Consider the following 461,373-nt stretch of genomic DNA (forward strand, 5'->3'; position numbering starts at 1 on the left):
GCTCAACAATTACTGTTTTGATTTTTTCATTCCGTTGCTTTAAAAAGATGGAAGTACCCATAAAGGTACCTCCTGAACCAGCACCTGCCACAAACACATCGATTTGACCTTCTAAATCCCTCCAAAGCTCTGGGCCCAGAGTTTGAACATAAGTGTTCGGGTTAGCTGGATTGGAAAACTGCGATGGTGAAAATGCATTAGCTGTTTTCTCCACCAACTCCTGAGCTTTTTTAATGGCCCCCTGCATACCCAATGATGTATCCGTATTGATGACATCTGCACCTAGCGCCCGCATCAGTGTTTGCTTTTCTTGACTGAATTTTTCTGGAACGACAAATACAACATTATATCCCTTTCCAATGGCAGCGAGTGCAAGTCCTATCCCTGTATTTCCAGCTGTAGGCTCAACAATCGTCCCACCCGGCACAAGTCTACCTGATTTCTCGGCATCCTCTATTAAAGACAAACCTAATCGATCCTTTATGCTTCCTCCAGGGTTTAAGTATTCTAATTTTGCAAAAATACGACAATTGTTTGGAATTGAAATGTTTGTTATTTCGATAAGTGGTGTATTTCCAATTAACTCCTGGACATTTCGATAAATATTCATTTATGCTTCCTCTTTGTAAATTAGTCGCCATTCGTCTTTTTTCTCTAGCATTTCAGAAGCAATTTCTTTTGCCCCTTCTAAGCTATGACTTGCAGCCCATCCACACTGTACCTCATTACAAGCTGGGACCTCGGTCGCCTGAAGAACATCCTCTAATGTTTTTTCAAGAATTTCTAAAATTTCATCGTAATTCTCATGGTTGATCACAGAGAGGTAAAATCCTGTTTGACAGCCCATTGGACTTAAATCCACCACTTGTTCCGTATGATTGCGAATATTTTCAGCCATCAGATGCTCAAGTGAGTGTAATCCCGGCATTTCCATATGCACTTTGTTTGGTTGTTTAAATCGGATATCATATTTGTATATTTCATCTCCATTGATACCTTCTTTTTTTCCTGCTAGGCGTACGAATGGTGCGACTACTTTTGTATGGTCTAGGTTAAAGCTTTCTACGTTCATTTTTTTCATCATTATTCGCTCCTTATTTTTTCGTTGCGTCCATGATCCAGACATAATCATTCATCTTCGAGAAGTGTGCCTGAAATCCTGCTTCTTCAAATAATTTCGTTAAAATTGGAATGGTCGTATAGTATTCTCGTTCTAAATCGTCCGCTACATTATGAAAATTTCTAGATCTTTCTTTTTTTATCTGGTCCTGCTTTGCTTCCTCTGTGATAAATGCGGTATCCGCAAACACGACCTTGCCATTTTCCCTCAGAAGCTCTGAATATAGCTTTAGAGCCATTCCTTTTTCTTCATCCGTCAGGTGATGAAATACAAAAGAGCTGACAATAGAATCCACATGAGATTTCCCTATTTCAAACTGTAATAGGTCACCATCAATTATTTCTCTTTTTGGGAAACGTTCTGCTGTCATCTCTCTCATTTTTTCGTTCGGCTCGATGCCAATGACAGAAAAATCTTTTTCAACTAACTTCGCCGTCAAATTACCAGTTCCTGTACCAAATTCAACGACAGAATTCCCCGAAACACGATTGACTACTTCATTTAAAATAGTGTCATAGCCTTCAAAAACATCACGATACTCAGGATCCTTTCCTGACACCGAAGCCTCGTATGAATCTGCCCATCCATCAAAAATATCTACAAATTCTCTACCCATTCGTTAAAACCCCTTTTAATAAGTATATTAAACCAAGTTGTTTACTTTGTTTTAACACTTTTATTTATATCATATTCAGCAGACGAATAAAAGGAAGATGTTTCTATTTTTATACCCCTTCTCTATACAAAAAAACAAAAAGAGCAAACCAGATAAAGGTTTGCTCTAGAATTTTTATAGAAATGTAAATTTATTTTAGCTATCGCTGACTGATGTTTTAAAACAAGTTCAACAAACATCAACTCAAAAAAATATGCTAATCATTAAATATATCTATTTAGTTTTAATTCAAAGGTTGGGTTGGTTACATATTCCTTGTAAATTACTTTTCCTTCGAATTCTAGATAAGCTTGATATCTTAACCGAATTGCATCTGCAGTAATCATACTTAGTACCTCATTCTTCGGCACCCATGCTACCTCAGACGTTTCTTCAGAGGTACAAAGACTTCCACCAATTGGCTTACAAACAAAGTCCATCATGATTTTAGTCGGAACATCTGTTACCCCATCATGCCATTTGTAGGTTCCTGTGTTGGAATATACACCGTATAGCGTTAATACTTTCACATCTATACCGCTTTCCTCTTTTACCTCTCGGATTAAGCCTTCGATAACATTTTCTCCGTTTTCGATTTGCCCCCCTGGATAAACCCATCCACCATGCTCTGTTTTCACTAAAAGAATGTTGCCTTTTTCATCTTCTACAATTCCGCCTGCAGCTAAAATATGCGTTGGCATATTCATCTTCATACCCCCCCATTTGAAAAAATTTCTATATAAGGGTATTTTACCATGTTACAGTGGGAAGAAAATAGGAATAAAAATCATCATGACGATGAATATGACTAACTGTAAAGGAATACCTGCCTTTACAAAATCGAAGAATTTATAACCTCCGGCTGTCATCACTAAAGCATTAGTAGGAGACGCAACAGGTGTTGCGAACGCCATACTAGATGAAACGGCTATGGCTATTAAGAAAGTATAAGGATTTGCACCCATACTAAGTGCTGCATTCATTGCAATTGGAGCAAAAAGAACGGCGGTGGCTGTGTTACTTATAAACTGACCAAATACCATTGTAATAAAATAAATACCTGCCAATACACCCAATGCACCTAAACCACCAAGGAGGTCAATTATTCCTTTAGACAGAATGACCATACCACCTGTATTTTCTAGAGCTGTAGCCATAGGTAGCATAGCTGCTATAAGAATAATACTTTCCCAGTTCATCTTCCCGTAAGCATCATCCATATTACGCAAGCATCCTGTTACGACCATTAATACTGCTCCTATTAAAACAGAAATTACGGCAGGGAATATTTCTGAAATCATCAATACAATCATTAGCACCATAATTGCTCCTGCAATAGGAGCCTTTCCGCTTGCTGCTGCCATACTTGCGTGTTCTTTTGGCTGTCCTACCACTACTACGTCATTTGTTGCCTTGGCTAAAAGCTCAATTTCCTCCCAGGCTCCTTGAATAAGCAAGGCATCTCCAAATCGCAGTCGTACGTTTGCCATCTCACTCAATACATAGTCACCCTTACGATTTATCCCCAATATATTTAGATTATATTTTTCACGGAAGCCGATGCTTGCAACTGTTTCATTAATCAGACTAGAATGTGGAGTCAATAATACCTCTGCAATTCCAAGCTGCTTAGAAACTAGCAAGTCTGGCATCGAATCGTCATCATCCACTTCTAGCAAATAATCCTTTGCCAAATCCTCCGTGTTTGTCAAAGAACCTTGAATATAGAGAACGTCCTTCGCCTGAATCGTACTTAGAGGACCTGCCATCTCTTGGTACGTCATTGGCAAAAGATTCATCCCTTCCATCGATTTACGATCAATCTTTAAAATAGCTAAATGATATTTCGCAGGTAGCTTTAAATCCGTTAATTTCTTTCCAATCATTAGAGAATGCTCAGGAACCTTCAAGCGATGCAGATTGCCCCCAAGCTCATAATCGACAGCTAGCTGTTTAGGTGAAAGCTTATGACCATCTCTGACTGCATCCTTCTTACTTGCTCTTGGTAGAACCCAATTTCTTGCCACAACAAAGTATAAGATACCTACAATAATAGCAATCACACCAACTGGAGTTATTTCAAAGAAACCAAGCTTTTCATAGCCATTGTCAACAAGCACTTGACTAACAATCAGGTTCGCCGGTGTCGCTATTAAGGTTAGCAAACCCGATAAACTACTTATATAAGAAAGTGGTATTAAATACTTGGACGGACTGCTATTGATTCTGATTGCAATACTGATGACAATTGGTAGCATTAATGCAACCGTTCCTGTATTACTCATGAAAGCCCCAACACTTCCTGTAATAAGTAACAGCAAAATAAATAATTTTTGTTCACTTTTTCCAGACCACTTGAGTAAAAGATTACCTGCGCTTTGGGCTAGTCCCGTTCTTACAATTCCTGCTCCAACGACAAATAATCCTGCAATCATAATTACAACGGAGTTAGAAAACCCTGCAAGCGCCTCTGAAGGGTCTAATACACCCGTAATAACAAATGCCAATAGTGCCAGTAGCGCCACTAAATCTGCTCGAATTCGATTGCTTATAAATAAAACGATACTAATCGCCAATATACTAAATGTTATTGCTAACTGCATATCTAAGTGAGCTCCTTCTGTTTTCGTCTCCTCTTATTATATAAAAAGTATGGACGAAGTAACCCCCAAATAAATCAAAGGTTGTTACAAATTAATATCAGAGCTTTAAAGAAGGAGTAAATAATAATGATGGGAAAGAGCAAAATGATTTGTTTACCAACTAACCAGCGTTTTCACATCTCTACTAACCTTTATTTACACTGTTATAGGCCGCATGAATGGCATCCCAATCATGTGGTCTAGCCATTCTCTTTTCTATGCTTTCTAATGGCTGAAATCCATATTGTTCATACAAGGTATGCGCATCCTTAGTTGCCAGATGGAAGTTTGTCCCCTTCAAATATGGATGGTTCACAATAATGCTCATTAGCCATTTACTAAGCCCTCTCCCTCTGTAATCAGGTAGAACAAAAACATCCCCTAGCCATGAATGTCTAACCAAGTCAGAAACTACTCGAGCAAATCCGACCAGTTTCGCTGTTCCAGATGTAGGATTCCCATCATAAATTCCATAGCATAAAATTGAGTTCTCGATGGAGGCCTCGACCAAAACTTTTGTTACTCCTTTGAGCCAGTAGGAATCATTCGTTAAAAAATTATAAATGACGTCTATATCTAATAAACTCTTATCCGTACTAATATAAAAACCATTCTTTTCTATTAATATAGCCTCTTTAATATGTAACATTATTCATTCACATCCATTTTCTTCATTTTCATTTAAATATACTCTTTTCCAAATATAATTGTAAATACTTGTCTAAATTTTAAAAAAGTTATAGTTAGCGTTCTATATTTCTTTTATAGTATGTATAAAGGAGTGGAAGTTAAATGACATTATTAAACAGATTAGAAAAAGGAGATAAAATTGGAATTTATTCTCCCTCGTCGCCTATTACTTATTCCTCACCTAAGCGTTTCGAAAGGTCAAAGGCTTTTATTCGCTCAAAGGGTTTTGAGATAGTTGAAGGAAGCTTGACCGGAAAGCACGACCACTATCGCTCAGGAAGTATTAAGGATCGTGCAGAGGAATTAAATGAGCTAATCCGAAATCCGGAAATCCGTTGCATCATGTCCACTATTGGCGGTACGAACTCGAATGCAATTCTTCCATACATAGACTATGAAGCATTTAAGAAGGATCCAAAAATAGTAATCGGTTATTCTGATGCAACAGCCGTCCTTTTAGCGCTCTATGCCAAGACAGAAATACCAACCTTTTATGGACCTGCACTCGTTCCTTCCTTTGGAGAATTTGAGCCTTTGGTCGATTATACATATGATTACTTCTCTCAAATGCTAATCGAGCAGCAACAAGCTCCATACATTATTCCAACTCCTCCGTATTGGACAGACGAAATGGCCAATTGGGAGGATAAAACAAAGGATAAAGAGCAGCGAGACAACCAATGGATCTGCATAAATAAAGGAATTGCCGAAGGAAGACTCATCGGTGGCAACCTGAACGCGATGTATGGATTCTGGGGAAGCCCCTATATGCCAAGCATTAAAGAAGGCGATATCCTAATGATTGAGGACACCATGAAATCAGCCTCCATAGTAGAAAAAAACTTCAATTTATTGAAGGTCAATGGCGTTTTCGACCGAGTCGGAGGCATTATTTTAGGGAAGCATGAGCTATTTGATGATTCCGAAACGGCAAGACAACCATACGACATTCTCTTAGAAACCATTGGCGACCTAAACATCCCTATCCTAGCAGACTTCGACTGCTGTCATACTCATCCGATGCTAACGATGCCAATTGGTCGCAAGGTAAAGCTAGATGCTACGAACAAAGAAGTAACAATTATGGAACAATGGATTAACTAAAAGAGTGTAGCCCGTGAGCTACACCCTTTTAGTGTGGGTTTGTCTTTTAGGAGGGACAGATGTGGAGACCGTGGATGTGGATGGGACGTAGTGTTACGGGAAATGACACTGTTGCGGAGATGGAAGTAAGTGTTGTGAAAAACTTTGGGAGTGTTGCGTGTAACTCGGAAAGTGTTGCAGTGACGTGGACAAGTGTTGCGCATAGCTCGGGAAGTGTTGCACGGACGTGGACAAGTGTTGCGCATAGCTCGGGAAGTGTTGCAGTGACGTGGACAGGTGTTGCGCATAACTCGGAAAGAGTTGCGCAGAAGGTGCTTAGTGTTGCAGAGAGCATGAAATATTAAGTAGACTTGAGAGAACCTTGCGGTGATGGAGTAGAACATTGCAGAGTTGCGACCGAACCTTGCACTGATCGATTGAAACATTGCAGAGACGGAGTCGAACCTTGCACTAATGCTGTTTTATTCACAAAGTTCACTAACTTTTCCCGTCCTTCGATGTCTTCTATATTTTCCAGTGTATTAACTCTTCAAGCGTAAGTCCTTCATGAATAAGTTTTTGTAGCAAAGCATACTTAGCATCATGCTTGTGATGGCAGAGGAGCTTGTAAATACGAAAATGATTAATATTTGATAGCGAACTGCTTCAACTGGGTCTGCTCCGGCAATAATCATTCCTGTCATCATCCCTGGGAGCTGGACTAGCCCTACTGTTTTCATGGCATCAATAGTTGGAATCATACTGAATTTAACTGAACGCTTTAGCACGTCTTGTACAGCTTGCCTGCTTGTAGCTCCGAGTGAAAGAAGTGCTTCTATTTCTCCTTTTGAAGTATCTGTCTCCCGTTTTAATTGAGTTAAAAATAACCCGCAAGCAACCATTGCATTACCGATGGTCATCCCACTTAGTGGAATGATATATTGAGGAGTCGCCTCAATAATATGTAGGCTGAGTAGCAACCCCATCATTAATATCTCCATTGTCGCGATCGACAAAATGATTCTCCAGACAACGCCAGTCATTCCCTTAGCACGTTTTGCCGCATTCATAGCTGCCACTACGATCATCACACATATTATTAAAATGATAAAAAATATATTCTCGGACTGAAACACAAATTGTAAGACGTAACCGACTGCTAGTAATTGGACTGCAGCACGAACCGTTCCTACTGCAATATCTTTCTCCAAATCAAGCTTTTGCCAAACTGAAACTAGCATCGTAATAATCACGAATAAAAGAGTAAAACTAAGCGCTAAAAAACTCATTTGAACACCTCGTCCATCGAAACATCAAAAAATGAACGAGCATCAGTATCAATTGATAGCTTGCCATCCTCCATTAGCCATATCCGCTCACCAATACTCTTTGCCTGCTGGGTATCATGCGTGATAAGAATAAATGAAATGTCTTCTTCCTTGTGAAGCTTTAGAAGTAGACCCTCCACGTATTCCTTACTCTGCTGGTCAAGAGAAGCGGTTACTTCGTCTAATAATAGAATAGTTGGTCTTAACAGAAGTGATCTGATAAGAGCCACTCGTTGCTTTTCCCCACCTGATAAATCCTTCGCTTGCTTGTCCCAGCTGAGATGCTGGAGCCCCAACTGCACCATTAAACTTTTTGCATATTTCTCTTCGAAGGGTTTATCATGTAAACGACTTACTGTATTCAAGTTATACTCTATAGTTCCTGGAAGCATAACCGGATGCTGAGACACATAAGCGATGTTCATTCTCCATTCACGAGCATCCTGAGATTTGGAGGAATTACCCTTATATTTTATTTCTCCTTGGTCAAATTCTTCCATTAAACCAATTGTGCGTAGCAGAGTGCTTTTTCCCTGACCTGACTTACCCAATAAAACCACCCGTTGCGGAGAGGTAATAATAGTAGTGATATTTTCAAACAAAAATGGACGATGACTATCCCCTTCTGTTTTCCAGTAATTTTTAGTTACACTATTTAGTTCAAGTAAATGATTCATTTTGTTCTTCCCATTCTTCTCTTAATAATCCCATACGGATAGAATCATAATAGACCCCATTATGTAAACGGCACTTTCTCATGCGCGCTTCCATTGTCATTCCTAACTTTTCTCCAACCTTGACCATTCGTTCATTGCCCGACCATGTTGTAAAACCAACACGTATCAGGGGCATTTCATGAAAAAGATGATCAATCCACATTTTAAGCGCTTTGGTTCCGATGCCTGAATTCCAGAACATTGGATCGTAAATGAGGATCCCCATCTCTAACCACAGGGAAGCCTCATGCTCCCAATAATAACAAAGCGAACCTACTAAATCGTCGTTCACATATATCCCCCAAAAATCCTCTTGGTTCATGAAATAGTCTTTTTTCTGGATAAATTGTTCATATGTCATGGAAGTGTAGGGCTCAAAGGGGGCATCCCATTTTTTCCATTCTGGATAATCCTCTTTTAGGCTCAATTCCCATAAACGATATAATTCATCTTCTTTTACAGGTCTTATAATAATCTCTTGCACTTTCATGCCCCCTAACATACTTGCATATAATTTTATCACACTATTCTTTCTAAAGAATATTTCCTAAATAGTTTCTATTGTGGTAGAGTGTTATTTGTAAAAAAGTACATATGTAAAAGGAGTGCTACTCTCTTGGGTGGAAATCAGCAATTACAACGAGGCTTAGAACAACGGCATATCACCTTAATGTCATTAGGTGCTGCAATAGGTGTAGGGTTATTTTTAGGCTCCGCAACAGCCATTCAATTAGCTGGCCCAGCCATCCTAATCTCCTATATTATTGGCGGTCTAGCTATTTTCATCATCATGCGTGCCCTTGGGGAGATGGCAGTACATAACCCAGTATCGGGATCTTTTAGCAGATACGCAAAGGATTATTTGGGTCCACTAGCAGGATATATAACCGGATGGAATTATTGGTTTTTATGGGTAGTTACCTGTATGGCCGAAATTACAGCGGTTGGTGTATACATGAAAATGTGGTTTCCAGATACCCCATCATGGATTTGGGCATTAGCAGCTTTAGTTATCATGACATTAGTTAATTTGATAGCGGTTAAAGCATATGGAGAATTCGAGTTTTGGTTTGCGCTTATTAAAATCATAGCAATCCTTGCTATGATCTTCGTCGGACTTGGAGTTATTATTTTTGGAATCGGGAATAGCGGTGTAGCCGTAGGTATTAGCAATCTATGGACAAACGGTGGCTTTGCACCGAATGGGATTTCCGGCATTTTCATGTCCCTTCAGATGGTCATGTTCGCTTATTTAGGCGTAGAGATGATTGGGGTAACTGCAGGAGAAGCAAAAAATCCTAAAAAAGTTATTCCTAATGCTATCAATACAGTATTCTGGCGTATTTTATTGTTCTATGTTGGAGCATTGTTCGTCATTATGTCGATTTATCCTTGGAACGAAGTTGGAAATAATGGTAGTCCGTTTGTTTTAATGTTTGAACAAATCGGTATTGGACCTGCAGCGGGTATTATTAATTTTGTCGTATTGACTGCTGCTTTATCAAGCTGTAACAGTGGAATTTTTAGCACAGGAAGAATGCTCTTTAATCTGGCAGAGCAAAAGCAAGCTCCTGCATCCTTTAAAAGAATCAGTGGCACGGGCGTTCCTTCTAAAGCAATTATTTTTTCAGCTACGCTATTACTAGTAGGAGTTTTACTAAATTATTTAGTACCGGAAAAGGTATTTATTTGGGTAACGAGCATATCCACCTTTGGAGCTGTTTGGACGTGGGGAATTATTTTATTGTCCCAATTAAAATTCCGTAAATCCTTAACTAAGGGTGAAGTCTCAAAGCTTTCCTATAAGGCATTATTTTATCCATATGGTTCGTACATTGTGCTAGCCTTTTTAATATTAGTGCTTGGTCTTATGGCATATTTCCCTGACACTAGAGTTGCTGTAATAGTTGGACCGATTTGGATCATCGGCTTAGTTTTTAGTTATTACAAAAATGGTTTTCATAAAAAGTCAAATCAACGGTAAAAAAAGAGGCCGGGACAAAACCAACCTTAGAAATTCAAGAGTCCCGGAAATTTACTATTAGTAAATTTCCGGGACTCTTTTCGCTGTTCTCCGCTACCGCAGACGCTTTCCTGTGGGCACATGTTGAGTCTCCCACGCGTTTGTCCCCTAGGAGTCGCACCTTCGCTCCGAACAACTAAAATTTCTTCGATATCAAGTGAAAGAGGACATCTTTAGTTAAATTAATATTTACCAAAACGAAATTCATTCAGAATAAAGTATCAATCTACTCACAGCATTTTTACCTTGCTGAATCTACTTACGTCCCAGCCTCTTTTTCTTACTTCTAGATATATTTTTCAAACCAGCCAGTAATTTGTTCGAGTCTTGTTTGACGAAGGTTTGGTAGTCCAACACGCGACAAATTATGATCTGCTTGAGGAAAACGGACAAAGCTTGTTTCTTTCCCCATTCCCTTTAAAGTGATATAGAGCTGTTGCCCCTGCTCGATTGGACAACGATAATCATTTTCGCTGTGTAAAATAAGCAAAGGAGTTTCGACATTCACAGCATACTTTAAAGGAGATGCATCCCATAGCTTATCAATATCTGTCATGTCCGCACCAATTTGCCAAGGTGTGAAGTAATATCCTATATCGGAAACTCCATAAAAACTAATCCAGTTGGAGATAGAACGCTGGGTCACGGCTGCTTTAAAGCGATTCGTATGTCCGACAATCCAGTTAGTCATGAAACCACCATAGCTTCCTCCAGTCACCCCTAATCGTTCCTTATCAATCCAATCGTATTCAGACAATACATAGTCAACACCTGCCATAATGTCCTCATAGTCCCCTCCACCATAGTCACCTCTTACGGCATCTACAAATTCTTGACTATATGAATGGCTTCCTCTCGGATTTACATATAAAACACCATATCCCTTGGCCGCCAGTAGCTGCAGTTCATGAAAAAATGTATTTGCGTACAACGTATGTGGACCACCATGAATCTCTACAACAAGCGGATATTTTTTCCCTTCTACATAGCCTGCTGGTTTAATAAGCCAGCCATGGACATCCCATTCTTTCGCTCCTTTATAAACAATCGCTTCCGGTTCGACAAGCTCTACTTCCTCTAAAAGCTTTTCATTGAATGAAGTAAGTGCTTTTCTTTCACCAGTCGTCAAATTAAGCCTAAATAATTCCCCGGGAAATACTGAATTGCTAATTGTACCAAGCGCAAAAGTGCCATCATTTGCAATATCGTAGCCGTATACATGCTCATTTTCAGGTGTTGCTGGATATAGTTCACCCTCTAAAGAAGCAAAATAGAGCCGCACATCTCCCATAGAAGAAAGCTGGAAATATAAATGGTTATCCTTTGTCCACACAACATTCGGTGCACTGGAACCTTGTTGTAAATCACCTCCAGCATAATCACCGACTGGTGCATCAATACCTTCTGTTAGTATTTCTTTTAAACCAGTTTGAGTATTATATACATACACTTCCGCATGGGTAGCATTTTGAAAAGTTCTATTCGCTCCAACAAAAGCAATATACTGATTGTCATAGGAAAAAGAAGCTCCGCCGAAATATCCATCCTCATCCACTAATAAGCTCTCTTCTTTTGTTTCCGTGTCAACCAAATAAATCGGTTGCTTAAATGAAAAGTCTTGATTTTCCTCTCTATTAACTCCAATGACTAATTTTTTGCCATCATAAGAGACTGCCTGAAGGCTATGTTGATGATTACCTTTTGTAAACTGTTCGATTTCTTCTGTTTCAAGATCGATTCTTCCAATTTGTCTATATACGTCCTGAGGTAATAATCCAACACCGTCTGTATGATATTTCATTTTATCTACTACATATGCTTCTGGTTTCTTGTTTTCTTCTTTTTTAGGCTCATCATCCCAGCTCGCTCCCTCTTTTAAAGGTGCAACAAACCATATTTTCTTGCCACAAGGGGACCAATTAAAACTAGTAACTCCTTTTTCTAGATTAGTTAGCTTTTTTGATTCTCCACCTTTGGTTGATAATAAAAACAGTTGATTTTTATCTTCTCGGTTAGACAAAAAGGCTATGTATTTTCCATCGTTGGACCATCTAGGGGACGAAATATTTTCCTTTTGGTGTGTCCACTGGGTCACCTCATCTGTTTCTAAATTAACATGATACAAATATGCATAATATTTGTTATCCTTCTCACTCATCTCCGTACGGATAAACACTGCTTCCTTGTTAGATGGAGAAATTACAGGATTAGTGATGGACTGTAGCTTGAATAAATCCTTTGCTTCTAGCTTTCTTTTATTCATTCATTATTCCTCTCTTTCATTTCTGTATTCCCATTTATTTCGACATTCGAAATCAATACCCTTTATTTCACCTTAAAAATGAATCATTTTTTAATTTCCTAACATTTATCAAAGAAAACTAAGAGTACATTCTACTATGTGTCTAGTACTCTAGCATTTCATTGAACAAAAAATGCCTCCTATTTAGGAGGCACTTTGGCAGCTTATTTAGTTTTAGATGTTGGCTTCAAAGTACGACGCAATATTTTACCTGTCGTATTTTTAGGAAGCTCCTCTAAAAATTCTATACTCTTTGGTATTTTGTATTTTGCTAGTTTTTCAGCACAATAATCATGAAGTTGCTCCTCAGTTAAGGATTCATCCTTTTTCACAACGAAAGCAAGAACCTCTTCACCAAAGTTAGGATCTGGAACTCCAATGACTGCCGCTTCCACAATACCCGGATGCGCAAACAACACTTCCTCAACCTCACGAGGGTAAACATTGTAGCCACCTACGATAATCATATCCTTTTTACGGTCTACGATATAGAAATACCCTTCCTCATCTTGACGAGCTAGGTCTCCAGTATATAACCAGCCGTTTCGGATTGCATTTTCCGTTTCCTCAGGCATCTTATAATAGCCCTTCATGACATTTGGTCCACGTACAATCAGTTCGCCAACCTCTCCCACCGGTACCTCTTCCCCTAATTCGTTAACCACTTTGTTTTCTACATTAACGATAGAAGTACCAATAGAGCCCGCCTTACGGTCACGATCGATTGGGTTAAAGCAAGTAACTGGAGATGCTTCGGATAAACCATACCCTTCCGAAATACGAACTTTAAATTTGTCCTCAAAATTGTGTAAAAGAGCAACCGGTAAAGAAGAACCTCCGGAAATGGCTAAACGGATTGTAGAGAAATCCTCCACTTTTTCTTCTGGGAATTGATATAGGAAGTTGAACATCGTTGGCACACCTGCAAACACAGTTGCCTTCTGCTCTTTAATGATTTGGAAAACTTCCTGTGGACTGAATCTAGGAACTAATAAAATAGTAGCTCCCATTAATAATGGCGCATTCACAACAACTGTCAGTGCAAAAACGTGAAACACTGGAAGAGTCGCAACTATGCGATCGTCCGTGCTAAAGTTTAAATACTCAGCCACGTCACGAGCATTCGAATAAATATTGTCAAATGTCAGCATGGCACCTTTTGGATGACCAGTTGTCCCAGAGGTATATAAAATAATAGCTGTATCATCCGAATCTACATCCACTAGAGGCACTGCTTCAGCCGGAGTAGATATCAAATATGTAAACGATTTCACCTTTGGCTTTAATAGAGAGGGAAGAGCCGCTAGCTTCTCAGCTGTAGTTGGATCAGTCTCACATATTATATAATTCTCCACGGATGAAAAAACACCAGCTGCCTTTTCTACTAACGGTATAAAAGCATCTAACGCAATAATAGCTTTAGCGTCACTGTTTTTTACGATGTAGCTAATCTCATCTGGTGTGTAAATTGGATTGATCGGTACTGCAGTTGCCCCTAAACGCATCGAAGCATAAAGAGATATTAAAAAATGGGGTGAATTTCCGAGCAAGAAGCCAATATTGTCTCCTTTTTCTACCCCTAATGATTTCAAAGCTGCCGCAAAACGTTCTACGGACTGATTGAACTCTGCGTATGTTGTATCTTTCCCCATGAAATGATATGCAATTTTGTCCGGATTTTTTAATGCCCTTTGTTGAACGTGTGTCACTAAACTCATTTTTACAACTCCCATCTATTTTGAATGAATGGTCATTCATAATCCCCAATATTAATTATATAAGAAAAGTTTTGACAATTCAATATAAAATGAAGGTTTGCACCATTTGAGCGATATCTAATATGCCAACTAATCAAATGAGGAGCAAGGAAATCCCCCTTACTCCCACTTCAATTTTATTCTAGAATATGCGCGATATATCTCCATCTGATCAAGTAAAAATAGGAGAGCTGTATAATCGTGAAGGCTATTAACACTAATAGCATTTCTTTAGCTATAGATACGGCAGCTAGCTCTACCCAGAATGCCTGTAAAAATAAAAAAGAGAAGGTGCTATGAATCATTGCCAATCCCCATGGTAAGAAGAATTGCGGAATAAGCTGTCTATTGACGATTTTAACCAATTCCTGATCTGTTACTCCCATTCTTCTCAGTACATCATATTGCTTTTTATCTCTTTCTAAGTCTGTATAGAGCTTAAAGTAGACAAAGCTACCTGCCGCAAGGATGAGCACTGCTGCTACTAACAGTCCCGTAAAAAGAAGCAAGGAGAAGGTTGCACGAATAATAGAATAGTTTAAACCTGGATTTACATAATAAAATGGATTAGGATTCGTTCCTGTTGCATTTACCGTCTCATTCATAATTCGATCAAGATCCGTACCTATATCCTTGGTCCGAAGCCATTCAGAAACGTGAAAAGCATAAAAAGTCATCGATGATTCCTTTATCCCATAGCCCGTAAGTGGTTCGGTTATAAGCATATAATCCTCATCGCTAACTATTATGGATCTATTCTTAATAGCCAATGATGGGAATATTAGCTTTGTATAAATGCCTTGAATGCGAATAGGAATATTACTTTCCTCAAGGACTGTCTGTTCATTTTCGACCTGCACGCTACCAAAATCCTCTTTCGTATTCGGCACTAGCAAGGCCTGCCCCGATTGTAAATCAATAAATGGAATCTCGAGAGCGAGTGCTAGACTATTCACTTCAGACTCTTTAATAATGTTTATAGGATCTCTAGTGCTAGAAGAAGTCTGTATTTTCAAATGAAACTTAACTAAATCATAGGAAAGTCCTTCTCGTTGCAGTTCCCCTGTAAGTTTCATCACATGCTGCTGTTCAAAGGGGTTGTCCCAATCGCTTGAATAGAAGATACTTACGGGATTCAGCTCTCTAAACTGTGTCGTGAAAGAAGTAAAAGAAGTTACTATTCCCACTGAAAGAAAGGCTATACAGGAAACGATTGTTACTACAAAGAACATTTTAGCGTTCTCTCGTATTTTAATGGATGCATCTGCAAAAGCGATTAATCGAAAGGGATGCCAGTATAGTTTTTTCTTTTTCCTAATAACCTGTAACAAATATAATATGCTGTCCGTGTAAAAGTAATAGGTCCCCCAAAATGCGAGAATCACTATAACAAAGCTAAGTGCAATATGCATTTGAAATGCGGAGTAAATCACTAGACCATACGCAGTTAAAATGAGCACAAAGCCTAAAACTGCTCGCCACTTCTTATAAGAGGTAGGTCCCTCATCATTACTATAGCCTCTGAGCAGCTGTATAATGTCTCTTTTTCGAATAAACACTACACTACTGATGGATATTACAACAAACAACGTGACAAAAACAATAATTGTCAGTGCAAATGGTTTCCACGACAAATATAAAGGCAGACTATCCAGCAAGAAAAGCTCACGGATAACCATAAAAAAGAATTTAGAAAAGGAGAATCCAAAAAATATTCCTACTGTGACTGATATTAGCCCTAACAGCATCGTTTCTATGAAAATCATACGATTCAGCTGTTGCTTTTGCATTCCTAGATTCAATAGGACGCCAAATTCATGTGACCTAGCCTGAATAAATGCGCTCATCGAATAAAACAAAAAGAACAAAGTAAAAATGATTAATATAATCTCGGCAATAAGCATCCCACCAAATGCTATATCACGTAAAAACTGGTCTTCTATCTTTGGATGAAACATTAGCATCGTATAGACGAAGAACACCATGACAGAGAAGCTACTAGCTAGAAAAAAAGCCGCGTATACTCTGCTGTTCCTTATGACATTATGATAAGCAAATTGTTGAAAAGTCATTTACATTTCCACCTATTTTTTATTTCCAAGAATTTAAATTAGATTCGTAATGAATTCAGGTCATTCACGTTTCCACCTAACAGAGAAAGAACATTCAATATTCTTTGGAAGAACGTTTGTCTACGATCATCCTTGTATATCTCATTGAAGTATTCTCCGTCCTTGATAAACAACACTCGATCACAGTAGCTTGCCGCTATTGGATCGTGTGTCACCATAATAATGGTCGTGTCACTCAGTTTATTAACCTGTGTCAATACTTCTAACACGTCTCGTGCAGCTTTCGAATCTAAGTTCCCTGTAGGCTCATCAGCAAGAATAATAGAAGGTCTATGTATCAAAGCTCTACCTATTGCAGTTCTTTGTGCTTGACCACCAGATATTTCGGCTGGTCTCTTCTCCAGAATATTCATCAGGTCTAGTGATTCCGCAATTTTTTCTACTTTCTCCTTCATTTTTTCCACTGGCTGCCCATCCAATGTTAAAGGCAAGACCATATTTTCCTCCACAGTGAGCGCTGGGAGCAGATTAAAGTTTTGAAATACAAAGCCAAGCTGTCTTCTTCTAAATAGAGATAAATCATCCTTGTTAAGCTCTAAAGGATTTAAACCATTAATAAGAAGGTCACCTGAAGTAGGGCGATCAATGGTGGATATTATATTGAGTAGTGTGGTTTTTCCGCTTCCTGAAGGTCCCATTACCGCAAGAAATTCTCCCTTTTCCACTTCAAAGCTCAGCTGATTGATGGCAAGGTGAGCCACTTTCCCTTCATAAACCTTTGTTATATCATCAAGTACTAATATCGACATCCATTTCAGTCCTTTCTATTGATTCTAGCTTTTCAAACAGGATAGAAACAGTCGTCCCTTCACCTACGTTAGAGTTAATTTTCATTTTATGGCCTAAACGATTACAAATTTCTTGCGCAAGATATAATCCCATACCGGTAGATTCTCCACTTTTTCGTCCATTTTCTCCAGTAAAAAAAGCCTTGGTTACTCGTTTAATGTCTGAAGCCGGTATGCCAATTCCTTCATCCCTTACACACAGTATTACTTTGTCGTCTTCAATAGTTGTTTCAAAAAATATTTTTTTATTTTCATTCATCGTATATTTAACGGCATTTGTCAAAAATTGAGCCACTACGAAACGAATCCATTTGGCATCTGTCGCTATTACACAGTTCTCGTCCATTTCAATGACAGGATAAACACGATGACTAATAAATAATCGTTTATTTTTAGAAACCTCTTCTGTCACAACTTCCTTCAAATTAACCTGTTCGATATGCATATCCTCTTCAAATGTGTCTAGTCTGGCATTCATGAGAACCGCTTCTAATCCACGCTTCAACCGGTCGGTCTCTTCTAGAACACTTTTTGAATCTACCTGCTCTCCATTTTGGCTCATCATTTCTAATACTGAAATTGGGGTTTTCATTTGATGCACCCAGCTGTTCATAAATTGCAGATGTCTATTTTGAGTAGCGTAAAGGAGCTGGACCTCTTTTTGGTACAAGCGATAAATATGCTGTAAATAGATTTCAACCTGCTTTACCTCAGGTGAATGAGCTTCTTTTTGTAGGACAACCTCAATTTTGTTGGGAACAGAGAGAATCTTTTTATAAAAAGACATCCTTTTTACAAAAAGGGTCCCTAAAAAGGTTAGTGTAAGGATTGTACTAATAACAATTGAATAAACTGCAGTATCTATGTTGCGAAAGCCGTCCAACCAGTAGAGGAGCATAATAAATAGCACAAGAAAAAACTGAAATATAATAAAGATGGAATGCTCTCTTATAAATAAACGAAACATCTTATGATTCCTCCGAACTTAGGTTTAAGCGATAACCTGCTCCTCGTACAGTTTCAATCGTAGAAATAACATGATAATCCGCTAGCTTTTTTCGAACACGTGTCATATTCACATTCAGCGTATTTTCATCCACAAATGATTGATCGTCCCATAGTTCCTCCAGAAGCTGTTCCCGTGTTACGACCTTTGGATGATTTCTGATAAGTAAATCTAATATCGTACATTCCTTCTTTTGTAAAGGAATTTCTTCGTTTCCAATATGTAGCTCCATGCGCTCCAAAAACAACTGTAGCTTACCTGTCTTAACTACTCTTTCCTCTTGTTTTGTTGCATATTCACCATAGGTTCTCCTTAAGTGACTTTTTATCTTTGCTAGGACGATTTCGTAATGAAAAGGTTTGGTGATAAAATCATCACCGCCATTTTCAAGAGCGAATATTTGATCCATCTCGCCAGATCTCGCAGAAACAAAAATAATTGGGCAAGTAGTCAGCTGTCTTAATTGACGACACCAGTAATAGCCGTCATAGGATGGCAAGTTTATATCCAGCAATACGATGTGAGGGTTAAAGGCAGTAAACTCCTCCAAAATTTGATCAAAGTCTTCTATTGTATGCACTTCATAATGGTATTTTCTTAAAGTATCAGCTAGTAGAGCTGCAATTTTTTTGTCATCTTCAACTACTAGCACGCGGTGTGTTTCCACAGGAATCCTCCTCCTATATCTTTCTGTCTTTATCATATCAAAAATACCTTTATTATTCTTTATACACTCTAATATTTCATACAATAATAATATTCTTCTTTTACAAGCTATAAATGTCTTTAGTGTTGCTCCCAAATATTTTCATTTTAGTATGCATATTGAATTTATTTCCAAAATAAATTATTGTTTTATTGTTCTATAAATTTAAAAAGGAAGAGCGTGATGGGAATGTTCAAGGACTGGACTTTGTTTGAAAAAGTTTGGTTGGGTGTATTTACTTTAGTAAATATTTATCTATTTTTCGCTTTCAAAGACTCGTTATTAGGATTTATAAGCTCTATTACAGGTATGCTTTGCGTTGTGTTAGTCGCAAAAGGGAAAATCAGTAATTATTATTTTGGTATTGTTCAAACTTCGAGCTATGCTTATATTGCTTATACGTACGGATTGTATGGGGAGTCTATGCTAAATGCGCTGTTCTATTTTCCAATACAGTTTATCGGAATCTATTTGTGGAAGAAGAATTTAACAAAGGTCCAGACGATTGGGGAGGATGTATCTGTTAAAAGGCTCGACCAAAAAGGTTGGATATATGTAATTGGGACTGCCGTAGTAGGTTCCATCGCATATGCGTACCTACTAAATGCTATTGGCGGACAACAGGTACGTTTGGATTCAGCAGCAGTCGTGTTATCTGTTATCGCTCAGATTTTGATGCTTAAACGCTTTGCTGAGCAGTGGGTTTTATGGATTATGGTAAATGGATTGACCATTGTGTTATGGGTTATTGTGTTATTACAAACTGGTGGTAATGACTGGGCTATGCTTGTTATGTGGTCAGCATTTTTAGTTAACTCCATTTATGGGTATGTAAACTGGCTGAAAATGCACAAGCAACAGCATAATATACAAGGAGAAGCTTATGAATTACGGCATTCAAATTAGTGAGTATGATCCAAATTTAACGTTTGGCTATTACGGAGGCAAGTTCCTCCCTTTTCACATGGGCCATCTAAGCTGCATTATTAAGGCAGCATCTATGGTAGATGTGCTGTTCGTGGTAGTTGGTTATGATGAAGGGTATGAGCAAAAGCTTTGCCAACATAGTAAATTTAAATGGGTATCTTCCCGACTAAGAGAGCGCTGGGTAACAAAAGCTACTAAGAATTTGCCCAATGTTCGAGTGTTATCTCACTATGAACGACGCTCACCTGATCATATGACAGACCCTTTAGTTAAGCAAGCCAATGATAGTTTGCTTCAAAAGCTTGGAGGAAGGCTAGATTATGTGTTTAGCAGCGAACCAGAATATGACACATACTTTAACAAGTATTTTCCAGCTAGCCAGCATTTTATTTTCGATCGCAATAATAGTCCGTTTCCTATTTCAGCAACAGAAATAAGAGCAAGTGGTGTCTATTCATATTGGGATATGCTCCCTTCTGCTGTGAGAGAATCGTATGTGAAAAGGATTTGTTTATGTGGAATAGAATCTACCGGAAAATCCACTATGACCAAGCTGCTCGCTGCTCATTATCTTACGAACTTCGTAGAAGAATATGGTAGAGCTTTCTACGATGACATTAACGGTTGCTTCGATATTGATATGCCAGAGGATTTTCATCAAATTGCATTTGGACATAGCCATGCTATTCAACAAGCCATACCAACCTCCAATAAAGTACTATTCATCGATACCGAGGAAACTTATACACAATTTTTTCGGATGAAAGGACTTGGTGAAAAAAGCACAGTATTAGAGGAAATGATTAAAAATAAGGTCAATCAAATTGACACTTATATATACTTAGAGCCTCATAATGATTATGAAATGGATGGAACGAGATTGCCTGTGGAAGAAGAAATGAGAATAAGAGATAATGATTATTTAAAAGCTTTGTTTCGTGATTATGGTATAACCCTGCATATAGTGGATGAACAAAATCGTACAGAACGCTTGAAAAAATGTATAGAAATCGTAAATAATTCTTTGAAGTTATGACCATAGAGCTCTAAAGTCTTCTTACAATAAGTAAAATCCAAAATCCCATTCCAAATTGGAATGGGATTTGTTTAATTACTTTTATTTTTTAGTTTCTCTAATAAAGCACTTACTTTTTTATGCTTTTCTAATGTTTCTTCCTTGAAAACTTCCAAGTGATATTTGATGCCATCAAAGGTGATACAGACAATATCTCCTTCTTCTACGGTGACATCAAAAGTAGTAGTTGGCAGAACCAGTTGATTCATTTCCTCTGGTGATTCCCAAAAAACGTACATACCTTCTTCAATTCGATCAAGTGTATATTTTTTATTTGAGCTCACTTACCTTCACTCCCTGAGTATCTGCAACTCCTGTTAAGAGAAATGAAATATTTTTATATGTTAATTTCATTACGATAGATGCATCGTTATTAGGGGAGAAATGTTGCAGAGAATTAGACAGGTGTTGCAGGTACGAAGAGTGTTACGAGAAATCTCGCAACTGTTGCAGAGATGATTCGAAGTGTTGCGAGAAATCTCAGAACTGTTGCGGAGAGGGTGCAAAGTGTTGCGCTAAAGGGGTGAAGTGTTGCTGGAAATCTCGGAACTGTTGCAGAGATGATTCAAAGTGTACCAAAAAAAGCAGTCTATTTCATGTCAGAAATAGACTGCTTTCCCCTTAAAACTAATCGATATTTTTCAAGCTACATAATCAATATATAAGATGAACTAACTCTTCCTTGGTAATCCCACCAAAATATTTAGGTACGTCTACAGACTCTAATGCTTGTTCAATTGCTTCTTTGCTGTAATTTTTTCCTACTAGTAAAACCTCTACCTCTTCTACTTCTCCTACTCCAAAGAAGTCGCCGAAGAATTTAACCTCTTCTATAACTCCCTTGTTCACTTCTAAACGAACGTCTACGCTGCCTGTAGGGAATCGGTGGGAATGCTGGATATTAAACTTCGGTGATTTACCATAGTTCCATTCCCATTTTTGATATCTTTCCTCAGATAGCTTATGGATATTAGCCCAGTCCTCTTCTGTTAATTCCCAGTATTGAACTTTGTCCTCTCCGCCAAAAATAGAAGAAAGTATTGCTAAACGGAACTCCTCTACTGTCATCGGTTCATCTAATAAATCAACAATATTTGTAACGCGGCTGCGAATTGATTTAATCCCTTTAGATTCAATTTTTTCTTTTTTTACTTTTAGTGCTGATACAACAGCATCAATCTCTGTATCAAACATTAATGTTCCATGGCTGAACATTCTACCACGGGTGGAGAATTGAGCATTACCGGAGATTTTTTTCCCCTCAGCTAAGATGTCATTTCTACCTGAAAGTTCTGCGTCTACACCCATCTTTTTTAGAGCATCTACAACGGGTTGTGTGAACTTTTTAAAGTTACGGAAGCTGTCTCCATCATCCTTTGTTAAGAAGCTAAAATTCAAATTTCCAAGATCGTGGTAAACTGCTCCTCCTCCAGAAAGTCGACGTACTGGAATTATACCGTTTTGTTCAACAAAATCTGTATTAATTTCTTCGATTGTATTTTGGTTTCTACCAATGATGATCGATGGCTGATTTATGTAAAAAAGAAGAAATGAATCCTTCTCTACATCCATTGTATTTAAGGCATACTCTTCAATCGCCAGGTTGATGCGTGGATCTGTAATTCCTTTATTATCAATAAAATACATCATTATCACTCCTTTATTCCTATTTTAACAAAATTCAAGGGAATTTGTTGACAAAACATTCTGTGTTATATTACAATGAATTCAATTCAAACAGTTATATAACAGATGGAGGTGGAATTTATATGTTAGAAAACGTATTAGAATTTTTCCGTAACCTGCCCAAAAAGAAATGTGCTACATGCGGCGAGCCAATTGAAGAGCAACATGAATGCTATGGGAACCACTGTGATAAATGCAACAACTTATAATTTTATTTATTTACCAGCTAGAAACTCCCCTTTCTAGCTGGTTTTTTTGCGTTCTTTGTTCTATGAAACTAATTAATCATTTTAACGCTTTAGTGAAATGAATTATTGTTTATAACCAAGCAATATGCTAGGATTAATGATATTAACAATTTTCTGAATTAACAATATTTAAAGAAGGGTTGGATATTAAATGAGATATGGCTTTTGGTTACCTGTATTCGGTGGATGGTTACGTAATGTACAAGATGAAGAAATGCCGGCAACATTTGAATATGTCAAAGACTTAGCACAACAAGCGGAATTTTTAGGCTATGACTTAACACTAATAGCTGAGTTAAATCTAAATGATATTAAAGGGATTGAATCCCCTTCCTTAGATGCGTGGTCAACTGCAGCAGCTATTGCAGCGGTAACTAAACGTCTAGAAATTTTGACTGCCATCCGACCTGGCTTTCATAATCCTGCTTTAACAGCCAAAGCTGCCACTAATATTGATCAGATAAGCGGTGGACGTTTTTCACTTAATGTTGTATCTGCATGGTGGGAGGGTGAAGCTAAGCAATATGGAGGAATTTTCACGGCACATGATGAACGCTATGCCCGAACTGAGGAATTTATAGCTGTTTTAAAAGGATTATGGAAGGAAAACCCTTTTACCTATAGAGGCCATTTTTATCAGTACGAAAATACTTATTTATCACCCAAGCCAACGAAACAGCATATTCCCTTATATGCCGGAGGAGAAAGCGAAACTGGAAAGCAAACAATTGCTAAAACGTGTGATTCCTATGTAATGCATGGGGGCACAGTAGAGGAAGTCGCTGAAAAGATTGAGGACATGAAAAAAAGACGCCAACAGCTTGGTGATAAACCTTTAGAATCATTTGGTATGTCTGCTTATGTTATTTGTCGAGATACTGAGGAGGAAGTACAACAGGAGCTTGCTCGTATCACAGAAGTAAAAGAAGGGTCTGCGGGTTATGAGGGTTACAAGGATTTTGTTAGCAAGTCTCATCTTAACGTTGAAGTACAGCTCAAGGATTACTCTGTATCTAACCGAGGATTGCGACCAGACCTAATAGGAACTCCTGAACAACTTGCTAAGAAAATTATTGCCTTTGAGGAAATAGGCGTAAACCTATTAATTCTCCAATTTTCCCCTCAACATAGGGAAATGAAGCGTTTCGCAGAACAGGTAATGCCTCTAGTAGAGAAATTTAAGAGGGAAAAGCAAGAAGTTTGACTAACTCATACGTGAGTGTAACTCATGTGGGTTAAGAGAGACAAATGAGCACTCACAAACAAGACTCCAAGCTAGGATAATGGATTAGCTAATTGCTCTCCCTCTGAACACATTCGCCTAGAGCGAAAATCATTTTACTATTTCTCCTTTCTTGTTGAAAATTTAGTATTCTAAATACCAAAATTCTAAAAGTACTAATAATAATGAGCTTTGAAAGATCTTTCCAAGCTCATTATATTTTGCAATCGTTTTTTTACTGATTAGTACAATAACAACCTAGCACAGGCGACGCAAAATCCTTGGAATCTCTTTTGATATGTAATAAAAATAATCCTTTATACGTTTAATTTAAGTAGAACCGAGATTTAATAGAGATATCCTAGAAAATCTAAGTCTCCTTCTGTCCATTCGTTTGTACTAATATTCTTTACCATCAAGTCACTTCTTTCTTCATAGCCTATACCCAAAATAGTTTGATTTCTGTCATCGATTTTTAACCACTTACATTTGTTCTTAACAGATTTGTATCCATTATTTAAATACAATGTCTTGTTGTCGGCAAATAAAAGTAAAAAATCAATATCTTTCTTTACACAGTATTTATCAATTTCTAAAAGTAAAAGCGAAGCAATTCCTTTGGAGCGGTATTCTCGTGAAACACATAAGTCAATTATACCTAGCACTTTTATAAGTTTTCCATTAAGATTCATCACTCGGTAATCTAACCCTACCTGTGCCAGAAGGTGTTTCTCCTCATTAAAAACTAAAAATCTAAAATGAGGCACTTGTTTAAAATAAATTCTATTATTTGGATAAATACCTTTAAAGCACTCCGTCAATAACTCTTGAATATTTTCAGTCAGTTCATTGTCAATATCGCACTCTATAATCTTTTTTATCTTCATATTATCTGGATGCATATAAAATATCCCTTCTAAACTATTCTTCTTTTAATAAACAATACATAAAGCACTCCACCCGCCATCCAGAAGGAAAGCTACTGTTAAGTTGAAGGCTCATTAAAACTACCATGTTAAATCATTTAAGAATGTAAGAATATCTTTGTTAACTTCGTTAATATCATCGCCTAATGTCATTAAATGTTTAGAGTTCGGATATCCCTTCATTATTTTTTGGTTCGTCGCTGCGCTTTGAAAAATTACCTCTGCACTCTCTTTATACAATGGTTCATCCAATTCACCATATAAAATACTGATTGGTGACGTTATAAGTGATAATTTATCCATCGTTATATCAATTAGCTGCTGGAACTCAACTAATGAATCGATAGACATATTTTGAAGGTGTTTTATTTCTAAGTTTATTTGGGCTTCTTTCTTCCCTTCTAGTTGTTTGTATCTCTTTGCATAATGAAAGACACGCTTTTGTAGAAAATTAGCTTCCCTATGTATTGGAACTGACATTGTCACAACACCATTTACCTCCAACTCTTGACTAACTTTTAATGCAAACACACCTCCAAGAGAGAGACCAATCACAGCAATCTTTTCAAAACCTTCATCCTTTAATACCTGGTAGCCGTTTAGCACATCTTGCCACCAATCTGATGGTCTATATGTCAGAAGTTCTTCTGCTGTTAAACCATGCCCACTGTACAATAGTCCATAGCAAGAATAATTGTTCTTTTGCAAATACCTTCCTAACTTTTTCATATCATTCGTATTGCTTGTAAAAGAATGCAATAGTAAAACTGCCTTGTCCCCACTTTTATAGAAAAAAGGCTTAGGAGGTATTATTTTCATCATAATTTTGAGCACCTCACTAACTTATTTTTATTTTTATTAAATATTCTATTAGAGCGGAAACTAATATAGTGTAGGTGTCACCGTTCCATTTTACGATAAAAACCTTTTCCATTTAACATAGCATATATTTGTTAATTTCATATACTATTAATACATGTACATTTGTCACACTGTTGAGTGGAATGACAGGACACGACTTATGCGGTATTATTGTTCGTATCTTTTCACATAAATAGAAATTATGAAATTGATTCAATAAATAAGAAAAAGCCCATCTTCATTACAGAGATGGGCTTTCATATTATGCTTCTTTTGGTTGTTTAGAATAGCGTTTTGCAAACAATAACATAAAGTAACCAAATGTTATCGCCAAGCAGACTACCATAAATCCAAGCAAGAAGCTGTTATTTTGCCAGAAATGACTTAAATCACCTGTAGAAATTGATGCTTTAAAGCTTTGAACAGAATAAGTCATTGGCAGCAATTTATTAAAGAATTGTAACGGTGCTGGTATTAGTTCTAATGGGAATGTACCTGCACTTGTAGTAAGCTGCAAAATCAAGATTACGATTGCAACAAATCGACCTGGATCGCCTAGTATAGAAACTAACAACTGTATTAGCGCTAAGTATGTGAAGCTTGTAATAACTGCAGAAAGGATGAATAATCCAACACTTTGAGTTTCTAGTTTTAAAACAAATAGTGCCACTGCTACTACAAACAACGATTGAATAATCCCTACTGCACCAAGAACTGTTACTTTACTTGTAAACCATTTAGCCCCACTTGTAGGAGCAATAACAGGCTGAACAAATGGGAATACGATAGAAATTAACAAAGCACCTACAAATAAACCAAGTGATAAGAAATAAGGTGTGAATCCTGTTCCATAGTTAGGTACCTCATTGACTCCTATAACATCAACATCTACCGGAGAAGCTACCATTTCATAAGTAGATTCAGATGCATTTACTTCTCCTGCTTGTTCACTCGCTTCTTTTAAACTAGATTGTAAAGTGTCAGTTCCATCAGCTAATAACTGTGTACCTTCTACTAGTTTAGTAGATCCATCCGCTAATTCTCCCGACTTCTCAGCAAGTGTACCTGTTCCCTCTTTCAATTGAGAAGAACCTGATGCTAATTCGTTCAAGCCATTCACTAGACTTGATGAGCCAGAATATGCCTGATTGATACCTGCGTTAAATTCGTTCATTTTTTCTTCTAAAGTCTTAGTACCGCCAGCAAGACTTGCTGAACCTTCTAATAAAGCTGTGGAAGATGAGGCTAATTGTGAAACCCCTTGTTGAGCTTGTGAGTAACCTCCACTCAATTGTTCTGCTCCACTAACTATTTGAGCTGTTCCACTAGTTAGATTTTTTGTTCCACCAGCCAATTGCTCTAAGCCAGAGGAAACAGAAGTACTACCAGCTTCTAGTTTTGCCAAGGTTTCTGTAATTGCAGCAGACTGTTCTGGTGGTAAAGCAGCTGTTATTTGGCCTAATTGTTGAGACAATGCTTGAATGCCAGCTGTTACATTAGCAGAACCTTGAGCAAGTTGATTTGTACTGTCGTTCAATTTAGAACTACTAGCTTGTAGCTTAGTTAAAGAATCAAGTAGACCTTTTTCTTTCTCACTTAGTAATTGATAACTTTCATTTAATTTATCTACACCTGCAGTATAGTCTTGGATACCACTATTTAAAGCAGTAGCCCCTGATGCTGTTTGACTAACACCATTCGTTAACTGGGAAGATCCATCAGCAAGCGTTGCTAAACCTTTGTTTAAATCTACAGAACCATTAGCAGCCGACTGGATACCCTCTACAACCGTACTAGTGCCGTCTCTTAACTCAATCGTGCTACTAGCTAATTGTTCAAGATAACCTTTTAAATTGGAGGCACCATTATTAACTTCTACTACCCCGTCCTTTAGTTGACCAGCACCATCAGATGCCTCTGCAAATCCATCCCCTAGCTTAGTAATGGAATCAAATAATTGCTCTGCATAGGTTGCCGATACTTGTTCATTTACTTCAGCTCGGATTCGATCCATAGCTGTTTCTCCTATTTGCGAGGATAAGAAATTATATCCTTCATTTGCTTTATAAGTGATCACCATTTTCTCTGGCTTCTCATCTAACAAAGTTGTTGCATGTGCAGAAAAGTTATCTGGAATCTCGATTAATAAATAATAATCTTGGTTTAATAGGCCTTCATCAGCCTCTTTTTCAGACACAGATACAAATTTAAATTGACCACTTTCTCGGAGCTTATCTGTTAGTTCCTTACCAAGGGAAAGCTCAGTCCCGTTGAATTCCGCTCCCTCATCTGAGTTAACGACCGCTACAGGCAGGTCACTTAGATTAGCATACGGATCCCAGAATGCCCACAAGAACATTCCAGCGTACATCACTGGAATAAATAAAACAGCAATTACTGAAATCAATAACTTTTTGTTTTTAAAAATACTTTTCCATTCCGATTTTATCATTTAAATACCTCCTAATACTGTATGACCAATATGTCCATTTGGTCATTATATGCTAAAAAAATGAGTCTCAAATTGCGAGACTGCGAAAAATTGTGTCTTGAAAGAAGTTAGCTATCTCTTCTTCGGTTAAAGAATCATCATGGGTTAAATTCCAGTCATTCACAAATCCAACGTATGCCTTTAATAATAAATATGCTACAAGTTCTTCGTTTACTTTTCGGATTTCACCTTTTTGCACATACTTATTAATCTTTTCGCCTATGAACGAAACAATAGCTTGTTCGACTTGTCCAATTACTTGTTTTACTGCTGGGGTTTTCCATTGTGTTTCTTCATCAATTATTTTAGCGTACAATTGATGAGTTTCTCGGAACTCAAGCATCTTCATTAGAGCAGCATGAGCATTTTGTTGGAAAGGTGCTTCTTCAATAATTACATTAAGAGCCTCCTGCTTCATCTCTTCGATCATGCGGAGAACAATTTCTTGAAATAAGACTTCCTTATTTTCAAAAAAATTATAAATAGTACCTTTTCCTACATTTGCAATCTTTGCAATCTGCTCCATTGTAGTAGCTTTATATCCGAAAAGAGAAAAGGACTTATTGGCAGCTAGTAAAATTTCCTGTTTACGGTCCATTTGGTTACCCCCTCACTAAAAAAATGACTAGAAAACCATCTCGGTCAACTAGTCATTATAATACTCTCTATTTTTTATTTATGCAAGTATTATTTAATGATTTCCATCACTATGCTCCATATGATTCATCGAGTTATCGCTATCATCTGGTAACACTTTACTCATATCTGGATTTCCAACGGTAAGCTCTTGTTTTGGCATTACGTGAAGACCTCTTGCTGTTGTATGAGCAAACATATAATAAACTCCGTCATGATCAAAGGTAAAATTCGCTTCATAAACACCATCTTCTGTAAGTATTCCTTCTACCATATGTCCTTCTTCACGCAATCCTGATTCCCAAACTTCAAACTCCACAGAGTCTGCATCATTTACGGCTTCCTTACTTTGTGTCACTTTTGCAGAAAGAACTACCTCTTCACCTACCTGTAACTTCTCAGGTGTTTGAATTTCTACAATAACCTCATCCAATGTTCCTTGATGGCTCGTACTTGTATGAGTTTCTTCCTTCTCTCCACATCCGACTAGCGTGAAAGCTACTAGTAGCGCAAGCACCATAATTGTCTTTTTCATTCGTATAATCCTCCTAGATTGGCAATATAATTATTTACAGCAGCTGTTCTTTTTACCCCAGTGATCGTATACCGTTATATGTAGTTTCTTCTACTCCACTTATTAAAAATGCTCTAAAAGCTATCAACTTTTAGAGCATTTTATTTACTTATCGTTTTTTCGACTAAGCTTTTAAATGCTTAAGTACTACATCTGCCATCGCATCAATAAATTGAGGTTGGTCGTTCGGCATAGCAGGACGCACATAATTAGCACCAATTTCATCACAAACTACTTTACATTCGTAATCATTGTCGTAAAGAACTTCTAAGTGTTCTGCAACAAATCCTACTGGAGTATAAACAAATGTTGTGTAACCCTTTTCCTTGTATAAATCATGAGTTAAGTCTTGCACATCTGGCCCAATCCATGGCTCTGGTGTTTGACCTGCACTTTGCCAGCCCACTGCATAATTTTTCACGCCAGCAGCCTCTGCGATTAGTTCTGCAGTTTCTTTTAGTTGATCTTCGTATGGATCTCCCATTGTCTTAATTTTTTCAGGTAGAGAGTGAGCAGATACGATTAAACAAGCTTTTTCACGTTGCTCTTCTGACATTTTTGCAAATGCCTCGCTTACTTTATCGCTCCAATACTGGATAAACTTAGGCTCTGTATACCAGCTTTCTACTGAAGTAATTTTTAGGTTGCCAAGTTTTTCTGCTTCTTCTTTAATACGTCCATTATAGGATTTAATAGAGAACGTAGAGAAATGTGGAGCTAATACGATGGAAACTGCTTCTGTAATTCCATCTTTATGCATTTCTGCAACTGCGTCTTCTAAGAACGGCTCAATATGCTTTAAACCTATATATAGTTTAAATTCGATTTCATCTTGTACTTCATTTAAACGGTTGCAAAGACCTTTTGCTTGGTTTTCCGTGATTTTTGCAAGTGGAGAAATACCTCCAATTGCTTTATAGCGACCTGTTAAATCATCTAATTGTTCTTCACTTGGTTTGCGACCATGACGAATATGCGTATAGTAACGTTCAATATCCGCTTCCTCGTATGGTGTTCCATATGCCATTACTAATAGTCCCATTGTTTTCTTCATAATTCTCACCTCTAAATTTTTTAATTAGATTTCGCTGAAATAAGTTCTCTACTATAATCATGGATAAGAGCAGTTAAGCGTTTTAAGACATCAGGATCTACTTCAGGGAATACTCCGTGTCCAAGGTTAAATATATGACTTGGATGAGCCACACCTTGTTCAATAATCAGTTTTGCACGTTTTTCAATTTCCGCCCATTCCCCAATTAGATAAGAAGGATCTAAATTACCCATTAAAGGTTTAGTTAGTCCTTTTGCACGGGCTTCTTCGATGGATAAACGCCAGTCGATTCCCACCACGTCTACAGGTAGGTCATGCCATTCCATTGCTAAGTGGCTTGCTCCTACACCAAATGTGATTAAAGGAACGCCTGTTTCACGCAGTTCTGAAAAGATACGTGTCATAATCGGTTTGATGAAAATACGATAATCTGCTACGTTTAATGCACCAACCCACGAATCAAAAATTTGAATAGCCTTAGCTCCCGCTTTAACCTGTGCTTTTATGTACACAACAATCATATCGGCAAGCTTGTCCATTAAAGCAAACCATGCTTGTGGCTCAGACACCATAAATGCTTTCGTTTTGTTGTAGCTTCTGGAAGGTCCTCCCTCAATCATGTAGCTCGCTAAAGTGAATGGAGCACCAGCAAAACCAATTAGAGGAACACTTAATTGTTCAGTAGTCAATAATTTAATAGTATCTAGTACAAATGGTACGTGATCTTCTGGAGAGAACTCGCCTAGATTCGCCACGTCTTGCACTGTGCGTATTGGATTTGAAATGACCGGCCCAACACCTGATTTTATTTTTACATCTACTCCAATTCCTACAAGCGGAGTTACAATATCTTTATAAAGTATCGCTGCATCCACGTTATAGTTTTCTACTGGTAGGCGTGTTACATACGCGCAAAGCTCTGGCTCGTGAGTAATTTGCTCTAAAGAGTATTTCTCTTTAATTTTTCTGTACTCTGGTTGGGACCTGCCTGCTTGTCTCATATACCATACAGGAGTATGTTCCACTTTTTCCCCGCGCGCTGCACGTAAAAGTGTGTCATTAAAAGTCGTCATTTCATTTCCTGCCTTTCTTGATAACATGTTATTTTAGACCTAATGTTTTTACGATGAATTCTCTTCATACTTTACTACAATGTAAAAAAAAAATCTTTTTAATTGCTTTGATAACGATTACATCCCGTTTCAAATATACGATTCAACTATAGACGTTTCTTTAATTAATGTATAGTTATATACGGTAATTGTCATAAATTTGTCCTGATTTCAAACCTTACTTTGAAATGAAAGTTTTTAAATTTGCAAAATTGGGGAAAAGTATAAATACAAAATATTTAGGAGGAAATTATATGAAATTATACATGACATCTGGAACACCTGAATTCATGCAATCCATTAAAGATAAAAATCCAAAAGAGGATTTGTATATTTTACATGGTGCAGGAAACTCTGTCCTCATACAAGAAACATCTGGAAAGTCCGTCTTCCAAGTCCCTCGTGTTTATGAAATTTTAGAAACGCTCGGTAATTTTAGTGAGAATGGCTACTTTGTCCTTCAGCATGTACCAGTATCGGACGAAGGTAAGTCTATTTTTGAGTACCAATATACAAATTTATCCCCTACAGTGCAATCAAATCCCGGTTTTATAGCATTAAGAGTGCTAAAGCCTTTAAAATCAGACACGTACATCATTTTATCAGAATGGACAGGAGCAAGCAGCTACGAAACATGGGAAAAATCAGTTACTCTAGACTTCACAAGCGTAGCAGATAAGCAACAGCTTTTCACAAGCGCCCCATATAAATCTACCTATCGTTCCAAATCAGAGGAAGAGTAATAAACGATTAGGCAAATTAATGAGAAGGCGAGTACTTATAGAAGTTTTTATTTAGGTGGTAACTAGCATTATTAGTTTACCACCTAAGTAATTAGCGTTTCCTTATATAAATCTTTAACAACAAGATAATAGTCTATATTCCACACATTGTCCTACACAGTTTAACTTAAGCTCCCGAGTTCCAAGAATTCCGGTCCTTAAAGAATCTATGAATAGTAATTACCATTATATATCTTGCTAGTAAGCTGAGTAGCTTCATTAATTACGTAATTTGCATATACTTTTCAGCATAAGCTGATATTCCCTCGGACTACAAAGTCTCAATTTTATTAGCAGTTTGTTCATTTCTCATTCTTTTCACTCCGAACTTTGAGTTATAAAATTTTTTTATTTTTATCATAGATTTATACCCCCATATCAAACTGTTCGGGTAATAATTGATATTAAGTAAAGTATTCCTACTTTTAATATAGAAGAGATTATAAAGAAGTAGATGGGAGGAAAATACATAGCCATACCTCCCCGATAAAGATCATACTGATTCCCCCACAGTTGTATATTTACGAGAATATATAATTTTTAAAAATCCATTTTAATATTTAGTATTTATGGTAAATTTAAATTAGGTATAAATATGCAGTAATGGAGGAAATGAGAAAATGGAACAAGATGAGATTTATCTACGAGCTAAAAAGAAGGTAGAGAATTTAAAATCGTTTTATATTCATTTAACGGTCTATGTACTAGTTAACCTAATGCTCTTTTTGATAAATATAATATCTGACCCAAGTTATTTATGGTTTTTATATCCTCTTGGAGGTTGGGGAATAGGTGTTGCTATACATGGTTTTACAACTCTTTCCCTTGGGAAGTTAGGAGCAGAGTGGGAAGAACGTAAGATTAAAGAGTATATAGAGAAAGATAAAATCTGAAACCTATGTTTTTAAGACATGTAAGTTTAGGTAGTTTTAAATTTTTTGAAATTAACCAACTTTTAATTTGTGAATGATTACATTAAAACTGGCTGTGTTCTTTAAAGAAAGCGAAATACAATGAGCTTGGAAATATACATTTTCCAGCTCATTGTATTTTTATTTCCTACATAATTACAAACACCCATTTTATTAAAGTGAAGTTTCTCTATCTTAAGCTGTCTGCTGTTCATCCTCAACTTGTTACTAATAAGGAATCTAGTAAAAAAATATAAACAAAAAAACCCCGCAATTGTTAGTTTGGTGTCTAACATTTACGGGGCAGTATACTCAATTACTTGAGGTTTTAATTTAAATTTTAGTCATACGTAAAGTCACTTCTGATATTACTAGCACTGCTACTGGTATTAAGAACATTACAGAAGCATAATCACCTTGGATTAAAACACCTATTAAAACAGCAACCGCCTGAATTAACTGAAGGAATCGAATCATACGAGCTACTGCATGCTTTCTTGCATCCTTTTCAATAGGAAACAATAGGTCCATTCTAAACTCATGTCCAGACAATAAAGCGTGCTTTATCTGAATAACGGTAGCAAACGCAAGGGCAGCCGCAAATATAATAGACACGATTGGGAATGGGATGAATATAGCTCCAATCATTGCAAGCCCAGTTAAACGCAGCCATAAATAGAAGAAGTCATTTGTACGGATGAAAGTTCTCATAACTAGGTAAAGCTGTGTATTCCTTTGTCCATATCCGGCAAGTTTATAGAATGCATCTAACCATTTTCTTCTTTTCGTCATTCCGCGGATGTGCGGAACATCTGTAAAGTAATTAGCAAATCGATAGAATCTCATCATACGAGATTGCTCGACTACAATAAAATGCTCGAAAGGAAATGGAACTTCTTTTTTCTTTTTAACCCATGCCATTGTGTAAACGAATTGCACAATAACTACTAAAATCATAAATAAATAGCTTCCATTCAATAGGAAGTACAATGATACCAATATTAGTAGGAAGCGAAGAAAACGATCTCCCCATACTCCTCTTCCATTTGAAGCCCAACGAAAGTTGAATTCAGTATGGATACTCCAATACTTGAATATTAATAAAAAAATTAATAGAGCAATGATTTCTTCCTTAGTACTACCTGCCACTCTTGTCAATAAAGGTATAGCAACGACAAATGCTGCTAGGGTGACAAATATTGAGGAGAAATAAGTCCATCGAAGAGCAAGTCGTATGTACTCCCCTAACTTGGTCTCCAATGGTAAAAAGTACACGCTGTCCGCATTTTTCAAAAGGGTAACCGGCGTGCTTAATGTAACTAAGATGCTTAATATTAAAGCTACAACCAAATATGCGGGAAAATCCTTAGGAGCTGAGTTTAGCCATTCGCTATACGTATAACCTAAAGCGCCAATTGCAAATACGATGACAATAGCCAAATGACCAGAAACAATAAACTTCAAATATTTCTGCAGCTCATTTATATAGAAAACAAATCGTTTACTCCATACCTCACGCAAATTGTTCATCTTGTTGTTCCTTTGTCATTTCAATATAAAGATCATCTAAAGTTGCATGAGGCATTTTAAATGCTGCTCGTAAATCTGTCATAGTCCCTTGTGCACGAATTTTCCCGTTATGCAAAAGAAGAATACGATCGCAGTATCTTTCGGCAGTTGATAATATGTGAGTGGACATTAGAACAGAAGCGCCCTCGTCCTTTCTTGACTTCATCTGATCAAGCAACGACTGAATTCCTAGGGGATCTAACCCAACAAAAGGCTCGTCAATAATATACAAGGATGGGCTAACTAAAAATGCACACATAATCATTACTTTTTGTCGCATCCCTTTTGAGAAATGGGTTGGAAACCAGTTCAACCTTTTTTCCATTCTAAACTCTTTTAATAGAGATGCTTTTCTTGCCTCAAATACGTCCTTATCTAAATTATAGGCCATTGCTGTAAGCTCTAAATGCTCATTTAACGTTAGCTCGTCATACAACACTGGGGTTTCAGGAATATAAGAAAAAGAAGAGCGATAAAGTGCTGGGTCATCCTTTAATGATTTACCATTAAGTAGAATTTCCCCTTTTGCAGCATTCATTGTTCCAATTATATGTTTGATTGTTGTACTCTTCCCTGCTCCATTTAATCCGATTAATCCAACTAATTCCCCTTTATTAATGGAAAAGTCTAAATCATGTAATACAGGCTTTCTTGTGTATCCTCCTGTTACATTTTTTACTTCTAATACAGTCATTTCTACACCTCTATTCTTCTTATTTATAATTTTACCAAAGCCTGCCTTAAAAATCTCCTTTCAATTTCAATCAATGTTTAGAAAAGAAAAACAAACTTGTCCTATTATATGTTAAACTCATCCTAACAATGAATAGGAGGTTTTTTCATGACTAACTGTATTTTTTGTAAAATAATTGATGGTTCCATTCCAAGTGCAAAAATTTATGAGGATGAGTATGTCTATGCTTTTATGGATATTATGCCCTTAACTAAAGGACATACTTTAATTATTCCTAAAAGTCACAAGGAAAATGTATATGACTTAAGTGAAGAAGAGGCAAGCAACTTGTTTAAGGTAGTCCCAAAAATCGCGACTGTATTGAAGGATACATTCGGACCCGTTGGGATGAACTTATTAAATAATAACGGTGCCCCAGCTGGGCAAAGCGTCTTCCATTTTCACTTGCATTTCATTCCACGCTACGATCAAACAGACGGACTGAAGCTTACTTGGAACACAAAAGAAAAAACTTATTCATCAGAAATGATTCAAGAGTTAGCCAAAGAACTATCAGATAAATTAATGTCCAACTAATTGCTTTTATAAGGAAAAAGCCTTACAATCATAAATAAGATTCTTGCTAACGATCATGAGGATACGTTAGAAGAACCAAATAGTTGAGAAAAGTTGAGGAGAGATGAGAAATGAATACGAAAAATCTTGTGCTAATGTCGTTGCTAGTCGGTGTGGGAGCTGTGCTTTATATTATTATTCCAGGTTTTAATGGGGGTATGAAGCCAGATTTTATGTTGACGATGATGTTTATTGGAATATTATTATTCCCAGAAATTAAAAATGTCTTTTTACTAGGGCTATCTACAGGAATTATATCGGGATTGTTTTCTACCTTCCCTGGAGGATTTGTTCCTAATATTATTGACAAGTTAATAACTGCTTTAGTTTTCTTCGGATTAGTGATATTACTTAAAAAGTTAGCAAACAAATTAGCGACTGCAATTGTTTTAACGTGTATTGGAACATTAGTCTCTGGTACTGTATTCCTATCTACTGCTATATTCATCTTCAATGCAGGCGCAGTCTTTACAGAACTTTTCGTAATTGTCGTTTTACCAGCGGTCTTTATAAACGGTATAGCGTTTTTTATCATTTATCCGATTGTCGGAAAACTTGTAAGACGCTCCAATTTTAAGACAGCACTTACTATTTAAATACCAAAAGCTTTCCTTTTACAAGGAAAGCTTTTTTTGTATTCAATATTATGTTTTAATAATGGAAAGGAAAGGAATAATATATACATATAAGGAGTGATTTGAATGAAAGTATCACAATTATTAATTGGTGTAGCTCTTGGAGCATTAACAGGTGCTACGACCGTACTTTTATCCACCCCTAAAAGTGGTACAGAAGTTAGGGAAAATATTAAAACCGTATCTGCCGATTACAAAGAAAAGCTCTCTGATATTAACGATCAGCTACGTAAAGTAAAAGTATCCATACAAAGCTTAAAGGCAGAATCACAGGTAATGATTCCAAGAACAGTAAAGGACGTAAAAGAAAGCGTCGAAAAGTGGCAAAATGGTACACTGCCTCTCCAGCAACAACTACAAAATGAAATTTCTTCTATCCAATCAGCTATTGAACAGCTTGAGCAAGCACTTCCTAAGAAAAATGAGGTTGCAGAAACCCGCTAAACAGAAGTATGCATTTAGTCTTTTAGATTAAAGGCATACTTTTTTTAAAAGAATATGGAGGTACTTTCCCCTCCTTTTTTCATTTTTCTCTGTTGTAAGCATAGGAAGATCTTTTTTAATAGATTGTTCGGCATTGCGAAATCGTATTTCTCTTTGTCTCTTTCTATATTAAATTATTATAAAATTAATAATATTTTTAAATATTTTATTTCAACTTCCTTACTTTATTGCTATAATGTGTAAAGATTATAACTCAGAAAGAAGGCATACGAGATGACTGATCAATTTTATACGATGAAGGAAGCAATGCTATATAGTCAGCGAATAGCTCAACTTTCAAAAGCTCTTTGGAAGGCAGTCGAAAAAGATTGGCAAACTTGGATTAAGCCCTATGATCTAAATATTAATGAGCATCATATTTTATGGATTTCTTATCACCTTAAAGGCGCTACTATTTCCGATGTTGCAAAATTTGGAGTAATGCATGTGTCTACTGCCTTTAACTTTTCCAAAAAGCTAGAGGAAAGAGGATTACTTTCTTTTTCTAAACGAGATACGGACAAGCGTAACACATACGTAGATGTAACTGAAAAAGGTCAGCAGCTTTTAGAGGAAATGTATGAAAATTATCATGAAACTCCTCATTCTGTTATTGAAGGCTCTCGTCCTGTAAAGGATCTTTATGGAAGGTTCCCAGAGTTCATGGATGTGATGGCTGTAATCCGAAATATATATGGCGACGATTTTATGGAGATATTTGAGCGTTCTATTCAGAACATTGATGATTCTTTTACTAAGGCAGAATAGCGTTAAACCAGCAATGTAAGCGCTCTATAAATTTTAATATCTATTAAGCTTGTATTTTTTATAGAAACATCGTATTGTATGTATCTGAAATATAATTTATTTTATAGGAGATGCATCTATCTTGCATTGCTGGAAAACCATTAATGTCAAAAAACAATACGGCATGGAGCGTTTATTTCTTCTATCATCTATTATGGTAATTGCCGTTTTTTCTATCGCATATGCCTTACTAGGAATTATAAATGATTCTCATAAATCTGATGACTTCTTTTGGCTATTCGCTATTGGGGTATTAATGGTTTATCCGCTTCATAAAATAATTCATTTTATTCCATTGTTTACAATTCGAAATAATATTAAAGTTACCGTAAAGAGACGGTATGGTATTCTTCCAATCGTTTCTATTAGAGTGTGCGATCCAATCAATAAAAATAGATTTTTATTTTCATTAATTGCTCCTTTTATATTTATCAATTCTGCTATTTTAATAGGGGCATTGCTAGCACCAACCTTTGCACATTATTTTACGATGCTCTTTGCCTATCACTGCGGAATGTGTTTTATAGACTTAATTTATGTAAAGAATTTAAGCAAGTCACCTAAAAGTGCATTTATTGAAGAAACTGACGCTGGTTATCAAATTTTAGTAGCTGTTTCGAATTATTAGCAATATGTTACACTTGTAACTACTGCTCCTTATTTGATATGCTTAGTGTATATGAAGGGAGTTTAGACATGATTATATTTACTTTAGTTCTATTCTCGGCATTTTACTTGCTACAAATTAATCGAATGACTTATGCGCTTGTAATGTCAAAAGAAATCCCAGAAGAAAAACATCCTAAGATTTTTAGAACCATTAATATATTAATTACGATTCTTCTTGTATCTTTCTATGTTGAGTTGGTTTACGCAGTTTAAGAGAAAAATTGACCCAAATCATTAAAATGATTGGGTCATTTCTTATTTCTGAAAGAAATATAGACCAAGATCGCCTAAGCGATCTCAGTTCTTGATTTCGTTAGTAGATGAATGCAGCGCCAACGATAATCAAAAGAATAAACAGAACTACTAATAAAGCGAAGCCTGAACCTGATCCATAGCCACCGCCATAGTTGTTATATTGTCCACCCATTTAGAACACCTCCCTTTTCTAATTTATCCTATGCTGTGGTTTCAAAATATGGTAGGCAAATGAACGGGAACTATTTTTGTTTTTGTTTCGTTTATGTTATAGTTACACTTGCAACATGATGAAGTTAGGAGAGATTTCCATGAAAAAAACAGTTTTATCATTAACATTAGCAGCATCTGTTCTTGCATTAGGAGCATGTAGCAATGATTCTGCTGATAGCAGCGAAGTAATTGCAACATCTAAAGTAGGCGACATCACACAAAATGATTTATATGAAGAAATGAAAGCTTCCATTGGAGAACAAGCTTTCCAACTTCTTATGATTGAAAAAGTACTTGACTCTAAGTACGATGTTACCGATAAACAAGTAGACGCTCAGCTAAAAGCTGATAAAGAACAGCTAGGAGAAAATTTTGAAACGTTGCTAGCTCAACAAGGATACACAGAAGAATCATACAAAAAATATTTACGCCTTAATCTTTTACAAGAAGCTGCTATGATCGAAGATGTAAAGGTTTCTGAAGATGAAATTAAAGCGGAATATGAAAATACCAAAAACGAAGTTAATGCTCGCCACGTGCTTGTAGAAGATGAAGAAACAGCTAAAAAAGTTAAAGCTGAATTAGATTCTGGTAAAGAATTTGCTGAAGTTGCAAAAGCTTACTCTACAGAACCTGCTGCACAAGAAAGCGGCGGAGAGCTTGGATGGTTCGGTAAAGGTGCTATGGACGCAGAATTTGAAAAAGCAGCATTTGCTTTAGAGCCTAATGTAATTAGTGAACCAGTTAAATCTAGCTTTGGCTACCATATTATCGAAGTAACGGACAAGCGTGAAGTTAAAGAATCATATGAAGACAAAAAAGCTGAAATAGAGAAAAACTTGAAGCTTGAAAAAGCAGACCAATCTGCATTACTACCAAAAATCGCTAAGCTATTAAAGGATGCTAAAATTGATATCAAGGATAAAGATTTAGAAGCTGCCCTTGATGAATTTTTAAATGCTGGTGAAGCTGCCGATACTACAGATGAATCAAAAACAAAAGACGATGCTTCTACTGAAAAAAGCGAAAAATAATTCAAACTAGCAGGATTAACTATTTTGCTATAAGGGATCGCGGCTCATGCCGTGATCCCTTTTTTATATCTATAAACATGAAAACGTTAAACCTATAAAACATCTTGTACACATAACCCACGGAAGTATGGAGGTTTCTCTTTCGGGGACATCTCCATTTGCCCTCAAGACCTTGGAACTTATGCTAAACATCACTATTAATAATCATTTGGAGCTTTTTTTCCATAAAAAAATCGTAAAGGCCTTGCATGGCCTCTACGATTTTCTTTATTCAAAAGTAGGCTTATAGAAAGAACGATTTTCTAATGGGAATAAACGCTCTGTAAATTCTCCCGGATTCGTTTTATCCAATGCTCGATTAAGCATATTCATCTTAGCATCAATATTATCAATATAATGCAGTATTTCTGCTTCACGCACCATCGGTCGCTTCGGACTACCCCACTCTTCTTTTCCATGATGAGAAAGCACCATATGTTGAAGTAGCATTACTTCCTCTCCATCAATTTGAAGCTCCTCTGCTGCTTTTGATATTTCATTCACCATAATCGTAATATGTCCTAACAGGTTACCTTCAACTGTGTACGTAGTAGCTACTGGCCCCGATAGTTCTAATACCTTCCCTATATCATGTAAGATGATTCCTGCATAAAGAAGATCTTTGTTTAATGTTGGGTAAAGGTCGCATAGGGATTTTCCAAGCTTTAGCATAGAAACGACATGATCAATTAAACCAGAAGCATAATCATGATGGTTTTTAGTAGCTGCTGGATAAGTCATAAACGCTGTTTGATGTTTCTTTAGTAAATGGCGCGTTACTCGTTGTATCAAAGGATTTTTCATCTCGAAGAAAAATTGTAGTAATTCCTCCATCAATTCTTCTTTTGACTTTTCTGCTGATGGAACTAAATCGTGAATGGTTATCGTCTCATCTGCTTTAACAGGTCGAATACTCTTTACACGTAGCTGAAACTTTCCACGATAATCTTGTATTTCTCCCCCAACGCGCACTATTTGACTAGCAGCATATTGTTTTTCATGCTCCTCGTTGGTATCCCATAGCTTGGCCTCGATATCTCCACTTTTATCCTGCAGTACAAGTGACATAAATGGTTTTCCAACTGTTGTAACACCTTTAGTTGATTGTTTAATCAGTAAGAAATGATCGACAGGATCTCCTACTCGTAGCTGTGTAATTCCCTTCATCTCAAAACCCCTCCACTTCCAACTTGTAATGTCGCTACCTCTATTATATGAGCCTCATTCCAACTAAGACGCATATGCTCATGACATGTAAAATACAATAGTTGATGTTCATCTTGTAGCTCTTGCATTAATTGTACCACTTGTTTTAATCGGTTTCGATCGAAATGTACAAAAGGATCATCCAGAATAATAGGAAAAGAAATTTTATTCTTTAACGAAACTGCTAAGGAAATTCTTAAGGCAATATATGCCTGCTCCTTTGTGGCCTGACTTAGCTCTGCTATCTTAAATCGTTCTCCGCTAGGCTTGACTGCTTCGAAAAGACCGTCAGGCGTAAACTCTAACTGCTCGTAGGATTCGTTAGTTAATATCCGAAAATAGCATTTTGCTTTTTCAAGAACCTCCGGAAGTCTTTCTTCTTTTAGTTGTAACAATGTCTGTTTAATAGCTTCTGTCACTGTTTTATAAGCAGCCCATTTTTTAACTAGCTCATACAGCTCGGATTTTTTTTCTTCTAATTCTTGTAATTTTTCACTTTGCTTCTCATTTTCGAGCAAGCGACTCGTTTCATATAGCAATGATGCCTTTTCCTCTAAAAGAACCTGACTTTTTTCTTTCATCTCATTTAGAGCTTTTCTAGCTGTTTCTTCAAAGCCTTCCTCAAAATCATCGATACCTACTTGACTATCGCCTAATTGTATCCTAACTTGCTCTAATTCTCTTTCTAATGTAGCTCTCTTTTGAGACACTAAATGAGCTTGATAATAATCACTTTCTGTTGTAACCCCAGTCTCTTGGAAAAGCAATGTCATCTGTTGATCCTGAGCTTTTAATAACAATTGTAGCTCCTTAAGCTTTTCCTTGAGTTTCGTTATTTTATTTATAGTCGTCTGCTCTTCCTCTAACTTCTTCTTTTCTGATAAATAAATTTCACGTAGTTGGTGGAATAAAAGGTCATCTGCTAACTGGAAGTTCGTCAAATGTTGAGCACGATTTTTCAAGTCTCGCAAGCTTCTGCTTACTTCCTCTAACTTACCTTCCATTTGGTCCAGTTGAATTTGGTAATCCTGAATCATTCTTAAACGATTAAACAGGTCCGTTAATAAATTAGGAGAAAGCTCCTCACTAATATGATATTTCTTTAAAAATACAGAAACTCTTTGTTTCAGGTCCCTCTTCCTCTGTTCTATTTCTATTATTGTTTCTTCTAGCTGAGTAATTTGTTCAGTGAGTCCGCTTAGCTCGTTTTCTAGTAAGCTTGTATATTGACGGACATCATTCTCTTTATTCAGCCCTCTAACGAGCAATTTAAAGCCTCCATAGACAACAACACTAATAATAATTGCAAGGAGAGCAATAAACCAATTGGAGGCAAGAAAGCTAAAGATAACCCCAATAACTAATATAAATCCTATTACCGAAAATAAGATACCCATTGCGTTACCTTGACCACTAGATGATGACCGAGAGCGTTTCGATTCCTGTATCTTTTTTTGTAGCTGCTCCGAATCCTGTTTCTTCAGATTCAGTAAACGGCTTTCTTGCTGATGCTGATGGTCCAGTTGCTCTTGTTCTTGAAGCATTGTGACGAGCCGATCTTCTTGCTGCATAGACATATCTGCGTCAATAATACTGACTAAACTTTTTTCCCACTCCATGCCAATTAGGCTAAGCTGTTGCATCTGTTGCTGTAGTGTTTTGTTCTGTTCTTCCTCTAACTGAACTCGCTTGGCACGTAACTGATGCCAATGAGATTCCTGACCCAAAAATCCCTGAATTTCATTCAGCTTTTCTAGTGAAATTGTTTCAGTAGCTTGAACTGTTAGCTGCAGCTCCTGGTTTAGTTGTTCTGCAGCAATTTGTGTATTTGTCTGCTTATCCTTAATAGCCTCATAGCGGCGAATCCCTTCCGGTGGAAATAATTGTATTGGAAGCTTATCCAACTCCTCGATAAGCTCGATTTCAGCTATTTTTAGTGGCTTTAATTGTTTCCAACGAGAATAATTCTGTAGTTGCCCCGCCAGCTCCTTCTCACGCTCTATCATTTCACTTAAGAGCTGCTCTATTTCATTTAGACGCTGGATAGATGGCTCGTATTTCTCCACCTGTTCCATTTGCTCCTTCCACCCAACTTCAAGCTGCCTTAACTCTTCCAATTTTTGATTGATGAGTGGCTTTCTACCAGTCGGCTTGTAGAGCTCTCCCATTTCTTTTGCAAACTGATTTTCCACATTGGATAACGTATCCATTCCTGTTGTTCCAGAGGAGAGTAGTGTACGAGTCAGCTCTTCCTCTGTCATTTTTTCAAAGCCCTGTAACTGAAGCAGAGAAAATGAAAAAATAGCTTCAAAATCTACTCGACTGTAGGAATGAAGTATAGTGGAAAGCTCCTTTTCTCCTCCACGAGTACCATCCTCGAAAAATAAGGTGACATCTCCACTCGCCTTCCCTTTTACCCTCTCAATCACGACTCTCTTACCTTCATCTGATTGGATTTGTATCTTTCCGCCATAAGTGGTGTTGCTTCTTGGCTCATACCTAAGGAGCTGTGCATTTCGCTGTGGGAATCCAAAAAGAATATGCAGTATAAACTGCTGAATCGTAGACTTTCCTGCTTCATTCTCCCCAAAGAATACATTTATCCCCTTATGAAGTTCCACTTCTATATTTTCATGCTTTCCAAAACCGTATATATGGAGCTTTTCTATTTTCATATGTTACACTCCCCTCGTTACAGCCTTGTTCAGTAATTGCTTAGATTCCATTTTTACCTCTTCAATAAAATCCTCATCTATGCTTGGAAGGTAGCGACTGCCTTTTGGATGCTGATATAACTCCTTCACAGCCAGCTTCCAATGTGTAAAGTCCCACTCTTTCCATATATCCGTCAACATCAGCGTTTCATTGAGTTGGTTAATAGGTAAGTCAATAACTAAATCCTTAAGGATGATAAAGGGATTATGCTGATCCATAGATTCCTGAAAGATGGCTAGCCATTCCTCCCTCGAGGATGTATCAAGCATTTCAAAGGTCTCTTCTGTAATTTCGGTTAGCGTTAATTCTATAATGGCGTTTCCATTGCTTTCCACATAATCTTTTAGCTGGTGTTCTACCCGACTAATCAATTCATTGGCATGGACAATATCCTTACAGGAAACCTCTAGCTGATCGTAGATAAACATACTACAAGGGATAAATTGCAGGTCTGTATTGTTCTTTGTCAGAGTTACCTCATAGAAACCTTTCAGCCCTCTTTCATTGCGATGTCTGCTTTGTATATTGCCAGGATAGACGATTGCTGGATCCATATGTAAAACCTGTCGCTTATGTATATGCCCAAGCGCCCAGTAGTCATACCCCTTCCCGATTAAATCACTTTGACGAAACGGCGCATAGACATCATGCTCTTTATTTCCTTCTAAACTTCCATGTAGCATTCCTATATGAAAGTCCTGACCATTTGCCTTTGGGAAATAGGTATGCATTGCTTCTTGAATATGGCGTTCCTTATAGCTAAAACTAGAAATGTGTACAGTCTCGCCTTTAACATTAAGTGTTTTTGTTTCTACATCTCGTCCAAATACCTCTACGTTCTCTGGCATCTGAAAACGAACCCAGCTTCCACTCAAATGATCATGATTTCCATGGCAAATAAAAACCGGTATCCCGCCTTCTCCAAGAGCTTCCATTCCCTTTTGAAACAAATGCTGAGCTCGCAGACTACGATTTTCTCCATCATAAATATCACCGGCTATTAAAACAAAGTCCGGCTTAGTTGCCAAAGCATGCTGAATAACATTATTAAAGGCATGAAATGTACTTTCTCTAATTTCCTGCCATCTATTTTTAGGGATAGATGATAATCCTTTAAAGGGGCTGTCTAAATGTAAATCTGCCACATGTAAAAACCGAATAGCTGCCATTCTACTACACCTCACTAAAAATAGAATATTTGTTCTTATTTTATCATATAGAAAAGGCTATACACAAATAAATGTGTAATAGCCCTTTTTTTATTTCTTTTCCATTTGTATTTGTACTAGAGATGTAACTAAACCAGTTATCCCTGCCGTTAACCCTGCTGGTAGGCTAAATAGGAAGTAATACCACTGTCCTGTATATAGAGAGATTCCTAAGAAAATTAATGGTAAACCGATTAAAGCAAAAATTGATGCCACTAGTGCCCACTTAGCTTTAGTCATGATTTATTCCTCCTTTGCTAGTTTTTCTTTTCCGCTACTGCAGCACCTATTCCATAAGAGACGATGTGTGTAATCCAGAGACCAGTCATAATAAAAAATGATAATCCGGGCCCCTCCACAATGATGATAATCATCCATGCTACTAATAAGGCTGCTGTTGTGACTTTCCAAGAATAAGATCTTGCAGTTGAATGCACTTGATTATACCGTTCATCAAATAATCTTTTCTTCTTTCCGACTCTACGAAAAATAAAAAAAGTAATCCCCATGATTGCTATCGCCGCTGGCAATCCAATTAAAAACGTAAACCAATCAAATTCTCCACTCATTTAATCTTCCCCTTCGTAAATGAAAATGTCTTCTATATGGCACTGAAACAATTTGGAAAGCTTAAAAGCCAAATTAATAGATGGATTATACTTTCCTTTTTCTAAAGAAATTATAGTTTGCCGGGACACCTCTAACTTTTCCGATAATTCGTCCTGTGTCATCCCTAGTTCCATTCGTTTATCCCGAACATAATTTTTCACTGTTACCCTCCTTTTTAGTAAAGCTAACTTTACGTAAAGTGTACTTTACTTATTAAATAAATGTCAAGCAGACTTTACTTTTATTTTTTAATTTTTGTTGTATAATGAATTTTAAGAATACATAAGGGGTGTATGATACATGAAAGCATACAAATTCACAGCATTTGAACCAACAGGGGAACTAATCGTCGAGGAAACATGGAATTATGAAAACGACGACGAAGCAAAGAAACAAGGGGAAGAAGCAATACACGAAAAAGGCTATGGAAACAAAACACATCGCTTAGTTAACAGCTCCGGCAAGCTTATATTGTTTCATGTGTAATATAAAAAGGGACTTAACCCGATATAACGGTTTAAGTCCCTTTTCCTATTCTTCGATCCAATTCCACGGCTTAATTTCTCCTAGCTGAACACTATGAATGCCCTCTACCTCTTTAAGCTTCAGTAACTCTTTCACAGGTCCTGTCACCACTGCTCCGTAAGCTTGGAATCCTTCTTTTTGAAGATAATCATGTCTTTCTTGAAGATAATCTGTTGCGAACAATGTTTCTGCTAGGTTTTTATCTTTGTCGAGCATCATTTTCATATTTCTAAGCATTGCTGATTGGCTTTCCCTTACTGAATGATTGTTTAAAATGCTAGTTGAATAATTGATATTAAAGTCTGCATCTACCTTTTTAAATCCTGATAATCCCCAAGGTTTTGCTAATGATATATCGTTTTCACTGCCACTCCAGCCGCCTTCAGTGAAATTCTTTAATTCCCCCATATAAATTGGCATCCATAAAACATCTATTTGATAAGGAGAAATTAATTCTAATAATTCCTCTGGAGAGTAGTAATCGTTTATGGAAAAAGCTAGTTGAGCCACATTTCCTTCATGTATTTGCTCTAACTGATTCCAAACATTCGGTGTCTGAGTTTCGTCTAACTTCTCATTCGTTACAGGATTATAGGGTAAAGAAAAATTAAAGCCCTTGTCACTATTATAGGGAAAATACTCATTAACAGTAGTCGTGCTATAAGCGTCTATAAGAGGTTTATTTAGGCTAACCTTTGTTATAGCAAACTCCTCTTTACCTATTATTTTCATCAAAGGGAAGTCAATCTTCTGTGTTAAAAAGGGAGTAATTTCATTTGTCCCACTTCTTGAATTAGTGGAGATATATCCTGGATAAGTCCAATCAACGGCTAATTTCTGATAAAATTCCGTTCGCTTACCTACGTTAGTAGCTTCATAAATGATTGATACTGAGATCATATAAACAGCATATACAAGAAAAATCCCTAAAAGTACACGAATGACATTGAAAGATAATTTCCATGAAAAACGTTTTTTATGCTTTTGTACAATTGCTTTTGCTTTCTCATCATTCCATTCCATCTTTTCCACTCCTATCAAAATCCTTTCCAAGGCGATCTGCCAGCTGTTTGAATCTCTGTCTAGCCCGATGTATTGTTACTTTAACCTGATCTAATGTAATCTCTAATGTCTCTGCAATTTCTTCGTATGAAAACTCCTCATACTCTCTTAAATATAATATAGTCCGATAATTTTCCGGAAGGAGCAGTGATATATCTTGAATTTCATCGGATTTTTCTTGATTCAATAAATCCTCCTCTGGCACTCCATATGGGCTAACATATTCCTCGGAATTAGAGAGATAATCGTAGAGCGGTACCCACTTCCACCTCTTCCGTTTTCTCCATTCATCCATATATGTATTTCTAGCTACCTTATATAGCCAGCTTTTAACTTGCCTGCCGTCATATAAATCCAAGGACAAAGTCGCTCTATAAAAGGTCTCCTGAACAAGCTCTTCCGCAATCGAATCGGATCCCGTTAGTTTAAGTAAGTAGAAGTAGAGAGGCTTAGCATAAGCTAAATAGACTGTTTCTAAGTCATCTTTCCTTTGTTTCTTCACTTCCTTGCCTCCCTTCTAACCTAAAACGTTTAGACATGCATATTGTTACAGTCTAAATTAATTTATTTGTAAAATATATAGGTGTTGGGATTAAGTGGTGCGGATTTGATAGTATTTTAGGGGAGCTTCTGCTTCATTTAGGAGACACTTTTCTATTTTTAGGAGCGCCTTTTGATGATTTAGGGGCGGAAGTACACTTTAGGAGGCGCCTTTCACCCGTTTAGGGGTGGTTCCGCTCTCTTTAGGAGACACTTTTCTACTTTTAGGAGCGCCTTTTGATCGTTTAGGGGCGGAAGTACACTTTACGGGCACTTTTCTCCCGTTTAGGGGCGGTTCCTCTTCATTTAGGAGACACTTTTCTATTTTTAGGAGCTCCTTTTGATGATTTAGGGGTGGAAATACACTTTAGGAGGCGCCTTTCACCCGTTTAGGAGCGGTTTCGCTCACTTTAGGAGACAATTTTCTGTTTTTAGGAGCGCCTTTTGATCTTTTAGGGGCGGAAGTACACTTTACGGGCGCTTTTCACCCGTTTAGGAGCGGGTTCGCTCACTTTAGGAGACACTATTCTACTTTTAGGAGCGCATTCGCATTTTTTACGAGCGTATGCTCGCACATTCAACCGTTTAGCGGCGAAACATTTCCCCGTAACCAAGCTCTCCAATAAAAAAGAGCCAAGGTTAGCTAACCTTGACTCTTTCACACTCATTATTCTCCTTTAAACGTCGGTTTACGTTTTTCAACGAATGCTTGAATACCTTCTTTATGATCTGCTGTTTTACGCATTGCCGATTGACCTTTTGATTCTCCTTTTAAAATTGCTTGTAAGTCATGAATTTTGGATAAGTGTAAAATTTCTTTAGAGGTGATCATTGCTGCAACCGGTGATTCAATAAGTTTTTGTGCATAGGCTGCGGCTGTTGCATGACCAGCTCCGTCTGGTGCTACCTCGTCTACTAGTCCTAACTTTTGTGCTTCCTTGCCGTTAAACAATTGTCCACTCCACATAAGCTGCTTTGCCTTTGGTATCCCTACTCGTTCTTTTAGGAAGAAGTGGCCCCCTCCATCAGGTATTAGTCCGATTCCTATGAAGTTCATCGCTAGCTTACTATTTTCTTCAGCGATTATAATATCACAACCTAGAACCATGCTAAATCCAAGACCTGCCGCAGCTCCATGAACGGAAGCAATGGTGATTTGAGGCAAAGTATAAAGGTTTAGTGCGATACGAGTTAAATAATCCATTGCTGCATCTATGTCTAAAGGATTTTCATCGTTAAGCATTGCTTTAATATCGCCACCAGCTGAAAAAGCACGACCCTCCCCTTTAATGATAAGGACTTGAATAGATTTATTTTCTTTTAAATCCTCCAATAACTCCGCTAATTCTTCCATCATAGTTTCATCCATTGCATTCATAGCATCTGGCCTATTTAAAGTTAATGTTGCAATACGACCCTCTTGTTCAAATAATAAAGTTTTATACATAATTAAATCCCCTTTGTGAATAGTCATTCATTTTTATAATTCGGCATTTATTCATATATTCCTTCTTTTTAAGCTAATAAAAAAAGCTCTAAGCCAAAGAGCTTAGAGCCTTTTCATGTTATATTCCTTCATACATTTCTTGGACAGGTTTAAGCAACACACGGTTAATCTCTTCGATCATCTGGCTAAGTGCCATTTCCGCTTGTAGCATGTGGAATATTTTTTCATTTGTTTGAGCAAGCTGTGCTGTTTTTTGAGCATATTCGATCTCTTCACCAGAGATTTCCTCACCTTGCATTTGCTTCTCTTGTAAAGAAAGCTGAATTTTACGGAAGCTTTGAAATAAAGCAAGTGCCTCTGGGTCGGCCTTTACTGATTCTATTGCATCTTTTACGTTTGCGAATTGATCGGTCTGGCGAAGTGATGCCTCTAGTTTGTTAATATCATCGTAAATGTTAATCATGTTTGTAAGCTCCTTTATTTAGGCATTGTCCTAGCCTTTTGTTAGCTAGTTAGAAATACGATTAGGCCTTGAATGATTCCTATAAGCCCCCCGAGCACACCACCGAGAACAGTAATCATTTTGAACTCTCTTTTGGAGATTCCAAGTACGATATCCTCTAATCGCGCTACTGGGAAAGAGTCAACTTGCTCTTTAACCATTTCCTCAAGCTTCATCTTACGTAATACTTCCTCTAGTTTTGCCTCTGCTTCGACAAAAGCAAAATTAGTTACTTTAGGTACCATTTGAGTCTCTAACCAATCTGAGGCACCAGGGAAGTAATGGTTTAAACTATAATTTAATCTTTCTTCAATTGCAAGTTGTTCCTTTAAGTATGCTTTTACATTGACCACCAATGGATCAAAATCAAAGCCTTCCATCATCTCAGCCAAAGGTCGGTCCTTAAGCTTTTCCCACTCATTTTGAACAATATTTTCAAGCATTACTTTTGTTCCTGGGGCACGAAGAAACTTTAATATTTCAGGCTGTACCTTCCCAGCAAGTGAAGAAGACTCTCCCATAAACATTTGAATCATGTTACCTAATGTTCCTTTGGTAGATAGGAAATCATCAATCAGTTTTTTAACTGCACTTTTACCTTCATCTGATTGAAAAAATTCCTCGCCCTTTTGAAGAATATAGGAAACAATATCTCCGACCTTGCTATCAGCCTTCAGCTGCCAATCTAGTGGAGCAATTTGACGTATTGTTTCCTTTTCAAACTTCGTCATAACCCGATTAAATTGTATATCAACCTGTTCTTCTATTTTTTCATTTACAAGAGAAGGCACAGATTCTATACCTGCAAGCTTTAGCCAATCGTCTATCGTCTTCTCTGACTGAAATATATTTTTATTAAGCTGTTTTACAATGAAATCATTAGCTTTCATTTTCATCGAATCATTGAAGTATTTCTTTTTAAAAATATCAGGTGTCAGTAAATGCTTGATAACAGTAATTCCTAATTGTTTAGCAAGCTCATCCCGACGCTTTGGTATTAAGCCTGGAGTGAACGGTACTCTCCATGATCCTATATACTTTGCTTCATGAGGTCTGAAAAGCATTTTAATGGCGAGGTGATTTGTAACCGCTCCAATTGCTGCTCCAACGACTGCCATGAATATGATTGTCCATAAAAAACCCATCTATCTCACCTTTTTCCTCTAGCTTCTAGATTATTATAGCAGAGGAGTATGAAACACAAAAACAATTAGAGTGCATTGTACATCATCGAAAATCGGATTGCGTGCTCCGTCTCATCATGCATAGCGCAAAATAGAGGAGCATAGGCTTGTTGAATAGGAATTTGAAGCAGCATTTCCTTATATACTTCTGCTGTTTCCAATTCATCTTTCACAGACTGCTTGGCACAGGATTTTAATTCTGTACATGGGGGTACTTTTTGTAAGTTTTGAACAAAACTCCCTGTAAGCATATAATAGAGTTGTTGAAACATTTCGTAATGGCTTTTTTCATCCTCATAAACATGCTCGATGAATTCCTTCCAATACGGATCGTCTGTCAGCTTATACATATCCATATAATGATGATAATCAGCGTACTCGTTCTTGATTGCTTGTTCAAGCTTTTCAATAAACAATTAGATGCTCCTTCACTAGTCATTTATACTAGTATATGCGCGCAAATTCACTCACATGAAAGGTATGATTTCTTTGTTACAGCATTTCAGCTTTAAGCCACTCTATGAAAACAAACAACTACCTGGCTGGTCACTTTCTTTCTTCTACAAACAAAAAAGATATTCAGCAAACTACGAGCCAGATGGTTCTATTAAGTGGAATGGTGAGACACCATCTGATGAAGAAACAGTAAAAAAAATGATTCACGAGCTAATGCTCTTCCACGTATACGACTAAGAAAAGCACAAGCACCTATGTCTATTCCGAAATACAAAAGGGGAAAGTTAGGACTTCCTTTCTGGTCTATATAAAAGCCTATGCTTTTTATCGCATAGGCTTTTAATATGATTTATTTTTTGTCCGATTGTTCGAAAATTATTCCAATAAACATCTTTCCTATATCTATCATTGCACGCTCATCCACATCAAATTTAGGATGATGGTGTGGGTAAGTTGCCTTCAATTCCTCGTTACCACCGCCAATGATAAAATAGGCTCCCGGAATTTTTTGTTGATAGTAGGCATAATCCTCGCTGCCATTCATCGGTTTTCCTGGAATAATGTTTTGCTCTCCGACGACATAGCCTGCCACTTTCTCCACGCGTTTTGTTTCGGTTGGATCGTTGTAGATGGAAGGACAATCCTTCACATATTTTAACTCATATGTAGCGTCAGCAGCCTCACATGTGCTTTTTACTATCTGTTCTAGTTTTTGCTCTATCATGACACGAACATCCTCATCATAGGTCCTAACTGTACCTTTGATAAAGGCAGTATCGGGAATAACATTGGTAGTGCTTCCACTTTGAAATGAACCTACTGTGATAGCTGCAGCCTTTAAAGGGTCGACTCTACGGCTTACTATTTGTTGTAAATTTACTACTAGCTGGCTCCCTGTCACTAAGGCGTCAATTGTTTCATGAGGAGAAGCGCCATGTCCTCCTTTCCCATGGATAGTTATATAAAAATCATCCTGGGCAGAGGAAGCATACCCCTCTATTACGCTAAACTTTCCATAGGGCTGCAATGACATTACATGTGCTCCATAGATAACATCCACACCATCCAAACAACCATCCTTAATCATATATTCGGCGCCGCCTGGGGTGACCTCCTCAGCAAATTGATGTAAGAAAACAACAATACCTGGAACCTCTTCTTTCCGCTCACTTAGTACCTTTGCTACACCTAAAAGAGCAGATGTATGAAGATCGTGCCCGCATGCGTGCATAACTCCTGGTACCTTCGATTTGTATGCTACTTCTTTTTCGTCCTGAATTGGAAGAGCATCAAAGTCTGCTCTAAGTGCAATAGTTTTACCCGGTTTACCTCCCTTTAAAAAGCCTAAAACTCCTCTTCCGCCCACTTCGGTTCTAACCTCTAACCCTAGTTCTCTTAAGTAAGCAGCAATTTTTTTTGGTGTTTCTACCTCTTCATGAGAAAGCTCTGGATGCATATGTAAATCTCTTCGAAAATCAACTAACTCAGGATAAATCTCTTCTAATCTATTAAATATTTTTTCCATTTCTTAAACCTCCTAAATAACAAACGCACTGCATCAAGCTGGCCAAAAGAAAATATGTGCCACAGTTATAAATATTGCTCCCATTATAAATTGAATCAAAATTAGTGGCCATAGCCAGCGAACCCATTTACCGTAAGAAATCTTAGCCATCGCTAAGGCTGCCAATATAAGTCCGCTAGTTGGTGCGATAATATTCGTGATGCCATCTCCCATTTGGTAAGCTAATACTGCAGTTTGTCTGCTCACACCTAACAAATCTGAAAGAGGCGCCATAATCGGCATAGTTAATGCTGCTTGACCGCTCCCGGACGTAACAATAAGATTTAACACGGTCTGCATGATATACATACCGATTGCTGTTAAGCTTGAAGGAAATTTCTCTACTAAATTAGTAATTCCATATAAGATAGTATCAATGGTGTTACTATCGTTTAAAATGACTAATGCCCCGTAAGCAAAACCAACCACTAATGCCCCTACTACTATTTCTTCGCAGCCTCGAACAAAGGATTTAGTAATCTCATTAAAATTCAATCGATTAATTAAACCTATAACAATTGCCATTATCAAAAATAAAGCTGAAATCTCCGTTATAAACCATCCAAATTTTAATACTCCAAATGCCAGACCCATTAGTGTTAACACTAGAACCCCTATAATAATTCCCTGTGTTTTAGTAATTTTATCCTGTTGCATAGCTTCTATATCAATATTTCGGTTTTTGTCTTCCTCATACATAATACTCTTCGTTGGATCTTTCCTAATTTTATTTGCATAAATCATAACGTACCCAATGGATATAGCCATGAAAGCAACCCAAAAGCCTATACGCGGGCCCATTCCTGAAAAAATTGGAACCTCTGCAATTCCTTGAGCAACCCCTATTGTAAATGGGTTCATGAATGCTGCTGTAAAACCAGCAGATACGCCAACAATAACCATTGCTGCCCCTACAATTGAATCGAATCCCATAACTATTGCAATCGGTACTAAAATCATAATAAAGGGAAGTGCCTCTTCAAACATTCCTACAGCTGCCCCAGCAACTCCAAAAAACATCATCACTACCGGGATAATTAGCATTTCTTTCCCTTTCATTTTAGTAGACAAGGAACCAAATGCACCTTCAATTGCCTTGGACTCTCTAAATAGATTGAATGAGCCAGCCACCATAAAAATAAAGAAAATAATTGGAGCAGCTTGAACCATTCCTTTATGTATAGCATTAAATATATCTAAAAAACCTGCTGGACTTGAATCAATTGTTTGGTAAGAACCATCTACAACAATTGTCCGACCATCCGCATCCTCTACTCGGTCGTATTGCCCTGCTGGAATGAGGTAAGTTAAAGCAGCCATAATAATAACAACTGTAAACAGAATGACAAATGGATGTGGCGCTTCTCTAAATTTTTTCTTTTTAACCGATTCTTCTTTAATAACTGTGGTCATGTCTAATTCCCCTTTAATATAATTTAAATATTCGTTTCTTGAGTAAATGAGCAAAGTTTCTAAGATGGAATTCCAAAATTTTTTGGGGAATAAAGCGATATACATGTACCCATAGTGACAGAAATAATTTATATACTATCCCGTTGGGCAAAACTATTTTAGCCTTAAACCTAGTAAAAGATTTGATCATTTGCTTTTTATAAACTGACTGCAGCTAATCTAATCAAATCGCATCCCTCCTTTTTACACCAAAATTTTACCCTGATGAAATTATGTTATTTTTCAAATTGTACAGAAAATTTGTTTTTTAGTAAAATGAAAAAATTAGGAGATTCTCTAATCTAGTTAGGGCATTTGTTTAAAAAAACATGAACTCCATCAAGCAATAAATATCAAATAAATTCTAATGCTGCTATCTATTAGCCTCGAACAAACACCTTCTTGCATTACTTATAAAAGAAACCTTTCGTGTCAAAGCTACGTAACTCATCGCTATTCTAAAAAAGCAATTTGTAACGGAGGATGTAATATTATTCAAAAAAAATAAATTATAAAGTATAATAGATGTGTATTAATTAAATTAATTTCAAGGGGTTAAGATATGGTTTCCAACAAAATGAATGCACAAAAACTCGCTTATGAGTACATTCAAGAACGTATGCTGGATGGAACTTATAAAGGCGGCATGAAACTCGTAGAAGAACGTCTTGCAGAAGAGATCGGTGTTAGTCGCACACCAATTCGTGAAGCAATTAAAAGACTAGAGCAAGAAGGTTTAATTAAAAATAAACATATCTATAGTCCTTCTGCACAAGATTTAATATACATATATGAGATGCGCATTGTACTAGAAAGTTTTGCAGCAAAAAGAGCAGCGAAAAATATGACAACAGAAAAGTTAATAGAACTCGAGAACACCATAAAGCAATCTCGTAATTCGCTTATGGAAGGGCAGTCAAAAAAAATATACACGGCAAACCAACGCTTTCATGAACTAATTATACATGAATGCCAAAATCCATTAATGATTGAAAGATTAGAAAAAGCTCAGACAATTTTCTATTTGTTTAGCCTAAAGCTTGATATATTTAATCGTCCACATTTAATAGATGAGCATGAAGAAATTTACAATGCAATTAAGAATAAGAATGAACAACTTGCTGGTGAACTCATGACCAAACATTTATATAAAGACATGAATTTTACTCTGGAGATTATTGGCAGAAAAGGACAGTATTAGAGTGATTCAAACTTTAAACGCTTGAATCGCTCTATTAAAGCCAGATATTATTTGAAATGTCTTTGACAATAATATTCAAATGCTTAACTTTATGGAATGGCTCTTTACCTTTAAAATTCTTTACTTCTTAATGAAATATTCTAGTTTAATGTTTCGAGTCCTTCGAAAAATATCTTTATAATGATATTTTAAAATCAATAAGAATTAATGACTATATACGTATAAAAATAGTCTGTTTAATTTACTAAAGGGTCTTCGAAAAAAGAAAGCTTTAATTGAGTGACTTGTTATTGATTACTAAAATCAAATTGATCATTTGGTACATCTAATGTATGTCTGTTGCATTACTGTACCATTGCCAGTCCAAGTTATATTTGCAGTACTTTCTCGATAATTCACCTCTATCGCATTTCCTTTTACAGAGTCGATGTATCTCCGTGAACTATTCTTCTACGGTAACCTATTCACATCATAGGATGCCAATAAACTCCATACCCGGCCAATGCGATAAATACAAACCTAAATCCCTTTAATAATTTTCTATAAAATCTCTTATTCATATTCACAGTTCACTTCTTTATATTCCAAAGCAATAGCCCCCCTTTAAAAGGTTTTTAAGTAACCTTCACCTCTTCCAAATTATCTATTCCTCTAAGAAAATGGCCATTGCAAAAAAAGCTGAGCCATACTCTGGAAATGCGACCTTTACTGGAATAACTTAATTTATTGTCACAGTTATTAAGAATAACTTTTTTTCTTCAAAACATTTCTTTTTAACAATCAATTTGATGATCAAAAATAGTTAATGATTATATATCCTCATATGTATAATTTTTAATGTGTACAAACAACTAAAGATTGTAGTAGAATGAATAATGTTGTTTTGCATACAAAAAAGTTTATTTTGTATGCAAAAATATCTTTTTTAATTAGTGCTAATTATCGCATAAGAAAGGAGAATAAGTATGACGCAGTACAATTTAGAAGAATTGAGGATGCTCAATCAAGTGCTACTTGCCCTTTTTCTCGTAGCTGATTTTGCACTTTTACTCTTTTTTTATAATAGTCCATTCCCTTGGTTTGCCCTAATAGGTTCTGGAATTGGTTTAGCCATCATTGTTTTTTGTTGGGCAGGAAGAAAATACACTATTTTTATAGCTTCATTACTTGTTTTTTCAGCTCTTCATACGATTGTTTATAATTGGAGCTCTATTGTGCATTAAAAGAAGAATAATTTTTGCACTTTTTTTATTTAATTAGTTAAATAAAAAATCATAAATTTATGGGAGGTATTATTATGTCAGAACAAGAAAATAAAAATTCCGTTTTAGACAAACGTTCTTCTAGACGTACGTTTATCAAAAATTCTGGTTTGACGGTTGGTGGTGTTGTTTTAGGTGGAGCTTTAGGAAGTCTTTTAATAAAAGATGATAAATCAACAACTACTGAAACTCATAATCACGCAGCAACGCCTACTGCTAATCCAAATGTAGCTCTAATGTTCTTCACGCCAAACCAATACCAAGTTACTCAAGCAGCTGTGGAACGTATTTTCCCTGAAGATGCAAATGGCCCTGGAGCCAAAGAACTGAACGCTGCTATTTATATTGATCACCAATTGGCTGGTCCATGGGGTTCTAACGTAAAAGATTATCGTTTAGGTGCTTTTTATAAAGCTGAAGAAAACCAAGGTCCACAAACGAAAATTCTACGTAAAGATCTATTTCTAGCTGGTTTAAATAGCTTAAACACCTATAGTAACGAACAATTTGAACTTGACTTTAAAGATTTAGAAGCTACTCAACAAGATGAAGTTCTTCTTGCTTTTAGTGAAGGTAAAGTTGAATTATACGGAAAAGTTTCTTCTTCCCAGTTTTTCAGTTTGCTACGTACATTAACTCTTGAGGGTGTATATGCAGACCCAATGTATGGTGGTAATAATAAAATGGAGGGCTGGAGTATGCGTAAGTATCCAGGTTCTCGTATGCAATACGTGGCTGAAATACAAGATGACAAATTTATCGAACTTGAACCACAAAGTTTAAATTCTCATATGGGACATTAATAATTGAAGGGACTGACATATAAATGGTTACAAAATTACCTAAAGTACCTGTCGTAGTAGTAGGGATGGGATGGGCTGGTGGAATCGTCTCAGCTGAACTAACGAAAGCAGGAATAAGTGTTGTTGGTTTAGAACGGGGTAAAGACCGGACAACAGCTGATTATATAATGGGACATGATGAACTTCGTTACCAACATCGAACAGAGCTAATGCAGGATCTTTCAAAAGAAACGATTACTTATCGTAATACATTATCAGGTAAAGCTTTACCGATGCGTCAATACGGTACATTCATAGTAGGAGACGGAGTTGGTGGTGCAGGTAGTCACTGGAATGGACAAACTTATCGCTTCCTACCCTATGATTTCGAAATTCGTACGAAAACAATTGAGCGTTACGGAATCGATAAAATTCCTGCTTGGATGGAAGGTCTAAGCGACTGGGGTCTAACTTATGATGAGATGGAACCATATTATGATACATTCGAAAAAATGGCTGGTATATCAGGGGAAACAGTAGAACTATGGGGGAAACGTACTAATCCATATCCAACGCCTCCTTTAGTGAAAACACCATTAATGAAAGAATTTGAAAAAGCAACAACAAGCTTAGGATACAAACCTTTTGTTATGCCTGCAGCCAACCTTTCTGAAGCATATACAAATCCAGATGGTATCTCTCGTGGCGCATGCCAATACTGTGCATATTGTGAAAACTTTGGATGTGAATATGGAGCAAAAGGTGACCCTGCTGTAACAGTGATTCCGGTTGCAAAACAAACAGGTAAGCTAGAACTTCGTACACATTCTAATGTTTTAGAGTTAACCAATAATGGTGGCAAAGCAACCGGAGTTATTTACGTTGATATGCTAACGGGAGAAAAATTTGAGCAGCCTGCCGATGTAGTTGTAGTTGCAAGTTATGTATTCAACAATGCTCGTTTACTTCTAAATTCTGGTCTAGGTACTCCTTATGATCCAAAAACAGGTAAAGGAACAATTGGTAAAAACTACTGTTATCAAATAACAGCTGGAGGTTCTCAACTATTCTTTGAGGACAGAGAGTTTAATCTATACGGTGGTGCTGGAGCATTAGGCATGGAGATTGCTGAATATATGGGTGATAACTTTGACCATTCTGAAGTGGACTTCATACACGGTGCTGGCATTCGTTCAACACAATATGGGGACCGTCCAATTGCAGTAAACCGTGTACCTGCTGGAACACCAACCTGGGGTGCGGAGTTTAAAGAAAAATCTATTAAATACGCTAACTCAAACTTCCCAGTTAAAACACAAGGTGCTTCTTTACCACATAAAGAAAATTACCTGGATCTCGACCCAGAATTTAAAGACGAATTTGGATATCCATTACTACGTATGACATATGAGTATACAGATAATGATCGTGCGATGGGTAAATACATGTCAACAATCACGCGCAAAATTGCAGAAGAAATTGGTGCAGATATTATTGATACAAGTGAAGAACAAGCTCCATTTAACGTAAACAAAGATACCAACACACATAACACAGGCGGTGTTATTATGGGTGCTGACCCAGCAACATCTGCTCTTAACACATACCTACAAATGTGGGAAGCTGAAAACGTATTTGTGGTAGGTTCATCTGCATTCCCACATAATAGTTGCTTCAATCCTACTGGCACACTTGGTGCTCTTTCGTATCGTGCATCTGAAGGAATTCAAAAATACCTAAAAGAAGGCGGAATACTAGTTAAAGCATAATAACAGCTAGTTGTACTATAAAAGAGCTCTTGACTCGCATACAATTTGCGATTGATCAGGAGCTTTTTATAAAATGTAAAAGTGTATAGATTTTCTATAAAAAAACGTTTGGGAGAAGAGCTGCCTCCCTCACCTTTAACATTGCCTCATTAAAATAAAAAGAAAAAACAACCTATTGGAAATTTCCATAGGTTGTTTTACTTTATGTACTATCTAGTTTTTTTCTTCCGAATACAATAAAAAAATAAGTGGAGGCGATTAAATACAAAATGCCTGTAATTGTAAATGTATAGGCATAGCCCCAATAGAATCCAAAGGTCATCACTAATCCTGTTGAAATTGACCCTGTGCTGGCCCAACCAACATTAAAGACCATTTGGTTCACGGAGTTCGCCAGCCCTTTATATTTATCTTGGACCAAATCCATCGCTATTGCGCTCTGTATAGGATTTCCAGCATTCATAAGTGCTTGACGCATAAGAAAGGCAATAGAAGCAATTACAAGAGAATTAGTGTAGCCAGTTATAAATAAGAAGGGAATAGATAACAGTTGAAAGATAACTAATGCCTTTACCTTACCCACCCGTTTGACTAAAGCTGGCCCTAGTAGCATAGCTATGGCAGTCATAGCAGAACCTAACGACAAAATAAGACCTATATACGAATTGGATGCTCCAAAACGATTAGAAAAATATAAATTTAAATACGGGATAACCAATCCAGAGCCGGTACCAATTAGTAGATTGGCAAAGCCAAACAATATGATTATCTTTAAATTTTTACGAAAGCCACTTGGCCCTTCTTTACTATCCGCTACCAGGTCAGCAGCCATTTCCTTTTCTTTCACTGTCTGTAATCGTAGGAGTGGCAAGAGACCAAGTGTGAATATAACAGCCCCTAAAATTAAAACGTATTTAATGGAATTGACAACTGAAATATCTCCAAAAGTATGGAGCATATCTGCCATAACCCCTCCACCAAGACTTCCGATAACACCAGCTACCGTCATAAGAGAAAAATGAATGCTAAAGAGATGCATCCGCTCACTCGCTTTGGAGTTCTCCGCCAAAAAAGGAACTCCTGATACTTGGACGAGTGCCATAAAAAGGCCGGTGAAAAAAGCTGCATAGATTAAAGACTGCTCCCCAATCATTAAACTTCGATAAAACAACGTAAAAGAAGCAACGACAGCACCGATAATAATAATTTTCTTTCTTCCAAATCGATCGCTTAAAAATCCAGCAGGGACTAGCATAAGCGCAGAGGCCAAGGAGGTCATTGCAATTATTTTTCCGTTTAATGTTTCAGGATAACCAAGCTCTTTTATGTACAAATTGTACATTACAGAAAAAACACCCATTCCAATCTGGATGAGTACATTCGCTAGCATAAACATTTGGATATTCAGGTTAAACGTTGCAATCTTCTTTTTCCAGTCTGCAAGCCAAGGAATCATATTTAAGACCTCATCTATTTTATTTCGATACACTAAATATACGTTGTACGTTAGAAAAATACAATCTATAAAATATTAATATTTTATAAGTTCTATTTTTTCGGTCGACTTAGATGCCTGGCTCACATAGCTATTTAACAAATAAAAAGTACATTTACTTATGAGCACAGTGATAGCACTAAAAAAAGGGAATACCCCCTCTCGCCTTATGCGTGAGGAGATACTCCTGCTTGTAGCTTATACATTTGTTCATAACGACCTTGTAGTTGCAGCAACTCGTCATGAGTACCACTTTCTACAATTTCACCACGATCTAACACTAAAATACGGTCAGCATTCTTAATAGTAGAAAGTCTATGTGCGATGATGAAGGTAGTTCTTCCTTTTTTCAATACATCCATCGCATGCTGGATAATTTCTTCTGTTTCAGTATCAATATTAGAGGTTGCTTCATCTAGTATTAGAATAGCCGGGTCGAACGCAAGTGCTCTCGCAAAGGATACAAGCTGTCTTTGACCGGATGATAGTGTGCTTCCCTTCTCAATCACCGGTTCATCTAGCCCTTTTTCAAGATTTTTTAATACTCTCTCTCCACCCACAGCTTCTAACGCAGCCTCTACCTTTTCTCGTGAAATACTTGGGTCATTTAAGCTGACATTTGTTTCAATAGTACCTGAGAATAAATATGGGTCCTGTAATACAATTCCCATATGATTACGAATTGTCTGTCTCGGTAGTGAAGTGATATCTATTCCATCTATTAAAATCTTCCCTTTTGTTGGGTCATAAAATCGGAATAACAAATTCATAATAGAGCTTTTTCCCGATCCTGTATGCCCTACTAGGGCAACTGTTTCTCCCTTGTTCGCGACAAAGTTCAAGTTTTTTAATACATAATCATTTTCTTTATAGGCAAAGGATACGTTTTGAAACTCCACATTTCCTTCATATCGTTCCATTCGATTATCTTCTACTTTTTCACCGTTTTCATCCAAAAGCTCAAATACTCTGCTTCCAGCCACAAGTGAACGCTCTAGTTGTGCAAACTGATTTACTATTCCTGTAATCGGATTAAATAACCTAGTCGTATAATCTACGAATGCATAAAGTAAACCGGCAGATACGATTGCACCAGGTTCCATTGACTGGCTCCCAAACACCAAAATAAATAGAGCGAACATGATAGACCGTAGAACCTGGACCAAATTAAAGGATGTAGCAGAATCCAGTTTTAAGAGCTTACGCTGATAATTGTAATGCTCTTCATTCATCTCCTCAAACTCACGATCCATTTGCTTCTCTCGTTTAAAGGCTTGAATGATGGACATGCCTTGAATTGATTCATTTAACATAGCGTTCATATCTGCAATCTTTGTTCGAACAATATGATTATACTGGGATGCATATTTTCGATAAGCAAGCATCCATATATAAACTATTGGTACAACAAACAATGCGATTGCTGCCATTTTTACATCTAATATGAACATTGCTATATAAACTCCAGTAATAGAAATAATACTGGTAGCAAACTGTGATAGTACCTGGACATAAAGATTGCGAATGGCTTCCGTATCATTCGTCACACGAGCTACTACCTTACCTGCAGGCAAGTTATCAAAATACTGTATAGGTAAAGTTTGAATGTGCTGAAAAACATCATTACGAAGCTTCTGAACAACGCGATTCGCTCCAACCTGCAAGTTAATGAACATAAAATATCTAAAAATTGCTGTGACGATACTTAAGCCAAAGAATACTGCTAGGAGCATTAGAATCGGCTCTAGATCGATAGCACCCGATGTAATGTGATCATCAAGGATTTTTTTTGCGATAAAAGGTCCTGTTAAGTCAGCAATTACAGCAATAGTTAGAAAGATTAAACCAAGAACAATTGGTTTTTTATAAAATAACGCATAATGGTAGAGTCGTTTTCCTGTACTCATGACGACACCCCCTCAAGCTGTTGACGATCATATTGTTCCTTGTACCAACCATTTTGCTTTAGAAGTTCCTCATGCGTACCTTGTTCTACAATGATTCCTTCATCTAAAACGATGATTTGGTCGGCATGCTGAATGCCTGACAAACGATGCGTCGTAATAATTGTTGTCTTCCCACTACGTTCATTTTGTATATTTTCAATAATTTTCGCTTCTGTTTTAGCATCCACTGCTGAGAGTGAATCATCTAATAGAAGAATCTCTGGATTTTTAATAAGTGCACGGGCAATCGATACCCTTTGCTTCTGTCCACCAGATAAGGAAACCCCTTTTTCTCCAACCAAAGTCTCTAATCCCATTGGAAGATTCATTAAATCCTGCTGGAAGTGTGCTAAACGAATTGCTTCCTCTAGCTCTTCTTCTGAAGCATTTTCTTTCCCTAGAAGAATATTTTGACGTATCGTTCTGGAGAACAAAACATGATCCTGAGGGACATATCCAATCCAATCTAACACCTGATCCTTTGTTTGCTCTGAAATAGGAATATCCCCAATAGTCAGTTGACCAGCTCCTATTGGATATTCCTTTAATAGTTGCTTCATAAAGGTGGTTTTCCCCGAGCCTGTTTTACCAACAATTCCAAGCGTTTGACCTCTTTGTAGGTTCACACGGATATTTTCTAAATTTTTCACCTGAGACAATGGGTATTGAAAGCCCACCTCATCAAAACCGATAGACGTAACATCTTTTAGTTTGACTGGAGCAGTTGGGTCCTTGACATCCGCGTCGTAGTCCAACGTTTCCTGTACTCGATCAAGCGAGGCATTTCCTCTTTGCATAACATTTATCAGTTCACCGATAGCAAACATTGGCCAAATAGCCATACCAAGATATACGTTAAAGGTGATTAGATTTCCTACTGTCATTTCACCCTTAGAGACTAGATAAGCACCATATCCAAGTGCAACTACATAACTAATCCCCGTACCTACCTTAGTGATTGGTCCGAACAATGCATCAATGCGCTCTACTACCATGTTTTTTTGGTAAACCTCTTCACTCATGTCAGCAAAGTTCTTCTCATCGGCACGTTCTTGGACGTACGCACGAATTACTCTTACACCAGCGATAGACTCTAACACACGGTCATTTAAATCACCAAATGCATCCTGTGCAATCATATACTTTTCATGGATAATCTTACCTAAATATTGCATTATAAGTGCAAGAATTGGTATAGGTAATAGCGCAAAAAAAGTAAGCTTCCATGAAATAAGAAAACCCATTGCTAAGATAAGTGCTGCCATGTACATTGTCGAATCTATTAAGGTCATAATTCCAAAGCCGGCTGTAGTTGCTACTGCATTTAAATCATTTGTAGCACGGGCCATTAAGTCACCTGTACGATTTTTCTCGTAAAATGTCGGTGTCATGCTTAAAAACTTACGATTCAACTTAGTGCGTAAAATACGCTCAATAGAAATAGAACCACCAAATAATTGATACTGCCAAACATAATTCAAGATATATCCAACAATAATGATGCCTACAAAATAAATTACATATTTCAATAATAAGTCACTATTCATATTGCCTAGCGTAATCGTATCAATCGCTCTTCCTACTAGCCAAGGAGGCAAAATTTCAAATGCACTCGCAATGATTAGCACACCGACAGCGACTGTGTATCTTTTCCAATGATCTTTAAAAAACCACTTTAACTTAAATAATACTGAAAACATTCGTTTGTCCCTCTTTTCTTTCCTTTACATTTTTCGGCTATCCACCTTCAAGAGATTCCTTTATTAAGATTTGCTTTGCTCGTTGAATAATCATATTCAACACTCCCCCCTCATTTTATACACCAAAATTTGGAAATAATAGACACAAAAAAAGTGCATTACCCATGATACGGTAATGCACTTTAAAATAGACATAGTAATATTATGCTATTAAACAGTCATTTAGCGTCAAATGGTAGGTATGAACAAGCTATAAAATTATTTGCGATATCTTTTAAACGAATCATTATTCATACCTCCATTTCAAAATTATTTAGTGTCACTTAATATTATCTCAATAAAAGTTTCGTTGTCAATACATTTCGAAAAAATAGACAATTAAAATCATTCATGCTAATGAAGTATAGTCCATCTTTTCAGGATATTAAGCAGTAGGCACACGTGCATAAGAATCTTAACTCTGTTAAATAATATGAAAAACAAACCCTAAAAATGCACTTAAAATTACTACTTTATATGGAGCCCATTTATAAATTACTAATAGAGTAATAGTGATCAATACAATTATAAAATCAGATGTTTCCTTTACAGCACTTGTAAAAACTGGATCATATAATGCAGCCAGAAGAATTCCAACAACCGCCGCATTTATACCTTTTAACGCATTTTGAATCCCTTTTTTGTTCCGTATAATCGACCAAAAAGGCAAAATACCGATTACCAAAAGAAACGATGGTAAAAAAATAGCGAAGGTTGCCAACAAGGCACCTGGAATTCCGGCAGTTGCATGTCCAAGGAAACTAGCGATTGTAAACAATGGTCCGGGTACTGCCTGTGCTGCCCCATATCCAGCCAAAAACACATCAGGAGAAAGCTCAACTTCTCGTTGAAGCATAGGAAGGACGACATGCCCTCCCCCAAACACTAAAGAGCCTACACGATAATAAGTGTCAAAAATAGAATAATAAACAGAATGGGTAAAAGGTTTTAGCAAGGGCAGAAAAATAAGAAGCCCAAAAAACAATAGCCAAGCAAATATGCTAGTTTTTTTTCCAAACGGAAGCACTATATTTGTATCAGTCTCATTACTATCTGAGCGAAAACATATATACCCAAACACCCCTGCCCCAATTAGAATGCTAAATTGTCCTACTATAGTTGGGATAAGTAAAGTTAAGATGGCACATGATATTGCAATAGAAATTCTTATACGATCTGGTGCCAGTGACTTTTGCATTCCAATTAAAGCATGAGCAACAATAGTAACAGCAACAATTTTCAAGCCCTGTAACCAACCACTATCGAATGAGCCAGTAGAAGATAGAAGTGCAGAAAATAGTACAAGCAATAGGACAGAAGGTAACGTAAAACCTAAAAAAGAAACGATTCCTCCAATTAGACCACCTCGCATAATTCCGATGGCTATGCCCACTTGAGAGGATGCGGGCCCAGGCAGGAACTGACAAACTGCTACAATATCTGCATACAGCTTCTCGTCAAGCCATTTTCTTTTCAGCACATATTCTTCCCGAAAATATCCAAGATGAGCTGCCGGACCTCCGAAAGATGTAAGTCCTAGCTTTGTTGAAGTCTTTGCTATTTCAATATACTTTTTCATTGTTTTTTACACTCCTCCCCAGCCTAAAAAATTATTCATGTAATAGGAAATATACACTTCAAGATTACAGTTGGGATAATAAAGTTTCAACATAAAGAATAAAGATTTGTAATTTCTTTTTATATATTTTATTATTAAACCTAGAAACTATTTTTTAGAAAACAGGAGGTGTACACTTTGTTCTACCCCTCATTTGGGTTAGGGACAAAGTAATTATTTGGACATAGCCATACGGTTGACAGCATTTGCTGTCTTAATCGCACTCACTGCATTTTTCGTTGCAAGTGAATTCGCAATAGTAAAAGTAAGAACAACAAGAATCGATCAGCTTTTAGCTGAGGGAAACAAGAAAGCTATAAATGCTAAGAAGGTTGTTTCTAATTTGGATGAATACCTATCTGCTTGTCAGCTTGGTATTACCATCACCGCATTAGGATTAGGGTGGTTGGGAGAGCCTACTATAGAAAGAATATTACATCCAGCATTTGAGTATTTTGAGCTTCCTGAAAGTGTTTCTTCCATACTTTCATTTATCATTGCATTCTCATTAGTAACATTCATACATGTAGTAGTTGGAGAATTAACCCCTAAAACATTTGCTATACAACGATCTGAACAGATTACATTGGCAGTTGCCAAGCCTCTAGTCATCTTTGATAAAGTTATGTATCCTGTAATCCATGGAATGAATGGATCTGCACGTTTCTTAGCAACCAAGGTGTTTGGATTAGAGCCTGTTTCAGAATCAGAAGTAGCCCATTCAGAGGAAGAATTGCGTATGATTCTTTCCGATAGTTTTAAAGGTGGAGAAATCAATCAAGCAGAATATAAGTATGTAAATAAAATCTTTGAATTTGATGATCGCATAGCGAAGGAAATTATGGTACCTAGAACTGAAATTACTTCTATTGATAAGGATTTAACTCTTAGTGAAGTATTTGAAGTAGTAGGCGTCGAACAATTTACAAGATATCCTGTAACTGACGGAGACAAAGACCATATCATTGGACTAGTTAATATGAAAAATCTTTTAACTGCCTTCATACGTGATCCTGCAAATGCCTCTACTCCAGTAGCAGACTATATGCAACCAATTATTCGAGTGATTGAAAACATGCCTATCGCTGATTTATTACTTAAAATCCAACGTGAACGTATTCATATGGCCATCTTAATGGATGAATACGGTGGTACTTCTGGTCTTGTCACGATTGAAGATATCATTGAGGAAATCGTAGGTGATATCCGCGATGAGTTTGATACAGATGAGCTACCTGAGGTTCAGAAGGTTGCAGAAAACCATTATATAATTGACGCTAAAATGTTAATTGAAAGTTTAAATGACTTACTCAATATTAATATCGATGAAGAAGATATTGATACTATTGGTGGGTGGTTTATGACAAAAAGCTACGATGCTGTAAGTGGTGAAAAGCTCCTGGAACAGGGGTACGAATTTACTGTCAAAGAAATCGACGGACATCATATTCAATACTTAGAAGTTGTAAAAGCTCCTGATGAACAAGAGGAGCAAGAAGAATCCATAGAAGAATAAATAATACACCATAAAATAGAGGCTGGGACAAAACCTGCCTTATAAATTCAAGAGTACCAGAAATTTACCTGTTAGTAAATTTCTAGTACTCTTTTCTACTACATAGTCGGTGTTCTCCTGATGCACGGGTCGAGCCTGTAGTCTGAATCAATTTCATAATTACTATTAACGATAGAAAAAAATTAATAGTTAAAAGGAGTGCTGTGATAATTACAGCACTCCTTTCTTCTCATAACATATTCTTTGGAAATTGTCCTCTCATTGACCACTTGACTCAGTCAAACCATGCTTAACTGCATATAATGCAGCCTGAGTACGGTCTTGGACCTGTAGCTTTGCAAAAATATTGGAAATATGGGTTTTTACTGTTTTCTCAGTCACAAACAACGAAGAAGCAATCTCACGGTTACTTTTACCTTTTGTTAGCTCGGCTAGCACATCCTGTTCCCTTGGAGTTAGAGGATATTCCTCATGCGGCAGCACTTCTCTTGGCTCATTTTCTTTTTCCATTTGACTAGTTGCCTCTGGGTGGATAGTGTTTTCACCACGCATTAATTTCCTAATAGCCTCTGCTAAATCGTCCGGCTCGATATCCTTTAGCTGATATCCTGATGCTCCTGCTTTTAAAGCTGGTATCACATGATCCCTGTCAGAAAAACTTGTTAGCATTAGTATTTGAATAGAAGGATACTTTACTTTAATTCTTTTGGTAGCTTGAATGCCATCCATTTCCGGCATAACTAAATCCATTAAAATTATGTCCGGCTTCAACGTTTCTGTCAGTTCTACAGCTTCTTTTCCATTAGTTGCTTCCCCTACTATATCCATATCTTTTTGTGTTTTCAAAAAGAACATTAATCCTCGTCTAACTACGTGATGGTCATCAGCTATTAATACTCTGATCATCTTTATCCCCCCTAATAAGGTAATCGGACTAAAATTTCTGTCCCTTTGTTTGCTTCAGTCACCCAGTCCACTGTGCCACTGACAGAGTTTGCGCGATCCTTCATGCTTTGTAATCCAATAGAAGGAAGCATTCTTAAATCTTTCATATGGAATCCGCATCCCTCATCCTTTACGACCAATAAAACATCTGTAGAGGTAACCGTCACATAAATTTCCGCTTTTAATACCCCTGAATGTTTACGAATATTATTTAATGCTTCTTGGGCAATTCGAAATAATGTTTCCTCAATTTTTGCTGGGAGGTTGATAACCCCCTTCACTTGAATATTTAGGGTTAAACCCAGTATGTCTCCATAGCCCTTTAACCCTTCTATTATTCCAGTTTCTAATCCCCTCGGGCGGAGCTGCCAAATAAGTGCGCGCATTTCAGTTAATGCTTCCTGGGTTAAATATTGAATCTCTTTAAATGTTCCCTTTACCTCAGGCTGTTCTGTCATTTCTATACCACCACGAGCAGTCAAGGTTACCGAAAAAAGCAATTGGTTTACAGAATCATGTAAATCTCGAGCTAATCTATTTCTTTCTTGCACTAGAGCTACCTGTTGCTCCTGCTTTGTCAGCAAAATTCGTTTAATCGCTGAGCCTATTTGAAAAGCGACCGATTCTAATAGAGCTAACTCCCCATCCTCAAAGCGGACTGTATTGGCTGTAGCAACATTTAATAGTCCAAAACGTTCCTGTCCAGATTGTAAAGGAACCGTAGCATGATGTGTAATCTCTTCTTCAATAACCTCTTTAGTTTTATTAGCATTTTCAATCCGTTGACATTCGATGATATTAGAGGCTTTTTTCAACTCTCCATTTCGAAATCTAGAAACACACCAACAGCCACCCTTTTGTAGGTGACGACAGTTATTTTGTTCTAAAGTATTCGGGAGATTTTCATGAGCAATTAACTCCTGCTTTCCTTTTTCTCCAATAAAAAAAATCCAGCCGGTCTCAAAAATGGTACCCTCCAATAACTTTCGAAGTGCTCCCTGTAGCATTTGTTCCATTTCTGTCTCTTCATTTAAAAGTTCTGCTATTTCCTTCAACAGTTCTATATTGGAAAGTTCCTTCGATTGCATTTCAATTCCTCCATCTAACCTACCTGTTATATTCATCTTATCATGGAAAAGGTCTACCTATAAATAATAGAAGCATCATACTTTTGACTGAAAATAAGAATAGAGCGAGCAACTATGCCTCCCAACAAGCAACTGGTAAGACATAAGCAGAATACTAAACAGGTCGGAGAAGATAATATTTCGTTTGGCAAAAATAACAATCTATTCTATGAAAAATCTACCGGTAGCCTTAATATCTTTTAAAAAGATAAATTCTGGAGTTAAATTCATCTCCTAATGACTTTCTCATTAACTATTTAACATTTGATAGAAGTGGCAGGCGGCGACTCCGGTGGGACGAGTGAGAAAGATAAGACATCACAAAACGACGCGCAAGCGACGGCGATGGCTTATCGCTCACCCCACGGAACGCGTCCACCGAGAGAGGAAATCAGCCATCACTTGTTAATCAAATAATCAAAGTGAAAAGTATTTTATTAATAACTTTAAATAATTGAGTTAATTTTATCTATATGCCTACTACAAAACTTATGATTGGAGCGGCAGGCGGTGACTCCTGTGGGATGAGTGAGACAGATAAGCCATCACAAACGACGCGCAAGCGACGGTGATGGCTTATCGCTCACCCCACGGAAAGCGCCCGCCAAGAGCGTAAATCAACCATCTAAAGTGCATGACTTTCATGTAAATATATAATTGTTTGCTAAAAAAAGGCACTGAATAAAATAATTCAGCGCCTTGTCTCTACTCTAAATATTGATTTAAATTACTCGAAAATGATTCTTTAATCGCTTCAAGCTTTTGCTTACTTTCCTCTGCAGATTCACTTATTACCCCAAAATAATATTTTACTTTAGGCTCAGTACCGCTAGGTCGTACACAAACCCAGGAACCATCCGCCAAAAAGTATTTCAACACATTAGAAGATGGCAATAAAATCTGTTCTTGCTCTCTGCCGTCTGTAAATGTTCTTATAGATGATAAATAATCTTCTTGAGACAACACCTCTATACCTGCAATTTCCTTTATAGGGTTCACTCTTATTTGCTCCAGTAGATTAGCAATTGCCTTTGCACCGCTTATCCCTTTTTTTGTAACTGACACTAAGCCTTCTAGATAATAGCCATGTCTTTCATAAAGATTGTTTAAGACATCTACTAATGTCAGCCCTTGCTGTTTATAGTAGGCAGCTGCTTCAACTAATACCAATACACTTTGTACAGCATCCTTGTCTCGTGCGAAGTCCTTCACTAAATAGCCATAGCTCTCTTCATAGCCAAATAGAAATTCAAATTCCTTCGTTTCCTCATAGTTTTTAATTTTCTCTCCGATAAATTTGAAGCCAGTCAACACGTCCTCTGTACTTGCTCCGTAGTACTCAGCGATTACTCTGCCTAAATCGGATGTAACTATCGTTTTAAACACTCGACCGTTTGCAGGCATCGTCCCTTTTTCCTTGCGCATCATCAATAAGTATTCTATTAAGATAGCACCGGTTTGGTTGCCTGTTAGAAGCTTATAGCCACTATCAGTCTTAACCGCTGCTCCCACTCTGTCTCCGTCAGGATCTACAGCGATTAGTAAATCTGCACCATGCTTTTCACCATATTGGATAGCATATTCAAATGCACTTTTCTCTTCCGGGTTAGGAGAAACAACGGTTGGAAATTCTCCATTTGGTTCCATTTGTTCATTCACATAAAAGATATGCTGATAGCCTGCTTCGCTTAAAATTCGCTGGACTGTCTCCCCAGAAGCACCATGTAAGGGAGTAAAGACTACCTTTAAATCTGTTTTTTGAGCAAGAGTTGAATTCTCTTGGACAGTTTTTAGAGCATCTATGTAAGAAGCATCTATGCTTTCGTCTAAATAAACGATGAGCTCCTCATTGACTTCATCATTTTTAATAGATAGTGCATCTCCTGCTTTTTTTACATATTCTATTACCGAATCTGCATCCAATAAATTTAATTGTGCACCGTCTTGTCCATATACCTTGTAACCGTTATATTCTGGTGGATTATGACTCGCTGTAATTACAATTCCCATATAGGCATTTAGCTCTCTAACCGAAAAAGATAGCTGCGGGGTTGTTCTAGGCTCCGTATATACATAGGCCTTTACCCCTCCAGCAGCTAGTGTTCGAGCTGCTTCCTTGGCAAATTCGGGTGAAAATCTTCGACTGTCATAGGCAATCACTACACCGCGATTCATTGCCTCTGTCCCAGCCACTTTTATGTATTCCACTAAACCAGTAGTAGCCTTGCGAACCGTATAATTATTTATACGGTTCGTTCCAGCTCCTATTTCTCCCCTCATTCCACCAGTACCAAATTCTAAATCACGATAAAAAGCATCCTCTTGTCTTTTTTCATCATTTGCTAAAAGCTTGAGGTCGTCCTTCCATACAGCTTCCATTTCATTTACATTATTCCACTGCTCGAAGAGTTTTTTATAGGACATATATCTCTGCTCCATCCATCATTTTTTATAATCTATACTGTATACATCATGTCGACGATCTTTTAAATGCTTCACGGTGCCGTCTTGACGCTGTCTTCTTAAAATTTCTAAATCTACGTCTCCGATTAAAACCATTTCCACATTAGGCTCTGTTTCCCCAACAATCCCGTCACGAGCAAATTCAAAGTCTGAAGGTGCAAATATTGCTGATTGAGCATACTGAATATCCATATTCTCTGTTTGCGGTAAATTTCCTACAGTCCCAGAGATTACTGTATAGATTTGATTTTCAATAGCGCGCGCCTGTGCACAATATCGTACTCTTAAATAGCCCTGGCGATCTTCTGTACAAAATGGAGTGAAAATAATATTTGCTCCCATATCTGTCGCAATTCTCGCAAGTTCAGGAAATTCAATATCATAGCATATTTGAATTGCAATCTTCCCACAGTCTGTATCAAATACTTGAACAGAATCTCCAGCACTGATTCCCCACCATTTTCTTTCGTTAGGAGTAATATGAATTTTATATTGCTTATCAATAGATCCATCACGGTGGAATAAGTATGCAATATTATAGATTTCCTCATTTTCTTCTTCAACAAAATGAGATCCTGCAATAATATTAATGTTATATCTTACCGCAAGATCAGAGAAAAGTTCCATATATTGAGGAGTGTACTCTGTTAACTTTCGTACAGCTTGACTAGGCGACTGTTCGTCTAAAAAAGACATTAGCTGTGTTGTAAAGATTTCCGGAAATACAACAAAGTCAGATTGAGCATCAGAAGCAACATCTACAAAGTATTCACATTGGTTAGCAAATTCCTCAAAAGAGTTAATCTTCCGCATCATATACTGAACTGCGCAAATACGTACTGGATAGCTCGTCTTAAAGTGACGCTTAGACAGAGGAATATAATCGACATTATTCCATTCCATTAAAGTTGCATATTTAGCAGAAGCAACATCATCTGGTAAATAGTTTGGATTAATACGCATTAGCGTAAACCCATTCATAAGCTGGAATGTTAAAACTGGATCATATATTTTATGTCGTGATACGGCTGTTACGTATTCTCTAGGTGACATTTCATCTGCATGCTTGTGATAATACGGTATACGGCCACCAATTATGATAGATTTTAAATTGAATTGGCGAGCAATATCCTTTCTACCTTCGTATAGTCTCTGCCCTACTTTCATGCGTCGATAATTAGGATGCACCATTACTTCAATACCGTACAAATTGTATCCGTCGGGATTATGATTTGTGATGTACCCCTCATCCGTCACATCAGACCAAGAGTGACGATCATCGTACTCATCAAAATTTATAATAAGACTTGAACAGGAGCCAATGACTTTACCGTCTAATTCGGCTACTAACTGCCCTTCTGGAAAAATGGTTAAATGACTTTTTAAATGTTCAACCTTCCATGGCTCCATACCTGGAAAACAAAAACTAGATATTTCTAATATAGAATCTATATCTGAGAAAGTCATTTCTCTTATAATCATACTTTTTTCAAACTGTGACAAATCAAATTCTTCCGACATTTTACCGCTCCTCTTTTAAATGCTATGTTTCATTATATAACTCTTTGTGTCACATATAAAATATTTTACATGCCCTTTCCAAACGCTTATAATTTAATTTGAGTTCAAAGCATTTCAAAGGAGCATACTATGACAAAGAAAATCGAAAATATTATGTTATTCATGTGGTCTGTAGCTTTTGTTGCAACACTTGGTTCCTTGTATTTTTCAGAGATACGACAATACGAGCCATGCGAGTTATGCTGGTATCAAAGGATTCTCATGTATCCTCTAGTGATTATACTAGGTATAGCTATTTTACAAAAAAATGTTAAAATTGCCGCCACTACACTTACATTTTCTATAATAGGATTATGCTTTTCTATTTATCATTATAGTCTTCAAAAGTTGGCTTTTTTACAAGACGTAGCTCCAGCTTGCGGAAGAGTACCTTGTACTGGGGAATATATAAATGTATTCGGCTTCATCACTATCCCGTTTTTAGCATTGGTAGCGTTTCTGTTAATAGCAATTAGTAGCTTAGTTATTTTAAAGAGTATCAAGGAGGACAAGTAATATGAAGAAAATCGCCATTATCGGTGGAGTAATAGTATTAGTTTTTGTACTAATTTTTGTTTTAAACAGTCAAAAAAATAAAAATGCTTTAGAGGACAATCCTTATGAGACAGATAATCTAAAGCAATCTACAATTGACTTACTCGATGATCCAAACTATCAAAACATTATTTTACCAAAGGATCTAAATGAAAAGATTGAAAAGGGTGAAACCTTTACGGTCTACTTCTTCAGTCCAGAATGCTCACACTGTAAGGAAATGACACCAAGATTAACACCACTTGCTGAGGAAAATAATGTTGAGATATTCAAATACAATATTTTAGAGTATGAACAAGGTTGGGATGATTTTAATATCGAAGGTACACCTACTTTAGTTCATTTTGAAAATGGAAAAGAAGTAGCTCGTATGCCAAATGCTCAGCCAAACGAAAATATTCAAGCATTCTTTGATCAAGTTGTATTAAAATAAAGAAAAAGGTCATGTCTAATTGGCATGACCTTTTTTAAAGGAGAGAGATTATGCAACATATACTTACTTATACAGTACAAGAGGACGGCTTGACTATTGATCAGCTTCTTCAAACTAAATGGAAACTCGGTAAGAAGCTTATTCACGAGTTACGCATGCAAAAAGCAGTAACCGATCAAGATGGGGAACTCTTACAATGGAAATTACCTCAACAGAAGGGAAATGTTTTAAATTTCAAATGGGAAGCAGAATCCTCTAAATATCTCCCATCCGATCAAATACCATTATATGTAGCATATGAGGACGACTATATATTAATCGTTTCAAAGCCACGAGGGGTTGCAACACATCCAAATGAACAAGGACAAAATCATACTTTGATGAATACTGTTAGCCACTATTTACAAAGCAAGGGACATCAATATGGTGAGCATGTTCATCGAATTGATGAAGGTACAAAAGGATTGGTAGTAGTTGCAAAAAATCCAATCGTTAAAGGGATGCTAGATCGAATGATCGAACAAAAGGAAATTGTACGTACTTATGAAGCGATTGTGGAAGGACAGATGAAGAGCAATCATGGAACGATTCGTGCAGCAATAGGCACTGATCGTCATCATCCTACTAGAAGACGTGTATCTCCTTCTGGACAATTAGCCATCACTCACTATGAAGTAGTAGGTAGAGATGAACAATTTACAAAGGTTCATGCTATTTTAGAGACGGGTCGCACTCATCAAATTCGTGTACATTTAGCCCATCTAGGACATCCAATTGTCGGTGATGATTTATATGGAGCAAAAAAATCACCTACCAAAACGTATGAATTACATGCATTCAAAGTACAGTTCAAGCATCCTATTACAGGACAAATGATTATTGCTGAGGATAAACGCTAAAAGATTATCCTCTTATATACTAACTATCATACAAAAACATCCAATTGAAATAATTGGGTGTTTTTTTAGTTAAGAAAAATATAGTTGAATAACTTCATATTTCCTTATTCATCTTTATAAACGAACAAGATCTTTACACTTTCACTGATTAAAGTTTAATTGATTTCCTCTTTTTGAATTAACTATCTCATTTTCCAACAGAATCGCCGTCTATCTGCTCACAAAAGAAAAACCCCAATAGCCATCGTTCGGTTTGTGTAGACATTTACTTAATACCCTAATATAATATGATTATAAAAATTAAAAAACACGAACATTAAGGTGGTTTATATGTTAAATTATTCGATGGTTTTCCAAGGTACAGCTTTTACTAGCAGCACACCAAAGGAAGTAAAAATTCTTAAAGACAATCTGTTTTGTATAAATGGAGAAGGGTTAATTGAACGGATAGTATCTCCTGCAAATCCTGAATATCAAGCCATATTAGATACTTATCTACATAAAGAAAATTTTCATCGTCTAGAAGAAGGACAATATATTCTACCTGGGTTTGTTGATCTTCATGTTCATGCTCCACAATGGGCACAGGCAGGAACTGCATTAGACCTCCCTTTATATGATTGGTTAAACAGCTATACGTTTCCGATCGAATCCAAGTTTGCAGATTTGAATTTTGCTAAAAATGTGTATGAGGAAGTGGTACATACCTTATTAGCGAACGGTACAACAACCGCTTTATATTTCGCTACAGTACACAAGGAAGCAAGTATTTTATTGGCAGAAATTTGTGCTCAAAAAGGACAGCGTGGCTTAGTTGGAAAAGTTGTCATGGACAATCCAGATCAGACTCCTAATTATTATCGTGATGTTAATACCCTAACTGCCCTAACAGATACAGAGGAATTTATCATAGCCGTTAAGGAGTTAGGAGAGAAAACAAAACAAGGAGTGTATCCAGTCGTGACGCCTCGTTTTATACCAAGCTGTACAAATGAAGCTTTAAAGGGCTTAGGAGAATTAGCAGTAAAATATGATACTCATATTCAATCGCATTGCAGTGAAAGTGACTGGGAGCATGGCTATGTTCAGGATCGTTTTCAAAAAAATGACGCATATGCCTTACATGATTTTGGTCTTTTAACCGAGAAATCGGTTATGGCACATTGTAATTTTCTTGATGATGCTGATGCAGATCTTTTTGCACAAACTGGTACCGCGGTAGCGCATTGCCCTGTATCCAATGCCTATTTTGCAAACAGTGTTATACCTATAGCACATCTACATTCTAAGAAAGTAGAGATTGGATTGGGCTCTGATATTTCGGGAGGCTTTTCTCCTAGCCTATTCGATAATGCTCGTCAGGCAGTAATTTCTTCTAGAATGCTAGAGGATGGAGTGGACAAAAAACTTCCGCCAACAAAACGTGGTGTTCCAAACTCACGTATTACTATTAATGAAGCATTTTACCTTGCCACGGCCGGAGGTGGCGAAAGCTTAAGTCTTCCAATAGGGCGTATTCAAGAAAAATATACATGGGATATTCAAATTATAGATACAAAGCTTCCGACAGCAAAGCTTCCTCTATTTGAAGAAAAAGAGAGTCTAGAAGATATCTTCCAAAAAATAATGTACCTTGTCCGTCCAGAAAACATTCAAGAAGTATGGGTACAAGGCGAAAAGGTACATTCTCGAAAATAGTAATCTCAAAAATATTTGGAGGGTTTTCCAGTGAATTTAAAAGAAGACAATAACGCACAACGACTAACCGTATTACCTGATGAAAAAGTATCTTTTGGACAATCTACATTACTAGGATTACAGCATGTGTTGGCAATGGATATTTATGTAGTTCCATTCCTTGTTGCATTATTAATCGGATTATCCTCTGACCAGTCAACTGCTTTAATCCAATCTACCTTTATAGCAGCAGGAATTGCGACCATTATCCAAACATCTTTTTGTATGAAGCTACCAATCGCTCAAGGGCCTTCTTATGTTCCTCTAGGAGCCATCGTTGGGATTTACGGAGCGAGTGGTAGTGGTTCACTGGGATGGAGCTCTGTTTTAGGGGCAAGTTTAATCGGTGCTGCATTAGTTATACTTTTAGGCTTTACGGGACTATTCAACAAAATTGTAAAGATATTCATTCCTCCATTAGTAGGTGGTACGATCATATTCGTTGTCGGTCTTTCCCTAATGCCCGTAGCGATTAATGATAATATATACAATGGGGTAGGAGCTACCGTCAATCAAAATGTCTTTTTGGCAATTATTACTGCATCTGTTTTAATCCTTTGCGTTATGCTTAGCTCATTATTACAAAATAAGGGGCGTATTTTTAAAATCACTTCCGTTATTATTGCATTAGCAGTTGGATGCTTGGCAGCAAATGCTATGGGAGTTTTGGATTTGTCAGCTGTTAGCCAAGCCAGCTGGTTTAGCTTACCGCAAATACCTTTTGTAGATTTCGGTTTTTCCTTCAACCTTTCTGCTATTATAACAATGATTATTATATATATTGTATTGATGGCTGAAACTACTGGAACATGGTTTGCTATCAGTAATGTAATCGATGAGCCCTTAACAGATAACCAAATAAACAAAGGTGTTATCGGAGAAGGTCTTGGCTGTTTCGTAGCATCCTTGTTAGGTTCTACACCAGTAACTGGTTATTCAACAAATGCAGGCGTCATTTCTATCACTGGAATTGCAAGTCGTCGAGTATTTGTTGCTGTAGGTTTTTGGTTCGTTTTATTTGGATTTTCTAGCAAGCTCGCTGCTTTAATAGCATCTATTCCTTCTGCAGTAATTGGTGGCGTGTTTATAATTATATGTGGAATTATTGCTATAAATGGTTTACAGGTAATACGCAATATTTCTTTTGGTGAAAAAGAAATGTATGTAGTTGCCATCCCAATGATTGTGACTTTAGCTTTAACACTTATTCCTGATGAATTTCTATATTCATTACCCTCTACTATGCAATACATGTTCAGTTCTCCAATTGCAGTTGCATCACTTCTTGCAATTATATTGAATAAAATATTACCTAGTGGAAAACAATAAGAGGAACCGCTTAGTATAACAGATGCTTTCCCTTCATTTACATAAGATTTTTCCCAATGTAATAGTAGTAAAAAAAATGGTCATTACTGATATTCCCCTCAGTAATGACCATTTTTTATATACATTTAAAATTGTCTAGTTCTGATCCTGTGCGCTAATTTTGATTGATTCATCAAAGCTTTGCATAACAATGATAATACGATTTTAATCTATTTCTATAATTATTGGTTCATATACTGAAATTATATTTACTATATGTTCAATACAATGTAATGAGTAATGTACAAGTGTACCATTTGGAAAATACGAATTATCTTTTGGAAGAGAGCTTAATAAATTTGACCTTTTATAAATAACGAAGGAATCACCTTGAAATTCCTCCTTATTATTCCAACGTGTATAGTCATCGTAGATAACGGAATACGTTATATAGTTTTTAAAATCAATTTGTAACCTCGTCACCTTGCTATCTGGGTGTGGATAAATAAGTAAGTCTGTTGGATTCTTACTTTGATTTAATATTATTCTAAGCCGAACTTCATCTTTTCGAGGTTCGGAAATACTCTCAAAAGAAATATGATATCCTTCTTCTTTCGTCAGCTCATCAAAGGACATTTGGCACCCCTCATTTCTGTTGAACTTGTTAAGTTCCAAAGTAATGCTGTCCGTTGTTACTAAAGATAGCACCGTAGTCTATTAGAAATTCGATAAAATACCCTTCCCACCCTTTGTTTCTAAGGTGCTGATTCTTTCCATTCCAGTAATAATTGGTTTCGCACGTTTTATTAATTCTTGTGTAGCTTCATGAGTAAGAGAAGCTTGATGGGCATTTTCATCGCTCCACACTTCATAAACATACACAGAGTTTAGTTCACTTTCAGAAATGTTTATTAGATATATCTCACATTCATCCAGATTTTTCATTGATTCTGCTGCTTCTAACAAAATATCTACCATTGCGTCTCGTTCGCCTTCTTGTACTATAAACTTAACAAACAAACTAAATTTACTCATATTGTCCTCCTCTATTATGTCACCTGGTAATTATTTCTACATCGAGAGATAATTATCCTACCTTCTATAAAGAATGTTTATTAGCATTGATATAAACTCCAGTATACTTTAGTGCGTTCACCACAATAAAAGCCTTCCAGGTTACAAGATTTAACTATTTTATTTACTGTATTTTTATCTGAGCACAACATGGAGAAATGACTATCCCAATGGGTGGTTAACAGTATACTATGATTATGAGTAAAGAGGTTTATTGGATGGTTAGGAAATGCGTTACAATCTCCAACTAAATCATCAATATATTCTAATTTTCGCTCTGTACCTAATTCATCACCATACCAAATCCATTCATGTCCTTCTTTTTTTATACTCTCAAGTAAACCTGTTATTAACGGTACTGGAAAACATCCCTCCGAGGGAGCAATAATCTCTTCATTTTTACATACATCTAGAATTGTCTTAGCTACTTCTTCATTTGCAACGTTCTTATTTAGCCTTGAAATACTAGTTCTTATCCCGCTATCCAATTGTTTATAGTTTTCAATCTTAGATATTTTTAAAAACTGTTCCCAAGTAAGCATCTCACAATGTTTTATAATATCATTTATCATTGGATATGTATCTGGCTCAAAGAGTTCATATGAAATGGTTTTTGGTTGAATAAAAGGATGAAAAAAGAGAAAAATCTCCTCCAATACTCCTTTGTAATATTCCTTAATTGGAATAACCTCTGGCGAACAAACAGCATATCTATCCGGTTTAGGTAAAATCCTCTCTTTTGTCATTAGTAATCCCTTCCTTGAAGAAACATCATACCTTCTAACATAACTTCTAGAAAAGATTATTATTCCCTTCTTATTTCAGTTGTTTCTTAAATAGTTCTTTACCAACTTTAAACGAACCCTCTTTGTTGATTGTAGCGGCAGACGGCGACTCCGTTGGGATGTGTGAGACAGATAAGACATCACAACATGTGTGAAAGCGTAAATCAATTTCAATTTTTTTGTATAAAGTATCGCCTTATGGGAAATATTAAGATAAACCCCCTTTATTGACGCTGTTTTCCCTTTTATAACTTCCTATACTTTCTCTCAGGGAAAATTCTTACAATCAAATAATAACAGCGCATAAAAAAGGTCATTACTGATATCCCCTCAGTAATGACCTTTTTGTATTATTTAAAGCTAAAATTGTCTGGGTCTGCTCCAGTACGCTCATTTAGATTGAGTGCATCAATGTTTTTCATATCCTCAAACGATAATTCAAAATCAAAGACATCAAAATTTTCGTGTATTCTTTCAGGCGTTACAGACTTTGGAATAACAATTAAATCATGCTGTAAATGCCAACGGATAATTACCTGAGCGGTAGACTTTCCGTACTTATCACTTATTCGAGACAGAGTTGGTTCCCCAAGTAATCCTCCTCTTGCAAGTGGGGACCAAGAGGTAACTGCAATACCTTGAGAAGCACAATATTCTCGTAAATCATACTGCGTCAAACGAGGGTGACACTCAATTTGATTGACCATAGGCTTAATATTAGCCTTAGCTGCTATAGCTTCAAGGTGATGCTGGTTATGATTAGACACTCCTGTTGCTCGAATAAGTTTTTCCTCGTACAAACGCTCGATGGCACGATATGTATCTACAAAACTGTCAGCAACTGGCCAATGTGTTAAATATAAATCTACATAATCCATTCCTAATAGCTTCAATGACTTTTCAAAAGCTCTTAAAGTTTGGTCATAGCCCTGATCTGTATTCCAAACCTTAGTAGTAACAAATATTTCATTACGTGAAATTCCAGAAGCTCGTACTGCCTCTCCAACCTCATTTTCATTTGCGTAGAGAGAAGCCGTATCAACATGACGGTAACCAGATTCCAAAGCATAGGTAATAGCTTTTAGAGCAACTTCTGGCTCTGTCATTTTATATACTCCTAATCCAATACGTGGCATCTCCACTCCATTAGCCAGTCTCTTTGTTGAATTCTCTAGTAATTCCATTTACATCATCCTTCCCTTTTTATGTAGAAAAGCGCAATCGCCTATATCTGCCCCGACAGGCAAATAGGAAAATGCGAGGAGGCAGCTCCTCAGCCACCGCAGTATTTTCCTATTTGACCCCGAGGGGCAAGGCGATGGAGCTAGACAATTAGAAAAGCGCAAGTATCTATGTTTGCCCCGACAAGCAAATGGGGACATGCGAGGAGGCAGCTTTACAGCTTTAACTTTCAAGAAAAAACGACTGAAGAATCAGTCGTCTTTCCTCTTCTTCATAATTGTAGCACTATCGGACTGTGCAGGGTCTGATACACGATTATCTTCTTCTAGCTCTTGGTTATCTCTCATTCGTTCCATTTGTTTACCTAATGTTTTTACTTCGTCCATGTTTGTTGCCATTGAACCGTTCTCTGGACCATTTTTCAAATTATCCATTTAAAAAATCACTCCTTTTTATCTATCCTAGTAGAATCACACGTTACATGCAACTTTAACATGAAATAATTCGGACATAATTTCGTTTTATTGTTTCGTTTCATTTTTTCAAGAATTAGGTTATACTAATGATTAGAATATATATAGGAGGCGCTTAAGTATGAAACTAATCCTTATTCTTGGCGTTTGTATTACGTTTCTTTCTGCAATTTTCACTGCAGGATACGACGACAAACCAGGTGCATCTGAGAAATAATTAATATTCAACATAAAAACGGACGAGTCTTTATAAGACTTCGTCCGTTTTTTTAATGTAAGTTTGGATAATCCTGTTGGCGCAATGCTTCGTATATAAGAATTGCTGCAGTGTTCGATAAGTTCAAGGATCGAATATTATCATTCATAGGAATTCTAAGGGCGCGATCTGGATGTGCGTCAATGAAGTCACGAGGAAGTCCCTTCGTTTCACGTCCAAATATAAAGAAATGTTCTTTATCTGAATCGCTAAAGTCAAACGTAGTATGCGGCTTCGCACCAAACTTAGTGATTAAATAATATTCACCTTCAGGATGTGCTGCGAAAAACTCTTCTAACCCATCATAATAAGTAATATCTACGTGCTCCCAATAATCAAGTCCTGCACGCTTTAACATTTTATCGTCTGTAGAAAAACCTAATGGACGAATAAGGTGTAGCTTAGCTCCTGTTCCTGCGCAGGTTCTAGCAATATTACCTGTATTGGCAGGAATTTCTGGTTGATATAATACAACATTAATACTCAATGTTTCCACTTCCTAATTTTGAATTGTGTAAAATGCAAGACCCTTACGAATCTCTTCTATTACCTGTTCTTCTTGTTCCGTTTTTTCGGCTTTCTTTAAGGCAATTAAGCCTTCCTCTGTATTAATCTTCCCTATTGCCCATGCTGCAGTCCCTCGAATTACTGGTCTTGCATCGTGAAGCATGAGTTCTATAAGAGTGGGAACAGCTGCCTCTTCTTTAAAATGAGCCAATGCAATGATTGCGTTCCGCTGAATAGGATTCTTTCCTCTCCACGAACCAGACATATGCCCATACGTTTCTTTAAAGGTCCGATTTGACATGCTTAACAGTGGTAAAAGTAAAGGCTTCACTAACTCTGGATCAGGCGTGAAGGCCTCTTGGTGTAAATTAGCCTTGCCTTTGTTTTTTGGGCAAACCGTTTGACATGTATCACAGCCATAAATTCTATTTCCTATCTTTGCTCGAAACTCATCTGGAACCATCGTTTTTGTCTGAGTGATAAAGGCGATACATCGCTGTGCATTAAGCTGACCACCTTCTATTAAAGCTCCAGTAGGGCAAACGTCTAAACAAAGACTGCAGTCCCCACACTGATCCTCCATCTGTTCACTCGGTGCAAAGGGAATAGAGGAAATCATTTCACCCAAATAGACATAGGATCCAAACTCTGGTGTGATTATGGAACAGTTTTTTGCACTCCAGCCAATCCCGGAGCGTTCAGCAACAGCACGATCAGACAACTCACCAGTGTCGACCATAGAACGTAGTCTAGCATCTGGTATATGCGTTAAAATATATAATTCTAATTGAGCAAGCTTTTCTCTTAAAACTGTGTGGTAATCTATTCCCCAAGATGCTCTAGCAAATATTCCCCTTCTAGCTCCCTTTACACTTTGTGGAGCGTTCTTCATCTTAGATGGATAAGCAATTGCTATCGAAATAATACTTTGTGCTTCCTCCAATAAAAGCTCAGGGTGAGTTCTTTTATCAAGGTCAGGCTCTTCGAAGCCTGAAGCATATCCTAGCTCCTGCTGGCGAATCAATCTATTTTTCAACTCATGAAATGGAGAAACAGTGGTAAACCCAATTTTATCAATTCCAATGGTAGCAGCATATTCTATGAGGTTTTGTTGAAACTGGTTTATATTCACTAGAGTTCTCCTTTCTTTATGTTACAATGAAGAAAATATATACAAGGATGGTTTAAAATGTTTGTAAAATTAGATACAGCTCTATTACTAATAGAGCCTACTTTAAAAATCGGCCTTATTTATTATAACAAAATTATTGTATCCACTTCGCCACAAATGCTTAAGGGGCGTCTCCAATTATTTCAAGAACAATTATTCTTCGAACTAGAGGAAAAATCTGTTAATGATTTTGAAGGAATAAAGGAATGGCGAGCTCTTTGGAAAAAGCTTGGAGCGGACCCGAATCGTTATCGTCCTTCCATGGAAGCAATGTATAGAAGGATTGCAAAACAAAATTATATCACACCTATGCATTCTGCTGTAGATTTAAATAACTTCTTCTCCATGAGATATGAAATTCCATTAGGAATTTATGATCTGGATGAGGTGAAAGGGGATATCTTCCTCACAGTTGGCAATAAAGAAACAAGCTACCTTGGGCTGAATGGTAGAGAAAACAACTTAAGTGGCATTTTAACACTTCAAGATGAAGTTGAAGCATTTGGAAGTCCATTTGTCGATTCTAAGCGGACAGCTGTTACAGAACATACAACGAGTGCTTTACAGGTAGTCTTTCTAAGACCTTCTATGGGTCAAGAAGAGGCGGAAAAATTATTAGAATCTATGGGTCAAATGTTTACTCAAGTTCATGGTGGAGAAGCTGCAAGCATTATTTTAGATAATAACCAAGTAGAATGGAGGATATAAATTTATGGCACATATACTTCTTGCAGAGGCAGTGAAGCTAAAGAGTATTTTATTGAAAAGAGTTCAAGAATTGGAAATGGAAATAATGCGCGTTGGTTTCACTGTTATTGAAAAGGGGACTCTTCCTGCTCCTCCTATAAGAACTGTGGAAGCAATAGATATAGAAATGAACGATATTCGCAATGATATCCGAAAGCTTGATAGACTTATTTACGAGGCAAACTTAAATAATACAATTACCTATAAAGAAGACCCTCTCACCATCGTTGAGGCAATTGAGCTTGCTACTCAGCTACGCGCACAGGCAAGAGTATATAAACAGTTAGGAAGCCATGAAAAACAAAGAATCCAGTTTGGAGGCTATGGCGAAGGAACTACTTATGTAGAGGTTGCCTTATATGAGCCAGAGGAATATCGAAAAAAAGCATTGGACTTTGAGAAGGACGCAAATAAATTATCTGGACTTATTAATGCCAAAAACTATTCAGTTACTATTGCCTTTGATGAAGAAAAATATGCTTAACATAAATCCTTGGTAAGGTGAGACTCCTTGCCAAGGCATAGCAGGAGGTCATTACAATTTAAATGATGGCAAACCAATGACCATTTACCATTTACTTTGTGACTAATGACTAATGACTAACCATTGCAATGGCAATCAACCCACAATTAATTAGTGTTTTACCCGACCTTCTGCTATGAAAAACGCTCCTCTCCATATATTTGGAGGGAGCGTTTTTACTTGGTTAATTTTCAAATAGCTGTGTTTGTTCTCCGTCTATGACAAGGGACCATTCCCCTTTTTCTGGAATTGTAATATTTCCATGATAATGATAAATTGTTCCTTGATTATCATAAGGGGAATTGGGATCTAGTTGAAATATACTTTCTTGCTCTATTATTCCTTTTGAATTCATCAGCTGTACCTCTATACTTTGTTCCTCACCACTGCGGTTTTCTATGATTAGTTCATGAGTCTTTCCAACTGGGATTTCTATTGGTGCATCTAAAAGGATATAATTTTCGGTTTTTGGTAAGGGCGGAAGAACCTCAATTCTAAATGCCTCGAACAAATTCTCCTCTACGTAAAAGGAAAGCTGCCATTCTCCCTCTCCCGTAAAAGCCGGGAAACTTGTTAAAATGTGAGCATCTTCACTATATAAACCAGCGCTTAATACTCCCTCTGATAATAGAAGAGTCTCTCCGTAAATGTTCATAGCCTCCACTTTATATTCCTTCCCTACTAACGATTCAGGATTACCCCAATAGTAGAGCATGAGTTTCGCAACTCGACGAGTGTCCTCTGCCACGAAATTCTCAGGACCAAGGATGCCAATTTTTCCATCCAGCCCTATTACGTTTTGATCTCGATCAGGTAAAGTAAAAGAAATAGCTAATGGTGCGTCTAATGTAACCGTTTTTTGAGATTTATTATTTAGTTCATATATTTTCCCCTGATATTCCATAGTGAACTTGATTTCTTCGCTTGCCTCTAATAATTTTTGTATTTCCACTTCCGAATAATTTGCGTACAGTGATTCAAAAGCTACCGTATAATGGTATCCGTCCTCGCTCGGGGTGGAACTATAGCTTACTGAATTTCCAATACCATATCCATCCTTTAAGAAGAGGTGTGAGTTAGCAGCTCGAAACTCTACAGAATTCCACACATCGATTGGTATAAGCTTCTTAGATTTCAAAAATACTTTTACTCTTACTCCATGCAATGTCTCCTTCGATGAATCCATTGTGACCTCCGAGCTTTTAATGCCGGCTATTTCGAGCTCAAAGCTTTTTAAAAAATTCTGTTCCTCCATTGAACCGAGACCTAACTTCAACTCTTGAGTTATCTCTGATTTATACATAGGACTTGCTAAATAAGCAACCATTAAAAGACAAGCTGCTGCTACAAATACAGATAGTGGTTTTAGAAATTTTAAACGATTTGGTTTTGCAGCACTGCGAATACTATGGATAACTTTTCTTTTATCCTCTTGAGTAAGAGAATGCTTCGGCAGGTTTCTAAGCTGTTCCTCTAAATCATCGTGTTCTCGCTTCATACTCAAATCCCTCCGTTTCTAGAATGCTCTTCAGTTTCTTGAGCGATCGATGATAAAGAACATTCACATGGTTTTCATTTGCCCCTAGTATTTCTCCTACTTGTTTAGAGGTCATTTCAAGTATTGCTTTTAAAATTATTACCTCTTTGTTTTTTGCTGGCAATCTATTAATTGCTATATAAAGTTCACGATTCAACTCACCAAGCAAAATAGTGTGGTCTAGATTTTCTGTTTGTTTTTCATCTCGTAGTAAGTATTTTATCCGATTCCAAATATTATTTTTTCTAGCCCGATCAATGACGAGATTTTTGGCAATCGTTATTAACCATGTTTTTGGATGTGACCCTTCTCTAAAATGGGCAATCTTTTTCATTCCACGAAGAAAAGTTTCCTGTACAAGGTCCTGTACATCCATTGACCCTGTATAGTAAATGAGGAAACTGGTTACATCTCGCTCATATAACTCAAACCACTCCTCGATTAGCTGCCTTTCCAAGTGATCCCCCCTATCTCTCTACTATTTAATTAGACGATCTATTTTACTTAATCTTACAAGATTTTTGAAAATAAAAAAATCAGCCATTGAATAAACAATGACTGATTTGCACTTTCTTATTTGGTTAGTAGGATCTTCCGAACCAAACTGTGTGTTTCGATTCTTTTCCACAGTTAATACAAGTTGATTTCTCAGCTGGTGGATTGAATGGAATATTGCGTGTTGTGAATTTCGTTTCTTCTTTTACATGCTCTTCACAAGCATCGTCTCCACACCATCCTGCAAGGATCCATCCTGGGATTTCTCCTTTTTTTGCAGAGTCGTCTAAATGTTGTTTTAGCTGATCCATGGAATCTACATGAGTATGAGAGTTTGCATCACGGAATGCACGTGCTTTTTCTAAAAGACGAGTTTGCATTGTGTTTAGCTCTTCTTCTACGCGCTCAACGATGGCATTAATATCAACGGATTCTTTTTCATCTAAATCACGTGCCTTCATAAGCACTTGACTGTTTTCTAAATCACGTGGTCCTAGCTCAACACGAACTGGTACACCTTTTAGTTCCCACTCGTTAAATTTATATCCAGGTGATTGATCAGAGTCATCTAATCGAACACGGATACCTTTTGCTTTTAAAGCAGCAAAAATTTCATCTAATTTTTCAATAATTGCCGGGTTCTTTTTCCATGGACCTACAGGTATTAATACAACTTGAGTTGGTGCAATACGTGGTGGCAATACAAGACCTTGCTCATCACCGTGTACCATTATCACAGAGCCTATTAATCGAGTAGAAGTTCCCCAAGATGTTGTATGCACATGTTGGTGTTTGTTTTCTTTGTTCAAATATTTAATATCAAATGCTTCGGCAAATTTAGTGCCAAGATAATGAGATGTACCTGCTTGAACCGCTTTTCCATCCTTCATCATTGCCTCGATAGAAAACGTATCTACAGCCCCTGCAAAGCGCTCTGAAGGAGTTTTTTGCCCGTCATATACCGGAATGGCCAATAGACCCTCCACTACCTCTTTATAAATATTTAGCATTTGCATTGTTTCTTGACGAGCTTCTTCTTCGTCCACATGAGCGGTGTGACCCTCCTGCCATAAAAATTCAGAAGTGCGTATGAAAGGAAGTGTTTTCTTTTCCCAACGGAACACGTTAGCCCATTGGTTGATCAATACAGGTAGATCACGGTAGCTCTTGATCCAATCAGAATACAGATGACCGATCATTGTTTCGGAAGTTGGACGAAGCGCTAAACGTTCCTCCAGCTTTTCGCCTGCTGCCTCTGTTACCCATGGAAGCTCTGGAGAAAAACCTTCAATATGATCCTTTTCCTTTTGGAAAAAAGATTCAGGAATTAGCATTGGGAAATACGCATTGCGGTGTCCCGTTTCTTTAAAGCGTTTGTTCATTTCTGCTTGGATATGCTCCCAGATTTCGTACCCGTCTGGTTTAAATGCGATACATCCACGCACTGGTGTGTAATCCATTAAGTCAGCTTTTTGGATTGTGTCAATATACCATTTAGTAAAATCGTTTTGTTGTTGATTAGTCATGATAATTCCCTCCTTAAAATATAAAAAGCACAAAGCTGTCCTTGGAAAAGGACGTCCTTGTGCTTGAATAGACGTGGTACCACCTTAGTTTAGCTTAAAATAATTTAAGCCCTCTAAACGTTTGGTAACGAAAACGAATCGGTTATGTTTGCATAACATCTCAGTGGTAGGTTTCAACAAGAAGTGGTGATATAGCTCTCAGCAATTGCTATATTTTCTGTCTCACAATTCTTATTTACTTGTTCACATCACAGATTATATATTATTAATAATATACCAAAATCAAAGCTTTAATACAATGCACTTCTTTTTAACCAAAAATTTAAACTATCAGAAGATAAAAAATACATTATACTTATCTTATAACAAAGTAAAAATACATTGGGGGAAATTAAATGAACCATTTAAAAAATTCCTATGACAAGTGTACTTATCGATTAGCTGGTCATGGAAAACGAGAAGTTTCTGTTTTACAAGATGCATTGAAGGACATTTCTGGAGAACAGCTAAGTGATATATATGGCGAGGGGCATATTATCGAAGATTTCCAAAATAAAATGGCTAAATTACTAGGCAAAAGCACAGCTGCGTTTTTTCCTAGCGGTACAATGGCCCAACAAATCGCTTTACGCATATGGTGCGATGAGAAAAAATTGAATAAGGTTGCATATCATCCCTTATCCCATTTAGAAATTCATGAAATGGATGGATTAAAGGAAATACACCATATCAAGACTATTTTAATAGCTGACAAAGATAGAGTCATAGAGTTAGAGGATGTGGTAAATCTCGAAGAGGACATTGCCTGTCTGTTATTGGAACTTCCCCAAAGAGAAATCGGAGGCCAACTTCCTAGTTTTGAAACATTAAAACAGATTTCCGCTTATTGTCGTGAAAAGTCTATTATGCTTCATTTGGACGGTGCACGTCTTCTAGAAGTGCTGCCTTTTTACAAAAAAACTGCTGCGGAAGTTTGCGACCTTTTTGACAGTGTCTATATGTCCTTTTATAAAGGAATTGGCGGGATTGCAGGAGCAGTACTAGCCGGTGATAAGGATTTCATAGAGAACTCTAAAGTCTGGAGAAAACGTTATGGTGGAACGCTCATAAGCTTATATCCTTATATTCTATCAGCTGACTATTATTTTGATAAACGAGCAAATAATATGGAACAATATTATAACAGTGCAATGGAGCTCGCAAAGCTATTTAATGACTGTAAGGATATTTATACAATTCCAGAGGTACCAGTTTCAAATATGTTTCATGTGCATTTTAAGCGTAACCAAGAAGAAATAGCAGCTATCTTGGCGAAAGTACAGTTAGCTAACCATATAGGGATTACAAGCTATCTAAGCAAGCAAGATGGGGATAGCTGTACTTTTGAACTTAGTATCGGAGATTCTTGCTTAGAAATCCCTAAGAATCTAATAGACAAATTATTCGATAGCTTAAGAGAAGAAATGAAATAATATAAAAAACTCTCAACGCTTAGTTGAGAGTTCTTTATTGTTGCTGTTGAAATTGCTCTGTTTTTAGTTCTTCATATATATGGTTTGCCTTGCTTTCAGCTTCTGTTTTGGAAGTTGCATGTACCTCGATAATTTTTCCTTCAATAATAAAATTGTATGTTTTAATCATTTTAAATTCCTCACTTTCATGTTTATCGCGTCTAGATATGTTATTCCCTATTTTAGAAAAATAAAACTTCCTAATTATGTTATTTCATATTTATACTTACATTAAGGTTGAATGATTACTACTGAAGAATTTGGATTTAAAAGAAGCATCAGAAAAAAAGTGGCTCCATACTTAAGAGCCACCCAACAATTCTATAACCCATTCCTTTACATCCACAAGACGATTAGAAGGGGGTTTTTCTGTCTCACCAGCAATCACCAGGGGAACAACAGAATCTACCTGGTGGAGTGACCCATGCGCTCCTCCACCTGCATGATCGTGACTCTGTTTTTCAATAAATTCGTAAGATGGCTTTGCATCTACTATAATAACTTTGCCTTCTTGCGAGTGAAGCGCTCCGTGTAGCCTTGCTAACGCATCAGGATACGTGTGATAGAGTATAGTTCCATGCTCATCCGGTTTTATATCTAAAATAGACATATCCCCATCCAACTGCCACGACTGCTTATATTCATCAATATAAGGTCCGTTTGGCGAAAAGGTGAATTCTTTATCACTTGCGCTCACGACATGATTCGTTTGCTGATCACTCCATGCAATAAAACTGATTCGCTCATCCTTTTTGAGAATATCTACTACCTCAGTAAAAGGAATCTGTTCATCCTGCAAATAAATATAGGCCATCCGTTCATTGATTGCGATTGCCAGCTGCACATTTTCTTTTCCACGTTCCCAGAATGTGTAACCCTTTAACAAATCATTCAAATCGATTAAACCCATTTCCTTCTTTTCCTTAACTGATGATTGTCCACTATCACCAAGGACAATCCAGGTTACCTCTTGAATGGCCTCTTCCCAAGATCCAAAACTACCGAGCATTTCCTGGATCGCTTGATCAGCCTTTTCAATCGCTGTACTATCAGTAGGACCTTTTTTGTGTATGGAAGCATCAGCATCCGGAAGATAAGCGAGTGTAAACGGAGGAAGCTTCTTTTGTTCAATTAAGTACGTCATCTCATTTACGGTAAAATCATTATTAACACCCATTCGTTTCCAGCTGTATTTATATTTGTCGTTCTCTGGATTATATTGAGATAAGGCACCGAGCGACAAAATCATTGGACCACTCACCTCTAGTTCTTTTGGCAATAAATCTGCAAAAGAAAGAAGCTTAGGGACATTTAATTTTTGGGGAATGCTTCCCCTATATAAGAGACCATTGATGGAAGCAGATTGCATTTTGGCGTTCGCAAGTTCTTCGTGAATCGTAAAAACATCTTTACTTAGATGCGATTCATTCAGGTGAATAACACTATCCGCTGCCACATGCTTTATCCCGTTATCCCACATTTCCCTTATACCACTCCCATAGCTAATCATACGATTCTCATCCTTTTTAAACCATATCAATCCTGGTAGTTTATGTCGGTCTGCATATGTTCCCGTCAACAAGGTGCTATCAATCGTAACTGACATAGTTGGATAAGAGCTAATAAACTCTGGATAAAAATCACCGTTCTTTGTTAAAAATGAGAAAGCAGGTGCCTTCCCCTCTTTCATTGCTTCTTGTAGCGGCTCAGTCATTAAAGAATCGACAACAATAAGAACCACCGGCTTTTTGGTTGCTGCTATCTTTACTTCATTAAGCTTTTTTGTCGGAGACATAGAAATACTCAATACAAGGCCTCCGCATATAACAAGCAATAAAGCTAATATGATGAGTATTGTTTTCTTCACTGTAGTCACCTATCTTCCATTCGTAGCTTTAGTATGGTGATTTACAAATGAATACATGCTTGTTTAATGTTAAAAACTCATGTTTAGTCAGAAAGTATGTAAAAATATTCATCGACATCCATTTATATAAATCAAACATAAAAAGAAAACACCTTCACCGGTTGATTTATCTTTATAAGAATCAAAATTGTTCATCCGCTTCAACTACCTTTTTCTCCATCACCGCCATTGCTTTGCTCACCTTCTTTTTCGTTTTTTGTGCTTTCCCCAGGGCTATCTTCCTTTTCACCCAAAGCTCTGATAAAAAATGCGGTTGGCAACAAAAGACCGATGGCTGCTTGTATAAGTGCAAAGAATCGCGCCTTTCCGACAGGTACCAAGTCCCCATAACCTACTGATAATATGGTGACTCCACTGAAATAGAGATAATCCCAAAAATTTTCTCCTCCATCTTTCCCCTCTTCAGTACTAACTCTTACTACATCCCCTTCCATGGACAATAAATAATAAAGAACAGCAAATCCAAAGGTAATGCCAAGCATAGTAAAAAATAGTTTTTGGAATAAAGTTGACTGAAAATAACTTTTCTTATACTTACGACCTGAAAAGAAATAGTATAAGTTTGTTACCATAAATAAAATCGTCAATCCCATTAGTATCGTGGAAAACATACATCTATCCCTCTCTTATCGTCTCTCTAGTTCATTCAGTTTTAGTTGTATGAATTCCTCAATAATGAATATAATTAATGTCGATATGACTATCTTGTCAATCGAATACAAAATATATACAAATTAATTAATATAGGAAACGGAATAGAGATGCATTCTCAATTCATGGATTAAGATATTTGCATGCTAGTGTACATATGTATAATAAAGTATTAATTTAGTAAGTAAGTGATCGTATAGGACATAAAGACATTGAAATGACTCTCAAGGGATTATTCTAATGAAATAAAAGAACTGAGGATAGAAGATGAGAAAGCTTGTGACGTCTGTGTAAGACATAAGTAAAAAAATTAAAATCAATGGAAACTATTAAAAAATAATCATGAATGAGAATATAAAAAAAGCTTACAAAAGCTGCGGTAACAGCATTCATAAGCTTTAGTCAAAATATCAAATTGTAAGTGATATTTCATAATAGATACCGGTGGTCGGGGTCGAACCGACACATCCGAAGATACGGGATTTTGAGTCCCGCGCGTCTGCCAATTCCGCCACACCGGCATAATGAAGGCAGTAAATACTTTTTAAAAATTGGAGGCGGCAACCGGATTTGAACCGGTGATAAAGGTGTTGCAGACCTGTGCCTTACCACTTGGCTATGCCGCCTTAATTTGGAGCGGAAGACGAGGTTCGAACTCGCGACCCCCACCTTGGCAAGGTGGTGTTCTACCACTGAACTACTTCCGCAAAAAACTGGGGTACCTGGATTCGAACCAGGGCATGACGGAATCAAAATCCGTTGCCTTACCGCTTGGCTATACCCCAATGGGGCGACCGATGGGAATTGAACCCACGAATGCCGGAATCACAATCCGGTGCGTTAACCACTTCGCCACGACCGCCACAGAATAAAAAAAAGAGCTAACTAAAAGGAATATGGGGCGACTGATGGGAATTGAACCCACGAATGCCGGAATCACAATCCGGTGCGTTAACCACTTCGCCACAACCGCCATTATTCAAAGTTAACTTATTATTTGGCAGGGGCAGTAGGAATCGAACCCACATCAAAGGTTTTGGAGACCTCTATTCTACCGTTAAACTATGCCCCTATTAAAAACTGGTGGAGGGGGACGGATTCGAACCGCCGAACCCTAAGGAGCGGATTTACAGTCCGCCGCGTTTAGCCACTTCGCTACCCCTCCACTGGTGAGTGGTGCCGGAAAGAGGACTTGAACCCCCAACCTACTGATTACAAGTCAGTTGCTCTACCAATTGAGCTATTCCGGCATAATGGTGGCTCAGGACGGAATCGAACCGCCGACACAAGGATTTTCAGTCCTTTGCTCTACCGACTGAGCTACTGAGCCACATATGTATTTTAAAGATAAATGGCGGTCCCGACCGGGATCGAACCGGCGATCTCCTGCGTGACAGGCAGGCATGTTAACCGCTACACCACGGGACCATTTGGTTGCGGGGACAGGATTTGAACCTGTGACCTTCGGGTTATGAGCCCGACGAGCTACCGAACTGCTCCACCCCGCGACAATAAGAAAGTGTTGAAATTTAAATCAACTACGCAATTAGTGAATTTTACGTCTTCCACGCTACGCTTGCGTCGACGTTAATCGCTTTCTTCGTGAAACGATTTGCTCCACCCCGCGACAATAATAAGTGTTGAAAATTTATAATGGTGGAGGATGACGGGCTCGAACCGCCGACCCTCTGCTTGTAAGGCAGATGCTCTCCCAGCTGAGCTAATCCTCCATAATGCTGGTTTTAATTTAAATGGTGACCCCTACGGGATTCGAACCCGTGTTACCGCCGTGAAAGGGCGGTGTCTTAACCGCTTGACCAAGGGGCCATTATATTTATGTAAAGAAGAAATCTATCTGGCGGAGAGCAAGGGATTTGAACCCTTGAGACAGTGTTACCCGTCTACACGATTTCCAATCGTGCTCCTTCGGCCACTCGGACAGCTCTCCTAGAAATGGCTCCGAAGGTAGGACTCGAACCTACGACCGATCGGTTAACAGCCGATTGCTCTACCACTGAGCTACTTCGGAATAATATCGCCTAGCGACGTCCTACTCTTGCAGGGGGAGACCCCCAACTACCATCGGCGCTGAAGAGCTTAACTTCCGTGTTCGGTATGGGAACGGGTGTGACCTCTTCGCCATCATCACTAGACTTGTCGGCTTTCAATACAAGTTGTATGGAAACCCTACTGAGTTGTTCACTCAAAACTGGATAAAAGACATCATTAATGGAAACAAACAATTTGGTTAAGTCCTCGATCGATTAGTATTCGTCAGCTGCACGTGTCGCCACGCTTCCACCCCGAACCTATCTACCTCATCGTCTTTGAGGGATCTTACTTACTTGCGTAATGGGAAATCTCATCTTGAGGGGGGCTTCGTGCTTAGATGCTTTCAGCACTTATCCCGTCCACACATAGCTACCCAGCGATGCCCTTGGCAGAACAACTGGTACACCAGCGGTGTGTCCATCCCGGTCCTCTCGTACTAAGGACAGCTCCTCTCAAATTTCCTACGCCCACGACGGATAGGGACCGAACTGTCTCACGACGTTCTGAACCCAGCTCGCGTACCGCTTTAATGGGCGAACAGCCCAACCCTTGGGACCGACTACAGCCCCAGGATGCGATGAGCCGACATCGAGGTGCCAAACCTCCCCGTCGATGTGGACTCTTGGGGGAGATAAGCCTGTTATCCCCGGGGTAGCTTTTATCCGTTGAGCGATGGCCCTTCCATGCGGAACCACCGGATCACTAAGCCCGTCTTTCGACCCTGCTCGACTTGTAGGTCTCGCAGTCAAGCTCCCTTCTGCCTTTACACTCTTCGAATGATTTCCAACCATTCTGAGGGAACCTTTGGGCGCCTCCGTTACACTTTAGGAGGCGACCGCCCCAGTCAAACTGCCCGCCTGACACTGTCTCCTACCCGGGTTACGGGTATGGGTTAGAATTTCAATACAACCAGGGTAGTATCCCACCGACGCCTCCTCCGAAGCTGGCGCTCCGGGCTCTAAGGCTCCTACCTATCCTGTACAAGTTGCACCAAAATTCAATATCAAGCTACAGTAAAGCTCCACGGGGTCTTTCCGTCCTGTCGCGGGTAACCTGCATCTTCACAGGTACTATAATTTCACCGAGTCTCTCGTTGAGACAGTGCCCAGATCGTTACGCCTTTCGTGCGGGTCGGAACTTACCCGACAAGGAATTTCGCTACCTTAGGACCGTTATAGTTACGGCCGCCGTTTACTGGGGCTTCAATTCGCACCTTCGCTTGCGCTAAGCACTCCTCTTAACCTTCCAGCACCGGGCAGGCGTCAGCCCCTATACTTCACCTTACGGTTTTGCAGAGACCTGTGTTTTTGCTAAACAGTCGCCTGGGCCTATTCACTGCGGCTCTTCTAGGCTATACACCCAAAAGAGCACCCCTTCTCCCGAAGTTACGGGGTCATTTTGCCGAGTTCCTTAACGAGAGTTCTCTCGCTCACCTTAGGATTCTCTCCTCGACTACCTGTGTCGGTTTGCGGTACGGGCACCTCCCACCTCGTTAGAGGCTTTTCTTGGCAGTGTGAAATCAGGAACTTCGGACTAAGTCCTCGCCATCACAGCTCAATGTTACAGAGTGCGGATTTGCCTACACTCACACCTCACTGCTTGGACGTGCATAACCAACAGCACGCTTACCCTATCCTACTGCGTCCCCCCATCACTCAAACGGTGGGGTGGTGGTACAGGAATATCAACCTGTTGTCCATCGTCTACGCCTATCGGCCTCGACTTAGGTCCCGACTAACCCTGAGCGGACGAGCCTTCCTCAGGAAACCTTAGTCATACGGTGGATGGGATTCTCACCCATCTTTCGCTACTCATACCGGCATTCTCACTTCTAAGCGCTCCACCAGTCCTTCCGGTCTGACTTCAACGCCCTTAGAACGCTCTCCTACCACTGATACCAAAGGTATCAATCCACAGCTTCGGTGATTTGTTTAGCCCCGATACATTTTCGGCGCAGCGTCACTCGACCAGTGAGCTATTACGCACTCTTTAAATGATGGCTGCTTCTAAGCCAACATCCTGGTTGTCTAAGCAACGCCACATCCTTTTCCACTTAACAAATACTTTGGGACCTTAGCTGGTGGTCTGGGCTGTTTCCCTCTTGACTACGGATCTTATCACTCGCAGTCTGACTCCCAAACATAAATCATTGGCATTCGGAGTTTGTCTGAATTCGGTAACCCGGGATGGGCCCCTAGTCCAAACAGTGCTCTACCTCCAAGATTCTAACGTTTGAGGCTAGCCCTAAAGCTATTTCGGAGAGAACCAGCTATCTCCAGGTTCGATTGGAATTTCTCCGCTACCCACACCTCATCCCCGCACTTTTCAACGTGCGTGGGTTCGGACCTCCAGTAAGTGTTACCTTACCTTCATCCTGGACATGGGTAGATCACCTGGTTTCGGGTCTACGACCACATACTCATTCGCCCTATTCAGACTCGCTTTCGCTGCGGCTCCGTCTTCTCAACTTAACCTCGCATGTAATCGTAACTCGCCGGTTCATTCTACAAAAGGCACGCCATCACCCGTTAACGGGCTTTGACTATTTGTAGGCACACGGTTTCAGGGTCTATTTCACTCCCCTTCCGGGGTGCTTTTCACCTTTCCCTCACGGTACTGGTTCACTATCGGTCACTAGGTAGTATTTAGCCTTGGGAGATGGTCCTCCCGGATTCCGACGGAATTTCACGTGTTCCGCCGTACTCAGGATACACTCTGGAGGGAATGAATTTTGGACTACGGGGCTTTTACCCTATCCTGCGGACCTTTCCAGGTCGCTTCATCTAACTCATTCTTTTGTAACTCCGTATAGAGTGTCCTACAACCCCAAGAGGCAAGCCTCTTGGTTTGGGCTCTTCCCGTTTCGCTCGCCGCTACTCAGGGAATCGAATTTTCTTTCTCTTCCTCCAGGTACTTAGATGTTTCAGTTCCCTGGGTGTGTCTCAGATGCGCTATGTATTCACGCAAATGTACTGCCCCATTACGGGCAGTGGGTTTCCCCATTCGGAAATCTCCGGATCGAAGCTCACTTACAGCTCCCCGAAGCATATCGGTGTTAGTGCCGTCCTTCGTCGACTCCTAGTGCCAAGGCATCCACCGTGCGCCCTTATTAACTTAACCTAAAAGTTAAAAGTACTACACTTGCAATCACGTAAGTGATCACAATTTGAATATCTTGCGTTTGTTTCTTTTTTTGATGTCGTTTTATCCAGTTTTCAAAGAACAATTATATTTTTAATGGTGGAGCCTAGCGGGATCGAACCGCTGACCTCCTGCGTGCAAGGCAGGCGCTCTCCCAGCTGAGCTAAGGCCCCGAAATTAAAAAGGTATGGTGGGCCTAAATGGACTCGAACCATCGACCTCACGCTTATCAGGCGTGCGCTCTAACCAGCTGAGCTATAGGCCCTCTTTGAATTTCCATATCTATTAAAAATGTTAATATAAATATGAACATTCAAAACTGAACTGCAAAACGTTAAGATACAGATAAAAATCTGTATTCCGAATATATCCTTAGAAAGGAGGTGATCCAGCCGCACCTTCCGATACGGCTACCTTGTTACGACTTCACCCCAATCATCTGTCCCACCTTCGGCGGCTGGCTCCCAAAAGGGTTACCCCACCGACTTCGGGTGTTACAAACTCTCGTGGTGTGACGGGCGGTGTGTACAAGGCCCGGGAACGTATTCACCGTGGCATGCTGATCCACGATTACTAGCGATTCCGGCTTCATGTAGGCGAGTTGCAGCCTACAATCCGAACTGAGAACGGTTTTATGGGATTAGCTCACCCTCGCGGGGTTGCGACCCTCTGTACCGTCCATTGTAGCACGTGTGTAGCCCAGGTCATAAGGGGCATGATGATTTGACGTCATCCCCACCTTCCTCCGGTTTATCACCGGCAGTCACCTTAGAGTGCCCAACTGAATGCTGGCAACTAAGATCAAGGGTTGCGCTCGTTGCGGGACTTAACCCAACATCTCACGACACGAGCTGACGACAACCATGCACCACCTGTCACCGCTGTCCCCGAAGGGAAAAGCCTATCTCTAGGCCGGTCAGCGGGATGTCAAGACCTGGTAAGGTTCTTCGCGTTGCTTCGAATTAAACCACATGCTCCACCGCTTGTGCGGGCCCCCGTCAATTCCTTTGAGTTTCAGTCTTGCGACCGTACTCCCCAGGCGGAGTGCTTAATGCGTTAGCTGCAGCACTAAGGGGCGGAAACCCCCTAACACTTAGCACTCATCGTTTACGGCGTGGACTACCAGGGTATCTAATCCTGTTTGCTCCCCACGCTTTCGCGCCTCAGCGTCAGTTACAGACCAGAAAGCCGCCTTCGCCACTGGTGTTCCTCCAAATCTCTACGCATTTCACCGCTACACTTGGAATTCCGCTTTCCTCTTCTGCACTCAAGTCCCCCAGTTTCCAATGACCCTCCACGGTTGAGCCGTGGGCTTTCACATCAGACTTAAAGGACCGCCTGCGCGCGCTTTACGCCCAATAATTCCGGACAACGCTTGCCACCTACGTATTACCGCGGCTGCTGGCACGTAGTTAGCCGTGGCTTTCTAATGAGGTACCGTCAAGGTACGAGCAGTTACTCTCGTACTTGTTCTTCCCTCACAACAGAGTTTTACGATCCGAAAACCTTCTTCACTCACGCGGCGTTGCTCCATCAGACTTTCGTCCATTGTGGAAGATTCCCTACTGCTGCCTCCCGTAGGAGTCTGGGCCGTGTCTCAGTCCCAGTGTGGCCGATCACCCTCTCAGGTCGGCTACGCATCGTCGCCTTGGTGAGCCGTTACCTCACCAACTAGCTAATGCGCCGCGGGCCCATCCTGTAGTGACAGCGAGATGCCGTCTTTTAACATTCCCCCATGTGAGGAAATGGATTATTCGGTATTAGCCCCGGTTTCCCGGAGTTATCCCAATCTACAGGGCAGGTTGCCCACGTGTTACTCACCCGTCCGCCGCTAAATCAGAAGAAGCAAGCTTCTTCATCATTCGCTCGACTTGCATGTATTAGGCACGCCGCCAGCGTTCGTCCTGAGCCAGGATCAAACTCTCCATAATAGCTGGCTGGCGATACACAGCGCATTGCGTTGTCAGCTTCGCTTACTCGGTCAGTCACGTACGTTAGTACGCTCCTTTTCTCGCTCACTCGCTTCCTAGCACTGCACTACGTCTCGTCAACCAGAAAAAATAGAACTAGTTTAAAAGCTCATTTTGTTTTGCTGGCATCATCATTAAATGATGTCAAAAATTGTTTTGCGTCAATACAACCGAAGTTGTTTGAAGCTATATGTCTTAACGTTTTGCATGTTCAGTTTTCAATGTTCATTTTTGCGTTGTCGTTTTTTGCGACTTCTCTAATTTATCACCATTCAACTGGCTAGTCAAGAAGTTTTTTAAAAAACTTTTTTTATTAATTTTCTGCTGTTTTTTAATTCGTTTTTGACGACGCTTATTATAATACCGCATATTTAATGTATATGTCAACAAAAAACGAGCATTTTTTTATTTCGTTTTTTGTTGACCTTTTTTTACTCTTTAACTTTGTAGTATCTATGCAGAATATGGCTGCTTTTAGTAGGTTGTTTTTCTATTAGAATTAATCCTTTATCGACCAAGAATTCTATAAATACTTCAAGGTCAACGGAATAGTTTTTTAATTCCTCTTGTTCATGAATCTCTTGTATCGTCCAATACTCTTTAGAAGAAAGTACTTCGATTATATGCCGTGCCCCATCCTTTGTTCTTGAATGAATTAAGAAGTCACTCGCTAAAAATAAAAGTTCTAATCTTTTCTCTAATGTTTCTCCACTCGACACTAACTCATCGTACAATTTATATATAGAAGGATCTAATTGCTTTACTTGCTTCCACACCATAACCTCCGGGTGCATCCCCTTTTCAATAATAGCTAATCTAGCTAGATGATGCAGTGAGTTTACAATATGATTATAAGCATCTAGATAATTTAATTGCTCAAAGAATACTTTAGCTTGCATATAGCTTCTACTAAGCTTTGCAAATTCTATTCCCATTCTTACATTTCGGCCGTTTACCGGGAAATCCTGTAATTCCTTTTTAAGGTTTTCTACATATTCATTTCGATCAAATATTACTCTCCCATTGATCATCCAGCCCACTAACTTAGGATTGGCTCCTACTATAAACCATTTTCTAATTTGTTTTTCCGTAATAATATGCAATGCTGCCTTTTTGTCGTTATACGTATAATGCTTAGTAAAAACCGGAATAGGAGAATCTTTAGTTATAATGAACAATATGGAATCAAAGGTATCAGTAATAGGACTGACTTCTTCTATTTTTTCTATTAATATTATGCCTAATGTATTTGAATCACTGGCTCTTTCTTGATAGATAGGTCTTAACAACGCTTCCAATGTGAAAGCCTCCTTTATTAACTTATGTATTATTCTTCGACAATAATTTGATATTTCCTCTTTAAACTTTAATAACATTCCTTTATAAAAAAATATGTTATAGTGTAGGTATAATTAGGAGGCTAAAAAATGAAACCCTATAAAAACAAAATAAATCGAATTCGTTCCTTTGCTCTTGGTTTAATATTCTTTGGCTTTATTATCATGTACGGGGCTATCTTCTTTAGAGAGAACGCTATCTTAGTAACAATATTTATGACACTTGGGTTACTTTCTATTATTGGAAGTACAGCTGTATATGGATGGATAGGTTTATTATCTACTAAAGCCGTTCAAGTAGTATGCCCCAACTGTGGAAAACACACGAAAGTTTTAGGACGAGTAGATATGTGTATGTATTGCAAAGAACCACTTACATTGGATCCTACTCTTGAAGGTGAAGAATTTGATATTAGCTACAATAGAAAGAAATAATCCCTGCACTTTGCTTTTAAGCAAAGTGCTTTTTTATATTAACATAGTATACTCATATAGAGTGAAATGAAACGAAGTCTTCTTTCTCTACTCTCCATATTGCAAGCATCGCATTATTAGCATCATCATGATAACCAGCACCTCTGTTTCTTAGAAGATATAGAAACTCCTCACTTTTTAAATTAGCCAACACTAATCAATTGGAATGGATATCGACGATTTCTTACTATGTATTGTAAATCAAAATAATTTTCCCCATTTACTCTGCGTACCTTTCCTATTTAGGTTAAATAAAATAGTCTAGGTGGCTTTGAGAACTAATTTCTCCATTTGTTTAGGCAGTCATCGACCTTGTACTATTCCCGTGTTTAATTACCTATACGTATCAATTATTTTTCACTTTATTGTATTGTTTTATTTTTAATAATAAAATTAATCAAAATATTTGTAGTTGACGGATAATTAATACTACTTTAGACTTAAAGCGAAAGAAGTGGAGGGTACCATTATGTCTATTAGAAAAAAACTGAACTTTTCCTTTTTATCTATTTTCTTTTTATTACTTATCACTTTAGGGGTAACATTCCTACAATTACTATCTATTGAAGAAAAATTTGATTATGCATTAGATAATCGTGTACAACAACAGCTCTTAACGGACGATATTCAAACAGAGCTTGGTATGCAAGGACTTTACATAAGAGCTATGATTTTAAATAATACAGATAAGGCAAAGGACTCCTTAGTTATGCATCAAGATTTGTTGAATGAGGCAATTCTAAATTTAGAAAATTTGGCTTCATCAGACACAATGAAGGGCTATTTGAGTGATATCCATAAACATAACGACGCGTTTAACACTGCTGCTACAGAAGCTATGGACGCATTAAACAAGGGAAACAAAGACAGTGCGTTACAAATAGTAAATAATGACGCTCAAATAGCAAATGAAGGTGTTTTAGCCACAGCACTCAAAATAAATGAATATCAAGAAGGTCAATTAAAGGTAATTACAGATGAGACTAAACAGGTAGTCAAAAATACAATTATTTTTAGTCTGGCGATACTTGCTATTAGTATTATGGTCGCTTCTGGAATTTCTATATTTATAAAAAAATCCATTACTATTCCTCTTGTGAAAGTAGCAAGGGCAACTGAGATTATAGCGAATGGTGACTTAACAGCACCTGATATTAATAGCCAAGCAAAGGATGAAATAGGTGATCTAGCTAAATCCTTTAATAAAATGAAATCTAACCTGAAAGATCTAATCATTAGCTTACATGAAAATGCCAATCATTTATCGAGTGTATCTGAGGAGCTTTCTGCTAGCACAGAGGAAGTGACCATTGCGTCTACGGATGTGGCAAATCGTGTGGAAATGACTGCCGAAGGTGCACAAAGCTCTGCAAGATCTGCCAAAGAAAGTGCGACTGCTATGGATGAGACTGCTGCCGGAGTGCAACGTATTGCTGAATCTACCCAAATTTTACATAGCAATGCATCAAACACAATTGAGTTTGCTAGTAAGGGTGAAGAAATATTAAAAACAGCCAAAGAACAAATGCAACTGATTTATGATTCATCTAATGAAACGAATCAGCTTATTAAAAAATTAAGTGAGCAATCCCTTGAAATTGAGAATATCACAAAAGTTATTACAGCTATCTCTGAGCAAACAAACTTACTTGCCTTAAACGCTGCTATTGAAGCTGCTCGAGCAGGAGAACATGGAAAAGGATTTGCAGTAGTTGCCGATGAAGTAAGGAAACTTGCTGAGGAATCTAAACAGTCTGCTAGCCAAATAGTATCCTTAATTATAGAAATTCAAAAGGATACAAAAAATGTGGAAAAATCCGTTTTGGTCGGACTTCAAAATGCTGAAGAAGGTGTGGAAGTAATTAACGAGGCCAATACTTCCTTCCTATCAATTGCTAGCTCCATTGAGCAAGTTACCTACCAGATAGAAGATATTTCAGCTACATCTGAGCAAATCTCAGCAAGTGCTGAAGAAGTTGCAGCATCAGTAGCTGAAATTGCCAGCCATACGATAGAAGCATCCTCCCAGACCGAAATGATCTCTGCTGCTGTAGAGGAACAGACAGCAACCATGCAGGAAATCAACACAGTGGCGCAGGACTTAACAGAAAAAGCAGTGTATTTAGAACAACTTATTGGCCGCTTTAAAATTTAGACAAAATAAAAACCGAGCGAATATACGCTCGGTTTTTTATTGGACTTTAGTTGCTTGTTCCTTACATGTAGGACACGAACCGTAAATCTCCATTCGGTGAGAACTAACATCAAAACCGGTCAAATGAGAGGCAAGATGCTCTACTTCATCTAATCCTGGATAATGGAAGTCAACTATTTTACCGCAAGAATTACAAATCATATGGTAGTGGTCATTTGTGATGAAATCAAAACGACTTGAATTATCGCCATATGTTAATTCCTTTACTAAGCCCGCTTCTCTAAACACACGTAAGTTGTTATAGACAGTAGCAACGCTCATGCTGGGAAATTTACTTTCAAGCGCTTTATATATATCGTCCGCAGTGGGATGTGACATAGATTGAATAATAAATTCCAGAATCGCATGGCGTTGAGGCGTTATACGTACACCGGTTGATTTCAATGTATCCAAAGCGTCTCTTAAATGTACTTCCGTCATCGCTATGCACCTCTCTTTATAATCATTATTAAATGATAAGTTTATAATAAGTATAAAGAAGAAATACTATCGCTGTCAAATTTTTCGACTATTAACATAGTATTAATACACTTTAGTATCCTCGTGAAACGTCTATAACATTTTCAAAATTGCTTTCTTCATTTAAGTAGATAGTTAAATTTCTAGAGAAAATTTCAAGTGCTCTCACCACATATTGAGAGGAGTGACTAGAGATATGTGGGGAGATGATTACATTTGGCATACTCCAAAACGGATGATCACTTTCAAGTGGTTCCTTTGCAAAAACGTCTAATACAGCATAGGCTATACAATTATCCACCAAGGCTTGTTTCAAATCCTGCTCTTTCAATAAGTCCCCACGTCCGTAATTCATAAAAATAGCACTCTCTTTCATAGATTTGAAGTGCTCGTATGTTAACAGTCCTCTCGTTTCTTCAGTGCTAGGAAGTATGGAGATTACTATATCAGCTTTTGGTAATACCTCTTTTAATGACTTGAAGGATACCATCTCATCCATATAAGATGCTGTTTTTCCACTACGATTGCAACCAATTGTGTGTACTCCAAATGCTTGTAACAGTCTTCCTACTTCTCCCCCAATTGCACCCGGCCCTATTATTAATGCTGTTGATCCATAAAGTTCCGATGAGGGAACTCTTTTCGACCATTCTGCCTTTTTCTGATTTTCAGCTATGAGAGGCAGGGACTTTTTAATAGAAAGTATATGAGCCAAAATGGATTCGGCCATAGGTGTTTTATGAATACCTCTCACATTTGTGAGAAGTATGTTCCTTTGGGCTATTTCTTGTAAAGGCATTTTTTCTAAACCTGCTGAGGCAACCATAACCCATTTCAGTTTTTTAGCACCTTCTATATGTGAAGGTTTAAGGTCCTCCCCATACGTCACAAAAACACTAGCTGTTTTAAGTTCATTCTCATTTAAGCCCTTATGGAAGATAAAATCTACTTGGGGAAAGCGATTGATCAAGCTTAATCGCTGCTCCTCCTTCGGTAAAAAGGAAAATAATATTTTCATCTATTTATTCACCAGCTTTTACTAAGGATTTTAATGTATGTAGCACTTCTTCTACGTGATCTTTTACTTTAACCTTTCTCCACTCCTTCACCACTGTCCCAGTTGGATCGATCAAAAAGGTTGTACGTTCAATTCCCATATATTCTTTCCCAAAGTTTTTCTTCAATGCCCATACTCCGTATGCCTCTGAAACTTCATGAGTATCATCGATCAATAAAGAAAAAGGTAGTCCATGCTTTTCTATAAATTTTGTATGTGCCTTCTCACCATCTGCACTTACTCCAAGAATAACTGCATTTAAATCAGAAAAATCTTCATAGGCGTCTCTAAACTCACATGCTTCCGTCGTGCAGCCCGGTGTGGAGTCTTTAGGGTAAAAGTACAAAATGACATACTGCTTTCCAGCAAAGTCTTCCAATGATACGACTTCACCCTTTTCATTTTTTAATGAAAATTTAGGTGCGGCCACTCCTTCTAATTGTTCCATCAAAATCCCTCCTCTAATATTAGTTATATCGTAACGAACTTTATAAGTATGTTCAATTTCTTTAGCCTTTTTCCTCTTATTTGTCTAAAATATTAAAAGTAACCACTATGACTAGAAGTTTTAGGAAAGACAAGTTATAATTTTCATCTTACATACATTCAATAATGGAGGTAGAACATTGAAACATACACAATCTGAACAAATACAGGTACATGCATTAGAACATATCGTTGGAGGAGTAAACAGCCCTTCCCGCTCCTATAAAGCAGTTGGAGGCGGAGCACCTATTGTCATGGAAAGAGCAGAAGGTGCATACTTCTATGATGTAGATGGAAACAAGTATATCGATTACTTAGCAGCCTACGGTCCTATTATAACCGGACACGCTCATCCGCATATTACAGAAGCTATTACAAAGGCGGCCCAAACAGGCTTATTATATGGTACCCCAACAAAGCATGAGGTTACATTCGCTAAAATGCTAAAAGATGCTATACCTTCAATGGATAAAGTGCGCTTTGTTAACTCAGGGACGGAAGCAGTAATGACTACAATACGAGTTGCACGTGCCTATACAGGAAGAACAAAAGTAATGAAATTTGCTGGCTGCTATCACGGGCACTCTGATTTAGTTTTAGTTGCAGCAGGCTCTGGCCCAGCAACTCTTGGAACTCCCGATTCTGCCGGAGTACCTCAATCTATCGCAAAAGAAGTTATAACGATTCCATTCAATGATCCTCAGGCATACAAGGATGCTATGGAAAAGTGGGGTTCTGAATTAGCCTGTATTTTAGTGGAACCTATTGTAGGTAATTTTGGAATGGTGGAGCCTAATGAAGGATTTTTAGCGCTAGTTCACGAAATTGCAAAAGAAAAGGGAGCTCTTGTTATCTATGATGAAGTAATTACAGCATTCCGCTTCCATTATGGAGCTGCATCTACTATGCTTGGCCAAATACCGGACTTAACTGCATTGGGTAAGATTATTGGCGGTGGACTTCCGATTGGTGCATATGGCGGTAAGAAAGAAATTATGGAGCAGGTAGCACCACTTGGACCTGCTTATCAGGCTGGAACAATGGCTGGTAATCCTGCGTCAATGCAAGCAGGAATTGCTTGTTTAGAAGTTCTTCAGGCTCCCGGTTTATATGAAGAGCTAGATAGATTAGGTGCATTGTTAGAGAAAGGAATTTTAGATGCAGCTAAGAAAAATAATATTACAATTACAATCAATCGCATAAAAGGTGCACTTTCCGTTTATTTTACCGATGTAAAGGTTGAAAACTACGAACAGGCAGAAGCTAGTGATGGTGAGATGTTCGCTAAATTCTTCAAGCTTATGCTTGAGCAGGGTATCAATCTTGCACCTTCTAAATACGAAGCTTGGTTTATTACTACAGCTCACACAGAAAATGATATAGTAGAGACAATTAATGCTGTAGACAATGCTTTTGCTCAACTAAATAAATCAAAGTAATAAGGTTAACGAAAGGATAGGATGGAATGAAATTAGGCGCACGCATATTTAAAACTGGAGTTGCTATAGTATTTTCCTTGTTTATAGCTGAACTACTTCAGCTTCCTAGTCCTGTCTTTGCAGGAATAGCAGCAATTTTTGCGATACAACCATCTATCTATAGATCCTACTTAACCGTTATTGAACAAATACAATCTAACCTAATTGGAGCAGCTATAGCAGTCATTTTTGCATTAGTTTTTGGCAATCATATTATTGCTGTTGGCTTTGCTGCAATTGTCGCCATTTCCATCATGCTCAAATTTAAGCTAGAAAAAACTGTTTCGTTAGCATTAGTTACTGTGATAGCTATTATGGAGATACAAAGCGATGAATTTTTAACCTTTGCACTGATTCGATTTTGTACCATTCTCGTTGGGGTAATTTCAGCCTTTGTCGTAAACCTAGTATTTCTTCCACCTAAATTTGAGACAAAGCTTTTTAACTCTATTCATTACACACAGGATGAAATTATAAGATGGATTAGAATCGCTTCCAGAAACGCGGCCGATCATCAGTCTAGTAAGCAGGCAATAAGTCAGCTAAAAGGTAGACTAGAACGAATCGATCAAATATACTCCTTTTTTAAGGAAGAAAGAGTATATACAAAAAAAGCAACACATTCAAAAGGTAGAAAAGCAGTCGTTTATCGCGAGCTCATCGAGATTTCATACAATAGCTTAGAAGTATTAAAAAGATTGCATCTCCATGAAAATGAATTAAATGACCTTCCAGAGCATTTTAGAATGATGATAACAGAAAGATTAGATTCGCTTTTGACTTATCATGAGCAGCTCCATTTGAAATTTATTGGCAAGCTTAAAGCAGATCATATGGAATGGCACGGTCCAGAGGCATTTATTCAAAGACAAGAGGTTATGAATATATTCGTCCAACAAATTGCCTTAACCCAAATAGAGGAGGAGTTCTCTACGTACCATCTCCTGCATTTACTTTCTTCTATTTTAAAATATGAAGAACAGCTAGAGCATGTGGATAAGCTCATAACTGCTTATCAGAACTTCCACAGTAAGGAATTAACTGTACAGATTGAGGAAACTCCTTATTAAAACTAAAAAACACGTATCTCCATTTGGCAATAAGTGCCATTAGGAGATACGTGTTTTTTAGTTTTTCATTCTTGGATCCAATGCATCCCTTAAGCCATCACCCATAAGGTTAAAACCAAGGACTGTTAGCATGATAGCAAGTCCTGGGAAAATCATTGTCCACGGTGCTGTTCGGAGGTGGTTTCGTGCATCCGCAAGCATCTTGCCCCACTCAGGTGTTGGTGCCTGTGCTCCCAAGCCTAAGAAGCCTAGTGCGGCAGCCTCTATAATTGCAGAAGCAATGGCCAAGGTTCCAGCCACAATAACAGGTGCCATAGAGTTAGGTAAAATATGCGAGAAAAGGATACGAAAATCCTTCATACCAATTGCCTTAGCAGAGGTTATGTATTCCTCTTCTTTAATACTTAAAACTTTTGATCTGATGAGTCGTCCGAAGTTAGGAATGTTGATAATTGCAATCGCAATCAAAGCATTTTGCAAAGAAGGACCTAACACAGAAACTACTGCAATCGCTAGAAGAATGCTAGGAAAAGCAAGTAGAATATCAAAGATACGGGAGATAATCATGTCAACCCATTTCCCATAGTAGCCGGCTACTATTCCCAATATACTTCCTATAATGACAGAGCCGATTACTGAGGAAAAACCTACCCATAGAGAAATTCTAGCCCCATGCACAATTCGAGAGAATATATCTCTTCCAAAATCATCCGTGCCAAACCAAAACTGGCTAGATGGTGCTAAAAGTCGATGTTTCGTCATGGATTGTTCATCAATACCCTGTGGGACCAGAAAAGGTCCTATTAGTGCGACTACTATAAAGAAAAATACGATAAAAGTGCCGACAAGTGCCACCTTGTTTTTCCGGAAACCTCTCCACGCTTCTTTCCAAGGACCAGCTGATATGTCCTTTTCGGTAGCCAATAAATTATCCGGTGCTTTTGGAACCATTTGGGTCATCATCATCTCTCCTTTTAGTCATACTTGATGCGTGGATCAATTAATCCATATAAAATATCAACGAATAAATTGATCATAACGAATATAAAAGCAACTACTAATATTCCAGATTGAATAACAGGGTAATCACGGAACTGAATGGCATCGTAAATATAGCGACCAATTCCCGGCCATCCAAAGATGGTTTCTGTCAATATAGCTCCTCCTAAAAGTAAGCCCATTTGAAGACCGATTACTGTTAATACTGGAATGATGGCATTTTTCAAAGAATGCTTATATACTACCCAAAACATTTTTTGGCCTTTAGCTCTTGCTGTTCGTACATAATCCGCTCTCATAACCTCTAGCATACTAGATCTAGTCATTCGAGCAATAATAGCCATTGGAATAGTAGCCAAGGCAATACTAGGTAATAACAAATGCTTGAGAACAACACCAAGCTGATCAAAACGGCCATTAATAATAGTATCAATTACATATAAGTTGGTGACTGCTGAAACTGGGTCTCTTGCTTCCTGCCTCCCACCTGTTGGAAGCCAGTGTAATTCTACGGCAAAAATCCATTGCTCCATTAACCCCAACCAAAATATTGGCATCGAAACACCTATTAAAGCTAGTACCATTGCTAAGTAATCGAACCAAGAGTTCTGGAACCATGCAGATATAATTCCCGCGTTTACCCCTATAATAACTGCTATTAGAATTGCAAAGAACGCTAGCTCAAACGTAGCAGCAAGATACGGCCATATTTCAGAAGCTACTGGCTTAACAGTTCGCATCGCCTCACCAAGATCACCTTGAAGAAGACCAAATAAATAATCAAAATATTGCACATACCAAGGATTATTTAAGCCTAGGCTTTCTCTTAGTGATTCAATAGCATCCTTAGAAGCTAATTGTCCCAGAATAACCTGTGCTGGATCACCTGGGATAGCACGAATAATCATAAAAACTAAAAAAGTCATACCAAGCAATACTGGTATAAGCTGCAACAGCCTCTTTCCAATATAGTGAAGCATGTTTTTTCACCCTCTTCATCTTAAAATATGAAATACAAGCTTCTCTCTTTGACCTGACAATTAAAATACTTCTTATCCTTTAAAAGAGGAAGGAATCAAGAAGATTCCCTCCCCCATCAGTCTTTACTTAAAGTCAACGTTTCCTAATTTGTCTGAGCCAGTTGGATGTGGTGTGAAGCCTGTCAATTCTGCTTTACCAGCAAGTAATGGTGTTGAGTGAGCAAGTGGAACCCATGGTGCATCTTCAAATATTATTTCTTGAGCTTGTTTATATAATTCAATACGTTTGTTTTCGTCTACCTCTGATTGTGCTTCGATTAGAATTTCGTGTAATTGGTCATTGCTATAGTACGTGTAGTTATTACTTTCGATATTATCTTTGTCTAGCAATACATAAAGGAAATTATCCGCATCCCCGTTATCACCAGTCCATCCAAGTAAGAAAGCATCAGCTTCTCCTAAACGAGCTTTTTCTAAATATGTTGCCCATTCATAAGAAACGATTTTTGCATTGATGCCTACTTTTTCTAAGTTATTTTTAATTGCTTCTGCGACCTTTGCTCCGTCTGGCATATAAGGTCTTGGAACCGGCATAGCCCATAGCTCCATATCAAAGCCATCTGCTAATCCAGCTTCTGCTAAAAGTTCCTTTGCTTTTTCTGGATCATATTCGTAACCAGGAATATCGTTATTGTAGCCACTAATAGAAGAAGGCATAGGGTTTTTAGCGATTTCAGCTCCGCCCTCAAAGAAAGCATCTACAATTGCTTGCTTATCGATAGCATAATTCATTGCTTGGCGTACTTTTACGTTGTCAAAAGGCGGTCTAGTATTCGTTAGACCTAAGTAACCAACGTTCATGGACGGGCGCTCATACAGTTGTAGAGTAGAATCACCCTCAACTGTTTTACGATCAGACGGATTTACTCCATCAGCCAAATCAATGTCTCCAGCTAGTAGGTTGTTTAAGCGTGCTGCGTTATCCGGAATAGCACGGAATACAACTTTATCAAGCTTAGGCATACCATCTACCCAGTAATCTTCATATTTTTCAATTGTAATGGAATCATTTCGTTTCCATTCTACGAATTTGAATGGACCTGTTCCTACTGGATTATCTCCAAATTTCTCTTCATCTTTTTCAAATGCCGTTGGGCTTGCTATTCCGAATGGACTCATAGCAATATTTTTTAAGAAAGGAGCTTGTGGACGTTTAAGTTTAAATACTACTGTGTAATCACCATCAGCAGTAACTGACTCAATTACATGTCCTTCATCGCCTGCATATCCTCCAAACATAGAGCCATAGTAATAGAATTTTTCCTCTGAGCCATTAGCCCAGCGTTCAAAGTTTTTCACAACAGCCTCAGCATTAAAATCTGTACCGTCGTGAAATTTAACTCCTTCTTCTAAAGTAAATGTATAAGTTAAACCGTCATCAGATGTTACCCATTCTTTGGCAAGGCCTGCTTGAATAGTAGTATCTTCTTCACCAAAATTTAATAGTGTTTCAAATACATTTTGTGTAACTTTAAATGATTCACCGTCAGTTACTATAGCAGGATCTAGAGAAACAGAGTCTCCCCCTCGACCAAACACTAATACTTTATCCCCTGATGATGAGGAGGATTCTCCTTTTTTATCTCCTCCGGTTTCATCACTTGAACAAGCAACAATTGTAAAAGCAGCAAATATCATTAAAAACATAAAAGACAATAATTTCTTTTTTCTCACATGGACCCCTCCAAATTTATATTATCAATGCTGGACTGCCTCATTATAAAGATGGCAGGCAACAAAATGACTGTTCTTAACTTCCTCTAGCTTCGGTTTAACGGTTGTACAAACGTCCATTTTAAAAGGACAACGTGTATGGAATGTACAGCCTGTAGGAGGGTTAGAAGGGCTTGGAATATCTCCTTCTAATATAATTTGCTCCCTTTGAAATTGTGGATCAGGTACTGGCACAGCAGAGAGAAGTGCTTTTGTATAAGGGTGCAGCGGCTCTGCATACAAATTCTCACTAGGTGCAAGTTCAACCATTCTACCTAAATACATAACCCCTACTCGGTCGCTAATGTGACGGACCACTCCTAAATCGTGGGCGATAAATATATAGGTCAGTTTTAACTCCTTTTGCAAATCCTGCATAAGATTTAAAACTTGAGCTTGAATGGATACATCGAGTGCAGAAACGGGCTCATCCGCTATAATCAGCTTTGGATTGGTCATAAGTGCTCTAGCGATTCCAATACGCTGTCTTTGTCCACCACTGAACTGGTGAGGATATCGTTTTGCGTGATAGCTGCTCAATCCTACAATTTCTAAAAAGTCATGAACCTTTTGTCTGCGAGTTTTAGGATCTCCGATTTGATGAACTATAAGCGGCTCCATTAAAATCTTCTCCACTGTATGACGAGGATTTAGAGAAGCATAAGGATCCTGGAACACCATTTGGATATCTCGTCTAACCTTGCGCATGGCCGAGTCTGAAATCTTCGTTAAATCCTTTCCTTCAAACATCACATTTCCTTCTGTTGGCTCTAGCAATCTCATAAGCATACGGCCTGTAGTAGATTTACCGCAGCCTGATTCTCCAACAATCCCTAACGTTTCTCCCTCATTCACAAAGAAAGATATGTCATCTACTGCTTTTACATAACCCACTTTTTTTGACAAAACACCCGAACGAATAGGAAAATATTTTTTCAGTCCGTCAACTTTTAACAGCGGCTCTGTCATAATCTGCAACCTCCTTAGAGTCATACAAGAAACATCTTGTTTTATGTCCCTCCGATGTTTCAAAAAGAGGAGGATTTTCCTGCAGACAGCGTTCGAATGCAAATTCACATCTTGCAGCGAATCGACAGCCCTGCTTTATAACTCCTGGCTTTGGCACATTACCAGGAATAGAATATAGTCGTTGCTTTTTGTATCTCATGTCAGGCACTGATGCAAGTAGCCCCTTTGTATATGGATGCTGAGGGTTTTTAAAAATAGTGTCAACTAGTCCTTCTTCTACTACTTTTCCTGCATACATGACCACTACACGTTCACAGGTCTCGGCCACTACACCAAGATCATGAGTGATAAGAAGTACAGCTGTATTTAGTCTTTTATTCAGATCTCGCATTAGCTTTAGGATTTGTGCTTGGATCGTAACATCTAATGCTGTAGTCGGTTCATCAGCTATCAATACCTCTGGATCACATACAAGCGCCATTGCAATCATAACCCTTTGACGCATACCACCTGAAAGTTGGTGAGGGTAGTCCTTCATAAGTGCTTCTGCTCTAGGAAGACCAACAAGCTTGAGCATCTCAACCGCTCTGTCCTTAGCTTGTTTTTTACTCCATCCTTTTTTATGTAGGGTTATGGCTTCCATAAGCTGATTCCCAATTGTAAATAAAGGATTTAAAGAGGTCATCGGCTCCTGGAATATCATAGCAATCTCATTTCCTCTTACTTTTCTCATCTCTTTTTCAGAGAAAGTAGTTAAATCCTTGCCTTTAAATAAGATTTCTCCATTTGTTATTTTTCCAGGGGGACTAGGAATTAGACCCATAATTGATAGTGAGGTAACACTTTTACCACAGCCTGATTCGCCTACAATGCCTAAGATTTCCCCTTCTCTAACATGGAAATCTACATAATCAACAGATGGAATAACACCATCATCTGTAAAAAAGGAAGTTTGAAGACCTTTCACTTCTAATACTTTTTTTCCTTGTTCCATGATAACTCTCCTTTTTTACAAGACTATTTAAAATTTTCATTATATTTGTTCATATTGATATTTTACACATTTTAGCATTTTATGCAATACTTTTCGGACTATTTAAAACCTTCCCTATATTCAATAATCCATAAAAATAGTATAAAAAACACCCAATAAGAACAAAATCGCCTTATTGGGTGTGTTTGTTAGTCCACAGTATCTAATTGTTGTATTTGAAATAAGTTATAATATACCCCTTTGTCCTTCATGAGTTTAGCATGAGAACCTTCCTCTGCTAATTCTCCATTTTCTATAACAAATATTTTATCTGCGTGCGTTATTGTGGAAAGTCTATGTGCTACGATAATTGTTGTTCGATTTTGTGCCAAACGCTCTAAAGAATCTTGAATTAAAGATTCGCTCTCTAAATCTAATGCTGAAGTCGCCTCATCTAGAACCAATATCGTTGGATTTTTTAAAAATACACGTGCAATTGCGACACGTTGCTTTTGACCTCCTGAAAGCTTAACTCCACGCTCTCCAACCTTTGTTTCGTATCCATCAGGCAGTTCCATAATGAAGTCATGTGCATTAGCAGCTTTTGCCGCCTCTATTACTTCTTCATCACTTGCATCTGGTTTACCCATTAAGATATTCGATTTTACGGAGTCACTAAACAAAATATTATCCTGTAGGACAATTCCTATTTGTTGTCTAAGCGATTCAATCGTCACGTCGCGAACATCTTTTCCATCGATTTGTACGCTACCTGATGTCACATCATAAAATCGGGGAATCAGGCTAATAATAGTGGACTTACCCCCACCACTCATCCCGACAAATGCAACTGTTTCACCAGCATTTACTCTAAGGTTTATATTATTAAGGATAGTTTGACCGTCTTTTTCATATTGGAAGGAAACATTGGAAAAGGTTACTTCCCCATATGTATTGCCTAACTTTTTAGCTTCAGGTTTATCGACAATATCATATTTCTCATCCATCAACTCAAATACTCGATCCATAGAAGCAAAGGATTGTGTTAATGTTGTTGAAGAATTAACTAATCGTCTTAAGGGACTATAAAGGCGCTCAATGTAAGCTATGAACGCAGCCATCGTTCCTACAGATAATCTTCCATGAATAGCCTCATATCCAGCGTAAGCAATTACTAATAGTGGAGCAATATCCGTAATAGTATTAACTACAGCAAATGCTTTTGCGTTCCATATCGTCTGATCCACTGCTTTATCTAGAAATTCTCCGTTCGTCTCATTGAATAATTTTTGTTCATGTTTTTCTAGTGTAAAGGTTTTAATAATACTCATCCCTTGGACACGTTCATGAAGATAGCTTTGTACTCCTGCAAGAGCCTGGGATCTCTTTCTTGTTAAATCACGAAGTCTTCCAAAAAAGAATTTAACACTGAATGCGTAGAACGGAAATGCTATTAAGGTAACTAATGTTAGCTTGACATTCATTGTCAACATAATGCCGATAGCTATTAGAATGGTAGCTAGATCAAGCCAGACATTCATCAAGCCAATCATAACAAAGTTTTTTGTTTGTTCTACATCATTAATAACGCGAGAAATCACTTCTCCTGCACGTGTGTTGGAATAGTATTTTAAGCTGAGTTTTTGAAGATGTATATATAGCTTTTGACGTATATCATACAAAATTTTATTGCTGACTAATTGTGCCAAATATTGTCGATAATACTCGATTGGTGGACGAACGATTAAGAATACCAATGCGGTACCACCTAGCCAATAAATCAGTTGTTGGATTTTCTCATCCGTTGACATATCGCCGCCAATAATATCATCAACGACAATCTTAATCAATACAGGTATAAATAGTGGAATTGCAAATTTAATAACCCCAATAACAATTGTCAGGAATATTTGCCAATTATAAGGTTTTACAAATTCCATATATCTTTTCATGGTACTCACAAAATTACTTCCTTTCTTAAAACGGAAGAACCTGTTGTAAAGTCAACAGGTTCTTCAACTATTCATTCAGCTGTTTATAAAAATGATAACGACTTGTCCATGCCTCTATAAAGTCGGGAGCAAACGGCCCTCTTCTTTGCTTAATCCAAGAAATTAGTTTTTCTATATTTCGCTCAAGAATAGCATCCATCTCATCTGGATAATTCATTTCTCTTTTATGCTGTTCGTATTCATCCTCATCTAAAATAGTGTAGGTCATGTCTGGAAAGACCTTCACATCTAGATCATAATCAATATATTTTAACCTTTGATTGTTGTAGACAAATGGCGAACTAATGTTGATGTAGTAATATACGCCGTCTTCTCGAAGCATACAAATAATGTTAAACCAATGCTCTGCATGAAAGTAACAAATGGAAGGCTCTCTTGTAATCCATGTTCGGCCATCTGCCTCTATTACAAGAGTACGTTCGTTTGCACCTATCACAATATTCTTGGTGCCTTTTAAAACCATCGTTTCCTGCCAGACACGGTGGATACGGCCATTATGCTTGTAGCTGTGAATTTGAATAATTTCTCCTTCTGTTGGAATCGCCATGATTTAGCCACCTTTTCACCAAGCGCAAAATTGAATATTATACTTATTTCCCTATTATAGCAATCCATAGGAAAAAACTGTAGTAAAAAAATCAGCGAAGGCAAAATGCCCTCGCTGATTTTTGGTGAATCCATGTTATTTTGATTGGTTAGAAGAACCGTTCGAAAACTTCCCGCTAGCTTGTTGTTTTTTCATTTCAGCTTGACGGTTTTGCTCTTTAACTTGTTGAATTACAGTTTCTGAAGCAAACTCTTGTCTTTTGTTTGGTTGTTGACTGTTATTCTTTTTCATGGATTTCACCTCCGTACAAAATATATCATGTGCACTTTTGGAGATAATATTCATTTGAAATTTAAAAATGTTAAATTGAATTTTTTACTGCGGCGAACTGGAAGAAAGTAATTGATTTCCTCTCTATGCGGTCCAAATTAATGACCACATACTAACAATTACATTTTAATCGAACGTCCACCGTCCACTATAATAGTTTGTCCACGGATCATTGATGCGTCGTCGGATAGCAGGAACATTGCTGTTTTTACCATGTCTTCAATTTCAACCATTCGACCTGCCGGAGTGTTCAATCGAGCATCCTCTAATAATTGCTCTCTGTTTGGGAAATGCTTTAAAGCATCAGTATCTAATGCTCCACCGGAAACTGTATTAACTGCAATTCCTTTTTCAGCCAGCTCTACTGCCAAATATCGAGTGATAGACTCAATAGCAGCTTTAGATACACCTACTGTTGTGTAGTTTTCTAAATATCTAATAGATCCTAATGAGCTAATACCTAAAATTTTACCGCCATTCGGCATAAGCTTCGCAGCTTCCTGTGCTCCGAAAAGCATTGCTTTTGCATTAATATTCATCGTCCAGTCCCAATGGGATTCCTCTAATTCCATTATTGGTCGAAGAACGCCAGAAGCAGCATTACTAACGAAAATATCTAAACGACCGAACTCATCTTTGATTGTTTGGAACATCGCACGAAGCTTCTCTATATCTCCTACGTTTGCACGAATAAGCAAAGCTTTTTGACCTAAAGCTTCAATTTCTTGAACAGTTTCTAATGCAGCTGTTTTACTGCGCGCATAATTGACCACAATATCATAGCCATTTTTCGCAAGCTCGATGGCAATTGATTTTCCTAAACCTCTGCTGCTACCTGTTACTAATGCTACCGGATTTGTCATGTGATACTCTTCCTTTCCTTCCATGCATTCCACATTTTTAATACGGGAATAGGCATTGGTTGATTGTTAACTTCTTCTATAGAATACCATTGGCTATTCAATGATATTTTTTTTTCGTTCATAAGCTTTGCTTCGAAGCTTTCGATTTCCCAAACAAGATGAGAAAAAATATGCTTAAATGCTATCAATTCTTTTCCTTTTTGAATTTCCACTCCATAGTCAAGCTCTACCACTTCCTCAACTGTATGGGTGGAAGTTGGCAGCTCAACCATAGGGAATTGCCACATATTTGCAAGCAATCCTTTAGAGGGACGCTTCTCTAACAAAATTTTACCATCATTTCGTTGAATCACTACTGCCTTCATTTTATGTAATTTTGTCTTTTTATTTATTGTTTTTATTGGCAGTTCCTCTTGAACTCCCTCATAAAAAGCCGAACAATATTCTCGCACTGGACAAAGTAAACATTTGGGCTTCGTAGGAGTGCATATAATAGCCCCAAGTTCCATTAAACCTTGGTTAAATGCTGAAGGGTTATCCTTAAACATCAAGTTCATAACAGCTTCTTCAAATAACTTTTTCGTCTTTTGTTTAGCAATGTCCTCTTTTATCAATAAAATTCGAGAGAGTACTCTCATTACATTTCCATCAACTGCATGCTCCGGAATATCATATGCAATGCTTAACACTGCTCCAGCCGTATAAGGTCCAACGCCCTTTAGCTTTGATATTTCCTTTCGGTTGTTCGGTACGACGCTATTATATTCTTCTACAACTTCCCTTACTCCTGCTTGCAGGTTACGGGCTCTTGAATAATAGCCCAAGCCTTCCCACTCTTTTAATAGTTCTCCCTCTTCCGCTTCTGCAAGTGATTCCAGAGAGGGATATTTAGAGATAAATCTCTCATAATAAGGGATAACTGTATCAACCTTTGTTTGCTGTAGCATTACTTCGGAGACCCAAATTTTGTATGGATCTTTTGTTTTTCTCCAAGGCAAATCTCGTTTTTCCTCTAAAAACCAGGATACTAGTGACTCACCAATTTGCTTATTATATAATTCGTTCACATTTAGATTCCTTTCCCTGCGATTATGGTATGTAATAATAGGGTATAACTTTAATAATTACTTTGTTAATTTATCTACTTTATCTTATGATTAAGATAACTTGTTTCCTAAAGGAGCTGGTCACACATGGATACAGGTACACATATCGTTATGGGTATTGCACTTGGTGGTTTGGCAATGGCAGATCCCGTCGTTACAAGTAGTTCTCTAACTACTACTGCAGTAATTGCAGGAACTATAATCGGATCTCAAGCCCCTGATATAGATACTGTTCTAAAATTAAGAAATAATGCAATCTACATACGCCATCATCGTGGTATTACCCACTCTATTCCAGCCGTTCTTTTATGGCCGTTACTAATATCTGGTGTATTGTGGTTAATTATCCCTGAAGCAAATTGGCTTCATCTTTGGCTTTGGACATTTTTAGCAGTGTTTCTTCATGTCTTTGTTGATATTTTTAATTCATATGGAACTCAGGCATTGCGCCCCTTCTCTAAAAAATGGGTGGCATTGGGAGTCATAAATACATTCGATCCAATCATATTTGGTATTCATGTACTAGGCCTATTATTATGGATGTTTGGATTTAATCCAGTACCTACATTCCTAACAATGTACGCTATAATCGCTATTTATTACATTTTACGCTTTGCGGTGCAAAGTGCTGTTAAAAATAGTGTAAAGAAAACGATTCCAGATACAACAGAAATTATTGTTGCTCCCACTATAAAATTTTTTCAATGGAGAATTGCAGCTAGCTCAGAGACCCATCATTATGTAGGTAGAGCATACGGACGTTCCATTACAATTTATGATAAGTTTGAACGAGAGGAAATTCCTGATTCTCCTTTAGTAGAGGCAGCACTTAAAGATACAAACCTAAGTGCCTTCACTTCGTTTTCGCCTATTTACAGATGGGAAATAACAAAGTTCGAACGTATTCACGAAGTACGTCTTATCGATTTACGTTATAGAAGTAACGATTATTATCCTTTTGTGGCAGTTGTGCACTTGAATGAAGACTTGGAGATTATCAACTCATACACAGGCTGGATATTCAGTGAAGATAAGCTAAGAAAAAAATTAGACTTTTTACCTCATTAAAACAGAGACGCTAGGAATCATATTCCTAGCGTTTAATCTGTATCCAGTAAATGCTTGTATTTTTCATTCGTGGTTGCAAACTCATGCAATTGTCCGCCGTAGCCATCTATCCACTTTTTAATGACCATTTCTGTCACCGCTGCACCTTTGTATTCATAACCTGCACGCGCATAGGATGATTCAAAATCAGACCATAGTAATTCTATCCAAGCCCTTGCCTTTTCAAAGGACAGCTTATCATTTTTCTCTAGTAATAAATTTGTTAACTCATTTATTTTAGTTTCCATATTATTTTCCTTCCTCTAATGGCTCTAGTATAGAAATTGGTAATGCTTCCTCGTACTTATCTCCACCTAAACGATATCCCCAAGCAAATTTACCTTTTAAATATTCTACTTGAAAGAACATCCCTGGGTCACCACTAATTCTATACATTTCTCCTGGTTTAATCGAATTGACATCAGTAAGGAAAGATTGAGCCATCATTGCTTTTCGTTCATATACTGCATACTCATTAACAATGCCTAATTGCTCTGCCTTTCTTGCTTTTTCTTTTAAGTTAGCAATTTCAGTTCGAAGCTCCTGCTCCGACATCTGACTATATTTTTTATTGTTCATCTAGTGCTTCCAACTCCTTCTTTTCTATATACAAGTCTATATGCTCAGCAGGAAATCCTTTTAGGTAAAGTGCCTGCTTCACACGCTGTTTCAGATCAAAGCCACTATATTTGGAAGAATACTTCCTCCAGATTTTCTCTCCTTGAGTTGCAATTATGTCTAGCCATTCTTCATCTTTCTTTTCTAGCTCAAAGGAATCAATTGCTTGAGAAATGATGCTAAAGTTATAACCTTTTCTTTGAAGGTTTTCCTGCACCTTTTGTTTGATTTGCCGAGGGGTTTTATTTTGGTTTTGATTGATAATTTTTTCAGTTAGCTTTTTGGCAATAGAAACCTGTTCCTCTTCCGAGTATGTAGCAAGCACTTCCTCCTGAAGTTCCTTTTCTATCCCTTTTTTCTTCAGTTCCTGACGAATAGCAGCAGGGCCTTTCTTGCTACTATTTTTTTGAGTCTCAACTAAAGCCTTTGTAAAACTTTCATCATTTAGAAATCCGTGCTCATACAATTTACGAATAGCTTCTAACACGACAGCCTCGCCGAACTCACTTTGTAATAGCTTTTGCTTTACCTCATGCTCACTTCTCATCCGAAAGCTTAAATAATTGATGGCTTTATTATAAGCCTTTCGCACTTCATCATCAAAAACAATTTCATCTAAAGTGAAAGCCTCAATGACTTTTCCTTTAGTCAGTTGATATTTTATCAAGACTGCCTCGTCTACACTAAAGGCATACTTTTCATCCAAATATAAATTATACCGTTCATTATTCTTTTTTTGACGTCCTATTTTTGTAATAATCGGCATACGATAATCTCTCCATTCCACTTACTTTAAGTATAACGTATAAATTCGTGTGTGATAAATGATTGAACTGTTACTATAGTGTAAAGAGGAGGCTGATTTAGATGAAAGTAGCAATAACTGGCGGAACTGGTTTTGTAGGAAGAGCTTTGACGAGGCTGTTGGAACATAAAGGACATGAAGTTATTATTTTATCGAGGTCACGCTCGCATCAACAAGGTAACGTCACATACATTAACTGGCTTTCAAATGATACTAGACCTGAGGAATATTTGGAGGGTATTGATGCAATAGTAAATTTAGCTGGAGAATCGATTAATAACGGACGTTGGTCAGAAAAGCAAAAAGAAAAAATCTATGATAGCAGAATGCAAGCCACCAACGAAATAATTCGTATTATAGGAGTATTAGGGCAAAAACCAAAAGTATTAATCAATGCAAGCGCTATAGGAATTTACCCCGCTTCTAACGAGAGAATATATAACGAACGTTCTACTGAGAAAGGACATGACTTCTTAGCTAAAACAGTAGCTGATTGGGAGCAAAAAGCTTCCTCCGCTGAGGAATATGGAGTCCAAGTAGCTTTTGGGAGATTTGGAATTATATTAGGCAGAACAGAAGGAGCGCTTCCGTTAATGGCACTCCCCTACAAAATGTTTGTTGGCGGTCCTATAGGAAAAGGAGATAATTGGATGTCCTGGATTCATGTTCAGGATGTCGCTAATGCGCTTTTATTTGCAATTGAGAACAATATAGGCGGACCTTTTAATGTAGTTGCCCCCGATCCTAAAAAGATGAATGAATTTAGTAAAACACTGGCGACCGTATTAAAAAGACCTCATTATTTTCCGGTTCCAGCATTTGCTTTAAAATTTGCACTTGGCGAAAAAAGCCAACTTGTCTTAGAGGGTCAAAAAGTACTTCCTGAAGTATTGATAGCAGCTGGATTCGCTTTCGACTTCCCTGATCTAGAAAGTGCCTTAAATGATATATATAAATAGTAAGTCCACTTGCATTATAGTAAAACTAACCAACTGGTAAAAATGAATAAATCCCACTCCCAAGTGCAATCTATTTTTAAAGAGATTGCGCTTTTTTGTGCAAACATTCATTAGAAAAGGAGCAAATAATTATGTGGAAGCAGCACGTAATAGGAATTATAATAGCAACCTTTATCATAAGCCTCGGCTTTTCCTATGAGCCATTTACGGCAGAAGCGAAGGAGATACATTGGGGATTTAAAAAAGCTCGAGATGAAGTTCCACCTGAGGCCGGAGCAGAACTAGATGCATTGTTAGAAAAACACGGGGCAATTTATAAAGGCCCTGCTGATAAGAAGATTATATACCTCACCTTTGATAATGGTTATGAGAACGGCTATACCGCTAGTATTTTAGATACATTAAAAGCAGAAAATATTAGTGCCACCTTCTTTTTAACAGGCCATTATCTAGAGAGTGCCACCCCACTCGTAAAACGTATGATTGAAGAAGGACATCAAATAGGTAACCATTCTTACGGGCATCCAAATCTTGCAAAAATGTCAAAGGATGAAATAAAAAAAGAACTACAGAAATTTGATAACCGTCTAAAAGAGCTTACTTCTTTAGAGAGAACTACTGTCACTAGACCTCCCGAGGGAATTTTTGATGAAGATGTATTAGCTGCAGCAAATGAAATTGGTCATCAGCATTTTTTCTGGTCAATCGCTTTTATTGATTGGCATCGAGATCAGAAAAAAGGTGGTCAATATGCTTACAACGAGTTAATAACACAAATTCATCCAGGGGCAATCGTCCTTATGCATACCGTGTCTCCTGACAATGCAGATGGGCTTCCGGCCTTTATTAAAGAAGCGAAAAAACGAGGCTATACATTTGGTAGGATTAATGATCTTAACTTATCCAAACTAGATATACCTGATTATTCTCTTCCACAGTAAATTCCTTTATAATAGATGTTAATGCAACTAGGTGCCAGTTAGTATCATTAACTGGCACCTTTAACTTGCAACCGACCATATAAAAAAGTTATACTGTTTTATTGGTTGATAAAGGACGTGAAGGATATGAAAGAACAAACAGTTATAAAAGTAGGACAAGAGTTCCCACTTACTATAAAGAGGCTAGGCATTAATGGTGAAGGAGTCGGCTTCTTTAAGCGCAATGTAGTATTTGTTAAAGGAGCACTTCCTGGAGAAGTGGTAACTGCTCAAGTAACTATAGTAACTCCAAAATACGCAGAAGCAACGATAAAAAAAATCAGACAGGCTTCTCCAGACAGAGTGAAACCACCTTGTCCAGTTTACGAGGCTTGCGGAGGATGCCAACTTCAGCATATGTCCTATGAGCGAGAGCTAATTGAAAAAAGAGACATGGTAATCCAAGCGCTTGAGCGATATATGAAAGACCTAACTCCAACGATTGAGGTCAGATCTACGCTTGGGATGGAAAACCCTTGGTTATATCGAAACAAAAGCCAGTTTCAAACAAGACAGCTAGGTAATGATGTAATCGCCGGTTTGTATGCAGAAGGTACTAACAAGTTAATCGATATTAACGAATGTATGGTACAACATCCTGCCACTACCCGTATCACAAACGAAATAAAAGCGTACTTAAAAGAGCTTAACATTCCAATTTACGACGATAAAAATCCTCAGGGACTTGTTCGTACTATTGTTGTGCGTACCGGAATGAAAACTGGGCAAATCCAAGTGACATTAGTGACTACCCAAAAGAAAATGCCACGTAAAGAAGACCTTGTACAAATGATTCGCAAAATTGATTCTAATATTGTGTCCATTAGCCAGAACATTAACCCTGGAAAAACATCTTTAGTGTTTGGTGATACGACCTTCAATTTATTTGGTAAGGAAATCATTCAAGAAAAACTTGGAGAATTGGCATTTGACCTATCTGCTCGTGCATTCTTCCAATTGAATCCTGAACAAACTGAGCACCTTTACGATGAGATTGAAAAAGCTTCCGGATTAACTGGTAAAGAAACAGTAGTGGACGCATATTGTGGTGTCGGAACAATTGGGCTTTGGCTTGCTAAAAATGCTAAAGAGGTTCGTGGTATGGACATTATTGAGGAGTCTATTAAGGATGCTAAGAAAAATGCTAAACGTAACGGCTACCAAAACACGATGTATGTTCATGGAACTGCAAAAAAATGGTTGAAACAATGGCAGAGCGAAGGATTTGTACCAGACATACTGACAGTAGATCCACCTCGAACTGGGTTAGATCAGGAGCTTCTAAAAACAGTGCTAGAAATAAAACCTAAACGTTTTGTGTATACTTCATGTAATCCTTCCACTCTTGCAAAGGACTTGCAGGAGCTGACGAAAATTTACCATGTAGAATATATGCAGCCTGTTGATATGTTCCCACAGACAGCTCATATTGAAGTAGTTACTTTGCTTACGTTAAAATAATGGTTCATTGTAAAAAGGATCCGGGAATCTGAGTGATTCTCGGATTTTCCTCTATACTGTTTATCACTGTAGAAGGAAAGCTGTTACATAACATTAGAAGCATTTAAATGCTAAAGGAGGATTATAAATGGAAAATAATGATATATTGATCCGATTGAGATATGCATTAGATATTAAAAACAAAGAAATGGTTGAAATCTTTAAACTTGGTGGCGTAGAAATTTCCAAGGAAGACGTTTTGAAGCTGTTAACTAAATCCAAGGATAGCTTTGAAAGTGACTATGATGAGAGTCCTGAGGAAGAGGATAACCAATTAAAATGTAACAATAAAATGTTAGAATCCTTTTTAAATGGTCTTATTACTTTTAAAAGAGGACCACAGGAGCAAAAACAAGGACAACAAGTAGCCCCACCATCCCCATCTGGAAATAGTGAAAGTGTCAATAACATGCTTATGAAGAAAGTGAAAATAGCATTGGCATTAACAAGTGAGGATATGATTGATATTCTAGAAGAGTCAAGAGTAGCGATTACGAAAAGTGAGTTAAGTGCCATCCTACGAAAAGAAGGTCACCGAAACTATAAAGAATGTGGCGACAAATTTGCTAGAAATTTCTTAAAAGGGTTGGCCATCAAATATAGAGGTATATAAATCCTCGGTGACTGTCTGTTGAGCTCTCTATCATTAAAAATATATTGAAAAGGCAAGAATGCTGCTGTTAAAGCAACATTCTTGCCTTTTTATATGTTCTATTTTCAGACCATTCTAGAACGTATCAGCACAAATATTATCTTTTTAGAAACAGTTTACTGAAAAGATTTTTTTAATAATATATTTTTATTTTAGTAAAGAAATATCCCTTATGAAAGCTAATCTAAATCTTAATTAAAATTAGAATAAAGATTCATTATATATGCATAAAAATTCATAAATTATTTTATTATTCTGTTATAATACATAACACAAAAATCCAGTTAAATATATATAAAATTGTTATATATCAATTATCTAATGTTAAATAATTACATATTAACCAATTGTATATTTTCAATTTTAAAAAGAAACTTTTATTTTTAATTGTGAATAAAAAATGAATTTATTTCTTGCTTTCTTTTTTTTTCTGGTGCATGATGTGATTATTGTAAGGCGTCAGACGTCTGAACATTAAGTGATAAAAATAATAATTTTTGGGGGCAATAAATATGATTTATGCAAATCCTAATACTGCGGGTGCAGTAGTTGACTTTAAAGATCATTACAATAATTTTATCGGTGGACAATGGGTAGCTCCAGTTAACGGAGAATACTTCGATGTAGTATCACCACTTACAGGTGAAGTATTTACTAAAGCCGCTCGTTCTACAGAAGCAGATATCGAGCTTGCATTAGATGCTGCTCATGCTGCTAAAGGTGCTTGGGCTGCAACATCTGTAGCCTACCGTGCGATTATTTTAAACAAAATTGCTGACCGCATGGAAGAAAACTTAGAAAAAATTGCTGTTGCGGAAACTTGGGATAATGGGAAAGCAGTTCGTGAAACATTAAATGCTGATATTCCATTGGCTATAGATCATTTCCGTTACTTTGCAGGGGCTATCCGTGCTCAAGAAGGCGGTATTAGTCAAATTGATAACGATACAGTAGCTTATCATTTTCATGAGCCGATCGGGGTTGTAGGACAAATTATTCCTTGGAACTTCCCACTACTAATGGCTGTTTGGAAAATCGCTCCAGCATTAGCTGCAGGTAATACAATTGTTATGAAGCCAGCTGAACAAACACCTGCTTCATTAATGGTGTTATTAGAGCTTATCCAAGATATCCTACCAACTGGTGTTTTAAACGTTGTAAACGGTTTCGGTGCAGAAGTTGGGAAACCACTTGCTACAAACCCACGTATTCAAAAAGTAGCGTTCACTGGTTCAACTGGTGTTGGTCGCTTAATCATGCAATATGCAACTGAAAACATTATTCCTGTAACATTAGAGCTTGGTGGTAAGTCACCTAACGTGTTCTTCGAAGACGTTATGGATGCAGATGATGAGTTCTTAGACAAAGCAATCGAGGGCTTGGTATTATTCGCGCTTAACTCTGGTGAAATTTGTACTTGTCCATCTCGTGCACTTGTTCAAGAATCAATTTATGAAAAATTCATGGAACGTGCATTAGAACGCATTAAAGCTATTAAAATTGGTAACCCATTAGATACAGAAACTATGATGGGCGCTCAAGCTTCCAACCAACAATTACAAAAAATTCTTTCTTACATTGAAATTGGTAAAGAAGAAGGCGCAGAATTGTTAATCGGTGGAACTCAAAATAAACTTGAAGGTGACCACGAAGGCGGTTACTATGTTGCACCAACAGTTTTCAAAGGGAACAACAAAATGCGTATCTTCCAAGAAGAAATCTTTGGACCAGTACTTTCTGTTACTACATTCAAAGACTTTGACGAAGCAATGGAAATTGCGAATGATTCTGAGTTCGGATTAGGTGCTGGAGTTTGGTCTCGTAACATTGACACAGCTTACCGTGCTGGTCGTGCAATCCAAGCTGGTCGTGTTTGGACAAACACTTACCACCAATACCCTGCTCATGCAGCATTCGGAGGATTCAAGCAATCTGGTATCGGTCGTGAAAACCACTTAATGATGCTTGAACACTATCAACAAACTAAATGTATGCTAGTTAGCTACAACAAATCAGCAATGGGCTTCTTCTAAACAGTTAGAAAAGAGATGAAAGAATGGTAGAACGCATCGTAGCAACAGAAAAAGCTCTTACGCTAATCAATGAGCTTGAGACAAAGCATGGGGCAATTATGTTCGTACAGTCTGCTGGCTGCTGCGATGGTTCTGCTCCAATGTGCTACAGGCAGGGAGACTTCTATATCGGAAGTCGTGACCTCCTAATTGGTACAGTTGGAAATGCGCCCTACTATATGCACCAGTCTCACTACACTTATTGGCAACATACACAGCTAATATTAGATGTCGTCGAGGGCATGGGGGCAGCCTTTTCTCTTGAAAGCACAGAAGGTATTGCATTTCATATTCATTCTCGTGTATTTTCAGCCGAGGAAAGAGCGGAATTACCTACTCTTTAACTTGATATGGATAAAAAGAATAATCTTTTTATCCATATTTTTTTATACCTATTTACACAAATAGTGTAATTAGACTTTCCTCTTTGAAATTTTTATTATAAAATTATTAGATTGTAATATTTCTGTTTGAAAATAGAGAGTTGGTTTTTACACAAAACCAACTCTATTTATTTACTCAACAAAATTCATCTTACAAAATGAGCATTTGTGAGATGTTTAGATAAGAGAAATTAAACCAATCTATATAAAATAGGTATTACATAACTAGCGTTACGGATTTTTAGGAGGAATTAATAATGAGTTTGTTTGAAAGTATGTTACAGGATGTGAATAATGCTTTATATTCTTACATATTAATCATACTCTTAGTAGGAGTAGGAATATTTTTCACAGTAAAGACAAAGTTTATTCAAATTAGATTAATACCAGAAATGTTCCGTGTTGTTACAGAAAAAGCTACTGTTGATAGTTCTGGAAAAAAAGGCGTCTCTTCCTTTCAGGCTTTTACAATATCTGCGGCCTCTCGCATTGGTACCGGCAACATAGCTGGTGTTGCAACCGCTATTGCGCTCGGAGGACCTGGAGCAATATTTTGGATGTGGATGATTGCTATTATTGGTGGTGCTTCTTCTTTAATAGAAAGTACTCTGGCACAGGTGTACAAAGTTAAAGATGGTAACATGTACCGTGGTGGACCAGCGTACTATATGGAAAAAGGATTAAATAAGCGTTGGATGGGTATTCTTTTTGCAGTTGTGATTACTCTTACATATGGATTTGTTTTTAATGCAGTGCAAGCCAACACTATCACTATTGCTTTTGAAGAGAGCTTTGGATCTAGTCGAGTAGTAGTTGGTATCATTTTATCAATATTTACTGCAGTCATAGTTTTCGGTGGTCTTAAGCGAATAGTAAGTGTTACGCAAATTCTAGTACCAGTTATGGCATTAGCATATATTGCTGTTGCTCTACTTGTAGTTTTTTTGAACATTAGTGAATTACCAAATGTATTCATTCTTATATTCAAATCAGCATTTGGTTTTGAAGAAGCATTTGCAGGGATGGTCGGAGCTGCCATCATGAATGGGATTAAAAGAGGATTATTCTCAAATGAAGCAGGGATGGGTTCTGCCCCAAACGCAGCGGCGACTGCTTCCGTTTCTCATCCTGTGAAACAAGGTCTCATTCAAACACTTGGTGTTTTTATTGATACAATAATTGTTTGTACATCAACAGCTGCCATTGTTTTACTTAGCGATGCATACCTTCAATCTGAAGCAGCTTCGGTTAATTTAACACAGGTTTCTTTAGTTGATAGCTTAGGTAGCTGGGCAAGTACATTTTTAGCCATCGCGATATTTATGTTTGCTTATAGCTCAGTAATAGGTAACTACTATTACGGCGAAACAAACATCGGCTTTATCAAGGAATCCAAGACTATGCTACTTATTTTCCGTGTACTTGTAGTCGGTTTTGTTATGTTTGGTTCTGTGGCAAAAGTTCAACTTGTATGGGATTTAGCTGACCTCTTTATGGCTTTAATGGCTATCATTAACCTAGTTGCTATCCTTATGCTATGGAAAATTGCCAAACGTGTTATAAATGATTATGTGTTACAACGAAAAAAAGGATTGGATCCTGTATTCTACAAGGAAAATGTACCTGACATAGGAGAAGTAGAATGCTGGGGTGATGAAGACAAAGATCGTTAACATTATAAATGGTTGGTAGTGGAATATCACTACCAACCATTTTTTATTGCTATTTAGTATTTTCTATAATACAATAAAAACAGAATATACGTTCGTATTAAAAGGGGATGACCTTAAACATGGAGAATAGATGTAATTGGGTAGTTGGCAAGGAACCTTTATACAAAGAATATCATGACCGAGAATGGGGTGTCCCCGTTTATGATGATAGACATCTATTTGAGATGCTATGTCTCGAAGGCGCTCAAGCAGGACTTAGCTGGTGGACAATATTACAAAAACGTGAAAACTATCGCCAAGCATTTGATAACTTTGAGGCCAACAAAATTATTAATTACAATGAAGAAAAGATCCAATCTCTTCGTGAGAACAGCGGAATTGTTCGAAACCGCCTTAAAATTCTTAGTGTGATAACTAACGCCCACGCTTTCCTAAAAATTCAAAAGGAACATGGATCTTTTTCTAATTATATTTGGAGTTTTGTTGATGGCTTTCCTATTATCAATCATTGGAATTCGGTTAATGATGTACCTACTTCCAATGAAATAAGTGATTCAATGAGTAAACGTTTAAAAAAAGATGGCTTTGTTTTTGTTGGAAGCACTATTTGCTATTCATATATGCAGGCTGTTGGAATGATCAACGACCACACGATGGACTGTTATCTTCATCCCTCCAACTTAAAAAAGCGTTAAAATACACTGAATTTGCCCTTTAGTTCTAAATTCCCTTGTTTTAATGTAGGTTTGGACAGACTTATTCTATATCATTGCCGAATAATTTTAGACTGTTGAGTCCACTGACTTCACGTCTTTTTAATAATCTTATAGATATGCCTGTCCGTAGACTTCCTACAAGGCTGAAGGATTATCGTTCCCCGCAAAACACGATGTCTAAAGCTAAGATCAAGAAGCTCTCCTATAATCAAAGGGATTAACACTATCGTTTAGATTGCTCTTTTATGCATTATAGAATTCATTTGTGAGTCTCTCCATATATTCCTCTTCACTTTCTCCTTCTCCCTGTTTGTATTTTTCCATTAAAATTGGTGTTAGCTTAGACCAAAGTACATCCATTATATAGATATCTCGATCAAAGATATTATCTAATTCTTCTAAAGTAACTCCAATACTTTTAGCATATTGCTCCTTTTCTTCTGGAACAATGCCCTTTACATTCTCTTCTATATAGCTAGCAACCTCTGAAGGTTTAACCTCGATATTATATTTCTTTTTAGCCATTTCTATCGCCAACAAATTTTCCTTCACATAATATTGGGAGTATACTTTTAACTCCTCTTTATCATATTCTTTATTTCCTATAACGCTTTCTACCTTTAAGCGGAACTCCATTTTGTCTTCATTGAAGTAAGTTAAAATGCTCTCCTCTGTACCCTTTTCAATTTCTTCTTGAACTGAAAAGCTAGGGATTTCCTCCAATACCTGTTCAATTGCTTGATCTAACTTTGCATAATCTAATTCCACAATATTTTCTTCACCTTCGTGGCTATGTCCCTCATGGTCATCATGGTCCTCCTCAGCTATACCTGTACCATTAGAAAGTTCCTCATCCTTACCACAGGCTGTAAGTATACTCAAAATTATCAATCCCAACAAAAATATATTTATTTTCTTCATGTCATCTCTCCTTCAATAAATATTGACGTCCCTTATGTTTTCCTAATAGATGTTGTGGTAAAGAATTTAAAAAATAACTTTAGGAGGGTGTCAATTGTTTGATTTAAACTGGTTGGAAATCTGGCGAATAATTCTATTAGGTGTCATGGCTTATATCGTCTTAATCATCATGTTGAGACTTGCTAGAAAACGCTCCTTAGCACAGTTAAATGCCTTTGACTTAGTAATCACAGTATCTATTGGTTCAGTATTTGCTACTTTTATGCTTGATAATAAGGTCTCTATTTTCGATGGATTGCAGCTGTATTTGTGTTAATTGCTCTCCAATGGCTATTTTCGTTTAGCAGTAAAAAATCAGATACTTTTGATGATATTGTAACTGCAGATGCAGCATTGCTTTATTACAATGGAAGCTATTTTTATAAAACAATGAAAAAAGAAAGAATAGGTGAAGATGAAGTTATCCAATCGGTTCGAATGGATGGTAATTTATCTATGGATGAAGTTCAAGTCGTTATTTTAGAATCCAATGGTGAGCTTTCTATCATCCCAAAATCTAACCATTCCAAGGAAGATACAATAATTAACATAAAAAATCGATCATGACGCGCAAGACAAGATAGTTAATTTAATGAACTATGCTATTTTTTGAATTTGAAGTTTTTTTTACTTCCTCCAGGGTAATAATTAATATAGAAAACATTTTAAAGGAGGAGATAGCTTGAAGGCAGTAACTTATCAAGGCGCAAAAGATATACAAGTTAAAGAAGTTCCTGATGTCAAAATTGAAAAAAGCGACGATATTGTTGTACGTATTACTACTACTGCTATTTGTGGGTCAGACCTACATATTTACAGAGGCGGTATGCCAACACGTAAGGATTTTGTAATCGGGCACGAACCCATGGGAATAGTGGAAGAAGTAGGTCCATCAGTAACAAAAGTAAAAAAGGGTGACCGGGTTGTAATTCCTTTTAACGTTTCATGTGGAGAATGCTTTTATTGTCAAAATGAAATGGAAAGTCAGTGTGATAATTCCAACGATAATCCGCTAATCGACTCTGGAGCATACTTAGGCTACACAGAGCGATATGGCAACTTCCCTGGTGGTCAAGCCGAGTATTTACGAGTGCCTTATGGAAATTATATGCCTTTCAAAATACCAGAATCCTGTGAATTGGAGGATGAGTCATTGCTGTTCCTTTCAGACGTACTTCCTACAGCTTACTGGAGTATCGAGCACTCAGGTATGAAACAAGGAGATACTGTTGCTGTACTTGGCTCTGGACCTATCGGACTCATGGTACAGCAATTTGCTTGGATGAAAGGCGCAAAACGTGTTATAGCGGTCGATCATTTAACATATCGTTTAAATCATGCTGTTAAAATGAACAAAGTTGAAGCGTACAACTTCGAAGAATACGATGACATGGGTAAATACATTAGAGAAATTACAAACGGCGGTGTAGACGTGGTTATCGATTGTGTTGGTATGGATGGCAAAATGTCTACAATGGAAAAAGTCGGACAAAAGCTTAAATTGCAGGGTGGTACTTTAAGCGCCATTGATATTGGAATAGAAGCGGTAAGAAAGTTCGGTACGATCCAATTAACCGGTGTTTATGGTTCCAATTACAATATGTTCCCTCTCGGTAATATTTTTGAACGAAATGTAACTATAAAAACCGGACAAGCACCTGTTGTACACTATATGCCTAAACTATATGAAATGATTACTAATGGAGATATTGATCCTACTCAAATTATTACGCATAGAGTCCCGTTAGAGCAGGCTAGTGAAGCCTATAAAATATTTCATGATCATGAAGAGGAAAGTATTAAATTTGTCTTAAAACCATAACACACACCAAAAAAACGTAAGCTAGAAGCTTACGTTTTTTTTATAACTCATCTGCTATTCCTAATAAAGCAATGCCTACGATTACTACGATTATCACACCGTATTGCTTCTTCGTTAGCTTCTCTTTTAAAAAGACTCTAGATAATAACACAGAAAAAATACTATAGGAAGCAATGATTGGAGCCGCAATGATTGCATTTGAAGACATGGCAAATACATAAAAGAACTGACCTATTGTTTCTAAAATAGCTGCACTTGTCTTGTCTCTTTCTTTGAATATATTAAACTTGACTTTTTTTATAGCCTTCAGATAAACAAAAGCCACTACTGCACAAATAAAAAACGTAAACTCATACGCTAGTAGAGCTGCGTCCTCCCCGATTAAACTAAGCTCATCTAAATATACTGCATCAGCAAACGTTCCAAGCCCGTCAATTAATGCGTATAAAATTGGAAATATAATAGCCATAAATCCAATAGTATATTTAGTATCTATAGTTTTAGGTTTTGCTTGCAGCGCTTGTTTTTCCAGTTGTTTTTCAAAAACAGCTAGTCCGATTACCCCTAATGTAATAATAATAATAGATATTATTTCTAATGCACTTAGCGAGTGGGTAAAAAAGATAAATAAGAGTATCGTTGTAATAGCCCCAGAGGAGTTTTGAACCGGCGATGCTATTGAGAGTTCTAAGTATCTCAACCCAATATATCCTATAGCCATTGATAGTATGTAAAGTGCAGAAACAGGTAGATACAACACCATATCCATCGGATCAAATTGAATGCCCTTAAGGAACATGTATAATGTTCCATGAATTCCCATGACCAAACCTACCATTACAACTATTTTCAAATGGCTAAATTTATCCTTGGGATCTGTACCCTTTTTATAAAATAAGTCTGCTCCTCCCCATGCTAAGGCAGTCAAAAGAGCAAATATAAACCACATAAGTCTTCCCCTTTTCTCTTTCAATTCTTGAGATATCAAATGTAAATGAAGCTATACAATTATATTAAATGAACTTGTAATGTCAATACTCTAGGAATAAGTTGGAATACTAAATAAATTTGGCTACCATTGCTCAAGTGAGTGATGGTAGCCAAATATTAGTTTACATTTTATCGGTCACAAAGTGGATAGGATTCTTAGATTTTGTAAAAAATATAAGTATAGCAAGGACACCGAGAAGTATAGCGATGAGAATTAGAAAGCTAACTCCCTCAAACAATTGAATAAACAATCCTCCAATGAAGGGGCCAGAAAGGCTTCCTAGACTGAAAAAAATACCACAGATTAAATTTCCAGTAGGCAATAGCTCTTTTGGAGTTAAATCAGTCATATAAGCTATGCCGAGAGAAAAGGTAGACCCTACAAAGGTTCCCGCTATAAAGAAGAAAGCACCTACAATTATTGCAGAGGTTTCAAAAAAGCTAGCTGCTCCAAACGTACAAGCACCTAATCCAAGCATACTATACAAAACTTGCCTTCTACCCAAGCGATCACTCAACATGCCAAGGGGTAATTGAGAAGCTACTCCCCCAATGGAAAATGCGGCTAAAATATATGATAAATGACTAATTTCAATCGAGTTCCGTAGAGCATATACCGGATAAATAGCATTCAGGGAAGATTCCAAAAAGCCATAACTAAATGGCGGAATAAAAGCAATCCATGCTACTGCAAAAGTTGCTCCAAATCGTTTCCATGTCCCGTTTACAGTTGAAGAAGAAATTGTTTCTGGCTTTTCATTTTTCAAGAAAAATACTAGAACCCAGGCACATAAACATAAAAGACCTGAGACGATAAACGGAAGACCCTCAAAAATTTCTACCAGTTGGACAAACAAAGGTCCAACTGCAAAGCCTAGCCCAAAAGAAAGTCCGTAAATGGCTATATTTCTTCCCAAGCGATGCTGAGGAGAAAAACTAGTAATCCACGTTTGAGTAGAAAAATGGAGTGCGTGATCACCAATTCCTATTAACAAACGAAGCACAAACCAAAAGGCTACGCTTTTCCATAAAGGAAAAAGAAGAAGTGAAACTATAACTATAAGCCCACCTATAACAATCATCGGCTTGTATCCATATTTGCGTAGTGGTGGCTCGATGAACGGCGAGATTAACAAAGTACCTATGTATAAACCTGTCGCACTCAATCCATTTAATGTTGCACTTACCCCATCCTGTTCAAAAATGACCGAGATTAAAGGCAAGAGCATCCCCTGGGAAAACCCTGAAATGGAAACTATAATAACTAATATTTTAAACCGTCTGCTCTCTAAAGCTGTAAATTGTTGCATTGGATAACCTCTTCATCTTTTTAATATAATCCAGGTTATCATAACAAAATTTTCATGCTATTTAAACAACAAAAGGCTCAGTCAATATCACTTAAGATTGACCGAGCCTTTATATATTACTAAAATCCTTGTGAGTATTCATAACTGCATTTGCGGCTATTTTGCCGGTGAAATGTCTGAACCGCCTCCTTCTAATGATTGATTGGTTTCGACTATTCACTACGGCCTCCTTTCGTATAACTTATTCATACCTTATCACATAAACAGAATAGTGTAAATATTTTGAATGCATTAATTAATAAAATAACTCTTTTTACCTATCTTTTATGCCGCTGATGTTATATTCTTATCTTATAAAGTGAGGTGTTATTCTGTGGGCAATCAAATATCAAATTCAGAACAACAAGTATCTTATTTAAAAGACCGACTTCAAATGTTTCTAGAAGTACTTGATTCTATTGAACCTGAGACGACTGATTTAGAAGATATAGACAGACTTATTCAAATGATGGATGATTTAGAACTAAAAATGGAACAATTTAAAAACTCTTAAGAGTAGTATTTTAGCTAAAGGTATCGGGAAATTAATTTCCGATACCTTTTGTTTTTGTAGCAATTATTATTGTTTCTAGAATTCTATTTTCCTTTCAATGAAACAAGGTTCATGAAATATAAAAGTCATCATTGCATAAAAGAGCAGTCGCTAAGCTGCTCTTTTTTTCATTCCATTAAAATAGTATACTTGTAATGTTTGTTACTACATACATAAAAGGGGCGCTACCAAATGCAATTGGGACAACTAGAGAGAAGTATTTATGATTTGATTACCGAAACTTCTACCAACTTACCTAAAGATGTGAGAAGAGCGATTCAAAAAGCAAAAGCTGCTGAAAATGAAGGTACTCGTGCTGCAATGAGCTTAGATACAATTACAAATAATATTCAAATGGCAGATGAAAATATTTCACCTATCTGTCAGGATACAGGACTACCAACTTTCAAGATTAAAACTCCTGTTGGTGTAAATCAAATAGAAATTAAGGAAGCTATTAAACGAGCTATCATTACTGCTACTAAAGATGCTAAACTTCGTCCAAACTCCGTTGACTCTTTAACCGGAAAAAATAGTGGCGATAATTTAGGAGAAGGTGTACCTGTAGTTAAATTTGAACAATGGGAAAAAGACTATATAGAAATGAAGCTTATTCTTAAGGGTGGCGGATGTGAAAATAAAAACATCCAATATAGCCTTCCAACAGAATTAGAAGGTCTTGGACGTGCAGGAAGAGACTTAGATGGCATCCGCAAATGCATTCTTCATTCTGTGTATCAGGCCCAAGGTCAAGGCTGCTCAGCCGGCTTTATAGGAGTAGGAATAGGTGGCGACCGCTCTTCTGGATATGATTTGGCGAAGGAGCAATTATTCCGTTCTGTAGATGATATTAATCAAAATGAAGATTTAGCCAAACTAGAAGCTTATATCGTGGAAAAAGCAAATACATTAGGAATTGGTACGATGGGCTTTGGAGGCGAGGCAACTCTGCTTGGTTGTAAAATTGGTGTCATGCACCGTATCCCTGCGAGTTTCTATGTATCGGTAGCATACAATTGCTGGGCATATCGCCGTATGGCCATTAATATAGATCCTTCCACAGGAGAAATTATAGAATGGCATTACCAAGATGGTGAGAAAATTGAATTTAAAGACGAAACTCAAAAAGAAGCACCTAAAAAAGTTATAGAGCTTTCTGCCCCTATCACCGAAGAGCAAATTCGTTCCCTTCAAGTAGGAGATGTCGTTTCAATTACTGGACGTATGTTCACTGGTCGCGATGCTATTCATCACCACCTTATGAGCCACGACGCACCAGTAGATCTTGATGGCCATATTATTTATCATTGCGGTCCGGTAATGCAAAAGGACGATAATGATAAATGGCATGTTCGAGCTGCCGGACCAACTACCTCTATTCGCGAGGAGCCATATCAAGGTGATATCATGAAAAAGTTTGGTATACGTGCAGTTGTAGGTAAAGGTGGAATGGGCCCTAAAACGTTAGCTGCACTTAACGAGCATGGCGGAGTATACTTAAACGCAATTGGTGGTGCTGCACAATATTATGCTGACTGCATTAAAGAAGTAGAAGGCGTAGATTTAATGGAATTTGGAATTCCAGAAGCAATGTGGCATTTACGAGTAGAAAATTTCACGGCGGTTGTGACCATGGACTCTCATGGTAATAGTCTTCATGCAGATGTAGACAAATCATCTTTAGAAAAATTGTCATTGTATAAAGAGCCTGTATTCTCTTAATTTTAATGGTTGACAGTTAAAATTCTCTAGATTATAATTATTATAAAGTAATATTTAATTTAAATTAACTGGATTTTCCATAGTGAAAATCCAGTTTTACTCTATTTTACAGAGAATTAATAATGAAAATCACTATCAAGAGGAGGATTTATATGTCGACTATAGAAGAAAAGGATACCTTCCTATCTAAAGTAATGCCCCATATAGAATTGATTGCAGCTCTATTTTCTGGGCTTTTAATATTAATCGCCTGGTTTATAGGTAAATCAGGTTTTGAAACAGTCTCCATCGTCTTTTACGTATTAGCTTTTATAATTGGTGGATTTGCTAAGGCTAAGGAAGGAATAGAGGCAACGATAGAGGAAAAAGAATTAAATGTAGAAATGCTTATGATTTTTGCAGCAATTGGTTCATCCATTATTGGTTATTGGACTGAGGGTGCTATTCTTATTTTTATTTTTGCTGTAAGTGGCGCTTTGGAAACATATACGATGAATAAAAGTCGAAAAGAGATTTCTTCGTTAATGGAGCTCCAACCAGAAGAAGCATGGAAGCTTCAAGCTGATGGAAGCACCATACGTGTTTCCATAAAGGATTTAGCAGTCGGTGATAATTTAGTAGTAAAACCAGGAGAAAGAATTCCTGCTGATGGGATTGTGATTAATGGAATGACCTCCGTTGATGAAGCAGCTATTAGTGGTGAATCTATTCCCCTTTCTAAGCAACCAAACGACACTCTATTTGCCGGCACAGTTAACTTAAGCGGCGCCATTACAATGGAAATGACTAAGACCAACGAGGACTCTTTATTCCAAAAGATTATTGATCTTGTACAAACTGCGCAAGATGAAAAGTCTCCTGCCCAACAATTTATAGAACGTTTTGAGGGTACTTATGTAAAAGTAGTTCTAATTGCAGTAGCAGTTATGATGGTTCTCCCCCACTTTTTACTTGGATGGGATTGGAACACAACTTTTTACCGAGCGATGGTTTTATTGGTAGTTGCCTCCCCTTGTGCGCTTGTTGCATCTATCATGCCCGCAACTCTAGCAGCTATTTCAAACGGTGCAAAAAATGGAATATTGTTTAAGGGTGGAATGCATTTAGAAAATATTAGTGAAATGAAAGCAATTGCTCTAGATAAAACTGGTACACTAACTCAAGGGAAACCAGTCGTAACAGACTTTTTTGTAAGAGATGATTTAGATCGTTTATCTACTCTAACTATTCTTGCTACAATTGAATCCCAGTCCAATCATCCACTTGCACAGGCTATTTCGGCATTTGCTAAGACAGAGGGAATTACACAACTTCCAATCATCTCCATTGAAGACAGACCAGGATTCGGGCTGAGAGCTTCAATTGACGGTCAGGAAATTATAGTTGGCAAGCCTGAATTCGTAAATAAAGCTGATGCATTTGCTTTCCAAGATGGAGTCGCTGCTGCCTTAGCTGATGAAGGAAAAACAGTAATTTTCATGCGTGATGAAAAGGGAATTGCAGCTGCTGCTGCCTTGAAAGATACGGTACGCGAAGAAGCTAAAGAGGCTATTAAGCTTTTACAATCGCTAGGAATCAAAACGGTCATGCTAACCGGCGACAATGAAAAAACAGCAAAGGTAATCGCTAAAGAGGCTGGAATAGACCAATATATTGCCGAATGTCTCCCAGAAACAAAGGTTCAGCATATGAAGGAGCTCTTAGCGGAGCATTCATTTGTCGGAATGGTTGGGGATGGAATTAACGACGCTCCTGCCCTAGCAACAGCAACAACTGGCTTTGCAATGGGCGAAGGAACTGACGTGGCGTTAGAAACTGCCGACGTCATCTTAATGAAAAATGACTTAAGCAAAATTGCCTATGCAGTAAAAATGTCTCGTAAAATGCAAAGAATCGTAAAACAAAATATCTTTTTCTCTCTTGCAGTAATCACCATTCTTATCGTTTCCAACTTCTTACAGGTTGTAGACTTACCTTTAGGAGTTATTGGACATGAGGGCAGCACCATTCTCGTTATCTTAAATGGTTTAAGAATGTTAAATCGTAAAATTTAATGTAGCATAGCATCCGTCTTGTTTAGACGGATGCTTTTTTATTGTTAAGAGAAAAAATTCGGGCGCTGTGCGAAATTGTTTGATTTGAGTGAACGATTTTTATTATTTTGGTTAGGAGATACTTCTCTCTACTTAGGGGCGCTTTTCTTGTTTAGGAGACACTTTGCCCCACTTTAGGGGTGCTTTCTTCTTGGTTAGGAGACACTTTGCCATACTTTAGGGGTGCTTTCTTCTTGGTTAGGAGACACTTTGCCATACGTTAGAGGCGCTTTCTTCTTGGTTAGGAGACACTTCTCTATACTTTAGGAGCGCTTTTCTTGGTTAGGAGACACTTTGCCTTACTTTAGGGGCGCTTTCTTCTTGGTTAGGAGACACTTCTCTCTACTTAGGGGGGCTTTTCTTGGTTAGGAGACACTTTGCCCTACTTTAGGGGTGCTTTCTTCTTGGTTAGGAGACACTTCTCTCTACTTAGGGGCGCTTTTCTTGGTTACGAGACACTTTGCCATACTTTACGGGCGCATTTATCCTACTTACGTGACGTTTTCACCTTTTTAGTGGCGACCGCGCAATTTACCCGATAAGAGACCCCTTTCAATGTCCTCTAAACAAAAAACACTCATGGGTTGAATTCATAAATATCTTCAACCCATGAGTGTTTATTAAGCTTTTTTCATTGTTTTCTTATTATCTAGTTGTAACTTTCTCTCTTGCATTACAGAATTGATTTGGCCGCCAACCAACAGAATTATTCCTGTGAAGTAGAGCCATAACATGAGGATGATAATCCCCCCAATACTCCCATAAGTAGCAGAGTAGTTCGCAAAGTTACTTACATAGAAAGAGAATACTAGAGATACGAGAATCCATCCCAAAGTAGCAAATGCTGCTCCAGGGAAAACACTTCTTAGTCCTAGCTTAATGTTTGGAACAATCCAATATAGTGCACAAAGCACAATAAACATTATGATCGGAGTAAGTGTCCATCTGATATTATTCCATAGATTCACAAAGTCCTCTTGGAAACCAAAATAAGAAAATAGGATAGTACCAATCTGTTGACCAAAAACCGGTAGAACAAGTGCTACAGCGAAAAGCAGTATCATCAGCAAAGTAAAGACTACAGATAAAGCTCTAACGATAAAAAAGGGTCTAGATTCTTCAATATCATAAGACCTGTTCAAGGATTTCACAATTGCATTCATCCCATTTGAAGCAGACCATATCGTACCGAGAATCCCGATAGATAATAACCCGCCATTCCGACTGACTAGTACATCCGAGACAGTACCATTAATTAACTTATAAACCTCTGCTGGTGCATAGTTTTCTATGAAGCGGAAAACCTGAGCCTCATCTAAATTGAGATAAGGCAGTAATGTAACGATAAAAATTAATAAAGGAAATAATGATAAAAGGAAAAAGTAGGCTAACTGTGCTGCCAGACCAGTAATATCCGTTCGCTGGATATGAGCGATTAAATGCTTGAAGTACCCAGACCACGATGTTAAGTCATGGTGCTCCTCTTTCTTTTTCTCCTTCTTTTTAAAATTTAAAAATTTTAGCTTTTGATACCAGCCTGGAGAGGAAGATTTCTTATTTGATTTATGAGGTTGATCCATCCTTGATACCATTTCTTCCTCTCCTTTACATTTAAGATTGTAATTTTGGTTCGTAAATACTTTTAGGTTCCTCATTTTCTGGAACTACAATTGATTTATACTCTTCTTTTGATTGTGAGAAAGTATCTTTTGTATCAGTAACAAGAGTTTTAACTTGAGGTGTAATTTCTTTAACTTCATTTACTTTTTGTGAAATATATTTTGCATCTGAAGTGAATTGATTATAAACTGATTGCCATTTAGTCACCTGTTGTTCAATAGTCTGCTTCAGCTCGTCACGGTTTTTATTGTAATATTTAATTTCGTTTCTAACTCGGCGAGATTGGTTCATTACGGAATCTCTTGTTTTTCGATCTAACATTGTAAGCGCCCCACCAAGAATAGCACCGTATAGTATCCCTTTAACGAATTTGCTTTCACTCATACGTATGACCTCCAAATTTAGCTATTTTATATTAATTTTATTATACCCTGGCTTTTACGAATCAAACTATTAATAATAATATTTTACAAAAATAAGCTTGACTATTTGAGAGAATTTTACGAATATTGTTAAAAGGATAAAAATTAATGTGAAAGGAATTGAATGCAAATAAATTTAGTTTATTAAAATTTTGTTATTTCCTCATTTTTTGAGATGCTAGCAAAAACTTTAATAACAAAACGAATTAAGGAGGATATTAATTGGATAAGTTACTAGAAATATTAAAAAGTGTCTCAGATGTACTATGGGGAATCCCTCTACTCATCCTAATAGTAGGGACAGGAATTTTTTTAACCATCCGAGTCGGTTTCCTACAAATTAGATTGCTGCCAGTAGCTTTAAGACTTACTTTTTCTAGAAAGCATGATAAGACAGCGGAAGGAGATATATCACAATTTCAGGCGCTAACTACTGCACTTGCCGCTACTGTAGGGACAGGTAATATTGTCGGTGTTGCTACTGCAGTTTTACTAGGAGGTCCTGGTGCAGTTTTCTGGATGTGGTTCTCCGCTTTCTTTGGGATGGCAACCAAATATAGTGAAGCAATACTAGCAGTTAAATATCGTGTAAAGGATGCTAAAGGTCAAATGGCCGGCGGACCTATGTATTACATAGAACATGGCTTAAAACAAAAGTGGTTAGCAGTGCTGTTTGCTATTTTTGGCGCATTAGCTGCATTCGGAATAGGAAACGGCACACAAGCTAATTCAGTTTCGAGCGCAGTTGAATCTACCTTTGGAATTGAAACGTGGATTACTGGCATAGTTCTCACTATTTTTACCGCACTCGTTATTCTTGGAGGTATTAAATCTATTGGTAACGTAACTGCAGTATTTGTACCGGTAATGGCTTTATTTTACATACTCGCAGGTCTTGTAATAATGGTTACCAATATTACAGCAGTCCCTGAAGCTTTTGCTATTATTTTTAAATCTGCGTTTACAGGAGAAGCAGCTGTTGGCGGAGCTGTTGGTGCAGCTATCCGTTATGGTATTGCACGCGGAGTATTCTCTAATGAGGCAGGACTTGGTTCCGCTCCAATAGCTGCAGCGGCTGCAAAAACTGATTTACCTGGTCGACAGGCTCTCGTTTCTATGACTCAAGTATTTCTAGATACGTTTATAATCTGTTCAATCACAGGAGTTACGATTGTAATGTCTGGGATGTATAAAGATCCTAATATAACTGGTGGAGATCTTACTTCAGCAGCCTTTGGTCACTTCCTTGGGGATTGGGGGCCAATAGTAATTGCTGTAGGTCTAATTTTCTTTGCATCTTCTACAATTTTCGGATGGGCCTATTACGGAGAAAAATGCTTCCAGTACTTATTTAAGAATCCGTCGTTGTTAATCATTTATCGTATTGCATTTGTTGCCATGGTGTTCATCGGATCCGTTGTTTCTTTAGATTTGATATGGACCTTTTCGGATATTACCAATGCTTTAATGGCTATTCCTAACTTAATAGGATTACTTGGCCTATCCGGAGTTATAGTTTATGAAACGAAACGTATAAAAAACAAGCTAAAAGAAGAAAAACTAGCTAGCAAGTCTTAATTAGTATTTGACATTCCATCCGTAGCGTGAAATGATATTTCTAATGTATGAAAGGCAGGTACAAAAGAATGGATCTAACTCAACCTTCCGTTGAAAATATCAGCTATATGCTTGAAACAATCAAGGAAAAATTACGTATGGTAAATGTAGATGCGATGAAATCAGAGGATTTTAAAGCTACAGCCTATGAAGATCTCGTATATTTATATGAAATGGTCAACAAAAGAGATTCTTTTAGTCCAAGTGAAATGCAAGCAATTGTTGCAGAGCTTGGTAGTTTAAGAAAGTAAGCTGAGCATAAGTCTTTTTCGCAAGTCTAAATCGACTGTATCACAGGAAAAACAAACTATTAGAGAGGTAACCCGGTCTATTCCAAGGTTACCTCTCTTTTTCTTTTCTATAACCATTCCAATTACCTAAACCAAAATTGGAGCGACAATCGGCGACTCCTGTGGGATGATTGAGGCAGATAAGTCATCACATACAACGCGCAAGCATCGGGATGGCTTCTCGCTCACCCCACGGAAAGCGCTCGCCGAAAGTGGAAATCTGCCATCTATTCATGCTTTTCACGTAAATGTAACAAAAAAATCCTTCCCTAAGATTAGGAAAGGATTTTATTACTTAAGATAATTTATTCAATTCAACTGCAATTTTTGCCCCAACTTTTGCATTGTTGTATACAAGCTCGATATTAGATTCTAACGATTTACCTTCAGTTAGCTCTTTTACTTTTCCAAGTAGGAATGGTGTAACGTCTTTACCTTTAATACCATTCGCTTCTGCTTCCTGTAATGCCGATTGAATTACTCCATTCATATATTCCTCATCCAATGAGTACTCTGCTGGAATTGGATTTGCGATAATAGCTCCTCCTTGAAGACCAAGCTCCCACTTCACGCTTAACATCTCAGCAACATCTTTTTCCTCATCCATACGGAAGTTAGATTTAAAAGGACTAGTAGCTGTATAGAATGCTGGGAATGCTTCTGTTTGGAAACCTACAACTGGCACACCTTTTGTTTCTAAATATTCTAATGTTAATCCAATATCTAGAATAGATTTAGCCCCCGCACAAACTACCGCAACATTTGTAGAAGCAAGCTCTTCAAGGTCTGCAGAAATATCCATTGTAGTTTCTGCTCCTCTATGAACACCACCGATACCTCCAGTTACAAACATTTGGATTCCTGCAAGATCTGCACAAATCATTGTTGTCGCAACAGTAGTAGCACCAATTTCTTTTGAAGCCACTACGTAAGGTAAATCTCTTCTAGAAGTTTTTCTAGCATTACTACTAGTTGCAAGAGTTTCTAATTCTTCATTTGAAAGTCCAATTTTAATTTTCCCGTCCATTATTGCTATTGTTGCTGGAACTGCTCCATTGTCACGGATGATTTGCTCCACTTTTCTTGCCATCTCTATATTCTGAGGATAAGGCATTCCATGGGAAATGATTGTTGACTCTAGTGCTACTATTGCTTTTCCTTCTGCCATTCCTTGTTCTACTTCTTGTGAGTATGTTAAATATTTTTTCATTGTGTATATTCCTCCAGTTCATTAGTTAGCTTCATTTTAGATAGCTCAGTTCTTACTGTTTCTGCAGATTGTAGTGTTTTTGTTGCGTTTATCATTCCTGTTAACACTGCCTGTTGTACCTCTGCTCCCTCTAGCCACGCATGAAGAGTCCCAGAGACAAATGCATCACCTGCTCCAGTCACGTCAACAACCTGCTCAGTATGTATAGCAGGCATAAACATAGTTTCCTTCTCTTCTCCAGCAAACACGACACCCTTGCTGCCATTAGTGATTATCACGTGACGTATACCTTTTTGAACGAATGCTTCAGCAGTGTTTTTCCATGAATCCTCATCGATAATTTGTTTTTGAAAATAAGTTTCGGCTTCATCCTTGTTAGTTATGAGCCATTCTATACCTTCTAATGATTCTGGCATCCTATTCATCTTTGGAGATGATACTGGAATAATAGCAAGTGGTATTTTGTTTCCAACTGCCAAGGCTTGAATGTATTCCATGACATCCTTAGGACAGTTCATGTCTATTATAATAAGCTGTGCATTGGTCAGATAAGCCTCTTGTTTTTTCATGTATTCTACTGTCAACTGATCATAAATATCCATATTGGCTAAAGCAAATAACATTTCTCCTCCTCTGTCTAAAACAGCTGAGTAAGTTCCCGTGGAGTAGTTTGCAAGTTTTTCCACAGAAAATAAATTCATCCAATGACTAGAAGCCTTTTCAATCGAGGCATATTCCATATCATTGCCGACAACTGTAAGCAAGCGAACGGTATTTCCAAGCCTGCCTAAGTTTTCGGCGATATTTCTGGCTACACCCCCTATGCTTTGGAGACTTGTGGTTGGGTTGGAAGTTCCCATTTGTAATTTATCTTTTACAATATACTTCCTATCAACATTCGCTCCACCTATACAAATAATTTCTTTATTCTCGGGCAATATATATGCACGTCCAATTATTTTCCCGCTTTTTATAAGCTGAGAAATGATGTTAGCTACAGCTGGCCTAGACATCTTTAGCTCACCTGCCATTTCCTGCTGCGAAGCATATGGGTTTTTACGGAGATATGTTAAAACTTTAATTTCCTTTGATTCCAAACCTTTACCTCCTCTCTTTTGAACTTTTGTTTTAATTATAAACTTTTGTTTAAGAAAGTCAAACAAAAACTGACAACTATTTTAAATAATTGTCAGTTTCATCTTTACTGTGGCTGATCGTTTAAGCTACCATCCTCTAATACACGTGGTTGTATCAATACTTCAACACGTCGGTTTTTTGCTCGTCCTTCCCCCGTGTCATTTGACGCAACTGGCCTAAACTCTCCATACCCCTTCGCACTAAAATATAGCGGATCGATTGTTTGATTGTTCACTAATATCTTCAAAAAGTTAACCGAACGCATAACACTTAGCTCCCAGTTAGAGGCATAAATGTTACTAGATATCGGAATATTGTCTGTATGTCCTGTAATGACCACATTTCGAGGTGGATCAAATACTAACAAATCAGAAATATCTTCTGCAATTTGTCTATATTCCTGCTTTACTTCTGCCTCTCCCATATCAAATAAAATACTATCTCTAATAGTCACTAACAATCCTTCATCTGTTAATTCAGTTGCGAATTGTTTTTCGAGTGCATTCACTGCAATATACTCATCTACACTATCTTGAATCTCAGACAATGCTTGCTGGTCTTCAATATAAGCCATGCTTTGATTGGAGTCACCACTATTGTTATTTCTAGGAACATCCATAGGAGATGGCTGTTCCATTAGACCCGTGCCTCCATCAAATACCTGATTAAAAACTGCAGACATTTGGTTTAGCTTTTCTTGGTCTACGGTACTAGAAGCAAATAACACGATGAACAATGCCAATAGCAGGGTTAAAATATCTGCATAAGGAAGAAGCCAAGATTCACTCATTTCCTCTTCATGTTGATGTTTTTTATGCTTCTTTGCCAAGGCCAGCCTCCCCGCTTTCATTTAAAACTTTTTTACGTTCAGACATAGATAGATAAGAAGCCAGCTTTTGTTCTATCACGCGAGGTGCATCTCCTTCTAAAACGGAAAGAATTCCCTCTAGCATCATTGTTTTTTGTCTAATTTCTTGTTTTGATTTTCTTTTTAGTTTATTTGCAAACGGATGCCAAAGGACATAGCCAGTAAAAATCCCTAGCAATGTAGCGATAAACGCTGCAGAAATAGCATGTCCAAGCTTTTCAACATCGTTCATATCTCCCAAGGCAGCTACCAAACCTACTACTGCACCAAGTACTCCAAGGGTTGGTGCATATGTACCTGCTTGAGTGAAAATTTGTGCCCCTGTTGAATGCCTTTCTTCTAATGCGCTAATCTCTTCTGTTAAGACATCTCTAATATAGTCAGCATTTTGACCGTCAATCGCCAAAGTTAAGCCGTTTTTTAGAAATGGATCCTCTACTTCTGTTGTTTTACTTTCTAACGCAAGTAACCCTTCTCTACGAGCCAAATCAGCCCAATTGGAGAACAATTTAATAACCTCACTATCAGGCACTAATTTTTTTTCTTTAAAAATTACACCAAAAAGCTTAGGAATTCTTTTTAACTCATCCATAGGAAATCCTATGACAATTGTTGCTATGGTTCCAACGATAATAATCAGAATAGCCGCTGGATTCAATAGTGCAGCTAACCCTACTCCCTTAAGAACCATTCCTACTCCTAAAGCTACTATTCCTAAGATGAGACCAATTACTGTAGACTTATCCAATTCATTAACCCCCACATTCTATTTCTGTACTTTATTTCGGTTAATTTATCAGTATTTTAATAAAAAGATTCTAACTATAAATTTTATTTAATTTATGTGGACATTTTTTGTCATAATTATCTGTGAAGGATTGATAAAGCACCCTAAAGACTGATACTATATTCTTAAGTAAAGAAAGGAAGTATGAATATGTCAACCTTTGAAAATAAGTTAGAAAAGTATGCTGCTTTAGCTGTTGAAGTAGGAGTTAATATTCAAAAGGGGCAAGATTTATATATTGCTGCATCTACAGAAAGTGTGGATTTCGTTCGCTTAGTAACTAAAAAAGCTTATGAAGTTGGTGCAAAAACAGTATATGTAGACTTTTCAGATGACGAGTTAACACGTATGCGATATGAATTAGCCCCTAAAGATTCTTTTGATTTCTTCCCTCCGTGGAAAGTACAGGAAAGAGAACAATTAGCTGAATCTGGAGCTGCATTCATGAGCATTGTTAGTCAAAGCCCTGATTTACTAAAAGGTATCGATTCTAGTAAAATTTCAGCTTTCCAAAAGGCATCAGGTCAAGCAATGTCTAAATATCGTCAATATGTTCAATCGGACAAAATTAGTTGGTCTGTTGTTGCAGCACCTTCAAAAAAATGGGCAGCCAAAGTATTTTCAGACCTACCTCAAGATGAGCAAGTTCCAGCATTATGGGAAGCAATCTTTAGTGCGGTGAGAGCTGACTTAGAAGACCCAGTTGCTGCATGGAAAGAGCATGACCGATTATTGCATACAAAGGTAGACTACCTAAATGACAAAAATTATAAAAAGCTTCATTACACGGCACCTGGTACAGATTTAACAATTGAGTTGCCTACCGGTCATCTTTGGTGTGGAGCTAGTAGCACTAATGAAAAAGGTGAGGACTTCATGGCCAATATGCCTACTGAAGAAGTGTTCACTGTTCCATTAAAAACTGGCGTAGATGGTTACGTAGCTAGTAGCAAGCCTTTAAGCTACGGTGGTAATATTATTGATAATTTTACCGTAACTTTTGAAAAGGGTCGCATTGTAAAAGTAGAAGCAGAAGAAGGCCAAGAAGTATTAGAGCATTTAGTTGCAACAGACGAAGGCTCCCATTATCTTGGAGAAGTAGCACTTGTACCACATGATTCTCCGATTTCTAATTCGAATCTATTATTCTACAACACATTATTTGATGAAAATGCTTCAAACCACTTAGCGATTGGTAGTGCATATGCATTCTGTATCGAAGGCGGTAAAAAAATGACTCGTGAAGAACTAGCTTCCAACGGTTTAAATGAAAGTATTACTCATGTAGACTTTATGATTGGTTCTGAAAATATGAATATTGATGGAATAAAAGAAGATGGCACAAAAGAACCGATTTTCCGAAATGGGAACTGGGCTTTTTAATCACAATCTGTTCACAAAAATAACTTTTTCCTTTTACAAATCTAGTGAAAATAAGTTATAATGATAGTAATATGAATAGTGAGGTGTTAAAAATGGGCTTATTCATAGCAACAGTTCTTGGTTTCGCTGGAGGTATTCTAGCAATTGGAGCAGTAATCATGTTCTATTTCTCAGGGCCAATGAACAACCAAGATGCAATTATTGTAGATCCAAAACCAACAAATAAATTTTAATCTTAGCAACCGCAATGACAATTGCGGTTGCTTTTTATTTTAAAGCTTGTTACTTCTTATTTTTTTCATTTCATTTTGAATACGTTTGTATTACAAAACGAAAACAAATTAGGCTAATATAATCAGTTTCCTACCTTTTAATAGTCTTTTACTAATTGCAACGATTGAAACACATGTAATCTTCCATTATGTAACAAATGGCATTTAGTTTATTTTCCATTATAATAACGTAGAGCAATTGAAATGGAGGAAGACATATGTTGTCAAATTCACATATTGGTATTGATTTAGGAACTGCTAATACTTTAGTTTATACGAAAAATAAAGGCTTACTTATAGATGAACCAACTGTTGTTGCAGTAAACACAAAAACAAAAGAAATCGTTGCTTTTGGATCAGAAGCAAAGAAAATGATTGGTAAAACACCAACCTCTATAGAAGTCATTAGACCTCTTAAGGATGGTGTAATCGCTGACTTTGATGTAACAACTCAGCTTTTAAAGTTGATCATGCAAAAAGCGAGCAAGAAAATGGGAAATGCACTTCGGAAACCTACGGTTATTGTGTGTACACCATCAGGGGCAACATCTGTAGAACGTAGAGCGATTCAGGATGCTGTCCGTCAAAGTGGAGCAAAGGAAGTCCAGCTTATGGAAGAGCCTGTTGCCGCAGCAATTGGCGCAGGCTTGCCAGTTAATGAGCCAGTTGCAAGTATGATTGTAGACATTGGTGGGGGTACAACAGAAGTAGGCATTATTTCTTACGGTGGAGTAGTTGCTTCAAATACTGTTAAAGCTGCTGGTGATCGTATGGATGAGTCAATCATTCACTATATCCGTAAAGAGTTTAATGTAATCATTGGAGAACCTACAGCTGAACTAGTAAAAATGACTATTGGATATGCACTTGTTCCTCATACTGAAGAAGTAATGGAAATACGCGGAAGAGATGTTGTGACAGGATTACCAAAAGTAGTAAAGCTATCCTCCACACAAATTCAAGAAGTATTAAGAGAATCTCTAGAGGCTATTTTAGAAGCAATTCGTGCTACTTTAGAAATATGTCCTCCTGAGCTTTCAGGTGATATTGTGGATCACGGTGTAGTTCTCACTGGTGGAGGCGCTCTATTAAAAGGCTTAGAAGAATGGTTAAGTAGTGTAATCGAAGTCCCTGTCCACCTTGCTCCAGAACCATTGCAATCTGTAGCTATCGGTACAGGTAAATCATTTTTTATTACCACTAATAAAAGAAGAGCAATGAGATAATTAAAAAAAATTAGGAAAGTTTCAAACAACTCTTAAGTAAAGTCCTTTTTTTTCGTATAATATATAGATAAAGAAGGAGGAATTACTATGCCAAGTTTGAACGACATTTTAAACTACAACAAATCATTTGTAGAAAATAAACTCTACGAGCCTTACGTAACGACTAAATTTCCAGACAAACGAATAGTTATTCTAACTTGTATGGATACGCGTTTAGTTGAAATGCTTCCAAAGTCTATGAACCTGAAAAATGGTGATGTAAAGATTGTTAAAAGTGCTGGTGCTGTTATTAACCATCCTTTTGGTGGAATCATGCGTAGTTTAATCGTTGCTGTATACGAGCTTCAAGCAGATGAGATTTATGTAATTGGTCATCATGATTGTGGAATGAGTTCTATACAAACGGATAAGATTCTTGAAAAGATGACAGCTCGTGGAGTTGACCCTCGTGTATTTGATGTACTAAAAAACTCAGGTATCGAGGTAGAAGAATGGCTTGAAGGATTTTCAGACGTAAAGGAAAGTGTCTTACATAGCGTTGATATGATTCGAAGTCATCCATTAATGATTCCAGAGGTTCCAGTTCATGGACTCATTATTGACCCTCACACTGGCAAATTAGACCTTGTTACAGATGGTAATATCGACAAAAAATAATATATTTCCCAGGAAATCGTCATAATAAGAGATTTAGCTTCTGATAAAGTCAGAGGCTAAATCTTTTTTATTTTAAATTCTTCTCTACTACAGTGATTATAATTTCCTTTACCCTTCCAATAGAAAAAGGCTATTCTAGAATAGCCCCCTCTTTTACGCTATAACTCTCCTCTTATAGAAGAATACATATAATGGTCTTCCCATTTCCCATTGATAAATAACAGCTTGCGAAGTAAGCCTTCACGAACAAAGTGATTGTTTTCCAACACCTTGATAGAACCAAAGTTTCTTGGAGATACATATGCCTCGATACGATTTAACTGAACATCCTGTAAACCAAATTGTTTAACAAGTCGAACTGCCTCTGAGGCAATTCCTTTTCCGACGTGTCTTTGATCAATAGAGTATCCAATGAGGCCACTTGAAAAAGGCATTCGCTTTAAACTATAAAGCGATATACTTCCAATCAAGTCATCTCGTTCATGTGTAAAAATTCCAAAACTATATTCTCTTTTTTCCTGCATGAGCATAAGTGATTCTCGAATCTTTTCTCTTTGTACACTAGCTGTATAATATTCTTCTTGATGTAATGGTTCAAAAACAGACCAATACATTTTATTGTCATACACTAAATTCGCAAGAGCAGGTGCGTCTTTCACATTCAAAGTTCTTAAGTAACAACTAGCTCCTTCTAAATAAATCAAGCACCGTCACCCTTTAGCATTAGTTAATTGCAAGAATTCTTGGACGTCTTGTATACAAAGGTCAATACCCTTCTTCCAAAACGCTTCCTCTGTAATATCCTCTTGTAGATGTTTCATAGCTAAGTCTTCTACCGACATGACCGCTGTATCCTGTAATAACGCAATATACTTTTCTTCAAAACCTGTACCTTCCTCTTTTGCCTTTGCATAAATACTTAAAGAGAACAAGTAACCAAAAGTATACGGGAAATTATAGAAAGGAACATCGGTAATGTAGAAATGTAATTTAGAAGCCCAGAAATGTGGATGGACTGTGTCTAACGCATCTCCATAAGCCTCACGTTGAGCTTCTTCCATTAATTCATTTAAACGTGTAGCAGAAACAATTCCCTCTTTTCGTTCCTCATAAAATCTTGTTTCAAACAAGAAGCGAGCGTGAATATTCATGAAGAAAGCTACGCTGCGTTGAATTTTATCCTCCAGCAAAGCGATTTTCTCATCTGTCGATTTTGATTCACGAACAGCGGCATCAGCTACAATCATTTCAGCAAAGGTCGAAGCAGTTTCCGCAACACCCATTGCATATCTCGTATTCATCCAATGAACCGGTCTTAAAGCATATGAATGGAAGGCATGACCTAATTCATGTGCAAGTGTGGAAACATTCGACATAGTACCACTATAGGTCATGAAGATACGAGATTCTTGTGAAACTGGCATACCCGTACAAAACCCACCAGGGCGTTTATTCGGACGATCCTCTGCTTCAATCCACCCATTTTCAAAAGCATGACGAGAAAACTCTTCTAGCTTTGGTCCAAATTCTTTAAAATGCTTTAATATGAACTCAGCACCCTGTTGAAAATCCATTTTTTCGGTAGAGGCACTAACTGGTGCATCTAGATCATACCAATGCATCGCTTTTTCGCCTAGCATCGCCGATTTTCTATTTAAATATTCCACAAACGGAGCTTTATTTTTAGAGATTGCTCCCCACATTGCATCTAGTGTATCTTGTTTCATACGGTTAATAGATAGTGGTTCTTCTAAAACATTGTCCCAGCCCCGCTTTTTATAGGTCGCTAGGCGGAAGCCTGCTAAGTGATTAAGCGCTTTTGCTATAAAATCTTCTTTTTCTGTCCATGCAAGCTCCAATGCTTCAAACGATTCCTTACGGATTTCAGCTTTGTCACTGGAGCTCAAATTGTTTGCTTGTCCTACTGAAAGAGATTTTTCTTCTCCGTCAATAGTTATTTTAATACGAATGTCTCCTACAAGCATATCGTATAATTGGCCCCATGCATGATAACCGTCCACCTCAAGTGTAGTTATTAAATCTTCCTCTTTTTCAGAGAGCATTTTACTCGCATTCTCTCTCCATTCATTCAATACAAACTCGAATTGTGAAAGTTCATCTGTCTTTAAAAGTTCTTCCCAAACTGACCCTTCCGTTTTACTAAATACCTGTTGTATAGTATTCATTAAGGAAGACAACCTAGCATACAATGAACCAACTTCACCTTGTAATAATGTTGCTTTTTTATCTGTCGTATCTTGAGCTAGATAGCAGCCAATCACAGCACTAGCTTCCGACAAATTTACTGCTACATCCCTTAATTCTTCAATTGTTTGGCTAATTTGTTTCGCCTCTTGTACAGCGGTTGGAACTTCTAATTTTTTTATATTTACTTCAAAGTTACCTAATTTCACTTTTACTTCATCTAAATGTTGTTGTAAAGCTGACGAGCTACTGCCACCTAGAAAAAAACGATCTAGATCCCAGACTATTGGATAATTTTGTTTTAACATCAGAAAATTCCCCCTATTTTAAAAATTACCTTGAAATCTATTATACCATGTTTCACCATGTCAATTATTCGTTTTTTTGTCACATTATTTCTATAATTGAATTTGTGCGCTCTTTATTTGAAAGGTATACTTATTAAATATAGAAGGAGGGGGATCTATTGATCAAAATTATCCTTTTGATTTGTGGTTATATTGCAACGATTATTGTTAATATACTTGCAAATACTCTACCTATAAATGGTCAAACAACTGGTGAAATATCTTCTAGAATACCAGCACTTTTTACACCAGCAGGCTATGTATTTTCAATTTGGATCTTTATTTATATATTACTTGCATTCTGGATTTGGAATGTTATAAGAGAATATAGAAATCAACAGAAGATACCCCTACGTAGAGTATTATTATTTTTAGCAACATGTATATTCAATATCTCTTGGATTTTACTATGGCATTATGAAAAATTTAGCTTTGCCCTCATTACAATCATTGCCCTACTTTGGTTCTTATTCTTACTATATCTAACTTATTCCAACAATGAGACCAATTGGAAGAGTCGAGTGCCAATATCTATCTATTTGGGATGGATTTTTGTTGCGACGCTAGCAAATTTAGATTATGTGCTTACTTATTATGAATTTAGCGGTTTTGGCATTACAATCTCCTTATGGGTTGTCATTTTCTTAACATTGGCAACAGCTATCGCTCTACATTTTAGGTATCATTATGATGATCGTGCTATTGTATTAGTTTTTATATGGGCTTTTATCGGTATAGCAGTCCGTCATAATATAAATGAATTATTAATTTCAACAGCTTCCCTGTTTTTAAGCGCTGTCTTAGTAGCGGGAATTCTATTTATAAAGAAAACACCAACGAAAAATTAAATCGTTGGTGTTTTTTATATTGCCTACTGCCGCTAAATTAACAGAGGGACAAATTTTGTATTTAATAGAAAAGCCCTATTTAATGAAATTCACTCATTTATATTAATTTAGTTAATATAATCGGTTCGTCTTTTGTAACTATAATTGTATGTTCAATTTGTGCAACGAGAGATTTATCAGGAGTTACAAACGTCCATCCATCCCCTGACTCTACGATATGTTCAGCTTTTGCTGAGATGAAGGGCTCTACTGCTAGAACCATACCTTCTTTTAAAATTGTTGGATCCCAAGCATCATAATAATTTAAGACATGCTGGGGTGCTTCATGCAGGGACTTTCCGATACCATGACCTGTTAGGTTCATGATGACATGTAATCCATTATCCTTCGCTTCTCTTTCCACTGCTTTACCAATCTGGTTTAGACGAGAACCTGCTTTTACCTTCAGCATAGCACGATTAAATGCACTTTCCGCTACTTGACAAAGCTTTTCCTTGTCTTCGTACCCTTCGCCTACTACAAATGATATTCCAGTATCTGCGAAAAACCCTTCGTATGAACCGGATACATCAATATTTACAAGGTCACCCTCTTTAATCACACGGGAGCCTGGAATTCCATGAGCCACTTCTTCATTCACACTTATACAAGTATACCCCGGGAAATCATACTCTCCCATAGGTCCAGAAATAGCGCCTTTTTCTTTAAATAACTCGCCGCCTATTTCATCTAGCTCCTTGGTAGTTACACCCGGTTTAGTTGCAGCCTTCATTGCTTCTCGTACTTCAGCAACAATTTGGCCTATTTTTTTTAACATTTCTAACTCTTCATTTGTTTTTGCTATCATCTTTACAAGATCCCTTCTTCACTTAGATGTATGATTATCATATCATATATCTTATGAATTCGGCATTAATAGGCGTGGGGCTTTTACGAATAGAATCGCACAAATAAAAGCGGCAAACAAGAACACAGGAATCATATAAGTAGAATTATAAATTAAGGAATAAAGAATTACGTTTTCTCCCTCAGCAAATTCACCAAAAAATAGTATCCCTGATAAAACGTGTGCCAAGTAGCGCAAAAATGAGGCAATTAAGGCACCTATTACAATTGCTATCGCCATTTTTTTCTTGTTTTGATTTTCAAATGCTTTCATATATGCTGGTCTTAATAGACCTGCCAATCCCGCCACCATAAAAGCAATAAAATAATCGATTCCTACTTGAATAACTACTATTTCAAAGGATAATGGCGCCGGGTAAAAGCGCCCCGTAACTACCTGCAATAGTCCAATCAAAAATCCTGTCACAACACCTGCCACTATACCACGGCGAAATGCTATTAAAATAATGGGTACAAGCACAAAGGTAACACTTCCACCCTGTGGCATCCCAAATCCTATTAAATCCAATATATAACCTAATGCTGCGAATATAGCTATTTCTACTAACAATACGACACGCTGATTTCTCATTGTAATCCCCTTTTTTGACCACAAAAAAAACGCCGTCGGGACAGAGCCAGACATCGCGCGATTGTCAGTATCCATCCACATCCCTACGCAAGCATGAACTTACAGGTTCTAAGGGTACTATCTCAGCCGCTATAGCGACGCCCCTTGTGGTTTAGAATTTATTTGATTTGAGTTCATTGTAGCCGATACATGTTTATATTGCAACCCCTAAAGGTATTATAGTAGTAATAATAAATCTATTATTAGGAGTGTTTTGGTTGATAAATTTACTTATGGATTTAATCAAAATAAAGAGTAATGATTTGAACGGAGCTAACGAGGCACTGCTCTACTGTAAGGACTGGCTAGAAAAGAGAAACATATCAACAAAAACCTATGAATTAAACACTAAGCTAATGCTTGTAGCTGAAATAGGAGCCGGTGAGGAAACTATCGTATGGAATGGCCATATTGATGTCGTTCCAGGAAATCCCGAGCAATTTGAACCAAAAATTATTGATGATAGACTATATGGGCGTGGTTCTGCAGATATGAAGGCAGGCGTTGCTGCAATGATGCAGGCTTTTTATATACTCTCACAAGATGAACATAAGCTTACTAAAAAAGTCCAACTACATATAGTTACTGATGAAGAAACAGGAGGAAAAACCTCCAAACACTTAGTTGAACAAGGTCATTGTGGAGACTTCGTTATTTGTGGTGAACCAACTCATGTTAATATCGGTCTTCAGGCTAAAGGAATTTTACAATGGGATATCCATTTAAAAGGGAAAGCCGCGCACGGAAGCCGTCCTTGGGAAGGAGATAATGCGATTGAAAAAGCAATATTATTCGATAAGGAACTAAGAAATTGCTCTTTTATGGAGGCAAGCAATGAATATTATGATTATCCTTCCTTAAACTTGGCAAAAATAGAAGCAGGAGATCGCTATAATATGGTACCTGATAAATGTGTTATTAGTTACTCCTTAAGATTTGTTCCTGGACAAGACGCTGAGAAAATCACAAAGGAACTAAGAGATCTTTTAGAAAAATATCCTGGTAGTGAAATACACTTCCAAGGACACACCCCAGCAATCACCAATAAAGAAGATGACAAGTATATACAAAAGCTTTTAGCAGTTTGTAATTCGATTAGACAGACACCTACTGTTCTATTTGGACAGCATGGTGCGGCCGACACGCGTTATTATGCAGCTAAGGGTGCAGTAGCTATCGAATTTGGACCAAGCGGTTCTGACTGGCACGGTGATCAGGAATACGTTTCTATATCTTCAGTAGAGGAATATAAGGACATTCTCGTTAGATTTGTATTAGAATAACTAGATATAAGCTATAGATGGATGCTTTCCGTAGGGAGAGCGATAAGTAATAATAATGAGGAGACTATGAATGGATACCAATAAAATTTTGAGTGCATCAACATATTTTTCTATTTTGTTTGCCCCTTTCATTCTCCCGATTATCGTTTACTTCCTTACATCGGAAAAAGAGGTAAAGTACCACGCTAAGCGTTCATTAATTTCTCATATCATCCCTACTATTTTCTTTGTGTTCTTAATGCTGGCTATATTCGCAAACTTTTTACCTTTAGGCTTTACTGGAGATTCTGCTTCCATGTGGACTAGTATGACTACTGCTCTTATTTTTATGGGTTTATATACAGTGATCAATCTAGTTTTACTTATATGGAACATCGTACAAGGAGTCAAAGTGTTACGGCATGTTTAATAGCTCCTCAAATGGGAATAAGATATTATAGAACAACAAGGAGCGATTGATTATGAAAGTAGGAAAACTAGTAAAAGCAGCTATTAAATGGGCACCTGTTGTGTACCCTATTGTTCGTAAAGCAATGAAATCCAAAAAAACTGTAAAACGCTAATTGAACTAAGTTAGAAACTTATTAAAGTTAATATGGGCTCTTCATAGCCTCTCCAAGGTACCACTATTATTTAGAAGGACAAGACTTATTAGTCACCTCCAATAAAAAAAAGCAGGAGAAATCAAATGATTTCTCCTGCTTTTTTTGAATTATTACTTTCTCCAAAATTCTCTATAAAAGAATCCTCTGAAAAACTTTGGATATTAAATTTACATTCGTCAACGATAGGTAGCCAGTGGACACTGTTGCTTTAGCTTGAGAATTTCCACTTGCATTTGTACGTTGACTTTCTATAAGTTCCTCGAATGTTAAGGGATTTGGCTTTGGCATCTCAGGTTCATATACGAGCATACGTGAATTGTACTTTGTAAAGAACGAATTTGCCATTTGCCGGTAACCTTCCATGGTAGGGTGTACATCAGCAACATTTGGTATTAAAGTACTCTCTTTTCCTTTGAAAGACTCTTCAACCGAAATATAGGTTGCTCCATTTTTCTCTGCAACTGTTTGAAGAATAGCATGCAGCTGATATAACTCTTTGCCAATTCCCACCTTTTGTGAATCATGCACATGAGGATATGCAAAATAGTAACCCATTACATATATATTAGCTTTCGGAGCTGCTGCTTGGACTTTTTCCAGAACTGCCTCCATGTTTTTTCTCACATTATTAAGTGCAAAATTAGCAGAGACCTGTTTATAAGAGACCATTCCACTTGAAGGATTAACCTGTACTAGTCTTAATAGATCATTAGCTCCTGCGGATATCGTAACTAGTGTTGCATTAGCCAAAAGCTCCTGTGCTTCCTTTGTTTGAACAGTCCTTAAGACATTAGCAGTTGTATATCCGGGAAAAGCTAGGGCTTTGGAATAAAACCCAAGCAGATTTGCTCTATTTAATTCCTGAGAGATTAAATCTGTATAGCCAGCATCAATTGCCTGATTTGGTGTTTGGCCAGCTGCTAAAGAATCACCTAAAGGAATGTACACCTCTTTCCCCTTAGCTTCAACTGTGTAAGTATTAGATATTATAAAAAGGGCGATGAATATGCCTATCAACCTTTTCAACAATCATCAGCTCCTTAAAATGCCCAAGCACCTTTAATGAAGATGGGTTCTTTTGTTCCATCAGCTAATTCACCTGTTATATCCATATTTCCACTTCCAATCATGAAGTCCTCATGAACAATAGAAGTATTGATACCCATATTTTCCAACTCTTCTGTAGTAAGGCCACGAGCTCCTTCTACACAAGTTGGGTATGCTTCTCCAATAGCAAAATGATTGGAGGCATTCTCATCAAATAAAGTGTTAAAAAACAATACATTCGATGCGGAGATAGGCGATTCATGCGGAACTAATGCAATTTCGCCTAAATATTTTGCGCCATCATCTGTTTGAATTAGCTCTTGTAGGAGTTTCTCGCCTGTTGCTGCTTGAACTTGAACAATTTCTCCATCTTTAAACGTCAATTTGAAGCCATCAATAACATTTCCTTGATAGACAAAAGGCTTAGTGTTACTTACATATCCATTCACACCTGTTTTTAGCGGCGCAGTGTATACTTCCTCTGTAGGCATATTAGCGATAAATGGCACGGACTGAGCATTTTTACTAGCTCCTGATTGCCAAATATGTTCCTTTGGTAACTCTACTTCAATATCCGTTCCATCTGCCGTATAATGCAGTTTTTTATAGCGCTTTTCGTTCAATAATCCAGCTCGTGACTCTAAATTATTAATATGTTCCTGCCATTGTTGGACCGCAGTTCCTTTTCCAATGCGTACTACATTAAATATAAGCTCCCATAATGCATCCATTTGTTCTGACTCTGGGAGTTTAGGGAAAACCTTCGCAGCCCATTTTTTAGATGGCATTGCTACGATTGACCAGGTAATCACATCATTCATCACTGCTTTACGGTAATTTTCTAAAGCCTTACCAGAAGCCTTTTGATAGTTAGAAATACGATCAATTGACACACCCTCTAAAAGATCGGGATTATCGGCGTCAATCCATAATAAAGCACCTTTACTTTCAATCAATTCATCTCTTTGAGCAACAACCCATTTTGGCACTTCGTGAAATGCTTCATCGGGGGCCATATCGTAAAATAATCGAGCATTTACTTCATCCGTATAGTTTACTTCTACTCTTTTTGCCCCTGCTTCATAGGCTTTTTTAACAATAAGTCTTGTAAAATCGATTGTATCTGTTGTTGTATTAATGAGTAGAGGCTGCCCCTTTTGAATATTTAGACCTACCTTAACAACTAACTCAGCATATTCCTCTAGATTTTTTTGAAAATCCATACATTATTTCCCCTTTTTATCGATTGTTTTAGATGATCCCTCTATTAATTCACCGCGATACCATATTTTTTGGACTGGCTTGCTTGGAAGCTCTTTTGTCCATTTTTTATAAGTTTTTTCGTCGTTATATGTTAAAAGAGTTAATACCTCTCCATCCTTACCTGCTCGTCCAGTACGCCCTGAACGATGTAAGTATTGTTCAATTGAATGTGGTACATCTACATGAATAACATGAGTAAGTCCCGATATATCTAATCCTCTGGCTGCAACATCTGTAGCGATTAGAATGCTCACTTTTCCATTTTTAAAGTCGTCCAATGCTTTTTTTCTCTCTTCTTTTTTCATTTCAGAATGAAGAGATGCAATTGGAGCATCTCGATAAGATAGCTTATAATCCTTCATCAGTAATTGATCTAGACTGTTAACGAATGCTAATCCTCTCATCCCCTTAAAATGCGAAAGCCTTCTTAATAGCTCTGTCTTGTCTCTAGTCTCTGTTTTTACAAAGCTATGAATGACTTCACCTTTTGCTGGTACTTCCTCCGCTGACACATGAATTCTTATTGGTTCCTTCATCATTCGTTCTGCTACTAGCTCAATTTCCTCTGTTATTGTTGCCGATGTCACGACAAGCTGTCTCTCAACTGTTGCATCTATTAATCCTTTAACAGTAGTCCGATGCTCTCTACTAAGTAGCTGATCACCTTCATCTAACACAATCGTCTTAATCTCATGCATTTTAAGCTTTTTCACCTTTACAAGCTCCTGCAATCTACCAGGTGTTCCTACTACTATATTCGGCTTTTTCTTCAAGCCTTCAATTTGTCGGTTAATATTCGCGCCACCGATTAGCTGAGCAACTGAGACACCAGTACCTGAAGCCCACTCTCTCAATACCTCGACAATTTGCATTCCTAATTCTTGAGAAGGTACCATTATTAATGCCTGTGTTTGCTTTTTTGAAGAATCTACCAATTGTAGTAAAGGAAGCACATAAGCCAGTGTTTTCCCTGTTCCCGTTGGTGATTCTGCTACTATATCTGAACCGTCAAGCATATGCGGAATAAGTTGTGTTTGGATAGGCATCTCAAAGGCAAATTCTGCTTCTGCCCATTTTTTCTGTAATGTTTCATTTAAATTTTGTATAGCTGTCAAGTTTTTCTCCACCTCATCTGTGTTTGACTCAAGTGTACCACATTTCTATTATCGACCATTAGCCATATAAATAGATAAATGCAATTAAAAAAGTGCCTTATACTAGGCACTAATTTGTTTGTTTCTCTTCATTTATATATTGCTTCATTAATTCGTAAAAATTCAATTCATATAATTGTTTTCCATCAATTTTAAAAACACCTTTGTTTACAAGGTCTTCAATTATATTGTCTCTTCTTTGTTCTGTTTGTGTATCTTTTTGTATCATCATTCTTAGTTGTCTCCTTGCTTTTTTCTCTCCGAATAATATTTACCCCGGACGAGAAATTTATAAACTCGTTGCATGATTTTTCTTGAACACCTTACAGAAAACAGGAAATTTCCTTCTAACCAATAAATAAATCAAATAACCTACTAACGCTCCAGAGCTATTTAACCAAAGATCATCCACGTCACTGCTCCTATTTTGCGGAATTTGAACGATTTCTATAAATAGCGAGATAAGAAATCCCATAATTACAGGAAAGGGGAAAATCTCCATACGTTTGAAGACAAGAGGAAAGAGAAAACCAATAGGTATAAATAGAGCAATATTGCCAAGGAAGTTAATATAAAAAGGCTCCCAATACCCTAAATATATGATAGCGTTCCACGTTTCCTCTAAAACTCGAAACAATTCCAAATTGATACTGTTTACATAAGCCTGTTCCTCTCCATACTTTGGTATGATTGTTTGAGAAAACAAGCCAACTAATACTGCAATGAGAAATAATACACCTAACTCATATAAACCTTCCCTTAAATGAAAGCCTCGCCTCTTCCAACGAATAAGCCTCCAGATAATTAGGACAGGTAAAAAAATAGCAATAGTATAAAGCATTTCATCTATATAATTCATAATTACAGGCATCTAATCACCTTCCAATAACTCCTTTAAAAATTTCTCCCGGTGATCTAGAAAATATTTAGTCGTTTGATAGTGAGCGGTTTGCTCATATTCCACTTCTTCAATTTCTCCGTTATCGAAGCTGAGAATCGTTGCATCTGGAAATCCTAATATAATCGGAGAATGAGTAGCAATAATAAATTGGCAGTCCTCTTCTTGTATTAAGTCATGCATAATTCTTAAAAAAGCCAGCTGTCTCTGTGGTGAAAGTGCAGCTTCCGGCTCGTCTAACAAATAAATTGCTCTACCGTTAAAACGGTGTAAAAACAACGATAAAAAGGATTCGCCATGCGATTGCTCATGAAGAGACTTCCCACCATAAAAGTTAATACTTTCACTTTCTTCAACATGAGAAGCAAATTGGTAAAATGTCTCTGCTCGCAAGAAGAACCCATTTGTCACCTTCGGCATCCATGATAGCTTCACATATTTACCTAGTGAGCTTTCTGCAGCATCAACCTCATAATAATTATTTCTTCCTCCACCCGCTGTGTTAAATTCACATTGGTCAGCAATTGCTTCCAATAAAGTGGATTTCCCAGTTCCATTTTCACCTACAAAGAAGGTGACGCTATTTGTAAGCTCAAGTTCCCTAAAGTTCCGGATTGTCGGTATAGTGAATGGATATTCTCCTTCTAAAATACTCTCATCGCTTCTAATCATTATTTTTTTTAAAAACATACGAAACTCCCTTCATTCATATAATAAGTATTATGCTTGAAAGGTTGTGAACAGTGGATTTTCCAGTTTGCGTTACAAACAAATACATCTCCCATTCAAAACCTAACATTTCTGTCAATTATCCTCATATTACTAACTTACCTCATTCATCTGCAGAAAAAAAGATTAATGGAGACATAGTTTCTCTATTAAATAATATTCTAATCGAACAAGGCTTCTATAATGAATATTTAGTGGAAATGGTAGGCACCTACGAAATTAAGACGAACGAGCGAAATATTTTAAGCTTAAGCCTCACCGTGTATTCCTTTACTGGAGGAGCTCATGGATTGACGATTACTAAATCATTAACCTTTGATACTACCACTGGTAAGCAATACGCATTAAAGGATTTGTTTAAACCCAATAGTAATTATGTGGAGAGATTATCTCAAATCATTTCGAAGAAAATAGAAGCATGGGATGTTCCTCTTCTGGAAGATTTCACTGCTATCCGACCAGACCAAGATTATTATCTAGCGGATCATACTATTGTCATTTACTTTCAGCTCTACGAAATAACACCCTATGTATATGGCTTCCCTTACTTTCCCATTGCCATTAAATCAATCGAGGATATAATTCGCTCAGAAGGCCCTCTCAATACATTATTAACATTTTAATCAACCCTAGTGACATACCTCCCTTCACTAAGGTAAAGTAATAAGTAAGTTAGTGGAGGGGGTACATAGATGAAGACAAAGGCTATATTTTTTGATTTGGACGACACACTACTATGGGACAAAAAGAGCGTAGCAACGGCTTTTCAGAAAACATGTGATTATGCCGCTACTAAGGTAGCAGTGAATACTGTAGAGCTAGAAAAAGCCGTTCGTGAATCGGCAAGCCAGTTATACGATTCATACGAAACACGTCCCTTCACACAGATGATTGGCATTAATCCTTTCGAAGGATTATGGGGAATATTTGATGATCCAGGAGAAGACTTTCAAAAGATGAAGGCACTGATTGCTGACTATCAAAAGCAGTCCTGGACAAACGGTTTAGATAAGCTCGGCGTGGAAGATGCTGCACTCGGAGAAGAACTGGCAATATATTTTCCCCGTATGCGCAAGGAAAGCCCATTTGTATATGAAGAAACATTTGAAGTGCTAGACTTATTAAAGGATAACTATACATTGCTTCTAATGACAAACGGCTCTCCAAGCCTACAAAACACCAAGCTTGAAATTACACCAGAGATGGCACCCTATTTCGACCATATTCTAATTTCTGGCGGCTTCGGAAAGGGAAAGCCTGACCCTTCCATTTTTGAACATGCACTTGAGCTCGTTCGTGTAGAAAAGGACGAAGTATTAATGGTTGGCGACAATTTAATGACCGATATCCTCGGAGCATCCCGTGTAGGAATCAAATCCGTCTGGATCAATCGTGAAAACAAGCCTGTCTCAGAAGAAGTACAGCCAACCTACACTATTGAAAGCTTGCATGAATTAATCGGTATTTTAGAAAAAATAAAATAATGCTCTCTTTCTATAAGTCTTTTATCGCTAAAAAATTATAAAATTTGAAAAGGCAAGAATGCTGATTTAACAGTATTCTTGCCTTTTCACTACTCGTTTTACTTGCAATGAAGCATCGACAGCAAAGTAGTGGAATAATCGCTAATTAATGTCCCTCTTTTTGTCCAGTTACAACATTCTTTAAAACAAAATTATTATTAAAGACAGGCTGTTTTTATTTTCCATTTAAGTGTAAGTATTAAATAAAGTTTGATATTTTAAATCAAGACGGGTTACTTTGTTTATTTGCTGTTTTTTAGGGTTAAAAGGATATCTTTTAATCAAACTTTATTTTAAAGCTACGACAGAAAAGTGTTATCTCCTTCATTGTGTGATATTCATTGCTGTCCAGTTACATTAAAGTCTGTTACTGACATTTATAAAGAAATTTTAAAATCACCTCTCTAGTTTAACTTAGAGGTAATTTTTTTTTGATACTTATGTTAAAATAGCTAGAAATTGTGAAGGGTTACACTTAAACTAACGGTGCAGGAGCAGGTTAGTTGCCAAAGATAAATATTCCAATAAGAACTTATTGACTAAAATATGGATAAATTGTAAAATGGGAAAAATATAAACTAAGGAAAACACAATGATTGGGAGTATTAAGGATTATTTATTGATTAGAGAGCTGTCGGTTGGTGAAAGGCAGTCAATAAATTCCCCAACTCGCCCAGGAGTGGTAAGACTGATATTTAAGTCTTAACGGCTAACCTCGTAATAGGTTTTTGAGTGGATTTGTTTTAATTAAACAAATCAAAAAGAGTGGTACCACGTAGGTATAGCCTATCGTCTCTTATGGGATGATGGGCTTTTTTATATTTATAAGGAGGGATGATAAGTGATAATAAAATATCCAGAAGCTTTACAAAAAGGCGATAAAATTGCTGTGACAGCAATTTCGAGTGGTGTAGAGAAACCATTACATATATTATTAGAGAAAGCAAAAAGTAACATTGAATCTCTAGGGTATAAAGTAGAACTAGCAAAAACGGTATGGAATGATGAGAAATCAAGAAGTGCAACAAAAGAAATAAGAGCAGAAGAATTTATGGAGCTATTAGCGGATCCGGCAATTAAAGCGATTATTCCACCATGGGGAGGACAATTTTCTTTAGAAATTCTTCCGTTGTTAGATTGGGAGAAAATCAAAAAAAATACTCCTAAGTGGATATTAGGTTATTCGGATATAAGTACGATTAACTTTGTTTATACCACCATAACAGGTAATGCATCAGCACATGGCATAAATTTTGTGGAGATGTCCGCACCAACATTAGATGAAACGAGCAGTAGTTGGCATAAGGTACTGACAGCGAATCATGGAGATATCATAAATCAAAAATCATCTTTTGAATTTCAATCCTCATGGGAGAAGGTATTTATGAATCCAGCAACAGGTTTTTATTTTGATACCAAAACGGAATGGAAAAGTATAAATACACATGAACATTTTTCTGGAAGATTGTTAGGAGGCGTTATTAATACAATACAAAATCTTCATGGAACACCATTCGATCAAGTGGAAGAATACTTAGATACGTATACAAAGGATCAAGGCACTATCTGGTATCTTGAAAGCGTAGGAATGAGTGCGGCTGAAATCTATCGTGCTTTGTGGCAGATGAAAATAAATGGTTGGTTTAAAAATACTAACGGAGTGTTAATTGGCAGATCAAGTGGATATGCTCCAACAAAAGATTATGAACTAGAAGATGTTTTGATGGACATTTTTTATCATGATAATATTCCGTTTATTTATGATGTTGATATTGGACATTTGCCACCACAAAATACATTAGTTAATGGTGCGCTCGCAAATGTATCATACAAAAATGGTATCGGAAAAATAACTATGCACTTTAAGTAGACTTTTTATAACTATCAATGCTAAGCGCATCAATATAGAAGATTTCTTTAGTTTCATCAAGAAGCAGCATTCTTGTAATAAATGAAATGAGTTTTGGATACCGGCAAAGTTTGTGAATAAATGTATCTAATCATTAGGGTGCTTTAGTTAAAGATCGATCAAGGGTTGCTTAATGCAACTCTTTTTTCTTATTGAACTAACCGGGCAGGTCAGTTGAACAAGCATAGGTGTAATAACTAATTAAAAGGTGGAATTATTATGATAGAAAAGAGCAATCGAAATATATGGATAGAAGCCGAAGAGTGGGAATCTAAAGAATGGGATGTTGAGGATGTAAATACTGATGTCAAAGTGACTCTTCCAGACCGTTCTGTTTGGATGGCAACATTTTTCACATACAAAAACATTCAGTCACTAAGAGAGAAAAATGAACAGACAGGCGAATGTATGAATGGAACATACTTTCAAGCAAGCGATATGGTTCTAATTGATATTGCAACTAGAGAACGAATTGTTGAAGTCATTGATTACCTTACCGATAGTGGTGAGTTTGAATCAGTTTTTACTAAGTACCCAAATGTAGATGCTGAAGAGGACCATTTGTATACAGAGGGTTTCTTTAAAAGTAGTAATGAAGAAACATCCTTATTGAACTAACGGTGCAGTTTAGTTCAATAAGAAGGTTTTATTGCGATTGTATTGAATAAGTTAATGTATGTAAATATTTGGCCACGAGGAGCGGTTTAGTGGAAGAAGAGTATCAATGATATATAAATCCTTTTCTGTATCTTAGAAAAGGACATGGGGGATAGAATGGGACGTTTGATAAAATTATCAAATTTACTGTTACTTGTTTTTTTTATACCGGGTTGTATAGATGGTGAAGAACAAAACAAAGGAATACAGGAAAAGAAACATGAGATAGTGGATGATAAAAATACTTCTATGGAAACTACTTACCATTTTTCATATAAAGGACAGGAGTTTAAAATTATTTCATTTTTCGATGAAGTGATGGAATACGCAACAACAATTAGTGAGAATCCTGAGCTTGATAAAAAATCTATCTATACAAAGTATGTATTAGTACCGTTTAAGGAGCAATCTTCTATTAATGATATAACATTAGGCGACCCGCTTTCACCATCTTTGGAAATAGAACAGTTAAAAAAAAATACGAATGAGCTACTTGAAAATCAAGAACAAATTAATAAGTGGATAGAGGAAGCCATATTGAAATCGGCAGAACTGTTATCAGGTAAAGATACAAATATTTATATTTTTCCAGTTAATCCTGAGGAATGGCATCTCATTAATACAGGGGGAGGATTGAGTGGGATGACATTTTCTGAAAGTGATTTTTTGCTTATGATTGACCCATCCGTTTCAGAAGAAACCGTAAAGTATGCGGTGGCTCACGAGTATCATCATACGGTTAATATTTTGCATAATAGTGTACCAATCGAGTATAACATTTTAGATTTAACCATGCAGGAAGGTAAAGCAGATTCCTTTGCAAGTATTGTATACCCTGAAACAAAAGTCATTTGGAAAGAGCCATTATCTAATGATGGAGAGGCTAAGGTGTTAGAAGAATTAAGCGTATATGGCAAATCTATGGATTTTATTATTTACGATAAATTGGTTTATGGCAATAAACGTAAAGATATTCCGAGATTCTCGAATTACAAAATAGGTTATCTAATCACTGAAAGTTACATTGAAAATAATCCAGATATTTCTATTTTGGAATGGACAAAAAAGGGTGCCAAGGAAATCGTTGCGGGTAGTAAATATAGTGCTTTGCTCCAGTAAGAATTGATATATTGTAAGGTGAAAATTATTTTGAACTAACGCAGCAGGTAATGTAAGATGGATTGCAGGAAATCATGTGCAATAAATAGAAATACTTACTTAACAAACTATGTAAGGAGATAACACTTTGAACATTTTAACTTTGATTCTAAGTTATTTAATTGGTTCAATCTCTTTTGCTTTAGTAATCGGCAAAATATTTTATAAGAAAGATATTCGTGATTACGGTAGTGGTAATCTTGGTGCAACTAATGCTTATAGAGTTTTAGGCATAAAAGCAGGAGTAATTGTTGCAATTGCTGATATATTAAAAGGTACATTTGCTTGTTTACTTCCCCTAATACTTGGTTCTACAGTTAACCCTATTGTATCTGGTTTATTAGCCATATTAGGGCACATATTTTCTGTTTTTGCTAGTTTTAAAGGAGGAAAGGCTGTTGCGACAGCAACTGGAGTTTTTTTGTTTTTGATTCCTTCAGGTGTTTTTGTTGGTTTTGTTGTTTTTGTGTTAACTTTGCTATTTACTAAATATGTATCACTAAGTTCAATGTTGGCTAGTATAGCATTATTCATTTACAGTCTTATATTTGAAGATAAAGTTATGATAGCACTTTCTCTACTAATAAGCTTATCAATAATCATTCTGCATAGACAAAATATAAAGAGAATTGTAAATGGAACAGAAAACAAAATAGTTGAAAATTAGTGTTTACTTGTTAAGCTAACGGGTGTTTTAATTTAATATTCGCTTTCCAAAATTAATGTAATTACATAGGATTTTAAAGTTAATACCATAACATTGGGTTACCAACTATAATGTCACTAGACATTTTGAAACAATACGCCAATGATTTGCTAGAAGCTTGTCTAAATAGTCATTTATACTAATCTCCTAATGTATTGGTTCGTAATTTATTATTCATGAATGAATTCATACTACTTCTTCCCTTACTTCGCACTCCATGATTGGAGCAGCAGGCGGCGACTCCGGTGGGATCAGGGAGACAGATAAGCCATCACTAACGACGCGTAAGCGACGGTGATGGCTTATCGCTCACCCCACGGAAAGCGTCCGACTAAAGCGGAAATCTACCATTTATTGTTTATACATATCATATAAAATGTAGTGGATCGATTCTCATAATCATGTAATTTATTCATGAATGAATTCACACTACTTCTTCCCTTACTTCGCACTCCATGATTGGAGCAGCAGGCGGCGACTCCGGTGGGATCAGGGAGACAGATAAGCCATCACTAACGACGCGTAAGCGACGGTGATGGCTTATCGCTCACCCCACGGAAAGCGTCCGACTAAAGCGGAAATCTACCATCTTACAAATCAATTGGAGTTGCATCATATATATCTGCTAGTGCTTTTAATTTCTCAATTCCCTTAACTTCTACATGTTTGTCAATAGTAAGCATCATGATTGCATCTCCACCGACCTCTGAGCGTCCAACCTGCATAGTTGCAATGTTGATACCTTCCTCTGCAAGCAGCATACCTACACGTCCAATTGCACCAGGCTGGTCTTTATGACGGATAAACAATAAATACCCAGCAGGCACAACATCTACGATGAAATCATCTACACGAACGATACGTCCACCAAGTCCATTTAATAATGTACCAGAAACTTTTCTTGACCCTGTAGCCGTTTTCACTTCTACAGTAATGAGACTAGTAAATCCTTTTGATTTTGGAGTTTTTAATTCATTTACTGTTATTCCTAGCCGATCCGCAAGGAACTTAGCGTTTACGTCATTAACAGATTCACCTAGTTTGCTTTTCAACAGACCTTTTACCGCATTGCGTGATAATGGTCGCGCATCAAAATTAGCGAGCTCTCCAGCATAAGTAATATTTATTTCTTCTGGAGGTCCTTCAATTAAGTCGCTGAGAAATGAGCCCAGCTGTTCAGTAAGATTGAAGTATGGCTCAATTTTTGCTAATACGTCTTTCGGTACAGAGGACAAGTTAACTGGATTTTTGACTATTCCTTCTGTTAAAAAGCTTACTACATCATATGACACGTCTATTGCTACAATTTCTTGTGCTTCTACTGTACTCGCACCTAAGTGAGGAGTAGCGATGACCTGTGGCAATGTTAAAAGTTTATGTTCTACGAATGGTTCTTCTTCAAACACGTCTAGTGCTGCTCCGGCAACTTTGCCTGACAAAATTGCATCGTATAAAGCCTCTTCATCAATAATTCCTCCACGAGCACAGTTGATGATTTGTACACCATCTTTCATTTTTGCAAATGCATCTTTATTAATGAGATGGCGTGTTTCTTTTAGTAATGGAGTATGTATGGTGATAAAATCAGCCGCTTTAATTACATCCTCAACCGTACCAAATTGCACACCTAGCTTTTCTGCTTTTTCGGGAGTTAAGAAAGGGTCATAAGCAATTACATTCATTCGTTGACCTTTCGCACGAACCGCAACCTCTTGACCGATTCTACCAAATCCAACGACACCTAATGTTTTGTTCTTTACCTCTACCCCAATATAAGTTTTACGATCCCATTTCTTATTTTTCAATGAATGGAATGCTTGTGGAATCTTACGGGCAAGAGACATTAACATTGCAATAGTATGCTCAGCTGCAGAGTTTGTGTTGCCATCTGGTGCATTAACTACAATAATTCCGCGCTCAGTTGCTGCCGGTAGATCAATATTGTCTACACCCACCCCTGCGCGACCAATAATTTTTAGATTTGTTGCTTTTTCAATGATTTCACGGGTAACCTGAGTTTGACTACGTACAAGCAACGCATCGAATTCACCAATTTTTTCTGCTAGTTGATTGGGAGTTAAGTCTGTATCTACTACTATATTAAAGCCATCTGCTTCTCTTAATGGAAAAATACCATCCTCACTAAGTGGGTCACTGATTAAAATATTGTATGCCATGATCTTCTTCTCCTTTATCTTTGAAATGATTAAGTCGTTTATTGAGCCAAATAGACTTGCTGTGCTGCCGCTGTACCTTTTCCAAGCTCGATATTCTTACCTAGTTTCTTAAGAGCTACCTCAATTGCACTAATGATTTGTAACTGGTCTGCTGGAGAGCAATATCCCATATGCCCAATGCGGAAAATCTTGCCGGTTAAATGCTGCTGACCTCCTGCTATAGAAATAGCAAATTCTTTTTTCAGAATCTTACGGAACTCCTCTGCATCAAAATCTTCCGGTTGAACCGCAGTAACTGTTGGAGAAGCATCTTCATCTGAAGTCAATAAAGGTATGTCTAATGCTTTGAAAGCAGCGCGTGTCATATCCTTCATTAGTGCATGTCGAGAATATACATTGTTTAGCCCCTCTGCTTCTAATAAACTTAAAACTTGCTCCAGCCCAAATAACAATGACAAAGCAGGTGTAAACGGTGTAGTATCTTTCAATAAATTATCTCTATATTTTTTTAAGTTTAAATAAAATCTAGGCTGATCGTTTTCTTCAATGACTTTCCAAGCTTTTTCGCTAGCAGCTACAAAGGTTAATCCTGCTGGAAGCATGAATGCCTTTTGAGAACCAGTTACCATTACATCGATTCCCCACTCATCCATTCTTGTTTCTACTCCTGCCACACAAGAAACTCCATCTACAACTATTAATGCATCTGAAACCTCTTGAACTGCTAAGGCTAGCTTATCAATTGGATTTAATACTCCAGTAGATGTCTCGCAATAAGTTGAAAAGACGACTTTTATTTCTGCATGCCCTGCTAGAAAAGCCTTTATTTCTTCTGGGTCTAACGCCTTTCCCCATTCAACATTCAATACGTGAACTTTAATGTTAAACGCTTCGCATATTTTAGTGAAACGATCTCCAAAGGCACCTGTTACGACAACAAGCACTTCCTCTCCTGGCTTCACGACATTTACAACTGCCGTTTCTAGTCCAGCTGTTCCACTCCCTGCAATAATGGCGACTTCTTGAGTCGTGCCAAAAACTTTTTTCAAGCCTGGAGCAATTTTCTTAAGCATATCCGAGGTTTCCTTGCCCCGGTGACCAATCATTGATTGGTTCATAGCCTTTTGCACACTTGGTGGAATTGGACTAGGTCCTGGAATACGTAAAATGGTTTGATCTTGAAGCATAATTTTTCTCCTCCTTATTTTAAAAAACAAAAAAGCCCTTCGTCCCCTACATAAAATGTAAGGGGCGAAGAGCTAAAAAACTCACGCGGTACCACCCAAATTTACTGCAAACGTTCTGCAGCCTCTTAGTTCATATGCTTAACGCGCATTCACGGATGAGCCTACTTTCTTCAGTTCACCGATTCAAGAGTGCTACTCCACATACGAAATCACTGATTTGCACCAACCATCAGCTCTCTGTAGATTTACAAAATGCAAAGCTTATCTCTGTCAAAATCGTTTAACGCTTATTGAATTAAACCTATCATACTTAGGTTGTTTTCAGTTGTCAATATAGTTTGAAAACTTGGAAACGCTATCATTTTTTTACAACGCTTATAAACCTTGATATAAAGCTATTTTCAAAAATAAAAAAATATTTAATCATTCGTATTTATATTTTTTTTTGTGTTGTAACTTTGACATTGTTAGTAAAACGCAACCAAAACACGAACTATATTAAGTTTAAAAAATTAATCATACATATTATGAGTGATTATTTTAAAGAAATTAAGCCTTACATATTGACGTATAAGTTTAAAATTTGTACACTGTATAAAATCATTTGTTTTTTCCATAAATACAAACAAACATAAAAGTAAGGATTTGATGAGATGATCGTAAGTAAATTTGGAGGCACTTCAGTAGCTAGCGCAGAACAAATTAAAAAGGTCGCTAGCATCATAAAAGCTGATTCCAAAAGAAAATATGTAGTGGTTTCTGCTCCTGGCAAACGTTTCGAACAAGATCTGAAGGTGACAGACTTATTGATTAACCTTGCCTACGCAGCTTTAAATGGAGAAAATACAGAGCAATGCCTACACGCTGTAATAGACCGGTATAAGGAAATTGCGTTAGGGCTGAACTTAGAATTGCTCATTTGTGATGTGATTGAGAAGGATTTGCAATCCAGGCTTTCTATGGATCATTCAAATAAGGAATTATTTGTAGACTCTATTAAAGCCAGTGGAGAGGACAATAATGCGAAGCTAATTTCTACTTATTTCACTAGTATCGGGATCCCAGCAAGATATATGTGTCCTAAATCAGCAGGATTGGTGATTAATGACTTTCCTGAACGGGCGATTGCCTTGCCAGAAGCTTACGAAAATCTTCAAAATAACTTACAAAATACAGCAGAAGTAATTGTTTTCCCAGGATTTTTTGGCTACACGAAGGATGGATTGCTCCGTACATTTGAAAGAGGTGGTTCAGATATAACCGGATCAATTTTAGCTGCATCCGTAAAAGCGGAACTTTATGAGAATTTCACAGACGTAGATTCTGTTTTTTGCGCCAACCCTAAGGTAGTGAACTGTCCAGTTGAAATCGAGGAAATTACATATCGCGAAATGCGCGAGCTTTCTTATGCTGGATTCTCTGTGTTTCATGACGAGGCATTAATGCCTGTTTATAAGGCTAAAATTCCCGTTTGCATTAAGAATACGAACAATCCATCGGCACCTGGTACGAAAATTGTTTCTTCCCGAAAAGTTAATCGTCGCCCGATTACTGGAATTTCCGCAGACAGTGGATTTTCTATTCTATATGTAAGTAAATATTTGATGAACCGGGAAATTGGTTTTGGGCGTAAGCTACTACAAATTTTAGAGGAAGAGCATATTTCCTATGAGCATACTCCTTCTGGGTTAGATGATATATCGGTTATCTTCCGAAGCCACCAACTGACACCTGAAAAAGAAAATAGAATCATAAAAAGGGTTACGGAGGAGCTGCATGCAGAGGATGCTCACTTCCGTCACGAGTTTTCCATGATTGTAATAGTTGGAGAAGGAATGAACAATAGTACAGGACTTGCTGCTAGAGCTGCTACTGCAATCGCTAGTACTGGTGCTAATATCGAAATGATCAATCAAGGATCATCGGAGGTCAGCCTTTCCTTTGGCGTTCATCAAAGCAATGAAAACAAAATTCTTCAAGAGTTATATCAGGAATTTTTTGCATCTGTAACAATAGGATAATTATTAAAATGACATCCGGTGAGCGTAGACAAAGTCTTAGTTTCAACATTGTCTACGCTTAAGCTTTGCTTTTAAATAAAGGTGTTCAAATAATTAATCCTTACAAATCTTCCTTGTATACAATTCCCTCTTCCAAATATATTTTAAGAAGCGTCATGGCCTCTCCCCATCCCACCGCACAGTTAATGCATGCTTTTATATCCTTGTCTGAATTGGAATAGCCCACTTCTTTCAACATAATAAGTGTTCCTTTTTGATACGGTTCTAATTTAAATTCCACGGTCGTGACCAACTCGCCCGGAGACCACTGGAAAACAAAGGATTCGTCCCTAACAGCTCTCAAAATTCTACCGCCATCCTCTAGTTCCAGCTTTTCCTGACCAAATCCATCCCATTTTAAGCGAATTTCCCCCGTGCCGTCTTGCTCCATATGAAGAGAAGTTTGATTGGTGAACCAAGCGTTCCAACCTTCTGCAGTTGAAAGAGTTTTATATACTTTATCTATACTTGCTTTGATATACGTTTGATGGTTAATTTCTGGCATCGCTTCTTCTCCTATAATGATTGTAATTGGGCAAGACCAACATGCTTTTCGTAGGAAATAATGGTCATTTTTTCGTTGAGAACCTTTTGTTTACCATTTCGAACATAGCCCATCTTTTCATATAAATAACAATTTCTTTCTTCTTGAAGAATTGTATCAAGCTCCCAGCTGTTAATCTCTGGATAAATCATTTCTAGACGTTTCATCACGTTCTGAGCCAGCCCTCTTCCCTGATAACTATCTAAAATATTAATCATATGTAATCGCATGATATTTGGCGCTGTTTTGTACACATGTACACTACCAGCTAATTTACCAGCCTCTAAAATCTTATAAAATGTCCCTTGAAGTAGGCGCTCATTGAATCTTTCAAAGCTTTGCAATGCAGGGGTTGTTTGATGATCCTCATATTTTGTATAAAGTGGTAAGAAAACTTGTTTTTGAAGTTCATATAGTTCTTCAGCATCTTCCATCTTTGCTTTTCTCAAGGAAATTTTCGATTCAATTATTTCAAAGACATTTTCTAATATGTGATAAGCGATAAACTCTCCTCGGTTAACCATTTCTCTAATTTCCTCTATAGTTGCCCATTTGGCATCTGCCACTTCCTCGTATTGAAGCATTAAATCCTCTATCTTCACGTTCTTTCTTATTAGGTAATTGTCATCAAAGCCTCTAGGAAATTTGACCGTAAATAAAATATCTGCCTGCTCCAGATCTATATCAATTCCTAGCTCTTCCTTTGTTTCTCGCACTGCTGCAATTTCAGTAGTTTCTCCTGTCAAAACTGAGCCTGCAGCTGCGCAATCCCACATATTCGGCCATCCCTTTTTCCATGGCTGACGTTTTTGAATCAAAAGCTGATCTTCATCATTCATAATCCAAACATGGACTACTTCATGAAATGTACCCTCCTCCATTTCTTCACCTCGAATATGAGTCATCCCTGTTCTCTCTCTAAAATTATTTAGCATGTCCCAAACTTCCATATTCCCACCAACCTTGTTATAGTTTAGAATAGTTTATCACAATTTTGTTGACCATCAATAACAAATATGATATATTATAGGTTGTTAACAATTTAGGTAGGACATAAAAGAGAAATCTGGCATTCTACTAACGTGTTTTTGAACATACTTATTCACACTGGAGCGACTATAGGGTCGCAAGGACGTAAAAGCAGGAAGGGTTTACGTTGCTTAGGTTAGAAGACAACCAGTGGAACAATTTACCGCGGCATTGAAAGCTTAAGTCTTTCATGGAAATTATTCCCCGAACATTCGGGATGAAATTTAAAAATTCAAAGATTATGTTTTACCTCATACAAAATCAAGGGCTGGTCTCCAATGGAGACCAGCCCTTGTCCAATTTATCGGAAAATGAAAAAGAGAGAGCGAAAAGCCCTCTCCTTCTCTTACATATTAGTGAAGGCTTATCTTCCTCGCTCTTACCACTATATAACAAGTACCCTTCAACTTAATTATTTTTCGCTTGTCTTTTATAATATTCCTTGAACGTAAGCAGATATATGAACCCACTAAGCAGTGCCAGTACTGCTAGTATAACAAACGTCCAAGTGAAACCGATCCAAGTAACAAGTGGTAAAACAAGCGGGGCAATTGTTCTGCCTATTGTGTATCGTAAGCTAGCTGCCGCAAAGTATTGACCCCGCATATCCTCTGGTGCAAGCTTTGATACAAAGCTTTCCTGCAATCCTACTGTAGCTAGTTCTCCTAATGTAAACACAGCCATAGCAAACAGGAAAACCCAGAAGTTAGCAGTCATTGGGAAGATGAGCATAGCAATAGCATATAAGAGCGACGAAAAAAAGAATACCTTGTGTTCTGGATATTTCGTCATCCAACGAGTTACAAACACCGTGAAAATGACTACTAATAAGCCGTTTTCAGATAACAGAATACCGAAAGAACCTTCTCCAGTAATTGTCCATTCCCTGCCAAATAAATTACCAAGAACCTGGACATCAATGGCATCCTTCATATAAACAGGAATAAGCATATCTAGCTGCATATACGTCTGCGCTAGCAAAATCCCAGCTATTATAAATAGGAAAAACACTTTGTCCTTTACTATCAATCCGTATGCCTTCACTTGGTTGAGCACTACTTGAACCCAGCCGTTTCCGCCACTTTCTTTTAACTGTTGTTTTACCTCATCTGGTAATGTTTCCTCCGTCAGAAAACGTAATGCTAAGCCTACTAAACAGAAGAGAATACCTGATACTAAAAGCAATAAGAAGCGATGATTAAAGAATAGGACTGCCCCTACTATCGGTCCAATTACGACAGATATATTAATAGATGTATAGAATACGGAAAAAACCGTACTGCGATCCTTTTCTGGCACAACATCAGCAACAATTGCTTGACTTGCCGGGTGATAAAATGAACCACACATACCTGCGATAGTGAAGGCTACGAAGCTAAGTGTCGGTGATTCATACCAAGGTGAATTGGCGAAGGCAAATAAAATAAAAGCAAAACCTTCTGCGGTTGCAGAAAAAAATAACATCGTCCTTCTACCAAATCGGTCCGCACAATAACCACCGATTAAATTAGCACCAACGGAAAATATTTGGGATATGACAAGCAGCAATCCTGCCATACTTGCCCCAAACTCATCCGCAAAGTATATAGCTAAAAACGGAAAGACCATCCAAAAGCTTAAATTACTAAAAAATTCACCAAATAAACGAACCTGTAAACTACGATTCCAATCTCTAATTCTCATGATGTTTACCTCTCAAATTATAAATTAAACGCTATCTCCCATATTATTTCGACATACGGAATAGATTTTTATATAGTTCTATAGTATTTTAAAAAATATAGCAGACTATATTCTATTAAGTTTGATCTGATTTTATTAGGAAGAAAGAACTCGGCAAAAATAAAAAAGTCATAAACCCTAGGATGGGTTTACGACTTTTGACTGTAACCAATTAGTCTCTGTATGTAACGGCAGTTCCAGTTGCCACACACATCATCATGCCCTCACGGATTGTTTCAAAATCAAGATCTACACCAATTACAGCATTAGCTCCAAACTTGCTAGCAAGGGTCTTCATGTCCTCTATTGCAATTTCACGACCTTGGGATAATTTATTTTCATAGGCAGAGCTTCTACCTCCAACAATATCTGTAACTGAGGCAAAGAGATCTCGTACGACATTTGCTCCCATAATGGCCTCTCCAGACACTATGCCATGATACGTTTCAATTGTTTTTCCTTCAATAGTAGGCGTTGTAGTGACTAACATAAATACTCCTCCAATACATGTTGTTATTTTTATCATACAGCATTATTGGAGGAGAAGCATTGATTATTCTGAATCTATTATATTTTCTTTCTAGTAGGGATCATATTAAATAATATATTCAATACGATAGCTGTGAAGCTTCCTGCCACAATTCCGTTACTCGTCAAAATTTGCACACTGTCAGGTAAGGACACAAATAAGTCAGGTACTACCGTAACTCCTAAGCCGATACCTATTGAACATGCAATAATCATTGCATTATCAGGTGATTCTGAGTCTGCAATAATAGTACTTAGCATCTTAATTCCTTGAGAAACAATCATACCAAACATGGCAATCATAGCCCCTCCTAATACTGCCTCTGGAATAATGGTAGTAAGGGAAGAAATCTTAGGTATAAATCCTAGGAATATTAGCATCCCACCCGCGATGTAAATAATTTTACGTGTTTTAACACCAGAGATTTGCATAAGCCCAACATTTTGTGAAAATGTAGTATATGGAAACGAGTTAAAGATACCGCCTAGTAAAACAGCAATTCCTTCAGCACGATACCCTTTAGTTAAGTCTTCCTTTTGAATTTTTTTATTTAGCATATCCCCTAGAGCAAAATATACCCCAGTTGACTCTACTAATGAAACAATAGCTACTAATGTCATGGTAATAATAGGAGACCACTCAAAAGTCGGCATCCCAAAATATAATGGCTGGATCATATGGAACACATCAGCTTCTTTTACCGCAGTAAAGTCTAAAATACCCATAAAATAAGCAGCAACTGTTCCTCCAATAATACCTATTAATATAGAAATAGCTTTTATAAAACCAGTAGAGAAACGGTATAACAATACAATAAATATTAATGTACCAAATGATAATAGAACGTTTTGAATGGAACCGAAATCCTCTGCCCCATCGCCACCACCCATGTTGTTAATAGCTACAGGGATTAGGGTGATTCCTATAATAGTTACTACTGAACCAGTTACTACTGGTGGGAAGAACCTAACTAGCTTACCAAAAAAGCCGCTGATTAAAATAACAACTATTCCGGAAACAATAATAGCACCATAAATAGAAGATATTCCGTATTCTTCTCCAATTGCAATCATTGGTCCTACTGCAGTAAATGTACATCCTAGCACGACTGGCAAACCAATACCGAAAAATCGATTGCTCATAACTTGCAAAATGGTCGCGACACCAGACATTAGAATGTCAATGGCAACTAAATATGTTAATTCCTCTGAACTAAGACCAAGAGCTCCCCCTACGATTAGCGGAACAATTACTGCTCCTGCATACATAGCAAGCACATGCTGTAAGCCAAGTGTAGTATTTTTAAATATATTATTCATATGTAGGTGTTCCTTCTAGAAATTCTACAGTTCCATTTTCCAAGGATTTAATGATAGCAAGAGATTCTACACGAATACCTTTTTCACGAATTAGTTTTCCCCCTGGTTGGAATCCTTTTTCAATCACAATTCCAACACCAGCTGTAGTTGCTCCAGCCTGATCAATAATCTCAAGCAATCCGAGAACTGCTTGTCCATTAGCAAGGAAGTCATCGATGATTAACACGACGTCACCCTCTTGAAGAAAATCCTTAGATACCGAAATATCGCTTGTCACATTTTTAGTAAAGGAATGAACTTTAGACGTAAGCAAATTTCCGGAAAGGGTCACAGACTTACTTTTCCTTGCAAAAACAACAGAAACACCAAGCTCTAAACCTGCAAACATAGAAGGAGCAATCCCTGAAGACTCAATCGTTAAAATTTTTGTTATTCCAGCTTCTGCAAATCGGTCTGCTATCTCTTCTCCTATAGCTTTAATAATTACAGGATCAATTTGATGATTTAAAAATGCATCCACCTTTAAAACATCTTTCGATAAAACCTTACCTTCTTCTACAATTTTATCCTTTAATAATTTCACTGGAATTCCTTCTTTCCTTATATTTGGGATACAAAAAAACTCGAATGACAAAGCTCCATCCTTACGAGTGGAGCAATGTCATTCGAGTTATTAATCGAATAATAAAAGAAATGGTTACACTTTTGTGTCCCAATTCCTTTATCCATTGTCACTCATAGTCGACTTGTTTACGGTAAGTCGGTAGAAACTTGCAGGCCATATTCCTGAGATTATACGAGTAGGTACTATTTGAATGCTCTCATTATAGCACGGAAAAATTCTTTTACAATAATATAAAAAAGTTCTATCATTCTTAAAATTCTGTTCATATATTTCAATTGTTACATGTATTGTTACAGGTGCCAGGCACCTGTAACAATTAAAGGCAATTTAAAAACACATGAATAGGTCATGTGTTTTGGTTGGTTTCTAATGGAATGAAGATTTTAATGTTTTGAAGGCTTCTATAAAGTAAGCGGGGTTCTCTTTAATATTGTAGGAAAAGACGCCTTGATTGGTATGCAAATATAAGATTCCCCCTCCAAATGAAAAGGGCTTGTGAGATATGTCGTGAACATTTTGGAATTTAAATTGATGCTGAGCAGAGACAATCTCCCTACCGTCCATTTGCAACGTAAAGCTAGATTCTATATGCTGCATCTGAAAATAGAAATCAATTTCTCGCTTAACTTCAATATAAATAATGGAGTACTCACTCAAAAACGTCACCTCCTTTAGCACATACTAGTGTATCATGTTTTTATATCATCATTAAACAATAAGGAGTCTATATATTGATCAAAGCCGTGATTTTTGATTTAGATGGTACTATGTTGAATAGAGATGTGTCATTAAAAAGATTTATTTCTTGGCAATACGACGAACTATACACCCATTTTGACCATATTCAAAAGGAAGATTTCTCTACTCGTTTTATAGAATTAGATAATCGAGGTTATAATTGGAAAGATTTCGTCTATGCATCTCTAATTCAAGAATTTAATATTCAGAGCATCTCCCAACAAGAATTATTAAATCATTACATAACTAACTTCCATACATATTGTGTACCCTTTCCCAATCTAATATCCATGCTAGAGCAATTAAAAAAACTGTCCCTATCGCTCGGAATAATCAGCAATGGAAAGGGACAGTTTCAAATGAATAATATTTTTTCTTTAAAAATCAATACTTATTTTGATACTATATTAATTTCTGAATGGGAGAAAATGAAAAAACCCGATCCACGTATTTTTGAAAAGGCACTTAGGCAGCTTAGTGTTAAAGCAGAAGAAGCTGTATATATAGGCGATCACCCTGCGAACGACATAATTGCTGCGAAAACAGTCGGACTCAAAACAATTTGGAAAAGGGATGAATACTGGCCCGCTCCTTCTGCCGATTATGTGATAGAAGATTTAGCTGAAGTTCCTCTTCTTATAAACAAGTTTAAATAAGTTTGCTGAATTCCGCAGTCTGATTTTCGAGTTTTTCAGATGCAGTAGAAATATCCTTGAACTCGTCTAATGCAGTTCGTATCTCCTGTTGGCTTTTTTCTATAACTGTCTGCGAGTAGCTATTGCTCGCAGTTACCTTATCGACCTGCTTCGCTATTCCTTCAATATTTTCTCTTACTTCTACGATGGAAGCCTCAACTCTTCCAGCTAGCTTACGAACCTCTTGAGCCACTACATTAAAACCACGTCCATGCTCTCCAGCTCTTGCTGCCTCAATTGCTGCATTTAATGCTAAAAGATTAGTTTGTGCAGCAATCTCCCTAATGGTCTGAACTATTCCTTTAATCGAATCGGCCTGTTTTTGCAGATTATCTAATGTAGTGGTGTTTTCCTTAGAACCAGCAGCTATTTCATCTATTCTTTCCAGAAGGTTTTCACTTCTTTTAATACCTACTTCTGCTCGGTTGCTCAAATTCTCAGACATATGCTTCAGCTCTTCTGTAACACCCATTAAAATTTGATGGCGCTCCGTTACGTTAGTAGCTACTTTGGTGACGCCAAGCACCTTGCCATTACTACCAAAAATAGGCATATAAGAAGCTTCTAGAAACACACTGTTACCATGCTTGTCTTTTCTTTCTACCTTATTAAAAAATGACTTACCTGCAAACAGATCCTTCCAAAGCATTTCATACGACGGACTGTTCACAAAGCTTGGAAAGCAGAATTCTCGGTGATGCATCCCCATAACTTCACTTACTGTATACTTAAGTTCTTTTGCAAAATTCTCATTTACAAATGCCACTCTTCGATCCATATCAAAACGAATAATTGCCAAGTTTTTTTCCAAAGCTTCCACTACGGTCATGTCATTAACTTCTTCTGTTTGTAAGTAACTCATTTCTCTTCCCCCACGCCTAGTCTAATTAGGTGTATATTTTTCAGGATCCAGCACTGTTTCTTTTCCTAATACTAGTTTAGCTAGTTCCGAACCTACGAATGGTCCAGCCGTTAAACCAGAAGCCCCTAAACCGTTTGCAAAATAAATACCGTCCTGCCCTTTCAATTTACCAAATACAGGTAAAAAGTCAGGTGTATACGGACGAAAACCAACTCTTACTTCCTTTATTTTCTCATCTTTTAGGCTTTTTGCAATACTAAATGCATTTTCTAGCAGTTCTTTTTTACCTTCTTCTGTTACGCTAATATCATAGTCAGTATGCTCTTCATAAGTAGAGCCTGCTACCACTTGTCCATTTTCGAAGGCTAGCATATATTGATTGGTTGGAGGCAGAACTACCGGCCATTCTCCAGTAGACAAATTCTCTAGTTGGAAATGCATTATTTGCGCCTTTTGAAAGGTCACATTTAAATCTAAACCTAATACAGAGGGAATCTCATTTCCCCAAGCCCCACTGGTGAGTATAATTGCTTCTGCATTTATGGCCATCTCGTCTATAAATAGCTTATTGTCCTTCCATACAGCATCGCCATATACGACCTCTGCTCCTAGTTTTTTTGCAGCACTAGTTAAAGCATCTCTCATTGCCATACCATCTACTCGAGCTGCTCCTTCCACATAAAGTGAATGGTAATCCTCTGAGATGACAGGAAATTTTTCTTTCGTTTCTACCGGAGATAGGATTCTCAACTCCCCAATTTCAGGTGCATCTAATCTTTTCTCCATTGATCTTTCTAACATTTTTTGCAGTTTTTTTTCATCATTTTGTAGAGCAATAGCTCCTACTTGCTTATAACCTGTAGCAGTTTCACCTAGTTCCTCTAGCTCTATCACTAGCTGTTTATAATATTTAGCGCCATTTTTCACAAGCTCGTACCATTTTTTATTTCTTCTCTGAGAAATCCATGGACATATAATTCCTGCTGCGGCTGCTGAGGCTTGACCTTTGTCCTGACGATCAACCAAAGTTACTTTCACACCGTTTTTTGCAAGATGATAGGCGGTGGAAGCGCCAAGGATTCCACCACCCACAACTACATAAGAAGACATCTATTACTCAACTCCACTATCTATAATTGAAAACTTTACTTCCTCACAATTAATTTCTGCCATTGCTCCATATGGTATAACAAATTTAGGTTCTGTATGGCCAAAGTTTAAATTATATAAAATCGGCAAATCATTTAATCCAAGCTCATTCATAATCGTAATAATGGATTCTTTGTATTCTTCATAATACTTTTCGTGCTGAGGCTTTGCAAAAATAATACCTTTTACTTCTTGCAGTATCCCTTGGGTTCCATAATTTCGAAGCCAGTATTCGATATTAGATGGAAGAGGTAAATCCTCAGTGGTTTCAAAAAATAGTATAGAATCCTTGAAATAAGATTTATCTGGCCAAAGCGAAGTGCCTTTCGCAAACTCCAACACCTCAATACAGCCACCGATTAGTCTGCCATTTACAATACCTTTACCCTGCAGCAATTCGTAGCCTTTTTCATCTTCATTCATCTCACGGCTTATATACTTATTTTCAATAGCCCATTCCAATCGTTGACTAGTCCACAATGGTGACGGTTTAATTTCTCCAATCACTTCATTAGAGAATAGCGTCTTTTTCAAAGATTCTATGGTGTATTCATGCATCTCTACATTCTCTGCAAAATCAGTCAGAATAGCTGGCCCATAAAAAGAAGTAATCCCTGCCTTATGACAAAATAAATGGGTCACAGTAGCATCGGAATATCCAATAAAAACTTTAGGGTTTTCTCGGATTACTTCAAAATCTATGTAAGGTAGCAATCTTATGCTATCACTGCCTCCAATATTCGATACAATTCCTTTTATCGATGTATCCTTAAATGCATTCATCAAATCCTCTGCACGTGCCTGTGGACTTTCATATAAATAATTTGATCCCTTCAAACTATTTGGCATAGCTACTACTTCCAAGCCAAATACCTTTTCTAATCTTTCTACACCTTGCTCATATCTCCATCTTAAATCAGGTTCTCCTGCTCCACCCCACGATAGACTAATGGTTGCAATCTTATCTCCCGGTTGAAGCATTTTCGGCTTTATCAACATAATCATATCCCCCTTTCCTTCATTATAATTCAAACACCATCATTTGGATGCCTATTCTTTTAGCTAAATGGGTATAAGAATATAGAAGAATTTAAATAGGCGGTGAAGGGTATGAAATATAGAGGTCGTACACGGAGTTCAAACGTAGAGGACCGTCGTGGAATGAGTGGCGGAAAAGCAATAGCTGGCATTGGCGGTGGTTTCGGATTAATTATAGTACTATTAGTTACGCTACTCGGAGGAAATCCCGATGAGCTGTTAGGAAATTTAGGCGGTAACGAAACAACTAACAGCTCGGTTCCTTATGAGGAAACTGAAGAGGAAAAAGAGCTTGTTGAATTTGTTTCGGTTGTATTAGCAGACACAGAAAAGGTATGGACAAAAATCTTTCAAGAAAACGGACTTAAATATGAGGAACCAACACTTGTTTTATATACGAATAGTGTAAATTCTGCCTGTGGAACAGCTGGTGCTTCTGTAGGTCCGTTTTATTGTCCGGGTGATCAAAAGCTTTACATAGACTTAAGCTTCTACAAGGAGCTTCAAACGCAGTTCAATGCCCCAGGAGATTTTGCAATGGCATACGTTATAGCGCATGAGGTTGGACACCATGTTCAAACCCTTCTAGGTAAAAGCAATGAGCTATCCTCCCTTAGACAAGAGTTAAGTGAAGAGGAATACAATCAATATTCTGTTCGCTTCGAGCTGCAGGCTGATTATTACTCAGGGGTTTGGGCAAAGCATGCTCAAGGAATGGATTTACTAGAAGAGGGCGATTTAGAGGAAGCACTTACTGCAGCTAGTGCCGTTGGAGATGACACTATTCAAAAAAGAGCTCGTGGCTATGTGGTACCTGAAAGCTTCACCCATGGAACATCAGAACAGCGGAAGAAATGGTTCTATAAAGGCTTTGAAAATGGAACAATTAAAGGTGGAGACACATTTAGTGTTAAAACTCCATAAATAAAATTCAAGTGCGTTTTCCCAAAGTAAGTAAATGGAGAAAAGATAAAGGTAACGTACCTTTCTTTTCTTCATTTGACTTCAGAGGGTAGGTTCATATATGAAAGCCTCATTTGAGTCTTAAAAATATTATGACCTAACTGTTTCTACCTCAACTTCTGGTAATTGCTTTAAATATGCTAAGTAAAAACCGCTCATCACTTGTAGCAACTCTTCTATTGTTACGCCTTTAGCTGTTGATATATTAATATTAATATGACCAGAGCCTAATCTTAGGTTAGCACGTATAGCCCCTCTTTTAATGGAAGGCAGTGATTCTATGTAAGCATCTCCATCAAATAAGTGTACTGTAATAAAGGACTGTCCTGATATCGAGAAAATACCTATTTCTCTAACCCCTCCCCATTCCACAAGTTGCTTACTAGCAATCGCTGAAGAAAAATCATAAAATCCTTCCTCATTTACAACGACTAGTTTTTTCCCTACGATTAGTTGCTTGATAATAAAGCCCAAGCAAAAGCCAAAAAATATTGTCCCTATACCACCAATTCCCATAAGGACTAACTTTTGAAAATTATCCTCTTCAAAGCTTGTAGTAAGAAGGAATACACAAGCCACAACCATCAGAATTCCCATCAAAACAAACATTAACTGCTTTCTTTTACTTTGATAAACGACAAACTCTTTAATACGAGCACTCCCCTTTCAAATTATCTAATTAACCACATTGGTTATTTTATTCAAATTACGTAAAATCTGAACATTTTACATAAAATGAATATACCAGTCATGTTGACCACTTAACTTCCTCAAACTTATAATAGAACAAATCACAACTGGAAGAAGGCTAAAAAATGATGATACCTTTTACGAAAATGCATGGCTGTGGAAATGATTACATTTATATCAATTGCTTTGAAAATAAAATAGAAAATCCCGAAGCATTAAGCAAGGATATTTCCAATCGTCATTTTGGCATAGGCGGAGATGGAATTGTTTTAATATGCCCTTCTGATGTGGCAGATGCAAAAATGCGGATGTTCAATATAGATGGCAGTGAAGGGAAAATGTGCGGAAATGCCATCCGTTGTGTAGCGAAATATGTGTATGACAACGACATCGTACGAAAAGAAACTCTTCATATAGAAACATTGAGCGGATTGAAAAAAATTGAATTACATATAGAGAATGGGAAAATGAAGACTGCTACTGTAGATATGGGGCAGGCCATATTAGAACCTTTCAATATCCCTATAGTAGTCAAGGACCAGACTATGCAGGTTAATTATCCAATCACCATCGAAGATCATACGTATTCAATAACTCCAGTATCTATGGGCAATCCCCATGGTGTAATATTCAGTGACGACATTCACCTACTAGACCTCCCAACTATTGGACCAAAATTTGAACATCATCCTATGTTTCCAGAGGGTGTGAATACTGAGTTTATTCAAATCGAGAATCGAAATGTTATACAAATGCGAGTTTGGGAGCGCGGAAGTGGAGAAACTTTGGCATGCGGAACAGGAGCTTGTGCAGCAGTGGTTGCTTCTGTGTTAAATGGATATTGCGATAAAAATACTGATATCCTTGTCAAACTAACAGGCGGAGAACTGATTATTCGTTATACAGATGACACTGTATACATGACCGGTCCTGCTACTACTGTATTCACCGGTCTTATTGACTGGTCGAAATAATGAATAAGACCTATTAGATGTACTCGGCAAAAAGGTTTGGTAGCATGATTTTTCGGTTTTTTATATTTTTACTGAAAATACTGTCAATTGTAATGATAATGGTAATCCCTTGTAATACACTTGTAACATTCAACTGATACTATATGTTTAGACTAAATAGCAGGGGGATAGTGTATTTGAAGAAAATATTAGGATCACTTATCATTACAATAGTACTATTGGTCAGTGGAGTAAATGTTGCTTTCGCAGCAACAACTCACACAGTAAAAAAAGGAGAAACATTATACAAAATTTCTAAGACATATAAAGTTTCTATTAAAAACTTAAAAACATGGAATAACTTAACTACAGACGATATTAAGCCAAACCAGAAACTATCAATAACTCCTACATCTAAAGAAAAATCCAAAACACCTTCTAGAACTAATACTAGTGACAAAGTAGTAAAGGAATTCACGGTTTCAGCAAGTGCATTTACTGCCAAGTGTAATGGTTGTACAGGAATAACTAGCTCTGGTATCAATCTTAAGAAGAACCCAGACGTTAAAGTCATAGCTGTTGACCCAGATGTAATTCCGATTGGAACTAAAGTTCACGTGGAGGGCTATGGTTACGCTGTAGCAGGCGATACCGGATCAGCCATTAAAGGGAATAAAATCGACGTATTTTTCTCGACTACAAGTGAAGCTTATAAATGGGGACGTAAAAACGTAACAATAAAAATATTAGAATAGGTATTGTAGCCAGCTTCTCACAATAGAAGCTGGCTTTTCTATTTATCCAATTCAATTAATAGGTACGCCCTCTCATATTAAGTTGTTATACTTAAAAAGAGTTTCATTATAATCCAGGAGAAGGTGCCTAATATGAATAGTAAAGATATAGGAAAGAAAATAAAAAGTGTTCGCTCAAAGAAAAAAATGACTCAACAAGTTTTAGCTGATTTAGCTGGGATTACTAAGAGTCATATATCAAAAATTGAAAACGGCTTAACGACCCCAACTCTAGTAACCCTTTCTAACATAGCAAAAGCCCTTGATAGCCCTACTTCTTGGTTTATCGAGCAAGAGGAACATGGGGAATTATCTATTGTTCGAAAAGACAAACGTGAAGCAATAGATGAGAAGAATGAGATCGGATATGAATATGAATTACTTGCCAACAAAAAAAATATGAGCATAATCAGCCCAACTATCGTAACTGTTTTACCAGGAGCCGAAAACATAGAACCCTATATACATGAAAACGATGAATTTATCTTCATCCTTACAGGCTCCATCCATCTACTTTACGATGGAACAAAGTACGAGATGACAGCTGGTGACTCAGCATATTTCTCTGGGAAAAAGCCTCATATTTTTCTTTCCAACAGTAAAAGCCATACAACAGTCTTAACAGTTTACGTTGAAAACCAATGAAATAAATTATTATAAAAATTCAGAACAAATAGCATATTAACTTTACAAAAGATATATATTATTATACATTGAGTATAATGCCATTCAACTTTGTTGAATGGAAGTATATTGAAAGGGGAGTTTTATATGTCTAGTTCTAGAATAAGGGGTTTTTATCAATTAACGTTAGAAGAAAGGTTAGAAATCGTTATACATAATAAGGGGTTAACAGATGAGGAAACAAATATACTCACTGGTAATAAAGCATTTCCTATGGCGTTAGCTGATTCTATGGTTGAAAATGTTATCGGTCAATTTAGTATTCCCTTGGGAGTAGCAGCTAATTTCAAAATAAATGGAAACGACGTTTTTGTCCCAATGGCTACAGAAGAGCCTTCTGTAATAGCTGCTGCAAGTAACGCTGCTCGAGCTGCTTATGATTTAGGAGGGTTCTTTACTTCTTCTACTGGAACTATCATGCGGGGACAAATTCAAGTACTGGATATATTAGATCCACACGGAGCTAAAGCCAGAATCTATGAAAATAAAGAAGAAATACTAGCTAACTGTAATCTGCAAGATCCAACATTAGTAAAATTAGGAGGCGGAGCAAAGGATTTAGAGGTTCATCTTATAAATACAGTAAGAGAAACTATGCTTGTAATACATTTAATCGTAGACACTAAAGATGCCATGGGAGCCAATGCGGTTAACACAATGGCTGAGGCTGTCTCTCCCCTAATAGAAAAAATTACAGGAGGACGTGTCGTATTAAAAATAATTACTAACCTTGCGGATAAACGTTTAATTAGAGCAAGAGGTGTGTTCTCTGCAGAGTCTCTTGGAGGACCTGAAGTAGTGAAAAACATTGTAAGCGCTTACGAATTTGCTGATGCTGATCCTTATAGAGCCGCAACTCATAATAAAGGGATAATGAATGGAATCACCTCTGTTGTTCTAGCAACTGGCAACGATACTAGAGCAGTCGAAGCTGGCGCTCATTCTTATGCTGCCAAATCTGGAAGATATCGTTCTTTAACAACATGGGAGATGAATGAGGAAGGAAATTTAGTAGGTTCTATAGAACTTCCCATGGCAGTTGGAATAATTGGTGGTGCTACAAAAACACATCCAGTAGCTAAAGCTGCTTTAAAAATAATGAATGTAACATCAGCTGTTGAACTGGCCGGTATCATTGCTTCTGTTGGTTTAGCGGAAAATGCAGCCAGTTTAAGAGCTTTATCAGCAGAAGGAATTCAAACTGGTCATATGCGCCTTCATGCTAAAAACCTAGCCGTAATGGCAGGAGCAAGAAAAGAAAATATTGATTTAATAGTTCAAAAAGCCGTTAGTGAAAAAGATTTACGCTACGATCGTATCTTGCAAATAACTGAAGAAATTCAAAAGGAGGGTTAGAATGGACAATAAAAATAAGGCTAGTTTAGTAGATGAGCACATCAATGTGAAATTCGTTGAGATATTAGGGGATACCATCTCAGGTAAACAACTCATTTTTTCTATTATTCTTAGTGTTTTCGTTAGTCTAGGTGGATATAAATTAGGACAATATATTTTCCCTAAATTTGCTGAAGCTCAAATGGTCAACTCTTACTCTCTTTTGTTAGGCATCGCAGGTACTGTCACAATATTAATCGTTAATTCTGCCGTATTTAGACCTAAGCGTATTCTTGTGGAGGATGAGGTATCTTCTGAAAATTTAAGAGAAGTTTTTCAAGACCTTCAACTGGATTATGAAGAAGAATTGCGTTTAATAGAACAAGATCCTGTTACTAAAAAGGAATTGGAAGAGCTCGGAGTTCTCTCTAATTTTAACAATGCTCACAGGGAGGATCACAAATGAGTATTTATTTGGTTGCACTTTTATTTGCCTTACTTGGAGCAATTGTATTTTCCGTAATTGGTTTAATATCTGGGACTGATGAAACGGCAATTATGGTCCCTATTACATTGCTTGTAATTCTTTTAGGTGCCCCTCCCGAGGGTGTGTTTGCGTTCTTTATGGCAGCAGTTTTATCCAAACATCTCACACACGCAGTTCCCACTGCTTTAATGGGAATTCCAGGTGATACAACAGCCGTACCGTTAATAGATCATGCGAATACTTTAAGACGTATGGGTATGCCTCATATCGCTTTACGTAAAATGATTTCTGGCGGTATCATCGGTGCCTTTATCGCATTACCTACTGCTGTTTTGCTTGGACAATTTTTGGGTCAATTTGCCGACTTCTTTAAATCTTCTTCTGGCCTAATTTTTACAATAGCCGCTTTCTTGATTGCCTATTTTTCAAAGGGTAAATGGGCCAGTGTTTTATTAATCATACCTTTTGCATTTTTTATCAAGAGTTTAGATACATTAAGTTTTTCCATATTAGATAAGCATCTATCGATTACTTTTTTCTTAGGGATTGCGATTGGCCCTATGTTATCTGATATTTTAATAGCAGCATCTTCTAGTGCTCGAAAAAGTCTTCAAAGAGATAAAGCCAATGAATATCATTTAGCACCAGAAACAAAGTCCTGGAAAGGTTATTTTCCAAATCCATTTAAAATACTTACAGGAAGACAGACCATATTTACTTCTATCACCACATTTTTATCGTCATTAACATTTGTATTTAGCCCTGTAGGAATGACATCGTTAATGGGAGAAATAGTCGGATCTCGAACGAAGGGTGCCTACAAAAAATCAACTACAAGTCTGACAGTTATGAATGGGGTAACCGAATCTACTTATATCGCAGAAGCTATTATTCCTTTAATAGCATTTGGTATTCCATTAAGTCCAGTGGCATTAGGACCAGCTTCTCCGTTATTCAATGCACCACCAGTGTTTACAGTAGAGCCTATTAATAACTTGCATACCTATTTAACTTCATGGGAATTTTTTATTTTTGGTCTAATAGGAATTACTGTTGCTTCTTTAATCGCTTATCCATTTTCTATGAATTATGCGCGTAAAGCATCTGTATTAGTTTTAAAATATGTTAGTCAAGAAGCGATTGTTGCTATGTTTATTGGGCTGGCATGTCTACTGGCTTATCATGAAGCACAACTCTTAGGAATTGTACTAACATTAACTGTTGCTACTGTTGGTGGTCTATTAAATCGTATTTTAGGTATTGGTGCTGGAGTACAATTTATGGTATTTTACGCTTCTAGCTGGATTATACTTCAACTGTTTGGTTTCTAATTACAAATGCCCATCCAACTTCACATAGAGCTGGATGGGCATTTTATGAACTAATTAAGGTTGATTTTTGATTTGAGTTAATTTCTAACGGATTTCTTAAGATTCCTTATTAAACCAAAGTTCATCTTTGTCATCAACATCACCATTATAATTAATGAGAATCTCATCACCGGCTTTAATATCCGTAAAAGCAAAGAAGTCAAATGTGTGATTTCTAAAATTAATCTCATATGTAGCATTAGGTTCATACGAATGGTTGAATAGCATTCCATAGCCTAAAAGAATGGCAGATTTACCTATCCCATACTCAAAAGCGTAATCACCTATTATAGTTTGCTCAATGTATTGATGCTGTTCGTTTGGATAGGCAATGACAGGTGCTTCATGTAAAAGCTCTCCTTTTTTGATATCGCGCGTAGCAAATACCCCTCTATTGAATTCTCCATTACTTAATGGAGATGTTTTTACTTCTATCATATTGTTCTCCTTCTCATCTTTAAAAATTTCTATTTAACTGTAACATTAATTTGAACAATGGGCTCCTTTTATTTATAAATAGCCAAACTACTCCCTCTCTAACAATTCGTCTATCCCCTTAATAATTGCTTCAAAATAAGCTGAAGGATGAGGTACAAAGCTTTCTTTTCCTACAGTTCTTATGTAGGAACTACTATTACCTTGATCATCAAATTTTACTCCTTCAACTTTTATTTCGTCTTCTCTTCCCCTCCATAGGTCTGCAAAAGCACGAAATTCTGTCCGGACAATTCCTGCTACTTCCTCCAATTGAGGGTTGAACTCATCTAAAGATGGAAAATTTCTATAAACAAAAGTATGAGCAAATTCCCTATCAATTAGCTTATCTGAAATGATGGTGTAACCAATAACTCCTAAAGAATTAAGTTGATGAAAAGGAACTTTAATACCTAGCTCCTCCTCCACTTCCCGTATGCCATCCTCCACTGTTTCATTGGATTGGATATGACCGGCTGCTGTAATATCCAATAGGCTGGGATAATCTTTTTTAGCATCACTTCGAAGTTGCAAATATATGTAATTCTCACCATGGTCACTCCCTATAAACCAACAGTGAAATGTCTCATGCCAATGCCCCAGCTTATGTATTTCCTCTCGTGTTGCTACTCCTAAGAAATTTTTATCCTCATCAAATATCTTCAAAAGTTCATCTTCCATGTAAACACTTCCTTATATTAAATACACTTTTTTCTTCTAAATAGACTCTCTACTGAGTATATATAAATAATGCAGTCATGGAAAATTCGAAGAAAATAGGTGATTTTTATGAGAAAGCTTTTATTGCTCTTCTGTGTATCGTTGCTAATAAGCGCTCTAACGTTTCCAACGTTGAGTATTGCTGCTTCAGACCACAAGGTGGTAGAAAAACATATAAATAGATTATTAGAACGAAAAAAGGTGACTGCTCCAACTCCAGCACCTGCTCCAAGCTCTAAAGCTAACGTTTACCTAACCTTTGATGATGGTCCTAACAAATTCACGACTACCCATAACAGTATATTAAAGAAATATAATGTCAATGGAACATTCTTTTTTTTAGGAAAGCATATGAAAGACAATGAGGCAATTGTGAAGGCGGTTGCTAGCGATGGGCACTATATTGGAACACATAGTATGACCCACGATAAAGAAAAGGTATATAAAAATGCTCAAGCATTTATTGATGAGATTAATAGCGGTGTAAGTCTCATTGATCAGATGACTGGACACAGCTCTAAGCTTATACGTGTACCTTATGGCAGTAAGCCACATCTAACTACTCCTATGAAAGAAAAATTGAAACAACAGCATTATAAACTATGGGATTGGGATGTAGACTCTAACGATTGGAGATACAAGGATGAGGAATTTAAAGAAATAATAACAAATGTTCAAACAGAAGTGGAGAAGGCATATAAATCTGGAGATCAAGACATTATAGTACTACTACATGATCGAAGCCAGACGACAAAGGCACTTCCATCCATTATTGAATGGCTCCAGAAGGAAGGCTATACGCTGAAAACCTATCAGGAGGACCAGCATGTCGTACAGAATTTCTTTCGCGATGAAACTTTATGAAACTTTAGAACATAAGGATTTTATGTCTTTTAACTTTTATAAAAACACATAATAAACGAAACGGGACCGTCAGTATTTTTACTTAAAATTCTGTCGGTCCTAGTTTTAGTGAGTAGACATTTTATATATTAATAGCCATAAGGACGGTTGAACGGTGGGTTGTAGTATGGATAACGATAGTATGGTGGGTATGGTGGGTAAATTGGAAAGAACGGGAATATAGGGAAAAACGGGTATTGATAACGTGGGCGTCGTCTTCTGCGGCGTCTCCCATAACTGTCATAACCGTATTCATAGTCATCATCATCATATCGATCGTAATTAAATTGTGTCATTATTTTTTCCTCCTTTTGATCTCGATTTAGGTTATGCTTTGTAAGGATTTACCGTCTGTGCATTCGCCCACATTAAAAAATACTAAACTTCAATTTTACAACAAGTAGAATTATAAAAAAAGACACCTAAATCGAATTAGGTGTCTTTTATAAATTAACTTGTAAATAGAAAATTACATTTAAAAGTATCAAGATATTTATCTACTTACTTACTAAATTTCTTCTTAAACTCTATAGTTGGTTTCTTTATCATTCTCCTTCCTAGTATCAAATTATGTCCATACGCATTCCAATATAAACTCAATTACTATAAAAATAGACCATTGAAAAATAATGGTCATGTTTAACTAAAGCATCTTTGTTTAATAAGTGAAATTAGTTTATAGCACGATTCATATTGGGCTTTTATTAACAAACTTTGATAGATAAGTTAGCTGTAAATACTATCGAATTGAGCCCGAAAATTCAATCTGTTTACTATTTAATTTATTAACCCATTCACTATCATCCCAAATATTAGGGTTATCAATTGTTAGATTTTCTCCACGTACCATGAAATCATAACTATCTTTTGCATCCGTATACCAATCAACAATGACTAATTTGCCGTTTACATTGCGTACGAGAAATTCAGTGGGCTCACCATAACTACCTACAGTATTTTTAATTTCCGCAGGCAATTTTAAATAGAGAAAACCCCCATCTGCGTCATCAGTATACTCCACTTCCCAATCCACTCCCCGAGTTCCAATATCAACATTCTTCACCGAATCTTCAGTAAGTTTATTCGTTGAATACATGTCAAATTGGTATTGAATTTTCTTTTGCGTATACTGTTTCAGATTTTCGTTATCAATAAATGCACCCAATTCAATATCCGAGCCGTTCCATACCGCTTTATAATAGTCAGTCAGCAATCTCTTACACATTTCATATGCCTCTTCAGAATCCAGAATAGATAGTTCCTCTTCATTTTTAGCTACATATTCCGAGGAATCCTGTAATATACGTTCTGCTTCAATAAAATCTGGATTTTCCATAATTTCTGGTGCTGCATATGTTAGATATAAATAGAGGTCTTTATTTGGAACTGATGTAGTTGCTTTTAATATATGATTAGTCTCTTTCGAAAATATAAAACAATCATGGTCATCTATATCAGAAGAACCAACTTTAAAACCATCATAATTATTAAATAACTTATAGAAATAATTTTTATCTACTTTCTTAAACAAGATCATTTCTACTTTATTTTGATAAATATAGAATCTCATATTATCTTCGTAAACCATGACGTAATCAGACCCACTTCCGTCCTCATGTTCTTTAGTATAATTTTCCCCAAAGATTTTAATAACCTGTGATTGTGGATCACCTAATGTGATTCCCTGTAGATAAAGCATACCTTGTTCATTGGAGATTGCGGGCTTTGACAACCCAATATGTTGTTCGGCTGTAGAAGGAACATTTTCAGTCCGTACTTCGTTTAATACAAAAATCATCAATGACATGGTTAGAATAGTGGCTATTACTACATACCTCCATTTATTTTTTACTGAACCTAAATTGTTTTCAATCGCACTTTCTACATTTTGTATGACACGTTTCTTACTTTCCGTTAATTTTTTTATTTTTGGAGGAATAAAGTCATTCATTTAAAAACACCTCCCATTCAATTTCTTTCAGTTGCCTTCTTAATAGTTCTCTGCCACGACTTAGGCGAGTTTTTACTGTACTTTCTGGGAGAGATAAAACATGCGCCATTTCTGAAATGGACCATTCATTAAAATAAAAATGAATGAGAACCTCCCGATGTTTTAAAGGCAAACTAAGGATGGCGTCTCCAATTATAGCTTGCTCATCTTTTCTAACTAGTTCATCCTTGCTCTCTTTACCTTCTTGTGGAAAAAATTTATTTTGAAGCAGAATTTTTTTATACGCCCAACTCTTCAAATAATCCTTGCTTTTGTTAACAGTCATTTTTGTTAGATAAGCCTTCATTTCACCGCGTTCTTCATAATTATTCTGCTGATGATAAAACTTAATGAATATTTCTTGTACAATATCTTCTGCCGCTTGAAGATCCTTCACGTATCCATAAGCTAAGCGTATTAATGGCTCTGTATATTGAAGCATTAACTCTCTTAAATCATTTATCGACAAACAGACTGCAACTCCTTTCTCTATATTAAACGACTCCCAGACCACTAAAGTTTGTTTTTTCTAAAAAAACTGATTATTATTCATTTAGGGTAAACACAAAAGTAAATTCTAAGTTTCACTTAAGATAAATTCCGTGTATCACGTTACAACATAAAGAAAAAAGAACGAATTTCCTCTTTGGAAATTCGTTCTTTTTAAACTAATTCATGTAACCACTTCGTGATGAGTTTAAATGAATGCATACATATGCTTGTCCTATAACAGCGTAATATGTTGTTATTTATTTGCAGTTATATCATTCTACTATTTTTCATCAATCAGCATTGTTTGATTCAAAGTTATTGAGCAATGCTCGCACTTCATCAGTTGACTTTGTGTTCATCAATTGATTTCTTAATTCACTTGCCCCTCGGAATCCTTTGACATATATTTTGAAGAAGCGATGCAGAGCTGTGATTGAACGTGGCAATTCTGCTGAATATTGATCTTGAAGATCCAGTTGCAATCTTAGAAGATCAAGGTATTCCGAAGTACTATGTTCTTTCGGCTCTTTTTCGAAAGCAAAAGGATTTTTGAAAATACCACGCCCAATCATAACCCCATCAACGCCATATTGTTCAACGAGCTTAAGGCCAGTTTGTCGGTCAGGAATGTCTCCATTGATTGTTAATAGCGTATTTGGTGCCACTCGGTCACGCAATTTTTTGATTTCTGGAATCAGCTCCCAATGGGCATCTACTTGGCTCATTTCCTTTCTTGTACGCAGATGGATAGAAAGATTAGCTATGTCTTGTTTCAATATATGTGTTAGCCAATCCTGCCACTCTTCTACCTCCGTGTAACCAATCCTTGTCTTCACACTAACCGGCAAACCTCCCGCTTTTGCTGCTTGTATAATTTCTGCAGCGACATCCGGGCGTAAGATAAGGCCGCTTCCCTTCCCTCTAGTTGCCACATTTGGTACTGGGCAGCCCATATTAATATCTACGCCTTTAAAGCCTAGCTCGGCCATACCAATACTCATTTGTCGGAAATGTTCAGGCTTATCTCCCCATATATGTGCAACCATTGGCTGTTCGTCCTCTGTAAAAATCAATCGTCCACGAACACTTTTCTGTCCCTCTGGATGACAATAGCTCTCCGTGTTTGTAAACTCTGTAAAAAACACATCCGGTCTACCAGCTTTACTTACTACATGTCGAAAAACAACATCCGTCACATCTTCCATTGGTGCTAGTACAAAAAATGGTCGCGGTAAATCACGCCAAAAATTATCATTCATATTGAAATTCAAATCCTCTCATTATGCATTACGGGATAAAATGCTTCTACTTTTTTAACATATATCTCATGTTAAATCAATTAAATTTTAGTTTATAATAGTTAACCAAACCAAACTAACCCTTACATTGTGCGTAATGTATGTGGCAATTCAAGGGATGTCAATTAAGTCATTATTATAGTATAACCTAGCTTTTTTAATTTATCTTCATACAGGTTTCCTGATCCACTAGAAACGAACATTTGTCACTTTGTTGATTGGAGTGAAAGTCGGCGATTCCTGAGGGATGAGTGAGGCAGAAAAGACATCACAAACGGGGTACAAGCCATCGCGGAAAGTGTCCGACTAGAGTGGAAACCACTTATTCTTTATTCATCCTAAAGTATATAAAAATGATTGTGCTCTCTTCTATTGTTTGTGTTTTTTATAAAAGTAGAAGCTATGAAATGGAATCACAATAAAAAATAAGACTATTTTTCAAACTATCAATCTATTGGGACTTCTTGACATCCTACCTCTATTAGACTAATATTATGGATTGTTCGATTAATTATAACGTGGTTCGAGAACCTCCCACGTAAAAAAACTAAGGAGAAATGAATATGAAGATTAAAACGATGGCTACAAGTGGAGTTATTGCAGCTTTATATGTAGCTGTATCTATGCTAGTGGCGCCTTTTGCATTTGGTGCTTTTCAATTTCGGATATCCGAAATGTTTAATCACCTTATTGTGTTCAACAAAAAGTATTTCTTTGGAATTGTGATCGGTGTATTTATCACAAATCTATTCTCACCAATGGGTCTCTACGATCTAACCTTTGGTGTTGGTCATTCCATTCTTACACTTTCTATTAGTATATTTGTAGGAAAATTTATTAAGAGTGATCTTTGGCGGATGATTATAAACACGCTTATATTTACCTTCACTATGTTTATTATAGCCATTGAGCTTCATTTATATTTTGACTGGCCGGCCTCTATCTTTTCATACACCTGGTATACTGTTGCTCTAAGCGAATTTGTCGTGATGGCAATAGGTATTCCATTAATGCTTGCATTAAATAAGCGTTTAAAGTTTAAGGAACTTCTATAAATTTAACCTTACAGTGACCCAAAAGTTAGACTAACAGGTTACAGCAACTACCAAGACCTAAGTTCAGTATTTTACTGGACTTAGGTCTTTTACTTTGCCTTCTTTCTCTATGAATTAACCTTGACTAAAAAAATTATGTAACTTAAATGAACTCCTTACGTCTAAATGCATTGACGTCAAAATTAATATAAAAAAAGGGAGTTTACATAACCATGAAAAAGATAATGAGTTTTCTTATGTTAACAATCGTATTAGGATTATTAATCGCGGGCTGTTCAAAAGATCAGTCTTCTACAATAGAACCGGAGCTATCAGCTAATGAAATGGCAGATAAAATGTTGGAGAAAGTTGAACAACCTAGTCTAATGGAATTAGAACCAGATCAAATAAAGGATTTATATAATCTAGATCCTGAGAAGCTCGAAGAATATTCGATTAGAATACCAATGATGAACGTAAAAACAAATGAAATTGCAATTTTGAAAGTAAAAGATGCTAAAGATGTACCTGACGTAGAATCAGCAATAAAACAAAGAGCAGAAAATGTACAAAAGCAATTCGAAACGTATCTTCCAGACCAATATGAGAATGCCAAAAACTATAAACTTGTTACGAAAGGCAACTATATATTATTAGTCATCTCAGAAGATGCAGACGAACTTCTAAAAGTCTACGATAGCTTTTTTGAACAAAAATAAGCCACTATGGTATTTAGTAGCTTGCTTTTCTTATTCCTGTTCCTGCCTGCCGTTCTAGCACTTTACTATTGTTCGCCAAGACGGATTAGAAATCTGATTTTGTTTTTAACTAGTCTTGTTTTCTATGCTTGGGGAGAGCCGATTTACATTGTTATTATGTTGGTGTCGACTCTGACGGATTACAGCTTCGGGTTGTTACTAGATAGACCTAATTTGACTTCTTTGAAACGCAAATGGATTGTCGCATGCTCTATTATAGTTAACCTGGCGCTGTTATCTTATTTTAAATATGCTGATTTTCTTATCCAGAATGTAAATACGTTACTTGGTACAAGTATTCCTTTAACGGATCTTCCTCTGCCCATAGGGATTTCCTTTTATACGTTCCAATCTATGTCCTACATCATAGACGTATATAGAGGGACAGCTAAAGCACAACGAAACTGGATTGACTTTGGAACGTTCGTTGCCTTATTTCCACAATTAGTTGCGGGTCCAATCGTGAAATATAGCACGATTGCTGAACAGCTCCATAAGCGAACGGAGAATATCAAAATGTTTGCGGAGGGCGTTCGGCGATTCACTATTGGGCTTGCAAAAAAGGTGTTACTTGCTAACAATATTGGATTGCTTTGGGACACCATTTCAAATACCAATCCAGATTCACTGACTGTATTAACTGCTTGGCTTGGTATTATTGCATTTGCCTTTCAAATATATTTTGATTTTAGCGGTTATTCCGACATGGCTATTGGTCTTGGCCTTATGTTTGGCTTTCGATTTAACGAGAATTTCAACAAGCCTTATATTGCTCAGAGTATAACTGACTTCTGGAGAAGATGGCATATCTCTTTGGGTAGCTGGTTTCGAGAATATGTCTACATTCCTCTTGGAGGCAATCGTCGAGGTTTAGTCATTCAAATGCGTAATATACTCATCGTTTGGCTTCTTACGGGATTTTGGCATGGAGCTAGCTGGAATTTTATCGCATGGGGTTTGTATTTCGGTGTCATTCTCCTTATGGAGAAATGGGTTGGATTGAAACTACTTTTCCGCTTACCTCGTTGGACGAGACATGTGTACGCACTAGTTCTTATTCTCATAGGGTGGGTATTATTTGCTTTTGATCAGCCTTCTTTAATACTTAGTTACTTGAGTGCCATGGCGGGATTAAATCACCAAGCGCTATGGAATAATGACACGTTGTACTTTTTTTATACAAATATAATTTTGCTTTTGATATTGATTATTGCCTCTTTACCTAAGAAGCAATGGCCAAGAAAGAATGAATTATCGTTTTTACATCTCGTTTGGTACGGATTTCTATTTTTTCTTTCCGTTTCCTATTTAGTAGATGCAACTTTTAACCCATTCTTATATTTTCGTTTTTAGTGAGGTAGAAATCATGGAGAAGAATGCAGAGAAATTATTGGTCTTAGGGTTTGTAGGAACGCTGTTTCTATTTGCTTTCTTCTTTTTTATTTTACCTAAAGAACGTTTCTCGAATTTAGAGAACAGATATTTACAAGCTACACCGCTTCTTACATGGGATAATTTATTATCTAAGCAATATGCAGAAGAGACTGAGAGTTTCGTAACAGACCACTTTCCATTTCGAGATAAATGGTTATTCATAAAATCAGCTGCAGAACAATCTAGGCTGCAGCAAGAAAATAACGGAATCTATCAAGGGAAAGATGGCTATTTATTTGAAAAATTTTTAGAGCCTGATTATACAAAGATTCAGCAATATATAGATTCGGTGAATAAATTTGCCACGAATCATCCGACAGTAGACATGACTTTCATGCTAGCGCCAACATCGATTGGTCTTTCTCCTGATCGTTTACCGTGGTTGGCACCGTCGTATTCTCAACAGAAGGTAAATGAATTTATCGGCGAGCATATGTGGAAAGGCTTAACCTTTATGAATGGCTTTGATTTCCTAGGCCCGCATGCTTCGGAATCGATTTATTATCGTACGGATCATCATTGGACGACATATGGAGCTTATTTGGCATATGTTGCATATGCAGAGCAGAAAAAGTGGGATTTCCTTTCGAAAAAAGATTTCCTAATCCAAACTGTAAGTAATTCATTTTTAGGAAGCTATCATACAAGAGGGCAGTTTGTTGGTTTATCTCCAGATGATATCCAAGTCTATATTCCTCGTGATTCCACGTCTACAAACACGTATATCGCAGATACAAATCAAACGATGACGAGTATGTACGATATCAGCTTTCTTGCCAAGAAGGATCAGTACTCCTATTTTCTTGGCGGTGTTCATGCTCTAATGACGCTTACAACCGACCTTGACTTGCAACAGATTGAACAAGAAAAGCTACTAGTCATTAAGGACTCTTATGCGCATAACGTAATTCCTTTTCTTACAAGACACGTTCCAGAAATTCATGTGATAGACATTCGATATTATAATGGCAGCATTGATGAGTATATGTCTGATAATGATATTAAAGATGTTTTGTTTTTATTCAACACTTCCACGTTGGTTGACGAACCATCTATCTTAAAACTAAATAACTAGGAAATCGGCAAATAAATTAAGTAATTTGCAATGAAAATAGTTTTATGACCGGATAAAATTTTTTATGACCGTTCACGATGGTTTTATGACCGGATAGAAAAATTTATGATCGTTCAACAATTTCATTGGCAAAACAAAAGACATTACCAATTTGTAGAGTAATGTCTTCCACTCGATATATATTCTAGTTTAAAAAAGTCCACTTCCAATAGGAAATGGACTTTTTTACATTATTCCTTCACAAACTCAATGGTACTTCTTACTGTATCTATAGGTCTTACCATGCTTTCAATCTGAGCACGTTTCGCCTCTAAGAATGGTGGCAGTGAAAGTTTTTCTCCTAAGGTTTCGTAAGGTTCGTCACCCATAAAGCCAGGTCCATCAGTAGCAAACTCAAATAAAATGCCATTTGCCACTCTAGCATATAAAGACTGGAAGAAAAACCGATCTACAAAACCAGAAGTCTGGAATCCAAAGCTTTCCATACGCTCTGTCCACTCATCTAATACTGCTCTGTCTTCCACGCGGAATGCGGCATGGTGCACTGTTCCGAAGCCTTGACGACCTGGAGGGAGAACAACATTTTTTTCAACAATGACCTGTGCTCCATTTCCACCCTCTCCGACCTCAAACAAGTGAATATCTCCCTCTTGAGCAATCTCCTTAAAAAGTAACACTTTCTCCAAAACTTCCTTCATATAGTCAAATTGAGCAATACGAATATGAATTGGACCTAGTCCAGTAATGGCATGCTCTAATGGAATTGGTCCCTTTTGCCAAGGAGTTCCTGATTCTACGCCTTTATTATACTCGTCGGAAATTAATTGGTATTGTTGGTCGTCAAAGTCTACAAACGATAGTACCTTTACTCCGAACTGCTCTTGAATACCAGTATGCTTAACGTTTAGACGATCAAAGCGCTTCACCCAATAATCAAGGGACGCATCAGTTGGAACGCGAAAGGCTGTTTTATAAATCTCATTCGTTCCGTGGGAACCTTTTGAAATCCCCGGGAAGTCAAAGAATGTCATATCTGTTCCCGCTCCTCCTACATCATCTGCAAAGAACAAATGATACGTTTGAATGTCGTCCTGGTTAACTGTTTTCTTAACAAGTCGCATCCCTAATACATTCGTAAAAAATTTATAATTTTCTTCTGCACTACTTGTAATAGCTGTTACATGGTGCATACCTTTTAAGTGATTCATATTATACTCCTCCAGTTTTTTATCTTTAATTAATATATCTTTAATTCGAGATAATTTTATCATGTAAAAAAATAGAAGTCAATTCAAAAAGTCCGAATAGCATATTTTGCTACTCGGACTCCTTTTCATACATCTATTTCCGTTCCGATTTTCTGCGCCTTCGCTTTTACATAGACACCTTTTGCCACAGCTAAGTCATAATATGCTGCACCAACTGATTTGAATAAAGTTATTTCCTGTTCCTGCTCTCGGCCATTCAATTCCCCCGTCACAAGCTTACCAATTTCTCCATGAACTTCTTCGAATGACCATTTACCAATCTTATCTGCATACATAAGTTCCCCTGCTTCATCCTTAACGCCAGCAATATCATCTACTACTATTTTGGATGACTTGGTTATGGTCGCTACATCCATCTCAAGCATATGAGGTAAATAAGAGCCAACTCCATTTATATGAGTACCTGGCTTTAAATCATTCCCATTGAAAACCGGCTCATTAGATCTCGTTGCACAACAGACAATGTCTGCCTGACTAACTGCAGCAGATACATCCACAAACACCTCATATGGAATGTTGACTCCAAAGTCTGCTAGCTTTTGACCAAACCTTTCTGCTTTTGAGGAAGTTCTATTGACGAGAATAATACGCTCGATGCTACGAACAGCAAGTACTGCAAGCACTTGTTCAAAGGCCATTGCTCCTGTCCCAATTACTGTTAATACCTTTGAATCCTTTTTAGAGAGGTAATCTGTGGCAATACCACTAAGTGCTCCAGTTCTTAGCCTTGTTAAATAGGAGGCGTTTAGCATTGCCAAGTGTTCTCCATTTTTTGCATCTGAAAGTAAAACAACCCCCTGTGTAGTGGGCTTCCCTTGTAATGGATTATTCGGGAAGATAGTGACTACCTTCACTGCTGTAACCTCCCCAACTAAATCGGCGCTTGGCATATATAAAGCTGAAGCTTCGTGTTGTGGAAATTCAATTACTGTTCTATGTGGATTTGCTATTTTATTTGCTGCCTTTGCTTTTAGGACATCTTTGACATCCCTTATCGCATCTTGCATTTTATATGTATGCATTATTTCTTTTTCATTTATCACTAACATTGTAAGGACCTCCTTCAAAATAAAAACTCGTCTTGCCACCTTAGCGTAAGACGAGCTTTATGTTCATGCGAATTACACTTTACTTAATTCTTTTTTAGCTGTCTTTGTTACTGGTGTATCAGTTTGTATTGCCGTCACATCATCTAAATTCTGCTGGCTTCTATCCTTAACTGCCCAAATTGCTAATAAAGAAATAACAGCCGTGAAGATAATATAGAATGCTACTGGGACATAGGAACCGTCAAATTGAAGCATGAGACTTGTCGCTACTAACGGTGCTGTACCCCCTGCTAAAGCCGCCCCAATTTGATAACCTAATGTGATTCCCGTGTAACGTACTTTTGCATCAAAGATTTCCGAGAACATCGTCCCGAGCACCGCAGTAATTGGCGCCCAGATGATTCCAAGTCCAACTACTGTAGCCACAACCAATAACACAAGCGATTGCTGCTGAAGCATCCAGAAATAAGGGAAAGCAAACACAATCATCCCAATTGTTCCTGCTACATAAATCTTCTTACGACCAATTTTATCTGAGAGACTTCCCATTATCGGTATAAGGATAGTGGTGATTATTGTGGCAACCATTACAGTATTTAATACCGCAGTTCGAGAGAAGCCAAGTTCAGCAGTAGCATAAGAAACAACAAAAGTTCCAAAAATATAGAATGGTGCTGTTTCAACTACCTTGGCTCCTACAGCTATAATAACCTCTTTCCAATGATATTTTAGCGTATCTGCAATCGGTAGTTTTGGAATCTCTCCAGACTTTTGTACCCTTTTAAACGAAGGTGTTTCTTCAATTCCTTTACGAATCCATAATCCAAAAATAACTAACAAAGCGCTCATGATAAACGGAACTCGCCAACCCCAAGTCATAAAGGAACCTTCTGGAAGTAGAGTCATAATAGATAATGCAACTGTACCCATTACCATACCGATTGTTACTCCCATTTGTGGGATTGCTCCGTATAAACCACGTTTTTCTTTTGGTGCATATTCAACTGCTAGTAGAAGTGCACCACCCCACTCTCCTCCAATACCTAAACCTTGGATTAATCGTAGCGTAATTAAAAGAATTGGAGCCCATACTCCGATTGCCTGATACGTTGGTAATAATCCCATACCAAACGTTGCAACTCCCATTAAACTCAGTGTAATAACTAAGGTTTTCTTTCTACCAATCCGATCACCAATATGACTGAATATGATTCCCCCGAATGGACGGATAAAAAATGCTAAAGCAAATGATGCATATGAGAGCAATAACCCTACAGTTGGTTCCTCTGTTACGAAAAATAGCTGATTAAAAACAAGGGCAGCCACTGTCCCATATAGAAAGTAATCAAACCATTCAATTGAACTTCCTACTAAGCTAGCAATCCAGACCTTTCTCATTTGTTTTGGATCCATTTACATCTCCCTTTCTAAAATTGAAGTGATACTTTAATTTCTCCCTCAGTTTCATTTTAATAGTTTTAAATTTTCTGTCAATAAAAATTTAATATAGCTACCGTTGAGGCATTTCCATTTAATAGGTATGATGGTTAATAGAGAAAAAAAGGAGAGATACATATGTCTTCTAATTCAATAGGAACCATTTTAAAAGATTTAAGAAAAGAACGTAAGCTCACCTTAAAAGAACTCGCAGAACTAACAGAGGTTTCGATTAGCTTCCTCTCTCAAGTTGAAAGAGGAAAATCTAGTGTAACTTTAGAATCCCTAAAAAAAATAGCAGATGCGCTAAAAGTCAATCCAACCGTTTTCTTTTCAGATGTCTCATCCAACGATCAATTAGCTGAAATAAGACAGCAGTTTTATTACAAGGATTTATCTAATGGTTTACAGGATGCTTCATACACCCCTATATTAGTGACTCTTCAACCAGGGGAAGACAAAGGAAAGGCCTTTTCACATAGTGGTCACGAGTTTCTTTTTGTTGTGGAAGGAACATTAACTGTAGTAGTAGATGGCAAGGAAGAAGAATTGAAGGAACAGGGCTCCACGATGTTTGACGCAAATCTATTACATTATTGGTACAACCTCACGGACAAGCCGGTTCGATTCTTAGTAGTTTCTTCTAGATAGGGAAAAATAATAAGTTCAACTGTAGGAAAAAAGTTTGAATTGAAATCTTTTCGAAAGAAATAATTATTATCTTAATTAAAATATTAATAGCTTAAAACCAAGCAAATGCTATAAACTTCTCTCTTACTCTAATTAAATATCCCATTTTCCATTATTTGGATTATTAAAGTTTCTATGAATTAATAGTAAATTAAATGGGAAGGGATTTTATGATAAGGGGGAAAGACAATGGATCAAATATTTTCAGAGCAAGTGAAGGAATTAGAAGTAACTGTTTCAATCACTGAGGAGTATATCGAAAATATAATGAATGCTGTGCTAGAAGAGGGCCAATGGGTTATACATAAAGAGGAACAGGCACAGTGGGTGGAAAAGCCTGCTGGGGTATATCAAGATGAATGGGCAGCCCGTCTTTTACTCACTGGAGAAACACTGAAACTAATAGACAAAAGAAATGAGAATACTATATTTCTCATGACTTTAGATGACTTGTATAACGGCATATCATTAATTTTCAAGAATGGACACCATAACTGCTTTTCAAATACAGTAACTAAAACTGAAGCAGACGCAATTATTCAATATTCGTTATTTAAAAAACTTCCATATTTAACTTAATACTATTAATCGATACAGCAGCCTTTCTTAGGGCTGCTTTTTTTAAACAGATAACATCGCAATAACTTTATTGAATATATTTATCGTCTCCATCGAGGTCAAATGGAAAAAAGCTCCGGCGGCGTCGGGGCAGACATAGGTGCGTGCGCTTTTCTTAGAACATAAATAAACTTTGGACAGCTAGGTGCTTGTATTTGTTCGTATATAAAAATGAGAATACCCTAACTAATAAAGGGAAGGGGGTGTTAGTTTGCGACAAAGAAGAAAAAGAAAACGCGGCTTTTGCGTTCCTGGCTATAATTGGTGTGGCCCTGGGTGCAGCGGACCTGGAGCACCAGTAAACGAAGTAGATGCTACATGTATGATGCACGACTTTTGCTACGAAAGTGGGCGAAGTCAATGTGAATGTGATCGCGAATTTATAGAAAGACTCCGCCCACTTGTTAATCGTCATACCGAATCGGGGAGGCATGCCCGTTTAATGCACAATTATATGCGCTTCCAAAGCAACTTTACCTGTAAACCCCCTCGAAATAGATTATTTTAAAATTACAGATGTTAAAACTACCACCAACTTAAGGCGGTAGTTTTTTATGGCAATTACACTATCCTTTTTTACTCTAGCCGTATATTTCCTGAGGAAGTTTTCAATTCTATAAGATATTTTCCATTTCCTAATACTCCTTTTGTTTCTTGTTTCTCTTTTTCTTTCACAACAAACATTTTGCTTGTGTTCCTATTACCACTATTAGATTGAAGAAACCAAGCTACATTAGGATTGGCATCGTCCAACTTAATGTCTATATTACCGCTTGTCGCTTTTACAAAGAGATTGCTTTGAAAATCTTGAAAATCCAGATTAACACCTCCACTGCTCCCATTCACCTCTAAATGATCGGCGGATAAGGATAAGTTCTCCCCTCTCAATTTTCCTGAAGACCCTTTAAATATAATGTCCCCTTTATATTCTGAAGGGATTTTTACATGAAGCTTAGGCATTTTATTTATTTTTAATAGACGAGTAATATCACTACGTACACTTATCATAAGCTTTTCTTCCTTCTCCTCCAAACGGATACCCGGTCCATTGTCTTTCAGCACTAGCATCACTTCTATAAAATCTGTTTCAACTGATTCCAATGTAATATCTGTGCTTCCATAATCAATTTCAATACTCCTTATATTGTCCAGTTCTCTACTTTCGTAGTCCTCCGTTCCCTCTTCTTTAAAACAAGCAATCAAAATAAGAAGCACTAAGATAAGAATTCCTGTTAATACTAACTTTTTCATCTATTACCCTCCAATCTATTTAGAATCACCTTACAAGATGACGTTGGGTCATTTACAACTATTTAAATTTTCACTCAAAACACTTGAAACTGACGCAACGTCATTTTATATAATTAAAGAGAATTGGAGGAGATTTGATGAAACAAGGGGATATCATCCTTTACGGTTGCGTTATTATAGGTGCAGGAGTTGGTTTAGTTTTCGATGCTGCGTTTCCAGGGGTATTGATAGGCTTAGGAGTAGGCTATGTTATACAATACTTAACCAAAGGGGAGGATGGATAAATTGCTTCATATCAACAAGGTCGCTGAACTCACTGGTACTACCGTAAGAACATTACGCTATTACGATAAAATTAATCTGCTAAGCCCCGCTTCTAAGACGGAGGGCGGTCATCGTTTATATAACGAGGAAAAACTACAAAAGCTATTACAAATTCAATTTCTTAAAAAAGCAGGTTTTTCACTAGAGGAAATTAAACAAATGCTCTACTCCAACACATGGAGCTGGTCCACTAGTTTAAAAGAACAGCTGAATTATGTCATAAATGAACAAGAAAAATTAAAAACAATTGAGCTTTCCTTAAGAGAATTAATAAATTCATATGAAATGGAAAGAGAAGATAACGCAGTTGTTTTGCAAAAGCTAATGCAACTAGCAGCAACAGACAAAGAAAGCAAAAGAATGTTTCGAGAATCTACGTTTTCTAAAACAGATTTAAAGCAATGGGATCAACTCCCCCATATGTCAAGTAATGAAGAAGCATCTCTTGAATGGATTAGCTTGATTGGATTATTAAAGGATTCTATGTCAGAGGAACCCCATTCTCCTACCGTCCAACATATTATTTTACAAATGGAAGAAAAACGAATACAAGAATATGGTCAACAGAACGATTTTCTCGATAAACTTTGGGAGATTAGAAAGTCAGAAAAAGAATCTGAAAAGCTAGGGCTCTATCCCCTTGACCAAGATTTACTTGAATTTTTGGAGAGTGCCTACGCTATCTACCTAGCCAAGAAGGAATGAGGGGATGTTATGAATATGGAAATTCTTCTAACGATTATGGGATTGGCAGTATTGGACACGCTTAGCCCTACTATAATTGGCGTAACTCTCTATTTATTAGTGATGGAAAAGAAAAGGCTTATTAGACTTCTATCTGTATATCTAATTACAATAGCTATTTTATATTTCTTTTTAGGTTTCTCTCTTATGTTTGGTATAACTTTATCCTTTGATTTTTACAAGGAGCTTTTTAAGCATCAGATTCTTAGCTGGGCAATATTTTTAATAGGAATGATTATGTTTATCGTAAGCTTTTATATGCCAAAGAAAAAAGCCGCCATTCCTTCGGTTCCGAGCAAAAAAAACACTTTCACCATGTTTTTGCTTGGTTTTACCACTTTCTTAATTGAAGGGGGAACAGCGTTTCCTTATTTTGCTGCCATCGGCTTGATGAGTACGTCTAATCTAACATTACTGGAGTGGACATCTATTCTCGGGATCTACAATATAATTATGGTCTTGCCATCCATTATATTGATGGTTATGTATACACTATTTGGTCGTTGGCTACATCAGCCTTTTCGAAAAATAAACGATAGGCTATCTAAAAGTAAAGATTCTGCTCTTTCTTGGGTTATGTGTATTGTAGGGATAGTCTTGATATTTGCTAGCTTAGACTATCTTTAACAATAAAAGATCTCATAGCTAGCAAGCTGTGAGATCTTTGCAAATTAATTTACTTCTTTAGGTCCGGTCCAGTACATTTCTCTCCTGTAGCGTTTTTGGAAGTGCCTCTACAAAATCTATTGCTTTTGGAGCTTTAAAATAAGCCATGTTTGAACGACAATATTCACATCCACAACCTAGTTTAATTTAAATATCGGAATGCCCTGCTTAAAACAGATGGTACCACTGATGCATGGTTTTCATCCTGTGCAATAAATATTTCTGTTTTTACGCTGTCTTTTAAAGCTGTGTACAAATGATTTGCGTCTTCTACCATAAAGCCTTCTTTGCTACCGGCTGATATAAACAATTTTTTATAATGAAGATTTTTTGGGAAACGGACAAAATTCTCTGCTTCCTTATATAGCTCATATTCATTCCACCAGGCTGAAGGGCTTATGGATAGATAACATGAAAAAAGATTAGGTTGCTTAAACAAAGACCAAATGACAAAAAGGCCACTTAAGGAGTGACCAAAAAGAGCCTGCTTCTGTAGGTTAACCTGATACCTTTTCTGCACTCTTGGCATTAGCTCCTTCTCTAAAAAAGCAAGGAACTTCTCTGCTCCCCCATGTTTTCCTATATCCTTCCCATTTAATCTCTTTGGATAGATATAGGCTTCTGCCTCTGGTGTAAAGTCTAGAAACCTTCTTTTGCGCGCTACATCTTCTTTTCCAGAATGTCCAATTCCAACTACGATAGAAGGTGCTATAAGAGTTTTTGGTGCGTTCTGTGATTGTAGCTTCACCACATCCCTTGCAAGTTGAAAATACCAATTTCCATCTAGTACATAATAGATTGGAAAGCCCTCCTTAGGAGGTTCACTCGTTGGGATAGATACCTTTATGTCATACAGATAATTCGTATGCTCGGAATCTATTTGCCAATGCTCTGTACCCTCTAGTAACACCTTATCCATCTATTAAACCTCCTCTAACGTTTCGTATCCATAGCATACAGGTGAAGCTGTATCCTCATCGAACATAATCTTCGCGTCTATTTGGAAAACATTTTTCATGACTTCCTTTGTTATAATTTCCTTTGGTGTTCCAGTCTCTATGATTTCTCCGTTTCTCATAGCTATGAGCTCATGAGAAAAGCGAGCAGCATGATTTATATCGTGTAATACCATCACTATGGTACATTGGTGCTTCTTATTGAGCTCTTCCACAATCTTAAGCATTTCTAGCTGATGCGCCATATCTAAGTAGGTCGTTGGCTCATCTAACAATAATATTTCAGTTTCCTGTGCGAGCGCCATTGCTAGCCAAACCTTTTGGCGTTGTCCACCGGATAGTTGGTCGATTTCTCTTGAGCGAAATTCGATTGTCTTTGTGACCTTCATTGCCCATTCAATAATCTCTATATCTTTTTTTGAAAGAGTTCCAATATTTTTTCTATGTGGAAAGCGCCCATAAGAGATTAACTCCTCTACTTTCAATTGAGCTGGGGCTACAGGACTCTGCGAAAGTAACGCTAGACGTTTGGCAATATCTTTCGTAGACAGTGACTTCATATCTAGCTCTTGTAAATAAACCCTACCACTCTTTTGATGAAGAATACGCCCAATCGTTTTTAACAACGTCGATTTTCCACATCCATTTGGCCCAATAATTGTAGTTATTTTCCCCTTTTGAATGGACGTATTTAAATTTGTGAAAACAGTTTGCTTTTCATAGCCTGAACTAAGCTGTTCCACTCGTAATATACTTTCTATCATAGGTATCCTCCTATGCTCTTGTTTTGACTAATAAATATAAAAAGTACGGAATTCCAATAATTGAAACGATAATTCCTACCGGTAGCTCTGATGGCTCGAATACGGTCTTAGCAATATAGTCAGAGAAGACCAATAAAAACATACCTACTGCAGCACTCATCGGCACTACATATCGATGCTTAATGCCTACCAACCTTTTAGCAATATGAGGAGCCATTAAGCCAATGAATCCAATTCCACCTGATACTGATACACATGCACTAACTAGTCCTATGCTACATAGCAGTAGGATAGATTTTTCTTTTTCCACAGATATTCCAAGACTCTTTACACTTGCTTCCTCTAGCTGAAGATAATCCAGCAAATGACTTTTGCGATAAATTGCATAGCCAAGAATAACAACCCAAGGCAAAACTGATAAAACAAAAGACCAGTTTGCATTATATATACTGCCAGAGATCCAGACAGCAGCCATTTCATAGTCGCTCGCATTCATCTTGAGCGATATATATAAGGATACCGCACCAAAACCGCTACTTATCGCAATACCAGTTAGGATTAGTCTTTGCATATCCAGCACGCCATTTCTCCAGGAGAACATATATATAATAGCTGCAGCAAGTGCTCCTCCCACGAAGCCAAAGAGTGGCATGATAAACACAGAATACCAGCTATCCATACTAATATTGGTAGCAGTCATTTGAAAGAAAAACATGAATATAACAATGGAAGCTCCTGCTCCCGCATTAATCCCTAATATGCCGGGATCAGCTAAACCATTTCTTGTCACTCCTTGAATAACAGTTCCTGCAATTCCTAGGCCAATTCCTACTAATGCAGCAATGACAATTCTTGGTAATCTAAACTCAAATATAACCAAATCTTGTTTTTCATTTGGATCTATTCGTAGAAAGGTTTTGATGATATCCATGACGGTTATATCAAAGGCGCCGTTAGTAATATGAAAATAAAAGGCGATAATAGTTAGACCAATAAAGATAGACAGCATTGTAATAAATCGTATGAAAGGACCTTTATGCACGCTGTGCTCCCCCTCTCGTCCGGATTAGGTAAAGGAAGAAGGGTACACCAATAATTGCGGTCACTACACCGACTGGCGTCTCAAACGGGAAGTTTATAAAGCGACTTAGCACATCACACAAAGCTAAAAAGACCGCTCCAATAGCCGCGGAGCATGGTATTAGGAATCGGTAGTCTACTCCAACTAGAAAGCGTGTAATATGTGGAATAATTAAACCAACAAATCCTATTTTTCCAACTAAGGCAACCGCAGTTCCTGTTAAACAGACTACTGCTAGAATACTGATGATTTTCACCCATTTTGTCCGTTGCCCCAAACCTACTGCAATCTCATCACCTAATGAGGCAATTGTAATCGACTTGGCAACACCTAATGCTAAAAAGAGGCCAACCAAACCAAAAGGAATAGACAATAATAGCATGTCAGGATTTACTGTATGTAATTTTGCGTTATACCAAACGCTGACACTTTGCGACACTTGAAAGTACATTGCAATAGCCGAAGCTAAGCTACTCAGAAATGTTCCAATGACTGTACCGATAATAGCCAATCTTACCGGAGATAAACCACCCTTTATCAAGGAACCAAAACCAAAGACGAGACATGCTCCAATTGCAGATCCAATCATTGATAGAATAATCATTTGATAATTAGGAAGCCCCGGAAAAAAGACCATAGCTATTGTAATAACAAACGCTGAGCCATCATTTACTCCCATAATCGAAGGAGATGCCAAATAGTTTTGGGTAATACCTTGCATAACCGCTCCAGCAACAGCTAGAAAAGCTCCAACCAATAAAGCAGCGATTACGCGTGGTAACCGCGATGTCATAATAATGTTATGGTCCACATTATTTTCATCGAATTGCGTAATCGCCTGCCAAACTGTTAGTAGACTAATATCTTTAGCTCCATATAATATAGATAAAACTATTGCTAGCGCGATGAACAGAGGAGAAACTATTAAAATAATGGAAGCTAACGTATTTTTGTTTTTCATTATTCATCGCACCTAACTTTACTTCGATAAATTTTCAATCGCTGCGTCTAAGAATTTTACTTTAGACCAAGCCGTACCACCTTGCGCTAATGGATCAACTGCGTTTACAAATACATGATTATTTTTAGCAGCTTCTATGCTACCAAAAATCGGATTTTCTAAAAGCTCATCTAAGGCTGCTGCATTATCAGTATTTTCACTTGCTTCAAATTGAAGGAATATATAGTCTGGATTTGCATCTGCTAAAGCCTCTAGAGATAATTCTGCTTGAGCCTCTGCTTTTGTAACTACTTCTGGAACTTTCAGCCCCAAATCCTCATAGATAACAGGGTTTAAGTAAATAGATTCAGGATAAGCATTGATGCTTCCTTTACGTATACGTAATACGAGTACTTCCTTATCCTTTAATGATTCTCCTAATTCTACCTTAGCCTTCTCAGCCTTTTCTTCATAGTCAGTAATTATTTTTTCTGCTTCTGATTCTTTGTTTGTTAATTGACCCAGTAACGTCAAGTTTTCTTTCCAATTCGTTGCAACATGAGAGTAAGGAATCATTGTTTGAATTTTATTTAATGCAGTTACAACCTCTTCACCGTGCTTAGATGAGCCTAAAATCACATCTGGATTTAACGCTAGGATAGCCTCATTATTAGGAGCAAATTTATCTCCAACGAGTTCCGCTCCCTCTAATTCATCCGAAAGGTATGTAGGAATAGCATTTGCTATTGCAAGAACGCCTACTGGCTTAACTCCTAAGATTGCTGAATCCTCCATAGATTCTAGACTAGCTGCCACAATATTATTTACTTTTGCGGGTACCACGTAGTCTTCGCCTAAATATGTAAGTGTTTGTTCTGTAGCTGCTTCTTCAGTCGAATTTTCTTTAGCTTCTACCTCTACCTTCTCAGTGGAATTTCCCTCTTTATCTCCACAAGCAGCTAAGCTTAACGCTAGCATTGCTGTTGCACCCATCATCCAATACTTTTTAGTTTTCATCATGTTTCAACTCCCTATTTTAATTTTTCTAATTGATAACGATTATCATTTTCATAATATCTCAAAAATAAATTTATTACAATAGCATTTTTAAAATATATAATAATAAATTATTGTATAAATCTGATGTAATTATCGGTTTGTAGATTTTAAAAGTGGGAATATTATATGTAAAATAGAAGTTTAATAGGAGGAGTTTTTTCATGGCTAAAAAAACTAAAAAGCCATGGAGCAAAAAAAAGAGGATTGTCGTATCCTTTATTACCGCTTTTGCTCTTATATACATAGCTGTGATCTTATGGCATACATATAAGCCACTTCCCCAAGGCGTTTCCTATGCAGGAGATTTACATAAAACAAACAATATACAATTTCTAACGGATTTAACTTATGCGCAGGATAAAAAAGGGACAAATACAGTGCATGAAAATCACATTTTTGATGAGGTATATAAAACTATTGAAGAAGCTGAGGAATTTGTAGTATTAGATTTTTTCCTAGTAGATGGTTATTACGATGAGGATCAGGACTTTCCTAATATAGCGGATACACTTTCCTCCACAGTAGCAGCAAAGAAAAGAGAAAACCCGGAGATGCCAATTGTATTTATCACAGATCCTCTTAATCGTGGGTATGGCTCCTATGAAAGCGAATGGTTCAAAAAAATGCGAGATGCTGGAGTAGAAATTGTCTATACAGATTTAGATGCCTTAAGAGATTCAACCCCAGTCTATTCAGGAATTTACCGTATTTTTTTTCAATGGTTTGATATTGGTGGCAAAGGCTGGATTCCCAATGCTATGGCTAGCGAAGCTCCGAAAATGACAGTTGCTTCTTATATGACGCTTCTAAACGTAAAAGCTAATCATCGAAAAGCGTTGATAACGGAAAAAGCTGCAATTGTTACCTCCTCCAATCCACACGATGCTAGTGGTTTCCATGGCAATATAGCTATAAAATTAGATGGACCAATTATTAATGATATTTTAGAGGCAGAGGAAGCTGTTTCTGTATTTTCAGGAGGACCAAAGCTTCCTAGGATACAGGCTAAGAAACAAGAAGGAGAGTATCAGGCACAATATTTAACCGAGAAGAAAATATTTGATGCATTAATGAACGATATAAATGACACTAAAAAGGGAGATAAAATTTGGTTAGGAATGTTCTTTGTCGCCGAACGTAACATCGTTAATGCACTAGTCGATGCCGCAAATCGCGGAGTAGAGGTAAATTTGATATTAGATCCTAATGAGAATTCCTTTGGTCGAGAAAAGTCTGGATTGCCAAATCGCCCAGTCGTACAAGAACTGCTTGAGGATACAAATGAGAAGATTAATATACGATGGTATAACACCGTGATTGGCCAATATCATACAAAAGCTATATGGATTCAGACCCCTAAAAATACAATCATTTCAAACGGTGCGGCAAACTATACGGAGCGTGCTTTAGATAATTACAATTTAGAGAACAACGTAAGAATCATTGCCCCAAATGACAGCGAGTTAGCTATTGAAATGGAGGAATATTTTAAACGACTATGGAACAACGAGGATGCTATGTATACGGTAGAGGTGAATGAGTATCAAAATGACTTTACTTGGTGGCAGCGTTGGATTTATGCCTTCCAAAGCTATACAAAAATTACGACCTATTAAATCCATACTCCCCTATTTAAGTACAGCTAGCCCTCTATGAGCCACTAGCTGTACTGTTTTTTACACATTATTTTTTTAACGTGTGATTAGGTGAGTAATAATAGACATGCAGATATATTACTTCGGTTCAAATGTTTTACAATCTGTTTCATCACTGTTGGAAGCTTGGTTTCCTTTACGGCTTACTACATAAATAGCTTTTGCATTACATTTGTTTCCTTGTCTCCAAAACTTACAGTTGTTCACTTCACAAAGTACATCTTTAGCCATTAGTATCACACCTCCTCTTTTCTAGCATGAACGTTTTCAATAAAAGTCATACTAAAAAAACGAGATTTCCCTACACTATTTAGTCTCTACAAAATGAGTTAGATGTTCTGGCAGCTGGGAACATCTATCCTTTAAAAATAATGGATATACATTTAACTCTTTCAATTCGTGAAAGGTTTTCCAATAATACGTATGAATTTTCCCTTCTTCATTCTCTTCAAATTCATTTCCTTTTGTTAAAAGCCTATCGTCTTCTAGCGATAGAAGATAAATGAAGCAAATCTCATGAAATTTCTCTTTTAATACTTCCTCTTCAAAAAAGTTTTCGTTGATCCATAGTAACCGTTCGATGGCAGCATCTACTGAGAGCTCTTCTCTAATTTCACGAAGAATAGCATCCTCACTTTTTTCATGCATGCATACTCTCCCACCAGGAAAATAATAGTATGGAGAATTCTCATCCTTCATAATTAATACTTTATTTTCATTTATAATTAATCCTGCAACACGATAATTAAATCTGCCTTCATCAGTTTTAAATGATAAATCCATTTTACACCCCTCTTTTCTATTCCCAAGCCTTACAAACGTCTACCCATTCCACACCTTTTGCATATGTATATATTTCCTCACAATTAAGCTCTATAGCACTATTACTACTTCCGCATGCGGGGAATACTGTATCAAACCTTTTCAAGGAAATATCTAAATACACTAATACATTCTCTGGTATACCAAATGGACAAACTCCTCCAATACCATGGCCAACTTTTTCTTCCACCTCATCCGATGAAAGCATCTTAGCCTTTACTCCAAAGGTTCTTTTAAATTTAGCATTGTCGATTTTAGTGTCTCCAGCTGCAACTACTAGCAGGCAATCCTCCTCTTTTTTGAAGGATAATGTTTTAGCTATTCTTGCAGGCTCAACATTTAGAGCACTTGCAGCGAGCTCTACTGTAGCACTTGAAGCTTCATATTCTAGAATCTTGTCTTCCTTACCAAATCTTTTAAAATACTCCTTAACTAATTCGATTGCCATTTACTTCACCTCGTTTGCTTCTTTTTCTCATTTTATTATATAGATAATTCAAATAAATTAAATAGAAGCTTGCTAATTAATATTTACATTAAGCTACCGAAATAACTATTTTAGTAAGATTAGGATAAGAAGTTAGATATTAAACATTGAAGCAAAAGGCTTATAAATACACTATTCATATATTCTTTTGTATAATAAATAAGAAGAGTTATCATAGAAATTTAATAGATAGAGATAACTTAACTACACTATCTTTAAACACTACAGGGGGAAATAAGCGATGACGATTTTACTGGTAGATGACAACACGGTCAATCTATTTGTAATAGAAAAAATATTAGATAGCGCTGGTTATAAAGATACTGTATCTCTTACATCCGCACAGGAGCTATTTGACTATTTACAGATCGGCGAACAAAATCCAACCTGTAATTCAGTAGATTTAATATTACTAGATATTATGATGCCTGAAATAGACGGTCTTGAAGCTTGTAGGAGAATTAAGCAGCAAGAACGATTTAAGGATGTACAAATAATATTCGTGACAGCATTAGAGGATAAAAACAAATTAGCTGAAGCACTAGATGTAGGTGGAAGTGATTATATTACTAAGCCTATAAATAAGACAGAGTTACTGGCACGTATAAGAGTTGCTCTTCGCTTAAAAGCAGAGTTAGATTGGCATACTCAGCATGAAAACAAAATCCAATATGAATTAGATTTAGCAACTCATGTCCAAAGAAGTCTTCTAAACCCACCATTAAATGAAAAAAACATTCAAATTGAGGTTTCATATTTACCATCCTTCAATCTGGCTGGCGATATGTACTATTGGCATAAAATAAGCGAGCATCGTCATGCCGTGATTTTACTAGATATGATGGGACATGGAATTTCTGCTTCCCTAGTCTGTATGTTTATATCTTCTGTATTAAGAGAGGCTATTAAACAATTAGTGGAACCGGAGCTTGTTATTAAAGAGCTAAATCGCTATATGGTTTTAATACATAACGAAAAGGTTGGTATACCATATTATTTCACAGCCATCTATATGATTGTGGATACAGAGCAAAAAACGATAGAATATGTTAATGCTGGTCATCCACCGGGATTTGCTCTAATTGATGAAGAAACGGTTGTTCCGATTAACAAAGGCTGTTGTGCAGTAGGGTTCTTTGATGAAATTGAAGTTAAGAAGGAAGTAATTTCCTACGAGAAGAATATCCAAGTTGTTTTATATACAGATGGGGTTCTAGAGGCTATGGGGCCAAATGAGATACAATCTGAAAAACAAATTGAAACTTTAACCTCTAAAAAATGGGATCATTCTCAAGGTATAATTGATAATTTATTATCTAAAGAAAAACAACAGGATCAGCCCGACGACATGTGCGTCTTAATGGTTCAGTGTAATTAAGAATAGAAAAAGCGACTTTATATATTACTGAAAATTTTAGAGAGGATGGCTGTGATGACCTATGTCACGACCATCCTCCTTTTCATAAGAAATACTTTGAATTGAAAAAAGCAGGATTCTTATTTTAATATAAGAATCCTGCTTTTTATTTATATCTTTGATAAATACGTTCACTACCTACAACCTCTTGAAAGTTATCCATCACCTGACAAAATTTTAAAGTTTCCTTGTCTCCTAACCCAAGGAAACCTTGGGGGCTTAAGCTCTCATAGAATAAATGTTGTACCTGATCCTGAAGTTCAGGAGTAAAGTAAATAAGTACATTACGGCAAATAATTACATGAAATTCATTAAATGACTGATCTGTAACAAGATTATGCTGTGCAAATATAATATTTTCTAAAAGAGAAGGATGGAAATATGCATATTGATAATCCGCCTTGTAGTATTCAGAAAATGCTTTGTTTCCACCTGCAAGCATATAATTTTTAGTATATGCCTGCATCTTTTGTATAGGAAACGCACCCTTACTTGCCTTTTCTAGCACTTGCTCATTCATATCGGTTGCATAGATAACGGTTTTATCCTTTAGCCCTTCTTCTTCTAATAAAATGGCCATCGAGTAAACTTCTTCTCCAGTAGCACAACCAGCATGCCAAATACGAATTTCAGGATATTCTCTCAAAATCGGCACAACTTCTTCTCTAAATGCTTTAAAAAAACTTGGATTTCGGAACATCTCGGTAACATTGATCGAAAAATCATTTAGTAATTGCTCTAGAAAACCGTCTTCATGAATAACCTTTTCTAGTAAACCTGTAATGGTTGAAATTCCATTCATCTTCATCCGATTATGAATTCGACGAGAAATGGAAGATCGATTATATTGCCGAAAATCGAACCCTGATAAGCGATAGACTGCTTCCAGCAGGAAATCTACTTCTAAGTCTTCATGTTGAATATTAACGCCCTCTAGCTCTCCACTTTCATATTGACTGTCCATTTCCATACTCCCTTAAGATGCTAACCAAACTCGAAGAACAGAGAATAATTGATCTAGATTTAATGGCTTACTAATATAATCAGAAGCACCCGCCTCTAGACATTTATCTCGATCATTTTTCATCGCCTTCGCTGTTAAAGCTATAATCGGTAATTCTGTCATATTCAATTCATTTCTGATTTTAGACATTGTCTCATATCCGTCCATATTTGGCATCATGATATCCATAAGCACAACATCTATTTCTGCATTACTTTGTACAATATCTAAGCATTCCAAACCATCTTTAGCAACAAGGATATTAATTCCTCGTCTTTCTAATGCCGTTTTGAGTGCATAAATATTTCGATAATCATCATCAACGATTAAAATATTTTTATTGGAAAATATATTAGCATCCTCAGGAAGAGCTTCAAGTTTTTCCTCTTGCTCTTTTATCTTTTGCTCCTGTTCCTCAAGAGTTGGGTGCTCTTGCTCCTCATGTACCTCTTGTACTTCCTCCACTTTCGCTTGAGTAGAGGCAACCTCTCCAAAGCTCAAATCAATCTGATTTAAAATTGGACCTTTTGGCAGGCTAGGAACAACTAAAGTAAAGGTACTTCCCATTCCCTCTCGGCTTTGAAGAGTAATCCAACCACCTAGCAGCTTAGCAAACTCACGGCAAATAGATAAGCCAAGACCAGTTCCTCCGTATTTACGTACAGTTGCACCATCTGCTTGTTGGAACGATTCAAAGATCAAATCGTGCTTGTCCGTTGGAATCCCTATTCCGGTATCGGCAATAGAGATCTCAATCCACTCTTTACTAATATCTAACATTTGTTCCGTTTGAAGATTACTATCTAATTGCTTTATCGTTAAAGCAACGGAGCCTTTTTCCGTAAATTTAATAGCATTAGATAATAGATTTTTAATAATTTGTTGGAAGCGTTTTTCGTCTGTAAAGAAAATATCAGGAACATTCTCTGCCTTACTTATAAGAAAATCTAAGTTTTTCTTCTGGGCTACTGGTGAGAATATATGCTCCATCTGAACAGGTAATTCGCTTAGATTAACCTCTTCAAATAAAACCTCTAGCTTTCCTGCCTCTACTTTAGAAAGATCTAAAATATCATTGATCAAGGATAATAAATCTTCCCCTGAAGAATGAATTACTTTTGCAAACTCTGCCTCATCCTCAGATAAATTACCTTTTCCGTTCTCTGAAAGCATTTCGGAAAGAATTAATATACTGTTTAAAGGAGTACGTAATTCATGTGACATATTCGCAAGAAATTCTGATTTATAATTAGAGTGAATGGTAAGTTGTTCTGCTTTTTCCTCTAATTCTAGACTAATTTTTTCTAGTTCTTCTGTTTTAGCTTCTGCATCTTTTGTTCGTTCTTCTAATTGTTCATTAATTTGAGTTAGTTCCTCTGTTTGCATTTGTAGCTCTTCTGACTGTGTTTGAAGCTCCTCTGATTGTGTTTGCAACTCTTCAGATTGTGCCTGCAACTCCTCTGTCATTGCTCTGGATTCGTTTAGAAGTCGAACAATTTCCATACGGCCCATAACACTATTGATAGATAAGCCGAACGTTTCCACAATCTGTGTTACGAGGTCTTGCTGTAGCTTGCTATACTCTGACATTGTCGCTAGCTCTACTACTGCAATTACTTCATCCTCGAACAAAATAGGAACTATAAATATGCTTCGTGGCGGAACCTCACCTAGTCCTGTAGAAATATAACGATAATCCTTTGGAATCTCATTAAAGACAAAAACATTTTTCTCAAGGGCACATTGACCAATTAGTCCTTGTCCCAATCGGAAGCTTTCTCTTCCAATCTCATTTTGAGAATTCGAGTCAGCAAAAGCCGCTTTTTTTATAAAATGAACTTCTTGATTGTTTGTCTCTCTCACATAAAAAGCGCCATAAGACGAGTTTGTCATTTTAGAGATTTCAGACATAAACACACTAGCGAGCTTATCAATCGAGCCTACTCCTTGATATTTCGTGACAATTTCTGCAAGACTTGTTTGCAGCCATTCTCTGTCATCGAGATTATCTAATAGTTCGTTTGTTGCTATTGCTAAGTCCTTAATCTCATCGTTAGTAGTAACATGAATTCTTTCCTTACGATCACCATTTTCTGAAGCAATCTTTTTAATAGTTTCCGTTACATCTTTGACAGTACGAACAATCGATTTGGAGACCTGACTAGCCATTGCTATTGCAATAGCAGAAACGATCACTAAAAGACCAAATAATCCTATAGTCAACATATTATTGCGATCATCTAACTCTTGCGCTCTAGTTTGTGCATCATTTCTTTCGTATTCTCTAAAATCGTTAAACTGACTACGGATAGATTGCATATACTCACGACCACGATCATTTGCATAGAATTGCTGAATCCCTTGCTCATTATTCTGTCGCTTAAAATCAATTGCACGCTCACCTGCCTCTGCTATCCAAAGGTCGATTGTGCCTTTTACCTCCACAAGCTTTTCTTGCTGTTTTGGCTTGTCCTCTAAAAGGTCAAACAGTTGATCAAACTCTACCTGCCATTCATCGGCAGCTTTATAATAAGGTTCCAAGTAACTCTCGTTGCCTGTAATGACAAAGCCTCTCTGACCAGCTTGCATGTCCATTACATATTTTTCTACATTATTTGTAAATGTTTCCACTTCGGTATTATATTTTATTAAATCATTTCTTTCTTGCTGTAGTGAACGGATTTGACTGTTCAATATTATAACGGAAGCAAATAAACAAAGAATAATGATAATGTAGCCAACGGTAATTTTGGAACGTATGCCAAACTTAAATTTATCCTCCATTTTGATTCCTACCTTTAATTCGGATTTTACTATACTAATAGTATATGAATTGGTTATAAAATAACAGTGTTTGCCCCTATAAAAAATTTAACTAATTACCTATTTTTATGCATGTGAAAATCAACGTGGTTATTAAATAGCTATTAAGTAGTTTGAGGCAAGAAAAGCGCATTCGCATCCTTACATAGATAGGTCTCCATATATACTTTAAAAAAAGTATATATGGAATTAAGTATTATTGTTTTCCGCTATAAGGGGCGGTTAGCGATAAGCCTCCATAGCCGCACTAAATCAATGTTGCCACTTCAAAATATGTCATGAATTCTGAAATACACTTAAAACTGCAGGAAAAAACGATGCTAAGGATGATTCCCTAGCACCGTTTCTTTTTGAAAAATTATAACTTTAAGGTTAATGTTAGTAAATTTATTCACCTACTCCCTAGCTGTAAATCTTAAAACTATCACGGTAACTCCGCTCATTTATGCCGTTGCCACGATTAAATGAGCTTTTTCTAAGCGACGTCGAACGACAACACCAAACCATGCAGCTAGTACTGCTTTTATTACACCTACGATAACAAACGGTGCTACGCCACCCATAAATGCTGCTGACCATGTCAAGTCAGCTATGATTTTTAACCAAACTGTACCAAATACCAATGTGACAACCATACCGATTAAGTTTGCTACAATGGCTTGTGAAATTGTGATACCAAATTTTTTCATGTAAAGTCCCATAAGTATCGCTGATGGCAAGAATCCAACAATATAGCCTCCTGTTGGTCCAATAACAACCCCTAATCCGCCCGACATACCACTGAATACTGGCATCCCTACTGCACCGATTAATATATATACTATCACTGATAATACACCTGTTCTCATACCTAAAATGGTAACGACTAAACCTACTGCTAAGGTTTGTCCTGTAATTGGTACGAGTGGTAGCGGAATCGTCACTTGTGCAAGTATTGCTATAATTGCTGCCCCAATTGCTGCTAAGACGTACTGATATGTATTTCCCTTTTTCAAAATTATTTCCCCCTTATATGAGTTAACCTTATTTTTATATTGGTTAACACAAATATAAAGTAATTCATCTTATATTGTCAATCCCCTTTCTAATCTTGCAAACTAGGTCGTTTCGTCCGTGAGATTCGTGGTTTGTTGCGTAACGGAAGAAAGTGGATATATGCTAGCTTGCTTTCCTAAAAGCAATAAAAATACCGTGAACTCTTGTTCACGGCATATCTATAAGAAAAGCTATCCCATAGGATAGCTTTTCTATGTATTATTTTTTTATTAATTCTAAATCTACAGGGATAGAAGCTTCTACTTCTTCACCGTTTAATGCTTTAATAGCTGCTTCCATTGCTTTTTCACCAATTTGTTCTGGTTTTTGAGCGATTGTACCAGCTAGCTTACCATTTTCTACAGATTTTACAGCATCATCTGTAGCGTCAAAGCCAATTACAATAATATCTTTGCCAGCTGCTTCGATTGCCTCTAAAGCGCCTAATGCCATTTCATCGTTGTGGGCAAATACACCCTTGATGTCTGGATTAGATTGAAGAATGTTTTCCATAACGGTTAAACCTTCTGCACGATTAAAGTTTGCTGTTTGTTTAGCTACAACATCTAATTTACCATCAGCCACATTATTGAAACCTTGGCCTCGGTCACGAGCTGCAGAAGATCCCGCGATACCCTCTAATTCAACTACTGCAGCGCCTTCTCCTGCTAATTCTAGTAAATATTCACCTGCAAGCTCTCCACCAGCAACATTATCTGATGCGATATGGGCTACTACTTCTCCACCTTCTGAACTGCGGTCAACTGTTACTACCGGAATATTTGCTGCATTTGCTGATTCTACAGATGAAACTACTGCTTGTGAGTCTACTGGATTGATGATAATAAGGTCAACGCCTTGTTGGATTAAATCCTCTACATCACTTGCTTGTTTTGAAGCATTATCTTGTGCGTCAACAACTGTAACTGTTGCTCCTAATTCATCTGCTTTTGCTTCTGCTCCATCACTTAATGTTACGAAAAACGGATTGTTTAAAGTGGAAACAGATAAACCAATTTTATAGTCACCCTTAGATCCTGTGGATTCTTTTTTAGAATCGGATTTCTCAGAGCCTGGTGCATCCATTGAACATGCTGCTAGGAACAATGCTACGATTAACAGTAAAGCAAAATAAAGTTTTTTCATGCTGTTTTTTCTCCTTTATACTGTTTTTTTGCGATCTATTAAAACCGCTAATAATATAACTGCACCCTTCACCACTTGCTGGAAGAAGGAGGATACACCAATTAGATTTAGACCATTATTCAAGACACCTATTATAAGAGCCCCGATTAAAGTACCAACAATCCAACCACGACCACCTGTTAAGCTTGTACCACCAAGAACTACCGCTGCAATTGCATCTAGTTCAAACATGTTACCCGCGGTAGGCTGAGCTGAATTTAAACGAGATGTTAAAATAAGCGAAGCCAGGGCTGCTAGAGCTCCAGTTAATGCGTAAACATAAATTTTAATTCGGCCAACCTTAATACCAGAAAGACGAGAAGCTTCCTCGTTACCTCCGACTGCATAAACTCTACGTCCAAATGTCGTCTTTTTCAAAATAAAGTAAAGTACTGCAAATGCAACAACCATTGTTACAACTGGCACAGGTATACCCAAGAAGTATCCTTTCCCAATCATTTGAAATGATAGTGAATCTCCTAATCCTGAAATTGGTCTACCTTCTGTGTAAACTAAGGTTAGTCCTCGATAAATAGTCATTGTTGCTAGAGTAGCGATAAATGGAGCAACATTCCCTTTAGAAATAATAATTCCGTTAATTGCCCCTAAAATTGCCCCTAAAACAAGACCTATTAGCATTGCTAAAATTGGATCCATTCCACCAGCAAGTAACCCTGCTGTGACAGCTCCCGTAAGAGCTAAAATCGATCCTACTGATAAGTCAATCCCTCCAGTTAAGATAACAAAGGTCATCCCAAATGCGATAAGAGCATTGATAGAAACCTGTCTTAGAACATTCATTAAGTTATTTACAGTTAAAAAGTTTGGACTCATAATAGTGATGATTACCACTAGTAAAATTAGTCCTAGCAATGGCCCTAATTTTTGTAGCACTGATTGTGAACTAGATTTTAGCAACTTTGTCCCCTCCGGTAGCGTAATGCATTATTTTTTCTTGTGACATTTCTTCTTTGGTTATTTCACCAGTTATCTTTCCTTCATGCATCACGAGCACTCGATCGACCATTCCAATGATTTCAGGAAGCTCGGAGGATATCATGATAATAGATACTCCGTTTTCAGCAAGTGTGTTCACAATGGAGTAAATTTCTTTTTTCGCTCCTACGTCTACTCCTCGTGTCGGTTCATCCAATATTAAAATATCAGGCTCAATGCCTAACCATTTGGCTATTACAATCTTCTGTTGGTTCCCACCGCTAAGTGACTTAACTGTTTGATCAGGACCAGAAGTACGTACGCCTAATCGTTTCACCATAGAATCATATAAGCTTTTTTCTTTTTGGTTATTCACAACACCGTTTTTTGATATTTTGTTGAAATTTGTAATGCCTAAATTTTCTTTAACAGAGAAATCTAATATTAGCCCTTCCGATTTTCTGTCCTCGGTTACAAAGCCAAAGCCGAGCTTAATAGCGTCTAGTGGCGTATTTATCTTTACTTGTTTACCATCTAGAATTAGTTCGCCACTGTCCAGCTTTTTGTAGCCAAATAATGATTGAACTACCTCTGTACGCCCTGCACCCATAAGTCCTGCTACACCAAGTATTTCTCCTTTTCGTAACTCAAAAGAAACATCCTCGAAAAAGCCTTTTCTTGTTAAGTTCTTGGCTACAAGCTTCACATCACCGATTTTAGAAGTTCTGTCGGGGAAGCGCCCACCTAGTTCTCGTCCAACCATCATTTGGACAATTTCATCGAAGGTCGTTTCTTTGACATTTCTAACTCCCACATAGCTTCCATCACGTAAAATAGTGATACGGTCACATATTGCAAAAATTTCTTCCATTCGGTGAGAGATATAAACAAAGGACACTCCCTTAGCCTGTAATGCTCTAATAGTTTCAAATAATGTCTCTATTTCTCTATCTGTTAAAGCAGCAGTAGGTTCATCCATAATGATTACATCTGCATTGGAAGAAATGGCCTTTGCTATCTCAACAATTTGCTGCTTACCAACGGATAGATTTCTTGCTGTTGTTTTTACATCTACATCCAAGCCAAGGTTTAACAATACCTCTTTAGCGGCTTTATTCATTTCCTTTGTTTTTAAAATTCCTGATTTGCCAAACGTCTTTTCATTTCCAAGAAATAAATTTTCTGCAACCGTCAAATCCGGTAGAATATTAAGTTCTTGGTGAATTACTGCTATCCCAGCCTGTTCTGCTTCTTTGGGATTTTTAAATTCAACAGGATTTCCTTTGATCTTGATTTCACCTGAATCTCTAGTGTAAATTCCGGTTAAGATTTTCATTAAGGTAGACTTACCTGCACCATTCTCACCCATTAGTGCATGAATTTCTCCTGGAGCTATTTCAAATTCAACATTATTCAACACTGTATTTCCGTTAAAGGCCTTTGAAATACCAGTCATCTCAATCATTGCTTCCACCACCTTTAAAATATGACACCAGCTTGCAAGATTACATTTGCATAAGGAGTAGCTTCCCCAGTACGTATAATGACTTTAGAATGACTAGTCATTGTTTTAAATTCTTCATGTGATACTTCCGTAATTTGTTCAATTGATTTTCTGACTACATAATTCATTTCAGCATTGGCTGTTTTCATTTCAGCAGCAATATAAGCTCTTTCAACTACTAAATCTTCTAAAACAACTTCTAATATTTCATCGAATGATGGTTTGCCGACAATGTATGATAAATCAATGCATTTAACTCCATCAGGAATAGGCAAGCCACAATCACCTATTGTAATTTGATCTGTGTGACCTAGCTTGGCAAAAATGCCAGCCAGCTCTCGATTTAAAATGCCTTGTTTTTTCATTTACAAGCTCCTTCTAATCTATTGACTACTTCCTCGTGACTTGGCATGCCGCCCTGAGCTCCAAATTTTTCTACTGACAAGGAGGCAGATGCATTTGCAAAACGAACCGCTTGCTCTAAACTTAGCCCTTGCCCAAGTGCATGAACGAGTGCCCCGTTAAACGTGTCTCCTGCACCTGTAGTGTCTATCGCATTTGTTTTAAATCCAGGAACGACAATATGCTTATTTCCGTCAAAATATCTAGCACCATCACTGCCGAGTGTAACAATTAGCTTGTTTGGATATTTTTCCAAAGTCGCTTCCATATTTTCACCAAAAATTAACTCGCATTCTGTTTCATTTGGTGTCAGGTAAGCAATATAATCCATAAATTCCAGCTGAAAACCGCTTGCTGGAGCTGGGTTTAGTAATACTGGGACATTTAGCTCTAAGCATAACTCCAATGTGTACTTTACAACTGGAATCGGAATCTCTAGCTGCATGATAACAAACGTACTTTGTTGAATAGTTTCTTTCATATTTTTTATACTTTCCACGGTTAATGAATAGTTTGCACCTGGAACGACAATAATTCTATTGTCACCTTCCGACAGTAAGATGTTCGCGATTCCAGTTGCAGCCTCCTCTGTTTGTATGACAGAATCCGTATTCACTCCATTTGCTTTAAGGTCAGCCAATAATTCGTTCCCAAAGCTATCAATCCCAACACTGGCAAGCATTTGTACTTTGCTGCCTAAACGAGCTGCTGCTACTGCTTGGTTAGACCCTTTTCCACCTGGCACAGTAGTAAATAGCTGACCTAAAACTGTTTCTCCTTGGACAGGGAAGTTGTCTGTTTGCACAACTATATCCATATTCATACTACCTATAACTGTAATCATCGATGTACACTCCTCGTCGTTCCCCGTTCCACTAGCTCAACGGGTACTTGAATAACTCTTTCGTCTAATTCAATTTCTTCAATAATTTTAATGAGTATACGGGTTGCCAAAGCACCCATTTTATAAATGTCTTGGGCTACAGTGGTCAGTCCAGGTGTCAGCATTCCTCCAAGTGAAATACCATCGAACCCCATAATTTGTAGCTGGTCAGGAACACTAATACCCAATGAATGTGCAGCCTTCAAAGCCCCGGCGGCCGATACATCCGTACTTGCAAATATACCGTCTACACCTTCAATTTCTGTTAAAAATTTCTTCGCGATCTTCTCAGATTCCCCAAAATGGAATGGACTCTCAACAATATGTGTTTGTACATTCTTTCCTTCGACAGCCTTTAAAAATCCAGCCAGCCGATCATCAGCTGGTCCCAACCCTTTAGGTCCTCTCATAAACACAATCTTTTCACAGCCTGAATCCAACAAATGATTTGTTCCCATGCATGCTCCATCTACGTTATTGGAGGAAACTGTTGGAATGGATTCATGAATCATCCGGTCTAACGCCACCAGTGGTACATTTAAATCTTCATAATGACTTGCACGTAACTGATTCGTCGTTACTATAAATCCTGCTACATATTTTTGCTTTAAAGTATCAATATAATGTATCTCTTTTTCAGATTTTTCATCGGAATTACATAAAACTACTGTATATCCATAAGATAATGCGATATCTTCAACTGCTCGAGCAAGCTCCGGAAAAAATGGGTTAGTAATATCAGGAACAATCAACCCTATGAAGTTCGTCTGCTTTGTTGTTAAGGATCTCGCTACTTGATTTGGTATATATTCTAACTTATCTATCGCTTTTCTTATTTTGAGCTTTGTATCTTCGCTGATATACCCTTTTTTGTTTAGATATCGGGATACAGAAGCAACCGAAACACCAGCTTCTTTTGCTACATCTCTTATGTTTGCCATCTGTTTTCCCCATTCCCTTATATATGTGTAACCGGTTACACAAAATATAACAAGTACTTTTAAAACTGTCAATATAAATCTGTTATATCATTTCCTAGAACAATATTTTTGTTTTATAACAGTAGTTTTATAGCCACTTATGGAACTTAAAGAAAATATATTCGTAATATTCATTAAAGAGAAATTATTAAAAAAGGATGAAATCAATGAAACATAGAATTTGGAAGATATTCAAAAATATTATTATAGGGATAGTAGGTCTTGTATGTATTTGGTTTGCTATTCATCAGTTAATGACTGTGTATGAAAAGAACAAGTACGAAGCAATTGGCAAATTAGTAGAGGTTAATGGTAAAGAAATGCATGTTTATGAAAAAGGGGATGGCGACAACACGGTTGTTTTATGGAGTGGTTTAGGAACAACTGCCCCTGCCCTTGACTTTGAACCATTAGTGAATGAGCTATCAAAGGACAATAGAGTAGTTGTAGTAGAACCATTTGGCTATGGCTGGAGTGATCGAACAGATAGTGAACGCACCGTAGAAAACATCGTAGAGGAAACAAGGGCTGCTCTATTGAAGTTAAACATTGAACAACCATACATATTAATGCCACATTCCATTTCAGGAGTATACAGCATGTATTATGCCAACTTGTATCCAGAAGAAATAAAAGCAATAATCGGTATTGATCCAACCTTGCCTCAGGCACTTGAATATTTTGATGAAGCTGCCCCAACGATGCCAAAAGCTTTAAGCATTATTGCTCCTAGTGGAATTGCTCGATTGGCAATGTATATTGCCCCAGAGGATTTTTTGCCTATAGCAGAGGATGGAACGTATTCTAAAGAAAACTTGAAAATGACCAAACTATTATCATCATGGAATGGCTACAACCAAAATGTAATCAATGAAACTAACTATATTCAAAGAAACATGGAATTCACAAAGGAGCTTAACTTCCCTACTGATTTACCTGTCATGATATTTACGACAAATGATAACCAAGCAAACAAGGAAGGGAAATCCAATATTACCTTTTATGAAGAGCAATTAGAAAATAGCAATGTAAGCAAGCTAATTCCTTTAGAAGGTCATCATTATTTACATTGGTCTCAGTCTGAAAAAATGAGCGAGGAAGTGAAGGATTTTGTAAAGGAGATGGATTAACTTTTCCATAGAGTTGTGTCCTTCCCAAAATGTATTCATAAAAAACACTTGATAACTAATTTATAGTTATCAAGTGTTTTGCTTGTTACGGAGTATATTTTTCAGAGACCTTTACTACTTGCCCATCTTCTATGGTTAAATCATATGGTCCTTTTCCAACTGCTAAATAAGATATGAATTCCTTTTCTTCTACTTGCTTAGGCTTGGCGATATCCTCATGGTTAACCAAAAAGAACTCAGCGTTTTCAGCTAGCTTAATGCTTTCGGCCTTCTGAGTTTCATCATAAATCATAAATCCCGTAGGCAAATCCTTTTCAACATCTAGCCCCAGTTCCTTGATGCGTTCTTTATCCGCTTCCTCAATCCATTCTACTTCATCAATGATTAAACTTTTAGTGGAAAGTTCGAAATCTACTATGTAAGCTAGCTTATCTGAAGTAGCCTCTTTTGTTTCCTCATCTTTATTCTCTTCATTACAGGCACTTAAAAGTACTAAGACCCCTATAAGAGCAATTAGGAGCATAGACATCTTATTTAATAGAATTTTTTTCACCGTTAAAAACGTCCTTTCTTATATGCAATTAGATAGGTAAAAATTTTGCCCATCTAATATTTTCACCTGGATGAAAATTTCATCATTACAAGATATAAGTTTAATTTACTTTTTCTTAAAAAGAAACCATAAAAATATGAATATTAAAAATGCAACAATCTCTAATGATAGAATGTACCAAGGATAAGGTCCTAAAAAGTCTAACAAGCTTCCACCAGAAGGCTTTCTTTGTAAAAACATATAATTCCCTTCAAAAAGGTAGTTGATCCAAAAGATAAAAGGCAGCAAAATATTTAAAGCAAGCAATGTTGTGAGAACACCTTTAAACGTTGGTCGGTATCCTTTCACCCAAGTAAAATATAATGCAGTTAATATAATCCCTGCATGTGTATAAAAAAAATGAAAGTATCTAAAGTGTGGAAAATCCATATCCAAAACTGGAGTTAGCATGGCCTGTAGAGCACCACCTATGCCTGCATAAAAAACAAACTGATAAACCAGACGATTACCAGTCCATAACAAAACAATCGTCAATAGAAGGCTAATACTGCATAATTCCAATGGCAATGAATTACTTAACTCCCACCTGTCCGATTGAACAAGCCATACATGATATAAAATATCAATCACTAATAAAGACAAGCCAAATAAACGCTCCATGCTCAGAATATTCTTTTCTGATTCGGTCCAGCGTGTCCTCGTAATGAATAGAAGAAGTATGAAGGTAATAAGTACAGCTATTGCACCCCAATGTGCCAATGAAAACATCACAAATCGATTATCCAACAGATTCACCGCCCGTTTTACTACTATTAGTATTCGAGTTAGCCGTTGGATTTTCCTCTTATTTAGTGATTTAAATACGGGAGCTGACCGATTATTGCTCCTAGCCGTCCGGTTCTTGATTTGCAGAAGAAATATTGTTAGTTTACCTGCTGCTGACCAATGTTTTAAAACTTTCTTAAATTAATTTTTAATTCTTATAACTATAAAGAAACTCGAATAATCGAGAAGAGAATAATGTAAGTATAAAACACAAAAAGAGCATTGCTAGCTCGCAATGCTCTCCTCTTTGTACTATACTTCTAGTTCCCAACGTTCTTTTTCGTCTTTTTTAATTTTCTCTTCAATCTCTTTCGGCCACGCAGTACGGTATTTATGATTGTCTGCTGGGATGACTTCGATCATTTTTTCAATCATGTCTTGTGGGTCGTATTGATTCTTCAAGGATTCCTCTTGCTCTTTCATATCTTCCTTTTTCGTGAAATGCTTTTCTTCATTAAACCATTTCCATTTTTCTTCAGCACTTCGGTCATTAAACCCTGTATTATATGGTCCAGGATTTATAGTTGCTACCTGCACGCCAAACTGTTCGAGTTCCTTCTGCATCGTTTTTGCAATTGCTTCAACTGTATGCTTAGTAGCTGTATAAGGACCTACATAAGGAGTTGCCGAAAGTCCTGCTACCGAGCTAAGGAATACAATTTTACCATTTCCTTTTTTCACAAGCTTGCGTGCTGCAATCTGTGCTGTTTCTAAGGTTGCAAAAACGTTTACTTCAAACAATGCACGGAATCGATCCATTGGCACCTCAGCAAGAGGTCCACCCTCATTAATAGCGGCATTAGCTACAAATATATCAAAGTCATACTCTTCCATTTGAGCACGATCTCTTGCATTGGTTATATCTAACTTGAAAATTTCCATATCTAAATCTAGATCTCTTGCTTCTCGCAATAAATCTGTCTTTTGAGAAGTTGTTTCGGTAGTTGCAATCAAGCGATGTCCCTTTTTTGCTAGTCCTATGGCTGTACCTCTTCCAAGGCCACTTCCAGCTCCAGTAATAAAAATTGTTTTACTCAATTGTATTCCTCCTAACAAATTGTCATCTACTTCTTTTCTTCCCTTTGAGATCTAACTGAAACATAAGAAGGGTAAGACAGCTCTCCCCCCATCCACCACCGATTTTTCCAATTGACCTTAGGAAAAGACACTTAAGCTAGACAATAATTAGAAGAAATAGTTAAAAGTAAAATCGATAAATTTCGTTAACTCCATCGATTCACCATTACTCGATCATACTGATAACGTCTAATGATAATGCTTAACTTTTGAAACCATTGGTTACAGGCTCCCATCGCCTCTTCGTATTGTTCAGATTCCTTATAATCCTCTTTATAATCTTCCAAATAGGTAAAAGAATGGATAGGCTCTGTTAAATCATCGGAAACGATTTTAAAGCAAAGACTAAATTCAAACTCTTCCTCGTCATCTTCTTCATCTTCTTCCTCATCTGTTTCCTTTTCATCACCGGATTTTATGCGGCTGCTAAGTATACCCTCTTTAGGAAACATCGAGATAGTTTCTCCATCCTCTAATAAAGCAGCTTCTAATATTTTATTGAAAGGAATATCTTTTATCTCAAAGTCACTTCCTAGCTCTTCCCGACGAGCGATATAAAGAATATTAGTAACTTCATTGATCAGTAAAGCATTTAAATTATTGGGAGACAGTAACATTTGAGTATGTGGAATCTCTTCTAAAACCTCTTCTGTGTTTCTTCTATTCTCTGCTATAATTTCTTCACTTCGCCGCTTCCATTCCCAAGTTCCCCAAAAGAACAATGCCACAGAAACGATTAAGTAAAAACCAATGGAGCGAATATGATCCATTGAAAATGACAGGAAGAAATATATAGCACTTAATAGATAGATTATGAATATTTTCATGTTCACTACCCCTTGTCTGTTATCTCTTTATAGAGACTTTATTCGAGAGATTATGAATTTATTCTTGAATCTATCATTAAATAAAATTAGAAAGGAAATATCTTTCGCTTAAAGCAGAAGGATTGTTTAACAAGGTTATTGAATCTATATGGAAGTCAATCGATACAAAGGAGAAGAATTATGAAGAAATCAATAAAACTTATTATGCCAAAGACGAAGTTTATTCTGTTACTTTCAATAATACAGAGACCGACACTACTGGAAGCCTTGTAATTATTATAGATATGGACTTGATTTCCGCTCTAGGCGGACGCGTTCCGCGGGGTGAGCGATAAGCCATCACCGTCGCTTACGCGCCGTTGTGTTGTCTTATCTGTCTCACTCATCCCGCCGGAGTCGCCGCCTGCCACTACAATCAACGAATAAAAAATTTTCGTGGTTAATACGTAAAGTGCTATTTATGCAATACCTTTTTATAATTCCTATTCCCTTCATTGATTCCTATGAAGTTCCTGACACTAAAGTTCCCTATTTTTCATTAATATGTCGAGAAAATACCGGCTTGTTGTCTTATAAAGTGATCAATTAGGGGATATGTCTCTAAAAAAGAAGGAGGAAGTTTTTATGCTATTTATGATGATTGTTAAAGCCTCGAAGAATTCGGAAGCTGGAGAGCTGCCGAGCAATGATCTTATGGAAGCCATGACGAAGTACAATGAAGAACTAGTTAAGGCAGGCATACGAGTTTATTCTAAAGGACTACATCCAAGTTCAAATGGGGTTCGCATTTCGTACCCGAAATCAGGCGAAAAACCGTTAGTTTCCAATGGTCCATTTACTGAATCGAATGATTTGATTGCCGGGTTCATTCTCATTGATGTGAAGTCAAGAGAAGAAGCCATTGAGTGGGCGCTGCGGATGCCGGATCCGCAAGGTCATGGAGAAGGTCAGATTGATTTACGTCAAGTATTTTAGGCGCCGGTACTGACCAAATAAATTTAAAATATCGCACTTAATACCTTTAGTTTAAAAAGGTTCTATGAAAGTTCTTCTCACTATCTTTTCATAAACTAAATTGTTTTGATACTCTTTAACATTGAACTAAGGTACACAAATCACCTAATAAAGCTTTAAACAAAATAAGTAGAAAAACTTAAAAAGCCAACTTCATTAGAGGTTGGCTTTCGTATGAGTTGTCTTTACTCACTATCTTTGATCCGCAATTGTTGCGTTATTGTTTGTTGCACTTAAGAGCGCTAAATTATCATATGGAGGACCTGTTGTTGTACCAGCTAGCAGTACAATATCAAATTCATTAGCAGGGTTTCCCCATGAGTTTCCAAGGAATGTGGTGAATGCCCGGTCTACTAAAAAACCGCCTTTTGTGTTATACACAACATTATTATTAATTGCCCCAGTCACATTGGGATTAATATAAATTCCCGTTCGCAATGAATAGAATATATTACCTTCAACCGTGAAATTAATACCTCCTTGTGGTACTACTGCCCGGTTTACTATCCAGTTTGCCATGGGCAAAGCTTGCGGTGGACCAAATATCGTATTATTTAAAATGCTCGTATTTGTACCACCTACTTGGATAAATTCTTTTGCATACGGGACATCACTAGTTATATTTAAGCTATTGATCGTCGTATTTTCTGCAGTTACTAATATTGCAATAATATCAGCTTGAAGTTGTAAAAGTGTTCCTGGTTCTCCTAATAAAGTGATCCCTGTTTTGTCCACTAAAATTTGAGACGAAATTGGATATGTTCCACTCAATATATGAACAATTCCTCCAGGGTTAACTGCTGCAATTCCCTCAGATATTGTACCAAAGGGATTTGCCAAGCTACCATCTCCCCCAACGACACCTGCTCGGACATAGATATTGTTGGGATCAACGATTTGGTTAATTGCCAAATCAAGTGCTGCTTGGACACTTGATATGCTTAGATAGCCTCCAACTGGTCTGGCATTAATTAATTCTGTCGCCACTTGATCTTTCTGTTCTTCTGTTAGTGCATTGTAAGCTGTTAAATTTAAACCTAGACCAGGGTCTTCAATAGCCGCTCTCATTTCCGCCACGGTTTGAGCATTATTTACCGTCTCTAAAAACACATTACTCCCTGTTAGTACGTAGTCAGTTTGTACCTTAGTAATAGTTATTGTGGCATTTGTATTGAGAAGGTTGTCAAGCTCGCTTGAGTTGATAGTTACAAACTTAACACTACTGAAAAGGTCACCATTAAAAATAGTGAAAAGTATGATCCCATTTAAAAAGGTATTAATATCGTTACCATATGAAATAATCTTTGTTTCACCAGGGTTCAGACTGAAAGAAACAGTTCCGTCTTGATTATACGGTTGTTCACCTTCCCGAACAAAGATAGTAATTTGTAGCGTTGATAACGTATTATTAACAAATGTTTTTTCTGCCACTTTTTCACCTCCTATCATTCACTAGTAGTTAACTAGACATTGTAGAAAGAGGATATCTCTTCTCTTTTCTATACTATGAAGAAAAGTAGAATATGAATGGGTGAACTAATCTACTACTTCTATAAACAATACTAATAGTTAGCCATAGTCTGGTAGAGTCTTCTCAAATGTTCTTGTGGCATGAGTATTGAAGAAGATTATCACTTAAGTAATTTGTTACAACCGTATCTGTTATATTATATTTGCTTGGTTATAAGCTAGAATGGGTTAGAAAAAATGAGCTTGGAGAAGCATCTCCAAGCTCATTTTTCTATACAAATCAATCATTAACTTTTTGGCTGCTAACATGGGGACAAATCTTATTGTTCTCGATTTATAAGGTAGTTTAAAAAATGTTTTAGAAAGGTTGTATCTTTGGACACGTCCTGAAGTGCATCCATTGCTAGACAGTAATTTTCCCACATTTCGATTGTGGCAGCTTCCTGACCCAGGATAGAAACAAATGTAGAGCTGTTGTTTTCCGCGTCTTTTCCAAGGTCTTTACCGAGTAGCATTGCATTTCCTTCTACGTCGAGTAAGTCGTCCTTAATCTGAAAGGCGATGCCAGCAAAACGAGCAAACTTTTTTAAAGCAATTATTTCCTCTTCCTTTGCGTTGGCAAGGAGAGCTGGCATTACAAGAGCTGCTTCAAATCCTATCCCTGTTTTATAAAAGCATAAGGTGTTTAACTGATCTCGACTAAGTGGTTTTCCTTTAGATTCCAGATCCATCGCTTGCCCTTTACACATATCGGCTATTGTTTGGGAAGAATATTGAATCATCTGAAGTACCGTTTTTGAATCAAATTGATTTAGTTTAGTCTGCTCCCAAATTGCTTTTTGAGTGAGAAAAAGACCGGTTAATTCGGATATTGCTACGTTATAAACTTCATGTAGAGTTGGACGTCCACGTCGCATCGCTGCATTATCCTGAGCAGGTAAATCATCAAATAGAAGAGAAGCCGTATGAAGGTATTCTAATGATTTCAAAAGTGGCATTATTGCAGTTTCATCTAACTCGTACACCTTTACACTCATAAACCATGTAACAATCGGTCTCAGCCTTTTGCCATCCCCTTCCAAGCTATAATTTGCTGCCTCGGCTATAGAATCTCTTCCGAAGGAAGAATTCTCCGTGAGAGGAATGGCTAATATTTGATTTATTTCGTTTCGCACTGTTTTAATCGTATTTGAGAAATCCTCTCTCTCCTTACTTTCATTCTTTAATACGGTAATCATGTGATCACGCAGTAATTTATCAAAAAATTCCACGTCAGCTGCTTTTCGAACCATTTCTTGTAGAAATTTATTGAATCTTGGATTTCCGAATCTAAATAGACTCATAATTTCTTTGTATTTGTTTGTACCTACACGCTTTTTCAATCGCTTGAGTCCATTTATGGCTCTGTCCAATATTACTTCTCGTGTTTTCTCGTCAGAACCATAAATATTATGGATTAAGTTGCTAATGACAGTCCAATACAATTCAAAGGGGTTAATCAGGTCTGGTCGAGTCCCGTGATACTTTAAATAATATGTATAGGGAGTTACCGCTCCATCTTTCATATCTTCGAACATATCTGCAAAATCATCTGACAGCTGATTATAAATACCGTAGTAAAAAGTACGGTTATCCATCTCCTTATCGTCAGAGGCACTAAGGACTGAACGGACGATAAGCCTAGATGAGGATGCTTTTAAAATAACAGGTATATATAGTTCTTCATTCGTATAATGAGAGTTCATTAAATTCTTTTCACGATCTACTTCCTGTGAATGGAAAAACACATATGCTTGCTCAAAAAATTTGTTCCTTCTTTCAGGATGCTGATTTTGCTCAATATACTGAAAAGCCTCACCAAGCTCCTGATGTACATAAGTGATTAATTCCTCGTTTTCTCCAAGCCATTCTCCCAATTTTGGTACTTTGCCTGTAGTAAGCGTTGTCCTGATTAAATTTGCATATTGCTTTTCTTCTTCGTCCGACAAAATCTTGGCATCAAGCAAATCGTCAATAAATGGATAGGTCAATCCATAGGAATATCCCAGTCTGATAGCTTTATCGAGCCTTGCAGCACGCTCATCAGATGATATATCACTGTCCATCTCCTCATTCTCTTGCATAATAACCCCAGCAATTATTTTTATAAGTTTTCGTTGGGCGTGCTCTGCATCCATTCCCTTTGGTATATGATTGGACACTTGCTTTAGCTTGTTTAATAGCCAAATATAAGTTAATTCCACACCATCCTTCTTTGCCATCCGATACAGTCCAACCATACTAAATGCTTCAGCTTCCTCGCCATCTGGCTTAGAATTGGTAAGCTGATCCTTTAAGCTACTCACTACACTATGAATTCTGGTCTGCGTATTTGGGGAATCAAGGGACTTTCCTAAATCACGGAGAAAAATATAGGAGATGCTCCTGTTTAAGTAGCTATCTAGCTTCCCTCTATAATTTAAGTACTGTATATAATGGTTAAAGTTCTTAGAATCGTCCTTTCCTTTTCCAAGCGTAAAAAGGGATAACATGGGATGATGAACGTGATCAGATTTCCATGTTTTAATATCGTCCGTTAACACCGAAATATAGCTTTTTTCTGTGGCCTGTACAGTAAGTTTATTAAAATATTGGGCTGCCTTTTGCTCAGCTTCCCTATAGCATTCATCAGGATTTATTATTGGTTTTAAATAGATGTTCATCTGTCACCTTCATTTACTGTTTTTTTATCCGTTCTGGAAATCATCCAGCTGTATAGCATTGCTATTATAACCCACATTTCTTTATTTCTTCACTTGTACCCCTTACTTCTAACTAATTACTTAATATCAATTTATTCTTCAATGTATCTCTAAATGCCTATACTCATTTGGAAGGTGATGAAAAAGAGGGCAGCAATTTTGTTAGTTGTGTTCTTAGCTTATCCTTCCATCACATAATTAGTGTAAATTTCATCTTGTTCGTCGTTAATCTCTCCCATAATGGTATAGTTCATTTTTTTATCGAAAAGATCTTTTGTTGCAATAAAAGCATTGAACGGACAAGTAAGTGATTGAAGGTTATCCAGTTCCTGGAGAGCTGAATAATTCTCCACTTCCTCGAATCTAATATCCTGTAGATTCATCATCCCTTTTAGAACATCCAGATTACTCATTTTAATCCCCGTAATATCAAGCTCACGCAAGCTGAAAATATCTTTAATACCATGAAGATCAGCTGTTTGAATACCTGAAAGATTTAAGTGACTTAACTTCTTACAGGATGCCAAAGGAGACAAATCATCTATTACTAAATTTTCAAGTGACAGCTCTTGAAGTAAAGGCAGCTCTTTCAATACAGATATGTCTCTTACTTTGGTGTTTCCAATAGATAATTGCTTTAAATCTTTAAGTGGCTTTAAAAACTCTAAATGCTGCAAAGATGTTTTGGCCAAATAGAGTTTTTTTAAGTCTTGCATCTCAGCAATTGGTGTGAAGTCTGTGATCTCTAATCCACTTGCGATTAATTCGCGGACGTTTTGAAAGTAAGCAAGTGGTTTTAAGTTAGTTATATTAGATGGAAATAACCTAAGGGTTATTATGTTTTGTAACTCATGAATCTTACTAGGCGTTTTTCCTAACATTTGGGTAAGAAAGTTTGTCCAGCTTTCATCCAGCTCCAGAGGTACATCCTCTCCTGCACAAGGAGTCTTTTGAAGTTCAATGAGATTATCAAAAAAGTGACCATAATCTCCCCATATAACGTATGGATTACCGTCTTCCTCCGTAATTAGAGAACAATTTCCGTTCTCAAATTGTTGTATTAGTAGCTCGAGGAGCGCATCAAAGCTTTCACTTATGACAAACATTTGTCTTTCATCCCGCCCAAAATTTATAATTTGTCCAGCTTTCCCATTCTCCCCAGGTGCAAAGTCCATCGCAAGATAGTTTCCTCCATAATCGTATGCTATAGGAATCCATCCTGGATGGTAGTATGCCTCTTGGATTTTATTCTTTTCGAATGAAATGACATCGGTAACGGACTCTTCATAATAGTTGTTGTACCCCTTCCATGCCGATAAAATTTCTTCGATGGAATACCAGGTTAATCCAAACATTAATCCTAACTTTTTTTCACCATTATGAACAGAATACGTAGCTTTAAAGGATTCAGGTAATGGGTAGCCAGTTTCCAGCTCTAATTTTAGGAGTTCTTTTTTAGATGCACCTTTATTTAAGTATTTTTTATTTTTCGTTATGTATTTTTCAAGTCTTTTAAAGAATTCTTTCCCCATTGCTAAACCCCTCCCTATTTACTTCTCTATCTTTATTAAACCATATAAACCGAAGAATTTTTTTGTAATTTTGGAAAAATAAATGAATTCATATTAGGAGTTGGTTAAGTCGATAGATAGTATAAAATATCAATAATTTTACAATAAAAAAATCAGGGGTGTTGTTCATTCAACACTCCTGATTTCTAAGTAAGTCTTCACCAAAATATGATGAATTCCTTGTATTCTGTTATGATAAAGATTCTTTTTTAAAGGCTATTTCATTAGAAACTAATTGCTTCTCTACTGCATAGTCTGCATGGTCTTCACGAATGAAACTCATAGCTATTGCGCCAAAGATTGCAGCAATACCAATTGCAAAAAAGTTAAACTGTGGCTGCAGATTAAAAGTTAATAAAATTCCCATATAAGTTGGAGCAACAATCGAACCGATACGTCCAAAAGCCATTGTACTTCCTAGAGCAGCTGCTCGAATATCGACAGAATAATATTGAGCTACATATGCATTAGACATGTTTTGTAAACCGACTGATGCAGCACCTATAATGGCAATTAACCCATAAGCTATATAAATATTTTTTGAGTAGCCAATCAGTATTAATGAGATAGCCCCTACTAAGTAAAGTGGAATAAGGACACGTTTGAAACCAAGTAGTTGAATAATGTTACCGAAAATCATTGTACCAGTTATGGCACCAATTTGAAGTACTGCAACAAAGAACAGACTAGATTTCAGATTATAGCCTGCATTCATCATTAAAGTTGGAAGCCATGTATTTAGTGAATACATGAGGATAAATGTACAGAAGCAAGACAGCCAGAACATCATCGTGCTTAATCCAAGTTTGTTTTTAAAAAGATCACGAACCGATGACTTTTGTTGCTGTTCTTGATGGACATATTTAAATTGAACATCTTTAGAGATCATTGGGTTTATTTTTTGAAGGACTTTGACAAGACGTTTTGTATCCTTTTGTTTAATTAAAGAATTAATAGATTCTGGAATGATACGTATAGCAAAAGGCAACACAAGCAGTGGTAAGCCGGCTATCCAGTATACCGGTTGCCAACCGAATCTTTCGAGCAATACCTGCCCGCTAAACGAGGCTAGAATTGCACCAACGGAGTAACCGCAAAATATGATTGAAATAATTGCAGCACGGTGTTTGGACGGAGCGTATTCTGATATTAAAGCTGCTATGTTTGGCATAACACCACCAAATCCTAAACCTGCAATAATACGAAAAACAATAAATAAAATCGGTGACGTTGCAAATCCAGATAATAATGTAAAAAAGCTGAATAAGAAGGTCGTTAAAATAATAATACGCTTTCTTCCAAAACGATCTGAATACAGACCGAATAAAACAGCGCCAACTGCTGTACCGATTGTCGTATAACTACTTATCGCCCCCGCTACTAAATCAGAGATTCCCCACTCCGCTTTTAACATTGGAATGGTTGCACCATAAATGACCACATCATAGCCGTCGAACATCATGATAAAAAATAAACAAAGAATAAGCACGTAATGAAAGACTTTCAATTTACTCTGATTAACTATTTCAATCGGGTTGACTGTTCTCATGGTACCTCCTATATACACGTAGTTTAAGGTAGATAATTAGCTATCATTTCTATTTGTCTCGCAACAGTTTGATAGAAAATAAAAGGATAGGCTATTAAAAAAGCAAAGCAATGTGTATGTAAGGAAATTTTAGCACTATACAATTGGTAGCATGTAACACTTATTAAGTATCTCTAGCTATAGTTTTAAACTATAGCTGAACTTGTTCTTCAGCAATTGTTTCTTTTAAATATTCAATATATATAGTCGCTAAAGGACTGTTTTTTACATTTTTATGTGTAATATATCCAACTGTAATCCGTTCATCTACAAGTAAAGGAACTGAAACGATGTTATTACTATTTAGTTCATGACTTATCACACCAGTTGATATTGTATAACCATTAAGTCCAATCAATAAATTAAAGAGTGTCGCTCGATCACTAACTCGTATATTCTTTGGCCTAGAAAAAGTACTTAAAATCTCCTCAGAAAAATAAAAAGAATTATAATCTCCTTGTTCAAAGGAAAGATAAGGATAAGGAATTAAATCTGATAAAGTTACAAATTCCTGCTTTGCTAGCGGATTTCTAGAGCTAATAAATACGTGAGGCTTTGCTTCAAACAGCTCTTGAAAGATGAGATTACCTTCTCTCAGGAATTTATAAATCACTTTTTTATTAAAATCATTTACATATAAAATACCAATTTCACTATGTAGACTTTTTACATCTTCAATAATTTCATAGGTTTTGGTTTCTCTTAATGTAAATTCGTATTCATCTCGATTGTATTCCTCTAGCAGACGGACAAATGCACTTACCGCAAAAGCATAGTGCTGAGCTGATACAGAAAAGTGTTGCTGGGAAGATTGAATATTGGAATAGCGATTTTCCAGAAGATTTGCTTGTTCAACCACTTGTCGAGCATAACCTAAAAACTCTGCGCCTTCAGGTGTCATAATAATTCCTTTATTAGTTCTTTGGAAAATGATAATCCCTATTTCATTTTCTAACTCCTTTAGTGCATTTGAAAGACTTGGCTGGCTAATGAATAAATTTTGTGCAGCCTTACTAATAGAACGACTTCTTGCAACTTCAATTACATATTTTAACTGTTGAAGTGTCATTATTTTATACCTCTTTCTGATACTAATTTATAGTTTTAAAAGAAAGTGTGTCTCTCGTTCTCTATGATTTAGTTTTACTTCATTGAGATGTTCACACTAAATTGAACAACCAATACATTCTTCTAAATTTTTATGAGTATTTTAAAACATAACTTAAATTTTGTAATATTACAATAACTTTTATTTTCACAACGCTTCCATTAATTCTTAAAACTTTTATTAAACACAAAAAAAGACAGTTAGCTAACTGTCTTCTTTAAGTAAAAAGTAAATACCTCGCACTATTTTATATATATAATGCTGCTGTTATAGTTTCTTTCATCCAGTTCTGTAACGGAAATTTTTTTACCTGAAGGGCTCCATTTGATTTTCGCATTTCTGACATTTGGAGCAATTTGTATGGATTTACCGGTTGATACATAGTACAGGTATAGTCCACTACTGTCTACATCGTTGATAACAGAATCTAATTGATATGCAACCATTTGCTGATTGGGAGACCAGGAAGCGCCAGTCACATCAGAACCTTCAGTAATAGTACTTTGTATATTTCCATCGGCATCAGCAATTTTTAGACTTTTCTTAGTCTCTGTTGCTTGAGTAACTAGCATTTGCTTTCCATCAGGCGAGAGTGTGATTCCATCCGCATTTTCCACTTGCAGATTCTTTTTTTCTTTGGTCACCAGATCCAGCATATATACCTGAAAGGTTGGACTGTCTGTAGTTATATAATAGATTTTTTCCTTCATTTTATGAACTGTGAACAATTGTTCCTCCTGAAGCTCGGCAATTTGAGTTAGATTACCTCTCGTGTCAGCCATATATGCCCCTCCTGCATGGGAAGCACCGATTACATTTTGCTCGTCAGTCCACCCAGCTGTATAGGCGCTACCAATAATGTCCTCCGTCACAGAAGATTGCCCCACGTCCTCCAAACTCATCAGATAATAGGCTACATCCCCAATAGAGTATTCATAATACAATAGATGTTTTTTATCTGGAGACAAAATTGCCCCACCAAGGAACATGTCTTTTTGGGCTTTTATCGTTTTAAACTCTTTTGTGTCCAATTTGTACTCATATATACTTCTAGGGTAGAACTCTGCATTCTCTAAGAGACTCATTTTTCCAAGTTCTTGGTTTTCTTTTGCAAGGACAACGGTCTGTTCATCGATCCAGTCGGAAATTTCCATTCCCTCGTATTTTTCAATTTTTTCGATTGTAACAAAGTCTAAATCGTTTTCGTTACTTTCGTTTTCATTATCGACAATGCTATCATCTGGCTCTTCAATGTCTTTACTATTTTCTTCTTGCATACTGCAAGCAGAAAGAGTCAATACGACTAAGAGGAGGACAGTAATTTTGACAAATCCTAAATTTTTCATTTGAATCATCTCCTTGTCTATTATCATATGTAAAAACATCTAATATCCTAAACTACTAATTAAATAATTATACTTATACAACAAATAAAATGATCCTAGTCGTATTCCCCTCTTTAAGTAACCTGACACGTTTTCAAGATTCTACTTCCTAATTAATTATACCATAAAATGGTAATTGGAAGTTTAGGAAACAGCCAAATAAAAAAACGAAATCCATCATTGGAATTCGTTTTTCTTATCCTAATTTTAACTTAGCGACCACTTCACAATATGTTTAGTGTATATGGTAAATAGGAGATGTTGGTGAGTTTTAAAGAAAGTGCTTGATTCGCTTAGACACACAACGCGACCAGTACTTATAAGTAACTTTATAACTCATTGATGTTTTTTCAGAACTTTTTCTAATTTTCTACCCCTGCAATCCCAAAGCCTCCAGGTCCAGCATGGGTAGAAATCATTGCACCAGCTTGCATCCATGTTACATTTTCGAAGCCTGTTTCCTTTGCGATTTCATCCACTTGCCTCTTAATACTTTCATCAAGTCCGATAGAATAGATCAAATACAGCTGTTTTCTATCAATATCATATTGGTTTAAGTAATCTTGCATGAGCTTTTCCGCTACGATGCTCATTTTCCCACGATATTTTCTCGTTGAAACAAGCTTGCCTTCTTTTAGCTCAATGCAGGGCTTTATTTTTAATAATGACCCTCCAATGTAAGCCATGTTACTTACGCGCCCACCCGATTTTAGAAAGTCCAAACTGCCTGGTATGAAAGCCAGCTTTGTTTTAGGAACGATAGATTCTATTTTTTCTATTAGCTGATTATGATCAATGGAAGGTTCTTCCTCCATTAAATTGGCAGCATACAGCACAACTGCAGCTAATCCTCCTGTCACGTTTAGCGTATCAATTAGGAAAAGATTTTCAAAATCCTCCGCTGCAATTAAAGCACTTTGAAAGGAAGCAGATGCTTTTGATGTATATCCAATGTGAATAATGATGCTCTCAGGAAAATTTGTTCTGATTTTCGTAAACAATTCATGATACTCATGTGTATTCGTTGCTGTTGTAGATGGAATTTTTTTTGTGCGACTATGATAATCGAAGACATCTTCTACAGGTAACTCACCATCTAAATAATCCTTCCCATCCATAATGACGTGCATCGGTACCACTTGAATTTGATGTTTTTCAACCAGGTCCTTCGGTAAATCCGCTCCACTCTCTGTTGATAAAATTATCCTTCTCATAGTACATCCCCTTCAAATAACGCATGCAATGCTGCGTACTTATTTATTTTATTTATCCTAAATATACACTAAAAGGGGAAAATATACAGATTAATAAACAGAAGATTTCCGTATGTAGTGGAATATTAACACTAAGTTAAACAGATAAAAGAAGGTATTAAGCTTAGCAATGACATAAAACCACCTATTCTTTTTCGGTTTAATTTCTACAATACTTACTTATCCTCATTCTTATCTGATTAAAAATAGGATAAATATAAAACAGACGGTTTAGAAATGCATTATCGCACTACTAAACCGTCTGCTTAATTACTTTAAACTAATTCCAACCACGCTACTGCTTCGCAATATGTGGCAATACTTTGATGCTGGTGGTTTAAGCAATTAGCTAGGACTTGCTATAGTTAAAGGTAGTTTTCATATTCATCTTCATACTTCAATGCGTATAATGATTAATGAAGTTATAGATTTTATAACAAATTATATTTGTATTAACTACGAAAATTCACTTTAAATTTCTCTAACAGTCTTCCAAATATCTTCACTAAGACTAATGGCAGAAATAACTGCAACACCATTAGCCCCAGCTTCACGTACGATGCTACTGTTTGTTGGTGAAATACCACCAATTGCTACAATGGGGACATTCGGATAGTCAGTTCTTGCTTTCTTTAAAAATGCAACCCCTGCTGGTGGTTCGGCATCTTTTTTTGATGATGTTTCAAAAATGGGTCCAATCCCAACATAATCTGCACCATTTGCAATCGCCTTTTCCAGTTCCTCCATCGTATGCACAGAAACACCGATGATTTTATTTTCTGCACGCTTACGAAACATTTCAATATTTAAATCATCCTGACCAACATGAATCCCATCAGCATTAAGCTTTAAGGCTAGCTCTACATCGTCATTTATTAGAAATGGCACTTTGTAAGCGTGACATAAATTTTGGCATTTACGTGCAAATTGTACATAGGAATCCCCAGTAAGTGCATTTTCACCCTTTTCTCTTAATTGAAACATCGTAATACCGGCTTGTAATGCTGCTTCTAACACCACTAAAGGATCACGCCTACAATTAATCGTACCCATAATAAAATATTTATCGAGATTTAGTGACATACAACATCACACTTCCCCTCAAGCTGACGATAGGCAAAATGATTCGTTGGACCAAAACCATGCCCAATATTTAATGGATTGCTAATCGCTAAATGGACAAATTTTTTCGCTTCCAAAACGGCTTCTTGCAAAGATTTTCCTTTTGCTATTTCTGCTGTTAATGCTGCTGAAAATGTACAGCCTGTTCCGTGCGTATGTTTAGTTTCAAATCGATTCGTTTCTAAGACAAAAGGAACCTCCCCTTTTATAAACACCGCATCAATCGCTTTGTCACCAGCTAAATGTCCACCTTTCATAACCACACATTGTACCCCAAGGGAGATAATATCTTGAGCAGCTAGAAATAGTTCTTGTTCCGTATGAATGGAGCGACCACTTATGACCTCGGCTTCTGGTATATTTGGTGTGCAAACAGTTGCAATGGGTAGCAGCTTATTTTTAAGAGCTTGTATAGACTCTTGTTGAAGCAAGCTGGCGCCGCCCTTCGCAATCATCACAGGGTCAACGATAAGAGGTAAGTCTCTATTTTTAAGTGTAGCAGCGACACACTCAATAATCTCTGAATTAAATAACATGCCTGTTTTAATCGCTGTCACATTAAAATCTTCAAGGACCGCCTTCAATTGTGCTTCTACAAATTGTACTGTTGTTGGAAAAATGCCATGTACACCTAACGTATTTTGGGCGGTTAAGGCAGTGATAACACTTGTACCAAATACACCAAGCTCTTGAAACGTTTTAATATCTGCCTGAATGCCTGCTCCGCCTCCACTATCTGAACCCGCTATCGTTAATGTAATCATTGGTGTCCCTCCGCTAAATATTCAAGTTGATTTAGAAAATTCATATGGAATGTCCCAATCGTTGAATACGCATTTGAGCTTGCTTGTTTATAATCACGAAGTAGATTCGCAAGATCTTCGAATGCATTTTCACAGCTTGCGAGCTCTGCTGCACAAAGGGCACTTAATAGACAGCCACTTCCTGTCATTTTCGTTACCTTTTCATGACCACCTACGATCCATTCTATTCTGATACCATCTGTAATCACATCTTGCTCACCTGTCACAATCACAAGACAGTTATATTTGTTTGCAACATGCATGGCCGTCTCAGCTACATCAAGTTCACCCACGCCACTATCGACGCCTTTTGCTTGCCAAGTAACACCTGCAATAGCCGCGAGTTCTCCGACATTACACCGAATTAAATTAATTTTAAGTTGTTGTAATATTTCCATCGTTGTTTCTAATCGAAAATTCGTTGCCCCTGCACCGACGGGATCAAAAACTATAGGAATGTTCTTCACATTCGCACTGTTTCCTGCTAGAAGCATTGATTTTATTGTCTGTTCATTTAATGTGCCGATATTTAATAAAAGCGCATTCGATTTTGATGCCATTTCCGCCGCTTCTTTAACCGCATCGGCCATCACAGGTGAAGCTCCTATTGCTAGTAAGCCATTTGCTGTAAAATTGGCCACGACATAGTTGGTGATACAATGCACTAAAGGTTTTTGTAGATTAATTTTTTGTAGGCTCATTCATATACACCCCTTTTGTCCAATTTTGCATCGTCCATGGCATTTCCCAAAACATCCACTCGTAATAACAGCTTTTTTCAAAATGTGCCTTTAAAACCTTTTGTTTCATGGGCTGTTCCTTCGCAAAACGATTTAACATCGACTTTTGCTTATTAATCGATTGAAGCATTTCGTCAGATGCATATAATGCAATCCATTGCGCATACAGCGGTATATTCGGACGAGCATACTTAAGCTGTTGCCCAATTTCTTGATAGAGCCAAGGGCAAGGTAATATAGCAGCAAATGCTTCTGCTACATCGCCATTATGGACTGCATTGTACATATGACTCACATAATTATAAGTAGCTGGTGCCACCTCAAAATTTTCAATTTCTTCGGCCGTTACATTTAAGTCTTGAAAAGTTGTACGGTGAAGCTCAAGCTCTGCTTCATGAATAAATCTCGCACTGTTTAAAAAGTACTGAATGTCCTCATCATTTGTTGCCTTTGCAGCTGCTAAAGCTAAGACTTTTGTGTAATGCTTTAAATAATACGCATCCTGTAGCATATAAAACTTGAACTTTTCGAGTGGTAAACTACCATCAGCAATACCTTGCACAAACGGATGGTTAAAACTAGCCTCCCAATAAAATTGCGTCTCCTGTCTAACTTTTTCACAAAACTCCATTTTTTTGTCCTCCTTAATTGGTGGACGTAAGTGCAAAAAAGGCGCCTCTAATAGAGACGCCCAAAAAGTGTAGACTACACCCATGATTGCTCCCTACGCCAGTGTTAACTGTCAGGTTCTAAGGGTCAGGTTTTAACCTTCTCAACACAATGTGTCCCCCCGCAATTAAAGTATTTGCAAAAGAAAAGCTCCACGTAAATAATACGCGGAGCTTAAGTAAGTACATATTGATAATCGTGTACTTTGCTCCCTACGTCCGTATTAACAGCCAGGTTCTAAGGGTCAGGTTTTACCTTCTCAACACAAACGTGTCCCCCTGCAAATTCATTTAATTACACTAAGTTTAACTGAAAGAACCACGGCAAACAAGATAATAATCACGACGTTTCAAGTACGAATTTAAAAATGAATCAAAGACCCTAGTAGATGTATTGAATTTATATCATAAGTAGGAGCTTCTTCCAGGCTTAATTTAGGTAAGAGAAAAACAAAAAAAACGAATTCCAAAATCAGAATTCGTTTGTGAAAACTTATGATAACTCCAGCCAAGCAACCGCTTCGCAATGTGTCGTCTGCGGGAACATGTCCACTGGTTGAATTTCCTGTGTCTTATAGCCTCCATCTTCTAAAATGCGAAGATCACGTGCAAGTGTTGCTGGGTTACATGAGACATAAACTACACGTTTTGGGCGTTGCTCTATGATTGTCGTCAGAAGTGCTTCGTCGCAGCCTTTTCTCGGGGGATCCACTACTAGAACATCAGCATTTTTTCCTTCCTTGTACCACCGTGGAATGACTTCCTCTGCTGGGCCAGCTTCAAAGTATGTGTTAGTGAAGCCATTTAGCTCAGCATTTCTTTTTGCGTCCTCAATCGCTTGAGGGACAATTTCTACACCCAACACTTGCTTCGCTCTTTGCGCAAGGAACAATGAAATTGTACCAATTCCGCAATAAGCGTCAATTACAGTCTCGTCTCCTGAAAGCTGAGCATAATCGAGTGCCTGTTTATATAATACTTCTGTCTGCTCTGGGTTTACCTGATAAAAGGAACGAGCAGATATTTCAAATCGAACATCTCCGATTAAATCCTCAATCGTTGGTTTCCCCCACAATAGGTTTGTTTCGTCTCCGAAGATGACGTTCGTATTTCTTGAATTAACATTTTGCATAATCGAGGTGACTTTTGGTTCTGCTTCTCTAATTAGTTCAATAATTGCTTCCTTCTTTGAAAGCTTAGGATGCTTTGTTACTAAAACGACCATCACCTCGCCAGTTGCTCTGCCTTTACGGACTACTAAGTGACGCAGCTGACCTTTTTTTGTGTCTTCATTGTAAGGGACTAAGTCTAGCTCTAATGCCTTTTCCTTGAATGCTCTCATCAATCGATCAGCTTCATCCGATTGGATCAAACAAGTTGGAGTGTCTGCAATTCTGTGAGACTTCGCCTGATAAAACCCTGCAATCACCTTTCCATCCGCTAAACCAAATGGAATTTGAGATTTATTACGGTATTCCCAAGGGTTGTCCATTCCTTTTACAGGTAATACTGGCGCATCAATCTTGCCTAATCGTTGCATGACATTTCGAACCATATTTTCTTTCCATTTTAACTGACCTTCATAATTGATATGTTGGAGCTGACAGCCGCCACATTCATAAAATACAGGACATGGAGCTTCTACGCGAAATGGGGAGGGCTCTACAATATTTAATAATTTGGCAAAGCCATAGTTCTTTAATGTCTTTAAAACACGTACTTCCGCTTTTTCATCTGGCAGACCACCATGTATGAATAGTGGATAGCCGTCGACCTTAGCAACGCCAGATCCATCATGTGTCAAATCCTCTATATAAACCGCTAACTGATCATTCTTTTTTACTGGTGTGTTCACTTTAAATCTCCGTTCTTGTGTAATGGATATTATTATATCAAATATAGGCGTCCAATAGTATCAGGTAGCTTAAGTGTATTAAATTTCTCACTTTTTTTACCCACAAAAAAAAGTAAGGAAAATTTCCTTACTCGTTTAACTTTAACATTAATGAATCCTCTATGACAGTCCACTGCTTCTCAGGTAGTATGCTTTTGTTTAACCGAGCTACAAATTGCTCGGCCTCTTCAAGATTGTAAAATACTTTTATCAGTTGGCTATTTGAATTTTTCAACACTTCTGTAACACCATTCGTGCTACGTGCAATCACAAACATGTTCAACTCCAATTTATGGCATTAACAATTTATCATTGTTATTACCATAGTATCTCATTAAACAAAAGAAAAGTATACATTTTTTGGAAAATCATAAAATTATATATTAAAAAAAAATATAATTTTTAAAATCTCAAAATACATTAAATGTCTTTTTGATAATAGTCTATACAACCTAAAAAAGCAGCATGGCATCAACGCCATTTTTATTTTTAGAAAGTAATTTTAAGAAAGAAGTATCTGTTCTGCAGTTTTCCCTATAGAAGTGGAATCATAATATTGACATTTCTTCCGCAACTTCAAATAAACTCTTTCGTGAAAGTTATAAAAATTTTAGTTTATTTTGCTGATAGTTCACTTTCTGTTACCCACTTATGATTTGTAACTGCTTCCCCGTCTGTAGTTGAAATGTAATCTACCATATATACGGTCGTAGCTTCTGATGAGTCAATTTCTGCATTAGCACCTTCCATTCCAGCCATATGGTCAGCTTCAATGGTAACTTCTGTTCCTGGTTTTAAAGGTTGATCACCGGCATTTTTTATTTCTTCTTGAATTACCCATTTGTGATTCTCCACCCTTTTGCCACCAGTTGTTGGAGTATAAGAAATGACATATACAGATGTATCATAAGCTCCTACAATAGTTGCTTCAGCACCCTTCATGCCGCTCATATGGTCAGTCTCTAAAATTGCTTGACTGCCAATTTCAAAAGTTGGGTTTTCAGCTACTTTCAATCCGTCAGGAACTTCACCAGACCCAGACATGTCCATATTAGAATGATCCATACCTTCCATACTCTCGCCAGAACTTTCATTCATGTTCATATTATTAGGATTAGGGTTTGTATTGGTTTCCTTCTCATCACTAGCACAAGCAGAAATAATCATTACAACAACCAACAAAATGGTACCTATTATTAAATTTCTTTTCATTATAATCCTCCTCAATCTTTATTAATTACACACAACAAAAGAAACTTTGTTGTTGAAGACAATCATACACTGAAAGTATGAAAAAACTATGCAGAACTTCCCCATAAATAATTGACCAAAAAGCTTATATTTCCCAGTAAGTGATTGTGTCAAAAAGTCCTATCATAAGAATTATAATGCCTGCTAAATTCTGAATAACTTTTCCCAGCTTCATACTTTTTTTCATTATTAATTGCCTTGCATCAAATAACCAAATTAATATAAACAAAAGAATTAGCGGTAAGGACGTCGCAAATCCAAATACTGCAGGTAAGACAAAACCATAAGAGGTTGATAAAACAGTAGGCATTAACCAAACAAAAAATAAGATAAACATTGTAGGACAAAATGCTAATGAAAAACTAGCTCCTAATAGAAAAGAACCTAACTTCCCTTCTTTTAATACCAATGGGATGCGCATAGTTAATCTATTAATAAAGCCAAACTTAAAAATCCCTAAAAGTACAAGACCTGTAACCATCATAAGTGGCCCAATCGCTTTACGAAATATTGGGAAGAACTCTGTCATTTTTGTCTCAAAGGATTGACCAAATATCCAAGCCAATAATCCAATTAAACTAAATACAACGATTTTCCCTACGATAAAAGATATAATCTCTCCCCAATTCCCCTTCATTTGAATTGTTCGATTTCCATAAAAGGTAATAGCACTTAAATTCCCCGTTAATTGACAAGGTGCAGCCGCCCCAATTAAACCAAGTAGAAGTGCGACTACAATCGGAAAATGTTCGAAGGAGTGTAAGAAATCAGTAACTGGGTTACTTATTGTTTGACTTATCTTTGACATCAAACTGTACATCTAAATTCACCTTCTATTTTCTTATATTGATAACTCACCATTTGAAGCGAGTTTATCCCAAGAAAATCCTTCGTCTTTTGTTACATAAATATTATTATTGTTTGTAGCTATTACGATCTCTTTTAGATTCCCTGGGTTTATTGCAATAAAGATAATGGGATCCATTTCTAAATCAGATGGTAGTTCAATTTCTGTTTCCTCACTATTCTCTATCATGAAAGATTTTAGAAATACCTTATCATTATCAAAATTAGAATAATAACCTCCTGTCTCATTAAATGTTACATACGTGATATTATTAGTATCATTCTTCCGTTTAAAATTTTGTCCATAATCATCCGAAATAAATAATCCATCCTTGCTTGCTGCAGCAATAGTTTGCTTATACGTTGGGTGTGCAGACAAATTGGTAATATAATCTGACGTAAATCCATTCATAGCAACCTTCTTCCAAGAAACACCTTCATCTACAGAATAGTGTAAACCTACATCCATCTCTTTAACGGGTGTTTCATTTAATACGTAAATTGTATTTGAATCATAGCCAGCCGCAAGATAATGAAAATCAATCTCTCCATAAAAAGCTAATTGTTCGAAACTTGCTCCTTTATCGTTGCTCTTTATAAGACCTAGAGGATTTTTATATTCACTTCCTTCTTCTGGGTGACCACTTGAGAAAAATCCTTCTCGTACAGCTTGAAAGCCCATATAATCATGTTTTTGACTATTTGCTTCTTTCCATCCTTCTTTGCCATATTCATATAATCCTAAATGTGTTGCAATGGCAAATTCGTTTCCTCCATTTATATATCCCATACCGTGTATATGATCAAATTTATTATTTTTAACTTCGTTAAATAAATATCCTTCCTTTTCATTTGAGTTACATGCAGACAGGAGAAATAATATTACAATTAAACCAATTAAAAATTTATATTTTTTCATTTTAATATAACTCCCTTAGCTCCATTTATATCCGATTCCCCATACCGTCTTAAGAAATTCATCAATAGGGAAACCATTAGCTTTCAATTTTTCTCTCAAATTGCGTATATGTGAGTCTACCGTTCTTGTGTCTGTATATGTGCTAAATTCCCATGCAGCATTCAATAGCTCTTCGCGTGTATATGTTTTTTTGGGGCGAGTAATTAATGCTTCAATAATATAAAATTCTTTCAATGTTAGTTGTACGATTGCATCATGGTATTGTAATGAATAAGTCTCCCTATTTAGTCTAAAAGCTTCGTAAGTTATAGACACTTCCTCCAATTCATTCACAGATAACCGGCGTAATATTGCATTAACTCTTGCCACCAACTCTTTTTCATCAAAAGGTTTTGTTATATAATCGTCAGCCCCAGTGTTTAATCCTTTTACTAAATCTAACTTTTCAGATCTGGCTGTAAGCATAATTATAGGAACATCAGAAAACTTTCTTATCTTTTTACAAGCTTCCCATCCATCCATTTCTGGCATCATGACATCTAAAAGGACAAGATTAACTTTCTCATTTTGCAGTATCTCTATTGCTTTCTTGCCACTTGTTTCTTTCATACATATGAATCCAAGTGGCTGAAGAAATAATTCAATTAAATCTAACATTCTAGGCTCATCATCCACTAACAAAATTTTCTGCATGAACGCTCAAAACCTCCTATTCAATCCTTACATAATCCTAAATTATTACTGTAAATGTACTTCCTTTTCCCAAAATACTATGAACCTCAATGCTTCCTCCATGCGCTTCCACTAATTCCTTCACAACAGCAAGCCCAATTCCTGATCCACCAAACGAACGTGAACGTGACTTTTCTATACGGTATAGTTTTTCAAATATGAAACTAATTTCATCGTTGGGAATTCCTATTCCACAATCAATAACAGAAATGATTGTCCTCTTCTCTTTTTTACGTACATCCAATGAAACCTTTGTATTTTCTTTAGAGTATTTCAATGCATTATCAAGTAAATTCAATACAATTTGCTCTAATCGCAAAGAATCGGCATGTACTTGAAAATTGTCCTCACATACATAACTTAGTTTGATATTCTTCATCTCAAAAGAAGGTCCAACTAGTTTGATGATGTTGTCAAAAAACGGCTGTGCATCAAAATACTCCTTTGATACAGTAAAAGAATTCTCATCCATTTTTGCTAAATCTAATAAATTTTTTACAAGTTCTTTCATTCTTTCTGACTCTTCTGCAATTATTAAAAGATACTGCTCACGTTCTTCTTTACTAATCTCTTTTCGCATTGCTACATTAGAATATCCAATTAGATATGTAAGAGGAGTTTTCAGTTCATGAGCAACTGAAGCTAAAAATTCATTTCGTTCCGTTTTCATTCTTTCTAGGTCATTCGCTAACTTTTGAATAGAACCTGACAATTTCCCGAGTTCATCCTTACCGATGGAAGGAAGACTCACAGCAAAATCCCCTTTGCTTAAGTTCTCCGTAGCTTCTTTCATACGTATTAAAGGTCTCGTAAGTAGTCTAGATAATGCCGTATAGACGATAAACAAGAGGATAACACTTGTCCCACCGGCAATTCCAAAATGCATGTTTAGCTTGTCCACCAATTGCTTAATAGAAGATGTACTTTGAAACATGACAACATAACCAGATTGATCATTACTCACTTTATAGGGATGTGCACTTATAATATAAGGTGATTCATTCCACTCTGAAACTAGTACTTCATCTTTTTTCGAATCCAGATTTTTTATTATTGGGATATAGTCATCTAAAGGCAAATTTTTTTCAAATGAGCTATTTATGATTTCCCCTTTGTTATTTGTAATAACGACTTCTCTTTCCTTTCCCTTTTCCATCAATACGATATGTCTCATAGTAGTATCAGAGTAGTATTCAAGAAGTACCTCGCGATGATTTGATCCGTTTTTTAATAATAAAGAGAACTCCTCATCAATTCTTGCATGTACAATATTTTGATGGAGATAAAAAATAAGGAATGCTTCCATTATCAGTACAGCGATGAAAAAATAAGCTGTTAACTTTGTCGAAATTCTATTCATCAAACCATTTACACCTTCTCACTAAAGAATCCAAATAACCAAATGAAACTAAATATTATGAAGGCATTATCTGCTCCATATATCGCTTTATGCTTTCCTCACTCATCTCACCAGTGATTATTTTCTCAATTTTACCTTCCGGGTTAACAAGAAAAGTAGTAGGTAAAGGATTAATATTATATGTCTCCATTACACTTTTATTTTTATCTATCAAAACCGGGAAGCTCAAACCTTTGCGATCAATATATTTTTGCACTTTAAAATCGGACTCACCTATGTTTACTGCCAGTATTTGAAGACCGTTGTCTTTTACTTTTTTATACTGTTTGTCCATCAGCGGGAATTCTCTCTCACAAGGTTTACACCAAGTTCCCCAAAAGTTTAAAAAGACCCCTTGACCTCTGTAATCAGATAATTTATGTCTCTCTCCATTCATATCAATTAATACAAAATCAGGCGCTGTATCTCCTACTTGTAAAACTTCATTTTTACTTTTACTTAAATTAGTGTATATGGTAAAGACAATTACTCCAACCATTAACGTCAAAAGTGTAAGTCGCATGTAAAATCTTTTTTTCTTTTTGTTTTCCATAGTAAAAAACCTACTCTCTAATAAGTTTTGATTTAATTTAAAACCCTGTAAATCCTCCAAAAAAAGGAGTCAAAAATTCTATAATCTTTGTCAGCATATCAAAATATAGTAAGACTCCCATGACAACCATTAAAGTTCCTCCAAATTTCATAAACATTTCACTTCTTTTTTGTAAAAACTTCATTTTTCCTATAAATAACGACATAATGAGAAATGGAACAGAGAAACCTAGGACATAAAATAACATATATAGGATTCCACGTTCAGGATCAGAAAACCCTAAAGCAATAACACCAGCAAGAATTGGTCCTGTACATGGAGTCCATCCAGCAGCAAATCCCATACCAATCAACACAGACCCTATATGTCCCTTGGGACGCTTTTTAAACTGAACTCTCTTCTCTGAAAGGAGAAAGTCAAAATTAATAATACCTAGTATTACTAAACCAAAAAATATTATAAGAATTGCTCCTATTTGGCGTATTAAGTCTTGGTATTCAATAAAAATTGTTCCTATAAAAGATGTGGAGAAACCTAATGCCATAAAAATGAATGAAAATCCAAGTAAAAAAAGAAGCGTATGTACCAATGCCTTTCTATTTAACATACCTTTATCTTGTGTAAGTTCATTTAGAGATACCCCAGTTACATATGAAAGAAATGCGGGATAAAGGGGTAATGAACAAGGCGATATAAAGGACAAAAATCCCGCCCCAAAAGCCAAGAATAAACTTAATTGGTCAAACAATAAATTCACCTATCCTTTCATTATCCTCACGAATAGTATAGATAATAAATATGAAGAAATTATGCAGAGATTAATATAAAAAACTAAAAGAAGTTATAATATCTTTTTATTGTTTTTTTAATGGAAAAGTTGGATTGTAAGAGGCTAATTCTACAGGGGACGGAGCTTAATACTTAACACTCTTTTACAGCGGATACAATGAGAGGAGCATCTTTATAATCTCAAATAATAAAAAAACAACAACGTTTATTTGTACGTTGTTGTTTTTCGTTCTTTTGTTATAAAACAAATTAGGAGTGCAATTTGCTTTGTAGATTTGTTTATTCTTTTTATAAAATTGTTAATATTGGAATCTCCTAAAGCTTAAATTTCTAACATTTGACCTCGAACTATTTTTTTCATCTCTTTCCAATCTTGTATTTCATATGTAGGTAAAATAGAAGTTCTATTTTCTTTTTGCTGAGGATTGAACCAGCAAGTATCAATACCAAAATTATTCCCACCTTGTATATCAGAGGTAAGTGAATCACCAACCATTAAAACGCTAGACGGGTCTGTTATTCCTAGTTTCTTGAATGCATATTCAAAAATAGCTGACTGCGGTTTTTGATAACCAACCTCTTCTGAAGTGATTATAGCTTCAAATTTCCCATTCAAAGGAGAACCGTTGACTCTTGCATGCTGGGCTATTTGGAAGCCATTCGTTAAAACAGCAAAACGGCAACCAGATAAATCCGTAAGCATTTCCTCTACACCATCGATTAAGTGAATTTCTCTTCCAAGGTTTTCAATATATTTATCACTTACTTTTTCTACATCTAACTCGAGGCTATGCTCTAAAAACAAACGTTTGAATCGCTCTATTTTTAATAGTTCTAGTGTTGTAATGCCGTTTTCTAATTCATCCCATAATACCTTACTAATTGCCTTATAGCTGCTTAAATAATCCTGAAGTCCATTTGGTAATCCATATTCTACAAATAACTGTTGAAATGCATTTTTCTCAGTCATTCCAAAATCGTATAAGGTATCATCTAAATCGAACATAATTACTTCATATCTCATTTATTTCTCCACCCCTTCTAATTCTATTTTAGCATAATCACTTTTCTTGTTTGTTTAGAAATTGTTAAGCAAAAAGGACCTCTACTAATGAGGTCCTTTTTAATTATTCATCCTTAACTGGGCCATCCTTGGTGGATGCCCAAAATGCAATAATAATGGAGCCGATCAGTACGATGAAGGGTGCATAAAAAATTAGAAATTCAGTCATAGCGTTCGTTCCTCCTAAGCGTGATTATTCTTCTTCCCCTTGACATAATCTTTATTGAAAAGAAAAAGCTTCAATAAAAGATATAAGGACGGGATTAACAAGGCTAAACCTAATATAAACACAATTATTAAGGATATTGCCATTGCCTCATTTGTGAAGCTATCATAGATTGTTAAATATGGATAAAGCAAATAAGGTTTATGGGAAAAGCCGTAAGCAAAAAAGGCGATTAAGAATTGTCCTGCCAATAATCCAAATGCCAAACCATACTTACGTTTTTTCCATAATAACCAGACGGTACCTAAAAACAATAGGAATGACAATCCAAAGGCCCACGAAATATCGAGCATATTATTGTAATGCTCCACGTTGTGCGAGCGCAATTCTACAATAATTCCACCAGCTGTAATGATCGTTGGAAAAGACCAGATTAATGCATACTTTCTCATCAAATTTGTTGCTTTTACATCTCCAGCCTTGTTGGCATACCATGTTAAAAAAACAGCCGAAATATATAAAACAGAAGTAAGACTTAATGCTACAATTGACCAGGTTAAGGGGCTGATGAACAAGGCGTTGTAATCTAAGCTTGGTGAGCCGTTAATCATTTCGATAAAACCACCCTCAGAAATGGTCAGGACTGTTGATAATGAGGCTGGTAGTAACAATCCGGATAAACCATACATAAAGGAGTACCCTTTATGCCCTCTGGACCCGTATGTTTCGAACGCGTAATAGGAGCCTCTAATCCCGAGCAATATTAAAGCAATACCCGCTGGGACAAGAAGAGTTGTTCCATAATAGAAAGCTGTCTTAGGAAAAAAGCCAATAATTCCTACAAAGAAAAATACGAGAAATACATTTGTTACCTCCCAAACAGGGGATAAATATCGCTGAATAATATTACTCAATATATGTTGCTTCCCAGTTATCAAGCTATAAGCATTAAAGAACCCGGCACCAAAATCAATGGAGCCAACAATTACATAGCCAAATAGAAATGTCCAAAGAACTGTGAGACCTATGATTTCCAGACTCATTGAATATCACCGCCCTTTTCTGAATTTCTATCTTTAATCTCCTGCTCAACCGGATTTTTTCGGAACATACGAGTAAGCACTACAACGCTACCTATTCCAAGTACCACATACAGACCTGCAAACAGGATTAACATAAAATCTACTTGATCACTCGTAGTAGCTGCATCTTCTACTCTCATTATTCCTCTTAATATCCAAGGCTGTCTCCCTACTTCTGCAAGCCACCAGCCAGCTTCAATTGCTATAATAGCTGCTGGGCCTCCTAAAACGAGAAGCCATCTATAAAACTTAGAATCGACAAATGCCCATTTTAATCGTTTACCTAGCCAATATAGCGCTGAAAGTGCAGCTAATCCCATACCGATTGTCACCATAATATCAAAGAGATAATGTATATATAGCGGAGGTGTTTCATCCTCTGGGAACTGGTCCAATCCAATAACCTCTGAAGTTGGGTTGAAGTGTGCAAGTATACTCAATGCATAAGGAATCTTAATAGCGTATTTAACTTCTCCATCGTCTAAGACCCCATATAAAATAAGTGGAGCATTTTCTTCTGTTTCAAAATGCCATTCAGCTGCCGCTAATTTTTCGGGCTGATACTCCGCTAAGTATTTACCGGAAAAATCACCGATAATGGCTGTCGCAATCGAAAAGATTAATCCGAGCTTTACCGTTAAATATAAAGCTTTTTTATGATAAATATGATTAGATCCCTTTAACAAACGAAAGGCTGCTATACTAGCCAACACAAATGCTGATGTCATATAAGCTGTTACAACTACATGTGCTACTTTTGTGGGCATCGCTGGATTAAACATTGCTAGTATGGGGCTAATGTTAACTAGCTCTCCATTTACTACATCAAAGCCCTGGGGCGCATTCATAAAAGCATTTACAATGGTGATAAATACCGCTGAAAAGGAAGCACCGATTGCTACAGGAATTAGCAATAATAAATGTTTTTTCTGATTCTCAAAACGATCCCAAGTGTACAAATAAATTCCTAGAAAAATTGCTTCAAAGAAGAATGCGAATGTTTCCATAAACAATGGAAGTGCAATAATATTACCTGCTAGCTCCATAAAATTTGGCCATAAAAGTGATAGCTGCATACCAATTGCTGTACCGGTAACTACTCCTACTGCAACCGTAATTACAAATCCTCTTGCCCAACGTCTTGCCAACAATATGTAGTGTTCATCGTTCTTTTTAATACCTACCCATTGTGCAATCATAATCATTAAAGGAACACCAACGCCGATCGTCGCATAAATAATATGAAATGATAAGGTCAACTCTGTCAAAACACGACTATAAAATAATGAATCAGCATTTCCCATGCTAAACCCTCCTCATCCTCCAAAAACTCTTCCAGCAATCGATAGTATCATAATTCCCGCAACTACAAAGGCGAGCCACATCAAATACTTCTCTTGTCTCTTATACATACTATTCCACTCCTTCATATTCCTTATCCAGTATTAGTTTTAAATTATTCCCTAAAAAGATGGATTCCTAACATACTATTAGTAAAATTAGAACAAATATGAATAATGAAGGATTGCATAAAAAAAGTTACACTAAAACCCAGCACTTATATTGTGCTGGGTTCAATAATTTTACGGTCTGTCCTGCTCTCGAATTTCATCGATTGGTACAAAAACCTCAATATGTCTGTATAAGTTATGGAATGTTGCTGGAATGGTACCACCATATTCACCATCTAGATTCAGAAGAACCTTATCGTCAGAAGTTACTTTAATATTTGTCGCTTTCTTATAAATGACATGAGGATCTCCTAAGTGCTCTCCTCGAATAGCGAGTGTTGCCAAGCGAATAAACTCTGCAATATTTACCTTTTTAAGAATTAGTAAGGAGAATTTCCCATCATTAATGCTTGAGTTGGGAGCTAGCTTTTCAAAGCCGCCTACAGAGTTTGTAAGCCCCACAAGGAACATCATAGCTTCATCCTCAAATACTTCGCCATCGTATTCAATACGGACTTTAGTTGCGTTTATGGATGGAAGCATCTCAATTCCTTTTAAATAATAGGCCAGCTGTCCAAGCATAGTTTTTAGTTTACTTGGCACTTCATATGTAAGCTCAGTGATACGACCACCACCTGCTATGTTAATGAAATAACGGTCATTGACCTTACCCACGTCAACTGGTATTGTGTCGCCTTTTATAATAATTTCAACCGCTCGATGAATATCTCTTGGTATATGCACAGCTCGTGCAAAGTCATTTGTCGTTCCCATTGGAATGACACCAATTTTCGGGCGATTTTCAAATTCACTTACACCAGCTACTACCTCATTGAGAGTCCCGTCTCCCCCAGCGGCAATTATGATATCAAATTTATTCTCTACTGCTTTCTTGGCTGCGTTAATCGCATCCCCTTCACCTGTGGTCGCATGGCAGGATGTTTCATAGCCTGCTATTTCTAAAGCCTCCAATACTCCTGGTAAGTGTTTCTTAAACAATTCTCTTCCTGAGGTTGGATTGTAGATAATTCGTGCACGCTTCATACAGATTTCCTTTCTACTTTACAATTTCTTAATTATAAAGACTATATTTATTCACAATAAGTTCCTAACGTACGAAAGAGCCGACTATAGCCGACTCCCATAAAAAACAATGCTCGATTATTTATTTTGAAGAATTGGCAGCCAATGACTACGAATATCTTCGTATACGGCTAAATGGAATTCATTGTTAGTCATAAACTCATGAGTCATTTGCTCATAAAACTTCTTTTGCGTTTCTTCAAAAGCAGGATCTTCCTTATCTGGAAATTTCGCTCTACCGTCCATTACAAATTTTTGAACGACCTCTGCACGCGGTCCCCACTTAGAAATTACTTCCCCTTCGTCATTGAGCAATAAATAAACAGGAATAGAACGTCCACCATTTGTTAAATATTGATCCATAAGCTCTAAATTTTCATCGCGGTATACAGCACGGGTTTCTAGACCTGCTGCTTCTGAAACTTTACGAATAATCGCATTATTCATCATAGCATCTCCACACCAGTCTTCAGTTATAGCTAGTATATGCGGTTTTTTTGTTTTTAATATCTCAATAAATTCATCATCTGCTGGGACTTCAAATTGGTCATAAATACTAAAGGATTCCTCTTTTTTCGTTGTCATATCATTCATATATTGCTCCAACGTTTTAGCTTCTTCAAAGTAATGCTGTTCTGTTTTCAATGAAAAATCCCCCTTTTTCTTTAGTATACTTCGTTTAACAACTTGTTTCAAACAAGTTGTTGACAGCCGATCTTAATAGGATTAAAGTAATTATTATTTTATATCCATTAAAAGGAAGTGCCACATGGGAAAGAAGCTCTCTTTTTCACCGCCAGTTCTTATTGCTGGTAGTTTTGCTTGTTTAATATTTATCGGAACAATTATGATAAAGCTGCCTATAGCGACGACAACGTATATCTCATGGGTAGACGCTCTCTTTTTGGTAACTTCTGCTACCACTGTTACAGGTCTTAGCGTTTTTGATCCTGGTAGTACTCTTACGCTTTTCGGGGAAATAGTTTTACTTATTTTGATACAATGTGGCGGTATCGGTTTAATGACATTTGCTGTCGCTATACTTATTCTTCTCCGAAAGAAAATTGGTCTACAGCAAAGAATTTATTTGCAGGAATCCTTTAACCAGCCCTCTATCGGAGGTATCGTCAAGCTAGTTAAACATATTCTCCTGTTTGTTGTTTGTATCGAGTCTGTGGCTATTATTCTTTTAACGATCCATTGGATTCCGAAGTATGGCTTCGTCGATGCAATCTATTATAGCTTTTTTCATGTAATTTCCGCCTTTAATAACGCAGGCTTCTCTTTGTTTTCAGATAACCTAATGGACTTTACAAACGACCCTATAGTAGTGTTACTTATCACGAGCCTTATAATCATTGGAGGTATTGGGTTTGTAGTAGTAATTGATGTATTACGTAAAAACAGCTTTCGAGTATGGTCACTCCATACTAAGCTGATGATTATAGGGACACTATGTATAAATACTTTTGCAACTCTAGTTCTATTAATCTTAGAATTTAATAATAACGATACAATCGGTGAAATGAGTTTACTAGAGAAGATTATGACCTCTTATTTTAATGCAGTAACTCCAAGAACTGCCGGCTTTAATATGGTCGATTATGGCCTAATGGAGGACCCTTCTCTATTATTTACAATGCTTTTGATGTTCATTGGTGCAGGTAGTGCCTCCACTGCTTCCGGCATTAAGCTAACGACCTTTATTGTCATTATAGCTGCAACCATCGCATTTTTCCGTCAACAGGAGGAGCCTGTGCTGTTTAAAAGGTCCATATCCAGAGAGATTATTATCCGTTCTCTTGTTATTTGTACCGTAAGCTTGGCAACAGTATTTATATTTGCTTTTGCATTAACCATAACGGAGCGCTTACCTTTACTTCCATTACTATTCGAAGTTTTCTCAGCTTTTGGAACGGTCGGAATCACAATGGGTGTCACCCCACAGCTATCAAATATAGGAGAAATCCTAATTTGTATATTGATGTTCTTAGGAAGGATTGGACCACTGACTTTATTCTTCATTTTGACTAAACCAAAAAAGGTAAAATATAAATTTCCAAATGATCAGATATTTACTGGGTGAGGAAAGCTAATGGCCCCTGTCAGATAGCAGGGGCTTTTCTATATTGGTATTTTGGAATCGGTCGGTTTAGGGCAAATAATCGTTTCGCTTTACTGATATGCGACCTAACCAGCACTTTTTTCTTCACACAAAAAAACTGCCCCAGAAGACAGTTTCTCTTAAACTATGCTTTTATTCGAATTCTCAAAGGTAATGATATTATTTACTCTTGTGTCTATGTTTCCATCCTTATAAAAGATAGCACTACCATCTGGAAGAGCATAGATGGTTCTCCCTTTAGATAGAGTCAATAGCTCATTATCTGATTCTGGACGATAATGGACTTCTACACTAAAATCCACTAACCCTAATCCTTGTAATACTATTGTGTCAGGGTAGTCTTCATCCTTTGTCAGTATGCAGTCAGTACAAAAAGCTAATGCACCTGCGCTATAGCCAATCATCAATCCTGGAAAGCTACTAATAGTTCCAGTCAGCTCTTTATCCAAGATAACCTGAAGCAATCTCTCTGGTTGTCCTCCTATAAAATAAAGAACGTCGTAAGCTTGAATCATCGCCACCATTTTTTCTTTTGATAACTCTTCATGCAATAAACCAAGTGTCACGTTAGGAATGCGAGCAAAAGCCTGTCTCATGCTTTCCATCCAGCTATCATATCTAGATTCGTCTGTTGCAAATGGTATAATCAAAACTTTTGCATTAGGATTAATTTTACACTCCAATTCTTCCAAAACATCATTAATTTCACCATTTAAAACATGTCCACCACCAATAAAACAAAGCTCCATCCTCATCACCCTATCCCTCATAATTATCTCTCATCATAGCACCATTTGTTAGTAAATTAAATGTAAATTAGTTCTCCTCTATCTTTAAGGAATTTGAAAAATGGCTTTTCCTATATATTATCGTAAATGGATATTTAAGTTAAAATATAAAAGAAAGAATTATTTTGGACAATAGAAATAAAAATTGCTAATCAATATAGGGGGATACTAATGCGTAGTATTATTATCATTTTATTAGGTTTTGGACTAGTGTTAACCGGTTGCTCAAATGAAGAAAGTGTTACAGAAGTCAAAGCTTATATGGCAGAAGATATACCTTTGGAAGATGGATCAGGTAGAGTAACTATTGCCTTTGAGCAAATAATCGATGACAGTACTATTGAAGATGGAATTATTGATGTAATTGTATTAGTAAAAGGTTTAAAACCGACTGCAAACTATGAAATTTCACTTGGAGGAGATAATAGCGAAGGAGTTGTTTTTGGACCTAAAGAAAATGTAGAGGTACGATTTGGAACGATGGTTGGGGGAACTTTATTTCAACCTAATGAGCAAGGAGAACTATATGTTTCCATGAAGAACCCCTTAAGAATTATAAATGGCAAAGAAGTGCGAGTTTATGTCTCAGAAAATGGAAAAGAAGTTTTAAGCTCTCAACCTTTTATGGTGTCAAAATAGATATAACATTAGTGTAAAAAATTAGGAAATTCTTGTTGAAGTAACGTTTGCTTTATTAATAAAGACAAAAATAAGCTTATAAATAATACTCAACTTTTGATTGTAGCGGCAGACGACGACTCCTGCGGGAGCAGGGAGACAGATAAGCCATCCCATACGACGCGCATGCGACGGGGATGGCTTAGCACTCCCCCCGCGGAAAGCGTCCGTCTAAAGCGGAAATCTACTATTTAATTGTTCTAGCTTTATGTAGTTAAATAGTTTTGTCCTATACGACTTCCCATTTATACATAACCGCTGATTGTAGCGGCAGACGGCGACTCCTGCGGGAGCAGGGAGACAGATAAGACATCCCATACGACACGCATGCGGCGGGGATGCTTAGCGCTCCCCCCGCGGAAAGCGTCCGTCTAAAGCGGAAATCTACTATTTAATTGTTCTAGCTTTATGTAGTTGAGTGAGCGTTGTCTATACGACTTTCCCATTTATACATAACCGCTGATTGTAGCGGCAGACGGCGACTCCTGCGGGAGCAGGGAGACAGATAAGCCATCCCATACGACGCGCATGCGACGGGGATGGCTTAGCGCTCCCCCCGCGGAAAGCGTCCGTCTAAAGCGGAAATCACCCATATATTATTGGTGCTTTTTCAAACAAATTATATCTATAACTACTTATGCTATAAACAAAAAAGATGACCCCTTTAAGGAGTCATCTTCTTTTATTATCTTTTCACAATTTCTTCATTTAGGATTTTATTAACAAGAGGCGGGTTAGCTTGACCTTTTGTTGCTTTCATAATTTGTCCTACTAGGAAACCAATTGCACGGTCTTTCCCGTTTTTAAAGTCTTCAATGGATTGTGGGTTAGCATCTAATGTAGCTGTAACAATTTCACGAAGAGCGCCTTCGTCTGAAATTTGTACTAAGCCTTTAGCTTTTACTACTTCAGCAGCGTCTCCGCCATTATCCGCAAGCTCTTTAAATACTTTCTTCGCAATTTTAGATGAAATTGTTCCATCTGAGATTAGCTTAATCATGCCAGCAAGATTAGAAGGAGTAAGCTTGATATCCTTCAATTCTTTTTGGTCGGCATTTAAGTAAGCAGATACCTCACCCATTAACCAGTTAGAAGCTAGCTTTGCATCTGCTCCTAGGGCAATAGTTTCCTCAAAGAAATCAGACATTTCTTTTGTTAAAGTAAGTACCATTGCATCATATGCAGGTAAGCCTAAATCTTCAATGTAACGTGCTTTTCGAGCATCTGGAAGCTCAGGAATTTCAGAGCGAACTCTTTCTCTCCAAGCATCATCGATGACAATTTGCACTAAATCTGGCTCTGGGAAGTAACGGTAATCATCCGCGCCTTCCTTGACACGCATTAAAATTGTTTTACCAGTTGATTCGTCATAACGGCGAGTTTCTTGTGGAATAACTCCACCTGATAAAAGAACCTCAGCTTGTCGAACTTGCTCATGCTCTAGACCACGACGTACAAAGTTAAAGGAGTTTAAGTTTTTAAGCTCTGTTTTCGTACCGAATTTTTCTTGACCATATGGTCGTAAGGAAATATTCGCATCACAACGAAGTGATCCTTCCTCCATTTTACAGTCAGAAACTCCAGTGTATTGAATGATGGATTTAATCTTTTCTAGATAAGCATAAGCTTCTTCCGGCGTACGGATATCTGGCTCTGATACGATCTCAATCAAAGGAGTACCTTGACGGTTAAAGTCTACAAGAGAGTATCCATTGCTTGTATGTGTAAGCTTACCAGCATCCTCTTCTAGGTGAAGACGAGTGATACCGATACGTTTCTTTTCGCCGCCTACTTCAATCTCTACCCAACCATTTTCACCGATTGGCTTGTCAAATTGAGAAATTTGGTAAGCCTTCGGATTATCAGGATAGAAATAGTTTTTACGGTCGAACTTCGTAATAGGAGCAATGTCCATATTAAGCGCAAGAGCGGCTCTCATTCCCCACTCTACTGCTGTTTTATTTACTACAGGTAATACCCCTGGATAACCAAGGTCAATTACATGTGTGTTTGTATTTGGTTCTGCACCAAAGTGAGCTGGTGCTGGTGAGAACATTTTAGAATCAGTTTTTAACTCTACATGAATCTCTAGTCCAATAATCGTTTCAAAATTCATTATTTTGCTCCCTCCCATATTTGCGGAGTTTGTTTATGGAAGCTTGTTGCTTGCTCATAAGCATGTGCCACACGATAGATTGTTGCTTCATCGAAGTATTTACCAATAATTTGTAAACCAAGTGGAAGACCGTCTGCAAATCCACATGGGATAGAGATTCCCGGTACACCTGCAAGGTTAACTGGAATTGTTAAAATATCGTTTGCATACATCGTTAATGGATCTTTTACATTTTCACCAATTTTGAAAGCTGGTGTTGGTGTAGTAGGCCCGATGATTACATCATATTTTTCAAACACATTGTCAAAATCTTGCTTGATCAATGTACGTACTTGCTGTGCTTTTCTATAATAAGCATCATAAGAACCAGCACTTAGCGAGTATGTTCCAAGCATAATTCTTCGTTTAACCTCGTCACCAAAGCCTTGAGCACGAGTTTCTTTATATAGCTCCATCAAGTTTTCTACATTGTCTGCACGGAAGCCATAACGAATGCCATCAAAGCGAGCCAAGTTAGATGAGGCTTCAGATGATGATAACAAGTAATAAGCTGCTAGTGCGTATTTAGAGTGTGGTAAGGATACTTCTTCCCATGTTGCTCCAAGAGATTCTAAAACCTTTAGTGCGTCAAGTACAGACTGTTTGGAAGCTTCTCCAACACCTTGTCCTAAATACTCTTTAGGTACAGCAATACGTAGTCCTTTAATATCACCTGTTAAGGATTTAGTAAAGCTTGGTACGTCTACATTTGCAGAAGTAGAATCATTTGCATCTAAGCCTGAAATAGCCTCTAGTAAGAAGGCATTGTCCGCTACATTACGAGTAACAGGTCCAATTTGGTCTAGAGAAGAAGCAAATGCTACTAATCCAAAACGTGAAACGCGACCATATGTAGGTTTCATCCCAACTACTCCACAGAAAGAAGCAGGCTGACGAATAGAACCACCAGTATCAGAACCTAATGAAAAAGGAACTTCACCAGCTGCAACTGCTGCTGCAGAGCCGCCTGACGAACCACCAGGTACATGATTTAAGTTCCATGGGTTACGTGTGTTTTTATAGGCAGAGTTTTCATTAGAAGAACCCATAGCGAATTCATCCATATTTAGCTTACCAATAGTAATTAGACCTGCATCACGCAATTTATGTACAACAGTAGCATCATAAATCGGGTTAAAGCCTTCTAAAATTTTGCTGGCACATGTTGTTTCAATGCCTTCAGTTACAATATTGTCCTTAACTCCGATTGGCAATCCGAAAAGGGGGCCTCTTTCCTCGAAAGGAACTTGATCCATTTCTTTTGCTTGAGCAGTAGCTTGCTCTTCATTTAACGCTAGAAAAGCTTGAACTTCTCCGTCTACTTTATCAATTCTTTTATAGGATTCAGCAGTTAGCTCTTGAATAGATACTTCTTTCTTTTTGATAAGATCTTGAAGCTCTGCTGCTGAATGTTTGAATAATGTCATCAGATGCCCTCCTTACTTTTTCTTATTCTATAATAGTTGGTACTTTAACTTGTCCTGCTTCTTGTTCTTTTACGTTTTTCATCATTTTTTCACGATCTAAACCAGGTACAGATTTGTCATCACGAAGAACATTCACTAATGGTAATACGTGAGTAGTTGGAGCGACATCAGTAGTGTCTAACTCATTAAGCTCGTCCGCAAATTTTGTAATTGCAGCTAGTTGATCTGCAAACATTTCTGCCTCTTCTTCTGTAATTGCAAGTCTAGCTAAATGTGCAACATGCTTTACTTCTTCTTTTGAAATATTCGCCAATTTTTACACCTCCGAATTCAATAACCATAACAACTATCATATCATTTTTCACACTAGTTGAACAGAGTACGATTGGTTTCCTTACTGGTTATAAATATGAACAAATGCGTCTTCTTCTCCAGCTTCTTTTACTAATAATGCCTCTGCTCCATCTAGAGAGGTCACTTGAATTTCTACACTCATCTCGGCAGGGAAATGGTTTTTCAACAATACAGCGAGTTGCTGGGTAAAGCCTATTACCTCGGCAGTGCCGTAAAATTGTATAGGTATTTCAATCGTAAGCTTTTGAAGCTGTTGATCTCTAAAGTAGCCTCTACCGATAACGCTAGTATAGTTAGAGAAGTATATTCCTACATCTTGCTTAAAGTTGCTAAATATTGTGTTTAATTCACGATATTTTTTTTCGGCATCAGTGGATGGGAACATAATATACTCTTCATCAACCGGCTTCCAATCTGATAAATTAGCTCCCTTTGATGCTACACTATACTGGAAGTAGGAGCCTGGTACTATAGCATTGCGGCTATTTTGTTCAAATAACCCTACAACAATAGGTACTTCCTCTAATCCTTCTATTTGTCTCATACGATTGACAATTTCAGCTGCAATTCTTTCACCGTTTTTCTTAATCTGTTCCTGTGTTAGAGGTTGTTCAAACGTTGCTCCATATTGTTCTTTTTGATAGTAGTAGATAGAGTTTAATGAAACTCCTACTGAGACTCCAGCCAACCTTGCCTTTTTATCAACTACTTCTAGATAGTTTTGCTCCACAATATGAGTCACATAAACGGGAGCCTTTAATGCTTTCTCTTCTCCAGTAAGCCCCTCATCACTTGGATTTAAACCTTCCTTTGTTTGACTGCTTCTTGCCAGCCAGGAGGATATTGTTTTTTTATCTAAATATTGTCCCTCTTGGAATAAATACTTGTCTGGAGAAAACTCTGTTTGAGAAATTCTAAAGAGGCCTAATTCGACTTCTTTCATATCATATTTCGTATAAAGATTGGAGACAACCAAGCCCCTGCTAGCGCTCTCCTTATATGGAAAAAGAGTGCGATAATATGTTTCATCTAGCTGGAGACTTGGAATAATAACAGTCTCACCTTCTTCTTCCTCCGTATTTTGTATAACTTCCGTTTTATCTTTTTGATTAGGAGTACATCCAGTTACGATTAGCAATAAAATCAATATAGACATACCTAAATATTTTTTTGCCATGCTTAGAACTCCTTTTATTCCTCTAAATTATTGAGCAGCTTTTGCTCATCCCATACTTCAATACCTAGGCTAATAGCTTTTTCAAGCTTAGATCCGGCATCTTCACCTGCAATGACTAAATCCGTTTTTTTACTGACACTTCCAGCTACATTGCCACCTAATGATTCAATTTTTTCCTTTGCATCGGGGCGTGTCAACTGTGTTAGTTTACCTGTTAAAACTACTGTTTTGCCTGCAAAAGGACTGTTTTCCATTGTAGAAGCATCAATAATTTTACCTGTGTACTTCATACCAAGGCCAGATTCTTTTAAGCGACCAATCAGTTGCTGAACCTCTTCCTGCTCAAAATAAGTTACTAGAGAATCAGCCATCTTTTCCCCAATTTCGTGTATAGCAGTTATTTCTTCTCTAGATGCCTGCATGAGCGCATCGAAGTTGTGGAATTTCTCTGATAGAATTTTGGCAGCCTTTTCACCAATATGACGGATCCCTAAACCAAATAACACTCTTTCCATAGAACTAGATTTGGAAGCACTGATCGCTTCTACCAAATTCGTAGCAGATTTCAATCCCATTCGCTCTAGCTTAACTAAATCATCTACAGTCAGCTTATATAAATCGGAGATGTCTTGGACAAGTTTCTCTCTGTACAGCTGTTCTACGACCTTCCCACCTAGCCCTTCAATATTCATCGCATTACGAGAGGCAAAATGGTAAATTCCCTCACGAATTTGAGCTGGACATTGCGGATTGACACATCTTAGTGCAACCTCTTCCTCTATCCGTATTAACTCACTTTCACAGACAGGACAATGAGTCGGCATTTCATAAGGAGGTAAGTCTTCTTTTCTTTCTTGTAGGATGACTTCTACGACCTCTGGAATAATGTCACCAGCTTTTCGTATAATAACGCGGTCTCCAATACGAATATCCTTTTCACGGATTAAATCCTCGTTGTGTAAAGAAGCTCTTTGTACGGTAGTACCCGCTACCTGAGCAGGTTCTAATAATGCGGTCGGGGTCACAACACCGGTTCGTCCTACTGTTAGGTCGATACCAATAATAGTTGTCACTACTTCCTCTGCCGGAAATTTATAGGCTATGGCAAAGCGGGGACTCTTTGCTGTAAAGCCAAGCTCCTCCTGCTGAGAATAATTGTTCACCTTAATAACTATTCCATCTATTTCATAAGGAATATCATTTCTTTTTGTCGTCCATTCCTCTATAAATGCCATAACCTCTTCTATCGAGCGACATTCTCGAGTTTCGTTATTAGTAGGTAAGCCTACATCTTTCATAAATTTCAAGGCTTCTGAGTGGGTATCGATATTAAACTCTTCCCCATCTCCCCCCATTCCATAGACGAACATTGAAAGATTCCTACTTGCGGCCATTTTAGGGTCTAGCTGTCGCAAAGAACCAGCTGCAGCATTTCTCGGATTGGCAAATAGTTCCTCGCCTCTCTCAGCTCGGTGTTCATTTAGCTTAAGGAAGGATGACTTAGGCATATACGCCTCTCCCCTAGCCTCTAGGGTTACATTTTCCTTTAGTCGCAAAGGGACAGCACGAATGGTTTTAATATTGCTTGTAATATCCTCACCTGTAGTTCCATCTCCACGAGTAGCACCACGCACTAGTCGGCCATCCTCATATAGAAGCGAAACAGCCAACCCGTCTATTTTCAGTTCGCATACATAGACAGGGGTCTCATCAATAATATTTCGAATACGCTTGTCAAAGTCTCTAATATCCTCTTCATTGAATGCGTTGGACAGACTTAGCATTGGATTAGCATGGGTAACTTTCTTAAACCCTTCACTTACCGTTGAGCCTACTCGTTGAGTAGGAGAATCTGGGAAGATTAAATCAGGGTTTTCCTCCTCTAAAGCGATTAACTCATGTAAGTATTGATCGTAAACTGCATCAGGAACGGTGGGCTTATCTAACACATAATAAGCATATCCATATTCATGCAATATTTTGTGCAGCTCTTTCACTCTTTCTAATTTATCCATGAACTTTCCTCCGCTAAGAAAATTATACTTTTTCGATTGGTGCAAATTTAGCCAGTAGTCGTTTTATACCAGTTGGACTAGGGAAAGCGATATCTAACTCTGTATTCTCACCTTCGCCACGAACGCTTACTACCATACCTTCTCCCCATTTTTTATGAGAAGCCTTATCGCCAACCTGCCAGCCTAAACGCTCACCACCAGTGGACTGGTATGCTGGTCTTGAAACAGCAGCTCTTGGTACTGGTGCAATCACCTTCGTATCTCTGCTTTTGTTTTTACGGATATCTCGAGACCATCCAACAACCTCAATAATCTCATCCGATATTTCCGAGATAAAGCGAGAAGGGCTGTTAAAGCTACCTCGCCCAAATATTGTACGAGATTGTGCACAAGTGATATAAAGTCTTTCCTCTGCTCGGGTAATTCCAACATAAGCTAAACGACGCTCTTCCTCCATCTCATCATCGTCTCCGATTGAGCGAGCATGAGGGAAAATATTCTCTTCCATTCCAATGATGAATACTACCGGGAACTCCAAACCTTTAGCAGCATGCATCGTCATTAGGATAATATTCCCCTGTGACATGTCCTCATCTTCGTCCAGTTTGTCGATATCTGAAACTAACGCTAAATCTGTTAAGAATGCAACAAGTGACTTATCGTCACTATTTTCTTCGAATGCTTTCGTAACAGATAAAAACTCTTCGATATTCTCTAATCGACTTTCTGCTTCAATCGTTTTCTCGTTTTTAAGCATAGTTTTATAACCAGTTTTCTCTAACACCTGCTCCACGATTTCAGTTACTGATAGGAACTCCTGCATTTGTGTCAGGTTTTGAATAAGTCCATGGAACTTAACGACCGAGTTTACAGCTCTAGCTGGTAATCCCATAAAATCTACTTCGTTTAACGCATCTAATATAGAGCGATCCTGTTCAATAGCGTATCTCGCAATACGATCAAAGGAAGTAGCTCCTATATTTCTCTTCGGCTCATTAATGATTCGTGCAAGTGACAAGTCATCGTCATTATTGGCGATCAAGCGAAGATAGGCTAATAAGTCTTTAATCTCTTTTCGATCATAGAACTTAGTACCGCCAACTATTGTATAGGCCATATTCGATTTTACAAGCACTTCCTCCATCACACGTGATTGTGCGTTCGTGCGATATAAGATGGCAAAATCGTTTAACGTTCTATTTTCGGTTTCAATCAGCTCTTGAACTTTTTGTACTACATACTGGGCTTCCTGTTGTTCATCATTGGCGCGGAATAGTTCAATTTTTTCGCCCTCAAGATTTTCTGTGCGTAACACTTTAGGGTAACGACTTTGGTTATTACCAATGACGTCATTTGCAGCCTTCAAGATTCGTTGGGAGGAACGATAATTTTGCTCCAGCATAATCACTTTTGCATTCGGATAATCCTTTTCAAAGGAAAGGATATTTTGAATATCCGCTCCACGCCAGCGATAGATGGACTGATCCGAGTCGCCCACAACACAAATATTTTTAAATTTCTTAGCAAGCATTTGAACCAGCTCGTATTGCGCTTTGTTCGTATCTTGATATTCATCTACATGGATATACTGAAATTTATTTTGATAAAATTCCAAAACATCTGGTACTCGCTTAAATAACGTTAGAGTAGTCATGATTAAATCATCAAAGTCTAAGGATTGGTTTTTTCTCAGGCGTTTTTCATAACCCTCGTAAACCTTGGCAACCGTCTTTTCAAAAGGATTAGACTCATTCATTTGTGATTTATAAGTATCCGAATCGATACATATATTTTTGGCGCTGCTTATCGCATTCAGCATAGAACGAGGATCGTATTGCTTAGTATCAATATTTAGCTCTTTTAAAATACCTTTAATAACCGTTAGCTGATCGGAAGTATCTAAAATAGAGAAACTTTTTGAGTAACCAATTCGATCAATATCTCTTCTTAGAATTCGCACACACATTGAGTGGAAAGTGGAAACCCACATTCTCTCTCCAGTGCCCTCTCCTAAAATAGTATTTATACGTTCACGCATTTCCCGTGCCGCTTTGTTTGTAAACGTTATGGCCAAAATTTTAGAAGGGTATACTTCCTTTTCTACTATCAAGTAAGCAATACGATGGGTGAGCACTCTTGTCTTACCTGATCCTGCCCCGGCCATGATTAGTAATGGACCCTCGGTTGCTTTGACTGCCTCTTCTTGCTCTTTATTCATCCCGTTTAATAGGTTTTTTGCTATAAGTTCCATACTACACTTCCTCTACAAGAACATTTGTTCTTTATATTATACCTTTGGCTATGCATTTACTCAATTATCATTTAACAGCATTCACCGTTTTTAATGCTTCATTTAAATTTTCATATACTTGGTTTCCGACAATAATGGTATCTGCATGGGCTGCCATTTCACGAGCTTGTGCTTCTGTTTTAATGCCCCCACCATAAAAAAGCTGTGTCTGTTTCAAGCCTGATTTTACCTTTGCCACGGCTTGAACTTCTCCGTACATCCCACTGTATTCCATGTAGAAAACAGGGAATTTAAACATATGCTCCACCATTTGTGCATAGGCAATTATATCATCGATTGAATTGACTGGCTCTGCATGTGTCAGCTCTGCAGCCTTACAATCAGGATTTAAAATACAATAACCTTCTGGGATTATTTCTTCCCAATTCATAACCTCACCAAATTCCTTTGTTGCCTTATGATGCAGATCCTTCACCCATTTGGTGTCAGTGCTATTTAGAACACTAGGAATAAAATAAAAGTCAAACCCAGGCGTAATGCTGTCAATTGTAGAAACTTCCAATGCCACAGGAACTGCGTATCTCCGAATTCTCATTAAAAGATCTATCACATTATCTAAGGACACCCCATCAGAGCCCCCAATAATAATAGCATCGGTTCCCGACTCACAAACCTTCTCCAACGCATCAGCAGCAATTTCTTTGGCAGGGTCTAGCTTAAATATATGTCGCCATTCTTTATAATCCATTTTTTCACCTACATATAATTGTTTATTAACATTAACCCATTATAACAAAAAACCGAACAGACATCGCTGTTCAGCCCATAATGATTCTAAATTTGTAATAAATAATATCTAATTGGTCCCTTCAATATTTTTCTAATAATTACGCAGCATATAGGTGTTAGCTTTAAATCGTTTTTTTACACTCACTTAGAGATTCCCTCATAAACAAAACTAGCTGTCACAAAAGGATGCCGGTTAACTATTATAAAGTTTAAAAAAAGCTAAAGGCAAGAATGACTGTTTTACCAGCATTCTTGCCTTTTCATATTAAATAGCAATAAAGGCTTTATGTACGTTTCCTTTTCACTACTACTCTTTTCTATTTATGACAGGTGCTTCGTCTGGATAGAGTCTGCCTAACATTTCATCGTATGCATCGTTTCCATAATCATATGCACGTCTCACTCGTGAAATAGTAGCTGTGCTTGCTCCAGTTTCTTTTTTTATAGATTCATAAGTTTTTTTGAGGCGAAGCAAATGTGCTACTTCAAATCGTTGAGCAAGCGACTGAATCTCGCTAATTGTGCATAGATCATCAAAGAAGCGATAGCATTCATCTATATCCTTCAATTCTAAAATAGCATTAAATAATTGGTCTGTTTGTTTACCTTTAATTTTATCAATCTGCATATAGTTCATTCCTTTCATCGTTTACTTATGGCAAATACTTTACCATGCTTTCTATCCCTGGATTAGTAGGAACAATGCTAATCCAAGTTTTGCCTTGCACCAGCTTGACCGGTATGCCATTTTCCATCGGAACTAATATTCCGTCTACGTTTTTCCACTCTATCTCCTTCATAATACCAGCTTGGAAAAGATATGCTTTTCCTCCATCAGCTAAGGATAGCTTCTGACGACCAGCATTATCAATGGTTTTATGTGGTATTTCCATAAATATTAGATTAGCAAGCTTCACTGGAGTTTGCTTTTCTTTGTCAATTGTCAAAATACCTGCAGATTTTCTTTCGTAAATACCTTGCTCTTGCACATAATTATATTCATTCTCAAAGCTTGTTCCAGAACCATAACGAATGCTAACATTAGAAGCTGGGCTACCTAGTTTTGCTCCTTCAGCTGTTTCGTAAAATGAAAAAGTAGGGATTTTATTTATTTCCATAGAAGCTCCTACTCGATCTGCCCCTGCAAAAATATTTTCACTAGAAATATAGGAATTATGGGGTGCCTTTCTTTCACTAGAACGCTTAAAGAATATCCCATCATATTGCATACCATTTATATTATCTACTACTCTTGCATTTAACATTTTTTGAGCATCAGGACTATAGCCGTGAGCTACGTAAAAAGCATCTAATCCTTTAGCTATCTCCACAAAGTAATCTCTCGCACTTCGAACTGGTCCTATATTATCAGGGACCTCACTTTGGAAAACAGCCAAAAAACGGGTTACATTCCCTTCTGCCATCACTTCATAAATCATGTCCGCCTGAGAAATTCCGGATTGTGGGCGAGCTTGCGGATGATTATTAATCGTTACCATGACAGGTCTTTGTTTAAGCTCCACTTCAGAGCCTATACCTGTAAAAGGAGCAACAAACGGAAGAGGAACTGGCTCCTCTTCTATCACTTCCTCTACAACATCTTCTATGTCTTCTCCTGTGTCTTCAGCGACAGCTTCTTCAATGCCAGCATCTTTTGAACAACCTGCTAGCAACAAGCAAACAACAGCAATGATTCCCCATTTTTTGAACACTTTCTCGAATCCTCCTACCTCATAACTGCTGGAAATAGTACTTTTTTCTTCATTACATCGAATATCCCTTTTTGTGTTATCCGGACATAAGGTAAATGAGTGGACTGTAAAAACAGCAGTGTATATATAGCATCCCCATGCTTAAAGCCTCTAGCAGCTAGTTCTTTTTTTAGTTCTACCTCTTCTTCTATAAGTGCTTCCATCGGTTTATCAGAGAGTCCTCCTCCTATTGGAAGACTAATAGAACAAACAACTTGTTCATTCTCTACAATGACAATTCCGCCATTCATCTTCTTTATTTCGTTAAAGGCTTGAAGCATGCTTTCCTTATTCTTTCCAACTAACAATATATCCCCCGTGTTGGAATAAGAGGAAGCAAAGCCCATAAGCTTATTCGCAAATCCCTTTATCAAGGTTGATACCTTCCATTTACCATTTCTGTCTATAAGCAACAGGAAGCTTTCATCATGGTTTGTAGATAACTCATTGTCAGTAGTATCTACGCTTACGGAATAAGGCTTTGTAATAACATCATTTACCATCTCTATTCCAAACGGCATAGAGAATTGAAAGTCACTATCAGTAAGATCAAAGTCAAGTTTAAATGGCGGCATTCCTGACCAATTAACTGGATCTAATGCTCTTACTTTTTCACTATTCTTCCTTAACCAAACACCCTTTGACAAAACACTTATTGGCACTGGGTTTTGCTCGTCCTCTAGGAAGTTGAGTGTGGCAAAGCGACCACTAGCAATTACACCATGTAAATTCGATAAGTTATAATATTTTGCTACATTGAAGGAAGCCATTAAATAAGCGTCTATCGGGTCAACTCCAGCATCTAAAGCAACTTGAATACATTTATCCATTACACCGTCCGTATGGAAGGAGGGTGTAGAACCGTCTGTAGTCATCATTAAATGGTCAAAAATGTGAAGATCTTTTTCTAAAATGTCCTTCAAGAGATTTGGCAGATCAGGACGAATAGAAGAATGCCTTAAAGTTACAGCATAGCCATGAAGAATTCTTCTTTCAACCTCTTCAATCGTCATCGATTCATGATCTCCATCTGCTCCTAGTAAACGCATTCTGGCAAGCGTCTTTTCTGAGGCTCCTGGAAAATGACCTTCAATTTTCATTCCATTTGTTTTTGCCTGCTGGAGCCAATAAAGCATTTGGTCATCACCAGATAATAATCTTGGCCAACCTGTCAGCTCTCCTCCCATAATAACATCTGGACGATTAATCCATTCTCCCACTGTTTTAGAGGTGAATAGTTGCTCTTCATTTTCTAATTCTGTTTGAGAATCAAATCGAGACCACCAGTAAAAAGAGAAAGGCAACTTTTTAAGCTCGTCCATAATTGAAAACGCTTTCTTATTTTCCAACATTAGGAAAAGGATTAAATTATCTGAAATAAACGCTGTTGTCCCCAACTGTGCAGCAAAATCTGCAAACGTTTGTGGATTATATAATTGAAAAGGGTGAACATGAGGTTCTATATAGCCTGGTACAATTTTTTGTCCAGCAGCATCGTATACTTCTGTCTGATTCGTAATAAGCGGCATATCAGTACCTGAATAAACAATTCGATCTTTTACAATCCAAATATTTCCGATAATCCATTTTTTAAGATGACTATGTAAGTAGGTAGCATTGGTTATTAATATGTCTGGTGCTTTCGTTCCGTTCACCACTTCTATTTGATGCCTTATATGCTCGATTTTCCATATTGGATAATGCATGATTCCTTCTCCTTCCTGTAAGTCTTTTATTTAAATAATAGTAGCACAGTACTTTAGTAAAGCAAAGCACTGAAATGTATTTTTTGTAAATTCTGATACATGAATAGGTCTATTGTCATTACTAATTAATCAACCAATTTAAAGGTATATTCCCTTATATTTTTGAAGATGTTTATATCACACTTTAAAATTTACTTCACGAATAAAAGTACTCGATACTATATAATAGTTTTATTTGAAAAAAATATGATAAGAAAAGTGCAAGCGTCTAAGCCTTCAACAAATTGCGGTTGATTTCAGCTTTAGACGTACGCTTTCCGCGAGGGAGCAATAAGCCATCTGTCTCCCTGCTCTCGCTGGAGTCGACGTCTGTCGCTTCAATTAAAAAGTTTTGTAAAAAGAAATATGCTTCCTATCTTAAAAAAGAATGTCCGTAATGTTACCGGACATTCTTTTCGTGGTCATTTAAATGTACGCCAGCCAATATCAGTTCGATAGAATAAGTCATTCCATTCTAGACTAGAAAGACCTTCGTATACTTTATCTTGCGCAGCTTTTAATGAGGTCTCTTTTGCTGCTACTAAAATTACGCGACCCCCATTTGAAACAAAGTCTTCATCCTGTTTCTTCGTGCCTGCATGAAAAATATGCAAGCCTTTTTCAGATAAAGAATCTAAGTTAGGTAGTTTTGCACCTTTGATTGGATTTTCTGGGTAACCATCAGCAGCAATCACTACACCTAACATAGCTTCATCAGACCAAAACAAATCAAATGGCTTTTCATCCATCAATGATTTCATGAACTGCCCAAATTCACTTTTCATTCTAGGGAGAACTACTTGGGTTTCTGGATCACCAAAACGGGCATTGAATTCAATGACTTTTGGTCCTTCCTTAGTAAGGATTAAACCAGCATATAATATACCTGTGAATGATATGCCTTCAGCCGTCATTGCTTGAACTGTTGGCACCACGATAGTTTCGTAAGCAGTATCCACCACTGCCTGAGAAATTTGTGGAACTGGGGAATACGCCCCCATACCTCCAGTGTTCGGACCTTTATCGCCATCGAAAGCACGTTTATGGTCTTGAGCAATAACCATTGGATAAATAGTCCCTTTGTGAACAAAGGACATAAATGAAAATTCTTCTCCATCTAAAAATTCTTCAATTACAACACGCGAAGAAGATTCTCCAAACAATTGGTTACCAATCATGTCTTCTACTGCAGAATCTGCCTCTTCAACCGTCATGGCAACTACAACACCTTTGCCAGCAGCAAGTCCATCCGCTTTTATAACAATTGGAGCCCCAAGCCTTTCAATATATTCCTTTGCTTTGTCTACCTCTGTAAAGGTTTCATAAGCAGCAGTCGGAATACCATATTTGTCCATTAATTCTTTAGCAAAGGTTTTACTTCCTTCAATTTGTGCAGCAGCCTTCGTTGGTCCAAAAATGCGTAAGCCTTGTTCCTCAAAGAAATCTACAATTCCTTCTGCAAGGGGTTGCTCTGGTCCGACAAACGTCAAATCTATTTCATTATCCTTTGCAAACTTGGCTAATTCTTTAAATGCAAGGGCCTCTATTGGAACGATTTGAGCTTCCTTTGCCATTCCGGCATTTCCAGGTGCTACAAACACTTTTTGCACAGAGGGAGATAAATGAAACTGCTTAGCAATTGCATGCTCTCTCCCTCCGCTGCCAATAACAAGAATATTCATGAATGCGGAAGCCTCCTTTAGTGTTTAAAATGACGTACACCTGTAAATACCATAGCAATTCCATATTCATTTGCTTTATCGATGGAATCTTGGTCCTTTACAGATCCTCCAGTTTGGATAATTGCTGTAATTCCAGCTTTTGCAGCAGTCTCCACCGTATCATTCATAGGGAAGAAAGCATCTGATGCAAGGCTTGCTCCTTTTGCAAGGCCTCCTGCTTGTTCAAGTGCAATTTTTGCAGATCCAACACGATTCATTTGACCTGCACCTACACCAACTGTCATGTCCTCAGTCGCTACCACGATTGCGTTAGATTTCACATGCTTCACAACGTTCCAACCTAATGTCATCGATTTCCATTCTTCCTCTGTTGGTTCACGGTCCGTAACAACCTTTATATTTGCATCTTTTAATCCAAATGTATCAGGAGATTGTATTAATAATCCGCCCTCTACCGATACAGTATTCCATTTGTCTTTTTTAGTTTGTTCATAAGAAATGGTCAATAGACGAATATTTTTCTTTGCTGTAAGCATTGCAATAGCTTCCTCAGAGAAGGACGGAGCTATGATAATTTCTAAGAAAATTCCTGCCAATGTTTTAGCAGTAGCTGAATCCACTTCACGGTTTAAAGCTACAATTCCTCCGAAAATAGAGGTAGAATCTGCTTCATAGGCTTTTTGGAATGCCTCAGAGATTGATTTTCCTGTACCAACTCCACATGGATTCATATGCTTCACCGCTACAGCGGCTGGCAAGTCAAACTCTTTAACAATTTGAATAGCAGCATTGGCATCTTGGATATTATTATAGGAAAGCTCCTTTCCATGTAATTGCTTAGCCGATGCAATTGAGAAATCTGAGCCAAGTGGTCGTTTATAGAAAGCAGCCTGTTGATGAGGATTTTCTCCGTAACGCAACGCTTGTTTACGCTCATATGTAAGGGTTAATAGCTCTGGGAAATCTTCCCCCGCAAGATTTGTCATATAATCTGCGATTAACGCGTCGTATGCAGCAGTATGACGGAATACTTTAGCAGCAAGTCTACGACGTGTTTCAATAGTAGTTTCTCCGTTTTCTTTTAGCTGGCTTAATACTTCATCATAGTCCGCGGCATCGGTAACCACTGTTACGTATTGATGATTCTTTGCTGCCGAACGGAGCATAGATGGTCCACCAATATCGATGTTTTCAATCGCATCCTCAAATGCTACGTCAGGCTTTGATATAGTTTCTCGGAAAGGATAAAGATTTACACAAACGATTTGAATCGGTGTGATTTTATGTTCCTCCAACTGAGCTTGGTGAGAAGGATCATCATGTTTCGCTAATAATCCACCGTGAATCATAGGATTTAATGTTTTTACTCGACCATCCAAAATCTCTGGAAAGTTTGTCACTTGGTCAACAGAAGTAATGGCAACACCATTTTGTTCTAAAAATGATTTAGTACCACCAGTTGATAAAATTTCGTAACCAAGCTGTTCCAGCTCTTTTGCAAACTCAAGAATTCCTGATTTATCTGATACACTGATTAATGCACGTTTTGACACAATAATTCCTCCTAATTTATCGAAAAATCAATATTACTCATTAATAAGAAAAGTGCAGCCTATGTCCGCACCTACTTATTAGCGTGCGGAAAAATCACAAACGACGCATTAGCGGCGGGGATGGCTTATCGCTCACCCCTCGGAAAGCGTCAGACTAGAGCAGAAATCAACATACTTTATTTTATGACATACTTTTTTGAAAGTACGAGCTTATACTACCTTGTCAATGTGAATATTCGTTACAGGCATTGTCTTATCTTCTTCCATTAACTCCATAGCTGTTGTAAGGTCTTCACGTATAATTCATGCTCCACTGCATGGATTCTTTCCTCTGTCTTCTCTCGATCCTCCGCTACAACCTCTACTGCATATTGAGATAGTATTGGTCCGGTATCCATACCTGCATCTACCAAATGTACTGTAACTCCAGTAACCTTTACTCCATGCTTCAATGCTTGACCAATAGCATCCTTTCCAGGAAATGCTGGGAGTAAGGATGGATGAATATTAACAATACGATTTGGAAATGCATCCAACAATATATTGCCAACTAATCTCATATATCCAGCAAGCACTAGCCATTCGACCTGCAGTTCTTGTAGCTTTTTTAAAATCTCCTGCTCATAGGCGTCTTTTGTAGAATAGCTAGTCGGCTTTAAAACAAGTGTTTCTACTCCTACTGCCTCTGCACGTTTTACAACGTAAGCGTCTTGTTTATTAGTTACAACTAATACGGGTTCACCTATTAACCTACCTGTCCGTACAGCATCATAGATTGCTTGAAAATTAGAGCCGCTTCCAGAAGCAAAGACGGCAAATCTTGGTCCTGTATTCATTACACTAAGCTCCCGTCATGTGTTCCGTTGAATAGAACACCTTCACCTTTCACCACACGACCGATTGTATATGCCTTTTCTCCATGAGACTCAGCTATAGCAATCGCCTTCTCTGCCTCTTCTTGAGACAATGCTAGTACAAAACCAATTCCCATATTAAATACATTGTAAAGATCCTTATCCGTGAGCTGACCTTTTTCCTTTAAAAATTGGAATATCGGAAGCACTTCCCATGAGCCAAGATCAATTTCCACCGCTAAAGCCTCTGGCATCATACGTGGAAGGTTTTCATAGAACCCTCCGCCAGTTACATGTGCCATTCCGTGAATGTTTAAATTTTGATGCATCTCCATTACTGGTTTCGCGTAGATCTTAGTAGGAGTTAATAGAGCCTTGCCTATTTTTCCAAGCTCTTCGAAGCCTCCTACTACTGTATCCGTCTCGTATCCTTGTTCTTCAAATACTATTTTACGCACAAGGGAATATCCATTAGAGTGAACTCCACTAGAGGCAATACCGACTAAAACGTCCCCTTCAGATATCTTTTCACCCGAAACAATTTTAGACTTTTCACATGCTCCAACAGCAAATCCCGCTAAATCATATTCGTCTTCTTCATATAACCCTGGCATTTCTGCTGTTTCTCCACCGATTAAAGCCGCTCCTGACTGAACACAGCCATCTGCAACGCCCTTCACAATTTGTTCGATGCGAGCTGGCACTGCCTTACCTACTGCCACATAATCTAAGAAAAATAAAGGCTCTGCACCCTGAGCGACAATATCATTTACACACATAGCCACACAATCAATCCCGATTGTGTCATGAGTGTCAGTCATAAAGGCAAGCTTGAGCTTCGTCCCAACTCCATCTGTTCCAGAGATTAAAACTGGTTCCTTATAATTCAAGGAAGATAAGTCAAACATTCCCCCAAAGCCACCAAATGTACCCATGATTCCTTTTCTAGCTGTGCGTTCGACATGTGATTTCATGCGCTCAACTGCTTCATAGCCAGCTTCAATATTTACACCAGCTTTTTCATATGCTTTTGACATTTATAATCCTCCTATCGAACAAGCTCTTTTTCATGTGGTAATTTCGTGTCTGGGAATATATCCGTTGGGTATTCTCCTGTGAAACAGGCTAAGCAATGACCACAATTCTTTTCTCCCTCGGGTCTCCCAATAGCTTTTACCATTCCCTCAACCGATAAGAAGGAAAGGGAATCCGCACCAATTAGGACTCTCATTTCTTCGATAGTATTATTTGCTGCAATCAGCTCCGAGTCGGAACTAATATCTATTCCATAAAAGCATGGATTTTTTAAAGGAGGAGAGCTAATTACTACATGAACCTCTGTTGCTCCGGCTTCTTTTAACATATTCACAATTCTTTTAGACGTTGTTCCCCGAACGATTGAATCATCTACCATTACCACTCGCTTACCTTTAACTACTTGACGCACTGGTGATAGCTTCATCTTCACTCCACGCTCACGCAAATCCTGCGAAGGCTGTATAAATGTTCTGCCTACATATCGGTTTTTTATAAGTCCTAATTCATAAGGAATTCCTGTAGCCTCTGAAAATCCAATTGCAGCAGAGATACTTGAATCCGGAACGCCTGTTACTACGTCAGCATCGATGAAGATCTCTTTTGCAAGCTGTTTTCCTAATCGTTTTCTTGCTGAGTGAATGTTAATACCATCTATATCTGAATCTGGACGAGAAAAATATACATATTCCATTGTACAAATAGCACGATCTCTCTTCTCCATATATCGTTCAGAACGGCAGCCATTATCATTAATGATTAATAGCTCTCCTGGTTCAATCGAGCGAACTAATTCTGCACCTATTAAATCAAAGGCACTCGTCTCAGAAGCAACCACCCAAGCATTATCTAGCATCCCTAAAGAAAGAGGACGCATACCTTGTGGGTCCTGTGCGACTAGCATTCCATCCTCAGTTAAAATGATGAAAGCAAATGCTCCTTCTAATAGTCGAAGAGATTGCTTTGCACGTTCTTCAAATGAAGGAAGTCTACTTTTTTTAAGTAAATGTGCTAGCACCTCTGTATCCGAAGTTGTTTGGAAGATGCTCCCTTGCTGCTCTAAATTACGCTTTAAACGAGTGGCATTTACGATGTTACCATTGTGAGCAATTGCCAGGCTGCCAGTAGTAGAATTAAATAGTAACGGTTGTACGTTCTCTATACCTGATCCCCCTGCAGTTGCGTAGCGGACATGGGCAATTGCTGAATGACCTTCAAGCTGCTCCAACTTCCCATTGTTAAACACATCGTTTACAAGACCTTCACCTTTAACAGCTCGCAATGACTTACCATCTGTTACTACGATTCCAGCACCCTCCTGTCCCCGGTGCTGCAATGCATGTAAACCGTAATAGCTCATAGCTGCTGGGTTTGAGTGTCCCCAAATTCCAAACACTCCGCATTCTTCATTTAAGCCTCTGAGTTCAGTAAGCATGGTATTGCTCCTTTCCAAGCGGAACGGAATTCCTCAACAGAACCGTTTATCCAAGTAGTTCCGTTTTCTTGAGAGATTACTAGATTGTTTGTATCAGTTACCTGTCCAATTTTCACCGCATCTTGTACTAGTGCTTCAAACTGACTAGCATTTTCAGATTTAACAGTCACAATGAAACGAGACTGTGTTTCACTGAATAGGGTTGTTATTGCCGAACCTTGAACCGTCACTTCAATTCCAAGCCCTTTAGCATCGAACGTTTTTTCAGCTAGGGCTACTGCAAATCCACCTTCTGCAATATCGTGTGCAGACTGTACTAAGCCAGCTTTAATCGCTGATAGTAAAGCCGTTTGACGAGCTGCCTCTACATCTAAATCGATAGAAGGTGCTTGACCAAAAATACGTCCTTCTACTAATTTTTGTAGCTCAGATCCACCAAATTCAGTTTTAGTGTCACCAATCAAATAAACTAGATCCCCCGCTTGTTTAACGGATTGAGTCGTTACATGAGCCAAATCCTCCACTAATCCTACAAGACCAATCGTAGGTGTCGGATAAACTGCTGTTCCACTTCTTTCATTATAAAGGGACACGTTTCCTCCAATTACCGGTGATTCTAATGCGATACATGCGGCTGAAATTCCTTCAGCAGACTGATCTAGCTGCCAGAATATTTCTGGATTTTCCGGGTTACCAAAATTCAAGCAATCTGTAATTGCAAGCGGCTTAGCACCAGAACACACTACATTACGTGCTGCCTCTGCCACAGCGATCTTACCTCCAGCAACTGGATCTAAGTAAATATAGCGGGAGTTGCAATCTGTCGTCATAGCAAGACCTTTATTTGTTCCTCGAACGCGTACAACTGCTGCATCAGAACCAGGTGTTACTACTGTGCTAGTACGGACCTGGTAATCGTATTGATCGTATACCCATTCCTTTGAAGCAATCGTTGGCTGTTGGAGAAGATTTAAAAGAGTTTCTTTATAGTCTGTTACTAGTGGTTCTTTGTTTTCCATTGCTTGAAAATCTGTGAAATAAGCAGGAACAGCTGATGTCTTATAATAAACAGGTGCTTCCTCCGCTAATGCATCTGCAGGAACCTCTGCCACTACTTCCCCTTTATGCAATAGACGAAGCATTTTATCGTTCGTCACCTTACCAACTGCTACACAGTCTAGACCGTATTTTTCAAAAATCTCTACAATTTCCTCTTCACGGCCTTTTTTTACAACAATCAGCATTCGTTCCTGTGATTCAGATAGCATCATTTCATAGGCAGTCATACCTGTCTCACGTTGTGGAACAAAGTCTAAATTCATCTCTACTCCGTAACCAGCTTTGGAAGCCATTTCTGCTGAAGAAGAAGTTAATCCTGCTGCTCCCATATCTTGAATTCCGATAATAGCGTCAGATTTAATAACCTCTAAGCAAGCTTCAAGCAAAAGTTTCTCCATAAATGGGTCTCCTACTTGAACTGCAGGGCGTTTTTCTTCAGAAGTTTCCGTCAATTCTTCGGAAGCGAATGTTGCTCCGTGAATTCCGTCACGTCCTGTTTTTGCTCCTGCGTACATCACCGTGTTACCTTCACCAGCCGCAATACCTTTTTGAATATCCTCATGATTGATTAAGCCTACACACATAGCATTTACTAATGGGTTACCCTCATAGCAGTCATCAAACTGAATTTCTCCTCCAACAGTTGGGATACCTATACAGTTACCATAACCAGCAATACCTGCCACTACTTCTTCAAACAAATACTTTACGCGTGGTGTTTTTAGTTCTCCAAAGCGCAATGAATTTAACATTGCAATTGGACGAGCGCCCATAGAGAATACATCTCGGATAATTCCTCCTACCCCAGTTGCAGCTCCTTGATAAGGTTCGATTGCAGAGGGATGGTTATGAGATTCCATTTTAAATACTACTGCCTGACCATCACCAATATCGACTATCCCTGCGCCTTCACCAGGACCTTGCAAAACTTGTGGTCCCTTAGTAGGGAATTTGCGTAAAACTGGCTTAGAATTTTTATAAGAGCAATGCTCTGACCACATAACCGAGAACAAACCAGTCTCTGTATAGTTTGGTAGTCTACCTAGAATGTTTTCTACCATAGCAAATTCTTCATCGGACATTCCCATTTGAGCATATAGCTTCTGTTCTTTAATTTGCTCCGGATTTGGTTCAAGCATGACTGACATGAGATTCCCTCCACTGTTTCAAAATAGATTTGAATAACGCTAATCCATCATTTCCACCCATAATTTCGTTTACAGCACGCTCTGGGTGTGGCATCATCCCAAGAACATTTCCTCTTTCATTTACAATACCTGCGATATCTTCAATACTTCCGTTCGGATTTTCTGAAGCATAGGTGAAAACAATTTGGTTGTTTTCCTTTAAAGACGTTAGTGTTAGCTCATCACAATAATAATTTCCTTCCCCATGGGCAATAGGGATTTGAATAACTTCATTCTTCTCATATGAAGAGGTAAATTGAGTTTCATTGTTCACTACCTTTAAGTCAACTGTTCGGCACATAAATTTCAAGTCTTTATTGCGCAATAGTGCACCAGGCAAAAGGCCAGCCTCTGTCAGTACTTGGAAACCATTACATACGCCTAGTACAGGCTTACCAGCTTCAGCAGCCTTCACTACTTCTGACATAATATTCGAGAAGCGAGAAATAGCACCACAACGTAAGTAGTCACCATAAGAGAATCCGCCTGGCAATAAAATAGCGTCAAATCCGCTTAAATCCTTCTCATCATGCCAAACATATTCTACTTCTTCTCCAAGCTCGTCTTTAATCGCATGGTACATATCTAAATCACAGTTCGATCCTGGAAATACGATTACCGCGAACTTCATTTGCTTACAGCCTCCTCAACCTCATAACGATAGTCTTCGATTACTGTATTAGTTAAAAGCTTTTGACACATCTCTCTTACAACTGTATCTACATCACGTGTTCCTTCTTCAATTTGTAGCTCCAGATATTTACCGATTCGAACGTCAGTTACTTCGTTATAGTCCATAGAGTGTAGAGCACCCATTACTGCACTCCCCTGTGGATCTAAAACACTTTCACGAAGTGTCACATATACTTTAACTTTTTTCATTTTGATAGTCCTCCTAGACGGGAAAGTATAATTTCATAAACCTCTGTTAAGCTTCCTAAATTGCGTCTGAACACGTCTTTATCTAATTTTTTGTTTGTTTCTTTATCCCATAGTCTACAAGTATCAGGAGAGATTTCATCAGCAAGCAAAATAGCGCTGTCAGTTGTTTTACCAAACTCTAATTTGAAATCTACTAAAGTAACACCAATATCAGAGAATATTGGGCGAAGCACCTGGTTAATTTCGAGCGCCATTGTTTGAAGCGTATCTATTTCTACTGGTGAAGCAATTTCTAATAATTCCAAATGTGCATTCGTTAAGAGTGGATCCCCAAGGTCATCATCCTTGAAATAAAACTCAACGATTGGTTTTTTTAAAGGAGTGCCCTCTGCCATCCCGAGTCTTTTTGAAAGACTACCAGCGGCTATATTTCTAACGACAACCTCAAGTGGAATAATTTCCACCTTCTTTACAAGCTGCTCATTTTCAGAGATTTGCTCGATAAAGTGAGACTCAATACCATACTTTTTTAGCTGTTCGAAAAGTATGGTAGTAATTTTGTTATTTAATATTCCCTTACCACCAATTTCTGCTTTCTTTTCTCCATTAAATGCAGTGGCACTATCCTTATATGCAACATAGAGAACGTCTTCGTTCTCTGTTGCATATAATCTTTTTGCTTTACCTTCGTATAATAGATCGCCTTTTATCACGGTAATTTCCTCCATTATTCAGATATGCCTTAATGTTTTCGTTAACTCTATTCGTTTAAGCCTAAGCGGTCAAAAATCATATCGACGTGCTGAATGTGGTAATTGTAGTCAAAACAATCATCCAACTCTTCTTTTGTTAATAATGAAGTAATCTTTTCATCTGCATCCACAAAGTTACGGAAAGCTGTTTGAGATTCCCAAGCCTTCATTGCTAGTGGCTGTACTGTATCATAAGCAGTTTCGCGAGCCAGCCCTTTGTCAATAAGCGCAAGTAAAACACGTTGCGAGTAAATCAGCCCTAAAGTAGAATCCATATTTCGTTTCATATTTTCAGGGAACACAGTAAGATTTTTCACGATGTTACTAAAACGATTTAACATATAGTTCAGTGCAATTGTTGCATCCGGTAAAATTACACGCTCAGCAGAAGAGTGAGAGATGTCTCTTTCATGCCATAAGGCTACATTTTCATAGGCAGTCATCATATATCCACGAATGAGACGTGCCATCCCAACCATATTTTCTGATCCTATCGGGTTACGTTTATGAGGCATTGCCGATGAACCCTTTTGCCCTTTTGAGAAAAACTCTTCGACTTCACGAGTTTCTGACTTTTGAAGACCACGAATCTCTGTTGCAAATTTCTCGATAGAAGTTGCTACTAATGCAATTACGCTTAAGTATTGAGCATGACGATCACGTTGTAATGTTTGAGTTGAAATTGGTGATGCTGCTAATCCTAGCTTTTCACATACATACTGTTCAACAAATGGATCGATGTTTGCATAAGTACCAACTGCTCCTGACATTTTTCCTGTTTCAATTACAGTAGCCGCAGCCTCAAAGCGCTCAAGATTACGCTTCATTTCTTCTGTCCATAGAGCTAGTTTTAAACCGAAGGTAGTCGGCTCTGCATGAACACCATGTGTACGACCCATCATTACCGTATATTTGTGCTCTTTAGCCTTGTTTTCTAATATCTCAATAAAATTTTGAATGTCTTTACGTAAAATGCCGTTAGCTTGTTTGATCACATAAGAAAGAGCGGTGTCTACTACATCCGTAGATGTCAGTCCGTAATGCACCCATTTACGCTCTTCCCCCAAAGTTTCGGATACTGCACGAGTAAATGCTACTACGTCATGTCTTGTTTCTTGCTCAATCTCTAAAATACGATCTACAGAAAAGGATGCATTTTTACGAAGAAGTGCGACATCCTCCTTTGGTATATCACCAATCTCTGCCCATGCCTCACAAGCTAGTATTTCTACCTCTAACCACGCATTGTATTTATTTTCTTCTGTCCAAATCGCTCCCATTTCAGGGCGTGTGTAGCGTTCTATCATTTCTTTTCCTCCAAATTAAGACCAAATTTTTGATTGTTCAATTTCTGTCAGTGTTTCCTCGATATTGTCCGAAAGGATAGTAACATGTCCCATCTTCCTATTTTCCTTTGCCTCACTTTTACCATACAAGTGCAGCGACCAGTTTGGATACTTGCTTAGCGAGTTTGTTACAGGGATAACATGCTGTCCTAGTACATTAACCATAATTGCGTTCGTCCATAGCTTTGGTTGTCGTAATGGCCAACCACAAACAGCTCTTACATGCTGATGAAATTGAGAGACATTACAAGCTTCTATAGAATAGTGACCGGAGTTATGGGGTCTAGGTGCTAACTCGTTAATCAGTAATTTATCGTCCTCTAGCACAAACATTTCAACAGCAAGCGTCCCTATTAAATTCAAATGGTTCGCAATTGTTTCAGCAGCTTCCACCGCTTTGTCCGATAGAGATGTACTAATTCTTGCTGGAACAATGGTTTCGTGTAGAATATGGTTCACATGAATATTTTCCCCGATTGGCAAGCAATAGGTTTCACCATTTCCATTTCTTTGAACGATTACAGAGATTTCTTTATTGAATGGTACAAACGCCTCTGCAATACACGCCGAGTGTTCAAAAAGAGGCTTAGCTAGTTTTAAAGCATCCTTACTACTTTTGACAATTTGCTGTCCCTTACCATCATACCCTCCTCGCGTAGTTTTCACCACGCAAGGGTAACCAATGTTGTCAATGTTGGACACTAGCTCATCATAGTTTTGTACCTCTATAAATTTTGCCACCGGAACTCCAGCTGCTCTTATAGATTTCTTTTCTAAAATACGGTCCTGCGTAATTCTTACCAAATCTGCCCCCTGAGGAACATAGGCAATTTCTGCAAGACGTTTTAGACCTTCATAATCTATATTTTCAAACTCATATGTTATAACTTCACTTACATCGGCTAATTCTTCTAATGCAGCCTCATCATTATATGGCGCCACAATTCGAATATCTGCAATCTGACCACAAGGAGAGTCCATCGTTGGCTCGAGTACCGCTACTTTAAACCCTGCCTCTTTGGCTGCAAGGGCCATCATTCTACCAAGCTGTCCCCCACCAATAATTCCTATTGTTTGTCCTGGATAGATTGTCTTCGTCATCGTAGCTCACCATTACTTTCTAAGACGCTATTTTTCGTTGCTTCTCTTCGATTCTCTAATCTACTAGTAATTTCTGCATCTTGAATGGAAAGAATTTGTGCCGCTAGTAGCCCTGCATTTGTAGCTCCTGCCTTTCCTATAGCTACCGTTGCTACTGGAACTCCTCCAGGCATTTGAACAATTGATAACAAGGAATCTAATCCATTCAATGCCTTAGATTGGACTGGCACCCCGATGACCGGAAGAGTTGTTTTTGCAGCTACCATTCCAGGTAAATGTGCTGCTCCGCCAGCTCCAGCAATAATAACTTGTATACCTCGATCTCTTGCCTGCTCCGCATATTCAAACATAAGATCAGGGGTACGATGTGCAGAAACTACTTGTTTTTCATATGGAATGTGTAACTCATCTAAGATTTCACAGCAATGCTTCATTGTTTCCCAATCACTAGAACTACCCATAATTACACCAATTTTTGCGTCCATTATTTTCGTCCCTTCCTTTTTAAACAAAAAATTCCTCAAATAAACTGTCTTCTTTTAGAAGAAAAGCAGTTTACTTGAGGAACATAGAAAATGGGTTTGTTATTTGCATATGCATATAAGAACTCACCCTTTTAGTAGTTTCCAAAAGTCGCTTTCCCTCATAGTCCTGTCATTTACGGTGACTTGGTAGAGACGCTAAAGCCAATTCTTTAGCATATATGGGGATAAAATCGTTCTATTACTATTAATATTCTAACAAGTCTAGATAGTAACGTCAACGGTTAAAAGCGAACAATTAATTTTCAGAAAACTATAATGTTCGGTTTTTAGTACTTATTTCAAGATTCTTTATCTTTTATTCCTTTTAATTGAATCATTTGTCTTATAGGGGTAGGAACTCCGTCTATCTCTGCAAATAAAGGCTCTTCTCTCCTACCGACCACCTGAAAGCCTTGCTTTGCCATCTTTTCCATACAAGCAGAGATGCTTTCGTTTTCCTCCACTTCAAACCATTTGGTTTCTTGTCTCATCTAAATAACTTCCCTTTCCGAACCGTTTTGACCCAGAAGCCCCCATGAATAGTTTTGGGCTCATAAGCAATGATAAATATTTTCGGGTCGATTTCCTTTAACCGATTATACAGCTTAACTTCGTATTTTCTCGGAGTTAATATTTGCAATGCTTGTCTGTGACCTTCCAGACCATTTGCAGTCCAATCTGTAACACCATACCCCTCTTCCCTCAAAATAGAGGATAAGTGGTTAACGTCACTTTCAGTAGAAATAGCATTGACCATAATATATCCTAAAGACATTTTTTCCTCAAGTTTAGAACCAACGATAATCCCTGTACCAAAACCAAGCGCATAAGCAATTAAATTCTGGATTGCATCCAAGTTATCTAACACCAGTCCTAAACCTACTATATAAACGGTTACTTCTATTATACTCATAAACGCTGCAACATAACGATAGCCTTTCAGTGTTAGAATCATTCTTGTTGTTGATAAGGTAACATAAACAATGTTAATCGCAAAGATAATCAAAACCATAGTAAATGCATTTTCTAACATTCTTTCAACTCCTCTAATTTAATACTTTCCCATTGGTTGAAGATGTATTAATATATACCCTTTATGGTTAGACCTAATCGGAAAATTGAAGAATTGTAGTTGTTCTTAAGAATGTGTGGGTGAAAATATCCATAATGACAGAGGAATGAATGAAGTATGAGGAAAATACATGTTTTTGGAATGCTTGATGGAAATTTTGAATGTTGTGACTGAAATGAAGCTTGAATTGGGGTCTATTTTGGGATGGATTTTGGATTTATGACCGTTCGTGGAGATTTATGACCGGATAGCTTGGTTTTATGACCGGATAGGCTGACTTTATGACCGCATAGAATTTTTTATGACCGGATAAATTATTTTATGACCGTTCAGCATTTTTCTACTCATTTTATATTTTGCACCTTTTCCTTCACCAATAGTTTTCAACTTCATGCTCTGCAATAACCTAGTCGCTGTCTGACTCTTTTCTATCTTTAAGAAACTTCGACAATCACTGTTTGTCATTTCTTCACCAACTAACATAAACCATTCTTTAATAGCTAAAATATGCGCATCCTTGTGCTGATTAAGACAATGTGGACATTTCCATGTTCGTATAACACGCCGCATGCCTATCTTGTTACATACCTTACATCTCACACCTTTGATCAAGTCATTAGAATCTATCCCCCATGCTTTACACATTGGATAAGGATAATAATCTTTATGAGCCTTAAGAATACTCTTACTTAACTCTTCCAATTGATTGGTTGATAGAAATGCAGCCTTTCTTGACTGATTCCATATAAAATTCGGAATACTACTTGGATACATAATGCATGCATTCTCTGGAGGCTTTATAATTTCAGACTTTGTAGAGCTTAACACGATGGCCCCAACTAGAGGTATTTGTATACCTCGATTCTCTAGCCATCTATGTAGCATGTTCAAATTTCTTTCCAATTGAACCTCTGGACTCTCAAAAATATCAACATGACCGCTCTCCAGTTTTCTTCTTAAACAAAATGGCTCTCTTTCAAAGCTTAGTTCACCAATAATGTTTTTCGACTCAAGCATTAATATATAATGTCGAGAAATGAATAAGGCATCTATTTGAAACTTACCATCCGCACTAAGATTCAAATCAAACATGATATTATATTCAAAGGGAAAAGCATATTTATTAAATATACCTTCTATAATTGCCTCTCCATTAATACCTGCTTTTACAGACATTACTTTGGAATGTATTAATGCTTTCATAGGATGATCATTCCCTAATCGCTCATATAGAGCCTGTAAACCAATGTAATTATAATTTATAGAGCCACTTTTATTAATCAAAACTCCCCTCCTTTTCTGCATAATAGCATAAATAGAGATATTGTAAATTTCTCTTTTTCAACAACAATTTCACTTTGAATAAATATATAACTTCATTATTCTAAAATATACTATATTTCCTTTTAATTATTTTATTTTTAATCTTTCCTGTCATATCTAGTTTCTATTTCCCGGGAAATGTCATTTCGAGGAAAAGACCTTTAATTTTTTCGACATTATAAAAGGACATTCCTTATTAATTATGTTCAACAGTAAAAAGAACTGCTATGTTAATGGAGTGGTTAGTGCCTTCGGTACTTAAAAATTCTTTGTAGAACAAAAAAAGCCGCCACCGATTACTCGGTGACGACTTCCTATAGTTGCCCAGCGACGTCCTACTCTTGCAGGGGGAGACCCCCAACTACCATCGGCGCTGAAGAGCTTAACTTCCGTGTTCGGTATGGGAACGGGTGTGACCTCTTCGCCATCATCACTAGACTTGTCGGCTTCCAATCCACTGCGCATTGCGTTGTCAACTTCGCTCGTTCAGTCAGTCACGTACGTAAGTACGCTCCTTCCTTCGCTCACTCGTTTCCTAGCACTGCTTGTGTTTTGAAACCCTCCTGAGTTGTTCACTCAAAACTGGATAAAAGACATCATTAATGGAAACAAACAATTTGGTTAAGTCCTCGATCGATTAGTATTCGTCAGCTGCACGTGTCGCCACGCTTCCACCCCGAACCTATCTACCTCATCGTCTTTGAGGGATCTTACTTACTTGCGTAATGGGAAATCTCATCTTGAGGGGGGCTTCGTGCTTAGATGCTTTCAGCACTTATCCCGTCCACACATAGCTACCCAGCGATGCCCTTGGCAGAACAACTGGTACACCAGCGGTGTGTCCATCCCGGTCCTCTCGTACTAAGGACAGCTCCTCTCAAATTTCCTACGCCCACGACGGATAGGGACCGAACTGTCTCACGACGTTCTGAACCCAGCTCGCGTACCGCTTTAATGGGCGAACAGCCCAACCCTTGGGACCGACTACAGCCCCAGGATGCGATGAGCCGACATCGAGGTGCCAAACCTCCCCGTCGATGTGGACTCTTGGGGGAGATAAGCCTGTTATCCCCGGGGTAGCTTTTATCCGTTGAGCGATGGCCCTTCCATGCGGAACCACCGGATCACTAAGCCCGTCTTTCGACCCTGCTCGACTTGTAGGTCTCGCAGTCAAGCTCCCTTCTGCCTTTACACTCTTCGAATGATTTCCAACCATTCTGAGGGAACCTTTGGGCGCCTCCGTTACACTTTAGGAGGCGACCGCCCCAGTCAAACTGCCCGCCTGACACTGTCTCCTACCCGGGTTACGGGTATGGGTTAGAATTTCAATACAACCAGGGTAGTATCCCACCGACGCCTCCTCCGAAGCTGGCGCTCCGGGCTCTAAGGCTCCTACCTATCCTGTACAAGTTGCACCAAAATTCAATATCAAGCTACAGTAAAGCTCCACGGGGTCTTTCCGTCCTGTCGCGGGTAACCTGCATCTTCACAGGTACTATAATTTCACCGAGTCTCTCGTTGAGACAGTGCCCAGATCGTTACGCCTTTCGTGCGGGTCGGAACTTACCCGACAAGGAATTTCGCTACCTTAGGACCGTTATAGTTACGGCCGCCGTTTACTGGGGCTTCAATTCGCACCTTCGCTTGCGCTAAGCACTCCTCTTAACCTTCCAGCACCGGGCAGGCGTCAGCCCCTATACTTCACCTTACGGTTTTGCAGAGACCTGTGTTTTTGCTAAACAGTCGCCTGGGCCTATTCACTGCGGCTCTTCTAGGCTATACACCCAAAAGAGCACCCCTTCTCCCGAAGTTACGGGGTCATTTTGCCGAGTTCCTTAACGAGAGTTCTCTCGCTCACCTTAGGATTCTCTCCTCGACTACCTGTGTCGGTTTGCGGTACGGGCACCTCCCACCTCGTTAGAGGCTTTTCTTGGCAGTGTGAAATCAGGAACTTCGGACTAAGTCCTCGCCATCACAGCTCAATGTTACAGAGTGCGGATTTGCCTACACTCACACCTCACTGCTTGGACGTGCATAACCAACAGCACGCTTACCCTATCCTACTGCGTCCCCCCATCACTCAAACGGTGGGGTGGTGGTACAGGAATATCAACCTGTTGTCCATCGTCTACGCCTATCGGCCTCGACTTAGGTCCCGACTAACCCTGAGCGGACGAGCCTTCCTCAGGAAACCTTAGTCATACGGTGGATGGGATTCTCACCCATCTTTCGCTACTCATACCGGCATTCTCACTTCTAAGCGCTCCACCAGTCCTTCCGGTCTGACTTCAACGCCCTTAGAACGCTCTCCTACCACTGATACCAAAGGTATCAATCCACAGCTTCGGTGATTTGTTTAGCCCCGATACATTTTCGGCGCAGCGTCACTCGACCAGTGAGCTATTACGCACTCTTTAAATGATGGCTGCTTCTAAGCCAACATCCTGGTTGTCTAAGCAACGCCACATCCTTTTCCACTTAACAAATACTTTGGGACCTTAGCTGGTGGTCTGGGCTGTTTCCCTCTTGACTACGGATCTTATCACTCGCAGTCTGACTCCCAAACATAAATCATTGGCATTCGGAGTTTGTCTGAATTCGGTAACCCGGGATGGGCCCCTAGTCCAAACAGTGCTCTACCTCCAAGATTCTAACGTTTGAGGCTAGCCCTAAAGCTATTTCGGAGAGAACCAGCTATCTCCAGGTTCGATTGGAATTTCTCCGCTACCCACACCTCATCCCCGCACTTTTCAACGTGCGTGGGTTCGGACCTCCAGTAAGTGTTACCTTACCTTCATCCTGGACATGGGTAGATCACCTGGTTTCGGGTCTACGACCACATACTCATTCGCCCTATTCAGACTCGCTTTCGCTGCGGCTCCGTCTTCTCAACTTAACCTCGCATGTAATCGTAACTCGCCGGTTCATTCTACAAAAGGCACGCCATCACCCGTTAACGGGCTTTGACTATTTGTAGGCACACGGTTTCAGGGTCTATTTCACTCCCCTTCCGGGGTGCTTTTCACCTTTCCCTCACGGTACTGGTTCACTATCGGTCACTAGGTAGTATTTAGCCTTGGGAGATGGTCCTCCCGGATTCCGACGGAATTTCACGTGTTCCGCCGTACTCAGGATACACTCTGGAGGGAATGAATTTTGGACTACGGGGCTTTTACCCTATCCTGCGGACCTTTCCAGGTCGCTTCATCTAACTCATTCTTTTGTAACTCCGTATAGAGTGTCCTACAACCCCAAGAGGCAAGCCTCTTGGTTTGGGCTCTTCCCGTTTCGCTCGCCGCTACTCAGGGAATCGAATTTTCTTTCTCTTCCTCCAGGTACTTAGATGTTTCAGTTCCCTGGGTGTGTCTCAGATGCGCTATGTATTCACGCAAATGTACTGCCCCATTACGGGCAGTGGGTTTCCCCATTCGGAAATCTCCGGATCGAAGCTCACTTACAGCTCCCCGAAGCATATCGGTGTTAGTGCCGTCCTTCGTCGACTCCTAGTGCCAAGGCATCCACCGTGCGCCCTTATTAACTTAACCTAAAAGTTAAAAGTACTACACTTGCAATCACGTAAGTGATCACAATTTGAATATCTTGCGTTTGTTTCTTTTTTGATGTCGTTTTATCCAGTTTTCAAAGAACAAAGGGCTTGTCCCTTTGCGACGAGTAATCGCAGGAGCAAGTATAAATGCTCATCATAAAAATGAACATTCAAAACTGAACTGCAAAACGTTAAGATACAGATAAAAATCTGTATTCCGAATATATCCTTAGAAAGGAGGTGATCCAGCCGCACCTTCCGATACGGCTACCTTGTTACGACTTCACCCCAATCATCTGTCCCACCTTCGGCGGCTGGCTCCCAAAAGGGTTACCCCACCGACTTCGGGTGTTACAAACTCTCGTGGTGTGACGGGCGGTGTGTACAAGGCCCGGGAACGTATTCACCGTGGCATGCTGATCCACGATTACTAGCGATTCCGGCTTCATGTAGGCGAGTTGCAGCCTACAATCCGAACTGAGAACGGTTTTATGGGATTAGCTCACCCTCGCGGGGTTGCGACCCTCTGTACCGTCCATTGTAGCACGTGTGTAGCCCAGGTCATAAGGGGCATGATGATTTGACGTCATCCCCACCTTCCTCCGGTTTATCACCGGCAGTCACCTTAGAGTGCCCAACTGAATGCTGGCAACTAAGATCAAGGGTTGCGCTCGTTGCGGGACTTAACCCAACATCTCACGACACGAGCTGACGACAACCATGCACCACCTGTCACCGCTGTCCCCGAAGGGAAAAGCCTATCTCTAGGCCGGTCAGCGGGATGTCAAGACCTGGTAAGGTTCTTCGCGTTGCTTCGAATTAAACCACATGCTCCACCGCTTGTGCGGGCCCCCGTCAATTCCTTTGAGTTTCAGTCTTGCGACCGTACTCCCCAGGCGGAGTGCTTAATGCGTTAGCTGCAGCACTAAGGGGCGGAAACCCCCTAACACTTAGCACTCATCGTTTACGGCGTGGACTACCAGGGTATCTAATCCTGTTTGCTCCCCACGCTTTCGCGCCTCAGCGTCAGTTACAGACCAGAAAGCCGCCTTCGCCACTGGTGTTCCTCCAAATCTCTACGCATTTCACCGCTACACTTGGAATTCCGCTTTCCTCTTCTGCACTCAAGTCCCCCAGTTTCCAATGACCCTCCACGGTTGAGCCGTGGGCTTTCACATCAGACTTAAAGGACCGCCTGCGCGCGCTTTACGCCCAATAATTCCGGACAACGCTTGCCACCTACGTATTACCGCGGCTGCTGGCACGTAGTTAGCCGTGGCTTTCTAATGAGGTACCGTCAAGGTACGAGCAGTTACTCTCATACTTGTTCTTCCCTCACAACAGAGTTTTACGATCCGAAAACCTTCTTCACTCACGCGGCGTTGCTCCATCAGACTTTCGTCCATTGTGGAAGATTCCCTACTGCTGCCTCCCGTAGGAGTCTGGGCCGTGTCTCAGTCCCAGTGTGGCCGATCACCCTCTCAGGTCGGCTACGCATCGTCGCCTTGGTGAGCCGTTACCTCACCAACTAGCTAATGCGCCGCGGGCCCATCCTGTAGTGACAGCGAGATGCCGTCTTTTAACATTTCCTCATGTGAGGAAAAGGATTATTCGGTATTAGCCCCGGTTTCCCGGAGTTATCCCAATCTACAGGGCAGGTTGCCCACGTGTTACTCACCCGTCCGCCGCTAAATCAGAAGAAGCAAGCTTCTTCATCATTCGCTCGACTTGCATGTATTAGGCACGCCGCCAGCGTTCGTCCTGAGCCAGGATCAAACTCTCCATAATAGAGAACTTAAAAAGCTCATTTTGTTTTGCTGGCATCATCATTAAATGATGTCAAAAATTGTTTTGCGTCAATACAACCGAAGTTGCTTGATGCTATATGTCTTAACGTTTTGCATGTTCAGTTTTCAATGTTCATTGTGTCGTTTTGTTTCGACAGCTTTATTATCTTATCAAATCTAATCATCAATGTCAACAACTTTTTTTAAGTTGTTTTTTGAAATCAGAAGTAAAAATGAGAACTTGATAACTATACCACCCTATTTAACTATTCGTCAACAGTATTTTTAATAAAATAAGCGAAAATATAATAACAATCTATTCTGATAAGTCTTTTAAAATCTTTTAGACTTTCTAATCCCTCTCTCAATGCGCTTTAGACGGCTTTAATTCCTGATTTTATTCATAAGCTAGAAGATCAATATCCTCCCATACGTATACTAGCTCATTAAGCTGCACTCCACCAATTTCAACTATTATACTATCAATCTTCTTTGCACCAAGCTTTTCATAAAACTTCCGCGAAGGGTTATCCTCTAACACAAGCACTAACATAGATGAGATTCCTTGGCGCTTTAGTTCTTTCACTATTGGTTTAATCAGTAGTTTTCCGACACCTTTCCCCTGATACTCTTGCAAAATATAAATGGCATATAACTCTCCATTATACTTAGAGTACTTCCTACTTCGTTCCTTGCCACCAGAAGCAAAACCAATCACTTCCCCTTCTTCATTTTTCGCTACATATACTTCTCCATCGGGTATAGCAGAATACCAATACTCTACTCTTTTTTCATAGGAAAGGTTTTTTAGGAAATCCTCTGGGACAATGTTTATATAAGTAGATTTCCAGCTTTCTACGTGAACTCTTGCGATACCCTCTGCATCTGAAGGTGTTGCTTTTCTTATTTGCATCACTACAATTCCCCCCATTATCTTTTCGAGTTTCTACTATATAAACTATTTCTCTATTATCTCTTTATAACCCTCTTATTAAAACACATAAAAAAAGAGAGGCACTTGGCCCCTCTCGATAGCTTGAAAATTATAAGAATATGAAGTAGGCCACAAATATTACCCATAGCCCATACATTATCGGATGAATCTCTTTTATTCTTCCAGCTACAATCATCGTGATTGGATAGAATATGAAACCAATTGCTATACCAGTTGCAATTGAATAAGTTAATGGCATTGCAATTACAACAAAGAATGCTGGAACTGCTACTTCAAATTTCGTCCATTCTATACTTCCTAAAGATGAAACCATAAGTACACCCACTATAATTAATGCTGGTGCCGTTACATAAGAAGTTACTACATCTAATACAGGATAGAAGAACAATGATAATAACAAGAGAACTCCAGTAACAACTGCAGCAAACCCTGAACGAGCACCTGCAGCAACACCGGCTGTAGATTCTACATAAGATGTAGTAGTTGAGGTACCAGCAACAGCTCCGGCAGTTGTAGCAATAGCATCTGCTAGTAAAGCTTTACCTGCACGAGGTAATTTATTATCTTTCATTAACCCTGCTTGGTTCGCAACGGAAATTAATGTTCCAGCTGTATCAAAGAAGTTAACAAATAAGAAGGTAAGTACTACAATTAAAAATTGTGATGTCATTAAAGATGCTGGGTTTTCAAAAATAGGTTTGAGTGCTGCCCCGAAAGTTGATTCCATACTTGGAACCTCTCCAACAATCGCATGAGGAACTTCTACTAACTTAAAGATCATACCTACGATAGCGGTAATTAACATACCGTAGAAAATTCCGCCCTTAACGCCTTTAACCATCATAATAACTGTTATAATAAGACCAAAAATTGTTAATAGAACATTTGGGTCAGCTAAATCACCAAGCGCAACAATCACATCAGGATTACCAACGATAATCTTTGCATTTTGTAAACCAACAAAGGTTATGAATAAGCCTATCCCTGCTCCTACTGCATATTTAAGCTCAGATGGGATGGCATTAATAATAGTTTCACGAATACCTGATAAAGAAAGTAAGATAAAGATTACCCCGGCTACAAAAACACCAGTCAAAGCGATTTCCCATGGAATTCCGAATTTCAGTACTACAGTGTAAGCGAAGAAAGCATTGAGACCCATACCAGGTGCCAAGGCAATCGGGTATTTAGCCAGGACACCCATTAAAATAGAACCTAATGCTGCTGCGATTGCGGTAGCAGTGAAGACTGCCCCTTTATCCATATACATAGATTCAGGTAATCCAGGCACTGATTCTAGTGATAACGTCATAGGGTTTACCACTAAGATATAAGCCATAGCTAAGAACGTTGTTAATCCACCAATAATCTCGCGGCGATAGTTAGTTCCTAATTCCTCAAAACGAAAATACTTTTTCATAAGTTCCTCCATTTTTTGTCGCGATAACGAAAAAAAGTATACAACCATTTTCGGTCGTATACATGTACTATCCCCAATAAGTGAATATAAATAGGCTCACTCATCGTAGTCGAATCATTTACGGTGATTCGGTAGAGACTTTTGGGCCTTATTCCCAACGTTATACGACGACATAATTAAATTATATATGTAATATAACACCGAATTATGCCGAAATCAATACTAAATACGAACATTATTTAATATAACCAAATAATAGTTCGTTTTCTGCTTATAGGCAAAATAATTTTCAAAGTAAAATAGACCTATATTTCTTAGAATAAAAATACCTTGGAAAACCTATAAAATAGGCAGTCCAAGGTTTTATTTATACTATTCCCACTCATAGTAGCATGTGGCTTACTCTAATATCATAAAGCACGCGCCAACCATTTATATATAACGCTTTTTATCAAAACAGAAAAACCCGTTCAGATCGTGTAATTCTTGTCCTCATTTGTAGCTGGTGAACCCCCTGTTTACAACGTTATTAGTTTGAATAATGGCTATGTCGTTTCGAATGGGATATCTGATGACGAGTTTTTTTGTCACCGAATCTGAAATTTAGGAGAATAATAAACTCTATCTTCAATTTTTAAAAAAGGACTTCGAATAAGAAAAACATAGGGAGATTTTAGTCTTCCTATGTTTTCATTCATATTAATTATCTGTTTGTTTTTGTTTCTTTTTCAAATACTCCGCACGTATTTTTTCAAGTTGCTGCTTTTTATCAAATTTGGCAGGCTTGTGTTTTTCATGATACTTTGCCACAACTGCCTTACCTTTGGTATCCAATTGGTATTTTCCCACTTTGTTCACCTTCTTTTCTTGTCTTTAAAGAGAATCTATTCAACAAATATAATATACCTTACTTTACTGAATTAAACCTTTTTACTTTATTAGTGTACTGCCTAACCTTGTATATATCAGTAAAAACTTATTAAAATAATTCTTAGCCAAATGGTATTCATTATACTTATCTTTACGACCTAAAATTTGCTGATTCATTTTAATGTAAAATGACAATAAAGTTATTTAATTTTAAAAGAACAAACAAACATAACCCCTTTCTAAATTTAGAAAGGGGTTAAAATCTAATTGATTAACTTTTGATGTAAGAAACTTTACTACACTAAAATTATTACAATAAAGTCGTTTAAAAATCTATTTTTTTATTGTATAATCGCGCCAAATTGCTTATTTTGCTAATTTATTAAGTTCATAATTCCTTTTTATACCTGTTGAATTTTAGTTTTTTTATTTCTGCTGATTACCAAGTTAACAATTAGCCATACAACTTGAATTATTAAGGGAAGTATAAAGGCGATTAATAAAACTATAAATGCTGCTAATTTTGCCTCAAATGTTTGAGTTGCACCTGCACCATCAACCTCCCTTAACCAAACGAAAGCCGTTCCTAATGCAAAAATGACAACCCAAAAAGTGTTAGCAATCCACCATAAGAACCAAAGCTTTTTCATATTCTCACTCCTTATCTTTCATAATAATTACTGATAGCAATCGAAAATCAAACTTTTTATTTTATGTATAATCGTTCCACTACTTACTTCTTTATATTTCTATCTTACAGTGCGAATGAATTCCTGTTAATGGACCTGAGATATATTTAAAGCTAGGGCTTGAGATGTATAAAATCCAACTGTTTCCTTCACTTCACTGTATAGACCATTTATTAAATAGAATGACTCACATTATTTTTTAAACGACTTTAAAGTCATCAATCAAGTACCTAATTTAACTAAAACAAAAAAACCTCTTCTAGTTATTTGTTATAAATAACTAAAAGAGAGTTTAACTTTTGAAATATAAATAGTTGTACGTTAATCACTGATAGTTCTTAACATACTAGGCTAGACATGGATATGACTGCGTTTAACCTTTTTAAATTATATTACTGAAGAGTACTATTCCCACTCAATGGAGCGGGTAGGGCTTATAAAGCCTGTTGTTATCACATTTCTAAAGTGTCTCCATTACCTTGGAGACAGTTTTGGCGACAATTGTTTCACCGCTTGATTACCGACAAATGTAAATTGCTTACTCTTTGCAGTTTCAATTTTGATAATGCCTGCCATTGATTCGGCGACACCATCATCAATCCCACGCCACAAATGTGCATAATGTTTAAGCGTAATTTCTGGCGAACTGTGCCCGAGACGTTTTGAGACAATCAAGACCGAAGCATTTAATTCATTGATGAGAAAGCTTACATGAGAATGACGTAGTCCTTTTGCCTGTATTACTGGAGCACCTGCAAGCTTCGCGTATCTTGCAATAACTCGTGCAATCGTTGATTTAATCATGGGTAAGCCATCATAGGAGAAAATGAAATCCATATTTCCGTGTTGTGCTTGTCGTTCTTTCCATACACGCAACACTTCAAGCGTATCATCATCTAAAGCAAGCACCCGTTTTCCATCAACTGTTTTCGTGTGGTTCTTCCGATTGTAATTCTTGCGACTCTTAATAATTAGCATATGATGAACACGAAGCTGTTTTTTCTCAAAATCAACATCATTCCACCAGAGAGCTGTTCCTTCGTTCACACGAACACCTGTCATGTAGTAGACCCACAACATCACAAAGCACAAATGCTCATAAAAATCTTCGGTGTAAATCTTCGAGATTACTTTCTCAAATTCGTCTTTCGTCCAGTAAGCAACATCCGTTTTCCCTTTAGGAATTGGTTTCACTTGTTGAGCAACATTCTTATCGAGGTAATTGAGAGTTACGGCAAATTCAAGAATTTTTTTCAACATTCCAAAGACCATTGAAGCGTATGACTGTGAATATCCTGCCGCATTTTTATCCAAAAGCCACGTTCTGAAAAATTGAATATCGTGCAAAGTAATCTTCCGTAATGGTTTCTTTCCAAAACGTCCTAGCAGAATTTTCAAAGACGGATTCCGTGACTCAAATGTATCTTCCGTTACTTCCGTCTTATAATGTGGAATGTAAACATTATTCATGAATTGTTCAAAGGTCATGCCATAATCAAAATAACCTTGAGTTTGCAAAAAGTCATTTTTTACACGGATAGCTTCCGCATAGGCTTCTTTTGCTGACTCAAATTTCTTTCCAGATCGCGACTTGCGACCTTTACGCTTGATACGTTTTCCTGTGATTTTGTCCGTACCTAAGCTTACCTCGTAATAGTATTGCCCATTTTTGTCTTGATAGACATCTTGGTAGCTAGTTTTTGGCAAAGTTATTCCTCCGTTTTTTCGGACAACTCAACATCACCGATAACGGATTTTACTGCCTGTATGGGGACAACAGAAATACGCCGTCCCCCGTAAAACTCATACCCTTGTTGTACCATATAGTGTTTTGCTTGTCTAATGATATTGGAAGCCGTGTAAGGTGGGAAGCCAGCACGCTTTAAGTCTTCTAAGTTCACCATTGTTTTACTCATCACCATCCCCCATTTCTTTATAAATTTTCCTAGTGGGTCTTTCTGAACTGTAACGCCTTGAGTCTAGTAACCTTGAGAAGAAATACGTTTTATCTACGATTAACTCAAGCAACAAATAATCATTTTTTCTTGCGTACATTACAAGTTCTTCAAATTCCTTAAAATCATGTTCTTCTATTACATCAATAATGCTGTTCAAAAATTCACCCGTATTATGCTCAACAAGGAATTTTCCAAGTTCAAATCCACACCCCCACTCAATATCTTCTGTTTGGTAGGGTGTCTTATCTGGATTTTCAGCGTGCGTGAAATATTCATACATTCCCTTTGGAGACATCACAACCTCAACGTGTTTAGGAGCGTTAAGCTTTTCGCTAATTAGGCTTGAAACCTGCGAATAACTTTTCAAAGAGTCAAAGTAGAGCGCACCGTGCTTGTGTGCTTTTTTAATTTCTCCTGTTTCTTTGTTCACGTCCTTATCGTGCCATGGGCTCAATACAAATGGGATGTGCATTTGTTCCAATACTTCCAAATAATTTTCCGGGGCACTCTCCTTATAGAAAATGAACGCCCATTTATTGCTTCTCTGTTCTTTTTTCTTTTCCATAGTCCATTTCCTTTGATTATTGATTAATGATCCCACGGGGGTCGTAGTAACCCCGTGGAGTATTTTTCCGCCAATCTTTAAAATATCGGAGCTTCTTTGCCTCTGCCTAAGGCAGGCAAAAGCTCCGATACTCGTCACCTCACCTTTGTTCCCTCAATTCTAAGCCAGTGTTTGTACCGTTCAAAATTCGAGAAAGTGTAGTCTGGAAAGCGACTTGATATTTCCTCTCGAAGAATTTCTTTTGCTTCTAAGATTAGTTTTTGGGCTTGCATGTCATTTGGCAATTTAACGAGATAGGTGATTTTTTTATTCCTAATATCAATGACGGATTTTCGTATTGATTTGTTATGCTGTTGAATCTTGAGAACACCTTCTCCTTCATGGTCGGTTTGCCTGACTAAAAACCTTCTTAAACGGTGGCTCACCCAGATTGACTTGAACCAATTCCCTAGAGAGTCCTTAGATACCCTTGTTACAAGCTCAGGAACCACTAACATAAGAAGAAGCAGGAAAGATACCGCAGTCATGCCTTCTAAGAGTTTGGAAACTACATCCACAACTTTGTACAGAAATTTTGTATATTCAATCAGTGATGAACTTGTTTCGGCTTGCTGAAAAGCGCCTATCATCTTGAATGTAACTAGAACTAAAAGTAGCAATATCGAACTTATTAACAGAAAGCCGTTAATATGAAACGTGCGTATGAAGTATGATTTACCTGGTTTCCCCATCTACATTATTCCTTTCAAATCATTAAATGTTGGCGTTAATAATGGAACAATTTGAAACGGATGATCAGAGTCAATGATCTGTATCAATCCCGTCCCGATTCCTTGCGGTATGACTATTCCTTCAAGCGATAAGTCTGGGAACAAAAATTGTGTCGTTTTGCTATTTATATTGCCTACTTGAATCAGTACATTAAGTTGTTCTCTGCAAGAAATAGGAATTGCATTACTATCAAATCTCTGTGATACCAGTAGCAAATGGACTTTTGTAGCCCTGCCTAACAATGAGATTTGAGATAGTAGACTAAAGAACGCCTCTTTAATCGGCTTGGCAATCCCATCTGATAGAGCCAGAACCTCGTCAATTACCAACGTGTAGTGTTCAAAGTCGGCTTGAGGGTTATTGTAAAGCACCTGTTGCCGTTGATGAATTAGCTCCAAGCTTTTGCTAAGTTCGGCATTCACACTTGAAACAAAATCGCTTTTATTTCGGTTATCGCTTGGAGCAATTACCTTAACGTTGTGCTCCCTGCCCCATCTACTCGGCATATCAAATTTGGGGTCTATAATTACTAGCTTCGAGTTCTTCTTCAATACGCATAGAAGGTAGGTAAGGAAATAAGATTTACCTGACCCAGAGTTTCCTGCAATTGCAATACTTGTAACCTTATTTAGATTGAACTCGAAATTTTCCATGATGGGCACTTTGTTCAATGGTAATTCCGCAACATATTGATCTATATCCCGAATAATCAATCGCTTAGAAATGCCATTTATCCATGGGAAGAAAAGAGCACGCTTCATATGAATATCATCCGTTTTCAATGGGACAAAATAAGCTCCCGCTTGTTTTAATAACGTAAAATCGGGGTATAGAGCTGCGTTGCATATCAGGTAGACTTTTTGGTAAAGCTCGTTATCGACGACATAGCTTGCAGGAAGGCGAGGGACGAAGTAGAAACCTTCGTCCGCTACTCTTACATTAAATGCGTTGGTGTAAGAAGTCTCACCGTTTATCTGTAATGCCATGTTCAGAGCTTGGAGAAGGTACCCTTCAAGTTCTGAGTTCTTCATTATTTAACAACACGTATCCCTTCTGAACGGAAATATACATTTGAGCGAATTTCGATTGCTTCCAAATTATCTAATTTTACTTCTGAAAGAAACGGTGGAAGGGAAGGTTTTTTCTTAAACTTCACAGCAAATGGGTTAACTCCCTCTTGGCTGAAGTAGAGCTTGTAGCCTGTCACCTCATCTGTACGTTTTCCCTCAATCCAGTTATATTGTGTTTCGATCTCGGAGGAAACATTGATGATTGGCTTGTCGTCAGCAATATACTGACTCGCCGTTCCTTCGTTGTATGCATTTTGTGAATTTTTTGTTTTCATGAATTTCTCCCTTTTTGCAAATATGACTAGTACATATTGCTTAGATTTATTTATCTCAGGGCTCGCGATTCCTTTGACATTTTCATTTTATAATAACGAAGAGTAGTAGATAGTATGTTATTATAGGGATTAAATGTAATTAATTTTCTACCACCCTAGGAGGCGCTATGATTTATACAGAAACCAAAGATTACATATTTTCTGAGATTGGGAAAAGAGTACGTACCAAAAAGAATGAGTCAAATTTGACGTATTACCAATTAGCGGGTTATGAAAATAAAGCTGACTATGATGAACATCAGAAGGATTCAACTCAAGATAGCAAAGAAGATAAGAAACGAAGATACGCAAAATACGATCTTTCTATTATCAAGAATATTGCAGGCGGGAAAGCCTATTCCAAGAAAAATCCAAATCTAATATCTGAATCACTATTAGTACATTTAACAGAGAAGTTGGGATTTAATAAAAATAAACGCGAACTACTATGGGGAGACTTTGAAAATAGCGACCTATCTAAAGTCTTATTTGAGAAGCTTCTTATTGATGTTTTATATGGGGATGATGACAAATTAAAAGAAACATATAATAACGTGCTTTTTGACTATGTTCCGTATGCTGAATATCACTCATATTGGCAAATGTTTGTGAGTGGTGAAATAGAAACACCTAAATTTCCCAATAGCCAATTAAGTATTTCTTCTCACTTTTACAATCTTAAAGAGGATGATATTTTTGAAAAATATGAATCCATACAAAAAAACGCAATTGAATTTCTTTACTATAAGTACGGAAATCAAATTCATAATTTGTTTGTAGATTTCATAACGCAAGAAGGGGAATCTTTGAAGAAACTTGATAGGAAATTAAATAGTTTTGCTTCTAGTTTAACTGGGTTTCTTCTCAATTATGTTCCGGACGAGGATTCTTTGGGATTACGGGCTCGCAATATAATAATTTCAGATTATAAGAAATTTGGGACTTTGATAACTAAAGAAATGAAAGGTGAGCCATGGACATTAGATGAACATACGTTAAAATTGTTGGTAGAATCTTCCTTGGCATACATTACAGAATTAAAAAGAGTGCAAACGATAGAGCTTGAGGTGATTAACAAATACAATTTTAGCGGAAAATAAAAAGATGATGATGTAGACTGAAATAATTCTACACCACCACCAATGAAATTTTGTGCCTTTAGAAGGAGACCCAAATATTTGGGAGTTTAACCGCTATTTTGGATTTATTAAATCCTTCCGCCTACTCCCTTAAATTTATCGACAAAGGCAGATATTTTCTGAAAAACGCTCTGTTTTTTTGTTAAATACTGAGGATTGAGAGGACTCATTTTAGGAAGAACCTCATTAAGCTCCGTTCCATTTTCACTGGCATATTCTCTTTTTAATGAAGTCAAAATATATCTTTTTGCAGCATCTTCATTCAGATTTTCAGTACTAATCAGTTCTTCTGCTTCACGTATTTGCTCAGTTTGAGCAAATGAGAAAAAGGCGTCAATAATACTTGCTTTATCTTGAATACTATCTAAATCAGCGTGGTTGATAAAATCAACTACCAAGCTTTCTTTTGCACGGTTTCCTACACTAGAGCGAATTAATCGGCGAACTTCTTCAACCAAGAATGCTTTATCTTTCACCTTTTTGTTATGCTCAAAAATAAGTTCAAGAATGTAATCTAAGTTGATCTCTTGGGATTTCAGAAGATCTACCTCAAAGACAATATCATCCCAATCAATAGAGGCATTTCCTTTTTCTTTTCCAGTTTTTTCTCGACGAAACCAATCACGAATATCATTATATGAAGAACGATAATCTTGAATAGCTCTTTCTTCTAACACTTGAGTCTCTTGCATAACAGCTATATCTTCATCCGTTACATAGTGAGTAGCCTTAAAGTCTTCTAAAGCTTTAGGGTCAGTCATATCTACTGTTTGTAAAGCTTTTAAAGCTGAGTATTCATCATAGTTCTGTAGGATATTTTCAATACGCAAATATTCACCAAATAGTTTAGTAAATTCTTTCTTATCCTTTTCAGTAACAATCTCATCAACATTAGGAAAACGTTCCTTTAATTCTCTGACTACATCTGCATAACCACGACGGGCTTCACCCGTTGCCACATCAGCGAATCCTTCCATATACTCTTTATAACTTTTTTCCAAAACCACATTTTTAGTGTTTTTATCTCCAAAACGAGTAATAGCGTCTATGGTTGCTTGTTCTAAATCTCTAAAAGTAACAATATTCCCAAAAGTTTTGGTGGAATCATAAATACGATTTGTTCTCGAATAGGCTTGCATTAAACCATGATACCTAAGATTTTTATCAACAAATAAAGTATTTAATGTAGGTGCATCAAAACCAGTTAAAAACATTCCAACAACAATTAACAAATCAATCTCTTTGTCTTTTACTCGTTTAGCAAGGTCACGATAATAATTTTGAAACTCTTTACTTTCTACGCCATAGTTGGTTTTAAACATCGCATTGTAGTCTTTGATGGCTGAACTTAAAAACTCCTTTGCACTACTATCCATTGCTGAAGGTTCAAAAGTTTCATCAAGAATTTCACCTATCGCAGTTTGCTCTTCATTAGCAGCAAAGGAGAAGATTGTAGCAATCTTAAGGGGGTTATTGCTTCCTTGTTGTAATTTATTTAATGATTCATAGTAGAGTTTGGCTGCATCGACACTGCTCACAGCAAACATGGCATTAAATCCTTTTCCATTCGCGTTTAGACGATGGGTTTTTACTCTGAAATTATTAAGAATATATTGAGAAATTTCTTTGATGCGTTCAGGATGTAGTAGTGCTTCTTTATTTTCTGCTGCCGATAGCTTTTTCTCGTCCTGTTCTTTTTCGATCGTTTTGAACTTGGGACGTACATCGTTATAATCTACTTTGAATTTTAAAACCTTTTCATCTCTAATGGCATCCGTAATTACATAAGAGTGTACCTCTCGACCAAAGACAGAAGCAGTCGTTTCAGAACCTAACGCATTCTCCGGGAAAATAGGTGTGCCTGTAAATCCAAATTGATAGAACTTCTTAAACTTTTTTTTGATATTTTTTTGAGCTTCACCAAATTGTGAACGGTGAGCTTCATCAAAAATAAATACCACTTGCTTATTATATATAGGTAACTCTGTTTCGCTTTTCATTAGGTTATTAAGTTTTTGAATCGTCGTCACAATAATTTTATTATCATCTTTTTCGATGTTACGCTTTAATCCTGCGGTACTTTCTGAACCATTAACACTATCAGGAGAAAAACGCTGATACTCTTTCATCGTCTGAAAATCCAGGTCTTTCCGATCTACAACAAAAAAAACTTTATCGATAAAATCCAGTTCAGTAGCCAAGCGAGCTGCTTTAAAACTCGTAAGCGTTTTCCCCGAACCTGTTGTATGCCAAATATATCCGCCGCTTTCAATGGTACTCCATTTTTTTGCTTGGTATGCACTTTTAATTTTCCATAATATTCTTTCTGCCGCGGCAATTTGATAAGGTCGCATAACCAGCAGATTGTCGCTCGCATCAAATACGGAATATTTCAGTAGTACATTCAATAAAGTATCTTTCTGAAAAAATGTAGCTGTGAAATCTTTTATATCTTTAATTAGGATATTATCAGATTTTGCCCAATTCATAGTGAAATCAAAACTATTCTTATCACGTTTCGTCGTATTTGCAAAATAACGGCTATCTGTACCATTAGATATTACAAAAATCTGCAAATATTTAAAGAGAGAGTTTTCCGAATTGAAACTCTCTTTACTGTATCGATGAACCTGATTAAAGGCTTCACGGATCGCAACCCCACGCTTTTTAAGCTCCACTTGTACTAGAGGCAAGCCATTGACTAAGATGGTAACATCATATCGATTCGCATGCGTTCCTTTTTGTTCAAATTGCGAAATAACCTGCACTTTATTATTGGCAATATTTTTTTTATCTACTAGGTAGATGTTCTGAATATGCCCATCATCAAAAACAAAATCATATACATAATCGTTATGAATTTTCCGGGTTTTGTCGATATAGTTATCGCTGGGTTTATCTAAAAACTGATCACAAAATCTAATCCATTCAGATTCTGAAAACTGTACATGATTAAGAGTTTGCAACTGCACACGAGCATTCGCAAGCATCTGATCAGGAGAGGTCACATCAGGCAGAAAATCATAGCCTTGATTAACTAAATCTTGAACCAATTCTCGTTCTAAGTTCGCTTCCGTTTGATAGCCGACCCCTTGTTCTGCTATCTTGCTATATTTATCTAGAACTATGTAGTTGTTTGATTCTGCGATAGGGTTGAAATCATACACCTTTATTCCTCCTTCCAATAGCTATAGTTACTTATTAAATGTTCAAATAATAGTCTAACCGTTTGTTTTTCTTGAGGAGAGGGTTCTGCTACAGTTTCATCCGCCAGTGTAGAATGACTTGTAAATTGGATAATACGATTATAATATGTTTCTTTGTTATCAGGTAATAATTGTTTCCACTTTGGAAATCCAAGAAAACTCGCTGTTTTTTCATATAGATTTCTTAAAAGCATAAAATGGTATTTTTGTATCTTATTATCCTCAATAGCTTGTTCAATAGTCTTCTTCAAATGCAAATGATAGGAGAAACTATTGTTGGAATCTCCTTCTTTTTCTTCCAATTCAAAAGTACCATCTTCTTGACGGTCTTGAATGTAGCAGTTCTTTGAAGCAAGTTCATTATAGAGCACATTATAAAATACAGGATTGTGTGTCGTAATAATAAACTTTAGCCTTCTAGATTCACTTTTTTTGATCAAATGAGCCAAATCTACAGCTAGCTGAATCAGATGGTTATCGTCTAATGAAGTTACAGGATCATCTATAAATATATATTCCAGTTGATCAAATTGATCTGTTTCTCTATCCATTGGTTCAACTATATTTAATACTTCAATAACTTGTTCAAGTAGAGAATAAAAAACAGCCCATATAAAGTTACTTTCTTCTCCTTTTGAAATCTTAATATTATTTGAAGGTTCATCATTACCACGTTCATATGAAAAGGTGATTTCTGTAAAAGCTCCTACAGTTACGTCATTACCATCCTTATCTTTAATAATATATTCTTCATTAAAATGTGGCGTTAATTTTTCGTCAGTATAATGCTGAAAAATAGAAATAATATTTCTATCTTGTCCTTGCACTTCAAAAATCCATTTTGTAAATGTGTTGGGATGAATTATAAGTTTTGGTTCAGCATCATTTTCTAGGTCATTATCCCAATAAAATAAATCTTCTGTAAAAGCATTGTAGTAAAAGATTTTATTACTAGCTGCTTCTGATTCCTCTAACTCCGTATCCCCATATACTTTCGGTGCCACTAACGATTTGAATTCCCTTGAAAGTCTTGTTTTTCCATTTCCATTAAAGGCATAAATTAATTGAACTTTTTTATCATTATCTTTTAACTTTTGTGCAATTTCACTTAAACTCTTTCCCATACTATACTTCTACCTCACTTTTCGGAAATGAAAGTAGCAAATTACGGAAATATTCGTATTGCTTTTGACGCAATTCTATTTCACAAGGTAAGCCCTCGGTAATAGAAGAGGTCAAGGCATCGAATTTGTCTAAAATAGATACTATACGCTCTTGTTTAGTAAGAGGTGGGATAGGGATTTTTAAAGATTTTATAATTCCAGCATTCAAGTCTCCTCTTGCACCTCGCCCAAGGTTTTTTATATATTCGTACTGACTGCTAACCCAATGAAACACATATCTATAATTTGCTATCTTTGCATTAATTTCTAAACAAAGACAATGTTGATTTGTTGTAAGTGGGATTTTATTTATTGCAGATCGACCAGCAGTAGCACCAGAAATTGCTATGATAACACAATTTTCAGGAACCCATTTCACAGCAGTTTTTTTTAATGCAATATCTGTTATTTTCATATTTGTTTCATATATATCAACAAAACGAACTTCTTGTGTTCTTAACCAAGGAATATTCCCATTGTTATAGTATTCTGTATTATTTGCAAGTGGTGTTGCACCAGAATAAGCTTTAATCGTTATATCCTCCAAAGAATTCCACTCAACTTCCTCTTCAATAGTCAACAACTTATCACGGTAATAGGTATATTGCTTTTTACGCGCTGTAAGCTCTGCTGTAAGCTCTACTGTAAGCTCTGCTGTAAGCTCTGAGAAGGCGTCCAAAATACGGACTATTTCTTTTTGGATATGAAGGGGTGGAATAGGGATTTCCATATCAAGAACAGATGCCATATGTGGATGTTGAATGCCGGAACCTCGATAAAATCCATCTATCAGCTTTGATTGGTTCAGCAACCAGTAATACAAAAATTTATTTAGCATTTTGTCCGTGTTGCTAGATGTTGCTATTCTATTATCTGCTGTAACAAAACGCCCCTTATAATATTTAAGCACATCTTTAAGAGGACGAGACTTTCCCCAAGGGATGGTAACAACTTCACCTTCGCGGATATATTCACCGGCTAATTCCTCTGTTGTCCAACCTGTCCGCTCTCCTGTAGAAAGAAGAAACACATCTCCCTCATCTTGCTCTAACTTGAATAGATCCGCTGCAAGTAAATACGGATAATTAATAACTTTAGGCTGTTTTTCTCGGCTTACTGTGTTAAATCTCTTATCCCAATTTGTAACTTCCCAAATAGCCTTCCACTCAACCTCAACCCCATCAAGTAATTTATCCATAAAATTCGGCTTAATCATGATTCAATCACCTCAATAATGTCATCAATTTCGGCACGAAGTTGGTCTATCTTTGCTACGGTCGTTTTTATTTCTGCATTCAGCTCATTTATATCTATGACTTCCCTTGTGTCTTTTACTTCCACATAGGTGCTCACAGATAAGTTGTAATCTTTTTGAACGATTGCATCATATTCAACAGAATTTGCAACATGATCAATATCTTCTTTGCTGTCAAACATCTTCATAATTTGCTCAATGTGTTCATCTGTAAGAATATTATTATTAGTTTCTTTTTTATAGAAATCTACTCCACTTACATCAATAAACTGAGTTTTATTGTCGGTTTTATGCTTAGATAGAACCAAGATATTAACCGCTATTGAAGTCCCATAAAATAGGTTAGGTGCTAATGAAATAACCGTTTCGACAAAGTTATTATCAATCAGATACTTTCTAATTTTTTGCTCTGCACCGCCACGATAAAAAATACCAGGGAAGCAAACGATAGCAGCACGACCCTTGCTTGAAAGATAACTAAGCGTATGAAGTACAAAGGCAAAATCGGCTTTAGATTTTGGTGCTAATACACCTGCAGGAGCAAATCTTTCATCATTAATAAGTGTTGGATCATCACTACCAATCCAATTTACGGAATAAGGTGGATTAGAAACAATGGCATCGAAAGGTTTTTCGTCACCAAAGTAAGGATCTCGAAGCGTATCTCCTAAAGCAATATTAAATTTATCGTAATTTATGTTGTGTAAAAACATATTCATACGAGCAAGGTTATAAGTAGTATGGTTAATCTCCTGTCCATAAAAACCATCTTCGATAATATGAGCATCAAACTGTTTCTTTGCTTGTAATAGCAATGAACCCGAACCGGCTGCAGGGTCATATATCTTATTAATGGTCGTTTGCTTGTGTATGGCTAATTGAGCAATAAGCTTAGACACACTCTGCGGTGTGAAGAATTCCCCTCCAGATTTACCAGCATTTGCCGCATAATTAGATATTAGAAACTCATAGGCATCACCAAAAAGGTCAATTTGGCTATCTTCAAAACCACCAAAATTAAGCCCTTCAACGCCTTTAATAACAGCAGCTAATCGGCTATTTTTGTCCTTTACAGTATTGCCCAATCTATTGCTTGTAGTGTCAAAATCAGCAAATAACCCTTTAATATCTAGTTCAGATGGATAACCATTTGCTGAATTTTCAATAGCAGAAAATATAGCAGCTAAATCCGTATTCAAACTTTCATTTGTGTTGGCGTTTTTCGCAATATTAGCAAATAGCTGACTTGGATATATGAAGTAACCTTTTGTTTTAATGGCATCCTCTTTTATTTCTTTCGTTATAATATCATCATCAAGTTCTGCATATTTGATACTTTCGTCTCCCGCTTCAATATAGCTAGAAAAATTTTCGCTAATGAAACGATAAAATAGCGTTCCTAAAACGTATTGTTTAAAATCCCATCCATCTACTGAGCCACGGACATCATTGGCTATTTTCCAGATTTGAGATTGTAATTCGGCACGTTGTGCTGCACTTGACATTTGTATACCTCCAAATTTTCTTCTTATACATTGATTATAACAGTAATTCTAGATAGGTTTTGTAGTTTCCTTCCACCTATAGTTCCTACACACTTAATGACACGATTGTACCTCTATATTATACACCATGCCAACGTAGTGAAGCCCGATCGACCAGAAATATACCTAAAGGAAATCTCTAGGCATCTACATTATATTTCGCGCGTTTCACGCACTCTAATGGCTAATACCTAAATAAAAACTCCCACCGACAATCATTCGGTGAGAGTTTTTGGCGACAATCTTGGAGACAATTCAAATGAATTTTGGTCCCAGAAAGTCTTATGAGTTTTACCTAAACGGCGTAAAATCAACGTTTTTCAGTTTATAGAGTGTCGCTTGGTTATTCCCACTCAATCGTTGCTGGTGGCTTACTCGTAATGTCATACAGTACGCGGTTGATGTGTGCTACTTCGTTTACTAAACGAACAGATACTTTTTCGAGAACGTCCCATGGGATACGCGCCCAGTCAGAGGTCATGCCGTCGATAGATGTTACTGCACGAATACCGATTGCGTAGTCATAAGTTCTTGCATCTCCCATTACACCGACGCTACGGATATCAGGAAGTACAGTGAAGTATTGCCAGATATCACGTTCTAAACCAGCTTTAGCGATTTCTTCGCGTAGGATTGCATCTGATTCACGCACGATTTCTAGTTTCTCTTCTGTTACTTCTCCTAATACTCGGATAGCTAGTCCAGGACCTGGGAATGGTTGACGCCATACGATTTCATCAGCTAAGCCAAGCTCTGAACCTAACTCGCGCACCTCATCTTTAAATAAAGTTTTAAGAGGTTCAATTAGCTTGAATTGCATGTCCTCTGGAAGTCCACCAACATTATGGTGAGATTTAATCGTTTGAGCAGTAGCTGTACCACTCTCGATAATGTCTGTATAAAGAGTTCCTTGTGCTAGGAAATCCATACCTTCTAGCTTAGAAGCCTCATCATCAAAAACATAGATAAATTCATTACCTATAATTTTACGTTTTTTCTCTGGATCAGATACTCCAGCCAATTTACTCATAAAACGCTCACGAGCATCAATTTTAATAACGTTCATATTGAAGCCTTCAGTGAAGGTTTTCATTACACCTTCTGCTTCGTCTTTGCGAAGTAGATTATGGTCAACGAACATACAAGTCAGCTGGTCACCAATTGCTTTATGGATTAACACTGCAACTACAGAAGAATCTACTCCGCCGCTTAGTGCACATAGAACTTTTTTGTCTCCAACTGTTTCTCGGATTTTTTCAATTTCCATCTCGATGAAGCTTTCCATTGACCAATCACCTTTTGCTTTACAAACATCAAATACGAATTGGCGAAGTAATTCTAACCCGTATACAGAGTGACGAACTTCTGGATGGAATTGTACTGCATATAAGCCTTTTTCAACATTAGCCATTGCTGCAATGTCACAAGATGGACTTGTAGCGATTACCTCAAAACCTTCAGGAGCTGCTGTCACGTGGTCTCCATGACTCATCCACACTACATGGTTAGAAGGAAGATCACCAAACAATGTCGTTGGATTCTTTATATCTATTTCAGCTCTACCATATTCTCTTGTAAAAGACTTTTCTACTTTTCCACCAAATTGGTAAGCCATCAACTGCATTCCATAGCAAATTCCCAAAATCGGAATATTTAAGTCATAGATTGCTTTGTCAATGTGAAAAGCGTTAGTGTCATAAACAGAATTTGGACCACCAGAGAAAATAATTCCTGTAGCGTTCATTTTCTTAATATCCTCTGCTGTTACTGTGTGAGGATGTAACTCACTATAAACTCCGAATTCACGGATACGACGTGTGATTAGTTGATTGTATTGACTACCGAAATCTAGAACAACAATCTTTTCTTGCTCTTTCAACAATGGAGTTGAAGACATATGCATTCCACCTCTTCTAATATTTGTGCCAATTCACTACGTATACAAAAAAACGCGTGCGAAAGTATCCTCTTTCTACGCGTTTATGCTTACTACATTAAAAGGTGAATGCCGCCACCTAAAAAAGGCATGACTGCATTCACCTTCATAGTCAAGTTATTAATGGTAACTTGGTAGAAACATCCGAACCATATTATCGGACATATACGAGGGCAACTGGTCAATTTAATTTGACTTCAGTTTACAGGTTGTTGAGGTTAAAATCAACCGCTTAGCTGATTGATTAAATATTCCCAACTTTCTCTAATTGACGCGTAATTGAGTTCAGTATTATTGTTACCATAAAATCCTTGTTGATACGCTTTAGTTAGCCTTATCATATGAGTATCGCCAAAGTCCTTGTCTACTTTTCGTGCAAAGTCCATCAAGGTTTGACCTTGCTCTCTTACAAGGCCGCGACGACTCAATTGCCGTAGCAGCTGATGATACATTTTTTCGAAGGAATTCCAGTCATTTTTACGCAGCCTTGATGTTGGGATTAAAACCTTAGATAACCATTTACCTCGGTGTATGTAGGCAAATAAGCTTAAGATTCCAAGGACGATGACAAACCAAAGGATTGTCACTTTCTTCTCACTTATCCAGTCTATAATGGTTTGTAAAAAAGCTGTAAAGCTGAAAGACACTTCATCCTCTTTTTTAGATCCTTCGCTCTTAGGAGTTTCCTGTTGTTCTTCTGTCGTTAGTATTTCGTCTGTCTGTTTCTCAACATCGTATACAATATTAGCGCTTGAAGAGAAGCCAATCGTTGGCTCAAACGTTATCCATCCCACATTTGGAAAATAAGCTTCTACCCATGAGTGTGCGTTATTGTTCGTTACCTCATAGACATCTCCCAAATTCTCCATATTCGTACGATCCCCAGGTGCAAAGCCCTTCACCCAACGTGCTGGAATGTCAATAGAACGAAGTAAAACTACCATAGATGAAGAAAAGTTATCGCAATACCCTACCTTCGTATCAAACAGAAATTGATCTACGTAATCGGTGTCCTTATCAGGTATTGCAGCCATTGTTTGGTTGTAGCTAAAACTATTTGATCTAAAATATCTTTCAATACTATTCGCCTTATCATAGAGGCTTGACTTGTCTTGTGTAATACTAACTGCTAGCTCTCTCACTCTATCCGGCAATGTATCTGGTAGCTGCAAATATCTATCAAAATCACTAGATAATGAATTCAAGCTCTCTGTATTAGTAGCACGCAACGCTTTTAGGCTGTACGAAGGCTCACTAAATGAAACATTGTAATCCCATAGACTAGAATTAGAGCTATTAAGAACCGAAATTTTTTGATTTAATGGGTTTCGTGTAAACATTGCTTCTTCATTTGTTTGTATGCTTTTAATGCCATATGGCTGAAGGATTAACGGAAAATCTTGTGCCATAACTATGTTGGCATCTGTTGTTAAATTATCTTCTCCTGGTGGTATATCGCTTTCAAATATCTCTCCAATTCCAAAGTTTTGAAGCTCTACCTCACTCTCCGACTGAATCCACCCTTTAGAGGTATATGTGTCCTTTGTTTCTACCTTCCAATATTGTTGTGTATTTACATCTGCCCAAAAAATAGGCGTATCATCGCTTTGGAAGGCACCACCTAACTGTTCATCATTTTCTCCATATCCAACCCTCTTTATGCCGCCTGTACCTTTCACTCCTCCCTCACGCTCGTCCACTTCAAGAGTAGAAGTAGTGAAAAAAGGAACAGGATCTGGCCAGATTGGTCCTGCTTTTGGCAAAGCATAAGCTGTGATACCGCTAATTGCAAGCAGCAGTATTAAGCTGCCGATGGAAGCAGTAATAAAAGTACCTTTAAGTGATATATTATTCTCTACCAATAGCTTTTGAATGTACAATAATCCCATAATTATAAATCCAGATATTAGAGTAGTGACTATGGAATCTTTACCACTATACGGGCTAAATGCATCCAAAATGGTTATAAATAATACCGTGAGGATAAAAAATAGCAGAAGTGTCTTCCGAACTCTAATCCAATAATTTAATAAGTAGGTCGTCATCCAAAGCAATACAAAAAATAAAAACGTACGGAATGGATCAGTAATCGCTCCCCATTCTTGACTAAAAATAGCAGACAAGTTATGTAGAAGCTCTACACCAAGATAATCTAAAGAAACCTTCGAGAAAAAGGAGTAATCAGTGTATATATAAACTATTATCCAACATATAAATAATAACTTAATAGGTATAGCAAGCTTCCAATCCAATTTAATAAAGTAAAAGAAGAATGAGATGGCCAAATAAAAGACAAACAATGACAAATGGTCTGTATCTGTCAATTCCATTACCGGCTTTAACCATTCCACCATCAAAAGACAAGTAAATATATAAATGAGAAGAGAAACTATTTTCTGCTGGTAGCTTTCTTTCATGAGCGATTCACCTCCATAAACGCTTGGGCAAAACGATCCTTCGTAATATTATGAACTTCAACTCCTCTACTTTTCGCATACTGGTAGAGGGCATTTTCATTTTTATTTGGTTTTTCGTCTTTATTTTTCACGACAAAACAACGACACACTCGCAGGTTTCCAGCATTTCGTTGTATCCCATCAACCCACTCATGTGTTAACTCGCTAGTAATGTATAACAATGAAGTTGCTTGAGCCAAAGTAGGCTCTTGCGATATTACTTGATCGATTGGCTTGTCTAAATCTGGCTGTACCTTCGTTAGATGATAAAGCACTCTATGAAGCTGTTCCTCATTTTCTACATTCTGTACGAAAAAACGATTCTGCCCTATAGATAGAAAAGCGCTACTAGCTTGGTGACGGACAATCGCCTGCATAATAGATGCAGATAAATCTACCACGTCCTCGAACATAGGAGACAAAGTCCGATCGATTAATATAAACAAATCCTGTGATTGACGATCCTCAAATTCCTTTGTTTTAAGGGTTTGAGTACGAGCAAATGACTTCCAGTGTATCCAGGATACTCGGTCCCCGGGCTGATAGGAGCGAACCCCCGTAGCCATAGAAGTATCCTTCATAACCTGAATTCTTGAGGCCGCTGCTCCCTGATCATACCTAGTTTCGATAGGAATATAAACCATATCCACTAGATTTGGAAAGACGAGTAAGGTTTTAGTATTAGGAATAAATACATTTTTTTTCACCCATCCGAACAAATCGCTTATTTCGATTGATGTTCCTTCTAATACATGCTCCCCACGAGGCATATGTTCAATTTCATATGTCCAGGTAAATTCTTTTTTCATACCCCAAAAGATGAGCTGTTTCTTAGAGCCTGTATGCAAAAGTGAATTACTCACTCTTTCTTCAAACCAAACAAACAGCAAGGGAAAGCTATCATTTCTTGTCACCTTGATTGTTGCAGAGAATTTTCCTCCGCTATATACCTTTCGTGTTTCAATCGTCCGCTCGGCCTCTAATTTGGAGAGAGGATAAAAAAACAGGAGCACCGAATATAGAGCTATAGGGACAATGAGGTAAAAAAGAAACCAGCTCACAAATCCTCCCTGGAACATTGCGTAAACAAAAGCGACCACTAATAGAAGGAGGACTCCACCAATACCTTTAAGTTTCTTAAATCCCTCTAACCAACTATTCATCCGTTTACCTTCCTCTTTATAGGGACAGAAGTTCTTTTTACAACACGAGAAAGTACTTCCTCAGAGGATATACCATCATATCTTGCCTCTGGTCGAAGGATCACACGATGTCCAAAAACAAATGGCACTAAATACTGAATATCATCTGGAATAACATAGTCTCTCCCCTGTAACAATGCATACGCTTGTGAAGCACGCATTAGAGCAATAGAAGCACGAGGACTTACCCCTAGGTAAATATATGTATCCACTCTAGTTCTATTAGCAAGGTCTACAATATAGCCCTTCATGGTTTGATCCACGCTAACATTTTTCACTTGCTTTTGAAGATGAATAAGCTCTTCCAACGAAATGACTGGTTGAAGGCTGTCAATAGGAGAGGCATGCTCTAATCTATTTAACACTTCAATTTCTTCACTTGGATGTGGATAGCCCATTTTCACTCTCATCAAAAAGCGATCTAACTGAGCTTCTGGCAATGGATATGTACCCTCATGCTCTATAGGATTTTGGGTTGCCATAACAAAAAATGGCTTTGGTAGCGGCATAGTAATACCATCGATTGTTATTGATGATTCTTCCATTCCCTCCAATAACGCAGATTGTGTTTTTGGCGATGTACGATTAATCTCGTCAGCCAACACAATATTTCCTAAAATAGGTCCAGGTCGAAACTCAAATTCCATTTCCTTAGGATTATATATAGATACTCCTAATACATCTGATGGTAATAAGTCTGGCGTAAATTGTATTCTCTTAAACTCTGCTCCAATAGATTTAGCGAGAGCTCGTACCATCATAGTTTTACCCACTCCTGGTACATCCTCTAGTAATACATGTCCATCTGCCAAAAGTGAGATGACTGCTAATTCCGCAATGCTTTTCTTCCCTATCATAACTTTCTCTATGTTAGTAATAATTGCTTGAATCTGTGCTTGATCCTTCATATGGTTTCCCCCAAAACTATCATTAAATGATTAGTTAGAAAATTTTTATAATACACTCTAAGCATAACGAAAATAAAAGGATAAAACAATTTAAAAATTACTTATCCTATATAAAGAGTTATATTCTGCCAATTTTTTTGAATCCAAAATCTAGCTTAAAACTGTCTAAAATCTCTGCTGTAAAATTTATAATATATGAATTTAGTATCCAGTTCTTAATCCTATTTTTAAAATTTATAAAGCTGTACCTTAATTTAGACGACACTCATTTAAAAAGGATATATTTTGGAACTCAATCTATTTCATAATTTCAATTTAGTTAATGATATACGAACAAAAGAAGAATAGGCGGATACGTTCAGTAGGTAGAGCAATTAAATATATAGTTTTAATAAAAAGATAACTAAAAATAGTTCCCCTTTGATAAACGCAATAAAAAGCATGAAATTTCTATCTCTAGAAATTCCATGCTTCTATTACTTCCAAAAGTCATCGAAGATAGTTATTGGTAGCTGTCGTTTATGCTCGGAACGGTCGTAGAAGCCAACAATCTTTTCTTCTACTTCCTGTGATACCGTTTTTCCTTCTAAATAGTCGTCAATGTCATCATAGCTTACACCTAGAGCAACTTCATCTGGTAAAGCAGGACGATCTTCCTCTAAATCTGCAGTCGGAATCTTCGTATAAAGATGCTCCGGTGCTCCTAGATGTTTTAACAATTGTTTACCCTGTCTTTTATTCAAACGGAAAAGAGGAGTTAAATCTACTCCACCATCTCCATACTTTGTATAAAATCCAGTGACTGCTTCGGCAGCGTGGTCAGTACCAAGTACAATTCCATTATGCATTGCTGCTATAGAATACTGTGCCTTCATACGTTCTCTCGCCTTTTCGTTCCCTTTAGCAAAGTCGCTTAAGGTGATGCCAGCTTCCTTCAATGCACGGTCGCTCGCATCTACTGCTTCTTTAATGTTAATAGTTACACGCTTGCTTGGCTGGATGAAGCTTAATGCATCCTGGCGATCAGATTCATCAAATTGGACACCGTATGGCAGGCTTACAGCGATAAATGTATAAGTACCTGCGCCCATCTCTTCATTCAACTCATCTACTGCCATCTGGGCAAGCTTACCAACTAGTGTAGAATCCTGTCCTCCAGAAATACCTAATACCATGCTTTTTAAAAATGGATGCTTCTTTAAATAGTCTTTCATAAAATCGATACTTATACGAACTTCCTCTTTCGGATCAATCTCAGGCTTCACCTTCAAGGCTTCGATAATTTCTCTCTGTTTTTCAGACATTTTAATTCCCTCCATTATGTGCTATAAAATTATGTTCCATTTCCTTCACTTCTCGAATGTTACGCATTTTATTGTCCCAACACTTTTGGCTTAAATCGACTGGGTATTCCTCTGGGTTCAGAGATCGTTTATACTCCTCCCAAAGTAAATCTAGATTTTCATGAGCATATTGACGAACCTCGGTGAGCTCTGGATTTTCATATATGACTGCCCCGTTCTCTATAACCTTTACGTGTAATTCCTTTGCCTCAAAGTTCGTGACAAATTTAGAAACGAACGTATGAACAGGGTGGAACATTTTTAGACGTTCCTCGTGGGTAGGATCCTCGTCATGCATCGTAATATAATCACCTTCTGCTTTACCATTTTCTTTATCAATGATACGGTAGAGTCTTTTTTGGCCAGGAGTAGTCACCTTTTCAGTTGTAGAAGAGATTTTAATAGTATCCTCCATCTCTCCGGCCTCGTTTTCTATAGAAACAATTTTGTATACTGCTCCTAGTGCAGGCTGATCATAACCTGTGATGAGTTTAGTACCGATTCCCCAACTGTCTACTTTGGCACCTTGAGCTTTTAAGTTCAAAATTGTATACTCATCTAAATCATTTGATACAACTATTTTGGCATCTGGGAATCCAGCAGCATCTAACATTTTTCTTGCTTCCTTCGATAAGAAAGAAATATCTCCTGAATCTAGACGAATACCGATAAAGTTTATTTTGTCTCCTAGCTCCTTAGCTACCTTGATAGCAGTTGGTACACCTGTTTTCAAGGTGTTATAAGTGTCTACTAGGAATACACAATCCTTGTGTCTTTTCGCATATGAAAGAAAAGCATCGTATTCACTCTTATATGCCTGCACCATTGAATGTGCATGTGTTCCAGCGACTGGAATACCAAACATTTTTCCGGCACGAACATTGCTAGTTGCTTCAATTCCTCCGATAAATGCAGCACGGGTTCCCCATATAGCGGCATCCATTTCCTGAGCTCTTCTAGAACCAAATTCCATTGCTACTTCATCCTTGACCACCTGCTTGATGCGTGACCCTTTAGTGGCGATTAACGTTTGGTAATTTACGATGTTCAATAGTGCAGTCTCCACTAATTGTGCCTCAGCAAGAGTTGACTCGACTCGAATAATAGGCTCATTAGGAAATACTAATTCCCCCTCCTTCATCGAATAAACATCGCCAGTAAAGCGAACAGTTTTTAAATATTCAATAAAATCATCACGATACCCAAGCCCATTTTGTAAATATTCTAAATCACTTTCTGAAAAATGGAAGTCTCTTAAGTATTCGAGACATCTTTCAAGACCAGCAAAAATTCCATACCCATTTCCAAAAGGAAGTTTACGGAAAAATAATTCAAAAACTGCTTTTCTCTCATGCATATTATCAGCCCAATAGGCCTCTACCATATTTATCTGATATAAATCAGTATGTAATGCTAAACTGTCATCTGGATATTTTTTTCTCATGATGATCTCCTTCTCATAACTATTGAACTTAGTATACACTATTTACCCTTTTGCATGAAAATTAACCACTAGAATAGCGAGGATAAAGCTCCTTGGTTTCTGAGAAAAAGGAATAGCTGATTTCCGCTTTAGTTAAGATACTTACCGCGGATCCCCGTCGCTTACGCTTCGTTTTTAGGATGACTTATCTATCTTCCTCTTGTCGATTCAATCAATATGTAATAGATATTAATGCATAGGTAGCAAACTACTATTTATAAAATTACAAATAAATTTTTTTCCTTTTTGAACACTCAAAACCATTTAATCCTTTACCCCACAAGAAAACCAGCCCAAAACAGGACTGGCTAAGTGGCCTATCTTATTATTTACCTAAAGGGGATATGACCGTCAAGACATAATCGGCAACGGCGTCAATTTCCTCCTGCGTTAATGTATCTTTAAAGGATGGCATAGAAGTTCCTCCATTAGTGATTCGCTCTATTACGTTTTCTCTATTTTCCGCGAATTTACTGTCCTGTAGATTCGGCCCATTATGTCCATTCGCACCTTGATCTCCGTGACAAGCTATACAGCTATTTGTGTATACCCCAAGGCCAAAATCAGAGCTAACCGTCTCGCCTTCCGTTTCTTCAATGACGTCTACCTTTTCTTTAACAGAGCCATCGATCACTTGCCCTTCTGGTAAAGTGCCCCCAAGCTTAAAGGTATAGATTTTATCTCCATGCTTCGAGCCCGCTAAAGCATTACCTGCTGCATAAATTGAAATGTATTGTTCACCATCTATTTCATACGTGATCGAAGGAGCATTGGCTCCTGCATCCATCATGTACTCCCATAATTGGTCGCCTGTTTTTGCGTCAAAAGCAATGAGTCTTCCATCGTTATGACCTACAAATACAAGGTTCCCTTTAGTAGTTAAAACCCCACTATATGCTTGTGCATCCCAGTTTTGCTGCCACACAATTTTATTTGTTTTCACATCTAACGCGGTGACTGTTCCTCTAACCGGCGCATTGGAAACTGGCTGCATTATACTTCCGATATACATTGAGCCTTCTTCAAAAGCTTCTTCTTCCTGTCTTGCAAATGAAAAATAATTATCATTCCCTAAAACATAGAACAATTCAGTATCAGGATTATATGCTGAAGGTGGCCAGTTTGCTCCGCCTGCTGGACCTGGCTTAAGCGTAATTGGTTCCTCCCAGAAAGGAGTAAAAATATCTCCTATTTGACCTTCAAATTCATCTCCTAGATCCTTATCCACGTCCTCCTGGAAAACTCCTTGAGGCACAAAAGCATCACCTACTGGGAAAGGTTGTGTTGGAGAGGTTTTTTGTTCTGCCAGTTGCGGAACTGGCTTCTCTTCAATTCCAATAAGAGGTGTCCCATCTGTACGATCTAAAAAATATACCCAGCCAGTTTTTCCTGCCTGACCTAGTCCCTTTCTCATAACCCCGTCCTTCTCTACGTCAAACAAAACAACAGGGTTTGCTGGATCCATATCCCATATATCATGATGTACCTCCTGGAAGTGCCAAACGTAATCTCCATTTTCAGCATTTATCGCAACAACTGAGTTAGCGTATAAATTGTCTCCCTCTCGATTACTACCGTCTAAGTCCGGAGCCGTATTGCCGGTAGCAAAGTAAATATATCCAAGCTCTGGATCAACAGCTGGAGTGTTCCATACAGGGCCTCCACCAGTCAACCATGAGTCATTGTCCGGCCATGTATCGCCATTTACATCTCCTGGTCCCGGTATCGTATAGAATCGCCATACCTCGTATCCTAAATCAGCATCATATGCCATTACACGACCACGAATTCCGTATTCTCCACCTGCTACACCGGTATAGACCTTACCATTGTAGTAAAGAGGTGCACTAGTAACGGTATAGCCTTCCTCCCATTCTGCCACTTTTGTTTCCCACTGCAATTCCCCGGTTTTTTGATCAAGTGCGATTAGACGAGCATCTAGTAAACCAGCATATACTTTACCATCTCCTACTGCTAAACCTCTTGTTGTCCAGCCACAGCAAACGGTATCCATCTCTTGACTAATATCAGGTTCGTAGGCCCAAATTTGTTCTCCCGTTTTTGCATCTAGAGCAAAAATGTCATTTGCTCCAGTCGCCACGTACATAATTCCATCAACGACTAATGGAGTTGCCTCCCCCGAATACTTCGGCTCTGCCCCAGAACCTAAGCTCGTTACCCATGTCGGCTTCAAATCTCCAATATTCTCAGATGTAATTTGATCGAGAATAGAATACCTCCTATTATAGTAATCTCCCCCATGAGTCACCCATTCCTTAGAAGAATATTCTACTTTTATATTGGGATTAGATGGACTTGGTGTCACCTTTCCTTCTATCTTCGGCTCTTCTGTTTTAGTCTCCTGTACGACTTCCACTTTTTGTGGCACAACAGGCTGCACTTCTTCCTTGTCCTTGTCTGCAATAAGATAAAGCCCAAATATCACGACCATAGCAATACAGCTACCCACAAATATTTGAGATATGACTGATGATTCTCTTCTTCTACGCATTTCCTTTCCCCCCTTTATTATTCCGAACAGCTAAAGAAAATAGATTCAATACTGTACAAAATATGCGCAGAAATTATTTTTAATTCTCCAAAAAGGAAATACAGTCACATATTTAACAAATAAATGTGAGGTAACGTTAATAGAATTTCCTGTTCTATCGGGCCATGACTATTCAAATCTCTCTAAAGTTAAGAAAGTGCCAGCCTAGTAAACTATCTCCTCTCAACCCTATTTTCCTATGTATATTTTCACCTAGCTAAAAGTCGGACAAAGGTATGTAAATGCATGGAAGCATATGCTTTCTTTTCGTAAAGTGAGCTTGCATGAATCCCAAGATTGGCTACCCGATTATTTTACGTTGACAGTAACTCGCAGCCATTTCTTCCTCTTAAAGCTTTTGTTTTACATATGATGGACATCCTAGTTGTTCGGAGCGACCTCCTAGTGGACAAGCGCGCGGGGGCTCGATCCATGCCCCCTGAAAAGCGTCCAACGTAGCAGAAATCAACGGCAGAGAAGTAGATAAAAAAGCCCCGAAAATTTTACGAATCGTAAAATTTCCGAGGCTTTTGATTTTGTTAGGTGTGTTTTGTTCCAGCATTACTTAAATGATTATTTAGTTAAATCTTGGCAGCCCTTATAAATGAGGTTGAAGAGCTCTTCAATATCCTCTTCTTCTACACATGAGAAGGCTACACGGATATCCGTTTTATTGCTAGCAATAACACCGACTCCATACTGATCTAATAGGTGTAATCGAAGCGTTTCTGCATCTAGATTGTGAAGTTTTAGGCACATAAAGTAGCCAGAGTTAAATGGATAGTATGTCCAGTAAGCATCAAATTTTTCATTTGCGAGTACTTCTTTTGTTTTAATGGCTCTACCTTGCATAATGTTAAATTTTTCTTGCTTTTCCTTTGGGAATTCATCTGACTGAAGAGACTCAAGGATCATCGTTTGTGAAATGTGAGAACCACTAGAGATTGTACCTCGGATAATTCCCTTAGTTTTTTGCTCCAATGCATCTAAAACATCTGGCCCTGCTGCGTAGGTGATAAACCCAACGCGAAGACCCCAGACATAATTTTCTTTTGTTGCCCCATCTATTTTGATAGGTAAGATATTAGAATGAGCACCTGCAAGCAGAGCAAAAAGAGATTCCTTAATAGAATCCTCATAGAATAAACCAAAGTAAGCATCATCTAATAGTACTATTAAATTCAAGCCTCCATCTGCCGCTTCCTTCAAGGCTTCCACTATTGCTTCTCCTTCTTGAATAGATGGAGTAAAGCCAGTAGGATTGTTCGGGAAGTTTAACACGACAATTGCTTTTCCTGTTTGCTTCAATAGTGTTGTACGGAAACCTTCTACATCAAAGCCCCCATCTCCGTTAAATAGAGGGAATGTTTCTACTCTGCCACCTCGTCTAACTTGAAAGACTGTATTGTAGTTACCCCAATAATGATCAGGAGTAATTAACACATCTCCCGGATTCACAAATAGATCAGCAACAATACTTAACCCATGGGTTAATGCATTTGTAACAATTGGCAATCCAAAGTTTTTTCCTTGAAGAGAGGGGTTATCGATAAGTAATTTTTCCTTCCAAGCAGAACGAAGTGCTTCCTTTCCTTGCGGCGGTGCGTATGGATAAATGTCACTTGGATTATAATCTACTTTATTTTGGATGTGGCGAAAATGCATCGGCTCTCCATTTTCAATAGCTATTCCAATTGTAGCGTTAAAGCGGTGCGCTTTTTTCCCAGCCTCCGCACTTTGACTCAATATTCCTTTGGGATAGTATAAATCCTTGCCTAAATCGGATAACATATTAAAAATTGCTGGATTTTCTTTTTGCATCTTTTCATTTAATTGGACAGCTAAAGTATTCATCTATTGGTACCTCCAGAATTTCTATTTTAAAAACATTGTACTCTATTTTATTCAGGGATTGTATCCTTTCTCATAATATATTGAGTATTCCACGAGGTTGTCACGACTATTTATCTTCAATTTCTAGCAAAATAGGGCAATGATCGCTGCCTAAAATATGCGAATCAATCGAAGCGCTCTTTAGTCTAGGAACTAACTTTTGAGAAGCAATAAAATAATCGATGCGCCAACCAATATTACGCTCCCTTACCTTACTCATATAGGACCACCACGTATAGGCACCCTCTTTGTCAGGATGGAAGTACCGGAATGTATCTACAAACCCTTCCTCCAAAAGGGAGGTCATTTTCCCTCTTTCCTCTATAGTAAATCCTGAATTTCCTCTATTAGATTTAGCATTTTTTAAATCTAGTTCGGCGTGAGCAACATTCAAGTCTCCACACATGAGGACGGGCTTTACTGTATCCAGCTGCTTTAAGTATGTTCGCATTTCGTCTTCCCATTCTAATCTAAAAGGGAGTCTTGTTAAATCACGTTTGGCATTTGGGGTATACACATTTACCAAGTAAAAATCCTCGAACTCCATCGTAATGATACGTCCCTCATCCTCCGTTTCAAATTCACCTACACCATATTTAACGGAAAGAGGCTTTATCTTAGTGAAGATAGCGGTTCCCGAGTACCCTTTTTTCAATGCATAATTCCAGTATTGCTCATAGCCTTCTAGCTCTAAGAGGATCTGACCTTCTTGAAGCTTCGTCTCTTGCAGACACATGACATCAGCATTTACTTCCTGGAAGTAATCTAAAAATCCTTTGTTTACACAGGCTCTTAACCCATTTACGTTCCACGATACTAACTTCATTTTAGTACCTCCCAATAAGAAAAGCGCATGGCGCCCTTGCAGTGTTAATTTTTCTATATATGTACTTACTCAAAAGCATACAGAGCAAAATATGCTTGATTTCACCGGAGTCTACGCCTAGTGCACCTATTGAAAAATATAGCACGAAAGCAAGACAACTTCTTTGTATTGAATAAAAACCCAATTTAAAAAGATCAGGTTAACTTTTCTATCATTGTATAACTCTCTTATTATAAAAGGAACCTAAAAGGTCTGTAAATTAACAAAGAGGCAAATGTATATAAGTCCTAATTGTGTGCCAATATACTTTGAGCAAATTTATTGATTTACAAAAATTTAGGGTATATATTTATCTTGTATTCGAGATATACGAATCAAAGATAAAAGAAACGGAGAGATTAATCATGAGTAAAAGCTTTGAAGATAAAGTAATAATTATTACTGGAGCTGGTTCAGGTCTAGGCCAGGTAACGGCAGTAACTGTAGCGAAAGATGGCGCTAAGCTGGTATTAGTCGATTTAAATAGCAATGGTTTAGAGGAAACAAAAAAGCTAATTCTTGAAGTGGCGCCAGAGGCAGAATTGCTTCTAGTTACGGCAAATGTTGCAGATGAGGCAGCTGTGAAAAACTATGTGGATGAAACAGTAAACAAATTTGGGCGTATAGATGGGTTCTTCAACAACGCTGGGATTGAAGGTAAACAAAACCTTACAGAGGATTTCGGTATTGATGAATTCCACAAGGTAGTAAACGTTAATCTAAACGGAGTATTTTATGGCTTAAAATATGTGCTAGCTGAGATGAAAAAAAATGGAGCTGGTTCTGTAGTAAATACTGCTTCTGTGGGTGGTATTCGTGGAGTCGGCAATCAATCCGGTTACTCTGCTAGTAAACATGGTGTAGTCGGTCTTACTAGAAACTCAGGAATTGAATATGGTCAGTTCGGTATTAATATTAATGCGATTGCACCAGGTGCTATTATGACGCCTATGGTTGAAGCTTCTTTAAAACAAATCGGTGGTGAAGAAGGCTGGGAAGAAGCAGGTAAGGAATTTGTTTCAGCCAATCCTATGAAACGTTTCGGTAAACCTCAAGAGGTAGCAAACGTTGTGGCATTCCTGTTGTCGGATGAGTCTAAGTTTGTAAATGCTTCTGTAATTACAATTGATGGCGGACAATCATATAAGTATTAATGGTTAGGCCGATTAGAATTTAACAATCAGCCTGCTCTGGTCTAGCTTCAACGCCTATATTTGCCTATCGATGTGCAGACATAGACGTTGAGGCTTTTCTTATTTAAACAGTAAAACTCTTAGTATTATTTCTTTGCCGCATTCATCAATAGATAAATAATACCCGCTAAAATGGCTATACCAAAGATAACTACTAAAAGACTAATCAACAACGCAACAAAACTCATTATTCTACACCCCTAACTATTTTTATAATTTGTTTCCTTGCCAATCTTCTTTCCTCTAATATTGTTTAGACAAGTAGTTTCTCTAATTCTCTTATACTCTCCACAATAAAAGTGGCATTCTCATTCTCTAACTCTTCTGCCGAACCATAACCATATGTTACTCCAATAGAATCGATGCCAGTTAAATTAGCACCGATAATATCATGCTTTCTATCTCCAATCATGACAAAGCTGTCAGTTGTATAATCTTCGAACTGGTCTAAAATATATTGAATGATCTCTGCCTTAGCTGACCTAGTTCCGTCTAATTCACTACCTACCACCAAATCAAAATATTCATCGATTTGAAAGTACTTTAAAATCTCAATTGCAAAAACGGTAGGCTTAGAGGTGGCAATTACAAGCTTTTTTCTTTCTGCCTTCAATCTTTCCAGTAACAATTCAATTCCCTCATAAAGTTCATTTTCATACATGCCAGTTTTTTTAAATCTCTCTCGATAAAACTCAATGGCTAGTTGACATTGCTTTTCATCAAATCCGTAATACTCAGCAAAAGAAACCTGTAGGGGTGGGCCTATGAAGCATTCTAGCTTTTGAAGATCCAGCTCCACAATTCCCATCTTTTCTAGTCCATATTGGACAGATGCTGTTATACCTTTTTTAGGATCAGAAATTGTTCCGTCTAAATCGAATAAGATAATCTCAAGTTTTTTCATACTCCCACTCTTCTCTATTAAATTTTCTGTTACTACTATTATATCTTAGTTAATTTCATAAATAGCACTTTACCCGTAAAACACGAATTTTTGTCAATGAGTGATTGGAGCGACAGGCGGCAACACCAGTGGGATGATTGAGAAAGATAAGACATCACAAACGTGCACGTAGAGGGCAGGAATGGATTATCGCTCACCCCCACGGAAGGCGTCCGCCTAATGCGGAAATCAATTATATTTTACTCTTTATTCTCTTCTCGATTGTTCGTGTTTCTTAATAATAATAGGAATTATGAAATTAACTCATCTAAATATTGCTTTCCTTTTTTAAAATAAAATTTATAATGGAAAGAACTAACAAAAAAGAGGGTGGATTATAGTGGAAGTTCAATCAATCTATGGGGATCTACCTCGATTAGAAACGCAGAGGCTAGTTCTAAGAAAAATAACGCTAGAGGATGCAAAGGATATGTATACATATGCCTCCAATCCCGAAGTCTCCAAATATGTGACTTGGGATACGCACCATACGATTGAAGATACAAAGGAATTCATACGTTTTGTTCTGAGGCAGTATGAAAACAAAGGTATCTCCCCATGGGGCATTGAATATAAGGAAAACGGTAAGCTAATCGGAACAATCGACTATGTAGGGTGGCAGGCAAAACATAATAGCGCCGAAATTGGCTATGTCCTTTCTCAGGAATACTGGGGACAAGGGATAACAACAGAGGCTGCAAGGGAGTTAATCCATTTTGGATTTACCCATATGGATTTAATAAGAATACAGGCTAGATGCTTTATAAAAAACATTGGCTCCTCCCGCGTTATGGAAAAAGCCGGCATGTCCTATGAGGGAGTTATGTGAAAAGGGATGAAGGTAAGAGGTAACCATGAGGATTTGAAGATTTACTCTATTTTAAAGGAAGATTTCTCTCTCTAAAAACCAAATGAGCTTGGGACAAAACCCACCTTAAAAATTTAAGCATCGGTGTTCTCCGCTACAGCGGACGCTTTCCTGGGGGCACGGGTCGAGCCTGTAGTCTCTCACACGCGCTTGTCCCCTAAGAGTCGCGGCCTTCGCTCCGAACAATTTCTTCGACACCAAGTGAAAACTGTATATATTTTAAGTAAAAAGAGGACATCTGTAGTGAAATTAATAATTACCAAAACGAATTTCACTCAGAAAGAAGTATCCTTCTCGTTGGGGATTATTACCAGATTCAACTCACAGCATTTTTACGTTGCTTGAATTTACTCATGTCCCAGCCTTTTCTTCATTAGTTAAATGCCTTCAAGCTCTCAAGTGTAGCTCCTAGAAATTTAGCCAGCTCTAGCATTCCATATTTGCCTGCTTTTTCTTCTGCATCCGCATTATAATTTGTATTTGTATTGACGTCATACGTGTAAACTTCTCCGTTACTATCTCGAATAAATTCGATGCCTGCAACGTCAATATTGTTTGCTTGTAGAAAGGCTTCATAACGAGCAATCCAACCTTCATCTAGATCTTCTTTAATCTCAAATTTTGGTTTAACTTCTGGCTCTTCCCCAACTGGACAGAACGCATCACCAATTTGACAGGAGTCTGCCGGGCAGAGCTCGAAGCCCACCGAGGTATCTACTCTAACTGCATATAAGTATTTTCCCCCTACAAACTCTGCTCTAGTAATATATGATTCTGGCGATTGGATATACTCCTGAACTAGTGTGATGCCATCCACTGGATCTTCAAAAAGTGACCCATATACATATTCCTTTAATGCATCGATTGTTTGGAACAATTGCACCCCTAATCCTTTACCAGCTCTATTATGTTTAGTGATAAAAGGGACTTTCCCTAATTTTTCTGCTGCTGAAACGATATGCTCCTTGCCAACAGCAGCAATTGTCTTCGGAGTTCGAATACCACTTGCCTCTAGCGCAGTGTACTGATTGATTTTGCTTAACTCTAGATTTAATGCTTTAGTTCCATTGAATACTGTTCTTCCATGGTGCTCCAACCACGTAAGTACGCCACCTGCCAATTCTGGTGCATACCTATGTCCTCTAGTGTGAGAAGATGCACTCATACGATTATAGAAAACGCCATTTGGTGGCTCTATTGTCAAGTCCACAATTCCTTTGTCCAAGTGCCAGGTCTCATAAGGCAACTCCAGCTCTTCTAATCGTTTGGTTAAATGAATTGTCCACTCATCATTTTCATGGATAATATAAATTTTTGACATATTAGCAGCTCCTTATCGTTTATTTATTACTTTCCTTATTTGTCGGGCCTTAAAACTTTACCTAGTAAACCACTTGCTTTTATATTACTTTACTACACTAAAACAAATTTAACAATATTCGGACTATTAAAATCATTGCTCAATGAAAACCTAAGTATAAATCACAAGTCCCGTTCACTATTTTAAATTGATAGTCGGACTTAGCTCAGCCTATGGTAGTCTAGCTACTGAACCTTAAAATTGACGTTTTCCTACTATAATAAATAGGAAAAGGCTGTAGACATTTTCAAATTTCTTTGAATCTCTACAGCCTGTGCACTATTTTAGTGTGTCTTTCTCTAATTAATACGGATCTGATTCATGGCTATTTTCTACTGCTTGCTGTGGGGCTTTTTCACCGTCTACATCTCCAAGTGGATGCTGACTAGAGCCACCTTTTGGTGCATTTTTTAAACCTTCTCTTAGAAGTCTTCCATATTCTTCATCCGCTTCTTCTGCCAAGAAAATCATCTTGTCTTGGATTCTTTGATCACATTTAGATAAATCATTTATTAGATTAGACAACAATTCTGTCTTCTCCCATTGTTCAAAATTACGGTAAGTTTCTCCTGCTTGTTTCGTATTATTTTGACGATCTATCGACTCTCTAACTAAGTTCCCCTTAATCATCGGAGTATATTCTTTGCCAGTTTGTTCAGCCTCATGCAAGCCATCTAAAATTGAAGGCTCATAATTTATGTGAGGATTTTGGAAGGGCCCTCTATCTAAACGGTATGCCATTTGTCCGCCAGTTTGATTGGTTGCAACACGTTTCTTTGGAGAATTGATTGGCAACTGTAAGTAGTTAGCTCCAACACGATGTCGCTGTGTATCTGAATACGAAAATGTTCGTCCCTGAAGCATTTTATCATCTGAGAAATCCAAGCCATCTACTAGTACACCTGTACCGAACGCCACCTGCTCCACCTCAGTGAAATAGTCCTGTGGATTTCGATTTAAAACCATTTTACCAACCGGCATCCATGGGAATTGATCGTTAGGCCATAGCTTGGTGTCGTCTAGTGGATCAAAATCTAGTTCTGGATGATCACCATCACTCATGATTTGAACGTTTAACTCCCACTCAGGGAAATCTCCCTTTTCAATAGCATCGTATAAATCTTGCGTAGCATGGTTAAAGTTTTTTGCTTGAATTTCTTCAGCTTCTGCTTGAGTTAAATTGCGTATTCCTTGTTTTGGCTCCCAATGATACTTTATCAGGACTGCCTCTCCCTCTTTATTAACCCATTTGTATGTGTTTACCCCAGAACCCTGCATCATACGGTAGTTTGCGGGAATACCCCAAGGCGAATAAATGAATGTGACCATGTGGAATGACTCAGGTGAGCTTGCACAAAAATCAAAAAATCTTTCTGCATCCTGAATATTAGTAACAGGGTCTGGTTTAAAAGCATGAATCATGTCTGGAAATTTCATCGCATCACGGATAAAGAAGATTTTCAAATTGTTACCAACCAGGTCCCAGTTTCCGTCTTCTGTATAAAACTTTACTGCAAAACCTCGTGGATCTCTCAATGTTTCAGGGGAATGTCCTCCATGAATAACCGATGAAAAACGTACAAAAAGCGGAGTTTTTTTACCTTTTTCTTGAAATAGCTTCGCCCGAGTATATTTTGCAATGTCTTCATCCCCGACTGCACCATACGCTTCAAAATACCCGTGTGCTCCAGCTCCGCGAGCGTGAACGACACGTTCAGGAATTCGCTCTCTGTCAAAATGGCTAATTTTCTCGATAAAATCATAGTTCTCTAATGTTGCTGGGCCACGGTTTCCAACCGTTCTTATATTTTGGTTGTTTGTAATTGGATGCCCCTGTCTATTCGTCAGTGTATCCTCTGTCTCTCGGTTAGTTTCATTTTTAGAATGATCCTTTGCCATCTTTCATCCTCCTAAGCTTGAACTTTACTTCGTCTTCATTCTGTCCAAAAGTAAAAGTAAATATTCTAGCAAAGGAGAAAGGAAGTAGCTAATATGCAAGTTCCTTCCACTTAGATGCATCACCTAAATTGTTATTTAATAAATAATACTGAAATTGTCCTTCATAAATCAGTTGAAGCGCTGGGTGCTCTGCAATATGATGTGGTTGAACTAAATAAGTAGGGGTGTCTATGCTTAAAGTAGAAGATTCATTCATAATCGTAGCTACAAATTGAGAACAAAAATATGCATTCTCCCGATGAATTTTCAATCGAAGGGCAATTCCAAACAAACCAAGCAAATTATATTTATACCTATCTTGTTCCTCCCGAAATGCAAGTACTCTGTTTTGCATTTGCTCAAATTCACTTAAAGATATTTTGCATTGAAAAATAGAACAGTTGGCGTTTTTAAACACCCCGCCCCTCGCGTTTTCTTGAACAAAGCCACCATTAATTGGGTTATATCTCTGTTTTCTACCAAAGCTATACATCTCATTCAATTGCTCATCAAAGGCAATCGACGCGTGATTTCTGTTTCTTCCCGTATACATTCCAATCATTTTAGAAAACCATGTACTTGTGTCACTTAATATAATATAGACCGTCTTCTCCACTTTTCCACCCCATCAACAAGATGCTCTCTTTTTGTTCCTTCATCATCTCTTATTTAAGAGAACTTACTGAACAGTCTGCAGGAGGAAATCAACTAAGACCTAAGATGTATTTTTTGAATTTATTGGCAATACAATCGAAATTATAATTAATTATATTTAAAAATTAGACAAATAGAAAGAATCTGTTGTGTAGGTAGGCAAATATCAATTTATTAATGATTGTAGATTATATTTATTATTGATAAAATTCTTTCGTTACATAGTTCTTGTGAAATAGTATATTAAAGAAAATTTTGTCTTATATAGGAGGATAATAATGTCTAATTATAATAGAGAAGAACTAGTTTTATTAAATAACGTACTACTTGCTCTATTTTTAGTAGCAGATTTTGCACTTTTTCTTCATTTCTCTAATAGTTCTTTCCCATGGTTTGCATTACTAGGCGCAGGTATTGGTTTAGCTATTATTGTTCTTTGCTGGGCAGAAAAAGTACAAATCTATTTCATTGCCAGTTTGCTAGTTTTTACAGGCTTATTTTTATTAATCTACAATTGGCATTCAATATTCCATTAATCAAATTATAATAGGGGGTTTACAAATATGTCAGAACAAGAAAACAAAGAAACTTTTTTAGATAAACGTTCTTCGAGACGGAAGTTTATCAAAAACTCAGGGCTTACAGTCGGAGGCTTAGTACTAGGTGGAGCTATTGGTAGCTTAGTTGGCGGAAAAGAAAGTACTACTAAATCTGGAGTCGAAACAGCTCATAAGTCAGTTGATTATAGCGAGACACGCCAGTTTTTTGTTCGTCAAAAGGATTTCGACGCACTTGCAGCTGCTACTGAGCTTATCTATCCAGAAGATGAGCATGGCCCAGGAGCAATTGCTTTAGGAGCACCGTATTTTATCGATAAACAATTAGCTAGCCCATGGGGAAGTAATGCCGATGACTATAGAAAAGGTCCATTTAAGGCTGGAGAAATTCCTTTAGATAACAGTGAAATCTTTTTACAAGGAGTTCGCAAGCTAAACGAGGTTTCAGAGAAGCAGCATGAAGGAGCACTATTCAAAGATCTATCGGAAGAACAACAAATTGCTATCTTAACTGCATTCCAAATGGGTGAAGTAGAAATGCAATTTATCAACTCTGCAGTATTCTTTAATTCATTAAGATCTGCAACACTTCAAGGATGTTTCGCTGATCCACTATATGGAGGAAATAAGGATATGGCAGGCTGGAAGATGAAAGAATTCCCAGGAGCTCAAATGTCGTACACTGCCTATTTAGATAAAGAAGAATTCGTATCAATACCACCTGTAAGTCTAGGTGGACATAAACACTAAGCTATTAAAAAAATGGAGGTTACTAAGGTTATGGTTACAAAATTACCAAAGGTGGACGTTGTAACAACTGGTATGGGTTGGACAGGCGGAATAGTTGCTGCTGAGCTAACAAAAGCAGGCTATAAAGTGGTCGGTCTTGAACGTGGAGTTGAAAGATCTATTGAGGATTATCTGCACGGACATGATGAATTAAAGTACAACGTTCGTAAAGAGTTAATGCAAAAATTAAACAAGGATACTATTACTTTTCGAAACACTTTAAATGACGAAGCTCGTCCAGTTCGCGATGAGTCAGCATTAGTTGTTGGTACTGGAACTGGCGGCGGTGGTGCCCACTGGGGTGGACAAACTTATCGCTACTTCCCTTACGATTTTGAAATTCGCAGTAAAACCATTGAAAAATATGGAGAAGGTAAAATCGGAAAAGATGTAACTATTCAAGACTGGGGCATTACCTATGATGAAATAGAACCTTACTATTCCAAGTTTGAACAAATGGCTGGTATTTCTGGGGAGGTAGATCCTTTAGCGGGTCCCCGTTCAATTGACTATCCAACACCACCATTAAAGAAACTAAAACAAATGAAGATGTTTCATGAAGCTGCTGAAAAACTTGGTCATCACCCATTTGTCGTTCCTACAGCAAACGTATCCGAATCATATACAAATCCAGATGGGGAAACACTAAACGCTTGTCAGTACTGCTCTTTCTGTGGTAACTATGGCTGTGAATACGGAGCTAAGGCAGATCCGATCGTTACAGTTATACCTACTGCTAAGAAAACAGGTAACTTTGAATTGCGTACCCACTCTTTAGTAACTCGTGTACTTTATGAGAATGGCAAAGCAACTGGAGTATTGTATAAGGACATCAGAACTGGTAAAGTATTTGAACAGCCTGCTGACGTAGTAGCATTAACAAGCTATACATTTAATAACGTCCGCCTACTTCTTTTGTCTGGTATCGGGCAGCCTTATAATCCGAAAACAGGCACCGGGGTTATCGGGAAGAACTACACAGATCACCATACTATTACTGGAGCAATCGGTTACTTTGAAGAAGAGAAATTCAATAGCTTCATCGGTACTGGCTCTTTAGGTTCTGCATTTAACGATTTCAATGCAGATAATTTCGACCATAATGGAGTTGAGTTTATCCATGGTGGACAAATTGAAATGCACTTATTCGGTAATGAACCAATTGCTAACAATCCTGCTCCTTTTGGAACACCAACTTGGGGTAAAGAATTCAAGAAAAACTCTTTACATTACTTCCATAGAAATGTAACCGTTGTTTCTCAAAGAGCCATTTTACCGAATAAAAATCACTACCTTGATCTAGATCCAGTTTATAAAGACGATAATGGTGATCCATTAATTCGTGTTACATTCGACTATACTGCGGAGGACCATAAGCGTAACGAATTCCTAGTAGAGAAATGTGCGGATGTAGTAAAAGAAATGGGTGCTGACATTATAGATGTAATCCCTATGGCCGAACATTTTGGCGGAAGATTCACATTCCAGCATGACGCTGGTGGAGCAATCATGGGAGACAATCCAGAAACATCTGCAGTAAACAATTATCTTCAAATGTGGGACGCTGAAAACTTATTTGTGTGTGGAGCTTCTGCTTTCCCTCACTTTGGACCGACTAATCCCACCCCAACAGCTGCTGCCCTTACTTATAGAGCAACAGAAGGTATGGTACAATACCTTAAAAACGGTGGCGGACAATTAGTATCAGCGACAAAATCAAAAGAATTAGTGTAATCTCTTATATAGGTATAGATGAGTCAACGAATCGAAGCTATAAGAGACCATTTTTCTGTAATGATGTGTTATAGTTAACATGCGTCAACATTTATATTACAGACAAGGAGGAAACAATATGCCAAATATAGGTATCCCGGGTCTAATACTCGTTTTAATTATAGCTTTAGTTATCTTCGGTCCTTCCAAACTGCCTCAACTAGGAAAAGCAGTTGGTCAAACTTTAAAAGAATTTAAAACTTCTACAAGAGACATCATCAATGATGAAGAAAAAGATGATAAAAAGCTTGAGGATTCTGAGAAAGAAAAGAAAATATAATATATAGTTTCCAAAGAGGTGGGTAGTGACATTAGTTACTAGCCCACTTTTTTGCTCATAAAAGATACTTTAGTGAGCAATAGATATAGAAGTCCTATATTTATATAGCAAAAAAGACAGCTATTTTCTAATAGCTGTCTTTTCTAGCTTAAAGGCACTCTCCGATGTTTTAAATATTTCTAAAAGTGTATCTGCTATTTCTTCAGGTGTTTCTATACACTCTCCCTCTAGCCACTCTAATATTACTCCATACGACCCATACATTTTATAAGTATTAAAATGCTTAATCCCGATGACTTCATTAGACTGGTCTAAATAAGTAATACCATAAAATATTTTCTTAAATTTATTTAAAAAACTCTCTTGAAAGCCTGGTATAGTGTCTGATATATATAAAAGACTGTACACCCTTCTATGATCATATAAATGTCTGAAAAAAGCATTCGAGGTAGGAATAATTTTACCATAATCAACTACCGAACTTCCTAAAAATGGACTGTGAAAGGCATATTCTAGATCCTTTAAAGTTTCTTTGACAAGCTCCTCGGCAAGATCTTCTTTATCCTTATAATATATATAAAAAGTACTTCTATTGTAGTCTGCTCTGTCTACAACATCTGTTATCGTAACATTTTTATATCCTTTTTCTTTCACTAAATCTATAAAATGAGACTTGAATATCTTCTTTGTTCTTCTCACTCTTCTATCTACATTAATATTATCAGTAGTCACACATATTCTCCTTTATCGAACTTTCCCCTATAATGGCTATTTTATATAGTTCCAATTCACGATGAATATTATACCTCATATTTCGTTCCTTAGGTAGGAGTTTTTTCTAAGTATTATACAAATAACATAGTCCTTATATACTATTATTCTCTTGGAAACTTACATTATTACTTTTCGTCTCCTTCTATAATGCATGTTTACTTTCATGCAAAATACATAACAACTTTAAAAAATTCTACATAGAGGAGGTAAGCGAGAACGTGAAAAACTTTATACATTTTGGCTATTTACAAGCAATTTCATGCATATTTCCTGTCATTATTTTTGGAGCTTTAGCTCTTTCTAAGATAGTCTCTATACCCTACCTGCCGCGCTATGATTTCATACTTATTATTTGTATAGCTGGCCAAATATTTATGTTAATTTCAAAGTTAGAGACATGGGATGAGTTTAAAGTCATTTGTCTATTTCATGTAATAGGTTTAGCATTGGAACTCTTTAAAACCTATATGGGATCTTGGTCATATCCAGAGAATGCATACAGCAAAATTGGGGGAGTACCGCTTTATAGCGGTTTTATGTATGCAAGTGTCGCAAGTTATATTTGTCAAGCTTGGCGAAGGTTTGACTTACATATCTATCATTGGCCACCTTCTATTTCAGCTACAATTATTGGCGCTCTTATTTATTTTAATTTTTTTACACATCATTACTTTTTCGATATACGCTGGTTTTTAAAGGCTCTTTTACTTATTGTTTTCTTCCGGACTGTCGTCAGCTTTCGAGTAAAGGAAAAGGTTTATAAAATGCCAATCGTCTTATCCTTTTTGTTAATTGGTTTTTTCATATGGATCGCTGAGAATATCACTACCTTTTTAGGTGCTTGGCAATACCCTAACCAAGAACAAGTGTGGTCCATCGTTCATATTGGGAAGATTAGCTCTTGGTTTCTACTCGTGATTATAAGCATTATTATTGTCGTTCAACTGAAAAAGGCAAAGAACGGCTCAGCACTTGTACGCTAACTACTATTCATACTGGAGTTCTAGAGTTTTCTAAAGTATGTACGAATAATAACTTAAAAAGGACATTTGTAGAAGGATTCCTCCTTCTAACAAACGTCCTTTTTTAAAGTGTTCAACTTAATTTTTCAATAATTTGTTTTGCTGTTTCTTTCCCATTCTTAATGCAAGGTCCAATACCAACTCCATAATATGAGCAACCAGCAAGTATGACTTGAGGAAATAATGTAGACATTTTTTTCTCAATAGATTTGATAGCCTCCGCATGCGCCATATGATAGTTTGGCATTAAATCATTCCATTTCGTTACTTCAACTACTTGAGGTTTCCCATCAAGCTTCAAGCTATGTTGAATATCTTGCATTGCCACTTCTACAAGCTCTTCCTCGCTCATATGCTTCATCTTTGAAAACTCTGGATTAGTGCTCTTATAAAACATACGGACTAATAGCTTGTTATTCTTTGAGGTGTGCTCCCATTTCCGACTAGTCCATGTGCAAGCGTTACATTTCACATTTGAGTTCTCCGAAACAATATAACCAGTCCCCTCTGCCGGCAGCTGCTCATCGGATATATCAAAACCAAGATATATGCTGATTAACGAAGAATTTTTAAACTTGCTGAAGTCCTCATTCAGTTGTTCATTATTTAGCACTTCTTGTGCAACTTGATGAGGTGTGGTCAGCACTACATAATCTGCCTCTATTATTTGTCCGTCTGACAGATATACGCTGTACTCACTTCCCCCCTTTTTCTCAATTTTTTTTGTATGAACACCTTTTATAATTTTAGAATCCTTTAATTCATCTTCTATTTGATTAATAAGTGTAGATAAACCGTTTTTAAATGAAATAAATTTTTTGTTAGCAGATTTTTGGAATTGCTCCTTATTGGCCCCAAGCCCTTTAATGATGCTGCCATACTTATTTTTATAATCAATTAAATAGGGTAAAGTTGTTTCTAATGTTAGCTTGTCCAAATCACCTGAATATACGCCTGATAATACTGGAGCTACTTGTTTTTCTACTAGTTCTTCTCCAAGGAAGTATTTTAAAAACGAACCAATTGAGTCTTCTTTTGTAAAGCTTTCGTTAGTTAGCTCTAAGTCCTTCAGTGCCTCCTGCTTTCCTTCTCCAGAAACAAGTGAACTACTTTCTAGCGATTCCACACTTGTAGGGATTCCAAAAACTGAGTCTGCTGGTATTGCATGCAACTCATTATTAGTATAAATATAGGAAATTCCTGTTGCGTTATATACTAGCTCTTTTTGTAAACCAAGTTCCTCCACAAGGGGCAATATTGATTCGTGACGTGCTACTATGGAGTCTGCACCAACTTCCATGATAAAATCGTCCTCATAAACTGAATGAATTTTTCCTCCAAGATAATCATTCGATTCCACTAAAGTCATTTCCATATCTAAAGCTTTTTCATTTTTAAGCAGATGCAAATAATGCATCACAGAAAGTCCAGTAATTCCACCACCAACTACAACTATCTTTTTCAAAAAGCTCACTCCTCTGTTCTTTTTACGTACTATGTTATCTTAAGTATAAACAGAAAATACAGGATAGAGTATGATTTCTCTCACTCTTCTAGGTGATTTTCTCTGATAGTTTACAGGATTGTCAAATTTGGATAGAGAAAAAACAACTGAAGAATAAGGTCTATAATTTTTGCATTTATAGTTGAAGTTATTTCTGATCGAAGTGATTGACTATCAGGATTCCCTTGGTGGTTAATTCTTTTAAATATAGCAAAAGGAGTACTTAAGAATAAAGCTTAAGTACTCTTTTTGCAAAGAAGGATAAAATTAGAGAAAAAAACCAAAGTAATAAAGACATTTTTCTAATTCTTTCAAAAGGAGCAGATAGTATGAAAAAACATTCTTTGAGGTTAGCGTTATTGTTTATGTCTATTGCTTTGATTGTTTCACCATTAACTACAAAAGCTGAAACCGGATCCCAAGAACAGTGTTTTAGCCAAGAAGCATGTCAATTGAAGGGTGACTTAAGAAAGCTTTGGACAGAACATGTCATGTGGACTAGGCTTTATATTGTGAGCGCTTTGGAAGGTCTGGACGATCAAGAAAATGTACTAGCGAGGTTATTAAAAAATCAGGAGGACATTGGGAATGCTTTCAAGACTTATTATGGAGAAGCTACAGGCGATAAATTGACTGCGCTGTTAAAGGACCATATCCTCATTGCCGGAAACGTAGTGGATGCGGCAAAAAGAGGTAACCAAGCTGATTTGGAAAAATACAATAAAGAGTGGTATAAAAATGCTGACGACATAGCCGAATTCCTTAGCAAAGCCAACCCAAATTGGCCAAAAGAAGAATTAAAGGAAATGTTGGAAATGCATTTAGCTTTAATAACAGAGGATGTTACGGCAAGACTGGCAAAAGATTGGGATGCATCTACTGTTGCTTTAGATAAGGGGTTAAATCATATCATCCAGCTAGCTGATACATTATCAAATGGAGTCGTAAAACAATTTCCTAATAAATTTTAAGACAGGATTGTTAAGAAAAACCTTTAAATAATTAAGTTAGAGTCAACCTTGTTACTTTCTTCTTGCTGCACTCTATGATTGTAGCGACTGACTACGACTTCAGTGGGCTTATTGCTCACCCTTCGGAAAGCGCCCACCTAAAGCGGAAATCAGCCATCCATTGTTCATACATTTTACTGTCGTTACGAGAAAATAAAAGGATAGATAAAAGCGGAACAGCTTTATCCATCCTTTTTTTACTACATATAAACATTATCCACTTACATTTTTCTTAAAACAGCACGAACAGGACTTCCATCTGCTCCAACAATTTTTAATGGCAAAGCGATCAATTCATAGTCTCCAGCAGATACATCCTGCAAATATAAGTTCTCTAGAATGTGTACCCCATTCCTATATAGCGCATGATGTATCGGTAAATCTTTACTATCAGCTGCATCTACTGAGGGAATATCTAAGCCTAACAGGAATATTCCTTTGTTCTGTAGAAACTCACCAATATCTTCTTTTAACAAGGTAAAATCCTCTGGAAATTTTTCAACTTGAACCTTTTCTTTTGTTTTTAAGATTAGCCGCCTAACTCCATCTAGGTCAAAATTCATTAACTCTTCTTGACCAACCCATGGTATTCCAGTTACATCTATTACTTTGGCTGGTCCAATGTAATGATTAACATCTAACTGTTCGATCGTAGCCGCACTACTATTAAAATGAAAAGGTGCATCCGCATGAGTTCCAGTATGCACACTAGCTGTTATCTGACCTATATTAACAGAGCCTGTCTGCTCCTTTGTGTGAGCCACTTCAAAATAAAAAGGAGTATCTCCCGGCCATGTTGCAATTTGGTTCGTTAACGGTTGTGTAATGTCTATCCATCTTTTAGACATCTTTCTTCCTCCTATAAGTCAGTTCTAAGTTCCCAAAGCTCCGGAAAAAATCGATGATCGAGTACCTTGCGCAAATAATTGACGCCAGATGAACCACCAGTCCCAACCTTAAAGCCTATTATTCTCTCCACTGTTTTCATATGACGAAAACGCCATTGCTGTAACCAATCCTCAATATCAACAAGCTTTTCAGCCAATTGATAAAGATCCCAATACTGATCGACATTTTGGTACACAGTCTTCCATGCATCTGCCACTGACTTGTCTCCAGAATACGTTATAGAATAATCTCTATTCAGAAGAGCAGGATTTATGAAAAAACCGCCCCTCGACAAAGCTTCAATCGAGACATCATAAATGCTCGGTGCATGAAATGCCTTCTCTAGCTGTTCATGCAGCTTCGTGTCCTTTTCATAAATTTTTAATATATGTGCTGTTTTATAGCCAAGAGCAAACTCAATCTGCCTATATTGATATGACTGAAATCCAGAGGACTTACCTAAATGATCCCTAAACTCTAAATACTCAGCAGGGGTCAATGTAGACAGCACATCCCATGCTTGGATAAGTTGTGATTGTATTTTCGTTACTCTCGCTAGCATTTTAAAGGCGGATTGTAGATTATTAGCTTGAATAGCCTGTATAGCACTAGTTAGCTCATGTAGGATTAACTTCATCCATAACTCGTTTACTTGATGAATGATAATAAATAGCATTTCATCGTGATGAGTAGATAAGGTTTTTTGGCTAGCCAGAATAGTATCTAACTGAAGATATTCACCGTAGGTCATATCCTGCTGAAAGTTAGTATGAATCCCCTTTTCATTTGAATTATTATCCTCTTGTTTAGCAAATTGTTCGGACAATTCCTCACTCCTTCCTAGGCAATTACTTCTCGTTTATTTTCGAATTTCAAATACTCCTCTTTTTCCATAATCTCCTTTAAAAATTGAACGGTCTCCCATACTTCCTCAAAGGTATTATAGAGAGCAACCGGAGCCAAACGAATGCCATTAGGGGAACGGAAGTCAGGAACTACGCCTTTTTCCTTTAATGCCTTACAAATTCTTGCCGCTTCCTCATGTATTAGAAATAAGTGTCCTCCTCTTCTTTCCTGCTCCAGTGGAGAGACATTCTGAAATGCATATTCACTTAGCAGTTCATCTATTAAACAACGCATATATTCTGTTAGTTTCCATGATTTATCCCTAATTCGTGCTATGCCAGTTTCCTGAAATATTTGAAGAGAACCATACAATGGGGCTGCACTCAAAATATGTGGTGTCCCTATTTGGTATGAGCCGACCTGAGTAGCAGGCGTCATTTTAATGTCTAAGTCAAACTGCTTATCCTTATCTGACCCAAACCAACCAGCAAGTCCTGGGCCAACTCCAAAGTGTTTACGATTAACATATAATCCTCCGACTGACCCTGGTCCTCCATTTAAATGTTTATATGTACACCAAAAGGCAAAATCAACTTCCCATTCATCCATGGCATGTGGAATAGCTCCGATGGAGTGACAAAGATCAAAACCAATTAAAATATCCCTTTTGTGAGCCTCTTCTGTTAACAGCTTCATATTCAATATTTGTCCACTGCGGTAAAGTACACTCGGCAAAACAATCAATGACACGTCCTCTGTCATTGCTTGGATAATATCCACTTCCTCCAATAGCATGCCATCTTGGCTTCTTACTATCTTCATATGCTCGCTTGGATCATATCCATGAAGCGCCAGCTGACTACTAACCGCGTATAAATCGGAAGGAAAATTCAATTCATCCACTAATATTTTCGTTCGGCTGCCATGGGGCTTATAAAAGCTAGCTATCAATTGATGAAGGTTTGAGGTGGTAGAACCGGTAATGATGACCTCCTCTTCCATAGCACCAATTAACGGTGAACACATCCCTCCCAGCCTTTCCGCAAAATAATACCAAGGATGCTGCCCCTTCATCCAACCATCAATGCCTGAATTCTTCCATGAGTCGAGAAGAGATAATACTGCTGATTCAGCCCTTTTCGAAAGCAGCCCCAATGAATTCCCATCCATATAGACAGTTCCAGAAGGAATATAAAATTCTGTACGGTATTTTTTCAGGGTGTCCTCTTTATCTAGCTTTCTAGCGTACTCTTTTGTGATGTCCATTACACGCCCTCCTTTTACCGAATTTTCCATCTATTATAAAAGAATATTATTATATGTATTGTTTTATGTCAAAGCAATACCATTACACTCGACGACTTCTAAATATATGGGAGGAAAGGAAGGTCATTAATGAAGAAGGAATAGTAAGTAAATGTTTCAAAAAGAATTTATCAAATAGCATAAAATGATTAACTCTTTAAATATATAATTTAAAGTAGTACTTACTACAAGGAAATATCACAAAATATAAACCAATGTATGGAGTTTATTAAAAAAGGTCTTTATTCTTTAAAATAATTTAGACAAGTAGTCCTTTGACCTCTATCAACACATTAAAAAATAATAGGATGTGACAGAGGGGGTGAAAATGAATTTACAAGTTCCTTTAATGGAAATGCTGTTAGGATGTGATAATTATCCTTGCTGCTGTTTCAAAGGTAGTCGAGGAACTACTGGCACTTCTGCGGCTACTGATGTTAAGGAAAAAAATGAGGCTGTGTTATTCTACTTTACACATGCTTTCTTATACTCACGGAACGAACAGTTCCTAATAAGAGGTCGGTCTACTTAAGTCTTTCTTACACAATATTAAACAGATTTAAGGAGGCACAGTCTAAAGAGGATAATGCAGAGCTTAATCGGTTAAAGTAAATAAAATTAACCGACTGCAATATTCGTTAATGGAAAACCAATCCCAAAATACTATGAGACACGTGGTACAAGGCAAAATAGCGGTCTGGCAATTGTTTTCTTGAATAGAGGTGCATTAGTAACCTTAAGAAACCATATTTTTGACCTGCCCGTTACACTATCAAACGATGACGGAAATAGACAAACAAACGTAAACGCTTCACTTATATCCAAATATTGACTGAGTGCATTCAATATGCACTCTACTTTTTTAAAGTAAGAACTAGAAATAGGAGCAATTTTTTTAATTGCTCCTATTTCTAGTTTTTGTTTTTTGAAAGCCATTTATACTATCGTTTAAGCATTTCTTATATTACATACTTTTCTTTTTCTGTTAGAGGGACAAATGCCAAAATATTGTTCATTTTGAAGGTTCTCTTTTTTTTTCTTAAGTAGCAATATGCTTGAAATGAATCAGCTTTTATACTTATTACCTTTATTCTTCTTTTGCTAATTTCCCCATTATCCTTTATATAAATCATCTCTACTAATTGATGATATTTTAAAGCTTTTAATACCAAAATACGCAAGCCCGTTTCCTCCTTTTACAACATTGTATGAAACGTACGTTCTATTTATTACTAAAAAAAATATTATATCCTTTGACTTATATAAAAAAAGAACAAATTCTAGTTAGAAAATGTTCCCTTCATTTACCACATTAAGTTATAGGAGATGATTGATCACTTATAATAGTAGGTTCGTGTAAAGCAGCATTATAAGCGATCAGAGTAACGCCAAGCCTTTCTTCCAGTTCACTTAGCTCTTGTAATTGCTCGCTATCTAGTTCCGCAAATTTATAATCTTCCATATGGATCATCCTTTCTTTCTATTTATCATCACCTTTCTTCAATGATTTATGCATCGTATCTTTAGTTTTCTAGCAGCAGCTATTTTTTTATTGGGCTTGTTTGTATATTTATTGATACATCGCAATAAAGCTATATACTTACCCGACAAAATATTAATATGGTGACCCTATCAATCAATCTCAAATTATACTCTTCAAACAATTTTATTTTCTCCAATGAGTAGGAATTTTTAGTCTGTCGGGTAGCTTAGTAGAAATATCTCCGTTTGCCGCATTAATTTGCATTTGAGTGAGGAAGAACGAACCAGTTAAATCGGCTCCACTTAAATCTACATCCCTTAAATCTGCTCCTATCCAATCGACTTCTCGTAAATTTGCTTCCCGTAAGTCAGAAGCAATAAGGTATGCGCCTCTAAAACTGACACCTCTTAAATTCGCTCGCTTAAGCTTAGCCCCAATTAAATCTGCTCCTCTTTTTGAAAGCTGGGAATTTTTTTTATTTTTGCTGCCATATCTCATTGCTTCATAGCGTATTAATTCACTTGCTTTTATCAAGATTTCATTTACAAGCACCCTATGTAAAGGAATATTCACCGTTAAAAGACTTTCTATTTCCAAGGATGTTAACTCTTCTGTTTTATTTATCAATACTTGGACATCCTTGTGTAAAGAAGATGTTTTATCATAAGAAAGAATTTCCGACAAATATAAAAGCATTTCATGTAGCTGTTGCATAATTGGCAAGGCAAGAAACATCTGATTAGCTATGTTAGGATTATCTCGCCAATCCATTCCTTTAAAGGTCTGCTGAGATACTTTCTGTCCTGCTCCAAGGCATTCAAAAACAGTACAGCCACGATATCCTTTGTTTCTTAACTCACTGTGAATACCACAACGATATTCAGACTGTAAATGCCGACAAGGTCTTCCTCCGTCTTTATTGCAGGCGAAATCAGAGGAAGCCTCAAATGGTAAAGCAACACAGCATAGTCCAAAACAATTTTGACAATCTGGAACTAGGTCTGCTCGTATTTGATTAGAGTTATTAGACATAACACTTCTTCTCTTTCTTCATTGTTTTTTTATGCTTTATATTCTCAGTTCGGCTCTATCTGACCTATTTGAAATGAGCGTTTTTCTTGATCGCTCGTAATCGCTTCTATTACACCTTTCGAAATTTCTGAATGTGTTAGCCATCTGGATGTATTGCCTTCTTGCATAAATCCTAACTGGACTTGATAATATGAGCAATTTTGTGAAATTGGAAGGCCGTTTCTAGTCTCTTCCACATTCGAACTACTCCCTAATATGTGATAGAGCTTCCAGTTGTGCTCCCACTTAGACATTGCTTTTATTAAAGTTGGTAAAGCTTTGCTTGCATATGAATGAACCCATGCAATAACTACATCAATTTCTCCTTTTTCCTTTATAAGCTTTTGTATCTCTTCTTCCCATTGCTGCTCATTGCTATAGTCCACATATAAAGGTGTAATTGTGTGTGCTCCTGAGGATTCCTCTAAAAGTTTTTGCATCTTTGTTTGATTTCTTGCGACCACTGTTACGTTGAATTTTTTTTCTTGAAGTCGTAGAGTTGCTTCTCTTAGCATTCCTGTGCCACCAATTACAAGTGCATGTTTCACCGGTTCTCCTCCTTAAACAATTGAAATATATATACAATTCTATCTTTATTGTATCAAATTGTAAGAAATTACATTTAAGAATTATTTTTCATAATTTCTATTATATAATTGGCTTTAAGCTGACGCTTTCCGTGGGGTTTATGATAAGTTAATCCAATAAGTGAATGAACAATATTTGGATAGAGTATAGTTAATACTGCTATTTGAAAGGTACTATTATCAATAATTTTATAAATAAAAAACCCCCACTGTTTAAGTGGGGGTAGAAAAGAAAATTATTCAGCTTCAGCAGCCATAAATGCCGCTGATACTTTTTCAAATTCCTCATCGCTTTCAATGTTAGCTAGCTCGTCTTCGCCTTCAATACGTAAGAAAAATACATCGAAATCTTCATCTGTTTCTTTTTGTACTTCATCCGCAAAGCCAACAGCTGCATAAGTATCTCCTTCAATTTCCAACAAACCTAATACCTCAATATCTTGTTCTTGGTCATTTTCATCTATAACAGTAAAAATATCGCCAATCTCAACTTTACCAGTGTTTTCTTCCATTCCAATCTCCTCCTAACAATGATCTAATCTGTTCAAGTTTTTCCACCTGATATTTCATCATTACATATTTAGAGGCAAAAGAAAAGAAGTAAGATTACAGGAGATGTAATTTTACATATTCTGTTACATCCTTATCCGTTGCCAATGTTAATATGTGCTGCATATGCTTCCTTAATTCTTCGTGATTCAATTTAGCTATTTGTGACCTAGCTTTCAAAATAACCGAAGGATCCATCGACAACTCATCCACGCCTAATGCAAGTAAAAGAGGTATAGCAATTTGCTCACCAGCCATTTCTCCACAAACACCTACCGATTTTCCGTTAAGATGTGCTGCCTCTACAACCTTTTGAACTGCTCTTAAAATTGCAGGATGATATGGTTGATATAAATAGGATACTTGTTCATTCAAACGATCCGCCGCAAACATATATTGTATCAAGTCATTTGTTCCGATAGAAAAAAAGTCAGCCTCCTGAGCGAATAAATCCACAATCATTACAGCTGCAGGCGTTTCCACCATCATCCCAACTTCTATGTCTTCCGATACAATAACTCCTGCATTTAAAAGCTTTTCTTTTTCTTCAAATAGAATTGACTTCGCAGTCCTAAACTCCTCCAGTGTGGAAATCATAGGAAACATAATTTTTAACTTTCCGAATTTGCTTGCCCTTAAGAGAGCTCGCAACTGTGTACGAAAAATTGTCTGCCTATCTAGACTAATCCGGATAGCTCGATAACCTAAAAAAGGATTCATTTCATTTGGGAGCTCTAAGTAAGGCAATGCCTTGTCTCCACCAATATCCATTGTTCGAATCACGGTAGGTCTGTATTCCATCTTGGAAATTACAGCTTGATAAGCTTCAAATTGTTCCTCCTCATCTGGTAGTCTATTGCGATTCATGTACATAAATTCGGTGCGAAATAAACCAATACCTTCCCCACCTTCAGAAAGAACTGTTTCTCCATCCTCAGGAGCTCCAATATTTGCAACAAGATGAACCTGATGCCCGTCCATCGTAACACTAGACATGGAAAAGTAATTTCTCAACAATTCTTCTCTTTCTTCTAATACCTTTTGTTTAGTAAGATAAAACATTTTTACGTCTTCTGGTGGATCAATTATTATTCTTCCCTCTTCACCATCTATAATAAGCAATGTACCATCTTCGATATCAAAGGTCCCTGTTTTTGTACCTACAATTGCTGGAATTCCTAATGAACGAGCCAATATTGCTGAATGAGAAGTAGTCCCCCCAATGTTAGTGATAGTTCCCTTAACATATTGCTTGTTCAAATGAACAGTTACCGAGGGAGTCAAGTCCTCTGCTACTATAATTATTTCAGAATCTATCAAGCTCAAATCAGGCAATTTTACTCCTAATAAGTCGGCAAGTAGTCTCTTTGAGACATCCTGAATATCTATAACTCGGTCTTTCATGTAATCATTATCTAGTGCGAGGAACATCGCCCTGTACATGTCTGTAATCTCAGTTAAAGCTGTCTCTGCATTTTTCCCTTCATTGATTTGTTCAATAATAGCCGCAATCCAAACAGGATCCTCTAAAACGAGCTGCTGGGCAGAAAAAATAGCAGCCTTTTCTTCTCCCAAATGTTGACGAGTTGCTGCATATATTAACTGGAGCTGTTCCTTTGTACTAGCAATGCTGTTTTTAAGTCTATTTACCTCTATTTCTGCCTCCTGGATATGGTTTTGATCATATGAAAGAATTGGTTCTACAAAGCTATACGCCTTTGCAATCGCGACACCAGTTGAAGCTGGAATCCCTTTTAACTCTCGCATAGTTCACCAATCCCATGAGAAAGTATGACTTCAGCTAGCTTTTCTAGTGCCTCAGCAGCATCGTCGCCGTCAGCAGAAATAGTAATGGTTGAATTTACAGGAATAGATAAGGTCATAACTGAAAGTATTGACTTCAAGCTTACTGACTTACCATTGAAACTCAATTCCATTGATGACCGACAAGACGCAGCACTTGAAACTAATAACGCAGCCGGTCTAGCATGAATACCTTCCTGAGCTGTAATTTTAAAACGCTTTTTCATCGTCTCACCCCCGTTAGGTTTATAGAAAAAAAGAGAGGCAGACCCAAAAGGAAGTCGGCCAGTCTTCAATTTATTACTATGTGAGTTTACTCATCTAGACACTTAGGTGAATCAACTTCTAATTTACTGGATACGCCAAATTTCAACCTTTATTTTCGAAGTTTATCTACTTCATCAGCGACAAACTGCACGCTTGTGCCAACAATTACTTGAATGCTTTTCGGACCGACAACATTAATACCATGTATTCCTGATGACTTTATTTTCATTTGATCCACTTGGTCCATATCTCTAACTTCAACGCGTAAGCGAGTAGCACAATGCTCTACTGATGTTACATTTGACTTGCCACCAAGACCAGCAAATATTTTAGTCGCCATCGTTGCAAATTTATTGTCAGTAGTTGATGTTTCCTCAACTTGTTCAACTTCATCATCTTCTCTTCCTGGAGTTTTCAAATTGAATTTGACGATTAAGAAACGGAATAAGAAGTAGTAGATGACCGCAAATACTAGCCCTTGGACAATCAGCATATAAGGTTGATTTGCGATTGGAATGCTCAAGCTTAAGAAATAATCGATAAATCCAGCACTAAATCCAAAGCCTGCTGTCCACTGGAAGGAAGCTGCAATAAATAAAGACAAACCTGTCAAAGCTGCATGAACCACATATAATGCTGGTGCTAAGAACATAAAGGCAAACTCAAGAGGCTCTGTTACGCCTGTAAAGAATGAGGCAAATCCAGCTGCAAGCATTAAAGAGGCAGCTTGTTTTTTACGCTTTGTTTTAGCAGTATGGTACATAGCCAAAGCGGCTGCTGGTAAACCGAACATCATAATTGGGAAGAAGCCCGCTTGATACATTCCTGTTACGCCCTTGACACCAGAGCTCGACCAGAAATTTTTAATGTCACTTATTCCAATCGTATCAAACCAAAAAACAGCGTTTAACGCGTGATGTAAGCCGGTTGGGATTAAAAGGCGATTAAAGAATCCATACAGCCCTGCTCCTGCTGCACCTAATCCGCTGATAGTTTCTCCAAATGAAACCAATCCTCCGTAAACAATTGGCCAAATAAAGAATAGTGCTACGGAAACAGCAAGCATCACAAACGAAGTAACGATTGGCACCATTCGCTTACCACTGAAGAAAGCAAGGAAGTCCGGCAGCTTTACATGACTGAAGCGATTGAACATAGCTGCAGCTATAATTCCTGAAAGTATCCCTATAAATGCATTATTCACTTTTTCAAATGATGCATCTACCTCGCCTACATCAATTCCTTGGAGCAAGGAAACTGTACCTGGAGATAGCATAGTCGTTACGACTAAAAATGCAACCAAACCACTAAGCGCTGCTGCGCCGTCTCTTTCCTTGGAAAGTCCAATTGCAACTCCGACCGCAAACAGGACTGCTAAATTATCTAAAATTGCTCCTCCTGCTTTAATAAGGAAAGCTGCAACTACATTACCACTTCCCCAGCCAGTTGGATCCAGCCAATAACCTACCCCCAGCAATATAGCCGCAGCGGGCAATACAGCTACTGGAAGCATTAATGAACGACCGAGCCTTTGAATATAGCTTTTCATTGTTTAACATCTCCTATTCTCCTTATAGATTTAGGGAATCTTTAAAATGATTGCTTAAGCCAAAACAATTAACTAGCTCTGCTCACCTCCAAATTTCTTTTAATTTGTTCAATTGGAGAAAGTGGTCATCAAAACCGTTTTCCCCTGTTCGCAATGTTGTACTTGTTCTAATTGAACAGTCTTTTCTGCACTATTAGTTATGACAAGAGGTGTCACCAGACTGGCGGCATTCTCCTGTAGAAAATCCCAATCCACCTTTAGTAGCAGCTGACCTTTTTCCACCTTATCCCCTGCTTTTACACAAGCAGTAAAGCCTTGTCCCCCTAAGGAAACAGTTTCCAATCCAACATGGATCAGAAGCTCTGTATTATCGTCTGTTCGTAGACCAATAGCATGCTTTGTGTTAGCAAGATGTATAATTGTCCCACTACAAGGAGCAAGAATATTTCCTCCACTTGGCATGATGGCTACTCCATCTCCTAGCATCCTTTGACTAAACACCGGATCTGGAACATCATCTAAAGAAAGTACCTCCCCACTTACAGGGGCGAAGATGCGTAACTTCTGCTTAGAAAAAAACCTAGAAAACATACTTTTTATCCCCTTTGCACCTCTTTTATCACACTCAATAATTCCTATACACCATGTATATTGTCTAGTCCCACATTAAAGAACAGAAAAAAGGAGCAGGCAATGAAATTCATGCCAACTCCTAAAAAGAATTATCTTTTCTCTTACTCCTTCATCTAAAAAATGCTCTTTGACAAAGTTTCTTCCATCAAAGAGCATTTCAAATTATTTCAAACCACTTAAAAATTCTGTTAGCTTAGAGGCGTCTGTGATATTTTCGTTACATCGTATGCTATCCACGCAAATGGTATTTCCTTGTTTCGTAAATGTTCCTTCATTTCCTTTTTTCGAACTCACCATAAACATAGTGACGTCTTCGAGGTGATTACAGATGGCACAAATTCCTTTTTTCACTTGGTTACCATATGTTCCACGTCTTCCATGTAATTGGCCATCTTTTTCGTATATTATATACTTTCGATTAGTACCATTATCGGTGATACAGAAATAGACTGAACCAATTCTTTCTTCTACGCTTTGTTTAGGGGCCTTTAGTTTTTTATCCTTTGGAAAGAATTTTTTTATCGTATGCTCCGAAACCTCTGGAAAAGGAATTACTAAAGTTCTTAGTTCTTTTAAAAAGGCTTCTAACTGTTCCTTGTTCTCTAGGTCTAAAATTTTATCGATTAATAGCTTCTGTTCTTTGTTTAAATCCGTAAAGGCCTCACTGTTTTTTTCTTGGACAAGTTCCTTTAAAGCTTTGATAACTGCTTTATCCTTAGTAACTCCAAGCCCATTCACTAACTTTTTTGCTTGTTCCTTTAGGATGTTGTATTGAATCGGTTGAATGAATTGCTCCATATCCCTTACTCCCCACTCTAATTTTCTAATATATAAATTACCAATCTTTGTTAATAAGTGCAATTAATTAATTTTTCTCAAATACAGTGAGGCTTATGTCAAAATATCCAAAAGCTCAGTAATACTAAAAATTACGTGTGTTGGGATAGCTTCGCTTGGGAGAGATATTACATTATTATTTGATTCCTTTGCGAGCTTAGCTAGGAGAATATCCTCCATTCCTTCAGATCCCGCTCTTGCATTGGACTTTACTTGCTTGAAGTGGTTTGGTAGGCTCCTATTGATCCATACAGTCCTTACTCCCGTCTGGTTTGCTGGAATAATATCGTGATCAATTCGATCTCCTATATGTGCTACAACTGCTTGAAGCTCCTTAAACACCCTTGTATCTGGCTTAGCATAGCCAGCTGTATCAGGGGTAATTATTTTATCAAAACATGCAGTAAGCCCTAAAGCATCCAATACAGGCAGCTGATACTTTAAATAACCATTTGTTATAACTGCCAGTGAATATCCCCTTCGCTTTAACTCCTGCAGAACTTCTATAATTCCTTCTTCTAAGAGATAGATTGAGGTTGGCATACAATATTTTTTCACTATCTCTTCCACATTAATCGGGAGGTTCAGGTTTATGCTATTAGTATATGAATTCACAATTTGTTCCCAGTCATATGCCTCAACAAATTTTCCCTGGCTCAATAGAGTTTGATGCTCTAGGATAAATGCTTCTACACAATCTACAGAATCTCTCTTTTTCTCATGGATGATACGCTGTATCTCTGGAAACACATGACTAACATAAGGGTTTTGCATAATGGTTCCATCCAAATCAAAAGTAATCCATTTATTCATTTTATAACAACCCCAATTGTAAATATTTTAAACCTCTGACCACAATAAAAACCCTCGCTTACACGAGGGCTCGCATTATTTAATAATTAATATATCTTCCCTTTTTAGCAATCTCATGAGCTAGACGAATAGTAGAAACCGACATTTCCGCATATGTCACTTCTTGCTTAGGATTAAATTGATTTTTAGATGTCTCAAATAGCCCGTATTTATTTGCTAGAGCGACATATCCAATGTAATCAGGATTTATATTTTTTGTATCAGCGAAGTCTACCTTGTATATATCATAGTGCTTTGCAGCATGCTCTAAGCCGAGTACTCTAATATACCATGTAGAAAGTTCTTCTCTTGTTACTGGTGAGTCTACATCAAATTTTTTGCCTTCTACGTTCAGAATTTCAGATCCAACCGCTCTTTCAATTACTTGATATAATGGATGCTTTGGATCGATATTATCAAACGTTTGCTCCATTGCTTCATTTTCATAATAATATCTTCCCTCATAGAAGTAGGTGAGAGAATTCATCAGAATTTTAAGTGCATCACCTTTTGAAATAGCAGCATCTCCATTAAAGGTTTTGGCATCCTTCACATCTAAAATCTTCGTGCTAATTAAGTAATTGAGTTCTTCCTCAGCAGTCGGGTGTGAAACAACCACTGAGCTTTGCTCTCCATATAGGCTGCTCCATTTACCGGTCTTAGCATCTAGTGTACTGTAAAGGCTATCGTTGTAGACAGGCACATACAGTAAATCATAATGCTTATTATCCTTCTTTTGCATTTGCTTTGTATAATTTAACTTTACCTTTAAAGAACTACTTAAGATTGCCATTGCCTCTTTCTCAGGAAGTACATCCTTTACAGAAGGCCACTCATCTATTTTTTGTTCATTTACATATAGGCTGCTTAGTGAGCCATCTGCAGAAACACCTACATTAATCATATCTCCATTTACTAGTATTCCATTTACTACTCGAGGGAAGGAGAAGTTATATGTTCCCATTCCTTCATCATAGTATGGCTCGTCAACTGGCATGCTAAAGTTATGCAAGGAAGAAGGAATCCATTCTTTGATAAAAGCTGTTGCTTTCGCTAAGGCTTCCTTTTGAGAAATTGGCTTTGCTACCGCTTGCTTTTCTCCTAGCTCTTGAAGTAAATATCCCATCATATTATGATATTGAACAATTTCTCCAGTAGCTTTATTAATCTCAATACTAGCACCACTTCCACCATTTTTGTGGTTATACATGTACTGAATGCTGTAAACAGTCTGACCATTATAATTTTCAATCTCATCAATTGATTGGATGCTTAGCTTCAATTTATCTGATTTATTTTGTAGGAGCTTTTCTGCAACTTTTTTAGCTTCCTCTACCGTTATTCCCTTTTGTTTTGCAGGTAGAGGTTTCTCTACAATCTTTGTAACCTTTGTCTTTGAAGGAAATTTATCTGTCAATCCATTTGCAGTTAACCATTTGCCAGTTGAAGCATGGACCCCAATAAAATTACCCGTTGGTTGATAAATCAGCTTAACCGTGCGCTCTCCTGACTGGTAATCCACATTCACCTGATATTGAAGCTCTACTTTAACATTTTCTTTTAATTTACTTAATATATCCTTTTCAGACTTAATGTTTTTTACTTCGTCAAAAGTGTTCTTTTCTTGTTTGGATGGATATTTGTAAAAATTAGTGATTTGACCATTTCCAAGAATCGTCACTTCCACGCGGTTATCCGATATTGAAATATCATTTTTGGTTTTTGAGAAGGAGAAGGAATAATTAATAGGCTCTGTTAAAATGCGAGTTGGATAATAATAATTGTTATCACTTTCTAACTTGTATGAGTCTTCCTTCAACAAACTCTTAACGAAGTCTTCTGCTAATTTTCTTGCTTCATCCTTGGAAACCTTCGCTGGAAATAAGGCATCCGATCCAATTGGTGGTGAGTACGAGTAATGTTCGATGTCTAAATTTTCACCAACAAATCCCACGTTGCCATATACTCTTTTTCCTTCAACCGTTTGAGTAAAGCTTAGATTGTATCGAGTTGTCTCATCCTCTGGGAAGTAATAGCTGCCACTACTCATTTGAAAGTCACTACTTTTTAATGAATCAAATTGCTTTGGAAAATACGAGCGAAACTTTTTAATCAAATCTTCCTTCGTATAAACAACCTCTGAAGATGCTACCTGAACTAACGGTTTATCCGGCTGCCCCAATCCCGTAGTTGCCGCGCTAGCAGTAGTAGAAAATAATCCAACGGTCAATGCAGATGAAGTCAAGATGATCCCAAGCTTATTTAATTTAACCAAGATTGTCCCCCATTTTGTAATCTCATATTTTTTATCTATCTTCCCTATGCTTGTCTATTAATTTCCCCTATGGAATAGGTTGCTTGAACATAATTTAGCTCTTAAGTCTCCTCCCTTTTATAGAAAAACACAAACCTACTTATTTATATGCTAGATTGAATCAGAATATTCCATATTTATGATTTTTTTTATACATTAATAAAGAAATAGTTTTAATGAAATTCACTTTGAGGGGATTGTAGTAATTCGAGGAGTGATTGTCGTAATCCAAGCAATGATTGTCGTAATTCAAGCCTGTATTGTCGTAATCTATTGGGGGATTGTAGTAATCCATATCAATATTGTCGTAAACAAAAAAGATCGTGATTTTCATCACGATCTTCATTTAAGATTTATGGATTAGTTGACCATAATCCAGCTGATTTCAGTAGAATTCTTGGATTCATCTTCAGCTGGGCTACCATGAAGTCAGCAATGTCTTCTGGTTGCATAACTTTTTCTGGATTGCCATCTGTAAGATTTAATTCAACTGCCATATCTGTTGCGACAGTACTTGGTGTCAATGTTACTACACGGATATTTTGCTTTCTTACTTCTAGCATTAATGATTCACTTAGTGCGATAACTGCTGCTTTTGAGGCGCTATAAGCACTTGTGACTGGAGCACCTTTTTGGCCAGCAGTAGAAGAAATATTGATAATATCTCCTGCATTTTTTTCAATCATATCTGGTAATACTGCTCTTGTTACATAGTAAACACCCATGACATTCACTTGAATGATTTTAGCCCAATCTTCTGGGTCTACTTCAAGAAACTTGCCAAACTTTGAAATCCCAGCATTGTTTACTAAAATTTCAATTGGACCTAGCTCGCCACGAATTTTCTCAACTGCAGCATTCACAGATTCCATATTGGAAACGTCTGCAGTAGCTAAAGAAACCTTCACACCGTACGATTGCAATTCACTTGCAACTGCCTCTAAATTTTCTATTGATCTTCCCAAAAGTCCAAGGTTGATTCCCTCTTTAGCGAATGCTAAGGCTGTTGCACGACCGATGCCTCGACCTGCACCAGTAATCAATGCCGTTTTCCCTTTAATTGCTTGCATGCGAATCTCTCCTTATGTACACATTTTTCCTTACACATTTAGCGTACCCTCATTCGGAGAAAAAATATATTATTTTGCTTAAGATGGCATTTGCTTAGCAGGCGGTTTTATTTCCTTCACGCTTTCAATCAAGGCAAAAATAACGCCTAATATTAACTGAATGACCCCAAAGGACCTTAAGCTTTCATTTTGCAATCCTATAATTGTACTCACCACAATAATCATTCCAAAAATAATCATATATTTGCATATTACTAGTGGCTTAACATTCCATTCCAAAAGCTCGATTTTCAGGATAAAAAAGATAGCTCCAAATAAAAATAGTAAAGAACCTAAGTATATTAAAAGATATTCCCCTAATAAAACTCCGCTTAGCACAATGACTGGCCCCAAAATTAGCATGAATATACGAATTATTTTGGAGTTAACAGGCTTCTTTACTCTCCTTGTTTTCCTCGAGCTAAGTACCATTGCACCTAAAAAAAATAGCCCCACCCCGTAAACCATTAAGAACGAATTATCAAGCATTTCAACCTTTACAGACATCAAAAGAGAACCACACAGCATAGATAAAACTCCTAATAAAAGTGCCATATAACCTCCTGAATATTTTTACCTAATTATCCCATAAAAAGAAACTAAATGGTATTAATTTTTAACTTAGCAAATACTTTGCTATCAATAAGGCTGTAAAAGCAAAAGGGGTTTGTAATATAAATCCGAGCATTATATATAGAGGTAATTGTTTTCCCTTAATCATTTTAGTTATTAGCAATACACGTATACTATATACGCAAAACGGTATTAAAAGTATAACCGCAGTAATTAGGCCGGGCACATACCTTTGAAAAAAAATACCTTGAAGTACATGACCAATTCCATTCGCTAAAAAAATTCCTCCAACCATCAGCATTAAAAATGAACTAAGAGCCATCCCTAAAAATCTTTTATTTGCTGCAGTGACTAAACATCCCACAGTAACAATCACCCATAGCAAGCTAAAGGCAAGCGCAAATTCTTCTTCTGTTACTTGAAAGGGAAGTGGCAGAATAAATTTCTCTACTGTCAAAATTTCCTCTACATCATGAAGAAGAAACACGATCGGAAACATCCATAAAAGTTTTTTTATTTTTATATCTTCCATTACTTATCATCCTATTTTATCTTGATGCTTATATCATTCTCCAAATAATTAGGATATCCCTGCAATTCAAAGGTCACTGGATTTTCATACATTCCTTTTTCTAAGGTAAATACTTGAAAATTCTCCGTATCAGAGAATCTATTAGATACGCTTAGCACAATATTCTTTCCATTTGTATCTAATCCATTATTAAAAAGAGTGTGCTTATAATGTATATGTTCATCTAGTCTTACTGCGAATCCTTCTTCGCTTATATTTTCAAGCTGTAACGGATACTGCTCGGACATAGAAACAACCTCTTTTTTATCAAAATCTATGACGACCTCTCGCTCTTCCTTTGGTAAAGCGACTAAATCACCAATGACTAAAAATAACTCTTTTGGTTCCTGAAAATAACTGCTTTCCAAAAAAAACGTTCTTTTCGTATTATCTGCACTCCCAAAACCACTAATGGAAGAAGATCCATTTCCCCACATATCCCCATCTCCATCTTGCAATTCAATGGAAAGGAAATCAAAAATGACCATATCGTTTTGGTTATCTGTTTCTATCTCAATAGCAGCATGCAAGGGTGAAAATTTCACTTGTTCAACCGTAAACTTTTGCCCAGCTACTACCACCTCTTGATTAATATTATATTTCTTTGGTTTTGCTATTTTATTATTTAATGTAAAAGGTATTACAAATTTTAGTTCCTCCTGCCCTATAACGGACACTTCTAATTCAAAGGATGGATTAGAATAATCGATTACACTACTCGGATCAGAAATTCTAATCGTGTTCTTTATTTCATTGGTTTGTTCATCTTGCGCAAAATTTGAAGTTACATATACAAGACCCAACTCTTCCTCATTCTGTAGCAGTACAATATTACCTAAGCGATAATCATTAACGGATTGAGGAGACTCTAGGGTATAGGAAAGTAACATTCCAGTTTCATCTGCAATGACACCGTCTAATGTAAAGGTAACCTCGTTTTCTGTGTTGGATACACCAATTTCCTCAAAATAGTTATTTTGAACACTGTCTTCTACCCCTCTGTCGTATTCAATAATTGCTACAATAGCACCTAAGCCAGGTATGCTCTCAAAAACCTGAGCAAAGGCTGGAGAGATTCGGGTCATAAAGGTAAAGCCAAGGAACAGCACGGCTACTGCTGATAAGCTAAAAACTATTTTTGTTTTGCGTTGTTTTTTTCTCTGGGCTAGCTTGATACCATTTAATATGGCACTTCCAGTAGATTGACTAACCTGGATTACCTCCATCTGCTGATCCATTAATTGCTGTACCTTTTTTATACCGCTCATCAAATATCCCCCCCTCGCTCACCCATGAACACACGAATTTTCTTTAATGTATGGTGTAACCTTGATTTTACTGTCCCCTCTGGAATTTTTAGCCTTCTAGCTATTTCACTAACCTTTAAATCATTAAAGTATTTTAAATGAATAAGCTCTCGCTGTGCAGTTGGCAGGGCTTGAAGTGCTAAATTGAGATCTGGGTTAGAAGTATTTTCTTCTTTTTCTACATATTCATTTAAGGATGCTAGCTTCCCTTGTTTCTTCAATGTATCCATGCAATAATTCAACAGTATTCTTACAAGCCATGTTTGAAAAAAAGATGACTCCTTCACTTGATGACGCTTTGTATAAGCTCGATAAGTCACCTCTTGAAGAGCCTCCAATACTTCATGCTCATTTTTCAAATAGATGAAGGCTGTTTTATATAAAACATCACGATGTATTTGCATTAGCTGTAAGAAAGCATCGTCATCTCCAGCGATTGCTCTCCTAACTAGGTGCTCCATTTTCGCTCCCCCTCTTTCGTATCTGTTAGACTCTCTTTTTAAAGAAAACGTTCAATGGAAATAAAATATATTTTTAATGGAAAAAAGCTACGTCTAACGTACTGTATTCTGCATTTTCTCTTCCTCTTCCTTTTATTTGTATGTTAAGATAGTGACCGATTGAAAGAGAGAGGTAATTGATATGAAAATATGGATTATGTATTTGTTGTCCTTAACCATTTTGTTAGGGGCATGCAGCAGTATAGATGAACTAGTGGAAGAAACTCCATTTACAGGACCAACTGAGGAAACTCAACAAACTGAAAAAGAACCAACAAAGGTCACGTCACCAGGTACCATTCACGATATATCTAAATTTGAAGAATTTCCGTTAGTCAGCGTGATTGATGGAGATACGATTAAAATAAAATACAACGGTGCAAATGAAAATGTTCGTTTTTTATTGGTAGACACTCCTGAAACTAATCATCCAAAGCTTGGAGTACAGCCTTTTGGACAGGAGGCAAAGGATTTTACGAAACAGCTACTAGAGGGACAAGATACGGTCTTCTTAGAGTTTGACGTCTCTTATAGAGATAAGTATAATCGTCTCCTCGCCTACATTTACACTGCTGATGGCAAGAGTGTCCAAGAAGAATTATTAAAAGAAGGACTTGCTCGGGTGGCATATATATACGCCCCGAATACAATGCATGTTGACTGGTTCGAATCTATTCAAAAGTCCGCTCAACAACAAGCGGTTGGCATATGGTCTGTCGAGAATTATGTAACAGATAGAGGCTACGATAAAGAGGCGATTGAGGAGTCAGAAAAAGTTACTGAAACAGATTCAACAAAAAACAACGATGCTGATTGTACGATTAAAGGTAATATCAATTCTAAAGGTGAAAAAATCTATCATACACCTGGACAACAATATTACGAAATGACAATTGCTGAAGAGATGTTTTGTAGCAAGGAAGAAGCTGAAGCAGCAGGCTTCCGAGGTACGAAAAGATAACAATATTTTATTTCTTAATAGTTCAAACCAGCCTCATCATTCTGTGATGGGGCTTTCTTCTATATTTAACTCCTTATAAAAAGTATCAACCAATGGAATAATATTAGGTTTGGAATGATAAACTTGGTTTTGGATATTAGATAAGTCTGTATTAAAAACTGTCTTTCCATCATACAAGTAAACAGCGTATCTCCAGCCAACGCTTCCTTCCTGATCTTCATGCGGTATAAATTCAACCTCATTCACTAAATGGAGGAACTCATTGACTTTTTCTTGGTCTTCTATTGTTTTCATTTGTCCAGTACTTCCATCTTCATAAAACGTCTGAAAGGTTTTAGCTTGGAGGGGAGTCTCGACATTACAGCCAGCAAACAATAGAACGACTATTATTAATAAACGCATCATCCAAATGCTCCTTCATTGAAAATCTACATAAAACAAATAGCTACCTCTTCCTTGCTCCCACTCGGCGATTACTTGAAAAGAAGCCCTTCCCTTCAGTTCGCCAGTACTAATTTCGGATAGCTCCCCTTTTAGACCAATTTCTGATTCTAATAGAAAAGCCTCAAAGCTTTGAGGAGCGATCTCAAAGGTGAATTCCATTTTTTCTCCCACCTCGACAACAGGTGCTTTCTCTATATTCTTTACACTCGTAGGTTCTATAGCATGGGTCTCTACTGTCATCCAATCACCATTTGAATCTTTGTAACTCCATCCATAGCCAGACAGAAAGACTTTAATGGGGATTTCTCCTATAGTGACAGCTAGCTTCGGTGGTTTTTGTCTAATCACAGACTGATCCAATTGTTCTTTTTTCTTTATAGATGCTATCTTCTCCCCTTCTCCGGACCAATAAAACAGATTTAGGACAGCTGTCATCACTAAAAGTGCTACCTTCAAATAATTGTCCCCCCTTTTTGCATTAGTCGTGTATTATATACAAAAGTTACCATAAGATATGTTGAAGATAATGACCTTAAATTGCAAAGAAGTCTGTCCGGTCTATATACAAAGGAACAAACAAATAAAAAGGCAGCCCACATTAAATGGAACTGCCTTATTCTCTGAAAAATTTAATCCACATTGAAAGTAAATAAAAGCCTATAAAAGTGAAGGCTTTGATGGAAAAGATCGAATCATTTATAGTGACTAGCAAAAGCTGAACAACAAATAACAGTGTAAATGCTTCCCTCATCCACTCTGCTTTTTTTCTATGTAAAACAATTTGGATTATGATAATTACTAGAAATAGTATAGCTATTATAATATTTTCGTTTGCTATATTGTTCATGAATTCATAAGTAGCAAAAAATAACAACAGAAAATACGGTACCTCCATATATAGCCGGGGTTTCTTTTTAGCAACAACTATCACATAGATAATTACTGCAAGGATACCAAGAAAATGCCCTTTGGTTCCTCCATTAAAATAAACGATTGATAGCGGCATTTGGCTAACTAACGAAAAGTTAAATAAAATATAGGATAGCTTCCACACAAGAATATAAGTAAAAAATGCATTACTAACCCATTCTCCTACTTTTTCTTTTAAAGCAACTCGATAGAGAAAAGAACTTATAAAGACTGCTCCTATTACAATTATCCATATCGCAGGAATCGTTATTCTCCCAATTTCTAAATAAGACATTTGGAACTCCTTTTGCAAAAATAATACTAGTTTTCTCTACTATGACACATTCTTCTTTTGTTCGCAGTTATTTGTGCTCCACTTATCAATTATCTCATCCACCTGAAGAATTACCTATACTCAAATAAAAGTCATTCTTATCGCTATTTTAAACACGAAAAAATCCACACTTCTATTTTCTAGAAGTGTGGATTTTTTACTGAAAAGCTGCCTTGCCCCTCGAGGTCAAATGGTTAAAAGCTCCGGTGGCTGAGGAACTGCCTCCTCACTTTTCTCCATTTGCTTGTCGGGGCAAACATAGGCGCTTGCGCTTTTCTTATTATCGAATTGTTTTTAGAGCAGTTGCCCAAGGAATAACTTGGTCTAACATTTGATTTACAGAATCTGCTTGAACTGCAGCTGGTTTGAAATCAGTACCATTTTCAAAATCAGTAAATAATGATAAAGCTGGGTGTACGCGAACATCTGCAACTAGTAATTCCCCTAAGATTCCGCGTAAATGTTCAGCTGCACGAGCTCCACCTACTGAACCGTAAGATACGATACCTGCAGCTTTGTTGTTCCATTCTACACGAAGATAATCTAAAGCATTTTTCAATGCACCAGTAATAGAGTGATTATATTCTTGAACAATGAATACGAATCCGTCACAATCAGCTACTCTTGAAGACCAAGCAGCAGCACCTGAAGCGTCTCCGCCAGCTTCCCCTAATAATGGAAGTTTGAAGTCAGCAATATCAATAATCTCATATTGAGCATCTCCACGTTTGTCTGCTAATTCTTTCACCCAGTTACCTACTTGTGGACTTAAGCGTCCTTCACGAGTTGACCCTAAAATAATACCTATTTTTAACATTTCTTTTCCTCCTATTTCTTTTTCTTTGTTATTTTGTCCAAAAAGTTTATTCCATAAACTCATACTTATTAGCCTCCTAGTTTTAGAACGCCAAATATTCTAACCCTTATATTTCGAATTCGAGATATACACCAAAGTTACCTCAACTTCATATATCTTTAATTCGAGATAATAATATCATATATAAAACTTAGAAGTCAACATTTCTTAACTTTTAATTTTATTTATACTTTATTTATAATCCAAGTGTTAAAATATAAATATCTAAATTTTCTAATAAAAAAAGGATTGTTTTAATGCATAGATACAACCATATAGAAAAATTGTTGTTTTGTTCAACTCTTTTGAATGAAAAAAAACTTCATAGGAAGCTGGAAGGTAAAACAATTCTTATCACTGGAGCCAGCTCGGGGATTGGAAAAGAGCTAGCGTTTGTTTTAAAAGATATAAACGCCCACCTCATTTTAGTAGCCAGACGCGAGGAGCAACTATTATTAATAAAAAAAGAAATTGAACAATCCAGTGCCAAAGTTAGTGTCTTTTCTGCCGATTTGAGAGAAATAGCAGAAATGGACAACCTGTTACACTTTTTACATCGACAACCTGATGGAATAGATATTATTGTGAGCAATGCTGGATTATCAATCAACCGATCCATTGAAAAATCCTTAGAACGTTATCATGATTATACTCGAACGATGGCTATTAATTACTTTGCTCCGGTTCAATTACTCCTGTCTACAATTCCTTTATTAGAAAAGAATAAGGGACAAATCATAAATGTATCTACCATTAATGCATTACTTCTTCCTATACCTTTTTGGGCAGCCTACCAGGCATCTAAATCTGCCTTTGATACATGGTTTCGATCAGCTGCTCCAGAGTTAAACGGGAAAGGTATCTCGACTACCTCCATTTATCTTCCATTAGTGAAGACTCCAATGATCGAGCCTACTGCCGCTTACCGGAATACTCCTGCCATGAGTCCAGTTCATGTAGCGAATATTATTGCGAAATCCATGTATACCAAAAACAAAATCTATAAGCCATGGTGGCTATTCATTGGTCAGATTGGTTCGTTGATTGGTCGAAGAATTTTGGAAAAAATATTACCTAGGCTTTTACTGAAAAGAGGGTTGAACAAATGATTGGTTCCTTATTACAAGTATTATGGAAGATGGGCCTCCTCTCACCTCTTGGATTATTTAGTTTAATCTCTACTATTTATACAGAAGGTATTAACTTAATGGTTTTAGTGCGACTGGCGGAAAAAAAATATGGAAATAAAATCGCGTTAGTCAGTGACAAGGAAAGCTTTACTTATAGCCAACTAGCTAAGCAATGCGAAGTAGCTTCGATTTATTTAAAAAACAATTACCATATAGGCACTGAGCTACGAGTTGCCTTTCTCTGTAAGAATCATCACTATTTTGTGCAATCTATTTTTGCTGTTTCTCGCCTTGGAGCGAACATTTATTTACTTAATCCTGATATAAGTAAGAATCAGTTTAAACAATTGGTTGATGCCTATAATTTTGACTTATACATACACGATGAAGAAGCCTTTTCACTCATAGACGAGCATCATCTATCCCATCAAGCTATTATTAGTAACTTTGCTAGCAATATTAATGAAAATATAAAAATGAGAGAAGTACCACTCAAAAAGTCCTCTAAAAGTAGTCTCGTCTTACTAACTGGAGGCACAACTGGTACACCTAAAGAAGCAATCCATAAACCTTCTATTCTTAATTACTTAAATCCGTTTTTAACCCTTTTAAAACGCTTGAAGTTAATGCAATACCAAACAGCTTATATAGCGACGCCACTATACCATGGTTATGGAATAGCTATATTGCTTACGTTTATTGCATTAGGGAAAAAAACGATAATTTCCGAGAACTTTCGAGCAGAAAAGTCAAGTAAAATTATTAGTGAGCATAAGGTCGAAGTAATCACAGTCGTTCCGCTTATGATTCATAAATTACTTCAGGTTTCTTCCAATGACTTAAGCTCTCTACAATGTATTGCTTCAGGTGGAGCCAAGCTAAATGCTAAGCTGATAGCTGAGGTTAACAACAAATTAGGGCAAGTATTGTACAACCTTTATGGAACGTCGGAGGCAGGGCTTAATATAATTGCTACTCCTCAGGATTTACAATACTCCTCTTACACTATCGGCCGATTGGTTAAAGGAGTGCGACTACAGACCATCCACAACGGGAAGCCGTTAAAGGAAGGACAGGTTGGTCAGCTTTGTATAAAAAATAAATGGTCTATGAAAAACAAAGGTGCGTCCTGGATAGAAACCGGAGATTTGGGCTATAGAGATCCGAATGGTTATTATTTCTTGTGTGGAAGAACAGACGATTTAGTTATCTCTGCTGGAGTCAATATTTATCCCATTGAAGTGGAACAAGTATTAATACTTCATCCCTCAGTAGAGGAAGTTGCTATTGTTGGCATACCTGACGAGCAGTACGGCCAAAGATTAGTAGCATATGTAGAATTAAAGAGCAGTACTGAGCATTTAACAAAGGACATCTTAATAGAATGGCTTAGCCTAAGGGTCTCTCGTCTTCAACTGCCAAAAGAAATAGTGTTCGTCGATCAATTACCATATACCGCTTTAGGTAAGCTAAATAAAAAACAGTTAGCTTGAAATAGTGGGTATTGAGCTGTAGGAATTGATGAAAGTAAAAGTGAGTCTTTTAACAGCTCTGTTGAAGAGCAAGGTTGATTTATGGAGAATGAGTTTTCCTGTAGATTTCTTTACTTTTGTCTAATGGGTGGCTAAACTATGCACAGAAAGGTGGAGCAAAATGAGAACTTTCGAGGAGTTGCACACAATTGAAGCTGTGGACAGTTTCATTTCCAGCAATCCATTATCCTTTATTTATATTTCGCATACAGACTGTAGTGTTTGTCATGCCCTTTTACCACAAGTCGGGAAACTAATGGAAAATTTTCCGGAAATACAGCTTGCACATATCAATTCCGCAGAAGTGGAAGAGATTGCAGAACGGTTCATTGTTTTTTCAGTCCCTGCGCTGCTTCTATTTATAGATGGGAAAGAATATTTACGGGAAGCGCGTATTGTCCATATGAGTCAATTCGAAGAGAGATTACAGAAGATTTATGAAGGTTATACAAATTAAAGGCTATTCTCGCATTCTGGGGGGATAGCCCTTATTTTTAATTCCTGATAAAGTGGATTCTATTTTGTTGTAGGTTTTGGCTAGTAAGTTTTTAAAAGAACTTCAAATAATTTGCAGAGGAATAAACCAACTGTTGAGAGCTATTTACCTAAGGATTGCTCTTGTTTACTACAATGTCTTCACTTTTTACGACAATCGTGCCGTATTTTACTACAATCCCAGCGGTTTTTACGACAATCCAGTTCCACTAGAAGTTTCCACTCACCTTTTACGACAATTCCTTCATTTTTTACGACAATCATGCCGTATTTTACTACAATCCAGAAGTTTTTTACTACAATCCTGTTTCACTAGAAGTCTTTTCTTACTTTATGTTAAAAAAATCCCTTTCGAATTTCTGAAAGGGATTTTTTAAGGTTATTTTTTATAATCTGCTTCTAAATCAGCGGTTGTTCGAGTGTTTTTAGAAACTACATTTCCATCCAAGTATTTATGGAAGAACCATTCGCCTGCACCGATAATAACCGCAGCGATAAATGAACCAAGTGCAATAGATCCGTTGGCATCTACTAGAGCAACTTGCATATACCAAATAGTTAGAAAGGCAATGATAATATCTCCGCCTGTCGCTATCATATTACGGACATTCTGACTGGAGCGATTTGCCGCAAGACGGAATAATAGAAAGTCTCCTAAAATGTAAGCTAATACAGTTAATACTAAACTAGTCCAAATAGAATCCATAAATGGAACATCAAAAATGAGCGTCAAAACCACAATAAGGACTACTGCAATCATGACAAATTTAATAAGAAGTGCTTTTAAGTGATTCATAGTATGTCCTCCTTTACTTTTGTTGTATTTTTCATGTACCCTATTTTTCTCTAGTTAAATCCTGTTTTTTATGGGCTAAGCGTACTTCCATTACCTAAATAGAACTTTGCACTTACATATAAAAAGCCTCCTTCTATATAGAAGGAGGCCAAAATTATATACTTTATTTTGTTGTTTCTACTTGATTTTCTTCTTCTAGCTTACGAAGTGCAGCAGGGCTTACATCTACTCGTTTTAAGAAGAAGGCTAATATTAATGCGATTATGTTCATAACCAATGCTACAAGGAAAGAATATTGAATACCTGCTAGGAGGGCTTGTTGACCTAATAATCCCATAGATTGCTCAGTAAGAGTAGCAGGGTCTACTTTAGACATCAGACTTTCCCCTTCTTTTGTAGTCACATAATTCATGATTGATACTAGAACTGCTGTACCTATAGAACCAGCAACCTGTTGAGCAGTGTTATTAACAGCTGTACCATGCGGGTTTAAGCGTGTTGGTAACTGATTCAAACCATTGGTCATGATAGGCATCATAACCATAGACATCCCAAGCATGCGAGTTGTATAAATAGAAATAATATATAAGTATGAAGAATCTATTTGTAACGTGGACAATTCATACGTCGAAATTGCTGTAATAACTAATCCGATTATCGCTAAAAGACGTGGTCCAAACCGATCAAATAATTTCCCTGTAATCGGAGACATGATTCCCATAATAATTGCTCCAGGTAGCATCATTAAACCTGAGTCAAGAGGTGATATACCACGTACATTTTGTACATACGCCGGTGTTAAAATCATACCTGAGAACATTGCTACCGAGTTAACAACAGCAATTATAGACGCTAAAGTAAACATCGGATATTTATATACACGCAAATCTAATAGTGGTTCGTCTAGCTTCAGCTGACGTACAACAAAAATTACTAAAGATACAGCTCCGACTATTAAGGTTGTTAATACAATTGGGTCATCCCAACCTGCTGAGCTTGCTGTGCTGACACCATATAATAAACCACCAAAACCAAATGTAGAAAGAATGACAGATGCAAAGTCAATGGTTGCAGTTTTATCCGTCTGCATTACATTTCCTAACTTCCATACAGCTAAGCCTAAACTAATGACTGCTAACGGCAGAATCATGATAAAAAGAACACGCCAGTCATAGTACTCTACTATAAACCCTGATAATGTAGGGCCAATCGCTGGTGCTGTAATCATAACTAATCCAAAAATCCCCATTGCAGCTCCACGTTTTTCACGTGGGAAGGCAACTAGCATAACATTCATCAATAATGGCCCCATTACGGACGAACCTGCAGCTTGAACCATACGACCAGTTAATAGCAGGCCAAAATTTGGTGCTAATGCTGCCATAGCAGTACCTAATGTGAATATCGCCATTGATGTAATAAACAGCGTTCTATTTGAAAACCTTCTTATTAAAAATGCGGATGCTGGTATTAATACTCCACTCACTAGCATGTAACCCGTTGCTAACCATTGTACCGTGGAATAATCGACATCTAAATCCACCATAATGGAAGGCAACGCTACGTTTAAAAGCGAGTTATTTAAAAACGACACAAATGCCCCGACAAACAGTACGGCTAGCATTAAGTACGTAGATTTTCTATTTTCAATATGACTCATCTTTCGTCTTCCCCTATTCTATTTTTCTCTTTTTATTTCATTACTCGAATTATATTAAACCATTAGTCCATTTATTTCAATATATTTATACTCAAGGTTTAAAAACATTGAACTTTATGTTCACAAAATATATACTAAAGCCATCAGTATAGTAGTGGAGGACTTATGAATAAACGTAAAAGACATGTCGCAGATGTAGCCTTAATGCTTTTTGTGGAAAAAGGCATCCAACAAACATCTATACAAGATATTATAGATCGAGCAAATATTTCAAAAGGAACTTTTTATAATTACTTTACTTCTAAAAATGATTGTATAGCAGAAATACTTGAAGGATTACGTTATGATGCTAGCCAGCTTCGTATGCAAAGTCAGGTCGGGAAAAACGAAAAAGACCAACAAGTTTTAACCGAGCAGATTTATAGTATCATTCAGTTAAATGAAGAGCGGAACCTTCATGCACTCTTCGATGCCATTCTTAGTTCTAACGAAAAAGATTTAAAAAAATTGGTTTTACAGCATCGCATATTTGAATTAGAATGGTTAGCCATAAGATTTAAAGCTGTATTTGGAGAAGAAATTTCAGAACACGCCTTTGAATGCGCTATATTATTCCATGGTATGCTACAGCACATTATGTTTACGATACGCATAACTAACGCACCATTCTCACTCCATCGGATTGTAGAGGTTTTACTTGAATACATTGGCCTTATCATTCCCCATATGATTCAACATAATACTTCTTTAATCGATCAATCTACTTTCCATTTGATGCGAATGAATATAGATAGAAAACCGCTAGAAATAAACGAACTATTGGAGATGGCCAAGCATCTTAAAGCAACAGGGAACTTCACAATGGAACAAGAGGATCTCTATGAGGCCATTATTTTTGAGCTTAAACAGGAGCGTATACGTAAAAGCGTGCTTCAGTCACTGCTTAATCCTTTCTTAGTAACCTTTAATGGGACATCTATTAAGGGTCAAACTCAGACATTCATCAATGCTGTTTGGTTTTATTTAAAACTGAAATAATAAAGTAAACTCACCAAGAGAAAATCTTGGTGAGTTTTTGCACTGTCTTTTGATACAGTCTCGATTTCTACAAAACAGAAGAGCCTTCTATCAAATAGAGGGCTCTTCTTTAAACTTCTTTCCATTTGTACAACGTTTCTTTTCGTTATACAGCGTTCTTGACCGCTTTTTGAAAATTTAATAACCGAATCTATAGTCTCTGCCTTTTTTAGACATTTCATGTCCTAAACGGATAGTAGAAACTGCTAGGTCTGCATAGGTTACTTGCTTAGTAGGGTTGAATTCATTTTTCTCTGCCTTTACTAATCCCAAAGAGTCTGCCAACACAACATAGCCTGCGTTCTCGGCTTTAATCTTTTTACTATCTGTATAATCATTTTTGAATATTTTAGATTGTTTTGCAGCTTCCTCTAAGCCTAGAGCACGGATGTACCATACTGATAGCTCCTCTTTAGTAATCGGACTATCCACATCAAAGGTAGACTTGTCTGCTGTGAGTACTCCTAGCTCTACCGCTCTTTCTATTGCCTGATAAGATGTATGCTTAGAATCTACATTAGTAAAGGTTTGTTTGACGTTTTCTGAATCTCCTCCAGGAAAACCAGAATACATATACGTCAAGGAATTCATCATTATTTTGATGGCTTCCCCCTTCGATACAGTTGCATCTCCATTAAAGGTTTTTGCATCCTTAACCGTTAATACTTTTGCTTGTATTAAATAATTTAATTCATCTGCTGCGGTTTTATGAGAGACTTCTGGCAACACTTCTCTATTATATTGATTGAACCATTTACCTGTGTTTGCCTCTAATACTTGATAATCTTCTTCATTAAACTGTGGAGAATATATTAAGTTATAATGATTATTTTCTTTCTTCTGATATTCTTTCATGTAACTCGTTTTTAATGAAACAGACTTCTTGAAAATCTCTTCTGCTTCTTTTTCAGAAATCACTTTGTCCTTTGATGGCCACTCGTCAATCTGTGGTCTATTAATACTTATACCGCCTAAAGTGCCATCGTTTTCTAAATGCACATTTATTTGATCTCCTGAAACAAGTACTCCGTCTACAATTCGAGGGAATGAAAAGTAATAGAGACCCCTAGGATCTTCATAAAATGAATCGGTCGGAAGTGCATATTGGTGAAGATTAGAAGGTAAATATTCCTTAGCATATTGCACTGCCTTAGCTAGTGCTTCTTCATAGGAAATAGCTTTGTCATCTTTTTTCTCTTCTAAATATTCAGTTATTTCACGTTTCATACTATGAAACTGAACTAGCTCTCCTGTTTTCTTATCAAATTCTATATTAGATCCAGAACCGCTACCGTTTGAGTAGTTATACATATATTGAACACTGATTACATCTTGTCCATTGTAATTCTTCGTCTCTTCTACAGATTGAATAGATAGCTTTACCTTACTTGAATCTACCTTTAGTAGATTCTCTGCCGTTTTTTTGGCTTCTTCCTTCGTGATACCATTTTGCTTTGCAGGCAATGCCTTTTCTACAATCATTTCATATCCCTTTTTAGCAGGGTTCTCGGCTAAAAATTCATAGCTATTAAACCATTCACCAGTTGTTGCATTTAAACTAAGCACATCTGGCGTATAAACTAATTTTACATCATATTTATTAATTTCATCCGATGCAGTAATTTGATATTGTAGTTTAGCTGTTACATTATCTTTTATTTTTGCTAGTGCTTCTTTTGAATCATTCAATTTTTTCACATCTTCAAACGTTGAAGATTTACTTGTATTAAAACGATTAAATTCTACAATCTCTCCGCTACCTAAAATAGTTACGTTTACATTCTGATCTTGAATAGCAATTCCATCCTGGACTCGATTAAATGAAAAAGAATAACGAATAGGTCTAGTTAGAAGTTGAGGAGAATAATAAAAATCATTCATCCCTTCTGTTAGCTGGTAGCTTCCGTCCTTGATATACTTTTGTACAAAGTCATTGGCAATTTTTTTAGCTTCATCCTTGGATACCTTTGCAGGAAATAAAGCATCAGCGGTAGTCACCGGCTCATAGTGAAAAGATTCTATCTCAAAATTGTCTCCAGAAAACCCAATACTACCGTAGATTTCCTTACCTTTTACTTGCTTATTAAAAGACATATCATATCTTGTTTTGTTTTCATACGGATTTTCATAGGAATGCATATAAAATTCACTAGCCTTTACAGAGTCAAATATCCCTGGAAAACTCGCTTTAAATTTCTTTAGCAGGTCCTCCTTAGATACCGTTACATCCACTGCTGCAACCTGAGTCATCACATTATATGGTTGTGCCCCTCCTGTACCAGCAGCACTTACAGCAGATGAAAACATTCCAATCGATAAAGCCGAAGCCGTTAATATAATACCTATCTTCTTCAAAAATAGTCCCCCTTTTACGGTAATAATTATATTGTAAAGTAAATTTTGGAAATTAGAAACTAAAATTTACCTAATTTTAAAATTATTTAATAAATTTTTAAGAGTTAGATATTATTTGATTATTTTTATTAGCCGTTCTGATTCTGTCTCATCTAAATACTGTGATTTCAAAAATTCTTTAAACGAAAAAAACGCCACTCACTCGGAGGGGCGTTTTCACTTATTTCATATAATTATTTACTAATTCATAGCATCTTTCTTTAGTAAGATCAGCTAAAGCACTCGAATACAGGAACGGCTCAAGTGTTCCACCCTCTGCTTCCTTGGATTTTTCTTCTGCGATTTTATCACGCTGCTTAATCCAATCGCGTTGTTCTATTTTTAAATCCTCCATTTCACTTTCAGACAGTTGCTCTTTAAGTACACCATAAATTTCATTTAGAGCTTCGTCCCACCTTTTGAATGTTTCTGATTTAGCTTGATTCATATCCGTTTGTGTTCCAGACTCATATACCTTGTCGAATTCCTTTAAACTAACTTCAATCTCATTTAATTTATTTAAATAAGTTTCTTTTGTTCCTGAAGGGTCACTAGCTGTTTCTTCAGTATCCTCAGACACTTCTTGAGCTGGTGCAACGTTAGTTTCATTTATATCCTTTTCCGAACTAGAACTGCATCCTACGATCCAAACAAATGGTAGCAGTAACATTAGTATTTTCTTCAATTATATCCCTCCTTCTTCCACTTCTACCCATTAGACGTAACGATAAGCAGGAAAGTTTTATTTTTTCTGTTTTTTATAAAAAATCATTCAAATCTCCTAATGCAGATGCAGGAACCTACTTTTCATAATAATAGATCTTAGTAAATTCATAGGCCTTGCCTTTATCCTCACACCATTGCACAAAGCCGACTGTACCTTCACTTGAAAACGAAATCCAATCACTCATCAAATTACTATAATAAGATACAAGTTGGTAAATATTTATTTTGTATTCTTCCTTTTCTACTTTCTTGCTTAGCTGTTCTATTTTTTTCAGTAGTAATCTATCTTCTTGTATATCACCTAAGTATAGGTCCTCTGAAATATGGTGAAAAGAATACCAAAGAGAATCTATATAAATATCTATTAGCTTTAGTATTACTAATTGTTCCTTATCGCCACCTAATTTTAAGGCTTTATCTAAATAGGTTGTCCGCTTATCGATATTCAGAAATAGACCATACCATCTGTACATTCTTGGGTCTTCAGGATTTAAATCCATCCATTTCTCCATTAAAGGTTTCAATAATCTCTCTTCTAATGGGTGAATAAGTACCTGATGTACATCTTCTGATACTTCAATTACTTCAAAAATCCAGCATGCAAATTGTTGTTGTTTTTTTATATCCCATTCTAATGCTTGCTGAAGAAAAAGATTTAATGACTTTAACGATTGTTTACGTAGACCTTTTTCCTTGTATAGGCAAAACTCTATAAACAACGGATAATCATTTAAATTTTCACTGTTAATAATATTGGTTAAAGCCCTTTCCATTTGTTCACCTTCCTTAAAACTTAGTTTAAAATATATTTATTGTGTAAAAGTGGTGGACATCCACTCATAAAATTTTTCCTTTTCCTCGAATTGTGGATAATGAGCTGATTTCTCAAAGGTAATAAATTCTTTCTGTTCTGCATTTAAAGTATCCAAGTATTTTTTGGCTGTACTATAAGTAGTATGATAATCGTGCTTTCCCATTACAAAATAAACTGGTAATTCAAGCTTTGTAACTATATTAGGTAACGGCTTTTTTAACAAATCAGGTAACATCATTTTCTGTGAGTAGGAAATTCCATAGTTATAACGAATCACGTCCAATAAATTATATTCCTTGCTAAGAAAATTATTTAAGCTATTACCGTCTGGATTTTCGATAAGTCTAGAAGTCCCACCATATTTCATTACATAATTTCTTGGAGTAACTGTGTCACCATTTTTAATATCTTCATCTAACCCCTGTAAATATGTAACATCCTCCATATTCCCTTCCTTTTCAGCTTGATCAATACAGAAGGCTAAGCTCTCTAGCTCACTTTCAATAGTATCACTCATTTGCCCTATACCAATATATGCCTCATATTTTTCAGGTGATTGATATGCAGCTTGGGTAGCAATATAGGTACCTGCCGAATGACCAATTAATATGATCTTTTCTTTATTAAGTCTCTTCGAAATATAATCGGACATAGCTAACAGATCCTCTACTAGTAAATCTGTTGAAAGATTAGAATAGTCCACTGTAAAATGATATGATTTTCCACTTGCTCTTTGATCATATTGAACAACTGTAAAATCTTGTTCTAGCAAGTCTTGGTATTGAGAAGCGTACGGTATTTCTGAACTTCCTGGTCCCCCATGCACAAAAAGGATAACAGGGTTATCGGTATTATTGCCACGAATCAATACTTCATGGTTACTTCCATTAACCTCCACTTGCTCTAAAACACTAATACTGTTTTCCCCTTCAATAGACGCTGTCCATGTCGGAGAAAAAAGGGCTCCTATTAGGACTACTACAATTGATACTAAAATACATATGATTAATTTCTTTGTCTTTTTCACGCGACCATTCCCCTATTCTTGTACTCTTTTATTCTCTTTCTAATTGCCCTATCTTTCCTTTTTTGTTAGATCTCATAATAAGTATAACAATTTAGTAAAATTTTCTAGTACATCTCCGGAACGAAATTATAGTACATCTTAGGGATGAGATTTTTCTTATCTAAAATAAATAGTGTACGATTGCGAAAAATTGATTCACTCATTACTCTCCCTTCATGAATTTGGTGTTAACACATCCAAGGATGACCTTCTCCCCTTTAAAACAAAAGTCCTTATTACACAAAATCCCTATACAACCTTTCACCTGTTTTCTTAAAATTCAAACAAAATATTAAGCTTTTATTTTCTTATCTCGTAAGGTTTGATTACAATAAATAAAAACCGACGGATTTAGCTCTAAAGCGGGAGGATTAATATGAAGAAAAGCAAAATGGCCTTAGCAATTGTTAGCACAACACTTTTATTAGGAGGTTGCAACGTGGATGTAGAGAATACAAAGGAAACCAAAATACTTGGAAATGGTGATATTGCTTTAGATAGTGAGAGCTTTGTCAGCGTTCAAGATTACAAAGGTGACGAATACACCTTACAAAATGGAGAAAAAACGGACAAAATCGCGGAGGAGAATCGTGATTCGATTGAACAAGCGGTAAAGGAGTTCTTTCTAAACAAGTATAAAACAGAGGTAAAAATCCATAACATCGTGGGAGCTGTGGACGGTGCCTCTGTATTCGTAGAATCTGTTGGAGAGCCTCATTTCTACACTTTTGCCATTGTACCTATTGATGTGGAAAAGGAAAAAGTAGAATCAGACAAAGTGTGGTCTCAAGAGGGACAGATAGAAGATGCAATTTCTACTGGTCTTTATGCAATGATTAATGATCAGGAATTTTCTAACCTTGATAAATACTTAAATGAAATAACTGTAAAAAATCCTGTAGTAGGAGTTCGTATGGAGGCAGTGGAAAGAGTAGGTGCTAATGGATTTGCAACTCCCTATTATTACACAAGTGCCTCAGGCGAATACTTTACAGAGCTTTATAACAAATATATAGAAGACCCAACAATTAGCAAGGAAGAATTAAAAAGCTCATTTGAAAAGTATAATTTCGATTCTAATCTAATGCTCATCACTATTACTTTATATATGAAAGAATCCGATACCGACCCAGATGAAGCACTTTATGACCAAATTGTTTCAGATATCGAGCAAATGGAAGGAATACCCCAAGGCTCTTACTCGGTAATTTTACACGATAACTTGATTAACGCAGAGTATGCTGACGGATCAAAAAAAAGCTCGATAAACAAGACTAAATTAAATGAGATTATGAAAGAATAGGAGTGGAAATCTCGATGACTACTATTAATCCTGTTTCTAACGTCCAGACAAATGATCAAGATTTAGTAGAATTAGCTGGTTCTCATGCTTATCGAAATTATCCAGAAGGTAGAATTATAACAGTTAACGATAAAGTATTCAGAGTAGTGGATACCCAATACGGGATGTCTTCAGGTCTTGATGCACTTACCGTCCAAAACAATGAAACAAAGGAATTGACTGTAGTTTTTGTTGGTAGCGCAGACAACAAGGATTGGATTGATACAAATGCAAAGCTACTAGCGGATACTCCTCCCGCTCAATTAGAGGATGCTCAAAAGTATTTTGATTGGGTAAATACTAGTCTTGGAAACGTAGATTCAGTAACAGGTAATTCTCTAGGTGGTGGACTTACTAACTCTGTTGCAATTAATAACCCTCAGGTTAAAGCTGTAACATTGAACCCTGCAATCCTTCCTGCTGGTTTAGTGGATCCTACGATGATGTATGAGAATATCACCAATTATTACAGCCGCTTCGACTTTCTTACGAGCACAGAAGAAGCTATTGGAATGGGCAATAGAATACCAGGGAAAAAATATAACATTAACAATGGGGTTCCCCTGCTTTCACAGATTGTATCGAATCATACAGGCTACGTTACCCCTGATAAAGACGGGAACTTTGTTGTTGAAGTTGGTATAAAGGGACAGCCCGGACATGGATATATCCACATTGGTGCTGACGATCATATTGTAACAAGTATTTGGACAGGAAATCCTATTTATGGAGGCTATACTGAAAAAATTGAGATTAACCAAGAAAATATGATTTTACTCTCCAACGGAATAAGAGACCAAGTAAAAGGTCGAATAACAAATGTCAAAGAGTATATAGGTAACTCGGTAAGTATTGTTGAGGATGAGAGTGCTAAATTCAGTCAGCGTGTAACTACCCTCCAAGAAATCTTTCAACAAATGCTTGAAGAAATAGCCGGAGACCCCGTTTTTAAGGGCATTGCAGAGACAGGGGCCTTTATCAAGGCAGCCATAGATGATCTAATAGATCTTCTTAATACAGCAGAGGATCGTTGTAGAATATTAAACAGCATTTTAAACTCTAAACCGGCTGAAATCATTGAGTTTATTACCTCAACTGACATAAGTGTAGAAACACTCTTCGCTCCAGCAAGAGATTATTTAAATCAGCTTAAGCTAGACGTAGATAATCTAGTGACGAGTGCACACAATATTATGTATAAGGATATACCTGAATTATTTAGAGGAGGAACAGACAATTTTGTCGATGCAGTCGTCGGGGAGCTGGATGCGCACTATAACATCTTAAAAATAAATAAAGAAGAAGTATACAATCAATTAACTGAGTACGAAACTCAGGTTAATGACATTGCCAATTCCTTTATTAACCGTGATGTCAGCCTAGCAGATGCTATACACATGGGATCTTCACCTGGAGATCGTGTAGATGCAGTTCAAAAAACAGAGATTAAGACGATTCAGGAATCCTCTTATTTAGTAGTAGGAATGAAAATTAAGGAAGTTCAAGTCCAATTGGCCCATAATACGATAGTTACTTTAGGAACAACAATATTAAGTCCCATCCTTTCCATCCTAGAAGTTATTGCACTTCTAATAGAAGCTGCATTAACTGCAATTATCCTCGCTGTAAAGGCTGCTCAAAATATCGGTCTGTACGGAAATCCCATCGGTTTGCTGATGAGTTTGTTTACAGATTATGAACATAGAGTAAAAAGTGCTGTAGCTAGTGCCCTCGAGCCTCTTATAGAAATGGAGGTCTTAATGGAAAGTTTGCGCATTGGATTCAATAGGATGAATGTAAACCTACCGGAAATGCTAGACAATTTTAAGCCCTATCTGGATACTGCCATTTTTGAACCAGCTAAATTTGAAAATGTAAGATTGTACAATGTCGCTGCCTTAGCTATATTAGAGGAGATGGAGCTATTATTTAACGAAATAATTTACCAGCTAGCCGATGAAAAAGCTAATGCAATCGAAGAAACGTTAGAGGTCTCGAAGAATGTATTAGGTAATCTACAAATATTAAAGGAACAAGTAGATCGCGGAACATTGTAAAATACAGAGTGGAACTCCAGTGCAGCGTTGCTACATTAGAGTTCTTTTATTTTTGCCCATGCATTGATTTTTTTAATGGATTTAAGCTAAAGCTTGAGCTTTCAAGCTTGCTTTGTGCTTAATCACTCTTTATACTAGACTTTGTGCTAAAAACAAACCGACCGTTCTGTTTTGTGGAAAGGAGTAATTGATATGTCCGTTGGGCAGGAAACTAAACAGCATATAATTCAGACTGCTGGTCATCTATTTCGATGGTATGGTTTTGAGGCAGTTAGTATTGCTACAATCATTAAGGAATGTAATACAACAAAGGGTGCCCTTTATCATCATTTTCCTAATGGCAAAGAAGAACTATTATTAGCAGCTATTCAATATACAGGAAAAATTATGCTACAGGATACAAGGAATTTGTTGAGTGAATCCGCAGATCCTATAAAGATATTATCAAGCCATTTAAATCATATTGCTTCACAAGTTGAGTTGAACCGCGAAATAGATGGTGTCCCCATTGGTAATATTGCTGGTGAAATGGCGATTAAAAACAAAGAGATACGCCTAGCCTGTGATCAGGTTTTTAAAAGCTGGCAACAACTGATAAAAGATAAATTTATTGACTGTGGGATGCAAGAGGAAGATGCAAGTAATCTTGCAATCACATTAAATGCACTATTTGAAGGTGGTATATTATTAAGCATCACAAGTGCTTCTGGTGATCCGCTCAGAGCAATCGCCAAGCAAATTCCTTATTTAGTAGCACCAAAAAGTAATTTATTAAGAGAGTAGGATTTTCATGTCACAACCAATCAAAAAAACACCAATACTAGCAGCATTTCTAATCGCTGGTTTTGTTGGACTATTTAGTGAAACAGCACTAAACATGGCATTAGGCCAATTAGTCATTGAGCTCGGCGTTGAACATACAACTATTCAATGGCTGACTACTGGCTATTTATTAACACTTGGTATTCTAGTCCCAATTTCCGGATTACTGATTCAAAAATTCACCACTCGTCAGCTATTCCTGACTTCCTTGATATTTTCTATAATAGGAACTATTATAGCAGGACTTGCACCGACCTTTGCGTTTTTATTGATGGCTCGTATAGTTCAAGCTATTGGTACTGCGATTTTATTACCATTGATGTTCAATACGGTTTTATTAATTTTTCCAATTGAAAAACGTGGATCAGCAATGGGTGTCATGGGACTTGTTATCATGTTCGCACCTGCGATTTCCCCTACCGTTTCTGGAATTATTTTAGAATACTTAACTTGGCACTGGATTTTCTGGACTACACTTCCATTCCTTGTATTTGCATTGATTTTCGGCTACTTCTATATGCAAAATGTCAATGAGCTTACCCATCCGAAGATTGATGTTCTATCTGTTATCTTCTCTAGTATTGGTTTTGGAGGCATTGTGTATGGCTTTAGTGTAGCTGGCGATAAAGGCTGGAGCAGTTCGATTGTAATTATTGCTCTAGCTGCAGGAGTAATTGGTCTTGCCTTATTCGCTTGGCGTCAAAACAACATGGAAAAACCAATGATCAATTTAAAGGTTCTAAAATATCCAATGTTTACATTAGGCTTAATCGCCGTATTTATAGCCTTTATGTGTATTCTTTCAACTATGATTTTACTTCCACTTTACTTACAAACTGGATTGGCTTTAGCAACATTTGCCGCTGGTCTAGTCTTGTTACCAGGTGGAATTATTAACGGTATTTTCTCTCCAATTGTCGGACGCCTGTTTGACAATTACGGTGCAAAGGTACTTGTAATGCCTGGCTTCATCTTAATCGGGATTGCGTTCGTATTCTTTATGCAAATTGACCAGCAGACATCTCAGCTAACGATTATCGTGCTACATAGTGTAATGATGATTGGTGTATCGCTTGTTATGGCTCCTGCTCAAACAAATGGCTTAAATCAATTGCCTCGTCATCTATATCCAGATGGCACCGCATTAATGAATACTCTTCAGCAAGTATCCGGTGCAATCGGGACTGCAGTGGCGATTACCATTATGTCCTCTGCCCAAGCTTCCTTTGTGACAGAGCAAGGTGCATCAGCTTCATCAGTAGACGCGTTTATTTATGGGGTACAAACATCCTTTAAATACGCTATTGCTCTAGCAGTAATTGGAATTATCCTATCTTTCTTTATTAAAGGAAAGCAACAAACAGCTAAACAAAGTAATTAGTATTTTTGCTTCATTATAAAACACCCTCCAGTTGATTGGAGGGTGTTTTAATTTATAAGGACATCAAAAGTCGAGTCCTCTTAAAATGCTTTGATGACAATTAAATCAAATAAAATGCTTAGGTTAATATAAGAATAAGTTTTAAAGCTTTATACTTTAAATGACACAGTAGGTTAAATAGATAAAAACAATTATTACAGGAACATTCCATTGTTGTGTGGAATACATATAGACTGAATTACTCTGAGCGTTTTCTTAGTGTAATTTATATTGCTAAATTAGTCAGAAGTGGGTTGTTAATCAAACACATTGCCTTTTATTAAGGGGGCTACTCTTTCTACTCTTGATAAACTTCCTCTTCTGAATGAAAACCATCTGTAATAACTGTGGTATTAAGATTGGATTTATTTACTGGAATTGGTGTTAATAACACCGAAGGAACTTCAATTTTTCCGTTTTTAACTTTCTGCCCCGCATTAATATTTTCACCTTTAGCCATGGATACAGCCAGTTTCGCAACCTCCTCTGAGAGCATGTGAATAGGTTTGTATACAGTCATAGTTTGCGTCCCTTTAACTATTCTCTGTACCCCTGCTAAATCCGCATCCTGGCCTGCGACTGGTATTTGTCCAGCGAGCCCTTTGGCCTCAAGTGCTTCTATTACCCCACCAGCAGTAGCATCATTTGCTGCAATTACTGCATCAATCTGTAGATTTGTTGTACGAAGTGCTTCTTCCATATTCGCATTTGCATTTACTGGTGTCCAATCCTTCGTCCATTGGTCATAAATAATGTTGATATCTCCATTCTCTATATATGGACGAAGTACTTTAAATACTCCCTTTTTCAGAAGATGCGCATTGTTATCCGTGATTGCTCCCCCTATAATCACATAGTTCCCTTTTGGTACAAGCTCTGTAATAGCCTTTGCCTGCATTTCTCCCACTTGTTCATTATCGAAGGAAACATACAAATCGAGATCAGAGTTTTTCACAAGTCTGTCATATGCAATCACCTGTATACCTGCAAGATGAGCCTTATGGACAATGGCCGCGGTTGCCTCGGCGTTATGCGGAACAATTACTAATACATCGACACCGCTTTGAATAAGTCGCTCTGCTTGAGATATTTGAAGTGCATCATCTCCATTTGCTGCAAATATTTCTACCTCGGCACCCAAAGCCTCCACAGCCTCCTTGAATAAATCTCGATCCTTTAGCCATCGTTCTTCCAATAAGGTATCCATAGAAAACCCTATTCGTATCGGCTCCTCTTCTTTTGGAGAAGGGGGTCCTTTCTCTGGTTTAATACTTTCCCTTTCAGTATCAGGGGAACAAGCAACTAACAGCAGAATGATACCCAAAAGCCAAATAGGTTTAGCCCTTTGTTTCATCCTTTTCCCCCTCTCATTAAAATTCTATTTTCTTACTTAACATGGTTTTTCTATATTCCTTTGGAGAGATTCCACACATCTTTTTGAATACCTTGCTGAAATAATTAGGATCATGGTAGCCAATTTCAAACGTAATTTCCTTTAAGCTTCGTTCTGAATTATTGAGGAGCTTTTTAGCCTTTCCAATTCGACACTCCGTTAGAAAATCAATATAGTTAATACCTAGCTTCTCCTTGAACATTTTACTAATATAGATTGGGCTTAAGTCGACTTTTTGCGCCAGTATATCTAAGGATATGTCCTTATGGGAATTATCATATATAAACTGTTTGATTTGTTGAATTTTATCAACTTCCATCCGTTCAAAATAGCTCTTATAAACAGTTTGCATACGATCAAGCAAACGTGTAGTTTCCAATCGCAACTGACGATACTCAAGTGCTTGAAGTGGGAAAACAGGTACCTCTGAGTCAATTCCTAATTCATTCATGACTCTATGTGCAATCCACAATAACTCCAATACTCTTTGTTGAGTGTAGATAAGTGCATTTCCTTTTTTTTCATGCTGTTGAATCATATCCAATACAAATAAGCGAATCGACTCCCAATCCCCTAGTCTTAATTGTTCGAAATACAGCTGCTCCCGTTGTCTGATGACCTGATAGTCTGTTTCAACAGTAATAGCCTGAACTTCAGAATAAAACCGATACTTTACAACCAAAGTGGGATCCATCGTAGCAATAAGAGCCTCTTGGTAGGATTGCCTAATTTCCGAGAGTTCCCCATATACTTGACCAATTCCAATAAACCAATCCATACCGATGTTTTCTTTATTTAAGGATAAAATCTCTTTTGAAAATGCTATTGCCTGTGCACGAAATGTTTGATCAGGGTTTCTAAACACAATAATTGGTAATTGCCTTCCATATAAGGCACCAACCCAAGCATTGGTTGTTTGACGAACTTTCTGCTTGATGTCCACATACAAATGCTCTGCACCTTCCGGTAAGAGTATAACAACTACAAATTTTTCTTGTGTAGAAGGGGTATCTAACATTTCCACTAGTAAGTCTATATGCACTTCGTGAACATGATCAAATAATAGCTGTGTTACAATATCTGTCTCTGCTAAAGTCAATGTTTTTTGCCACATTTCATTTGCTAGACGGCTGCTAGCCTCCGCTTCTTTTTCTACTCTACATTCCTCTAATACTTTACCTACAGTAGAGACTATTTCGGTTACTTTACTAGGTTTGAGTAAGTAATCTTTCACTCCAAGCTTAATAGCTTTCCTTGCATAATCAAACATATCGAATGCAGTTACCATCACAAACTTGGTAGATGAATTCGTTTCTTTTATTTTTTCTATGGCTTCTAGCCCATTCATGCCTGGCATCATAATATCCATTAACACTAAATCTGGACGAATACTATCTGCAAGTTCGATTGCCTGCTTCCCGTTTTTAGCCTGATAAAAGGAGTACTCTGGAAAAGATTTTTGAAGTATAGCCTGCATTCCTTCACGTTCTATCGGTTCATCATCGACGATCAGAAGTTTCATCATCATTTTCCTCCCATGCTATTGGAATTTGTATGATTACCTTTGTCCCTTGACCTTCTATACTATGAATAGTGATAGTGCTTTTATCTCCGTAAAACAAAGACAGCCTTTTTACAACATTTTGAAAGCCCATTCCTGTTGAATGCCCCTCGCTAGGCACAATATCTCCCTTAAGTAATTCTTCAATTTGTTTCGTTGTCATCCCCTTGCCACTGTCTTCTATCTCTATAATCACGAATGATTCCACTTTAAGAATTCTAAACCAAATTGTGCCTCCATCTATCTCAGGCTCAATAGCGTGAATAACTGCATTTTCGATAATTGGCTGAAGTGTTAGACCTGGAATTTTTATATGTAAGCACGTCTCATCAATGTGAGATATAAATCGTAATCGATCGATAAAGCGAGCCTTTTGAATCTCCATGTATTGATTGAGAACTATAACCTCCTCAAATAATGTTACCGTTCCATCCCCTCGCTTGAGGTTATAGCGAAGTAATCCTGCGACACTTACAAGTAGGTCACTCGTTTCCTCTGCCCCGTCCAAATAAGCTTTTTTAGAAAGGGTATTTAAAGTGTTAAACAGGAAATGAGGGTTTATTTGACTTTGTAAAGTCTTTAATTGGCTCTCCTTTAGTAGAAGTCTGCTTTGTTGTAGCTCATGCTCCAGTTGTGCCTTTTGTTGAATTTCTTGTATTAAATCATTAATATTGATTCGCATTTCATCAAATGTTTTGGCTAGAAATGCTATTTCATCATTAGATTTCACTTCTATCTGCTGGTTGAATCTCCCCTGTGCTAATTCATTGGCCGCTTTTGTAAGCTGATGAACTGGTTTAGTAATGCTCAATGAAAACCAATAAGTCGCCAGTAGTAGCACACAGGTAATCAATAGCAGCAAATAAATTCCAAGCTTTTTTAACTCTTCGGATTGGTTAATGATTGCCCGATAAAATTCGTTATATGTCTTCAGTTCACGATCCAAAATAGTCAATGTCATTTCTGATATGTACATAGAAATACGATTAGCTTCATTGAATTCCTTGGTGGAGTCTTCTATATCTCGTTCCTGTATGAGCATAATAGAACGCTCCGTAGTCTCTACTAAACTATCAATTAAATGAATATAATTCGTTAAGGAAAATGAATTCTCCACGTTTCTAAGCTCTGCAACATCCTCTTGAACCTCTTTTATATCTACTATACTTTTCTCCAGCTGTTGCTTATGTGCTTCTGTAGGATTTAGTAAATAATTGTTTAGATTAGTTATTATTTTTTGACTAGCTGTAGTTACTTCATTCATCCTTAAGTATCGCTGTAATACATCATTTGTTTGCTCTTGTGTTCTTTGGTTGTAATACGTGAGCATTAACCAAATGATACCCATTATAACGAGGACTACTGAAACGAGCATCCAAATCTTTTTATGAATCGTAGTCATTGCTTCGTACCATCCAATTCAGCCATTCTTATTTCAGTTAAATAACCATCAGAGTCAAGGGGAACAGTTTCATTAGTTAACCATTTCATGAGTCTTTTCACGCTTTCCTTACCCATTCTCTCCGGCTGTTGCTCCAACACACCATCTAGTTGCCCCTGCTCTAGTAAAGTTTTGGATTCAATTCCATCATCAAATGTATAAATATGATATGGCTCTACCCTTGTACGTCTCCCAATTTCCTGTATCATAGGTCCAGCATAATTTGCATTGATTGCTATAAAAGCTTGTGCCTGTGGAGTTTCGTTCATAAGTTGCTGAGTTGTAGCCATCACCTGTTCCTTAGTATCCTCGGTCCCTCTTACGGTCACCTGAATTCCCTCATAGTGTTTAAGCACTTCTTGAATTCCTTGCAAGCGTTCCTTCTGATAATGTGCTAGTTTCTTATCTCCTAGAATGATTATATCTCCAGTTGTACCCATTGTACTGACTAATCGTTGTGCGACCATTCTTCCTGCTTCGAGCTGATTTGAACCGATATAGGTCTTTCTTAAACTTTCCTCGACCGGGACATCGTTAGCGACTGTAATGACTGGAATACCGTAGAATGCAGCCTTCACTTTGGTCAATTCTTTAAATTCTTCATTATCTAGTCCCTGAACAATTATTCCGCTAACCTTTGAATGAAGGGCTATCTCCACTCTTTTCAAAAAATCTTCCTCGTTATTACCATAGCTTCCCCAGACCTCTAATTGAACATTTTCTAATTTTGCTTGTTCTGCTGCACCTTGCCCGACTTTATTCCAAAAAGGGGTGTCCAGTTCCTGAGTTATAAGTACAAGGCGAATGGTATCCTCATTAGAGGGAATGGTTTTGGGCATTTCGCTAGTAGTACGGAGCGCCTGGGTTGCCGTGGAAAAGGTCAAATAACTAAAGATCAAAATAAGTGCTCCAAGTATGAAAACTACTTTTTTCCCCATTCCCTTCTCTCCTTGCATCTCGCTTTTTCTACTATATTATCATTTGTCCATTAATTGACAATAAGCTATATAAAACGGAAGTTCATTCTTCTATGAAGACACCTCTACTAAGCATGATTTCCGTTTTAGACGGACGCTTTCCGCGGGGGGAGCGCTAAGCCATCACCGTCGTTTGTGATGACTCATCTGTCTCACTCATCCCACAGGAGTCGTCACCTGCCGCTACAATCAACAGACTGATCAATCATTATTTTTAAAGGAAAAGTTATAATGTTGAAAATGCATTAAGATACTGCAATAGTTTTCAAGTATTATAAAAATTGTAAGAAATAAAAAGACAAAAAGGTATTAGACCTTTCTTAATACCTTTTGTCCATTTCTTCTATTAAGCTCTTTGTTTTCGTGTCATCACATCAAATATTACTGCTCCAGCTAAAACCCCACCACGTATCATATATTGATACGATATTCCAACGCCTAGTAGGTTCATGCCACTTGAAAGAGAAGCCATAACAATTGCACCAATGATGGCGCCAGTTACTTTTCCAACTCCTCCTGCAGACGAAACCCCACCTACATAAGCCGCTGCTATAGCATCTAACTCAAAAAGAGTACCAGCTGTAGTGGTAGCTGATTGAAGACGCGAAGTAAATAATATTCCTGATAAGGCTGCAAGCATCCCCATAGAGCCGAAGACGATATATGTAATCTTTTGTACGTTTATGCCACTGAGATGTGCGGCTTCTGGGTTACTACCCACCGCGTAAATGTGTCGACCAAGCACCGTTTTAGTAGATAAAAAATGATAAATAATAACCACAATTACCATAATAACAACCGTCCAAGAAAAACCATTATATCCCGCTAAAATCCAAGTGATATACGCAATAATTCCTGATATTAAAATAAGCTTAATAGTAAATATGCCATTAGACATTACTTCAAAGCCATATTTCAATTTATTTCGTCGATTAGAAAATTCACTATAAATATACAAAAGTATACCGATCAACCCAACAATCAATGTCATAAGGTGTAATCCGTTAATTTGCATAAGAGATGGTATAAACCCATTTCCAATAGCGTTAAATTGACTGTCCTTAATAATAATTGTCCCTGTTCTTTCCGTTACCTGTAAAAGCGCTCCTCGAAATATTAACATTCCTGCTAAAGTGGCAACAAAAGAAGGAATACCGATTCTCGCAACTAAAACACCGTTAAATAAACCTATAACTACCCCGAAGATTAAGACTGTTGGAATTGTAATCCATATGGAAACACCCCATTGTGTCAAAAATATTGCTGCCACTGCGCCTAAAAAACCAGCGACAAAGCCAACTGATAAGTCAATATGACGGATGACGATAACTAGTGTCATTCCGACTGCTAGCACTGCAATGTAGCCCGCGGAATCTAGTAAATTACTTATATTTCTCGAAGACATAAACAAACCGTTTGTCATAATCGTAAATGTTAATAGAATGACTGCTAAAGCAATATACATTCCATAATCTCGTATATTATCTTTCACAAGGTCCTTAGCCTCTTTGAATAAATTCATGATTCTTCCCCTTTCTATCTATTGAGTAGCGAGTTCCATAATAGCTTCTTGAGATGCTTCTTCTGCAGTCAATTCACCTCTTATAGCTCCATTAGCCATTACATAAATACGATCACTCATTCCTAGCACTTCACCGAGTTCAGAGGAAATCATGATAATGCTCATTCCTTCATTGATTAGCTGATTCATAATCGTATAAATTTCAAATTTTGCCCCCACATCAATACCTCGTGTCGGTTCATCCAAAATTAAGATCTTAGGTCCAGTAAACAACCATTTTCCAAGAGACACCTTCTGCTGATTTCCACCGCTAAGTTTGCCAACTATTTGTTCTAGAGAACTAGCTTTAATATATAAAGAATCCTTATATTCTTTACCGACCTTTACCTCTTCGTTTAAGTTAAGGACTCCTCTGCTTGATATCCCCTTCAGATGAGCAGCAGAGACATTACTCTTTATATCTTGTAGTAAAAACAAACCGTCTCCCTTTCTGTCCTCTGTCACATAGGCAATTCCTGCTTTAATCGCATCACTAGTATGCTTTAGTGTCTTAGATACCCCTTGCATTTCTAACGTTCCTTGAAGCTTATAATTCTTGGGATTGCCAAAAATACTTAATGCAAGCTCTGTACGCCCTGAGCCCATAAGACCAGCAATACCAATAATTTCTCCCTTCTTGAGTTGAAGATTTGCATTTTTAACTACGTTTCTTCCTAGCTGTGTATCATAGGCAGACCAATCTTTTAATGATAAAACCGTCTCTCCGATTTTCTTGTCAGGTCGTTTTGGATAAATATCTTCGATGTCTCTTCCAACCATATTTTTGATGATGACATTTTCAGCCACCTCTCCCTTGCTTGCATCTAATGTGCAAATGGTTTTCCCATCACGAAGAACCGTTACTTTATCTGCAATATGAATAACCTCTTTCAGCTTATGCGAAATCATAATGCAGCTAATTCCCTGACTCTTCAATTCTTTTAAGAGTTCTAATAGATTTTCGCTATCATCCTCATTCAGAGCTGCTGTTGGTTCGTCTAAAATAAGTAAGTTAACGTCCTTGCTTAGTGCTTTGGCAATTTCCACGAGTTGTTGTTTACCTACACCTAATTCCTTAATCAATGTTTCTGGAGTCACTTTTAAATTCACTTTTTTAAGTAACCCTGTAGCCTGGACAATGGTTTGATTCCAATCAACAAAGGGACCTTTTTTAACTTCATTTCCGGCAAATATGTTCTCGTAGACCGATAAATCAGGAAAAAGGGCTAGCTCCTGATAGATGATTCCAATACCAGCCTTTACGCTATCACTGATTACTTGAAATTGTTGTACCTGTCCTTCGAACACTATGTCCCCATCATAGGTACCATATGGATATACTCCACTTAATACCTTCATTAGAGTAGATTTACCTGCTCCGTTTTCTCCGACTAAGCAATGGATTTCTGCCTTACCTACTTTGAAATTTACGTTGGAGAGAGCCTTTACTCCAGGGAACTCTTTGGATATGTTATTCATTTCTAAAATATAGCCACTCATTCTCGTACCTCCCTCACCTATACAAATTAAAGATAGAGAAAAAGTGATTGATCGCTACAACACTTTTTCTCCTCTTATTGGCTTTTACTCTATACCGGTGAATTCACTTGCCTCATAATACTCTGAATCAATTAACTCTGATTTCACATTGTCTTTATCTACAACAATTACATTCGTTTGTTTCGCTTTCACTTCTATAGCACCATTATCGTAAGAACCAGTAGTTTCAGGAGTTTTTCCATCCAAAATTTCAACTGCCATGCCCATAGCGTCTTTTACTAATGAACGAACATCTTTAAACACCGTCATCGATTGTTTTTCATCAATAATGTATTGTACAGAAGCTTTCTCCGCATCTTGGCCCGTTACAAAATAGCTTGTAATAGCACTATCAGAACCAAACACATCTGCGATTGAACGTGCAGTCCCATCATTAGGAGCAAGGATTAAAACATCCCCTTTTAGGTCATCACTCGCGGCAGTTAAATGTGTTTGTGCCTTGTTTTTTGCTTCATTTGAATCCCAGTTAGTCGTAATTTGCCCGATGATTTTTCCGAGCTGATCACGAGAAAGATCTGCAGAATCCTTTAAAGCCTCTGCTTCACTGGAGTTAGCAATTTTAAATGTACCATCAGCGATTTTCGGCTGAAGCACCTGCCAAGCGCCCTCAAAAAATAGGAATGCATTATTATCAGATGCCGCCCCAGCATACAGGTAAAGAGGTGCATTAGAACCCTTTGCATTGTCTACTAAGTACTGAGCCTGTGCTGCACCAACTGCTAAACTATCAAAAGTTACATAGTAATCGACAGCATCGGTATCAGTTATTAAACGGTCATATGCAATTACAGTAACTCCCTCTTTCTTAGCTGCCTCTACTGCAGATGCAGCTGCCGCACCATCATGAGGAGTAATGATTAATACTTTAATACCTTTATTCAACAATGCCTCTACATTTTCTTTTTCCTTTGCAGATGATCCTTGGCTAAATAGGATTTCCGTAGAATAATCCGAATCCGCTAAAGCATCCTTAAAACGTTGCTCATCCTGCACCCAACGAGGCTCATCCTTCGTAGGCAACACTATTCCCACATCTACTGAGCTACTCCCACTTGCGTCACAAGCTGCTGCTACTATGGCAAATGCCATTAACATAAATAAAAATGTGAATCCCTTGAACTTCTTCAACATTTTTAACACTCTCCCTTTGTATAAAATCCTTACCTTTTAATTATAAATTCTGAATACTTTTATGAAAGCGCTATCAATAGCACTCTTTTAATATTACCTATACTTTTTTAACTTTTAAGTATAAAAATAGAGACGAGCCACCTTGGGTTCGTCTCAAACAGAGAATTAAATTTAAATAAAAAATAGAAGCTGGCCAAAAGGATTCCTAAATGAGCGTTTTGGTCAGCCTCTTCTTGGCTTTACTTTTTTAATCTATAGTCTTTAAAAGTTTTTGCATTTCTGTAGCCTGTTTTTGTTGAGTAGTTATAATGTTTTCTACAATTGTTTTGAGTTCACTATTTTGAGTATATTTCAAGATATTTCCAGCCATTTTATTGCACCTACATGATGTGGGATCATTTCATAAAGGAAATCAAGACTGGGATCACCTGTTTCAGGTGCATCTTCCATCCCTTTTTCCATTATTTATTTTTAATATATTTTGGTAATTATCATAATACGCTTTTTCATTCCGGACCCAACTGTGCATGTGCTTGAATACTAAACATGCCTAGTATAAATGTAAAAAATCCTATTCTGGTTATTTGAATGCCTGTCCTCATATAATTGTACCCACCTACTTTTATGCTCATTTTATTATGCAAAATAGAGAATTACTTTATACAAGTCAGAATGTGTCATTTCTTGTTCAATAGATTGCGTTGTAATGCTCTTTCATCAGATTATTTATTTGTATTTAGGGTATACATTTAAAAGATTGAACAACTGAATCCAATATCGATTTCCACTTTAGATGGACAGTTTTAAGCGGGGTGAGTGATAAGCCATCACCTTCGCTTCCACATGTTTGTGAGGTTTATCTGTCTCACTCATTCTGCTAGAGTTGGGCCTTCCGCTACAATTGATAAAGAGCTAAGTTTACAATCATATTTAAAAGCATTGTCAGGAGGAACATAGGAGTCATGAAAAAATTATTACTGATCTTAGTTGTCTGGAGTTTGTGGGCTATCTATCCTTCGAATTCAATTGAAGCTAAGGCAGAAACATATACTATTTCGCCAAATAGCGAAACATATAATAGGAATCTAATGAACGATTCTAATTACAATAATGATACGAAACATTATTATTTACTTCGTACATATCTTGAACGACTCGAAGAAACAGGTGGTGGCACACTCGAATTAGAAAAGGGAACATACATAGTTTCTAATGTATTGTTCGTACCATCTAATACAACGATAAAACTAAAGGATGGCGCGAAAATTATGAATGGTAGTGAAACAGGTAAATCTAAGCTCGATGCTGACCACTCACTTTTCCATTTCATTCGTCCTTCTCTTGGTAAAAAAGAAGGGGTCTATGGAGGGTATGATGGTGAAAAAAATATTTCCATCATTGGAGCTGGTTCAGCGGCGATTGATTTGAATTTCGAAAAGGATGCTATTGCTATTATTGCTGGTCATAATCAAAATATTAGGATTGAAAATATTAATTTTCAAAACATGTATTCCGGTCATTTCATTGAGATAGATGCAACTAAGGATGCTGTTATAACCAACAATAAATTTATGAATTCAATACCTTCAACAACTGAAATCAAAGAAGCAATTAATATCGATACTCCCGACAAGCTAACAAATGGCTGGAGCTCTGTTTGGAGTAAGTTCGACAAAACACCTAACTCCAATATGAAGATAGAAAACAATATTTTCTACGGTCTCGATCGTGCAATTGGCACCCATAAATATTCAGGTGGTAAATATCACGATAAAATCATAATCAGAAATAATAAAATAGAGAAAATGCGTCAGGATGCAATTCGCGTGTTGAACTGGAGTAATGCAACGATAGAAAACAATATGTTTAAAAATGTTGCTCCAGGTAAATACAGCGCTAACAGGGGAATCATAGCAAGCGGCGCCCTTAATCCTACCTTCCAAAATAATGTGTTTATAGACATACCACGGGCAATGCAGTTTACTGCCTGGAAAAACAGTGATTCTGGTTCCGAATATGATATTACTTATAATGAGCTAAGTGAGGATAATAAAGAAGCACTTTCTACAAATACTATTATTAATTATGTAGAGGATTTTATCCGAATTAATCCTACATTTAAAAAGTTTGATCAAGAGCATACAGAATTTATTCCTTTAAAAACAGTACAGTCTCCTTCTTCACCGAACAGATACCCTGGCTCATCAAAAGCGCTAAATTTAAGGGGTCAAAATAACTATGAAGAGAGACTTGAAAGTACATTTGGCTTTAATGAAGATCTATCCAACTCAAAGCTACTAAATTTACATTTACAAAACTATTTGAGAATGTATCAGTGAAAATATTGATTGGTACTAAAAATTAAATATTGCTGTTTAAACTTATTACTCATAAAATCTTAAGATTTATACTAACAGCCTCTTAAGAATTCCTTGCTACGATAAACGTACCAAAATTTTTGGAGGTTACGTTTCATGGATTTACTGAGTATAGTGTCTGGTCTTTTACCGTATATAAAATATGCTATTTTCATTTTCGTCACCTTAATGATTGGCTACTTCATATTTAAGAGCTTTTTTCAGAAAAAATATACAATACATCTATCTAAATTTATTTTTATCATTTTACTAATTTGCTGGGGAATTGTTGTATTAGGTATCACAACTTTAAATAGACCGGCAATGTTTGCAGGTCAGTTTAATCTTAGTCTTTTGAGTAGCTATGTAAGTTCATGGAACAAATGGTCAGTGTCTGAATTTCAGCTAATCATCTTTAATATGTTAATGTTTGTGCCATTAGGAGTACTCTTACCGTTAATTCACCAAAAAAACAAATCGTTTTCGCGTGTACTAGTTATAACAATTGTATTCACACTTTTTATTGAAATTTTCCAATTTGTTTCAGGTAAAGGAATTTTCGAATTGGATGACCTTTTGCATAATACAATAGGGAGCTTAGCTGGGTACTTTTTCGTAATGGCAATCATATTAAGCATAGAGCAACGAAAGTTAAAATTTGCTCCAATTGTAAAAGCTATATCTATTCCTATTTTTTTTGTTGCATTATTTGGTGTAGCAAACGTTATATATAATGCACAGGAATTTGGAAATCTGCCATTCGAGCCTTCAGAAAAACAAATTATGGATCAAATAGATGTCGAACTGGAAACAAAGCTCTCCAACAAATCATCGAACGCTTGCGTTTATTACAATTCAGATGTTAAAGATATGAAAAATTTAAAATCCATCTCTCGATCCATTGCACAACAATTTGATTTACAACAGCAAGGCGGCATCCGCAGGGAAGGAGAAAACCGTCAATTAAAATTTATAGATGATGAAGGCCTTGTCTATTATTTAACTTATTTCATGTCAAATGGTTTTTGGTCCTTTTCCTCTGAAAATTACAGTGAACAGCCGACAAAAGTTGATATTGAACAACAAAAGCAGGTTATAGAAAATTGGTTAAATAACGAAGGTTTATTCCCAAGTAACGCTATCTATCAGCAGCAGGATGAACGTACAATTCGTTGGGATTTAGCTGAAGCAGTGGATTTACAAACTGTATGTGATGATTTTTCTCAAGGTTTCCTCGTAATCACACTCTCTGATCAGCAAATACCCGACAACATAATCTACGATGTTAGTAACAATGAAATGGTTGGGAAAGAGAAAATCATTTCACAACAGGAAGCATATGAAGCTTTGACAAACGGAAAGTTTAACTTATTCAATCCTTTACAAAAAGGAGATACGCTAACAATAACGGATATTCAATTAGACTATACTTATGATACTAAAGGTTATTATCAGCCTATCTATGTCTTTACTGGCAATGTTAACGATCCAGACTCCACAGTTGAAATATCAATTCCAGCTATTCAGTAAAAAAACAGCACTTACTTTGGTTAGCTAAAGTAAGTGCTGTTTTTAAATTTATATTTTAAATAGTATGGAAGTGCCTAAGAAGAGCTTAGAGTCATATTTTAGTCTTGATATGTATATAAATATACTTCTTCAATATCAAAGTTAAAATCAGAAATAAATGCTCTTGCTAAAAAATGGAAGAATATACTATCATCAAATCTATCCTCGGTATCGGTGAAAAATACCAGCATGCACAAAGTTTTATTTTTTCATCACTTTTTAAAAATAGAAAAATTCAAATTCTTCATCTGTTTCAGGTTCTTCTCCTTCTGTATGGGGGCGGGATTACTATGATGATATGGTTCCCCGTGCTGACTGCAACGGTAAGTTTAAGAGCCATCCTTAACGCGATGGCTCTTTTGAAGATTATATGACTTACTGAACTGAGGCACGTCAGCGTTGCATCCTTCTCCCCTATCTCTGTAGAATAGGCTAAACCACTATCAGTACTTTTTTGGCTTTGACATACGTTCCATGATCAAAGCTACCCTGCGTCTGCTAAAAAATCGGATCATTTGAGCCATAAGGTAATTGTTACGGCCATCGATGATATAGCTGCGTCCCTGGTCAATCCCGCGAAATCCGGCCTTTACAACCTTCTCCGGGGTCGAGAGCTTTTGACCCGCCCCCATCTCCTCACTGCCAACCGCATCGAAAAACCCCGTCTCGGTTGCACCTGGGCACAGCGCGAGCACGCGAACGCCTCGCTCGCGCGTTTCCGCCCATAACGCCTCAGAGAAGGACAATACAAACGCTTTGGTAGCCCCGTAAACTGTAGAATAAGCACAAGGCATAAACGCGGCCATCGAAGCCACGTTAACGATGACTCCGTCCGTCTGCCTCAGCATATTAGGCAGCAACCGATGCGTAAGATCGACTAATGATGCCGTATTCAGCATAATCTCTTCCTGCTCGCGCTCCGGATCTAATTCCTCGAAACAGCCATAAGTGCCAACGCCTGCGTTGTTGATGAGAATATCGACCGACAAGCCCAGTTCAGAAATTTGTTCGGCCAGTTGACGCGGGGCATTCGCTTTGGATAAATCACAAGCCAACGCATATGCCTTCACGCCATACTGGAGGTTTATTTCCCCAGCCATTGCATCTAGTTTGTCTTTGGAGCGCGCTGCCAGAACGACATGACAACCTCGTGCCGCCAGTTCTTTGGCATACGCTTTCCCGATTCCAGATGAAGCACCGGTGACTACAGCTAACTTGTTTCTATAGGCATACTTTTTCACGAAACAAAACCTCCTATCGACAGCACTTCTCTGTCGTAATATCTTAATCGTACCGTCCGCAGAGGTTGTTAACCACATTATGTCTATACTATTAGCGGGATTAACAGGCATCCGTTCTCGGAGAAGGTTATATCCTGTTGCAACAGACACTTTAAAAAGATATAATGTTCGTGCATTAGTATATTTGGTTAATTTTTCTAATTTTGATTTGTATTCTCGCATAGGATTAATAGGAGGTCATACATGTGAAAACGAATCATTCCTCATCCGCATTGGGTGAATTCATTAAATCACGCAGGGAACGGTTGCAACCCTCAATAGCGGGGATAAAGCCGCTTCCCGGACGAAGACGCACCCCGGGGCTTCGAAGAGAAGAGGTCTCCTATCTTGCTAATTTAAGCGTGACTTACTATACTTGGCTGGAGCAAGGCAGAGAAGTTAATCCTTCGCCGGAAGTATTACTAAATATCAGTAACGCACTGAAGTTGGATGAAGACGAACAAAAGCATCTGTTTGATTTGGCAAATGTAGACCCGGCGAGCGCAGGTGCAGTACTAAATAGCGAAAGATCAGATACCGGTTTTTTGCAAACTATCGTCGATCAATTGCATTATCCTTCTTTCGTCACAGACGAAGGAACAGATATTATTGCATGGAATCGGGCAGCGGAACTAATTATAGCCGATTTCGGTAGTCTGCCGATAAGCGAACGGAATATGATGAACATTATGTTCTTTAATACGGATTACAGACAAAGACTGGTAGATTGGGAGGGGTTTGCCCGGTACATGACGGCGATGGTGCGGGCAAACTTAGAACGTTATAAGGATAATCCATTGTATATGGAACGGTTCGAACGATTGAGGCTGGAAAGTGAGGATTTTGTGCATTTCTGGGATCTCTATGAAATCAAACAAAGGCGGGTCGCAACAACTATATTTCGTCTTCCAGACTCTCAGGAGATGGAGTTCGTGATCCATTCCGCTTCTGTAATCGATAACGACCCTGGCCTGCACTGGTGTTTCTACGTCCCGGTGCCCGAATCAGGTACAGAAGAGAGTTTATTGCGTCTACTGGAGCGAGACAATAAGCGGCATTAGTATTACAGCCAGCAAATGATGACTAAATCTCAACGTCTATTCCAAAAAACCTGCCGTTACTTATGACACTTTCTCCATAAAAGACTAGGAAAACTCCTTTTAAAGCATACTAATACAATACCTATATCTTTTGTTTCCTTAAAGAAAATAGTTACACTTCTTATTGAGGAGCCAATCATAAATTTAGTGACTATAGCATACAGAAGGCTCTCGTGACTTTCTCGACAGCCTTTTAGCTATGATCATGATTCTATTGGTTACTTGTTTGTTTTTCTTTACTCCCACCAATGATTCTGTGCACTGAACCCAACGTCCAATAGTTTAGCGTTCCCAGAAACGGTAATCGTAATTTCGTTTACATTAATATATGGTCTACTTGTTTCAGGATTTACCACGTAAAAAAATGAAATGATTATATGTTCTGCCTCTTTATAATAGAGTTATTTGGTTTCCATCTACCACTATAGTAACTTCTCCCTTGGAACTACCCTTGTCTGGCATCCCAACATAAGAATATAACGTCTCATTTTCCTTGTTCCCCAAGATGTAAGTGTATGATTTGCTTTTACCATCTTCACTAGTATACACGTTCATTTTGGGTTCTATTTTCTTCCCAGCTACAGTGAAACTTGAAAGATTTCCAGTCATAGGCATGATTTCATTCATTTCATTCACATCGTGTAATGCTTGTATCGGACTTTCTCTTTTCTCTATAACATAATTAATAGTTTCCGAGATCACGATTACTCCAACTAGAAGAACACCGGCGCTCAAGAGGAAGGATGTCGATTTCTTAAATCATAAAGAAAAGTCATTGTCGATGAAGATGTCATCAATACCTTGACGGAACATAAAAAAGTTCTAGAGGGAGTCATTAATCGGTTAGATGATCCTTACTAACACCGCATAGCTAAGACATACCCATACATCGCTACTTGCCGAGGTACGTGTGTCACTAGAACAAATTATGGGTCGTCTCGGTCATACTGACAATCAAAAATATCTATCTCCATGTCACCCGAAAAATGAAAAAAGAAGCCTCTCAAAAGTTCGCTGAACTCATGAGAAGCCTCCGTTAATTTACATCTATGTTAGCAAAATGCTAGCATTTCACTCTCACCTTACATACAAACCCATACATATCAAGGGTTGAAGCGGCTTATTACATCATGCCGCCCATTCCGCCCATGTCAGGCATACCCATGCCGACAGCGCCTGCTGGTTCTGGGATGTCTGCTACTACTGCTTCTGTAGTTAAGAATAGAGAAGCTACAGATGCAGCGTTTTGTAGAGCTGAACGAGTTACTTTAGTTGGATCTACGATACCTGCGTCGATCATGTTCACCCATTCGCCAGTTGCTGCGTTGAAGCCCATGCCGATGTCTTCGCGTTTTAGACGATCTACTACGATAGATCCTTCTAAACCAGCGTTGTTAGCGATTTGACGAACTGGCTCTTCTAATGCACGAAGTACGATACGAATACCAGTTGCTACGTCGCCTTCTTTTGTTTCTGCAAGCTCAGCTACTTTGTTGTATACGTTTACTAGTGCAGTACCACCACCAGATACGATACCTTCTTCTACAGCTGCGCGAGTTGCGTTAAGTGCATCTTCAATGCGAAGCTTGCGTTCTTTTAGTTCAGTTTCTGTTGCTGCTCCTACTTTCACTACAGCTACTCCACCAGCAAGCTTAGCAAGACGCTCTTGAAGTTTTTCTTTATCGAATTCAGAAGTTGTATCTTCTAATTGGCCACGGATTTGAGCAACACGGCTAGCGATGTTTTTTGTATCTCCGTTACCTTCTACGATTGTTGTGTTGTCTTTTGTTACTACTACTTTAGAAGCGCGTCCTAATTGAGTGATGTTCGCAGATTTTAGGTCTAGTCCTAAATCTTCTGTGATTACTTCTGCACCAGTTAGGATAGCTATATCTTCAAGCATTGCTTTACGACGGTCACCGAATCCAGGAGCTTTAACAGCTACTGCATTGAATGTTCCGCGTAATTTGTTTACTACTAGAGTAGCTAATGCTTCCCCTTCTACATCTTCAGCGATAAGTAAAAGTGGTTTGCCTTGTTGAACTACTTGCTCAAGCACTGGTAAGATTTCTTGAATGCTAGAGATTTTTTTGTCTGTGATTAAGATATATGGATTGTCTAGGTTAGCTTCCATTTTATCTGAATCAGTTACCATGTATGGAGAAGCATAACCGCGGTCGAATTGCATACCTTCTACGACATCAAGCTCTGTTGTGAATCCTTTAGATTCTTCGATTGTAATAACTCCATCGTTACCAACGCGCTCCATAGCTTCAGCGATTAGCTCACCAACTTCTTCATCACCAGATGAAATAGCAGCTACTTGAGCGATAGATTCTTTACCTTCGATTTGTTTAGAGATTGCTTTTAGCTCTGTCACAGCAGAAGCTACAGCAAAGTCGATACCTTTACGAATACCAACTGGGTTAGCTCCAGCAGTTACGTTTTTAAGTCCTTCACGAATCATAGATTGTGCAAGAACAGTTGCAGTTGTTGTACCGTCACCAGCGATATCATTAGTTTTAGAAGCAACCTCTGCCACTAATTTCGCACCCATGTTTTCGAATGCATCCTCTAGCTCGATATCTTTTGCGATTGTTACACCATCGTTAGTGATAAGTGGTGAACCAAATTTTTTCTCTAGAACTACGTTACGACCCTTTGGCCCTAAAGTTACTTTTACAGCGTCTGCTAATTTATCTACCCCACGTAGCATTGCGCTACGAGCGTCTTCACTAAATTTAATTTCTTTTGCCATGTTAATATGCCCTCCTAATTTTTCTTTTTAAGTTCTTTTATTAGCCAATTACAGCAAGAATATCGCTTTCGCGTAAGATTAAATAGTCGTGGCCTTCATATTTTACTTCAGTTCCAGCATATTTAGAGAAGATAATACGGTCCCCTTCTGCTACGTCTAATTCAACGCGGTTTCCGTTTTCTAGTACTCGTCCAGTACCTACTGCAACGACTTTACCCTCTTGTGGTTTCTCTTTAGCAGAGTCTGGAAGTACGATGCCAGATGCTGTTTTTTCCTCAGCTTCGATTAATTCGATTACAATACGATCACCTAATGGTCTTAACAAGTGAAACTACCTCCCTAAAATAGTTGAATTTATTTTTATTAGCACTCTCACACTTTGAGTGCTAACACACTTATAATAATAATTAAACTTAGAAGAATTTGCAAGTGAGAACATCATTTTTTTTAATAATTTTTAACGCTCTAATCCTCAGTTGGTTTAAAACCTATGAGGCTTCTAGTTTTTGAAAACGAAGATACTAAAGTTGACTATTAAAGATGATTATAAAATGGCTAAGGAGCGATTTTATTTTAGTTTTCCTTTACAATAAGGCTAAGGCTAGTACATCTTACAAAAGCAAGATTATCTATTTACTATCCTGATTAGTAAACTTATAAAAGCAACTGCTATAAATAGAAAGGATATTTAGATGAAACAACAAAAGACAGGTTTATACATATTAATCACCTACTGTGTGATGCAGCTCTCCGGTGCATTATTTGCTCCACTTCTACTAATAATCTTTAACTATTTCGGCTTAGAAAACGCAAGGTACTTAGCTTCTGGATGGTGGGTTTTCCTTGGAATGGGAATTGCTACAGTTATCACCTTGCTTATGATTCGCCAAGACAAGAATTTTATACGACCTCTAAAAGGGAAGGCATCCGGTCTTCCCGGAGCAATTGGCTGGGGAATTCTTGGCTTTCTCATGGTTTTGTACGGCCAAACATTAGCTGCTAATATTGAAATTAGATTTTTTGGTATAGAAGCTGGTTCTGAAAATACGTCGCAGTTTATGGATCTTGGCAATTCAGTACCTTTTGTCTTTTTCTCCATTGTGCTCTTCGCACCTATTTTAGAGGAGCTTATATTCCGTCGCATCATTTTCGGAACTTTACTGCCTAAAACGAACTTCTTTGTAGCAGCGCTCGTTAGCTCACTGTCCTTTGCCGTCATTCACTTTGAGTTCACACACATACTAATATATGCTGTGTCTGGGTTTATATTCGCTTTCATTTACTATAAAACAAAGCGAATTATCACCTCTATTATTGCCCATATGCTACTTAATGGATTCGTAGTAATTGTTCAACTGTATAATGAAGAGATCGTCAACTTTTTAGAAAAACTTGCTGAGTTGCAGCAATAAGGGGTAATCATAATGACTTTTTCATTTGTAAGTTTTCCTACAATAGAAACAGAAAGAGACTCATCCTTCGAAAAGCAATCGAACGGGATGCAAAGGATATTTTAGAGTTATATTCTAATGAAAACGTAGTACAGCATATGGCAATCGGTCCCTTTACTTCTGTTGAAGATGCAAAGGGCGAAATTAGTTGGTACGAGAAAATTTTTCTCGAACAAACTGGTATGCGCTGGGTAATAGAAGATAAAATAACCCAAAAAGTAATCGGTACTTGTGGTTATTTAAACTATGAGGCTGAGCATAAGCGTATAGAAATTGGCTATGATCTTTCACCTAAAGCTTGGGGAAAGGGAATTATGACGGAGGCGCTTAAGCCCATCATTCGTTTTGCCTTTCATGATATGAACATGAACAAAATTGAAGCTCAAGTTACTTCAGAGAATGATGCCTCCCTTCACCTTTTGAGTAAGCTAGGTTTTCACAAAGATGGAGTCTTAAGACAGCATGAGTTCGAAAAGGGACGCTATATCGATCTTGCTATCTATTCCCTACTAAAAAGCGAATATAAATAGGAAAGCCCTCGACTAGATAATAGTCGAAGGCTTTTTTTCTTAAAAGAAGATTGGTATCAGCGCTCACCTTGCCCCTCGAGGTCAAATGGATAAAAGCACCGGTGGCTGAGGAACTGCCTCCTCGCTTTTCTCCATTTGCTTGTCGGGGCAGACATAGGCGCTTGCGCTTTCTTAGATCTCGTTTCGAATCATGTAGATGAGTGTTTGAAGTTCAACTGAAAGATCAATCGTATGTACGCGAATCTCATCTGGAGTACTTATAGGGACTGGAGTGAAGTTTAAAATCCCTTTTACATTGGAGCCCACTAAAAGATCAGCTACTTCCTGAGCCGCACGACTTGGAAGTGTAAAAATCACTAATTCAATTCCGTATTCCTTTAGCTTTTCCAACATCACACTAGAATGAAATACAGGAATGTCACTAATAATCGTTCCTTCGAGTGGTGCCTTCGTATCGAATGCCACTACAATTCTAGTATTATGGTTTTTTTGAAAGTTATATTTTACAAATGCTGTTCCTAAGCTACCAACACCTATTAGTGCCACCCGTGCCGCTTCATCTTGGTCTAGTGTCTTTCTGAAAAACTCAAGTAGATGAGGTACATCATAGCCGTACCCTTTCTTTCCTAGCGCACCGAAATGAGAAAAATCTCTTCGAATGGTTGCTGAATCTATCTTCATCGCTTCACTTAGCTGTTGGGATGAAACTCTTTTATGATCTGCATTTTGAAAGCTTTGTAAAAATCTATAATATAAAGGAAGTCGTTTCATTGTCGCTTGAGGAATGCGAGGTACATCACGTTTCATAAGTGTCCTCCTATTGTATAAGGCAAATTCATTTTTACACGTTACCTTTCTTTTATTGTAAAGGGAGAACGTTGCAACGACAAGTCCTATCTATTACACTTAGGATAGAATTGAGGTGCAAATTAACGTGATTGTTTTACAAGTAAACCAAGTAACTAAATCCTTTAACGGTGAAGATATATTAACAAACGTAAAGTTAGAAGTTCAAGACCGCGACCGAGTTGCACTGGTTGGGCGTAATGGTGCGGGAAAATCTACTTTACTTAAAATAATTGCTGGAGAAATGTCATACGATTCCGGTGACATTATTATGCCTAAAAATATTAGACTTGGCTATTTAGAGCAGCATGCGGGTCTTGAATCGAAGCTGACGATTTGGGAGGAAATGAAATCCATCTTTAGTCATTTGATTGATTCCGAAAGAGAACTGCGCTCACTAGAAGCACAAATGGCTGACCCTTCTATCTATGAGGATTCAGAAGCCTACGCTAGAGTTGCAGCTACCTATGACGAGCTTCAGCTTGCCTTTAATGAGGCTGGTGGATACCGCTTTGAATCGGATATCCGTTCCATCTTGCATGGTATGCAATTTTTCCCTGAGGATTATGATAAGCCAGTACAAGCATTATCCGGGGGACAAAAAACGAGATTAGCATTAGCTAAAATGCTGTTGAGCAAGCCCGATTTACTTATACTCGATGAGCCTACAAACCATTTAGATATTCAAACACTCAGCTTCCTTGAAAATTATTTGAAAAACTATAGTGGTGCCATTTTGATTGTATCCCATGATCGATATTTCCTAGACCAAGTAGTAAATTTAGTGTATGAGGTTTCACGTCATAACGTTACGAGATACGTAGGTAACTATAGCGCCTATTTAACGCAGAAAGCGAAAAATTATGAGCTCGATAAAAAGAAATATGAGAAGCAGCAGGAGGAAAAAGCAAAGCTAGAGGACTTTGTTAGCCGTAACCTGGCTCGTGCATCTACAACGAAGATGGCACAATCTCGAAGAAAGGTTATTGAGAAGACAGACTGGATGGATGCCCCAGATGGCGATGAAAAATCCGCTAACTTCGGCTTTACCATTGACCGTCCTAGCGGTAATGATGTTCTGCGTTTAGAGGATATTGCTGTAGGTTATCCAAATAAAACCGTTTCCTCTAACATCTCATTTTCCGTTTATAAGCAGGACCGCATCGCTTTGGTTGGACCAAATGGTGTCGGTAAGTCCACTTTGCTAAAAACTATTATGAAGCAGCTCCCTTCGGCTGGTGGTCATATTCAATACGGCACAAATGTGCAATTTGGATACTATGACCAGGAGCAGGCAGCTCTTACTGGCAATAAAACCGTCCTTAAAGAGCTATGGGATGAATGGCCTCTGATGAATGAGAAGGATATACGCAATGTGCTAGGTCGCTTCCTCTTCTCTGGAGACGATGTACAAAAAACTGTGTCTAATCTATCCGGTGGAGAAAAGGCTAGACTTGCACTTGCAAAACTCATGCTATTAAAGTCGAATACACTTGTACTAGATGAGCCTACTAACCATTTAGATCTAGACAGCAAGGAAGTCTTGGAGAATGCATTGCTTGATTTTCCTGGAACGATTATTTTCGTATCACATGACCGTTACTTTATTAATCGAATTGCAACGAAGGTAATTGAACTTTCCTCTGATGATGCCACCCTTTTCTTGGGAGACTATGATTATTATTTAGAGAAAAAGGAAGAGCTCGAGGAAATCGCCATGGAAAATGCAGTGGTTCAAAACACTGTAGTTCAAAAGGTCAATACGTCTACAATTGATAAAGAGGCGAAGAAAAAGGAACGCCAGCTACGTCGTCAAATTGAGGAACTAGAAGGACAGATTCCTTCCATAGATTCAGAAATTGCTTCTATTGAAAAGAAGCTATGTGATCCAGAGATATTCCAGGATCATGAGGCAGTCCAAAAGCTACAAGGCGAATTGGATATACTAAAGGTAAAGCAAGACACAATCTCCAACGAATGGCTGGAGCTACAGGAACAATTAGAAGAGATTACAGGGTAAACCGATTGACTCGGTTTACCTTTTTTTATATGGGGAAAAATAATAATGTCGAACGGTCCGATTTTAGAGAGAAACCGACCAATTTTTGGGGTGAACTGTCCAATTATTTGCTCAAACCGTCCGATTTTTGGAGATTGTTCTGCGCTCCTTCTGAAAGCATATATAATAGCCTTGTTGTATTTTGTCGAACACTGGCATATATATAGGTCAAGTACCTTTTTCAACAAATTCTTTTTCCACATATTTATTAACATCAAAAATACTGTTATATCAATCTATCAACAGGTTTATCCACATTATCCACAGTTTTAAAACAAACTTTTCCACAAGGTGTAAGCATAAATAACCACAATATATTGAAAAAACACAACTTACTAACAAGTTATTCACAGATTGTGCATAAGTACGAATGTTCTCTATTGACAACAGAAATAATACGTGGTAAAAAATCCTCTTTTCTTGTCGAAGAAAAGAGGATTTCATTTAGTTCCAACTATTTAGTTCTAACCCTGGTCTTCCATTCATCGACAAATCTCCCGTTTGCCCTGCTGAGTACTTAGAGCTCCCAGCGGCTGCGATCATTGCGGCATTATCTGTACATAAATTTATAGGTGGTACATAGAATGGAATGTTTTCTTTTTCAAAGGCTTCTTCTAAAGATTTACGAAGTCCTTTATTTGCGGCTACTCCACCAGCAGCAATTACCTGCTTTACATTGAACTCTCTAGCTGCTCGTACGGTTTTAGTAGTCAGTACTTCTATTACACTTTGCTGGAATCCAGCTGCTAGGTGGTTTGGATTGATCTCTTCCCCACGTTGCTCCGCATTATGCTGATAGTTGATGACTGCCGATTTTAAGCCACTAAAGCTAAAATCATAAGAGCCTTCCTCTAGCCAAGCTCTTGGAAATGAAACTGCTTCATCGCTCTCATTCGCCAGACGATCAATATGTGGACCACCCGGATAAGGAAGATTCAAAACTCTTGCAACTTTATCATAAGCCTCACCAGCTGCATCATCGCGTGTTTCTCCGATTAGCTCAAACTGACCGTCTTTCTTCATCAATACTAACTCGGTATGCCCTCCCGAAACTACTAGAGCAAGTAACGGGAATTCCATCGGTTGGACTAATGCATTTGCGTAAATATGTCCTGCGATATGGTGGACGCCTACTAAAGGAAGGTCATTTGCAAACGCGAATGCTTTTGCTGCGTTTATTCCTATTAAAAGTGCCCCAACCAGTCCAGGTCCTTCAGTCACCGCTACTGCATCTAGTTCCTGCGGTGTCATGTTCGCTTGCTTCAATGCTTCTTCGATAACCAGCGTAATCTGCTCCACATGATGTCGAGAAGCAACCTCAGGCACTACTCCACCGAATCGTTTATGACTTTCTATTTGAGATGCTACTACATTGGTTATAATCTCTGTTCCATTTTTGACGATGGAAGCTGCGGTTTCATCACAGCTCGTTTCTATTCCTAATATATATTGATCTTTTGTCATTTGAATTCCACCCACATTACAAGAGCATCCTCTTGTGTATCTGTATAATAGTTTTTTCGAATGCCTCCGTCTTGGAAGCCTAGCTTATAATATAAGTTTTTTGCGACTATATTGGATACGCGCACCTCTAATGTCATGAGGACTACTTTTTGCTCCTTCACGACACGAATAGCCTCGCGCATTAAGCCTTCCCCAATTTTATGTCCTCGCATCCGCTCAGCAACAGCCACGTTCGTGATATGACTTTCATCCATAACAATCCACATTCCACAGTAGCCAACAATATCCTTTTCCTCTGTTTCTGCTACTAAATAGTAGGAATATAGATTGGTCGACATTTCATGCTCGAATGCTTCTCTAGTCCAAGGAAGAGTGAATGCTTCTTCTTCTATTAAAAGAACCTGGTCAATATCTTCTATTGTCATTTTGCGATAGGTGATAGTTTTAGTTTCCATTTTTCTTCTGCTCTTTCATCCAGTTTGCCTCTGCCTCAGTTATTCGCAAATATTCTGGCACCGCTGTATGTACATTTGTAGGCTCCATGCTTTGAGCAATTTCTATTAGAACAGCTGCACTTGGTAAGGAGAACGCCGCTCCCGCCTGTTTTACCTTATCACCAAGCACCTCATTTATTTGTTCCCAATGAAGATTTACATCCATTCCAACAAATAAAACAGGCTGCTCCATTTCATCTAACAAAGTTAACAGGTCTACCATCGACATATGAGCTTCCTTCACTGTTTCTCCGTTTACATAAATTCCTGCAAATACATTTCCACGTCGCGCATCCATAATTGAACAAACTGCACCTTGGAAATATGGCGCATTCCCAGCTAGCACCTGTAGGCTTGAAACAGAGTAAATCGGAAGGTTCAGCGTCCATGCAAGCGTTTTGCCAATTGTTACACCAATTCGCACTCCCGTATAAGAGCCCGGGCCTTTTGCAACAGCAATCGCATTTAGCTCACTCGGCTTGATGTTAGCTTTTTTCATGAGTTCCTCTATCGCGGGCATCGTTCCAATAGAATGAGTTACCTTCACTGAGGATTTATATTCCGCAAGCACCTGTCCATCTTTCACGATTGCTACTGCAAGCGGTGTATGAGATGTATCTATTCCTAACCAAATCATTCAAAAAGCTCCTCACATAATTGTTCATATCGTTTCCCAAAGGGTTCAAACGTAAATCTGCGTTTGTCTCCTTCTAGTCGGTGAATCTGTATCGCTAAACGTTCTGATGGTAAATCATCCTGTATTAAATGAGCCCATTCGATAATACTTACCGCTTCACCATAAAATAGCTCGTCCCAGCCTAAATCTTCATCACTATTAGCTAATCGGTACACATCCAAATGATTTAAAGGCAATCTGCCCTCATATTGCTTCAATATAGTAAACGTCGGACTGTTCACATTTCTCGTGATTCCAAGCCCCTTCGCCACACTTTTCGTAAAAGTTGTCTTTCCCGCTCCAAGGTCTCCCTCTAATGTCAGGACATCTGCAGGATTTAGTTTTTCAGCGAGCTGTCGGGCTAATGCTTCCGTCTCCTGCTCCGAATCAATCAATCGTTCATACATCGTCGATCGCTTTCCTTTCAAGTACAAATCTATTTGACTCTATTATAAAGAATTACAGCTCATAATGTAACTATAGGGCATTTTTGTCGAGAGATCTCTTAAACAAATTTACGAAAATCTGTTTTGCAATAAACAGTCCGCTCACTGGACTTCGAGACTATTTACTACAATCTAATCGATTTTTACGACAATCAGAGCTTGGATTACTACAATCCACGTCTGGTTTACTACAATCAACCCGTAGTTTACTACAATCCTATATCCGCTCTACATTTTCCCTCTGTTTTACTACAATTCCATCGTTTTTTACGACAATTCATGCCTGAATTACTACAATTCCCTCGTAGTTTGCGACAATCCCCTTCCAGTTTACTACAATCCCCAATCTACTCTCCCTCTCTCTCTCCCTCTCCCATGCAAATTTTCTCCAAACACTCCAAAACGCAAAAGGACCGCCTCACATCCCTTGTGAGACAGTCCTAAGTAAGATTTTATTGCAGTAATCGAAGCACTTTTTGAACTTCCTGCTCTCCAGCATGCTCCCAACGGTTTTTGTCAGTGATATTGCCATCCTGATCAACAGGCGACTGAAACTGATCGAAGCCAGTAGTGGTAAGCAATGAATTTTCATCCTTATCTAAACCGACGTTTACGACATGCTTAATCAAATAGGGGGACTGGAATCTAATGTGTGCATCAGAATCATCAAGCATCCCTTGAGTCACTGTAAAGGGAATTCGAAGGTAGATTGTTTCACCTTCCTCGCGACAGAGGATAGAGTCAAAGCTACCTTTATGGTAATCCCAGTTTCCTCCGATTGAATAGCCTAGACTTGAGATACGATCCTGTAAATCTCCAAAATTTGCGAACTTACCTTCTAGTTCTGTGTTAAGCTGAAGCATTTGCTATCACTCCTTCATATGAATTCTCGTTTATAGAGTTTCCCAAAGCGAGCGATAACATACAGATGAGAAAATCATTTTTCTTTTTCAAAAAATAAGCTAATGACCTTTTCAAAAAGCCCTTTTTTTGGTGGATCTCGATTTATTTCTACGAGCTTATTTGCGATTAAATCAGACAATATTTCGTATCCCGCCTCTCCAAAATGGAGGCCATCATCTTTTTCTCCAATTAAAAGCTCCTTGTAGTTTTCTCTGGAATACATAGCGGTAAAAAAATCGATATAGTGACTTCCAGTTTCTTTGGCGACCTCATTTACTACAGTTGCATACCTTTGTAGTCTCTCATTAGTGCGATTTTCTTGTAAGAATTCATCTACAGGAGCTGGAGTGATGAGAATAGTTTTATGGGGACCAATTACTTTAGCAAATGTACATAAGTTTCGCTTATACTGCTCAATGTCTACTAATCGATGTGAGGCAGAATCATTGGCTCCAAATAGAACAGTTACAAAATCTGGCTTTTTCGCAATAACATCTGCGGCAAAGCGCTCGATTGCCTGTTCGGTTGTATTTCCCGAAACTCCAGCATTAATAAAGTCATAGTCAGGCAATTTATGAGATAGCTTAAACGTTAGCGCTGGAGCAGAGTAACCTTCTTTTCTTGCGGTGATACTGTCACCAAAGCAAACGACAGTAGTCATATTACAAACCTCCAATCTATTAATTTTTATATTTTTATAGTGCTCTATAAGTTTATATTCACTAAAAAACGGTTATACAAACATATAAGACTGCCTTGGAGGAACATCATGAATAAAAAAAGAGTTACTTGGGTAGATGTCACAAAGGGTTTTTTAATGATTTTAGTAGTTATAGGTCATTATCCTGGTGAACTAAACTTCCCATTATCCAAATATATCTATTGGTTTCATATGCCAGCTTTTTTCTTACTAAGCGGTATATTTTTTAAGGAAATTAAAGAAGATGAAGCATCTAATAAAACCGTCAAAAAGAGATTCTTACAGCTTATGGTTCCGTATCTATTTTTCCTTTTATCCATTACCAGCATTCGTTACGGAATGGAGGTAGCTCAAGGTAATTATAATATATCTTGGTATCTTCAAGATTTATGGAAGCTAATTATTGCAGGAAGATTTGTACGAGGTGCATACGGAGTTTTCTGGTTTGTAACCACTTTATTCTTTACGTATTTACTATTTATGTGGATGACTAAATATTTAAGCAAAACAAAACAAATAAGCCTAATCGCTATTTGCTATTTAGCTGCACATTTGCAAAGTATTTTTGCTAGAGAAGTAATTAGTGAATCTGCAGTAGAGTCAGCACAATCTATTCCAATGGTATGGAATTTAGATGTAGTATTAATGGCAGTTGTATATTTCTCCTTAGGTTATTATGGTAAATCTCTTTGGATGAATGTAACCAAGCCTTGGCTTTTCAGTGCAAGCTTTGTAGCGTTTAGTATGATTCTAGCTGACCAAAACGGATTAATCAATTATAAGCTAAGTATGAAATTTTTACGATATGACCATATGTTATTAGATTTAATCGTTCCGATCTCCTTTATCATCGTCATTGTCGGTCTTTTCCAAAGAGTTACGAAGATTATTTCGTTAGATTGGTTAAGAAAAATCGAAAATCATTCCATTGCAATTATGTACTTACATATTTTTACGGACATGATTTTAAACGATTACGTTGATTATGGAGTCGTCGGTTACACTATATTATGTACTCTAATTCCAATTATTATTTCGGTCATTATTCAAAACGTTATCCCATATGGTAAATTTTTGCTAGGAGATATCCGCGCAAAAAAACCAATGCAAATAGAAATTTAAAAACCGCCATTTTGGCGGTTTTTTGATGTTTCAGTAAATATTTTCTAAATAAAAACTTTACGAACAAGAACATTTGTTCTAAAATGTGTTATAATAGAAAAAGCAATTGCATACCAGGTTGGGCGGCGGTCACTTCTTTCAAAGGGGTGATGCCAATGACAATTTACGAAACGATGAATTTGTTAATGCAGCTAAGTGCTGTCTTTCTAACAGCTTTTTCTATCGTAGTGACATTGATTATTTTCTTCATAAAAAAGAAATAACCGTCCCCTGGCAAAGGTTTGACGGTTATTTCTGACCTAGGACCAACCGCTCTTTCTGCGGTCTGCATATTGTTGGACTGGATATTGCAGTATCCAGTCCTTTAACTTACTTGCTTATTGTTATTATATACAGAAAGCAATGCATATTCAACTCATACTGGTCAAATATGCCTTACTTCTCTGCTTTTTACTAATAGATTTCATTACTAATGGATTACTTCATTTTATGCAACTATATTTTATATGTGTATCCTAAACAGTACAAATCTTAGATTATATAAAAAAGAATAGACATTTAAACGTCTACTCTTTTCTGATTTCTTCAACTCGCCCCTAATAAGTATCATTTCCGAAATATGTAGGCACCACGGTTTCATAAACCTGTCCGTCCAATTCATGTCTTAGACGCTTTACTTCAATTTGGAAATAATTCAAAATGTTTTCTTCCGTCATAACCTCAGAAACACTTCCGGTTATCACTGGCTTTTCTTTGGCGACCATTAAAACTTTATCTCCTAGATAAAATGCATGGTTGGCATAGTGTGTATTGATGACACAGGCTAACCCTTTTTCTTTCACTAACCTTTTAATTGTTTGTAGTATAATCTTTTGCTTTTGCATATCTAGATGCGATTCAGGTTCGTCCAATACTAAAATTTCTGGCTCTGCCACTAATGTTCGAGCGATTAATGCTAATTGCAGCTCTCCCCCACTGACAGATGTACAGGATTCCTCTGCTAAATGCTTGATGCCTACAGAGTCTAATGCTTCTAACGCTAAAGCATAGTCCTTTTTAGATGGCTGGGCGAATGAGCGAATGTAAACTGCTCTTCCCATCGTCACTAAATCTAAAATGGAATAGCTGAACGTCATACTCGAAGCTTGAGGAACGTAACCAATTTTTGTCCAGACTTCCTTAGAATTCATATTAGAAAGCGGCTCGCCATCGAGTAAGGTTGCCCCTCTTTTCCAATCCTGTAAACCCATCATGCATTTTAATAGAGTTGTCTTCCCTGCACCATTTGGGCCAAGTATGGACAATATTTGACCAGGATGAAGCTCAAAGTTGATATCATTTGCATAAAGTAGTTTTTGAGCATCAGGATTTTTGGCTTTTTTGTAAAAATAATTGCCGTCCTTTACCTGTAATATCATTTCCAGCCACCTCCTGTTTTACGAAGTAAATATGCGAAAAAAGGAGCTCCGATAATAGCTGTCAAAATAGAAAGTGGGATTTCAGCTGCCGTTAGACTTCGAGCAAGATTATCAATGACTAATAAGTATACTGCTCCTATGGAAATAGATGCAGGAAGGACATATTGATTGTTACTCCCTACAATCATTCGAGCGATATGTGGGATAATCAGCCCTACCCAGCCAATGATACCAGCTATTGAAACTGCAGCCGCAGTGATCAAGGTTGCCCCTAAAATAATTAGCCATTTCAGCTTGTTTACAGAAATACCTAATGATAATGCCTCTTCCTCCGAAAGGGAAAGGATATTCAATCTCCAGCGCAGCACATACAAAATTAGTATTCCAACCAAAATAATTGGTCCACCAATCATTAAATCGCTATAGCTTGCAGTACCAAGACTACCCATCAACCAATATGTTATTGCTGGCAGCTTTTCTTCAGGATCAGCTAGGAACTTCACGAGAGAGATTAAGGCCTGAAACAATGCACTAGTAACTACTCCTGCAAGGACAAGCATAAATATAGGCATATCTCGTTTTACTCCACCTATTAAAAATGTGAAGCCAATTGCAAGCATCCCCATTACTAATGCAATGATTTGCATCGTAAAGCTATTACCGAATAACAAAATTCCAATTGATGCACCAAATCCTGCACCAGCGGAAACACCTAAAATATCAGGGCTAACTAAAGGATTGGCGAACATTCCCTGGAACGCTGCACCGGCGATAGATAAACCTCCACCGATCAGCATAGCTAATAAAATTCTCGGCAAACGGACATTCATAACGACTGTTTCTTCCATATTAGACCATGTTTGCTCCATTGGTATTATTTGTGAAAGTAATATTTTGATTTGAACAATGAAATCAATTTGATACCGGCCTACCCCAATCGAAATCAGACCAACTATGACAGGCAATGTCCAAAGTAATATCTTGATTAATTTAGACTTCATTTTTAAGACACCTTTGTATTAGTATTTTGCTGCTTCCGATGGTGGATTTAGAATTTCTTCCACTTGTGTATCAGTTAAATCATAACTATAGTAACGTTTGTAATAGTCTTTTATTTCTTCGTTCATGTCATACGTAAACAAATCTGGATGATTTTTTTGAGCCATCCATTTTAGCATCAATGGTGCATCTCCACTTGGTGGATACCAGCGATAAATACCGAGCGGCATTTTATAAACCTTTTTATCTTGAACTGCCTTTACTTCACTCCAGTCTTGGCTTTCGAAAACGTTGTTATACAAGTCCTCAGGCTGAGTTTCTGTAAAATTAGTGATATAAATGATATCAGGGTTCCATTTATAAATTTGCTCCATATTTACTGCTTTAATACCATCGACCTCTTCTGCTGCAACATCAATTCCACCAGTAGAGTTCAACCAACGGTTACCGTGCATACCTGTTCCAGCTACAGAAATCTCTCCATTATTATGGTATTGCAATACCATTACTCGAGGCATATCTTTCTCTTCAATACCTGCTTCGTCCAACGTGTCATAAATCATTTGTTGATTTTCTTCACCCTCTGCAATTATCTCTGCAGGTCGATCTGTTACACCAGTAATCTCTCCAGTTAAGGTTAACCAGCGATTCAATGTATCTAACGGGTTAAGTGAGTCAGTAGCAGTGTCTAATGCGACCGTTGTTATCCCCGTATCTTCAAGTTTTTTCACCGTTTTTTCTTGATTAGCAATCTCAAAATATACATCTGGATCTAAAGACAATAGCTCCTCTACATTTACTTCACCATTTTCAATAAAGTTCGTTTTAGCATCTAGAATAGATGGTGAAATTTCCTTTAAAATAGAGTGAGAAGCTGCATTATAAGAATTTGGATGTATCCCTGCAATCTCCTCAGTAGAATTTGTAGCTATAAACCATGTAGAGAAGTATGGTAGTATTCCACCCATTACAATGCTATCCAATGTTCCTGGTATCTCTACCTCTCTATTTAATTCGTCTACAATTAGCTTCGTTTCTTGGCTAGCCTCTAAATCCTTACTGCCCACTTCATTATCATTATTACCGCAGCCTGCTAGCAATAACGCTATGGAAGCCGATGCAATTAAATATCTATATGTACGTTTCCTCATTACATTTGTCTCCGTTTCTTATTGAGAATCATTTTCAACTACTAACTAACTTATAATAATTATCCCAAAAGGTCAAGAAAGCTTATTAAAAAAATAATATTCAGAATGCAATATAGTAAAATTTTGTCTTTTCATATTTTTAATTTTTGTGTTATGATGCAAACAAATGAGAATAGTTATCAATTAAATTTAATGGAGGGCTCTTTTTGGCTAACTCAAACAGTATTCTATATTTGGATCCAGGTCATGCCTTTGGATTGTCCAACCGTACCAATCCTTTCATGAACAAACATTTTACGATTATCGATCAATACCAATTAACTCAACATAATCTAGAGCCATACTGCTGTATAGTAGTTCACGATTTTGCAGACCAAGAGTATTTATATAAAAATAGAGCAATTATTCAAGGCTTTTTAGAGGCAGGTAAAATTGTTATTTTCGGGGGACATTTATTTAGAGAGTGGCTTCCTGGTTGTCCTATTTTTACTCCTAGAACTATTGAATCCCATGAAGATTACAATGTATATAAGAAAATAGATCATCCCATTTTTGAAGGAGTAGACACGGATGATATGACCTATAACAAAGGTGTGGCAGGCTTCTTTGCTAGGGTGACACACTCCCCTGTTCCAGCTGGTTCAGATGTACTTCTGACTTTCCGAGACGGAATGGCTATTACATATATTGATAGACAATCAACGAAAGGCACGATTTTAGTCCATTCTGGTCGAGATCTTTTCGCTCATCGCATGCAAAATAAATCGACAGATCGCATTAGCACTCAGCTGCTTCAATGGATTCAAGATGAATATCAGGTATTACAAAAGGGAGGCAGCACCAAATGAGAAAAATTGCCGTGATTTACAGTGGACATGCGCCTCATCACCGGACTTTTAATGAACCAAAATATAAGCAATACATTGACCGACTAATCTATTTCCCTGAATTCCAGGATGCTTCATTAGAGGGAGTAGATGTATTGTTTGTGCCCTCTCAATTGAATGAGCATTTATTGATGAATGCGAAGGCGAAAATTCATGCTTTTGCTAATGATGGAGGAATTGTATTAGCCTTTGGGCCTCAGCCCTGGGAATGGCTCCCAAATCAAAAATGGGAAGAACGTGAGACTAATTTTTGGTGGTGGCTAGAAAAGGACGCAAAAAGTGGTTTAGTGTTAGCTGATCCAGAATATGATTTGTTCAACTATATAACCTTGAAAGATGCAACTTGGCACCAGCACGGTGTATTTTGGCCAGTGGAAGGTGCTCAAAAGCTGATCACTACTGAGGACGGAGGAGCTGTTCTTTACGTTGATAAGGTCAGCACAAAGGGTACTTGGATTATTACTACACTTGACCCAGACTATCATTTTGGCTCTTATTTCATGCCCGCAACTGAACGATTCCTAGATGGCTTTTTACCTTGGCTTGCTAAAGGTAATATATAAAAGAAACCTGTATCGAGATAAATCGATACAGGTTTTTTATTTATATTTCCTTCGCTTGAAATCTCTAGCGATTTACTAATTAAAGCTCCCACTATGGGTTCTATTTAATGAAATACGATTGTTTTATTGCCCTCTACAATTATTCGGTTTTCCAAATGCCATTTTACAGCTCTTGCAAGCACTCGTCGTTCGATTTGTCGTCCAAGTTTCTTAAGGTCAGTCACATCATCCCGATGGTCTACTCGTTCCACATCTTGTTCGATGATTGGCCCTTCATCCAAATTGTTTGTTACATAATGAGAGGTAGCGCCGATCAGCTTTACTCCTCGTTCATATGCACGTTCATAGGGACCAGCTCCTATAAATGCCGGCAGGAATGAATGGTGGATATTGATAATGCGATTCTCAAAATGAGCTACAAAATCAGGAGTGAGTATTTGCATATATCGTGCCAAGATTAATAAATCCACCTCATATTGCTCCATTAAGCGAATCTGCTCCTCTTCCACCTGCTTACGAATTTCTTTGTTAGCGGGAATATAGTGAAATGGAATTCCTAAAGACTCTACCATCGGGCGAGCCGTTTCATGATTGCTTATGACAACAACAATATCAGTGTCCAGATCACCATTTTGCCATTCCCATAGAAGTTCAATTAAACAATGTGGTTCTTGAGAGACAAAGATTGCAGAACGAATTCGCTGTGCTGGATATGAAAACTTATATTCCATCCCGTGGGTATGTGCTACTTCCTCAAAATCCTTTTCCATTTGAGCTGCCTTTGCCACTAAGTTGTCCCCGTGGTACGCAATTCGTATAAAGAACATCCCATTCTCAGGATTGCTTGAATACTGACTAGACTCTATGATATTGCATTCATGCTCATATAAAAAAGTAGATAGCACTGATACAATACCCGGCTTATCTACACATTTTACTAGTAGGCGTCCTCGATTTTCCAAAGTATTGTGATGCGTATTCAACACTTGCTTAACTTGTACATCGTCCATTTTTTATAACACCCTTTACGTAAATATTAATTTTCTCATTATCCTTCATTTTGAAAATCTTCACAAGTGCTTTATCTTCGACCAGAGAAAAAGCCTATGTAATATTTACATAGGCTTCTAACTTAATCTAAAATGATTAATTTAACTTGCTTTCTACCCCATTGCATTGCATTTTCATAGGATGGCATAAATACATCAATTTTATTACCTTTAATAGCCCCACCAGTATCACCTGCAATTGCCTCTCCATAACCTTCCACCCATACTCTTGTCCCAAGTGGAATTATACGTGGATCAACGGCAATTACTTTTTCGTCGGGATTGGCTCTTAAATCAATACCGTAGGCAGTTGTACCCGAGCATCCTGTACAATAGGCTGTATAGGCTGTTGCTTCCATCGTCATCTCAATGGAACCATCTGTTTTTGGTGCTTCTGCTACAACTGGTGCAGATACTTCAATCTTTGTCGATGCTGCGCTTGGAGCTACTGGCTCATTTGGTGGAGCAGTAACCCCCATCACCTGTCTCTTCGGTGAATCCTCCGATTTCCCAGTTCCTTGCTTCACTATTAATTCATCACCTGGAAATATTAAATCTCCTGTTATATTATTCATATTCATAAGTTCGCTGAGTGACAAATCATTTGCTAGAGCAATCCTATAGAGGTTGTCCCCCTCGGTAACCGTGTAAATTACTGGCTCAGAACGAAGTTTCATAAGCAATTTCATTGCATATAAGTCATCAAAATGTATATTAAAATCATCCATCTCAGTTTCTAAGTCAGTTTCTTCGTCTACTAAATTCCTTTGGTCTGAAGCGTCGGTAAGAAGAATCATTTCATCCCTTTGATCCGTAGGGGATAAAACATTCGATGCGTGCGCTACTGAGTTTGTAGTTAAAGTAATTAGCGCAACGAATAAAATAGTCCTAACCTTGAACATAAAGTTCCTCCTTTGTACCTCTTTTCGTAAACTCTCTAGAGTATTGCCCCAAAACTTTAAAAAACAAACCCTCTAAATAAAAAAATAGAAGGTTTCGTTCGAAACAACTAAAGTTTTTAGAGAAACAAAGGACTTTATATCATAATAGATTGAGATTAAATTCATCAAATTCCTATTAATTCCACATTATAAAAATATCATAAATAGTCATTGTATTAAATAAAAATACCCATTTTTTCTAAATAAAACAACCCCTTTTCAACATCTACAAAATTGTATTTTCATTTAAAAATAATCGAATATTCACACTTTTAAGTGGGCAATTTTTAAAACTTAACGGGCGCAAGTTTAGTTTAGAAGCTATATTTTTCGATTTTGGAGCGACTTTTACATATTTAGGAGACACTTCTGACTTCCTTATGGGCGATTTTCTCCATTTTAGGGGCGAAAACTTAATTTAGGGGCTATATTCTTCGATTTAGGAGCGACTTTTACATATTTAGGAGACACTTTCAGCTTCCGTACGGGCGCTTTTCTTCATTTTAGGGGCGCAAACTTAGTTTAGGAGCGGTTTTCTTCAATGTAGGAGCGATTTTTACATAATTAGGAGACACTTCAGAATCCGTTACGGGCGCGAGCTAGGAGACATATTTCTCATCATTTATTAATTTCACTATCGATTATTAATTAGAATTTAAGCAAACAAAAATCCAGAGAAGAAAGCGATAAGCTCGTTTCTTTCTGGATCAGACTTTTATATCCATTTTAGGTTCTCCAATAGTTGATGAAAATTTTTTAAAAAGTTCTCCTTGCTCTCCTCGTTATTTAACGATTTAACATCTATCTGACTCATAAAGTGTAAAACCTCGGGATGATGATCCCAATTTTGTTCGAATCGATTCTTCAGCTCTACATACCAATCATATTGGTACATCCTTCGCATATGTCGGACGGCCCTTCGACTCTCTTCCGTGGTTACTTCCTTTGTCCTTCCATCTGAAAGAAACATGGACACTACAAACTTTGAAATATTATTAATATATTGGATAAACGTAGTGGATATCCTTTCTATCATACAATTCCTCCCCTGTCCCATTTACTACTATTATACGCTAAAACAGGTGGAAAAGATTTATTTTTCTGAATTTTATTTGAAAGAGCGTGAAGCTATATTTAGCCTCACTCTCTTTTTATATGAACGGTCATAAAAATTTTTATCCGGTCATAAATCTCGCGCGAACGGTCATAAAAATTTCTATCCGGTCATAAAACTCTCCCGAACGGTCATATATTTCCCCATCCGGTCATAAACCTCATAATGCCTCGCGTTTCTTCACCTGGTGCTGGTAAAAGGACGCTAAAAACGTTAAAAATGCGTAAGTGGTCGTCTTGACAGTTGCTTGTACTGGGTTATCCTTCGTTGGATCAATACATACAAAGTCAATGGCTCCTATCCCTTCACATTTCCCTACTTCATATAAAATATCAAATAGCTCATCCGAACGCATGCCGCCGGGTGTGGATGCTGGAACACCGGGCGCATAGGCTATATCTAGGACATCCATGTCGACGGTGACATAAATAAAGTCTACTTGCTCCATCAATACAGATAGTACGTCCTGTATCGTTTGCTCGATGCCTTTTTGTCGCAGCTCCTTCAATCGTATCCGGTGAACCTCATAATCATTTGCAGCCTCTATTAGAGAAGGTGCATTATAAAAACCATGCAATCCAATATTGTAGACATGCTTCCCCTCGATCACTCTACCTTCTATTAATTGGCGAATGGGGGTTCCGTTTGTCGGACCGTGGTCATCTGTGGAGCGCAAATCTAAATGTGTATCTAACTGTAAAATACCAATCTTCTTTTCTGGCATAACCTTCTTTAATCCACGAATAGTTGCAGCCGTTACTGAATGATCTCCGCCAATTGTTACCTTCAATGCGTTTGGATATTCTCCTGCCACATTCTCCATAGCGTCCTCGATGTGTTGATGGCTACGCAATATGTCCGTGAAATGCATCTTTACATTTCCGATATCCGCCACCTTCAACTCACGAATGTCTATATCTTCATCAATATAGTATGTCGAGAATTTTTCCCATGACTGACGAAAGACATTTGGAAACTCAGATGCTCCTGAAACACTAATAGAAGACCTGGAAAGCGGTGCCCCAAGAAGCACTACCTCCCAGTCCTTTTTCTCACTTCGCCACTGGGGAACAATCCAGTCCTTGACCTTCATATCTTGATGTTCTATTCTCTGCCAGTTAAATGGAGCAGGCTCAATTGGTGCTTTTTTGTAGTCCATCTATGATCACCCCATTATCCACAACTACTTTTCCATTTTTTACAACGGTCTTCGTATGGTTCATTCCGTAAAAATATTGAAGTTGCTGATAGTTTTCGACATTTAAAATAAGCACGTCCGCCTTCTTACCAGATTCTAAAGAACCTATCTCATTTCCTCTGTTAATCGCATATGCGGCGTTAATGGTGGTCGCTGTCAGAACCTCCTCCATCGTCATGCCCATATTCATACAGGCTAAATTCATGATGAAAGGCAGCGAAATCGTTGGAGAAGAACCCGGGTTAAAGTCAGTTGAAATGGCAACCGGCACACCTTCATCCACCATCAATCGCCCTCGCGCAGAAGCTGCCTTTAAGAAAAAAGCCGTCCCTGGCAACAAAACAGCCACTGTTCCAGCCTGCGCCATTGCTTGGATTCCTTTATCCGAGGCTACCAATAAATGCTCCGCTGAAATAGCTCCTACCTCCGCTGCTAGCTCTGCTCCCTCATATGGCTCGATTTCATCTGCATGGATTTTAGGGATGAGCCCGTGTTCTTTACCAGCCAATAAAATTCTACGAGACTGCTCTGGAGTAAAGACACCCTTTTCACAGAAAACGTCATTGAACTCCGCTAGACCTAACTCTGCTACTTTCGGAATCATCTCATTGACAATCAAGTCTACAAACGCATCAGGATTTTCCTTATACTCAGCAGGTACCGCATGGGCCCCCATGAACGTTCTTACTACATCGATTGTATGATTCTCCTGAAGCTTCTTTGCAACCTGTAGCTGTTTCTCCTCTGTTTCCCAATTTAAGCCATAGCCACTTTTTGCTTCTACTGTTGTTATCCCATGACGAAGAAAATCATTTAGGTGTGCATATGTTTTCTCATATAAATGGTCAAAGGATGACTCTCTCGTTTTCTTCGTGGTAGCATGAATTCCTCCGCCGGCATTCATGATTTCCATGTAGGTAGCTCCATTTAAACGCATTTGGAATTCATTTTCACGAGTTCCCCCGAATACTAGATGCGTATGTGCGTCAACAAGTCCCGGCATAACTACACTGCCAGTGGCATCTAATATCTCTGCCTTCTCCATTAACTCTGGATGCTGCTCCTGAAGTTCTTCCTTAGTACCTACCGCTACAATGCGGTCTTCTTCTATTAATAGACTTCCATTTTCTATAATGTTAAGCTCAGTCATTTCTTTTCCAGTACGCGCTTTTTTACTAGCCGATGCTAGAGTAATTAATTGATTTGCATTTGTAATTAGTAGTGTCATGTATTCTCATCCTTTTGTGTTTAGCATTGGTATATGAACATTCTTCTCCTGGGCAGTTTTAATGGCAATCTCATAACCTGCATCTGCATGGCGAGCAACCCCCATACCAGGATCAGATATTAGCACACGGTTAATCTTCTCTGCTGCCATATCCGTGCCGTCTGCTACGAGCACCTGGCCAGCATGCTGTGAATACCCCATTCCTACGCCACCACCGTGATGTACACTTACCCAGCTTGCTCCACCAGCAACATTCACTAATGCATTTAAGATTGGCCAATCGGACACTGCATCAGAACCGTCCTTCATTCCCTCTGTCTCCCGATTAGGGGATGCCACAGAGCCTGAATCTAAGTGGTCACGTCCAAAAACGATCGGAGCCTTAAGTTCACCTGAAGCGACCATTTCATTGACCTTAAGCGCAAAGCGGTGACGATCTCCATAGCCTAGCCAACAGATTCGAGCAGGAAGTCCCTGCCACTTCACCATCTTCTGAGCCATATCGATCCAGTTCACGAGCGCCTCATCGTTTGCAAACATTTCCTTTGCCAGTGCATCTGTCTTAAGGATATCCTCTGGATCCCCTGATAAAGCTGCCCAGCGGAACGGACCTTTTCCTTCACAAAACAATGGTCTAATATAAGCTGGTACAAATCCTGGGAAGTCAAAGGCATTCGCCACTCCCATTTCCTGTGCGTACTTTCTTATGTTGTTGCCATAATCAAACACCTCAGACCCCGCTGTTTGAAAATCCAGCATTGCCTGCACATGGTCAGCCATTGCCTTTTTCGCCTTTTGTTCATATGCTTTTGGATCAACCTTGCGAAGCTTTAGTGCCTCCTCTAATGACATATGGTTTGGAATATATCCGTTTAACGGATCATGTGCGCTTGTTTGGTCTGTCACTAGATCAGGAACAATACCACGTTCATAGATTTCTCTGTATACATCTGCACAATTTCCTACTAGCCCGATGGATGCTGCCTCTTTCTTTTCCTGTAATTCCTTCGCCATTCTCAGGGCATCATCTAAATCTTCTACTAAGTAATCGCAATAGCCTTCTTTTATTTTTCGTTCAATTCTTTTCTTGTCTACTTCTACTACAAGAATGACTGCACCTGCCATCTTACCAGCAAGTGGCTGAGCACCACTCATACCTCCCATACCACCTGTTAGGATTAATTTTCCACGGAGATCTGAACTGCCAAACACCTTTTTACCGGCCTCCACGAAGCTCAAATATGTTCCCTGTAAAATTCCTTGAGCACCGATATAAATCCAGCTCCCTGCAGTCATCTGACCATACATCATCAAATCCTTATCCTCTAGCTCGTAAAAATGCTCCCAGTTTGCCCAAGCTGGCACCAAATTAGAGTTTGCAATTAGTACACGTGGAGAATGCTCATAGGTACGAAACACTGCTACTGGCTTACCAGATTGAATGAGTAGGGTTTCATCGTTTTCTAGCTTTTTCAAGGATTCAATTATTTGTTCATAGCTCGCCCAGTTTCGTGCTGCCTTACCAATTCCTCCATACACAACTAGCTCATCTGGATTTTCTGCCACCTCTGGATCCAAATTATTCATGAGCATCCGCATAGCAGCCTCTTGTGTCCATCCTTTGCATGATAGCTGACTCCCTGTTGGTGCCTTTATATTTTGTAATACATTTTTCATAAAATAACACTCCCTTTAAAATAATATAAATGCGATTGGTGTAACAATGATTAAAGTAAGTACAACCCGTTGGAACCAAATAACGACCATCTGACGAATTGTTAGCGGAATGTCGGTAGAGAGAATGACTGGAATAACAGCCGAGAAAAATAAAATCGCCGATACCGATACGACAGCTACGATAAATTTCGTCAAAGTAGTAGCAGAGGTCACTAATAAGGCAGGAAGGAATATCTCTGCAATAGATACAGATAATGCTTTTGCAGTAAGTAATGGATCTGGAATTTGCAAAGCCCAAGTAAATGGTAGGAAAATATACGCAATCCAATCAAACACCGGGGTATACATAGCAAGCAGCAACCCTAAAAGTCCAATAGAAAGAATGGATGGCAGAACACCCATCGTCATTATTAAGCCTTCCTTTAAATGCTGCAAAAGGTTTTTCCACAACGGCGGATTTGTTCGCACTGCCTGCATCGCCTCTGACCAAGCTATCTGCAGTCGATTTTCGTTAACAATAACCTCAGGGTCTCCTTCCTCTACGATGTACTCATCCTTCAGTTTTGCTAAAGGCCAAATACGTGCCGTAATAGCTGTCACTAAAAATGTTACGACTAGTGAAACCCAGAAGAACCAGCTCCAATAAGCCATTAAGTCCAATGTATTTGCAATTACGACCATAAATGTAACAGAAACAGTGGAGAAGCCTGTTGCAATAATTGCAGCTTCTCTGATTGTGTACTTCCCTTGGTTAAACACGCGATTAGTCAGCAATAAACCAACAGAATAACTTCCTACAAAGGAAGCAACTGCATCTACTGCAGAACGTCCGGGAGTTCTAAAAACCGGTCGCATAATTGGTTGCATGAACACACCTATAAATTCAAGTAAGCCATAGCTGACTAGCAATGCTAAGAAGATAGCTCCTATCGGAATCAAAACACCAACTGGCTTAATCAGCTTATCCATTAAAAATGGTCCGACATTTGGGTCAAATAGCCAAGCAGGTCCGACACCTACCAACAACAATATCCCTACTCCCAGACCAACCAATTTAAATAAGGACATAATAATACTGACCTTATCCTTATTCCATGTTTTAGTGACAAATGGATATACAGCTCCACATACAAGCATGATTACTATATAGATTGTTACAAAAGTAGGTGCATTCACTGATAGCCACGTTACAATATGATCAAGTAGAATAGAAGATTTCTCGTTATACGTAAAGGTTACAAAGAAGCTAAAGATTCCTATTAAACTGCAAATAACAAACTTGAAGACAGAAAGCATCTCGGTCTTACCCTCTTGAACGAGCCCTTTATTCGGGATATTTACCAAACCCACCACTCCTTTTTCAATCAATTATAAAATTCAGAAAAGATTAAATATATGTAATATTGTTATAAAATAAAGGAATTTCTTTAGATAAGATGGAATTTTATTAAGAAAGAGAAGGAATAATTTATGATTTTTTGACAGAATGAATAAAATCATAAGAAATTCCTAAGGGGATACAGATTTAAAGCTAGATAACTATCGTAAAAAATGAGGTGTAATTGAGTGAAGCTATTAGTAATTGACCGAGATCAAACAGAAAGAAATGGAATTCAGTGGTATATCAAGCGGTATCAGTTAAATATTACGACAATTTTAGAGGCGGGAAACATTAATGAGGCGGTTCAACAGATCGAAGCAGAGAACCCAGAGGTTATTTTATTGGAGATGGAACTACTTACTCAGGAGGAGTCAAATCGATTGAGTAAGGCTTTATCGCTAAATTCTCAGCACATCATTGGTATGACGGCAGAGCCTCTTTTTAAGCACGCATTAAATGCTCTATCTCTACGAGCACTCACCCTACTCGTTAAACCCCTCGATTTAAACATGCTAAAGCAATATATAACTCATGCAATAAGACAGAAAATAAATGTTCAAAGAGAGGTTCTCCCCTTAGTTGGCGATCATTCTATTTATCCTTCTTTATTTTTAGAGAAGCATCAGGTAGTAAATAATGAATTTACATTCTGTCTCATGTTAGAAACAGAGTTTTTGGAGCAAAACGAGCAGCTATTTCATTGGCTAGAATCTTTAAATCATCTGACTCTTTTACCCCTTTCTAAGCGCATTGTGGCATTTTCAACGGATGATTCCCTGGAGGGGCTTACTAAAAGAGCAAAAGCAATTATTAGAGAATGGACAAGCACACATAACGCAAACTTAAATATCGCGATCTATGATTTACCGAGAAAATCCATTAAGGAAATGTATCAAGCTATAAAAGAAACTCTAAAGCTACGTTTTCAGCATGGCTTCGGACAAGTTTTTCTTGTCAGCAAGCTTCCTAAATTTCATAGTTTAGATCCTTTTTTGACTATAGAGCAACAACGACTGTGGATAACAAGTCTTGAACAAAACGATGTTCAAACTATCAAGAGGTTTTTATATAGCATCACAGCCAATGAGATCTACTATCAGCCGGACACCATCCGCATTCAGCTTACTAGCATACTTGCTCAGGTAAGGAGGTTCATGCTGAAATACCAAATGGAAAAGCGATTAGATTTAGAATTGCGATACAACCGACTCTTCGATATCATCCTGAATCATCCGGTCCTTTACACGATTATTCAGGAATTCGTCCTATTCTGTCAGGACACCATGAACCAATCGATAAAACAAAAAGAAAAAGGCCAGTTCGACTATGTAAATGCCGCTATAGACTTTATCGATTATTCCTATACGGATCCTAAGTTAAATTTAGAGGTACTAGCTAGTTTTATAGGGATCAGCCAAAGCTATTTAAGCATGCTCTTTTCACAAACAAAAGAGATGACATTCAAGCAATACCTTAACCAAAAACGTCTTACTCATGCAAAGCAGCTGCTTCAGGAAACCAATCTAACCATCCATGAAATTGCATCAAAGACCGGCTTTAATGACGCCAACTACTTTTCAAAACTGTTTAAGGGGAAGTATGGAGAAAGCCCACTTTTGTATAGGCAACATGCAACTTTATCTATAGCGAAAGGCGCAGGTACCCTTTAAGTGTCATTTTTAAAATAGCTGTTTTCCGTTGAAGTAGTCGCCTGTTGCTATAGCTATAACAATAAAAATCGTATAAAAAATAAAACCATCACGTTAACAAACGTGATGGCTCCTATATTAACCAAACAATATTTTAACCAATTCACTTATTCCCAAATAACCAAACATAATGAGACATCCTATTAGTACGGCATTGGACACTAATTTGTTACGTGATTCTAAATTCTTGGCATTAAGAAGCAATACTAAAGAAAGGGCTAAAAATGGCATGAATAGAGATCCTAACGCTCCATAAATAATGATTAGTTCTACTGGTTTTCCGAAATAAAACAGAACCATTGGAGGGAATGTCAGCCATGCTAAATAGAAGCGATAAGCTGGTTCCTTTGTAGAAACCTTCTCTTTTCCAGGGCCTTTCTTTTTACGAATGGTTTTCATGAAATCTGCGAAAAGATAAGGAACGCCATTCCAAACACCTAGTAGAGAAGTGTATGCTGCAGACCAGAAGGCCACTAAGAACATCCAGCGCATAGGTGTTCCAAATTCAGCTCCTAGCATGTCAGCTAGCTTAACCAGTCCTTCATCATCTCGAATACTCACTCCCGTACCTGCTAGGAACTGTGCCCCTATGACTAAACCAGCTAGTGTAAAAAGAGCTGTTAGAGTATATGCGACTTTGGCATCCAGACGCATGGCACTAACCCATTCCTTACCCTTCCACCCTTTCTCAGTCAACCAATATCCGTAGGAGGCCATTGTTATTGTCCCACCTACTCCACCGATTAAACCAAGCATAAGAATAAATGAACCTTCTGGAATACGGGGTACAAATCCAAACGCGAAATCACCAAAGCTTGGTAAGAACATTACTGCTGTACCGATAATCGTGATAAACATGACTCCAACTAAAACAGTCATTACTTTTTCAAACAGAAGATAGCGACCAACCCATATTAATATAAAACCTACGATTGAGTGGATGATAGCCCAAGCCCAAATTGGCATAATTGGGAACATGGCATGCATCGCCATCCCTGATGTGGAAGCAGCTGCTGCACCATATACAAAGCCCCATATAATTGCATAAACACCAAAGTAACCAGTTGCCCATTTACCGAGAGAATGCCAGCCATCCACAATCGTTTGACCGGTTTCTAAATACAGTCTCCCTACTCCCTCGTTCAAGAAGTATTTTAAAATGGCACCAACAATTACTGCCCATACAAAAGTCATTCCAAAAGATGTACCTATTACAAGCGATGTTATTAAGTCGGCCGTTCCAGCACCGGTTGCCGCCACGACGATTCCTGGACCAACCTGCTTCAGCTTCTCACCAAATGTAGCAGGTGGAATTAAATATTGATTTACCTCTTTACTCATCATATCATCCTTTGTTTTATGTATTTTTACATATTCTCCAGAAGTACAGCCATCCCCTGGCCACCTCCAACGCATAGCGTTGAGATTCCAAATTGTTCATTTCTATGCTTCATTTCATGTAATAGCTTCGTAAGAATAATTGCACCCGTAGCACCTAGGGGGTGTCCTAAAGCAATAGCCCCTCCATTAACATTTACCTTACTTATTGGAATCCCCACTTGTCTGATAACTGCAAGTGATTGAGAGGCAAATGCTTCATTTAGCTCCCATAGTCCAATATCCTGTACCTTCAAGTCTGTTTGTTTTAGAAGTTTTTCAATTGCTGGGACTGGACCAATCCCCATATAACGGGGGTCTACTCCAGTTGTGGACCAACTTTTTACTTTCGCCAACGGTTTTAAGCCTAGTATGTTTGCTTTCTCTGCAGTCATAAGGATAATCGCACTTGCCCCATCATTTCTTCCGCATGCGTTTCCAGCAGTTACTGTTCCGTCCTTTTTAAACACCGGCTTTAAACTTGCTAATTTTTCTAATGAGGTGTCACGCATATGCTCATCTCTTGCAAACACACTAGTTTCTTTTTTAGACTTTATTTCAATTGGAACGATTTGAGAGTCAAAACGGCCTTCCTCCCAGGCTTGCTTCGCTCGTTTTTGACTTTCCAAAGCAAATGCATCCTGATCTTCGCGAGATATGTCATATTTTTCAGCTACATTTTCTGCTGTCATACCCATTCCTAAATCCTTACCATACATCTCCATCGGTTGTTGACCATTTTCTAAATTGGAATCTACGATATATGGATTTCCTTCTCCAAAACGAGAATTTCGTAAATACAAAGGTGCTCTACTCATATTCTCTGCTCCACCTGCTAGAACAATATCTTGAGAATGGAAAGCGAGATGCTGAACACCGGATATAACCGATTGCATACCTGATGCACAAAGGCGATTTACTGTATAACCAGATGACTCGATTGGAATTCCTGCTTTCAGAGCCGCGACTCTAGCCAAATTGGAGGCTTCCGTCGATTGCCTTACTTCACCGAACACTACTTCATTAACTTGTTCGACTGTCAATCCTGCTTGGGTAATTGCTTCTTTCATCACGGTAGCAGCAAGATCAGCAGCCGGAACGTTTCTTAGCTGCCCACCAAATCTGCCTACCGCTGTTCGATTGGCACTAACAATCACAAATTCATGCTCCATATTCTAATCCCCCTTGTAGTTTCTCTATTAATAAATTGATAATGTTGGAGACACAATAAATTTCGCAGGTGTAATTTCTTTTAGCTTCTCTACTGTCCAGCCGTCTGCTAGTTCCTCCAGAACCATTTTGTTTTCTACAAAACGAAACACGGCATACTCCGAAATAAGTGTACTTACGATATTCTTTGCTGTTACTGGGTAGGTACATTCACTAACGATTTTCGGCTCGCCATCCTTGGAGCAATGCTGAGTCGTTATAATGACTTCCTTTGCACCAGCTACTAAATCCATAGCCCCACCTACTCCTAAAATATCCTTTCCAGGAACTGCCCAGTTTGCTAAATCCCCTGTTTCACTAATCTGCAATGCTCCTAGAATGACCGTATTCACATGCCCTCCACGAATCATGGCAAAGGATTCGGAGGAAGAAAAATAGGAAGCGCCTAGTTGAGCAGTAACTGGTAGCTTACCCGCATTAATAATTTCGAGATCTAACTGTTTCTCGCTCGGAGATGGACCAACGCCTAGCAATCCATTTTCCGTATGTAAATAAACTTCTTTGCCTGTGTCTAAATAATCCGCTACTAACGTCGGGATACCTATTCCAAGATTCACAATGGAACCGTTTTTTATTTCTTCCGCGGCTCTTTTCGCGATTTTTGCTTTACTACTTATAGTTTCCATTTTTTCACTTCCCCTCCTCCACAATATAATTGACAAATAAATGTGGAGTGATGATATGCTCAGGATCTAGTTGCCCTACCTCCACTAACTCTTCTACTTGCACAATAGTGATTTTGGCAGCCATCGCCATATCAGGATTAAAGTTTCTAGCAGTCTTTGAAAAAACTAAATTGCCTAGCTTATCGGCCTTTTTAGCTTTAATAAGGGCCACATCCGCCTGAAGAGGAAACTCCAATACATATTCCTTACCATCTATTACTCGTGATTCCTTGTTCTCTGCGAGCAATGTACCAGCTGATGTACGAGTGTAAAAACCACCAAGCCCTGCTCCAGCAGCTCTAAGCCTCTCTCCAAGCGTCCCCTGAGGTACAAGCTCTACTTCAAGTTTTCCATCCTTTGCATATTGGACAGCATCCCTATTGCTTGTAAAATAAGAGCCGATTGCTTTTTTTATTTTGTTTTGCATTAATATTTTGCCTAAGCCCTTACCACCTGGTTCTCCCAAATTATTGCTAATAATTGTTAAATCAGAAACCTCATGCTCAGCTAGTGTATCCACAAGCTGAAGCGGACAGCCTATTAAGCCAAAGCCTCCCACTGCAACGATATCCCCATTTTTAATAGAAGAGATTGCTTTCTCAGCAGTCACAATCTTATTCATGTTGATAAATCCTCCTTTGTAGAAACCCTGAAAACCCTTACATTTATGTATAAAAAATATAGACATCATTGCCATACTTCTCATTAAGTTGTACACTATCCGTACAGTAATACGTTATGTGTTCTATAATTATATATATTAATTTTTTATTTTTCAAGAATAATATAAAATATTTAGAATATTTAAGGATAATATTGTAAAATAATCGTAAGGTTTCATATATAGAGGAGAAGATTTTTTTGGAAAAAAATAATAATGGTTACTTTGTAAATTCCGTTGCCAAAGGGTTTGAGGTGTTAAATGCCTTTACCTCCAATGCTAGTACAATGTCCCTTCGTGATTTGGAAGAAAAAACAGGTATCAACAAGGCTACAGTCAGAAGGTTTGCCCTCACTTTAGTCGATTTGGGCTATCTTCGATTATTACCAGAGAATAAATTTCAGTTAAGCCCTAAAGTATTAGATCTAGGATCAAATTACTTAGAGACTCTAAGCCTGCCTGACCTATCACTACCAATCCTTCAGGACATTGCTAAAAATGTGAAGGAGTCAACCAATATGGCAGTGCTTGATGGACCAGAGGTTGTCTATGTACTACGTGTCAATGCCGCCGAACGAATCATTGGATCAAATTTGCGCATTGGATCTAGACTTCCCTATTTTGCAAGCTCCCTAGGAAAAGCACTTGTTGCTTGGCTTCCAGAGAGCGAAAGGAAAAAAACATGGGACTCTGCAACGATAGAGGCCTTTACGGAAAAAACCATAACATCCTATAAAGAATTTGAAGCCCATTTGGCCATTTGCCGTTCCCAGGGCTATGCTGAAGGCAATGGCGAACTAGAGGTTGGACTACGTTCCATAGCAATGCCCATTTTCAATCGCAGGGGATTACCAATAGCAGCCATCAACATCTCTACCAACTTATTACGAAGCTCTGAACAACAAATTGCTGACGTCTATCTGCCAGCCCTAAAAGAAGGGGCAAGGACCATCAACCAACAAACTGAACATTTAAGTTGAATAAATGGAAGTAAACAGAGACAACTTAACAATTTCCTGTATTGTCAGGACACATAAAACTAATATAAGTTATCCTAACTCTTAGCCGCTTTAATGAAAGGAATAATGACAGGAGGAATTTAAATGCCAGTTTACAATAAGCTAGTACGAGACCTAATTCCGCAAGTAATTGAGAACTCTGGAAGTAGGTTTTCCACTCGTATTTTAGACAAATCAGAGCATCTAACCGAAGTTAAAAATAAATTTTATGAAGAAATGAAAGAATTTGAAGCTACGGATAATAGAAAGGATGCCCTCGAGGAGCTTGCTGACATTCTAGAATTAATACACGCAGCACTTCCTATTTTTGAAGCTACGTATGAAGAGCTTGAACAAATTCGGATAGCTAAAAAAGAAAAGCGAGGGGGCTTCAATGATGGAGTCTATTTGATAGAGGTTGAGGATGCGTAAGCTGTGGATAATTACATCTAATTAAAAATCTTTCTCTACATTAAGTACAAACAAGGTGGCGACTGGGATTCATTATATCTTCATTAACATTACCATCGATACCTTTGTTTGTTGGGGCAGTATCCACTTTTGCAGACGGCGTGTTAATTGTCTTTGAATTTTTGGATCGAAACGTTTGGTTGCTGCTTTCTAGGATCATCCATCTCATTTTTCCTTATTGTAGCATGCGCGTTCTGAATATCTTGATTAATACTGCCATTAGTATTAAAACGATACTCCATGATGGTACAACCACCATGATCTCTGGATTCTCAAACAATTATTTTCTTCTTGTCGTTACTTAGACTATATTCATGTTATACAAAGTATAATTGTTTCATAAAAAAAACACCTGTTACCTATAAGGCAATCAAGTGCTTTATTTATGATTAAATTTTTAATATCATCTCTATACTACTGAGCCTATTAATCTCAAAATTCTAAGGCTACCCGTCTATATAAATTTTTTATTCTTTTTCTGTCATCTTCTGCTTTAGATAATCAGCAATTTCTTTTTGTCCTCTTTCTACGGCAAATGCATAGGCATCCATATCTTTCATGGTTTCTCCAGTGTATTTTATAAATATATTTATATTATTCTCAACTAATAATTTAACAATATCCATATGTCCTCCATATATTGCAGCAAACAGAGGATTTCTATCGGGTTCACTAATATCAATCTCCACATTCTCTCTAATTAGATAATCAGCAATATCTAAATGTCCTTTAGCAGTAGCTCTTTCAAGAGCATTTGTAGAAAAAGTTCCACCTTTTGCATTAATATCTATTCCAGCATTAATAAGATATCCTACTATTTCTAAATGCCCATGTGCTGCCGCTACATGTAACCATGTACCAAAAGGTGTCATCCATGTTAACATTTCTGGTTCTTTCTCAAGTAAATCTCTCAAAGTATCCAATTTACCACTTTTTATGGCACTTCTAATATCTTTAGCAAGTTGTTTCTTATCCATCTTAATTTCTCCTTTAGCCTCTATTTCCTAGAAGCAATATCAGCTGATTTAATATAATTTAAAATAAAAAACCTTGAAAAGCTTTGAGCCAAACAAGGTAACAAGTAAAATTTCTACTCTATTTCAATTCCGTCATAAGCATCTCCTAGTGATTCAAAATCATCACTATACCAATACCAACTCTCACCTTCGCCTTTACTTACTAATATTCTATTTAATAAATCAGTAAATGAAATTGCTACAACTGTACTACTACCTACTACACCATGGGAATCCCAGTGACTATCATAGCATTTTCCTAACCTGTCAGGATGTAAATCAATCGATAAATAATTACCACTACCTAGGTCACCGAAAATATACCAATGTGAGGAAATATCATATTCGCATTTTTCCCCCACAATTATAGGGTTTGCCAGCACGAATTTATCAGAAGGAACGATAGAAACGCCAAAATCTACATTAGTAAACAACTCCACTCCTCCACAAATCGTATAAAATTCAAGTAAATCTTTCGGAAGAACGTCACCCTGTTCAATATTTTCTGGAAGTCCTTGAGGTGGGTAAACTTTACAGTATTCTGTTTCATTTATTTTTTGAAGAATCTCTTTTATGCTCATAATAGCCTCCTTATTATTAGTCTAGTGTATATAAATATTTATTTATTTGTCTGTAATATTCTCTCCTAGTTAATTCCGGAACCTTTGCAGCATCAAACATATCTTCTGATAATTTTTGTATCTCTTTAGGACTAACATTTTTCCAATCAACTTTCGCTCCTAGAGGTCTACACCTGTTCTCTCCCGTAGCCATTTTCTATAGACCTTTTTAGTTGCTTCGTGCATCCCACCATTATTCCTATCTGTGAGAGCAACTGTAGGTGACTTACCAACTTTTTCTTTATATCCTGGAATATTTTGCTTTGCCCACTCATTCATTACTCCATGATGATTTTCGAGACCGTGCTTTCCATTTGCAGAACGATAAGAAATTACATCATACTCTTTTACAACTTTTTCCGTACCCTTAGTATCTACATCCACATACATTATATTTAAGAATAGTCTTAAGATTTATTGACTCATATACTAGTCACCTAAGTCTATTTTTTCATAATGCTTATCAATTAATTTCACTAAATAATCATCTAATTTTTCAATATTTTAGCTTTCACAAGATTTTTTTATAATTTGTTTTGTTGTGAAAATGCTTCTAAAATCCTTTCAATAGGTAAACTAGCAGTTTTTAATAATTTCTCTACTTTGTCCTTTATTTGCTTATTAGAAGCAATTATTTTTTTATACTCTTCTCCATCAAAAGAACGTAAAGAATCTATTGCATATTCAGCCACTTCATCACTCTCATTAAGTAAGTCTAATAATAAATTAAATCCATATACTCCGTTATCTTCATCTATACAGTAGGCCAATCTAATTTTATATTTATCATCTTTATCTTTTAATCCTCGAATTAAATTCTCCCAATCAATATTAGTAAACTCACTCATCAATTCTTGCACATACATAAATTCATCGTCATAAAAATAATTATCTGCGCTATTTTCAGATAATACTGCATCTACTTTTTCATACATTCACTTTCCTCCTCTATTTACTAAAACCACCTGGTAATGGAGCATTATAGTATCCACTTTTGCAGCTTTGTATTTTTGAATGCAAGCGTTTAGTTGCTCAACTTTATAGGATCTCCCTTATCATCCATCTCATTAAATTTCTCCTTGGTATCAAAAGCTGCATAGTTCTCCTTTACAACAGATTAATCATCTTTAGATATACTTGCTATCATTTTTAATAAATTCTCATCAATAATATTTTTCTGAAATAATATAGTGGAATTGAAATCACCAAACTCCAATTTAATCAATTCAATTAATTTATTTACTTCATACTGAAAATCATTAAATTGCATTTGCAATATCTATCTGCATCGATTCTAATGTACTTATTTCATATGTTTTTTCAATCCATTGATATGAAGGACATGCAAATGCCCCATTTGCTCTCAAACTTTCTTTTGCATTTATGTTCTCAGGCATTTCAAAGATTTCCCAAAATAAATTGTCATAGTTATAAGATTTAATATTCATTCTGAGAAATAAAGTCCATTTGTCTTCGTTGCATTGAGGCCAGAATACAGCATTAACAAAATATTCACCCACAACCTTATAAATACAGTTGGATATCACCTTGAATTTTTGTTTTTTCGCCTCTTGCTTTATGTTGGTCATTATCATTTTTTCTATTTCTCGGTCTTTTTGATTTTTGCTCATATTCTATCAATCTCTTTCCGATTCAATTCTTACTTATAACCACTTGGATATTGTATTCTCTCAATTGTTTATTAATAACTTGAACAAATTTTAAACAGTTCTCACTTGCTTCATATTTAAACCCTACATCAATAATGTAATATTCAAACGATTCATCTAGGTAGGTCTGTGCGTACTGATTTGATTCTATAAAACTTAGATACGCATTAATTTTATCTTGCAATAAGTTTAAATGCTCTGCTTCATTTTCCCAATCTAAATGGTCTGAAAGCATTAATCTCAAGCCTTTCCCATCCTTGCTTATACCCATAGCATCAATTTTATCAGTTTCTAATATTGACATATCTCTCGCCTCGCTATTCTGGTCTAATAATCTCTACTTTTGTAGGAGGTATTTGTGTACCACCTTCAAACCTTCCTTTACCTTTACCTACTACATTTCCCTCACCTGTAATTCTGGGAAACCTTTTGTTTGATTTTTTGTCAAAGGTGCTGTTGTTAAATGCTGCCGCCGGATTGTATATTTTAACTAAGTGCTTCAGAAAAAGCAGATTCAAACTTTTGGTCAATCCCATAGATTTTAAGTCCATTAAATTCAATTCCACTCACTCTTTGTAAAAATTCATAGTATTCCTGAGGCAGTACTTCTTCACCAAATTTTTCTACTACAGATTTACGAAATTCTGATAACTCGTTTTCATTGGCAGGTAAATTGAGTTCTCGATTTCGTTTCTCTCTCATTTTGGAAATCTGACTAACTTGCTCTCTCCACATATAATAATCACCTTCTAAATATTATTTATTCCTTGGGTAAATGTCTCCTTCTAGAATAGGAAAATGTTATTAGACCAATATCAAAGATTAGAAATTGCATTAAAGTTAGGGAGAGTGCGAAACAAGAAAGCCCAATAGTAGACAATCAAGTGCTTTAATTTTATTTCACCGCTTTTAAAATATTTGATAATATCAACTTTTTAGCACGACCGTCTCTAGTAAAAATACAACCCCAAAATTTTAAGCCCAAGCAATATAAGAACTCTCTTTCACGTAATCTTATTGTTATCGCCACGAGATTTGTCATTCTCGTTAGTTTTTTAGCCATTACATGTCATAGCTACCCCCGCCATGTAAAATGTCGTCTCGCCCAACTCATACTTTTCTTCCTAGCCAGTATTAAAATAAAACTCCTTGATGGTATAACCATCATGAGCTTTCGATTCTCAAACAAAACAAATTCTTATTGTCTCACTCAAAAATCTTACTTGCAAAACCTACAAACTTAAGGCAATGACAAAGCTCATAATGCTATTATTCACTATCTTTATGTATCCGTATCGTTACCACCAACATGTGAAATGTCAAATCGACCATTTCTTGTACTTTTCTCTTATCATTCCTATATAAATAAAACTCCATGATGGTATTACCTTCATGGAGTCTTTATTTTCGAATATATTCTAGTAAAAAATTCTTATTCTAAAATTTAGATAGCTTTAATTTCGTAAAATTCCATACCCGTAAATTCATTATTTTCAATTTCTTTTTTAAATATTTCTGAAACAAAAATAGGAATTTCCTGTCTATTTCCCAATTTAAAAATATCACTATTTTCTACTTTACTCTCATAAATTGCATATTTTCGTACATTATATATTGTCCCAACACTTTTAGTCTGTATTTCATGGTAGTCTGATTCTTCTAAACAAATTGCATCGACCACTTTAAGAATATTAGCAATATAATACCCTTCTAAACTATCTCCACTTTTCAACTCAACAATGTCAACTGGAAAGTACTCAATTTTTGTATTTAAGGTCTCCATAATAGTTTTCAATCTTCTAGATACCACAGACCATCCCATATCATTTGCAAGATAGTCTGTAGGCACTTCTCCCTCACTTTTATCATAGTAAAATTTAAAACTTCCATCCCATCTATTAAAAGTCTGTCCAGTTTTAAATTCATATTGTTGAATACTTAAATCATCCTTATAATGACAAACTATATCATTTTCACCTGAAACTTCTATGCTTAGCTTATAAAATTTCATCTGTATTCCCTACCTATTTTTAATTTAACCAATACTCTTTGTAAAGCATATCTGGATTTTCCCTGACTTCTTTCTTTAAACCTTCAAATAGCTCTAAAAAAATTTCTTTATTCCCACGCGCAATAGCATCATATTCATTTATCCTGTCTAACACATATTCATGATATGCGTTCGGATCTCTACCTTGAGGTGGCAATAATTCTTTATTCCAAGCGTCATCTAATTCCAAACCATACTTTTTTTTCACATTTTCTAACTGGTGAGTATACGTTTTACTTTTATTTGTCGCATAGTGATGAACTTGTTTTGGTTTTTCTTTTTTAGGCTTACCCGTACCCTTAGGAATATCGAAAAATATACTTTATGAAAGGTGGCAGTCTATTCAACCACCACCCAAATTGATTAACTAGCTATTGTTACAAGTTGCTCTGGCATGATGTAAGCCGTTTTATTTTTCATCATACCATAGATTATTCTGACTAATCTTCTCATAATGCAAAGAAGGGCTTATATCTCTGACCATGCTTTGAATGATAAAATCTCTAGATGTCTGATATTCTCGTTTTACTTCTCCATCATCTTGGACTAAAGATAATATTAGTTCTGCTTTTTTAGTTGAACAAGCTTTGCTACTCGCTTCTAATAGAAACTTTCGTAAGTCCTCTACTGTTTTCCCATCCAAATGAGAAGGTGAAGGGTAACTCTCCCAAAAAGCTAATGCAGTTTTGCCATCCACTTCTGAAAAGAACTCCTTGTAGCTTGGAAAATGATAGTTTAATTGCATATGCAGTTGGTTTTTCAAGGCTGTTTGTGCTTTCACTATCGTATTTCTTCTTCCAACCAATTGAGAGATTATCCAATGAATATCGGATGGTGTAGCTTCAGGCAAATAAGGTAGGTCACGTATTAAAACCCTTGCCACACATTGAGCGTCCCAACTATCATGTTTTTGTGTCATCGCATAGCTGTTTCGTTCTGCATTGGATAAAGAGGAATTAACAAACTTCACAATATACCCTTGCTCTAAAAGGTATAACGCTAAATCTCTTCCGTAACCGCCCACATCTTCTAATCCAAATACAGGGGTCAACCCTTCTGTTAGAAATCTATTCACATATTCTAATAAACTAGGAAAAATAGATGGTTTATTTTGAAAAGTCATCTCACCCAACTTCTCAAACCAACAATCCACTATCACCGCTGTATGTTGAAACTTATGTAAATCTAGTCCTATATAAATATACTTATCTCTTTTCATCAGAAATCCTCACCCCTACATTAGATTAAACGGATAAAGCAAGACAGAGAATGTCGGCAACCTTAGGTCGAGCGTTAGTCACTTGGACTCGCAAGGGTACGAAAGCCTATCCATTCTCTATCTGTTAACCGTTATAAAATGGCTTCGTGTTTGCCATTTGCTGTTATTTCTCCATAGTGGTATAAACCACTATAAAACGCTTTTCTATCTAAAATCCGTTTGATCTGGACTTTCGTAAACCATTTTCCTTGTTTTGTTCGATGTCCTTCTTCATTCAGTTGTTCTGCTAGTTGAGTTAAAGACCATGAAGGAAACTGTTCCTTTAAGTCAAACACTCTTTGTACGGTCTGAGCCTGTCTGTCATCTACTACAAGGCTTTTCTGACCTTTCTTCACTTTGTAGCCTAAAGCCACATTTCCTCCTGCATAGCCGCCCTGTTGGGCTTTCTTATTTCGTCCTCTCCCTAGCTTTAAAGAGATTTCTAATCGTTGATATTGGTCTAATAACTCCATTAAACCATTAATTAAAAAGTCGCTAGGGTCTTTCTTATAGATACTGTATTGTGGTTGTTCAATACTCCGAATGTCTAATCCATACTTTTTCAATTCTCGATGGACTAACACTTTCACAATGTCTGACCGCCATAAACGGCTTGTATTCAGTGTGACAACATAATCCACCTCATGGAGGGTGAGATACTCCAACATCTCCTGAAAGCCCATTCTGTCCACTTCTAACGCTTCTTCATCTACTTTAGCCCCACTGATACCCTCATCTTTAAATAAGCGTAAAAGTGTATATCCTTGAGCCTGACAATATGCCTTAATTTCATCTTCTTGGTAAGCAAGACTGTATCCATCCCTTGCTTGTCCTTGTGTAGATACTCGAATATATCCGATAACTTTCATGGTATTTTCCCCCTCCGTTACGCTAATTAGGATTAACGTAACGCTTAGCCGCTATAATTAACATAAATTCATTGTATGCGGCTTTAACGATACAATCAACCCCTTTACCGATACAAGTTTGTGATGTATCGTAAAAGGTAACATGAATAAGAGGAAGGGAAGTACCATGCCTATTACAATCAAGCTAAAGGAAATCCTTAAAGAACGTGACCTTTCACAACGTGAATTGGCACGAATGACAGGGCTTCGCCCTAATACAATAAGCCATCTTTGTTCAGACAACGTGGACAGGGTTTATTTATCGACATTAGAAACAGTATGCAAAGTGTTAGACATCGACATTCAGGAATTAATCGAGGTGGAGTAGTCCTCACTCTAGTAATCGTTCTATGTACGTCATAGTTGCGAAAAATTTTAAAAAGCATGGGAAAGCAAAGGTATAGTATTTGAGAATATAGATGGTGGTAACTGATGATTTTGTGACTACTTTTAAGAGGTAGAATACATTAAATTGGTTATACGTTTTAAAGGTGTTGTACGCACTTTATAATTTGTTAAAACATTATATAGGGCTTACAAGGCTTATCTCCACTCTGAAAATAATAAGTCGTTCATTCGGCACTAGGTAGCCCCCACAAAAAAGAAACCTTGAAATTTTTTTGCCAATCAAGGTTTCTAATAAATCACATCATATTTTAGGTATATCAATCTCTTTGCCTGGAGACTTACTAATTAAAACATCAGGAAGGTCTGGATTATTCTTTTTCAACTTATACTTTTGAATTTTTGTTAATTCAGGGTCAAAGGAAATGTCTTGTGATTTAAAGTCTAAGCTTAATAGTTTATTATAAATCTTTCTCAAAAAAACTTTCCATTCCTCTAATGAAGAACTTGAAACTTCATCTGAACTCTCTAACAAACGATAGCCATCTGCATAATGGAACATTAGTAAACCTGTCCCTAAATCACAAGCCTCATTATCTAAGATGACTGTTGGTACATCAAACCCACTATTCCAATTATAATTTGCAGCAAAGTAATGAAGTATTAGTGAATTATCTACTTTTTTTAACTGGCTGATTAAAATATTTTTATCTGTATTATAAAGCAACCCCACCAGATAAGTAATTTCTGAGTTAACCATCAACTAAATCATTTCTCCATACCTTAAGATTTCTCTTACTCATAATTTGTAGCAGCAATAAAATCAATAGCACCTTTTGAAATAATTTCATTTTTATATTCAAAATTATATATTAAAATTACTGCATTATATGATTTCTTTAGGTCTATACTTTTCTGGATTTTTGGGATGACAATTTCTTCATACGAACACCCATTTAATAATACTGAAATATCACTACTACTATTCTTATAGACCGCTTTTTCTATAGTATCCTCATCTGTTTCATCCATATCAATATTAAAATCGATAAAAAATTGGGATGGGACAGACTCTCCATCCTCATCATACGTTAAATCAACATACTCTCCTATTGAGTCCTCATCGTTAATATTCCCTAACCAAATTGAAACCCATCCTTGTTTTTCCATTATAGTACCCTCCTACTTTAATCTTAGACCTTGTGGTAAAGACGAAACTCCACCCTCTAATCTATAATTAGCCCAGTTATTAAGTCGTCTAACAAATGTATTATAGTCGCTAGAAGTATCTATTATTGCTAACAATTCATTATGTGCCTTAGTTGAGCCTAACCCTCCATGAACACCGTTTGGATTGACAAATTTGACATCGGATATAGCTGTTCTTAAATCTTTAATCTCCTCAGCACCAATATTCCAATACTTAAATTGAGGAGCTCTTGAAACTAAGTGCCACTCATGTAATCCTCCTGGTTCTCTTAGTTGACGTTCAATTTTCTTTCTAATCTTTTTATCTTTCCAAAGTTCGTCTAGTTCACTACTTGTGAGGGAATTGAAAAATTTATTAAAATGCCCACTCTTTGCAGTTGGTATATCTTCAACAGTTAATTTTGTTATATCTTTAGCATTATCTATACCCTTAGTATCTACATCCACATTCATTATATCTTTATTAACATTATCATAGATACTTTTATTTGTTGGGGCAGTATCCACTTTTGTAGACGGCGTGCTAATTGCCTTTGTACTTTTGGAGGTTGTAGGTATATCCATTTTCGCTGTTGGCATATTAAACATTGATGGACTATTCAAATGGTTGAATGCTAGAGCGTTCGGTGTCCCATTCTGTAAGCTAGTAAACAGATTTAATTTTGTCTGTGTTCCACCCAGTGGACTATTGACCACATCCCGGTAAACTGAAGTATAGACAGATTCTACAGCCTCATCACTTAAGACATTTTTGGGCTGAAAAAACTTGCTACCTTTATTTACAAATTTTGCTCCGGTACTTCCCCAGCCTGCAAATGGAATCATCGCACCAAACGAGAGTGTTGCGTTCAACTTATCTCCTCTAGCTGTATAAATAATCCCATTTGCCCCATCCGCTATTTCTCCGATTCCGGGTATTAGCCCTACTAAATCTAATCCAAACTGTATTCCATCCAACAGTTTATTTTCTTTTGGTGGCTCAACTTGGACTACTTCTTCCTTGTATTCTACTTTAGAAACGATTTCGTAGTATACTGTCCCGTTTTCCGAGTACTCTTTTATCAGGAGACCATTTGCATACTGATGGTATTTTACATTCTCTCCGACGTTTTCTTCAATTGTATTCATTCTTTTCAAATCTAGGGCTTGAAAAGTTTGGGTACTAATCATCGTACCGATCATTTTTTCATGTTCTTCTACCCATAAACTATTAGGATCTAAGTATACTTTAGGAAATAGTTCTGTTCTAATTCCACTTCCAAACGTAAGTGCATTCCATTGACTCGGTTGGAAATGAATGTCCTTCACTCCTGCTTTGAACATTCCCTCCATATCTGCAAGCCAAGAGCCCATCGTTTGAATATTCTGTTCCACCGGGTTTAGCGAAGTCGTTTGAGAGGCATCAAATTCATGTAGCTGTAAAACTGTGTCATCACGTTTCTTTTTGGAGTTTTGTACCCCTTCTTGCACCTCACTGTCATTCAAGTGAGGTAAAGCAACTATATCACTTACCGAGTCCATGATACTGTTTGCCTCGTTCGTAAGTCTTTCCGTTATATTAGCAATTAGCGTAAGTCCCTGTTCCAGCTCTCCCTCTAAAAACTGTTCGAGAATATAGCCAGCTGCATCCGGTTCTAATGATATGAGGGCAGCTTCAACTTGTTGGAGCTTTTGCTTGAAGCTGTCTGAGAAGACAAGAAAAAAATGAAGGAATGGCAAATGAACATCCGAATAGAAGCCTCGGATTGCACTACCTCCCGCCCCCTTCAATACCTCTTCCATTGCTACTAATTCTTTAACTGTGTCTTGAATATTTCCTACTTCGTTTTGCAGTCGTTCAAGCATAGCTATGTTACGTTGCAGCCCATCTTGAAGTAAGTCTACATCTAGGATTTTCATAGGCATGTCCTCATCGAATCAGGTACAATGAAGCATTTCCAATTTTCTCTATTATACAATATTCCCCACCAGATAGACATAAAATCTCCTCCTCTAGCAAACTTACATTACCTATAATATTCCATTTTTTATATAGAAAGGTAAAGTGAAGACTGTCATTTCATATTAAAATGATTCAGAAGAATTGTCTTTTTTTAGGAAACTGGTTATTTAGAAGGAATGACTTATAGGAGCATAGGCGCATTTATAAAGTGCTAATTATTATTATTTAATTCTAATTTTGATACTCTTCCTATACAAATTAATAAGACTCCCTATCAATAGAAAGCCTTTTAAAACTACTATAAATTTAATACTCTAATACTTTTATACAATGCTAAGAGCTTTGTGTTAAATTTATCTCCTTAGTATTATGAAAGTATCATGGTACATATTTCTCCCCCTTTTTAGATTATTTCTTATTATTATCTATTAACATTTCTTATTGTTTCCACAAAATGTTTTAATACCCGTGCTGTTAATCCCCAAATTGTATAGTTTTTATAATCATAAAACCATTCTTCAACATCACGGGGTCTCCATTGGTATTTGTCTCCATTAAAAATTTTTTCAAATGGAAAGTCCATCGGAGGCATAGGTTGAACAGAGACAGTGTGCATATAAGGCTCATAGTTTAAGAGCCAGTTGATTGGCACTGTAAATACTTCTTCAACCTCTTGTTTGTTAAAATTTTCGATTTGATGATGATCAATAGTCGCTACAAATGGATAAACTACGAAAGATGAAGAAGTGATATAAGGACTCATTTGTCCTAAAATTTTTATAGATGTCGGGGCTACACCCAACTCTTCATGGGTTTCTCGTATAGCAGCTTCCATTGGAGATGCATCTGTAGCATCAATACGACCACCTGGAAAACTAATATCTCCAGGCTGCTTTCTCATCGTTAAGGAGCGCACTTCAAACAAAATATGCCATTCTCCTTCCACTTCCACAAGTGGAAGCATGATTGCCGAGCGCAGAGCTGTTTCCTCCCCAATAAATAGTGGCTGTCTATGGTGTAATTCTTTCTTTAGCTCCTCCAAGAACATGGAGTTCCCCCCTTGCTTAGTTTCTCTATTATAAGAGTAACATTAATATTGTCTCGTTTAAAATAATGTGAAGTGCCATTTAGATATATGAAACGTCTAATTATGTATTTTACTTTAGACTTAATTTATTTATATTCATTTTAAAAAATGCCAAACAAAAAGCCGCTACCGATTAATCGGTAACGACTTCCTATAGTGCCCAGCGACGTCCTACTCTTGCAGGGGAACCCCCAACTACCATCGGCGCAGGCTGCGAAACCAGATGGACGGCAGATTTCTTCGTCAGCTACAGTCGATCGGTTCTCGCGTATGCTATACGCTCCGAGCCTCTCTTCCTTGCTTCCTCGAACTCTTTGCCCCTCTGCTTTCTCGCTCACTTGCTTATATAAGGTTGATTGCCTTCGGCCTTTTTCTCTTAATACAAAAAAGCCGCCACCGATTACTCGGTAACGACTTCCTATAGTGCCCAGCGACGTCCTACTCTTGCAGGGGGAGACCCCCAACTACCATCGGCGCTGAAGAGCTTAACTTCCGTGTTCGGTATGGGAACGGGTGTGACCTCTTCGCCATCATCACTAGACTTTTCGGCTTTCAATCCACTGCGCATTGCGTTGTCAACTTCGCTCGTTCAGTCAGTCACGTACGTAAGTACGCTCCTTCCTTCGCTCACTCGTTTCCTAGCACTGCTTGTGTTTTGAAACCCTCCTGAGTTGTTCACTCAAAACTGGATAAAAGACATCATTAATGGAAACAAACAATTTGGTTAAGTCCTCGATCGATTAGTATTCGTCAGCTGCACGTGTCGCCACGCTTCCACCCCGAACCTATCTACCTCATCGTCTTTGAGGGATCTTACTTACTTGCGTAATGGGAAATCTCATCTTGAGGGGGGCTTCGTGCTTAGATGCTTTCAGCACTTATCCCGTCCACACATAGCTACCCAGCGATGCCCTTGGCAGAACAACTGGTACACCAGCGGTGTGTCCATCCCGGTCCTCTCGTACTAAGGACAGCTCCTCTCAAATTTCCTACGCCCACGACGGATAGGGACCGAACTGTCTCACGACGTTCTGAACCCAGCTCGCGTACCGCTTTAATGGGCGAACAGCCCAACCCTTGGGACCGACTACAGCCCCAGGATGCGATGAGCCGACATCGAGGTGCCAAACCTCCCCGTCGATGTGGACTCTTGGGGGAGATAAGCCTGTTATCCCCGGGGTAGCTTTTATCCGTTGAGCGATGGCCCTTCCATGCGGAACCACCGGATCACTAAGCCCGTCTTTCGACCCTGCTCGACTTGTAGGTCTCGCAGTCAAGCTCCCTTCTGCCTTTACACTCTTCGAATGATTTCCAACCATTCTGAGGGAACCTTTGGGCGCCTCCGTTACACTTTAGGAGGCGACCGCCCCAGTCAAACTGCCCGCCTGACACTGTCTCCTACCCGGGTTACGGGTATGGGTTAGAATTTCAATACAACCAGGGTAGTATCCCACCGACGCCTCCTCCGAAGCTGGCGCTCCGGGCTCTAAGGCTCCTACCTATCCTGTACAAGTTGCACCAAAATTCAATATCAAGCTACAGTAAAGCTCCACGGGGTCTTTCCGTCCTGTCGCGGGTAACCTGCATCTTCACAGGTACTATAATTTCACCGAGTCTCTCGTTGAGACAGTGCCCAGATCGTTACGCCTTTCGTGCGGGTCGGAACTTACCCGACAAGGAATTTCGCTACCTTAGGACCGTTATAGTTACGGCCGCCGTTTACTGGGGCTTCAATTCGCACCTTCGCTTGCGCTAAGCACTCCTCTTAACCTTCCAGCACCGGGCAGGCGTCAGCCCCTATACTTCACCTTACGGTTTTGCAGAGACCTGTGTTTTTGCTAAACAGTCGCCTGGGCCTATTCACTGCGGCTCTTCTAGGCTATACACCCAAAAGAGCACCCCTTCTCCCGAAGTTACGGGGTCATTTTGCCGAGTTCCTTAACGAGAGTTCTCTCGCTCACCTTAGGATTCTCTCCTCGACTACCTGTGTCGGTTTGCGGTACGGGCACCTCCCACCTCGTTAGAGGCTTTTCTTGGCAGTGTGAAATCAGGAACTTCGGACTAAGTCCTCGCCATCACAGCTCAATGTTACAGAGTGCGGATTTGCCTACACTCACACCTCACTGCTTGGACGTGCATAACCAACAGCACGCTTACCCTATCCTACTGCGTCCCCCCATCACTCAAACGGTGGGGTGGTGGTACAGGAATATCAACCTGTTGTCCATCGTCTACGCCTATCGGCCTCGACTTAGGTCCCGACTAACCCTGAGCGGACGAGCCTTCCTCAGGAAACCTTAGTCATACGGTGGATGGGATTCTCACCCATCTTTCGCTACTCATACCGGCATTCTCACTTCTAAGCGCTCCACCAGTCCTTCCGGTCTGACTTCAACGCCCTTAGAACGCTCTCCTACCACTGATACCAAAGGTATCAATCCACAGCTTCGGTGATTTGTTTAGCCCCGATACATTTTCGGCGCAGCGTCACTCGACCAGTGAGCTATTACGCACTCTTTAAATGATGGCTGCTTCTAAGCCAACATCCTGGTTGTCTAAGCAACGCCACATCCTTTTCCACTTAACAAATACTTTGGGACCTTAGCTGGTGGTCTGGGCTGTTTCCCTCTTGACTACGGATCTTATCACTCGCAGTCTGACTCCCAAACATAAATCATTGGCATTCGGAGTTTGTCTGAATTCGGTAACCCGGGATGGGCCCCTAGTCCAAACAGTGCTCTACCTCCAAGATTCTAACGTTTGAGGCTAGCCCTAAAGCTATTTCGGAGAGAACCAGCTATCTCCAGGTTCGATTGGAATTTCTCCGCTACCCACACCTCATCCCCGCACTTTTCAACGTGCGTGGGTTCGGACCTCCAGTAAGTGTTACCTTACCTTCATCCTGGACATGGGTAGATCACCTGGTTTCGGGTCTACGACCACATACTCATTCGCCCTATTCAGACTCGCTTTCGCTGCGGCTCCGTCTTCTCAACTTAACCTCGCATGTAATCGTAACTCGCCGGTTCATTCTACAAAAGGCACGCCATCACCCGTTAACGGGCTTTGACTATTTGTAGGCACACGGTTTCAGGGTCTATTTCACTCCCCTTCCGGGGTGCTTTTCACCTTTCCCTCACGGTACTGGTTCACTATCGGTCACTAGGTAGTATTTAGCCTTGGGAGATGGTCCTCCCGGATTCCGACGGAATTTCACGTGTTCCGCCGTACTCAGGATACACTCTGGAGGGAATGAATTTTGGACTACGGGGCTTTTACCCTATCCTGCGGACCTTTCCAGGTCGCTTCATCTAACTCATTCTTTTGTAACTCCGTATAGAGTGTCCTACAACCCCAAGAGGCAAGCCTCTTGGTTTGGGCTCTTCCCGTTTCGCTCGCCGCTACTCAGGGAATCGAATTTTCTTTCTCTTCCTCCAGGTACTTAGATGTTTCAGTTCCCTGGGTGTGTCTCAGATGCGCTATGTATTCACGCAAATGTACTGCCCCATTACGGGCAGTGGGTTTCCCCATTCGGAAATCTCCGGATCGAAGCTCACTTACAGCTCCCCGAAGCATATCGGTGTTAGTGCCGTCCTTCGTCGACTCCTAGTGCCAAGGCATCCACCGTGCGCCCTTATTAACTTAACCTAAAAGTTAAAAGTACTACACTTGCAATCACGTAAGTGATCACAATTTGAATATCTTGCGTTTGTTTCTTTTTTGATGTCGTTTTATCCAGTTTTCAAAGAACAAAGGGCTTGTTCCTTTGCGACGAGTAATCGCAGGAGCAAGTATAAATGCTCATCATAAAAATGAACACTCAAAACTGAACTGCAAAACGTTAAGATACAGATAAAGATCTGTATTCCGAATATATCCTTAGAAAGGAGGTGATCCAGCCGCACCTTCCGATACGGCTACCTTGTTACGACTTCACCCCAATCATCTGTCCCACCTTCGGCGGCTGGCTCCCAAAAGGGTTACCCCACCGACTTCGGGTGTTACAAACTCTCGTGGTGTGACGGGCGGTGTGTACAAGGCCCGGGAACGTATTCACCGTGGCATGCTGATCCACGATTACTAGCGATTCCGGCTTCATGTAGGCGAGTTGCAGCCTACAATCCGAACTGAGAACGGTTTTATGGGATTAGCTCACCCTCGCGGGGTTGCGACCCTCTGTACCGTCCATTGTAGCACGTGTGTAGCCCAGGTCATAAGGGGCATGATGATTTGACGTCATCCCCACCTTCCTCCGGTTTATCACCGGCAGTCACCTTAGAGTGCCCAACTGAATGCTGGCAACTAAGATCAAGGGTTGCGCTCGTTGCGGGACTTAACCCAACATCTCACGACACGAGCTGACGACAACCATGCACCACCTGTCACCGCTGTCCCCGAAGGGAAAAGCCTATCTCTAGGCCGGTCAGCGGGATGTCAAGACCTGGTAAGGTTCTTCGCGTTGCTTCGAATTAAACCACATGCTCCACCGCTTGTGCGGGCCCCCGTCAATTCCTTTGAGTTTCAGTCTTGCGACCGTACTCCCCAGGCGGAGTGCTTAATGCGTTAGCTGCAGCACTAAGGGGCGGAAACCCCCTAACACTTAGCACTCATCGTTTACGGCGTGGACTACCAGGGTATCTAATCCTGTTTGCTCCCCACGCTTTCGCGCCTCAGCGTCAGTTACAGACCAGAAAGCCGCCTTCGCCACTGGTGTTCCTCCAAATCTCTACGCATTTCACCGCTACACTTGGAATTCCGCTTTCCTCTTCTGCACTCAAGTCCCCCAGTTTCCAATGACCCTCCACGGTTGAGCCGTGGGCTTTCACATCAGACTTAAAGGACCGCCTGCGCGCGCTTTACGCCCAATAATTCCGGACAACGCTTGCCACCTACGTATTACCGCGGCTGCTGGCACGTAGTTAGCCGTGGCTTTCTAATGAGGTACCGTCAAGGTACGAGCAGTTACTCTCGTACTTGTTCTTCCCTCACAACAGAGTTTTACGATCCGAAAACCTTCTTCACTCACGCGGCGTTGCTCCATCAGACTTTCGTCCATTGTGGAAGATTCCCTACTGCTGCCTCCCGTAGGAGTCTGGGCCGTGTCTCAGTCCCAGTGTGGCCGATCACCCTCTCAGGTCGGCTACGCATCGTCGCCTTGGTGAGCCGTTACCTCACCAACTAGCTAATGCGCCGCGGGCCCATCCTGTAGTGACAGCCGAGACCGTCTTTTAACATTTCCTCATGTGAGGTAATGGATTATTCGGTATTAGCCCCGGTTTCCCGGAGTTATCCCAATCTACAGGGCAGGTTGCCCACGTGTTACTCACCCGTCCGCCGCTAAATCAGAAGAAGCAAGCTTCTTCATCATTCGCTCGACTTGCATGTATTAGGCACGCCGCCAGCGTTCGTCCTGAGCCAGGATCAAACTCTCCATAATAGAGAACTTAAAAAGCTCATTTTGTTTTGCTGGCATCATCATTAAATGATGTCAAAAATTGTTTTGCGTCAATACAACCGAAGTTGTTTGATGCTATATGTCTTAACGTTTTGCATGTTCAGTTTTCAATGTTCATCGTGTCAGCCAAACTTGTTTACCTCTTGGCGACTTCTACTATATTACTCTCGTTTATATTATAAGTCAACACTTTTTAAAAACTTTTTTAAAAAGATTTTATTAGAGTCTCATTCCTCTTCAGAGTTAGCTACATTAGTAGAATGTTCTAGGATTGATATTAGGCAAAAAACTATAGGATAAATCACTTTCCTTCTATATATTATTATACATCTCCTTGCAATTTGGTTATATAAATACACGGGCAATAGTTATTCTTCGTTTATGGTAATTCAAAACTATATTTCGCTCTCTTCCACCTTGTTATTTTCTACAGTCGATTCAGACAATACTCCTTACAGAAACAAATAATAAGCAGTAGAAAGTAATATCCTTACTTCCTACTGCTTCTTTAATTACCTTCCTATTGATTTTGCGCTATGTAATACTTCTTTTTGGCGTGAACGGTTATAAATATTTTTATGCGGTCATAAAAAAATCTATCCGGTCATAAATCCTCGCTATCAGGTTATAAAATTTTCTATCCGATCATAAACCCTTGATAGCCGGTCTCAAATAGTAATATCTCTCTGCTAAAGGACTATATAGTATGAAGAAGCTCTAACGTTTCGATTACACTGCTTAGAAAATCATCTATTTCGCCTATATTTTCTTCTTTAATTTTTTGGTGGAAGCTTAGCAAAATTGTATTTACATAGTTTTTCTTTAATTGTCCGTATTCAAAGCTTAAACGCTGAGTGATTGTTATATCGTCCTCCCATATTTCCTTTAGGGCTAACTCAATACTCTTACACTCTTCAGGTACTTCTATTACACTTTTTTGAAATTTTAACTGTAACGTACAGCCAGGGGCCTTACCAGGAGTCTCCAAAATTTCGGATGCTAACTCCTCCAAGGAAGCTTCTATTATAATCTCTGCCGTTACTTTTTGTTTATCGGAAAGGACAAATTCAATAGAAAAGTCTCTTTTTATAATAGAAAAATCCATTCGATCTGTTCTGTTAGTTATATTGATTTTGCGTTCTATATTGTCCATATCATATAGAAGATTCTCAAATACAACCTTTAAATTTTCGAAGACGGTTGGATCATACATGTGATTTCCTCCTTAGTTATACAGGTATTGGCAGTAGTGTCATGATAGCGAAGAAAACTAAAATAGCCGCTACGAGCACAAATACATGCCACACTGCGTGATGGTACGGAAAGCCTCTCCATACATAAAAGACCGCCCCTCCGGTATAGAGCAATCCGCCAAGCGCTAGCAAAACAAGTCCCTCTATGGACATATTGGTGATGAGCGGCTTCCATGCAAAAACTATTAACCAGCCCATCACAACATACAAGATAGTAGAGGTATGCAAAAACCGCTTAACAAAATAGGCTTTGAACACTGTACCTGCTATCGCTAATCCCCACATAATACCAAACAATGTCCAACCTAGCGGACCTTTTACTACTAAGAATAGAAGTGGAGTATAGGAGCCTGCTATTAAATAATAAATAGAAGAATGATCCATGATTTCAAAGAAGTCTTTGGCTCTTCCCTCTGGAAATGCATGTACAAGGGTCGATGATGTAAACAATAGCACCATGGATGCCCCAAACAGTGTAAAACTCACCACATGCCAAGCATTCCCATACTTGACTGAGGAAACGATTAAAATAACAAGTGCAGCTATACTTAAAAGTGTACCAACACCATGTATGATTGCATTTGCAAGCTCTTCTCGTTTAGAAAATATATGTGTATTACTCATCTCTGTCATCTCCATTAAAATCGTTTATTCCATTTTATCCTATCACTTTTCATCAATAAAAGCAGACACTCATCAAATCTGATAATGATATAATAATTGAAGTAGTTAGCTATAGACCTGACTTCCCTCATAACTTGTTCAAAAAGGAGCTATCTTATATGTGTCTCGTTAATTTTCAATTTAAAACTCATCCTACCTATCCACTCATAGTAGTTGCCAATCGAGACGAATTTTATGAACGTCCAACTGAGTCTGCTCATTTTTGGACGGATTATCCTAACATCCTTGCCGGACGAGATTTGCTTCAAATGGGAACATGGCTAGGGGTTTCTAAAGCTGGTCGCTTTGCAGCATTGACCAATTTTAGGGATCCTCAACTAAAACCGGGTCGGCTTTCTCGAGGTGATATCGTTCGAGATTTTTTAGCTGGCAATGAAGAACCAATGGAGTTTATCGCAGGCTTAAAGAGAAAAAGAGAAAACTACGGTGGCTATAATGTTGTCATTGGGGATAGTAATCACCTGTATCACTATAACAATATCCTAGATGAAATGAATGAAATTGCGCCTGGTACACATAGCTTAAGCAATCATACCTTAAACACACCCTGGCCAAAGGTGAAAAAAGGAAAGCAGAAATTAGCTGAATATCTTCTATTAGATAAAGTAGAAGTTGAGCCTCTGTTCGAAATACTTAAAGACGAAAATGTTGCACAGGATTATGAGCTTCCCGAGACTGGTGTAGCTCTCGAGCTTGAACGTAGCTTATCTCCAATGTTTATCAAAATACCTAACTACGGTACACGCTCCTCGACTGTATTGTTAATGGACTACAATCAACAGGTTACCTTTGCAGAACGAACCTATTCAGAAGGTGAAACACAGTCTGAAAATTCTTTTGCATTCAAAACAAGCCTGACATAACTAGCTTCTATAAAACTGAGGTCATATCAAGAAAAAGTTTCCCCTGTTGCGAAAACAATAGCAGCCTCAGCCTATAACAAAAAATAAAGCTTCGAAAATTTTACTGATCATAAAATTTTCGAAGCTTTTCATTTTTTAAGGTGAGTTGTGTCACAGTCTTTATTTTCCACAGCATTTCTTATACTTTTTACCACTGCCACAAGGACACGGGTCGTTTCGACCGACCTTTTTATCTGTTTGTTTGCTCTCCGGTGCAGCTGGTACTGCTTTTAGATTTGGCTGCTCCATCAAAGTAATTTCATGTGGGGTATGACCTCTATTGCCCCACAGGCGAGTTGTTACCGACACGAAGGCAATTGCCTGCACATATTCATTGAACATTTCCTGATCTTGAATGTTATGACGAACAGCAAATTGCTGAACCACCGTATTAATACTACTACCGACTGTTCGCATATCTCTGATTAGCTGATCCATATTTTCTTTGATCATTAATGTGCTACCACCAAATAGATCCTTTTGCATCATGGACGCAAGCTTTTCTTGATAGATTGTTTCCTCGTAATAATTAGGATCTGCATAACGAAGAAGCTCTTCCTTTGCTGGCACGTAATAAGGCTTTCCTACAGAGCTTTCTTTTAAGATTTCATAATCATTGGAGTTTATCGAAGTATGTACAAACTCATCTGAATTAACTGTAACAAATTGATTTTGTAATTGTTCTGACGATTTATCTATAAATGACAATAATTCATTTCTCGTCAGAGCTTTAACATTTTGCGAATTATATATATCTAGAAATTTAGAGAAGTCAATAATTCCATATAAGTTAATACAAGCAGCTGTATACTTTAAAATAGCTTCCGTGTTTTCTGAATGCTCAAGAATAGTAGATTCTCCACCTCGATATTTATCCGTGAGGACAAGATAATTATCATGATCAATTTTCTCCCACTCTGTCTTTTTATACTTCACATTTTTTAGCAGTTCATTTAACTTGTCTTTATCAAAAGGTTTAAATTCCTGACGCTCAGCCCAGCCATACATATGTAAATAATCCGGATGATTAGGGTTGGCCATAATTTTTTTAAATTCCGAAAAGCCAATTGGACCACCAATATCTTCAGGAGGCGCCATGCCTTCTCCATCCAATATAGTAGGATAACCAAAATAATAATCCTCTACTATCTCTTCTAGCTCTATTAGAATTCTCCAATCGTCTTCAAAGTCATAGTTATAAATGAGGTAACCCTTCTCTTGAAGATACTTGTCAATCTTTATACGGATTGGCTGCTTAACCTCTTTGCCTTCATACTTCTTCCCTTTATATTTTTGTATGATTTCTTCATCATTCGTAATATACTTGTCGTTTGTTTCTATCGCGAAGGAATGATATGGTTCCATCATGCTTCGAAAATTTGTCACGTATTGAATGGTCTCATGAAGTCTATTAAATGTCGCATCTGCCGGCAGAACGACTCTTCTCCACACCTTCGGATCTACGTGCTCAAATGATAATTTTAAAATATAAGCTTTCAAATAAATTCACCTTCCTCCATTAATCATACGGTATAAAACTGTTTTCTTCGAGCAAAAACTTCTTTTAGGAGAACGCTTACGCAGGGATTCTATATAATGTATTTTAGGAAGGTCTTTTGCTTTTTAGATAAAGGTAAAATAGTAGGGATAATGGAGTGTATGTAGGAGGAATTTGAAAAAAGCTGTCCTTTTCTATATTCGCTAGTATGATTGCTCACTTTGTACAGAGAAATAGACTAAGTAAAAAAGGACTCTACTATGTAGCAGTCCTTTAGAGTGTAGACAAAAGGGTTGGAAATCATTTCTATTTCCAAGCTTTTTCCAATTATTCTAGGTTAAATCTGGTTAGTTTCTTAAGATTTAAGTCAGCAAAAGTAAGCATCGCCTGCATGGACAATTTTTTTTATTCCATTAGGGTTGTCCATCGCATACCATG

Annotated in this window: 426 protein-coding genes, 18 tRNA genes, 9 rRNA genes, 5 pseudogenes, 8 riboswitches and 3 other annotated features (1 of these 469 only partly in view); of the genes and pseudogenes, 128 read left to right on the top strand and 330 right to left on the bottom strand. The window is 37.5% G+C overall.

Annotated elements, in window-relative coordinates:
- From MHB55_RS16310 to MHB55_RS16335, 6 genes are all read right to left on the bottom strand, one after another.
- A protein-coding gene (locus MHB55_RS16310; RefSeq protein ID WP_154310071.1) for a PLP-dependent cysteine synthase family protein crosses the window boundary here: on the bottom strand, nucleotides 1-610 show its 5' portion. It extends 320 nt beyond the left edge of the window; 610 of the gene's 930 nt are visible here — the first part of the coding sequence; the start codon lies at nucleotides 608-610; its stop codon lies off the left edge, out of view.
- Nucleotides 611-1,081: an S-ribosylhomocysteine lyase gene (locus MHB55_RS16315; RefSeq protein ID WP_340863665.1), complete on the bottom strand. Its 471-nt coding sequence runs from the start codon at nucleotides 1,079-1,081 to the stop codon at nucleotides 611-613.
- 13 nt (nucleotides 1,082-1,094) lie between these two features.
- Complete coding sequence (locus MHB55_RS16320) at nucleotides 1,095-1,736, bottom strand: class I SAM-dependent DNA methyltransferase (protein ID WP_340863666.1); 642 nt, start codon at nucleotides 1,734-1,736, stop codon at nucleotides 1,095-1,097.
- Between the two features lie 263 nt (nucleotides 1,737-1,999).
- A complete protein-coding gene (locus MHB55_RS16325) occupies nucleotides 2,000-2,482 on the bottom strand; it encodes an NUDIX hydrolase (RefSeq protein ID WP_144539100.1) in 483 nt (160 codons plus the stop codon).
- A gap of 51 nt (nucleotides 2,483-2,533) precedes the next feature.
- Nucleotides 2,534-4,378 carry an SLC13 family permease gene (locus MHB55_RS16330; RefSeq protein ID WP_340863667.1) on the bottom strand — a complete coding sequence of 615 codons (1,845 nt, stop codon included), beginning with the start codon at nucleotides 4,376-4,378 and terminating at the stop codon, nucleotides 2,534-2,536.
- Nucleotides 4,379-4,562: 184 nt separating this feature from the next.
- On the bottom strand, nucleotides 4,563-5,066 hold the full coding sequence (locus MHB55_RS16335) for a GNAT family N-acetyltransferase (RefSeq protein ID WP_154310066.1): 504 nt from the start codon (nucleotides 5,064-5,066) through the stop codon (nucleotides 4,563-4,565).
- 143 nt (nucleotides 5,067-5,209) lie between these two features.
- Here MHB55_RS16335 and MHB55_RS16340 point away from each other — a divergent pair, with 143 nt between their 5' ends.
- Together MHB55_RS16340 and MHB55_RS16345 are read left to right on the top strand one after the other, a co-directional pair.
- A complete protein-coding gene (locus MHB55_RS16340) occupies nucleotides 5,210-6,211 on the top strand; it encodes a S66 family peptidase (protein WP_340863668.1) in 1,002 nt (333 codons plus the stop codon).
- Between the two features lie 59 nt (nucleotides 6,212-6,270).
- The gene (locus MHB55_RS16345; protein WP_340863669.1) at nucleotides 6,271-6,555 is read left to right on the top strand and encodes a hypothetical protein; all 285 of its coding nucleotides are present in this window, start codon (nucleotides 6,271-6,273) and stop codon (nucleotides 6,553-6,555) included.
- Nucleotides 6,556-6,732: 177 nt separating this feature from the next.
- Here the strand turns inward: MHB55_RS16345 and MHB55_RS16350 are convergent, their stop codons facing one another.
- From MHB55_RS16350 to MHB55_RS16360, 3 genes are read right to left on the bottom strand one after another with little or no spacing between them, the layout of a single operon-like run.
- Entirely contained in the window at nucleotides 6,733-7,479 is a 747-nt protein-coding gene (locus MHB55_RS16350) for an ABC transporter permease (RefSeq protein WP_340863670.1), read from the bottom strand.
- Entirely contained in the window at nucleotides 7,476-8,195 is a 720-nt protein-coding gene (locus MHB55_RS16355; protein WP_340863671.1) for an ABC transporter ATP-binding protein, read from the bottom strand. Before MHB55_RS16355 ends, MHB55_RS16350 begins: the two co-directional genes overlap by 4 nt.
- On the bottom strand, nucleotides 8,179-8,724 hold the full coding sequence (locus MHB55_RS16360; protein WP_225216122.1) for a GNAT family N-acetyltransferase: 546 nt from the start codon (nucleotides 8,722-8,724) through the stop codon (nucleotides 8,179-8,181). The genes MHB55_RS16355 and MHB55_RS16360 overlap by 17 nt, the downstream gene beginning before the upstream one ends.
- Nucleotides 8,725-8,850: 126 nt before the next feature.
- Here MHB55_RS16360 and MHB55_RS16365 point away from each other — a divergent pair, with 126 nt between their 5' ends.
- Nucleotides 8,851-10,218 (top strand): amino acid permease, encoded by a 1,368-nt coding sequence (locus MHB55_RS16365; RefSeq protein ID WP_340863672.1) that lies wholly within the window; start codon nucleotides 8,851-8,853, stop codon nucleotides 10,216-10,218.
- A 325-nt stretch (nucleotides 10,219-10,543) separates the two neighbouring features.
- On the opposite strand, the gene MHB55_RS16370 is transcribed toward MHB55_RS16365, so the two are convergent.
- The 6 genes from MHB55_RS16370 to MHB55_RS16395 form a co-directional block, all read right to left on the bottom strand.
- Entirely contained in the window at nucleotides 10,544-12,520 is a 1,977-nt protein-coding gene (locus tag MHB55_RS16370; protein WP_340863673.1) for a S9 family peptidase, read from the bottom strand.
- A 203-nt stretch (nucleotides 12,521-12,723) separates the two neighbouring features.
- Nucleotides 12,724-14,277, bottom strand: a complete 1,554-nt coding sequence (locus tag MHB55_RS16375) for a fatty acid--CoA ligase family protein (RefSeq protein WP_340863674.1) — start codon at nucleotides 14,275-14,277, stop codon at nucleotides 12,724-12,726.
- A gap of 176 nt (nucleotides 14,278-14,453) precedes the next feature.
- Nucleotides 14,454-16,388: an FtsX-like permease family protein gene (locus MHB55_RS16380; protein WP_144539118.1), complete on the bottom strand. Its 1,935-nt coding sequence runs from the start codon at nucleotides 16,386-16,388 to the stop codon at nucleotides 14,454-14,456.
- A gap of 38 nt (nucleotides 16,389-16,426) precedes the next feature.
- Nucleotides 16,427-17,197, bottom strand: coding sequence for an ABC transporter ATP-binding protein (locus MHB55_RS16385; protein ID WP_144539120.1), 771 nt, complete (start codon nucleotides 17,195-17,197; stop codon nucleotides 16,427-16,429).
- Nucleotides 17,178-18,203 carry a sensor histidine kinase gene (locus MHB55_RS16390; RefSeq protein WP_144539122.1) on the bottom strand — a complete coding sequence of 342 codons (1,026 nt, stop codon included), beginning with the start codon at nucleotides 18,201-18,203 and terminating at the stop codon, nucleotides 17,178-17,180. Before MHB55_RS16390 ends, MHB55_RS16385 begins: the two co-directional genes overlap by 20 nt.
- Before the next feature lies 1 nt (nucleotide 18,204).
- Complete coding sequence (locus tag MHB55_RS16395; protein ID WP_144539124.1) at nucleotides 18,205-18,909, bottom strand: response regulator transcription factor; 705 nt, start codon at nucleotides 18,907-18,909, stop codon at nucleotides 18,205-18,207.
- A gap of 222 nt (nucleotides 18,910-19,131) precedes the next feature.
- On the opposite strand from MHB55_RS16395, the gene pnuC reads away from it, so the two are divergent.
- The gene (gene pnuC / locus MHB55_RS16400) at nucleotides 19,132-19,854 is read left to right on the top strand and encodes a nicotinamide riboside transporter PnuC (RefSeq protein ID WP_144539126.1); all 723 of its coding nucleotides are present in this window, start codon (nucleotides 19,132-19,134) and stop codon (nucleotides 19,852-19,854) included.
- Nucleotides 19,832-20,911 (top strand): AAA family ATPase, encoded by a 1,080-nt coding sequence (locus MHB55_RS16405; RefSeq protein WP_154310060.1) that lies wholly within the window; start codon nucleotides 19,832-19,834, stop codon nucleotides 20,909-20,911. Before pnuC ends, MHB55_RS16405 begins: the two co-directional genes overlap by 23 nt.
- 71 nt (nucleotides 20,912-20,982) lie before the next feature.
- On the opposite strand, the gene MHB55_RS16410 is transcribed toward MHB55_RS16405, so the two are convergent.
- Together MHB55_RS16410 and MHB55_RS16415 are read right to left on the bottom strand one after the other, a co-directional pair.
- Entirely contained in the window at nucleotides 20,983-21,234 is a 252-nt protein-coding gene (locus tag MHB55_RS16410; RefSeq protein WP_144539129.1) for a DUF3006 family protein, read from the bottom strand.
- 370 nt (nucleotides 21,235-21,604) lie between these two features.
- Entirely contained in the window at nucleotides 21,605-22,597 is a 993-nt protein-coding gene (locus MHB55_RS16415) for a lipoate--protein ligase (RefSeq protein WP_144539131.1), read from the bottom strand.
- Nucleotides 22,598-22,719: 122 nt separating this feature from the next.
- Here MHB55_RS16415 and yhfH point away from each other — a divergent pair, with 122 nt between their 5' ends.
- On the top strand, nucleotides 22,720-22,845 hold the full coding sequence (gene yhfH, locus MHB55_RS16420; protein WP_144539133.1) for a protein YhfH: 126 nt from the start codon (nucleotides 22,720-22,722) through the stop codon (nucleotides 22,843-22,845).
- A 190-nt stretch (nucleotides 22,846-23,035) separates the two neighbouring features.
- Entirely contained in the window at nucleotides 23,036-24,088 is a 1,053-nt protein-coding gene (locus tag MHB55_RS16425) for an LLM class flavin-dependent oxidoreductase (protein ID WP_154310057.1), read from the top strand.
- Between the two features lie 365 nt (nucleotides 24,089-24,453).
- Here the strand turns inward: MHB55_RS16425 and MHB55_RS16430 are convergent, their stop codons facing one another.
- The 7 genes from MHB55_RS16430 to hemE all read right to left on the bottom strand — a co-directional run bounded on the left by MHB55_RS16430 (nucleotide 24,454) and on the right by hemE (nucleotide 31,721).
- On the bottom strand, nucleotides 24,454-25,008 hold the full coding sequence (locus MHB55_RS16430; protein ID WP_340863675.1) for a GNAT family N-acetyltransferase: 555 nt from the start codon (nucleotides 25,006-25,008) through the stop codon (nucleotides 24,454-24,456).
- Nucleotides 25,009-25,113: 105 nt separating this feature from the next.
- Nucleotides 25,114-25,854 (bottom strand): alpha/beta hydrolase, encoded by a 741-nt coding sequence (locus MHB55_RS16435; protein ID WP_340863676.1) that lies wholly within the window; start codon nucleotides 25,852-25,854, stop codon nucleotides 25,114-25,116.
- Nucleotides 25,855-26,155: 301 nt separating this feature from the next.
- Entirely contained in the window at nucleotides 26,156-28,345 is a 2,190-nt protein-coding gene (locus MHB55_RS16440) for a YhgE/Pip domain-containing protein (protein WP_340863677.1), read from the bottom strand.
- Between the two features lie 67 nt (nucleotides 28,346-28,412).
- Nucleotides 28,413-28,982, bottom strand: a complete 570-nt coding sequence (locus tag MHB55_RS16445; RefSeq protein WP_144539141.1) for a TetR/AcrR family transcriptional regulator — start codon at nucleotides 28,980-28,982, stop codon at nucleotides 28,413-28,415.
- A 93-nt stretch (nucleotides 28,983-29,075) separates the two neighbouring features.
- Entirely contained in the window at nucleotides 29,076-29,555 is a 480-nt protein-coding gene (locus tag MHB55_RS16450) for a FixH family protein (RefSeq protein WP_144539142.1), read from the bottom strand.
- 163 nt (nucleotides 29,556-29,718) lie between these two features.
- A complete protein-coding gene (gene hemH / locus MHB55_RS16455; RefSeq protein WP_144539186.1) occupies nucleotides 29,719-30,651 on the bottom strand; it encodes a ferrochelatase in 933 nt (310 codons plus the stop codon).
- A 17-nt stretch (nucleotides 30,652-30,668) separates the two neighbouring features.
- Nucleotides 30,669-31,721 (bottom strand): uroporphyrinogen decarboxylase, encoded by a 1,053-nt coding sequence (gene hemE / locus MHB55_RS16460; protein ID WP_144539187.1) that lies wholly within the window; start codon nucleotides 31,719-31,721, stop codon nucleotides 30,669-30,671.
- Nucleotides 31,722-32,014: 293 nt separating this feature from the next.
- Between hemE and MHB55_RS16465 the strand changes: the two genes are divergently transcribed.
- On the top strand, nucleotides 32,015-32,503 hold the full coding sequence (locus tag MHB55_RS16465) for an antibiotic biosynthesis monooxygenase family protein (protein ID WP_144539144.1): 489 nt from the start codon (nucleotides 32,015-32,017) through the stop codon (nucleotides 32,501-32,503).
- 659 nt (nucleotides 32,504-33,162) lie between these two features.
- On the top strand, nucleotides 33,163-33,435 hold the full coding sequence (locus MHB55_RS16470) for a 2TM domain-containing protein (protein ID WP_144539146.1): 273 nt from the start codon (nucleotides 33,163-33,165) through the stop codon (nucleotides 33,433-33,435).
- Nucleotides 33,436-33,786: 351 nt separating this feature from the next.
- On the opposite strand, the gene MHB55_RS16475 is transcribed toward MHB55_RS16470, so the two are convergent.
- Nucleotides 33,787-34,983, bottom strand: a complete 1,197-nt coding sequence (locus MHB55_RS16475) for an ABC transporter permease (protein WP_154310054.1) — start codon at nucleotides 34,981-34,983, stop codon at nucleotides 33,787-33,789.
- Nucleotides 34,967-35,716, bottom strand: coding sequence for an ABC transporter ATP-binding protein (locus tag MHB55_RS16480; RefSeq protein WP_144539150.1), 750 nt, complete (start codon nucleotides 35,714-35,716; stop codon nucleotides 34,967-34,969). Before MHB55_RS16480 ends, MHB55_RS16475 begins: the two co-directional genes overlap by 17 nt.
- A gap of 147 nt (nucleotides 35,717-35,863) precedes the next feature.
- Between MHB55_RS16480 and MHB55_RS16485 the strand changes: the two genes are divergently transcribed.
- From MHB55_RS16485 to MHB55_RS16510, 6 genes are all read left to right on the top strand, one after another.
- A complete protein-coding gene (locus tag MHB55_RS16485; RefSeq protein WP_151113022.1) occupies nucleotides 35,864-36,292 on the top strand; it encodes an HIT family protein in 429 nt (142 codons plus the stop codon).
- A gap of 110 nt (nucleotides 36,293-36,402) precedes the next feature.
- Nucleotides 36,403-36,927, top strand: coding sequence for a tryptophan transporter (locus tag MHB55_RS16490; RefSeq protein WP_191697595.1), 525 nt, complete (start codon nucleotides 36,403-36,405; stop codon nucleotides 36,925-36,927).
- A 105-nt stretch (nucleotides 36,928-37,032) separates the two neighbouring features.
- A complete protein-coding gene (locus MHB55_RS16495; RefSeq protein WP_144541780.1) occupies nucleotides 37,033-37,410 on the top strand; it encodes a YtxH domain-containing protein in 378 nt (125 codons plus the stop codon).
- Nucleotides 37,411-37,683: 273 nt separating this feature from the next.
- A complete protein-coding gene (locus MHB55_RS16500; protein WP_144541778.1) occupies nucleotides 37,684-38,217 on the top strand; it encodes an HTH-type transcriptional regulator Hpr in 534 nt (177 codons plus the stop codon).
- A 121-nt stretch (nucleotides 38,218-38,338) separates the two neighbouring features.
- Entirely contained in the window at nucleotides 38,339-38,884 is a 546-nt protein-coding gene (locus tag MHB55_RS16505; RefSeq protein WP_144541776.1) for a DUF3267 domain-containing protein, read from the top strand.
- A 68-nt stretch (nucleotides 38,885-38,952) separates the two neighbouring features.
- Complete coding sequence (locus tag MHB55_RS16510) at nucleotides 38,953-39,138, top strand: hypothetical protein (protein WP_090570160.1); 186 nt, start codon at nucleotides 38,953-38,955, stop codon at nucleotides 39,136-39,138.
- Nucleotides 39,139-39,238: 100 nt separating this feature from the next.
- On the opposite strand, the gene MHB55_RS16515 is transcribed toward MHB55_RS16510, so the two are convergent.
- Nucleotides 39,239-39,352, bottom strand: a complete 114-nt coding sequence (locus tag MHB55_RS16515; protein ID WP_144541775.1) for a YjcZ family sporulation protein — start codon at nucleotides 39,350-39,352, stop codon at nucleotides 39,239-39,241.
- Nucleotides 39,353-39,491: 139 nt separating this feature from the next.
- Here MHB55_RS16515 and MHB55_RS16520 point away from each other — a divergent pair, with 139 nt between their 5' ends.
- Nucleotides 39,492-40,427 carry a peptidylprolyl isomerase gene (locus MHB55_RS16520; protein WP_144541773.1) on the top strand — a complete coding sequence of 312 codons (936 nt, stop codon included), beginning with the start codon at nucleotides 39,492-39,494 and terminating at the stop codon, nucleotides 40,425-40,427.
- 267 nt (nucleotides 40,428-40,694) lie between these two features.
- Here the strand turns inward: MHB55_RS16520 and yhaM are convergent, their stop codons facing one another.
- The 6 genes from yhaM to MHB55_RS16550 form a co-directional block, all read right to left on the bottom strand.
- Entirely contained in the window at nucleotides 40,695-41,633 is a 939-nt protein-coding gene (yhaM, locus tag MHB55_RS16525; RefSeq protein ID WP_144541771.1) for a 3'-5' exoribonuclease YhaM, read from the bottom strand.
- Nucleotides 41,630-44,347, bottom strand: coding sequence for an ATP-binding protein (locus tag MHB55_RS16530; RefSeq protein ID WP_340863678.1), 2,718 nt, complete (start codon nucleotides 44,345-44,347; stop codon nucleotides 41,630-41,632). Before MHB55_RS16530 ends, yhaM begins: the two co-directional genes overlap by 4 nt.
- A gap of 3 nt (nucleotides 44,348-44,350) precedes the next feature.
- Nucleotides 44,351-45,556: a metallophosphoesterase family protein gene (locus tag MHB55_RS16535; protein ID WP_340863679.1), complete on the bottom strand. Its 1,206-nt coding sequence runs from the start codon at nucleotides 45,554-45,556 to the stop codon at nucleotides 44,351-44,353.
- Between the two features lie 90 nt (nucleotides 45,557-45,646).
- Nucleotides 45,647-45,835 (bottom strand): hypothetical protein, encoded by a 189-nt coding sequence (locus MHB55_RS16540; RefSeq protein WP_151113016.1) that lies wholly within the window; start codon nucleotides 45,833-45,835, stop codon nucleotides 45,647-45,649.
- Between the two features lie 17 nt (nucleotides 45,836-45,852).
- The gene (locus MHB55_RS16545) at nucleotides 45,853-46,164 is read right to left on the bottom strand and encodes a DUF3796 domain-containing protein (RefSeq protein WP_151113014.1); all 312 of its coding nucleotides are present in this window, start codon (nucleotides 46,162-46,164) and stop codon (nucleotides 45,853-45,855) included.
- Nucleotides 46,165-46,365 (bottom strand): helix-turn-helix transcriptional regulator, encoded by a 201-nt coding sequence (locus MHB55_RS16550; protein ID WP_144541761.1) that lies wholly within the window; start codon nucleotides 46,363-46,365, stop codon nucleotides 46,165-46,167.
- A gap of 139 nt (nucleotides 46,366-46,504) precedes the next feature.
- Between MHB55_RS16550 and MHB55_RS16555 the strand changes: the two genes are divergently transcribed.
- A complete protein-coding gene (locus MHB55_RS16555) occupies nucleotides 46,505-46,690 on the top strand; it encodes a YhzD family protein (RefSeq protein ID WP_144541759.1) in 186 nt (61 codons plus the stop codon).
- A 45-nt stretch (nucleotides 46,691-46,735) separates the two neighbouring features.
- Here the strand turns inward: MHB55_RS16555 and MHB55_RS16560 are convergent, their stop codons facing one another.
- The 6 genes from MHB55_RS16560 to MHB55_RS16585 all read right to left on the bottom strand — a co-directional run bounded on the left by MHB55_RS16560 (nucleotide 46,736) and on the right by MHB55_RS16585 (nucleotide 51,880).
- The gene (locus MHB55_RS16560) at nucleotides 46,736-47,752 is read right to left on the bottom strand and encodes an anti-sigma factor (protein ID WP_340863680.1); all 1,017 of its coding nucleotides are present in this window, start codon (nucleotides 47,750-47,752) and stop codon (nucleotides 46,736-46,738) included.
- Nucleotides 47,739-48,293 (bottom strand): sigma-70 family RNA polymerase sigma factor, encoded by a 555-nt coding sequence (locus MHB55_RS16565; protein ID WP_340863681.1) that lies wholly within the window; start codon nucleotides 48,291-48,293, stop codon nucleotides 47,739-47,741. Before MHB55_RS16565 ends, MHB55_RS16560 begins: the two co-directional genes overlap by 14 nt.
- Nucleotides 48,294-48,998: 705 nt before the next feature.
- The gene (locus MHB55_RS16570; protein WP_191697590.1) at nucleotides 48,999-49,778 is read right to left on the bottom strand and encodes an enoyl-CoA hydratase; all 780 of its coding nucleotides are present in this window, start codon (nucleotides 49,776-49,778) and stop codon (nucleotides 48,999-49,001) included.
- Nucleotides 49,779-49,896: 118 nt separating this feature from the next.
- On the bottom strand, nucleotides 49,897-50,241 hold the full coding sequence (locus MHB55_RS16575; RefSeq protein WP_151113008.1) for a YlbF family regulator: 345 nt from the start codon (nucleotides 50,239-50,241) through the stop codon (nucleotides 49,897-49,899).
- Between the two features lie 41 nt (nucleotides 50,242-50,282).
- Entirely contained in the window at nucleotides 50,283-51,425 is a 1,143-nt protein-coding gene (locus MHB55_RS16580; RefSeq protein WP_151113006.1) for a DUF445 domain-containing protein, read from the bottom strand.
- A 65-nt stretch (nucleotides 51,426-51,490) separates the two neighbouring features.
- Nucleotides 51,491-51,880, bottom strand: a complete 390-nt coding sequence (locus MHB55_RS16585; RefSeq protein WP_151113004.1) for a ferritin-like domain-containing protein — start codon at nucleotides 51,878-51,880, stop codon at nucleotides 51,491-51,493.
- A 73-nt stretch (nucleotides 51,881-51,953) separates the two neighbouring features.
- On the opposite strand from MHB55_RS16585, the gene MHB55_RS16590 reads away from it, so the two are divergent.
- Nucleotides 51,954-52,157, top strand: coding sequence for a YheE family protein (locus MHB55_RS16590; RefSeq protein WP_144541784.1), 204 nt, complete (start codon nucleotides 51,954-51,956; stop codon nucleotides 52,155-52,157).
- Between the two features lie 112 nt (nucleotides 52,158-52,269).
- On the opposite strand, the gene MHB55_RS16595 is transcribed toward MHB55_RS16590, so the two are convergent.
- Together MHB55_RS16595 and MHB55_RS16600 are read right to left on the bottom strand one after the other, a co-directional pair.
- Complete coding sequence (locus MHB55_RS16595; RefSeq protein WP_340863682.1) at nucleotides 52,270-53,445, bottom strand: M20 metallopeptidase family protein; 1,176 nt, start codon at nucleotides 53,443-53,445, stop codon at nucleotides 52,270-52,272.
- A gap of 33 nt (nucleotides 53,446-53,478) precedes the next feature.
- Entirely contained in the window at nucleotides 53,479-54,897 is a 1,419-nt protein-coding gene (locus tag MHB55_RS16600; protein WP_340863683.1) for a YfcC family protein, read from the bottom strand.
- Nucleotides 54,898-55,498: 601 nt separating this feature from the next.
- Here MHB55_RS16600 and MHB55_RS16605 point away from each other — a divergent pair.
- From MHB55_RS16605 to MHB55_RS16620, 4 genes are all read left to right on the top strand, one after another.
- Nucleotides 55,499-56,137 carry a GntR family transcriptional regulator gene (locus MHB55_RS16605; protein ID WP_340863684.1) on the top strand — a complete coding sequence of 213 codons (639 nt, stop codon included), beginning with the start codon at nucleotides 55,499-55,501 and terminating at the stop codon, nucleotides 56,135-56,137.
- Nucleotides 56,138-57,102: 965 nt separating this feature from the next.
- A complete protein-coding gene (locus MHB55_RS16610; protein WP_151112998.1) occupies nucleotides 57,103-57,360 on the top strand; it encodes a hypothetical protein in 258 nt (85 codons plus the stop codon).
- 74 nt (nucleotides 57,361-57,434) lie between these two features.
- On the top strand, nucleotides 57,435-58,202 hold the full coding sequence (locus tag MHB55_RS16615; protein WP_144541739.1) for a gluconate 2-dehydrogenase subunit 3 family protein: 768 nt from the start codon (nucleotides 57,435-57,437) through the stop codon (nucleotides 58,200-58,202).
- Between the two features lie 23 nt (nucleotides 58,203-58,225).
- Nucleotides 58,226-59,950: a GMC family oxidoreductase gene (locus MHB55_RS16620; protein ID WP_144541737.1), complete on the top strand. Its 1,725-nt coding sequence runs from the start codon at nucleotides 58,226-58,228 to the stop codon at nucleotides 59,948-59,950.
- Between the two features lie 202 nt (nucleotides 59,951-60,152).
- Here the strand turns inward: MHB55_RS16620 and MHB55_RS16625 are convergent, their stop codons facing one another.
- The 4 genes from MHB55_RS16625 to chrA all read right to left on the bottom strand — a co-directional run bounded on the left by MHB55_RS16625 (nucleotide 60,153) and on the right by chrA (nucleotide 66,709).
- On the bottom strand, nucleotides 60,153-61,406 hold the full coding sequence (locus MHB55_RS16625) for an MFS transporter (RefSeq protein ID WP_340863685.1): 1,254 nt from the start codon (nucleotides 61,404-61,406) through the stop codon (nucleotides 60,153-60,155).
- 206 nt (nucleotides 61,407-61,612) lie between these two features.
- Nucleotides 61,613-63,352, bottom strand: a complete 1,740-nt coding sequence (locus tag MHB55_RS16630; RefSeq protein WP_144541733.1) for an ABC transporter ATP-binding protein — start codon at nucleotides 63,350-63,352, stop codon at nucleotides 61,613-61,615.
- On the bottom strand, nucleotides 63,349-65,091 hold the full coding sequence (locus MHB55_RS16635) for an ABC transporter ATP-binding protein (RefSeq protein WP_144541731.1): 1,743 nt from the start codon (nucleotides 65,089-65,091) through the stop codon (nucleotides 63,349-63,351). The genes MHB55_RS16630 and MHB55_RS16635 overlap by 4 nt, the downstream gene beginning before the upstream one ends.
- Nucleotides 65,092-65,554: 463 nt before the next feature.
- Nucleotides 65,555-66,709 carry a chromate efflux transporter gene (gene chrA, locus MHB55_RS16640; RefSeq protein ID WP_340863686.1) on the bottom strand — a complete coding sequence of 385 codons (1,155 nt, stop codon included), beginning with the start codon at nucleotides 66,707-66,709 and terminating at the stop codon, nucleotides 65,555-65,557.
- A gap of 217 nt (nucleotides 66,710-66,926) precedes the next feature.
- Between chrA and MHB55_RS16645 the strand changes: the two genes are divergently transcribed.
- Nucleotides 66,927-68,264, top strand: coding sequence for a hemolysin family protein (locus MHB55_RS16645; RefSeq protein WP_191697585.1), 1,338 nt, complete (start codon nucleotides 66,927-66,929; stop codon nucleotides 68,262-68,264).
- A gap of 258 nt (nucleotides 68,265-68,522) precedes the next feature.
- On the opposite strand, the gene MHB55_RS16650 is transcribed toward MHB55_RS16645, so the two are convergent.
- The 4 genes from MHB55_RS16650 to MHB55_RS16665 form a co-directional block, all read right to left on the bottom strand.
- The gene (locus MHB55_RS16650; RefSeq protein WP_154310043.1) at nucleotides 68,523-69,170 is read right to left on the bottom strand and encodes a response regulator; all 648 of its coding nucleotides are present in this window, start codon (nucleotides 69,168-69,170) and stop codon (nucleotides 68,523-68,525) included.
- A gap of 11 nt (nucleotides 69,171-69,181) precedes the next feature.
- Nucleotides 69,182-70,297: a GAF domain-containing sensor histidine kinase gene (locus tag MHB55_RS16655; RefSeq protein ID WP_144541782.1), complete on the bottom strand. Its 1,116-nt coding sequence runs from the start codon at nucleotides 70,295-70,297 to the stop codon at nucleotides 69,182-69,184.
- Between the two features lie 744 nt (nucleotides 70,298-71,041).
- Complete coding sequence (locus MHB55_RS16660; protein ID WP_340863687.1) at nucleotides 71,042-72,760, bottom strand: phospho-sugar mutase; 1,719 nt, start codon at nucleotides 72,758-72,760, stop codon at nucleotides 71,042-71,044.
- 18 nt (nucleotides 72,761-72,778) lie between these two features.
- Complete coding sequence (locus MHB55_RS16665) at nucleotides 72,779-74,320, bottom strand: carbon-nitrogen hydrolase family protein (protein WP_144541937.1); 1,542 nt, start codon at nucleotides 74,318-74,320, stop codon at nucleotides 72,779-72,781.
- Nucleotides 74,321-74,449: 129 nt separating this feature from the next.
- On the opposite strand from MHB55_RS16665, the gene MHB55_RS16670 reads away from it, so the two are divergent.
- From MHB55_RS16670 to MHB55_RS16690, 5 genes are all read left to right on the top strand, one after another.
- The gene (locus tag MHB55_RS16670) at nucleotides 74,450-74,875 is read left to right on the top strand and encodes a disulfide oxidoreductase (RefSeq protein ID WP_144541935.1); all 426 of its coding nucleotides are present in this window, start codon (nucleotides 74,450-74,452) and stop codon (nucleotides 74,873-74,875) included.
- A 1-nt stretch (nucleotide 74,876) separates the two neighbouring features.
- Nucleotides 74,877-75,347, top strand: coding sequence for a thioredoxin family protein (locus MHB55_RS16675; protein WP_144541933.1), 471 nt, complete (start codon nucleotides 74,877-74,879; stop codon nucleotides 75,345-75,347).
- Nucleotides 75,348-75,397: 50 nt separating this feature from the next.
- Nucleotides 75,398-76,246, top strand: coding sequence for an RluA family pseudouridine synthase (locus tag MHB55_RS16680; RefSeq protein WP_225216118.1), 849 nt, complete (start codon nucleotides 75,398-75,400; stop codon nucleotides 76,244-76,246).
- Nucleotides 76,247-76,576: 330 nt separating this feature from the next.
- Entirely contained in the window at nucleotides 76,577-77,944 is a 1,368-nt protein-coding gene (gene guaD / locus MHB55_RS16685) for a guanine deaminase (RefSeq protein ID WP_340863689.1), read from the top strand.
- A gap of 30 nt (nucleotides 77,945-77,974) precedes the next feature.
- Complete coding sequence (locus MHB55_RS16690) at nucleotides 77,975-79,312, top strand: uracil-xanthine permease family protein (protein ID WP_340863690.1); 1,338 nt, start codon at nucleotides 77,975-77,977, stop codon at nucleotides 79,310-79,312.
- A gap of 204 nt (nucleotides 79,313-79,516) precedes the next feature.
- On the opposite strand, the gene MHB55_RS16695 is transcribed toward MHB55_RS16690, so the two are convergent.
- From MHB55_RS16695 to queG, 7 genes are all read right to left on the bottom strand, one after another.
- On the bottom strand, nucleotides 79,517-79,927 hold the full coding sequence (locus tag MHB55_RS16695) for a hypothetical protein (RefSeq protein ID WP_340863691.1): 411 nt from the start codon (nucleotides 79,925-79,927) through the stop codon (nucleotides 79,517-79,519).
- Nucleotides 79,928-80,008: 81 nt separating this feature from the next.
- A complete protein-coding gene (locus tag MHB55_RS16700; RefSeq protein WP_144541927.1) occupies nucleotides 80,009-80,326 on the bottom strand; it encodes a putative quinol monooxygenase in 318 nt (105 codons plus the stop codon).
- A gap of 80 nt (nucleotides 80,327-80,406) precedes the next feature.
- Nucleotides 80,407-81,111: a DUF2711 family protein gene (locus MHB55_RS16705; RefSeq protein WP_340863692.1), complete on the bottom strand. Its 705-nt coding sequence runs from the start codon at nucleotides 81,109-81,111 to the stop codon at nucleotides 80,407-80,409.
- A gap of 389 nt (nucleotides 81,112-81,500) precedes the next feature.
- On the bottom strand, nucleotides 81,501-82,334 hold the full coding sequence (locus MHB55_RS16710; RefSeq protein WP_151112973.1) for an aldo/keto reductase: 834 nt from the start codon (nucleotides 82,332-82,334) through the stop codon (nucleotides 81,501-81,503).
- A 249-nt stretch (nucleotides 82,335-82,583) separates the two neighbouring features.
- Nucleotides 82,584-82,766 (bottom strand): hypothetical protein, encoded by a 183-nt coding sequence (locus MHB55_RS16715; RefSeq protein WP_144541921.1) that lies wholly within the window; start codon nucleotides 82,764-82,766, stop codon nucleotides 82,584-82,586.
- Between the two features lie 308 nt (nucleotides 82,767-83,074).
- Nucleotides 83,075-83,548: a tRNA (uridine(34)/cytosine(34)/5-carboxymethylaminomethyluridine(34)-2'-O)-methyltransferase TrmL gene (gene trmL / locus MHB55_RS16720; protein WP_144541919.1), complete on the bottom strand. Its 474-nt coding sequence runs from the start codon at nucleotides 83,546-83,548 to the stop codon at nucleotides 83,075-83,077.
- 12 nt (nucleotides 83,549-83,560) lie between these two features.
- Nucleotides 83,561-84,700 carry a tRNA epoxyqueuosine(34) reductase QueG gene (queG, locus tag MHB55_RS16725; protein WP_340863693.1) on the bottom strand — a complete coding sequence of 380 codons (1,140 nt, stop codon included), beginning with the start codon at nucleotides 84,698-84,700 and terminating at the stop codon, nucleotides 83,561-83,563.
- A gap of 57 nt (nucleotides 84,701-84,757) precedes the next feature.
- On the opposite strand from queG, the gene MHB55_RS16730 reads away from it, so the two are divergent.
- Both MHB55_RS16730 and MHB55_RS16735 read left to right on the top strand, forming a co-directional pair.
- The gene (locus tag MHB55_RS16730) at nucleotides 84,758-85,447 is read left to right on the top strand and encodes a B3/B4 domain-containing protein (RefSeq protein ID WP_340863694.1); all 690 of its coding nucleotides are present in this window, start codon (nucleotides 84,758-84,760) and stop codon (nucleotides 85,445-85,447) included.
- Nucleotides 85,448-85,451: 4 nt separating this feature from the next.
- Nucleotides 85,452-85,970, top strand: a complete 519-nt coding sequence (locus MHB55_RS16735) for a hypothetical protein (protein ID WP_144541913.1) — start codon at nucleotides 85,452-85,454, stop codon at nucleotides 85,968-85,970.
- Between the two features lie 223 nt (nucleotides 85,971-86,193).
- Here the strand turns inward: MHB55_RS16735 and MHB55_RS16740 are convergent, their stop codons facing one another.
- The 3 genes from MHB55_RS16740 to proS all read right to left on the bottom strand — a co-directional run bounded on the left by MHB55_RS16740 (nucleotide 86,194) and on the right by proS (nucleotide 89,567).
- Complete coding sequence (locus MHB55_RS16740; protein WP_340863695.1) at nucleotides 86,194-87,507, bottom strand: hypothetical protein; 1,314 nt, start codon at nucleotides 87,505-87,507, stop codon at nucleotides 86,194-86,196.
- A complete protein-coding gene (locus tag MHB55_RS16745) occupies nucleotides 87,488-88,003 on the bottom strand; it encodes an RNA polymerase sigma factor (protein WP_144541909.1) in 516 nt (171 codons plus the stop codon). Before MHB55_RS16745 ends, MHB55_RS16740 begins: the two co-directional genes overlap by 20 nt.
- A gap of 124 nt (nucleotides 88,004-88,127) precedes the next feature.
- Entirely contained in the window at nucleotides 88,128-89,567 is a 1,440-nt protein-coding gene (gene proS, locus MHB55_RS16750; RefSeq protein WP_144541907.1) for a proline--tRNA ligase, read from the bottom strand.
- Nucleotides 89,568-89,611: 44 nt separating this feature from the next.
- Nucleotides 89,612-89,828: a binding site (T-box leader), on the bottom strand.
- Nucleotides 89,829-89,962: 134 nt separating this feature from the next.
- On the opposite strand from proS, the gene MHB55_RS16755 reads away from it, so the two are divergent.
- Nucleotides 89,963-91,039 (top strand): threonine aldolase family protein, encoded by a 1,077-nt coding sequence (locus MHB55_RS16755; RefSeq protein ID WP_340863696.1) that lies wholly within the window; start codon nucleotides 89,963-89,965, stop codon nucleotides 91,037-91,039.
- Nucleotides 91,040-91,073: 34 nt separating this feature from the next.
- Here the strand turns inward: MHB55_RS16755 and MHB55_RS16760 are convergent, their stop codons facing one another.
- The 25 genes from MHB55_RS16760 to MHB55_RS16880 all read right to left on the bottom strand — a co-directional run bounded on the left by MHB55_RS16760 (nucleotide 91,074) and on the right by MHB55_RS16880 (nucleotide 102,117).
- Nucleotides 91,074-91,208, bottom strand: coding sequence for a hypothetical protein (locus MHB55_RS16760; protein WP_255475366.1), 135 nt, complete (start codon nucleotides 91,206-91,208; stop codon nucleotides 91,074-91,076).
- Between the two features lie 171 nt (nucleotides 91,209-91,379).
- On the bottom strand, nucleotides 91,380-92,945 hold the full coding sequence (locus MHB55_RS16765; protein WP_340863697.1) for an alkaline phosphatase family protein: 1,566 nt from the start codon (nucleotides 92,943-92,945) through the stop codon (nucleotides 91,380-91,382).
- 200 nt (nucleotides 92,946-93,145) lie between these two features.
- Nucleotides 93,146-93,616 (bottom strand): potassium channel family protein, encoded by a 471-nt coding sequence (locus MHB55_RS16770; RefSeq protein ID WP_144541901.1) that lies wholly within the window; start codon nucleotides 93,614-93,616, stop codon nucleotides 93,146-93,148.
- 479 nt (nucleotides 93,617-94,095) lie between these two features.
- Nucleotides 94,096-94,177 (bottom strand) — tRNA-Leu (locus tag MHB55_RS16775).
- 31 nt (nucleotides 94,178-94,208) lie between these two features.
- A tRNA-Cys gene (locus tag MHB55_RS16780) sits at nucleotides 94,209-94,282 on the bottom strand.
- 6 nt (nucleotides 94,283-94,288) lie between these two features.
- Nucleotides 94,289-94,363: transfer RNA gene (locus tag MHB55_RS16785), tRNA-Gly, on the bottom strand.
- Nucleotides 94,364-94,369: 6 nt separating this feature from the next.
- Nucleotides 94,370-94,441 (bottom strand) — tRNA-Gln (locus MHB55_RS16790).
- 1 nt (nucleotide 94,442) lies between these two features.
- Nucleotides 94,443-94,518, bottom strand: a tRNA-His gene (locus MHB55_RS16795).
- A gap of 35 nt (nucleotides 94,519-94,553) precedes the next feature.
- Nucleotides 94,554-94,629 (bottom strand) — tRNA-His (locus MHB55_RS16800).
- A gap of 25 nt (nucleotides 94,630-94,654) precedes the next feature.
- A tRNA-Trp gene (locus MHB55_RS16805) sits at nucleotides 94,655-94,728 on the bottom strand.
- Nucleotides 94,729-94,737: 9 nt separating this feature from the next.
- A tRNA-Tyr gene (locus MHB55_RS16810) sits at nucleotides 94,738-94,821 on the bottom strand.
- Nucleotides 94,822-94,830: 9 nt separating this feature from the next.
- A tRNA-Thr gene (locus MHB55_RS16815) sits at nucleotides 94,831-94,906 on the bottom strand.
- A 4-nt stretch (nucleotides 94,907-94,910) separates the two neighbouring features.
- A tRNA-Phe gene (locus MHB55_RS16820) sits at nucleotides 94,911-94,986 on the bottom strand.
- A gap of 22 nt (nucleotides 94,987-95,008) precedes the next feature.
- Nucleotides 95,009-95,084: transfer RNA gene (locus MHB55_RS16825), tRNA-Asp, on the bottom strand.
- Nucleotides 95,085-95,087: 3 nt separating this feature from the next.
- Nucleotides 95,088-95,164: transfer RNA gene (locus tag MHB55_RS16830), tRNA-Met, on the bottom strand.
- A gap of 146 nt (nucleotides 95,165-95,310) precedes the next feature.
- A tRNA-Val gene (locus MHB55_RS16835) sits at nucleotides 95,311-95,386 on the bottom strand.
- Between the two features lie 22 nt (nucleotides 95,387-95,408).
- Nucleotides 95,409-95,483: transfer RNA gene (locus MHB55_RS16840), tRNA-Glu, on the bottom strand.
- Between the two features lie 29 nt (nucleotides 95,484-95,512).
- Nucleotides 95,513-95,604, bottom strand: a tRNA-Ser gene (locus MHB55_RS16845).
- A 6-nt stretch (nucleotides 95,605-95,610) separates the two neighbouring features.
- Nucleotides 95,611-95,685, bottom strand: a tRNA-Asn gene (locus tag MHB55_RS16850).
- 8 nt (nucleotides 95,686-95,693) lie between these two features.
- A 5S ribosomal RNA gene (gene rrf, locus MHB55_RS16855) occupies nucleotides 95,694-95,809 on the bottom strand.
- Nucleotides 95,810-95,900: 91 nt separating this feature from the next.
- Nucleotides 95,901-98,828 (bottom strand): 23S ribosomal RNA (locus MHB55_RS16860).
- Nucleotides 98,829-98,946: 118 nt separating this feature from the next.
- Nucleotides 98,947-99,022 (bottom strand) — tRNA-Ala (locus MHB55_RS16865).
- Between the two features lie 15 nt (nucleotides 99,023-99,037).
- Nucleotides 99,038-99,114, bottom strand: a tRNA-Ile gene (locus MHB55_RS16870).
- A 111-nt stretch (nucleotides 99,115-99,225) separates the two neighbouring features.
- Nucleotides 99,226-100,780: ribosomal RNA gene (locus MHB55_RS16875) — 16S ribosomal RNA — on the bottom strand.
- Together the 16S, 23S and 5S rRNA genes with 18 tRNA genes alongside form the textbook arrangement of a ribosomal RNA operon.
- Before the next feature lie 470 nt (nucleotides 100,781-101,250).
- Nucleotides 101,251-102,117: a nucleotidyltransferase-like protein gene (locus MHB55_RS16880; protein ID WP_144541466.1), complete on the bottom strand. Its 867-nt coding sequence runs from the start codon at nucleotides 102,115-102,117 to the stop codon at nucleotides 101,251-101,253.
- A gap of 129 nt (nucleotides 102,118-102,246) precedes the next feature.
- Here MHB55_RS16880 and MHB55_RS16885 point away from each other — a divergent pair, with 129 nt between their 5' ends.
- A complete protein-coding gene (locus tag MHB55_RS16885) occupies nucleotides 102,247-102,591 on the top strand; it encodes a YgzB family protein (RefSeq protein ID WP_144541464.1) in 345 nt (114 codons plus the stop codon).
- Between the two features lie 508 nt (nucleotides 102,592-103,099).
- Entirely contained in the window at nucleotides 103,100-104,785 is a 1,686-nt protein-coding gene (locus MHB55_RS16890) for a methyl-accepting chemotaxis protein (RefSeq protein ID WP_340863698.1), read from the top strand.
- A gap of 36 nt (nucleotides 104,786-104,821) precedes the next feature.
- Here MHB55_RS16890 and perR read toward each other — a convergent pair whose 3' ends face one another.
- The 3 genes from perR to bcp all read right to left on the bottom strand — a co-directional run bounded on the left by perR (nucleotide 104,822) and on the right by bcp (nucleotide 106,809).
- Complete coding sequence (perR, locus tag MHB55_RS16895; RefSeq protein WP_151112951.1) at nucleotides 104,822-105,265, bottom strand: peroxide-responsive transcriptional repressor PerR; 444 nt, start codon at nucleotides 105,263-105,265, stop codon at nucleotides 104,822-104,824.
- 112 nt (nucleotides 105,266-105,377) lie between these two features.
- Nucleotides 105,378-106,322, bottom strand: a complete 945-nt coding sequence (locus MHB55_RS16900) for a D-2-hydroxyacid dehydrogenase (protein ID WP_340863699.1) — start codon at nucleotides 106,320-106,322, stop codon at nucleotides 105,378-105,380.
- A gap of 4 nt (nucleotides 106,323-106,326) precedes the next feature.
- On the bottom strand, nucleotides 106,327-106,809 hold the full coding sequence (bcp, locus tag MHB55_RS16905; RefSeq protein ID WP_340863700.1) for a thioredoxin-dependent thiol peroxidase: 483 nt from the start codon (nucleotides 106,807-106,809) through the stop codon (nucleotides 106,327-106,329).
- A 178-nt stretch (nucleotides 106,810-106,987) separates the two neighbouring features.
- Here bcp and MHB55_RS16910 point away from each other — a divergent pair, with 178 nt between their 5' ends.
- Both MHB55_RS16910 and MHB55_RS16915 read left to right on the top strand, forming a co-directional pair.
- Nucleotides 106,988-108,286, top strand: a complete 1,299-nt coding sequence (locus tag MHB55_RS16910; RefSeq protein ID WP_154310031.1) for a glutamate-1-semialdehyde 2,1-aminomutase — start codon at nucleotides 106,988-106,990, stop codon at nucleotides 108,284-108,286.
- Between the two features lie 26 nt (nucleotides 108,287-108,312).
- The gene (locus MHB55_RS16915; RefSeq protein ID WP_144541452.1) at nucleotides 108,313-109,395 is read left to right on the top strand and encodes an FUSC family protein; all 1,083 of its coding nucleotides are present in this window, start codon (nucleotides 108,313-108,315) and stop codon (nucleotides 109,393-109,395) included.
- 57 nt (nucleotides 109,396-109,452) lie between these two features.
- Here MHB55_RS16915 and MHB55_RS16920 read toward each other — a convergent pair whose 3' ends face one another.
- The 10 genes from MHB55_RS16920 to mutY all read right to left on the bottom strand — a co-directional run bounded on the left by MHB55_RS16920 (nucleotide 109,453) and on the right by mutY (nucleotide 119,908).
- On the bottom strand, nucleotides 109,453-110,346 hold the full coding sequence (locus tag MHB55_RS16920) for an ABC transporter permease (protein ID WP_225216176.1): 894 nt from the start codon (nucleotides 110,344-110,346) through the stop codon (nucleotides 109,453-109,455).
- Between the two features lie 23 nt (nucleotides 110,347-110,369).
- A complete protein-coding gene (locus MHB55_RS16925; RefSeq protein WP_340863701.1) occupies nucleotides 110,370-111,374 on the bottom strand; it encodes an ABC transporter permease in 1,005 nt (334 codons plus the stop codon).
- A 123-nt stretch (nucleotides 111,375-111,497) separates the two neighbouring features.
- The gene (locus tag MHB55_RS16930) at nucleotides 111,498-113,108 is read right to left on the bottom strand and encodes an ABC transporter substrate-binding protein (protein ID WP_151112943.1); all 1,611 of its coding nucleotides are present in this window, start codon (nucleotides 113,106-113,108) and stop codon (nucleotides 111,498-111,500) included.
- 24 nt (nucleotides 113,109-113,132) lie between these two features.
- The gene (locus MHB55_RS16935) at nucleotides 113,133-114,116 is read right to left on the bottom strand and encodes an ABC transporter ATP-binding protein (protein WP_151112941.1); all 984 of its coding nucleotides are present in this window, start codon (nucleotides 114,114-114,116) and stop codon (nucleotides 113,133-113,135) included.
- Nucleotides 114,091-115,110, bottom strand: a complete 1,020-nt coding sequence (locus tag MHB55_RS16940; RefSeq protein WP_151112939.1) for an ABC transporter ATP-binding protein — start codon at nucleotides 115,108-115,110, stop codon at nucleotides 114,091-114,093. The genes MHB55_RS16935 and MHB55_RS16940 overlap by 26 nt, the downstream gene beginning before the upstream one ends.
- A gap of 188 nt (nucleotides 115,111-115,298) precedes the next feature.
- A complete protein-coding gene (locus MHB55_RS16945) occupies nucleotides 115,299-117,050 on the bottom strand; it encodes an ABC transporter ATP-binding protein (RefSeq protein WP_144541440.1) in 1,752 nt (583 codons plus the stop codon).
- 58 nt (nucleotides 117,051-117,108) lie between these two features.
- On the bottom strand, nucleotides 117,109-117,648 hold the full coding sequence (ntdP, locus tag MHB55_RS16950) for a nucleoside tri-diphosphate phosphatase (protein ID WP_144541438.1): 540 nt from the start codon (nucleotides 117,646-117,648) through the stop codon (nucleotides 117,109-117,111).
- Between the two features lie 135 nt (nucleotides 117,649-117,783).
- The gene (locus tag MHB55_RS16955) at nucleotides 117,784-117,993 is read right to left on the bottom strand and encodes a gamma-type small acid-soluble spore protein (RefSeq protein ID WP_225216174.1); all 210 of its coding nucleotides are present in this window, start codon (nucleotides 117,991-117,993) and stop codon (nucleotides 117,784-117,786) included.
- Nucleotides 117,994-118,097: 104 nt separating this feature from the next.
- Nucleotides 118,098-118,841, bottom strand: a complete 744-nt coding sequence (fabL, locus tag MHB55_RS16960; RefSeq protein WP_144541434.1) for an enoyl-[acyl-carrier-protein] reductase FabL — start codon at nucleotides 118,839-118,841, stop codon at nucleotides 118,098-118,100.
- The gene (mutY, locus tag MHB55_RS16965) at nucleotides 118,838-119,908 is read right to left on the bottom strand and encodes an A/G-specific adenine glycosylase (protein ID WP_154310029.1); all 1,071 of its coding nucleotides are present in this window, start codon (nucleotides 119,906-119,908) and stop codon (nucleotides 118,838-118,840) included. The genes fabL and mutY overlap by 4 nt, the downstream gene beginning before the upstream one ends.
- Before the next feature lie 126 nt (nucleotides 119,909-120,034).
- On the opposite strand from mutY, the gene MHB55_RS16970 reads away from it, so the two are divergent.
- Entirely contained in the window at nucleotides 120,035-121,015 is a 981-nt protein-coding gene (locus MHB55_RS16970) for a metal-dependent hydrolase (RefSeq protein WP_340863702.1), read from the top strand.
- A 32-nt stretch (nucleotides 121,016-121,047) separates the two neighbouring features.
- Here MHB55_RS16970 and MHB55_RS16975 read toward each other — a convergent pair whose 3' ends face one another.
- From MHB55_RS16975 to recX, 3 genes are read right to left on the bottom strand one after another with little or no spacing between them, the layout of a single operon-like run.
- Nucleotides 121,048-121,302, bottom strand: coding sequence for a YfhJ family protein (locus MHB55_RS16975; protein WP_144541428.1), 255 nt, complete (start codon nucleotides 121,300-121,302; stop codon nucleotides 121,048-121,050).
- A gap of 1 nt (nucleotide 121,303) precedes the next feature.
- Nucleotides 121,304-121,633 (bottom strand): YfhH family protein, encoded by a 330-nt coding sequence (locus tag MHB55_RS16980; protein WP_144541426.1) that lies wholly within the window; start codon nucleotides 121,631-121,633, stop codon nucleotides 121,304-121,306.
- Nucleotides 121,623-122,438 (bottom strand): recombination regulator RecX, encoded by an 816-nt coding sequence (gene recX / locus MHB55_RS16985; RefSeq protein ID WP_144541424.1) that lies wholly within the window; start codon nucleotides 122,436-122,438, stop codon nucleotides 121,623-121,625. Before recX ends, MHB55_RS16980 begins: the two co-directional genes overlap by 11 nt.
- A 101-nt stretch (nucleotides 122,439-122,539) precedes the next feature.
- On the opposite strand from recX, the gene MHB55_RS16990 reads away from it, so the two are divergent.
- From MHB55_RS16990 to MHB55_RS17025, 8 genes are all read left to right on the top strand, one after another.
- On the top strand, nucleotides 122,540-123,436 hold the full coding sequence (locus tag MHB55_RS16990) for a TIGR01777 family oxidoreductase (RefSeq protein ID WP_144541422.1): 897 nt from the start codon (nucleotides 122,540-122,542) through the stop codon (nucleotides 123,434-123,436).
- Between the two features lie 131 nt (nucleotides 123,437-123,567).
- Nucleotides 123,568-124,377, top strand: coding sequence for a polysaccharide deacetylase family protein (locus MHB55_RS16995; RefSeq protein WP_151112929.1), 810 nt, complete (start codon nucleotides 123,568-123,570; stop codon nucleotides 124,375-124,377).
- 126 nt (nucleotides 124,378-124,503) lie between these two features.
- Nucleotides 124,504-125,877 carry a 23S rRNA (uracil(1939)-C(5))-methyltransferase RlmD gene (gene rlmD, locus MHB55_RS17000; protein ID WP_154310028.1) on the top strand — a complete coding sequence of 458 codons (1,374 nt, stop codon included), beginning with the start codon at nucleotides 124,504-124,506 and terminating at the stop codon, nucleotides 125,875-125,877.
- Between the two features lie 127 nt (nucleotides 125,878-126,004).
- Complete coding sequence (locus MHB55_RS17005) at nucleotides 126,005-126,529, top strand: YehS family protein (protein WP_154310027.1); 525 nt, start codon at nucleotides 126,005-126,007, stop codon at nucleotides 126,527-126,529.
- 551 nt (nucleotides 126,530-127,080) lie between these two features.
- On the top strand, nucleotides 127,081-128,601 hold the full coding sequence (gene exaC, locus MHB55_RS17010; RefSeq protein WP_154310026.1) for an acetaldehyde dehydrogenase ExaC: 1,521 nt from the start codon (nucleotides 127,081-127,083) through the stop codon (nucleotides 128,599-128,601).
- Nucleotides 128,602-128,624: 23 nt separating this feature from the next.
- Nucleotides 128,625-128,984 (top strand): DUF779 domain-containing protein, encoded by a 360-nt coding sequence (locus tag MHB55_RS17015; RefSeq protein WP_144541412.1) that lies wholly within the window; start codon nucleotides 128,625-128,627, stop codon nucleotides 128,982-128,984.
- 296 nt (nucleotides 128,985-129,280) lie between these two features.
- Nucleotides 129,281-130,696 (top strand): alanine/glycine:cation symporter family protein, encoded by a 1,416-nt coding sequence (locus MHB55_RS17020; protein WP_144541410.1) that lies wholly within the window; start codon nucleotides 129,281-129,283, stop codon nucleotides 130,694-130,696.
- A gap of 119 nt (nucleotides 130,697-130,815) precedes the next feature.
- On the top strand, nucleotides 130,816-131,391 hold the full coding sequence (locus MHB55_RS17025) for a DNA-3-methyladenine glycosylase I (RefSeq protein WP_144541409.1): 576 nt from the start codon (nucleotides 130,816-130,818) through the stop codon (nucleotides 131,389-131,391).
- A gap of 264 nt (nucleotides 131,392-131,655) precedes the next feature.
- Here the strand turns inward: MHB55_RS17025 and MHB55_RS17030 are convergent, their stop codons facing one another.
- Nucleotides 131,656-132,333 (bottom strand): hypothetical protein, encoded by a 678-nt coding sequence (locus MHB55_RS17030; RefSeq protein WP_144541408.1) that lies wholly within the window; start codon nucleotides 132,331-132,333, stop codon nucleotides 131,656-131,658.
- 94 nt (nucleotides 132,334-132,427) lie between these two features.
- Between MHB55_RS17030 and MHB55_RS17035 the strand changes: the two genes are divergently transcribed.
- From MHB55_RS17035 to MHB55_RS17045, 3 genes are all read left to right on the top strand, one after another.
- Nucleotides 132,428-132,649, top strand: coding sequence for a hypothetical protein (locus MHB55_RS17035; RefSeq protein WP_144541407.1), 222 nt, complete (start codon nucleotides 132,428-132,430; stop codon nucleotides 132,647-132,649).
- Nucleotides 132,643-132,939: a YetF domain-containing protein gene (locus tag MHB55_RS17040; protein ID WP_195761979.1), complete on the top strand. Its 297-nt coding sequence runs from the start codon at nucleotides 132,643-132,645 to the stop codon at nucleotides 132,937-132,939. The genes MHB55_RS17035 and MHB55_RS17040 overlap by 7 nt, the downstream gene beginning before the upstream one ends.
- Nucleotides 132,940-133,054: 115 nt before the next feature.
- Entirely contained in the window at nucleotides 133,055-134,194 is a 1,140-nt protein-coding gene (locus MHB55_RS17045; protein WP_340863703.1) for a zinc-dependent alcohol dehydrogenase, read from the top strand.
- Nucleotides 134,195-134,234: 40 nt separating this feature from the next.
- On the opposite strand, the gene MHB55_RS17050 is transcribed toward MHB55_RS17045, so the two are convergent.
- Together MHB55_RS17050 and MHB55_RS17055 are read right to left on the bottom strand one after the other, a co-directional pair.
- Nucleotides 134,235-135,143, bottom strand: a complete 909-nt coding sequence (locus MHB55_RS17050) for an EamA family transporter (RefSeq protein ID WP_340863704.1) — start codon at nucleotides 135,141-135,143, stop codon at nucleotides 134,235-134,237.
- A 163-nt stretch (nucleotides 135,144-135,306) separates the two neighbouring features.
- Nucleotides 135,307-136,494 carry an MFS transporter gene (locus MHB55_RS17055; RefSeq protein WP_340863705.1) on the bottom strand — a complete coding sequence of 396 codons (1,188 nt, stop codon included), beginning with the start codon at nucleotides 136,492-136,494 and terminating at the stop codon, nucleotides 135,307-135,309.
- A gap of 373 nt (nucleotides 136,495-136,867) precedes the next feature.
- Here MHB55_RS17055 and MHB55_RS17060 point away from each other — a divergent pair, with 373 nt between their 5' ends.
- From MHB55_RS17060 to MHB55_RS17070, 3 genes are all read left to right on the top strand, one after another.
- On the top strand, nucleotides 136,868-137,047 hold the full coding sequence (locus tag MHB55_RS17060) for an SE1561 family protein (protein ID WP_154310023.1): 180 nt from the start codon (nucleotides 136,868-136,870) through the stop codon (nucleotides 137,045-137,047).
- 231 nt (nucleotides 137,048-137,278) lie between these two features.
- Nucleotides 137,279-138,808 carry a fumarate hydratase gene (locus MHB55_RS17065; RefSeq protein WP_144541401.1) on the top strand — a complete coding sequence of 510 codons (1,530 nt, stop codon included), beginning with the start codon at nucleotides 137,279-137,281 and terminating at the stop codon, nucleotides 138,806-138,808.
- Nucleotides 138,809-138,960: 152 nt separating this feature from the next.
- Complete coding sequence (locus tag MHB55_RS17070; protein ID WP_144541400.1) at nucleotides 138,961-140,862, top strand: heavy metal translocating P-type ATPase; 1,902 nt, start codon at nucleotides 138,961-138,963, stop codon at nucleotides 140,860-140,862.
- Nucleotides 140,863-141,521: 659 nt separating this feature from the next.
- On the opposite strand, the gene MHB55_RS17075 is transcribed toward MHB55_RS17070, so the two are convergent.
- Nucleotides 141,522-142,493: a YihY/virulence factor BrkB family protein gene (locus tag MHB55_RS17075; protein ID WP_340863706.1), complete on the bottom strand. Its 972-nt coding sequence runs from the start codon at nucleotides 142,491-142,493 to the stop codon at nucleotides 141,522-141,524.
- Between the two features lie 19 nt (nucleotides 142,494-142,512).
- Entirely contained in the window at nucleotides 142,513-142,905 is a 393-nt protein-coding gene (locus tag MHB55_RS17080; protein ID WP_144541398.1) for a YtxH domain-containing protein, read from the bottom strand.
- Between the two features lie 260 nt (nucleotides 142,906-143,165).
- Between MHB55_RS17080 and MHB55_RS17085 the strand changes: the two genes are divergently transcribed.
- Both MHB55_RS17085 and MHB55_RS17090 read left to right on the top strand, forming a co-directional pair.
- Nucleotides 143,166-144,521, top strand: a complete 1,356-nt coding sequence (locus MHB55_RS17085) for an alanine/glycine:cation symporter family protein (protein WP_144541396.1) — start codon at nucleotides 143,166-143,168, stop codon at nucleotides 144,519-144,521.
- 68 nt (nucleotides 144,522-144,589) lie between these two features.
- Nucleotides 144,590-144,811, top strand: a complete 222-nt coding sequence (locus MHB55_RS17090) for a DUF1128 domain-containing protein (protein WP_144541394.1) — start codon at nucleotides 144,590-144,592, stop codon at nucleotides 144,809-144,811.
- Between the two features lie 334 nt (nucleotides 144,812-145,145).
- On the opposite strand, the gene MHB55_RS17095 is transcribed toward MHB55_RS17090, so the two are convergent.
- From MHB55_RS17095 to motA, 4 genes are all read right to left on the bottom strand, one after another.
- Nucleotides 145,146-146,060, bottom strand: coding sequence for a pseudouridine-5'-phosphate glycosidase (locus tag MHB55_RS17095; RefSeq protein ID WP_144541392.1), 915 nt, complete (start codon nucleotides 146,058-146,060; stop codon nucleotides 145,146-145,148).
- On the bottom strand, nucleotides 146,057-147,157 hold the full coding sequence (locus MHB55_RS17100; protein WP_144541390.1) for a PfkB family carbohydrate kinase: 1,101 nt from the start codon (nucleotides 147,155-147,157) through the stop codon (nucleotides 146,057-146,059). The genes MHB55_RS17095 and MHB55_RS17100 overlap by 4 nt, the downstream gene beginning before the upstream one ends.
- A gap of 104 nt (nucleotides 147,158-147,261) precedes the next feature.
- A complete protein-coding gene (motB, locus tag MHB55_RS17105; RefSeq protein ID WP_144541388.1) occupies nucleotides 147,262-148,026 on the bottom strand; it encodes a flagellar motor protein MotB in 765 nt (254 codons plus the stop codon).
- The gene (gene motA / locus MHB55_RS17110) at nucleotides 148,010-148,813 is read right to left on the bottom strand and encodes a flagellar motor stator protein MotA (RefSeq protein ID WP_144541386.1); all 804 of its coding nucleotides are present in this window, start codon (nucleotides 148,811-148,813) and stop codon (nucleotides 148,010-148,012) included. Before motA ends, motB begins: the two co-directional genes overlap by 17 nt.
- Nucleotides 148,814-149,002: 189 nt before the next feature.
- Here motA and MHB55_RS17115 point away from each other — a divergent pair, with 189 nt between their 5' ends.
- The 4 genes from MHB55_RS17115 to MHB55_RS17130 all read left to right on the top strand — a co-directional run bounded on the left by MHB55_RS17115 (nucleotide 149,003) and on the right by MHB55_RS17130 (nucleotide 152,390).
- On the top strand, nucleotides 149,003-150,235 hold the full coding sequence (locus MHB55_RS17115) for an aminopeptidase (RefSeq protein ID WP_144541384.1): 1,233 nt from the start codon (nucleotides 149,003-149,005) through the stop codon (nucleotides 150,233-150,235).
- A gap of 92 nt (nucleotides 150,236-150,327) precedes the next feature.
- A complete protein-coding gene (locus tag MHB55_RS17120) occupies nucleotides 150,328-150,468 on the top strand; it encodes a hypothetical protein (RefSeq protein WP_154310020.1) in 141 nt (46 codons plus the stop codon).
- A 257-nt stretch (nucleotides 150,469-150,725) separates the two neighbouring features.
- Complete coding sequence (gene mreBH / locus MHB55_RS17125; RefSeq protein WP_144541382.1) at nucleotides 150,726-151,733, top strand: rod-share determining protein MreBH; 1,008 nt, start codon at nucleotides 150,726-150,728, stop codon at nucleotides 151,731-151,733.
- An 87-nt stretch (nucleotides 151,734-151,820) separates the two neighbouring features.
- Nucleotides 151,821-152,390 carry a beta-class carbonic anhydrase gene (locus MHB55_RS17130; protein WP_144541380.1) on the top strand — a complete coding sequence of 190 codons (570 nt, stop codon included), beginning with the start codon at nucleotides 151,821-151,823 and terminating at the stop codon, nucleotides 152,388-152,390.
- A 158-nt stretch (nucleotides 152,391-152,548) separates the two neighbouring features.
- Here the strand turns inward: MHB55_RS17130 and MHB55_RS17135 are convergent, their stop codons facing one another.
- Together MHB55_RS17135 and MHB55_RS17140 are read right to left on the bottom strand one after the other, a co-directional pair.
- Nucleotides 152,549-153,094: a GNAT family N-acetyltransferase gene (locus MHB55_RS17135; RefSeq protein ID WP_144541378.1), complete on the bottom strand. Its 546-nt coding sequence runs from the start codon at nucleotides 153,092-153,094 to the stop codon at nucleotides 152,549-152,551.
- Between the two features lie 6 nt (nucleotides 153,095-153,100).
- Nucleotides 153,101-154,903 (bottom strand): M3 family oligoendopeptidase, encoded by a 1,803-nt coding sequence (locus MHB55_RS17140; protein WP_191697923.1) that lies wholly within the window; start codon nucleotides 154,901-154,903, stop codon nucleotides 153,101-153,103.
- A 158-nt stretch (nucleotides 154,904-155,061) separates the two neighbouring features.
- On the opposite strand from MHB55_RS17140, the gene MHB55_RS17145 reads away from it, so the two are divergent.
- Nucleotides 155,062-155,790 (top strand): tryptophan-rich sensory protein, encoded by a 729-nt coding sequence (locus MHB55_RS17145; RefSeq protein ID WP_340863707.1) that lies wholly within the window; start codon nucleotides 155,062-155,064, stop codon nucleotides 155,788-155,790.
- A 97-nt stretch (nucleotides 155,791-155,887) separates the two neighbouring features.
- Here the strand turns inward: MHB55_RS17145 and map are convergent, their stop codons facing one another.
- Nucleotides 155,888-156,637 (bottom strand): type I methionyl aminopeptidase, encoded by a 750-nt coding sequence (gene map / locus MHB55_RS17150; protein WP_144541373.1) that lies wholly within the window; start codon nucleotides 156,635-156,637, stop codon nucleotides 155,888-155,890.
- Nucleotides 156,638-156,688: 51 nt separating this feature from the next.
- Nucleotides 156,689-157,267, bottom strand: coding sequence for an energy-coupled thiamine transporter ThiT (gene thiT, locus MHB55_RS17155; protein ID WP_144541371.1), 579 nt, complete (start codon nucleotides 157,265-157,267; stop codon nucleotides 156,689-156,691).
- A 63-nt stretch (nucleotides 157,268-157,330) separates the two neighbouring features.
- A riboswitch (TPP riboswitch) is annotated at nucleotides 157,331-157,422 on the bottom strand.
- 102 nt (nucleotides 157,423-157,524) lie between these two features.
- Here thiT and MHB55_RS17160 point away from each other — a divergent pair.
- Both MHB55_RS17160 and MHB55_RS17165 read left to right on the top strand, forming a co-directional pair.
- Nucleotides 157,525-158,589 carry a M20 family metallopeptidase gene (locus MHB55_RS17160; RefSeq protein WP_144541369.1) on the top strand — a complete coding sequence of 355 codons (1,065 nt, stop codon included), beginning with the start codon at nucleotides 157,525-157,527 and terminating at the stop codon, nucleotides 158,587-158,589.
- 70 nt (nucleotides 158,590-158,659) lie between these two features.
- Nucleotides 158,660-158,998 (top strand): DUF4870 domain-containing protein, encoded by a 339-nt coding sequence (locus MHB55_RS17165; RefSeq protein ID WP_144541367.1) that lies wholly within the window; start codon nucleotides 158,660-158,662, stop codon nucleotides 158,996-158,998.
- 325 nt (nucleotides 158,999-159,323) lie between these two features.
- On the opposite strand, the gene MHB55_RS17175 is transcribed toward MHB55_RS17165, so the two are convergent.
- The 6 genes from MHB55_RS17175 to MHB55_RS17200 form a co-directional block, all read right to left on the bottom strand.
- The gene (locus MHB55_RS17175) at nucleotides 159,324-160,220 is read right to left on the bottom strand and encodes an SGNH/GDSL hydrolase family protein (RefSeq protein WP_340863708.1); all 897 of its coding nucleotides are present in this window, start codon (nucleotides 160,218-160,220) and stop codon (nucleotides 159,324-159,326) included.
- 14 nt (nucleotides 160,221-160,234) lie between these two features.
- Nucleotides 160,235-161,464, bottom strand: coding sequence for an aminopeptidase (locus tag MHB55_RS17180; RefSeq protein WP_340863709.1), 1,230 nt, complete (start codon nucleotides 161,462-161,464; stop codon nucleotides 160,235-160,237).
- A 3-nt stretch (nucleotides 161,465-161,467) separates the two neighbouring features.
- Nucleotides 161,468-162,619 carry a DEAD/DEAH box helicase gene (locus MHB55_RS17185; RefSeq protein WP_340863710.1) on the bottom strand — a complete coding sequence of 384 codons (1,152 nt, stop codon included), beginning with the start codon at nucleotides 162,617-162,619 and terminating at the stop codon, nucleotides 161,468-161,470.
- 109 nt (nucleotides 162,620-162,728) lie between these two features.
- Entirely contained in the window at nucleotides 162,729-162,890 is a 162-nt protein-coding gene (locus tag MHB55_RS17190) for a Fur-regulated basic protein FbpA (RefSeq protein ID WP_144541359.1), read from the bottom strand.
- Between the two features lie 57 nt (nucleotides 162,891-162,947).
- A complete protein-coding gene (locus tag MHB55_RS17195) occupies nucleotides 162,948-163,529 on the bottom strand; it encodes a VanZ family protein (protein WP_144541356.1) in 582 nt (193 codons plus the stop codon).
- Complete coding sequence (locus MHB55_RS17200) at nucleotides 163,530-164,246, bottom strand: AAA family ATPase (RefSeq protein WP_144541354.1); 717 nt, start codon at nucleotides 164,244-164,246, stop codon at nucleotides 163,530-163,532.
- 53 nt (nucleotides 164,247-164,299) lie between these two features.
- On the opposite strand from MHB55_RS17200, the gene MHB55_RS17205 reads away from it, so the two are divergent.
- From MHB55_RS17205 to plsY, 6 genes are all read left to right on the top strand, one after another.
- The gene (locus tag MHB55_RS17205; protein ID WP_144541352.1) at nucleotides 164,300-164,908 is read left to right on the top strand and encodes a DUF3298 and DUF4163 domain-containing protein; all 609 of its coding nucleotides are present in this window, start codon (nucleotides 164,300-164,302) and stop codon (nucleotides 164,906-164,908) included.
- Between the two features lie 69 nt (nucleotides 164,909-164,977).
- Entirely contained in the window at nucleotides 164,978-165,769 is a 792-nt protein-coding gene (locus tag MHB55_RS17210) for an HAD family hydrolase (RefSeq protein ID WP_340863711.1), read from the top strand.
- Between the two features lie 622 nt (nucleotides 165,770-166,391).
- Nucleotides 166,392-166,608: a binding site (T-box leader), on the top strand.
- 41 nt (nucleotides 166,609-166,649) lie between these two features.
- A complete protein-coding gene (locus MHB55_RS17215) occupies nucleotides 166,650-167,678 on the top strand; it encodes a S66 family peptidase (protein WP_340863712.1) in 1,029 nt (342 codons plus the stop codon).
- 258 nt (nucleotides 167,679-167,936) lie between these two features.
- Nucleotides 167,937-168,335 carry a hypothetical protein gene (locus MHB55_RS17220; RefSeq protein ID WP_151112875.1) on the top strand — a complete coding sequence of 133 codons (399 nt, stop codon included), beginning with the start codon at nucleotides 167,937-167,939 and terminating at the stop codon, nucleotides 168,333-168,335.
- A 156-nt stretch (nucleotides 168,336-168,491) separates the two neighbouring features.
- On the top strand, nucleotides 168,492-169,493 hold the full coding sequence (locus MHB55_RS17225; protein WP_340863713.1) for a DUF2268 domain-containing protein: 1,002 nt from the start codon (nucleotides 168,492-168,494) through the stop codon (nucleotides 169,491-169,493).
- Nucleotides 169,494-169,620: 127 nt separating this feature from the next.
- Nucleotides 169,621-170,199 carry a glycerol-3-phosphate 1-O-acyltransferase PlsY gene (gene plsY / locus MHB55_RS17230; RefSeq protein ID WP_340863714.1) on the top strand — a complete coding sequence of 193 codons (579 nt, stop codon included), beginning with the start codon at nucleotides 169,621-169,623 and terminating at the stop codon, nucleotides 170,197-170,199.
- Between the two features lie 629 nt (nucleotides 170,200-170,828).
- Here the strand turns inward: plsY and serA are convergent.
- A complete protein-coding gene (gene serA, locus MHB55_RS17235; RefSeq protein ID WP_340863715.1) occupies nucleotides 170,829-172,415 on the bottom strand; it encodes a phosphoglycerate dehydrogenase in 1,587 nt (528 codons plus the stop codon).
- Nucleotides 172,416-172,453: 38 nt separating this feature from the next.
- Nucleotides 172,454-173,602: a pyridoxal-phosphate-dependent aminotransferase family protein gene (locus MHB55_RS17240; RefSeq protein WP_340863716.1), complete on the bottom strand. Its 1,149-nt coding sequence runs from the start codon at nucleotides 173,600-173,602 to the stop codon at nucleotides 172,454-172,456.
- Nucleotides 173,603-173,659: 57 nt separating this feature from the next.
- Nucleotides 173,660-173,885 (bottom strand) — a binding site (T-box leader).
- A gap of 370 nt (nucleotides 173,886-174,255) precedes the next feature.
- Here MHB55_RS17240 and MHB55_RS17245 point away from each other — a divergent pair.
- Nucleotides 174,256-175,623, top strand: coding sequence for an aspartate kinase (locus tag MHB55_RS17245; RefSeq protein ID WP_340863717.1), 1,368 nt, complete (start codon nucleotides 174,256-174,258; stop codon nucleotides 175,621-175,623).
- A 100-nt stretch (nucleotides 175,624-175,723) separates the two neighbouring features.
- Here the strand turns inward: MHB55_RS17245 and MHB55_RS17250 are convergent, their stop codons facing one another.
- From MHB55_RS17250 to MHB55_RS17280, 7 genes are all read right to left on the bottom strand, one after another.
- A complete protein-coding gene (locus tag MHB55_RS17250) occupies nucleotides 175,724-176,167 on the bottom strand; it encodes an SRPBCC family protein (protein ID WP_144541207.1) in 444 nt (147 codons plus the stop codon).
- 11 nt (nucleotides 176,168-176,178) lie between these two features.
- Nucleotides 176,179-177,141 (bottom strand): GNAT family N-acetyltransferase, encoded by a 963-nt coding sequence (locus tag MHB55_RS17255; RefSeq protein WP_225321637.1) that lies wholly within the window; start codon nucleotides 177,139-177,141, stop codon nucleotides 176,179-176,181.
- Nucleotides 177,142-177,643: 502 nt separating this feature from the next.
- A complete protein-coding gene (locus MHB55_RS17260; protein WP_144541211.1) occupies nucleotides 177,644-178,918 on the bottom strand; it encodes an MDR family MFS transporter in 1,275 nt (424 codons plus the stop codon).
- A gap of 211 nt (nucleotides 178,919-179,129) precedes the next feature.
- Nucleotides 179,130-179,447 carry a YbjQ family protein gene (locus MHB55_RS17265; protein WP_144541213.1) on the bottom strand — a complete coding sequence of 106 codons (318 nt, stop codon included), beginning with the start codon at nucleotides 179,445-179,447 and terminating at the stop codon, nucleotides 179,130-179,132.
- A 77-nt stretch (nucleotides 179,448-179,524) separates the two neighbouring features.
- Complete coding sequence (locus MHB55_RS17270; RefSeq protein ID WP_191697738.1) at nucleotides 179,525-180,805, bottom strand: nucleobase:cation symporter-2 family protein; 1,281 nt, start codon at nucleotides 180,803-180,805, stop codon at nucleotides 179,525-179,527.
- Nucleotides 180,798-181,388, bottom strand: coding sequence for a xanthine phosphoribosyltransferase (locus MHB55_RS17275; protein WP_144541217.1), 591 nt, complete (start codon nucleotides 181,386-181,388; stop codon nucleotides 180,798-180,800). Before MHB55_RS17275 ends, MHB55_RS17270 begins: the two co-directional genes overlap by 8 nt.
- Before the next feature lie 135 nt (nucleotides 181,389-181,523).
- Nucleotides 181,524-181,625: riboswitch (purine riboswitch) on the bottom strand.
- Between the two features lie 171 nt (nucleotides 181,626-181,796).
- Entirely contained in the window at nucleotides 181,797-182,087 is a 291-nt protein-coding gene (locus tag MHB55_RS17280; RefSeq protein ID WP_151112865.1) for a hypothetical protein, read from the bottom strand.
- A gap of 74 nt (nucleotides 182,088-182,161) precedes the next feature.
- Between MHB55_RS17280 and MHB55_RS17285 the strand changes: the two genes are divergently transcribed.
- The gene (locus MHB55_RS17285) at nucleotides 182,162-182,824 is read left to right on the top strand and encodes an HAD family hydrolase (RefSeq protein ID WP_154310004.1); all 663 of its coding nucleotides are present in this window, start codon (nucleotides 182,162-182,164) and stop codon (nucleotides 182,822-182,824) included.
- On the opposite strand, the gene MHB55_RS17290 is transcribed toward MHB55_RS17285, so the two are convergent.
- Genes MHB55_RS17290 through MHB55_RS17300 form a run of 3 tightly spaced genes read right to left on the bottom strand, consistent with a single transcriptional unit; the run spans nucleotide 182,817 to nucleotide 185,873 of the window.
- On the bottom strand, nucleotides 182,817-183,725 hold the full coding sequence (locus MHB55_RS17290; protein ID WP_144541222.1) for a methyl-accepting chemotaxis protein: 909 nt from the start codon (nucleotides 183,723-183,725) through the stop codon (nucleotides 182,817-182,819). The two genes, MHB55_RS17285 and MHB55_RS17290, sit on opposite strands and share 8 nt — an antisense overlap.
- Nucleotides 183,726-183,746: 21 nt before the next feature.
- Nucleotides 183,747-184,835 carry an NAD(P)/FAD-dependent oxidoreductase gene (locus MHB55_RS17295; RefSeq protein WP_340863718.1) on the bottom strand — a complete coding sequence of 363 codons (1,089 nt, stop codon included), beginning with the start codon at nucleotides 184,833-184,835 and terminating at the stop codon, nucleotides 183,747-183,749.
- Between the two features lie 3 nt (nucleotides 184,836-184,838).
- The gene (locus MHB55_RS17300) at nucleotides 184,839-185,873 is read right to left on the bottom strand and encodes a S66 family peptidase (protein ID WP_154310002.1); all 1,035 of its coding nucleotides are present in this window, start codon (nucleotides 185,871-185,873) and stop codon (nucleotides 184,839-184,841) included.
- A gap of 111 nt (nucleotides 185,874-185,984) precedes the next feature.
- Here MHB55_RS17300 and ypfJ point away from each other — a divergent pair, with 111 nt between their 5' ends.
- Nucleotides 185,985-186,836 carry a KPN_02809 family neutral zinc metallopeptidase gene (ypfJ, locus tag MHB55_RS17305; protein WP_151112855.1) on the top strand — a complete coding sequence of 284 codons (852 nt, stop codon included), beginning with the start codon at nucleotides 185,985-185,987 and terminating at the stop codon, nucleotides 186,834-186,836.
- Nucleotides 186,837-186,965: 129 nt separating this feature from the next.
- On the opposite strand, the gene MHB55_RS17310 is transcribed toward ypfJ, so the two are convergent.
- Nucleotides 186,966-187,526, bottom strand: coding sequence for an STM3941 family protein (locus MHB55_RS17310; RefSeq protein WP_340863982.1), 561 nt, complete (start codon nucleotides 187,524-187,526; stop codon nucleotides 186,966-186,968).
- Between the two features lie 164 nt (nucleotides 187,527-187,690).
- Between MHB55_RS17310 and dapF the strand changes: the two genes are divergently transcribed.
- From dapF to MHB55_RS17340, 6 genes are all read left to right on the top strand, one after another.
- Entirely contained in the window at nucleotides 187,691-188,539 is an 849-nt protein-coding gene (gene dapF, locus MHB55_RS17315) for a diaminopimelate epimerase (protein WP_144541232.1), read from the top strand.
- A gap of 176 nt (nucleotides 188,540-188,715) precedes the next feature.
- The gene (locus MHB55_RS17320; RefSeq protein ID WP_229654014.1) at nucleotides 188,716-189,273 is read left to right on the top strand and encodes a 3D domain-containing protein; all 558 of its coding nucleotides are present in this window, start codon (nucleotides 188,716-188,718) and stop codon (nucleotides 189,271-189,273) included.
- Nucleotides 189,274-189,405: 132 nt separating this feature from the next.
- Complete coding sequence (locus tag MHB55_RS17325; RefSeq protein WP_144541236.1) at nucleotides 189,406-189,957, top strand: helix-turn-helix domain-containing protein; 552 nt, start codon at nucleotides 189,406-189,408, stop codon at nucleotides 189,955-189,957.
- Between the two features lie 126 nt (nucleotides 189,958-190,083).
- A complete protein-coding gene (locus MHB55_RS17330; protein ID WP_154309999.1) occupies nucleotides 190,084-191,352 on the top strand; it encodes a hydroxymethylglutaryl-CoA reductase, degradative in 1,269 nt (422 codons plus the stop codon).
- 1 nt (nucleotide 191,353) lies between these two features.
- Nucleotides 191,354-191,797, top strand: a complete 444-nt coding sequence (locus MHB55_RS17335; protein WP_144541240.1) for a hypothetical protein — start codon at nucleotides 191,354-191,356, stop codon at nucleotides 191,795-191,797.
- Nucleotides 191,794-193,149 carry a tripartite tricarboxylate transporter permease gene (locus MHB55_RS17340; protein ID WP_144541242.1) on the top strand — a complete coding sequence of 452 codons (1,356 nt, stop codon included), beginning with the start codon at nucleotides 191,794-191,796 and terminating at the stop codon, nucleotides 193,147-193,149. The genes MHB55_RS17335 and MHB55_RS17340 overlap by 4 nt, the downstream gene beginning before the upstream one ends.
- A gap of 96 nt (nucleotides 193,150-193,245) precedes the next feature.
- Here MHB55_RS17340 and MHB55_RS17345 read toward each other — a convergent pair whose 3' ends face one another.
- Entirely contained in the window at nucleotides 193,246-193,626 is a 381-nt protein-coding gene (locus tag MHB55_RS17345; protein ID WP_144541244.1) for an SET domain-containing protein, read from the bottom strand.
- 87 nt (nucleotides 193,627-193,713) lie between these two features.
- The gene (locus MHB55_RS17350; RefSeq protein WP_340863719.1) at nucleotides 193,714-194,343 is read right to left on the bottom strand and encodes an NUDIX hydrolase; all 630 of its coding nucleotides are present in this window, start codon (nucleotides 194,341-194,343) and stop codon (nucleotides 193,714-193,716) included.
- Between the two features lie 108 nt (nucleotides 194,344-194,451).
- On the opposite strand from MHB55_RS17350, the gene MHB55_RS17355 reads away from it, so the two are divergent.
- The gene (locus MHB55_RS17355) at nucleotides 194,452-195,246 is read left to right on the top strand and encodes a polysaccharide deacetylase family protein (RefSeq protein WP_151112840.1); all 795 of its coding nucleotides are present in this window, start codon (nucleotides 194,452-194,454) and stop codon (nucleotides 195,244-195,246) included.
- Between the two features lie 778 nt (nucleotides 195,247-196,024).
- Here the strand turns inward: MHB55_RS17355 and MHB55_RS17360 are convergent.
- From MHB55_RS17360 to MHB55_RS17370, 3 genes are all read right to left on the bottom strand, one after another.
- The gene (locus MHB55_RS17360) at nucleotides 196,025-197,236 is read right to left on the bottom strand and encodes a hypothetical protein (protein WP_340863720.1); all 1,212 of its coding nucleotides are present in this window, start codon (nucleotides 197,234-197,236) and stop codon (nucleotides 196,025-196,027) included.
- The gene (locus tag MHB55_RS17365; protein ID WP_340863721.1) at nucleotides 197,229-197,744 is read right to left on the bottom strand and encodes a sigma-70 family RNA polymerase sigma factor; all 516 of its coding nucleotides are present in this window, start codon (nucleotides 197,742-197,744) and stop codon (nucleotides 197,229-197,231) included. The genes MHB55_RS17360 and MHB55_RS17365 overlap by 8 nt, the downstream gene beginning before the upstream one ends.
- 313 nt (nucleotides 197,745-198,057) lie before the next feature.
- Entirely contained in the window at nucleotides 198,058-199,026 is a 969-nt protein-coding gene (locus tag MHB55_RS17370; RefSeq protein WP_340863722.1) for a tRNA dihydrouridine synthase, read from the bottom strand.
- 551 nt (nucleotides 199,027-199,577) lie between these two features.
- A riboswitch (PreQ1 riboswitch) is annotated at nucleotides 199,578-199,622 on the top strand.
- Nucleotides 199,623-199,628: 6 nt separating this feature from the next.
- Between MHB55_RS17370 and MHB55_RS17375 the strand changes: the two genes are divergently transcribed.
- From MHB55_RS17375 to MHB55_RS17390, 4 genes are all read left to right on the top strand, one after another.
- Nucleotides 199,629-200,120, top strand: coding sequence for a QueT transporter family protein (locus MHB55_RS17375; RefSeq protein WP_151112834.1), 492 nt, complete (start codon nucleotides 199,629-199,631; stop codon nucleotides 200,118-200,120).
- A 212-nt stretch (nucleotides 200,121-200,332) separates the two neighbouring features.
- Nucleotides 200,333-200,818 (top strand): DUF4358 domain-containing protein, encoded by a 486-nt coding sequence (locus MHB55_RS17380; protein ID WP_144541258.1) that lies wholly within the window; start codon nucleotides 200,333-200,335, stop codon nucleotides 200,816-200,818.
- A gap of 6 nt (nucleotides 200,819-200,824) precedes the next feature.
- Nucleotides 200,825-202,210 (top strand): MBOAT family O-acyltransferase, encoded by a 1,386-nt coding sequence (locus tag MHB55_RS17385; RefSeq protein WP_340863723.1) that lies wholly within the window; start codon nucleotides 200,825-200,827, stop codon nucleotides 202,208-202,210.
- A gap of 13 nt (nucleotides 202,211-202,223) precedes the next feature.
- Entirely contained in the window at nucleotides 202,224-203,366 is a 1,143-nt protein-coding gene (locus MHB55_RS17390) for a DHHW family protein (RefSeq protein WP_340863724.1), read from the top strand.
- A gap of 230 nt (nucleotides 203,367-203,596) precedes the next feature.
- On the opposite strand, the gene MHB55_RS17395 is transcribed toward MHB55_RS17390, so the two are convergent.
- From MHB55_RS17395 to MHB55_RS17405, 3 genes are all read right to left on the bottom strand, one after another.
- The gene (locus MHB55_RS17395) at nucleotides 203,597-204,574 is read right to left on the bottom strand and encodes a ring-cleaving dioxygenase (RefSeq protein WP_144541264.1); all 978 of its coding nucleotides are present in this window, start codon (nucleotides 204,572-204,574) and stop codon (nucleotides 203,597-203,599) included.
- A 125-nt stretch (nucleotides 204,575-204,699) separates the two neighbouring features.
- Nucleotides 204,700-205,683 carry an ornithine cyclodeaminase family protein gene (locus tag MHB55_RS17400; protein ID WP_340863725.1) on the bottom strand — a complete coding sequence of 328 codons (984 nt, stop codon included), beginning with the start codon at nucleotides 205,681-205,683 and terminating at the stop codon, nucleotides 204,700-204,702.
- A 72-nt stretch (nucleotides 205,684-205,755) separates the two neighbouring features.
- The gene (locus MHB55_RS17405; protein WP_191697762.1) at nucleotides 205,756-207,096 is read right to left on the bottom strand and encodes an MFS transporter; all 1,341 of its coding nucleotides are present in this window, start codon (nucleotides 207,094-207,096) and stop codon (nucleotides 205,756-205,758) included.
- Nucleotides 207,097-207,258: 162 nt separating this feature from the next.
- On the opposite strand from MHB55_RS17405, the gene MHB55_RS17410 reads away from it, so the two are divergent.
- The 3 genes from MHB55_RS17410 (at nucleotide 207,259) to MHB55_RS17420 (ending at nucleotide 208,936) form a co-directional block, all read left to right on the top strand.
- The gene (locus MHB55_RS17410; protein ID WP_144541270.1) at nucleotides 207,259-207,771 is read left to right on the top strand and encodes a helix-turn-helix domain-containing protein; all 513 of its coding nucleotides are present in this window, start codon (nucleotides 207,259-207,261) and stop codon (nucleotides 207,769-207,771) included.
- A gap of 228 nt (nucleotides 207,772-207,999) precedes the next feature.
- Nucleotides 208,000-208,389: a hypothetical protein gene (locus MHB55_RS17415; protein WP_340863726.1), complete on the top strand. Its 390-nt coding sequence runs from the start codon at nucleotides 208,000-208,002 to the stop codon at nucleotides 208,387-208,389.
- A gap of 250 nt (nucleotides 208,390-208,639) precedes the next feature.
- Nucleotides 208,640-208,936, top strand: a complete 297-nt coding sequence (locus MHB55_RS17420; protein ID WP_229654012.1) for a phospholipase — start codon at nucleotides 208,640-208,642, stop codon at nucleotides 208,934-208,936.
- 68 nt (nucleotides 208,937-209,004) lie between these two features.
- Here MHB55_RS17420 and MHB55_RS17425 read toward each other — a convergent pair whose 3' ends face one another.
- On the bottom strand, nucleotides 209,005-209,679 hold the full coding sequence (locus tag MHB55_RS17425; protein ID WP_340863727.1) for a DUF4097 family beta strand repeat-containing protein: 675 nt from the start codon (nucleotides 209,677-209,679) through the stop codon (nucleotides 209,005-209,007).
- 137 nt (nucleotides 209,680-209,816) lie between these two features.
- On the opposite strand from MHB55_RS17425, the gene MHB55_RS17430 reads away from it, so the two are divergent.
- From MHB55_RS17430 to MHB55_RS17440, 3 genes are read left to right on the top strand one after another with little or no spacing between them, the layout of a single operon-like run.
- On the top strand, nucleotides 209,817-209,963 hold the full coding sequence (locus tag MHB55_RS17430) for a hypothetical protein (protein WP_186318264.1): 147 nt from the start codon (nucleotides 209,817-209,819) through the stop codon (nucleotides 209,961-209,963).
- 1 nt (nucleotide 209,964) lies between these two features.
- Complete coding sequence (locus MHB55_RS17435; RefSeq protein ID WP_154312272.1) at nucleotides 209,965-210,708, top strand: MerR family transcriptional regulator; 744 nt, start codon at nucleotides 209,965-209,967, stop codon at nucleotides 210,706-210,708.
- Between the two features lie 9 nt (nucleotides 210,709-210,717).
- Nucleotides 210,718-211,374, top strand: coding sequence for a GAP family protein (locus MHB55_RS17440; RefSeq protein ID WP_340863728.1), 657 nt, complete (start codon nucleotides 210,718-210,720; stop codon nucleotides 211,372-211,374).
- 181 nt (nucleotides 211,375-211,555) lie between these two features.
- Here the strand turns inward: MHB55_RS17440 and MHB55_RS17445 are convergent, their stop codons facing one another.
- From MHB55_RS17445 to MHB55_RS17465, 5 genes are read right to left on the bottom strand one after another with little or no spacing between them, the layout of a single operon-like run.
- The gene (locus MHB55_RS17445) at nucleotides 211,556-212,332 is read right to left on the bottom strand and encodes an alpha/beta hydrolase (RefSeq protein WP_144541280.1); all 777 of its coding nucleotides are present in this window, start codon (nucleotides 212,330-212,332) and stop codon (nucleotides 211,556-211,558) included.
- Between the two features lie 3 nt (nucleotides 212,333-212,335).
- Nucleotides 212,336-213,133 (bottom strand): ABC transporter ATP-binding protein, encoded by a 798-nt coding sequence (locus tag MHB55_RS17450; RefSeq protein WP_340863729.1) that lies wholly within the window; start codon nucleotides 213,131-213,133, stop codon nucleotides 212,336-212,338.
- A gap of 10 nt (nucleotides 213,134-213,143) precedes the next feature.
- Nucleotides 213,144-214,175, bottom strand: coding sequence for a FecCD family ABC transporter permease (locus tag MHB55_RS17455; RefSeq protein WP_445678238.1), 1,032 nt, complete (start codon nucleotides 214,173-214,175; stop codon nucleotides 213,144-213,146).
- Entirely contained in the window at nucleotides 214,168-215,175 is a 1,008-nt protein-coding gene (locus tag MHB55_RS17460; protein WP_340863730.1) for a FecCD family ABC transporter permease, read from the bottom strand. Before MHB55_RS17460 ends, MHB55_RS17455 begins: the two co-directional genes overlap by 8 nt.
- Before the next feature lie 18 nt (nucleotides 215,176-215,193).
- Nucleotides 215,194-216,174, bottom strand: a complete 981-nt coding sequence (locus tag MHB55_RS17465; RefSeq protein ID WP_229654011.1) for an ABC transporter substrate-binding protein — start codon at nucleotides 216,172-216,174, stop codon at nucleotides 215,194-215,196.
- A 200-nt stretch (nucleotides 216,175-216,374) separates the two neighbouring features.
- On the opposite strand from MHB55_RS17465, the gene MHB55_RS17470 reads away from it, so the two are divergent.
- The gene (locus tag MHB55_RS17470; protein WP_154309990.1) at nucleotides 216,375-217,829 is read left to right on the top strand and encodes a phospholipase D family protein; all 1,455 of its coding nucleotides are present in this window, start codon (nucleotides 216,375-216,377) and stop codon (nucleotides 217,827-217,829) included.
- Nucleotides 217,830-217,946: 117 nt separating this feature from the next.
- On the opposite strand, the gene MHB55_RS17475 is transcribed toward MHB55_RS17470, so the two are convergent.
- The 3 genes from MHB55_RS17475 to MHB55_RS17485 form a co-directional block, all read right to left on the bottom strand.
- Nucleotides 217,947-218,099 carry a DUF1540 domain-containing protein gene (locus tag MHB55_RS17475; RefSeq protein WP_144541288.1) on the bottom strand — a complete coding sequence of 51 codons (153 nt, stop codon included), beginning with the start codon at nucleotides 218,097-218,099 and terminating at the stop codon, nucleotides 217,947-217,949.
- 75 nt (nucleotides 218,100-218,174) lie between these two features.
- A complete protein-coding gene (locus MHB55_RS17480) occupies nucleotides 218,175-218,651 on the bottom strand; it encodes an NUDIX hydrolase (protein ID WP_154309989.1) in 477 nt (158 codons plus the stop codon).
- A gap of 16 nt (nucleotides 218,652-218,667) precedes the next feature.
- Nucleotides 218,668-219,138 carry a YbaK/EbsC family protein gene (locus MHB55_RS17485; protein WP_154309988.1) on the bottom strand — a complete coding sequence of 157 codons (471 nt, stop codon included), beginning with the start codon at nucleotides 219,136-219,138 and terminating at the stop codon, nucleotides 218,668-218,670.
- Nucleotides 219,139-219,418: 280 nt separating this feature from the next.
- On the opposite strand from MHB55_RS17485, the gene MHB55_RS17490 reads away from it, so the two are divergent.
- On the top strand, nucleotides 219,419-220,555 hold the full coding sequence (locus MHB55_RS17490) for a SpoIIE family protein phosphatase (RefSeq protein ID WP_151112802.1): 1,137 nt from the start codon (nucleotides 219,419-219,421) through the stop codon (nucleotides 220,553-220,555).
- A gap of 145 nt (nucleotides 220,556-220,700) precedes the next feature.
- On the opposite strand, the gene MHB55_RS17495 is transcribed toward MHB55_RS17490, so the two are convergent.
- From MHB55_RS17495 to MHB55_RS17535, 9 genes are all read right to left on the bottom strand, one after another.
- Nucleotides 220,701-221,558: a CheR family methyltransferase gene (locus MHB55_RS17495; RefSeq protein ID WP_144541296.1), complete on the bottom strand. Its 858-nt coding sequence runs from the start codon at nucleotides 221,556-221,558 to the stop codon at nucleotides 220,701-220,703.
- Between the two features lie 12 nt (nucleotides 221,559-221,570).
- Nucleotides 221,571-224,381: a CHASE3 domain-containing protein gene (locus MHB55_RS17500; protein ID WP_340863731.1), complete on the bottom strand. Its 2,811-nt coding sequence runs from the start codon at nucleotides 224,379-224,381 to the stop codon at nucleotides 221,571-221,573.
- Between the two features lie 482 nt (nucleotides 224,382-224,863).
- The gene (locus MHB55_RS17505; RefSeq protein WP_154309986.1) at nucleotides 224,864-225,415 is read right to left on the bottom strand and encodes a biotin transporter BioY; all 552 of its coding nucleotides are present in this window, start codon (nucleotides 225,413-225,415) and stop codon (nucleotides 224,864-224,866) included.
- A 259-nt stretch (nucleotides 225,416-225,674) separates the two neighbouring features.
- Nucleotides 225,675-226,601: a ribose ABC transporter substrate-binding protein RbsB gene (gene rbsB / locus MHB55_RS17510; RefSeq protein ID WP_144541301.1), complete on the bottom strand. Its 927-nt coding sequence runs from the start codon at nucleotides 226,599-226,601 to the stop codon at nucleotides 225,675-225,677.
- Between the two features lie 15 nt (nucleotides 226,602-226,616).
- Entirely contained in the window at nucleotides 226,617-227,558 is a 942-nt protein-coding gene (rbsC, locus tag MHB55_RS17515) for a ribose ABC transporter permease (RefSeq protein WP_144541302.1), read from the bottom strand.
- A complete protein-coding gene (locus MHB55_RS17520) occupies nucleotides 227,545-229,041 on the bottom strand; it encodes a sugar ABC transporter ATP-binding protein (protein ID WP_151112796.1) in 1,497 nt (498 codons plus the stop codon). Before MHB55_RS17520 ends, rbsC begins: the two co-directional genes overlap by 14 nt.
- 14 nt (nucleotides 229,042-229,055) lie before the next feature.
- A complete protein-coding gene (rbsD, locus tag MHB55_RS17525; protein ID WP_144541305.1) occupies nucleotides 229,056-229,445 on the bottom strand; it encodes a D-ribose pyranase in 390 nt (129 codons plus the stop codon).
- Nucleotides 229,442-230,326 carry a ribokinase gene (gene rbsK / locus MHB55_RS17530; protein WP_154309984.1) on the bottom strand — a complete coding sequence of 295 codons (885 nt, stop codon included), beginning with the start codon at nucleotides 230,324-230,326 and terminating at the stop codon, nucleotides 229,442-229,444. Before rbsK ends, rbsD begins: the two co-directional genes overlap by 4 nt.
- Entirely contained in the window at nucleotides 230,323-231,306 is a 984-nt protein-coding gene (locus MHB55_RS17535; RefSeq protein ID WP_151112792.1) for a LacI family DNA-binding transcriptional regulator, read from the bottom strand. The genes rbsK and MHB55_RS17535 overlap by 4 nt, the downstream gene beginning before the upstream one ends.
- 206 nt (nucleotides 231,307-231,512) lie before the next feature.
- On the opposite strand from MHB55_RS17535, the gene MHB55_RS17540 reads away from it, so the two are divergent.
- Nucleotides 231,513-232,475 (top strand): alpha/beta fold hydrolase, encoded by a 963-nt coding sequence (locus MHB55_RS17540; protein WP_225216153.1) that lies wholly within the window; start codon nucleotides 231,513-231,515, stop codon nucleotides 232,473-232,475.
- 85 nt (nucleotides 232,476-232,560) lie between these two features.
- Here MHB55_RS17540 and MHB55_RS17545 read toward each other — a convergent pair whose 3' ends face one another.
- From MHB55_RS17545 to MHB55_RS17560, 4 genes are all read right to left on the bottom strand, one after another.
- A complete protein-coding gene (locus MHB55_RS17545) occupies nucleotides 232,561-233,028 on the bottom strand; it encodes a hypothetical protein (RefSeq protein ID WP_151112790.1) in 468 nt (155 codons plus the stop codon).
- 105 nt (nucleotides 233,029-233,133) lie between these two features.
- Entirely contained in the window at nucleotides 233,134-233,814 is a 681-nt protein-coding gene (locus MHB55_RS17550; protein ID WP_225216154.1) for a YwaF family protein, read from the bottom strand.
- Between the two features lie 291 nt (nucleotides 233,815-234,105).
- Complete coding sequence (locus MHB55_RS17555) at nucleotides 234,106-234,891, bottom strand: SDR family oxidoreductase (protein ID WP_151112788.1); 786 nt, start codon at nucleotides 234,889-234,891, stop codon at nucleotides 234,106-234,108.
- Nucleotides 234,892-235,076: 185 nt separating this feature from the next.
- Nucleotides 235,077-235,757 (bottom strand): hypothetical protein, encoded by a 681-nt coding sequence (locus tag MHB55_RS17560; protein ID WP_151112786.1) that lies wholly within the window; start codon nucleotides 235,755-235,757, stop codon nucleotides 235,077-235,079.
- 122 nt (nucleotides 235,758-235,879) lie between these two features.
- Here MHB55_RS17560 and MHB55_RS17565 point away from each other — a divergent pair, with 122 nt between their 5' ends.
- Both MHB55_RS17565 and MHB55_RS17570 read left to right on the top strand, forming a co-directional pair.
- Nucleotides 235,880-236,092 (top strand): hypothetical protein, encoded by a 213-nt coding sequence (locus MHB55_RS17565; RefSeq protein WP_340863732.1) that lies wholly within the window; start codon nucleotides 235,880-235,882, stop codon nucleotides 236,090-236,092.
- A 289-nt stretch (nucleotides 236,093-236,381) separates the two neighbouring features.
- On the top strand, nucleotides 236,382-236,732 hold the full coding sequence (locus tag MHB55_RS17570) for a YciI family protein (protein WP_340863733.1): 351 nt from the start codon (nucleotides 236,382-236,384) through the stop codon (nucleotides 236,730-236,732).
- A 231-nt stretch (nucleotides 236,733-236,963) separates the two neighbouring features.
- Here MHB55_RS17570 and MHB55_RS17575 read toward each other — a convergent pair whose 3' ends face one another.
- From MHB55_RS17575 to MHB55_RS17695, 26 genes are all read right to left on the bottom strand, one after another.
- On the bottom strand, nucleotides 236,964-238,202 hold the full coding sequence (locus MHB55_RS17575) for a hypothetical protein (RefSeq protein WP_340863734.1): 1,239 nt from the start codon (nucleotides 238,200-238,202) through the stop codon (nucleotides 236,964-236,966).
- A 359-nt stretch (nucleotides 238,203-238,561) separates the two neighbouring features.
- Nucleotides 238,562-240,943, bottom strand: a complete 2,382-nt coding sequence (locus MHB55_RS17580; protein WP_340863735.1) for a polyprenyl synthetase family protein — start codon at nucleotides 240,941-240,943, stop codon at nucleotides 238,562-238,564.
- Nucleotides 240,944-241,161: 218 nt separating this feature from the next.
- On the bottom strand, nucleotides 241,162-242,514 hold the full coding sequence (locus tag MHB55_RS17585) for an SMI1/KNR4 family protein (protein WP_191697783.1): 1,353 nt from the start codon (nucleotides 242,512-242,514) through the stop codon (nucleotides 241,162-241,164).
- A gap of 229 nt (nucleotides 242,515-242,743) precedes the next feature.
- Nucleotides 242,744-244,102 (bottom strand): MFS transporter, encoded by a 1,359-nt coding sequence (locus tag MHB55_RS17590; RefSeq protein ID WP_144541324.1) that lies wholly within the window; start codon nucleotides 244,100-244,102, stop codon nucleotides 242,744-242,746.
- Between the two features lie 190 nt (nucleotides 244,103-244,292).
- The gene (locus tag MHB55_RS17595) at nucleotides 244,293-245,210 is read right to left on the bottom strand and encodes a LysR family transcriptional regulator (RefSeq protein ID WP_340863737.1); all 918 of its coding nucleotides are present in this window, start codon (nucleotides 245,208-245,210) and stop codon (nucleotides 244,293-244,295) included.
- A gap of 281 nt (nucleotides 245,211-245,491) precedes the next feature.
- Nucleotides 245,492-246,595, bottom strand: coding sequence for a TolB family protein (locus MHB55_RS17600; protein WP_340863738.1), 1,104 nt, complete (start codon nucleotides 246,593-246,595; stop codon nucleotides 245,492-245,494).
- Nucleotides 246,596-246,996: 401 nt separating this feature from the next.
- Complete coding sequence (locus tag MHB55_RS17605) at nucleotides 246,997-247,848, bottom strand: DegV family protein (RefSeq protein ID WP_191697784.1); 852 nt, start codon at nucleotides 247,846-247,848, stop codon at nucleotides 246,997-246,999.
- Nucleotides 247,849-248,358: 510 nt separating this feature from the next.
- A complete protein-coding gene (gene thiE / locus MHB55_RS17610; protein ID WP_151112770.1) occupies nucleotides 248,359-248,970 on the bottom strand; it encodes a thiamine phosphate synthase in 612 nt (203 codons plus the stop codon).
- A complete protein-coding gene (thiD, locus tag MHB55_RS17615; protein WP_340844821.1) occupies nucleotides 248,961-249,773 on the bottom strand; it encodes a bifunctional hydroxymethylpyrimidine kinase/phosphomethylpyrimidine kinase in 813 nt (270 codons plus the stop codon). Before thiD ends, thiE begins: the two co-directional genes overlap by 10 nt.
- Nucleotides 249,770-250,513 (bottom strand): hydroxyethylthiazole kinase, encoded by a 744-nt coding sequence (gene thiM / locus MHB55_RS17620; RefSeq protein WP_151112766.1) that lies wholly within the window; start codon nucleotides 250,511-250,513, stop codon nucleotides 249,770-249,772. Before thiM ends, thiD begins: the two co-directional genes overlap by 4 nt.
- A complete protein-coding gene (gene tenA, locus MHB55_RS17625) occupies nucleotides 250,494-251,183 on the bottom strand; it encodes a thiaminase II (RefSeq protein ID WP_144542041.1) in 690 nt (229 codons plus the stop codon). The genes thiM and tenA overlap by 20 nt, the downstream gene beginning before the upstream one ends.
- A 73-nt stretch (nucleotides 251,184-251,256) precedes the next feature.
- A riboswitch (TPP riboswitch) is annotated at nucleotides 251,257-251,354 on the bottom strand.
- A gap of 59 nt (nucleotides 251,355-251,413) precedes the next feature.
- A riboswitch (TPP riboswitch) is annotated at nucleotides 251,414-251,511 on the bottom strand.
- A 202-nt stretch (nucleotides 251,512-251,713) separates the two neighbouring features.
- Nucleotides 251,714-253,075, bottom strand: a complete 1,362-nt coding sequence (gene rlmD / locus MHB55_RS17630) for a 23S rRNA (uracil(1939)-C(5))-methyltransferase RlmD (RefSeq protein ID WP_340863739.1) — start codon at nucleotides 253,073-253,075, stop codon at nucleotides 251,714-251,716.
- 127 nt (nucleotides 253,076-253,202) lie between these two features.
- The gene (locus MHB55_RS17635) at nucleotides 253,203-253,391 is read right to left on the bottom strand and encodes a hypothetical protein (RefSeq protein ID WP_144542031.1); all 189 of its coding nucleotides are present in this window, start codon (nucleotides 253,389-253,391) and stop codon (nucleotides 253,203-253,205) included.
- A 338-nt stretch (nucleotides 253,392-253,729) separates the two neighbouring features.
- A complete protein-coding gene (locus MHB55_RS17640) occupies nucleotides 253,730-254,326 on the bottom strand; it encodes a YdhK family protein (RefSeq protein ID WP_151112762.1) in 597 nt (198 codons plus the stop codon).
- A 124-nt stretch (nucleotides 254,327-254,450) separates the two neighbouring features.
- Nucleotides 254,451-255,185, bottom strand: coding sequence for an urease accessory protein UreH domain-containing protein (locus MHB55_RS17645; protein WP_151112760.1), 735 nt, complete (start codon nucleotides 255,183-255,185; stop codon nucleotides 254,451-254,453).
- A gap of 21 nt (nucleotides 255,186-255,206) precedes the next feature.
- Nucleotides 255,207-256,130 (bottom strand): F510_1955 family glycosylhydrolase, encoded by a 924-nt coding sequence (locus tag MHB55_RS17650; protein WP_340863740.1) that lies wholly within the window; start codon nucleotides 256,128-256,130, stop codon nucleotides 255,207-255,209.
- Nucleotides 256,131-256,145: 15 nt separating this feature from the next.
- Nucleotides 256,146-256,823 (bottom strand): response regulator transcription factor, encoded by a 678-nt coding sequence (locus MHB55_RS17655; protein WP_340863742.1) that lies wholly within the window; start codon nucleotides 256,821-256,823, stop codon nucleotides 256,146-256,148.
- 37 nt (nucleotides 256,824-256,860) lie between these two features.
- Nucleotides 256,861-258,222, bottom strand: coding sequence for a sensor histidine kinase (locus tag MHB55_RS17660; protein ID WP_154312268.1), 1,362 nt, complete (start codon nucleotides 258,220-258,222; stop codon nucleotides 256,861-256,863).
- Between the two features lie 55 nt (nucleotides 258,223-258,277).
- Complete coding sequence (gene resA, locus MHB55_RS17665; RefSeq protein ID WP_154309972.1) at nucleotides 258,278-258,814, bottom strand: thiol-disulfide oxidoreductase ResA; 537 nt, start codon at nucleotides 258,812-258,814, stop codon at nucleotides 258,278-258,280.
- A 37-nt stretch (nucleotides 258,815-258,851) separates the two neighbouring features.
- Nucleotides 258,852-259,562 (bottom strand): cytochrome c biogenesis CcdA family protein, encoded by a 711-nt coding sequence (locus MHB55_RS17670; protein WP_154309971.1) that lies wholly within the window; start codon nucleotides 259,560-259,562, stop codon nucleotides 258,852-258,854.
- Nucleotides 259,563-259,925: 363 nt separating this feature from the next.
- On the bottom strand, nucleotides 259,926-260,627 hold the full coding sequence (locus MHB55_RS17675) for a YjjG family noncanonical pyrimidine nucleotidase (RefSeq protein WP_151112750.1): 702 nt from the start codon (nucleotides 260,625-260,627) through the stop codon (nucleotides 259,926-259,928).
- Between the two features lie 103 nt (nucleotides 260,628-260,730).
- Nucleotides 260,731-260,835 (bottom strand): cytochrome bd oxidase small subunit CydS, encoded by a 105-nt coding sequence (gene cydS, locus MHB55_RS22305; RefSeq protein WP_404814919.1) that lies wholly within the window; start codon nucleotides 260,833-260,835, stop codon nucleotides 260,731-260,733.
- A gap of 14 nt (nucleotides 260,836-260,849) precedes the next feature.
- Entirely contained in the window at nucleotides 260,850-261,875 is a 1,026-nt protein-coding gene (locus MHB55_RS17680; RefSeq protein WP_151112749.1) for a cytochrome d ubiquinol oxidase subunit II, read from the bottom strand.
- The gene (locus MHB55_RS17685) at nucleotides 261,872-263,218 is read right to left on the bottom strand and encodes a cytochrome ubiquinol oxidase subunit I (RefSeq protein WP_151112747.1); all 1,347 of its coding nucleotides are present in this window, start codon (nucleotides 263,216-263,218) and stop codon (nucleotides 261,872-261,874) included. The genes MHB55_RS17680 and MHB55_RS17685 overlap by 4 nt, the downstream gene beginning before the upstream one ends.
- 279 nt (nucleotides 263,219-263,497) lie before the next feature.
- Nucleotides 263,498-264,409 carry a diacylglycerol kinase gene (locus MHB55_RS17690; protein WP_151112745.1) on the bottom strand — a complete coding sequence of 304 codons (912 nt, stop codon included), beginning with the start codon at nucleotides 264,407-264,409 and terminating at the stop codon, nucleotides 263,498-263,500.
- Between the two features lie 117 nt (nucleotides 264,410-264,526).
- Nucleotides 264,527-265,093, bottom strand: coding sequence for a thioredoxin family protein (locus MHB55_RS17695; protein ID WP_144541640.1), 567 nt, complete (start codon nucleotides 265,091-265,093; stop codon nucleotides 264,527-264,529).
- Between the two features lie 124 nt (nucleotides 265,094-265,217).
- Here MHB55_RS17695 and MHB55_RS17700 point away from each other — a divergent pair, with 124 nt between their 5' ends.
- Nucleotides 265,218-266,534 carry a TrkH family potassium uptake protein gene (locus MHB55_RS17700; RefSeq protein WP_340844825.1) on the top strand — a complete coding sequence of 439 codons (1,317 nt, stop codon included), beginning with the start codon at nucleotides 265,218-265,220 and terminating at the stop codon, nucleotides 266,532-266,534.
- 158 nt (nucleotides 266,535-266,692) lie between these two features.
- On the opposite strand, the gene MHB55_RS17705 is transcribed toward MHB55_RS17700, so the two are convergent.
- On the bottom strand, nucleotides 266,693-267,322 hold the full coding sequence (locus tag MHB55_RS17705) for a Type 1 glutamine amidotransferase-like domain-containing protein (protein ID WP_340863743.1): 630 nt from the start codon (nucleotides 267,320-267,322) through the stop codon (nucleotides 266,693-266,695).
- 210 nt (nucleotides 267,323-267,532) lie between these two features.
- On the opposite strand from MHB55_RS17705, the gene MHB55_RS17710 reads away from it, so the two are divergent.
- Entirely contained in the window at nucleotides 267,533-268,000 is a 468-nt protein-coding gene (locus tag MHB55_RS17710) for a hypothetical protein (RefSeq protein WP_151112738.1), read from the top strand.
- Between the two features lie 724 nt (nucleotides 268,001-268,724).
- On the opposite strand, the gene gatB is transcribed toward MHB55_RS17710, so the two are convergent.
- The 38 genes from gatB to MHB55_RS17900 all read right to left on the bottom strand — a co-directional run bounded on the left by gatB (nucleotide 268,725) and on the right by MHB55_RS17900 (nucleotide 311,415).
- The gene (gene gatB / locus MHB55_RS17715) at nucleotides 268,725-270,155 is read right to left on the bottom strand and encodes an Asp-tRNA(Asn)/Glu-tRNA(Gln) amidotransferase subunit GatB (RefSeq protein ID WP_144541632.1); all 1,431 of its coding nucleotides are present in this window, start codon (nucleotides 270,153-270,155) and stop codon (nucleotides 268,725-268,727) included.
- Entirely contained in the window at nucleotides 270,155-271,621 is a 1,467-nt protein-coding gene (gene gatA, locus MHB55_RS17720; protein ID WP_144541630.1) for an Asp-tRNA(Asn)/Glu-tRNA(Gln) amidotransferase subunit GatA, read from the bottom strand. The genes gatB and gatA overlap by 1 nt, the downstream gene beginning before the upstream one ends.
- Before the next feature lie 22 nt (nucleotides 271,622-271,643).
- The gene (gene gatC, locus MHB55_RS17725) at nucleotides 271,644-271,934 is read right to left on the bottom strand and encodes an Asp-tRNA(Asn)/Glu-tRNA(Gln) amidotransferase subunit GatC (protein WP_154309964.1); all 291 of its coding nucleotides are present in this window, start codon (nucleotides 271,932-271,934) and stop codon (nucleotides 271,644-271,646) included.
- 81 nt (nucleotides 271,935-272,015) lie between these two features.
- A complete protein-coding gene (locus MHB55_RS17730) occupies nucleotides 272,016-273,152 on the bottom strand; it encodes a CamS family sex pheromone protein (RefSeq protein WP_154309963.1) in 1,137 nt (378 codons plus the stop codon).
- A gap of 14 nt (nucleotides 273,153-273,166) precedes the next feature.
- Complete coding sequence (gene ligA / locus MHB55_RS17735) at nucleotides 273,167-275,167, bottom strand: NAD-dependent DNA ligase LigA (RefSeq protein WP_340863744.1); 2,001 nt, start codon at nucleotides 275,165-275,167, stop codon at nucleotides 273,167-273,169.
- 22 nt (nucleotides 275,168-275,189) lie between these two features.
- On the bottom strand, nucleotides 275,190-277,418 hold the full coding sequence (gene pcrA, locus MHB55_RS17740; RefSeq protein WP_191697799.1) for a DNA helicase PcrA: 2,229 nt from the start codon (nucleotides 277,416-277,418) through the stop codon (nucleotides 275,190-275,192).
- A gap of 67 nt (nucleotides 277,419-277,485) precedes the next feature.
- Nucleotides 277,486-278,166, bottom strand: coding sequence for a heptaprenylglyceryl phosphate synthase (locus MHB55_RS17745; protein ID WP_340863745.1), 681 nt, complete (start codon nucleotides 278,164-278,166; stop codon nucleotides 277,486-277,488).
- 348 nt (nucleotides 278,167-278,514) lie between these two features.
- A complete protein-coding gene (locus tag MHB55_RS17750) occupies nucleotides 278,515-278,835 on the bottom strand; it encodes a YerC/YecD family TrpR-related protein (RefSeq protein ID WP_144541618.1) in 321 nt (106 codons plus the stop codon).
- 25 nt (nucleotides 278,836-278,860) lie between these two features.
- The gene (locus tag MHB55_RS17755) at nucleotides 278,861-279,919 is read right to left on the bottom strand and encodes a DUF3048 domain-containing protein (RefSeq protein WP_340863746.1); all 1,059 of its coding nucleotides are present in this window, start codon (nucleotides 279,917-279,919) and stop codon (nucleotides 278,861-278,863) included.
- A gap of 14 nt (nucleotides 279,920-279,933) precedes the next feature.
- Nucleotides 279,934-281,664, bottom strand: coding sequence for an adenine deaminase C-terminal domain-containing protein (locus tag MHB55_RS17760; protein WP_340863747.1), 1,731 nt, complete (start codon nucleotides 281,662-281,664; stop codon nucleotides 279,934-279,936).
- 461 nt (nucleotides 281,665-282,125) lie between these two features.
- On the bottom strand, nucleotides 282,126-283,385 hold the full coding sequence (purD, locus tag MHB55_RS17765) for a phosphoribosylamine--glycine ligase (protein WP_340863748.1): 1,260 nt from the start codon (nucleotides 283,383-283,385) through the stop codon (nucleotides 282,126-282,128).
- A gap of 17 nt (nucleotides 283,386-283,402) precedes the next feature.
- Nucleotides 283,403-284,938, bottom strand: a complete 1,536-nt coding sequence (gene purH / locus MHB55_RS17770) for a bifunctional phosphoribosylaminoimidazolecarboxamide formyltransferase/IMP cyclohydrolase (RefSeq protein ID WP_340863749.1) — start codon at nucleotides 284,936-284,938, stop codon at nucleotides 283,403-283,405.
- Nucleotides 284,939-285,204: 266 nt separating this feature from the next.
- On the bottom strand, nucleotides 285,205-285,774 hold the full coding sequence (gene purN / locus MHB55_RS17775; RefSeq protein WP_191697802.1) for a phosphoribosylglycinamide formyltransferase: 570 nt from the start codon (nucleotides 285,772-285,774) through the stop codon (nucleotides 285,205-285,207).
- Nucleotides 285,774-286,829 (bottom strand): phosphoribosylformylglycinamidine cyclo-ligase, encoded by a 1,056-nt coding sequence (purM, locus tag MHB55_RS17780; RefSeq protein WP_340863751.1) that lies wholly within the window; start codon nucleotides 286,827-286,829, stop codon nucleotides 285,774-285,776. Before purM ends, purN begins: the two co-directional genes overlap by 1 nt.
- Before the next feature lie 11 nt (nucleotides 286,830-286,840).
- Entirely contained in the window at nucleotides 286,841-288,262 is a 1,422-nt protein-coding gene (gene purF, locus MHB55_RS17785) for an amidophosphoribosyltransferase (RefSeq protein WP_144541604.1), read from the bottom strand.
- Nucleotides 288,238-290,469: a phosphoribosylformylglycinamidine synthase subunit PurL gene (gene purL / locus MHB55_RS17790; RefSeq protein WP_151112712.1), complete on the bottom strand. Its 2,232-nt coding sequence runs from the start codon at nucleotides 290,467-290,469 to the stop codon at nucleotides 288,238-288,240. Before purL ends, purF begins: the two co-directional genes overlap by 25 nt.
- Nucleotides 290,453-291,139, bottom strand: a complete 687-nt coding sequence (gene purQ / locus MHB55_RS17795; RefSeq protein ID WP_151112710.1) for a phosphoribosylformylglycinamidine synthase subunit PurQ — start codon at nucleotides 291,137-291,139, stop codon at nucleotides 290,453-290,455. The genes purL and purQ overlap by 17 nt, the downstream gene beginning before the upstream one ends.
- Entirely contained in the window at nucleotides 291,136-291,390 is a 255-nt protein-coding gene (purS, locus tag MHB55_RS17800) for a phosphoribosylformylglycinamidine synthase subunit PurS (RefSeq protein ID WP_144541598.1), read from the bottom strand. Before purS ends, purQ begins: the two co-directional genes overlap by 4 nt.
- The gene (gene purC, locus MHB55_RS17805) at nucleotides 291,387-292,103 is read right to left on the bottom strand and encodes a phosphoribosylaminoimidazolesuccinocarboxamide synthase (protein ID WP_340863753.1); all 717 of its coding nucleotides are present in this window, start codon (nucleotides 292,101-292,103) and stop codon (nucleotides 291,387-291,389) included. The genes purS and purC overlap by 4 nt, the downstream gene beginning before the upstream one ends.
- A 47-nt stretch (nucleotides 292,104-292,150) precedes the next feature.
- Complete coding sequence (gene purB, locus MHB55_RS17810) at nucleotides 292,151-293,449, bottom strand: adenylosuccinate lyase (RefSeq protein ID WP_154309950.1); 1,299 nt, start codon at nucleotides 293,447-293,449, stop codon at nucleotides 292,151-292,153.
- A 15-nt stretch (nucleotides 293,450-293,464) separates the two neighbouring features.
- Entirely contained in the window at nucleotides 293,465-294,589 is a 1,125-nt protein-coding gene (gene purK, locus MHB55_RS17815; protein WP_340863754.1) for a 5-(carboxyamino)imidazole ribonucleotide synthase, read from the bottom strand.
- Complete coding sequence (gene purE, locus MHB55_RS17820) at nucleotides 294,586-295,074, bottom strand: 5-(carboxyamino)imidazole ribonucleotide mutase (protein WP_340863755.1); 489 nt, start codon at nucleotides 295,072-295,074, stop codon at nucleotides 294,586-294,588. The genes purK and purE overlap by 4 nt, the downstream gene beginning before the upstream one ends.
- 141 nt (nucleotides 295,075-295,215) lie before the next feature.
- Nucleotides 295,216-295,316, bottom strand: a riboswitch (purine riboswitch).
- A gap of 96 nt (nucleotides 295,317-295,412) precedes the next feature.
- Nucleotides 295,413-295,604, bottom strand: coding sequence for an NETI motif-containing protein (locus tag MHB55_RS17825; protein ID WP_340863756.1), 192 nt, complete (start codon nucleotides 295,602-295,604; stop codon nucleotides 295,413-295,415).
- Entirely contained in the window at nucleotides 295,601-296,146 is a 546-nt protein-coding gene (locus tag MHB55_RS17830) for a DUF2179 domain-containing protein (RefSeq protein WP_144541586.1), read from the bottom strand. Before MHB55_RS17830 ends, MHB55_RS17825 begins: the two co-directional genes overlap by 4 nt.
- 318 nt (nucleotides 296,147-296,464) lie before the next feature.
- Nucleotides 296,465-297,469, bottom strand: a complete 1,005-nt coding sequence (locus MHB55_RS17835) for a nuclease-related domain-containing protein (protein ID WP_340863757.1) — start codon at nucleotides 297,467-297,469, stop codon at nucleotides 296,465-296,467.
- A 361-nt stretch (nucleotides 297,470-297,830) separates the two neighbouring features.
- Nucleotides 297,831-297,946: ribosomal RNA gene (gene rrf / locus MHB55_RS17840) — 5S ribosomal RNA — on the bottom strand.
- 179 nt (nucleotides 297,947-298,125) lie between these two features.
- Nucleotides 298,126-301,053 (bottom strand): 23S ribosomal RNA (locus MHB55_RS17845).
- Nucleotides 301,054-301,288: 235 nt separating this feature from the next.
- A 16S ribosomal RNA gene (locus MHB55_RS17850) occupies nucleotides 301,289-302,843 on the bottom strand.
- A 396-nt stretch (nucleotides 302,844-303,239) separates the two neighbouring features.
- The gene (locus MHB55_RS17855; RefSeq protein WP_144541993.1) at nucleotides 303,240-303,755 is read right to left on the bottom strand and encodes a GNAT family N-acetyltransferase; all 516 of its coding nucleotides are present in this window, start codon (nucleotides 303,753-303,755) and stop codon (nucleotides 303,240-303,242) included.
- A 130-nt stretch (nucleotides 303,756-303,885) separates the two neighbouring features.
- Nucleotides 303,886-305,217 carry an NCS2 family permease gene (locus tag MHB55_RS17860; protein WP_151112699.1) on the bottom strand — a complete coding sequence of 444 codons (1,332 nt, stop codon included), beginning with the start codon at nucleotides 305,215-305,217 and terminating at the stop codon, nucleotides 303,886-303,888.
- An 86-nt stretch (nucleotides 305,218-305,303) separates the two neighbouring features.
- Nucleotides 305,304-305,405, bottom strand: a riboswitch (purine riboswitch).
- A 511-nt stretch (nucleotides 305,406-305,916) separates the two neighbouring features.
- Nucleotides 305,917-306,066: a hypothetical protein gene (locus tag MHB55_RS17865; RefSeq protein WP_186318291.1), complete on the bottom strand. Its 150-nt coding sequence runs from the start codon at nucleotides 306,064-306,066 to the stop codon at nucleotides 305,917-305,919.
- 422 nt (nucleotides 306,067-306,488) lie between these two features.
- A complete protein-coding gene (locus MHB55_RS17870; RefSeq protein ID WP_340863758.1) occupies nucleotides 306,489-306,737 on the bottom strand; it encodes a DUF3923 family protein in 249 nt (82 codons plus the stop codon).
- 513 nt (nucleotides 306,738-307,250) lie between these two features.
- Nucleotides 307,251-308,483 carry a tyrosine-type recombinase/integrase gene (locus MHB55_RS17875; RefSeq protein WP_340863759.1) on the bottom strand — a complete coding sequence of 411 codons (1,233 nt, stop codon included), beginning with the start codon at nucleotides 308,481-308,483 and terminating at the stop codon, nucleotides 307,251-307,253.
- 2 nt (nucleotides 308,484-308,485) lie between these two features.
- Nucleotides 308,486-308,692: a DUF3173 family protein gene (locus MHB55_RS17880; protein WP_340863760.1), complete on the bottom strand. Its 207-nt coding sequence runs from the start codon at nucleotides 308,690-308,692 to the stop codon at nucleotides 308,486-308,488.
- Nucleotides 308,685-309,437: a replication protein gene (locus tag MHB55_RS17885; RefSeq protein ID WP_445678239.1), complete on the bottom strand. Its 753-nt coding sequence runs from the start codon at nucleotides 309,435-309,437 to the stop codon at nucleotides 308,685-308,687. The genes MHB55_RS17880 and MHB55_RS17885 overlap by 8 nt, the downstream gene beginning before the upstream one ends.
- Complete coding sequence (locus tag MHB55_RS17890) at nucleotides 309,434-310,030, bottom strand: hypothetical protein (protein ID WP_340863761.1); 597 nt, start codon at nucleotides 310,028-310,030, stop codon at nucleotides 309,434-309,436. Before MHB55_RS17890 ends, MHB55_RS17885 begins: the two co-directional genes overlap by 4 nt.
- The gene (locus MHB55_RS17895) at nucleotides 310,031-311,101 is read right to left on the bottom strand and encodes a helicase HerA domain-containing protein (protein ID WP_340863762.1); all 1,071 of its coding nucleotides are present in this window, start codon (nucleotides 311,099-311,101) and stop codon (nucleotides 310,031-310,033) included. It abuts the gene before it with no gap.
- Nucleotides 311,101-311,415, bottom strand: a complete 315-nt coding sequence (locus MHB55_RS17900; RefSeq protein WP_340863763.1) for a hypothetical protein — start codon at nucleotides 311,413-311,415, stop codon at nucleotides 311,101-311,103. Before MHB55_RS17900 ends, MHB55_RS17895 begins: the two co-directional genes overlap by 1 nt.
- 167 nt (nucleotides 311,416-311,582) lie before the next feature.
- Between MHB55_RS17900 and MHB55_RS17905 the strand changes: the two genes are divergently transcribed.
- Nucleotides 311,583-312,554 (top strand): hypothetical protein, encoded by a 972-nt coding sequence (locus tag MHB55_RS17905; RefSeq protein WP_340863764.1) that lies wholly within the window; start codon nucleotides 311,583-311,585, stop codon nucleotides 312,552-312,554.
- Between the two features lie 107 nt (nucleotides 312,555-312,661).
- Here MHB55_RS17905 and MHB55_RS17910 read toward each other — a convergent pair whose 3' ends face one another.
- The 13 genes from MHB55_RS17910 to MHB55_RS17970 form a co-directional block, all read right to left on the bottom strand.
- Complete coding sequence (locus tag MHB55_RS17910) at nucleotides 312,662-315,760, bottom strand: type I restriction endonuclease subunit R (RefSeq protein WP_340863765.1); 3,099 nt, start codon at nucleotides 315,758-315,760, stop codon at nucleotides 312,662-312,664.
- Between the two features lie 2 nt (nucleotides 315,761-315,762).
- Entirely contained in the window at nucleotides 315,763-316,923 is a 1,161-nt protein-coding gene (locus MHB55_RS17915; RefSeq protein WP_340863766.1) for an anticodon nuclease, read from the bottom strand.
- Between the two features lies 1 nt (nucleotide 316,924).
- Complete coding sequence (locus MHB55_RS17920) at nucleotides 316,925-318,178, bottom strand: restriction endonuclease subunit S (RefSeq protein WP_340863767.1); 1,254 nt, start codon at nucleotides 318,176-318,178, stop codon at nucleotides 316,925-316,927.
- Nucleotides 318,175-319,722, bottom strand: coding sequence for a type I restriction-modification system subunit M (locus MHB55_RS17925; protein ID WP_340863768.1), 1,548 nt, complete (start codon nucleotides 319,720-319,722; stop codon nucleotides 318,175-318,177). The genes MHB55_RS17920 and MHB55_RS17925 overlap by 4 nt, the downstream gene beginning before the upstream one ends.
- A 382-nt stretch (nucleotides 319,723-320,104) precedes the next feature.
- Nucleotides 320,105-321,658, bottom strand: a complete 1,554-nt coding sequence (gene guaA, locus MHB55_RS17930) for a glutamine-hydrolyzing GMP synthase (RefSeq protein WP_151112693.1) — start codon at nucleotides 321,656-321,658, stop codon at nucleotides 320,105-320,107.
- A 128-nt stretch (nucleotides 321,659-321,786) separates the two neighbouring features.
- Nucleotides 321,787-321,888, bottom strand: a riboswitch (purine riboswitch).
- A 33-nt stretch (nucleotides 321,889-321,921) separates the two neighbouring features.
- Nucleotides 321,922-324,114, bottom strand: a complete 2,193-nt coding sequence (locus MHB55_RS17935; protein ID WP_340863770.1) for a DUF4129 domain-containing transglutaminase family protein — start codon at nucleotides 324,112-324,114, stop codon at nucleotides 321,922-321,924.
- Nucleotides 324,111-325,316, bottom strand: coding sequence for a DUF58 domain-containing protein (locus MHB55_RS17940; RefSeq protein WP_151112689.1), 1,206 nt, complete (start codon nucleotides 325,314-325,316; stop codon nucleotides 324,111-324,113). Before MHB55_RS17940 ends, MHB55_RS17935 begins: the two co-directional genes overlap by 4 nt.
- Nucleotides 325,313-326,263, bottom strand: a complete 951-nt coding sequence (locus MHB55_RS17945) for an AAA family ATPase (RefSeq protein ID WP_144540845.1) — start codon at nucleotides 326,261-326,263, stop codon at nucleotides 325,313-325,315. Before MHB55_RS17945 ends, MHB55_RS17940 begins: the two co-directional genes overlap by 4 nt.
- 476 nt (nucleotides 326,264-326,739) lie before the next feature.
- A complete protein-coding gene (gene nadE, locus MHB55_RS17950; protein WP_144540842.1) occupies nucleotides 326,740-327,567 on the bottom strand; it encodes an ammonia-dependent NAD(+) synthetase in 828 nt (275 codons plus the stop codon).
- 1 nt (nucleotide 327,568) lies between these two features.
- Nucleotides 327,569-329,050: a nicotinate phosphoribosyltransferase gene (locus MHB55_RS17955; RefSeq protein ID WP_144540839.1), complete on the bottom strand. Its 1,482-nt coding sequence runs from the start codon at nucleotides 329,048-329,050 to the stop codon at nucleotides 327,569-327,571.
- Nucleotides 329,051-329,414: 364 nt separating this feature from the next.
- The gene (locus tag MHB55_RS17960) at nucleotides 329,415-331,601 is read right to left on the bottom strand and encodes an outer membrane protein assembly factor BamB family protein (RefSeq protein ID WP_340863771.1); all 2,187 of its coding nucleotides are present in this window, start codon (nucleotides 331,599-331,601) and stop codon (nucleotides 329,415-329,417) included.
- 612 nt (nucleotides 331,602-332,213) lie between these two features.
- A complete protein-coding gene (locus MHB55_RS17965) occupies nucleotides 332,214-333,494 on the bottom strand; it encodes an aminotransferase class I/II-fold pyridoxal phosphate-dependent enzyme (RefSeq protein ID WP_191697829.1) in 1,281 nt (426 codons plus the stop codon).
- Nucleotides 333,495-333,600: 106 nt separating this feature from the next.
- The gene (locus tag MHB55_RS17970; RefSeq protein ID WP_340863772.1) at nucleotides 333,601-334,359 is read right to left on the bottom strand and encodes an exodeoxyribonuclease III; all 759 of its coding nucleotides are present in this window, start codon (nucleotides 334,357-334,359) and stop codon (nucleotides 333,601-333,603) included.
- Nucleotides 334,360-334,763: 404 nt separating this feature from the next.
- Between MHB55_RS17970 and MHB55_RS17975 the strand changes: the two genes are divergently transcribed.
- A complete protein-coding gene (locus MHB55_RS17975; RefSeq protein WP_154309929.1) occupies nucleotides 334,764-335,552 on the top strand; it encodes an SDR family oxidoreductase in 789 nt (262 codons plus the stop codon).
- 292 nt (nucleotides 335,553-335,844) lie between these two features.
- Here MHB55_RS17975 and MHB55_RS17980 read toward each other — a convergent pair whose 3' ends face one another.
- On the bottom strand, nucleotides 335,845-336,495 hold the full coding sequence (locus tag MHB55_RS17980) for an HAD family hydrolase (RefSeq protein WP_340863773.1): 651 nt from the start codon (nucleotides 336,493-336,495) through the stop codon (nucleotides 335,845-335,847).
- Between the two features lie 379 nt (nucleotides 336,496-336,874).
- Here MHB55_RS17980 and MHB55_RS17985 point away from each other — a divergent pair.
- A pseudogene (locus MHB55_RS17985) lies at nucleotides 336,875-337,438 on the top strand (GNAT family N-acetyltransferase).
- Between the two features lie 337 nt (nucleotides 337,439-337,775).
- Here MHB55_RS17985 and MHB55_RS17990 read toward each other — a convergent pair.
- From MHB55_RS17990 to MHB55_RS18000, 3 genes are all read right to left on the bottom strand, one after another.
- On the bottom strand, nucleotides 337,776-338,723 hold the full coding sequence (locus tag MHB55_RS17990) for an ATP-grasp domain-containing protein (RefSeq protein WP_340863774.1): 948 nt from the start codon (nucleotides 338,721-338,723) through the stop codon (nucleotides 337,776-337,778).
- Nucleotides 338,724-339,065: 342 nt separating this feature from the next.
- Entirely contained in the window at nucleotides 339,066-340,661 is a 1,596-nt protein-coding gene (locus tag MHB55_RS17995; protein WP_340863775.1) for a catalase, read from the bottom strand.
- An 88-nt stretch (nucleotides 340,662-340,749) separates the two neighbouring features.
- Complete coding sequence (locus MHB55_RS18000; protein ID WP_144540814.1) at nucleotides 340,750-341,316, bottom strand: hypothetical protein; 567 nt, start codon at nucleotides 341,314-341,316, stop codon at nucleotides 340,750-340,752.
- A 316-nt stretch (nucleotides 341,317-341,632) separates the two neighbouring features.
- Between MHB55_RS18000 and MHB55_RS18005 the strand changes: the two genes are divergently transcribed.
- From MHB55_RS18005 to MHB55_RS18020, 4 genes are all read left to right on the top strand, one after another.
- Nucleotides 341,633-341,890, top strand: coding sequence for a hypothetical protein (locus MHB55_RS18005; protein WP_144540811.1), 258 nt, complete (start codon nucleotides 341,633-341,635; stop codon nucleotides 341,888-341,890).
- 27 nt (nucleotides 341,891-341,917) lie between these two features.
- Complete coding sequence (locus tag MHB55_RS18010) at nucleotides 341,918-342,661, top strand: gluconate 2-dehydrogenase subunit 3 family protein (protein ID WP_191697840.1); 744 nt, start codon at nucleotides 341,918-341,920, stop codon at nucleotides 342,659-342,661.
- Between the two features lie 30 nt (nucleotides 342,662-342,691).
- Nucleotides 342,692-344,434: a GMC family oxidoreductase gene (locus MHB55_RS18015; protein ID WP_340863777.1), complete on the top strand. Its 1,743-nt coding sequence runs from the start codon at nucleotides 342,692-342,694 to the stop codon at nucleotides 344,432-344,434.
- 118 nt (nucleotides 344,435-344,552) lie between these two features.
- Nucleotides 344,553-344,753, top strand: coding sequence for a twin-arginine translocase TatA/TatE family subunit (locus MHB55_RS18020; RefSeq protein ID WP_144540803.1), 201 nt, complete (start codon nucleotides 344,553-344,555; stop codon nucleotides 344,751-344,753).
- A gap of 120 nt (nucleotides 344,754-344,873) precedes the next feature.
- Here the strand turns inward: MHB55_RS18020 and MHB55_RS18025 are convergent, their stop codons facing one another.
- The gene (locus MHB55_RS18025) at nucleotides 344,874-345,485 is read right to left on the bottom strand and encodes a TetR/AcrR family transcriptional regulator (protein WP_340863778.1); all 612 of its coding nucleotides are present in this window, start codon (nucleotides 345,483-345,485) and stop codon (nucleotides 344,874-344,876) included.
- 260 nt (nucleotides 345,486-345,745) lie between these two features.
- Between MHB55_RS18025 and MHB55_RS18030 the strand changes: the two genes are divergently transcribed.
- A complete protein-coding gene (locus MHB55_RS18030; protein WP_340863779.1) occupies nucleotides 345,746-346,510 on the top strand; it encodes a DUF817 domain-containing protein in 765 nt (254 codons plus the stop codon).
- Nucleotides 346,511-346,622: 112 nt separating this feature from the next.
- Here the strand turns inward: MHB55_RS18030 and MHB55_RS18035 are convergent, their stop codons facing one another.
- The gene (locus tag MHB55_RS18035) at nucleotides 346,623-348,014 is read right to left on the bottom strand and encodes a protoporphyrinogen oxidase (protein ID WP_191697843.1); all 1,392 of its coding nucleotides are present in this window, start codon (nucleotides 348,012-348,014) and stop codon (nucleotides 346,623-346,625) included.
- Between the two features lie 368 nt (nucleotides 348,015-348,382).
- Here MHB55_RS18035 and MHB55_RS18040 point away from each other — a divergent pair, with 368 nt between their 5' ends.
- Entirely contained in the window at nucleotides 348,383-349,024 is a 642-nt protein-coding gene (locus MHB55_RS18040) for a glycosyltransferase (RefSeq protein ID WP_340863780.1), read from the top strand.
- A gap of 260 nt (nucleotides 349,025-349,284) precedes the next feature.
- On the opposite strand, the gene kynB is transcribed toward MHB55_RS18040, so the two are convergent.
- The 3 genes from kynB to kynU form a co-directional block, all read right to left on the bottom strand.
- Nucleotides 349,285-349,911: an arylformamidase gene (gene kynB, locus MHB55_RS18045; RefSeq protein ID WP_340863781.1), complete on the bottom strand. Its 627-nt coding sequence runs from the start codon at nucleotides 349,909-349,911 to the stop codon at nucleotides 349,285-349,287.
- 11 nt (nucleotides 349,912-349,922) lie between these two features.
- Nucleotides 349,923-350,702 (bottom strand): tryptophan 2,3-dioxygenase, encoded by a 780-nt coding sequence (kynA, locus tag MHB55_RS18050; protein ID WP_151113849.1) that lies wholly within the window; start codon nucleotides 350,700-350,702, stop codon nucleotides 349,923-349,925.
- A gap of 89 nt (nucleotides 350,703-350,791) precedes the next feature.
- Nucleotides 350,792-352,063 (bottom strand): kynureninase, encoded by a 1,272-nt coding sequence (gene kynU, locus MHB55_RS18055; RefSeq protein WP_340844833.1) that lies wholly within the window; start codon nucleotides 352,061-352,063, stop codon nucleotides 350,792-350,794.
- Between the two features lie 367 nt (nucleotides 352,064-352,430).
- Between kynU and MHB55_RS18060 the strand changes: the two genes are divergently transcribed.
- Entirely contained in the window at nucleotides 352,431-352,634 is a 204-nt protein-coding gene (locus MHB55_RS18060) for a hypothetical protein (RefSeq protein WP_151112658.1), read from the top strand.
- 427 nt (nucleotides 352,635-353,061) lie between these two features.
- On the opposite strand, the gene MHB55_RS18065 is transcribed toward MHB55_RS18060, so the two are convergent.
- The 12 genes from MHB55_RS18065 to MHB55_RS18120 form a co-directional block, all read right to left on the bottom strand.
- The gene (locus MHB55_RS18065) at nucleotides 353,062-353,283 is read right to left on the bottom strand and encodes a transcriptional regulator (protein WP_151112657.1); all 222 of its coding nucleotides are present in this window, start codon (nucleotides 353,281-353,283) and stop codon (nucleotides 353,062-353,064) included.
- 131 nt (nucleotides 353,284-353,414) lie between these two features.
- Complete coding sequence (locus MHB55_RS18070; protein ID WP_340863782.1) at nucleotides 353,415-353,573, bottom strand: hypothetical protein; 159 nt, start codon at nucleotides 353,571-353,573, stop codon at nucleotides 353,415-353,417.
- 195 nt (nucleotides 353,574-353,768) lie between these two features.
- Nucleotides 353,769-354,617: a pentapeptide repeat-containing protein gene (locus MHB55_RS18075; RefSeq protein WP_340863783.1), complete on the bottom strand. Its 849-nt coding sequence runs from the start codon at nucleotides 354,615-354,617 to the stop codon at nucleotides 353,769-353,771.
- Nucleotides 354,618-354,661: 44 nt separating this feature from the next.
- Entirely contained in the window at nucleotides 354,662-355,204 is a 543-nt protein-coding gene (locus MHB55_RS18080) for an SDR family NAD(P)-dependent oxidoreductase (RefSeq protein ID WP_151112653.1), read from the bottom strand.
- Nucleotides 355,205-355,479: 275 nt separating this feature from the next.
- Nucleotides 355,480-355,755, bottom strand: a complete 276-nt coding sequence (locus MHB55_RS18085) for a DUF1292 domain-containing protein (protein ID WP_151112651.1) — start codon at nucleotides 355,753-355,755, stop codon at nucleotides 355,480-355,482.
- A 94-nt stretch (nucleotides 355,756-355,849) separates the two neighbouring features.
- Nucleotides 355,850-357,559, bottom strand: coding sequence for a phosphoenolpyruvate--protein phosphotransferase (gene ptsP / locus MHB55_RS18090; RefSeq protein ID WP_340863784.1), 1,710 nt, complete (start codon nucleotides 357,557-357,559; stop codon nucleotides 355,850-355,852).
- The gene (locus MHB55_RS18095) at nucleotides 357,547-357,822 is read right to left on the bottom strand and encodes an HPr family phosphocarrier protein (protein ID WP_144540764.1); all 276 of its coding nucleotides are present in this window, start codon (nucleotides 357,820-357,822) and stop codon (nucleotides 357,547-357,549) included. The genes ptsP and MHB55_RS18095 overlap by 13 nt, the downstream gene beginning before the upstream one ends.
- Nucleotides 357,823-357,971: 149 nt before the next feature.
- The gene (gene nagE / locus MHB55_RS18100) at nucleotides 357,972-359,411 is read right to left on the bottom strand and encodes an N-acetylglucosamine-specific PTS transporter subunit IIBC (RefSeq protein ID WP_151112649.1); all 1,440 of its coding nucleotides are present in this window, start codon (nucleotides 359,409-359,411) and stop codon (nucleotides 357,972-357,974) included.
- 108 nt (nucleotides 359,412-359,519) lie between these two features.
- The gene (locus tag MHB55_RS18105) at nucleotides 359,520-360,002 is read right to left on the bottom strand and encodes a PTS sugar transporter subunit IIA (protein WP_340863785.1); all 483 of its coding nucleotides are present in this window, start codon (nucleotides 360,000-360,002) and stop codon (nucleotides 359,520-359,522) included.
- A 204-nt stretch (nucleotides 360,003-360,206) separates the two neighbouring features.
- Nucleotides 360,207-360,842 (bottom strand): FusB/FusC family EF-G-binding protein, encoded by a 636-nt coding sequence (locus MHB55_RS18110; protein ID WP_144540755.1) that lies wholly within the window; start codon nucleotides 360,840-360,842, stop codon nucleotides 360,207-360,209.
- Nucleotides 360,843-360,935: 93 nt separating this feature from the next.
- On the bottom strand, nucleotides 360,936-361,694 hold the full coding sequence (locus MHB55_RS18115) for an HAD family hydrolase (protein WP_340863786.1): 759 nt from the start codon (nucleotides 361,692-361,694) through the stop codon (nucleotides 360,936-360,938).
- A gap of 79 nt (nucleotides 361,695-361,773) precedes the next feature.
- Entirely contained in the window at nucleotides 361,774-364,008 is a 2,235-nt protein-coding gene (locus MHB55_RS18120) for a PepSY1/2 domain-containing protein (protein WP_144540749.1), read from the bottom strand.
- A gap of 253 nt (nucleotides 364,009-364,261) precedes the next feature.
- Here MHB55_RS18120 and MHB55_RS18125 point away from each other — a divergent pair, with 253 nt between their 5' ends.
- Nucleotides 364,262-364,411, top strand: a complete 150-nt coding sequence (locus tag MHB55_RS18125; protein ID WP_340863787.1) for a hypothetical protein — start codon at nucleotides 364,262-364,264, stop codon at nucleotides 364,409-364,411.
- Here MHB55_RS18125 and MHB55_RS18130 read toward each other — a convergent pair.
- From MHB55_RS18130 to MHB55_RS18150, 5 genes are all read right to left on the bottom strand, one after another.
- Entirely contained in the window at nucleotides 364,401-365,117 is a 717-nt protein-coding gene (locus tag MHB55_RS18130; RefSeq protein WP_144540746.1) for a 3-ketoacyl-ACP reductase, read from the bottom strand. The genes MHB55_RS18125 and MHB55_RS18130 overlap by 11 nt on opposite strands.
- Before the next feature lie 78 nt (nucleotides 365,118-365,195).
- Nucleotides 365,196-365,711 carry a hypothetical protein gene (locus MHB55_RS18135; RefSeq protein ID WP_340863788.1) on the bottom strand — a complete coding sequence of 172 codons (516 nt, stop codon included), beginning with the start codon at nucleotides 365,709-365,711 and terminating at the stop codon, nucleotides 365,196-365,198.
- 61 nt (nucleotides 365,712-365,772) lie between these two features.
- Nucleotides 365,773-366,261 (bottom strand): HXXEE domain-containing protein, encoded by a 489-nt coding sequence (locus MHB55_RS18140; protein ID WP_340863789.1) that lies wholly within the window; start codon nucleotides 366,259-366,261, stop codon nucleotides 365,773-365,775.
- An 11-nt stretch (nucleotides 366,262-366,272) separates the two neighbouring features.
- Nucleotides 366,273-367,568 carry a DUF4179 domain-containing protein gene (locus MHB55_RS18145; protein ID WP_340863790.1) on the bottom strand — a complete coding sequence of 432 codons (1,296 nt, stop codon included), beginning with the start codon at nucleotides 367,566-367,568 and terminating at the stop codon, nucleotides 366,273-366,275.
- Entirely contained in the window at nucleotides 367,568-368,068 is a 501-nt protein-coding gene (locus tag MHB55_RS18150; RefSeq protein WP_154309913.1) for a sigma-70 family RNA polymerase sigma factor, read from the bottom strand. The genes MHB55_RS18145 and MHB55_RS18150 overlap by 1 nt, the downstream gene beginning before the upstream one ends.
- A gap of 181 nt (nucleotides 368,069-368,249) precedes the next feature.
- On the opposite strand from MHB55_RS18150, the gene MHB55_RS18155 reads away from it, so the two are divergent.
- On the top strand, nucleotides 368,250-369,068 hold the full coding sequence (locus tag MHB55_RS18155; protein ID WP_340863791.1) for a thermonuclease family protein: 819 nt from the start codon (nucleotides 368,250-368,252) through the stop codon (nucleotides 369,066-369,068).
- A 36-nt stretch (nucleotides 369,069-369,104) separates the two neighbouring features.
- Here MHB55_RS18155 and MHB55_RS18160 read toward each other — a convergent pair whose 3' ends face one another.
- The 4 genes from MHB55_RS18160 to MHB55_RS18175 form a co-directional block, all read right to left on the bottom strand.
- Complete coding sequence (locus tag MHB55_RS18160; protein WP_151112637.1) at nucleotides 369,105-369,473, bottom strand: hypothetical protein; 369 nt, start codon at nucleotides 369,471-369,473, stop codon at nucleotides 369,105-369,107.
- 12 nt (nucleotides 369,474-369,485) lie between these two features.
- Entirely contained in the window at nucleotides 369,486-369,968 is a 483-nt protein-coding gene (locus tag MHB55_RS18165; protein ID WP_191697855.1) for a hypothetical protein, read from the bottom strand.
- A gap of 157 nt (nucleotides 369,969-370,125) precedes the next feature.
- Nucleotides 370,126-370,716 carry a hypothetical protein gene (locus MHB55_RS18170; protein ID WP_144540723.1) on the bottom strand — a complete coding sequence of 197 codons (591 nt, stop codon included), beginning with the start codon at nucleotides 370,714-370,716 and terminating at the stop codon, nucleotides 370,126-370,128.
- A gap of 319 nt (nucleotides 370,717-371,035) precedes the next feature.
- The gene (locus MHB55_RS18175) at nucleotides 371,036-371,635 is read right to left on the bottom strand and encodes an NADPH-dependent FMN reductase (protein WP_144540720.1); all 600 of its coding nucleotides are present in this window, start codon (nucleotides 371,633-371,635) and stop codon (nucleotides 371,036-371,038) included.
- Nucleotides 371,636-371,868: 233 nt separating this feature from the next.
- Here MHB55_RS18175 and MHB55_RS18180 point away from each other — a divergent pair, with 233 nt between their 5' ends.
- The 3 genes from MHB55_RS18180 to MHB55_RS18190 all read left to right on the top strand — a co-directional run bounded on the left by MHB55_RS18180 (nucleotide 371,869) and on the right by MHB55_RS18190 (nucleotide 374,730).
- Nucleotides 371,869-372,720 (top strand): SDR family NAD(P)-dependent oxidoreductase, encoded by an 852-nt coding sequence (locus MHB55_RS18180; protein WP_191697857.1) that lies wholly within the window; start codon nucleotides 371,869-371,871, stop codon nucleotides 372,718-372,720.
- Complete coding sequence (locus MHB55_RS18185) at nucleotides 372,717-374,234, top strand: AMP-binding protein (RefSeq protein ID WP_191697858.1); 1,518 nt, start codon at nucleotides 372,717-372,719, stop codon at nucleotides 374,232-374,234. Before MHB55_RS18180 ends, MHB55_RS18185 begins: the two co-directional genes overlap by 4 nt.
- Nucleotides 374,235-374,394: 160 nt before the next feature.
- On the top strand, nucleotides 374,395-374,730 hold the full coding sequence (locus tag MHB55_RS18190; RefSeq protein WP_151112632.1) for a thioredoxin family protein: 336 nt from the start codon (nucleotides 374,395-374,397) through the stop codon (nucleotides 374,728-374,730).
- Between the two features lie 417 nt (nucleotides 374,731-375,147).
- Here the strand turns inward: MHB55_RS18190 and MHB55_RS18195 are convergent, their stop codons facing one another.
- Together MHB55_RS18195 and MHB55_RS18200 are read right to left on the bottom strand one after the other, a co-directional pair.
- The gene (locus MHB55_RS18195; RefSeq protein ID WP_144540708.1) at nucleotides 375,148-375,564 is read right to left on the bottom strand and encodes a DUF2512 family protein; all 417 of its coding nucleotides are present in this window, start codon (nucleotides 375,562-375,564) and stop codon (nucleotides 375,148-375,150) included.
- A 163-nt stretch (nucleotides 375,565-375,727) separates the two neighbouring features.
- Nucleotides 375,728-377,224, bottom strand: coding sequence for a DHA2 family efflux MFS transporter permease subunit (locus tag MHB55_RS18200; RefSeq protein ID WP_340844838.1), 1,497 nt, complete (start codon nucleotides 377,222-377,224; stop codon nucleotides 375,728-375,730).
- 165 nt (nucleotides 377,225-377,389) lie between these two features.
- Here MHB55_RS18200 and MHB55_RS18205 point away from each other — a divergent pair, with 165 nt between their 5' ends.
- On the top strand, nucleotides 377,390-378,262 hold the full coding sequence (locus MHB55_RS18205) for a TetR/AcrR family transcriptional regulator (protein ID WP_144540705.1): 873 nt from the start codon (nucleotides 377,390-377,392) through the stop codon (nucleotides 378,260-378,262).
- Between the two features lie 177 nt (nucleotides 378,263-378,439).
- Here the strand turns inward: MHB55_RS18205 and MHB55_RS18210 are convergent, their stop codons facing one another.
- The 4 genes from MHB55_RS18210 to MHB55_RS18225 form a co-directional block, all read right to left on the bottom strand.
- Nucleotides 378,440-380,656 carry a YcdB/YcdC domain-containing protein gene (locus MHB55_RS18210; protein WP_191697859.1) on the bottom strand — a complete coding sequence of 739 codons (2,217 nt, stop codon included), beginning with the start codon at nucleotides 380,654-380,656 and terminating at the stop codon, nucleotides 378,440-378,442.
- A gap of 220 nt (nucleotides 380,657-380,876) precedes the next feature.
- Complete coding sequence (locus MHB55_RS18215; protein ID WP_144540700.1) at nucleotides 380,877-381,380, bottom strand: lysozyme inhibitor LprI family protein; 504 nt, start codon at nucleotides 381,378-381,380, stop codon at nucleotides 380,877-380,879.
- A 115-nt stretch (nucleotides 381,381-381,495) separates the two neighbouring features.
- Nucleotides 381,496-382,194 carry a hypothetical protein gene (locus MHB55_RS18220; RefSeq protein WP_144540697.1) on the bottom strand — a complete coding sequence of 233 codons (699 nt, stop codon included), beginning with the start codon at nucleotides 382,192-382,194 and terminating at the stop codon, nucleotides 381,496-381,498.
- Between the two features lie 36 nt (nucleotides 382,195-382,230).
- Nucleotides 382,231-383,262 carry an alpha/beta fold hydrolase gene (locus MHB55_RS18225; protein WP_340863792.1) on the bottom strand — a complete coding sequence of 344 codons (1,032 nt, stop codon included), beginning with the start codon at nucleotides 383,260-383,262 and terminating at the stop codon, nucleotides 382,231-382,233.
- A 415-nt stretch (nucleotides 383,263-383,677) separates the two neighbouring features.
- On the opposite strand from MHB55_RS18225, the gene MHB55_RS18230 reads away from it, so the two are divergent.
- The 4 genes from MHB55_RS18230 (at nucleotide 383,678) to MHB55_RS18245 (ending at nucleotide 388,903) form a co-directional block, all read left to right on the top strand.
- Nucleotides 383,678-384,604, top strand: a complete 927-nt coding sequence (locus MHB55_RS18230) for a DUF1672 family protein (RefSeq protein WP_191697861.1) — start codon at nucleotides 383,678-383,680, stop codon at nucleotides 384,602-384,604.
- Between the two features lie 14 nt (nucleotides 384,605-384,618).
- The gene (locus MHB55_RS18235; RefSeq protein ID WP_191697862.1) at nucleotides 384,619-386,700 is read left to right on the top strand and encodes an SA1320 family protein; all 2,082 of its coding nucleotides are present in this window, start codon (nucleotides 384,619-384,621) and stop codon (nucleotides 386,698-386,700) included.
- Nucleotides 386,701-386,892: 192 nt separating this feature from the next.
- Nucleotides 386,893-387,483 carry a TetR/AcrR family transcriptional regulator gene (locus tag MHB55_RS18240; RefSeq protein ID WP_151112623.1) on the top strand — a complete coding sequence of 197 codons (591 nt, stop codon included), beginning with the start codon at nucleotides 386,893-386,895 and terminating at the stop codon, nucleotides 387,481-387,483.
- Nucleotides 387,484-387,490: 7 nt separating this feature from the next.
- Complete coding sequence (locus MHB55_RS18245; RefSeq protein WP_151112622.1) at nucleotides 387,491-388,903, top strand: DHA2 family efflux MFS transporter permease subunit; 1,413 nt, start codon at nucleotides 387,491-387,493, stop codon at nucleotides 388,901-388,903.
- Between the two features lie 337 nt (nucleotides 388,904-389,240).
- Here MHB55_RS18245 and xylF read toward each other — a convergent pair whose 3' ends face one another.
- The 7 genes from xylF to MHB55_RS18280 all read right to left on the bottom strand — a co-directional run bounded on the left by xylF (nucleotide 389,241) and on the right by MHB55_RS18280 (nucleotide 398,566).
- Complete coding sequence (gene xylF / locus MHB55_RS18250; RefSeq protein ID WP_151112620.1) at nucleotides 389,241-390,296, bottom strand: D-xylose ABC transporter substrate-binding protein; 1,056 nt, start codon at nucleotides 390,294-390,296, stop codon at nucleotides 389,241-389,243.
- A gap of 16 nt (nucleotides 390,297-390,312) precedes the next feature.
- A complete protein-coding gene (locus MHB55_RS18255; protein ID WP_151112618.1) occupies nucleotides 390,313-391,860 on the bottom strand; it encodes a response regulator in 1,548 nt (515 codons plus the stop codon).
- Nucleotides 391,835-393,298: a sensor histidine kinase gene (locus tag MHB55_RS18260; protein WP_151112616.1), complete on the bottom strand. Its 1,464-nt coding sequence runs from the start codon at nucleotides 393,296-393,298 to the stop codon at nucleotides 391,835-391,837. Before MHB55_RS18260 ends, MHB55_RS18255 begins: the two co-directional genes overlap by 26 nt.
- Complete coding sequence (locus tag MHB55_RS18265) at nucleotides 393,295-394,275, bottom strand: substrate-binding domain-containing protein (RefSeq protein ID WP_191697864.1); 981 nt, start codon at nucleotides 394,273-394,275, stop codon at nucleotides 393,295-393,297. The genes MHB55_RS18260 and MHB55_RS18265 overlap by 4 nt, the downstream gene beginning before the upstream one ends.
- A gap of 385 nt (nucleotides 394,276-394,660) precedes the next feature.
- Nucleotides 394,661-395,836 carry a sugar ABC transporter permease gene (locus MHB55_RS18270; RefSeq protein ID WP_151112613.1) on the bottom strand — a complete coding sequence of 392 codons (1,176 nt, stop codon included), beginning with the start codon at nucleotides 395,834-395,836 and terminating at the stop codon, nucleotides 394,661-394,663.
- An 18-nt stretch (nucleotides 395,837-395,854) separates the two neighbouring features.
- On the bottom strand, nucleotides 395,855-397,375 hold the full coding sequence (locus MHB55_RS18275) for a sugar ABC transporter ATP-binding protein (RefSeq protein ID WP_191697865.1): 1,521 nt from the start codon (nucleotides 397,373-397,375) through the stop codon (nucleotides 395,855-395,857).
- A gap of 84 nt (nucleotides 397,376-397,459) precedes the next feature.
- Nucleotides 397,460-398,566, bottom strand: coding sequence for a sugar ABC transporter substrate-binding protein (locus MHB55_RS18280; RefSeq protein WP_191697866.1), 1,107 nt, complete (start codon nucleotides 398,564-398,566; stop codon nucleotides 397,460-397,462).
- A 962-nt stretch (nucleotides 398,567-399,528) separates the two neighbouring features.
- Here MHB55_RS18280 and MHB55_RS18285 point away from each other — a divergent pair.
- Nucleotides 399,529-400,905: a right-handed parallel beta-helix repeat-containing protein gene (locus MHB55_RS18285; protein ID WP_154312256.1), complete on the top strand. Its 1,377-nt coding sequence runs from the start codon at nucleotides 399,529-399,531 to the stop codon at nucleotides 400,903-400,905.
- Between the two features lie 135 nt (nucleotides 400,906-401,040).
- Nucleotides 401,041-402,453, top strand: coding sequence for a VanZ family protein (locus MHB55_RS18290; RefSeq protein WP_340863793.1), 1,413 nt, complete (start codon nucleotides 401,041-401,043; stop codon nucleotides 402,451-402,453).
- Between the two features lie 482 nt (nucleotides 402,454-402,935).
- On the opposite strand, the gene MHB55_RS18295 is transcribed toward MHB55_RS18290, so the two are convergent.
- Nucleotides 402,936-403,733: an SDR family NAD(P)-dependent oxidoreductase gene (locus MHB55_RS18295; protein WP_340863794.1), complete on the bottom strand. Its 798-nt coding sequence runs from the start codon at nucleotides 403,731-403,733 to the stop codon at nucleotides 402,936-402,938.
- Between the two features lie 245 nt (nucleotides 403,734-403,978).
- Between MHB55_RS18295 and MHB55_RS18300 the strand changes: the two genes are divergently transcribed.
- Nucleotides 403,979-404,833, top strand: a complete 855-nt coding sequence (locus MHB55_RS18300; RefSeq protein WP_154312253.1) for a helix-turn-helix transcriptional regulator — start codon at nucleotides 403,979-403,981, stop codon at nucleotides 404,831-404,833.
- Between the two features lie 429 nt (nucleotides 404,834-405,262).
- Here MHB55_RS18300 and MHB55_RS18305 read toward each other — a convergent pair whose 3' ends face one another.
- Complete coding sequence (locus tag MHB55_RS18305; RefSeq protein ID WP_340863795.1) at nucleotides 405,263-405,574, bottom strand: hypothetical protein; 312 nt, start codon at nucleotides 405,572-405,574, stop codon at nucleotides 405,263-405,265.
- Nucleotides 405,575-405,729: 155 nt separating this feature from the next.
- On the opposite strand from MHB55_RS18305, the pseudogene MHB55_RS22310 reads away from it, so the two are divergent.
- A pseudogene (locus MHB55_RS22310) lies at nucleotides 405,730-405,912 on the top strand (hypothetical protein); the annotation flags it as partial.
- Between the two features lie 83 nt (nucleotides 405,913-405,995).
- Here MHB55_RS22310 and groL read toward each other — a convergent pair.
- Nucleotides 405,996-407,630, bottom strand: coding sequence for a chaperonin GroEL (gene groL / locus MHB55_RS18310; RefSeq protein ID WP_340863796.1), 1,635 nt, complete (start codon nucleotides 407,628-407,630; stop codon nucleotides 405,996-405,998).
- A 40-nt stretch (nucleotides 407,631-407,670) separates the two neighbouring features.
- The gene (gene groES, locus MHB55_RS18315) at nucleotides 407,671-407,955 is read right to left on the bottom strand and encodes a co-chaperone GroES (RefSeq protein WP_144540647.1); all 285 of its coding nucleotides are present in this window, start codon (nucleotides 407,953-407,955) and stop codon (nucleotides 407,671-407,673) included.
- A gap of 367 nt (nucleotides 407,956-408,322) precedes the next feature.
- Between groES and MHB55_RS18320 the strand changes: the two genes are divergently transcribed.
- The gene (locus MHB55_RS18320) at nucleotides 408,323-409,042 is read left to right on the top strand and encodes a CPBP family intramembrane glutamic endopeptidase (protein ID WP_340863797.1); all 720 of its coding nucleotides are present in this window, start codon (nucleotides 408,323-408,325) and stop codon (nucleotides 409,040-409,042) included.
- Nucleotides 409,043-409,140: 98 nt separating this feature from the next.
- The gene (locus tag MHB55_RS18325) at nucleotides 409,141-409,611 is read left to right on the top strand and encodes a GNAT family N-acetyltransferase (RefSeq protein ID WP_340863985.1); all 471 of its coding nucleotides are present in this window, start codon (nucleotides 409,141-409,143) and stop codon (nucleotides 409,609-409,611) included.
- Between the two features lie 171 nt (nucleotides 409,612-409,782).
- On the opposite strand, the gene MHB55_RS18330 is transcribed toward MHB55_RS18325, so the two are convergent.
- Nucleotides 409,783-410,418 (bottom strand): redox-sensing transcriptional repressor Rex, encoded by a 636-nt coding sequence (locus tag MHB55_RS18330; RefSeq protein ID WP_340863798.1) that lies wholly within the window; start codon nucleotides 410,416-410,418, stop codon nucleotides 409,783-409,785.
- A 127-nt stretch (nucleotides 410,419-410,545) separates the two neighbouring features.
- On the opposite strand from MHB55_RS18330, the gene MHB55_RS18335 reads away from it, so the two are divergent.
- Nucleotides 410,546-412,477, top strand: coding sequence for an ABC-F family ATP-binding cassette domain-containing protein (locus tag MHB55_RS18335; protein ID WP_340863799.1), 1,932 nt, complete (start codon nucleotides 410,546-410,548; stop codon nucleotides 412,475-412,477).
- A 483-nt stretch (nucleotides 412,478-412,960) separates the two neighbouring features.
- Here the strand turns inward: MHB55_RS18335 and tsaD are convergent, their stop codons facing one another.
- From tsaD to MHB55_RS18365, 6 genes are all read right to left on the bottom strand, one after another.
- The gene (gene tsaD / locus MHB55_RS18340; protein WP_151112597.1) at nucleotides 412,961-413,980 is read right to left on the bottom strand and encodes a tRNA (adenosine(37)-N6)-threonylcarbamoyltransferase complex transferase subunit TsaD; all 1,020 of its coding nucleotides are present in this window, start codon (nucleotides 413,978-413,980) and stop codon (nucleotides 412,961-412,963) included.
- A complete protein-coding gene (gene rimI / locus MHB55_RS18345; protein WP_340863800.1) occupies nucleotides 413,977-414,435 on the bottom strand; it encodes a ribosomal protein S18-alanine N-acetyltransferase in 459 nt (152 codons plus the stop codon). The genes tsaD and rimI overlap by 4 nt, the downstream gene beginning before the upstream one ends.
- Nucleotides 414,425-415,111, bottom strand: coding sequence for a tRNA (adenosine(37)-N6)-threonylcarbamoyltransferase complex dimerization subunit type 1 TsaB (tsaB, locus tag MHB55_RS18350; RefSeq protein WP_340863801.1), 687 nt, complete (start codon nucleotides 415,109-415,111; stop codon nucleotides 414,425-414,427). Before tsaB ends, rimI begins: the two co-directional genes overlap by 11 nt.
- Nucleotides 415,108-415,557 carry a tRNA (adenosine(37)-N6)-threonylcarbamoyltransferase complex ATPase subunit type 1 TsaE gene (tsaE, locus tag MHB55_RS18355; protein ID WP_144540623.1) on the bottom strand — a complete coding sequence of 150 codons (450 nt, stop codon included), beginning with the start codon at nucleotides 415,555-415,557 and terminating at the stop codon, nucleotides 415,108-415,110. The genes tsaB and tsaE overlap by 4 nt, the downstream gene beginning before the upstream one ends.
- A 491-nt stretch (nucleotides 415,558-416,048) precedes the next feature.
- Nucleotides 416,049-416,459 (bottom strand): YugN family protein, encoded by a 411-nt coding sequence (locus MHB55_RS18360; RefSeq protein ID WP_144540620.1) that lies wholly within the window; start codon nucleotides 416,457-416,459, stop codon nucleotides 416,049-416,051.
- A gap of 74 nt (nucleotides 416,460-416,533) precedes the next feature.
- Nucleotides 416,534-417,160 (bottom strand): SGNH/GDSL hydrolase family protein, encoded by a 627-nt coding sequence (locus MHB55_RS18365; RefSeq protein WP_340863802.1) that lies wholly within the window; start codon nucleotides 417,158-417,160, stop codon nucleotides 416,534-416,536.
- Between the two features lie 108 nt (nucleotides 417,161-417,268).
- Here MHB55_RS18365 and MHB55_RS18370 point away from each other — a divergent pair, with 108 nt between their 5' ends.
- Nucleotides 417,269-418,321, top strand: a complete 1,053-nt coding sequence (locus MHB55_RS18370; RefSeq protein ID WP_340863803.1) for an acyltransferase family protein — start codon at nucleotides 417,269-417,271, stop codon at nucleotides 418,319-418,321.
- 596 nt (nucleotides 418,322-418,917) lie between these two features.
- Here the strand turns inward: MHB55_RS18370 and MHB55_RS18375 are convergent.
- The 3 genes from MHB55_RS18375 to MHB55_RS18385 are packed head-to-tail and all read right to left on the bottom strand — an operon-like array spanning nucleotide 418,918 to nucleotide 421,889.
- Nucleotides 418,918-419,739 carry an ABC transporter ATP-binding protein gene (locus MHB55_RS18375; RefSeq protein WP_151112585.1) on the bottom strand — a complete coding sequence of 274 codons (822 nt, stop codon included), beginning with the start codon at nucleotides 419,737-419,739 and terminating at the stop codon, nucleotides 418,918-418,920.
- The gene (locus MHB55_RS18380) at nucleotides 419,736-420,740 is read right to left on the bottom strand and encodes a FecCD family ABC transporter permease (RefSeq protein ID WP_154312247.1); all 1,005 of its coding nucleotides are present in this window, start codon (nucleotides 420,738-420,740) and stop codon (nucleotides 419,736-419,738) included. Before MHB55_RS18380 ends, MHB55_RS18375 begins: the two co-directional genes overlap by 4 nt.
- A gap of 18 nt (nucleotides 420,741-420,758) precedes the next feature.
- Entirely contained in the window at nucleotides 420,759-421,889 is a 1,131-nt protein-coding gene (locus MHB55_RS18385; protein ID WP_144540606.1) for an ABC transporter substrate-binding protein, read from the bottom strand.
- 206 nt (nucleotides 421,890-422,095) lie between these two features.
- On the opposite strand from MHB55_RS18385, the gene MHB55_RS18390 reads away from it, so the two are divergent.
- Together MHB55_RS18390 and MHB55_RS18395 are read left to right on the top strand one after the other, a co-directional pair.
- Nucleotides 422,096-422,737 carry a phosphate starvation-inducible protein PhoH gene (locus MHB55_RS18390; RefSeq protein WP_340863804.1) on the top strand — a complete coding sequence of 214 codons (642 nt, stop codon included), beginning with the start codon at nucleotides 422,096-422,098 and terminating at the stop codon, nucleotides 422,735-422,737.
- On the top strand, nucleotides 422,734-423,339 hold the full coding sequence (locus MHB55_RS18395) for a hypothetical protein (protein ID WP_340863805.1): 606 nt from the start codon (nucleotides 422,734-422,736) through the stop codon (nucleotides 423,337-423,339). The genes MHB55_RS18390 and MHB55_RS18395 overlap by 4 nt, the downstream gene beginning before the upstream one ends.
- Nucleotides 423,340-423,443: 104 nt before the next feature.
- Here MHB55_RS18395 and purU read toward each other — a convergent pair whose 3' ends face one another.
- The 7 genes from purU to MHB55_RS18430 form a co-directional block, all read right to left on the bottom strand.
- Nucleotides 423,444-424,349, bottom strand: a complete 906-nt coding sequence (gene purU / locus MHB55_RS18400; protein WP_340863806.1) for a formyltetrahydrofolate deformylase — start codon at nucleotides 424,347-424,349, stop codon at nucleotides 423,444-423,446.
- A gap of 122 nt (nucleotides 424,350-424,471) precedes the next feature.
- A complete protein-coding gene (locus tag MHB55_RS18405; protein WP_340863807.1) occupies nucleotides 424,472-425,290 on the bottom strand; it encodes a 3D domain-containing protein in 819 nt (272 codons plus the stop codon).
- 754 nt (nucleotides 425,291-426,044) lie between these two features.
- A complete protein-coding gene (locus MHB55_RS18410; RefSeq protein WP_340863808.1) occupies nucleotides 426,045-426,365 on the bottom strand; it encodes a hypothetical protein in 321 nt (106 codons plus the stop codon).
- Nucleotides 426,366-426,603: 238 nt separating this feature from the next.
- Nucleotides 426,604-427,602: an agmatinase family protein gene (locus MHB55_RS18415; protein ID WP_340863809.1), complete on the bottom strand. Its 999-nt coding sequence runs from the start codon at nucleotides 427,600-427,602 to the stop codon at nucleotides 426,604-426,606.
- Nucleotides 427,577-428,869 carry an imidazolonepropionase gene (gene hutI, locus MHB55_RS18420; protein WP_340863810.1) on the bottom strand — a complete coding sequence of 431 codons (1,293 nt, stop codon included), beginning with the start codon at nucleotides 428,867-428,869 and terminating at the stop codon, nucleotides 427,577-427,579. The genes MHB55_RS18415 and hutI overlap by 26 nt, the downstream gene beginning before the upstream one ends.
- Before the next feature lie 6 nt (nucleotides 428,870-428,875).
- Nucleotides 428,876-430,546, bottom strand: a complete 1,671-nt coding sequence (gene hutU / locus MHB55_RS18425; protein WP_340844920.1) for a urocanate hydratase — start codon at nucleotides 430,544-430,546, stop codon at nucleotides 428,876-428,878.
- A gap of 15 nt (nucleotides 430,547-430,561) precedes the next feature.
- Nucleotides 430,562-431,842: a YjiH family protein gene (locus MHB55_RS18430; RefSeq protein ID WP_340845171.1), complete on the bottom strand. Its 1,281-nt coding sequence runs from the start codon at nucleotides 431,840-431,842 to the stop codon at nucleotides 430,562-430,564.
- Nucleotides 431,843-432,112: 270 nt separating this feature from the next.
- Here MHB55_RS18430 and MHB55_RS18435 point away from each other — a divergent pair, with 270 nt between their 5' ends.
- A complete protein-coding gene (locus MHB55_RS18435; RefSeq protein ID WP_340844921.1) occupies nucleotides 432,113-433,597 on the top strand; it encodes a helix-turn-helix domain-containing protein in 1,485 nt (494 codons plus the stop codon).
- A 117-nt stretch (nucleotides 433,598-433,714) separates the two neighbouring features.
- Here the strand turns inward: MHB55_RS18435 and MHB55_RS18440 are convergent, their stop codons facing one another.
- Genes MHB55_RS18440 through MHB55_RS18455 form a run of 4 tightly spaced genes read right to left on the bottom strand, consistent with a single transcriptional unit; the run spans nucleotide 433,715 to nucleotide 437,530 of the window.
- Nucleotides 433,715-435,052: an Nramp family divalent metal transporter gene (locus tag MHB55_RS18440; RefSeq protein WP_260866677.1), complete on the bottom strand. Its 1,338-nt coding sequence runs from the start codon at nucleotides 435,050-435,052 to the stop codon at nucleotides 433,715-433,717.
- Complete coding sequence (locus MHB55_RS18445) at nucleotides 435,004-436,185, bottom strand: thiolase family protein (RefSeq protein WP_154312238.1); 1,182 nt, start codon at nucleotides 436,183-436,185, stop codon at nucleotides 435,004-435,006. Before MHB55_RS18445 ends, MHB55_RS18440 begins: the two co-directional genes overlap by 49 nt.
- A gap of 27 nt (nucleotides 436,186-436,212) precedes the next feature.
- Entirely contained in the window at nucleotides 436,213-436,869 is a 657-nt protein-coding gene (locus tag MHB55_RS18450) for a 3-oxoacid CoA-transferase subunit B (RefSeq protein WP_151112566.1), read from the bottom strand.
- A gap of 4 nt (nucleotides 436,870-436,873) precedes the next feature.
- Nucleotides 436,874-437,530: a CoA transferase subunit A gene (locus tag MHB55_RS18455; protein WP_144541878.1), complete on the bottom strand. Its 657-nt coding sequence runs from the start codon at nucleotides 437,528-437,530 to the stop codon at nucleotides 436,874-436,876.
- Between the two features lie 239 nt (nucleotides 437,531-437,769).
- Between MHB55_RS18455 and MHB55_RS18460 the strand changes: the two genes are divergently transcribed.
- A complete protein-coding gene (locus tag MHB55_RS18460) occupies nucleotides 437,770-438,549 on the top strand; it encodes an IclR family transcriptional regulator domain-containing protein (RefSeq protein ID WP_154312237.1) in 780 nt (259 codons plus the stop codon).
- 123 nt (nucleotides 438,550-438,672) lie between these two features.
- Nucleotides 438,673-438,999, top strand: coding sequence for a nucleoside triphosphate pyrophosphohydrolase (locus MHB55_RS18465; protein WP_144541873.1), 327 nt, complete (start codon nucleotides 438,673-438,675; stop codon nucleotides 438,997-438,999).
- Between the two features lie 506 nt (nucleotides 439,000-439,505).
- Here MHB55_RS18465 and MHB55_RS18470 read toward each other — a convergent pair.
- The 8 genes and pseudogenes from MHB55_RS18470 to MHB55_RS18505 form a co-directional block, all read right to left on the bottom strand.
- On the bottom strand, nucleotides 439,506-440,015 hold the full coding sequence (locus MHB55_RS18470; RefSeq protein WP_144541871.1) for an ankyrin repeat domain-containing protein: 510 nt from the start codon (nucleotides 440,013-440,015) through the stop codon (nucleotides 439,506-439,508).
- Nucleotides 440,016-440,128: 113 nt separating this feature from the next.
- Entirely contained in the window at nucleotides 440,129-440,635 is a 507-nt protein-coding gene (locus MHB55_RS18475; protein WP_154312235.1) for an SMI1/KNR4 family protein, read from the bottom strand.
- A 16-nt stretch (nucleotides 440,636-440,651) separates the two neighbouring features.
- The gene (locus MHB55_RS18480; protein WP_263619345.1) at nucleotides 440,652-440,828 is read right to left on the bottom strand and encodes a hypothetical protein; all 177 of its coding nucleotides are present in this window, start codon (nucleotides 440,826-440,828) and stop codon (nucleotides 440,652-440,654) included.
- The gene (locus tag MHB55_RS18485; RefSeq protein ID WP_263619346.1) at nucleotides 440,795-441,064 is read right to left on the bottom strand and encodes a hypothetical protein; all 270 of its coding nucleotides are present in this window, start codon (nucleotides 441,062-441,064) and stop codon (nucleotides 440,795-440,797) included. The genes MHB55_RS18480 and MHB55_RS18485 overlap by 34 nt, the downstream gene beginning before the upstream one ends.
- A gap of 134 nt (nucleotides 441,065-441,198) precedes the next feature.
- Nucleotides 441,199-441,609: a hypothetical protein gene (locus tag MHB55_RS18490; protein WP_144541866.1), complete on the bottom strand. Its 411-nt coding sequence runs from the start codon at nucleotides 441,607-441,609 to the stop codon at nucleotides 441,199-441,201.
- Between the two features lie 324 nt (nucleotides 441,610-441,933).
- Nucleotides 441,934-442,305, bottom strand: a complete 372-nt coding sequence (locus MHB55_RS18495; protein WP_144541864.1) for a hypothetical protein — start codon at nucleotides 442,303-442,305, stop codon at nucleotides 441,934-441,936.
- Between the two features lie 22 nt (nucleotides 442,306-442,327).
- Nucleotides 442,328-442,648, bottom strand: a complete 321-nt coding sequence (locus MHB55_RS18500) for a DUF6572 domain-containing protein (protein ID WP_154312233.1) — start codon at nucleotides 442,646-442,648, stop codon at nucleotides 442,328-442,330.
- A 212-nt stretch (nucleotides 442,649-442,860) separates the two neighbouring features.
- A pseudogene (locus tag MHB55_RS18505) lies at nucleotides 442,861-443,079 on the bottom strand (YrhA family protein); the annotation flags it as partial.
- Between the two features lie 66 nt (nucleotides 443,080-443,145).
- Between MHB55_RS18505 and MHB55_RS18510 the strand changes: the two are divergent.
- Nucleotides 443,146-443,214: pseudogene (locus MHB55_RS18510) on the top strand (recombinase family protein); the annotation flags it as partial.
- Between the two features lie 574 nt (nucleotides 443,215-443,788).
- Here MHB55_RS18510 and MHB55_RS18515 read toward each other — a convergent pair.
- From MHB55_RS18515 to MHB55_RS18530, 4 genes and pseudogenes are all read right to left on the bottom strand, one after another.
- A complete protein-coding gene (locus MHB55_RS18515; protein WP_191697981.1) occupies nucleotides 443,789-444,355 on the bottom strand; it encodes an imm11 family protein in 567 nt (188 codons plus the stop codon).
- A 19-nt stretch (nucleotides 444,356-444,374) separates the two neighbouring features.
- Complete coding sequence (locus tag MHB55_RS18520) at nucleotides 444,375-444,713, bottom strand: AHH domain-containing protein (protein ID WP_222123084.1); 339 nt, start codon at nucleotides 444,711-444,713, stop codon at nucleotides 444,375-444,377.
- A 150-nt stretch (nucleotides 444,714-444,863) separates the two neighbouring features.
- Nucleotides 444,864-445,613 (bottom strand): annotated as a pseudogene (locus MHB55_RS18525) (IS110 family transposase); the annotation flags it as partial.
- A 131-nt stretch (nucleotides 445,614-445,744) separates the two neighbouring features.
- A complete protein-coding gene (locus MHB55_RS18530) occupies nucleotides 445,745-446,521 on the bottom strand; it encodes a recombinase family protein (RefSeq protein WP_144541854.1) in 777 nt (258 codons plus the stop codon).
- Between the two features lie 166 nt (nucleotides 446,522-446,687).
- Here MHB55_RS18530 and MHB55_RS18535 point away from each other — a divergent pair, with 166 nt between their 5' ends.
- Nucleotides 446,688-446,888, top strand: a complete 201-nt coding sequence (locus tag MHB55_RS18535) for a helix-turn-helix domain-containing protein (protein WP_026906918.1) — start codon at nucleotides 446,688-446,690, stop codon at nucleotides 446,886-446,888.
- A 321-nt stretch (nucleotides 446,889-447,209) separates the two neighbouring features.
- On the opposite strand, the gene MHB55_RS18540 is transcribed toward MHB55_RS18535, so the two are convergent.
- The 9 genes from MHB55_RS18540 to trhA all read right to left on the bottom strand — a co-directional run bounded on the left by MHB55_RS18540 (nucleotide 447,210) and on the right by trhA (nucleotide 458,475).
- A complete protein-coding gene (locus tag MHB55_RS18540; RefSeq protein WP_144541852.1) occupies nucleotides 447,210-447,665 on the bottom strand; it encodes a DUF4274 domain-containing protein in 456 nt (151 codons plus the stop codon).
- Between the two features lie 35 nt (nucleotides 447,666-447,700).
- A complete protein-coding gene (locus tag MHB55_RS18545) occupies nucleotides 447,701-448,075 on the bottom strand; it encodes an immunity 22 family protein (protein ID WP_144541850.1) in 375 nt (124 codons plus the stop codon).
- Between the two features lie 12 nt (nucleotides 448,076-448,087).
- Nucleotides 448,088-450,013 (bottom strand): ribonuclease YeeF family protein, encoded by a 1,926-nt coding sequence (locus MHB55_RS18550; RefSeq protein WP_186318282.1) that lies wholly within the window; start codon nucleotides 450,011-450,013, stop codon nucleotides 448,088-448,090.
- A 464-nt stretch (nucleotides 450,014-450,477) separates the two neighbouring features.
- The gene (locus tag MHB55_RS18555) at nucleotides 450,478-451,104 is read right to left on the bottom strand and encodes an NUDIX hydrolase (RefSeq protein ID WP_144541846.1); all 627 of its coding nucleotides are present in this window, start codon (nucleotides 451,102-451,104) and stop codon (nucleotides 450,478-450,480) included.
- A 464-nt stretch (nucleotides 451,105-451,568) separates the two neighbouring features.
- Nucleotides 451,569-451,684 (bottom strand): 5S ribosomal RNA (gene rrf, locus MHB55_RS18560).
- Between the two features lie 179 nt (nucleotides 451,685-451,863).
- Nucleotides 451,864-454,791: ribosomal RNA gene (locus MHB55_RS18565) — 23S ribosomal RNA — on the bottom strand.
- 235 nt (nucleotides 454,792-455,026) lie between these two features.
- Nucleotides 455,027-456,580 (bottom strand): 16S ribosomal RNA (locus MHB55_RS18570).
- A gap of 715 nt (nucleotides 456,581-457,295) precedes the next feature.
- Entirely contained in the window at nucleotides 457,296-457,811 is a 516-nt protein-coding gene (locus tag MHB55_RS18575) for a hypothetical protein (protein WP_340863811.1), read from the bottom strand.
- A 16-nt stretch (nucleotides 457,812-457,827) separates the two neighbouring features.
- Nucleotides 457,828-458,475, bottom strand: a complete 648-nt coding sequence (gene trhA / locus MHB55_RS18580) for a PAQR family membrane homeostasis protein TrhA (protein WP_340863812.1) — start codon at nucleotides 458,473-458,475, stop codon at nucleotides 457,828-457,830.
- Nucleotides 458,476-458,633: 158 nt separating this feature from the next.
- Here trhA and MHB55_RS18585 point away from each other — a divergent pair, with 158 nt between their 5' ends.
- Nucleotides 458,634-459,398 (top strand): NRDE family protein, encoded by a 765-nt coding sequence (locus MHB55_RS18585; RefSeq protein ID WP_191697950.1) that lies wholly within the window; start codon nucleotides 458,634-458,636, stop codon nucleotides 459,396-459,398.
- Between the two features lie 159 nt (nucleotides 459,399-459,557).
- Here the strand turns inward: MHB55_RS18585 and MHB55_RS18590 are convergent, their stop codons facing one another.
- Nucleotides 459,558-460,937: an IS1096 element passenger TnpR family protein gene (locus MHB55_RS18590; protein ID WP_340863813.1), complete on the bottom strand. Its 1,380-nt coding sequence runs from the start codon at nucleotides 460,935-460,937 to the stop codon at nucleotides 459,558-459,560.
- Between the last annotated feature and the right edge of the window lie 436 nt (nucleotides 460,938-461,373).

It is taken from the genome of Psychrobacillus sp. FSL K6-1267, from assembly GCF_038003265.1.
GTDB classification, from domain to species: domain Bacteria; phylum Bacillota; class Bacilli; order Bacillales_A; family Planococcaceae; genus Psychrobacillus; species Psychrobacillus faecigallinarum.

Coding starts and splice junctions, on each gene's coding strand:
- MHB55_RS16315 (WP_340863665.1), bottom strand. CDS start 1,081: ATGAAAAAAATGAACGTAGAAAGCTTTAACCTAGACCATACAAAAGTA.
- MHB55_RS16320 (WP_340863666.1), bottom strand. CDS start 1,736: ATGGGTAGAGAATTTGTAGATATTTTTGATGGATGGGCAGATTCATAC.
- MHB55_RS16325 (WP_144539100.1), bottom strand. CDS start 2,482: ATGAATATGCCAACGCATATTTTAGCTGCAGGCGGAATTGTAGAAGAT.
- MHB55_RS16330 (WP_340863667.1), bottom strand. CDS start 4,378: ATGCAGTTAGCAATAACATTTAGTATATTGGCGATTAGTATCGTTTTA.
- MHB55_RS16335 (WP_154310066.1), bottom strand. CDS start 5,066: ATGTTACATATTAAAGAGGCTATATTAATAGAAAAGAATGGTTTTTAT.
- MHB55_RS16340 (WP_340863668.1), top strand. CDS start 5,210: ATGACATTATTAAACAGATTAGAAAAAGGAGATAAAATTGGAATTTAT.
- MHB55_RS16345 (WP_340863669.1), top strand. CDS start 6,271: ATGTGGAGACCGTGGATGTGGATGGGACGTAGTGTTACGGGAAATGAC.
- MHB55_RS16350 (WP_340863670.1), bottom strand. CDS start 7,479: ATGAGTTTTTTAGCGCTTAGTTTTACTCTTTTATTCGTGATTATTACG.
- MHB55_RS16355 (WP_340863671.1), bottom strand. CDS start 8,195: ATGAATCATTTACTTGAACTAAATAGTGTAACTAAAAATTACTGGAAA.
- MHB55_RS16360 (WP_225216122.1), bottom strand. CDS start 8,724: ATGAAAGTGCAAGAGATTATTATAAGACCTGTAAAAGAAGATGAATTA.
- MHB55_RS16370 (WP_340863673.1), bottom strand. CDS start 12,520: ATGAATAAAAGAAAGCTAGAAGCAAAGGATTTATTCAAGCTACAGTCC.
- MHB55_RS16375 (WP_340863674.1), bottom strand. CDS start 14,277: ATGAGTTTAGTGACACACGTTCAACAAAGGGCATTAAAAAATCCGGAC.
- MHB55_RS16380 (WP_144539118.1), bottom strand. CDS start 16,388: ATGACTTTTCAACAATTTGCTTATCATAATGTCATAAGGAACAGCAGA.
- MHB55_RS16385 (WP_144539120.1), bottom strand. CDS start 17,197: ATGTCGATATTAGTACTTGATGATATAACAAAGGTTTATGAAGGGAAA.
- MHB55_RS16390 (WP_144539122.1), bottom strand. CDS start 18,203: ATGTTTCGTTTATTTATAAGAGAGCATTCCATCTTTATTATATTTCAG.
- pnuC (WP_144539126.1), top strand. CDS start 19,132: ATGGGAATGTTCAAGGACTGGACTTTGTTTGAAAAAGTTTGGTTGGGT.
- MHB55_RS16405 (WP_154310060.1), top strand. CDS start 19,832: ATGAATTACGGCATTCAAATTAGTGAGTATGATCCAAATTTAACGTTT.
- MHB55_RS16415 (WP_144539131.1), bottom strand. CDS start 22,597: ATGTATTTTATTGATAATAAAGGAATTACAGATCCACGCATCAACCTG.
- yhfH (WP_144539133.1), top strand. CDS start 22,720: ATGTTAGAAAACGTATTAGAATTTTTCCGTAACCTGCCCAAAAAGAAA.
- MHB55_RS16425 (WP_154310057.1), top strand. CDS start 23,036: ATGAGATATGGCTTTTGGTTACCTGTATTCGGTGGATGGTTACGTAAT.
- MHB55_RS16430 (WP_340863675.1), bottom strand. CDS start 25,008: ATGCATCCAGATAATATGAAGATAAAAAAGATTATAGAGTGCGATATT.
- MHB55_RS16435 (WP_340863676.1), bottom strand. CDS start 25,854: ATGATGAAAATAATACCTCCTAAGCCTTTTTTCTATAAAAGTGGGGAC.
- MHB55_RS16440 (WP_340863677.1), bottom strand. CDS start 28,345: ATGATAAAATCGGAATGGAAAAGTATTTTTAAAAACAAAAAGTTATTG.
- MHB55_RS16445 (WP_144539141.1), bottom strand. CDS start 28,982: ATGGACCGTAAACAGGAAATTTTACTAGCTGCCAATAAGTCCTTTTCT.
- MHB55_RS16450 (WP_144539142.1), bottom strand. CDS start 29,555: ATGAAAAAGACAATTATGGTGCTTGCGCTACTAGTAGCTTTCACGCTA.
- hemE (WP_144539187.1), bottom strand. CDS start 31,721: ATGACGACTTTTAATGACACACTTTTACGTGCAGCGCGCGGGGAAAAA.
- MHB55_RS16465 (WP_144539144.1), top strand. CDS start 32,015: ATGAAATTATACATGACATCTGGAACACCTGAATTCATGCAATCCATT.
- MHB55_RS16470 (WP_144539146.1), top strand. CDS start 33,163: ATGGAACAAGATGAGATTTATCTACGAGCTAAAAAGAAGGTAGAGAAT.
- MHB55_RS16475 (WP_154310054.1), bottom strand. CDS start 34,983: ATGAACAATTTGCGTGAGGTATGGAGTAAACGATTTGTTTTCTATATA.
- MHB55_RS16480 (WP_144539150.1), bottom strand. CDS start 35,716: ATGACTGTATTAGAAGTAAAAAATGTAACAGGAGGATACACAAGAAAG.
- MHB55_RS16485 (WP_151113022.1), top strand. CDS start 35,864: ATGACTAACTGTATTTTTTGTAAAATAATTGATGGTTCCATTCCAAGT.
- MHB55_RS16490 (WP_191697595.1), top strand. CDS start 36,403: ATGAATACGAAAAATCTTGTGCTAATGTCGTTGCTAGTCGGTGTGGGA.
- MHB55_RS16495 (WP_144541780.1), top strand. CDS start 37,033: ATGAAAGTATCACAATTATTAATTGGTGTAGCTCTTGGAGCATTAACA.
- MHB55_RS16500 (WP_144541778.1), top strand. CDS start 37,684: ATGACTGATCAATTTTATACGATGAAGGAAGCAATGCTATATAGTCAG.
- MHB55_RS16510 (WP_090570160.1), top strand. CDS start 38,953: ATGATTATATTTACTTTAGTTCTATTCTCGGCATTTTACTTGCTACAA.
- MHB55_RS16515 (WP_144541775.1), bottom strand. CDS start 39,352: ATGGGTGGACAATATAACAACTATGGCGGTGGCTATGGATCAGGTTCA.
- MHB55_RS16520 (WP_144541773.1), top strand. CDS start 39,492: ATGAAAAAAACAGTTTTATCATTAACATTAGCAGCATCTGTTCTTGCA.
- yhaM (WP_144541771.1), bottom strand. CDS start 41,633: ATGAAGGGAATTACACAGCTACGAGTAGGAGATCCTGTCGATCATTTC.
- MHB55_RS16530 (WP_340863678.1), bottom strand. CDS start 44,347: ATGAAAATAGAAAAGCTCCATATATACGGTTTTGGAAAGCATGAAAAT.
- MHB55_RS16535 (WP_340863679.1), bottom strand. CDS start 45,556: ATGGCAGCTATTCGGTTTTTACATGTGGCAGATTTACATTTAGACAGC.
- MHB55_RS16540 (WP_151113016.1), bottom strand. CDS start 45,835: ATGACTAAAGCTAAGTGGGCACTAGTGGCATCAATTTTTGCTTTAATC.
- MHB55_RS16545 (WP_151113014.1), bottom strand. CDS start 46,164: ATGAGTGGAGAATTTGATTGGTTTACGTTTTTAATTGGATTGCCAGCG.
- MHB55_RS16555 (WP_144541759.1), top strand. CDS start 46,505: ATGAAAGCATACAAATTCACAGCATTTGAACCAACAGGGGAACTAATC.
- MHB55_RS16560 (WP_340863680.1), bottom strand. CDS start 47,752: ATGGAATGGAATGATGAGAAAGCAAAAGCAATTGTACAAAAGCATAAA.
- MHB55_RS16570 (WP_191697590.1), bottom strand. CDS start 49,778: ATGTATAAAACTTTATTATTTGAACAAGAGGGTCGTATTGCAACATTA.
- MHB55_RS16575 (WP_151113008.1), bottom strand. CDS start 50,241: ATGATTAACATTTACGATGATATTAACAAACTAGAGGCATCACTTCGC.
- MHB55_RS16580 (WP_151113006.1), bottom strand. CDS start 51,425: ATGGGTTTTTTATGGACAATCATATTCATGGCAGTCGTTGGAGCAGCA.
- MHB55_RS16595 (WP_340863682.1), bottom strand. CDS start 53,445: ATGGAAAAAATATTTAATAGATTAGAAGAGATTTATCCTGAGTTAGTT.
- MHB55_RS16600 (WP_340863683.1), bottom strand. CDS start 54,897: ATGACCACAGTTATTAAAGAAGAATCGGTTAAAAAGAAAAAATTTAGA.
- MHB55_RS16605 (WP_340863684.1), top strand. CDS start 55,499: ATGGTTTCCAACAAAATGAATGCACAAAAACTCGCTTATGAGTACATT.
- MHB55_RS16610 (WP_151112998.1), top strand. CDS start 57,103: ATGACGCAGTACAATTTAGAAGAATTGAGGATGCTCAATCAAGTGCTA.
- MHB55_RS16615 (WP_144541739.1), top strand. CDS start 57,435: ATGTCAGAACAAGAAAATAAAAATTCCGTTTTAGACAAACGTTCTTCT.
- MHB55_RS16620 (WP_144541737.1), top strand. CDS start 58,226: ATGGTTACAAAATTACCTAAAGTACCTGTCGTAGTAGTAGGGATGGGA.
- MHB55_RS16625 (WP_340863685.1), bottom strand. CDS start 61,406: ATGATTCCTTGGCTTGCAGACTGGAAAAAGAAGATTGCAACGTTTAAC.
- MHB55_RS16630 (WP_144541733.1), bottom strand. CDS start 63,352: ATGAGTACAGGAAAACGACTCTACCATTATGCGTTATTTTATAAAAAA.
- MHB55_RS16635 (WP_144541731.1), bottom strand. CDS start 65,091: ATGTTTTCAGTATTATTTAAGTTAAAGTGGTTTTTTAAAGATCATTGG.
- chrA (WP_340863686.1), bottom strand. CDS start 66,709: ATGAAAAAGTATATTGAAATAGCAAAGACTTCAACAAAGCTAGGACTT.
- MHB55_RS16650 (WP_154310043.1), bottom strand. CDS start 69,170: ATGATCAGAGTATTAATAGCTGATGACCATCACGTAGTTAGACGAGGA.
- MHB55_RS16655 (WP_144541782.1), bottom strand. CDS start 70,297: ATGCAATCGAAGGAACTTTCCAATATAGAACTGTTGAAGGAAATAGCA.
- MHB55_RS16660 (WP_340863687.1), bottom strand. CDS start 72,760: ATGTCCTATAAAAAACTCTTCGAGCAGTGGAATAATGTAAATGAAATG.
- MHB55_RS16665 (WP_144541937.1), bottom strand. CDS start 74,320: ATGTCGGAAGAATTTGATTTGTCACAGTTTGAAAAAAGTATGATTATA.
- MHB55_RS16670 (WP_144541935.1), top strand. CDS start 74,450: ATGACAAAGAAAATCGAAAATATTATGTTATTCATGTGGTCTGTAGCT.
- MHB55_RS16675 (WP_144541933.1), top strand. CDS start 74,877: ATGAAGAAAATCGCCATTATCGGTGGAGTAATAGTATTAGTTTTTGTA.
- MHB55_RS16680 (WP_225216118.1), top strand. CDS start 75,398: ATGCAACATATACTTACTTATACAGTACAAGAGGACGGCTTGACTATT.
- guaD (WP_340863689.1), top strand. CDS start 76,577: ATGTTAAATTATTCGATGGTTTTCCAAGGTACAGCTTTTACTAGCAGC.
- MHB55_RS16695 (WP_340863691.1), bottom strand. CDS start 79,927: ATGTCCTTTGATGAGCTGACGAAAGAAGAAGGATATCATATTTCTTTT.
- MHB55_RS16700 (WP_144541927.1), bottom strand. CDS start 80,326: ATGAGTAAATTTAGTTTGTTTGTTAAGTTTATAGTACAAGAAGGCGAA.
- MHB55_RS16705 (WP_340863692.1), bottom strand. CDS start 81,111: ATGACAAAAGAGAGGATTTTACCTAAACCGGATAGATATGCTGTTTGT.
- MHB55_RS16710 (WP_151112973.1), bottom strand. CDS start 82,334: ATGGAATTACTAGAGAATTCAACAAAGAGACTGGCTAATGGAGTGGAG.
- MHB55_RS16715 (WP_144541921.1), bottom strand. CDS start 82,766: ATGGATAATTTGAAAAATGGTCCAGAGAACGGTTCAATGGCAACAAAC.
- MHB55_RS16730 (WP_340863694.1), top strand. CDS start 84,758: ATGTTTGTAAAATTAGATACAGCTCTATTACTAATAGAGCCTACTTTA.
- MHB55_RS16735 (WP_144541913.1), top strand. CDS start 85,452: ATGGCACATATACTTCTTGCAGAGGCAGTGAAGCTAAAGAGTATTTTA.
- MHB55_RS16740 (WP_340863695.1), bottom strand. CDS start 87,507: ATGAAGCGAGAACACGATGATTTAGAGGAACAGCTTAGAAACCTGCCG.
- proS (WP_144541907.1), bottom strand. CDS start 89,567: ATGACTAATCAACAACAAAACGATTTTACTAAATGGTATATTGACACA.
- MHB55_RS16755 (WP_340863696.1), top strand. CDS start 89,963: ATGAACCATTTAAAAAATTCCTATGACAAGTGTACTTATCGATTAGCT.
- MHB55_RS16760 (WP_255475366.1), bottom strand. CDS start 91,208: ATGATTAAAACATACAATTTTATTATTGAAGGAAAAATTATCGAGGTA.
- MHB55_RS16770 (WP_144541901.1), bottom strand. CDS start 93,616: ATGTTTTCCACGATACTAATGGGATTGACGATTTTATTTATGGTAACA.
- MHB55_RS16885 (WP_144541464.1), top strand. CDS start 102,247: ATGAAACCCTATAAAAACAAAATAAATCGAATTCGTTCCTTTGCTCTT.
- MHB55_RS16890 (WP_340863698.1), top strand. CDS start 103,100: ATGTCTATTAGAAAAAAACTGAACTTTTCCTTTTTATCTATTTTCTTT.
- perR (WP_151112951.1), bottom strand. CDS start 105,265: ATGACGGAAGTACATTTAAGAGACGCTTTGGATACATTGAAATCAACC.
- MHB55_RS16900 (WP_340863699.1), bottom strand. CDS start 106,322: ATGAAAATATTATTTTCCTTTTTACCGAAGGAGGAGCAGCGATTAAGC.
- bcp (WP_340863700.1), bottom strand. CDS start 106,809: ATGGAACAATTAGAAGGAGTGGCCGCACCTAAATTTTCATTAAAAAAT.
- MHB55_RS16915 (WP_144541452.1), top strand. CDS start 108,313: ATGAAATTAGGCGCACGCATATTTAAAACTGGAGTTGCTATAGTATTT.
- MHB55_RS16920 (WP_225216176.1), bottom strand. CDS start 110,346: ATGGTTCCAAAAGCACCGGATAATTTATTGGCTACCGAAAAGGACATA.
- MHB55_RS16925 (WP_340863701.1), bottom strand. CDS start 111,374: ATGCTTCACTATATTGGAAAGAGGCTGTTGCAGCTTATACCAGTATTG.
- MHB55_RS16935 (WP_151112941.1), bottom strand. CDS start 114,116: ATGACAGAGCCGCTGTTAAAAGTTGACGGACTGAAAAAATATTTTCCT.
- MHB55_RS16940 (WP_151112939.1), bottom strand. CDS start 115,110: ATGGAACAAGGAAAAAAAGTATTAGAAGTGAAAGGTCTTCAAACTTCC.
- ntdP (WP_144541438.1), bottom strand. CDS start 117,648: ATGGCGATTCCAACAGAAGGAGAAATTATTCAAATTCACAGCTACAAG.
- MHB55_RS16955 (WP_225216174.1), bottom strand. CDS start 117,993: ATGAATATTATCTCCAAAAGTGCACATGATATATTTTGTACGGAGGTG.
- fabL (WP_144541434.1), bottom strand. CDS start 118,841: ATGACAAATCCGGTAGCATTAGTAACAGGTAGCAGCAGAGGTTTAGGA.
- MHB55_RS16970 (WP_340863702.1), top strand. CDS start 120,035: ATGGATACAGGTACACATATCGTTATGGGTATTGCACTTGGTGGTTTG.
- MHB55_RS16975 (WP_144541428.1), bottom strand. CDS start 121,302: ATGGAAACTAAAATAAATGAGTTAACAAATTTATTACTAGAGAAAAAT.
- MHB55_RS16980 (WP_144541426.1), bottom strand. CDS start 121,633: ATGAACAATAAAAAATATAGTCAGATGTCGGAGCAGGAGCTTCGAACT.
- recX (WP_144541424.1), bottom strand. CDS start 122,438: ATGCCGATTATTACAAAAATAGGACGTCAAAAAAAGAATAATGAACGG.
- MHB55_RS16990 (WP_144541422.1), top strand. CDS start 122,540: ATGAAAGTAGCAATAACTGGCGGAACTGGTTTTGTAGGAAGAGCTTTG.
- MHB55_RS16995 (WP_151112929.1), top strand. CDS start 123,568: ATGTGGAAGCAGCACGTAATAGGAATTATAATAGCAACCTTTATCATA.
- rlmD (WP_154310028.1), top strand. CDS start 124,504: ATGAAAGAACAAACAGTTATAAAAGTAGGACAAGAGTTCCCACTTACT.
- MHB55_RS17005 (WP_154310027.1), top strand. CDS start 126,005: ATGGAAAATAATGATATATTGATCCGATTGAGATATGCATTAGATATT.
- exaC (WP_154310026.1), top strand. CDS start 127,081: ATGATTTATGCAAATCCTAATACTGCGGGTGCAGTAGTTGACTTTAAA.
- MHB55_RS17015 (WP_144541412.1), top strand. CDS start 128,625: ATGGTAGAACGCATCGTAGCAACAGAAAAAGCTCTTACGCTAATCAAT.
- MHB55_RS17020 (WP_144541410.1), top strand. CDS start 129,281: ATGAGTTTGTTTGAAAGTATGTTACAGGATGTGAATAATGCTTTATAT.
- MHB55_RS17025 (WP_144541409.1), top strand. CDS start 130,816: ATGGAGAATAGATGTAATTGGGTAGTTGGCAAGGAACCTTTATACAAA.
- MHB55_RS17030 (WP_144541408.1), bottom strand. CDS start 132,333: ATGAAGAAAATAAATATATTTTTGTTGGGATTGATAATTTTGAGTATA.
- MHB55_RS17050 (WP_340863704.1), bottom strand. CDS start 135,143: ATGTGGTTTATATTTGCTCTTTTGACTGCCTTAGCATGGGGAGGAGCA.
- MHB55_RS17055 (WP_340863705.1), bottom strand. CDS start 136,494: ATGCAACAATTTACAGCTTTAGAGAGCAGACGGTTTAAAATATTAGTT.
- MHB55_RS17065 (WP_144541401.1), top strand. CDS start 137,279: ATGCAATTGGGACAACTAGAGAGAAGTATTTATGATTTGATTACCGAA.
- MHB55_RS17070 (WP_144541400.1), top strand. CDS start 138,961: ATGTCGACTATAGAAGAAAAGGATACCTTCCTATCTAAAGTAATGCCC.
- MHB55_RS17075 (WP_340863706.1), bottom strand. CDS start 142,493: ATGGTATCAAGGATGGATCAACCTCATAAATCAAATAAGAAATCTTCC.
- MHB55_RS17080 (WP_144541398.1), bottom strand. CDS start 142,905: ATGAGTGAAAGCAAATTCGTTAAAGGGATACTATACGGTGCTATTCTT.
- MHB55_RS17090 (WP_144541394.1), top strand. CDS start 144,590: ATGGATCTAACTCAACCTTCCGTTGAAAATATCAGCTATATGCTTGAA.
- MHB55_RS17095 (WP_144541392.1), bottom strand. CDS start 146,060: ATGAAAAAATATTTAACATACTCACAAGAAGTAGAACAAGGAATGGCA.
- MHB55_RS17115 (WP_144541384.1), top strand. CDS start 149,003: ATGTCAACCTTTGAAAATAAGTTAGAAAAGTATGCTGCTTTAGCTGTT.
- MHB55_RS17120 (WP_154310020.1), top strand. CDS start 150,328: ATGGGCTTATTCATAGCAACAGTTCTTGGTTTCGCTGGAGGTATTCTA.
- mreBH (WP_144541382.1), top strand. CDS start 150,726: ATGTTGTCAAATTCACATATTGGTATTGATTTAGGAACTGCTAATACT.
- MHB55_RS17130 (WP_144541380.1), top strand. CDS start 151,821: ATGCCAAGTTTGAACGACATTTTAAACTACAACAAATCATTTGTAGAA.
- MHB55_RS17140 (WP_191697923.1), bottom strand. CDS start 154,903: ATGTTAAAACAAAATTATCCAATAGTCTGGGATCTAGATCGTTTTTTT.
- map (WP_144541373.1), bottom strand. CDS start 156,637: ATGATAGCAAAAACAAATGAAGAGTTAGAAATGTTAAAAAAAATAGGC.
- thiT (WP_144541371.1), bottom strand. CDS start 157,267: ATGAGAAATCAGCGTGTCGTATTGTTAGTAGAAATAGCTATATTCGCA.
- MHB55_RS17165 (WP_144541367.1), top strand. CDS start 158,660: ATGGATACCAATAAAATTTTGAGTGCATCAACATATTTTTCTATTTTG.
- MHB55_RS17180 (WP_340863709.1), bottom strand. CDS start 161,464: ATGGATTTTCAAAAAAATCTAGAGGAATATGCTGAGTTAGTTGTTAAG.
- MHB55_RS17190 (WP_144541359.1), bottom strand. CDS start 162,890: ATGATGATACAAAAAGATACACAAACAGAACAAAGAAGAGACAATATA.
- MHB55_RS17195 (WP_144541356.1), bottom strand. CDS start 163,529: ATGCCTGTAATTATGAATTATATAGATGAAATGCTTTATACTATTGCT.
- MHB55_RS17200 (WP_144541354.1), bottom strand. CDS start 164,246: ATGTTTTTAAAAAAAATAATGATTAGAAGCGATGAGAGTATTTTAGAA.
- MHB55_RS17210 (WP_340863711.1), top strand. CDS start 164,978: ATGAAGACAAAGGCTATATTTTTTGATTTGGACGACACACTACTATGG.
- MHB55_RS17220 (WP_151112875.1), top strand. CDS start 167,937: ATGATAGAAAAGAGCAATCGAAATATATGGATAGAAGCCGAAGAGTGG.
- MHB55_RS17225 (WP_340863713.1), top strand. CDS start 168,492: ATGGGACGTTTGATAAAATTATCAAATTTACTGTTACTTGTTTTTTTT.
- serA (WP_340863715.1), bottom strand. CDS start 172,415: ATGGCATACAATATTTTAATCAGTGACCCACTTAGTGAGGATGGTATT.
- MHB55_RS17240 (WP_340863716.1), bottom strand. CDS start 173,602: ATGCTTCAAGATCAAACCATTTTACGTATTCCAGGACCTAGTCCAATT.
- MHB55_RS17245 (WP_340863717.1), top strand. CDS start 174,256: ATGATCGTAAGTAAATTTGGAGGCACTTCAGTAGCTAGCGCAGAACAA.
- MHB55_RS17250 (WP_144541207.1), bottom strand. CDS start 176,167: ATGCCAGAAATTAACCATCAAACGTATATCAAAGCAAGTATAGATAAA.
- MHB55_RS17255 (WP_225321637.1), bottom strand. CDS start 177,141: ATGCTAAATAATTTTAGAGAGAGAACAGGGATGACTCATATTCGAGGT.
- MHB55_RS17260 (WP_144541211.1), bottom strand. CDS start 178,918: ATGAGAATTAGAGATTGGAATCGTAGTTTACAGGTTCGTTTATTTGGT.
- MHB55_RS17265 (WP_144541213.1), bottom strand. CDS start 179,447: ATGTTAGTCACTACAACGCCTACTATTGAAGGAAAAACAATTGAAACG.
- MHB55_RS17270 (WP_191697738.1), bottom strand. CDS start 180,805: ATGAATAATATATTTAAAAATACTACACTTGGCTTACAGCATGTGCTT.
- MHB55_RS17290 (WP_144541222.1), bottom strand. CDS start 183,725: ATGAGTTACTTACAAACAGAAGAAGTTAATGACATGACCGTAGTGGAA.
- MHB55_RS17295 (WP_340863718.1), bottom strand. CDS start 184,835: ATGTCTTCTTATGTAGTTGTGGGTGGTGGAATCCTTGGCGCTTCCACC.
- MHB55_RS17300 (WP_154310002.1), bottom strand. CDS start 185,873: ATGTTGATAAAGCCGAAAATGCTTCAACCGGGAGATAAGATTGCAACC.
- ypfJ (WP_151112855.1), top strand. CDS start 185,985: ATGAAATATAGAGGTCGTACACGGAGTTCAAACGTAGAGGACCGTCGT.
- dapF (WP_144541232.1), top strand. CDS start 187,691: ATGATGATACCTTTTACGAAAATGCATGGCTGTGGAAATGATTACATT.
- MHB55_RS17325 (WP_144541236.1), top strand. CDS start 189,406: ATGAATAGTAAAGATATAGGAAAGAAAATAAAAAGTGTTCGCTCAAAG.
- MHB55_RS17330 (WP_154309999.1), top strand. CDS start 190,084: ATGTCTAGTTCTAGAATAAGGGGTTTTTATCAATTAACGTTAGAAGAA.
- MHB55_RS17335 (WP_144541240.1), top strand. CDS start 191,354: ATGGACAATAAAAATAAGGCTAGTTTAGTAGATGAGCACATCAATGTG.
- MHB55_RS17340 (WP_144541242.1), top strand. CDS start 191,794: ATGAGTATTTATTTGGTTGCACTTTTATTTGCCTTACTTGGAGCAATT.
- MHB55_RS17345 (WP_144541244.1), bottom strand. CDS start 193,626: ATGATAGAAGTAAAAACATCTCCATTAAGTAATGGAGAATTCAATAGA.
- MHB55_RS17350 (WP_340863719.1), bottom strand. CDS start 194,343: ATGGAAGATGAACTTTTGAAGATATTTGATGAGGATAAAAATTTCTTA.
- MHB55_RS17355 (WP_151112840.1), top strand. CDS start 194,452: ATGAGAAAGCTTTTATTGCTCTTCTGTGTATCGTTGCTAATAAGCGCT.
- MHB55_RS17360 (WP_340863720.1), bottom strand. CDS start 197,236: ATGAATGACTTTATTCCTCCAAAAATAAAAAAATTAACGGAAAGTAAG.
- MHB55_RS17370 (WP_340863722.1), bottom strand. CDS start 199,026: ATGAATGATAATTTTTGGCGTGATTTACCGCGACCATTTTTTGTACTA.
- MHB55_RS17375 (WP_151112834.1), top strand. CDS start 199,629: ATGAAGATTAAAACGATGGCTACAAGTGGAGTTATTGCAGCTTTATAT.
- MHB55_RS17380 (WP_144541258.1), top strand. CDS start 200,333: ATGAAAAAGATAATGAGTTTTCTTATGTTAACAATCGTATTAGGATTA.
- MHB55_RS17385 (WP_340863723.1), top strand. CDS start 200,825: ATGGTATTTAGTAGCTTGCTTTTCTTATTCCTGTTCCTGCCTGCCGTT.
- MHB55_RS17390 (WP_340863724.1), top strand. CDS start 202,224: ATGGAGAAGAATGCAGAGAAATTATTGGTCTTAGGGTTTGTAGGAACG.
- MHB55_RS17395 (WP_144541264.1), bottom strand. CDS start 204,574: ATGAATCACTTAAAAGGTATGCACCATGTAACAGCTATTACAAGTAGT.
- MHB55_RS17400 (WP_340863725.1), bottom strand. CDS start 205,683: ATGTTAGTGATAAATGAAAAAGAAATAATGCATACATATAAAATGCAA.
- MHB55_RS17405 (WP_191697762.1), bottom strand. CDS start 207,096: ATGGATCCAAAACAAATGAGAAAGGTCTGGATTGCTAGCTTAGTAGGA.
- MHB55_RS17410 (WP_144541270.1), top strand. CDS start 207,259: ATGTCTTCTAATTCAATAGGAACCATTTTAAAAGATTTAAGAAAAGAA.
- MHB55_RS17415 (WP_340863726.1), top strand. CDS start 208,000: ATGGATCAAATATTTTCAGAGCAAGTGAAGGAATTAGAAGTAACTGTT.
- MHB55_RS17425 (WP_340863727.1), bottom strand. CDS start 209,679: ATGAAAAAGTTAGTATTAACAGGAATTCTTATCTTAGTGCTTCTTATT.
- MHB55_RS17430 (WP_186318264.1), top strand. CDS start 209,817: ATGAAACAAGGGGATATCATCCTTTACGGTTGCGTTATTATAGGTGCA.
- MHB55_RS17440 (WP_340863728.1), top strand. CDS start 210,718: ATGAATATGGAAATTCTTCTAACGATTATGGGATTGGCAGTATTGGAC.
- MHB55_RS17445 (WP_144541280.1), bottom strand. CDS start 212,332: ATGGATAAGGTGTTACTAGAGGGTACAGAGCATTGGCAAATAGATTCC.
- MHB55_RS17450 (WP_340863729.1), bottom strand. CDS start 213,133: ATGATAGAAAGTATATTACGAGTGGAACAGCTTAGTTCAGGCTATGAA.
- MHB55_RS17460 (WP_340863730.1), bottom strand. CDS start 215,175: ATGAAAAACAAAAATACGTTAGCTTCCATTATTTTAATAGTTTCTCCT.
- MHB55_RS17465 (WP_229654011.1), bottom strand. CDS start 216,174: ATGATGAAAACTAAAAAGTATTGGATGATGGGTGCAACAGCAATGCTA.
- MHB55_RS17470 (WP_154309990.1), top strand. CDS start 216,375: ATGGCTAAAAAAACTAAAAAGCCATGGAGCAAAAAAAAGAGGATTGTC.
- MHB55_RS17475 (WP_144541288.1), bottom strand. CDS start 218,099: ATGGCTAAAGATGTACTTTGTGAAGTGAACAACTGTAAGTTTTGGAGA.
- MHB55_RS17480 (WP_154309989.1), bottom strand. CDS start 218,651: ATGGATTTATCATTTAAAACTGATGAAGGCAGATTTAATTATCGTGTT.
- MHB55_RS17485 (WP_154309988.1), bottom strand. CDS start 219,138: ATGGCAATCGAATTAGTTAAGGAGTATTTTAAAAGATTTGGTAAGGAA.
- MHB55_RS17490 (WP_151112802.1), top strand. CDS start 219,419: ATGACGATTTTACTGGTAGATGACAACACGGTCAATCTATTTGTAATA.
- MHB55_RS17495 (WP_144541296.1), bottom strand. CDS start 221,558: ATGGACAGTCAATATGAAAGTGGAGAGCTAGAGGGCGTTAATATTCAA.
- MHB55_RS17500 (WP_340863731.1), bottom strand. CDS start 224,381: ATGGAGGATAAATTTAAGTTTGGCATACGTTCCAAAATTACCGTTGGC.
- rbsB (WP_144541301.1), bottom strand. CDS start 226,601: ATGAAAAAACTTTATTTTGCTTTACTGTTAATCGTAGCATTGTTCCTA.
- MHB55_RS17520 (WP_151112796.1), bottom strand. CDS start 229,041: ATGATTGAGATGACTGGTATTTCAAAGGCCTTTAACGGAAATACAGTG.
- rbsD (WP_144541305.1), bottom strand. CDS start 229,445: ATGAAAAAACAAGGCATTTTAAATCGAGAGCTGGCTGGCATTTTTGCC.
- rbsK (WP_154309984.1), bottom strand. CDS start 230,326: ATGATTACAGTTATAGGTAGTATGAATATGGATATAGTTGTGCAAACA.
- MHB55_RS17535 (WP_151112792.1), bottom strand. CDS start 231,306: ATGGCAAACATAAGAGATGTAGCAAAAGAAGCTGGTGTTTCGGTTGCT.
- MHB55_RS17540 (WP_225216153.1), top strand. CDS start 231,513: ATGAAACATAGAATTTGGAAGATATTCAAAAATATTATTATAGGGATA.
- MHB55_RS17560 (WP_151112786.1), bottom strand. CDS start 235,757: ATGAAAATATTCATAATCTATCTATTAAGTGCTATATATTTCTTCCTG.
- MHB55_RS17570 (WP_340863733.1), top strand. CDS start 236,382: ATGCTATTTATGATGATTGTTAAAGCCTCGAAGAATTCGGAAGCTGGA.
- MHB55_RS17580 (WP_340863735.1), bottom strand. CDS start 240,943: ATGAACATCTATTTAAAACCAATAATAAATCCTGATGAATGCTATAGG.
- MHB55_RS17585 (WP_191697783.1), bottom strand. CDS start 242,514: ATGGGGAAAGAATTCTTTAAAAGACTTGAAAAATACATAACGAAAAAT.
- MHB55_RS17590 (WP_144541324.1), bottom strand. CDS start 244,102: ATGAGAACAGTCAACCCGATTGAAATAGTTAATCAGAGTAAATTGAAA.
- MHB55_RS17595 (WP_340863737.1), bottom strand. CDS start 245,210: ATGACACTTCAACAGTTAAAATATGTAATTGAAGTTGCAAGAAGTCGT.
- MHB55_RS17600 (WP_340863738.1), bottom strand. CDS start 246,595: ATGAAAAATTTAGGATTTGTCAAAATTACTGTCCTCCTCTTAGTCGTA.
- MHB55_RS17605 (WP_191697784.1), bottom strand. CDS start 247,848: ATGAGAAGGATAATTTTATCAACAGAGAGTGGAGCGGATTTACCGAAG.
- thiE (WP_151112770.1), bottom strand. CDS start 248,970: ATGTCACTAAATCTCGATAAATATTTTATTATGGGTACGATTAATTGT.
- thiD (WP_340844821.1), bottom strand. CDS start 249,773: ATGATTACATTAACGATAGCGGGTTCAGATAGTGGAGGCGGAGCAGGC.
- thiM (WP_151112766.1), bottom strand. CDS start 250,513: ATGAGCCTACAAAAAATTAATCTACAAAAACCTTTAGTGCATTGTATC.
- tenA (WP_144542041.1), bottom strand. CDS start 251,183: ATGGAGTTTTGTGAAAAAGTTAGACAGGAGACGCAATTTTATTGGGAG.
- MHB55_RS17635 (WP_144542031.1), bottom strand. CDS start 253,391: ATGTTTGTGATTGCACGTAGCACGAATGGTGTTACAGAAGTGTTGAAA.
- MHB55_RS17640 (WP_151112762.1), bottom strand. CDS start 254,326: ATGAAAAGAAATTTAATAATAGGTACCATTTTGTTGGTTGTTGTAATG.
- MHB55_RS17645 (WP_151112760.1), bottom strand. CDS start 255,185: ATGTACAGTTTGATGTCAAAGATAAGTCAAACAATAAGTAACCCAGTT.
- MHB55_RS17650 (WP_340863740.1), bottom strand. CDS start 256,130: ATGAAAAAATATAAATTTTTAATTGGTTTAATTGTAATATTATTTCTC.
- MHB55_RS17655 (WP_340863742.1), bottom strand. CDS start 256,823: ATGCAGAAAATTTTGTTAGTGGATGATGAGCCTAGAATGTTAGATTTA.
- MHB55_RS17660 (WP_154312268.1), bottom strand. CDS start 258,222: ATGAATAGAATTTCGACAAAGTTAACAGCTTATTTTTTCATCGCTGTA.
- resA (WP_154309972.1), bottom strand. CDS start 258,814: ATGGAAAACAAAAAGAAAAAAAGATTTTACATGCGACTTACACTTTTG.
- MHB55_RS17675 (WP_151112750.1), bottom strand. CDS start 260,627: ATGAGATATGAAGTAATTATGTTCGATTTAGATGATACCTTATACGAT.
- cydS (WP_404814919.1), bottom strand. CDS start 260,835: ATGACTGAATTTCTAATTTTTTATGCACCCTTCATCGTACTGATCGGC.
- MHB55_RS17680 (WP_151112749.1), bottom strand. CDS start 261,875: ATGAGTCTGGAAATCATAGGTCTCACAGTTCTTTGGACATTTCTATTT.
- MHB55_RS17685 (WP_151112747.1), bottom strand. CDS start 263,218: ATGGGAAATGCTGATTCATTATTTTATAGTCGTGTTTTGACAGAGTTG.
- MHB55_RS17690 (WP_151112745.1), bottom strand. CDS start 264,409: ATGAAGCGTGCACGAATTATCTACAATCCAACCTCAGGAAGAGAATTG.
- MHB55_RS17700 (WP_340844825.1), top strand. CDS start 265,218: ATGGGAAAGAAGCTCTCTTTTTCACCGCCAGTTCTTATTGCTGGTAGT.
- MHB55_RS17705 (WP_340863743.1), bottom strand. CDS start 267,322: ATGGAGCTTTGTTTTATTGGTGGTGGACATGTTTTAAATGGTGAAATT.
- MHB55_RS17710 (WP_151112738.1), top strand. CDS start 267,533: ATGCGTAGTATTATTATCATTTTATTAGGTTTTGGACTAGTGTTAACC.
- gatB (WP_144541632.1), bottom strand. CDS start 270,155: ATGAATTTTGAAACGATTATTGGACTAGAGATTCATGTAGAGTTAAAA.
- gatA (WP_144541630.1), bottom strand. CDS start 271,621: ATGACATTATTCAAACATTCAGCAGCAGAGCTTCAAGATCTTATCAAA.
- MHB55_RS17730 (WP_154309963.1), bottom strand. CDS start 273,152: ATGGCAAAAAAATATTTAGGTATGTCTATATTGATTTTATTGCTAATC.
- ligA (WP_340863744.1), bottom strand. CDS start 275,167: ATGGATAAATTAGAAAGAGTGAAAGAGCTGCACAAAATATTGCATGAA.
- pcrA (WP_191697799.1), bottom strand. CDS start 277,418: ATGGAACTTATAGCAAAAAACCTATTAAACGGGATGAATAAAGAGCAA.
- MHB55_RS17745 (WP_340863745.1), bottom strand. CDS start 278,166: ATGGATTATAAAGAATGGCGACATATATTTAAGCTAGACCCTGCCAAA.
- MHB55_RS17750 (WP_144541618.1), bottom strand. CDS start 278,835: ATGCAGATTGATAAAATTAAAGGTAAACAAACAGACCAATTATTTAAT.
- MHB55_RS17760 (WP_340863747.1), bottom strand. CDS start 281,664: ATGCATTATCCAATATGGAAAATCGAGCATATAAGGCATCAAATAGAA.
- purD (WP_340863748.1), bottom strand. CDS start 283,385: ATGAATATTCTTGTTATTGGCAGCGGAGGGAGAGAGCATGCAATTGCT.
- purN (WP_191697802.1), bottom strand. CDS start 285,774: ATGAATACAGGACCAAGATTTGCCGTCTTTGCTTCTGGAAGCGGCTCT.
- purM (WP_340863751.1), bottom strand. CDS start 286,829: ATGTCAAAAGCATATGAAAAAGCTGGTGTAAATATTGAAGCTGGCTAT.
- purF (WP_144541604.1), bottom strand. CDS start 288,262: ATGCTTACTGAACTCAGAGGCTTAAATGAAGAATGCGGAGTGTTTGGA.
- purL (WP_151112712.1), bottom strand. CDS start 290,469: ATGTCAGTCATGCTTGAACCAAATCCGGAGCAAATTAAAGAACAGAAG.
- purQ (WP_151112710.1), bottom strand. CDS start 291,139: ATGAAGTTCGCGGTAATCGTATTTCCAGGATCGAACTGTGATTTAGAT.
- purS (WP_144541598.1), bottom strand. CDS start 291,390: ATGAAAAAAGTTAAAGTATATGTGACACTTCGTGAAAGTGTTTTAGAT.
- purB (WP_154309950.1), bottom strand. CDS start 293,449: ATGATAGAACGCTACACACGCCCTGAAATGGGAGCGATTTGGACAGAA.
- purK (WP_340863754.1), bottom strand. CDS start 294,589: ATGACGAAGACAATCTATCCAGGACAAACAATAGGAATTATTGGTGGG.
- purE (WP_340863755.1), bottom strand. CDS start 295,074: ATGGACGCAAAAATTGGTGTAATTATGGGTAGTTCTAGTGATTGGGAA.
- MHB55_RS17825 (WP_340863756.1), bottom strand. CDS start 295,604: ATGAGACAAGAAACCAAATGGTTTGAAGTGGAGGAAAACGAAAGCATC.
- MHB55_RS17830 (WP_144541586.1), bottom strand. CDS start 296,146: ATGTTAGAAAATGCATTTACTATGGTTTTGATTATCTTTGCGATTAAC.
- MHB55_RS17855 (WP_144541993.1), bottom strand. CDS start 303,755: ATGCAAATAAGAAAAGCAACACCTTCAGATGCAGAGGGTATCGCAAGA.
- MHB55_RS17860 (WP_151112699.1), bottom strand. CDS start 305,217: ATGAAAAAGTATTTTCGTTTTGAGGAATTAGGAACTAACTATCGCCGC.
- MHB55_RS17870 (WP_340863758.1), bottom strand. CDS start 306,737: ATGAAAAAGCTTTGGTTCTTATGGTGGATTGCTAACACTTTTTGGGTT.
- MHB55_RS17880 (WP_340863760.1), bottom strand. CDS start 308,692: ATGAGTAAAACAATGGTGAACTTAGAAGACTTAAAGCGTGCTGGCTTC.
- MHB55_RS17890 (WP_340863761.1), bottom strand. CDS start 310,030: ATGGGGAAACCAGGTAAATCATACTTCATACGCACGTTTCATATTAAC.
- MHB55_RS17895 (WP_340863762.1), bottom strand. CDS start 311,101: ATGAAGAACTCAGAACTTGAAGGGTACCTTCTCCAAGCTCTGAACATG.
- MHB55_RS17900 (WP_340863763.1), bottom strand. CDS start 311,415: ATGAAAACAAAAAATTCACAAAATGCATACAACGAAGGAACGGCGAGT.
- MHB55_RS17905 (WP_340863764.1), top strand. CDS start 311,583: ATGATTTATACAGAAACCAAAGATTACATATTTTCTGAGATTGGGAAA.
- MHB55_RS17915 (WP_340863766.1), bottom strand. CDS start 316,923: ATGGGAAAGAGTTTAAGTGAAATTGCACAAAAGTTAAAAGATAATGAT.
- MHB55_RS17920 (WP_340863767.1), bottom strand. CDS start 318,178: ATGATTAAGCCGAATTTTATGGATAAATTACTTGATGGGGTTGAGGTT.
- MHB55_RS17925 (WP_340863768.1), bottom strand. CDS start 319,722: ATGTCAAGTGCAGCACAACGTGCCGAATTACAATCTCAAATCTGGAAA.
- guaA (WP_151112693.1), bottom strand. CDS start 321,658: ATGTCTTCAACTCCATTGTTGAAAGAGCAAGAAAAGATTGTTGTTCTA.
- MHB55_RS17935 (WP_340863770.1), bottom strand. CDS start 324,114: ATGAAAGAAAGCTACCAGCAGAAAATAGTTTCTCTTCTCATTTATATA.
- MHB55_RS17940 (WP_151112689.1), bottom strand. CDS start 325,316: ATGAATAGTTGGTTAGAGGGATTTAAGAAACTTAAAGGTATTGGTGGA.
- MHB55_RS17945 (WP_144540845.1), bottom strand. CDS start 326,263: ATGAAGGATCAAGCACAGATTCAAGCAATTATTACTAACATAGAGAAA.
- nadE (WP_144540842.1), bottom strand. CDS start 327,567: ATGTCTGAAAAACAGAGAGAAATTATCGAAGCCTTGAAGGTGAAGCCT.
- MHB55_RS17955 (WP_144540839.1), bottom strand. CDS start 329,050: ATGAGAAAAAAATATCCAGATGACAGTTTAGCATTACATACTGATTTA.
- MHB55_RS17960 (WP_340863771.1), bottom strand. CDS start 331,601: ATGCGTAGAAGAAGAGAATCATCAGTCATATCTCAAATATTTGTGGGT.
- MHB55_RS17965 (WP_191697829.1), bottom strand. CDS start 333,494: ATGAATACTTTAGCTGTCCAATTAAATGAAAAGATGCAAAAAGAAAAT.
- MHB55_RS17970 (WP_340863772.1), bottom strand. CDS start 334,359: ATGAAGTTAGTATCGTGGAACGTAAATGGGTTAAGAGCCTGTGTAAAC.
- MHB55_RS17975 (WP_154309929.1), top strand. CDS start 334,764: ATGAGTAAAAGCTTTGAAGATAAAGTAATAATTATTACTGGAGCTGGT.
- MHB55_RS17980 (WP_340863773.1), bottom strand. CDS start 336,495: ATGAAAAAACTTGAGATTATCTTATTCGATTTAGACGGAACAATTTCT.
- MHB55_RS17990 (WP_340863774.1), bottom strand. CDS start 338,723: ATGTCAAAAATTTATATTATCCATGAAAATGATGAGTGGACAATTCAT.
- MHB55_RS17995 (WP_340863775.1), bottom strand. CDS start 340,661: ATGGCAAAGGATCATTCTAAAAATGAAACTAACCGAGAGACAGAGGAT.
- MHB55_RS18005 (WP_144540811.1), top strand. CDS start 341,633: ATGTCTAATTATAATAGAGAAGAACTAGTTTTATTAAATAACGTACTA.
- MHB55_RS18010 (WP_191697840.1), top strand. CDS start 341,918: ATGTCAGAACAAGAAAACAAAGAAACTTTTTTAGATAAACGTTCTTCG.
- MHB55_RS18015 (WP_340863777.1), top strand. CDS start 342,692: ATGGTTACAAAATTACCAAAGGTGGACGTTGTAACAACTGGTATGGGT.
- MHB55_RS18020 (WP_144540803.1), top strand. CDS start 344,553: ATGCCAAATATAGGTATCCCGGGTCTAATACTCGTTTTAATTATAGCT.
- MHB55_RS18040 (WP_340863780.1), top strand. CDS start 348,383: ATGAAAAAACATTCTTTGAGGTTAGCGTTATTGTTTATGTCTATTGCT.
- kynB (WP_340863781.1), bottom strand. CDS start 349,911: ATGTCTAAAAGATGGATAGACATTACACAACCGTTAACGAACCAAATT.
- kynA (WP_151113849.1), bottom strand. CDS start 350,702: ATGACCTACGGTGAATATCTTCAGTTAGATACTATTCTGGCTAGCCAA.
- kynU (WP_340844833.1), bottom strand. CDS start 352,063: ATGGACATCACAAAAGAGTACGCTAGAAAGCTAGATAAAGAGGACACC.
- MHB55_RS18060 (WP_151112658.1), top strand. CDS start 352,431: ATGAATTTACAAGTTCCTTTAATGGAAATGCTGTTAGGATGTGATAAT.
- MHB55_RS18070 (WP_340863782.1), bottom strand. CDS start 353,573: ATGATCCATATGGAAGATTATAAATTTGCGGAACTAGATAGCGAGCAA.
- MHB55_RS18075 (WP_340863783.1), bottom strand. CDS start 354,617: ATGTCTAATAACTCTAATCAAATACGAGCAGACCTAGTTCCAGATTGT.
- MHB55_RS18085 (WP_151112651.1), bottom strand. CDS start 355,755: ATGGAAGAAAACACTGGTAAAGTTGAGATTGGCGATATTTTTACTGTT.
- ptsP (WP_340863784.1), bottom strand. CDS start 357,559: ATGCGAGAGTTAAAAGGGATTCCAGCTTCAACTGGTGTCGCGATTGCA.
- MHB55_RS18095 (WP_144540764.1), bottom strand. CDS start 357,822: ATGAAAAAGCGTTTTAAAATTACAGCTCAGGAAGGTATTCATGCTAGA.
- nagE (WP_151112649.1), bottom strand. CDS start 359,411: ATGAAAAGCTATATTCAAAGGCTCGGTCGTTCATTAATGCTTCCAGTA.
- MHB55_RS18105 (WP_340863785.1), bottom strand. CDS start 360,002: ATGTTTTCTAGGTTTTTTTCTAAGCAGAAGTTACGCATCTTCGCCCCT.
- MHB55_RS18110 (WP_144540755.1), bottom strand. CDS start 360,842: ATGGAGCAATTCATTCAACCGATTCAATACAACATCCTAAAGGAACAA.
- MHB55_RS18115 (WP_340863786.1), bottom strand. CDS start 361,694: ATGAATAAATGGATTACTTTTGATTTGGATGGAACCATTATGCAAAAC.
- MHB55_RS18130 (WP_144540746.1), bottom strand. CDS start 365,117: ATGCAAGCAATTAAAGGGAAAACGGCATTGATTACTGGTGCAGGTCGA.
- MHB55_RS18135 (WP_340863788.1), bottom strand. CDS start 365,711: ATGGCACTTTTATTAGGAGTTTTATCTATGCTGTGTGGTTCTCTTTTG.
- MHB55_RS18140 (WP_340863789.1), bottom strand. CDS start 366,261: ATGGAAGATATAAAAATAAAAAAACTTTTATGGATGTTTCCGATCGTG.
- MHB55_RS18145 (WP_340863790.1), bottom strand. CDS start 367,568: ATGAGCGGTATAAAAAAGGTACAGCAATTAATGGATCAGCAGATGGAG.
- MHB55_RS18150 (WP_154309913.1), bottom strand. CDS start 368,068: ATGGAGCACCTAGTTAGGAGAGCAATCGCTGGAGATGACGATGCTTTC.
- MHB55_RS18155 (WP_340863791.1), top strand. CDS start 368,250: ATGAAAATATGGATTATGTATTTGTTGTCCTTAACCATTTTGTTAGGG.
- MHB55_RS18160 (WP_151112637.1), bottom strand. CDS start 369,473: ATGATGCGTTTATTAATAATAGTCGTTCTATTGTTTGCTGGCTGTAAT.
- MHB55_RS18170 (WP_144540723.1), bottom strand. CDS start 370,716: ATGTCTTATTTAGAAATTGGGAGAATAACGATTCCTGCGATATGGATA.
- MHB55_RS18175 (WP_144540720.1), bottom strand. CDS start 371,635: ATGAGTTTATGGAATAAACTTTTTGGACAAAATAACAAAGAAAAAGAA.
- MHB55_RS18180 (WP_191697857.1), top strand. CDS start 371,869: ATGCATAGATACAACCATATAGAAAAATTGTTGTTTTGTTCAACTCTT.
- MHB55_RS18185 (WP_191697858.1), top strand. CDS start 372,717: ATGATTGGTTCCTTATTACAAGTATTATGGAAGATGGGCCTCCTCTCA.
- MHB55_RS18190 (WP_151112632.1), top strand. CDS start 374,395: ATGAGAACTTTCGAGGAGTTGCACACAATTGAAGCTGTGGACAGTTTC.
- MHB55_RS18195 (WP_144540708.1), bottom strand. CDS start 375,564: ATGAATCACTTAAAAGCACTTCTTATTAAATTTGTCATGATTGCAGTA.
- MHB55_RS18200 (WP_340844838.1), bottom strand. CDS start 377,224: ATGAGTCATATTGAAAATAGAAAATCTACGTACTTAATGCTAGCCGTA.
- MHB55_RS18205 (WP_144540705.1), top strand. CDS start 377,390: ATGAATAAACGTAAAAGACATGTCGCAGATGTAGCCTTAATGCTTTTT.
- MHB55_RS18220 (WP_144540697.1), bottom strand. CDS start 382,194: ATGGAAAGGGCTTTAACCAATATTATTAACAGTGAAAATTTAAATGAT.
- MHB55_RS18230 (WP_191697861.1), top strand. CDS start 383,678: ATGAAGAAAAGCAAAATGGCCTTAGCAATTGTTAGCACAACACTTTTA.
- MHB55_RS18235 (WP_191697862.1), top strand. CDS start 384,619: ATGACTACTATTAATCCTGTTTCTAACGTCCAGACAAATGATCAAGAT.
- MHB55_RS18240 (WP_151112623.1), top strand. CDS start 386,893: ATGTCCGTTGGGCAGGAAACTAAACAGCATATAATTCAGACTGCTGGT.
- MHB55_RS18245 (WP_151112622.1), top strand. CDS start 387,491: ATGTCACAACCAATCAAAAAAACACCAATACTAGCAGCATTTCTAATC.
- xylF (WP_151112620.1), bottom strand. CDS start 390,296: ATGAAACAAAGGGCTAAACCTATTTGGCTTTTGGGTATCATTCTGCTG.
- MHB55_RS18255 (WP_151112618.1), bottom strand. CDS start 391,860: ATGATGAAACTTCTGATCGTCGATGATGAACCGATAGAACGTGAAGGA.
- MHB55_RS18260 (WP_151112616.1), bottom strand. CDS start 393,298: ATGACTACGATTCATAAAAAGATTTGGATGCTCGTTTCAGTAGTCCTC.
- MHB55_RS18265 (WP_191697864.1), bottom strand. CDS start 394,275: ATGGGGAAAAAAGTAGTTTTCATACTTGGAGCACTTATTTTGATCTTT.
- MHB55_RS18270 (WP_151112613.1), bottom strand. CDS start 395,836: ATGAATTTATTCAAAGAGGCTAAGGACCTTGTGAAAGATAATATACGA.
- MHB55_RS18275 (WP_191697865.1), bottom strand. CDS start 397,375: ATGAGTGGCTATATTTTAGAAATGAATAACATATCCAAAGAGTTCCCT.
- MHB55_RS18280 (WP_191697866.1), bottom strand. CDS start 398,566: ATGTTGAAGAAGTTCAAGGGATTCACATTTTTATTTATGTTAATGGCA.
- MHB55_RS18285 (WP_154312256.1), top strand. CDS start 399,529: ATGAAAAAATTATTACTGATCTTAGTTGTCTGGAGTTTGTGGGCTATC.
- MHB55_RS18290 (WP_340863793.1), top strand. CDS start 401,041: ATGGATTTACTGAGTATAGTGTCTGGTCTTTTACCGTATATAAAATAT.
- groL (WP_340863796.1), bottom strand. CDS start 407,630: ATGGCAAAAGAAATTAAATTTAGTGAAGACGCTCGTAGCGCAATGCTA.
- MHB55_RS18320 (WP_340863797.1), top strand. CDS start 408,323: ATGAAACAACAAAAGACAGGTTTATACATATTAATCACCTACTGTGTG.
- MHB55_RS18330 (WP_340863798.1), bottom strand. CDS start 410,418: ATGAAACGTGATGTACCTCGCATTCCTCAAGCGACAATGAAACGACTT.
- tsaD (WP_151112597.1), bottom strand. CDS start 413,980: ATGACAAAAGATCAATATATATTAGGAATAGAAACGAGCTGTGATGAA.
- rimI (WP_340863800.1), bottom strand. CDS start 414,435: ATGGAAACTAAAACTATCACCTATCGCAAAATGACAATAGAAGATATT.
- tsaB (WP_340863801.1), bottom strand. CDS start 415,111: ATGATTTGGTTAGGAATAGATACATCTCATACACCGCTTGCAGTAGCA.
- tsaE (WP_144540623.1), bottom strand. CDS start 415,557: ATGTATGAACGATTGATTGATTCGGAGCAGGAGACGGAAGCATTAGCC.
- MHB55_RS18360 (WP_144540620.1), bottom strand. CDS start 416,459: ATGCTTCAGCTTAACACAGAACTAGAAGGTAAGTTCGCAAATTTTGGA.
- MHB55_RS18365 (WP_340863802.1), bottom strand. CDS start 417,160: ATGACTACTGTCGTTTGCTTTGGTGACAGTATCACCGCAAGAAAAGAA.
- MHB55_RS18370 (WP_340863803.1), top strand. CDS start 417,269: ATGAATAAAAAAAGAGTTACTTGGGTAGATGTCACAAAGGGTTTTTTA.
- MHB55_RS18375 (WP_151112585.1), bottom strand. CDS start 419,739: ATGATATTACAGGTAAAGGACGGCAATTATTTTTACAAAAAAGCCAAA.
- MHB55_RS18380 (WP_154312247.1), bottom strand. CDS start 420,740: ATGAAGTCTAAATTAATCAAGATATTACTTTGGACATTGCCTGTCATA.
- MHB55_RS18385 (WP_144540606.1), bottom strand. CDS start 421,889: ATGAGGAAACGTACATATAGATATTTAATTGCATCGGCTTCCATAGCG.
- MHB55_RS18395 (WP_340863805.1), top strand. CDS start 422,734: ATGAGAAAAATTGCCGTGATTTACAGTGGACATGCGCCTCATCACCGG.
- purU (WP_340863806.1), bottom strand. CDS start 424,349: ATGGACGATGTACAAGTTAAGCAAGTGTTGAATACGCATCACAATACT.
- MHB55_RS18405 (WP_340863807.1), bottom strand. CDS start 425,290: ATGTTCAAGGTTAGGACTATTTTATTCGTTGCGCTAATTACTTTAACT.
- MHB55_RS18410 (WP_340863808.1), bottom strand. CDS start 426,365: ATGATAGAAAGGATATCCACTACGTTTATCCAATATATTAATAATATT.
- MHB55_RS18415 (WP_340863809.1), bottom strand. CDS start 427,602: ATGGACTACAAAAAAGCACCAATTGAGCCTGCTCCATTTAACTGGCAG.
- hutI (WP_340863810.1), bottom strand. CDS start 428,869: ATGACACTACTAATTACAAATGCAAATCAATTAATTACTCTAGCATCG.
- hutU (WP_340844920.1), bottom strand. CDS start 430,546: ATGAAAAATGTATTACAAAATATAAAGGCACCAACAGGGAGTCAGCTA.
- MHB55_RS18430 (WP_340845171.1), bottom strand. CDS start 431,842: ATGCTTTCTGTCTTCAAGTTTGTTATTTGCAGTTTAATAGGAATCTTT.
- MHB55_RS18440 (WP_260866677.1), bottom strand. CDS start 435,052: ATGCGTTGGAGGTGGCCAGGGGATGGCTGTACTTCTGGAGAATATGTA.
- MHB55_RS18445 (WP_154312238.1), bottom strand. CDS start 436,185: ATGGAGCATGAATTTGTGATTGTTAGTGCCAATCGAACAGCGGTAGGC.
- MHB55_RS18450 (WP_151112566.1), bottom strand. CDS start 436,869: ATGGAAACTATAAGTAGTAAAGCAAAAATCGCGAAAAGAGCCGCGGAA.
- MHB55_RS18455 (WP_144541878.1), bottom strand. CDS start 437,530: ATGAATAAGATTGTGACTGCTGAGAAAGCAATCTCTTCTATTAAAAAT.
- MHB55_RS18465 (WP_144541873.1), top strand. CDS start 438,673: ATGCCAGTTTACAATAAGCTAGTACGAGACCTAATTCCGCAAGTAATT.
- MHB55_RS18470 (WP_144541871.1), bottom strand. CDS start 440,015: ATGGATAAGAAACAACTTGCTAAAGATATTAGAAGTGCCATAAAAAGT.
- MHB55_RS18475 (WP_154312235.1), bottom strand. CDS start 440,635: ATGAGCATAAAAGAGATTCTTCAAAAAATAAATGAAACAGAATACTGT.
- MHB55_RS18480 (WP_263619345.1), bottom strand. CDS start 440,828: ATGGCTACGGGAGAGAACAGGTGTAGACCTCTAGGAGCGAAAGTTGAT.
- MHB55_RS18485 (WP_263619346.1), bottom strand. CDS start 441,064: ATGTATGTGGATGTAGATACTAAGGGTACGGAAAAAGTTGTAAAAGAG.
- MHB55_RS18490 (WP_144541866.1), bottom strand. CDS start 441,609: ATGTATGAAAAAGTAGATGCAGTATTATCTGAAAATAGCGCAGATAAT.
- MHB55_RS18495 (WP_144541864.1), bottom strand. CDS start 442,305: ATGAGCAAAAATCAAAAAGACCGAGAAATAGAAAAAATGATAATGACC.
- MHB55_RS18500 (WP_154312233.1), bottom strand. CDS start 442,648: ATGTCAATATTAGAAACTGATAAAATTGATGCTATGGGTATAAGCAAG.
- MHB55_RS18515 (WP_191697981.1), bottom strand. CDS start 444,355: ATGAAATTTTATAAGCTAAGCATAGAAGTTTCAGGTGAAAATGATATA.
- MHB55_RS18530 (WP_144541854.1), bottom strand. CDS start 446,521: ATGAAAGTTATCGGATATATTCGAGTATCTACACAAGGACAAGCAAGG.
- MHB55_RS18535 (WP_026906918.1), top strand. CDS start 446,688: ATGCCTATTACAATCAAGCTAAAGGAAATCCTTAAAGAACGTGACCTT.
- MHB55_RS18540 (WP_144541852.1), bottom strand. CDS start 447,665: ATGGTTAACTCAGAAATTACTTATCTGGTGGGGTTGCTTTATAATACA.
- MHB55_RS18545 (WP_144541850.1), bottom strand. CDS start 448,075: ATGGAAAAACAAGGATGGGTTTCAATTTGGTTAGGGAATATTAACGAT.
- MHB55_RS18550 (WP_186318282.1), bottom strand. CDS start 450,013: ATGAAAATCCTAGATGTAGACTTACTTCAAGATGGGCTGCAACGTAAC.
- MHB55_RS18555 (WP_144541846.1), bottom strand. CDS start 451,104: ATGTTCTTGGAGGAGCTAAAGAAAGAATTACACCATAGACAGCCACTA.
- MHB55_RS18575 (WP_340863811.1), bottom strand. CDS start 457,811: ATGTATGATCCAACCGTCTTCGAAAATTTAAAGGTTGTATTTGAGAAT.
- trhA (WP_340863812.1), bottom strand. CDS start 458,475: ATGAGTAATACACATATATTTTCTAAACGAGAAGAGCTTGCAAATGCA.
- MHB55_RS18585 (WP_191697950.1), top strand. CDS start 458,634: ATGTGTCTCGTTAATTTTCAATTTAAAACTCATCCTACCTATCCACTC.